This window comes from Mycobacteroides chelonae CCUG 47445, assembly GCF_001632805.1.
In the GTDB taxonomy this organism is placed as follows: domain Bacteria; phylum Actinomycetota; class Actinomycetes; order Mycobacteriales; family Mycobacteriaceae; genus Mycobacterium; species Mycobacterium chelonae.
Genome location: NZ_CP007220.1, coordinates 1,837,871 through 2,299,243, shown reverse-complemented (window position 1 = coordinate 2,299,243; position 461,373 = coordinate 1,837,871). Strand labels below are relative to the sequence as shown.

Genomic DNA, 461,373 nt, shown 5'->3' with positions numbered 1-461,373 from the left:
CTCACGAGAAGATCCGGCCATTCGCAAAAGCGAATTACCCAAGCGGTGGCACCAGCTCTGGTAACACCTGTCTACCCGCGGCGCGCGCGTAGACAGGTGTCAGCCGAACTGCCAGCGAACGGCCGAAGGCTCAGACAGATGGCCTCGGGAACTCGGTCGTCACCGGGTCATCGCCGTGTCCCGTACCGACAGACGCTGGTTGAGGAGGCGTCTTCGGCGGTGGCAGTGGCCGGGTGCGCACGTTCAGCGGCCACCAGAACCAGCGGCCGAGGATCGTCGCGATGGCCGGGGTCATGAAGGACCGCACGATGAGCGTGTCGAACAACAGACCCAGTGCAATGGTGGTCCCGACCTGCCCGATGATCCGTAGATCGCTGACCACCATGACGGCCATAGTGAAGGCGAACACCAGACCGGCGGACGTCACCACACTTCCGGTGCCACCCATTGAGCGGATGATGCCGGTCTTCAGGCCGCCGTGTAGCTCCTCTTTGAGTCGGGAAACCAACAGCAGGTTGTAGTCGGAGCCCACCGCAAGGAGCACGATGATGGCCATTTGCATGACAAGCCAATGCAATTCGATGCCAAAGATGTACTGCCAGATGATGACCGACAAACCGAATGAGGCACCGAGAGACAGCGCGACCGTGCCCACGATGACCAGCGCTGCCACGAAGCTTCGCGTGATGAGCAGCATGATCAGGAAGATCAGGCACAGCGCGGAGATGCCGGCGATCATCAGGTCGTAGCGCGCACCATCGGACATGTCCTTGAACACGGCCGCGGTGCCGCCCAGTTCGATCTTGGCGTCCTCCAGGGGTGTGCCCTTGACGGCCTCGATCGCGGCCTGCTTGATCGGCTCGACATGCGCAAGGCCTTCGGGCGTCGCGGGATCTCCCCGATGCGAGATGATCATCCGGACCGCCTTGCCGTCCGGCGACAGGAACGACTTCAGACCGCGTTTGAAGTCGGCGTTGTCGAAGATCTCCGGCGGCAGATAGAACGAGTCGTCATTCTTGGCGGCATCGAACGCCTTACCCATGGCGGTCGAGTTCTGACTCATCTCGTCCATTTGGTTATAGAAGCCAGACATGGTGCTGTGCTGCGTCAGCATCATCTTCTGCATGTCTTCCATGATGGGGACCATTGCCGACATGTCCGACACCATCTTGGGCATCAGCTGATCCATCCGCTCCATGTTGACCACCATGCCGTCCATGGTTTCGGTCATCTCATCGATCTTGTCGAGGGTGTCGAAAATCGAGCGCATGGCCCAGCACATGGGTATGTCGAAGCAGTGCTTCTCCCAGTACAAATAGTTGCGGATCGGGCGGAACCAGTCATCGAAGTTCGAGATGCTGTCTCGCATCTCGTGGATGGTGCCCTGCAAGGTGTGCATGTCGCCGACGAGCGAGTGGGTGATGCCCGCCATCGTTGTCATGTTGGCGAGCGTCCGTTTCATGATGACGACGTTCTCGCCCATCTTGTCGGCCTGGACCTTCATATCGGCCATGCGGTCCTTCATCAGCTTCATGTTTTGCAGCTGACCCACGCTCTGCATGCTGATGAGGAACGGGATCGAGGTGTGCTCGATCGGCGTGCCCTGCGGTCGCGTAATCGCTTGCACACGAGCGATTCCCGGAACACGGAAGACAGCCTTGGCAACCTTGTCGATGACCAGGAAGTCTGCCGAGTTACGCATGTCGTGATCGGACTCGATCAGGAGCATTTCCGGGCTCATCCGGGCCTGCGAGAAATGCCGCCCCGCCGCTTCGAATCCAGCGTTGGCGGGGATGTCCTTGGGGATGTACTTCTTGTCGTCGTAGCTGGTCCGGTATCCGGGCAGCGCCGCCAGGCCGACGATGGCGATCGCCAACGCGGCCGCGAGCACCGGCCCAGGCCAGCGCACGATCGTGGTTCCGATCTTGCGCCAGGTACGAATACGCATGGCGCGCTTGGGCTCGAACAGTCCGAAGCGGCTTCCGATGGTGATCAGCGCCGGCCCCATTGTCAGCGAGACCAGAACACCCGTGAGCAGACCCACCGAGCACGGCACGCCGAGGCTTTGGAAGTAGGGCATCCGGGTGAAGCTCAGGCAGTACATGGCGCCGGCGATCGTGAGGCCTGAGCCCAGAATGACGTGTGCCGTGCCATGGAACATCTCGTAGTAGGCCGACTCTTTGTCGGACCCCATGGCCCGGGCTTCCTGGTAACGGCCGATCAAGAAGATGGCGTAGTCGGTACCGGCCGCGATCGAGAGCATCACCAGCAGGTTCACCGCGAAGGTCGACAGCCCGATGATCTGATGGTCGCCCAGGAACGCGATGACACCTCGAGCCACGCTCAACTGAACGCCCACGAACAGGAACACCATGATCACGGTGAAGATCGATCGATAGAAGAACAGCAGCATCACCACGATGACCAGGAATGTGAGCGCGGTGATGAGCTTGAGGCTGCCGTCACCCGCGTGGTTCATATCGGTCTGCAGCGCGCCAGGGCCGGTGACGTAGACCGTGAGCCCGTCGGGCAGCTTGGCGCCGTCCTTGGTCCAGTTCGCCTCGACCTTTTTGACGATTTCCCGGACGGCTTCGGTGGACTCGTTCGACAGCGTCTCGCCCATATTTCCGGCGAGGTTCACCTGCACGTAGGTGGCCTTGCCGTCGGTGCTCTGGGCTCCCGCCTCGGTGAGCGGATCGCCCCAGAAGTCCTGCACGTGCTGAACGTGTTTGGCGTCGGCGCGCAGCTGCGTCACCATTTCGTCGTAGAACTTGTGCGCTCCGGGGCCCAGGCGTTCTTGCCCCTCGAGCACGATCATCGCCACGCTGTCGGAGTCCGACTCCTTGAACATCTGGCCCATGTGCTTCATCGCCTGCATGGACGGCGCACTTTGTGGACTCAGTGAAACTGTCTGTTCTTTACCGACCGTGTCGAGCGATTTCTGCGTCCCGAAGACAACGACCAACAGCACCCAGAAGATCAGGATGGGAATCGACAGGCGCCGAATCCATTTGGCCAGGAAGGTAGGCTCCCCGCCGCCGTGTGCCCCGCTCATGCAGACTTCACAAAGCAGTAGACGTAGGCGCTCACCTCGTTGGTTGTTTTTGTCGTCGGTCATGCTGCCGGCGTAGGTGGGCAACTGGTAAGAACCGAAAATGCCGCGAATGCGCCACACCGCAAAACCCGCGATGGCCAGGACCAACACCATCACCAACGGGATCCACGCCCGCTTCAATGCGCTGAGAATCGTAAAACCCCTTCACCCGTTGGCGTTGTGCAAGCCGACGCCACTCGCCCGAACCTGGCTCAACTACTGATCGGATATCCGCACCCGACCGCCCCATCGGAAGGCGGCGCAGCTATCGCCACGTGATGGTCGCTTCGAGCCTGCGGTACCCGGGCGCATCCGCCCGGACGTTTCTCGAAGTAAACCATGCCTAAGTGCGGAACAGTTGGCTCCCTTCCAGCGCGTTCATCAGGATCTTTAACGCATATCACGTGCGTAACGCACGCTACCGGGTGGTTCGCTACGTCGCAAATCACACGCCGTGCGTTATCCTCGGCACGTGGCGCAACTGACATTCCAACGCGCCCGCACGGACGAAAAGAAGCGTCAGCGGGCCGCGGCGATCGTGGAAGCCGCACGATCCCTGGCCGTGGAATCCGGTGTCACCTCGGTAACGCTGACCGCCGTCGCCAACCGCGCCGGAGTGCACTATTCGGCGGTTCGGCGCTATTTCAGCTCCCATAAGGAAGTGCTGCTGCACCTGGCTGCCGAAGGTTGGACTCGCTGGTCGGACACGGTGTGTTCGGCGCTGGCCGAACCCGGCACCGGCTCCCCTGCCCGCGTGGCCGAGGCTCTCGTGCACGGGCTCGCGGCGGATCCCCTGTTCTGCGACCTACTCGCGAACCAGCACCTGCATCTCGAACACGAGGTGGATGTGGAGCGCGTCGCGGAAGTCAAACAGATCAGCAATGTGGCGGTGATGGCGATCGCCGAATCCATCGAGCAAGCGCTCCCCGAGATCGGTCGCAAGAGTTCATTGGACATCCTGGTGGCGGCCTTCTCGTTGGCCGCGATGCTGTGGCAGGTCGCCCATCCACCGGAGGGCCTCGACCACGACTACAAGAACGAGCCCGGCGTCCCGCCGGACTGGAATCTTGACTTCGAGCCGGCCCTGACGAGGCTGTTGACGGCGACCTGCGTCGGCATCGTCGCGCAGGCGCACTGAATCAGCTTGTCGCTGGTGTCCAGCCGGTCTCGTCGGCCCATGCCAGTGCGCGCGGATACGCCTGCGCGAACCACGGTTCCTTGGCTTCGACGTAGGCGGCCGTGTCCTGCGGGCCCTCCTGCGCCGTCCGCTCGGCAAGACGCTTGACCTCCAGATACTCCCCACGTACCTGCGGATCCGCGCGCAACCAGTCCCGGAAGATCAACGCGTAACGCTGACCCGGCCAACCGTCGACACGCAGGTGCACATGCGCGAGTCGGCCCGGATCCGCGGATGCGTGGAAACGCTTACCCCAGCGCGCGCCATCGCCCTCGTGCGGGTTATCGCCGGTGATCCGGTCCAGCCTCGGCAGCCCGATATCAGCCAGAGATCCCGCCAAAGCGTCTGCTACTTCCAGAGATTCAACCGTCACCTGGATGTCGATGACGTCCTTGGCGTCGAGCCCCGGTACCGCGGTGGAACCGATGTGGTCGATCCGCAGAGCCTTGGACCCGCACGCCACGGCAAGACGATTGATGATGCGTTGCGCCTGCGCGGGCCAGGTGGGATCGGCGGGCGCCAGCACCGGGTCGGCACGCACGTGCTGCCGAGTCCGCAGATTGATCTCATACGGCAGCAACCGGACGGCCCACAGATCACGGACTGTTTGAGCAAGCGCATCGGTATCGCCTGAATTATCAAGCCACACATCGGCAATGGCACGACGTTGCTCGTCGCTGGCCTGCGCGGCCACCCGGGAACGGGCATCTTGTTCATCCATGCCGCGATGCGTGACGAGCCGCGTCACGCGCGTCTCGATCTCCGCATGCACCACCAGCACCAGGTGATAGAAGGGCGCCAATGAGTTCTCGGTGAGCAACGGAATATCTTCCACCACAATGGCATCCTCACCGGCGGCGGCCATCAGTTCGGCTCGGCGGGCTCCGACCAGCGGGTGCACGATCCCGTTGAGCGTGGCGCGGTGCGTGTCATCCTGGAATGCGATTGCGGCCAATGCGGGTCGATCCAACGCACCATCGGGCCGCAGGATCGATTCACCGAAGGCCTCCACGAGCGCTGCCAAACCCGGAGTTCCCGGTTCGACCACCTCGCGCGCGATGACATCGCTGTCCACGATGAACGCACCGCATTCCGCGAGCGTCCGGGACACCGTGGACTTCCCCGCGCCAATTCCTCCGGTCAGGCCGATCCTCAACATGCCCGCAGTCTGTCACTCCCGGCGCGTTCACTATGCGTTGGGGGCGTTGCCCTCTCGGATTGCCCAGATATCGCCGCCCCGAGCTCACCGTCAACAAAAGAGGGCCCCGGTCGCGATGACCGGGGCCCTCCTTCAGAACACGTGCTTAGGCGTTGCCAGCCAGCTTCTCGCGCAGTGCGGCGAGCTGCTCGTCATTGGCGAGCGAGCCACCCTGCGAAGCCGAATCATCGGACCGCGAAGAGCCGTTCGAGGACGCGGCAGCAGCCTCCGCCTCGGCGGCAGCGGCGGACTTCTCCATCTGAATGGTGTGCATCTTGTGACGGCGCTCGGCCTCGGCGTACCGGGCCTCCCACTCTTCACGCTGCTTGTCGAAGCCTTCGAGCCACTCGTTCGTCTCGGAGTCGAAACCCTCCGGGAAGATGTAGTTGCCGGCCTCGTCGTAGCTGTCGGCCATGCCGTACTTCGAGGGGTCGAACTCCTCGGTGTAGTCCTCGTTGGCCTGCTTGAGGCTCAGCGAGATGCGGCGACGCTCCAGGTCGATGTCGATGACCTTGACCATCGCGTCGTCACCGACACCCACGACCTGATCCGGCACCTCGACGTGGCGCTCGGACAGCTCGGAGATGTGGACCAGACCCTCGATGCCCTCTTCCACGCGGACGAACGCACCGAACGGCACCAGCTTGGTGACCTTGCCGGGCACGATCTGACCGATGGCGTGGGTACGAGCGAAGTGACGCCACGGGTCTTCCTGAGTTGCCTTGAGCGACAGCGAAACCCGCTCGCGGTCCATATCGACGTCGAGCACCTCGACGGTGACCTCGTCGCCCACCTGAACCACCTCGGACGGGTGGTCGATGTGCTTCCAAGACAGCTCGGACACGTGAACCAGGCCGTCAACCCCTCCGAGATCGACGAACGCGCCGAAGTTGACGATCGAGGACACGACACCCTTGCGGATGGCACCCTTGGTGAGCTGGTTGAGGAACTCGCTGCGCACCTCGGACTGGGTCTGCTCCAGCCAGGCGCGACGGCTCAGCACCACGTTGTTGCGGTTGCGATCGAGCTCGATGATCTTGGCCTCGATCTCCTTGCCGATGTACGGCTGCAGATCGCGGACACGACGCATTTCGACCAGTGATGCGGGCAGGAAGCCGCGCAGGCCGATGTCGAGGATCAGGCCGCCCTTGACGACCTCGATGACGGTGCCCTTGACGGCCTCGTCCTTCTCCTTGAGCTCTTCGATCGTGCCCCAGGCCCGCTCGTACTGAGCGCGCTTCTTGGACAGGATCAGACGGCCTTCCTTGTCCTCCTTGGTGAGGACCAGGGCCTCGACCTCGTCGCCCACGGAAACGACCTCGTTGGGGTCGACATCGTGCTTAATCGACAGTTCGCGGGACGGGATGACACCTTCGGTCTTGTAACCGATGTCAAGAAGAACTTCGTCGCGGTCAACCTTGACGATGGTCCCTTCGACGATGTCGCCATCGTTGAAGTACTTGATCGTCTTGTCGATAGCGGCGAGAAAATCCTCGGCCGAGCCGATGTCATTGACGGCTACTTGCGGCGAGGTCACGGTGGGACTTGGCATGTGTTGGGTTGCTCCGGACAGGTTGTGTAGTAGGGACAGTTCTGCCACAGCTAGCTTCAGCTGCGGGCGTGCTTCGACCTCCGCACGTGCGGCAGAGATGGACTTCACCTTACTCGACTGCCCTCCACCAGGACAAACCCGGTCTCCTTGGCGAGCGGAGCCCCCGGGCGGATACCGCACCCGCGAGTAAGCGCGCAGCTACTCTTCGGTGGTGTCCTACGCGCCCGCACCCGCACCTATGCCACCCATCCCGGGATTTCCCCAGCGCATCAAAAAAGTCGGCGCACCGATCGGGGTCATCATCGCCCTGGCGCTGGTGACGGGATTGATTCTGGCCGGCCTGCTTCTCTCCAACCCCGTCGGCGCGATGATCGGATTGGTCCTGTCGAGCATCGCGATCGGGGTCGTCGTCCTCTGCTACCTCTGGCTGGACCGATGGGAACCGGAACCCTCCAGGCTCCTTGTACTGGCCTTCACCTGGGGTGCGTCCCTATCCGTCGTCGTCTCGATCATCCTCGAACTGGCCTTTGGGTCCGTTTTCGATCCCGAGGGCGGCACGACCTTCGCGGCGATAGCGATCCGTGCGCCCTTCATCGAAGAAGCTGCCAAGGGCGCCTTTCTGCTTCTGATGTTGACCGGCCGGCGCCGCCACGAACTCAACTCGCTCACCGATTGCCTCGTCTACGCGGGCATCACCGCCGCCGGATTCGCATGGCTCGAAGACATCGCCTACATCGGCAGTGGCAACACTGTCGGCGAGTCAGTAATTACCGCGATCCTGCGGCTGGGACTGGGCCCCTTCGCCCACTCCTTGTTCACCACCATGACGGGTATCGGCATCTACTACTCGCTGCGGCAACGCAGTGCCCTCGCCAAATTCCTGTGCATAGGTGCGGGGTACCTCGCGGCCGTCCTCATGCACGGACTGTGGAATGGCTCGTCATTCCTCGGATTCCAGGGCTACCTCGCGGTGTACGCGCTGTGGATGGTCCCCATTTTTGTGCTGATGATCGTGGTGGGGGTGCGCAGCCGACGCAAGGAACAGCATGTCGTCGCCGAGAAATTGCCGGGGATGGTGGCCGCCGGACTGGTCACCCCCAACGAGGCCACCTGGCTGGGTTCGATCAAGGATCGCAAGCACGCCATCGCCGAAGCCAGACGGATCGGCGGTGGTCCCAGTGGTGCCGCGGTGAAGAACTTCGCGGCACAGGTCGTCGAGCTGGCGTTCGTACGCGACCGCATAGAACGAGGCTCTCGCGACCCGCGCGATATCGCCCTGCAGACCGAAGAGGCGTACGCGGTCATGGCCGCCCGGGCCGCCGCTCCGGTCTTGCAAGCACTCTCGGGGTATCGCGCACCTGCCACGGGGTAGCGTGAGCATGGGTGTTGTCTAGTCAAAGGCGATCAGGAGCATCATGGCCGAGATCTCGGAGCACGACCTACTTGACGTTCTCATTGTGGGAGCCGGAATATCCGGCATCAATGCCGCCGTCCGATTGAGCGCGGCGGGCCGCAGCTTTCATATCGTCGAGCGCCGGGAACGCATCGGCGGGACCTGGGACCTGTTCCGGTACCCCGGAATCCGATCCGACAGCGATATCTACACACTGAGCTTCGGGTACCACCCCTGGCACGAACGCAATACCATCGCCGACGGCGCCGACATCCGTGACTACCTGGAGAACGCCGCCCGCGATTACGGCATCGACGGCCAGATCACGTTCTCCGCCAAGGTTACTGGGGCCGACTTCCGTACCGATACGGACACCTGGGCGGTGCGGGTCGACACGCCGGACGGACCGACGACCTACCGGTCCCGATTCCTCTACCTGTGCACCGGCTACTACAACTACGACGACGGCTACACCCCCCAATTCCCGGGCATCGCCGATTTCGCCGGAAAGCTGATCCACCCCCAGCACTGGCCTGAAGACCTGGATTGTTCGGGCAAGGAGGTAACGGTTATCGGCAGCGGCGCCACGGCGGTCACGCTGGTGCCCTCATTGGCACGTGCCGGAGCAAAGGTGAGTATGTTGCAACGCTCCCCAAGCTACGTCTACCCCATCGACCGGGCCGATCGCGTCGTCGGTGTGGTTCGAAAAGTGCTTCCGCCCAATCTTGTTCAGCATTTCGCCCGGATCTGGCTGGGCGGGTTCAGCTGGATCATGTACCACGTCTGCCGTAGGGCTCCGGGATTCGCCAAATGGTTCATCAGGCGCCGGATCTCCAAGCGGCTACCTGCCGACTATCCGGTCGACGTTCATTTCAAGCCGCGGTACAACCCGTGGGATCAGCGCGTATGCGCCGACACCGATGGAGATCTCTTCGAGGCGATCAGCGCTGGTGGTGTCCGCATGGTCACTGACACCATCGAGTCCTTCACGCCGTCGGGAATCCGGCTGGGATCAGGTGAGGAACTGCATGCCGACGTCATCATCACGGCGACAGGCCTGAACCTTCAGATTTTCGGGGGCATCGCACTGAGTGTGGACGGCTCCCCCATTGATTCTCCAAATCGGTTCATCTACAAGGGATACCTGATCGAAGGGGTACCGAACGCCGCATGGAGCGTCGGTTACACCAACGCGTCATGGACGCTGCGCGCCGATCTGAGCGCGCGGGCGGTGGTGCGACTTCTCGACTACATGGACCGCCGTGGTTACACCCATGCGTATCCGGACCGGCATGGCGAGGAGCTCGAAGCTCGACCGTTCTTCAACCTGTCATCGGGCTATGTGAGTCGCGGCGGTGACCACATGCCACGTTCCGGCGTGAAGGGCCCCTGGGCCATCCGGCACAACTATGTGCTGGATCTTCTTGCGTTCCACCGTGATCGAATGGACGAGAACATGCGCTTCGGTACCGCGAAGTCACAGGCCGTTTCCTCGGCCGCCTAGCGCCTGGGGTCGATGCCCGAATCATCAAGCCCCGCCAGGTGCGAGAGCACTCGAAGAAACACGTCGCGATCTGCCGGGGAAACACCAGCCAGGATCCGCTTCTCATTCTCCCGAATCGCTTTCTGCACTGCGGTAACGGTTTTACGACCACCCGCCGTCAATGACAGCAGATTACTGCGCCGATCGCTGGGATCGGGCTGACGGTTGATCAGCTTCCGATCCTGCAGATCGTCAAGCACGGCAATGATCCGGGTACGGTCCGCGCCTATGGAGCTGGCCAGACTGGCCTGACTACTCGCCTCGTTGTCCCTGAGCGCGGTCAGCACGGCGTACGCCCACATCGACAGACCGTGGGCTTCCAGCAGCGGCAACTCCGCACGTATCAGCGATCGTCCGAGCGGAACCATCAGCGCCGCAAGGTCAGGCCGGGCATCTGGATTCTGTTGCGCCACGAGTATCAGGGTAGACGACGTCGCGAGATCGTATACTTTGTAAATCATAAGCATGCGCATATCAGCTACCGCATTGCACGAGTGCGCCCCGCCCCAACCGGTTCGGGCGTAGCGTCCCGGGTATGACGCAAGTTCTGCAGACTCAGGTGTGCGTTGCCGGCGGCGGCCCCGCCGGGCTGGTGCATGCACTCCTGCTGGCGAGGGCGGGGATCAACGTCGTCGTCCTGGAAAAGCACGCCGACTTTCTGCGTGATTTCCGCGGGGATACCGTGCACCCCACCACCATGCGCATCATCGATGATCTCGGGTTCATCGATGATTTTCTGCGGCTGCCACACCAGAAGGTCGATCACATCGCCTTCGATGGCGACGGCAGACTGCGCACCTTCGGTGACTTCCGCGCGCTCAAGTGGTTGGGATACAAACAGCCCTACATCGCATTCATGCCCCAGTGGGACTTCCTGGACTTCCTGGCCGAAAAAGCCGAGCAGTACCCGGAATTCACCCTTATCCGCAACGCGGAAGTCACCGGCTTGATCATCGAGGGTGAGCGCGTGGCCGGGGTACGTACACCGGACCTGGAGGTGCACGCAGAACTGGTCATTGCCGCGGACGGACGCACCTCAGCGGTACGCGCCGCTTCGGGACTGGACACTGCCAACGAGAGTTCGCCGATGGATGTGCTGTGGTTCCGGCTGAACCGGCGACCGGGCGATCCCGATGAGACCTTCGCGGTACTGCGTCGAGGCCTGTTGTTGGCCATGATCCATCGCGGTGACTACTGGCAGGTCGCCCATCTCATGCCCAAGGGGGCGGGACCGCAGAACGGCACTCTCGACGCATTCAAGGAGCGCTTGATCACCGCACGCCCGCAGCTGCGTGAGCACGTGAACGATCTTCACTCCTGGGAGGACACCAGCCATCTGGATGTCCGGGTTGATCGACTCAAGACCTGGTGGCGTCCGGGTCTGCTGTGCATAGGCGATGCCGCGCATGCCATGTCGCCTGCCGGTGGTGTCGGCATCAATCTGGCGGTCGCCGACGCCGTGGCTGCCGCGAACATCCTTGTGGGGCCGCTACGCCGGGGACGCGTCACCGATGAGGACCTCGCCACGGTGCAACGCCGACGTGAGCTCCCGACCAAAGTGGTGCAAGCGTTCCAGGTGTTCGTCCAGGACAACGTGATCGAACCGGTTCTCACCGGCGACCTGTCCCCGATCAAACTGCCGTTCTTCGTGGGACGGGGCCCGCTCAAGTTCATACCCCCGATCGCGGTCGGCAGGGGTTTGCGTCCTGAACGCGTGCACACCCCAGACGTGCACTAGGGGCGTGGCTCAATGCTCGTGCAGGTTCTCCGCCAGCGTGGCCCGTTCGACACTCAGCAGACTCTCGGCGCGATGTTCCTCCTCGTACGCCTTGCCGCCACCGTTGAGCCCGAATAGCCGCTTGCTCCACAGCAGCCACACCACGGCCACGATGTTGACCAATAGCGCCAAAACCCGGAGAACGGTTTGCTTTTCAATCAGCTCGTAGATCTCCAGCGGCAAGAAGATGCTTGTCGCGATGACGGCGAAATATTCGCCCCAGCGCTTCATCAGCCACAGACCGAATGCCTCGATGAACTCAATCGCGGCGTAGGCCCCCAAACCCACCGCCACCCACATCAACGTCGACGACGACAGCGCGAATGCCTCGCCGATATGACGAATGATCTTGGAATTGTCCGGGTTCCAGCCGATCTGGTTGGCCAGCGGCCGGATCAGCGGAAGCTCTCGCTCGAAAACCTGTTGGAGATGTTCGCGCGATCCGCGGACCTTCACCACGCCCACCGCCAGCAAGACGAACACCAGCCCGCGGAACACACGCTCGACCGCGAGTATCCGCATCAAGGTCCGGTCGCGCAGCAGCCGTCCGCGCGGAATCTCCGGTGCGGTATCGGCCGGTCCGCGGTAGCGCGGCGCGCCCACCACAAAGGTCTCGCAGCGCAGACAGCGCCACGCCTCCCCGACCGGTGTCTCGACCCACAGCCGTTCCCGCAGCGGCTGCTCGTCCGGAGCGAATGTCGCGTGTCCTCGCAGACCGCACGAGCGCAGAGCAAAGTTGATCACGGAAGAAACGGTAGCCCGACACCATCTGCCACGCCGCACGATATACAGGTTCCGGCGCTACCCTGTCGTCGTGTTCGACCGTCGCCGGTTTCTCACACTGTTGGCCGGAGCTGCCGCAGTGGGTGCCGCTGTCGTCGAATCCGTCTCCGCGGCTGCCGACCCCGGCACCTCAGCGGGAGCCGGCAGCGGAGGACTGACGCGGGTGCCGTTGCCCGGGGGCGGTGCCTTGACCGCACTGCCCGCGCGCACCGACGGTCAGCGATTGCTCGCGTTGACCCTTGACGACGGCACCGATGCGAATGTGATCGCCGCCTATACCCAACTGGCGCGTGACACCGGAATCCGCTTGACCTACTTCGTCAATGGGGTGAACGCGGGATGGACGCAGAATGCCCAGCTGCTGCGTCCACTCGTCGACAGCGGGCAGATTCAGCTGGGCAATCACACCTGGTCTCACCCAGACCTCACGACACTGACCGCCGCGCAGATCGATGACCAGTTGACGCGCAACACCAAGTTCCTGACCAACACCTACGGGGTCAACCCGGCGCCGTTCTTCCGGCCGCCGTACGGAAAGCACAACACCGCAACCGATTCGGTCGCTCAGGGGCTCGGCTACGGACCGCCGGTGCTGTGGTACGGCTCGTTGTCAGACTCTGGTGTCGTCACGCCGCAGTACATCGTGGACATGGCCCGCAAGTACTTCAACCCGCAGGCCATCGTCATCGGCCACCTCAACCACCCCCCGGTGACCACCGTTTACCACCAGTTGCTCGACGTCATCGGGGAACGGCAGCTGCGCACCGTGACACTCAACGACGTCTATCAGCACTAGAGCGAGGGGGCGCCCGGCTCCAGCAGCCGCTTGGGATGCATACCGTCGACCTGACCGATAAACGGCGGGTGAATGCTGTATCCGAGCATCCGGCGAATGTCCTCCGATACGGCGCGAACGGTGTCCCGAGTCATCGACAAGGTGAACGCCTCCTGCGGGCGCAGCCACGGCTCACAGTATTGAGCGGTCAGCGCCAGCCGTGCGGCACCAGATCGGTTCGCACCGCCGCCATGCCAGAGCGTGCCAGGGAAGAACACACAGGAACCCGCCTTCATCACCACGGGTTCACGCTCGGCTTCTTGTGGCCGGCGATCGCCCCAAAGATGGCTGCCCGCAACGATATCGGTGGCGCCGTTGTCGGCGGTGAAATCATCTATCGCCCAGATCGTCGCGGCGCCCAAACCGGCACGGGGACGCGGAATGGGATAGAAGCCGTCGTCGGTGTGCAGCATCTGAGCTTGCTCGCCGGGCAGGATGTTGATGACCTGCAACATCGACAGCAGATAGTTCGGCAGGAAAAGCCGATCCAGGAGCGCCAGGACGCGTGGGTGATCCGCAATCCGGTCACACGCACGTGTCTTGTTCAGCACGCTGTACACCCGCTGAGTGGTATGTCCTTCGAACCCGTTCCGGCCATGCAGATTCAGCAGGGGCGCAACGGCATCCCGAATCTGGACCAACTCATCAGCGGTCAGCAGATCCGGCAAGATCACGTAGCCGTCGCGGCGCATCGCCGCCAAGTCCGCCTCAGCGACAGCAGGATCGATGTCCTGGCCGCTACTGGTGGTCCGTCGGTGAGTCCCGGCCAGGTCGCCGTTCAAATCCACCAACGATGACACTTCCGCGCTCATCGCAACTCCTGAACATAAGATAATTATGTTTTGTACGATCACATAGTGGCACGCCCCTCAATCGGACGTCAACAGCTCATCGACGCTGCCCGTGACGAACTTGTCCGCGGCAACGGGGTGATGGATCTCAGCGGATTGACCCGCCGAGCCAGACTCACCACCGGCGCTCTCTACCATCACTTCGGATCAAAAAGCGGCCTGCTCGCCGTCATTTATGACGAGTTCTACGAGGGTCTCGTCCACGCGATCGCCGACGCGCATCTGGCCATGGACACCGACTGGCATGTTCATGAACTGGAGCGCACCCGTCGCTTCGTCGACTATCACGTCGCCGATCCGCTGGCGCCGATCCTGCTCAACCGCGCCGCACTGGATCCCCAGCTGGCCGAGCTGGAAGCGACCTACCTGCAACGCATTAGCCACAACGCCGCCAAGAACATCCGTCGCGGTCAGAAACTGGGTCAGTTGCCCGCAGACATCGAACCCGACAGCGCGGGAGCCTTCATCATCGGCGGAATTCGGTACGGGATCGCGCAACAGCTCCGCCTGACCCCACTCCCCGCACCCGGGCAGATCACCGACCGACTGTGGCGCCTCATCTCCGCAGCCCTGGGAGCCGACTGAACCGCCGCGTCGGGAAACCTCGGCCAGATCGATGACACATGGGCGATACTCCCTGCATGCGTTCGATACCTGTGGGCCGCACGGCCGCTCTCACCCTCGCCGTTCTTGGCGCGGGACTCGTCTCCTGCCCGACGGCAATGGCGGCACCCTCCGGCGAGGTCGCGCTCTGTTTCGATGGCGACGTACGCGTCAGTGCCTGGCAGGCCAGCCAAGCCGATGCACGTCGCGACCTGATCCCCGGCACGCTCAACATGAACGCCACGGACGGTCTGGCCGGACCCAAGCAGGCGTATTTCCAGTGGCGCAACCTGACCACCGGCGCTGTCGGCGAAGCGCACGGCGACGGGTCGGGCACTGCAGGAGCCTCGATCTACAACGTCGTCACCGGCCCCGGCCAGGTAGAGATCACCACCGATTACGGCGGCCGTTCCGGCTTCTTCTGGAATGACGAAAACATCGCCCACTGCACCGGGACCGTCACCGTCGTCTAGATACTCCGATTGGCACTCAAACAACCTGTCGCGCAAGCCGCGCGAACGCCGCGGTGTCATGGCTGCAGAACACCGTGACGTCCTCGGCCTGTTCGGCGACCAACTCGGTGAGGCGCCGCATGTTCTGCCATTGAGCACGCGGGCGACTCGGGTGTGCGGTGATCATGTGCATGGCCCTGCTCGCGGTGGTCAGCGGGCCGGTGCCGATCGCATGCGGCTCGGTATAGGCATCACCGGCATGCAGTAGCCATCCGTTTCCCGTGTCGACGGCGACGCCGACATGGTCCCTTGTGTGTCCGTACAGAGGCACAACCAGAATCTCCGGCGGCAGCCCGTTGAGGTCCCGAACGGCGTCAAAACCGAACCACGGTTCGCCACCATCAAGCTCGTTGATCTGCCAGTTGACTCCATGCCCACACAATTGGGCAGTGCGGTAACGGATTCGATCGACGAGGGTTGGCTGCCTGCTGGCCCGAAGCTCGGGCCCGTGCACGTGCACGGTCGCCGACGGGAAATCCGCGAGACCGCCGGTGTGGTCGTAATCCAGATGGGTCAGCAGTACATGTCGTACGTCGGCCGGGTCGTAACCGAGCGCCGCGATCTGTCGCACCGCCGTCTCGCTCTCCCGCAGCACAGGTCCGATGGCGTGCCGTGTCCACCCGAGTAGTCGCGGATTTCGGACGCAATCGAGACCGAACCCGGTATCGATGAGCACCAATCCGGAGTTCGGCGTCTCCACCAGCACGCAGTGGTCCACAAATCCGAATGCCATTGTGCCGCAATTGAGATGGTGGACCTTCATATCTCACCTCACCATTGCCCCAGCCCAGTCTCCGTTCACAGTATCTTTTCGGTCCCATTCTTTCGGGTCGTCTGCGCGGAATACCGGCCCGATGCGCCCGGTTCGTGCAGATATGAATGCTGCCCCGCAGTTCGATCCGCATGCGCTCATCGCCGACAGCCGCATCGGCGTCCTGGCGACCATCAAATCCACTGGACTCCCGCAGCTCTCCCCCGTCACCCCGTTCTACGACCGCGACCAGGGCGTCATCTACGTCTCGATGACGGATGGCCGTGCCAAGACCGTGAATCTTCGCCGCGATCCCCGCGCCGCGCTAGAGGTCACCAGCTCGGACGGATGGGCCTGGGCAACGGCCGAGGGCGACGTAACCCTGACCGGGCCCGGTGCGGACCCTCACGGGCCCGAAGTCGAAGCGCTCATCGACTACTACCGCAGCGCGGCAGGTGAACATCCCGATTGGGAGGAGTACCGCTCGATCATGGTGTCCGACCGACGCGTCCTAATGGCGTTGAAAGTCAAGCGTGTCTATGGCGAGAAACTGCGCTGAGCCTCAGACCTTTCCCGTCGCGTCATAAATCCAGCTCATGTCCGCGCTCGCCAGGTCTTCCAACCATGATGGCGGCGCGACGTTCGTCAGTGCCCCCATGTCCCAGTAGTCCTTCCAGAGGGTGATCTTCCCGTCAATCACCTTGAGCACAGACGCAAAACGCAGCAGCGCGGTTTCCCCGGTAGTCCAGATCCATGTCTCGGAGTGCTCATACATCACGTCCTCACCATTGGCGACGATCAGCCCGTCATGGTGCACATAGTCCTTCAACGGCTCCAGACCGATCTTCAGACGCTTGACGATGTTCTCCGGCCCGCATGCTGCCGCGGTGGGGCCCACCGGCATGTCCAAGTAAATGCAATCATCGTCAAGAAACGTGGTGACCGCGTCCCAGTTTCTCTCCGAAAGCGCTACCCACAGACCGATAACCACCGACGCTGATGACATCCCGACAACTTTCCTTCCCCCGAAGTACAACGAGTCGAGATCCTACGATCCGCGCACCCGCAGCGGGTCCGATCTGGGCGATTAGGCTCACCCCATGCTCGTCGCAAAGTCGATGCTCTTGTTCGCGGCAGCCGCGGTCCTGGAGATCGGCGGCGCCTGGCTGGTATGGCAGGGGGTGCGCGAGCATCGCGGCTGGACATGGGTGGGATTCGGAGTCATCGCACTGGGCGCCTACGGATTCGTGGCGACCCTGCAACCGGATGCCCACTTCGGCCGCATCTTGGCGGCTTACGGTGGAGTGTTCGTTGCCGGCTCACTGTTGTGGGGAATGGTGATGGACGGCTTCCGCCCTGATCGCTGGGACATCGGCGGCGCGCTCGTCTGCCTGGCCGGGGTCGCCGTCATCATGTACATGCCCCGGAGCGTATGAACCACGCCGCGTCCGGCCCTCTGAGGCGAGAGCTGGGCACGTTCGATGCCGTCATGATCGGGTTGGGCTCCATGCTCGGCGCCGGAATCTTCGCAGCATTGGCGCCCGCAGCCCAATCGGCCGGGGCGGGCCTGTTACTCGGTTTGGCCGTCGCCGCGTTGATCGCCTTCTGCAACGCAACGTCCTCCGCCCGGCTGGCTGCGGTGTATCCCGCATCAGGCGGCACCTACGTGTACGGCCGCAAGCGTCTCGGCGACTTTTGGGGATATCTGGCCGGTTGGGGCTTCGTGGTCGGGAAAACCGCGTCATGCGCCGCCATGGCCCTGACCGTGGGCTTCTACGCGTGGCCTGCCCACGCACACGCCGTCGCCGTGGCGGCGGTGGTGGCCCTGACCGCCATCAACTATGCGGGAGTTCAAAAGTCGGCATGGGTGACACGCGCAATCGTGGCGATCGTGCTGTCGGTGTTGGCGGCGATTGTGGTCACGGCGTTCGGATCCGACGGCATCGATGTCGCGACCCTCGACATCACCGATGTGTCGATCACCGGGGTGCTGCAGGCCGCGGGCCTGTTGTTTTTCGCGTTCGCCGGATATGCCCGCATCGCGACTCTGGGTGAGGAGGTACGTGATCCGGCACGCACCATCCCCCGCGCGATCCCCATCGCGTTGGCGATCGCTCTGGTGGTGTATGCCGTTGTCGCCGTAGCGACATTGACGACGCTGGGTCCGGAGCGAATGGCGGAATCCGCGGCTCCCCTGCTCGACACCGTCACCGCGGCGGGTGTGCGGTGGATGGAACCGGTGGTGCGGATCGGCGCCATCGTGGCGGCGACGGGCTCGTTGCTGGCACTCATCCTCGGAGTCTCACGCACCACCTTCGCGATGGCGCGTGATCGCCATCTACCTCACGCCCTGGCCGCGGTGCACCCCAAGTACGGAGTACCGTACCGCGCTGAACTTCTTGTCGGTCTCGTGGTTTCGATCCTGGCAGCCACCGCCGACCTGCGCGGCGCGATCGGGTTCTCGTCCTTCGCGGTGTTGGTGTACTACGCGGTGGCCAATGCCTCGGCGTGGACACTCGCCCCCGCCGAGGGGCGACCGCCGCGAATAGTTCCGGCGCTCGGTCTGGCCGGCTGCGTGGTCGTTGCCCTCGCACTGCCACGGCCTTCGGTGGTCGCCGGCGCCGCCGTGCTGGCGGTCGGCATCGTCCTCTACGCCGTCCGCCGCCTCAGTGACCCGGGTACGCGTGAATAAGAGCGCTGTCCAGCTTTGACACCGCATGAGTCAGTTCATGTTCGGCAACATGAGCGATCCGGTGCGCTTCAGCCAGGCTGATGTCCGGGTCGACATCGAGTTCGGCATCCGCGTGGAGGCGATGCCCGATCCATCGCAGCCGCACGCTGCGTACTGTTCGCACACCCGGCTGAGCCACCAACGCCGTTTCCGCGGCATCCACCAACGCGGGGTCCACACCGTCCATCAACCGCCGGAATACATCTCGGACCGCTATGCGCAGCACCACGAGAATCGCCACGGTGATGACCAATCCAATGATCGGATCCGCCAAGGGATATCCCAATGCGACACCGCCGGCACCCAGCACCACGGCCAGTGAGGTGAACCCGTCGGTGCGCGCATGCAGGCCATCGGCGACCAGCGCCGCCGAACCGATTCGCCGACCCACCCTGATCCGGTAGAGGGCCACAAGTTCGTTCCCCACGAACCCGACCACTCCGGCCGCCGCCACCCAACCCAGATGGCCGATCTGCACCGGGTGGATCAGACGCATCACCGCCTCGTAGCCCGCGACCACGGCCGACAGCGCGATCATCGATACGACGAACAGGCCGGCCAGATCCTCGGCACGCCCAAATCCGTAGGTGTATCGCCTTGTCGCAACCCGCGTTCCGAGTGCGAAGGCTATCCACAGCGGCACCGCCGTGAGCGCGTCGGAGAAGTTATGAATGGTGTCGGCGGCGAGGGCCACAGAACCGGAAACCACCACGATCACCACTTGAAACCCAGCCGTCAGCAGCAACGCGGCCAGGCTGATCTTCACCGCCCGAGTTCCAGCCGCACTGGAACTGAGAGCATCGTCGATGCTGTCGGCGGCATCGTGACTGTGTGGAGACACGATCTCGGCCAGCATCCCCTTCAACCCACCGACATGATGATGGTCATGATCATGGTGATCGTGATGGGCGGGCTGGTTTCGGGTGTGACTCATTTCTTACCAACCTTTTTCACGGATCCGGCGGTATGCAGCACGGCCTCGGCGCGGTGATGCGGCGGGATTCCCGGACCCGCATGCTCGGCGTTGTGGACGGCATCGGTCACCAACTGCTCGACGTGTTCGTTTTCCAGGCTGTAATAAACGGTGGTGCCGTCGCGACGAGTCCGGACCAACCGGGCCATACGTAACTTCGCCAAATGCTGCGATACCGAGGGCGCCGGTTTGCCGACGTGGTCGGCCAGCTCATTGACCGATAACTCGCCGCCAGTCAGTGCCCACAACACCCGAACCCGGGTGGCATCGGCAAGCATTCGAAATACTTCGACTACCAGCCCAACCTGCTCATCACCCAATGGCGAACTGTCAGCATTCACCATGACGCTCCTCTACTGCATATCTGCATTGATACGCAGATAGTAGACCATGGAGCTCGTCAGTGCTCGCAGCACCCACATCCGTCGGCGGCGGCACTCCCCGGCACCGACGTGATCATTGGTGCGCAGCAGGATTCGCCCTTCCAGGCGTTCATGCCCTCACGCACCGCGATGGCAGCGATCACGAGCGCCGCGACCGGGTCCGCCCATGACCAGCCGAAGAGGGAGTTGACAAGCAGTCCTACCAGCAAGACCGCCGACAGATATGTGCACAGCAGCGTCTGCTTGGAATCGGCCACCGCCGACGCAGATCCCAGCTCACGACCCGCCCGGCGTTGCGCCCAGGACAGCACCGGCATGACCGCGAGGCTCACCGCCGCCAGCGCGATACCGATCGTCGAATACCGAGCCTCGCCGATACCTGCCAGCGACCGGATCGACTCCACCGTCACATACGCGGCCAGCGCAAAGAATGAGAACGCGATGGCCCGCAACGCAGCCTTCTCCCTGGTCTGCGGATCCTTGGCACTGAATTGCCACGCCACCGCAGCGGCCGAAGACACCTCGATGACCGAATCCAAGCCGAACCCGATCAGCGCGGTCGAGGACACCCGCGCACCTTCCGAAAGGGCGACGACGGCCTCGATGACGTTGTAGGTGATGGTGGCGGTGACGAAAAGCCGAACCCTGCGATTGAGCACGCCTCGGCGCTGGGACGTAAGCACCATCAGCAGCAACCCTCATCAGCCGGGCAGCAGGACGGATCGACCGTCAGCACCAAGTTCACCAAGTCATCCAGGGCGTGGGCGATCCGCGCATCGGCCAGCTCGTAACGGGTGCGCCGACCCTCTGGAACGGCGACGACAAGTCCGCAACCGCGAAGACACGCAAGGTGATTCGAGGTGATCTGACGCGATACCCCAACCTCCTCGGCGAGCTCCGAAGGGTAACCGGGCCGCGATCGCAGGCTCAGCAGGATCGCCGAGCGCGTCGGGTCCGACAGTGCCGATCCAAATCTCGTCAGGGCATCACGGTGGACCAGGGTCTCCATGACATGGATAGTACATCTTCTGCTGTATTCAGATCCAGATGTACTAACTGGCGGCCGGTACGTGCCCCGCCGACGCCGAACGTGCCTTCTGCCCGGCACGCAGAAAGACTCCCGTTCGCTCCTTTCCGAGAATTTCGGTGGGCATGCCGTCGACCACGACGCCGTGTCCGCCGACCAGTACCGAGCAGACTGTCGCATCATTGCGATTGACCATCCGCGACAATCCCCCGTAAGCGGCCACAGACTGCTCGGCATACTCGGTCAGGGATCCATCGAGCTTCTCCGGATCAAGGACGAAAAGATCTGCGCGGTCGCCGATTCGGAGATGACCGGCATCGATCTGGTACCAGTCCGCGAGTTCACCTGTCAGTCGGTGCACGGCCTGCTCGATGGTCATGAACGGCTGTCCGGCCAGTTGCGCCTCGTGCACATGCCTCAATAGCCGCAGCCCGAAGTTGTAGAAGGCCATGTTCCGCAGGTGAGCACCGGCATCGGAGAAGCCGAGCTGGATGCCGGGATCTTGCGCGAGCTGCCTGAGCACCTCGGGACGATGATTGGAAATAGTGGTGCGCCAGCGGATGGCGGTGCCGTGTTCGAGCACCAGATCAAGGAACGCGTCGACAGGGTGCAGGCCCCCGCGGTCCACACCGACCTGGCCGAAAGACTTGCCGACGACCGAGGCATCAGGGCAGGCAACGATCTCGGCATCGAAGAAGTCTCTGTGCCAGACCCTTACACCGAACTTGCTCTCGTACTCCTTGCGGAACCGGCGACGGTACTTCTCGTCGCGCAGCAGATCATTGCGCTCCACTTCGTTGCGCAAGTGCAAGGCTGCGGCCCCCGCACCGAATTCTTCGAAGATCACCAGGTCGATACCGTCCGCATAGACCTCAAATGGCACGGGTAGATGCTGCCAGCGGAAATTGCCACCCAGTTTGTTGATGATGCGGGCGAGCGGCCCCATCGCTCTGATCGCATACGGGTTGGCCTTGATATCGGCCGCCGAGAGCAGCGACGTCGATAGCCGCTTGCGCAGAATGCCCAGAGACTGGACTGCCTGCGACAACACGTTCAACGGATTCTCGATGTCCGGACCGGATTGCAGCGCCCGATTCCTTTGGCGAAGCTGGGATTTGAGCTTTCGCAGCTCACGCGGCTTGGCATAGGTAGACGGCAGCGTCCGAGACCGGCACACATCGCCGTCCAGCTTGTCGAAGAGCAGCTGCTGAGAGGACATGCCGACAAAACCGGCATCGAGGGCCTCGGTCAACCACCTGTCCATCTGCGACTGCTCATCGGGCGTGGGCCGTTCGTTCTTGCGGGTGGCGCGATCCAAACCCATCACCGCCGCGCGCATATCCGAATGCCCCAGGAACGTCGCAATGTTCGGCCCCAGCGGAAGCGACTCCAGCGCCGCGATGTACTCACGCGCATTCGTCCATGTCTTGTGCCGATCCATCGCCCCGATGACGTGATCGCGCGGTATCGCCTCCACCCTGCCGAAGATGTCCCCGGCATCGACGCCGTTGACATGCACCACGGACAGCGAGCAAGAACCCAGTAGCACCGTTGTCACGCCGTGCCGCACCGACTCCGACAGTGCGGGGGCGGCGAGGACTTCCACGTCGTAATGCGTGTGGACGTCCACCAACCCCGGGAGCACCCATTTTCCCGTCGCATCGATGACGTGCGGACAGTTCGTGACATCGAGGTCGCCGTGCGAGATCGCGACAATATGGCCGTCCTTGATGCCGATGTCTCGGACAGCCGATGCCGCGCCGGTTCCATCGAACCATCGCCCATTTTTGATCACCGTGTCGAACTGCACGTCGTTGTGCGAAGCCATAGTCGACTCTCCTTGTGTTACTGCTATTTCACGGGCGCTATGCGAAGCGCCGGTAGGACATATCTGCGGAAGTGGCGGCGCAGCGAGGCAGGATCATCCGGGTCCATGTGGTTCCCGGGCACGCTGCCCAGACTGATCATCACACGGGCGATCCACTCGCTTGCTTCCTCAATGTCTGTGCGCGCGTGTATCTCTCCGGCAGCGCGGGCCGCCTCGAGGTACGGACGCCAGAATCCGGCGAGATCGGGCACCAGTCCCTGCACGCCCGCGCCTGCGCAGGCCATGAACTCTTCGGGCTCGCGTACTCGCATCCGCATGAGCAGGGTGCCGGGATCGTCGTATGCACGGCGGCCGATCTTCACCCCGGCCACCAACCGAGCTTCGAACCCGTCGATATCCGCAAGCTCCGCCGCGGACTGAGCCCAGCTGATCTCGATCAATCGGATGATCGCGGCACCCACCAAAGTCTGTTTATCCGGGAAGTGGCGGTACAGCCAGGAACGCGATACACCAGCTTCCTCCGCCACGTCCGTCATCGTTGTTGCCCGAATTCCCTTGTCGGCCAATATCTTCTCGGCAGCATCGAGCAGTCGGGCGGCCACTGAATCCCCATCGGGGTCAGGTATCGAACCTTCATCGAACACCGCAGTCATGCACTCAATGTAGACAAGCTGTGGACACATTTCAAGATCTGTGTACACTTCGGATGGACAGATTTCCGAAACTGTTCACACGCGACCGCAATGCCGCGGCCGGACCCCAAGGAGTCCCATGACCCGACCCAACACCGCGATCATCGGTGCCGGAATCAGCGGACTGACGTCCGCGAAGATGCTGTCCGACTACGGAATCCCCTATACCTGTTTCGAAGCGTCCGATCGTATTGGTGGGAACTGGGCATTCGGCAATCCCAACGGCCACAGCAGCGCATACCGCTCCCTGCATATTGATACCTCGCGGCATCAGCTCTCCTTCCGAGACTTCCCCATGCCCGACAGCTACCCGCATTTTCCTCACCACACCCTGATCAAGCGGTACCTCGAGGACTACGCGACGGCCTTCGATCTCAAGTCCCATATTGAATTTCAGAACGGCATCGTCCACGCCGAGCGCTTGTCAACCGGTGGCTGGGAACTACTGACGCAGAAGGGTGAACGCCGATTGTTCGACCTTCTCGTCGTCGCCAATGGACATCACTGGGACCCCAGATATCCCGATTTTCCCGGCACCTTCACCGGCACCACGTTGCACTCTCACCACTACATCGATCCCCGCACTCCCCTGGATCTCATGGACAAACGGATCCTGGTGGTGGGCCTGGGTAACAGCGCCGCCGATATCGCGGTAGAGCTATCGTCCCGGGCTACCGGAAACACCGTCGCCCTCTCCACCCGGTCCGGCGCCTGGATCGTCCCCAAGTACGTGGCCGGCCAGCCCGCCGACAAGTACTTCCGCACCAGCCCACACATACCGATGTCATGGCAACGCAAGCTCTTTCAGATGATGCAGCCCCTCATGTCGGGACGCCCCGATCAGTTGGGGCTACCGATGCCGAACCATAAATTCGGCGAGGCACATTTCACTCAATCCGTCGAACTCCCGCTGCGACTTGGATCCGGAGACATCGCTCCCAAGCCGAACATCGATCGACTGGACGGTGACACCGTGCACTTCGAAGACGGCACGTCCGCGGACTTCGACGTGATCATCTTCGCCACGGGTTACAACATCACCTTCCCGTTCTTCGATCCGGAATTTCTCAGTGCGCCAGATAACCGCATCGATCTGTACAAACGGATGTTCAAACCCGGACTGGACGACCTGATCTTCGTCGGCCTGGCGCAGGCCGTTCCATCCTTGTTCCCGTTTGTCGAATGCCAGGCACGACTGGTGGGCGCCTATGCGGCAGGCAAGTACCGGCTGCCCTCGATCCATGAGATGCACGAGGTGATCGAGGCGGAACATCGCAAGTACACCGGGCACATGCTTGATCGCCCGCGCCACACGCAGCAGTTGGACTATTTCCTCTACGAACACGATATGAGAACCAGAGAGATCCCCCGCGGATTCGCGCGGGCAAGGGGTGCCGCATGAACCGGCAGAACATCCGATTCAACAGCCACGGAATCGATTGTGATGCATGGCTGTATCGTTCGCAGACGGCAACAGACCAGGCCCCCGTCGTGGTGATGGCACACGGACTGGGCGGCACCAAGGATTCGGGACTGGAAGCCTTCGCGGTGCGGCTCGCCGGCGCGGGCATGCACGCCTTCGCGTTCGACTATCGCGGCTTCGGATCCTCCGACGGTTTTCCCCGGCAACAGGTTTCGTTCAGCCATCAGATCGGCGACTATCACGCAGCCGTGAACACCGCCGCCCGCCTCCCCGGTGTTGATCCCAGGCGGGTCGTTTTGTGGGGTGTATCCCTCGCCGGCGGGCACGTACTGGCGGTCGCCGGTTCGCGAAACGATATCGCGGCCGTCGTCTCGGTGACGCCGCTGGTGGACGGCATCGCGGCCGCGCGCTCGGCGATGAGTGAACACAGCGCCAGCACCTTGGCACGCTCGGCGCTCACCGGTATCCGCAGCCGGATGGGACGCCACCAGCAGACCATTCCGATCGTCGGGCATCCGGGAGAACTCGCCGCGTTGACATCGGACGGGTACTACGAGGCGCATCTGGCGATCGCGGGACCCTCTTGGCGCAATGAGATCGACGCGACGGTGGGCACTCAACTTGCCGCGTACCGTCCCACCCGCCATGCCGCGCGGATCAACTGCGCCACGCTGGTACAGATCGCCGACTTCGATCGGGCCGCACCACCGCACGCCGCCGCCAAGGCAGCCTTCAAGGCACGGGCCGAGGTGCGCCACTACCCCTGTGATCACTTCGGCGTCTATCAGGGACAGGAGTGTTTCGACTCCGTCGTTTCCCATCAAATAGGCTTTCTGACAAGACATCTTGATGTCCGATCGGCGTCGCTAACCGAAGCAGTTCATGGCTGAGACCATTCAGCAGTTGGTGCGTGACCGGGCTACCGATGACGGCGTTGCGCTCGTGTATCGAGGCGCGAAGTGGACCTGGCGCGAGTATGTGGCGGAGGCGGCTCGCCAGGCGGCGGCACTGATTCGGCTGGCCGACCCGCACCGGCCCCTTCACGTCGGCACCCTGCTGGGCAATACGCCAGCGATGGCGATTGCGATGGCTGCGGCCGCTCAGGGCGGATACATCCTGTGCGCGATCAACAACACTCGTCGTGGCGAGGGTTTGGTGCGCGATATCCGCAAGGCGGATGTACAGATACTGCTTGTGGACAGCGAGCATCACCCTCTGCTCGAATCGTTGGATCTATCTGACGTCGTCGTGATCGATGTCGACGGACCGGGCTGGCGCCACGATGTCGAGGCGGCCGGCGAACTGGAGCCGTATCGGGCTGCCACGGACCTTGACCCATTCATGATGATCTTCACCTCAGGGACCAGCGGTGACCCGAAGGCAGTTCTCGTGACACACATGATGGTGCTCATCGCGGCCCAGTCGCTGGTGTCCCGGTTCTCGCTGTCCCCCAACGATGTCTGCTACGTCTCGATGCCGTTGTTTCATTCGAATGCCGTGTTGGCCGGATGGGGTGTCGCGATTGCGGCGGGTGCCGCACTGGCCCCGGCGAAATTCTCCGCATCGAGCTTTCTCCAAGACATCCGGGAGGTCGGCGCCACCTACATGAACTACGTCGGCAAGCCACTGGCATATCTCCTCGCCACACAAGAACGGCCCGACGATGCGGACAACCCATTGCGGGTGGCGTTCGGGAACGAGGCCTGCGATAACGACATTGACCAGTTCGCTCGACGATTCGATGTCACGGTGTACGACGGATTCGGTTCGACGGAGAATGCCGTCATCGTCACCCGGGAGGAGGGTACGCCGACGGGTTCCATCGGCAAGGGCTTCCCCGGCGTCGCGATTTACGACTCCGACACGTTGATCGAATGCGCCGTGGCCCGGTTCGATCCGCACGGCATCCTGGTCAATTCCGATGAAGCCGTCGGTGAGTTGGTGAATACCCAAGGGGCAGGCTTTTTCTCGGGGTACTACAACGACGATGACGCTACCGGTGAACGGATGCGCCACGGCATGTATTGGTCGGGCGACCTCGCCTACCGGGACGCAGACGGCTGGATCTACCTAGCAGGGCGGACGGCCGACTGGATGCGGATCAATGGCGAGAACCTGGCGGCGGCACCCATCGAACGGATCGTGCAGCGGCACCCCGCAGTGAGCCAGGTGGCCGTGTACGCCGTCCGCGACGCCGCCGGGGGCGACGAGGTGATGGCCGCGCTGGTGCTGCGGGAGCCGTTGACGCCGTCGGGTTTCACCGCGTTTCTAGCAGCCCAGGAGGATCTGCCACGCACCGGCTGGCCGCGATATGTGCGCTTGGCGCCAGGGCTCCCGTCCACCGCGACCAACAAGGTTCTCAAGCGTGTGCTGATTTCGCAGGGCCTTGATGTCGGGGACGACGAGCTGTGGCACCGCGACGAACGAATACCTGCCCTGGCAGCATCCCCAACGGGCTATGTTTCCAGAGTGACTTGAGTTGTTCGCTAAAGCCATTGCGCGGCTGAATTTTCCACACTAAACTCGAACATATGTTCGATGGATTGGCAGACGGTGGACTGATCGATGTGATCAGCTCCTCGCAGCGCGCGGAGGCGCAGGCAGCCGCGCGACGACTCTCTGCCATTGGGGTACTGGTGGATCGCCATGCGGACCCCGAGCAACAGGATCCTCGTGACAGGTTTGCGGTGGACCGCTGGGACGAGGTTGCCGCGCAAGTGGCCGCCGCACAGGGCATCACCCATGCGTTGGCCTCACATCAGATGCGCTACGCCTACGTACTACGCCATCGGCTGCGTGCCGTGGCACAGCGATTCGCCGCCGGGGACATCGACTTTCGCACCGTCGCGTTGATCATCGGACGCACCGAACTACTGGAAGACGATGCCCTGGTCACCGCCGTCGATGCGGCGATCTGCGAAGCACTGCCCCGCTGGGAACGCTGGTCGATCAAACGGATCACCGCCGCGCTAGACGCGCTGATCTACCGCCACGACCGTGACGCGGTGCGCCGCACCAAAACCGCCACCGACGACCGCCACCTCGAGATCCGGCCCCTCGATACCGGAGACCCCCTGGCCGAGGTCTGGGGCGTACTGCAGACCCCACATGCCGTGGCACTCGATAAACGCCTCGAACAGTTGGTCGCCACCGTCTGCCCCGCCGACCCGCGCACCAAAGCCCAACGGCGTGCCGATGCCATCGGCGCCCTCACTCAGGGCCTGGATCGGATGCGCTGCACCTGCGATAACCCCGGCTGCACTGGAGTAGCCATCGCCGACACCCCCGTCATCGTGCACCTAGTCGCCAATCAGGACACCCTGGAAGACCCCGAAAACCTTGAGCCCGCACAGGTATCCGGATTCGGAGTCATCAATAGCGCTCAGGCTCGCCACATCGCCAACCAACCCGGTACCCGGATCCGCACCCTGCACGCCAAGGACACCGACCGCTATCGGCCCACCCGCACCCTCGACACCTACATCCGGTGTCGTGATCAGATGTGCCGCTTCCCCGGCTGCTCACACCCCGCCGATGCCGCAGACCTGGACCACAGCGTCGCATACGCCGACGGCGGCCGTACCTCAGTAGAGAACCTGAAGGCGTTGTGCCGCAAACATCATCTACTGAAAACCTTCTGCGGATGGCGTGAAATTCAGGAGCCGGACGGCACCGTCATCTGGAAAGCGCCCACCGGACACACCTACCCCACTACCCCTGCCGGCGGGCTACTGTTCGCCAATCTCAGCAGGTCCCGCACCCGCGCCCGGGACCGTCAACAACGCCGCACCGCAGAACGAAATCTCAACCAAAGACAGCGACTACAACGCGAGCACGCACTAGCCGCACGCGCCAAGGCGAATCCACCGCCGTTCTAACCGGCGAGATAGCGCTACCCGGTGGAGGAAGCGGAATCGCGCAGCATGTTCGTAACATCGTTGTTCCAGTCAGCAACTTTCCGATCGCTACGGTCGCACGATGACGTCCCCGGCAACATATGACACATCAGCTCCCGCCCCTGAGGAACAGGGGTACCACAAGGGGTTGAAGAACCGGCAAGTCCAAATGATCGGCATCGGAGGTGCCATCGGCACGGGGCTGTTCATGGGAGCCGGTGGCCGGTTGCACAGCGCGGGACCGGGCTTGTTCTTGGTCTATGCGGTCTGCGGCGTGTTCGTGTTCTTCATCCTGCGTGCGTTGGGCGAGCTGATCTTGCACCGGCCGTCCTCGGGATCCTTCGTGTCGTACGCCCGCGAATTTCTCGGTGAGAAGGCGGCATATGTCGCGGGCTGGATGTACTTCTTCAACTGGGCCGCCACCGCCATCGTCGATGTCACCGCCATCGCGCTGTACATGCACTACTGGAGCGCCTTCAAGGCCATCCCTCAGTGGTCCATCGCACTCATTGCCTTGGTCATCGTGCTGACCATGAACACCATCAGCGTCAAACTGTTCGGCGAGATGGAATTCTGGGCGGCTCTGATCAAAGTGGTTGCCATCATGGGGTTCCTGGTCATCGGGACGGTCTTCCTGGCGGGCCGCTTCGCGGTCGAGGGCGCCAGCACAGGACCATCGGTGATCGCGGACAACGGCGGCCTACTGCCCACCGGTCTGATGGCCCTGGTCATCGTCACCTCGGGAGTCGTCTTCGCCTACTCAGCTGTCGAACTGGTCGGCATCGCCGCCGGCGAGACCGAGAACCCGGAAAAGGTGATGCCCCGGGCCATCAACTCAGTGGTGTTCCGGGTCGCGGTCTTCTACGTGGGTTCGCTCATCCTGCTGGCACTGCTGCTGCCCTACGGAACCTACAAGGCCGGCGAGAGCCCCTTCGTCACCTTCTTCTCCCGGATAGGCGTGCCGTACGCCGGCGATGTCATGAACTTCGTGGTGCTGACAGCCGCACTGTCCAGCCTGAACGCGGGCCTGTACAGCACGGGGCGCATTCTGCGGTCCCTCGCGATGAATGGCAGTGCACCAAAAGTGTTGTCACGTATGACCTCTGGCGGAGTGCCCTTCATGGGCATCGCGGTCACCGGCGCCCTCACACTTGTCGGCATATTCATGAACCTGGTCATTCCCGCCGAAGCCTTCGAAACCGCTCTGGATTTGGCGGCACTGGGGATCATCTCGTCGTGGGCCACCATCGTGATCTGCCAGATCCAGCTGTACCGATGGTCGCAGCGAGGCCTCCTGCAGCGGGGCAGTTTCCGGATGCCCGGAGCCCCGTACACCGGGTACCTGACACTGGCGTTCCTGACGGCCGTGGTGGTGTTGATGTGTTACGAAAACGCGTGGAACCTGATCGCGATCGTGGTACTGGTCCCCGTACTGACCGCCGGCTGGTACCTGTGCCGTGGTCGCGTCCTGCAGCTCGCGCAGGAACGCATCGGATACACCGGCGCATACCCGGTGATAGCGCACACTCCCATGCTCGACGACCCGCCGGGCGGTCGGGACGGGTAGCGGCAACGGTTGGAGCGGCCTTGTAGGTTGCGATCAACCGGTAGTCGGATAGGAGGGGGACCTGAGGCATGGGCCAACTGAATGGGGCCAGGGCAGATCAGGCCCGAGAGGTGATCGAGGCGCTGGCCGGTCCCGGTGCAGTCCTGCGGGAAGATCAAGAAACCGCAGTGACAGCACTACTGGAGCCCGCAGCTCGGGTGCTGGTGGTCCAAGCCACGGGTTGGGGCAAGTCCGCGGTGTATTGGGTCGCGACAGCGATCCGGCGTTCCGAGGGCGCCGGTCCGGCACTGATCGTCTCGCCGCTGCTATCTCTGATGCGCGATCAAGTCGCTGCCGCCGCTCGGGCAGGGCTGCGCGCCGCGACGCTCAACTCGTCGAACTTCGACGACTGGAGTTCGATCGAGGCGCGGCTCGTGGCCGGTGACATCGACGTGCTTCTCGTGTCGCCCGAGCGGCTGGCCAACCCTTCTTTTGGCCGTAGGGTGCTGGCCGCACTCGAAGGCTCCATGGGGCTGCTGGTCATCGACGAGGCGCACGCGGTATCGGACTGGGGACACGATTTTCGTCCCGACTACCGCCGGGTCTCCGACGTGCTCACCCGGATGAATCCGGATACACCGGTACTGGCCACCACCGCCACCGCGAACGCGCGAGTCACCGAAGACGTGGCGACCCAGCTGGGCGACGCCACCCTTGTTCTCCGGGGACCGCTAGCCCGTCGCTCATTGCAGCTCAACGTGTTGCCACCGATGTCGCCGCTGGCACGCTATGCCTGGGTGGCTCAGCATCTCGACGAGCTACCGGGGTCGGGCATCGTCTATGTGCTCACCGTCGCCGATGCGCAACGGCTCGTGAACGCCATCCACGCGGTACACCCACAGGCGAAAGTCGCTGCGTACACGGGCCAACTCGACGCGGACGCGCGAGCCCGGCTAGAGGACGCACTACGTGAGAACCAGATCAAGGCGCTGATCGCCACGTCTGCCCTGGGAATGGGGTTCGACAAGCCCGACCTCGGATTCGTAGTCCACATCGGCTCACCGCCATCACCGGTCGGCTACTACCAGCAGGTGGGACGCGCCGGCCGCGCCATCGACCATGCGGCAGTCGTGCTGCTTCCCTCGGAATCGGACGCCGGTATATGGGACTACTTCACCACCGCTTCGATTCCAGATCCCAAGCAGATGGACACGGTGCTCACCGCTCTGGCCGGTGAGACGCGCGATGGTGAGGGATCGGTATCGGTAAACACGCTCGAAGCCAAGACAGGTATTCGGCGCGCACGAATCGAGCTCATGGTCAGACAACTCGCCGTCGACGGCGCGGTGGAGCGGGTCGACGGCGGCTGGCGATCTACCGGTAGCCCTTGGCATTTCGACACAGAGCACTACGACGGCATCATTGCCACCCGCCGCCGCGAGGCCGACATCATGAAGGCCTATACACGTGGAGAGCGCTGCCTCATGCAGCTGCTCACGGAATCACTCGACGACCCCCAGGCGGCATCCTGCGGACGGTGTTCGGTGTGCCTGGGGCAGACACCCGATGGGCTTGGATCGCCCGCGTCCGCCGAGCTGATGCAGATGGTCGCGGCCACCCTGCGCACCGACTCCACGATGCTTGAACCCCGAAAGATGTGGCCTGGCGGAGAGTTCGGTACCCGCGGCAAGATTCCAGCGGACCTGCTCGCCGAGCCCGGCCGCGTGCTGGTCCATGCCGATGCTCCGGAGTGGAGCGGGGTAATCGTCGCTGCGGTAACGGGCGAGCCCGAGGCGATCGAAGTCCTGACCCAGGCCGCGGTTTCCACGCTCGCTCGATGGCGCGACGAATGGGTCGCCCGCCCCGAGATCGCGGTGTCGCTACAGCTGACCGGTACGCCCAATCCGGTGCGGCCGTTGACCGAACGAATTGCCGCGATCGGTTGCCTACAGCACGCGACGATGCCGACGGTTGCGGGTAGGGCTCCGGGCCGTGATTCCTCCGGCGGCGAGGAAGCCGCCTATTGGCGTGACGCGATCAGCACAGACGACTCGCTCCGAGACATGGTCAACGGCCGATGCGTGCTGCTGGTGACAGACTCGACATCTACCCGATGGCCCATCACCGTTGCCGCCGCCCATCTGCGGAAGGCCGGAGCGCGAGCGGTACTGCCACTGCTCATCCACCAACCCGCCTGATCCGGCTCGGTTCAGCGGCCCCAGGTGTCTTCCAGCATGCGCGGCTTGCACGCCTGGAAGGCACCTATGCCCAGCACGGTGATCGCGACAAGCAGAAGGCCGAACGGCGCGTACCAACCGCCGGTCACATCGTGCAGCACGCCAAACAGCAAGGGGCCCAAGCACGCGACGGCATAGCCAACCCCCTGGGTAAACCCGGACAACGCCGCGGAACCGGCAGGCGTGCGGGTGCGCAGGTTCACCAGTGTCAAGCCCAACGGGAAGGTGGAAGGCCCGAATCCGAGCGCGATCACCCACACAGCGGTGGCGGTCATCGGCATCCACAACAGCCCGGCGAATCCGACGAGGAAGCAGACCAGGCAGGCCACCACCAGCGGGAACGGGTTACGCATCCGGGCTGCCAATGGCGGGATTGTCAGCGTGCCAACGAATCCCACTGCCGAGAAGATGGCCACCATGACGCCCCCCAGCGCGGCACTGCCGCCGGCTGAGGTGAGAATCGCCGGAATCCAGGTGAACATGGAATACGTGACCAGGGATGTCATACCGAACATACCGGCCATGCCCCACGCCAACGGTGATCGCCAAACTTGGCCCACCGCAGACGGATCCGCATGCGGCTCGGCGGAATGGTCCTCGACATCATGGCCGCGGCGCGCGATGACGACACCGATCCACGGCAGCAGCGCTGCGACCGGCACAAGCATCCACGCCGCCAGCGAGAATCGCCAACCGTAGGTGTCAGCGAGGGGCACCGCGGTCAACGCCGGGACCGTGGTGCCGATCTGCAACACCGTGAGATAGGAAGCGCTCATCAGCGCGACACGGTGCGAGAAGTACCGCTTGACCAACGGCGGGATCACGACGTTGCCGATGCCCATGCCGAGCAGAGCCAGGCAGGACAGCACCAACAAACCGCCGGTTGAGTTCATCGCGGGCCGTGCCGCCATACCGATCACGGTGGCCACCACCGCGGCGAGTGTCGTGCGCTCCAGACCGAAACGCTCGGTGAGTGCGGGTGTCACCAGTCCCGCGACGGCGAACATGGCCGTCGGCAGCATCCCGAACACACCGATCACCGCAGACCCGAACCCGATCTCGTGTGAGATCTGGGTCAGCAGCGGCGTCAGCGAGGTGACCGCGGAACGAAGGCACAGCGCGAACAACAGGATCGCGACCAGCACCATGAGGCGACCGCGGCGCAGCGCGGTCGCCGATACGGCCCGCATCGAATCGTGCGTGGCGGTTCCGGTGTCTTGCGCAGCCGTAGTCAACGTTCATCCTCCTGTATGCCCCGGCAAATCATAGGATGAATGGATGAATGGGTTCAAGGTGATTTCCACCGCACGCTACGATGAGCCCTCATGCAGCCGGTCCGTCGCCAAACACTGATTGGCCAGGTCACCGAGCAACTCCGCGAGGAGATTCTGTCGGGACGCTGGGCCATCGGCGCGCGCATTCCGACCGAACCTGAATTGTGCGAGCTCACCGGGACCTCCCGCAACACAATTAGAGAGGCGGTCCAGGCCCTGGTACATGCCGGGATGCTGGAACGGCGCCAGGGGTCCGGCACCTATGTGCTCTCGATGGGCGGAAGCGGCTCGGCCATCGCCGACTACTTCGCGGCCGCCAATGACCGCGATCTGATCGAACTGCGGCAGACCCTTGAGGTGACCGCCGCCGGGCTCGCCGCCCAGCGACGTGATGAGGATGACATCGAGCACCTGCGCGCCCTGCTGCAACGCCGCAACGCGCTATGGGCGCCCCACCACGTCGCACCCCAGGATGTCGAGGACGCCATCTCCACCGACATCGCGGTGCACCGGGCCGTGGTGGCCGCAAGCCACAATGCCCTCTACCTGGAACTTTACGATTCACTGCTGGGCCTGATGGACCATTACATGCGAGGAAACCCGATAGGCGCGGAGTGCTCGTTCGAGCACGAACACACGATGCTCGTCGAGGCTGTCATCGCCGGCGATATCGACGCCGCCACGACCGCCACCGAACGGCTTTTCACCGAGCTGAGCCTGCGCCGCCGGAACTTTCCGTCACCGGCACACGACTAGCTGAACGTGAAGATCGTCATCCCGGCAGCAGTCGCGCTGTCCTTGCTCGCCGGTTGTTCGGCGCATGAGTCCACATCCGCCAGCCAGGCCACGCAAGCTTCGGCAGTCACCATCACCGACCAGTGGGCCAAGTCCGCTCCCGACGGCTCCATGACGTCGGTGTTCGGCACCGTGCACAACAACGGTTCCAGTGAGGCGCGCATCGTGTCCGCCACCTCACCGGCCGCCCGGTCTGTCGAGCTCCACGAGGTGACTCCCGGCGGATTGATGCGCCCCAAGGAGGGCGGGGTCGCCATTCCCGCCAACGGCGAGCACAAGCTCTCCCCCGGCGGCGATCACGTCATGCTCATGGGACTGACCACGCCCCTGCGCCCGGGCCAAGACGTCGTCATCACGCTGGCCTTCCAGGATGGCTCGACCAAGCCCCTGACCGCCCAGATCCGCGACTTCGCAGGCGGCAACGAGAACTACCAGCCCTGAGCATGACACCTCGTTCTCTGTCCCGACGGGGACTCATTGTCGGCGGCGGCGCAGCGGCCGCCCTCACCGCGGGCGCTGGGCTCTCGGCATGGTCGGCCCAGTCCCAAGCAGCACGGCCACAAGGCGCACCTGCTGTCGAACCGTTCCATGGAGAGCATCAGGCGGGGATCACCACCGCCCCGCAGTCGCACGCGTTGTTCCTCGCCCTGGATCTACTACCTGGCAGCAGCACAGACGAACAGTCGACTCAAGAGAATCTACGGTCGGTCTTACGTCTGTGGACCACCGACGCGGCCAGATTGACCCAGGGCCTGCCCGCTCTCGCCGACACCGAGCCGGAATTGGCAACGACCACAGCACGATTGACCATCACGACGGGCTTGGGCCCGTCGGTGTTCGCCAAGGCCGGCCTGGCCAACAGATGTCCCGCCTCGGCACGCGACTTCCCGGCGTTCGCCACCGACAAACTCGACAAACGTTGGTGCGGAGGAGATCTCCTGCTGCAGATTTGCGCCGACGACATGCTGGTGGTGGCGCATGCGGCGCGGGTTCTCTTGAAGAATGTGCGCTCGCTAGCCACCGAACGCTGGCGCCAGACCGGATTCCGGACACCACGCGCGGAAGATTCCTCTGGGGGCACCATGCGCAACCTCATGGGACAAGTCGACGGCACGGTGAACCCCACCGTGCCCGAGCTCGACACTCTGCTGTGGCACCAGGGCGATGATCATCAATGGCTCAGGGGCGGAACGCTTTTGGTCCTGCGCAGGATCACCATGGACCTGGACGGATGGGACCAGCTAGACGTCAAGCTCCGCGACCTGGTGATGGGCCGGCGAGCAGCCAACGGTGCGCCACTGACCGGCGAGAAGGAATCCGACGAACCCGACCTGGAGATGACCCGTGGTGGCATCCCCGTAATACCGGCGACCTCACATGTCGCCCTGGCCCGCCACCGCAATCCGCACGAGAAATTCCTGCGCCGTCCGTACAACTTCGACGACGCTCCGCTGCCCGGCTCTTCGTCGAACTCGGGCCTGATTTTCGCCGCCTATCAACGTGATATCGCCACGCAGTTCGTCCCGGTTCAGCGACGGTTGGCCGAACGCGACGAGTTCAATCAGTGGAACACCGCAGTCGGATCTGCCGTCTTCGTCATGCCGCCGGGCACCGCTGAGGACGGATATCTCGGCCGGACACTGCTTGACTAGTGCGTCGCTCACACCCCCTTGCAAGTTAGGTTTACCTAAGTTTCAATGGTGAAGTGAGCTTGATGTCCAGACCAGCACCCACCGAACCCACCGTGAACATCGGCGAGGCCGCGGCCCTCTACGGCCTCAGTCCGTCGACCCTGCGGTGGTGGGAGAAGCAGGGCGTCTTGAATTCGCCGGTACAGCACAGCGGACGCCGCACCTACACCGAACGAGACCTGCGGCGCATCGGCATCGCATACCTGTGCTGCATCACCGGGATGATGCCGCTGCGCCAGGCGGCCGTCGTGACATCGCATTCGGCGCAACCAGATACCTGGCGCGTCGCGGTCACCGAACAGGTCGCCGAGATCTCCACGCGTATCGAACAGCTCAATCGCGCACGCGAATACCTGAACCACCTGCTGTCCTGCCAGAACGAGGACATCGTCGATTGCCCCTATCTCGATGGTGAGCTCCGCATCCGCACCCCCCGTGGCCGCGCTGCCGGCAATAACCTGGTATCCGCGGCGCGCGGCACCTGTTACGAATCCCCTTCAGTTCGTGACGAAATACCCGCCGAGATGCACACGAGCTGCGATTTCTGCGGCTCCGAGCTGATCACGCACGGGAAGGGACGGCCTGCACGCTACTGCTCCCCCGCCTGCAAACAGCGCGCCTACCGGCAGCGGCACGGTATGAAATGACGTGTGACCCCGTCCGCGCCTGAATCGCCGGATCCGCTGCCGCAGATCGCCCGGGCCCGTTCCATCCTGTTCTCCGCGCCGCCGGCGGGCAGGCGGTGGAGCATCGGCTTACGCGCCGGCGCCGCCGTCGCCGTTCCCGGGGCGCTCGTGGTGGCCGCCGGGTATCCGAATGCGGCACTCTATGTCACCTACGGCGCCTTCGCCGTCCTCTACGGCGAGGGACGCCCGTACCGGGTACGTGCCGCCGTCGTCGCCACCGCGGGAGCGGCGCTGCTTCTTATCGCAATGCTCGGCGCCGTCGTCGGCACCCATGCCCCCGGCGGCGTCGCCAACAAGGTGGCCATCATCCTCACTCTGACGGCCGTCGCGGTCCCGGTCGTGTACACCGTGGACGCGCTTCGGCTTGGTCCGCCGGGTGCCCTGTTCTTCGTGCTGGTGTGCGGCGGCGCGCTCGGCGCGACCGAATGGGGTGTGGATCCGATCAAGATTCTTGTCTGCGCAAGCCTGGGAGCCGTTGCAGCGGTGGCTGTTTCGATGGTCGGTGCCGTGGTTGACCTTCACAAACCGGAACGTGTCGCCGTGCAGAGGGCAGTCGATGCGGTTGACGGCTACGCACAGCCAGGCAACGCGACGGTCGACGCACGCCACGCCGCGGGACTGGCGATCTCCTCAGCCTGGACCGCCCTGCATGACGCGGGAATCTCCACCCGGTCGGATTCGCCCCTGGTGGCCACGATGCTCGACACCCATCGTCGGTTCACCGAAACCGCCGTCGGCACCAAGATGGTGCTCGATCACGTCATCCCGGGCGACCACGTCCTGGTGGTCCGGCCCAGTATTTGGTACCGGTTGCGCCGCTCGGTGCGGTTCCGTTCACACGCCACCATCACCGCCGGACGCGTCGGCATCGCCTGCCTTGGCGCCGGAGTCATCAGTTCCGCTGTCGGGCTGACACGCCCGCAATGGGCGATCCTGAGCGCTCTCGTGATCGTCCATCTGGGTCCGGACCGGCTACACGGAACGGTGCGCGGACTACACCGCTTCGCGGGAACGGTGATCGGGCTCGGCCTCTTCGCAGTGCTGTACCAGCTTTCCCTCACCGGGTACGCGCTCATCGCCGCCATCGCGACATTGCAGTTCTGCACCGAGCTTTTCCTGCCACGCAACTACGCCGTCGCCGTCATGTTCGTGACGCCCATCGCACTGCTGTCGGCGGGCGTGGTCACCTTGCACGGGTCCGTCACCTCGATCGTGCGCGACCGCCTCGCGGAGACGCTGATCGGTGTCGCCGTCGCCATGGCGTCCATGTATCTGATCGCGCCGCGTGCCCATCGCCGGACCTTCACATTCACCGAGGCCCGGATCCGACAGGCGGCATTGGCTCTGGTCGCGAGTGCCCGCGTGCAGCCCGCCCACGACGCGGCGTACGCAGAAGCACGCGACCTATCCTTCGAACTCGAGGGCGCTATCCGGGCGGGCGTTCACAGCGCACACAACGAGCCCGACTGGCTGCAGGCCCACTGGCCCGCACACGCCGCACTCATTCACCACGGATACGACCTGGTGGCCGCCTGCTGGGCCACTCCTCCCGGCGCGATGCTCGCCGACCCCGACCGCTGGGAGCGCTGCTTCAGCAGCAAGGACTGAATTTTGCCGGGCAATCTCGAGGCACATTCGTCAAGATCCCGTCAAGTTCTCATGGTCCCACAATAATGTGACGAGGGTCACATCAGGTGGATACCCTCGGCAAACGCTATGAGTTGACCCGCATCGCTGGTGCCGGTCCTGGCCATTCGGGTGTCAATGTGGTTACGGTCGAACGGTACGAAACCCGAGTTGATACGAAACATGTTGTGGTGATGGTGATTTTTAGTGGTCGATACTGAATTACAGACTGAAAAAGGTTGCACCCCTGTGTGGTCGATTGGCCACCCAACGCAGTCGGATGCTCGCCACATGTGGCGCATCGCACGCGACTCCGGCGTATTGGATGTCAATTCTTCATACGCATACCTGTTGTGGTGCACCGACTTTCCTTCTACGGCCGCCGTCGCACGTGTTGACGACAAGACAATCGGATTCGTCACCGGATACCTCAGGCCGTCTGGATCACTGATGATCTGGCAGGTCGGGGTCGATGCGGCACACCGTGGGAAAGGACTCGCCGCCAGCATGCTGGCCTGGCTCGCAGACTCTCTCGCGACCCTGCAGGGTGAACCCCTGGTTATGGAAACCACTGTTACACAGTCTAATACCGCTTCGCGTGCGTTATTCGCCGGATTTGCCCGCCGGCGGGATATGGAGCTCACCGAGTCCACAGGATTCGGCGAGGACCTCTTTCCCGATGCACATGAGGCAGAGCCGCTATTGCGGCTCACTCCGCTGGAACCACATAAAACACCCAGCCACAGTGCCTAAAAACATTGGGCCGAAAGGGGATACAGAAATGACCGCCATCTTGCCCGCTCAGGAAGCTGGGCTGCCGAAGGTCATCAACGAACGTGAATCCGAGGTGCGGAGCTATTGCCGCAGCTGGCCCACCACCTTCGCCTCCGCCTCCGGATCCTGGCTCACCGACACCGCCGGTGAGCGTTACCTGGACTTCTTCTCCGGTGCGGGCGCGCTCAACTACGGGCATAACAACCCGGTGCTCAAGACCGCCCTCATCGACTACTTGACGACCGACGGTGTGGTGCACGGTCTGGACATGGCCACCGTGGCCAAGCAGCACTTCCTTGAGGAGTTCGAGCGCACCATCCTGGAGCCGCGCGGCATGGACTACAAGGTCCAGTTCCCCGGCCCCACCGGAACCAACGCCGTAGAGGCCGCGCTCAAGCTGGCGCGGAACATCACCGGGCGCGAATCGATCATCAGCTTCACCAATGCCTTCCATGGAATGACACTGGGATCGCTGGCCGTGACGGGAAATTCCATGAAGCGGGCGGGGGCGGGCGTGCCGCTGGTGCATTCCACCCCTATGCCGTACGACAACTACTTCGGTGGTGTCACCGAAGATTTCCAGTGGTTTGAGAAGGTGCTCGACGACGAAGGCGGCGGACTCAACAAGCCTGCCGCGGTGATCGTTGAAACCGTGCAGGGCGAGGGGGGAGTCAACGTCGCTCGCGCCGAGTGGCTACGCGCGCTATCAGATCTGTGCCGCGCGCGCGAAATCTTACTGATCGTTGATGACGTTCAGATGGGTTGCGGCCGAACGGGTGCCTTCTTCTCCTTCGAAGATGCGGGCATCCGTCCGGACATCGTGACGCTGTCCAAGTCGATCAGCGGATACGGCCTGCCGATGGCACTGACCCTGATACGCCCCGATCTCGACCAGTGGGCCCCGGGTGAGCACAACGGCACCTTCCGTGGGAACAACCCCGCCTTCGTGACCGCCACCGCAACGCTGCAGAAGTATTGGCGGGATAGCACATTCAGCGATGACGTGCGCCGCAAGGGGGACCGACTCCACAGTGAGCTGTCCGCACTGGTCGCCGACGACGACTCGGTAACCGTGCGTGGCCGCGGCATGGTGCAGGGCATTGCCTTTGCCGATGCCGAGCGGGGCTCTCGAGTGAGCAAGGCCGCGTTCGAGCGGAACCTGTTGGTGGAGACTTCGGGCCCCAAGGACGAGGTCGTCAAGCTGCTTCCCGCGCTGACCACCACCGACGAGCAGCTCGACATCGGCATCGCCACCTTGCGTGATGCCATCGCCGAATCCGCCTGATTCCGTACAGAATCCAATCGATCGAGAGAGGAAACTATCGTGATCGTCCGTACTACCCAGCAGATCACGGGTACCGAACGCGATGTCAGCGGCGAAGGCTGGCATAGCAAGCGGATCGTGCTGGCAGATGACGGCGTCGGGTTCTCCTTCCACGAGACCACCATTGACGCGGGCACTGTCCACGTCTTCCATTACCAGCATCACATCGAGGCGGTGTGGCTTACCGCCGGTACCGGTACGTTGACCAACCTGGAGAACGGTGAACTGTTCACACTCGGGCCGGGCAGCATGTATCTGCTCAACGGCAATGAGCGACACCAGCTTTCCGCCGATACCCAGATGCGCATGATGTGTGTGTTCAATCCTCCTGTCACCGGGCGGGAGGTCCACGACGAGTCCGGCGCATACCCTGCCGCGCCTGCGCTCTCATGAGTGCCCCCGCGATCGTCGATCGCTACCCCAGCCGTCTCGAAACCGAACAGCCTCCGATCATCAGGACGGAGCCTGTGGTGTGGGGCGCCATGGGCGAGGGGCCCCTGGCCCCGCCGGCGCTCACGCAGATGTCTGAGCAGGGATTCCTGATCAGACCGAGCACCGTCGACGACATGACGGTATCCACCCTGCGCAACGAAATCGACAGAGTGCCATCGCAATTGGGCGACGATCCACGGATCATCCGGGAGGCCGGATCGCATGAGGTGCGGTCCATCTTCGAGGCGCACGTCCTGAGCTCGGTAGTCATGGACGTCGCGTGCTCGCCGGGCGTGCTTGACGTCGCCGAGCAGCTACTGGGCGGGCCGGTCTACCTGCATCAATCGCGCATCAATGCGATGCCCGCATTCAGAGGACGCGGCTTCTACTGGCATTCGGATTTCGAGACCTGGCACACCGAAGACGGACTCCCCCAGATGCGCACCGTGTCCTGCTCAATCGCGTTGACCGTCAACGTCGCCTATAACGGCACGCTGCAGGTCATGCCGGGCACCCACCGGACCTTCTACCCATGCGTCGGTGCCACCCCGCACGAAAACCATCGGAAATCTCTGGTGGAGCAAGAGGTTGGCGTTCCATCCACCCACACCCTCGCCGAGGCCGCCCTCACCAGCGGTATCGAACTGTTCCTCGGGCAACCGGGTGATGCGCTGTGGTTCGACTGCAACCTGATGCACGGGTCGGGATCGAACATCAGCCCGTACCCGCGCTCGAACGTCTTCCTGGTGTTCAACTCGGTGGAGAACGCGCCAGAGCGCCCCTTCGCCGGATCGGAGCCTCGTCCGGAGTACATCGCTGCGCGGACATTCACGCCACTCACCGGTCGACCGCCGAGTATTCGCTGATGACGACCGTCGGCCCGGACTTCCAGTCACCCACGGGTCGGCGGCAGTTGCACCGGGCCATTGCGGCATCGGCCATGGGAAACGCCACGGAGTGGTACGACTATGGCGTCTATGCGGCTACAACCACCTTCCTGACGCAGGCGTTCTTCCCGACCCTGGGCACCGCGTTCACGATGCTCGGATACGCGATCTCGTTCCTGCTGCGGCCCCTCGGCGGGATGATCTGGGGCCCATTGGGCGACAGGTTGGGCCGTAAAAGCGTCATGGCCATCACCATCGTGCTGATGGCGCTGTCCACCACACTCATCGGTGTGCTGCCCAGCTGGGCGACAATCGGTGCCGCCGCGCCTGCTCTGATGATCCTGCTGCGGGTCATCCAAGGTTTCTCCACCGGCGGCGAATATGGCGGCGCGGCCACGTTTATGGCCGAGTTCGCGCCCGATAAGAAACGCGGCAAGTACGGTTCATTTCTCGAGTTCGGCACCTTGGGCGGTTTTGCAACAGGCGCCGCCTTCGTCCTGGTCCTCGATGCCACCCTCAGCGCGCAGGACATGCACTCCTGGGGCTGGCGCATTCCGTTCCTCATCGCGCTCCCGATGGGCCTCATCGGTTGGTATCTACGGAGCCGCCTCGATGATCCACCCTTGTTCAAGGAGATGCAGGAGCACGAGCCGCAGGGCCAGGAGACTGCGTTTGAGCGGCTCAAGGATCTGGTGCGTGACTACAAACGCCCCATGATCGTGATGATGCTGCTGGTCATCGCGCTGAACATCACCAATTACACCCTGCTGAGCTATCAGCCGACCTACCTGAAGACCCGGCTCGGGATGAGTGAGACCGAAGGGCAGATGGTCGTCCTCATCGGCGAGGTCGCCATGATGGCATTTCTACCCTTCTGCGGCGCACTCTCCGACCGCGTCGGACGCAAACCCATGTGGCTGTTCTCCCTGATCGGGCTTCTTGTCCTCGCGTTGCCTATGTTCTGGCTCATGGGGCAGGGATTCGCTTGGGCAATAGTCGGTTTCGCGGTGCTCGGGTTGCTGTATATACCGCAGCTCTCCACCATCACCGCGACCTTCCCCTGCATGTTTCCCACCCAGGTGCGATACGCGGGCTTTGCGATTTCCTACAACATATCGACCGCCGCGTTCGGCGGTACTGCGCCACTGGTGAACGACCTCATGGTCGATGCGACCGGATGGGATCTCTTCCCCGCCGCCTACCTGATGCTGGCCTGCGCCGTCGGGCTATGCGCCCTACCTTTCCTCATCGAGACGGCCGGGGCCTCGATCGCCGGAACAGATATCCCCTGCGCGGATCCCGATGAGGCCGAAACAGCCCCACCGGACGACGTCACCGTTCGCGCCTGACCCCGTCCGCACCCCTTAGGTTAGGATGGGCTAAGTACATGGCCCGGGTGTGTCGGCCGGAGCCACGCAGAGCACAAACAAAGGTCACATCAGCATGGGTAGAGGTTTCCAGGGTGCGGTGCTGCGCGGGCTTGGGGCGCGTGATCACGTAGCCACTGTCGTCGGTACCAGTCAGGTCGCACCGAATTGTGTGCGACTGACGATGTCGGCACCCACCCTTTTCGAGGACCTGCTACACACGCCGGCCGAATGGCTGCGGTTCTGGTTCCCTGATCCCGAGGGTGGCGCCACTGAGCATCAGCGGGCGTACACGATCGTCTCCACGGATGCCGAGGTCGGCGAGTTCGCGATCGATGTGGTGATCCACGAGCCCGCCGGGCCCGCCTGCCGGTGGGCGGGGGCGGCCCAGCCCGGAATGACCATTCCGGTAGTGGCTTTCGGCTCAGCACGTTTTGAGGTTCCCGAGGATCTTCCGGCCGGATTCCTGCTGATCGGCGATTCGGCGTCTATCCCGGCGATCAACTCCATCCTGGCCGCGCTGCCCGCCGATGTGGATGTCGAGGTCTATCTGGAACGCCACAGCCCCGACGATGAGCTCATCCCGCTGACCGAGCATCCCCGGCGGGTTCTGCACTGGGTGGACCGCGTCGATGAAACCTCACTGGCGGGCGCGATCGAGGCCCGTGACTGGTCCAACTGGTACGCCTGGGCCGGCTCGGAGGGGGGCTCGCTCAAACATCTGCGCAAGCGCCTCAAAGAACAATTCGGATTCCCCAAGGCCGACGTGCATGCCGCCGCCTACTGGACCTTCGGGCGCGCCATGGGCAGCCGCCGCGGAGACACCGATACTCAGCAGGCACCCGTCGCGAAGCCCGCTGCTCCCAAGCCCGCCGCCGAGAATCCTGCCGCTCCCCCCGAACCTGCAGTGCCCCAAGGCCGCTGGCGTTCGCAGGCTGCCGGGGAATTGTTGGCGCCGGTCAAGAAGCAGATGATCGCCGGTGGTGTGCTGCAGGCGATCATCACCATGGTCGAGCTGGCACCGTTCGTGGTGCTCGTCGAGCTCACCCGCCAGCTGCTGGCCGGGGCCGACGAATCCCGCCTATGGCACACCGGATTCATCTTCCTGACACTGCTGGTACTCGGCGCCGCTCTCGGCGCGGCCCTCACCGTCTGGATGCACGTCGTCGAAATACGGTTCAGCGCCGATGTTCGGCAACGGCTCCTGTCGAAGCTCTCTCGGGTTCCGTTGGGGTGGTTCACGCAACGCGGTTCCGGATCGGTCAAGAAGCTGATTCAGGACGACACCTTGTCGCTGCATTATCTGATCACTCACGCGATCCCCGATGCGGTGGCCGCCGTCGTGGGGCCGGTGGCGGTGCTGATCTACCTCTTCGCCGTCGACTGGCGCCTTGCACTCGTGCTTCTCATCCCCATTCTGATCTACCTCGTGACGACGGCGACCATGATGTTCCAGAGCGGCCCGAAGATCATTGAGGCCTCGCGCTGGAGCGAGCGGATGAGCGGAGAATCGGCCGCCTATCTTGAAGGCCAGCCGGTGATCCGGATCTTCGGCGGCTCGGCAGCGTCCTCGTTCAAGCGCAAGCTGGACGGATACCTGTCCTTCCTCAATGAATGGCAACAGCCCTTCATCGGGAAGAAGACCTTTATGGATCTGGTTACCCGGCCCACCACGTTCCTGTGGTTGATCGCCGGGGCCGGCACCTTGTTTGTCGTCGCGGGGGCCATGGAGCCCACTACCCTGCTGCCATTCCTGGTGCTCGGCACCACCTTCGGCACCCGCCTGCTGGGAATCGCCTACGGCCTCGGCGGTATTCGTGGTGGCGTGGAGGCCGCGCGGCATATCGCGGTTGCCCTCGGCGAGACCGAATTGACCGAGCAGGCTTCCGAGGGGCATGCCGGGGAGACGTCGGTCTCGTTTGATGCGGTGACGTTTGGGTATCGGCCGGGGGTGCCGGTTATTCATGGTGTGGATCTGAGGTTGCGGCCGGGAACTGTGACGGCGCTGGTGGGTCCGTCCGGCTCGGGTAAATCGACGTTGGCTTCGCTGCTGGCACGTTTCCATGACGTCGATGGCGGTGCTATCTGCATCGATGGCACCGATATTCGTGCCCTGAGCGCCGATGAGCTCTACACCAAGGTCGGATTCGTGTTCCAGGACGTGCAACTGGTCGCCGGAACCGTCCGCGAAAACATCGCACTGGCCCGCCCCGAAGCCACCGACACCCAGATCCACACCGCCGCCCGCGACGCACAGATCCATGAACGAATCCTGCGGCTACCCAACGGCTATGACACCGTCCTGGACACCAACACCCAACTGTCCGGCGGCGAAAAACAACGCCTCACCATCGCCCGCGCCCTGCTGGCCGACACCCCCATCCTGATCCTGGACGAAGCCACCGCCTTCGCCGACCCCGAATCAGAATATTTGGTGCAACAAGCCCTGGGCCGGCTCGTTCACAACCGCACCGTGCTCGTCATCGCCCACCGACTACACACCATCGCCGACGCCGACCAGATCGTGGTCCTGGACCAGGGCCACCTCGTAGAAACCGGCACCCACACGCAGCTGCTATCCAACAACGGGCGCTACCGGCGCTTGTGGGACGCACGCCTGCAAGAACCCTCGAGCGTCCTTGCCGGAGAGAACATCTGATGCTGACCCACCTGATCCGCCTCATCCCACCCGCACACCGCAACTCCCTCTACACCTACAGCGCACTCTCAGTGCTATCCGTAGTACTTCGCGCCGCGGGCTGTCTGCTGCTCGTGCCGCTGCTCGGCGCCCTGTTCAGCACCACCCCCACCGACGCACTGCCCTGGCTCGCCGTGCTCACCGCGGTCACCGTCGGCGGCTGGATCGTGGACACCGCGCTGGCCCGCATCGGCTACCGCATCGGATTCGCCCTGCTCAACGACTCACAACACCAAGTCGCCGACCGGCTCACCCACATCCCACTGAGCTGGTTCACCGCCGAACGCACCGCCATGGCCCGCCAAGCCATCTCCTCCGGCGGCCCCGACCTCGTGGGATTCATCGCCAACCTCCTGACCCCAATGATCGGCGCAGCACTACTACCGGCAGCCATCACCATCGGGCTGTTTTTCATCTCGTGGAAGCTGGGCGTTGCGGCGCTCATTACCCTGCCGCTGCTCCTGGGTACGTTGCTGGCCAGTATCCGCATCGTGCGCGCCGCCGACGAAGCAGACACGAAGGCGCACAGCGCACTGACCGAACGCATCCTGGAATTCGCACGCACCCAAGCCGCGCTGCGGGCGAACCGTCGTGTCAGCCCTGCGCGCAGTCAGGCCGGCGAGGCGGTGGCCGTGGCTCGCGGTGCGACCATGCGGCTCTTGCTGTTTCAGATCCCCGGTCAGCTGCTGTTCAGCATCGTCAGCCAGATCGCCCTCATCCTGCTGGCCGGCACCGCCACGGTTTTGGCGGTGCGCGGGGAGATCGGGGCGCCCGAAGCCGTCGCACTCATGGTGATCGTGGTGCGATTCCTGGAACCATTCACCGTGCTGGCGGGCCTGGGCGGGGCGGTCGAGAACTCGCGCGCCATATTCGAGCGCCTCAACACCATCATCACCACCGACGCCGCCGACCAGCCCGGGGATGCCGTCGCATCCGCCGATACCCCCGCCCCACGCATCGAATTCCGCAACGTCACCTTCCGCTACGACAGCACCAGCGAACACGTCCTCAACGACATCAACTTCATCCTGGAACCAGGTGCCACCACCGCCGTCATCGGGCCATCTGGATCCGGGAAAAGCACCATCCTCGCGCTCATCGCCGGACTGCAACAACCAGAAAGCGGCCAAATCCTCATCGACGGAACCGATGTCGCAACATTGGACACCGCCAGCCGCCGTGCCCTGGTCAGCATGGTCTTCCAGCACCCCTACCTCTTCGATGGGCCTATCCGCGACAACGTTCTCGTCGGGCATCCCACGGCCGCTGACGAGGAGGCGCGCGGGGCGATGGCGCTGGCTCGGGTGAACGAGATCATCGAACGGCTACCCGATGCCGAGCAGTCTCGTGTCGGCGAAGCCGGCACCGCACTATCCGGCGGTGAACGCCAACGCGTCAGCATCGCCCGCGCACTCATCAAACCCGCCCCCGTGCTGCTCATCGACGAAGCCACCAGCGCCCTGGACACCGAAAACGAAACCGCAATCACCGACGCCATCGGGAATGATCCGCGTCTTCGCACCCGGGTGATGATCGCTCACCGGCTCAGCGCGATCCGCAACGCCGATCACGTGCTCTTCATCGACAACGGCCACATCATCGAACAAGGCTCCATCACCGAACTCAGCTCTCTCGGAGGCCGTTTCTCAGAATTCTGGCGCCAGCAGGAATCCACCACCGGATGGCGCATCGCCGCAGCTACAAACTAGCTAGCTGCCCGCCATCGCGTCGCGGAGGCTCTTGGGCCGCATGTCGGTCCAGTGGGCCTCGATGTACTCGACGCAATCGGCACGCGAGGCCTCGCCAAAGGCCACGCGCCACTGCGCTGGCACCTCAATGGCCGTCGGCCACAGACTGTGCTGCTCCTCGTCGTTGACCAGTACGTAAAAGACGCCGCTCTCGTTATCAAATGGGTTGGTACTCACTTGTTTTCCTTTCGCGACGAGCCGATTCGGTACTGCTGTGCCCGCCGAGCACTCGATCGGACAACAATCCGAGACAGCTGAGATTGGGGAACCCCGGGCCCTGGGTCAGACCCGAGAGTGTCGGAAGGATGAGCTTAGGAGTCAGACCATTGACGGACAGGTCGTGGCCAAGGGATTCCTGCAAGACGTTACCGTCCACGGGGGCCCCCAGTTTCAGCTCCATGAGGTCAAGAGCGCTCTGGTCGAACAGCGGTAGGAACCACAATGCGTCGGCACCCGCCCCGTCGATCACCAGATCGAAGCCATGGACGGTTTCGGAGGGTTCGCCGGCACGGTCGCTGCGCAGCGTCAATCTGATCCGGTCTTCCAGGGCGACGGCATGGGCCACGCGGCCACGCAGATGGCGGATACGGTCGTCGGCCAACAGTGATTCCTGGACACGGGCCGAGAACACGCCGCGATCGGTGCGGTTCAACGCGTCGCGCCGTTCCTCCATGGTGTGGTGCAACCACCCGGTCGGATCGCTGAACAGCGCGTTCTCGAAGTACCCTTCGCCGCGGGTAAACAGTGTGACGCCGGGAGAGATCACGGTGATCGTCGAAACCCGGTGCCCGAAAAGCTCATTGAGCACTGAGGCGGCTGTCTCACCTCCGCCGATCACGGCGACACGCTCTGCGGTGAGGCGTGTTGATCCGGCGCAGCGGCGCCAGAATTCGGCGATCGACAAGACATTCGGGTGCTCGGGTAGCACAGAACGCTCCGGCTGCCCGGGCCCCGTCACCATGACCGCGTCGGCGGCAATGGAACAGTCGTTGGTACCCACAACCCATCTGTCGTCATCGATAGACAGACTGGTTACCTCGCCCTGAACCACCTTCATATCGACCGTGTTGGCCACCCACGTCAGGTAGTCAGCCCAGCGCTTGTGCGTTGGCGCGGGCTTGTCGCGGTCGACCCACTCGGCGAACTGGCCGGTGGCGATGAGGTAGGACTGCCAGCTCAGACGCATCATCCGGGCGTCGATCTCGGCGTTACGCCCCGGCACCACAGCAGATCGATACGGGAAACCCACATCTTTCTCGGGGCTGGTACCCAGCCGGTGCTGTCCATCCGTCCAGCCACCGCACGCCTGCCAGTTGGCACCGACCTGCTGACGTTCGATCGCCACCACATCGGGTACGTCGACCCCGCATTCACGCAGCACTGCCGCCTTCGCGGCAACCGCCACCGCCTTGGCTCCCGCGCCTATCACTGCCAATGTGGACGTCACCATAGCTCCTTCGCCAGAATCCCCAGCTGTTCGTGCCAAATCGATTGCAGCTCGGTAATCTCCGAGCGCTCGAGCACCTCCGGGACCGCCTGCCACAGCGTTCCGATGGACGGCCCCTCGGTGGTCCCTATGATCAGCACCGCAATGCTGAGCTCGTGACGCACCGCCGATTCCGGCTCGGGCACAGGCGAACCCGATACCGAAAGCAAGCCATCGCGGCGTAGGAGGTCGCCCTCGAATCCACGATCGTGTCCGAGGTAGTTCAACAGGATCTGCGGATCGCGATACTGCCGCAGCACCGCGCTGGTGTCGGCACGCAAGTATCGCAGTAGCCCGTAGTCGATGGTCCGTCCTGGCATCGCGCTGTGCTGCCGGGCGACTCGCTCCACCAAACCGCGCGGTCCGATCCCCAGCGGATCGGTGCCACCCACGCGTAGCGGATACGCCGTACCGAGCAGACCCACGGTTTCAGCAGTAGCGTCCCCACGTCCGGAGACCTGCACCGCCAGCAGCGTCTCGACCGCGGCTTGTCCGCGGCGGCGGCGCCACTGGGCCACGGTGCGTGCCGCTGCCGCCACCAGCAGTTGCTCCATCGGAATCCCCGAATTCAGCAGTACCGCACTGACATCGGCCGGCGCGGACTCGACGGTGACCGCCAAATCTGCTTCCCTATCGAGTTCGGGCTCTATTCGACGCGAACCAATTGGGGGATCCTCACCGTCCAGCTGGGCGATCCAGAACGGCAGGCTGCCCACATCCCGAGCCTCGGCGACCAACGCATTGGCCCATCGGCGGTAGCCGCCGCCGTTCTGAGTGCTGCGCGGCACATCACCCGCTACCAGCGACTGCCATCGAGATTCCAGCTCCTGCATGATGACTCGCCAGGAGGTGGGATCGGCGGCGAGCTGATGCACCACGAGGATAAGAACTCCGGACTCGCCTTCGGGGTGCAGCCATACCGCCGAGAGCATCCAACCCTGTTCAGGATCAAGCCGGTCCACCGCACGGCCGATCTCGGCACCCGCCGCGTCAGACGGATCCTCCGTAAGAATCTCGACCAATCGGAGAGACTGCCGCGTGCGCGGAACCAGCTCCAGGCGCTCGCGGTCAAGCCGGCTGCGCAGCACCTCGTGCTCCCCGACAACCGCATTGAGAAGTTCCTCCAGCGTGGATCGGGTAATGCCCTCGGGCAGCCAGAAGACGTGGGTTTCGGCCAGCCTGCGCGGGTTTCCATGCTCATAGAGGCGACGACCGCTGGGAAGCAACGGGATTGGCTCCCCTTCACGATCCTCGTCATCCGCGACGAGACCGCTACGACGCTGATCGACCAACTTGGCCAAGCCTGCGACAGTGCCCCGCTCCAAGATCTCGCGGATGTCCACCCCGACTCCGCACTCGGTCAGGATCGCCGCCGATAGCTTGCTCGCCAGCAGCGAATGGCCCCCGAGATCGACAAACGAGTCGTCCGCACCCACGGTCGCAACCCCGAGCAGGCGCGCATAAAGAGCTGCCACCTGTCGCTGAGTCGCGGTTTCCGGCTCCCGACGTCTGGTCACGGAACCGACCTCCGGTGCCGGCAGCGCGTCCCGATTGATCTTGCCGTGCCGAGTGATGGGCATCTCGTCGAGCACCACATACGCCGCGGGAATCATGAAGTCGGGCAAGGCAGCCGAAATCCTGGCACGGATCCGATCGAGATCGACTACGTGACCGCCGACCGGCGTCAGGTACGCAACAAGACGCTTGCCGACGTGCGGCGGCTCATCGACCACCACGAGCGCCTGGCTGACGCTCGGGTCTACCTCGATGGCCGAGGCGATCTCGCCGAGTTCGATACGGAACCCTCGGATCTTCACCTGCTCGTCAGCGCGACCGACAAACTCGATGTCTCCGTTCGCACTACGCCGCGCAAGATCACCGGACCGGTACATCCGCTGCCCGGGAACGAAGGGGTCGGCGATGAACCGCTGCGCGGTAAGTCCGGCGGCCCGATGATATCCGCGCGCCACATGCGTTCCGCCAATGTAGATCTCGCCGATGACCCCCACCGGCACCGGTCGCAGCGTCTGGTCCAGGATGTGAATCTGCGTGTTGATCTTGGGAGTGCCGATCGGAACGGTCCGCGTCCCCTGAATTCCGCGCACCTTGTACCGCGAGGCGTTGATGACGGTCTCAGTGGGACCATAAAAATTATGAAGCGACGCATCGAAAGTGGCGTGGAACTTGTCCGCGACCGGACCGGGCAACGCCTCACCACCCACCGGCACCCGGCGTAGCGACTTCCATTGCGTGACTCCGGGTAACGACAGCACCAGCCCCAGCAACGAGGGCACCATGTGCATCGAGGTAACGCCCTCGCTGTTCAACAGTTCCGTCAAGTACGCGACGTCACCGAGTGCGCCCGGACGCGGGATGACCAGCCGGCCGCCGCAGCTGAGGATGCCGAAAATCTCGCCCACCGATACGTCAAAGCTCGGCGACGCCACCTGCAGCACCCGATCGGATCCGCTAACCCGATACTCAGCACGGAACCAGTTGAAGTACTCGGTCAGCGGACGATGCGTGACCGTCACACCCTTGGGCAGGCCCGTTGAACCCGAGGTGTAGATGAGATAGGCGGCATTGTCGGCGGTCAGCGGCCGCACCCGGTCCGCATCGACCGGCTCACGGGGGTCGAACTGCCCAACACCGGTTACCGGCTCTCTGATGACTAATTTCGGCTGCGCATCGCTGAGAATGTGCGCGATGCGATCAGCGGGGTAATTCGGGTCAACGGGGACATAGACAGCACCGGCCTTTGCGATGGCGAGCGCGGTAATGATCAAATCCGGCGACTTGTCCAGCAGCACCGCGACATGATCTTCGGTACCGATCCCCTGACCAATAATCCAGTGTGCCAGCCGGTTCGCCAGTTCGTTGGTTTCCCGATATGAGTAGTGCCGCCCCTCGTAGACGAGAGCGGTGGCATCCGGCTGTGCGGCCGCGCGGGCGGCCACCAGCTCGCCGAGCGTAGTCGGCTCCGCCTCAAATAGTTCTCCGGACGACACCTCCCGCAGCCACTGTGCTTCGCGACCGTCCATGAGATCCAGACTGGCCAGCGGGCGGTTCGGATCGGCGAGCGCAGAGTCGAGCAGATTGGTGAAGTGACGGAGCATCTGCGTGGTCAAACGCTCGTCCAACACGTCTACCAGGTACTCGGCCACCACATCGGCGCCATCGGGCCCGGTTTCGACCCGCAGGCCAAGCGGCACGTATGCCACCTGCCCTTCCAATGATGCTCTTTCACAGTGGATTCCAGGTGGGCAGAACCGGGCGGCGGAATCGGCACCCATAGCGAAGCCCACGCGCGCGACCACGCGGTCCAGACTGACCCGTTGATGGGCAAACCCGTTCAGAGTGGTGCGATGTGCATTCGCCAGCAGATCCCGAAAGCTCTCACCGCTGTGCGGACGCATGCGGAGCGCGACTGTGTGCCCGAAGTGCCCGATACTGCCCTGCGCGTCAGCTTCCCGTGTCGGGACCGGCGCGGCCACCAGGAAATCTTCGGCATGTGTATACCGATGCAGCAGCGCTGAATACGCGGCCAATAACACCGCATACGGTGTGGTGTTTGACTCTTGGGCAAGTTGCTCGACGCGGCCCATGACCGAGGCCGAAAGGCGCGCCGTGCTACGTGCAGCCTTCCAGTCGCTCGCAGCCACCGAGCCATTAGCACCCGGAAGCTCCAGCGGCTCAGGAGGATTGGCCATCTCGTCACGCCAGTACTCGAGATCTGCCTGATCGGCCCCATCGTGCGGAGGCCGTATCGGTAGCGGTTCCGTGATCGCGCCATGTACGTACGCGGTAGTCAGATCGGCAAGGAACACCGACCAGGAGTCGTCGTCCCATGCGATGAGATGTGCGACGACGAGCATCACATGTTCTGCGGCGCCGGTGCGGATGACCGTGACACGCAACGGCGACTCCGCCGTCAGATCGATCGGAGTCGCGAATTCACGCTGCGCCAGCACGGCGAGCCGGAGCTGTTGCGATGTGCCCGCAAGATCGGACACGTCGTGCTCGATCCACCGAACCGGCAAGTCGTCGTGCGGGACCGCCACCGGATCGCCATCTGCGCCGGGGCGAAACGTCGTGCGCAAGGTTTCGTGGCGGGCCACCACCGCGGTGACGGCGGCCTGCAATCTCTCGATATCCACCTCGCCACTGAGCCGGTACGAACGGCACAGATTCATCAGCGCGGGCGTCACCCCGTGGGCGAACCATATACGGTGCTGCCCTGCGGACAGCCGTGGCGCGGCATCGGGATCCAGACCTGCCGACGCCCTTCGGCTGGTGACGTCCACCTCGACGCCACCATCGCTCACGGTGCGCAACTCGATCTCACCTCGCGTTTTCGCTCTTAGTACAGGCTGCCCTAACTACGAGGAGGCTACCCTATCTAGACTGCGAGGGGTCACCCACGAGGAGCTGCGATGACTCAGGCCACATCGACCCCCATCCCTACGGCTGAAGGAGCCGCGACGGAAGGCTTTGTACCCTTCCCCGCGGCGCGTGCCGACGCGTATCGCGCGGCCGGGTACTGGACCGGAAGGACAGTCGAGTCGCTGCTGCGCACGACCGCCGCCAGACGTGCCGATCATCCCGCGGTTATCGACGAGCACCGCGCGATGACCTACCGCGAGCTCGACGTGACCGCCGACCGCGCGGCGCATGCCTTCATCCGGCTGGGCATAGCTCCCGGCGACCGTGTACTGCTGCAGCTTCCCAACCGGGCATCGTTTGCGGTCGCCTTCTTCGGTTTGATGCGTGCTGGCGCGATACCGATCATGTGCCTGCCGGGACACCGGGCCGCCGAGCTGTCTCATTTCATCGAGGTGGCCGACGCCGTCGCCCTGGTGATCACCGATTCCGCTGGTGGGTTCGACTACAGCGCGCTGGCCGTCGAGCTATCCACAAAGCATGCCTGCCTGCGCCACATCGTGATCGATGGTGACGTACCTGCCGACGCTACGGAACACTTCACTGCGTGGTCGGGGTTGCTGGAAAGCGTTGAGGTTCAAGGCGACCTACCGGCAGCGCAGACGGACCACCCGGCTCTGCTGCTGGTCTCGGGCGGCACGACCGCGGCACCCAAGCTCATCCCCCGCACCCATGAGGACTACGTCTACAACGCTTCTCGGGCCGCTCAGGTATGCGGACTCACCGAGGACGACGTCTACCTCGTGTCGCTGCCCGCCGGTCACAATTTCCCACTGGCCTGCCCTGGTCTCATCGGCGCGATAAGCACAGGTGCCACTACGGTTTTCCTTTCGGACCCAAGCCCGGAATCGGCATTTGAGACCATCGCGCGGCACCGGGTGTCCGTGACGGCCCTGGTGCCATCGCTCGCCCAGCTCTGGGCACAGGCCACCGCATGGGAGCCCGTGCTGCCGGAAACACTGCGGCTGCTCCAGGTGGGCGGTGCCAAGCTCGGCGCCGAGGACGCACGCACGGTTCGAGAATCGCTCACCCCGGGACTACAGCAGGTTTTCGGCATGGCGGAGGGCCTGCTGTGCCTAACCCGTCCCGGAGATCCATCGGACATCCTCGACAACACCCAGGGCCGACCTATGTGCGAGGCCGATGAGGTTCGCGTCGTCGACGAGGACGGCGCCGAGGTGGCCCCGGGTGAGGCAGGTGAGCTGTTAGTCCGCGGTCCGTACACACTCAACGGGTACTACCGCGCTGAGGCCGACAACATGCGTTCCTTCACCGCCGACGGCTTCTACCGCAGCGGCGATCGGGTGCGGGGGCTGCCGGGTGGTTATCTGGAAGTCACTGGCCGCATCAAGGACGTCATCCTGCGCGGCGGGGAGTCCATCGCTGCATTGGACCTCGAATCACACCTACAGACTCACCCGGCGGTCTACGCTGCCGCCGCAGTCGGATTACCGGATCAGTATCTCGGCGAGATTGTCTGTGCGGCAATCGTGTTCAAGGGAAAGCCGGTTGCGGCCGCCGAGCTGAATCAGCACCTGCAGGATCGTGGTGCCGCCACACACTCGCGAGTCGACAAACTGGTGGCCGTCCCCTCGCTGCCCCTCACCGCAGTGGGCAAGATCGACAAACGAGCCCTGCTCGCCTCATTGACGAGTTAGCGCTGCGCCGACCGGGTGCGACCTCAGCCACTCAAGCACACCTTGTGCGTGCGTGTTCGGCGGGAAGATCGGATAGAACACGTGCTCGATGGTTCCGTCCCGCACCACCAGGGTGATCCGCGTGTAGAGACGTGGGTGCCCGGCCGCGGCGAACGTGGGCAACTTCAGGGCATCGCCCAAGGCAAATTCCTGGTCCGAGAGCATCCGGAACGGCAGATGCAGTCGCTGGACAACCTCGGCCTGATAGTCCGCGTCTTGACTCGACAGTCCCCAGACCTGTTCGACGCCCGCTACCCGAAGCTCGTCGAAATGGTCTCGAAAATCGCAGGCCTCAGTGGTGCAACCCCGCGCACCGGGGATGGCGTCCCAGCCTTCCGGAATGTCAGCACCGGGGCGCCCTGTGAGCGGATACAGGTAGAGGACTGTGCGCCCCGCGGGAAATTCGCTCAGCCGCACCAAACTTTCGTCGCTGGCCGGGAACGTCAGATCCGGAATAGGCATACCTGGCAGGTGATCGGCGGCCCCGTCATCTATGGGAACAGGTAGACCGGCGGGCAATGCGGTGTAGTCGCTCATCTGGATACCTCACCTCGCGGGAACTTCCCGAGGATGCCCTGAGGGCCAGGCTAAGTCCAGCGCGACCGGTGGCAGTCGATTACCCCTCGCGCTGAACCACGTAAGGCGCAATGCTTCCGAGCTTTTCACAGGTCTCTTCAAACTCGCGGTCGGGGGTCGAGGCCTCGATGATGCCCGCGCCCGCACGCAGCCAGGCCTGCCCGTCCTGCTCGTAGGCCGCGCGTAGCGTCAGCGCCGCATCCAGTCCGCCATCGGGAGACATCATCAGCACCGCGCCGGAGTAGAGGCCACGCGGATGATCGTCGAGCCGAAGGATGGCATCGACACCCTCCGCCTTGGGGATACCCGAGGCGGTGACGGCGGGGAAGAGTGCCTCCAGCGCATCCATCCGGGTCATCCCGGCGCTCAGCTCTCCGCTGACGGTCGATCCCAGATGCTGCACGCTGCCGCGCTCACGCACGGTCATGAAGTCCGTCACCTTCGTGCTGCCCGTTTCGGCCACCTCACCGAGTTCGGCGAGTGAGCTGCGCACGGAAATCGCGTGCTCCACAATCTCTTTGGCATTCGATTCCAGGTCGTCACGCGCTACCCGATCGGCGTCCTCTCCCCGGCCGAATGCCCGGGTCCCGGCAAGCGGTTGAGTGATCACGGTACCGTCGGCTTCCACGGCGGCCACAAGTTCAGGGCTGTATCCGAGGGCACGAATGCCGCCGAGCCGCAGTAGGAACGAACGCACCGGCGTGTTGTTGTGACGACCGAGACGGTAAGTGGACGGGAAGTCCATAGCGAACGGAACTTCCACACGCCGCGACAGAATTACCTTGTGGTAGAGGCCCGATCGGATCTCGGCAGTAGCGATTCCTACGCGACCACGGTAATCGGATGGGTCCGGAATCAGGTCGATCGATGCCGGCGCCGGCGCTGGCGGAGCACCCTGATCGAGCACCCGCCGAATCTCGTCGACATAGCTCTCTTCACAGACCGACACTCCGTCACCGGTAATCACGACCTCCGCGCGCGGGGCGAAGACCCGCGCCATCGGCGTGCCGGGGGTCAACCGGTGCTGCAGGCCAAAGCGGTACGTGCCGAACTCGAACGCAACCCACCCGAAGACGCGGTGCACGCCGTCGGAGATCTCATTCACGGCTTGTTCCAGGGCGGCGCCGGGATGGCCCGACCAACCGCGCTGCTCCACAGCCCCGTCACGGATGATGCGCAGTCCGTCGCTGTCGAGTTCGACGGAGGCGCGGGCACCGATGGCGAGCACCCACTCACCGTCACGTTCGTAAATCAGATACTCGTCGCCGTTGCGCTCGGGGATTTCCTGCGCGAGAACGCTGGCGAGGTCGGCCGGCGCGAAACCGTCCGGCAGCCCCTCCTGCACAGAAACCCAGGTCTGGGCGCCGATACCGGAATCTACGACCGTACTCATCTTCGACACCTGAGTAAGCCTAGCCTATGCTAAGTGGCCCTGGTACCCGCCCGTAACATGACCTCCGCCACGTTGCCAAGCCCAATCCAGTGTTCTTCGACGCTCCTGTCAGCCGGCCGCAAGTGCTTGTCGCGCATAGGCTCTCACGTCAGCGTCGCCATCTTGCAACGCACCGGTCAGCGCATCGCGAACGGCGGGCTCCGTGGAGGCCCACTGGCTCAGGCTCAACACGGCCGACTTACGCACATCCAGATGTGGATCGTCCAGCGCGTGCGCCAACGGCCGCACGGCCTGCGCCGGATCCGCTCCGGCCAAGGCGCGCACCGCACCCTGACGGATCTGCCAGGCCGGAGCCTTCAGCGCCTCCTGCACGGCATCGATGATCTGGTCGTCGACGCCCAGCGCACCGACAGCCGTCAGCGCAGCGGCCCGTACCAAGGGGTCGCGATCGTGCACCAGCACCTGCACCGTCGCGCTACCGGCAGCCAACTTCGCAAGTCCGTTGGCCACGGCAATCCGCACCTCGCGGTTCTCATCCTCGGCAGCGGTGGCGATCGACACGGCGTCGTCCACAGACACCAGGGCACGCACGGCCTCGATTCGGACCCGGTGATCTGAGTCGCGCACCGACGCGATGTAAGCGGCTGGATCGCCGACCTTCCGCGCACTCGCCACATACAGCGCGGTACTGCGCACCAAGGGGTCGGATGCGCTGACATGATCGCCAATCGCGGCGGGATCCTCGAGCACCTCGACGAGCTCGCGCACTCCGTCCGCGGCGGTGCGACGCACGGACACATCGCTGTCCCCCAACGCATTCAACAGGGCCCCCTCGTAACCCGTGGGGATGTGCTCGGTGAGCGAGGCGATGGCGGTTCGGCGCACGCCCGGATCGTCGTCGACGAGGTACTGCAGCAGCTCCTCGAGGGTGGGAGCTTCCAAGGACAACACCGCGGCGATCCGCGGTGACGGCGGCTGCTCGGCCTCGGCGGCGATCACATTCGAGATCCGGGCGGCGGGCGCTTTCCCGCCCAGCAATTCGGGCTGATGCACCGGGATCGGATCGGTCTCCCCCGACGGCAGGTCGTCGAGACCCGGAACCGGGACGAAATACGGTGCGACGGGACGTTTCACGAAATCCATGGCGCCGTCGGCGGTCTTACGCAGGTTGAGGTGATAACGCCAATTCTCGTCGTCACGATCCGGCAGGTCTGCCCTGTCGTGGTAGAGGCCCCACCGTGATTCGGTACGAGTCAACGACGAGCGTGCCGCCATCTCGGCGCAGTCCCTGATGAACGACACCTCGGCCGCCCGCATCAGCTCATGCGGGGTACGCGCGCCGATCTGACCCACCTCGTCGGCCATTCGCTCAAATGTCTGCACCGCCAGTGACAACTTGGCCGCCGTCTTCGGCGGAGCCACATAGTCGTTGACGAAGCGGCGAAGCTTGTACTCGACCTGGGGCTGCGGAGGTCCGTCCGGGTGGCGTAACGGCCGGTAGATCAGCTCATGCGCCTCCTTGACTTGATCAACGGGGAACTCCAGCGGTACAGGAGTTTTCGACAGCGTCGAGGCCGCATGCTCACCGGCGAGATCGCCGTATACAAAGGCGCCGATCATGTAGTTATGCGGCACGCAGGCCAGGTCTCCGGCCGCGTACAGGCCCGGCACCGTGGTGCGCGCATGCTCATCCACCCACACGCCCGACGCCGAATGACCACTACACAAACCGATCTCGGAAATATGCATCTCGATGTCATGAGTGCGGTAGTCATGCCCGCGGTTGGCGTGGAAGGTGCCGCGGGTCGGCCGCTCGGTGGTATGCAAGATGCTCTCCAGCGCCGACAACGTTTCATCCGGCAGGTGAGTCACCTTGAGATAGATGGGACCGCGTGCAGACTCGATTTCGTTCTTGACCTCGGACATCATCTGGCCGGACCAATAATCGGAGTCGACGAAGCGCTCTCCCTGGGCATTGACCTGATAGCCGCCGAATGGGTTGGCCACATACGCACAGGCCGGACCGTTGTAATCCTTGATGAGCGGATTGATCTGGAAGCACTCGATGCCCGACAGCTCTGCCCCGGCGTGGTACGCCATTGCGTACCCGTCCCCCGCGTTGGTCGGGTTCTCATATGTGCCGTACAGGTAACCGGAGGCGGGCAGACCCAGGCGGCCACACGGCCCCGTCGCCAGGATCACCGCTTTCGCGCCGACCGTGACGAACTCACCGGTGCGGGTGTTGAAACCCGCGGCGCCGACAGCTCTGCCTTCATCGGTGAGTACCCGCACCGGCATGACGCGGTTCTCGATGCGAATCTTCTCTCGCATCGACTTCTGCCGCAGCACGCGGTACAACGCCTTCTTGACGTCCTTACCCTCGGGCATCGGCAATACATAGGAGCCCGATCGATGCACGCGCCGTACGGCGTACTCACCGTGTTCGTCCTTCTCGAACTTGACCCCGTAACGCTCGAGGCGCTGCACCATCGCGAAACCGCGTGTCGCCGTTTGGTACACGGTGCGCTGGTTCACGATGCCGTCGTTGGCACGGGTGATCTCCGCGACGTAGTCCTCCGGATCGGCCTTGCCGGGGATAACGGCGTTGTTCACGCCATCCATACCCATCGCCAGCGCACCGGAGTGCCGCACATGCGCCTTCTCGAGAAGAATCACCTGGGCGCCGTTCTCGGCCGCGGTCAGCGCCGCCATGGTTCCGGCGGTTCCACCGCCGATGACCAGGACATCGCAGTCCAGCCGGATAGCACTGTCAATTTCGGGGATCTGCATCAGGCGACAAGCTCCGTATGGTTCAGTGCGGCCAGGATTTCGGCGCGCAGCGCACTCCGATCACTATCGGCCTCACGGGGATAAGGAACGTCCAGCAGCGCACGCAGCGGCTGACCGGCGCGGCCCAGGACGGCGATTCGGTCGCCGAGTAACAGTGCCTCGTCCACATCGTGTGTCACGAACACCACCGTGGTGGGATGGCTGCGCCAGGTATCGATCAGCAGGCGTTGCATGCTGGCGCGAGTCTGGGCGTCGAGTGCTCCGAAGGGCTCGTCCATCATGACCGCACGCGGAGCACCCGCCAGACCGCGGGCCAACTGAACACGTTGACGCATGCCACCCGAGAGGCTCTTGGGCAGGTAGTCCTCAAAGCCCGTCAAACCGACGTCATCGATCCAGGTCTGCGCCGCCTGGCGCCGCCCCGCACGAGACACACCGCCCAGCTTGAGGGCCAGCTCCACGTTCGATTGCACCGTGCGCCAGGGCAACAACGCGTTGTCCTGGAACACCATGGCACGGTGCCGGGAGGTGGTGACAACCTTCTCGCCGTCGGCGTGAATGGTGCCCGAGTCGGGTGCGAGCAGCCCGGCTAGGGCGCGCAGCACGGTGGACTTGCCACAACCCGAAGGCCCGGTCAGGACAAGAATTTCCGCGGGACGCACGGTCAGGCTCAGACGGTTCACGACGGTGCGGCCGCCGTATCCGAGGGTGACGCCGTCGAGGACGAGGGTGGAGGCGCTCATGAGCGCGCCTCCTCGGCGCGGGGTAACCACCGTGTCACCCGGCGACCGACCAGCTCGACGGCCGCCGATGTCAGGAATCCGAGAACGCCGATGGTGATGATCCCGACGAACACATCGGGATATGCCAACACCGTGTATGACTGCCACGTTCGGTACCCGACTCCCAAACGACCCGAGATCATTTCGGCGGAGATCACGCATATCCATGCGACGCCGATGCCGACCGAGAGACCACCGAAGACTCCCGGAAGGCTGCCGGGCAGCACCACCCGGAGCAGCACATCCCAGCGGCTGCCGCCCAGGGTGCGGACCGACTCCTCCCACAGCGTGGGCAGGGCACGCACGGCGTGCCGCGTGCTCACCATGATGGGAAAGTAGGCCGCGAGAAAGGTGATGAACACGATCCCCGCCTCATCACTGGGAAAGAGCAGGATGGCCACCGGCACGATCGCGATCGCCGGAATCGGGCGAGCCAACTCGGTGAGCGGGCCGACGATATTCGCGAACAGCGGAGATCGCCCTAGCCAGATTCCGGTGATGACGCCGAAGACCGCCGCCAGGCCGAACCCGGTAAGAATCCGAATGGTGGACTGACCAAGGTCCAGCCAATACTGCTCGGTCCCAATACGTTTAGCGAGGGCCGAGACGATCTCGGTGACCGTGGGAAGAGTGTCGAATCGCAGCCCGAAACGCACCTTGTTGACCGTCAAGAGTTGCCAGAGCAGTACCGCCGCAGCCACGGACGACGCCCGGATACCCCAGGCCAGGTATCGCGAACCCTGCCGACGGGTACTCGCGGCCTCGCCGATCCGGTCACCGGCGGGCGTGAGGGCGACCGCGCGCGGACGCGCGTCCACGATGGGCAGGCTGCTCATGATGCCGCCGCCAGAGCCTGTGCGTAATCCAAGGGCGTCGCGCCGGGATGGGTGGAGATGTACCGGGTGGCACCCGCGTTTGTGGTGAACGGATGCAGCCCGGCCACGTCCCGGACCCACCAGGCATGATCGGCGAACCACCGCGTACCCAGCTCGGCATCTGAGACATAGGCGGCGCGAATCTTTTGGCCGGACGCGTTCGCTGCGTTGACGGCCTTCAACAGCTCCTGCGCCGTCGCATACACCTGCGTGGAATCCTTACCGTCGAACCAGATTTCGGCCGCTTGGCCCGGATCTGCCCCGGCGGCCGGTTGTAGCACCAGCGGATTGACCTTGGCCGCAAGTTCGGTTTCGTAGTTCTTGGCGCGCGTCATGTAGGCCTGGCGTAGCGGCCCATCCTGCACGAACTGATCGATGTCCAGATCGGCGAAGTCACCGATCGATTTCAGGTAGGGCACATCGCTTTTAAAGGCCTCGATGAGCGAGGGTTTGAGGGTGGTATCGAACGATGTGCCACCGGGCCCGTTGTAGAGGTACACCACCTCTTGAGGCAGGCCGCTGCCCTCGGCTACGAGCCGCGCCGCCTCGAGAGACTTCTGGTGGATGAAATCGGTTGCGTCGAGCTGAGCCTGCAGGAAGGCGTCCAACACCTCGGGATGCTGCTTGGCGTAGTCACGGCGCACCACCACCCCATGGAAGGTGGGGACGTCGAGCTCGGCACCGTCATAGAGCAGCTTGGCCTTCTTCTGGAAGACCAGCAGACCCGGCCACGCCACGAACTGTGACAACGCCTGCACCTGACCGGATTCCAGCGCAGAGGCACCGACCTGTGGCTGCTGGTTCAACACCTCGACATCCCCGGTGGGGTCGAGACCCTCGTTGCGCAGCGCACGCACCAATGTGCCGTGACCCGCCGAGCCGACACTGGCGGACACCTTCTTTCCCTTCAGTTCGGGCAGCGTCGTGATCGGTGAATTCGGTTGCACTACAACCATGTTGAGCGCACCCTTGGCGTTGTAACCGGTGATCGACACGAGTTCGGTACGTGCCTTCTCGTTGGCCTGGGTCTTGGATCCGTTGATCAGCAGCGGATAATCGCCCATCGAGCCGATGTCGATCTTCTCGGCGAGCATCTGCGCGGTGATCGGTGCTCCGGTGTCGTAATCCTGCCACTGCACCGTGTACTTGGTCCCGGTGCGCGATCCGGCCTCTGCGAGCCTCTTCTCGAGATAGCCCTGGGCCCGCAGTAGCGTGCCCGCGGTCACGGTGTTGATGGTCTTTGACTGATATCCGACGACGACTGTCACCTCATTGGCGGAGCCGGACCCGGAATCCAGCGAGCAGCCGGTGACGAGGGTGAGAAGAAGTGTGCAGAGAAGGGCTGTTCTCTTCATGAGCTGTCCTGACTTAACGGATGAGGTAGGGCATGTTGACGGTGACCGCACCGGTGGGACAGCGGGCCGCGCACGGTCCGCAGTACCAGCACTCATCGACATGCATGAATGCCTTGCCGTTTTCGGGATTGATGGCCAGTGAGTCCAGGGGGCAGATATCGACACACAACGTGCAGCCTTCGATGCACAGCGACTCGTCGATGGTGACCGGAACGTCGATACGATTGTTGACCAAAGTCATGAGAAGCCTCAGATATCCCTTAATAGATTGCTGCGCAATGTGATTCGATCACCGCGCATTCGGATGTACTCGAGGTCGACGGGGGTCCCGTCGTCGAGGTGGGTCAGCCGTTCCAGAAGCAGCAACGGCGCGTTATCGGGAACCTGCAACGTCGCGGCCGAATGCGAATCCGCCGAGACTGCCTCCAGCGCCAAGTTGGCCGATCCCAACCTGCGCCCGGTGACGCGCTCGATCAGGGCGAAGACGTCATTGCTCTCGAGCTGGTGCTCGATGACCGCCTCCCCCACATCCGAGGTCAGGTAGGTCTTGTCCAGGCTCAGCGGTAAATCTCCGAGGTATCGCAACCTCTCGATGAAAATGACCCGCGCACCGGGATCAAGGCGCAACCTGTGCGCGACCGCAGGAGGCGCGTTCACCTCCTGAATGACGCGAACCTCGTTCCAGACCTCGCCGTATCCCTTGAATGTCTCTTTCAGACCCAGCAGCGCGTCCAGTCCGTGCTCGTACTTGCGCAGCGCCACGTGGGTACCGGTACGCGGACCCCGCTCGATGAGGCCTTCTTCTTTCAGCGTGGTCAGCGCCTCGCGGACCGTGTTGCGCGAAACGAAGAACTCCGCGGCCAGGTCGTGCTCGCTCGGTAGGCCGCCGTCGGCGTATGCACCGGCATGGATCTGATGACGCAACACATCGGCCACCAGTCGCGCCTGATCGGCACGCGGGCGGCGCAATGGCGTGGGCTCGGCAGCGGCCACCAGTCCTCCTGACGTGAGACAACCTCGCCCACACGCTAAAGGCCAGCTCAATGGCCATCTGGCGGATGAATTCGATATCTGTCAGGTCGGCTTCAATGCGCCGGTTCCTACCCGCCTCTACCTGCAACGGACGGTCGCGTGTGCACCATTGCGCCACCGACGTGCGCGGCGCCGGATTGGATTCAGAGTGATCGGAACGGCCAGTCAGAGAGCGGCGCGGGCCCGCTCCAGGAAGACCCGCGCTGCGGGGCCGGCTGGACCGCCGAGGCGCCAGGCCAGTGCAAGTCGACCACGCAGCGCGGGCCGGATATCCGATGCCACTACCCCTTGCCGACCCCGGACGTACGGGGCAGGTACCACCGCCACTCCGAGTCCCTGCTCAACAAGGCTTACCAACGCTCGCGGTGAGCTCGCTTCAAAAGCCACATTCGGCGTGAGGCCTGCCGATCGACACGCGGTTTCCAGGATCGACCGCACGCCACTGCCGGTGGGCAGGCAGATCAGGGTGCGTTCACAGAGCCTCTCCAGCGTGACCGTGCGCCGTTTCGCCCACGGGTCATCGGCCGCGACCGCCGCCACCAAGGGCTGATCGTCGATGACCTGTAATCCCAGCCCCTCAGGTTGCTGCGCCCCCAGCGCCACAATGGCCCCGTCCAGAATGCCATCGCGCAACCCGGCAACAAGGTCCTCGCGCCCCGCCTCGGTGAGGGTGATGGTGATGGCCGGGTGATCACGATGGAACGCCGAGAGCAGCGGTGATAGGTCTGCGCCATGGGACGTCACGGTGCCGAACGCGATATGCCCGCGGAGGAGTCCGCCAATCTCGTCTGCCGCCTCACGCACCCCGGCAACCGCAGCGAGAGCGGCTCTCGCATAGGGAATCACCGCCTCCCCCGCATCGGTAAGGCGTACCCGACGCCCCGATCGATCAAACAAATCCTGCCCCAGTTCGCGCTCCAGAAGCCGGATTTGAGCGCTCACACCCGGCTGGGCGACATGCATTGCGGCGGCAGCTTTCGTGAAACTCGATGCGTCCGCGACCGCCAGCAGGTAGCGCAGCTGATGAATCTCCATAAGACTTGATTATAGATTTAGCAACTAATAGATCTTGGACTTCTGCAAGAAGCCATCCAATGCTGGAGTACATGAGCACAAACAAGACATCAGTCGTGATCGCAGGAGCCGGCATCGGTGGACTCACCTCAGCGTTAGCCTTGCACGCCAACGGGTTTGAGGTGAAGGTGCTCGAGGGCGCACGTGAAATCAAGCCGTTGGGTGTGGGCATCAACATGCTTCCGCACGCGGTGGGTGTGCTCACCGAACTGGGCTTGGGTGCGCGGTTGATGGGTATGGGCATCGCCACCACAGAGATCAGATTCTGCGACAAGCGCGGCACCGTCCTCTACACCGAACCACGGGGCCTGGCGGGCGACTACCTCCATCCACAGATCTCTGTGCACCGCGGCCAGTTGCAACTCATGCTTCTCAATGCCGTAAGGGAACGCATTGGCCCCCAAGCAGTTCAGACCGGCAACCCAGTTCTTGGATTCGAAAGCGACGGAGACCGAGTCCGCGTGCGCACCACTGGCCGGGACATCACCGGCACCGTCTTGATCGGTGCCGACGGCGTGAACTCGGTGATACGCACACAGCTGCATCCGGTCAATCCGTTGCGCTGGTCAGGCGTGCGGATGTGGCGCGGCGCCTCCGATGTCGGCCCCTTCCTGACCGGGAAGGCCATGATCGCCGCCCACGACGACACCGACCACGAACTCATCGCCTACCCAATCAGCGACCGCACTGTGAACTGGGTAGCCCTGGCACGCACCGATCCCTCCGGCGAACTACCGGCCGGGGCGCGCTGGAACGACCCCGTCACCCCCGATGAGGTGCTGGATCACTTCCCGGGCTGGGACTTTGGTTGGCTGAACCTCGACCGAATGGTTCGCGCTACCGAGCGCATCGTCGAATACCCGATGGTCGACCGTGACCCGCTGACCCATTGGGGCCAGGGCCACGTCACCCTGCTGGGCGATGCCGCCCATCCCATGTATCCGTTGGGGGCCAATGGCGGATCGCAGGCCGTGGTCGACGCCCGTTCGCTGGCACAGGCACTGTCCGAATTCCGCGACGATCCCGCACGCGGTCTGGCCGAATACGAGTCCCAGCGGATCACCGCCACCCGCGACGTGGTGCTGGCCAATCGCGCGATGCTGAAATCCTGGGGCGAAGAGTCGGCGGAGGGGCTGCAGGAGCTGGCGCAGTCCTACCGGCAGCGCACAAGGGCCTGATCCGCGGCGGACTCGGCGTGAATGGAATCAACAGCGGAGGTCATCCAACCAATCCACATGGCGCTCACACCCGAAATCCAGGAACCGCTGGCTCAATAAGGATATGCAGATCGACACGACCCCCGGCCCCGATGTTGTCGTCGTCCTCAACGCCGACGACCCGAGCGGGCGTGAAATTGTGCGGATACTGGTGCGCAACGGGCACCGTGTGGTCATCTGCGGCAGGCACGCCACCGATCTGACGAGGATGCTGCACGGCTATGGCGCAGATGAGGTCATGGCCATCGCCGCCGACGCCACCGACCCGCGCCAGCTACGCGAGCTGTGCCGGCGCGCGACCGACCGCTTCGGCACCGTCACCACGATTCTGGATGCTGCCGCGGGTCGGCAAATGCCGCGCCTGCGGCTCGCCTCCTAGAGCCGATCGACCCGTTTCGGCGGCACCGTTCCCTCAGGCCATCCAGTAGGCCTGGGCTTTCATCGCCCTACGCGGAATGCCGTAGTGATCCTTGAGAACTTGCGCCACCTCGCGCGTGGTCCGGGTGTCGCACGCCACCCATCCGAAGAAGTCGGGGGCATCGAAAGCCGCCTCACGCACCACCTGGACCAGTGATCGGTCGCCACGGCGATCTACCCAGACCGCATTCCCATTCACCGGCAGCGTCTTGTCGCTCTCGTGCGCGGCCTCCAGGAAAACCGTGGCCGGGCTGTCTCCGATGGCTTCCAGCAGGGAGTTGATCGCGGGCAGGGACGCGGTGTCGCCGACGATGACGTATCCGCGCGGAGCCGGAACCGGCAGTTCGAAGTGGCTGCCCAACACCGTGGCCTCGATGGTGTCGCCTACCCGGGCTGCCTGCGCCCAACGCGCCGCCATCCCGTCGTGCAGTGCGAATTCGATATCGACGGTATCGGCCTGCGGATCCGGGTTGACCAGCGTGTATCCACGCTGGTGCAACTTCTCCCCGTCCGAGAACCACAACCGGATCCACATGGTCGGATGAACGTCTCGGTCCTGCAGCAGGCCGCCCGCGGAGAAGCTGAGCCTCACATAATTATCGGTCAGCTCGCGCCGGCCGGTCACTGTTAGCTGGAAATCGCCGGCCCGGAACAATTTGAGAACCGCGCCCTGCCATCCACGTGTCGGTTGCGTCACTGTGCTCGGCATTACACCCTCCTCGATTCGCTGAGTGCGCTTTTAGTTTAGGCTAGCCTAACCATCTTGACCTGCACAGGGCTAGGGTTAGCCATCGACACTTAGGTAAGGGAATGCTAATCTCTTGCCGAGCAGGCAACGGTGCCATGAACAAAGGCGATGGATGAGCACTCGCGAACGAGTTAATCAACTCGAACGCCCGGTTGTGGCGACAGTCACACCAGTGTTCATTTCTGATGGGTTAGAACACCGAAGTGATCACCGCTACCAAAAATGGAGCGGCGGTGCCGAGGGTGGGCGATGTGCTTCAAGTTTGCCAGCTGCTCCGGACATAGAGGCGAGGAACTATTCACGTTCGCGACCCGACTACTCCAGTCAGCGAGCGTGTCGATCGGGTGAAGGGCTGTAAGTGGATATTCGTGAACGAGTTGGCCAGCTGGACCGTGCGGCGCCGGCGGTGAATCCGTCAGCCCGCATCGACCCGGAACTAGAGAGCCGATTCGCAACCTGTTGCCGTGCGCTTGGTCTGTCCGTTAATGACAGGCGGCGTCCTGCAGATTTGCCAGCAGCGCGCTACGGCTTCACGTCGCTGTGCCGGACGGCTCAGGATCACTGTGATGTCTGGGTCGGCCTGGCGGCCTCCGGGGGCGCCACCGTCGACGTGCTCGAAGCGATCTCCGAGACCGTGGCCACCGCTGGGCATCTTCAGCATGCGGTGAACCTGCACCCGGGCGACCTCACCTTCCTCTACGACACCGGGCTCTACCTCGAGTTCCGTGCCAGCGGACCCGACGACTATCACCTCGCCTACGCGGCGGCCCTCGTGGACAAGGGCGACTACGTCAAAGCTGCCGAGCTGATCAACACCGTGACCGAGCGGCGCCCCGGATGGTTCAACGCCCGCTGGGCCGCTGTCGCCATGCAGAACCGGGCCGAGCGTTGGTCCGACGTCGTCACGCTGCTGACCCCCGTTGTCACCGATGCGTCCTTGGACCCCACCACGTCCCACGCCGTACGGATCACCCTGGGGATTGCCCTCGCCAAGCTCGGCATGGTCAATCCCGCCCTCTCCTACCTCGAAGACCCCAGTGGTCCCATCGAAGTGGCAGCCACCGACGGCGCGCTGGCCAAGGCGCTCAACCTGCGCCACCACGGTGACGAAGAGACCGCGACCGAGGTGCTCCAGGATCTGTACGCGGCCAATCCGGAGAACACCGAGATCGAGCATGCGCTCACCGATCCAAGTGTGGGTCTGCACACCACGACCGCCGCGCGCATCGCTGCCCGTACCGATCCCTGGGATCCCGAAACCGAGCCCACCGAAGAGGATTTCATCGATCCTGAGGCTCACGAGCGCAAGGCGATCCTGCTGGCCGAGGCCGAGCAACAGCTCAGCGAATTCATCGGCCTGGAGCAGGTGAAAGACCAGGTCTCACGACTCAAGAGCTCCGTGGCGATGGCACTGCGGCGCCAGGACCGCGGACTTGCCGTTGGCCACCGCACCCACCACCTGGTGTTCGCGGGCCCTCCCGGCACCGGCAAGACCACCATCGCCCGTGTGGTCGCCAAGATCTATTGCGGCTTGGGCCTTCTCAAGCGCGAGAACGTCCGCGAGGTGCACCGTGCCGACCTCATCGGTCAGCACATCGGTGAGACCGAAGCCAAAACCAACGCCGTCATCGACAGCGCGCTCGACGGCGTGCTGTTCCTCGATGAGGCGTACGCGTTGGTATCTACCGGCGCCAAGAATGACTTCGGTCTCGTTGCCATCGACACCCTGCTGGCCCGCATGGAAAACGACCGCGACCGTCTGGTCGTGATCGTCGCCGGATACCGCGCCGAGCTGGACCAGTTCCTCGACACCAACGAAGGTCTGCGCTCCCGTTTCACGCGGTCCATCGAATTTCCTTCGTACGCACCACCAGAACTCGTCGAAATCGCATCGGCCATGGCATCCGTGCGCGACAGCAAGTTCGACGAGGGCGCCGCTGAGGCGCTACTCACTGCCTTCTCGGCGATGTGTGCCGCAGAGGCTCCCGATACCCGCGGCATCGCACGCCGCAGCATCGACGTCGCCGGTAACGGTCGATTCGTCCGTAACGTCGTGGAACGCTCCGAGGAGGAACGTGAACACCGCCTTGACAACTCAGGCGCCGAAGAATTCAGCGATGACGACCTCATGACGGTCACCGTCGAGGACGTGCAGGCATCGGTGGAGGCCATCGTCGCCGGCCTCGGGCTGTCGGCTCCCGGGGCGTCGGTCCAGAAATGAGCGATAACCGAGACAGCAACGCGAACTCCGAGCGCCGGGCCTTCGCATCACGCACTCCGGCCAGCGAGAACCCCGAGCCGCTGAAGTACCGTCGCGGGTTCGTCACCGGGCATCAAGTCACCGGATGGCGATTTGTTATGCGGCGCATAGCCTCTGGTGTCGCGCTACACGACGCCCGGATGCTTGTTGATCCGCTGCGTACCCAATCCCGCGCATTCAGCATGGGCGCCGTCATCGTCGTCACCGGACTTGTCGGGTGCTTCGTCTTCAGCCTCCTGCGCCCCTCCGGTATCGCCGGTACCGATCCGGTGCTGGCCGACCGGTCGACCGCGGCGCTCTATGTCCGGGTCGGTGACAACCTGCACCCGGTGCTCAACCTCACCTCGGCCCGTCTCATTGCGGGCAAGTCGGTGGACCCCACAATGGTCAAAAGCACTCAGCTCGACCAGTTTCCGCGCGGAAACCTGATCGGTATTCCGGGTGCACCGGAGCGCATGGTGCAGGCCAAGAGCACCGATGCCGCCTGGGCGGTGTGCGAGTCAACCGAAACGCGCGCGGTAACCGTGATCGCGGGAGCCTTGGACACCAGCGGGGACAAGGCCTTCGACCTCCCCCGCGACCGTGCCGCGGTGGTGTCCTCTGACGCGGGCACCTGGCTGCTGTGGGACGGGAAGCGCAGCGCGCTCAACCTCGGCGATGTCGCCGTCACGAGCGCTCTGGGCCTCACCGCGCCGCCGGCCGTACGCCCCGTGACGACCCGCCTGCTCAACGCCATTCCCGAGGCTCCGGCACTCGTGGTTCCCCCCATCCAGGGAGCCGGGACGCCGACCGCCTACCCGCTGCCTGTTGCGGCACCCATCGGCTCGGTGCTGGTGAGCTCCTCCACTGACAACACTCCGGTGTACTACGCGGTGCTGGCCGATGGTGTGCAACAGATTTCACCGGTGATCGCATCGGTGCTGCGCAACGCGAACTCATACGGTCTGGAACAGCCACCGCGGCTGACCGCCGACCAGACGGCGCACTTGCCGACATCCTCGGCGATCGACACCAGGGTGTTCCCCAGCGCCGCCATCAAGCCGCTGGCCGCCAACGAGGATCCGGTGCTTTGCTCGCGGTTCACCAGGACGGCCGACGCTTCCTCAGATTCGTGGTCGCTGCTTGCGGGTTCGGTTCTGCCCCTTTCTGACTCGGTGCACACCGTGCAGCTGATCTCCTCCGCGGCCACCCCGACACGGGTCGCCATCACCCCCGGCATCGGATACCTGGTGCAGCCCGGCGGTGGCGGCGGGTACCAGTGGATATCCGATACCGGTGTGCGTTACGGCATCGATACCGAGGCCGAGGGTGACAAGACCCTCGAGGCACTCGGCCTGCACAAGCCCGCACTCACCATCCCCTCGTCGATTTTGAATCTGTTCGCCTCCGGGCCATCGCTCTCACGTGCCGATGCCCTGCTCGCGCACGACAGCCTGGCCCCGAGCGATCGGCCCGCCACGCGCATCCAGACCGACAACCCATCTGCTCAGGCACAGGAGTCCCGTTGAGCCGTCTCATTTTCGAACCCCATCGGCGTGTAGCGCCTCCCGCGATACCCGATGCCACGGTGACCGTGGAGGCACCACCACAACTGCCTCGGGTGATTCCGCCGTCGTTCCTGCGCCGCGCCATGCCGGTCGTGATCGTGATCCTGATCGTCGGCATGGTGGTCGCTCTGGTCGCCTCCGGGATCCGACTCATCTCCCCGCAGACGCTGTTCTTCCCGTTCGTGCTCCTGCTGGCCGCCACCGCGTTGTACCGCGGAGGCGGTGACAAGGTCCGCACCGAAGAGGTCGACGCCGAGCGCGCCGATTACCTGCGGTACCTGTCGGTGATTCGTGAAAATCTGCGCACCCACGCCACACAGCAGCGCAAGGCGCTGGAATGGTCGCACCCGGATCCCGAAGAGCTCACCACTGTTCCCGGCACCCGCCGCCAGTGGGAGCGTGACCCCGGAGATGACGACTACCTGGTGGTACGCGCCGGGCGTCACGATCTCCCCCTGGCCAGTCCGGTACGCGTCAAGGACATCGCCGACGAGATCGATCTGGAGCCGGTGAGCCACAGTGCGTTACGCGGACTACTGGACACCCAGCGCACGGTGCGCAGCGCACCACTGGGCATCGACCTGAACAAGGTTTCGCGCATCACGGTGCTCGGCGATGACGACATCGCCCGCGCCTCGATCCGATCCTGGGTGACTCAGGCAGCCACCTTCCATGACCCGACGCTGCTGACCGTGGCGATGGCCGGCCCGGGTGTCGAAGACAGCGACTGGTCGTGGCTCAAATGGCTTCCCCACGTGGATATCAGCGGCGAGGTCGACGGCGTTGGCCCGGCACGCTACCTGCGCCGCACAGGTGCCGAGCTGTTCGAGGCACTGAAGCCGGTGCTGTCCGAGCGCGCGCTGTTCGGGGCCGAATCCGGCGCCCACAAGCATCTGCTGATCATCCTCGACGACCCGGCCTACGACCTGAACGGCGTGAACTCACCGATTCCGGCAACCGGGCTGGACGGCGTCACCGTCATTCAGCGGGTGGACGGAAGCGACGGCGCTACCAAGCTTCCGGAGTACCTCAACCCGGAACGTCCTGTGCTACAGGTCAATCGGAACGGCGTGAGCGCACGAATCACCCGGTGGAATGGCAACGACTGGCAGCCATACATCGACGAGGCCGATCAGCTCACGATCGGAACCGCATCGCACGTGTCCCGGCGGCTCTCCCGTTGGGATTCCAATCCGACGCATCCGGGCCTTCGATCGGCCGCCACCGGTGGTGCGACCTTTACCTCGCTGCTCGGTATCGAAGACGCGTCCCAGCTGGATGTGCCTGCCCTGTGGTCGCCGCGTACGCGTGACGAGGAGCTTCGGGTGCCGATCGGCGTGACCTCCTCCGGCGAGCCGCTGATGTTCGACCTCAAGGACGAGGCCGAGGGCGGCATGGGGCCGCACGGACTGATGATCGGCATGACCGGCTCCGGTAAGTCCCAGAGCCTGATGTCGATTCTGTTGTCACTCCTGACAACACATTCGGCCGACCGCCTCATCGTGATCTACGCGGACTTCAAGGGTGAGGCGGGAGCGGACATCTTCCGCGACTTCCCACAGGTCGTCGCCGTGATCTCGAACATGGCCGAGAAGCGCTCTCTGGCAGATCGTTTCGCCGACACGTTGCGTGGCGAGGTTGCCCGGCGCGAGAACCTGCTCAAGCAGGCCGGTCGCGATGTGCAGGGCAGTGCCTTCAACTCGGTCCGCGAGTACGAGGAGGCGATCGCGGCCGGGCACGACCTGCCGCCCATCCCCACGCTGTTCGTGGTGGCCGACGAATTCACCTTGATGCTCCAGGATCATCCGGAGTACGCCGAACTGTTCGACTACGTCGCGCGCAAGGGACGCTCGTTCCGCATCCACATCCTGTTCGCGTCACAGACCCTCGACGTCGGCAAGATCAAGGACATCGACAAGAACACGTCGTACCGCATTGGTCTGAAGGTGGCCAGCCCCAGCGCATCTCGGCAGATCATCGGAACCGAGGACGCGTATCACATCGAATCGGGCAAGGACCACAAGGGCGTTGGTTTCCTGGTACCCGCCCCCGGGGCGGTGCCCATCAAGTTCCGCAGCACCTACGTCGACGGCGTTTACGAGCCGCCATCCAGGACCACTACCATCGAGATCCACGCCACGCCGCAGCCCAAGCCATTCACGGCGCTGCCGGTGGCCACCGATCCGACCACGGTGATCGTCAAGGGTGGATCCGACCAGCCACAACAACCGGCACGCAAGCTGATCTCCACCGTCGGCGACCAGCTGGCCAAGGTGGGTCCACGTGCACCGGAGCTGTGGCTGCCGCCCCTGGATACCGCGATCCCGTTGGCAAGTGTGTTGAGCGAGACCGGGATTCCGGCACGCCAGCTGCGCTGGCCGCTCGGCGAGATCGACAAGCCGTTCCAGATGCGTCGCGATCCGCTGATCTTCGACGCGACATCAGCGGCCGGAAACGTGATCATTCACGGCGGCCCGAAGTCCGGGAAATCGACTGCTCTGCAGACGTTCATGCTGTCGGCGGCCGCGTCGCACTCCCCCCGCGATGTCACGTTCTACTGCATCGACTACGGCGGCGGCCAATTGCACGCGCTCGAAGGACTGGCACATGTCGGCAGCGTCGCCAGTGCCCTGGAGCCCGAACGCATCCGGCGCACCTTCGGTGAGCTGGAGCAGCTTCTGGCCTATCGCCAGCGTCTGTTCCGCGACCGCGGCATCGCCTCGGTGAGTCAACTGCGCACGCTGCGTGACAGCGATCGCACACTGGACGACGGGTACGGCGAGACGTTCCTGGTCGTGGACAACCTGTACGCGTTCAGCCGGGACAACACCGATCAGTTCAACACCCGGAATCCGCTGCTGGCCCGCCTTACCGAGCTGGCCAATGCTGGGCTGTCGTACGGCATCCACGTCGTGATCACGACACCGAACTGGATCGAGGTGCCGCTCGCGATGCGCGATGCTCTCGGGCTACGTCTGGAACTCAAGCTGCACGACTCGGCAGACAGCAACGTGCGGGTACCCGGTGCGCTGCGCCGCCCCGCCGAGAGCGTGCCGCACGATCAGCCGGGACGCGGCCTGACCATGCAAGCCGAGCATTTCCTGTTCGCGGCGTCCGACGCCAAGGACGTGGAATCGGTCAACGCCAACTACCCCGGCGCCAAGGCTCCTGCCGTCCGTCTACTGCCGGCAGACCTGGCACCGGACGCCATCGGCCCGCTGTACCCAGGACGTGAGCAGGTGGTCATCGGACAGCGCGAGCAGGATCTGGCGCCAGTGGCTCTCGACTTCGCCCACAACCCGCTCCTGATGGTGTTGGGCGATACCGGATCGGGCAAGACGACACTGTTGCGGCACATCATCCGTACGGTCCGCGAACACTCGACACCCAACGAGGTGGCGTTCACGGTCCTGGACCGGCGTCTGCACCTCGTCGATGAGCCGCTGTTCCCCGACAACGAGTACACCCCCAACATCGACCGGATCACCCCGGCGATGATGGGCCTCGGTGCCCTCCTGGAGAAGCGCCGGCCACCTGCCGGACTGTCCCCCGAGGAACTGCACAACTGGGTGTCACGCGGAGTGACCGCACAGCGGCACTACCTCATCATCGACGACGTCGACCAGATTCCCGATGCGCCAGCCGTCAGCGGTCCATACATCGGGCAGCGTCCCTGGAACCCGATCACGGGCCTGCTCGCCGAGGCTCGCGAGCTCGGTCTGCGGGTGATCATCACCGCGCGGGCCACCGGTTCCGGTCACATACTGATGACCAACCCCATGTTGCGCCGTTTCCACGAACTGCAGGCCAACACCCTGATGTTCAGCGGTAGCCCGCAAGACGGCGGCCGTATCCGTGGACATCGCTTCGAGCGTCTGCCTGCGGGCCGCGGCGTTCTGTTGTCAGATAACGATGTCCCGACGTATGTACAGACCGTTAATCCATTCGTCAGTGAGCATGCTGCTCAAGGAAGGGAGTACCCACGATGAATCTGAATGTCATTCCGGAAGGTCTGCTTGCCACTAGTGCCGCGGTGGAGGCGCTGACCGTGCGTCTGGCTGCCGCACATGCTGCTGCCGCCCCGGTGATCGGTGCGGTGGTGCCGCCGGCGGCCGATCCGGTGTCGTTGGAGACCGCGGCCGGTTTTAGTGCCCGCGGTGTGGAACACACCGGTGTGGCCGCGCTGGCTGTTGAGGAGCTGGGCCGGGCCGGGCTGGGTGTTTCGGAGTCCGCGGCCAGCTACACCACCGGCGATATGCAGGCCGCGGCGACGTACATGATCGCGCGAGGCTAGATTCCGTGTCCGCCCCCATCTGGATGGCTTTCCCGCCCGAGGTCCACTCGGCGCTACTGAGCGCTGGACCCGGGCCGGGAGCACTGTTGGCGGCAGCCGCGCAATGGCAAGCACTCTCGGTGCAATACACCACTGCCGCAACGGAGTTGACGCAGCTGCTCGCTGCTACCAACGCCGGGCCCTGGCAGGGGCCCAGCGCCACCCAGTACGTCGTCAGCCACGCACCGTATCTGGCCTGGCTGACCCAGCAGAGCGCGCTGAGCGCCACCAATGCCGTGCTGCACGAAACCAGTGCCGCCGCCTACACGACGGCGCTGGCCGCGATGCCGACGCTGGCCGAGCTGGCGGCCAACCACATGATTCACGGCGTGCTGCTGGCCACCAATTTCCTGGGTATCAACACCATTCCGATCGCGCTCAATGAGGCCGACTACATCCGGATGTGGGTCCAGGCCGCCACCACCATGGGCGTCTACCAAGGGGTTTCCACGGCCGCTGTGGCTTCGGTCGCGCCGACGACACCCGCGCCGATGATCATGGCTCCGGGCGGCGAGGTGACGTCACGGATGGCCGACATGTCGGGCCTGGCCGCGCAGGCGCAGGCTGCCGAATCCGGCACCGCGCTGGACGACAGCGAGAGCTTCTTCGAGAAGCTGATGCGGCAGATTCAGGAGTTCTTCACCGACCCGCTCGGCACCTTGCAAAGGATCTTGCAGGACTTCCTGCGCAACCCACTCGAAGCGCTCGTGGCGTGGGGTCCGCTGTTGTTCTTCATCGCGTACGAGGCGTTCTTCATCCCCTTCGGGTTCACCTTCTGGGGCGTCATGCTGTCGGCTCCGCTGTGGCTTCCCCTGCTCCTGATCGGACTGGCGCAGTTGATCAACCCGGTTCCGGTCGACGCCGACGTACCCGGGGAGGAACCCGCGCCGCAACCAGCACAGGTCGTGCGCAACTCACCTCAGCAGCAGCCGTTTGCGATGGGCGGAATGCCCGGAAGCGGCGGCACAGCAATTACCAGCGGTACGGGTGCACCGTCCGCCCCCGCGACACCGGCTTCGCCTGCTGTCGCGGCGGTGACTCCTGCCTACATGGTGTACGCGGCACAGGAGGATCCGCCGGCTGCGCGCTTTGGGCCGACATTGAATGAAGGCGCGGGTGCCAAGGCACCGGCGGCGGGGATTTCTGCGGCGGCCGCCGCGGCGGCGTCGGCGCGTTCACGCGCCCGCCGCAAGCGTGGCGCGCGGATCAAAGATCCGGCCCCGCAGTTCATGGACATGAATTCCACAGTGGACCCGGACTTTTCGGAACCGGCAGCGCGTCAGCCCGCGGGCGTGGGGGCTTCTTCTCGCGGCACGGGCCAGCTCGGCTTTTCCGGGACGGTGTCCCGGAGTACCTCGAGCACCAGTGCGGCCGGTCTGATCGAACGCGAAACATCGGCCGACGCCATCGACGGTTCGCGTACTGCCCCGATGCTGCCCACCACCTGGGGTACCGACGCGAACGTGGATCCCCAGGACAGCTCCGAAGGGGGGCCTCACAGCTGAGCGGCCACGAACAACCAGAAATCACCGACAACACAACACGATTGAGGAGATGAATATGAGTTTGCTTGATGCACACATTCCGGCGTTGATCGCTGCGGAGGGCACGTTTGGTGCCAAGACCGCTTTGATGCGTTCGACGATTTCACAGGCCGAGCAGGCCGCGATGTCGGCCCAGGCCTTCCACGTCGGAGAGTCCTCGGTGGCGTTCCAGGCCGCCCACGCCCGGTTCGTGGAGGTCGCCGCCAAGGTCAACGCCCTGCTCGATATCGCCCAGCTCAACCTCGGCGATGCCGCAGCCACCTACGTGGCCGAAGACGCCGCCGCCGCCAGCCGCTACATCGGCGTCTAACCCACACACGCACAAGGAAGGGAACACAGCAGATGTCGCAGATCACTTTCAACTACCCCGCCATGCTGGCCCACGCCGGCGAGATGAACACCTACTCCGGTGTGCTGACCGCCCTGGGTGCCGATCTGGCCGCCCAGCAGGCCTCCCTGCAGGCAGCCTGGCACGGTGACACCTCCATGAGCCAAGCCGCCTGGCAGGCCCAGTGGAACACCGCCATGGAAGAACTCATTCGCGCCTACCGCGCCATGGGCACCACCCACGAAACCAACACCTTGTCCATGAACGCCCGCGACATGGCCGAAGGAGCCAAGTGGGGCGCATAAACGCCCTTGGTGCTCCAGCACCTGATCGTGCGATGAACCAGGCCACCCGGTCGCCGGACGCTGTCGAGCTGACGGTCGACCAGGCCTGGTTCCTCGCGGACACCTTGAGCGCCGGCACCTTTCCCTGGGTGCTGGCGATCACGGTCCCCTTCCGGGATGAGGCACAGCGCGCCGGCTTCAATGCTCAGCGCGTCCAGGAACTCACCCGTGCCGGTGTGCTCAGCGCCGACGGTGCGGTGGATCCTGCCGTGGCGGGATGGATCCGCACCGTGTGCCGCCCCGACCGCTGGCTCGAACTGCGTTACGTCGCGGCAGGTTCGGAGAATCCGGACGTGATGCGCGGCATCATCGCGCATAAGCAATCGCAGGGTCGCGCGCAGACCGTGGTCTCACTGCGCAATGCCCATCTGATCACCTTCACCGCGGTCGACGCCGACGACCCTTCGGCGCTTGTCCCCAGTGTGGTCGCCGGACTGCGCTGGCGCGCACCCGCACGGTTCCCCGAATTCACACTGCCCACCCACGTGGGCGCCAAGGCCGATGAGCAGCTGCGTTCCGGCGCCTCACTGGCCGAGGTCATGGGATACCTGGGCGTCCCCCCCACCGCACAGGCTGTGGTGGAATCAGCGTTCATCGGAAACCGAAACTATGTCGAAGTAGTCGCCGGACAACGTGATAACGCAACCCAACAGACTTCCGAGGTGGGTATCAGCGTGGTCGACACCAGCGCTGGACGCATCCTCGTCAGCCCGCACCGCGCGAGCGACGGCACCTGGCTGTCGACCTTCGCACCCGGAACCCCCTTCGCGATCGCGGTGGCCGTCGAGCAATTGATGGCCACGCTCCCGGACGGGCACTGGTTCCCGGAGGCGCGGTTGACCCGAGACTTCGACTGATGCTTTCCCTCTATTAGTTCCCTAGTGTGCTCCACCCCCCTATCGAGAGAGTCAAACGAAACACCATGTCTGACAACGCCGTGATGCCCATCGTCCGGGTAGCCGTGCTCGGTGAAGAAAAGCTGACCGAGGTCGCCTTGCCGACCCAGCTGCCGATGCGCGACATCATTCCCGCAGTTCACCGGTTGGTGGCCCCAGACGCCACCGAGGCCACTCCTCAGCAGCTGAGCCTGGCCCCGGTGAATGGCGCGCCGTTCAGTGCCGACGCGACCCTGGACACCGTGGGAGTCGTCGACGGTGACCTGCTGACGCTGCGTCCGACTCCCGCGGGACCCGCCGCACCCGGCATCGTCGAGGACATCGCGGATGCGGCCGTCATCTTCTCCGAATCACGTAAGCGCCCGTGGGGTGCCGAGCACATTGCCCGTGTCACCCGCGTGGGTGTCCTCGGATTGATCGTGGCGGCAACGGTTCTGGCGATCGTTCACAACATTCGCACCGGCTCCACGTTGAGCCTTGCCGGACTGGCAGTGGTGGCGGTTGCCACCGCGATCGGGGCGCTGGTGGCACACATCCGGTCGCCTCGCCTGGGCGCGGAGCTGGCGATCATCGCCCTGGCTCCCATCGCCGGTGCACTCGCCCTTGCCATCCCCGGAGATGCCCTGGCGCCGCGCGCCCTCCTGGGCGCCGCCGGGGTCGCCGCATGGTCGCTGATCTACCTGATCGTGGCGCGCCAGCAGATCGCCTTCTTCACCGCCACCACGGTGCTGTCCATCGGTATCGCCGGTGCCGCTGGTGCCCAAATCCTGTGGCACCCGTCGCTGCTCGCAGTGGGCTGCGGCCTGATCGTGGTGGGGCTGCTGGTCACCGTGCGTGCCGCACAGCTGTCGGCCTTCGCCGCTCGCTTCCCGCTGCCCACCATTCCCGCACCCGGAGACCCGACCCCCTCCGCTCCGGCGATGTCGGTGCTCAAGGACCTTCCGCGACGCGTTCAGCTGAGTGACTCACATCAAAGCGGATTCATCGCGGGCGCTTCGCTTCTGGCCATCCTGGGATCGCTGGCCCTGGTCGGCGGTTCGGCACAGGCGAACCCGTGGGCCTGGTACCTGGTGGTCGCGGTGAGCGCCGGAGCGGCACTGCGCGCCCGTGTCTGGGATTCGGCGGTATGCAAGGCCTGGCTGCTGGCGGTGCCCTTCGTGGTGACCTCCGCGCTACTGGTGATCTTCGCCCTGGCGGGCCGTTACACCGGTGCACTGGCTGCGCTCGGGGTGCTGGCGTTCTTGGTCGCCGCGCTCACGGTGGTGGTGTTCAACCCGAAGATCGGTGAGGCAGAAAGCTACTCACTGCCCAGCCGGCGTCTCCTGGGATTCCTCGCCTCGGGCATCGATGCCTCACTGCTGCCGGTCATCGCATACCTCACCGGACTGTTCAGCTGGATTCTCAACCGATGATCCGTTTCATGTCTGTGGGCGCCGTCGCCGCGATGCTGCTGGCGCTGTCTCCTATGACAGCACCGGCCGCGTACGCGGTGACACGCCCGGAGGCGGATCCCGCCGCGCTGCCTCGAGATTCGGCCCCCAGCGCAACAGCCGGTATGCAGTCCGCCGCGTGCACCACCACCGTGTTAACGCCGGGTACCGGCACAAGCGGAAAACCGTCCCCGGAGTTCGAGGAGGCGTGGCGCTTCTCTCGCGGGGAGGGCCAGAGCGTCGCCATCATTGACACCGGCGTGCAGCCCAGCGCGCGGCTGCGTGTCGAAGGCGGAGGTGACTACGTTCAGTCGACCAATGGACTGACCGACTGCGACGGACACGGAACCATGGTCGCGGGAATCATCGGCGGCCAGCCCGGCCCAGATGGCTTCTCGGGCATCGCGCCGGCATCCAAGCTGATCTCGATTCGCCAGGACTCCTCCAAGTTCTCTCCGCGAATCACCGGGGGTGATCCCAGCACGAACGGCGCCACCCACTTTGTCAGCACTCTGGCGCGGTCCATCGTGCATGCCGCGAACCTCGGCGCACGCATCATCAACATTTCCTCGGTTGTCTGTGTTCCGGCCGCCAAGCCCATCGACCAGGCCGCACTCGGCGCGGCGTTGCGTTACGCCGTCGAGGAGAAAGACGCTGTCGTCATCGCAGCGGCCGGCAACACCAGCGGTGGGGGCGCCAACTGCCAGGCGAATCCACTCAGCGGTTCAGGTAATGATCCGAGGAATTGGACTGGGGTGGAATCTGTTTCGGTTCCCTCCTGGTGGCAGCCGTATGTACTGTCCGTCGGGTCGGTGTCCGCGGACGGCGCACCCTCGAAATTCACGATGCCCGGCCCCTGGGTGGGCATCGCGGCAAATGGCGAGAACGCGACGTCGCTGTCCAACGACGAACAAGGCGGGTTGGCCAACGGAATGGTCGGCCAGGACGGCAAGGCACACCCCCTCTTTGGGACCAGTTATGCGACGGCCTACGTCTCGGGTGTCGCGGCGCTGGTGCGCAGCCGATTCCCGGAACTCACCGCGAGCCAGGTCGTCTCGCGGCTGCAACGGACCGCTCGTGACGCGGGCCGTTCTCCGTCCAACCTTGTGGGAGCGGGAACCGTCGATCCGGTGGCCGCGCTCACCTGGGACGTCCCCGCAGACGGAACTGCTCCCGCAGGCCCCAGCGCCCGCGCCGTCGTTCCCCCGCCCCCACCCACCCCGGAAAACCCCCTTCCCCGGCAGCTCGCCTTCCTGGGCGCCGGTGTATGCCTGATCGCGGTGATCGTCGTCGCCGGGCTCAGTGCACGTCGCAGACAGGAGAACACGAGTGAGTAAGAACGTGAAGCTATATCGCCCCCCGGTGCCGCGCACGCTGCGGTTGACCCTGGTGGCGACGCTGGTCGCGGCGGGTGCGTTCGCCCTCTACCGCCGTGACCCCGCCGACCGCTGGATCGCCATCACCGCCGGGGTGCTGGCACTGGTGCTGCTGGTGTGGTGGCGTGGCACCTTCCTCACTGACATTCTCGGACGATTCACCAAACTGCTGACCCGCAGAATCTCTGGCCGGTCCTCCGCGAACACCGCTCAGATTGTCGCGGCGGGCGTCGACGCACGCACCACAGTGGCACTCGAACTCACGGCACCCGCATCTGATGAGGAGATACCGCTCGGGCTCCTATCCGGATACCTGGATCGCTACGGCGTACGTTGCTCATCAATCCGGGTGACCACAGTCGGTATCGCCGGCACCGAGAACAAGACCTGGGTGAGCCTGACTCTGAGCGCAGCGGACAACCTCGCGGCATTGCAGGCACGTTCATCCCGAATCCCGTTGCGCGAGACCGCCGATATCGTGGGACGCCGGCTCTCCGATCACCTACGCGAACTGGGGTGGCAGGTCAATGCCGCCGAGAACCCCGGCACGCCGCTGCCGGAGGAAGTCAAAGAGGGCTCCCGCGCCGTCGCCGACAATCACGGATACCTGGCCGCCTACCGCGCCACGGTGAACGACGATCTGCCCAACACGCTCGGAAGTATCTGGAGTGCCCCACTGCCGGAGCGCTGGACGGTCCTCGAGCTCACCGGCACCACCGATGCTCCGCTGCTGACCGTGGTGTGCGCCTTGCGCACCGAAGAGAAGCCAGAGTCACGCGCGCCATGGGCCGGGCTGACGCTGTGCTGGGGTGATCACCTGCCTGTCCTGCAAGCGATGAACCCCCTGTCGCCCAACTCCATCGGCGGAGCCGGGACCCCGGTCACCGAAGAGTTCCTCGACAGCGTCACGCCGCAGAACGAGACGCCGGCACTGGTCTGAGAGCACGTGGACTAACGCACTCCTGGGTGCGTTAGTCCGCTGCGGCGTGGGCAGATGCCGGGGAGAGCGAGCCGGCCTCGGTACCCTTTCGGGGTGATCGCAGGTTCGGCCAGACGTCTGGGAATGCTCGCCGCCACGCTGAGTCTCGTTCTCACAAGCTGTGGCCCCGAGAACCCAGGCTCTGCGTCTTGGCCACCTACCGACGGACGAGGTCCTTGCGCGGTGGCCAAAAAAGCCGATGTACCGGCCACCATGCGCGACGGCACCATACTGCGTGCCGATGTCTATCGTCCCAAGCTCAAGGACCCCGTGCCGGTCATCTTGATGCGCACCCAGTACGGCAAAGACAGCGCCCAGATCAAGCCGTCGCGGTTCCAGACTCCCGACTGGTTCGCCTCACACTGCTACCTCGTGGTGGTGCAAGACGTTCGGGGGCAGGGTGCATCGGATGGGATATTCACCGAGTTCGGCAATGACGGTAACGACGGATACGACACCGTCGAATGGGCGGCCGGACTACCCGGCTCCACCGGCAAGGTCGGAATGTACGGATCCTCCTACGTCGGCGCGACGCAATGGCTCGCCGCCACCACAACTCCCCCGCACCTGACAACCATCGTCCCGTCCAACACCGCATCCGACTACTACGACGGTTGGACCTACGAGGGCGGCGCGTTCCGGCTCGGCTTCGTGTTGCCGTGGGCGATCGAAACAATCGCCACCACCGCGGCGAGGAACCGCGGCGACGACGCGACCACCCGAGAGCTGGAAGCCGCCGCCACGGAGCCGGAACGTTGGCTCAACTTTCTTCCGTACCAGGATCTTCCACCGATGCAGCCGGGCAATCCACACGTTGCGCCCTGGTACTTCGAGTGGATCCGCCATTCGACCCGCGACGGCTACTGGAAGCGGTGGAGCATTCGGGATCGGTACGAGAGCGTGAAGGTGCCCGTCCTGCATTTCGAAGGCTGGTACGACGCGTTCCTGCGCGGAGGCCTGGAGAACTTCGCCGGCATGTCCTCCCGCGGCGGGTCAGCGGAAGCGCGCCAGCATCAGCGCATCGTCATCGGCCCGTGGGATCACCTCGCCTGGGGCCGCGAAACATCGAATCCCTCGCCCCTGTTGAAAGGCCTGGGGGCCGGCGCCAGTAGCCCCGTGAACGAACTGCAATTGGCATGGTTCGACCACTTCCTCAAGGGAATCGACAACGGTGTCTCCGCCGACTCACCCCGGGTCGACTACTACCTGATGGGTGCCAACCGATGGAAGAGCGCACCTGCCTGGCCGCTGCCACAGACGGAATGGACCGTGTATCACCTCGGCGGTCCCGGCGCGAAACACCATGGAACGCTGGGTAACTCGACTACACCTGAGGATCCACCCGACACCTACCTTTACGATCCGGCGAATCCGGTGCCAAGCGCCGGCGGCCACTCGTGCTGTGCCGCGGATTCCGCCCCGGAAGGCCAATACGACCAGAACACCATCGAAGAGCGCCCCGACGTACTGACGTACACCAGCGAGCCACTCACCGCCGATACCGAAGTCACCGGACCGATCACGGTCGACCTGTGGGCTTCGTCTTCGGCACCGGACACCGACTTCACCGCGAAACTCGTTGCCGTGCAATCCGATGGCGCCGCCGTCAATCTCAACAACGGAATTGTTCGAACCTCGCTGGCGCAATCGTTATCCGAGCGACGGCCCATCCCTGTCGGCCAGCCGCACAGATACCGCATCGACATATGGCCGGTGAGCTACCAATTCCGTACCGGCGAGCGCATCAGGCTGGAAATTTCCAGCAGTGACTTCCCGCAGTACGCGCCCAACCCGAATACGGGTGCCGCGTTCGGGCAGAACGATGAGCTGCGCTCCGCCACACAGACAATCCTGCACGATGCGGCGCATCCGTCGGCGCTGACGCTTCCCGTCATACCTACAGGCACCCCGGGAACAGAACAGTTCCCGCTGCCCCGGTAGTCAACGCGGAACGCTAACCCCAGTTCTCCGGGCCGCCCAGGTCCGCCGAGAGCCAGTGCTCCGGAGAGACATAGACCGCAATCTGCTCGCCGTACCCCTCCGAGTACTTGAGGTACCCGTCGAGCAACTCCTCCGGGATGTACCGGGCAGCCACCTGTCGGTGCTGGTCGTGTTCGAGCGGCACGACCTTGGTCACCGGTCCCTCGACGCTCACATACCGCACCGTCGGCTGTTCGCGGTCGACCATGAGCGTGAGCCGACCCGCAGCCTCAATGAGCTGATGCTTACGCGAACCCTTGCCCGTCGGAACCCAGAGATCGCCACCCGGGGTGTAGAAGTACCAGATCGGCACGGTAAGCGGGGCGCGGTCAGCACCGGCACTCACCGAGATTGCCGCCACATGGGGCTCGGCCAGAAATGCCTGTCGTTCTTCCAAACTCAATCCCATAGCACCACCCTACGAGCCCGCACCGACAAGCGCACCGGACTCGGATCATGGTTCACTGAACCCAACGCTGCGGAAACGAAAGGGCGTGGTGACATAAGCAAAACGCATGTCATGCATCGTCGCCCCGCGCCGCTCACGGACAAACAGACCTTCGAGACAAATGTCGAGGTGCTCGAGCAATTCGGTCTGCTCCGCGCGCTTTCCATCCTGACAGCGATTTGTACCGTGGCCATCGGCGCCGCTGCGATGACCTTGGCTGTCGAGGGTTTGTCGACCATTCCTACGTTATGCGTCGTCATCGCGTTACCCACCCTGGGATGGGGCATTCGGTATGCGCGGCGCAAACCCATTACCTACGCCGAGTCGTTGGCTTGGCTCATCTATTGCGATATCGCGATCACGGTGGGCGTATGTGTGGCGACGAGCTCCGGAATTGCCTTCGTCAAGTTGGCCTGGCTCGTCGCCGTCAACGCCTATGCGTGTGTCATCCACGGCCGCTCGGTACTGCTCGTCCAGACCGCGGTAACCGCCTTCGGGACCCTGCTGGCCGTTATCGGCTCTCTACTTCGCGCTGACCTGGCAATACCCATCGTGACCATCCTGCTCGTCACCATCACGCTCGCGCATGTGATCGCCGCGTGGGTGGTCCATGTGACACGCGAGCAGATCACGCGCTACCTCGCCAGTTGGGAACATGTGGTGCACCACGACCATCTGACCGGCCTGCTCAATCGGCACGGCCTGGAGATGGCGTGCAACAGCTGGCCCAGCCCCACCGCGGACAAGGTGATCGTGGTCGCCACGATCGATATCAACAATTTCAAATCTGTCAACGACACCCACGGCCACCACGTGGGCGATGAGGTGCTCAAACGCACCGCACGGCGACTGCGGCAAATCGCCGGCCTCGATACCTTACTGGCCCGATTAGGTGGGGATGAATTCGCGCTGGTCTCTATCGTTTACCCGCCGCTGCATCTCGGATATCCGCGCCTCATCGAACAGGCACTTGCCCCATTACCCAGTGACTTTCCAGAGGTAACAGCCAGCATGGGAGGCGTCCATGCGAATCTGGCATATCTGGTCACGCATTCCGGGGAATCACTGGCCAAGACGGTCACCAAATTACTGGTGCAGGCCGACGCCGAAATGTATATGGCGAGAAGACAAGCCGCGAAAAAAGCCGCACACGTTTCCCATTGATGCCGCGGTATCGCATGATTCACTAGAGTGATGGCACGGCCCATCGATCTCGCCCGTCGCTTCTACGACCGATTCGAACCCATCCACGGCATCACCTACTTCGCACCCGAGGCGCGCGCAGCGGCCGACGAGCTCGGGTATCGCGGATTCTGGCGTGGATACTTCGCCACCCGTTCGGCGCCCCTGGGCATAGTGCGCCCACGGCTCGTCGAGGCCGTCTTCTACAACTTCGCCTCCTTCCGGGTCGCCAAGTCCCTCGAAGGCGCCTGGGAAACCGTCAGCCCGCAGCAGGCACTGTCCGCCCGGCAGGCCGGCGCTGTCGCGGCGTTGCGGCGCTACGGCTTGGCCGATGACGAAAATCTACGCACCGCAACGGAACTACTGGGCAGAGCGGCCCGCAACGCCTCATCCGCGGGGCGCCCCCTCTACGCCGCACTCACCGCCGTGCCCTGGCCCGACGAACCCCTGGCGACACTGTGGCACGCCGCCACCCTGCTACGCGAACAGCGTGGCGACGCCCACGTCGCGGCACTGGTCGCGGCGGGCATCGATGGCCGTGAGTCGAACGTGTTTCACGTTGCGGCGGGCCGGGCGACCAAAGCCGACATCATGCGCAGCCGCGACTACGACGAGACGGAATGGGCCACGCTCGAAGAGGGCTTGGCTCGGCGCGGCCTGCTCGACGACGGTGGCCAGCTGACGTCAGAGGGACGCGCACTCAAGACCGATATCGAGAACCGAACCGACCGGGTATCGCTGCCGGTACTCGACATTCTCAGCGACACCGAGGTGGAGGCGCTCTTTCACGCGCTCACCCCCATCACCCGGCGGGTCATCGCGGGCGGTGACCTACCGGCGTCGACACCAATGGGTTTGCGGCGCAACGATCTCGACAACGAAAGCGCGAATCTGACCTAGGCGGCCAGCGCTCCCCGCTTCTTGAGCAGCGGGAGCACGCCTTCGGCGAACCAGTAGGCCTCCTCGAGGTGCGGGTATCCGGACAAGATGAACTCGTCGAACCCGAGCGCGTGGTACTCGGAGATCAGATTCGCGACCTCTTCATGACTGCCTACCAGCGCCGTACCCGCACCACCGCGTACCAATCCGACACCGGCCCACAGGTTCGGGTAGATCTCCAACTTGTCGAGCCGACCGCCATGCAGCGCCGTCATGCGCCGCTGCCCCTCGGATTCAGACTTCGAATGCAACGCGGTGGCCGCCGCCACCTGCTCCGGAGTCAACTCCGCCACGAGCGAATCGGCGACGGCCCACGCCGCCTCGGAGGTATCCCGCGTGATCGTGTGCAGCCGGATGCCGAACCGAAGGCTGCGCCCGCGTTCCTTCGCCAAGGCGCGCACCGTCTCGATCTTCGCCGCGGCCGCGGCGGGCGGCTCGCCCCATGTCAGGTACACGTCCACATGATCGGCCGCGATGGGCAGCGCGGCCGGAGACGAGCCTCCGAAATACAGCTGCGGCAAGGGTGTTGGCGGCTCCGACACCCGCGCATCGGTCACGGTGTAGTGCTTGCCCGAATAGTCGACGGGATCACCCTTCCAGATGTCCCGCACGATCTGCAGGAACTCCCCGGTCCGTTCATAACGTTCGTCGTGGGTGAGCCAATCCCCGAAGCGACGCTGCTCGGTGTCGTCGCCGCCGCTGACCACGTTCAGCAGCAGGCGCCCTTCGGAGAATCGCTGGAATGTGGCGGCCTGCTGTGCGGCGAGTGTCGGTGGCACCAGACCGGGCCGAAAGGCGACCAGGAACTTCAGACGTTCGGTCTGCTCCAGAAGCGCCGATGCCGTCAGCCACGCATCCTCACACCAGGTGCCGGTGGGCGTCAGCACACCCTCGAAGCCCAAACGGTCCGCAGCGCGGGCTATCTCGCCGAGATAGCGCAGGCTCGGTTCGCGGTAACCCACCGGGATGGTGTGATGCGAGGACGCGTGCGAGGCACCCACAATGGAACGGCTGTCGCCATTGGTGGGCAGGAACCAGAAGAACTTGGCGGCCACGGGAATTGGTCTCCTTGTGGGTTATTGGGACTTGGTGAAGTACTGCTTGAGTGCATCGTTGTACCGGTTATCGACGAAATCAGAGAACGTTGGCTTGCCCTGAATCTGGCCCGACTGCGCGAACAGGTCGGTCAGCGTCTGCTCCGAGGCCGTCACCTCGTCGGTAAGCGGTATTGGTTGCCGCAGGCTGCGTGCCTGCGCCAGCTCTGCTGCCGCAGGGTCGATTCCGATTGCGGCGGCATATTTTCCATACCACTCCTGTGGATGGGCTTGGGCCCATGCGCTGGCACGCGCAATACGCTGCACCAGGTCCGACAATGCGGTATTGCGTTGACCATCACGCAGTGCCACCTGCGAGGCGACGCCGAATCCGTATCCGTTCGCGACGCCGGTAGCGGTCACCAGGGTACGAACCTTCAGCTGTTTATCGGCCAGCGCCGTGTAAGGGTCCCAGATCGCCCAGGCGTCGGCCTGGCCCTGACTCAGTGCGGTAAACGCATCGGCGGGCTGCAGAAACACCGGCTGGATGTCCTTGATGGTGAGATTGGCCTTCTGCAGCTGCAGTAGCAGATGACCATTCGCCGAACTCCCCTTCCCGACAGCCACCTTCTTCCCCCGCAGATCTGCCACGGATTGGATTGGGGATGTGTCGGAAACCAGGATCTGGTCACCGGAGGCGTCATTCGTATATCCAGACACCACTTTGATTCTCGCCTTGGACGCCGCGCCGAAAATCGGGGGTGTGTTGCCGGTGACGGCAAAGTCGATCTTGCCCGCGGTCAGCGCCTCGATCTGCGGCGGGCCAAAAGTGAAGGTGGAGAATTCGACCTTGTACGGCACGTTGTCCAGTTCCCCCGCCGCCCGCAGCAGCGATTCGGTGCCACCCTTCTGATCGCCCACGCGCAGAGTGAGATTCGACAGCTCCGAGAGCGGGACGAGCTGCGGCACCGCGGAATCGCCCTTATCGTCGCGGCCGGAGGTGCAGGCCGTCAACGACAGCAGGATCGCGGTCGCGCTGACGATGGACTTAAACACCAAGCTGCGCAAGAAGCTCTCCTCGATAGTTCTCGGTTTCGGTGTCGTGCTTGCCCTGCGGTTTACGCGGATTGCTAATACGCAATGTGTGCACCAACCGACCCTCATCCAGCACCAGGATGGTGTCGGCCAGCGATATCGCCTCGTCCACATCGTGGGTTACCAGCAGCACACCGAACTCGTGCTCTCGCCACAGGTTCAACAACAGTCGGTGCATCGAGAGCCGTGTCAGCGCGTCGAGTGCCCCGAAGGGCTCGTCGAGCAACAGCAGCTGCGGCTCCGCGACAAGTGCACGCGCCAGCGAAACACGTTGTGCCTGACCGCCCGAGAGCGTCAGCGGCCAGGCCTGCGCCTTGTCGGCAAGCCCCACCTCATCAAGGGCCCGGTCAACGCGGGAAAGTGCCTCCGCCTTGGACAACTTGGTGCGGGTGAGTCCGTACAGCACGTTATCGCGCACCGAGCGCCACGGGAACAGTCGCGGCTCCTGGAAGGCCACTGCGGGAGCGCCCGACACCACGCGTTCACCGTCGTGGTCGCCGGCCAGCCCGGACAGCACCCTGAGCACCGTTGACTTACCCGAGCCGCTGCGGCCCACCAGGGCGACGATCTCGCCACGGTCGACCCGCAGCGAGACGTCGTCGAGAACGCGATTACGCCCGTACCGCTTGGTGACCGACGTCAACTCGGCTGCCGGCGTGGCGGACTGCCGCGACAAGTCTGCTACCTCGAAAACCGCTGTCATGATCTGCCTTTCATGATCGGTACCGCAGTGCACGCCGTTCCAGCACCCGCACAATGGCATCCGTGACTATGCCCAGCAGCGCGTAGACCACCAGCCCGAAGATGATCACGTCGATGCGCAGGAAATCGCGCGCATTGTTGATCAGGAATCCCACCCCGGCGTCGGCGTTGATCTGTTCGGCGACGATGAGTGTCAGCCAGGACAGCGCCAGGGACTGCCGTAACCCGACAAGCACCTGCGGAGTCGCGCTGGGGACGACGATGACACGCAAACGCTGCCAGAACGAAAACCCAAGCACCTGTGCGGTTTCGAAAAGTTTGGGGTCTACCTGCCGGATCGCGGAGGTGGTGTTGAGGTACAGCGGAAATGCCGCTCCAAGCGCCACCATCAGCACCTTGGGCAGCTCGCCGATGCCGAACCACAGGATGAACAGCGGGATGAGTCCGAGGTGTGGCAGCGCCCGGATCATCTGCATGGTCGGGTCCACCACGGCATCGACAAGACGCGACAAACCCACCGCCGCTCCCAGCACCACTCCGACCAGGCCGCCCAACAGCAGCCCCTCGGCGGCGCGGATCCCGGAGACCCGCAGCGCCTCGGCAAGCTGGCCGTTGCCAATCAACTCGATTCCGGCGTGGGCGATTGTCGACGGGGCAGGCAATATGTCCGGGTCGATCAGACTCCAGGCACTCCCCGCCTGCCAGATGAGCAGCACCACCAACGGCGAAATAGACCGAATGATCTCCCAGCGCCGGTTGAGAATCCGCTCCCGCCAAGACGGGGTGGCTACGGGGGTATTGGCGTCAGTCGCCGCAGCGGCCACCAACGTATTACGGGTGGTCATGAAAAGCTCAGGAATCCTCACGGGTCGGCGGCTGCGTATCGACAGTGTTGACACACTATGAGCGCGTTCGGATTCCGTGAAGAATTAATATCGCGCTGATTCGACGGGTATCCCTATCCCGGGAGAACGGACGAAATCAGCGCCAGCCGTCTGCCGCCTTGGCGGCGCGCAGCAGTTCCTCGCACAGCTCACGCAGCTCATCCTGAGTCGCACCTTCTTCGACGGCGGTGGCGACATCCTCGGCCGCACACCGCGCCTGATACACCCGATCAGCCAGGTCCGTCGCCTCGTCGGCCGTAAGCACCACGGCATCGGCAGGCACCGAGGTGCCCTTGACGACGGCGCGCTGCTCGTAGGCGCGCTGACGGCAGGATTGGCGGCAGTACTGGCGTCGCCGGCCCAGTTCCGCGTCGTCGACTTCGCGCCCGCACCACTTGCAGGGTTGAGCGTGTTTGCGACGTGCCACGCCTTGAAAGCGTAGCGGTGGCTCCCGACGACAGGCGCGCAAGGTCCGCTCGGTACCAGCGAACCGCATGACCGTCCGCGGATGTGAGAAATCGGCATCACCAAAACCAGCGACATGACTGGTGAGAGCTGGTGCGACACGTCTGGCGCCACGTCGCGCAAAGCCATCGAGCGCAATTAGCACAATTGCAAGGAAAACGGATAATTGTGCGCTAATCTTGCCCAATCACAGCGGCATCCAACGTCGGAGGTTGTGCGATGAACAAGATCATCAAGCTTGGCCAGGCCGTGCTAGCAGCGGGTGTTATCGCCGCTCCGGTCGCTGTCATCAACGCGGGCCTGGCGTCGGCACAGCCGAGCCCCGCCCCCGCGGATGTGTGCTTCAACGGACCGTATCCCTCACCCCCGCCACCTTGGGGACCGGGCACCATGGAGGGCTGTGTCAACCCCGACAGCTGGTTCAGCCAATGGGGCTGGCGGTATGCAGGACCCAATTGGCGCGGCGAAGGCGGACAACTACCGCCTCCGGCCCCGAATTGGAAGTACGTAGGCCCGGGCTGCGAGTACTCGAGTAACCCGAACTGGCAGTACACCGGCCCGGATTGCCAACGCGAAACCCCGTAGTACGACGTCGGCCCCGGCGGCTAGTAGGAGTACGAGCCGCCGAGGGCCAGCTCGGCCTCGTGCGTCAAAATGGTCGCCAAGGCTTGCGGGTTCGACCAGTAGAAGTAGTGCCCGCCGGTCACGAGGATGCTCGTGAACTCCCCCTTCGTGTACGGGGCCCATCTGCGCGGTGGCGCAAACTTCGGGATCACCTCGTCATCCTTTGCGCTCACCTCGGTAATCGCCGTCTTGATCCGGCGGCGCGAAATCGATTGCAGGCCAAGGCTGAAATCGATCACCGCGTGCAGCCGCGCCTGCTCCAACAATGACTCGTCCGCTATCTTCTTCGGCGGCCACGCCCCGCGCTGCTCGTCATTGGTGAGTCTCCAGAGCGCGTGTTGTTTCGGGTTATGACCCCGGGTCTTGGCGTAGAGAGCATCCATTCGCCACAGGGACGGATGCCCACTCACCACCGGGACAAACCGGCCCACGGCGAAGTCCCGCGACTCCAACGCCTGACAGACCGTGTAACCGAACAGGCCGCCAAAACTCTTTCCCGCGAGAACCGGCCGACGGCAACCGAGCCCGACGATCGCTGCCGCGCAGTCCTCCGACAGTGCGCGCAGGTTCTCCGGGGAAGGCTCGGTCGACCGGGTGCTGCGCCCCGGCATCCGCCACACCCCGAAGTTCACCCCTGCCAGATGCGGGACCAGGTGCTGCTCGCCGGCGTGATTGGCCCCGGCGCCAGGGAAAAACAGCACGGTGGGCAGGGACGGCTGATATGCCCTTGGCCACCACCAACATTCAAGCGGAGTCGCAACAGTCACGCCGATCCTCTATATCGCGTCATGCTCGGGATCGCCGACCCCTTGCGCAATGAGTAGTGCGACGCGGGCACCGACGGCCTCAAGGGTGAGATCCGGGGTGAACTGGAACGCACTGATCTGGATGTTCAACTGCTTACCGGCTCGTGCGGCGAACTCCACCGCCATCAGGGAATCGATACCCAGATCGGCGATCGGCCCGGTCGGATCGATGCTGTCCACGTCGACCTTGAGGACATTGGCGAGTTCCTTGGCCAGTTCCTTGGTGACCATCGGGCCGCGCTCCTCCTCGGGCAGGGCCAGCACCGCCGCACGGAAGGCGGCCTGTTCGTTCGACACCGCAGCGGCTTCCGCGGAGAGATGAGCGAAACGTGTGCTCTTGGCTGTCGAGGGCAACGGAGTGCGCAAGACTCCCCAGTCGACGCCCGCGATAGCGACATGCGGAAGCTGGAATCGGGAGCACTCGTGCATGAGCGTCGCCCCGAGATCCATGTTGAGACGCCGCAGCCCGACGGAGTCGAGGAACTTGACGATGGCCTCCACCTCAGCCATCCCACCGCCGCTCATCGCGCCCCAGCTCACCGACAGGGCGGCCAGCCCGGCCGCGTGCCGTGCCTGAGCGAGCCCGTCCAGCACGCTGTTCGCGGCCGCATACGTCACCTGCGGAACAATGCCGATGAGGCCACTGATCGAGGAGTACAGCACGAAGTGGTCGAGCGGTACCTCGTGCTCACGCGTGGCCTTATCCAGATTCAGGGCACCGTCGACCTTCGGCGCGAAGACCTTGTACAGCGACTCCGCGCTGATGTCCGCGAGCACCTCGTCATGGGCCACCGCGGCGGCATGGAAAACTCCGCGCAGCGGATGTCCCGACGCTTCCACCTTCGCGATCAGATCCGAGACCTGGTCGTAGTCGCTGATATCGATCCGCTCTTCCCACACGTCGACATCGGCGGCGCGCAGTGCCTCGATCTGCGCCCGCGCCACCTCGGTGGTGGCACCGCTGCGGCCCGCGAGGATCAGGTGGGTGGCCCCCGCCCTGGCCAACGAGCGCGCAGTGGCCAACCCGAACCCGCCGAACCCACCGCTGATGAGGTAGGAGTGGCCGGGGCGCACCGGGGCGGTATCCGGCTTGCGCGGCAGTAGCTTTGGAGTTTGATCCCGCAGATCCAGCACGATCCGGCCCATGTGCGCCGCCCGGAACACCGCTTCGAACGCTCCCACCACATCGTCGATCGGGAATCTCGTGAACGGCAGCGGGGTGAGCTTGCCCGAGGTGAGCATCTCGGTGCACTCGCGCCGGAGCTCGCGGAATGTCTCGGGCCGCAACCGCAGCATGCGATCCATGTCGATCGCGTGGAACGACAAGTTGCCGCTGAAGGCCTTGAGATCCACTGCGCCGCCGAAGTAGATATCGGCCTTCCCGATTTCGATGATCCGGCAGAATTCCCCGGCGACCGCGAAGTTCTGGGCGATCATCTCGCCGGGCAGCGAGTTGTAGATGACGTCGACACCGCGTCCTTCGGTGATGCGCAGTATGTCGTCGACAAACCCGACCGATCGCGAGTCGAAGGCCGCGGTTGCACCGAGTTCGAGCGCCGCCCGACGGCGCTCCTCGCTACCGGCGGTCGCATAGACAACCGCGCCCATGTTGACCGCGATCTGCACCGCACCCATGCCCATGCCGCCCGCCGCACCGTGAATAAGGACGGTCTCACCGGGCTGCAGATCGGCGAGCTTGTAGAAGGCGTAGCCCGCCGTGAAGAATGGAACACCCGAGCCCACTGCGAGCGGATCGAAATCCTCACGCTGCAGGTGCTCTTCGTCGATCCGTTCCCATGCCGCACCACCATCGAGATCGAACGTCAGGTAGCGGCGCAGCAGCCCACGCTCTGCCACCGCGATGCTCTCGCCGACTCTGAGCTCGTTGACCGCGGAGCCGACACGTGTGACGACTCCGAATCCCTCCATGCCGGGCTCCAGCTTGAAATATGTCTCGCCAAGCTCGCGCTCCGTCAGGATTCCCAGGACCTTCAGCGGGTCTTTGTAGTTGAGCCCCAAGGTTTCGACGCGCACCTCGACCTGCCGGGGTCCCGGTTCAATGCGGTCGCATGCGCGCAGCGCGATGTCCTTGAGCGTGCGCGTGTCCGGGATCTGTACCTCGTAGGCCACCTCCGGGTCGGTGGGCTCGAATGGTTCTTCCCACGGCGCAACGAGTTCGGACAGCGACCGGCGCATCCGCTGGGTCCACCGCTCACCCGCACGCACCGCGACTTCTTCGGCTCGATTCATCGCACCGATCTCCGCCGCCACCTCGTCCGGCGTCGCTGAATCGGGCAGATCCACGAGGGACCATTTAGCGGGGTGCTGCTCGTTGGCCAACACCCGGCGCGCTCCCACGAGCGCGGTCTGATCGAGGTCCAGGCCACTGTCGCCCGGGGCCAGGAAGGCGCGCGTGCTCACGACGACCACCTGCACATCCGGACTCACGACACCGCGCTCGGTCTCGGCTTCGAGAACGACCCGCAACGCCTGGGCGATCGTGACGAGTTGATGCAAGTTCTCCACCAACGTCTTTCCGGCGCCGACGGTCGCCAGGACACGCAAGTACGTGTCCGCGTGTAACGCTGCCGCGAAAGCGTCGGCGAGATCTGCTCCCGGGTCGGCTTTCAGGATCACCGCACCGGCGCTGGCCGCACGGCGGGCGCCTTCTGCGAAAGCGGCGGCCACATCGCCGATCCCGACGATCACATTCGCAGCCCGGGCGGCGGGTGCGGCGGCACTTCTGGAGGCGGCAGGCGCGGAGTCGGACTGTGCCTCGACTTCCTCTTCCAAAGGCTCCCAACGAGGCTCGTAGAAGTACTGATCAAGCTCGGACAGCGGGTCCAGCGCCGATCCCACGGGCCGCAGCGTCACTCCGGTCAAGGCCAGGGCGACTTCGCCGTCTTGCGAAGCGAGATAGGCGTTCGCACGCAGCGGCTGCGTGCTGGTGATCTCGACGAACGCGATCGGGTCCTGGGGCACCTCGTGGTATAGACGTACCCGGTCCACCGAGGCCGGGATATGCGCCGTCGGAGGCACATCCAGCTCTGGACGTGCCGCCAAGAGGACCGCGATGCACTGCAGCGCGGCATCGGCGAGCGCGGGATGAATGGCGTGCCGCAGTACCGACCCAGACGCGTCTACCCCTTCCGGAGTCGTCAGCTGCGCAACACAGCCGGCCGACCCGATGCGCACGCTCTGGATTCGCTGAAAGGCGGGACCGTAGGAGAGCCCGACTGCGGCCAATCCCTTGTAGACGTCTTCGCCGTCAAAGATCCTGTCGAACTCGGACTGTGCCGGAACATCGATCCGCAAGGTCCCCAGATTCGCCTCGACCAGCCTGCCGTTGGCATGTGCCGTCCACAGTTGGGTATGTGCGGAGCGGCCGTTGACGGTGAACCGCTTGGTGGGCTCGTCCACGGTGAGACGGGTGATCGGCGCGTCATGTTCGGCGACCACCAAAGGCACCGCGAAGACCACCGAGTCCAAGCCCGCCTGGCCCCGGCCGGAGCGTTGACGCACGGCCGATAGCGCGGCATCGAGGTACGCGGTTCCCGGTAGCACAATCGAGCCGAGAACTGTGTGGTCGGGCAGCCAGGGCAGATTCGCGGCCGCCAGGGTGACCTCCCACTGTGGCGTCAGCGCCTCCGCCCGGTCGCCCAGGAGCGCGAACCGATCGGCGTCGCCGTAGCGCGCACGCAACGTCAGGGCGTCCTCTTCCCACAGTTCCTCTTGCGACCATGGGTATTTCGGCAGGTCCATGTGCGGGACCGAACCGTTCTCGTAGAGACCGGCCTCACCGGGGGCGTCGATAGCACCCACCGCATACAGGTCCGTGACCGCCTGCAACACCGACTGCTCATCATTCTGGTCACGGTGCAAGGTCTGGACCGCGGCACCGGAGACACTGTGGCGCACAAAGCTTTCTCGAATGTTCCCGAGCAGGACTGGATGCGGACCAAGCTCCAGGAACACCCGGTACCGATCCTCGATGAGGGTGTCGATGGCCTTCGCGAACAGGACGCTTTCGCGCACGTTCTTGAGCCAGTAGTCCGGGTCCGCGAATGCCGCGCTGTCGATCTTCTCACCGGTGACGGTCGAGTAGACCGGCACGTCCGACTGCCGGGGGGCAAGACCTGCCAGCGCAGTCGCGAGCTCCCCGAGGATCGGGTCCATGAGCTGGCTGTGATACGGAACCTCGACGTGCAGCATGCGGGCGAAGACCCCGTCTTCAGCGAGCTCATCGTGCAGTGTCTGCAGGGCCTTGGAGTCGCCGGACAATGTGGTTGCCGCGGCGCTGTTGATCGCCGCGACACACACTGCCGTTCCAAAACGCGCTGCCCGGCGCTGGGCTTCCTCGGCATCCAGACCGACCGCGAGCATGCCGCCAGAGCCCGCCGTCTTGGCCTGCAGCCGGGAGCGATGGAAGGAAACCGTAGCGGCGTCGCGCAAGGACAACGCGCCACTCACGTACGCCGCGGCGACCTCACCAACACTGTGTCCTACCACCGCGGTGGGCCGGATCCCGAACTGCCGCAAATGCTCTGCCAGTGCCGACTGGACCAAGAAATTCGCCGGCTGGGCGATCTCGGTGCTGCTGACACGAGAGTCCCCCTCGGGCCGCAGCAGTTCGGCGATTACCGACCAGCCCGAGATCTCCTGGAACACCGCGTCGATCTCGGCGGCGGTGTCACGGAAGACACCGGGCGTCTGCAACAGTGCGCGAGCCATCCCCCACCACTGCGGGCCCATCCCGCTGAAGACGAACACGGGATCGGAGATGCCCTCGACGAGAGCACGCGCCGGCGCCGCTTCCTCGCTTTCCGCATAGGAATTCAGCTGTGTGAGAAGGTCATCGGCATCGCGATAGATGAAGCCCTTACGCAGATAATGCTGCGCCCGACGGCCGGTGGCCGCGGTCTTCAGCTGCTGCGCACCCTCCTCGGAGAGATCTGAGCCCAACAGTGCGGCGTACCGTCCGGCGACCTGGTGCAACGCGGCACCACTGCGCGCGGAGACCGGGAAGATCCGAATGCTGTCACGTGCGGGAGCCTGCGGCTCGGCGGCCGCGGGCGGCGCCTGCACGATGACATGCGCGTTGGTCCCGCCGTAGCCGAAGCTGTTCACCGCCGCGTATGCGGGAGCTCCCATGTCCGGGTACGGCTCGACCTCGGTCGGGATACGGATCTGCAACTCGTCGAACGGGATTTCCGGGTTGAGCTTGTCGAGGACGACCTGCGGCGCGATGGTCCGCCGCTGCACGGTGAGCGCGGCCTTGATCAAACCCGCGACACCCGCCGCGGCCTCGGTATGGCCGAAGTTGTTCTTCACCGAGCCGATCACCAGCGGCTGCGTGCGGCCGGGAACCTTGCCGTACGAGTGCCCCAGTGCCTGCGCCTCCAGCGGGTCGCCCACGCTGGTACCGGTGCCATGCGCCTCGATGTATCCCACCAAGGCCGGGTCAATGCCTGCCTCCTTGATCACACGATCCGCAAGCCGCTGCTGCGACACCGGATTTGGCACGGGCAGCGCTATCGTCCTGCCGTCCTGGTTGACCCCGCTACCACGAATCACCGCATATATATGGTCACCGTCGCGCTGCGCCTGCTCGAGGTTCTTGAGCACCACGATTCCGACGCCCTCACCACGGCCGTAGCCGTCCGCTGCCGCGTCGAACGACTTGCTGCGACCGTCGGCCGCGAGGAATCTGCCCTTACACATGGTGATGAACGTTTCCGGCTGGAACATGACGTTCACTCCGCCGGCGAGCGCCACATCGCACTCGCCACCCGCGACCGCCCGTACCGCCAGGTGCGTGGTGACCAGCGAGGACGAACATGCCGTGTCCACAGTCATGCTCGGCCCCCAGAAGTCGAGCGCGTGGGCGATTCGGTTGGACAACAACGTCTGCGACGCGCTGAAGGCGGCGAAGTTATTGATCTTCTCGAGGTTTCGGGCCAGGCCCCGGCTGATCATGTTGTCGTTCATGAAGCCGCCGATGAAGGTTCCCACGTTCCCGCCCAGCGCCTGTCCGGCGATGCCCGCATCGTCGAGGGCTTCCCAGGTGGTTTCGAGAAGAAGCCTCTGCTGTGGGTCCAGGACGGCAGCCTCACGGTGCGAGATCCCGAAGAAATCCGCATCGAACCGTCGGAAACTCTGGGTCAGGAAGCTACCGCGCCGCGTGTACATCCGGCCCGGCGTATCGGGGTCCGGGTCGTAGTACTTATCCGCGTCCCAGCGATCCTTCGGAATATCAACGACGGCGTCGCCTTTGCGTAACACAAAGTTCCAGAAACTCTCCGGATCACCAATTCCTCCGGGGAATTTGCATCCGATGCCAATGATAGCCACTGCAACCAATGCTCGGCCCTCTCCTAGTTGTTGAACTATCGGGAGACGATGGAACTTTTTCCGAAATAGCGAGACAGTTCGAGCTCATCTGGAATCATCTTGACCACTAACGATGCTGTGCCTGCCGTGTCATTCCGTGGAGTTCGGACTGTACCCGTCTGATTGGCAACACGAAGGGTGTTTCAGATGACTTTGTTGATCCCCCCGAAAGTAGCTCCATGAGAAACGCCTGGGTGTATCTCGTTGTGCTGGCGGTGCTTACCGTCGCGGCCTTGTTCATCCTCAAACTGCGCTCGAGCGAGATCCCGGATGAGGCGGCGGGGACGGTGAGCCGTCTCCCCACGTTGGGCACGCTGTCCGAACGGACGATCCAGTACGAGGCCGTCGGTCCCGACGGAACCCCGGCGACGGTGTCCTATCTCGACGACGAAGGCCACAACCAAAACGTCAACACCGTCCTGCCATGGCAAGAAGCACTGCGCACCGTGGAACCTTCGCTGGTGACGAGCATGGTCGTGCAGTCCAACAGCTCTGGGGTTGGATGCCGGATCACCGTCAACGGCAAGGTCCGCGATGAACAAGTCGCAACCGCCAGTGGCGGGATCGCAAGCTGCAAGGTGCAGGTCGCATGAAAAAAGACGAGAGCGAAGCAGTTACGGGGCCCATACCCGCGCCCGGCGACGGTAACGGGTTCTCCGATCGATCACGGGCATTTGGCAAGCGGCTACGCAACGAATTCTCCGTGCCGTTCCGCCGAGAGACCTACGCCAGCACCGACACCGGACAGCACAGACCGCTGTACGCACGGCTGCTGTACGGACTGTCCATCCCGATCGTCGTGCTGTGGGTGCTGCTCGCCTGCGGCCTCAATGCCGCTGGGCCCCAACTCGAGAAGGTGATCGAGGGACACGCGTTGTCCTTCTTGCCCGACGAGGCCTCCTCGGTGCAGGCCCTCTCCAACATGGGCAAGTACTTCGGAAACGGCGGCACCAACAACTTCGTCGCCGTGCTGGCCGAGGGAGACAAGCCGTTCGGCGCGGAGATGCACGGCTACTACGCCGATCTGATGGAGAAGTTCAAGGCCGACAAGAAGCACGTCGTCACAACGATCGATCTGTGGTCCGACCCGTCATTCGCCCCGGCATTCGAAAGCCAGGACCGCAAGGCCTCTTTCAGTTATCTCAACCTCGCCGGAAACATGGGCACGGCGCTGGCCATGGAATCCACCCAAGCGGTGCGCGACATCGTCAAGGCCTACCCGCCCCCAGCCGGGGTCAAGATCTACGTGACCGGACCTTCCGCGGTCGTGAACGACGAACTACTCGCGATCAACCGCTCGATTCTGCCGATCATCATCGCGTGCGCCATCTGCATCACCATCATCATGTCGCTGACCTACCGTTCGCTGTTCACGGCGGCGATGCCGCTACTGGTCGTGGCGGTCGCGCTGGTGACCGCCCGTCCAATCGTCGCCCTGCTCGGTGAACGCGGGATCATCGGCATCTCCATATTTGCGTCAAGTCTGTTGGCCGGCATCGTCCTTGGCGCGGGAACGGACTACGGCATCTTCCTGCTCGGCAGGTATCAAGAAGCACGACGGGCGGGCCAGGACCCGACCACCGCCTACTTCACCGCGCTGTCGAGTGTGCAGCGCATCATCTTTGCCTCCGGGCTGACAGTGGCGGGCGCGACCGCCTGCATGACACTCACTCGACTCGCGGCGTTCTCCACGTCCGGCCTGCCCTGCACCATCGGCATCCTCACCGCCCTCGCCGCGGCGTTGACCCTCGGCCCCGCACTGCTGGCGATCGGGTGCAGGCTCGGACTGTATGAGCCCCGCGGAGATCGGGCCATCCGCCGCTGGCGGCGCATCGCCACGCACGTGGTCCGCTGGCCCGGCCCCGTACTCGCCGGCAGCCTCGCCGTACTCGCGCTCGCGATTCTCGTCCTACCGACATATGTCATCAGCTACAACGAACGGGCGGCACAGCCGGCCAACACCGAGGCGAATCTGGGCCTGGACGCCGCGGATCGGCACCTGCCGCCGAACATGCTGAACCCGAACCTGCTGTTCGTCGAATCCGATCACGACATGCGTAACTCCGCCGACCTGATCGCGCTCGCCAAGCTGACCAATGCCGTCTACAGCGTGGACGGCGTGCAAGCGGTGCAGGGCATCACCCGCCCCCTCATATCGCCACTGCCCCAGGGAACCCTGACCTATCAAGGCGGGTACATCGGCGAACGCATGTCCCAAATCGCCGAAATGGTCAGCACACAGCTCAACGGCATCGCCAGAATCACCGGCCAGATCGATCAGCTCTCCGTCGGCGTCAAGGTGGTCCTCAAGGACCTCCGAGTCACCCAACGGGCCGTCGACCTTCCCGGCGGCGGGGGCCAGGCCACCCGGGCGCGCCTCATCGACCTATTGAAGATGGCGAAGGGCATTCACAATGAGATGCAGCCCATGCTCGCCGCCGGCATCGACACGGCGGGACAACTGGTCGATATGGTCCCGGACTGTAAGCAGCTGCTGCCCTGCAATACCGCGCTCACCGGCCTGGCCGTTCTCGACGGACTCAATCAGGCCGGGGGGCGAAAGTTCGAAGATCTCGTCGACGCCTCCCGCGTGGCCTCGGAGTCATTGCCGAACCTGGTGGCACAAGTTCAGCTCCTGGACCGTTTCCTCAGCGACGCGCAACGAACACTGACCCCCATCCGCGGCATGGCGGACTCGCTGCTCGTACAGATGAACGAGGTCACCCAATTCCTGCGTGAGATCGCCGACACCTATATGAAGGGAGACCCGAGCGGGTACTTCTTCCTTCCGAGCCAGGCCTTCGAATCCCCGTTGTTCCAGTCCGCACTCTCCGTCTTCTTCTCACCGGACGGCAAGATCACCCGAATGCTTGTCATGGGCGATGTGAACTCGTTCAGCAGAGAGAGCATGGACTACAGCGCGAAGATCATCCCCGCGGCGCAATCAGCGCTCAAGGGCACCTCACTCGGCGGGAGCCAGGTGAGCATCGGAGGCGCCGGCGGCACGCTGCTCAACATCGCCGCCTTCGCCAGGGAGGACTTCATCACCAGCGCCGTGGCGGCCTTCGCATTCGTGTTCTGCGTGGTCCTGCTGCTGCTACGCAGCTTCGTCGCCGCGATCGCCGTCGTTGGCACCGTGGGGTTGTCGTTCCTGTCCGCGTGGGGTCTGAGTGTCGCCATCTGGCAGCACGGTGTCGGCCTGCCCTTGCACTGGGCGGTGGCGCCATGCTCCTTCATATTTCTTGTCGCGGTCGGCGCCGATTACAACCTGCTGCTCGTCGCCCGATTCAAAGAGGAGCTCCGCGCCGGAATCAAGACCGGCATCATCCGCTCCATGGTGGGCACCGGCAGCGTGGTCACCACAGCGGGCCTGATTTTCGGTTTCACGATGTTCGCGCTGATCGCCGGCTACTCCAGCACACTCGCACAGATCGGCACCACCGTCGGCGTCGGACTCCTGCTCGACACACTCATCGTCCGTTCACTCGTCATCCCCTCCATCGCGACCATTCTGGGCCGGTGGTTCTGGTGGCCCATGCGAGTGCCGTGCCGCGCATTGCGAGAAACGGATCCGGCATTGGTTGGCCCAAGACACAGTGCGAGCCAGGCATAAAAAGGAAATCCGTGTACAGAAATTGCAGAATTGGTAATTGTCGTCCACCAGATTTGGAAGACCGGGTATGAGTGCGAATAGTCGCCGCCTTGATCGTCGGGCGAGTTTTACGGCGCAATCCTGCGCCGCGCAGCGCGCGGCCGAGACGATGCAATCACCCCGCCGGCGTCTCCTTAACGATCCCTACTCGCGCCATTTCATCCGCAGCCCGCTATTACGCGCCTGTTTGATTCATCCGCTGGTGGCCCGCGGATTTATCGGGGTACTAAAATCCGTATTCGGCGCCGCAGGTCACTTCTTTTTGGTATTGCGGGTGCGCTATACCGATGACGTCCTCAAGAAGGCCATCGATGACGGCGTTGATCAACTCGTGCTCCTGGGCGCGGGGTTCGACACCACCACCTTGCGCCGCGTCGCGCACGGCCCGATCACGATCTTCGAGGTCGACGCACCGACTACCCAGGCGGACAAACGAGCCGTCATGGAACGGCTCCAACCAACCGACAGCAACGATGAAATCGTGTGGGTTCCTTGCGATTTCGAACACGACATACTCCGCGAAAGACTCCTCGCCAGCGGATTCGATCCCACCCGGCCAAGCCTATTCGTCTGGCTCGGCGTGACTGCCTACCTCACCCAAGACGCACTCGACGCGACACTTGCCGACCTCGCGACGGTCTGCGCGCCCGGAAGCCTGCTGGTTTTCGACTACCTGGACACCAGCGTCGTCACGGGCGGAGACAACAAGTCGGTGCGCGCTCGGCTATGGACCGAAGCGGCGGCACGGTTCGGCGAGCCGTACCTCACCGGTCTCACCGCAGCCGACGCCGACGCACTGCTGGCCTCGCACGGATTCCAGTGCCGCCAGCACCTGACCACGCTCGAATTACTGCGGCATTACGCCCCGGCATATGCCAGTCGATCACCTGCCGACGGCCGGGCAGCGATCACCACTGCGCAGCGCACCTGACCCTGCGCTCGCCACACATCCGCGATCCGAAGCGGTGACGGCCACAACGGCGTTCACCAGCTATAATGAGGGCCACAACCTGCATGAACAGGGAACTAATGCCCCGGGTACGGCGTTGAGCTAGACAGCCACCAGCAATTTGAGCGCGGGATCCGATCGCAGAGACCCGCAGTGAAGAGGAGAAGTACACATGGCAGATCGTGTTCTACGAGGCAGCCGACTCGGTGCCGTCAGCTACGAAACCGATCGTGACCACGACCTGGCGCCTCGCCGCATGGCTCGCTACCGCACCGAGAACGGTGAAGAGTTCGACGTTCCCTTCGCCCACGACGCCGAGATCCCGGCGAACTGGGCATGCCGCAATGGCCTGGAGGGCACCCTGCTCGACGGCGACGTGCCCGAGCCCAAGAAGGTCAAGCCCCCGCGCACGCACTGGGACATGCTCCTGGAGCGCCGCAGCGTTGAGGAGCTCGACGAGCTGCTCAAGGAGCGTCTGGAACTGATCAAGGGCCGTCGCCGGGGCTAGAACCACCCGCCCTGATGAGTGCCTCCGACAGGTCCGTCTCGGGCTCAGCCGTGCTGATCACCGGTGCCGCCAGTGGCATGGGAAAGGCCACGGCGCGGATTTTCGCCGAAGACGGCGCGTTTGTCGCGGTCACCGATCTTCGGCTGGAGGATGCGCAGGCGGTCGCGGCCGAGATCGGTGAGTCCGCGGTGCCGTGGGCGCTGGATGTCACCGACGAGGCACAGATCATCGAGGTCGTCGCGGCGGTTGCCGAGCGGTTCGGCCGGCTGGACATTGTGGTGAATAACGCGGGTTTCGCGGCGTTCAGATCACTTGATGACCCCGACTACGGCAGCACCTGGGATCGCTCACTTGCCGTGCATCTGACCGCACCCCAACGGATCGTGCGTGCGGCGCTACCGTTTCTGCGCAACTCCCCCGCCCCGCGCGTGGTGAACATCGCCTCGACGGAGGCTCTCGGCGCCACGCCATATGACAGCCCGTACGCTGCGGCCAAAGCCGGTCTGGCCGGCCTGACCAGGAGTTTGGCGGTCGACCTGGGGCGGGAGGGAATCACCGTGAACTGCATCTGCCCGGGTCCCATCGATACCGCGATGACGGCAGCGATCTCGGCTGAGGACAAGGACACCTATGCGCGCAGGCGCACCGCACTGCGCCGTTACGGCCGCGCCGAGGAAGTCGCACACATGACGTTGAGCGTGTGCCTACCGGCCGCCTCGTACCTCACCGGCACGGTCATCCCCGTCGACGGCGGCCTGATGGCCCGCAATGCGTGAGGACTGACTCGCTCAGCGATTGATGCCGCGGGCCCGGTCCAGACGGCTTTGCACGCCCCATTTGGTCACCTTGACCAGGGCTTCGTTGATGATGGACCCACTCATCTTGGATTCGCCGATCGCGCGTTCGGTGAAGGTGATCGGCACCTCGGCAACCTCGAAGCCGTGCGCGATGGTGCGCAGGGTGAGGTCGATCTGGAAGCAGTATCCGTGCGATTCCACCGCCGCCAGATCCAGCTTCTCGAGCACTTCACGCCGGTACGCGCGATAGCCCGCGGTGATGTCGTGCGGCTTCACACCCAGCACCAGCCGGGCATATACGTTCGCACTCCGGGACAGCACCAGGCGCCGCCACGGCCAGTTGACGACGGTACCGCCGGACACGTAGCGAGATCCGATCGCCAGATCGGCTCCGGCGTCGACGGCGTCAAGCAGCCGGGACAGCTGCTCGGGTGCGTGGCTGCCGTCGGCGTCCATCTCCACCAGCACCGAATACTGGCGCGCCAGGCCCCAGCCGAAGCCCGCGATGTAGGCCGCACCGAGGCCACCCTTTTCCTTGCGGTGCATGACATGTACGCGGTCTGGGTCGGCGAGCGCGGCTTCGTCGGCCAGTTCGCCGGTGCCGTCCGGGCTGCCGTCATCAACGATCAGCACGTGCACATCGGGTTGCGCCTTATGCAACCGACCAAGGATCAGCGGGAGATTCTCCCGCTCGTTGTACGTCGGAATGATCACCAGGGTCCGGGCGCTCGGACGTTCGGTCACGGGATCCACTCCGGTCAGGTCTCCTTAATCGGTGAGGCCGGTTCTACCTCATGTTTGGGCCTCTTCAGCCCTCCATTGTGCAGTATCGCCAGGCCAGCCGAGGCCAGGACGGCAAGTCCGGCGATCAGCGCCAGCGCCCACTCCACCCACGGACCCCATTGCGTGGCCGGTGTCACGTCGTTGTGCAGCCGCACCTGCATGTCGATGTAGGCCGGTTCGAAGAACTTGGTGCGCCCCGCATCGACGCCGTCGGGAGAGATAAACGCGCTGATCCCGGTGGTGCCGACGACGATGACTTCCCGGTCGTGCTCGACGGCCCGCACCTTGGAGATCGCCAGCTGCTGTTCACTCATCGCCGTACCGAACAAGGCGTTATTGCTCGGCACGGTGAGTATCTCGGCACCGTTCAGGGTGGACTGCCGCAGCGCCCGGTCGAACAGAACCTCCCAGCAGGTGGCAACACCGATCTTCACGCCGCCCGCCGTGACCACGCCGTTGCCGTCTCCGGGGACGAAGTATCCGGCCCGGTCCGCGTACTTGGAGAAGTGCGCGAAGAAGCTCCGCCACGGTAAATACTCACCGAATGGCTGCACGATCTGTTTGTCGTGACGCTCGCCGGGGCCGCTGTCGGGATCCCAGACGATCACCGAATTTATCGATTTGGGCTGTTCGGGGGTGGAATCTGGATGCCGCAGCACGCCGCCGACCAGGATGGGAACACCGATGGCCTGCGCTGCCTCGGTGATTGCCTCAGCTGCGTCGGCGTTGCGGATCGGGTCGATGTCCGAGGAGTTCTCCGGCCACACCACGAACTGCGGCGCCGGGGCCTTGCCCGCCTTCACGTCCGCGGCCAGCAAGAGCGTTTCCTTGACGTGATAGTCGAGCACGGCGCGCCGCTGTGCGTTGAAATCGAGCCCCAGCCGGGGCACGTTCCCCTGCACCGCGGCGACGGTGACGCTGCGCCCATCGGTGGCACCGTGGCTGGCGTGTCGAACCTGCTGCCAGCTCACCGCCATGGCAAAGAGGACCAGGCATACGCACGCTCCGGGCAGCAGCACCGAGGGCACCGGACGTGCACCGCCTGGTCCCACCGAGGGGCTGCGCCACCAGCGGTACATCTCAATGCCGAGCGCAGTCACCGCGAACGCGCCCAGGGCCACCGTAAAGGACACCAATGGCGCTCCCCCGTACCGGGCCAGGCTCAGCATCGGACCATCACCCTGACCGAAAGCGACTCGGCCCCATGGGAATCCGCCAAACGGAACACTTGCCTTACCCCATTCGGCGGCAGACCACGCGGCGGCGAACCATAACGGCCAGCCCGGCAGCCGGCGCACGGCGACGGCCAACACACCGAACAGGGCGACCCAGGTCGCGCACAGCAACGACAGCGCCAGCCACGGGACGACGCCCACCAGCTGGCCCGTCCATGGCAGCAGCGGAACGTAGAAGGCGAGACCGAACAGCAGCCCGTACCCCAGCCCACCGCGCAACCTGGTGTTCGACGACCACAGCACCACACCCAGGATGGACAGCGCCGGGAAGGCCGCCCACCAGAAACCCCAGGGCGGGAAGCTCGCGCACAACAGGAGACCGCCGATCACCGCCGCACCCTGGCGGGGCGCCGCGCGCAGCCAGGCCCGGCCGAACGCGATACCGCGGGCACGCACCGCCGCCGCGAAGGCCGCGCCACGTGAAGGCCCGGTTTTCCCCGTAGCCTCCGGCTCCGCGTCGGCCGGAACGTCGGTTGCCTCGGCCAGATCGGTCACGTCCTGGTCGACAGTCTTCTCAACAGACTCGTCGAGAGTTTCGTCAGCCATGGATCACCGTGCCACGGTGCACAGTTCGTAGACACTTGGGAAGCACAGCGGTGGCGTCCGATAGGTCCGGGAGGGCGGGGACACGCGAGCGTGGGTCGGTAGACCACCGCTGGACACCCGGTTGGCTGGTGTTGATGGTCAACTCCCCCGTCTCCCAAATCGCATAGCTGGCAAGTGCTCCCGGGGTCAGCGTGCCCGTGGCACCGTCATGAACCCCCTGAGCACGCCAGCCGCCTCGGGTCGCGGCGCCGAACGCCGCGCGGACCGAGACGGAACTGCTTGGGGTGCGGTGATGAGCTGCCGCCCGCACCGTCACCCACGGATCCAGGGGCGCGACAGGGGCGTCAGAACCGAACGCGAGGGGCACGCCTTGGGATGCTAACAGCGCCAGCGGGTTTAGCTGAGTACCTCGGTCCGCGCCGAGTCGTTCCGCGTACATACCATCGGGGCCACCCCAGAGGGCGTCAAAGGCCGGTTGCACACTGGCGATCACCCCGAGGCGACCAAGCTGCTCGGCCTGTGCCGCCGAGATCATTTCCAGGTGTTCAAGGCGGTGTCCGCACCGAGCCACGGCCGGTATGCCGTGCCGGGTCGCGACACGGTCCAGCGCGTCGATCACCTGAGTGACAGCAGCGTCACCGATCACGTGGAAGCCAGCGGTGATACCGGCCTGCGTGCACGAGTCCAGATGCGTCTCAACTGTTTCGGCATCCAGATGCATGGTGCCGCAGGTGTGCGGCGCATCGTGATAGGGCTCCTGCAGCCAGGCGGTGTGCGATCCCAGCGCTCCGTCGACGAAGAGGTCGCCAGCCAGACCGGCGGCCCCCGTCAACGCGATGAGCTCGCGCGCGTGCTCGGCATCGCGCGCCGGCTCGCCCCAGTATCCGGTGACCTGCACACCGTGTTCGGTGGCCAACAATTCGCGGAAATCATCCAAACCACTGATCTCTGGCCCGCCGCACTCGTGCACCGACACCAGGCCCAACGATGCCGCACTGTCCAGTGCCGCGCGCCGCGCTGTCGCCCGTCCATTGACGGAGAGTGCACCGCGCGCATGTGCCCGTAACAGGTGGTGAGCCGCACCGGCCACCGGATGTTCGGGATGAAATCCCGTTGCCCCGGCAAGCCCAGGTACTTGCTGCCGCAGCGCGGTCGACGCCGCAGCCGAATGCACATCTATCCGGCTGAGATAGACGGCCCGGCCAGGCGCGGCCCCGTCGAGATCGGCGGTGGTCAGCGGCTGCCGCTCGGGCCATCGCGATTCGTCCCAGCCATGCCCCCAGATCACCTCATCGGAGTGCTCGCCGGCGTACGCGGCCAGTCGGGCCAGGCACTGCTCCCGGGAAGACATCCCGGACAAGTCGAGCCCGATGAGGGACAGTCCGATGGCGGTGAGATGAACATGGGCGTCGACGAACGCGGGCGCGACAAAGGCCCCCTCCAGGTCGACGACGTCGGCGTTGGGGAACTCGGCACGACCGAGGTCGTCCTCGCCGATCCAGCTGATGACATCGCCGGTCACGGCCATCGCGGTCGCCGCCGGATGCGACGGGCTATGCACGCGCGCATTGACGAGCAGTTGAGTCTGCACTCGCTAATTCTGCCGGGTTCGGGCGGTGTCTACGCAGGCAGGTCGTGGCCGGGACGGTATCGCCGAGACGGTCCGGCTTGCTCGTCACTCACGTCGATGACCTCACCATCGATGTAATCGACGGTGCCCGCCCGTGTTTGAGCACCGTGGAAGGCGCCGTATCCGGCGGGTATGACGGTGATGAGGGGCGCACGCCTACTCAGCTGGCGGGCCGCGACCAGAGTCAGGACCGGCCGTAGGACCGCACGGGTCGGAGGCAGCAGCATCAGCAGCCCGATGGCCGAGGAGACCAGTCCGGGAATCACCACCGCAATGGTTCCGAGCGCGATAAGCGCACCGTCGGCGACAGCCCCTCCCGGGGATCTGACTCCACGTCGCAGCTGATCAACGGCGCGTCGAGCCTGAGAGCCGGCAAGTATGAGACCGACCACGAAGGCGGCAAGGACGGCGATGATGGTCCAGCCGATACCCACCGCCGAGGTCAACGCCACCAGGGCGGACACCTCCACGATCACGTACAGCAGAAACAGACCAGGCCACATATCCGGTCAACGAGCCGACCCCTCGCCGGGTTCCCGACTCACCGCCGCGGTTCAGGCGGTGACGGCCAAGCCGATGGTGCCGCTGCTGCCGCGACGCACGATGCTCGCCTTGACCAGCACCCAGCCCAACAGGCCGTACTTGCGGGTGATGGCCGCGCGTGCTCGCTGCGTGCCCTCGGTATCCAGGACGCGCGCGGTGCCCTCGATCTCGCCGCTGCGGACATTGCCGCGCACATCGCAGATGGCCAGCGAGACCCGCGGGGTGTTGCGGATCCGGCGCACCTTCCAGGATGTCGTCTCGGTCCACACGAGAAGTTCACCGTCCTCGGGCGCCGCCCAGACCGCGGCAGGTTTGGCCCGGCCGTCCTTGGTGTAGGTGGTCAGCAGGACATACTTGGCAGCACAGACTTCGTCGAATGTCGGCACCGGGAGGTTCGCACCCATGCCGAACAGTCTAGAAACCTCAGGGCGCTTCCGGCGCACCGAGCGTCACTGAGATCCCAACCCTGGCGCCGTTGCGCCGGTCCAGCCAGGCGGTCACGATCCGGCTGGCCAGTCCGTACCGGCCGACCACCGCCGACCGAATACGCGCCACGGACGCCGGATCCTCGACGATCACCGCGGTGGCGTCGGCGGATGGACTGATCACCCTGCCACGCTGGGTACAGACAGCAACCCGCACCTTCCGGTTACGCCGAATCCGTCCGACCTTCCAGGTGTTGGCGCTTGTGGTCAGCAGAAGCTCGTCGCCCTCTGCCACGAAGCCCATCGGAGTCGGCTTGGGCACACCGTCTTTGGTGAATGTGGTCAACAGGATGTAGCGGCCCGCCGCCACCGTGCCGATGTTCAAGCCGATATCCCGGGCCATGCTCCGATGCTACGACTCCAACTCGCCCTCGGTTTCCAGGAACACCGCACGCAAATCATCCAAAACTTGCTGATCGGGTTCTTCCCAGAGACCCCGGCTGGCTGCCTCCAACAATCTCTCGGCAATCCCGTGAAGAGCCCACGGGTTCGACTGCTGCATGAACTTGCGATTCTGCTCGTCGAGCACATAGCTGTTGGTGAGCTGCTCGTACATCCAGTCGGCCATCACGTTCGCGGTGGCGTCGTATCCGAACAGGTAGTCGACGGTGGCGGCCATCTCGAATGCACCCTTGTAGCCGTGCCGCCGCATCGCCTCCAACCACCGCGGGTTCACCACACGTGCACGGAAAACCCTTGTCGTTTCTTCAGATAACGTGCGGGTATGCACCGCGTCGGGCCGGGTGTTGTCGCCGATGTATGCCGCCGGCGCCTTGCCGGTGAGCGCTCGCACCGCGGCGACCATGCCACCGTGATATTGGAAATAGTCGTCCGAGTCGGCAATATCGTGTTCACGGGTGTCGGTGTTCTTGGCCGCCACCGCGATCCGGCGATACTGATGACGCATATCCTCACTGGCAGCCGCACCGTCCAGTCCGCGGCCGTAGGCGAATCCGCCCCACGCTGTGTAGACCTGCTCCAAATCCGAGTCGTTGCGCCAGTTTTGACTATCGATCAGCTGAAGCAGTCCCGCGCCATAGGTGCCGGGCTTGGAGCCGAAGATGCGCATGGTGGCGCGGCGCCAATCTCCGTGTTCGGCACGATCAGCCTCGGCGTGCGCCCGTAGATAGTTCTCCTCGGGAGATTCGTCGAGTCCGGCCGCCAGAGCGACGGCGTCGTCGAGCATGGTCACCACGTGCGGGAAGGCGTCGCGAAAGAATCCGGAGATCCGCACCGTGACGTCGATGCGGGGGCGCCCGAGCTCCGACAAGGAGATCGCCTCGAGGCTCACCACGCGCCGGGAGGCGTCATCCCATACCGGCCGAACTCCCAGGAGGGCAAGAACTTCGGCAATATCATCGCCGGAGGTCCGCATCGCCGAGGTACCCCAGATCGAAAGCCCGACGGAGCGCGGCCAGTCGCCGTAGTCGGCGCGGTATCGCTGCAGTAGCGAGTCGGCCATGGCCTGCCCGGTCTCCCAGGCCAACTTCGACGGAACCGCCTTGGGGTCCACCGAGTAAAAATTGCGTCCGGTCGGCAACACGTTGACGAGTCCACGCAGCGGCGAGCCAGAGGGCCCGGCCTCAATGAATCGGCCATCAAGAGCACGAAGCACCGCGTCGATCTCACCGTTGGTACCGTCCAGCCGGGGCACCACCTCCGTCGCCGCGAATCGCAGGATCAATGCGACCTGAGGGTCGTCGGTGAGTTGACCGACCGCATCCGGGTTCCAGCCTGCGCCCTGCAACGCAGCCAACAGCGAGTGTGCTTGCTGATCAATCTCATCCACCCGCGCACGGTCATCGGTACCGTCCTCGGCCAGGCCGAGCGCCTGACGCAAACCCGGCACCGACTGCTCTCCGGCCCACATCTGCCGGGCGCGCAGGATCGAGAGCACCAGATCAACCTGAGCGGCACCCGTGGGGGCACTGCCCAGGATGTGCAGGCCGTCGCGGATCTGCACATCCTTGATCTCGCAGAGCCATCCGTCGACATGCAGCAGCATGTCGTCGAAGACGTCCTCGTCGGGGCGCTCTTCGAGTCCCAGGTCGTGGTCCATCTTCGCCGCACGCATCAGCGTCCAGATCTGCTGGCGGATGGCCGGCAGTTTGGCCGGATCCAGCGCCGAGATATTCGCATGCTCATCGAGAAGCTGTTCCAAACGCGCGATATCCCCGTAGGTCTCGGCGCGCGCCATGGGTGGGATCAGATGATCGACCAGAGTCGCGTGTGCGCGCCGCTTGGCCTGGGTGCCCTCGCCCGGGTCGTTCACCAGGAACGGGTAGATGAGTGGCAAGTCACCGATCGCGGCATCGGTGGCGCAATCTGCCGACAGACCAACGGTTTTGCCGGGCAGCCACTCCAGGTTGCCATGCTTGCCCAGGTGCACCAGCGCATCGGCGCCGAACCCGCCCTCTTCGCGTGGGGCCGACAGCCAGCGATACGCGGCCAGATAATGGTGACTCGGCGGCAGATCGGGATCGTGGTAGATGGCCACCGGGTTCTCGCCGAACCCGCGAGGCGGCTGCACCAGCAGCAGGGTGTTGCCTGCCTGCAAGGCGGCGATCACGATATCGCCGTCGGGGTTGACACTGGTGTCCACGAACAGATTGCCCGGCGGCGGCCCCCAGTGTTCGACGACCTGCTCGGCAAGACCGGGCGCCAGCCGTGAGAACCACTCCCGGTACTGACGTGCCGGGACACGAATCGGGTTGCCCGCCAGCTGGTCTGCGGTAAGCCAGTCCGGATCTTGGCCGCCTCGCTCGATGAGAGCGTGCACCAGGGTGTCACCATCCCCGTCCGTGGCGGGTCGACCGGTGTCGGGCAGTCCGGGGATGTCGCCGTCGGCGCCCACGTCGTAGCCGGCCTCACGCATCGCGGTCAGCAATGCCACCGCGCTGGCCGGAGTGTCCAGTCCCACCGCGTTCCCGATCCTGGCGTGCTTGGTGGGGTACGCGGAGAACACGACGGCGATCCGGCGTTCACCGGCGGGGATGGACCGAAGTTTTGCGTGCCGCAACGCGATACCCGCCACCCGAGTGCAGCGCTCCGGGTCGGGAACATAGGTGATGAGGCCGTCGCTGTCGATTTCCTTGAACGAGAAGGGCACGGTGATGATGCGCCCGTCGAATTCGGGCACCGCGACCTGAGTGGCGACGTCCAACGGACTCATGCCGTCGTCGTTGGCCTCCCAATCACCTCGGGGGCTGGTCAGGCACAGCCCCTGCAGAATCGGGATATCAAGGGCGGCAAGATGGCCGACATTCCACTCATCGTCAGCTCCTCCGGCTCCCACAGCCGCCGGGGTCGCGCCGCCCGCGGCCAGCACGGTGACCACCATCGCGTCAGCGGCGGCGAGCGTCTCCAGGAGTTCCGCCGGCGCGGTGCGTAGCGAGGCGCAGTACACCGGAAGCGCCCGACCTCCGAGGTTTTCAATGGCGGTGCAGAGAGCGTCTATGTATGCGGTGTTCCCGGCCAGCTGCTGAGCGCGGTAGTACAGCACCGCGACGGTGGGACCATCAACACTCCCGGTCGCGCGCTCCAGCACTCCCCAGGCCGGGTTTGTCGTCGGCGGTTCGAAGCCGATACCCGTCATCAGGACGGTGTCGGACAAGAAGGCATGTAGCTGCTGCAGATTGACCGTCCCGCCCTCGGCCAGGTACCGATGCACCTGTAAGGCGACGCCGCCCGGAACGGTCGAGCATTCCATGAGTTCAGCATCGGGAGCCTGTTCACCAGAGACCACCACGGCCGGCACTCCGGAGGCGATGACGGCGTCGATGCCCTCTTCCCAGCCGCGGCGGCCGCCCAAAAGCCGGACAACCACCAACCCCGTCCCCTCCAGCAGGCCCGGGACGTCGTCGACGTGGATACGAGAAGGGTTGGCCCATCGATAGTTCGCACCGCTGGCGCGCGCGCTCAGCAGGTCGGTATCCGATGTCGACAGAATCAGGATCGGGGCATTGCTCACAGGACATTCGTACCGTAGTCCTACGGTGAGTAGGTGACCCGCTCCTCAGCCGACGACGCGTGCCCCGGTGCGCTGCGGTTACATGAGGCGGCCGACGGAGCGCTGGCGCGCATCCGGCTGCCCGGCGGAATGCTCTCCTCGGCACAGTTGGCCGCGTTGGCCACCGCAGCAGGTAACCATGGCGCACCCGTTTTGGAGCTGACGTCCCGCGGCAACGTTCAGCTTCGATCGATCCGGGAGACGGACGCGGTGGGCAGCCTGTTATCGGACGCCGGGCTGCTGCCGTCGCCGAGCCACGAACGAGTGCGCAACATCGTGGCCTCGCCGCTCTCGGGGCGGGCCGGCGACTTCCCCGATGTGCGGCCGCTGGTCCTCGCGCTCGACCATGGACTGATCACAGCTTCCGCGCTCGCCGACCTGCCGGGCCGCTTCCTGTTCAGCCTCGATGACGGACGCGCAGACATGGCCACCATGGGTGCGGACATCGGGCTCGGCCATGGACCGGACGGCTGGCGTCTCCTCCTCGATGGTCATGCCACTTCCACGTGTGTCACCGACCCCGACACCGCCGTCGACCACGTGCTCGCGGCGGCGCAGACCTTTGTAGAGATTCGGGGAAACGCGTGGCGCGTCCGGGAGCTGCCGGACGGGGCCAAGACCCTGGCCGCAGCGATCGACGCGACACTGATCGCGGGCCCGGGCGAAGCAGGGCCCGCGCCGCACGCGCCCGTGGGATGGATCGAGCAGTATCCCGACCACGAGTTGGTGACGCTGGGGGCCGCCGTTCCGTTGGGCCAGCTGCCGGCTCGGGTGGCGGCACTGCTGGCCGCCGCCGAAAGACCCGTCGTCATCACCCCATGGCGGTCGGTGCTGCTGTGCGATCTGCCCCACGAGGACGCCGATGCGGTGCTGCGGGTGCTGGCACCTCTGGGCCTGGTCTTCGACGAGCGCTCCCCCTGGCTCAATGCCAGCTCGTGCACCGGGCTGCCGGGGTGTGGACGCTCACGAACCGATGTCCACGCCGACGTGCGGCTCGAAGTCGCCGAAGAGATCGCCAGCGGTATCCATTCGCCGGTACATCGGCATTGGGTTGGGTGTCCACGGGCCTGCGGATCCCCCAGCACAGGCCAGGTGCTGGTGGCGACGGAGCTGGGTTATCGACCGCTCGAGCGGCACCCGTAGGGTTAGCGCGTGCTGGACTACGTGCGAGACGGAGCCGAGATCTATCGGCAATCGTTCGCGACCATCAGGGCCGAGGCAGATTTGTCGGCCTTCCCCGATGACGTCGCGCGTGTGGTGGTCCGGCTCATTCACACCTGTGGGCAGGTGGATTTGCCCGGCGAAATCGCCTTCACCCCCGATGTGGTGACGCGCACCCGAGCGGCACTGAATGCGGGTGCCCCCATCCTGTGCGATTCGTCGATGGTCGCGGCCGGGATCACCCGCCTGCGTCTGCCCGCGGACAACGAAGTGGTGTCCCTGGTGGCTGATCCGCGCGCCACCGACTTGGCCCAGCGCACCGGTACTACGAGATCTGCTGCTGCGGTGGATCTTTGGTCCGATCGACTACCGGGATCGGTGGCCGCGATCGGGAATGCTCCCACGGCGCTATTTCGCATACTCGAACTCATCGACGAAGGTCTGGCACCCCCGGTGTCCGTCCTGGGCGGCCCGGTCGGTTTCGTCGGTTCGGCACAGTCCAAGCAGGAGCTGATCGACCGTCCCCGTGGCATGGACTACCTGTTGGTGCGAGGGCGGCGCGGCGGCAGCGCCATGGCCGCCGCTGCCGTGAATGCGATTGCGAGCGAGAAGGAATGAGCAGAGGAACGCTCTGGGGTGTGGGCCTGGGCCCCGGTGATCCCGAACTGGTGACCGTGAAGGCGGCTCGCGTGATCGGCGAAGCCGACGTAGTGGCATTCCACAGCGCACGCCATGGCCGCAGCATCGCCCGCTCGATTGCGCAGCCGTATCTGCGGCCCGGCCAGATCGAGGAGCACCTGGTCTACCCGGTGACCACCGAGACCACCGATCACCCGGGCGGATACCGCGGCGCGATCGATGACTTCTACGAGGAGTCCGCGAATCGAATTGCCGCCCATTTGGATTCAGGCCGAAACGTGGCGCTGCTCGCCGAAGGCGATCCGCTGTTCTACAGCTCGTACATGCATATGCACCGCCGCCTGACCGACAGGTTCGACGCGGTCATCATCCCCGGTGTGACGTCGGTCAGCGCCGCATCAGCCGCAACGGGTACGCCCTTGGTCGAGGGCGACGAGATCCTGACGGTCATCCCCGGCACCCTGCCCGCCGACGAGATCGCCCGCAGGCTCAGCGATTCGGATGCGGCAGTCATCATGAAACTCGGACGCTCCTACGGCGCCGTCCGGCAGGCGTTGGACACCGCCGGCGTGCTGGACCGTGCCCACTACGTGGAACGGGCCAGCACCACGCAGCAGCGGGTACTGTCCGCCGCCGATGTCGACCCGTCTTCGGTGCCCTATTTCTCACTGGTCCTGGTTCCCGGGGCGCAACCCCTCGGCGACACCGCGCAGGACGGAATGGTGACGGTGGTCGGTTTGGGCCCCGGCCATCATGATTGGACCACCACCGAAGTACGGCACGAACTGGCCCTCGCCACCGATCTCATCGGATACGGGCCGTATCTGGATCGTATCCCCGCTCGCGACGGGCAAATCCGTCATGCCAGCGACAACCGTGACGAGCCCGCACGCGCCGAACTGTCCTTCAAGCTCGCTGCGGGTGGCCGCCGGGTGGCCGTGGTGTCCTCGGGGGACCCGGGTGTGTTCGCGATGGCGGCGGCGGTGATGGAAGAGGCCCGAGCGTGGCCCGATGTCACGGTGCGGGTGCTTCCGGCGATGACGGCGGCGCAGGCCGTCGCCAGCCGGGTCGGGGCACCCCTCGGGCATGACTATGCGGTGATCTCGCTGTCCGATCGCCTCAAGCCATGGCAGGTCATCGAGTCCCGGCTACGCGCCGCGGCCGCGGCCGACCTGGTGCTGGCCGTGTACAACCCGGCCTCGAAGTCGCGCACCTGGCAAGTGGCCTCCATGCGCGACGTGCTGCTGGAACACCGCGCCCCGGCCACTCCGGTCGTACTGGGACGCGATGTCGGCGGCGCGGGAGAGTCCGTGCGGGTGACCACCCTGGGTGACCTCGACCCGTCAGCGGTGGACATGCGCACCCTGCTGATCGTCGGGTCCTCACAGACCCAGTGGCAGGACACCGATTCGGGACCTCAGGTGTTCACGCCTCGGCGATATCCCGCTCAGTGACCCAGTGCTGTGCCTCGTCCACGGTGGACACGGTGCGCACCTTCTCCGGCAGGGCCGGCCTGTCGATCATCACCACGGGAATGCCCAGTGCCGCAGCGGCTTCCAACTTCGCCGAAGTCATCGTTCCGCCACTGTTCTTGGTGACCAGCACCTCGATCTCGTACTGGCGCATGAGATCGGTCTCTTCCTCGAGTGAATAGGGCCCACGCGACAACAACAGATGGTGCCGCTCGGGCAGTTCGTCGGCGGGCACCGGCTCCACCACACGGATCAGGAACCAGGCGTCCGAGAACAGAAACGCCCCGATGCTGGAGCGCCCCGAGGTCAGAAAGACCCGTGAAAAGCCCTGTGCCACCACCGTGTCCTTGGCCTCGGCCGCCGAGCACACCACAGTGGCATCTCCCGCCGGCCAGGGTGGACGGCGCAGGATGAGGTGCGGGATACCCAGCCGGGCGCATGCCGCAGCGGCGTTCTCGGTAATCGTCGCCGCGAACGGATGCGTAGCATCGACCACCGCGTCAACACTGTTATCCGATAACCATTTACGTAATCCGACCTCTCCACCAAAGCCCCCGATGCGCAACTCGCCGGCCGGAACTGCCGGGTTACGCACCCGCCCCGCGAGCGAGGTGGTGACATCGAACCGGGGTGCCAGCCGCTCCGCCAGCTCTCGCGCCTCCGCCGAGCCGCCGAGAATCAAGATCTTCATCTAATGTGTTGCCCCTCTGCGACGTCCGGCCGAGTACAGGTAGCTATCCGTGAACCCCTCTGCCGCAAGCACCTTTCCGACGAAGATGACCGCCGTCTTGGTCACGCCCGCTTGCTTCATCTGCCCGGCGATGTCCGCGAGAGTGCCACGAAGGATGGTCTCCGATGGCCAGCTGGCATATGCGACGACAGCAACCGGCGTGCCCGGCGGATACCCCCCGGCGACGAGATCAGCTACCACATTGTCGATTTGGGCCGCGGCCAGGTGCAACGCCAGCGTCGCCCCCGGCGCCGCCAGGGTGCGCAAATCCTCGCCGGCGGGCATCGCGGTGGACAGCGTCGAGACCCGGGTGATTGTCACGGTCTGCGCGACACCGGGAACGGTGAGCTCGGCACCCAATGCTGCCGCGGCCGCGGCGAAGGCAGGCACACCCGGCACGATCTCGTGGCCGATGCCGAGGGCATCCAGTCGGCGGCACTGCTCGGCTACCGCACTGTAGAGCGAGGGGTCACCCGAGTGCAGCCTGGCGACATCCAATCCCTGTGCGTCAGCACTGGATATCTCACCGATGATGGCATCCAAGGTCAGTGGACCGGTGTCGATGATTCGGGCGTCGGGCGGGCACACCTCCAGCAGATCGGGCGGCATGATCGATCCGGCGTACAGGCACACCATGCACCGCTGCAGAATCCGCTGACCGCGCACCGTGATGAGATCGGCGGCGCCTGGTCCCGCACCGATGAAGTAGACGGTCATGACTTTTCCCCGGTCCATTGAGACACCGGCAGCCGGGACCTCCAGCTGGTGAAGGCTCCGAGCGGAGCCGCGTCCTCCACGCGGTAGCGGTGCAGCTCTCCCCCATGGCGGGAATACCAGTGCAATAGCAGCGCTTCAGACTCCGCGGTCACCGCGTTGATGACAATCCGCCCCCCGCTGGGCAGCCGGTCCCAGCACGCCTCCAGTAGACCGGCATTGGTCACACCACCACCGACGAAGATCGCGTCGGGGGGATCGGCCCTGTCGAAATCGCCAGGCGCCGCGGCGAAACACTCGACGTCAACGCCGAATTTCGTCGCGTTGGCCACAATCGCGGCCCGCCGCGATGGCTTGATCTCGAAGGCCGAGGCGCTACAGCCGGTGCCACTGCGGGACCATTCGATCGCGATGCTGCCCGACCCGGCGCCCACGTCCCAAAGCCGCTGCCCCGGTCGCGGCGCGAGTGATGCCAGCGTGACCGCCCGGATCTCCCGCTTGGTGATCTGCCCGTCGTGTTCAAAAACGTCCTCGGACAACCCCGCAACCAGTGGCAGCACCGCCACCCCCGCCGTCGGAACATATTCCACAGCAATGACATTCAATGCATGGCCGGGAGAATGGCCCCAATCGTGAGCGACCCCTTCCAGACGGTTCTCCGCGGCGCCGCCCAACTGTTCCCACACCGTCAACCGTGAGTCACCCAGCTCGGAGTCGGTCAGGGTCTGCGCCAGCTCAGCCGGAGTATCCGCGTTGCGGCTGAGCACGATCGCCCGACCGCCGTACCGCAGTGCGGAGGTCGCCGGCGCATTGACCAGGCTGATGATCTCCACATCGTTCACCGCCCATCCCATTCGGGCGCAGGCCAACGACACACTGGACACATGCGGTAGCACGTGCACCCGATCCGCGCCGAAGAGCCGGACCAACGTGGTGCCGATGCCATGCAGCATGGGGTCACCGCTGGCGAGCACATGAACGTCGCCGAGACCATCGAACATGGTGGACAACGCGGGCAACAGTGGCGAAGGCCATACCCGGCACTCGGCCGCCAGAGACTCTTCGGCCAGCAGTTCCAGCTGGCGTAGTGACCCGAATATCACTGAGGCGCGCTGTAATTCACGACGGGAACGCGTGGACAGTCCGTCGACACCGTCCGCACCTATCCCGATCACGGTAATCACCGCGGCATCCTGCGCCATAGAGATGACGGTACCCACCGCATGATGAATGCGAGCGTTCCCAGCGCACGCGGAATCCACACGGTGCGCTTCCCGCTGCGCAACGCGCGCACGGTCGCCTCCGCCACCTGGGGCGGTGTGCTCGCCAATGGCGCCGGTGACATGCCCGCCGCCATCCGACCGATCACGAAGCCGGGGCGCGCGATCAACAGATGCACGCCCGATCCGTGCAGGGCGTCGGCGAGCCCGCTCGCGAAACCGTCGAGCCCAGCCTTTGCCGATCCATACACGTAATTGGCACGCCGTACTCGCCATCCGGCGATCGAGGAGAACACCACCAGCGCGCCGCGCCCGGCACCGCGCATGCGCACAGCCAGCTGGGTCAGCAACGCCACCTGCGCCACGTAGTCGATGTGCACGATCGCCGCCGCGTGGCCGGCATCGGTTTCCGCCCTCTCCTGATCACCCAACAGTCCAAACGCGAGCACTGCCACGTCGATGGCTCCGTGCCGCTCAGTAAGGGCGGCCAGCACCGATTCGTGGGTGTCGAGCCGGTCGGCATCGAATTCGACGCAGTCGACGGCAACGGCCCCGGCGTCGCGGACGCGCCGTTCCTCGTCCTGCAGGTCACCGGCCCGGCGCGCCGCGAGGACCACGGTGTTTCCGGCGGCAAGACGAGTGGCCACCTCAAGTCCGATTTCGCTGCGTCCACCGAATATCACCACCGTCGACGGTCTTCCCGTAAGCGGATCATCCCCAAGCTGGCCGGAGTGTCGCACCGTGTCGGTCACGTCAGCGATTATGTCCTGCGCTAGCGTGAGACTTGATGCCGAACACCCCTACAACTCGACTTACCGATGATGCGCTGGCGTTCCTGTCCGAGCGCCATCTCGCGATGCTGACCACCTTGCGGCAGGACAACAGCCCGCACGTGGTGGCTGTCGGCTTCACGTTTGACCCCGTCACGCACATCGCGCGGGTCATCACCACCGGCGGGTCGCAGAAAGCGGTCAACGCCGAGCGTGGAGGCCTCGCGGTGCTGAGTCAGGTGGACGGCGCACGCTGGCTTTCCCTGGAGGGTTCGGCCACCGTCGTCACCGACAAAGAGGCGGTACGCGACGCCGAGCTGCGTTATGCGCAGCGTTACCGCACACCCCGGGTAAACCCGCAGCGGGTGGTCATCGAGGTCAAGATCGAGCGGGTGCTGGGCTCCTCGGATCTGCTGAACCGCGGCGACACCCCTAGCGAGTAGGCACCACCGTCAGGCCGTGCGGCCGTGAATTCACCGACTCGCAACCATTTTCGGTGACGACGACGATGTCCTCGATTCGTGCGCCCCATTGCCCCGGGAAGTACACGCCAGGCTCAATGCTGAAGGCCATTCCCGGCTCCAGGATCAGATCGTTGCCCTCCACGATGTACGGCTCCTCATGTACCGACAATCCGATGCCGTGTCCGGTGCGATGCACGAACGCCTCACCCATCCCCGCCTCGACGAGAACGCGACGCGCGGCGGCATCCACCGACTGGGCGCTCACGCCGGGCCGGGCCGCCCGAACCGCAGCCTGCTGCGCCTGCTCCAGAATTGAAATCCTTTGAGCCACATCGGGGTCAGGCTCACCGATGCTGTAGGTACGCGTGCTGTCGGAGTTGTAACCGGGCTCGTAGCTGCCGCCGATGTCCACCACGACGATGTCCCCGGCCCGCAGCTCCCGGTCGGAGCATTCGTGGTGCGGGTCGGCCCCATGCGGACCGGATCCGACGATGATGAAGGCGACCTCCGAATGCCCCTCGGCCACAATCGCTTCAGCGATATCGGCGGCCACCTGGGCCTCCGTGCGACCCGGCGCCAACAGTTCGGGCACCAGCGCGTGTACGCGATCGATGGCCGCCCCGGCCTTGCGTAGGGCATCGATCTCTGAGGCATCCTTGACCATGCGCAGTCGGCGCAGCACCCCGGTGGCCAGTATCGGCACGGTCCCGATCAATTCGGTCAGCGGGAGTAGATGCAGCGCGGGCATGGACTCGGTGACGGCGATGGTGCCCGACAGCGCACCACCCGAGGAACCCAACGCCGCACGTACCAGCTCGTAGGGATTCTCCCCGTCCACCCAATCGCTGATCGGGATGCCGAGGTCGCCGATCGCCGAATCCTGCAGCGCGGCAAGCTCCATCCTCGGCGCGATCACGGTGGGTGTTCCCGAGGCAGGCACCACCAGCGCGGTGAGCCGCTCGAATGTCTGCGCGCGTGATCCGGTCAGATATCTCAGGTCGTATCCGGGTGTGACCACCAAGCCCGCCACCCCGGCCGTCGCGGCCTCCGAAGCGGCACGTTGCAGGCGGTTGGCGTACACATCGGATTCAAAACGCTGGGGTGCCATACGGTCCAGGCTATCTGGCATAGGTTGAGTGCCGTGTCAGAAGACCTCCACCGACCCGTCCTGCTCCTCGATGGAGCCAGCCTGTGGTTCCGTTCATACTTTGGCGTCCCGGATTCGATCAAGGCCCCCGATGGCAGACCCGTCAACGCGGTCCGCGGCTTCCTCGACACCATCTCCCAGCTCATCACGCTGCACCGGCCGCATCGGCTTGTGGTGTGCCTGGATCTGGACTGGCGGCCTGCCTGGCGGGTTGCCGCGATTCCTTCGTACAAGGCGCATCGTGTGGTCTCCCCGGAACCCGACGGTGCCGTCGATGTCGAAGAGGTGCCCGACGAACTGACACCCCAGGTCGACATGATCGCCGAAATGCTGGATGCGTTCGGCATCGCGTCCGCCGGCGCCCCGGGATTCGAGGCCGACGACGTGCTGGGCACCCTCGCGGCGGCTGAACGTCGCGACCCGGTGATCGTGGTCAGCGGGGACCGTGACCTACTGCAGTTGGTCACCGACGCCCCGGTGCCTGTTCGCGTGTTCTACATGGGGCGCGGGTTCGCCAAGGCCACATTGTTCGGACCGGTGGAGGTATCCGAGCAGTACGGCGTGCCCGTCGAGCGCGCCGGCGCGGCCTACGCCGAGCTGGCCCTGCTGCGCGGCGACCCGTCCGACGGTCTGCCCGGTGTTGCCGGGGTGGGCGAGAAGACCGCCGCCAAACTTCTCGCCGAGCACCACTCTCTGACCGGCATTCTCGCCGCGGCCGATGATCCAAAATCAGGGCTGGCCAAGGCTGTTCGCGCCAAGTTGCAGGCCTCGGTGGACTACATCGTGGCCGCCGAGCCGGTGGTGCGGGTGGCCGTGGACGCGCCGGTCACCATCGATCGGGATAGCGATGCGCTACCGCTGGCCGCCCGAGATCCGCGGCGGGTCGCCGAACTGGGTGCCGAGCTGGGGATCGGTTCGGCGATCACGCGCCTACAGAAAGCATTGGACACGCTGCCCCAGCCTTAGGCCGAGAACGCAAAAACGCCGAGCGCGTCACTGCATGCGCTCGGCGTTTTGGCAGAACTCGTTACTTGGGACGGCCGACCTCGTAGGTGCCCTTGTCGTTCTGGAAGGTCACGGTGACCTGTCGCTTGGTGCCGTCGATGCTGACATCGCAGCTGAAGGTGGCACCCTTCTTGACCTCAGGGTTCTGGCCGTCATTGCACTTGACGTCCTTGACGTTCTTGGCGCCGTAGCCATTGGTTTCGTCGGTGAGAACCTTGGTCACACCCTCCTGCGCCTTGTTGACGTCCAGGGTTGTGGTCATGGCCCAGCCGGGGGCCAGGAAGGCGGTCACCAGCACGACGATCAGGATCACCGCGGCCGCGACGATACCGCCGATGATCGCGATGGTCTTCGTGGAACGCTGCGGCTTTCCGGCGCCGAACTGCGGGAACGGCTGTCCCTGCTGCTGGCCGTACTGGCCCGGGTATCCACCCTGCTGTCCGTACTGTCCCGGCTGGCCGTAGGCGCCGGGCTGACCGAACTGGCTCGGCTCACCGAACCCCGGCTGACCGGGCTGCTGGCCGAACTGGCTCGGATCCCCAAATCCACCGCCCGGGAAACCCGGCTGCTGGTACTGCGGATACTGCTGGCCCTGGCCATAGGCGGGCTGCTGCCAACTCGGTTCACCCTGCTGCGCCGGATCTGAGGATTGCGGTGTCTGCCACGGCTCTTGGCCTTGCCCAGGTTGGGGCGCCCACTGTCCGCCAGGTTCGGTTCCCTGTGGACCGCTCATCGTTCCTCCCGTGTCGCGACTTTGTTACTTACCGGTGTGTAAGAGGGTGCTGACGCTCCACCTTAGCGTTTGCTCATCGTTATGTGCCATCAACGGCAACGACGCCACGCCGCACGTCGGCGACCGCGGCCCTCGCCACCGAGCGCACCTCGGCATCCGGCGCTGCCTTGTTGATCTGGTCGAGCAGATCAACCACTTGCCGGCACCACCGCACGAAGTCGCCTGCCGGTAGCGCGGTGCCGGTATCCCCGGCCGCCTCCAACGATGCCGCCAGATCACCGGTGGTCGCCCACCGGTACACCGCCGCGACGAAGCCCTCATCGACCTCGCGGGTGGGCGCGAGCTGATGCCGCTGTTCGTCGTGACGCAACCGTGCCAGCGCCCGGTGGGTTTCGGCGAGCGCCGCGCGCAGCGCCGCAGTGGGCGCCTCCCCCGTCACCGATACCGCATCACCACGCGACTCGTACAACACGGCCGATGCCACCGCCGCCAGTTCCGCGGGTTTGAGCCCCGCCCACAGTCCGCGCCGCAGACATTCGGCCACCAGCAGATCGCTTTCGCTGTAGATACGGGCCAACAGCATGCCGTCCTCGGTCACCTTCTTACCGAGCTCGGAGCTGTCCTGGACGTATCCGCGTTCGGTCAGCAGCGTCAGGATGCGGTCAAAAGTACGCGCGAGTGAGTTGGTCGCGGCCGACACCTTCTTCTGCAGCTGTGCGTTATCGCGTTCGATGCGCAGATAGCGCTCGGCCGTCCGCGCCAGATCCTCACGGTTGGGAGCGTGGTGCACCGGATGCTCCCGGATTTCGCGGCGCAGCCGTTCGACCTCGACGCCCAGATCCGAACCATCAGCGCCCGGATCGTTCTTGCGTCCCTTCACAGGTTGCGGCCTGCGCACCCGACCCTCGTCCAGGGCCGATCGCAGGGCCGACGCCACGTCACGGCGCACCTTGGGCTGGCGGTGCTCGACACGCTTGGGCAGGCTGATGGATCCGAGCGGTTCCGCGGTTCCCGAGTAGTCCGCCGATGAAATCCTTCCGGCCCAACGATGTTCGGTCAACACCAACGGACGCGGGTCATCGTCGTCGTGGGCCGGCTCCAGCACCACGGCCACGCCATTGCGGCGGCCGTGGGGTATCGCGATGACATCGCCGCGCTTGAGCGCTGCCAAGGCATCGTTGGCCGCGCCGCGACGTTCCAGCCGTGAGGTGCGCGCCGCGGCCCGCTCACGCTCGGAGAGCCTGCCGCGCAACCGGACATATTCCAGGACGGAACCGTCGTGCCCGTCAATCTCCTTGGCGATCTCGTCGAGCATCTTCTTGCCGCGTTCGATACCACGGACCAGTCCCACCACCGAGCGGTCGGCCTGGAACTGCGCGAAGGATCGCTCCAGTAGTTCGCGCGCCGGATCCGGGCCCATGCGGTGCACCAGATTGATCGTCATGTTGTAGGACGGCGCAAATGAGCTGCGCAGCGGGAAGGTACGCGTGGACGCCAGACCGGCGATCTCGCTGGGTTCCACCTCGGGCGTCCACAACACGACGGCGTGTCCCTCGACGTCGATTCCGCGTCGGCCCGCCCGCCCGGTCAACTGGGTGTACTCCCCCGGAGTCAACGCCGCGTGCTGCTCCCCGTTGAACTTCACCAACCGCTCCAGCACCACCGTGCGCGCGGGCATGTTGATACCCAATGCCAGTGTCTCGGTGGCAAATACCGCCTTCACCAGCCCCTTGGTGAAGAGTTCCTCGACGGTGTGCCGGAAGACCGGCAGCATGCCGGCATGGTGGGCGGCGATACCGCGCAGCAGCCCCTCACGCCACTGCCAGTAGCCGAGCACGTCCAGGTCCGCCTCGGGCAGCCCTTCGGTGCGGCGGTCGATGATGGCAACGATCTCCCGCCGGTCTTCCTCGGTGGTCAGGCGCAGCCGGGATCGGAGGCATTGCGCCACAGCGCCATCGCAGCCAGCACGAGAAAAGATGAATGTGATCGCCGGAAGCAGGCCGTCCTCGTCGAGCCGGGTGATGACCTCGGGTCGCGATGGCGGGCGATAGAGCGTGGGAGGACGCCCGCCACGATCGTGTGGCCCCCGTCGGCGTGGGCGGTCGAAGTCCGCGAAGCGATCGGCCTGGCGCCGCTGGGCTATGTAGCGGGTGAGCTCCGGGTCGACATCGGTTTTCTTGCCGTCGTAATCAAAGAGATCGAAGAGCCGCCGACCAACCATGACGTGCTGCCACAACGGGACCGGCCTGGTCTCGTCGACCACGACGGCGGTGTCTCCGCGGACTGTCTTGATCCATCCGCCGAATTCCTCGGCGTTGCTTACCGTGGCCGACAAGCTGGCCAGGGCCACCTCTTCGGGCAGGTGCAAGATGACTTCTTCCCAGACCGCACCGCGGAATCGGTCGGCCAGGAAGTGCACTTCGTCCATGACCACATACGAAAGACCATGCAGTGCTGGCGAATCCGCGTACAGCATGTTCCGCAGTACCTCGGTGGTCATCACGACCACCGGAGCATCGGAGTTGATCGAGGAGTCTCCGGTGAGCAGGCCGACCTTCTCCGGTCCGTACACCGAGACCAGGTCGTTGTGTTTCTGGTTGCTCAGCGCCTTGATCGGGGTGGTGTAAAAGCACTTGCGTCCAGCCGCCAGCGCCAAATGGACCGCGAATTCTCCGACGATGGTCTTACCCGCACCGGTGGGTGCGCAGACCAGCACACCGTGGCCGTTTTCCAGCGCCGTGCACGCGCGGACCTGAAAGGGATCGAGAGCAAAACTCAGCCCTTGGGAGAACGCACTGAGTTGGGTTCCGATGCTGGTCACTTGCCCATGTTGTCAAACCGCTCGGGAGGACCGATCGGTTCGGGCGCGGCAATGGCCTCGGGAGCATCCAAAGCAGAGGCCTCGTCATCGCTGAGCTGCTGCGCGGCCTCCCGTTTGGCCTTGCGTCTGTCGTGGATCCGGGCCACCTGAATGGAGAACTCCAGCAGCACCGTCAGTGCGAGGCCCAGCGCGGTCATCGTGAACGGATCCGATCCCGGGGTCGCGAAGGCCGCGAACACGAACAGGCCGAAGATGATGCCCCTACGCCAATTCTTGAGCTTGGCGTAGGACAGGATCCCAACGAAATTCAGCATGACAAGCAACAGCGGGAACTCGAAGCTGACGCCGAAGACCAGCAATACGTTGATCAGAAAACTGAAGTACTCGTCACCCTTGAGCCCGGTGACCTGCACGTCGCTGCCCACCGTCAAGAGGAAATGCAGGGCCTTCGCCAGCACCGTGTAGGCCAACAGCGCACCTGCGACGAACAGCACCGTCGCCGCGGTGACGAAGATGACCGCGAATTTGCGTTCGTTGCGATACAGGCCCGGCGTGATGAACCGCCAGATCTGGTACAGCCACACTGGACAGGCCAGCACCACACCCGCGGTCAGACCGACCTTGAGGCGCAGCATGAACTGCTCGAAAGGCGCGGTCGCCAGCAGTCGGCAGGCCCCATCGGCGCTCAGATTGGCGCGCGCGCTGGCCGGCAGCGAGCAGTACGGTCCACGCAACCATTCACCGAGGCTCTCCACGCCGAACATCGCGTGCTCGTACCAGAAGAACCCGACGATGGTGGTCAGTAGGACTGCGGCCACCGAGATAAGCAGGCGGGTACGCAGCTCCTGCAGATGTTCCACGAGCGACATGGTGCCGTCGGAATTCTTGGGCTGTCTGGACTTTCGCTGCAGCCCAAGAGCACCCAGGACCTTATTCATGAACGCATGACCTATCCGGCCGGCCTATCGCGGCGGAACGCGGCTAGGCAGTGGGCTTGTGACCGGGAGTCGATTCGATCGGCGGTGCTTCCACCGCGGTAGCGGGTGGCACTTGCTGCTGCTCCACCGCTGGTGGGGCGTCGGCCGCCTTCGCGGAATTTCCCTCGTTCTGCAGTTCCTTGACTTCGGATTTGAAGATCCGCAGCGACTTACCCAGCGAACGCGCGAGGTCGGGCAGCTTCTTGGCTCCGAAGAGCAGCGCGAATACGACAATTACGATCACCCAGTGCATGGGTTGTAGACCGCCCAATGTGGTCACCTCCTCTGGCGTCGTGTCTGCCTTGATGCTACCCCAGGGCCGATCGCGGTCAGCTGGCCTGATACGCCGCCAGCGCCGCCGCCGCGTCGGTACGCACCCGCCGCGCCAGGGATTCTGGCGCCAGCACCCGGATCGCCGAACCGAAACCAAGGATCAACCGCGCCATCCAGTCTTCGGAGGCATAGGTCATGGCGGCCTCTACCGATCCGTCGGCATGCTGGACGCCGGTGGGCCGCATCGGGAAGTAGTCGAAGACCCAGGACGCACTCGGCCCGACCAATACCGTCGCGGCCGGCAACGAGGGGTCCGCCTCGAACAGTCCGGTGTCGGTGGCGGTCTGGATCGCGGGTGCAGGGGGTGCAGAACGCTGATCGAGAACCTCGGCCTGTTCGATCCTGTCGAACCGGAACAGCCGCACCCCTTCGGAGGCGCGACACCAGGCCTCCAGGTAGCTGTGATCCCCTACGACCGCGATCCGAATGGGGTCGACTATCCGCTCCGACAAGGCATCTCGTGATGCCGAGTAGTACTCGATGCGCAGCGCCTTGCGGTTACGCACGGCCGAGCGGACGGCGGAGACCGCCTCGGACTCGACGGGAGTCGCCGCTGAAGCATCCGATTCGGTGTTTGATTCTCGTCGCCCAAGCGTCTCATCACCGGCCCCCGCGGCATCCTCGATCTTGGCGATAGCGCTGCGTGCGGCCTCCGGGTCGACGGTGCCGGGCATGTCCAGCAGGGCGCGCAGGGCGACCAACAGCGCCGTCGCCTCGGGCGAGGTGAGGCGCAGCGGACGGTCGATACCGGCCGAGAATGTGACCTCGATGCTCTCCTCGGAGAACGAGAGATCGATCAGATCGCCGGGACCGTAACCGGGCAGGCCACACATCCACAGCTGGTTCAGATCGGCCATCAGCTGTTTGGTGGTGACGCCCAGGTCTGCGGCGGCGTCAGCGGCACTGATACCCGGATTGGCCTGGAAGTACGGAACCATGTTGAGAAGCCGGGTCAGACGATTCGACAGCTCGGTCATGCCGTGACTCCTGCGTGCTCCTGAAGGCGGGCGATGACCTCGTCACGCACCTGGGCAGGCTCCAACGCGACCGCATCGGCGCCGTGCGAGGCGATCGAACGAACCAGGCGGTCGGGTGAGGCCACCTCGATCTCGACCACATCGCCGTCGCGCTCGCCCAGCCGACGTGGTTCGACCATGGCACCCATCCGGCGCAGCTCCTGGGCGCGCCCCTCGGCGATCCATACCCGCGCGGTGATGCGCACGGGCCCATCGCCGACGGCCCTGGCCACGATCGCGCGCAGGTCCACTCCGTCGGGGCGGCGCACCGTGCCCGGCTTTTCCAGCATCGTGACGTCCTCCCCGATGCGGGAAAGCCGGAACGTGCGAGTGGCGTTGCGGTCCCGGTCGTGTCCGACGAGGTACCAGCGGCCGCGATCGGTGATCACACCCCACGGCTCCACGGTGCGCGTGATGTACGGCTCGGCGCGTGAGGGCCGGTGTCCGAACTGCACTGCCTGACCGGAGTCGATGGCGGACAGCAGGATTCGCAACACCGATTCCGACCCACGGCCGCCGGGCATCGCTAGGTTTGACGTGGACCCCGCCACCGAAACGTTCTCGGCGGTGGGGTCGACGTCCACGCCCGCCGCGCGGAGTTTCATCAGCGCGCCCTGTGCGGCGGTGACCAGCTCGGGCGACTGCCACAGCTGCGTGGCGACCGCAACGGCCGCGGATTCATCGGCGGTGAGAGTGATATCGGGCAACTCGTAGGCGTCGCGACGGATGCGGTAGCCCTCGGTGGCGTCGAAGGACGACACTTTGCCCGTTTCCAGTGGGATGCCCAGGTCGCGCAGTTCGTTCTTGTCGCGCTCGAACATCCGGCTGAAGGCCTCATCGCTCGGCGAGTCCGAGTAACCGGCCACAGAGGTGCGGATTCGTTCTGCGGTGACATAGGTGCGGGTGGACAGCAGGCAGATCACCAGGTTCATCAACCGCTCGACTTTGGAGATCGCCACGGCGGAAAGCTTAGAGGAAACCGGCACGTCAGCCCGGAGCGCATGCGGGAGTGTCCGAATGTTTGTTCGGACACGACCCAAACGCCGGGTGCGAGCGCTACATGCTGGCGATGAGACGTTCCACCCGCTCGTCGACGGACCGGAACGGGTCCTTGCACAGCACGGTGCGCTGCGCCTGGTCGTTGAGCTTGAGGTGCACCCAGTCGACGGTGAAATCGCGGCCGGCCTCCTGCGCAGCGGTGATGAAATCACCGCGCAGCTTGGCGCGCGTGGTCTGCGGCGGCTGATCGACGGCGGCCTTGATCTCTTCATCGGTGGTGATGCGAGCGGCCAACCCCTTGCGTTGCAGCAGATCGAACACGCCCCGGCCACGCTTGATGTCGTGATAGGCCAGGTCCAGCTGAGCGATCTTCGGGTCAGACAGCTCCATGTTGTAGCGGTCCTGGTACCGCTGGAACAGCTTGCGCTTGATCACCCAGTCGATCTCGGTGTCGACCTTCGAGAAGTCTTGGCTCTCAACAGCATCCAGCGTGCGACCCCAGAGTTCGACGACCTGCTCGACCTGCTCATTGGGTTCTCTGGTGTTGAGGTGTTCCACGGCCCGCGCATGGTATTCGCGCTGGATGTCCAGCGCGCTGGCCTGACGCCCACCGGCGAGCCGGACCGGGCGGCGGCCGGTGAGGTCGTGGCTGACCTCACGGATGGCGCGGATCGGGTTGTCCAGCGAGAAGTCCCGGAATGCCACACCCGACTCGATCATCTCCAGCACCAGCGCCGCGGTACCCACCTTGAGCATGGTGGTGGACTCGGACATGTTGGAGTCGCCGACGATGACGTGCAGGCGCCGGTACTTCTCGGCGTCGGCGTGCGGCTCGTCGCGCGTGTTGATGATGGGACGGCTACGCGTGGTCGCCGAGGACACACCTTCCCAAATATGCTCGGCACGTTGCGATAAGCAATAGGTCGCGGCCTTGGGCGTGAGCAGCACCTTGCCCGCCCCGCAGATCAACTGGCGGGTGACCAGGAACGGCAGCAGCACATCCGAGATCCGGGAGAACTCACCGGCCCGCACGATGAGGTAGTTCTCGTGGCAGCCGTACGAGTTGCCTGCGGAATCGGTGTTGTTCTTGAACAGGTAGATGTCGCCGCCGATGCCCTCATCGGAGAGGCGCTGTTCGGCGTCGATGAGCAGATCTTCCAGGACGCGTTCTCCGGCGCGGTCATGGGTGACCAGCTGCACCAGGCTGTCGCACTCGGCGGTGGCGTACTCAGGGTGGCTGCCCACGTCGAGATAGAGCCGCGCGCCATTACGCAGGAAGACGTTGGAGCTGCGCCCCCACGACACCACCCGGCGGAACAGGTAGCGGGCGACCTCGTCCGGGCTCAATCGCCGGTGGCCGTGAAATGTGCACGTGACGCCGAACTCGGTCTCGATCCCCATAATTCGACGTTGCACACCATCGAGCCTACTGGGTGAGGCCATCGACAGCGGGGAGGCTGGCCTTTCTCGAGGCCATCTGTCTGGGTATCTCAGCAGCACGACCGGCGATCCGATACGGTTCGGTTCGGGTTGGGCCCGGTTTCGTCCGCGCCGTATTGGCACACAACGACAGGTTTCGACAATGCATATTGCGCTGTTCACCGATCTTCACCCTGAGAGCCTGGGCGGGGCGCAGATCTCGGTGGCGCGCCAGCGTCACGGGCTGGAACGGCTGGGACACAAGGTGACGGTGTTCACCGCGCCGCTGGCCCACACCGTTGACCCCGACCCGAACGTCGTCGAGGTCAAGCCGGTGCCGTTCGTGGCCGAGGCGATGCGCAAGCTCGGCAAGCACGACGATTTCACCTTCGTATGGCCCGGAGCGGCGAACAAGGAACTGATCGATCGGGAGCTTCGTGCCCGCGGGCCGATCGACATCATCCACAGCCAGGGCGACCTGGGCGTCTGCATCGCCGGCGTGGAAGCGGCCCGCCGCAACGGCATCCCGGTGGTGCAGACCAAGCACACCCGGTACGACGTGTACTTCGAAAAGGCCAGCCCCAACCCCCTGCTGTTGGCGTGGATCTTCAGCCAGATGCAGGAGCGCCATCTACCCAAGGATTTCCACCTGACGACGGTGCAGGAATCGGCCGCGTCGCGGCGGGCATGGCAGCTGATGATGGCGCAGGCGCAGGCGGTGGATCACGAGATCACCCCGACGACACACTTTGCCCAGGCCCTCACCGACCGTGGGCTGCGTCGGCCGATTTCGGTGGTCTCCAATGGCGTGGACGACGAGCTGGTGGACATCGCCCGTGAAGCCGCGGACGACAAGCCGACCGACGACGAGCCGCTACGGCTGATCTGGTGCGGACGGCTGTCCCCGGAGAAGCGGGTACTGGAGGCCGTGAAGGCCGCCACCCAGGTCCAGAACTGCGTCATGGACATCTACGGCGACGGCCACCTCGAGCACGCCATCAAGAAGTACGTCGATTCACACGGAGCTTCGCACCGCATCAGGCTGCGCGGCCGGGTCAGCCAGGACAGCTGCCTGGCGGCGATGGGAGCCAGCAGCGCCCTACTGTTCACCTCCTACGGTTTCGACACCCAGGGACTGGTTCTGCTGGAGGCGATTTCGATGTCGACTCCGGTGATCTTCTGCGACGAAATCCTGGGCGAGTCGGTACCCGACGGCGGTGGACTGGTCACCGAGAACGAATCCGTCGAGGCCATTGCGAAGGCCATCCGGGCGTTGGCCGATGACCGCGCCAAGCTACGGCAGATGACCGAGGTGGTGGCCGCGCACCAGGACGAGCCGCGGCAGTCGCTGCAGACCGAGAAGATTGTCGCCATCTACAACGATGTGTTGAAGAAGGCCAACGCCTGACCCCGTGAGGCCGCATAGGCTGGCCGGGTGGACTTCTCCGAATACTCCCGATACGACGCCACCGGCCTGGCCGAGCTGGTGGCCACCAAGCAGGTCACCCCGGCAGAACTGCTCGCCGCGGCCCGCGAACGTGCGGTGGCGGTCAACAACAAGATCACGGCCATTGTCCGGACCATTCCGGAGGCGGATAAACAGGTCGAGGGCGAGCTGACCGGTCCGTTCGCGGGGGTTCCTTTTCTCATCAAGGATCTCGGCCAGGACTACAAGGGCCACCCGACATCGGGAGGGTGCCGGGCGCTGTCCACCCTTCCCGCGCCGGAGCATTCCACCATCGTGCGACGGTGGCTCGACGCCGGACTGGTCATCTTCGGCAAGACCAACACCCCCGAGTTCGGCGCGAAGGGCATCACCGAGCCGGAACTTTTTGGGGCTAGCCGTAATCCGTGGGATTTGGACCGCACACCCGGCGGATCATCGGGTGGCTCCGCAGCGGCCGTCGCGGCGGGAATCGTGCCAGTGGCCGGCGCCAGCGACGGAGGCGGGTCCATCCGCATCCCCGCGGGATGTTGTGGTCTGGTGGGCCTCAAGCCGGGGCGTGGCATCACTCCGATGGGTCCGGCGGCCGGCGAACCCATGCACGGTGCGGCCGTGAGCGGCACGGTCTCGCGCACCGTCCGCGATACCGCCGCCATGCTCGACATCATTGCGGGACCGGATGCGACATCGCCGTACCTGCCTGCCATACCCGAGGATTCGTACGCCTCGCAGGTGGGCAGGGATCCCGGAAAGCTGCGGATCGGCGTGCGCATCCCGACCGTCATCACCCCCAACCCCGATCCGGCGGCAGCCGCCGCGGTCGAGGCCGCGGTGCGCGTCCTGACGCATCTGGGCCACGAGGTGGAAGAGGTGAGCGCCCCGTATGACGATGGGCAGCTGGCACGCGACTTCCTGCTGACCTGGTTTGTGCACGCGGCCTACGAGGTGGACGACACCAAGCGGCTAACCGGAGCCGGTGACGAGGGGTTCGAACGCGACACTTTGCTCATCGCCGCGCTGGGCCGCGCCACCAACGGCCCCGATTATGTTGCGGCCGTGGAACGCCGGCACAACTATGTACGGGAACTGGCCACCTTCTTCGGCGACTACGACCTGCTGCTCACGCCCACACTTGCCAAGGTCCCACCGAAGATCGGCGAGTTCAACCTTCCGGCGCCGCTGGCGGCGGTGTCCGATCTGTTGTTGCGCACCAAGACTGCCCGCGTGCTCAAGTACGCCAACATCGTCGACAGCATGATCAACGACAACCTCGGCTGGGTTCCCTATACCCAGTTGGCGAATCTGACTGGGCGCCCAGCGATTTCCCTGCCGCTATATCAAACCCCGAAGGGCTTGCCACTCGGCGTGCAGTTCGTCGCCCCACTGGGCGGCGAATCACTGCTCATCCGGCTGGCCGCCCAGTTGGAGGCGACCGTACCGTGGGCAGACCGCCGCCCCAGGCTCTAGCGCGGTAGTGTGGATGCCGGGCGTGCAGGAGCGCCCGGTGTCCGCCCGAAGAGGCTCAGCCTCCCTGCCTTGCTCGCACTGATTACCGACCTCTTCTCACCTGGTCTCGCGGACATCGGGTTCATGAGAGGAGGCCGTCATGGCCAGCACCCTTCCCACCAATCCGTCACTTGATCGCCTCCGCGATGAGGCACGCGGACTGCAGCGCGCGATGCGAGCCACCGATCTTGACGCGGCCGGCGTGGTGCGTCAACACCATCCACGTCCGGACATCGCCTTGGCGGGTGAACAATTCGCGCTGCACGATGCCCAGCTGACAGTGGCCCGCCGCTACGGATTCACCGGCTGGCCCGCGCTCGTGCACTATGTGGAGCTTGCCGCCGGACTCAGCACCGATCCCAGCGCGGTGTCCGAAGCGGCGCTCGACACGGCCGACCGATTCTGCGCTCTGGCATCGCTGCGATACGACGAGGACGATGAGCCGCCCCGTTGGCAGGCGGCCGCGGATCTCGTGGCCGCCGATCCCGCGCTGGTAGATCGGCATGTATGGGCGGCCGCCTCGGCCGCCGACCCGGCCGCACTCGCACGGCATCTGGCGCCGCAACCTGCGCTGGCGAACACGAATGGTGGTCCATACCAATGGTTTCCGCTCATGTACCTGTGCTACGGCCGCGCGCCTGCTTCTGGACGCCGGCGCCGATCCGAACGCGGGATACCTCTGGCGCGGTCTGTCCACTCCGTTCACCGCGCTGACGGGGGTGTTCGGCGAGGGTGAGCAAGGGCCGGGACGTCAGCCCCGGCACCCCTTCGCCGAAGCGCTGGCCACCGTTCTGCTGCAGCGCGGCGCACACCCGGTGGATCAGCAGGCCCTCTACAACAGGATGTTTCGCCCCGACGATTCGCATCTGGAGCTGCTGTTCGCCCACGGGCTGGCCGATGCCGGGGCGAGCCCGTGGGAACTCCGCCTGGGCGAGGCCATGGAGACCCGTCAACAGATGTGGCGGCGGCAAATCGACTGGGCCGCCGAGCACGGGTTCTCCGACAGGCTGGAACTGCTCGCACGGCATGGAATCGACACCGCGGGCGCCACCGTCGTGGTACCCGCCTTCCCTACCGACGTCAATGCCCGCGACGACGAAGGCGCGACGCCGCTGCATCACGCCGCCTGGGCAGGTGCCCTCGGGTTGATCCGAAGGCTTCTGGACGCAGGAGCCGATCGCACAATCGCCGACAACCGTTTCAGCACAACGCCGCTGCAATGGGCAGAGCACGCGTACCACATGGAGGCGGCAAAACTACTGCGGGATACCGGACATGGATAGGCGCCGGATCAGGCGGAGTCCCTGAGTCGCTGCACGTCGTGCTCGACGCAGCCCACCTCGTCGGCCGCCTGCGTAACCGATAGAGCGGGATTCAGCAGAATCCGCAGTTCACTGGGGGTAAAGGTCGGCTCGATTTCCCAGGGCGCATGATCCCACGCGGTTTCACTCATGCCGACGAAGAGTTCTTCGCTCATTTTCGATCCTCAGAACAAGGAGAATTAAGAACGGGACACCACGATGAGGGCCCAGCTGAGGTGAGCTTCTTCGCCCACCCGTGACGTATGCCAGTAATGGTAGCCGCGCATGTCAGCCAGATACAGCACCGTCCCGATAACACTGCGTAACGAGTCCGCTCTCCCTGTGGCACAACCATGTTAACGGGTGCGCAGCCGTGCACACTCGAGGCCGGACACTCGTCGGTTCGACCTGCCGCAAACTGTTCGCGCGCGTCAAGCGGCAGCGGCCTTGACGGCCTTGCCCACCTCGGTACGCAGTTCGGCGTACTCGGGAGAACGGCGTAGATCGTCGGGGTCGATGCCGGTTCTGGGCAGGTTCACCGGAATGTCCAGTGCCACTTGCCCCGGGCGGCGTGTCAGCACGACGATGCGCGACCCGAGGAAGGCAGCCTCGTCGGCGCTGTGTGTGACGAACACCGTGGTGCGGCCCGACTCGGCACTGACCTGCCGGACATCTTCCTGGAGACGCTCGCGGGTGAGTGCGTCGAGCGCGGCGAACGGCTCGTCCAAGAGGAAAAGCGGGGTCTCCGCGGCGAGGGCCCGGGCGATGGCCACCCGCTGCTGCTGGCCGCCGCTGATCTCCCAGATGCGCCGACTCGCGGTGCCCTCCAGCCCGACGCGGGTGAGCAGTTCGTCCCGGCGCTGCGCCCATCGATCCCGAGGCACCTTTGCGTACTTCAGGGCGAGTTCGACGTTGCCTCCCACGGTGCGCCAGGGGAACAGCCGTGGCTGTTGAAAGACGACTCCGGAGGTGATGCCGGGGGTGGGCGCATCGCCGGCCACCTGTACGGCCCCCTCACTCGGCGATTCGAATCCGGCCAGCAGTCGCAACAGGGTGCTCTTTCCGCAGCCCGAGGCCCCGACCAAGACCAGAAAGGTCCCCGGATCGACGGTCAGGTCCACCGGGCCCAGTGCCGTGGTCCTGTCCGCGCCGCTGCCGTAGCGGTGCGTGACGCCACTGATCTTTATCGATCCGGTTTTGCTTTCCTGGACAGTGCTTTCCACATCATTTGCCAATGACACCGGGTAGGCCTTTCGTGTAGACGGCATTCTCGAATGTCGACAGTGGCGCCGCAGCGGGGATCTGTTTCTGTTCGGCCAGGAACTGTGACGCACTCTCCAGGTCCACGGCGATATGGCCCGGCTTTCCCTGTTCACCAAGCCATTTCGGAGAAGCGACCTCACCGGGAGTCAAGTAGATCCCCTGCTTGAGCTGGCCTGCCACCTCTTGTGGAGTGAGTCCGTTCTCCGCGGCGATGGCCTTGGCCGCCGCACTCGGATCGTCATGAATGAGTCGCAGCGCCCGTGCCTGCTGCTGGCGCCACACGTCGACGACCTCCGGATGCGCGTCCGCGAAGGCGTTGGCCACGGCCGCCAGGTCCAGGGTGGGTTTACTCCCCTGGGCCAGCTGTCGGCTGGTGATCAGATCTCTACCGTTCTTGCGCACCTGGTCCACCGTGGGCAACCAGGTGTAGACAGCGTCCACGTCACCACGGTCGAAGGCGGCCAGCGCGGCTTGCGGTTGCAGGTCCACGAGCTGAACATCCTTGGCGGACAGTCCGTTCTGAGCCAACGCCGCCAACAGGCTGTAGTGGGCGGTGGAAGCGAAGGGGGTACCCACGCGCTTGCCCCGCAGGTCCGCGATCGTCGTGACACCGCTGCGATTGCTGGCCACCAGGGCCTCATTGTCGCCCGCGACATCGAGAACGAAGGCCACCCGGTACGGGATGTTCAAGGGTGCCGACAGCCCCCGCGCGAAGGGACTTGAGCCCAGCGACCCGAAGTCCAGCTCCCTGGCGATGAACGCCGTGTTGACATCGGCACCGGAGTCGAATCGCGTCCACTTGATGTTGTAATCGGGTAAAGCCGTTTCCAGCCAACGGTTTTGCTTGACCACGAGGTCGCCGCTGGGGAAGTTCTGATAACCGATGCGGATGGTCGGTTTACCATCCTGTAGGCCCGAGTGGTCGATGGCGCATCCGGACAGGAGCCCGATCGCCACCATCAACGCCGCCGCGATTCGGCCCGGTCTCATACTTTTCCCCTCCACGGCACCGCACGGCGCTCCACAGCCCGCAGCGCCGCGTCGATGATCAGTCCCGAGATCCCGATCGAAAAGATTCCGACGAGTACCACCGGCGTGTTGTTGTAGTTGCTCGCGTCTTTCACCAGACCGCCGATTCCGGGTATGCCGTTGAACAATTCGGCGGCGACCACCGAGGAGTACGCCATGCCCACCGCGAGCCGAACTCCCGTGAAGGTCTCCGGCAGCGCCGCGGGGATGACAACGTCGCGGGTCACCTGCCAGCGAGTGGCGCCCAGGGCGCGGGCGGCCTCCACCAGCCCGACCGGTGCTGCCACCACGGCGGCGGTGGTGGCGACCGCGGCCGGCGGCAGTGCCGCCAACGCGAGCAGCGTGATCTTGGGGGCCTCGTCGATGCCCAGCCAAATGACCAAGAGGAAGAAGTACGCCAACGGCGGTAGCGTGCGCAGGAAGGTCAGCCACGGCTCGAGCACGCTGCGCACCCAGCCGACCGATCCCATGACCAGGCCCAGCAGCACGCCCCCGGTGACGCCGATGATGACACCGAAGAGCAAGCGGCGCAGCGTCATATACAGATGTTCGGCCAGCAGGTAGCCACCGTATCCATGCACACCGTCATGGTTGGTGGAGACCTCGATGAACGCGTGCCACACGCTGCTCGGATACGGCACAAAGGTCTGGTTCCAGATGCCGCTCACCGCGGCCAGCTGCCAGATGCCGACGAAGACGACCACCGAGAGCAGCGGCAGGGCGGCGCTGGTCAACCGGCGGCGCCACTGCGACGGGCGCGGGGCTGCTTCCTTCGATTCGGCGGGCGACTCTTCGGGGGGAACGATGTCGACGAATACAGACACTATGCGAATGGCTTCCTGTGACTAGGCGCGATAGGACGGCGTCAGACAACAGCAGCTATCAGCAGAGGGTGTCGAAGGCACCCGGTATTGATACCGGCGCAAACCTGGACACTCAAGGGTCCGGCTCAGCGCGAACGAAACCCACGACGGTGCGGTGGACCGAGATCGTCGTCGGGCTCGTGCTCCCACAATCCGATAACCGGGGCCGAGCCCTTGGGTAACTCCCCCAGCAGCTCGCGGGTGTTCTCGCCATTGACGAGATATCCCGGGCTGTAGTGCTCGTTTTCGTCCCCGCGCCGCTGGTTCGTGTGCGACGGATACGCACCCATCATCGGCATCATCGCACCCCATGGCCGGATCGCCGCCCCGACGCCGACGCCGCCAGAACTCGTCGGCGTTGCTCCCGAGCCGAGTGGCGGCATCCGATCCGGGGTAAGCAGCTGACGACTCGAGGGTGTCGCCGATTCGAACCCGGCGCTGCGGGTTGGGTTCTCACGCCAGAGCGGATCGCGCATCCAGTTCTGCTGCGCGTAGACATCGTCTTCACCGAGCTCGTCCACCCCCGATCCGGATTTCTGCCTGGGACCGAAATCATTGCCCGGGAAGGGATTACCCGGCATTCCCGCCACCATGAGGGGTACCGGCAACGGCATACCGGCACCGCTCTGAGGCATCGTCTGTTGCGGATTCATCTCCGGCTCCCCCAACGCCCACCGCGCCAGGAACTCCCCGGCTCTCTCGGCCTGTTCGTCCCGCGACGAGTCGCCTGCCGCTCCCAGACCGGGGCCGGAACCGACACGAAGTCGTTCCCGGGGACCGACTAGTTGGGCGACCGCATTTCCGGCCTGTACCGCCGGACCGCTGTACACGGTGCGTACCTGCTCCAATGCTCGTTCCCACAGGTCTAGGTCATCGGCGACCGACGCTCTCCAACCGACCGGTACACCCAGCCGACCCACTGGTGCGCCGGAACTCGGGGCCACGACCTGCTGCTGTAATTGACCCGTCGCGTGAGCCAGCACGCTCAGACCAGCGGACAGGGTGGTGGCCTCTCCGAGTGCCACCTGCGAGTTCTCCACATACGCCCGCATGGTGCTCAGCGCCGCCCGCGCCCCTGCGCCGCTCCAACTCTCGCCGATCATCGCCGTGACGTCCTCGAGAAATGCGGTGAGCAGCGAATCGAGCTCACTCAGAGTTCTCGTCCATTCGTCGGCGACGCGCTTGATACCGTCGGGCTCCATCCGCGCCTGCAGGTCCATGATCGATTCGTGGCTCCATTTGTCGCCGTGCCATTCATCGGGCCGCACTGTGCCGGTCATCTCACCGCCCCGCTTTCCGGGAGCCATCGGCAGAGTCCGCGTCGATGTCGACGTAGGCGTCGCCGATGCGCCGGAACGTTTCGGCGAACTCGGTAAGTACCGACCGATGCTGTTCGAGAACGGCGGTGAGCGATCCCGCGGGTGCCCGGACGGCGTCATGAACCACCCGGTACCACCCCCGGCCCTCCGCACAGTCACCGAAGATCGTATGGCCTGCGGGTGCGATGGTATCCAGACGCGCAATGGCGCCCGCAAAAGCGCTCCGTAGCAGCTCGCAGCGCGCGGCCAGCTCCTCACAGGCGCCGTCTACCAGTCGCAGCGTCGCGAGATCAATGTATGTGTCCTTGCCGGTGGTGACGGACATGACTGCTCCTACCTGAGACGAAACGGGTTCGATACAGGTACGACCACCGACGTCCGCTCACGGTTCCGCCGATTTCAGGCTGTGGATAACTTCCGGGACGCGGTGTTATCCGCTCGCGACGCCAAACGCGTGCGAGCTAACTGTCCTTGGAATCCTTCGAGTCTTTGGAATCACCGGCCTCGGGGCCCGGATCACCGCCGCCCTCGATCTCCCCAGGGGAGAAGTCCTCGGGCAGAAGCGCTTCCAGCGCGGCCCCCTTGATCCGGCGGAAGGCTCGGCGAGGACGGCTCTGTTCCAGCACCGCCACCTCAAGTCCGCCCAGCGCCCGGCCCTCCGAACCGTTGGCGCCGGCCGTCCCTGCCTGCAGTGCCTTCACCGCGAAACCGACAGCGTCCTTCAGCGTGGCACCCTCGGCGTAGCTCTCCTTGAGTGAGTTGATCACCGGCTCGGTGTTCCCGCCCATGACCACCCAGTGCGGCTCATCGGCGATCGACCCGTCGTAGGTGATCCGGTACAGCACCGGCTCGGTGTCCCGGCCGTGATGGGCCACCTCGCCGACACACAGCTCCACCTCATACGGTTTGGCCTGCTCGTTGAAGATGGTGCCGAGTGCCTCGGCGTAGATATTGGCCAGCTGCCGTCCACTCACGTCCCGGCGGTCGTAGGCATAGCCGCGCATATCGGCCCACTGAATACCACCGCGACGCAGTCGGTCGAACTCGTTGAACTTTCCGACCGCGGCGAAACCGACCCGGTCGTACACCTCGCTGACCTTCTGCAACGAGTTGGACGGGTTCTCGGCGACAAACAACACACCGTCGGCATAGGTGAGCGCCACGACCGAACGACCGCGGCTGATTCCCTTGCGTGCCAACTCTGAACGGTCGCGCATGAGCTGCTCGACCGAGGCGTAATACGGAAAGGTCATGAGGGATCACCACTTTCGGCCGCTTCGGTCCGCTTCTGGATGACCTCGCGCGCGATGCTTTCGATATCGGCCTCGGGCACCCGAATCGCTCCACCGGAATCGATCCGAATGGCCGTTGGGAACACCCGGCGCACCAGATCCGGTCCACCCGTTGCCGAATCGTCCTCGGCGGCGTCGTACAGCGCCTCCACCGCCACCGCCAGCGCGCCCAGTGCGTCGCCGCCAGACTTGTAGAGCTTCTTGATCGATGATTTCGCGAACACCGAACCAGAGCCCACCGCCTGGTAACCGTCACTCTCCACGTGCCAACCACCCGCAACATCGAAAGACACGATGCGCCCAGCGGTTTCACCATTGGGGTCGTCGATGTCGTAGCCCACCAGCAGCGGCACCGCTACCAGCCCCTGCATGGCCGCGGCGAGGTTGCCACGCACCAAAGCCGAGAGCCGATTGGCCTTGCCGTTGAAGGTCAGGGGCACGCCTTCGAGCTTCTCGTAATGCTCCAATTCGACGGCGTACAACCGCGCGAACTCGACGGCGATGGCAGCGGTTCCCGCGATACCGGTCGCCGAGTAGTTGTCGGTGATCTGCACCTTGTCGATATCGCGGTTCGCGATGTAGTTGCCCTGGGTGGCGCGCCGGTCACCGGCGATCAGGACTCCACCGCGGTACGTGAGCGCCACGATGGTCGTGCCGTGCGGCAGATTCGTGATCACGTCACCTGATGCCTTTCCGAGTGCCGGAAGCAACTCCGGGGCCTGAATCCTCAGGTACTCGGAGAACGAGGAAAGGTGCGAGTGTCGGGTGAACTGCTGGGGCGCGATCGAATCATCGCGCCAGATCACTGGCCACCCTTTTGGACGTACGCCCGCACGAAGTCCTCGGCGTTCTCTTCCAGCACGTCATCGATCTCATCGAGCAGATCGTCAGTGTCCTCCGCCAGCTTTTCGCGGCGCTCCTGCCCGGCCGGTCCTCCCAGGTCGGTGACATCGTCCTCGTCACCGCCACCACCGCGCTTGGTCTGCTCCTGCGCCATCGCTGCCTCCTGACTGCTAGGTCGGTTCCGTTCAGCCTACCGGGCAGCGCCCACGGTGTGACGTTTCGCGGGCGTGCGTCGCCGAACCCATTACGTGGTGAGCTGATCGACCAGTTCAGCAGCCGAATCGACCGAATCCAGCAGCGAGCCCACGTGGCTCTTGCTGCCGCGCAGCGGCTCCAGCGTTGGAATCCTGACAAGCGAATCCCCACCCAGGTCGAAGATCACCGAGTCCCAGCTAGCGGCGGCGATGTCGGCACCGAAGCGGCGCAGGCACTCGCCCCGGAAGTAGGCGCGGGTATCCGACGGGGGCCGCGTGACCGCGTCCAGCACCTGCTGCTCGGTGACCATCCGCTGCATCGACCCGCGGGCCACCAGCCGGTTGTAGAGCCCCTTGTCCAGGCGCACATCGGAGTACTGCAGGTCGACCAGATGCAGACGCGGCGCCGACCAGCTCAGATTCTCGCGTTGCCGGAATCCTTCCAACAGCCGCAACTTGGCGGGCCAGTCCAACAGGTCGGCGCATTCCATCGGATCGCGCTCCAACAGATCGAGAACCTTGGCCCATACCTGCAGCACGTGGTCGGCCTGCGGATCCGGCTCGCGAGATGCGACCAACTCGGCCACTCGCTCCAAGTAAATACGTTGCAGTGCAAGGCCTGTCAGCTCTCGGCCGTCCGCAAGCGCCACCGTGGCCCGCAGCGACGGATCACGACTGATCACGTGCACCGCATACACCGGCCGCGCCAAGGCCAGGTCCGAGAGATCGGCCCCGGATTCGATCAGGTCGAGGACCAGCGAGGTGGTGCCCACCTTGAGGAACGTCGACGTCTCGGCAAGGTTGGCGTCACCGATGATGACGTGCAGGCGCCGGTACTTGTCGGCGTCGGCATGCGGCTCGTCGCGGGTGTTGATGATGCCGCGCTTGAGCGTGGTTTCCAGACCGACCTCTACCTCGATGTAGTCGGCACGCTGCGACAACTGAAAGCCCGAGTCGTCGCCGGAGGGCCCGATTCCCACCCGGCCGGAACCCGTGACCACCTGGCGCGACACGAAGAACGGCGTCAGGCCCGCGATGATCGCCGAGAACGGCGTCTGGCGGTCCATCAGGTAGTTCTCGTGGGTGCCGTAGGAAGCGCCCTTGCCGTCGATGTTGTTCTTGTACAGCTGCAGCCGCGCGGCGCCGGGCACGCTGGCAACGTGGCGTGCGGCAGCCTCCATCACGCGCTCCCCGGCCTTGTCCCAGATCACCGCGTCGAGCGGATTGGTGCATTCGGGCGCCGAATACTCCGGGTGCGCGTGATCGACGTAGAGGCGGGCACCGTTGGTGAGGATCATGTTGGCCGCCCCTACCTCGTCGGCATCGACGATGGGAGCCGGACCGGTAGTGCGTCCCAGGTCGAACCCGCGGGCATCACGCAGCGGCGACTCCACCTCGTAATCCCACCGGGTGCGCTTGGCGCGCTGGATCCCCGACGCCGCGGCATACGCCAGCACTGCCTGCGTGGAGGTGAGGATCGGGTTGGCGGCGGGGTCCGTAGGAGACGAAATGCCGTATTCAACCTCGGTACCGATGATCCGTTGCATGACGCTCAGCCTAGAGAGGTGGGGCTGAACACCACGCCGGGGACTGTTCAGACTGCGCTGCGCGCCGCGGAATCCGCATTAGCGTCGGGTTCATGAGCCACCCCGAGAAGATCCATGTCGACCTCAGCGGAGCGCCGCAGACCATGCTGGCGACGTTCTACGCCAAGGCATTGGACGCCGATCTGCCGAAGCCGATCCTCGGCGACCGGCTGGCCCGTGACATCGCCGACCGCATCGACTACGACTGGTCCAAGACGACCATCACCGCGGGTAGGTCACCGGCCGTCACCACCCGTTCCGCACATTTCGACGGCTGGGCGCGCGCCTTTCTTTCCAGGCATGCCGAGGCCATCGTGCTGCATCTGGGCTGCGGTCTCGACGGCCGGTTCTTCCGGCTGAACCCCGGTACGGGAGTCCAGTGGTACGACATCGATTACCCCGACGTGGCCGCGCTGCGCAACCAGCTCTATCCGACACGCGATAACTATCACGTCGTGTCCGCATCGGTGACCGACCCGGCATGGCTTGCGGACATTCGGGGCGACCGGCCGGTGCTCGCGATCGGAGAGGGTCTCAGCATGTATCTCACGCAGGCCGACGGCATCGCCCTGTTTCGCCGGATTGTTGATCACTTCCCCTACGGGGAACTGCAATTCGATGCGTTCAACAGGTTCGGCATCAAGACGCAATGGTCGAACGCGGTGGTACGACGCTCGGGGGCGACCCTGCATTGGGGTATCGACGGTCCCGAAGACATCATCCGCGAGATCCCCAAGCTGCAGCTCCTCGAGTGGGAGTCACCCTTCGATTCGGAGACCTTCCAACAGACCAGGACCGCGTATCGGCTTCTTGCCAAGGCGATGTCGCTATCGCCGACGCTGCGGTACATGGCGCAGTATCACCGCTACGCATTCTGAGAAGTGGGGGTTGGCCGCGACAGTCCTTGCCGTTTCGGGGCCGGCAATCGGGGGGACGGATCGCCGCGGCCAACCAGTCTATGACGCCGGTCTACTCAGCTGTGGCTCAGCGCTTTCGCCGATCTCGTCGACCTCCAGCAGCCGCCGCGCGACGATCGCCATCTCTCGTGGGTCGCCGACCGTGAGCCGGACACCGCCATCGGGGTATTCCTTTGCGACAACGTCATCGGTTCCCAGGATGGACATCCAGCGCTCGCCGTCGCCGCGGGCCGGCAGATACACAAAGTTGGCATGGGAATCCGGGATATGAGCACCCATCTGGGCGAGCCGTTCCCTGAGCCGATCACGCTCGTAGACAATGGCATCGACCCGGAGACGCAGCTCGTCTTCGGCCGCATACGAGGCGGCCACCGCCACTGCTGCCGCACGGTTCATGCCGAATGGGAGCTGGTACCTACGAATGACTCCACAGACGGCGGGAGCGGCCAACCCATAGCCGATCCGCAGCCCCGCCAACCCGTATGCCTTCGAGAAGGTGCGCAGCACAACCAGGTTCGGGTGTATCGCAAGAACACGCGGAACGTCCAGATGTTCATCGGGATCCACGAATTCGATGTAGGCCTCGTCGAGAATCACGACACTGGTCGGCGGCGCCTCGCGGACGAACTCATAGACCTGGTCCGCGGGTATCAGTGTTCCGGTCGGGTTATGGGGCCGGCACAGCACCACGGCGGCGGCATCGGCGTCGTACGCCGCACCCAGTAGCTCATCCAGATCTGTAATCCCGTTATCTGCCAGCGGAATCGGGACCTGGATCAGCCCGGCGATATCGGCCAGTATCGGATAGCCGTCAAATGTCGGGTGCGCAAAGACCAGCGAATCACCCGGCTGACATAGCGCCTGTAGCACCTGCAGCGCGACGCCGGTGGCGCCGACGCCCACCACCACTTCCTCCGGTGTCATGCCCACTCGTTCGGCGATCAATCGCGGAAGCACCACGGGCAGGAACTCGGGGTACCTATTCACCTCCGCGATGTCATGCCTGAGCGCATCCCGCACCGATGGCAGTGGACGATAGGGATTCTCGTTCAATGCCAAGCGGAGTGGACTAACTGTCACAGGCCCCTCCCTCCCCACCGCACGGCCGCCGCTGCCGCATAGTCACCGGCATGGGCGAATCCAGCCAGCATCACCGTATCGCCGGACTTGATCTGGCCATCGGAGATCGCCTGGTCGAGAGTGTGCGGAATGCCCACCCCGAAGAGGTTGCCGCACTCGTCGAAGGTGTCCGGGTGCTTCTCCCGGGGCAGTTGTAGGGCATCGCGCCAGTTCCGCAGAAATATGCGGTTCGGCTGGTTGGTCACCAATGCGTCCAGATCCGTTGACGGAAGCCCGATTCGATCGCAAACGGCCAGGGCCACCTCGGGCACCATGCGGTTGCCGCGGGCCAGCACCTTGCTGATCTTGTGCTCGGTGAATGCCACCCTCCCCTGCCCTGGGCCGGACTCCCAATATTTGCGATGAGGCGTCACCGCGTACGTCATGTCGCCCGCGAACTCCCCGAAGTTCCGCGTCTCGATGCCCAGTACCGGGGAACTCCCGTCGCGGGTGATCAGTGCCGCGGTGGCCCCGTCTCCCGGAATGGAAGCCTGCGCGGTCGAACGTACCTGCTCTTGTACGAAGATCTGGCCCGCCGCGTTCTGCATGTTCACGATGAGCGCCGAACGAGCGCTCGACGAGGCCATCATCTGCTGCACAAGCTTGAGCATCAGAACGAACGACACGCAGCCGCCGTTGTGTATGTCCAATATCCACTCCGGGCGGATCTGCAGCCGGTTCGCCACCTCCCCACCGCAACCCACGAAGGGTAGGTCGGGCAGCTGGGTATGTGTCAGCAGAATGTCCACATCGTCCAGCACACTGTCGCAGTGCCGTTCCCGGAGTCCGGTGACCGCACGTTCAGCCATATCCACCGCGGACTCGTCGGCGGCGACATGATGCCGGAAGGCCGGACTGCGGAACATGACGTTCTCCGCCAGGTCATCGTCCTTGGCGTACTGCGCGAAATAATCTGCGCTGACCCGGTTCTCGGGAAGGTAGCTGGAGATATCGAAGATGCTGATGGTCATTTCATCCACTCCGGAACGATAGGAAGCCCATGGCTGTGGCGGTACTCGGCGATGGCCTTGAGGTTCAGCAGTTCCAGCAGGTGCCCCGCGCCGAACATGTCCCAGAAGTCCCCCACCCACGGCTTGCGTTGGGGCGGAGCGGTTTCTGGATAGGGATTCTCGTCGTAGAACGGATGGTGACAGTTGGTCCACAGCACGACCGAGCCTGGCTTGTTGAGCACGATCTGCGCGTCGACCACTCGCATGAGGTAGATCATCCACAGGTGGTCGCCCTGATCCCAGGCACAGTGATAATCGACGGTTCCGGATTCGGCGTTCGATTCCGTGCGGGTGTAGATCAGCGTGTCCGACCCCAAACGGTCATGTGCGACCCACAACCCGGGCTCATCGGTCTCCTCGAAGCCGCGCAGGCTATAGGTCCACTCCTCCAGGCAACGAGTGTCGGACAGGTAGCGGTGCAACTCGTCGGGCGGGCAGTCCACATACTCCTGGACTGTGCAGAATGGGCCGAACACCTGGTCATGCGGATACACCGACCGCATCATGTCCATGATGATCGGCGTCGCCTTCTCGCGCGGCGAGGTCTCGATCCGATGCACCCCGGGCAACGCGTCCTCGGTGCCGGCGTCGGCAGCGATATCACTAAGCGCGGGCAAGGCTTTCAGGCCAGGCTTGGATGCTTCGGTAATCGTGTCGGTCATGCGTTTTCTCCTTAGCGATATCGGATGACAAGAACGGGGCAAACGGGGGTATCTCGTCGGTGGAGCAGACGACCTCCACCACAGAGGGACCGCCATGGGCCATCGCCGCATGCATGGCGGCCTCGAAATCGGCCACCGTATCGGCCGAACGGCACATCAGACTCGGGAACATCGCGGCCATCCCGGCCCCGATATGCGAGGGCGTGAACCGGTTGAAGCTGTACTCCCCTCCGTAATACAGCTGCTCACGGGTGACGCACATGGCATGTGCGTTGTTGTTGACAATGACGAATGTCACCGGCAGCCGGTGCTCGATTGCCGTGTGAATCTCCATACCGTGCATGAAGAATGCCCCGTCTCCCGCAACCACCACGGTGCGGCCGCCCCGTGCGAACGCACACCCGATGCCCGCACCGAAGGCATACCCCATGCCGCCCATACCGAGTGCGACAACATAACGGCCCCGGTGCCGGGCACCCAGGTAGTGCACCGCGGCGGCGCCGGTGTTACCCGCGTCGACGAAGATATCCGCCTCCGCAGGAATCACCCGGTCGAGAACGTGCATGCCATCGTGGTACCTGACACCGTCGCCGTCATGCACGGGCGGTTCCAGATGGGCTGGTGCGTAGAGCGTTTCACTGTCCGACGAGTCCGAACGCGCCGGCACAGCCGCGGCGAGCTGGGCCAGCGTCGATGACAGGTCCTCGGTCTGCAGGTGACGCGACGGGATATGGGGTGTCGCCGAACCGATCGAGAGCACTGGCGTCGTCGCGAAGTCGACACCGCCTCGGGTCATCACCGGCATCGTGGTCCCGATGCAGACACATGTCACACCGTGGCGCAGTACCCTTTCGACGGCCGGGTGTCCCATCACTCCGATGACGCCCAGCAGCCGCGGATCATCGCCGTCTACAGCATCTTTGGCATCGGGCGACACTGCGACAAAGGCATCGAGACGATCGAGGAGATCCGATAGCTCGCCGCGAGCATTGTGCCGCGCCACCTCCGGCCCAGCCACCACCAGCACCCGCCCCGGCGTATCGGCCAGATGCTTGGCGAAGTCGGCAAGCTGTGCGGGCACCGCTCCAGGCCGTACGTGCGGCTCCGGCAGCTGCGGTGTGGTGTGCAGGCGTGCCTGCTGGACGTCTTTAGGTATCAAGAGAACCGCCGGCAGACCATCCCGAACCGCGGCCAGTGCATGACCGAGCACCTCGGCGATTTCTTCGGGATGTTCCACTCGGGTGCAGTAACCGGAAATGGGCCGGAAAACTGCCTGCAGATCCATGCTCCCGGCACGCCCACTCCCATCCTGAAACGCCCCGTTACCTTCCAGCGGGCGCGGTGGCTGGCCCACGATCGCCAGCACCGGCACCCGACTCGCAAACGATTCAGCAAGCGCAGGAACAAGATTGACGGCCCCGCCGCCTGAGGTCGCGGCCACCACGCTCATCCGCGAGGCGGCACGCGCATAGCCATCGGCCATGGTGCCCGCCGAGAACTCGTGCTTGGCGACGACGGCCTGGATACCCGGCGTGTAGTGCACGGCATCGTAGAGATCCTCGATGTTCGCACCGTCGACCCCGAAGACGACATCGACATGATGACGACGCAACTCCAGGACGAGCCAGTCGACCAACCGCATGGTCCCGTTCCCGTTCCCGAGCGCGATATCGCCGGCCATACGGCTCCGGGCACGTATCGGGGTGGTCATGACTAGTACACGACTGTCACACGTGACCGGTTCAACAATCCGGAAGAAAAAGTGATCGAGTTATCTCAATCATGTGATGGCACAATATGAATCGTGTTTCAGGTAACGGCTATATGGGCACGTCAAAGCACCACGAACCTGATGGGGGTGGGCGTCAGCGGCGTAGTTCGAGGAACACCAGCGGCACCGCGTCGCCGTGATTGTCGATCACCTGGATGCTCTCGATCTGATCCTGCGCCACCGGGACGGTCATCGACGTCATCATCGCGGAGCCTGGCTTGGCCGTCCATGAACTGGCAATGATGTTCCCGCCGGCTCGGGTGCCGACGCGCAGCGCGTAAGGTGCCGCCGAGTCATCCGAGTCATCTCCGTATGCCGGATAGCTGCACCACATTTCGATACGGGTGCCGGCACCGTCCCGGACAATGGACACCTGTGCGCTCAGCGGAGAGGGCGTCACCTGGCGCATGGGCTGCCAATGCTCCCCCGCCGGCAACGAACCCGCGGCGACATTCATCGGTGCGGGCCGGTGATACCACGGCGGCGGTACCAGCGAGACCGTCAGCGCAACGGCGGCGGCCACCGCGACCGCACCCACATAGGCAAGTCGGCGCACCGCGCTCTGCCGCCGCCACCGGGCCTGCAACTTGGGCCACAGCGCCTGCACCGGGCAGCTGGTGGCAGGCTTGGCGAGCACGGGCGGGTCTTCGAGTTCCATCTTCTCGGCGTAGCCACGATCGACCTTGGACAGCAGACCGGGCATGGCCGTCACTTCGGACAGCGCGCGCTGGCAGCTGACACAGTCGACCAGGTGTTGTTCGTATTCACGCCGCTCGGCGGACGAGAGCGCACCGAGCACATAGGCGGCATCCCAGTCGGCGTAAACATGCTCCACAGTCATCGTGTGACCCCCATTTCCTGCAGCGACAGCCGAAGCGCGCGCACGCCATAGTGCAGGCGTGATTTGACGGTGCCCTCAGGTACCCCAAGCTCGGCGGATATGTCGGCGACTGAGCTCCCGCGGTAATACGCACGCAGGATGACGGCGCGGTGATCGGTGGACAACGTACGCAGCGCTTCGGCCACCAGCCAGGCGTCCAGCGTCGCGTCCACCTGATCGGGAGAGGCGAACTCGGGTGTCTCGGCGGTGGCTATCTCGCTGCGAAAGCGCGAGCTACGCGCGTTATCGCGGACCAGGTTGTGGGCGACCGTGAACAGCCAGGCCCTCGCCGACCCTTCGGTCTGGTTGACCAGCGTCGGATGCCGCCAGGCTCGCAACAGCACCTCCTGCACGATGTCTTCCGCCAGCGCCGAGTCGTGGGTCAGGTGCATGACATAGCGATGCAGCGGGCCTGCGTACTCGTCGTAAAAGGCCCGCATAAGACTCGATGAGCCATTGACGCCGACGCCTTTCGGGCCAGCCTGCCCATCCGCCATGGAACACCTCCGACGGTTACACGATCCGACCGCCCGATTGGTTCAACGTACGCCCGTTTTTCCTTGTCGAACAGCCTTGTCATCATGATCAGGTGCGCAATCTCGACGACATTCACGAATGGTTCCTGTCCCGTGGACTACCCGTCGTGCTGGATCGTCGCGTGCGCGCACGGGAGCTGATCGACCGGGCCGCGCCCATGATCGGAGTCGCCGGTGCGGGGGTGGCGCTCTACGAGCTGATCTCTACCGACAACGACACCCGCTCGATTGTGCTGATGATCCTGCTCGGGGTGGTGGCGCTGCTCATGGCGGCGCAACCGCTGGTGCTCACCGCGCTGCAACGTATCGGAACCGTCCGCGCCGACGTAGTGCGCCGCGCCCTGTCATGGCTCGTCATCGCGATCTTCGTGATCGCACTCCCGGCCACCGACACCGGTTCGTGGCCGGAGGCCGCCGCGAAGATGCCCGCCTTCCTACTGGCCGCGTTGGTGCTCATCTGGTTGACCTACCTGGGTGCCGGGTCGATCGGTCTGTGGGCCCTGCGGTACGCATCCACGCAGTTCGGCGCACTGGGCACGCTCATGTCCCGCGCGCTACCACTGCTCATGCTGACCGTGGTGGTGTTCTTCACCGGAGAGCTCTGGCAGTTGTCGGCCCGGATCACCCGCGAAAGACTCTGGCAGACAATCGGCTTCCTGGCCTTCACCGCCACTGTGTTCATGGTCGCCACCGTGCGCGATGAGTTGAACAATCTGCGCGAGAACCGGACCGAGCGTCCCGCGTCCGCCGCGCTGCTGGCCGGCACCCCACTGGCCGACCTGACCGGAACCGACGGTCCGGAACCGCCGCGGCCCGCACTGCGCTGGCCCGAACGGCTGAATGTGCTGCTGGTGATGGTGGTTTCGCAGGCGATCCAGGTGGTGTTCTTTACCACCGGGGTGTTCGCGTTCTTCATGTTGCTGGGCATCGTGGCCGTGCCGCACGACGTGATGGCATTGTGGTCCAACGAGCCCGCATGCCCGTCGGGAGCAGCGCCGCCATGTTCGGGCACCTGGTACGGGATTCGGATAGGCGTGCCACAGACCCTGATTCATATGTCGCTGTTGGTCGCGGTGCTGTCGGGGCTGTACTTCACCGTCAACAGCAGCATCGATCCGCAGTACCGGACACGCTTTTTCGAACCATTGATCGCCGATGTGGCGGTCAGCCTCGCCGGGCGCGACGTGTATCTATCCGCCTCGCAACGGATCTGACCTCAGCGCATCCGTGCTGCCAGCGTCGGCACACCGTCACCTTCCAGCTCACCGAGCACCGCCGGCCGCCCCGCCATCGCCAGCACCAGCGCCTCCCCGGTGCCGCACACGTGCGGGCCATTGCCTTTCGCCCAATCCACATCGCTGGCCACGAACCGTAACCCCTTCGTATACCGCTTCGGGTGGGCGCCAAAGTCGGGGTGATCCAACGCAAAGACCAGCCGGTCCTCGGGAATGGCACGCGGCCTACCCAGTGGCCGCCGAATGTCCTGGTGGTGCACCATGGCGTCGGTATGAAGTGCCGCGGGCGCCATCTTGCCGAACGCTCCGGGCCGCACCGCCGACTCGAAATGGCGCAACAGCTCTTGATTCGACAGGTGACCGGTGCGCTCCACCAGTGCATCGTTGAGCTTGTCGATAGAAGGGTTCCGTAGCGCGGTCCCCAGATAGACACCAAGCGATACCGCGTCGACGGCGGCGTGTGCCACGACGTCGCGGACCCGCCAGCCTGCGCACAGTGACGGCGCCAACCAATCGTCTTCGGTCAACGTGTGCAGGAACTCGGCCAGGCTGGTGCGCTCGGCGGAAAGCATTTCTCGGGGTTTCATGGTTTTCACGGATACCTCCTCGGGCTGTACTGGCCATGCTAGGAAAACCGCACTGACCAGCACCGCCTCCGCCTGCCACGCACTGCCAGATGATGCCAATGCCCCTCACGAGCCCACCGGACTTTTCTATCCTCGCGATATGCCTCGACGTCGGCTCGACCAAACCGCAAGTCTGACCGCACAGTTCAACGCGTGGCAGCGCACCGCCGAGTCGATGCAGCGCGATGGCCTGCTGAACGATCCACAGTCCGGATGGTTCGTGACCCATCCGCTGTTGCGTGCGGCGCTGGCATCTCCCACCGTGGCCAGGTGGAGCCTGCGTCTGGTGGATCGATGGTGCGCGGGCCTGCATGCCCTCATCGTGCTGCGCCGCCGGATATCCGACGACGAAGTGCGGTCCGCCGGGCAGTCTGGCATCAGCCAGGTGGTGATGCTGGGGGCGGGCTTCGACACCTCAAGTCAACAGCTCGGTTCCCTACCCGTCACCGTTTTCGAGGTCGACGCACCCACCACCCAGCAGGCGAAGCAACATCTCATCGCCGAACACCGCGGTGATGAGTCGCGGCTGGTCTGGGTCCCGTGCGATTTCGAGCGCGATGACCTGACGGCGCGTCTGCTTGACGCCGGATTCGATACAGCCGCAACCTCACTCGTGGTGTGGCTCGGCGTGACCTACTACCTCACCGAGACTGCCCTCGAGTCGACCCTGGCACAACTGGCGAGACTCTGCGCATCGGGAAGCAGGCTCGTCTTGGATTACGGTGATCCCGATATCGTCGACCCGGACAGTCGTCGTCCCGAGGTCCGGCGCGGATCGCGATCCGTCTCCCGGCGCGGCGAGCCGTACCGCACGGGCATGACGGCGGCGCAGGCCGATGAACTGCTTGCGCGCCAAGGCTTTCAGACCACCGAGCAGCTGCGGATACCCGAGCTGCTGCGCCGCTACGATCCCGCCGGCACACGGAGACTTGCACCCGGCGACTGGACCACAGTGGTCACAGCCCGCCGCCGGTGAGCACGGTGCTTAAAGGTACTGGCCGAGGCTCGATTCGGTGTCGATGGCGCGGCTGGCGCTGGAGCTCTTACCGGTGACCAGCGTGCGGATGTACACGATGCGCTCGCCCTTCTTACCCGAGATCCGTGCCCAGTCATCCGGATTGGTGGTGTTGGGCAGGTCTTCGTTCTCGGCGAACTCGTCGACGATCGAGTCGAGCAGATGCTGAATACGCAGACCCTTCTGACCGGTCTCCAGCACCGCCTTGATGGCATTCTTCTTCGCGCGGTCCACGACGTTCTGGATCATGGCGCCGGAGTTGAAGTCCTTGAAGTACATGACTTCCTTGTCACCGTTGGCATAGGTGACCTCCAGGAAACGGTTGTCGTCGATCTCGGCGTACATCCGATCCACAACCTTCTCGATCATGGCCTTGATGGTCAGCCCGCGATCGCCGCCGAACTCCGCCAGATCGTCGGTGTTCACCGGCAATTTGTCGGTGAGGTACTTGGAGAAGATGTCTTGCGCCGACTCGGCATCCGGGCGCTCGATCTTGATCTTGACGTCCAGGCGGCCGGGCCGCAGGATCGCCGGGTCGATCATGTCCTCGCGGTTGGAGGCGCCGATGACGATGACGTTCTCCAGGCCCTCGACGCCGTCGATCTCCGAAAGCAGCTGCGGCACGACGGTGGTCTCGACGTCGGAGCTGACGCCGGTACCACGAGTACGGAAGATCGAGTCCATCTCATCGAAGAAAACGATGACCGGCGTACCGTCCGAAGCCTTTTCACGAGCCCGCTGGAAGATCAGGCGGATATGCCGCTCGGTCTCGCCGACGAACTTGTTGAGCAGCTCCGGGCCCTTGATGTTCAAGAAGTAGGACTTAGCCTCGCGCGAGTCATCGCCGCGCAGCTCTGCCATCTTCTTGGCCAGCGAGTTGGCGACGGCCTTGGCGATGAGTGTCTTTCCGCATCCGGGGGGCCCGTACAGCAACACACCCTTGGGTGGGCGCAGGGCGTACTCCCGATAGAGGTCCTTGTGCAGGAACGGCAGCTCCACCGCGTCGCGGATCTGCTCGATCTGCCGCGTCAGGCCACCGATGTCGCTGTAGCTGACATCGGGGACCTCTTCGAGCACCAGATCCTCGACCTCGGCCTTCGGAATCCGCTCGAAGGCGTATCCGGCCTTGGTATCAACCAGCAACGAATCGCCGGGCCGCAGCTTCCGGGGCTTCAGATCCGCTCCGTCGGCATCCTCGGACACCTCGGAGAGATCGGGCGCGATCAGCGGATCGGCCAGCCAGACGATGCGTTCCTCGTCGGCATGCCCCACCACGAGCGCGCGGTGACCGTCGTCCAACAGCTCCCGCAACGTGCTGATCTCACCGACCGATTCGAAGTTGCCGGCCTCGACAACCGTGAGCGCCTCGTTGAGGCGCACGGTCTGCCCTCGCCGCAGCTCGGCGGTCTCGATGTTGGGAGAGCAGGTCACCCGCATCTTGCGGCCGGAGGTGAATACGTCCACCGTGTCGTCGGCCTGCACGGCCAGCAACACGCCGTAACCGCTCGGCGGCTGGCCCAGCCGGTCGACCTCCTCACGCAGCGCCAGGAGCTGCTGGCGGGCCTCTTTGAGGGTGTCCATCAGCTTGGCGTTGCGCGCGTTCAGGGAGTCGATACGAGCCTCAAGCTGGTTCAGGTCGCGCAGACGACCGGTGTCACCAGATCCGTGGGCCGCGCTGCCTTCCAGCTCCTGGCGAAGGGCCGCAACCTCTCGACGTAGCCGTTCCAGTTCGGCGGCATCCGGTGTGCCGAACGCCTCTGAACGCTCCGACTCACTCATGATGTCCTCCTTTCCCACACCGAGAATTGGTGCGGTGGATGCTTCAACGCTACCGGCGATTGGCCGCCCGTGCGGGGTCTACCCGTTGCCTGGGACGTCTACGCTGTTAGCGTTCGTCACATTCAGGTCGATCGGAAGGACAACCGTGAGCTCACGAACCGGTATGCCAGGGGTCGCCATGCTGGGTTTACTCGCGGCGGCAGCGGTTGGCGTGGCAGTGCCAATGAGCGAGCCGACAGCCAGCTCCGCTGGCCCGACAGCAACGACCACCATGTCCACGGACATTACCCCTGCGTCCTGGGACGTCCCGATGGACGTGCCCTCCGAGCCCGCCGACGCGGCACCCACATCCGATGAGTTGAGCGGTTTGCTGTATTCACTCGCAGATCCGGGCGTGTCGGCCCTCGCCAAGGGCGGCCTAGTGGAGGGCGGCATCGGTGCGGGTGAGGCGATTTACGCCGATCGTGCCTTCAAGAGCGCCAACCGCGACGGGTTCCTGCCACTGGCTTTCACTGTGTCCGACATCAAATCCACCGGACCGGGTGTGGCCGCTGCGGCGGTCACGATCACCGGGCCCAAGACGCAGGCGTACACGACGAAGATCAACTTCGTGAACCAGGACGGCTGGAAGATCAGCAAGGCCTCGGCGGTTTCGCTGATCCAGGCGGCATCGGGTAAGTCTGGAAGGTAGACGTGTACGAGGAGGGCTGGATGATCACCACGACCTCGCACGCCGATATCGTCACCGCACTTGGCTGAATGACTTAGCCGATATGCCGAATGGAGTCACCAGGATCATGGCCCGTCACTTTCAACTCGCCGTCGCCGCCGGTGCAGCCGTTCTCGCCCTGACCGCCTGCAGCAGCTCACACGATAAGGCCGCCCCCACCAGCGCTTCGGCGACACAGCCCGCATCCTCGACGGCCGCCGCCGCTGTCCCGAACCATCCGCTGCCGGATCCGGCAGTGCTGACCGATGTCCTCAACCGCCTCGCCGACCCGAACCTGCCGGGCGCCGAGAAGATCACCGCCGTGCAGGGTGCCACTCCCGAGCAGCTGGACAAGTTCACCAAGGCGATCGGCGACGCCGGGTTCTCTCCGTTGTCGTTCACCGTCAAGGACCCCAAGTGGTCTACGGAAACCCAGGGTGACGTCGAAGCCGTCGTCACCATCAACAGCCCCAGCCCGAAGATGGGTGGGTTCGCGGTACCGATGTCGTTCTCGCCCGAGGGTGAGGGCTGGAAGCTGTCCAAGCGAACCTCCGACCTCTTGCTCAAGACCGGGACATCGCTCGCGGGTACTGCCACACCGCACGAGGCGCCTCCCGCCGGTGCACCCGCACCCGAGACACCGGCCCCGGCGCCTACCCCGTAGCGCCCACAGCGACAGCGCTAGCTCGGTAGGCGCTTACGCCGCAGCGGTGTCGGAGTGATGGTGCCCGGTGCCAGACGACGCGCACTGACCAGGAACGCGGTATGCCCGCGCATGCTGTGCTCCGGACGCACCGCCAGCCCGACAACGTTCCAGCCGCGCTGCATCGACTCCCAGGACCGCGGTTCGGTCCAGCATTGCTGTTCCCGCAGCGCCTCGACCACGCGCGACAGTTGCGTGACGGTCGCGACGTAAACGATGAGCACGCCACCGGGAACCAGCGATTCGGCCACCGCGGGCAAAGTCTCCCAAGGCGCCAGCATGTCCAGAACCACCCGGTCCACCCCACCGGCATCGGCAGCCCGCTCGGCGAGATCACCGATCACCAGCTCCCAGTTGTCGGGTTGCTCCCCGAAAAATGCTGTGACGTTTCGCACAGCATGTTCGGCATGATCCTCACGAATCTCGTAAGAGATCACCGTCCCCTCGGGTCCCACCGCGCGCAGCAGCGAGCAGGTGAGCGCGCCCGAGCCCACACCGGCCTCCAGAACCCGCGCGCCCGGGAAGATGTCGCCGTCATGAACGATCTGCGCGGCGTCCTTCGGGTAGATCACCTGCGCACCACGCGGCATCGACAACACGTAGTCGATCAGCAAAGGACGCAGCACCAGAAACTGGTCACCGTTGGTCGACTTCACCACGCTGCCCTCGGGGATGCCGATCACCGTGTCATGTGTGATGGCGCCGCGATGGGTGTGGAACTCCTTGCCCGGCTCGAGCACCATCGTGTAGTGCCGCCCCTTGGGGTCGGTCAGTTGCACACGATCGCCCACGACAAAGGGCCCGGTCCGAGTCATGCGCTCACCTTGCCAGGTGCGTATCGCGCACCGCGAACTGGGCAGGCCTTGCAGGTAAAACGGGGTCACCCACCAATGTGTTTCGGCACACACGATTTAGCTCTAGAGGCCAAAGGCACGTACTGTCATGGATAAGCGCCACCGTGCGCCTGCGTCGTAGATCATTCTTTCGTCAGCCAGTCCGCTGATTTCAGGCTTTTCTCACGGCGATCGATGTTGCCCATTGGCAATCTCGCCATCTCGAAGCCTCGAAAGGCGTCACTTCTCATGTCTTCAACCACATTCGCGTCACTCGGCGTGCCCGCAGTACTGGTCCGCGCTCTGCAGCAGGGCGGCATCGACGCCCCGTTCCCGATCCAGGCCGCCACCCTGCCGGACACACTCGCCGGTCGTGATGTGCTGGCCCGCGGCAAGACTGGCAGCGGCAAGACCCTCGCGTTCTCCATCCCCGTCGTCGCACGCATCGCCGAAGGCACCCGAGTGCCGGGCCGCCCGCGGGCACTCGTGCTCGCTCCGACTCGCGAGCTGGCGACCCAGATCAGCGCAGTCATCGAGCCGCTGGCGACCGCCTACCGCATGAAGGTCACCACCATCTTCGGCGGTGTCTCGCAGCACCGTCAGGTTCAGGCGCTCAAGGCCGGCGTCGACATCGTGGTCGCCTGCCCTGGTCGGCTCGATGACCTACTCAAGCAGCGCCACCTGACTCTGGACGGCGTTGAGATCAGCGTTCTGGACGAGGCCGACCACATGGCAGATCTCGGATTCCTGCCCGTCGTCACGCGGCTGCTCGCCGCGACCCCGAGTTCCGGTCAGCGCCTGCTGTTCTCGGCCACCTTGGATAACGATGTCGACAAGTTGGTCAAGCGATTCCTGCACTCCCCCTCCGAGCATTCGGTTGATCCCGTCGATTCACCGGTGGCCGCGATGACACACCATGTGTTCACGGTCAGCGGCCCCGACGCCAAGCGTGAACTTGTGAACACGCTGGCCTCCGGCACCGGACGGCGCATCCTATTCATGCGCACCAAGCACCACGCCAAGCGGCTCGCACATCAGCTCAACCAGTCGGGTATCCCGTCAGTTGACTTGCACGGCAACCTCTCTCAGGGCGCACGCGACCGTAACCTGGCCGCCTTCGCGAACGGCGAAGCACGGGTGCTGGTGGCAACGGATGTCGCTGCCCGTGGGGTGCACGTCGACGATGTCGCCCTCGTCGTCCACGTCGACCCTCCTGCCGAGCACAAAGCGTACCTGCACCGTTCAGGCCGCACCGCGCGTGCCGGCGGCACCGGCGACGTGGTCACGGTGGTACTGCCCGAGCAGCGCCGCGATGTCACACAGCTGCTGCGCAAGGCCGCCATCACCGCCACGCCCCAGCAGGTGACGGCCCATTCCGATGAGGTCAAGACCTTGGTGGGCGAGGTGGCTCCGTATGTGAAACCCGCTCCCGCACAGAAGGCCAACGGCTCCGCCACCGCGAACGGCCAGCGGTCGCACCGACCCCGCGGCGGCGCCGACGGACGTCCGGCACGTGCGCCACGGCGCGGCGGACAGGGCCAAGGCCGTCAGGGCCAGGGTCAAGGTCAGGGGCGTCAAGGCCAGGGACAGCGATCCGCCCGCAGGGCGGGCAACAGCGCCTCCCGGTAACCGGGAGGCGCCGGCGATTACCTACACCCGCGCCGCGGCGCGGATCGCCGCCTTCTCCTCGTAGTACTTTGCGCGCTCATCTACGGCGGCAAGGAATTTCACGAGAGTGTCGCGGGCCTGCTCCCCCTCGGCTCCGATATCGGAGCGTTCGAAAACCCGCCAGAACCTCAGGATGGGTTGCAGAACCTCGTCGTGATGGATGCGCAGGTCGTAGATCCCCGCTTTCGCGATGGCTATCGCGTTCTGCGCGAATCCCGCCATCCCCATACCCGGCATCGCGAAACCGACGATTTCCTTGCAGATTGCCTGCATCGCGGCGTCGGGTTCGATATCGAGTGCCGCCGACATGAGATTGCGATAGAAGACCATGTGCAGGTTCTCGTCCAGCGCGACGCGCGCCAGCAGCTGATCGGCGATGGGGCAGCCCGAGGCCTTGCCCGTGTTGCGGTGAGATATCCGCGTGGCCAGCTCCTGGAACGAGACGTAAGCCAGCGCCTCCAAGGGCGTCTTGTCCCCTGAGTCGTAACCGGCGATGGTGTGCGCCATGCGCATTGCTTCGAGGTTGCTCGGGTCGACACCACGGGTGACCACCAGATAGTCGCGAAGTGCGATGCTGTGCCGCCCTTCCTCCGCCGTCCACTGGCCCACCCAGGTTCCCCATGCGCCGTCTCGCCCGAATCTCGTGGCGATCTCACGGTGATATGACGGCAGGTTGTCCTCGGTCAGCAAATTGACGATCAACGCCGCCTGGGCGATCGGATCGAGCGGGCTATCCTCCGGTTTCCAGTCCTCTCCGCCCAGAAATGCGAAGTCCCGGCCCCTGCTCCAGGGCACGTAATCATGTGGGGCCCATGGCCGCGCGGCGCTCAGGTGCCGCTCGAGATTCGCCTCGACAACGGGCTCCAGCTCGGTCAGTAATCGTGTTTGCAGTCCGGTCACCATCTCGTCCACCTCTCTATTAGGCCTACCGGGATCCGTAACCTACGGTACCGTAAGTTACAGAAAAAGTAGATGAGAAGTTGGTGAACTGGCGAGGACTACGCGGCCCCGGCCCCGGTATCGAGAATCACGGGTGCCACCAGATAACTCGGCTGGCCGGGGTCCAGGAGCAGCGCCTGCCCGTGGCGGCTCGCCCACAGCTCCGGAATGGACGGTATGTATCTCGGCAGACTGGCCGCCGCGATGACGACCCGCAGCCGGTGCCCCGCTGCGATCACCGCATCTACCTCGGTGAGATCGATGTCGAGAGTTGTTGGCACGCCGGGTTGCACCCGAAGGGTCGATCCCTTACCGGTGGGATGCCAGGGCGATAGGTAGTCACCGTCCGCGGTACGCAGACTCTTGTCCTCATCCACCCCGCGGCGCGATGCCAGCAGGGCGCCCTCGGCCAGCATCCGGGAGAAGCCGTCGGGCGCCACGTCCGTCACCGATACGACCCAAAATGCCTCTGTACCTATCGCTTTGGTGTGCAGATGAAGGTTCAGCGCCCCGGAGATCACCCACGGACGCACAGCGGGGCTGCTGGTGAAGGTGAGCGCGCCGCGCTCGAAGTAGCGCGAGTCCTTGAGCCCGGGCGTACCCAGCACGGCGGTGATACCGGCCGTCAGCCGGGAGGTCGTGGGTGATTTCAGCAATCCCATCCGCCGGCGAAGGAGGTGCTCGGTCTTGTTGAGCGGCACAGCACCCGTCAACGACCCGTCGAACGTCGAACCAGCTCCTACCCCTGAGGGTTCGGCATCCAAATAGAATCGTTGCGGCTCGGCTTCGGGCCGCGGATAGACGTCCAGGGTGTGCCAACCGCCATTTTGCTGTTGCAGCGTGAGTGGACCGTAGCTCTCCATTCCGTTGTCAATACCCTTGAGCCACTTGTCAAACCACGCGCGCTGCAAGACGTCCAGCCGGGGCGGTCCACCTTCGCGGCCGAGCTGTGAACCCGGGGACCCGTGGTAACCCTCATTGATGACGACCTGAAACCTACCGCCCTCCACTGCGGCTCGGCGATGGATACGCAGGGCGGCCGGACCGAAGATGTCGTCCCACGCCCCATAGACAAACGTCGGAATCTCGATGTCCTCGAACCGGGGACTGATCTGCTGGAAATACTCGTCGTTGTCGATCAGCGCACCCGAGCCACGCAAGCCCTCGAAGATGTACCGCACCACACGATTCAGCGGTGCGCGCAACCGCCCCGCGAGCCAGCCCATGCCGACGCCGCCACGCACCACGTCCGATGGCGACGGTAACCACTTTCCCAACGCAACGGCAAGCATCCAAACGGGCAGGAAGAATGTCTGCGCCCCGCCGGTTTTCATGAGGTCGCGGGAGATGTCACTGACCGGCTCGACCGCGAATACCGCACTGAGACCCGGCACCCGGTTGCCGGCGGCCTGCAGCGCGTTGATCGAACAGTACGAGATGCCGTACATGCCGACCGAACCGTCGCACCACGGCTGGGTCTGCGCCCAGGCCACCACCTCGGCGGTGTCCCGCTGTTCGAGATCGTTGAACATTCCCCAGTCACCGGACGAGGCACCGGTGCCGCGAACGTCGACAACCACCTGGGCGTACCCACTACGGATCAGCGAGTCGTTCACTCCGAACGTCGTCAAGCCACCACCGGGAATCGCCCGCGCCAGCTCGGCGAGCTCCGACAGGCGCGGATTCCTGGGCGGCGCGGCCGGCACGGTGATGCCGAATCGGTGCAGGCCGCGCAGCAGCCATGCCGCCAGGTGAGTAACGGATTTGTTGTAGGGGGTGAGGTTGAAGAGCACCGGCACCGGGTCATTGACCGGGGTCCCGTCGGCATTGGCCGGACGGAACACCTGGGCCTTGAGCACGGTCCCGTCGGACAGAGGTATCGAGACATTGGGAGTGAAGGACACCCGGGAGTACCGACTGGGTCCATCGGCCAGCGCGGTCCACCGCTCGGCGAGTTCGGAACCGGCGAGCCCGGTGTCCTTCATCTGCGGGCTGTCCAGCGGGCTTCGATGCTTTGCCGTCGTCACTGCGCATTCCTCTCGCGTGGGGCTTCGTCGCCCCATGGCCAATGAGAGGTTGACGTTACTTCGAGTACGGATATTTTGGGGACGACTTGTGACATGTGTTGAACGGAGCTCACCAGCTTTGTGCCCGGCGTGGCGTCAGCACCTGTCGGACCCGATGCCTAGGCTGCCAACCATGAAGGAGACCACGCAGAACCGGCCCCCGCGTCGGCCCGCGCTGTCCCCTTCACGCGCCAGCGACTTCAAGCAATGCCCGCTGCTGTACCGGTTCCGCGCGATCGACCGCCTCCCCGAACCGCCATCGACAGCCCAGGTGCGGGGCAGCCTCGTGCATGCCGCCCTGGAAGATCTCTACGCCCGGCCCGCAGCCGATCGCGAGTACGCCACCGCTGCCGGACTGGTGGAGCCCGCGTGGGAACGCCTCGTGGAATCGAACCCCGAACTCGCGGCGGTGGTCGAGACCGAGCGCCTTCCGAGTTTCCTCGACGAGGCACGCGATCTGCTGTCGGGCTATTACCGGCTTGAAGATCCCACCCGATTCGATCCCGACAGTTGCGAGGAGCGCGTCGAGGTCGAGCTGTCCGACGGCACGATGCTGCGCGGATTCATCGATCGCATCGACATCGCCCCCGGGGGCGCGATGCGTCTGGTCGACTACAAGACCGGACGCGCACCGCGCGCCTTGTTCGAAGCCAAGGCGTTGTTTCAGATGAAGTTCTACGCCGTCGCGTTGTACCGCATCCGCGGGGTGGTGCCGCGACGGCTGCGGCTGCTGTATCTATCCGATGGCGAGGTTCTCGACTACACACCGGACGAGGCAGAGCTGCTCAAGTTCGAGAAGACGCTGATGGCGATCTGGCGAGCGATTCAGAACCTCGGCCTCACCGGCGACTTCCGGCCCAATCCCTCCCGGTTATGCGACTGGTGTGCCCATCAGTCGCTGTGCCCCGCATTCGGCGGCACGCCGCCGCCCTACCCGGGCTGGCCCTCCGATTACGGTGTCTCCGATACTGATATCGAAGATGCCGAAGCCTCCGCGACCGCGATCCCGGGAGATGCCGCATGACGTTGGACCTGACGGGCTGTTACTACCGGCGATTAGACGCCGACGGCGAGTTCCAGGTGTTCGAGTCCACCGAGTTGACCGCCAGCGGATGGGGGCCGAACCTGCAACACGGCTCTCCCCCGATGGCGTTGCTGCTCAAGGCCATCGAGGAACTGCCGGAGCCACGCGAAAGCCTGCGGATCGGCCGCGTCGCGCTCGACATCCTCGGCCCGGTTCCGCTGGAGCCGGTGCGCGTACGGGCATGGATCGAACGGCCGGGTCGCCGCATCGCGCTTGCCGTGGCAGAGATGGAAGCCTGCGCCAATGGCGGCTACCGGGTGGTCGCGCGAGCCAGCGCGTGGCTGTTGGCGACATCGGTGACCGCCGATAAAGCCAGCGACCGATACCCACCCTTGCCCGAGTACCCACCCGGCCCCACACCACCGGCCTTCGGCTTCGAGGGCTCTAACTACTCGAAATCGGTTGATTTTCAGTGGTTTTCGGTGCCAGCGGGAGAGCCGCAAGTTGCCTGGATGCGACCACATGTGCACATCGTCGACACCGAGCCCACCACCGGATGGCAGCGACTGGCGTCGGTCATCGACTCCGCGAACGGCATCGGCGCCGTACTCAACCCCCTGCGGTTCGTCTACATGAACACCGACACCGTGATGCACGTCCACCGCATTCCTCAAGGCGACGAGTTCGGCGTCCGCGCCCGGATGTCGGTCGGACCCGACGGCGTCGGCGTGACCACCGCGGAAATATTCGACCGCCGCGGCTACATCGGCTCCAGCGCACAGACGGTCCTGGTGCAGCGGCGGTAGGTTACGGGCTACGCCGATCCGCTTCTACGCCTGACCGTCTCCTTGACGTGCTCCGGCAACGCGGGAGCATCGAGAAGCCGCGGAAGCAACTCGGATTCGAGTGTCAGCGCGCGGAACGCAAGTCCCACGGTCACATCGTGCCCCGGACGATTCTTGACGGCGATGCCGTCACCCTTTCGCACCATCCCGGGTGAGATCACCCGGAAGTACGCGCCGGGGATCGCTTGCGCCGTAAAGGTTTTAACCCACCCGCGCAGGTCAAGCCAGGCCGCGAAGGTCCGACACGGTATGCGCGGTGCGGACACTTCCAACACCAGCCCGCCGTCACCGATATGCCACTGCTCACCGATGAGCGCGCCGGTCACATCGATCTCGCGGGTGGTCAGGTTCTCCCCGAACTGGCCGTTCGCCAGCTCTCGGCCGAGAGTGCCCTGCCACCAGTCCAGGTCCTCGCGGGCGTATGCATACACGGCTTGGTCGTCGCCACCGTGCACGCTCGTATCTCCGATCGCGTCACCGACCAGGCCGCTGCCCGCACCCTCAACCGTGCCGCCCGGCGCGCAGACGGCTATCACCGAATCGGTGGGATGTTTGTCGATACCGGTGCGCGTTGGTCCACCTGCCGGATTCGACCGCAGCTGGCCCACGTTCACTGTCAAAACCGTAGCCACCACACCAGGATACGGAGCGCGCCTAACGGGCGGCACGCATGAGGGGTAGCAGATATCGGCACGCGAACTCGCGCGTGTTTTCGTCGGTGTCGGTCGGCACCAGTGCGGAAGGGTTCACCAGAAACGTCGACGTCAGCCGCAGCGCCAGGTCGAGCGCGCGCTTCACCGCAGGAATGGGATAGTCCTCATCGGCCAGTAGTTCCGCGATCACCGCAAGCAGACCCTGGTACCCGGACGCATTGACATCAAAGACATTCCGCGAGAACGATTCGGCGTCGAATTCCTTGAGCGCCATCACCAATGGATGATCACGCGCCTCGCGCATACCCATGACAAATGCCTCGACCATTCTGTCCTCGGCGTTCGATAGGGGCGCGAGCGCAGCCTGTGCCCTCATGAAGAATTCGGTCGTCTCCCGAACCAGCACGGCGGCAACGATGTCTTCCTTGTCTCCACACTTGCGGTACAAGGTCGGGCGGGACACACCAGCGCGGCGTGCGATATCCCCGACAGCGGTGCGAGCGATCCCGTGGGCAACGAATTCCTCGCGCGCGGCATCCAACAAATGCGAGGTCGCCACATTCGTGTCGGACAGGGTTCCGGTGACCAGCTGCCGCAGCAACGAGTCGATCTCTACCACGGACCCGATAGTAACGGCGGGGACCTGCGAAACCTCGCTGCGACGCACAGCCCCTCCGTTCAGTACATCTAGCTGGTGTTTGAATCAATGAATTACTTTTGATTCAGTATTGCATGACGATCGGATCGGCCATACACTTCGCCACCAGAATCACCATTCCGCAGAGAAGAGGCAGCCATGCGCGTCACCGGCACGATCTCCCCCGCACAGGAATCACCGCAGACCCCGGGATCCCGACTTGCCCCGCGCCTGCCCTTGCATCGGGCCGCACTGCTGGGACTGAGCTGTCTGGGTGACCCGTTTCGGCTGCCCTACCTGCTACTGCCCAAGATCGCGAATCGATACGGCGACATCGTCCGCCTCTTCACGGGCCCGAGCCCCGCGCTCACAGTCACCCTGATCAACCATCCCGAGTACATCGACCATGTGTTCACCCGCCACCACGACCGATACGCCAAGCACGAGGCCACCATCGAATTGGTCTCCGGGGAACCGGCCGCCCTCCCCTTGCTCGAGGGCCAGGAATGGAAACGAGTCCGCACCGCCTTCAATCCCTACTTCGGCGAACGCGCACTGGCTGCTGCGACCCCGCTCATGATGGAAGGGATCACCGATCGAGTCGACGCCTGGTCACGCCATGCGGCCAGCGGGCAACCCGTGGATCTCGAACATGAACTCGGCGCGGTCGTGATGGACGGACTGATGCGCTCGATGTTCAACGTTCAGCTCGGCCCCGACGAGATTGATCATGCGGTCGACGGCGCACGTCGGTACGGCCGCTACGTCATCAGCCGGGTCGCCATGCATTATCTGCCCGGCTGGATGCCAAATCCTCTGCGTCGCAGTGGCGAACAGTCCAAGGCTGAGCTGTTCGGCATCCTCGACCGCTTCGTCGACGAACGGAAAGGGTGCCCGGTTTCCGACTCGCCCGATCTCGTGGATGCATTGGTCGGGCTGGAATTCGAGGGCTGCCCACAGACACAGGACCGGCGACGGCGCTCCGAAGCCGCCGGATTGGTGTTCGCAGGATTTGAAACCACCGCCGCCGCGCTGGCCTGGACCATCGCACTGCTGTGCCGCAACCCGATCGCTCTCGGTAAGGCATATAAGGAGATTGACGCACTCGGCGGAAAGACGTTGGAGTACGACGACCTAGAGAACTTGAAGTATCTGAGGGCATGTTTCGATGAGGCACAGCGCTTCCAGGCCGCACCCGCCAACATCCGAACGGCCGTCCAGGACGACGAGATCGGTGGCTATCTCATTCCGCAAGGTTCACAAGTCGTGATCACGCAATACGCACTGCAGCGCGATCCGCGGTTCTGGAAGGACCCGGAGACGTTCAATCCCGAACGATTCCTGACCGACAAGATCAATCGGAATGCGTTCCTGCCGTTCAGTATCGGACCACGCAAGTGCATGGGCACCAGGATGGCCTACATCGAGGGAACCCTGGTCCTCGGAACCATCTTGCAGCGCTACGCATTCCAGATCCGCGATGGCTGGACACCCCGGCACCGAGTGCGAGTCTCCACCGGCCTGGCCGGCGGCCTCCCGACGCGGCTCCTCACCCGCTGAGCCATCACACAGTTCCCACAACGAAAGGAAAAAGATGAGCAGGTTGGAAAAGTTGGGCCCCTCACCGGAACACGCGCAGTATCAGGCGCTCATGCCGGAGTTCTGGAAGAAGGTGCGGCAGCAAGAAAAGAACGACATCGAGCGCGGACTTCCTGCCCAGGGCCGAACAGAGTTCGCCTACACATGGTTTGATGCCTGGGCCGAGCAGGACATCAAGAAGATCGATTACTGCATCGCCGACGAGTGTAGCTACATCGACAGCACGACCTTCCAGGAGAACAGACTCGGACGTCAGTTCACGATCGACAACTGCCAGGCCGCCTTCGACGTCTTCCCCGACTTTGCGTTCTACCCACAGGACGGAACCAACCGGTCACTGCCCTACTGGGACTACTTCGACGACCAGTGGCGGGTGACCATTCCGTGGCGAGGTATCGGCCGCATGATAGGTGAGACCATCGAGCCCAACACCGGAGCCACACTCAAGGGAACCGGCCGTTGCCTGAATTTCATTGGTATCGACCGCTATACACTGACCGAAGACTTCAAGATCACCCACATCGACACCGACTGGGACATGCTTTACGGTGCCGCACAGCTCGCGGGGTTAGGCTCCCTCATGCGCAGCCAGGGGCTTCAAAGGATCGGGCTGCGTGCCGCCAGCCTGGTCGCACCGGTGTTCCGTCTGGTTACGCTCCTAACCGCCAGGTGAACCGCTACGCGGCGGTGACACCTCGGTAGCAGGCGATGAGGCCCGCGATAAGCCCAAGGGCCGCAGCCTCGATGATCACGATCAGCACATTCACTGGACTCAACAACTGCGTCAAATTCTCGATGAAAAGACTCAACGGAGTGTGCTTGCCGAACGCCGAGAAGAAGTAGACGCCCGCTGCTCCAGCGGCTATGAAGGCCAACGGCACCGCCGCGACAGCGGTGGCGAGCACGCGCGGGACGACGTACCCGTGTGTGATGTCGATACCGCTGCTGCGCATCGCGCCGATCTGCTCTTGGATCCGTGCGGAATCAGCTTCGGCGAACACCACTGTCGCGCCGGCGGCCGCAGCCACCAGGACTGCGTGCGCGGGGAATCCCGTCGGGCCGAACACCAAAGCCTCCAGAACAAGCACGATCACCACCGCCAGCGGTATCGCCACCATGCACATCGGCAGCACCGAGATTCTGGCTATCGCGCCCACCTGCCGGAGGAACTCGCGCCCGGCGGGCGGCCGAGTCAGCGCGGCAACGAGCACGTCCCGCGTCATCGCCAGGAAGCCGGTCAGTGTGCGTGCCGGCTTCTCGACAGAACCCGAGGTCAGGGCATTCCCTCGGCCCACTTCGGTTGCCGCCGGGGCCTCTGCGTACGTAGTCACACATCACTGCATAGCGCGTTCCGCCCACATCCGCGGCGGAATCATCAACATCACCAGGGTGGGTTCGCATCGCCGGTGGCGTGATCGGCCACCCAGAAAACTAGACGGACACCTTGGTGCGGCGCCGCTCACGCACCATGGCGATGGCGGTCTTGAGCCCGCGACGCGGAACTGAGTTCGCCTCGGCCACGGGCGGTTCTAAGACAACGAACATGCGCTCACTACGAGTCTCCGGTGCATTGTCCGCGGTCGCATGTAGGAACCGATCCGGCAACGAGAGTTTGGCAATGGTGCGCCAGGTCTTCGCATACTGGAACAGCATCGATCCGGTGGTGTACGGCAGGTCATAGCGATCGCAGATCTCCCGTACCCGTAGCGAGATCTCATGCAGCCGGTTGCTCGGCAGATCCGGGTAGAGATGATGTTCGATCTGATGACACAGGTTGCCGCTCATCAGTCGCATCGTTGGACCCGCATCGAAGTTCGCGCTGCCCAGCAGCTGGCGCAGATACCACTGACCCCGCGTCTCGTTCTCCATGTCGGTCACGGAGAACTTCTCCGCACCGTCCGGAAAATGCCCGCAGAAGATGACGGCATTGGACCAGAAATTGCGGATCAGGTTGGCCGTCGCGGTGGAGGTCAGCGTCGAGCGGTAAGTCGCCCCTGGCGAGAGCGCCGTGATCGCCGGGAACGCGACGTAATCCTTGAAGACCTGCGCGCCTGCTGAGACAACCAGTTCGCGTACCCGCTGCTTGGTCGCCTCGCGAGTTTCCTTTGTCCAGATCTTCCGGAATTCCAGGTGCTGCAGGGCGATTCCCCACTCAAAACCAGCAGCGAGGATGAAGTTGAGCGGCAGGTTCAGGAGGTTGCGCACCTTCCACGACTCGTCGCGCGTGACCCTGAGGATCCCGTAGCCCACATCGTCGTCCAGATCCAGGATGTTCGTGTACTTGTGGTGCTCGACGTTATGCGTGAATCGCCAGTGCTTGGAAGCACCTGCCATATCCCATTCCCACGTCGAGGAGTGGATCTCGGGATCGTTCATCCAGTCCCACTGCCCGTGCATGACGTTGTGGCCGATCTCCATGTTCTCGATGATCTTGGCAACGGCCAACGTCAGCGTGCCGGCCCACCATGCGGAGCGCTTCTTGCTCGCCGCCAGCAGCGCACGGCCGGTCAACTCGAGCGCGCGTTGCGCGGCGATGGTGCGCCGGATATAGCGGGCGTCGCGCGTACCGCGCGACTCCTCGATCTCGCGCCGGAGCCCATCGAGCTCAACGGCCAAGTTCTCGACGTCCTCGCTGGTGAGATGCGCGAATGCCGAGATGTCCGTGATTGCCATCGGCCTCCTTCCGCGCCCACGATACCTTTACCCTACGGTCCCGTAGGTTACTCGTCGGTAAATGGACACGCCACAGGTGGTGACAACCAGACCACGGTGGGTGTCGACACGCCGCATTTGCACGGATCAGAGGCGTGTCGGCACCGAAGACGGCGTGTCGAAACACCGGTGGCCCGTGATCGGCTTCACGGAACGAAGTGAGCGAGATTTCCGACCAGATCAAGCAGTGGCTGCGGCACTATCCCGAGCAGAACCGTGACGAGTGCACTCACTCCGATCGATATCGCCACCGCCGGACCGGGGATCCGAAGCACCCCGGAGTGCTCGACCGGATCGGCGAAGAACATCAGCACGATCACCCGCACGTAGAAGTAGGCGGCGATGGCACTGCACACCACACCCACCACCACCAGCGGCACGGCGCCACCGGATGCGGCGGCCTCGAACACCGCGAACTTACTGACGAATCCACTGGTCAGCGGAATGCCCGCGAATGCCAGCAAGAACAAGGCGAAGACGATGCCGAGCACGGGTGATCGGCGGCCGATTCCTGCCCACCGACTCAGATCGGTGATCTCTTCGTCCTCATCCGGTCCGCTGTCGCCGTCGCCGGACCGGACCAGCCCGGCAATGGCGAATGCCCCCACGGTGCTGAAACCGTATGCCGCCAAATAAAACAACGTCGACGACACACCACGTTCATTGGCGGCCGTGACCCCGGTCAGCAGAAATCCGGTGTGCGCCACCGCGGAATAGGCCAACATGCGTTTGACGTCGGTCTGCGTGACGGCACCGATCGATCCGATCAGCATGGTGGCGATCGCCACCGCCCACAGCACCGGACGCCAGTCGGCCGTGATCCCCGGCAGCGCGACATACAGAACCCGAAGCAACGCGCCGAAAGCCGCGATTTTGGTGGTGGCCGCCATGAATGCGGTGACCGGGGTCGGCGCCCCTTGGTAGACGTCGGGGACCCAGAAATGGAAGGGCACCGCCCCCACCTTGAACAGCAGACCCACCGAAAGCATGGCCACACCGAGCAGCAGGAATGACCGCTCGCCGGCATCGGCGCTGACAGCCCGCGCGACAGCGTCGAGTTCGACTGTCCCGGCGTATCCGTACACGAAGGCCGACCCGAACAGAAAGAACGCCGACGAGAAGGCACCGAGTAGAAAATACTTGAGTGCCGATTCCTGGGACAGCAGCCGGCGTCGTCGGGCCAGCGCGCACATCACGTACAACGGGAGTGAAAACACCTCCAGGGCAACGAACATCGTCAACAGGTCGTTGCAGGCGGGGAACAGCATCATGCCCGCGATCGCGAACAGTGTCAGCGGGAAGATCTCCGTTTGCGTAATACCGGTACGATTCAGGACCCCCTCCGGCTCGCTGCCCGGAACGCTGGACGCCTGCGCGGCGAAGGCGTCCAGCCCGCCGCCGACGGCGACCGTGCTGGGAAGGGCCACAGCTGTTCTGCGCTGCGCCATCACCGTCAGTGCCAGGCCGGAGGCCACCAGGACGAGCCCCTGCAGATAGAGCGTGGGGCCGTCTATCGCCACGGCGCCGTTCATGACGACTTCACGCGTACCACCCAGCGCCACCACGGCCGCAAAGGAGGCGAAGATACCCCCGGCGGCCAGCGCCAGCTGAGTCGTGAGCCGTTGCCGTCGCGGAACGAACGCCTCGACGAGCACGGATACCACCGCGACCCCAAACATGATCAGCATGGGAGACAGCGCACCGTAGGCGATCGGCGGCGTGAGAAGAATCCCGATATCGGTCATCGTCGCTCACCTTCGCCGTGCCGGAGGGCAACATCGGCCACCGCAGGCGGCGGATCCTTCTCGTTGACGGTGCGCAGCGTCTGTTCCACCGCCGGATTCACGATATCCAACAGTGGCTTGGGGTAGATGCCCAGCACGAGAAGCATTGCGATCAACGGCGCCACCACGGTGAGTTCACGGCGCTTCAGATCACCGATGCTCTCATTTCCCGGCGCCAACGGCCCCGTCATCATCCGCTGATACATCCACAACACATAGATGGCGGCCAACACCAACGCGATCACCGCACACGCCGCGGCCGCCGGGTATCGCGTGAATGTTCCTATCAGCACGAGAAACTCGCTGATGAACGGTGCCAATCCGGGCAGCGACAGGGTGGCCAGCCCGGCCACTAAGAAGGAGCCGGCAAGAACGGGTGCCACCTTCTGCACTCCCCCATAGGCCGCGATGAGTCGAGAGCCTTTGCGAGACACCAGAAATCCCGCCACCAACATCAGCGCCGCGGTGGAGATGCCGTGGTTGACCATGTATAACGTCGAACCTGATTGCCCCTGGCTGGTCATCGCGAAGATGCCCAGGATGATGAACCCGAAATGCGATATCGAGGTGTAGGCGATCAGTCGCATCACATCGGTCTGACCGATCGCCACGACGGCGCCGTAAACGATGCCGATGACCGCCAGCGTGATGATCACCGGGGTGAAGTATCTGCTGGCCTCGGGGAACAGCTGAATGCAGTACCGCAGCATTGCGAAGGTACCCACCTTGTCCACGATCGCCATCATGAGCACCGCACTGGCCGGGGTGGCGTGCACGGCAGCATCGGGCAGCCACGTGTGAAATGGCCAGAGCGGGGCCTTGACGGCAAACGCGAACATGAACCCGAGGAAGAGCGCCTTCGCGACACCCGGATCGATCCCGAGCGCGCCGGTGGCGACCATCTCGGTGATATCGCGCAGATCGAACGTGCCGGTCTGGCTTCTGGCGGTGACCACGTAGAGACCGATGACGGCCGCCAGCATGATCAGGCCGCCAAACAGGTTGTACATCAAGAACTTCACTGCCGCGCGCGAGCGCTGCTTGGCGTCAGAATGCGTGCTCCCGAATCCCCCGATCAGGAAGTACATCGGGATCAGCATGGCCTCGAAGAAGATGTAGAAAAGCAGCACGTCCAGGGCGGAGAAGGACAGCAGCACCATCGATTCCACAATCAGGATCAGGGCGATATAGCGTTGTGCCAGAGGCCGATTTCCGTATCCGGGCGCCTCTGCGCCGTCATTCCATCCGGCCAGCAACAGCACGGGCAGCAGGCCCGCGGTCAGCAGGACCAGCGCGAGCGCGATCCCGTCGAGCCCCACTGCGTACTTCATCCCGAATGCGGGTATCCAGGATATCGATTCGACGAACTGATATTGGGGCCCTGCCGGGTCGAACGCAATGGCTAGCCCGATCGCGACGACCAGTACCAGTAACGAGGCACTCAATGCCACATACTTGGCCAGCGTCCGCTGGCGACCCGGCATGATCAGCACCGTGGCGGCGCCTAACAGGGGAATGAACCACAGAGCTGTCACGGCACCCACGGCGCTCACCACCTCACTGCCATCAACACGGCGACCACCACAGCCGCTCCGGCACACATGGACAACGCGTACGAGCGGACATGGCCGGTCTGTAGACGACGCACCCAGTCCGACACCGCGCCCAGGGTTGAGGACACCGCGTTGACAAGGCCATCGACCCAGCGGTCGTCCGTGAAGACCAGCCCCCGGGCGAGACGCTGCCCGGGGCGCATGAACACCGCCTCGTTGACGGCATCGCCATACAGATCCCGGCGAGCGGCGACGGTGAGCGCCGAACCCCGGGGAGCCGACTCGGGTACGTCGGCGCGGTACATCCGATAGGCCACACCAACGCCGCAGAGCACCACCGCGACGGTGACGAGGCTGATGACCCAGGCTGGAACGGGTAACTCACCGTGGTGCGCACCCACGACCGGTTCTAACCAGTTCTGTAATGCGCCTCCGAAGCTGAGCAAGAATCCCGCACTCACCGACCCGATCGCGAGCACCATCATCGGCCACGTCATCACCGACGGTGATTCGTGTGGATGCGCGTCCGGTTTCCAACGGCGGGCGCCGAAGAAGGTCAGCAGCATGACTCGAGTCATGTAGAACGCCGTAATCCCGGCGCCCAGTAGTGCTGCCGATCCGAGCAGGAATCCCCCGGCACCGCCGTGTCCGAAGGCGACCTCGATGATCTTGTCCTTCGAGTAGAACCCGGCAAACGGTGGAACTCCAATGATGGCAAGGTATCCCAGCCCGAAGGTGACAAAGGTGATCGGCATGGCGGCGCGCAGCCCGCCATAGCGGCGCATGTCGGTTTCCTCGTTCATACCGTGCATGACCGAGCCCGCACCGAGGAACAGCCCGGCCTTGAAGAAGCCGTGTGTGAGCAGGTGCATGATCGCCACGGCGTACCCGGCGGGGCCGAGCCCGGCCGCCAACACCATGTAGCCGATCTGCGACATGGTGCTCGCGGCCAGGGCCTTCTTGATGTCGTCCTTGGCGCAGCCGATGATCGCTCCGAAGAGCACGGTAACGGCGCCCACGATCACCACCGCGACCTGTGCGTAAGGTGCGCGTTCGAAGATCGGCCCGGACCGGGTGATCAGGTAGACACCCGCGGTGACCATGGTGGCGGCGTGGATGAGCGCGGACACCGGGGTGGGGCCTTCCATCGCATCGCCAAGCCAGGACTGCAGCGGCACCTGAGCCGATTTTCCGCACGCCGCCAGCAGCAGCGCCAATCCAATTGCGGTGTTACGACTCTCGCCCGCCGCACCGGCCGACCCGAGTACCTGGGCAAAGCCGACCGAGCCGAACGTCGCGAACATCAGCATCATGGCCAGGGCCAGGCCCATATCACCGACGCGGTTGACGATGAAGGCCTTCTTGGCGGCAACGGCGGCCGATGGCTTCTGGTACCAGAAGCCGATCAACAGGTAGGACGCCAGACCGACACCTTCCCACCCGACATACAAACCCAGGAAGTTGTCGGCGAGTACCAGCAGCAGCATGGCCGCCAGGAAGAGATTCAGGTAGCCGAAAAACCTTCGCCTGTCGGGATCATGCTCCATGTACCCGATCGAGTAGATATGGATGAGTGAACCCACTCCGGTAATCAGCAGCGCGAAACACACGGACAGCTGGTCGAGGGTGAGCCCGAAATCGATGTGCAGCGCCCCAACCGGAACCCAGGTGAAAAGAGTCTCCTGCACGGCTCGCTCGGCACCCGTTCGGCCAAGCATGCCGATGAACGAAACGACCGCGACAAGAAACGATGCGAGTGCCGTCGCGCAACCCAGCAGATGACCCCAGGCGTCACCCCGACGGCCGACGAGCAGGAGTACGGCCGCACCCGCCAGCGGCAACGCCGGCATGAGCCATATCACGGGGACTTCCCTCCTAGAGTTTCAACAAATCGGCGTCGTCGACCGAGGCCGACCTGCGGGTACGGAAGATAGTCATGATGATCCCCAGCCCCACAACCACTTCCGTGGCCGCTACCACCATGGTGAAGAACGCGATGACCTGGCCGTCGAGGTTCCCGTGCATCCGGGCGAAAGTGACGAATGCCAGGTTGGCCGCATTGAGCATCAGCTCGACGCTCATGAAGACCACGATCGCGTTGCGGCGCAACATCACGCCGGCAGCCCCGATGGTGAAGATGAGTGCGGCCAGGTAGAGGTAGTTGGCGGGATTCACCGGGCCTCCATGTCCCGCGGGGTAAGCACGCCGCTGACCGACAATTCGGAGAAGGATCCGTCGGGAAGCAGTGCAGGTACATCCACGGCGTTATGCCGGGCGTAGACGCCCGGATTGGGCAACGGTGTGGCCCGGTCTCCATGTTGAAAGCGCCGGATTGCCAACTCACGCTGGCCGCCGGTCTGCCCCAGCTTCTCGCGATGCGCCAGCACCATCGCCCCAATCGTCGCGGTGATCAGGAGAGCGCCGGTGAGTTCGAAGGCCCAGAGGTAGTCGATGAAGATTCGCTCGGCCAAACCCTCCACGTTGCCGCGGCTGTTGACCTGATCGAGCCCGACGAAGACTGTCGTGGAAGCGTTTCCAATACCCGCGATAGCCAGGATCCCAAATCCCAACCCGGCGGCGATCGCACCCACCCGCTGCCCCGGCAGGGTCTCCACCAAAGAATCCGAGGAATCCACGCCCACGAACATGAGTACGAAGAGGAACAACATCATGACCGCGCCGGTGTACACCACCACCTGGGCGACGCCGAGAAACAATGCTCCCTGGGCTACGAAGAAGACCGCGAGAATGACCATCGTCATGGCGAGGAAGATCGCCGAGTACACCGCCTTGGGCGCCGCGATCACACCGAGTGCACCCAGCACCGCGATGACGCCAAGTACCCAGAACGTCACCGCCTCCCACGTCGGTGTGCGGGATAACCCCTCGGCGGCAAGCGCTGCCACCTGACCGGCCATGAAATCCGGGCTCACCTGGCGTCCTTCCCGGCCTGCGGCAGGTTACCGAGGTAGTAGTCCGTGTCGGTGGTTCCCGGGTACATCGCGTGTGGGGGTGGCGCCATACCGGGCTGCAGCGGTGCCAGCAGCTTGTCCTTGCCGTAGATGAGGTCGGCGCGGTTGTCGTCGGCCATCTCATAGTCGTTGGTCATGGTCAGCGCGCGAGTCGGGCACGCCTCGATGCATAGCCCACACCCGATGCACCGCAGATAGTTGATCTGGTACACCCGGCCATACCGCTCCCCCGGCGAGAAGCGTTCCTGCTCGGAATTGTCGGCGCCCTCAACGAATATGGCATCGGCCGGGCACGCCCAAGCGCATAGCTCGCAACCAATGCATTTCTCCAGCCCATCGGTATACCTGTTGAGTTGATGCCGCCCGTGATAGCGCGGCGCGGTGGGCTCCTTCTTCTCGGGGTACTGCTCGGTGAGCGGTTTCTTGAACATGGACGAGAAGGTCACCCAGAATCCCGCCATCGCGTCGACAGAACGTCGTACAACATCAGGCATGTGCATCCTCCTTAGTGGTCGAGAGCGGGTCCGCGTCGAGGAGCTGCCCGGGCAGCGGTGGCACCGGGAAGCCGCCGGCCATCGGATCGAAGCTCTTAGCCAACACCGGTTTTGGCGGTTCAGTGCGTCGGGCGAGCACACCCACCAGCGCGATACTGCCGATCGAAACCACGAGACCGGCGACCCCGAGAATGATCGAGGGGTTTCCGTATCCGTAGAGGGCCAGCGCCTGCACCACTCCGACAACGACGATCCATACCAGCGCCACCGGGATCAGGACCTCCCAGCCCAGCCGCATGAACTGGTCATAGCGCAGCCGCGGCAACGTGGCGCGCAACCACATGAACAGGAACATGAAGCCCCAGACCTTGGCGACGAACCACAGCACCGGCCACCAGGAGCTGTTTGCTCCATCGATCAGGCTCAACGGCCAGGGGGCATGCCACCCTCCAAGGAACATGGTTGCCGCCAGACCGGAAACCGTTGCCATGTTGATGTATTCGGCGAGCATGAACATGGCGAAGCGCAGCGAGGAGTACTCGGTATGGAAGCCGCCGACCAGCTCGCCTTCCGCCTCGGGGAGATCGAACGGCGCCCTGTTGGTCTCGCCGACCATAGCGGTCACGTACACCAGGAATGATGGCAGCAGCAAGAATACGTACCACCGGCCGGCTTGCGCAGCAACGATTCCCGAGGTCGACATCGTCCCGGCCAGCAGGAACACCGCCGCGAATGTCAGACCCATCGCGATCTCATAGGAGATCACTTGCGCGGAGGAGCGCAATCCACCCAGCAGCGGGTAGGTGGATCCGGATGCCCAGCCCCCCAAAACAATCCCGTACACGCCTACGGAAGTAACCGCCAGCACGAACAGAATCGCCACCGGGAGATCGGTCAGCTGAAGTGGGGTGCGATGCCCGAAGACCGAGACGACGGGGCCGAACGGAATGACGGCGTATGCGACGATCGCCGGCACCACCGAGATGATCGGCGCGAGGAGATAGATCGGCTTGTCGACCCCGGCTGGGGTCAGGCCCTCCTTGAGCGCCAGTTTCACGCCGTCGGCCAGGCTCTGCAACAAGCCGAAGGGACCCACCCGATTGGGGCCGATTCGACGCTGCATCCAGGCAAGCACCTTGCGCTCCACAAGAATGGCGACAAGCACGGTCAGAACCAGAAAAGCGAATACCGCCACGCATTTCACGAAGACCAACCAGAGTGGGTCAATCCCGAACTGGGAGAGCACAGCCGAACCGTCCGTCTGCCTCACGGTGCGACCTCGATTCGCACCAGTTGTCCCAGTGCCGGACCGAGCTGCTGATGAACCTCCGACCCGACAGAACGCATGGGTACCCACACCACCCTGTCGGGCATCTCGGTTATCCGCAGCGGCAACGTTATCGAACCCTGGATCGACTCCGACAGACTGCGTATCGTCACCGATTCGCCGTCTGCGGCACCGATCTCGCTTGCGGTCACCTCAGATAACCGCACCTGTGCGGTGTGTGCTGTCCCGGCAAGGAACGCCTCGCCGTCTTGCAGCCGACCGGCATCCAGCAGCAGCCTCCACGAGGCCAGCACCGCCTCTCCCGCCACGGGCTGGGGTCTGGCGGTCGCGCGTACCGGTCCCGGGGTTTCCCGCGCCCCCTCCCAGGGCCCGATATCCGCAAGCTCGGCGAGTGCCCGGTTTTCGTCGTTCAGCCCGATCGGGCGATCCATCCGCGCGGACAGCGCGGCGAGCACCCTGAGGTCATCGAGAGCATCACTGGTGTCGAGAGTCGCCTGGAAGGGCCTCAGTCTGCCTTCCCAGTTCACGAAGCTGCCGGATTTCTCGGCGACGGCCGCAACCGGAAGAACCACATCGGCGAGCTCGGTGACAGCGCTGCGACGCATCTCCAGACTGACGACGAACGCGCTCTTGAGTGCGCCGATGGCGGCGGCGGGATAGGGCAGATCGGCCAGCTCCACGCCACCGATGAGGAAGGCGCCGAGTCCATTTCCCGGATCCAGCATGCCCGCGGCATCGAGTCCGGGCATGTCGGGCAGCGCGATCACACCCCACTTGTCCGCGACGTAGCGCCGTGCCGCGCTGTCGGATACCGGATGCCCGCCCGGTAACAGCCTCGGCAGTGCTCCCGCCTCCAACGCGCCGCGCTCGCCGGCCCGTCGCGGAACCCACACCAGCGTCGCACCCGTTCTGTCGGCCAGCCGGGCTGCCGCGGACAGTGCTCCGGGCGTTGACGCCAGTCGCTCTCCCACCATGATCACGGCACCCGGCCGGCGCAGTAACTCAGAATCGGCCAGGCTCGCCATCGTTTCCGGCTCGGCCCCGGGAACTGTGGCAATCACGTCGGCCGAGAGCTTGGTGGATCCCCGGCTGACGAAGGGTGCGATGGTCAGCACCTTGAGACCCCGTTTACGTACCCCCTTGCGTAACCGCAGGAAGACAATCGGAGATTCCTCTTCAGGCTCGAATCCCGCGAGCAGGACCACCGGCGCGGACTCCAAAGCCGCATAGGTGCGTGTCAGCCCGTGCCCGGCGACGCCCGATCCCAGGAACGCGGCCTCTTCGGCGCTATGTGCGCGGGCCCGGAAGTCGATGTTGTTGGTGCCCAGCACCATGCGAGCGAATTTGACGTAGGCGTAGGCGTCTTCGACGGTGAGCCGCCCACCGGTCAGGACCCCCGCGTTGGCGCCGGCATCCGCCAAACCCTTTGCGGCGAACTCTAATGCCTGTGGCCATGATGCCGCCACCAGGTCCCCGGACTCGTCACGTATCAGCGGATTGGTGACGCGGTCCCGTGCCGTGGCATAGGCGAACGCCCAACGCCCCTTGTCGCAGTTCCATTCCTCGTTCACTTCCGGATCGTCACCAGCCAGGCGCCGCAACACCTTTCCACGCCGATGGTCGGTGCGCTGCGCGCATCCGCTCGCACAGTGCTCGCATACGCTGGGGGTGGACACCAGATCGAATGGACGCGCACGGAACCGGTAGGCGGCACCGGTGAGAGCGCCAACCGGACATATCTGCACGGTGTTGCCGGAGAAGTACGACTCGAAGGGCTCGCCGTCCGCGATGCCAACCTGTTGTAACGCACCACGTTCGAGCAGCTCGATGAAGGGGTCGCCGGCCACCTGCTGTGAAAAACGGGTGCACCGAGCGCACAGCACACAGCGTTCCCTGTCGAGCAGCACCTCGGTGGATAGCGGAATCGGCTTGGGAAACGTGCGTTTGGCCTCGGTGAATCGGGTCTCAGAGCGACCGGTCGACATCGCCTGGTTCTGCAGTGGACACTCCCCACCCTTATCGCAGACCGGACAGTCGAGCGGATGGTTGATCAGCAGCAGCTCCATCACACCGCTCTGCGCCTTCTGCGCCGCCGCGGAGGTGACCTGGGTATGGACCACCATGTCCTCGGCAACGGTGGTGGTACAGGCGGCCAACGGCTTACGCTGCCCCTCCACCTCGACCAGGCACTGGCGACAGGCACCCACCGGATCGAGCAACGGGTGATCGCAGAACCTGGGAATCTGCACGCCTATCAGTTCGGCGGCGCGAATCACCAATGTGCCCTTAGGCACCGAGACGCTGTGTCCGTCGATGTTGACGGTAACGAAGTCGGTGTTGATGGCTGGTTCTGTGGCCGTCATCGACCTACCTCCCCGAATACGGTGCTAGCCGCCGAATCGAAGGGACACCCATTCTCCAGGTGTGCCTCATACTCTCCGCGGAAGTACTTGAGCGAGGACATGATCGGGCTGGCCGCACCATCTCCGAGAGCACAGAAAGACTTGCCCAGCACGATGTCCGAAATATCCAGAAGCTTGTCGAGGTCTTCGGCGGTACCGTCGCCGGATTCCAGTCGCCGCAGAATACGCACCAGCCAATAGGTGCCCTCGCGACAGGGCGTGCACTTGCCACAGGACTCGTGCGCATAAAACTCGGTCCACCTCAGCACTGCGCGCACCACACACGTGGTGTCGTCGAATATCTGTAATGCCTTGGTGCCCAACATCGATCCGGCGGCGCTCACCCCTTCATAGTCGAGTGGGACGTCCAGATGCTCGGCGGTGAACAGTGGTGTCGACGAACCACCGGGAGTCCAGAACTTGAGCCCGTGACCGTCCCGCACTCCCCCGGCCAGCTCCAGGAGCTCTCGCAGCGTCACGCCGAGCGGGGCCTCGTACTGTCCGGGAGTGCGCACATGCCCGGACAACGAATACAACGTGAATCCAGGGGATTTCTCCGAACCCATGGTCCGGAACCACTCGGCGCCGCGCCGCAGGATGACCGGCACGCTCGCGATCGACTCGACGTTGTTGACGACCGTCGGGCTGGCATACAGACCGGCAACCGCGGGAAACGGGGGACGCAGCCGTGGCTGGCCGCGACGACCCTCCAGCGAGTCCAGGAGCGCGGTTTCTTCCCCGCAGATGTAGGCACCCGCACCGGCGTGCACCACCAGTTCGAGATCGAAACCGCTGTCAAGAATGTTGCGACCGAGATATCCGGCCTCATAGGCCTGGGCCACCGCGGTCTGCAGTCGCCTGATCACCGAGATCACCTCACCACGCACATAGATGAAGGCATGCGCGGCGCGGATCGCGTAGGCGGCGATGACGATTCCCTCGATGAGGGTGTGTGGCGTCGCCAGCATCAGCGGAATGTCTTTACAGGTACCGGGTTCGGATTCGTCGGCGTTGACCACCAGATAGTGCGGCTTGCCATCACCCTGGGGAATGAAGGACCATTTGGTGCCTGTCGGGAATCCGGCACCTCCTCGTCCACGCAGCCCGGCTTCCTTGACCACACCGATGACCGCGTCCGGTTCCATGCTCAGCGCGGCGCGCAGGCCCTGATATCCGTCATGACGCAGATACCCGTCGAGAGTCCACGAGTCGGCCTCATCCCAGTACTCGGACAGGACCGGGGAGAGAATAGAGGAAGTCATCACACCTCCTTCTGCACGTTCCGCTGTACATCCCGGGCCAGTCGCAGCCCGGCCAGCGTCGGGTTCCCGGCCCGGGCGGCGGCCACCGCGTCCGGCCGGTCGTCGGCGAACCCGGCCAAGATCCGGGCGGTCTGTCTGAACGTGCATGGCGGAGCACCGCGCGGGGGCTCGGGGATTCGGCCCCCTCGGAGCCCGTTCACCAGATCTACAGCCCCGTCCGGGGTCTGGTTATCGAAGAACTCCCAGTTGATCATCAACACCGGCGCGTAGTCGCAGGCGGCGTTGCACTCGACATGCTCGAGCGTCACCTTGCCGTCCTCGGTGGTGCCTCCTGGTGCCACGCCAAGCTCGTCGACCAATCGCGTCAAGATCGCGTCACCACCGAGCACCGCACACAACGTGTTGGTGCACACCCCGACGAGATAATCCCCGGTCGGTTCGCGCCGGTACATCGAGTAGAAGCTCGCCACCGCGGTGACCTCGGCGGCCGTCAATTCCACTTGCCCGGCGCAGAATTCAATTCCCGCCATGGTCACATACCCGTCCTCGGACTGCACGAGATGCAGCAGCGGCAGCAACGCCGACCTACGACTCGGGTACCGGTCGAGAACCTCCTTGGCGTCGATGGCAAGCCGGGAAACCACCTCCGGCGGATAGCTTTTGCGCCCGGCGAAGCAGCCCTCGTCCTCCGGCGGACGGCTCCCGAGTTCGACGAACACTTCACTCACCGGTCCACCCCGCCCATCACCGGGTCGATGCTCGCCACCGCGGCTATCAGGTCGGCCACCATTCCGCCCTCACACATCGCCGACACCGACTGCAGATTGGTAAAGGACGGATCGCGGAAATGCACACGATAGGGCCGGGTTCCACCATCACTGACCATATGGACCCCGAGCTCGCCGCGCGGCGACTCGACGGCGACGTACACCTGCCCGGCGGGCACGCGGATCCCCTCGGTCACCAGCTTGAAGTGATGAATAAGTCCTTCCATCGAAGTCCCCATGATCTTGGCGATGTGCTTGGGTGAGTTACCCAGTCCATCCGGGCCCGAGGCCAGGTCCGCGGGCCACGCAATCTTCTTGTCATCCACCATGACCGGTCCCGGCCGCAACCGGTCAAGACACTGCTGGGCGATCTTGATGGACTCGTGCATCTCCTTGACCCGAATCAGATATCGCCCGTAAGAGTCGCAGTCCTCATGGGTGATGACCTCGAAGTCATAGTTCTCATAACCGCAGTACGGCTGTGCGCGCCGCAGATCGTGAGCGAGCCCGGTGGCACGCAGCACCGGACCGGTGATACCCAAGGCCATACACCCGGTCAGATCCAGGTATCCGACACCCTGGGTCCGCGCCTTCCAGATGTAGTTCTCGTTCAACAGGTTTTCCATATCGCGCAACCTGCCCGGCAGAATCTTGAGCAGATCGCGCACCTCTTGTTCGGCGCCATCGGGCAGATCTTGTGCCAACCCGCCCGGCCTGACGTAGGCGTGATTCATGCGCAGGCCGGTGACTGCTTCGAAAACCTTCAAGATCATCTCGCGTTCCCGGAAACCGAGGAACATCGCGGTCATCGCCCCGAGTTCCATACCGCCCGTGGCCAGTGCGACCAGATGGGAGGAGATGCGGTTGAGCTCCATCATCAACACCCGAATCACGGTGGCCCGCTCCGGGATTTCGTCGGTGATGTCAAGCAGCTTCTCAACCCCCAGGCAATAGGCGGTCTCGTTGAAGAAAGGTGACAGGTAGTCCATCCGGGTCACGAAGGTGACACCCTGCGTCCAGGTCCGGTATTCCAGATTCTTTTCGATACCGGTGTGCAGATAGCCGATTCCGCAACGTACGTCGGTAACCGTCTCCCCCTCGATCTCCAGGATCAAGCGAAGCACGCCGTGGGTCGATGGATGCTGCGGGCCCATGTTGACGACGATTCTCTCGTCGCTGGCTTGGGCAGCGGCACTGACGATCTCGTCCCAGTCCTGCCCACCGGCCATGAGATGAGTCTCGGGCTGTGCTGTCATTAGTTGTAGGACCTCCGCTGATCGGGCGGCGCAATGGTGGCCCCGTGGTACTCGACCGGCACACCACCGAGTGGATAGTCCTTGCGTTGAGGATGACCTTCCCAGTCATCGGGCATTTCGATTCGGGTCAGCGCGGGGTGATCGTCGAAGACGATGCCGAAGAAGTCGTACGTTTCGCGTTCATGCCAGTCAGTGGTCGGGTACACGGCGTTCAGCGACGGGATATGCGGATTACCATCAGGTACAGCCACTTCGAGCATGATCCGGCGGTTCCATGTGATCGACATGAGTGGGTAAACGGCATGCAGTTCCCGCGCGGTGTCCTCGGGGTAATGCACACCACTGACACCCAGACAGAGCTCGAAACGCAGCTGCGGATCATCTCGCAGAGACTGGGCGACCTGCACCAGATGTTCGGCCTTCACGTGGATCGTGAGCTGATCGCGGTAGACGACAACACTCTCGACAGCATCCTCGTAGGTGAGGTGTTCCTGCTCCGCCAGAACCGATTCCAGCCGGTCGACGACTTGGTCGAAGTACCCGCCGTACGGGCGATTCGAACTCGCCGGCAAGGAGATCGACTGAACCAGCCCACCGTAGCCCGAGGTGTCGCCGCTGCCCCGGACCCCGAAGAGCCCATGCCGTACCCCGATGACCTCACCCGAGCTCTGATCGTCGCCAGTCACCGCAGCAGACCCTTCATCTCGATGGTCGGTGTCGCGGCAAGCGCGGCGGCCTCGGTCTCACGGATGACTTCCTCCCGGTTGGCCCCGAGCGGCATCTGCCCAATCTTCTCGTGCAACTTCAAGATCGCATGCAGCAGCATCTCCGGACGCGGCGGGCATCCTGGAAGGTAGATATCCACGGGGACAACATGATCGACACCTTGGACAATGGCGTAGTTGTTGAACATGCCGCCGGATGATGCGCAGACTCCCATGGCAAGCACCCATTTGGGTTCAGCCATCTGGTCGTAGATCTGTCGCAACACCGGAGCCATCTTCTGACTCACCCGGCCCGCCACGATCATGAGGTCGGCCTGCCGTGGCGTCGCCGAGAAACGCTCCATGCCAAAGCGGGCGATATCGAATCGCGGGCCCGCCGTGGACATCATCTCGATGGCACAGCAGGCCAATCCAAAGGTGGCCGGCCACAACGAACCTTTGCGCACGTATCCCGCCAGCGTCTCGACGGTGCTCAGCAGAAATCCGCTAGGCAGTTTTTCCTCAAGACCCATGGCTCTCCCGACAGGTGTGCTTATTCGTGATGTTGCAAGGACTTCCGCGTCGCCCCACCAATCGCATAGGGGCTAATCCCAGCTCAGGCCACCGCGCCTCCATTCGTAGGCGTACGCCACCGACACGTTGACGATGAACAGGGCCATTGCGAGCAGTCCGAACAGTCCGAGGGCGCCGAAATGGACGGCCCACGGATACAAGAAGACGATCTCGATATCGAAAATGATGAACAACATGGCGGTGAGGTAGTACTTGACGGGCACCCGATGTCCGCCGGATGCGGCGCCATGATGATCACGGCCCATCGAATGCTGGGTGGCCTCGATGCCACACTCGTAGGCCTGAAGCTTGGCCCGGTTGTATCGACGTGGACCGACAAACGATGAAATCCCAATGGAGAAAACGGCAAAGGCCACCGCAATGGCGCCGAGTACCAAGATCGGCACATACGCATCCATGGCAGACCAGCCTCCCGAATCGATCGATCGGGTCCCTGTGCTGGATCGGCAACGTTGCCGTGTCAGTGCTGTCTGTGGTCGAGGGCTGCCGACCAGTACAGATGTGACCTAACAAACACACTATCGGTTGGCGCTGGATCCATGCCACCGTTTGACGGTGTTTTGCGCAATTAAGTACTGAGCCGAAGAGCCTGGGAAGGCTGACGTCAGCGGCGTGTAGCGGCAGCCGAACCGAGCAGGTCGATAACCGTCGCGGTCAGTCGCATGGGATCGATCGGCCGCGGCACCACGCCCTCGGCACGAGACCAGCTCGCCAGCCAGCTGTCTTGCGGACGACCGGTCAGAACGACGATCGGCGGCGGAGCGTCGACCTCGTCTTTGACCTGCTTGGCCACACCCATCCCGCCGAAGGGCGTCGCCTCACCATCCAGGACGGCCAAGTCGATACCGCCCGCACCCAGGCGTTCGATGACCATGGGCCCGGTGGCTACCTCGACGAACTCCAGCGGCGGCAGGGCGGAATCAGGCCGGGTGCCGATTCCCTGAATTACCTTGCGCCGGACCGTGATGTCATCGCTATAAACGAGGACGTGCAGCGCCATAGGGCCATGCTAGGCCGAGCCGACGCCGCTCGCGATGGAATCCGGGAAAGCCCAGGAAACCCGGGAAAACTAGGCCCGGAAGAACCTGACCTCGGAGGCCAAGATGGCCTTCGCGCCGATCGCGGCAAGCGCATCCATGGTGGTGTTGACCCCCTTGCGTGGCGCAAGGGCACGCACCGCCACCCACTTCTCGTCGGCCAGCGGGGCCAGCGTCGGTGATTCCAGTCCGGGCGTTACCTTGAGCGCCTCATCCAGAACCTCGCGCGGGCAGTCGTAGTCGAGCATCAAATACTGCTGGCCGAACACCACACCCTGGATGCGAGTGCTCAGCTGCGTGCGCGCGGTTTGCGTTGCCGGATCGGCATTCTCCCGCTCGATCAGCACGGCTTCCGAATCACACAGCGACTCCCCGAAGGGCGCCAGACCGTGCTGACGCAAGGTGCGGCCGGTACCGACAATGTCGGCGATCACATCGGCCACACCCAGCTGGATGGATATCTCGACGGCACCATCCAGACGAATGACTTCGGCCTCGATCCCCTTGGCGGCCAGATCCTTTCGGACCAGGTTGGGGTAGGCAGTGGCAATCCGCTTGCCGGCGATGTCGTAAATCGTCCAGTCTCGATCGGCGGGTGCGGCGTAACGGAAGGTCGAACCACCGAATCCCAGCGCCAACCGCTCGATCACCGGCGCATCGGAGTCCATCATCAGATCACGACCGGTGATACCAAGATCAAGCTCGCCCGAGCCGACATAGATCGCGATGTCCTTGGGCCTCAAGAAGAAGAACTCGACGTCGTTCTGCGGGTCGAGCACGGTCAGATCCTTGGCGTCGCCACGCCGCCGATAGCCGGCCTCCGACAGGATCTCCGATGCGGCCTCGCTGAGCGCGCCCTTGTTGGGGACGGCCACGCGCAGAGCCTTGGGGACGCCGTTCGTACTGGTCATGTCAGAGCTTCCGGTAGACGTCGTCAAGAGTCAGACCGCGGGCGATCAGCAGCACCTGTGCCCAATAGAGCAGCTGGCTCACCTCTTCGGCAAGCGACTCGTCGCTCTCGTGTTCAGCGGCCAGCCACACCTCACCCGCCTCTTCGAGCAGTTTCTTGCCCAGGGTGTGCACCCCCGCATCGAGGGCGGCAACGGTGCCACTCCCCTCGGGCCGGGTCTTGGCGCGATCACTGAGCTCAGCGAACAGCTCGTCGAAGGTCTTCACGGGTGGCGATTCTGTCACGACCCCGCCTGGTGAGTCATATGGGTTTGCACGTGGTGGCGGTCAGCACATCCGCGTGGGCACGCCGCAGGTCGGCCGCGGACAGACCCGACAACGTGGCGGCGTGCCTGCGCCGGTCGCCGGCGGGCACCTCGACATGGTTGGGCACCACCAGCACCACACAACCCGCCGCCTCGGCCGCGGCGGCACCGGTCGCCGAGTCCTCGATGGCCAGGCAATCGGCCGGATCTATGTCCAGCAGCGCGGCAGCCCGCAAGTACGGGTCGGGGGCCGGTTTGGTGCGCACCACCTCGTCGCCGCATACGGTTCCGGAAAACCACTGTGTGCCAATGGTCTTGAGCGCCTGGTTGGTGAGTGATCTGATGGTGTTGGTCACCAGTGCCATGGGTACCTGCTCGGCGGCGAGCTGCGCGAGCATGTCCTGGGCGCCATCGCACCAGGTGAGATTGGTTTCGAAGAGCTCGCCGGTGTACTCGTGCAGCCAGTCGTTCTCGCGGGCCATCAGCTCGGGGTCCGGCTCCAGCCCGAACGCTGCGAACATCATCTTCATGGTGGCCTCGGCGGATCCGCCGAGCAGCGCGGTACGCAGCTCGGGGGTCATCTCGCCGCCCAGCCTGCGGCACGTTTCGGCCATCGAGATATCCCAGAGCTTCTCCGAGTCGATGAGCGTGCCGTCCATGTCCCACAGCACCGCGCGCATGCGACCAATTCTGTCAGAGGTCGCCTGCTGCCCATGACGCCGGTGCTCAGTCCTCAGGGTTGTATCCGAGGTTCGGGCCGAGCCAGCGCTCCGCTTCCTGCAGGGTCCAGCCCTTGCGCTTGGCATAGTCGGCGACCTGGTCCTGGGCCAACCGGCCGACCACGAAGTACTGCGACTGCGGGTGCGAGAAGTACCAGCCGCTGACCGCGGCGCCGGGCCACATCGCCATCGATTCGGTCAGCTCGATGCCGGTCCGCTTCGTGACGTCCATCAGGTCGAACAGTGTCACCTTCTCGGTGTGTTCCGGGCAGGCCGGGTAACCGGGTGCCGGGCGGATTCCCCGGTACTTCTCGCCGATGAGTGCCTCGTTGTCCAGCTGCTCATCAGGCTGGAAGCCCCAGAACTCCTTGCGGACCCGCTGGTGCATCCGCTCGGCGAAAGCCTCGGCCAGCCGGTCGGCGACCGACTCCAGCAGGATCGCGCTGTAGTCGTCCAGATCCGCCTTGAACTCCATGATCTTGTCCTGGCTGCCGAGCCCCGAGGTGACCGCGAAGGCGCCGACGTAGTCGGCCAGGCCCGTGTCCTTGGGCGCGATGTAGTCGCCCAGCGACCGGTTCGGGATGCCGTCGCGGTGCTCACCCTGCTGACGCAGGTTATGCAGCGTGGTCAGCACCTCAGTGCGAGTGTCGTCGGTGTAGACCTCGATGTCATCACCCACCGCATTCGCGGGGAAGAAGCCGATCACCCCATTGGCGGTCAGCCACTTCTCCTTGATCAGGGTGTCCAGCATCTGCTGGGCGTCGTCGTATAGCTTGCGCGCGGCCTCGCCAGTCGCCGGGTTGTTGAGGATGTCGGGGAACCGGCCCTTCATCTCCCAGGCGTTGAAGAACGGCTGCCAGTCGATGTACTCGCGCAGCTCGGCGATGTCGTAGTCCAGAAACTCCCGAACCCCAATCCCTATGACGGGCGCGGGCGGCGTGTATCCGTCCCACTCGATCGGCGTCCGGTTGGCGCGGGCCTTCTCCAGCGTCAGCGTCGGCCGCTCGTTCTTCTGTGCATGCCGTTCGCGAAGCGACGCGTAGTCCTTCTCGGTGGCCTCCAGCAGTCCTGGCCGCTGCTTGTCATCGAGGAGCGCGGCGGCGACGGGAACGGAACGCGAGGCATCTTTGACCCAGACCACCGGGCCCTTGCGCCGTGGTGAGATCTTTACCGCGGTGTGTGCGCGCGAGGTGGTCGCGCCACCGATCAGCAGCGGGATCTGGAGCCCTTCGCGTTCCATTTCGACGGCGAAGTTGGCCATCTCGTCCAGCGACGGGGTGATCAAGCCGGACAACCCGATGATGTCGGCGTCGTGCTCCTTCGCCGCGTCCAGGATCTTCTGGGCGGGCACCATCACACCGAGGTCGATCACTTCGAAGTTGTTGCACTGCAAGACGACTCCGACGATATTCTTGCCGATGTCGTGGACGTCGCCCTTCACGGTCGCCATGATGATGGTGCCGTTGGTGTCCTTGGATTTTGCAGCGCCGGACTCTTCTTTTTCCTTCTCGATGAAGGGCAGCAGATACGCGACGGCCTTCTTCATCACCCGGGCCGACTTCACCACCTGCGGCAGAAACATCTTTCCCGCACCGAAGAGGTCGCCGACGACGTTCATGCCGTCCATCAGTGGACCCTCGATCACCTCGATGGGGCGACCGCCCGCGTCGGCGATCTCGGCGCGCAACTCCTCGGTGTCGTCATCGACATGGGCGTCGATTCCCTTGACCAGAGCGTGCGTAATCCGTTCGCGCACAGGAAGACTGCGCCACTCTTGAACGGCTCGATCGTCTCCTCCGCCCGAGTTCTCCGTGCTGTTGAACCGCTCGGCGATCTCCAGGAGCCGTTCTGCCGCGTCCGCGCGTCTGTTCAGGACGACGTCCTCGATGCGCTCGCGCAGCTCGGAGTCGATCGAGTCGTAGGGCACCAGTGCGCCGGCATTGACGATGCCCATGTCCAGACCGGCCTTGATGGCGTGGAACAGGAACACCGCGTGGATGGCCTCGCGGACGGGATTGTTGCCGCGGAACGAGAACGACACGTTCGAGATACCGCCAGAGATGTGCACCCCGGGCAGGTTCTCCTTGATCCAGGCGCAGGCCTCGATGAAGTCGATCCCATACGTCGCGTGCTCCTCGATACCCGTCGCCAGCGCGAAGCAGTTCGGATCGAAGATGATGTCCTCGGCCGGGAAACCGACCTCTTCGGTCAGGATCCGGTAGGCGCGCCCGCAGATCTCCTTACGACGCTCCAAGTTGTCAGCCTGACCTGTTTCATCGAAGGCCATCACCACGACGGCGGCGCCGTACTTGCGGCACAGCTGCGCTTCGCGGACGAACTTCTCCTCGCCCTCCTTCATGGAGATCGAGTTGACGATCGGCTTGCCTTGCACGTTCTTCAGACCCGCCTCGATGACCTCCCACTTGGAGGAGTCGATCATCACCGGGACGCGGCTGATGTCGGGTTCGGCCGCGATCAGCTTGGTGAACCGATCCATCGCGGCAACGCCGTCGATCATGCCCTCGTCCATGTTGATGTCGATGACCTGCGCACCGACCTCGACCTGCTGCAGGGCGACCGACAGCGCCGTGTCGTAGTCCTCGGCCTTGATCAGGTTGCGGAACCGGGCGGAACCGGTGATGTTGGTGCGCTCGCCGATGTTTACGAACAGAGAGTCGTCGGTGATGTTGAGCGGCTCCAGGCCCGACAGCCGGGTGGCCACCGGCACGTGCGGCAGCTGCCTCGGCGTCATGCCCTCGACAACCTTGGCGATCTCAGCGATATGCGCGGGCGCCGTCCCGCAGCACCCACCGACCAGGTTGACCAGGCCGTCCTCGGCGAACTCGGCAAGGTAGCCGGCCTGGCGCTCGGGAGACTCGTCGTACTCGCCGAAGGCGTTGGGCAGACCCGCGTTCGGATAGCAGGAGACGAACGTGTCAGCAATGCGCGACATCTCGGCGATGTAGGGCCGCATCTCCGGGGCGCCCAGGGCGCAGTTGAGGCCCACCGCGATGGGCCTGGCGTGCCGGATCGCGTTCCAGAATGCCTCGGTGACCTGGCCGGACAACGTCCGTCCGGACGCGTCGGTGATGGTGCCCGAAATGATGATCGGCCAGCGACGCCCACGCTGCTCAAATAACGTCTCCACGGCGAACACCGCTGCCTTGGCGTTCAGCGAGTCGAAGATGGTCTCCACGAGGATGATGTCGGCACCGCCGTCAACCAGCCCGTTGGCTGCTTCAAGATAGGCGGCGACCAGCTGGTCGTACGAGACGTTGCGGGCTCCGGGATCGTTGACGTCCGGTGAAATCGACGCGGTCCGCGTGGTCGGCCCCAGCGCTCCGGCGACGTAGCGCGGCTTCGCAGGGGTGCTGTAGTCGTCGGCGGCCGCCCGGGCCAGCGCGGCACCCGCATAGTTCAGCTCGTAGCTCAGCTCTTCCATGCCGTAGTCGGACAGCGATACCGCGTTCGCGTTGAAGGTATTGGTCTCGAGGATGTCTGCACCTGCCTCGAGATACTCACGGTGGATGCCCTCGATGATGTGCGGCTGCGTCAGAGTGAGCAGATCGTTATTGCCGATGAGGTCACTCGGCCAGTCGGCGAACCGAGCGCCGCGGTATCCGGCCTCGTCGGGCCTGTCGCGCTGGATCGCCGTACCCATCGCGCCGTCGATTACCAAGATCCGCTGTTCGAGAGCAGTGGTCAGCGCGTCCGTGCAGTCGGGTCGGACATTCGGCTGCAGATTGGTCACGTGCATTCCTTCCAGAGCGGAAGGCGTCCTTAACTCTGCCGAGCGTGGCGGTCACGGGCTGTGATCCGGAACCGTTGCAACGCCTCTCGACCGGATCGAGTCTACGTCGTCACTCGACGGTCGTGCGAACGCCTAGTTTGTCTGCGGTGTCGTGCGGGTTTTATTAGCGGCGGTCATATCAACAATGTGATCCGGCTATCCAATCCATTCTCCGCCAGCCGCAGCTCGTCCCCGTCACGCAGGGCTTACGCTGGCACCGTGACCCAGTCGGAGACCGCCCAGAACGGCCTACCCGTGCTGCGCGACCCGGTGGTGGTTGCGGCATTCGAGGGCTGGAACGACGCCGGAGATGCCGCCAGCGCTGCGTTGGAGCACCTGGACACCACCTGGCAAGCCACTCCGTTGATGACCATCGACGATGAGGATTACTACGACTACCAGGTCAATCGTCCCGTCGTACGGCTGGTCAAGGGTGTCACCCGCGAGTTGGAGTGGCCGGGCATGCATATCTCCTACTGTTCGCCACCCGGCTCGCAGCGCGACGTGGTGCTGATGCACGGTGCCGAACCGAACATGCGCTGGCGCACCTTCTGTAACCGCCTACTGGCCATCGCAGACCGTCTTAACGTCTCGACCGTGGTGATCCTGGGTGCACTATTGGCCGACACTCCACACACCCGGCCGGTGCCCGTGAGCGGTACCGCCTACTCCCCCGATGCCGCGAAATTCTTCGGCCTGGAGGAGACCCGATATGAGGGGCCCACCGGTATCGCCGGGGTGTTCCAGGACGCCTGTGTGAACGCCGGCATACCGGCCGTAGCCTTCTGGGCCGCGGTACCGCACTACGTATCGCAACCCCCCAATCCAAAGGCGACCGTCGCGCTGCTCCAGCGCGTCGAAGACGTGCTGGATGTCGAGGTGCCGCTCGGAGATCTGCCCGAACAGGCCGAGGAGTGGGAGCAGGCCGTCTCCGAGATGACGACCGAGGACGAAGAGATTGCCGAGTACGTCCAGTCGCTCGAGGAACGTGGCGACGCCGAGGTCGATACCACCGAGATTCTCAGCAAGATCGACGGCGACGCCCTGGCTGCCGAGTTCGAGCGATACCTGCGACGGCGCGGACCACGGTTCGGGGGCTAGTTCCAGACACGCACCGGAACGCCTCCGCACCGAATAGGATTCTGATCCGGCTTCGCCTGGTGGAAGGAATCCGAGTTGACGGCCGTGGCGCTGATGACGAACTCGGCCGAACTGCATTCGTTGGTGTCGATCAGCCATGTGGTCCTTGATTACCTGGGCACCTTGGCCTTTGCGATGTCAGCGGCTCTGGTCGCCGTCGAGAAGAAGTTCGACATCGTCGGGCTCGCGGTGCTTGCCATGGTGACGGCGATCGGCGGCGGGGTAATCCGTGACCTGATCATCGGACAACACCCGCCGGCGGCATTCACGAGTTTTTCCCATATCGGGATCGCGCTTGCCGCAGCGGGATTGGTTTTCCTGTGGCAGCCTCCGGCCCGGCTTACCGGCTGGCCCCTGCACATCACCGACGCCTTGGGACTCGCGGTCTTCTGCGTGACAGGCACCGCCATCGCGGCCCATAGCGGGCTTTCCGCACCTTCGGCCGCACTCCTGGGTGCGCTCACCGCCATCGGAGGCGGAGTCATCCGCGACCTGCTCTCCGGCGAGACACCGATCCTGCTGCGGCCGGACAGCGAGCTCTATGCCATCCCCGCCATGCTCGGCTCCAGCATCACCGCATTCCTGATCCATTTCGGCATCTACTCCGATCTCACCGGAATGGCTGCGGCGTTAGGCGCATTCGGGCTGCGCATAGTTGCGCTCCGATTCCATTGGCACGCACCGCAGGCCCGGAGGCGATAACCCATGCCGCACAACGAAGACCGCGAGGAAGATAAGGAACGAGGGAACAACATGTCTGACATCATCCTGACGGCCGCCACCGTGATCACGATGGACGATGAGCGGCCCCGCGCCGAGGCCATCGCGGTATCGGGAAACCGCATCGTCGCGGTGGGATCGCTCGCGGAATGCACCTCGGCGCTCCCCGGTGCCCGGGTGATCAGCACCGGGGCAGGCGCCCTTCTACCTGGTTTCGTTGAGCCACACGGACATCCGTTCATGAGCGGTGTCATCACCGAAGCTCCCGTGCGCTCCATCGCCCCTTGGAAGGCCCAGAGCTGGGATGACGTCGTCGCCGCGTTTCACGCGGCGCTCGCCGAGACCGACCCATCAGAACCATTGATTTTCAGCGGATTCGACGCACTCCTACACGAACACCCCGCACCGGATGCCCGTGAGCTGGACCAGATCTTCGATGATCGCGTCGCCGCCATCACCGATAACTCCGGACATGGAATCTATTTCGGCACAGCACTGATGAAGCTGCACGGCTGGGACGGAGCCCCGCCGGCAGACCCGGTGGGCGGGCATTACCAGCGCAACACCGACGGCAGTCTCAACGGACGTGGATTCGAGGTTCCCGTACTCACCGAGGTACTGGCACCGCTGATTGCCGGAATGGGCAATCCCCTGCGTTCGGCCGCACTGTTCTTCTCGGCGATGGCCCGCGCGGGATACACATCAGCCTCGGACATGTCCTACGACCGGCAGCTCAAGCCCGCCTACGAGGCACTCGCCGCAGCTCCTTCATGCCCACTTCGGGTCAGTCTGTGGGAGATGTCTACCACCGAAACTTATACCGAATCAGAGGAATTCACGGTCGACGAGGATATGCTACGTAAGACCGGCGTCAAGCTGTGGACCGACGGCGCGGTGTGGGTCGGGACGGGCGCGACGTCGTTCCCCTACGTCGACTCGGATGCGACCCGAAGGGCAGCCATCGACCCGACTACCGCAGGCGGAACACGTTCGTTGAACTACTCCCGCCAGCAGCTCGATGTCATCCTGGACAAGGCCGCGCCCCTGGGTTGGCAGATGGCATTCCATTCCAACGGTGACCTTGCCGTGGAGCTGGCACTCGATGCCTATGAGGCAGCACTACAGCGACACGGCTTGCTCGGCACCGATCACCGGTGGCGGCTCGAACACGTCGGAGGTGCCACCCGCGCCCAGCTGGACCGTGCCGCCCGGCTGGGTGTACACGTCTCCATGTCGCCCTTCCAGTACTACTTCTGGGGAGATCTGTTGGACGGCCACATCTTCGACCACGAGCACGGCAGCCAGTGGCAGCCCTTCGCCGATGCGGTCGCCTCAGGGGCGTGCGTGTCGCTGCACAACGACGGATCCGTCTCACCGCCCTCTCCGTTGACAAACATCCAGACGGTGACGGCCCGGCGCACACGTGCCGGCAACGTCCATGGCGCCGAACAGGCCATCACCCTCGATGAAGCGCTGCGTGCGCAGACCATCAACGCGGCTCGCACACTGCAACGAGACCGCCTCATCGGTTCCATCGCTGTCGGCAAGCTCGCCGATTTCGTCGAACTGTCCCACGATCCGTACGGAATTGATCCCGCACGACTCACCGAGGAAATCAGCATCAAGGGCACCTGGGTCGGTGGCCGACGGGTGGACCTCGATACGTTTCTCGGTGCTTTCCTCGATGCCACCGACACTGACCACAGCTCCGCCCCGGTGGCCCCGATCAAGCACTGTTGCTAACTCGCTATTCGTTGGCAGCTAAACGTATTCGAGTCTGCTCGCGAGCCAGCGACCGTCAATCAGCTCCATGGTCACTTTCATTCGGGACTTGTCGATGCGCGGATCGGGAAGTTGGCTGTTGGTGATCGCCTGATCCACCATCAACAAAACGACCACCTTCTTCTCGGGCGTGTCGAGGGTGTCGGATTGCACCGCGGACGCGAGCACCGTGCCGGTCGCGGTGGCGTGATTGTCAATCAGCAGCTGACGCAACTGCACGGAGCCCTTCGCGAACTGGTCCCTGAGCTCACCCGTGCTGAGTTCAAGGATTTTCGCGAAGCTCTCGTCGACGTTGCCCGAATCGATCGACGTCACCGTCACGGTCACCAGCTCGGCTGCCGTCCGGCCCTGCTCACGCAGCTCGTGAACACGGTGCTGACTCGCCACGATGGGTCCGTCGTGGAACAACTTCCAGCCCAATAGGCCACACGCGCACAACGCGACCACCGCCACGCCAACCATCACACTGGCGAATGCGATCCGCAGCTGGCCACCGGGCGGCACGGCATAGGGCGCCGGATATTCGTTCACAGCAGGTCGATCTTGCTTGTCAACCAGCGACCGTCGACCTTCTCCATCGTCATCCGCACCCGGCTCCGGTCTAGACGAGGCTCCGACAATGCGACGTTCGTCACCGACTGGTCGATAAACAGCAACACGGTGACCTGTGTGGCAGATCCGGACTGGATCGCCGATTCGACCACCAAGCCGGTGGCCTTCGCCTTGTTCTGAACCATCGTTTGACGCAGATCGGCACTGGATTTGGCGTAGGCGTTCTTGAAGTCTCCGGTGGAATTCTCGAGTACCTGGGCTGTGCTTCGATCCAGTTCCCGGTAGTCGACGTTCGTCAACAACGTCGCGAACGCCCGAGCCGCCTCGAGTGCTTGGCTACCGGCGGTATGCACTTCCGCCGATTCGGAAGGCATTTCGCGTCGATCGCCCGCCAGTTTCCAGCCCAGGAATCCGCACCCGCCCAGGGCAAGCAAGGCGATCACGCCGGCCACGATGATCGTGACTGTCGCCCACCGACTCGGTGTGGGGGCAGGCACCGGGTATCCCGGATACGGGATGGGCTCCTGAGGCCACTCCTGAATCACTAACCCCCCACTCAGCTACCGTGCATCAAGGAAGACGCTGCACCGCCAACTCGTTGAGCGAAAGATAGCAGTTCACCGCCATGGTGAGGTCGGCTTCTGCCAGTAGCGACTGGATCACGTGTTTGACGCCGTTGGTTCCATCCAGCGCCAGCCCGTACACGTACGGCCGGGCCACGCCCACCAGGCTGGCACCGAGGGCGACAGCGCGCAAGACATCGATACCGTCACGGACGCCGGAGTCAAAGGTCACCGGAACCGGGCCGGCCGCTTCGACGGCCGCGGCCAGACCATCGATGGCCGGCACTCCCCCATTCGCCTGCCTCCCACCATGATTGGAGTAGGCAATGGCATCGATGCCGCGATCTACCGCCTGCCGAACGTCGTCGACATCGCAGATGCCCTTCAGGATGATCGGCAGTTTGGTCAGTTCTCGATAGTGATCGATATCCGCCCAGGTGAGCCCGGGATGGCTGAACAGCGACGCCCACACCAGGCCCGCGTGCATCGGCGTCAGTTCCCCTGCGGAACGCACGCCCGCGATCTCGAGAAATCGGGGATCGGAGGTGTAGTTGGCCAGGCAATGTCCGTGCAGCATCGGCAGATAACCGTGTTTGAGATCACGGGGACGCCATCCCAGCGTGCCGGTATCCAGGGTCACCGCCAGAGCGTCGTACCCCGCCGCCTCGGCACGCCGGACGAAGTTGTCGGTCAGCTCGGCATCCGATGACGGGTACAGCTGGAAGATTCCGTATGAATCGCCGCGCTCGGCCGCGACCTCTTCCAGGGTGGCCGACGAAAGCGTCGAGTACATGGCGGGTACATCGAGGTCCCGGGCCGCGGCCGCCGTGAGCAGATCGCCGCGGTCGCGGACCGCACCCAACACACCCACCGGGCAGATGAACAGTGGACTGGTGAGTTCGCGCCCCAGAAACGAGGTCGACATGTCTCTGGCCGTGCGATCTCGCAACATCCGGGGCACCAGCCCGTACCGGCGCAGTGCAGCGGCATTGGCGTCTTGGGTGTGCTCATCACCGGCGCCACCACGCACGTAGCCGAAGATTCCCTCGCCTAGCGTTTGCTCCGCGCGGCTCTCCAGTTCGGCAAAGGTGAAGGGAAGGGTTGACACCTTTCCGAGCGCACCCGCGGCATAGAACTGGAGCTGGAAATCGCCGAAATTCATCGAGCACTCCTCATCGTTCGAACATTCGCTGGATGCTCAGCGTACTGGGCACTTTCGGCTTCATCTAGCACCATCGGCCGGATGGCTGAGCATGCTTGTCTGTCAGGTCGCACATTAAGTCCGCGGTGCAAGTAACTCACGCATCCAAGCCCCCGACAGCTACCCTCCCTCCCAGCAAAGGGAGCCCGAGTTAGGGATACCTTACCGGGGTTCCTTATGATCGTCGTGAAACGCATACGCATTCGGCGTGGGCTTACGTTCCTGGAAGGCTTCCGTTGTCCGCTCTCACCTACCCCGCTGGGACCCGGTTCGCGCTACGCGACGGCGCAACGTGCCTCGTCACAGCCGCGGGCGGGATACTCCTGAACCCGCCGCGCAACGAAAAACTCACCGGGCTGTCGCAGCAACAGCGGCGCGTGCTGAAGACTCTCAACAGCGGGCAGGCGACTCTATCGGAACTGGTAACCGATTCCGATAGCGACGCCATCGAGGCACTCATCGGGCGGCTACTCGAAGGCGGCTGGCTTTCGCTGACGGTCCGTGACGACGCGCACGACCTCTATGCCATCCAGTGTTTCGGGTTCCCCGGGCCGCAGCCCGAAGATGCCACACCATCGGCCGTTCATCTGTCGAAATTCTCGGTGCTGCATCGTGATTCACGCGGATACGTACTCGAAAATCCGCGCGGTTGGTGTGATATCCGCATCCATGATCTACGTCTGCTTCCCTTGCTCGACGGCCCCGCAGGTCCTCCCTCCGACCTGGGCGAGGATCTCATCGCGCGGTTCCTGGCGGATTTGCGCTGGGGTGGATTCCTCGTCTCCAACAGTGACGAAGAGAACCACGAGTTCACCTCGATCAGTTGGAGCGCAGCGGATCTGTGGTTCCACCGACGCAGCACCCTGGGCGAGCGCACCGTCACCTGGGATCACTTCGGTCCCACGAAATGGGCGAAGGGCAAGTTCCCGCAGCCGGCGGCGCGCAAACCCAACTATCCGGGAAGCCCGGTCGCGCTGCCCGCCCCGGATCTGGCGACCCTACGCACGCAAGACCCCAGCCTCACCGCCGTCATCGAAGACCGGATCTCGGTGCGGGCCTTCGATGACGCCAACCCCATTACCCTCGAACAGCTTTCCGAGCTCCTGTATCGCACGGCCCGTACCCGTGGTGCCCGCTCGGAAAACGAAGGCGAAGAACTGCTGTCGCGCCCCTATCCCTCTGGCGGCAGTGTGTACGAGCTGGAGCTGTACCCGGTGGTGCGCAACGTCGCCGGACTGGCACCCGGCATGTACCACTACGACTCCTTCGAGCACGTTCTGCGACCGGTGGCCGACGCCGGCTCCACCGCCGTCAAGCAGCTGCTGAAATCGACCTCCGCAACCCTTGAGGGGGGCGCCGAACCACAGGTGCTGCTGGTGATGGGCGCGCGTGCCGGCCGAGTGATGTGGACCTACGAACAGGTCGCCTACTCGGCCATCCTCAAGCACGTCGGTGTTCTCATGCAGACCATCTATCTGGCCGCCACGGCCATGGGCCTGGGTGCATGCGCCCAGGGCTTCGGCGATACCGTGGCATTCACCGCGGCCGTCGCCGTTCCGGAGCTGCAGGAGTGCAGCGTGGGCAGCATGGTGCTAGGCACCCCCGCAGCGTCCTGATCGGTCAGGTGGTGCCGGCCAGGATCTCCTCGTCGGTCATCGCCGCGATCTCCAGGTAATGCCCGGCGACTACGGCCAGGCGATCCGGAGTGCCCAGTTCGATCTCACGCTGCTTAAGCCTGTCGGCAAGCCCGGCGACGGTGCGGGTGGCAAAGAGGTCTCCGACTAGCGCGTGCTCGACCGACAACCAGTCACGCACTCGCGCAATGACTGTCGTGGCGAGCACCGAGTCACCACCCTGAGCGAAGAAGTCGTCGTACACTCCAATGGATTCCAGGCCCAGTACGCCTGCCATCAGGTCGGCGAGGGCTGTGTCGAGATCATCCCGGGGAGCCGAGTCGGTGGCGGTGGTCGCCGCCTCGTCGAGCAGAGCGGTCACCGCTCCCCGATCGATCTTCCCGTTCGGCGTCAACGGCATCTGATCGAGGAGCTCGACGCGGGCCGGAACCATGTATCCGGGGACCAGGTCACCGAGCAGCGTCGCGTAATCCGCCGACCGGTCCGGGGTACCCGACACCGCGGCAACAAGAATCGGCGCATCACCGCCGACGATGGCCGCAACGGCATGGCGTACTCCGGGGACCATACGCAAGGCGCTTTCCACCTCGCCCAGCTCCACGCGGTATCCGCGGATCTGCACCTGATGGTCCGCACGGCCCAGAAACTCGATGGTTCCGTCCGGCCAGTACCTGGCCATGTCTCCCGTCCGGTACCAGCGCAGTCCGTCGTACTCGACGAATCGCTCCGCGGTGCGTTCGGGGTCCTTACGGTATCCGGCCGCGACATTGGCGCCGCCCACCCAGAACTCACCGGGGACCCAGTCCGGGCAGTCACGACCCGCGGGTGAGACCACCCGGCACCGGACGTTACGAAGCGGCACACCGAAAGGCACTGTCGCCCAGTGTGCGGGCGGGTCTCCCACCACTTCGCAGATGGTGTTGTGGATCGACGTCTCGGTGGCTCCGCCGAGGCCGGAGAACCTGCAGCCCGGCACCTGTTGGGCCAGACGCGTCGCCAGGTCAGCGCCCACCCAGTCACCGCCGAGTGTGACAGCCCGCAGCGAGTCACCCAGGCCGTTACCGCCGATCTCCAGGATCATGTCGAGCATGCTCGGCACACAGTTGAGGATCGAAACCTTGTGGCGCCGGAGCAGATCCACCCACGTAGTGGCCTCGGCACGCTGTGCGACGTCGACCGCCACCAGTGATCCGCCGACCGAGAACATGCCGAAGATGTCGTACACGGATGCGTCGAACTCCAGCGCCGAGAGCGCCAGCACCCTGTCAGTGGGGCCGACATCGAACCACTCGTTGACGGCGTCGATGGTGTTCATCGCCCCGCGGTGCAGTACGTCCACGCCCTTGGGAGTGCCGGTCGAGCCCGAGGTGAAGATGACATATGCGATCGCATCAGTCGCGGGAATGACCGGGGCGGCCAGCGGCTCACCGTGATTCCGGGCCTCATCGATGGACAGCGACGGCACCGGAATATCAGCGCCCGGAACGGTTATCGCCATCGCGACACCACCGGTCTCGAGGATGCTGGCACGGCGGCGGGCGGGCTGGTCGAATCCGATCGGGATGTACGTCGCCCCGGCGGCAAGTACACCGAGCACGGCGAGAATCTGATCGCGCCCCTTGGGCAACTGCACCGCCACCGCGTCGCCGGGCCGAACGCCACGAGCCTGCAGCGCGCCGGCCACGGCCAGGGCCTGCGCGGCCAGGTCGCCGTAGGTCCAGACCCCGTCCTCGTCGCCGAAGCCCCACACCACCGCGGATGCGCCGGGTTGGGTCTTCGCGAAATCGAAGAATCCTTCGTGCAGGCATCGTCCGCTCACCGGGCCGTCGGTCGCATTGACGGCGCGTCTGACCTCGGCCTGTGAGGCCGGAAGCCGCACGGCCGCATCGGCATTCCAGCCGTCATCACCGGCACAGAGCGCGGCCACCGCATCGGTGTAGCGCGTGAACATGGTGTCGACCATGCCGGCCGGGAAGGCCGATTCGCGCACATCCCAGTTGAGCAGCAGTCCGCCACGTACCTCGGTGACCTGCGCATCCAGCAGCACCTGCGGTCCTTGGGAAATGATCCAGACCGGTTCGCCAAAGGTGTCCATGACCGACTTGGCGAACAGCTCTCCCAGGTTCAGCGCGCTGGTGTACACCACGGGGGCCAACACCGGCTCACCGCGATGCCTGCCCAGGTCCCGGAGCACATTGAGCCCCGGGTAGGCCGAATGCGCTCCGCTCTCGTACATATTGCGCTGCAACGCGCGAGCGCGGTCGGCCACCGACATCTGGTCGGTGAGATCGACGTCGAGCATGATCGAAGAGGTGAAATCGCCAATCACCCTGTCGATATCGGGGTGTACCGATTCGCGATGGAACAGCGGGACATTCAGCAGGAACCGGCTTTGCGCCGACCACCCACCGACGGTTTCGGCGAACACCGCGGCCATCGCCATCGCGGGGGTGATGCCGCGCTGATGTGCGGCCGCCAGTAGCTGCTGCTTGGCGTGCGGTTCCAGCCAGTAGTCGTAGCGCACGGTGCGGTGCGGTTCGGCCCGTTCAATCACCGGCACGGTGGGCAGCTCCGGCGCACCCGGCAGGTCGTCCAGCCGCTCGCTCCACCATTGACGGTCACGCTCGCGCGCCGACTCGTCGCCGCGCTGCTCGGTGCGATACCGCCGGTAGGTGTATCCCAACTCCGGTTGTGCCGCACCGTGATACAGCGCGGCCAGATCGGACACCAGTACCCGGTAGCTCATCGCGTCACCGGCCAGCATGTCCACATCCAGATGTAGCCGACTGTTCTCCTCGTCGCGCAGGGTCAGGGTGACGTCGAGCACCTGAGCGTCCTCGATCGCCAAACGCTGATGCGTCTTGCGTTCACGGAGCTCGGTCAGTGCCGCCTCGATTTCCTCATCCGTACGTCCACGTAGGTCCACCACACTGAAGACGTCACGCTCGGGGACGGTCAGAGTCTGCTGGGTACCGTCGGGCAAAAACCTGGTGCGCAACATCGGATGTGCCGCGACGAGCTGCTCAACTGCCCGCCGAAGCCGCTCGGGATCGATTGCTCCACCGTCGAATTCGACGTACAGGTGCGCGGCCACGCCACCGAGCTCCTGATCCTCCGAGCGGCCAATCCAGTAGGCGTGCTGCATGGTGGCCAACGGGAAGGGCTCATCCTCCGCCGCGCCCTCCGGGGTGTCGGTGGACGTGACGCCGTCGCCAACCTCTGCGGCCGGTGCCACGCCCTCTCCCAACAGCGCATGCCAGGACTGGACCGACGGCTCGGCAGCGAGCTGCGCAAAGGTGATGCGGCTGCCGCGCTTACGCCATCCACCGGCCAGAGTCATCATGCGAATCGAGTCCAGTCCGAGCGTGATGAGGTCATCAACGTCCGAGATCTCTTGGGGGGCAACCCCGATGAGGTCCGCGACGGTCGCCTTGATCTCGTCCCTGCCGATTGATTCCATCCGTGCTGTCTTCCTGTCGCTATCCGTCGAGTGCCTGAGCCAGCGCGGCAACGCTTCGTTGCCACAGCCGCGCCAGCTGGTCGGCATCTTCCGAGGTGAAAAGGTTGGAGCTCCACTGCCAGTTGGTGACCAACTGAGGCCCCTCGGCGGTCGTCATCACCGCAGCGCCGATGTTGATGCCGAATCGCAGGGGTAGATCCGGCTCGGAGTCCGGAGGCACAGCGAGGCTTCGCACATCCGTGATGAGGGACCACGGCTGGTCATCGATCCCGCTGATATCCATCCGGCCCACGTAATTGAACTGGATCTGCGGATCCCGTGCCGCGACCAGCTCAGCATTGCGCTCCGCATAGCGGAGCAAGCCATAGTCCAGTCCCTGATTCGGGATCTCGCCGAGACGCGCGGCGACCGCAGCCAAGAGCCGTCCGGCCGCGTCGCGGTCGTTCTCCGCCCGGTCGATGTCTATCGCCGACTCGCCCGCGCCGACACGAACCGGGTAGATGGTAGTGAACCAGCCCACGGTGCCGCTGGTGTCGGTGTCCAACTCGGAGTCGGCCCTGCCGTGTCCCTCCAATGAGACCAAAGTGCCTGCGGCCGAGTCCTGCCCACGCTGTGCACGCCAACTTGCCACCGTGACCGCCAGCGCCGCCAAGAGAAATCCATAGACACCTTCGGGCTTGTTCAGCGAGGCCAACAGGCGCGCGGTGGTGTCCACAGGTGTCGGTACTGAAGTGGTTTGCAGGGTCCCCCAGGTGTCGCGCGCTGGATCTGCATGCCGTGATCCGAGTTCCGGATCCGCACCGGATATTTGTGTGATCCAGTAGTCACGTTGCCGTGAGACGTCCTCGCTGGGCGCCCGCTGCTGCATCAGCTGACTCCACCGACGATACGAGGTGAATTCCATGGGCGCCTTGGGCACACCACCGGATGCCACCGCATGCCACGCGTCGGCGAGGTAACCCAACACAATGTGCCAGGACACGACGTCCATCGCCAGATGATGGACGGTCAACAGCAAGGCGTCACCCGATTCTGCATCCGCGAGCCAGGTTGCCCGAACCATGGAACCCGACCGCGGATCCAGCGCATCGAAAGCGTCCCGCGCGGCCGCGGTGATCGCGGCGTGAGCAGCTTCGCCTACGGGCAGTTCCACGCGGCTGAGCACGCTCTCGGCACGCACCGTCCCGGCTTCACGGGTGACCACGCGCGGGCCGTCGGGGGTGTCCACCAGGGTCGACCGCAACATGGCGAATCCATCAAGAAGCAGTTGGAGCATCTGCTCTATCTGCCGACTGTCGATGCCCTCGGGCAGCCGGACAAGCACTGACAGCGAGAGCCGACGGTATGTTTCACTCTCGTACATCCAGGACACCACCGGCAACGGCGGAACTTCGCCATAATCGGGTTCTCCCGCAAGCGAATCAATGCCTTCAGAACGGTTGGACCGATCGGCTCGTTCGTCAATGAGGGCCGCAAGCTGTCGAATTGTTGGCGCGGCCAACACCATCCGCGGGGTAATCATCAGGTCGCGCTTACGCGCCTTGTTGACCAACGAGATCGCCACGATGCTGTCAACCCCGAGCGAGAAGAAGTCTTCATCGATACCCGGCGCCGTTCCGTCAAACAGTTCGGCGCAGCAGTCACACAGCGCGCATTCGGTGGTGGTGGCAGGTTGTGCCCCGTCGCCCCCGGAGCCGCCTCCCGACAGTGCATCCAGCGCAAGCCGCTCAAGCACGTCACCGTCCAACTTGCCATTCACCGTGACGGGCAGCCGCTCAAGCACGACCAAACGCGATGGCATCATGTACGACGGCAGTCGATCGGCGAGCCTCATCGCAGTCCGAGTGGTATCGAATTGGGCCAGTTCCTGTTGGGGCACAATGAACCCCACGAGGCTCGCGCCGCCGGCGCGGCGCACCACGGCCACTGCGGCAGTCTGCACACCCGGCTGCAGACGCAGCGCCGATTCAATCTCGCCGACCTCGACCCGGTAACCGCGGATCTTCACCTGGGAATCGGCCCGGCCCAGATATGCGAAACCGCCATGAGGTAAGCGGCGCACCAGATCACCCGTCCGGTACATGCGTTGCCCAGGTAGCTGGGGGTCGGCAACAAAGGCACTAGCCGTCACCGCCGGTTTTCCTGCATAGCCGCGAGCCAGCTGGGCCCCGGCAAGGTACAGCTCGCCCACGGCTCCATCCGGCACCGGCCTCAGCCGTGAATCCAGCACATAGCCGGTCATGCCCTGATTCGGCGTACCGATGGTGGGCGCCGGATAGTCCTTCACCCCTGCGACAACCGCTTCGACTGTGGTTTCCGTTGGGCCATAGCAGTTGTAGACGGCGGTCTCGGTCAACGCGCTCAGACGGTTCCACAAGGCGGCCTCAATGGCCTCGCCACCCAGCGCCAGCACGGGAAGCTCCCGATCCAGCAGCCCCGCGGCGGACAACTGCGCCAGCATCGACGGCGTGGTATCGATCATGTCGATGCCGTGCTCGACTATGCCCTGCACCAGTCGGTGCGCGTCCCGCATGGCCTCGGCATCGAACAGGTGCACGGAGTGCCCGTCCAATAGACCGATCATCGGCTGCCATGAGGCATCGAAGCTCAGTGACCAGGCGTGGGCGATCCGAAGCTTGCGCCCCAATCGGGCGGTGGCCGGCCGGTAGACCCGATCACGATGGTCGGCAGCGTAATTCATCAGCGCACCGTGTGTGCCGATGACGCCCTTGGGCTCACCCGTGGATCCGGAGGTAAAGATGAGATAGGCGCTCTGGTCAGGGTGCCTGGAGATAGCAGGAGCCTCCGCAGGCTGATGTGAGATCCGCTCCGCGGTCGCAGGATCGCCAAGCACTACCGTCCGGTGCTGCGCCCCTACGAGGTCGCCGTGCTCGGTAATGGTGATGACAAGTTTCGGATCAGATTGGCGCAGAATCGATTCGATACGTGCCGCAGGTAGTCCCATGTCGATGGGAACGTATGCCGCACCGGCGGCCAGTACCCCAAGGATGGCAATAATCGACTCGACGGAGCGCGGAAGTGCCAGCGCCACCGTCATTTCAGACCCCACGCCATGTTCGACGAGTTCATTCGCCAACCTGCACGCGGCGGCATGCAACTGTGCGTAGGTGTAGCTTTCTTTGGCCCCCGTCGTCAGGGCGACGGCATCGGGCTGACTCATCACCTGCCGCTCGAAGAGCTTCCACACCGAATCCACTGACGCATCTGCCGCGGATGCCGTGACGGCAATCTCCACCCGCTCGCCCGAGGTCAGGACATCAATGGCTCCTGGGCTCGCATCGCCGATATCCGGCAATTGACGTAACACAGAAACCAGCCGCTCGCCGACACTCGCTCCCGAAAAGTACTGCAGTGCTTCGGGAATCGCCTCGATCATCACCAACAGCGATTCGCCAAGCATATGCGAAACCACCGTTAGCGGATAGTGCGCCAAACTTTCCATCTCCACCGGGCGGAAGCGGGCACCGTCGGCCATCTCGACCTCTTGCACCGCGTCGCCGATCGGGGCGTTCTCGAAGACGAACAGGGTGTCGAACAACGCGGCACTACCCTCGGCCCGTTGCAGCGCAGAAAGGCTCAGATATCCGATATCACGCATCGCCGCCGCTTCGCGCTGCAACTGCGCACACTGTTCGATGACCGACATCGAGTATTCGATGTGGTGCACCATCGGCACCGAGTTGATGAAAAGCCCGACCATCCGTTCGACATCGGGAAGTTCCTTGGGCCGCCCAGACACGATGGTGCCGAACACCACATCGGTGCGATCCGTCAGCCTGCCGAGCACCAGGGCCCAGGCGAAGGCCGTCACGGTGTTCAGGGTGAGCCCGTTAGCGGCCGACCACTGACGAAGACGCGCGGTTTCCGCTGGGGTCAAAAGGAATTGCGATTTCTCAGGCACACTCTCATGTGCGGCGACAACACCATCGGCCAGCATGAGTGGTCCGGACACGGTTCCGAGATAGCGCGTCCACCGCTCGGTCGCAGCGGTGGTGTCCTGCGCGTTGAGCCACGCGATGTAATCACGGTACGGGCGAACCGTCGGCAATCCGTCGACAGATCCGGCCGCCTGATACGCAGCGAGCAGCTCGGAGAAGAAGATGGCGATCGCCCAACCATCCATGAGTATGTGATGGGTGGTGACGATCATCCGGCGATGTACGCCACCGGGCACCGTGAGAAGCAGGATGCGTATCGCCGGACCCTTGCCCAGATCAAACGGACGGCGGCGTTCCGCCAACGCGATATCGTCGAAATCCGTCGCCCGTGCCTCACGCTCCTCCCACGGGATGTCCGCGTGCGAAGGCACGATCTGCACAGGCTTGGGCAACCCGCGATCCCAGAATGCGGCGCGCAGATTGGGATGCCGTGTCAGGAGCGCCTGCGCGCTGCGGTGCAGCAGATCGACGTCGAGCTCTCCCTCGATATCTGCAACGAACTGCATGCTGTACAGGTCGACGCTCTCATCGGCCAGCTGGGAAAGCGCAAAGAAGCCCTCCTGCAAGGGACTTAGCGCCAGCACGTCCTCGATCTGCGGTTGCTGGTCGGTACCGGTCACGACTGCGCCTGCCAGGATGCGGTGAGCTCGGCGAGCGCTTCGGCGCTCAGACCAGAGGCACTCATCGGAGCACTGTGCTCCACTTCGGTTTCGGAATTCGAATTCGTTTCTGCCGCAACATTGTCAGCAGCGTCGACGGCACCCGCGAGTTGAGAGATGGTCGCACATTCGAACACCATTTGCGGAGTCATCGCCAACCCACGTTCAGCGGCACGCGTCGACCATTGGATGGAGATGACACTGTCTCCACCAAGGGCGAAGAAGTTGTCCTCCGGGTCGATATCACTAATCTCCAGCAGCTCTTCCAGGATGCCGATAAGCGCGAGTTTGGTCTCCTCGGACCCCTCACTCACCGGTGCCGCGGCACGTTCGTGCGCGGCGGCAGGCGCCGCTAGCAGTCGTTCCAGCACATCGGCAGGCAGCAGCACAACCTCAGAAACACGTACGTCCTGATCCGTGGCGAACGCATCGAACGCCGCGTCCAGCGCCCGCGCGATCAGTCTCGTCGTCTCGGGGTCGTACAGATCTGCGTTGGCCACCACCGAAACGTCGAGCCCGCCCGACGGGGTGACGTTCAGCGCGAAGTTCAGATCCAGATAGGAGACGTCCACCTCCATGGGCAGTGGTACCAATGAGGTCTCGCCAGAACCTGTCAGATCTCGCGCCTCCGTACCCCAATCCGCACCACGGAAATTCACCATGGTCTGGAACAAGGGATTCCAAGACAGGGAACGCGGTGGATTGATGGCCTCTACCAGTTTCTCGATGGGCAGTTCCTGGTGTGCATGCGCGTTGAGGGTGGCATCACGGCTTCGCTGCAATACCTCGCCCAGTGTCGGGTCCTCGGACAAATCGTTTCGCAGCGCCACCATATTGGCGAACAAGCCCACAAGATTCGCGACATCGGGGTGCACCCGGGCCGCAACCGGGCTACCGATCACGATGTCCGTACCACCACCGAGGCGATGCAGGGTGGCGGCCAATGCCGCCTGGTAGACCATGAACTCGGTGACACCATGCAGCTCGGCCATCCGAGTCAGTGCCTGCCTACGCTCGGGCGCGACGGTGAACTTTTCAACCTCACCACGTTTTCCGAGAATCTGCGGCCGCGCACGATCATGTGCCACCGCGATCTCGACGGGTATCCCAGCCAGCAGCTCGCGCCAATAAGTGACCTCGGCCTGACCGAACTCGCTCTCGACGCCGAACGCGTCGCGCTGCCACAGGACATAGTCCGCGTATTGCACCGGTTGCGGATCCCACTGTGGTGCCTGGCCCGCCGCTCGGGCACGGTATGCGGCCACAAGATCATCGACGATCACGGTGAATGAGACATGGTCCACCACCAGGTGATGCACCGCCAGGGCAAGCACGTGCTGCTCGGCACTCAGCTCCACAATCGAAGAACGAAACAGCGGCTCGGATTCCAGCCCGAAAATATGGTGTCGCAGCTCGTCCAGGGTGTCCGTAAGGTTGTCCGGATCCGTCCGGAGGATCGGAACCGACAGCTCTCGCGACGGATGCACGACCTGATACGGCCCACCCTCATGAATCGCAAAATTGGTGCGTAGCATCTCGTGCCGGGCAACCACGTCGTTGAGGGCGGCGGTCAGGGCCGGTGTCTGCAAGGGACCGTCGAAGCGCAATGCCAGCCACATGTTGCCGATATCGGTAACACCCTCCATCTGACACTCGAACCACATCGACAGCTGGGACGAGGACAGCGGGAGACGTTCCGGGCGGACAGCTTGGACGAGATCCGGACGACCGTCCTGGGGAGCGACCTCCATCTCGTCGGAGTCATCGAGATCCAGCTCGTCGAGCTCGATCTCGAACTCCTCGCGGAAGTACGTAACGAGCTCGCCAGCGAGCCCCGCCGGAGTAGGGCTGTCGAAGACCGTGCGCACGGTCAGGTCGATGCCGAACTGAGCACGGATCTGCGCGACGAGGCGCGCAGCCAACAGCGAGTGACCGCCCAGCTCGAAGAACGAGTCATCGGCGCTGATCTGCTCCCGCCCGAACAGATGCGAGAAGATCGCACACATCCGGCGTTCAGTAGGCGTGGCAGGAGCCAGAAAAACCCTCTCCGCCATCGTTTCTGGGGCGGGTAGCGCCCGCTTATCAAGCTTGCCGCTGGTGGTCAGGGGAATCTCGGGAATGACTGCGAATGCGCTCGGCACCATGTAAGCCGGCAACGTTTCCTGAGCCCGGGCGCGCAATTCCTCCAGGTCGATTTCCCCGGCGGTACCATCGGACGCGGGCACGACATAGGCGGCCAGCATCGGCCCCACCTGCGCATCCTCCACCACCGTCACCACACAGCGACCGACCCGCGGATCAGCGCCGATGACACCCTCCACCTCGCCGAGCTCAATGCGGAATCCCCGCACCTTGACTTGCTCGTCAGCGCGGCCCACGAACTCAAGCTCACCAGATACGTTGCGCCGCACCAGGTCACCGGTGCGGTACAGCCGACCCCCGGAACTGAACGGGTCGGCCACGAACCTTTCCGCAGTGAGCACGGGCCTGCCACGATAACCCCGTGCCAGCTGCACACCTCCGAGATACAACTCACCGACAACGCCTGCGGGCACCAGCTGGAGCGCCTCATCCAACACGTATGCGTACACATTGCGATTGGGACGGCCTATCGGCACGATCGAATTACCTTGGGGGCCTTCAACAGGCATGTATGTCGAACACACCACCGCCTCAGTCGGCCCGTAATGATTCCTCAGCTCAGCGTCGAACATGACGGCGAACTTGTCCGCCACCTCACCCGGAAGCGCTTCACCACCAACCGGAATGTGCCTCAGCCCACGCAGCTCACGAGCCTCCGGCAACAACATCACGGAATTGAGCAGAGACGGCACCATATGTAGCACCGTCACACCCCGACGACGGACCAGGTCGATCACATACGCGATGTCGGAGAATGGGTTCGGCTTAGGAAGGACAAGCTGTGCCCCCAGGGACAAGGGGCACAAGATGTCGGCCAACGAGGCATCGAAACTGACCGAGGTCGACTGCAGCATCCGATCCTCAGCCGTCATACTCCAGTCGACCATGAAGGACACCACATGCTCGGCGATCGCCTCATGCGCGACGGCAACCCCTTTGGGCCGCCCGGTGGACCCGGACGTGTAGATCACATAGGCCAGGCTCTCAGGCAGCAACGGGCGCAGCCGGTCCGTGTCGGCGACTTCGGTGTCGGAAAGGTTCGCGGCCTTTTCCTCCGCGACCCGGAACTCGCTTGTACCCCAAATAATCCGGGGATTCGCATCGGTGGTCAGGTACTCGATTCGGTCCTCGGGAAGCGCAGGATCGATGGGCATGTACGCCGCGCCCGACTTGAGGACCGCGAACATCGCGACGATGAACTCGACCGATGTCGACATCTGGAGGGCAACCACATCCTCCGTACCAACCCCTTGGCCGATAAGCCATCGCGCAACGCGATTCGCGCGACGATGTAGCGCCTCGTAGGTGAGTTCCACTTCATCAGACACCACAGCTAAGGCATCCGGTGTTGTCCGAGCCGCGTCTTGAAGAACGTTGACGAGCGTCGTGCGCGGGACATCGGACAGCGCTCCGTGTGACTGCGCCAGCACCGCCGAACGTTCTTCGTCGCCAAAGGGGTCCAGTCGTGCGAGTGGCTCCCCGGGGCGGGCCAGACCATCCTCAAGCAGCCGTCGGTAGTGTTCGAGGAGCTGATCCACAAGCCATTGAGGCAGCGCATCGGTCTGATACTCGATCTCCACCATGGTGCCCGACGAATCCGTCGCGATCGCCAGCGCGAGCGGCACTTGCGCGGCACCCCCGTCGAGATCGATTCTGCTGGTCTCTACGCCGGCCAATAGGTATCCGTTGGGATCTTTACGCATACTGAAACCGAGCCGCACCAGATCATCCAGCCCGTCACGGCCGGTGGAGCGGCTCGGATTGACCGCGCGCACCACCTCATCGATCCCAATGTTCTGGTGGCCAAATGCTCCCAGGCACGCCTCACGCACTGTGGCTACGTACGCGGCGAAACCCATACTCGGATCCACGGCGGCCCGCAGCAGCACGGTGTTGCCAAAATAACCAATTGCCTTTTCCGCGTTGGCCTTGCGCTCCACCACGGGGATGGCGACCAAGAAGTCAGTCGCCCCGGTGTACCGATGAACAAGCGTTCCGAAGGCCGCCAAAAGGACCATGAACGGCGTCGCCGAGTGCGCACGGGCGAACTCCTCCATCCGCCCGGTGGTGTCGGAGGACAGCGGGACTGCTCGCCGCCGCGCCGTTCGGGAGGTCAGGTTTGACGACGAGGAGCCCGGAAGGTCCAGAGACTCTGGAAGGGGCGTCAGCGACTGACGCCAATAGTCGATGCCGACATCCGACGTCTGGGACTCGACCGCACCCACGACCATGAATTGAGGAGCATCGCCCTGAACCGGACGGGAGTTGTAGTAGTCGCTCAGCTCGGTGAAGAACACCTCCCAGGAATCCTCGTCGAACCCGATGTGGTGCACGACCAACAGCAGCACGAACTCCTGTGCATCCATGCGGAGCAGCGTGATCCGTAGCGGTGGGTCGACGGTCAGTTCGAACGGGCGGCCAAGCTCGCGCTCGGCCAGCGCCCGAACCTCCCGCTCCCGGGCACTCTCCTCAAGATTTCCTAAATCTATAGTGCTCCAAGGAAGTTCGACATCTTCAGCGAAGACCTGATACGGCTCTCCGGCAGCGTCAACACCATACGTAGTGCGCAGAATGTCGTGGCGCCGGATAACCGCCGCGAAGGCGCCGCGCAACCGAGTCTCATCGAGAGAACCGCGCATCCGATGCGCAACACCGACATTCAGCGTTGTGTCAGCCTCATCCTTGACCTGCAGGAACCACATGCGTCTCTGTCCGGGCGCGAGTTCGCGCCGCTCGCCCGCTTGGACCCGCGGTGCCGCGTCGGTGGCGGATTGCGCCGCAACGCCGCTTTCGGCGAGCCGTTTGCGCAGCAGCTCCCGTCGGCGGTCCAGTGCGGACAACTGCTCGCCAGTCATCGGGCGTCACCGCCAAGGACGAAAGCCTGGAATCCGAACGACTCCGCGCGCATGAAACGAACCACCTCAATCTAAGAACTATGCCTAGCCTTACCTTAATGTCTGTCGGCGGCAGCGAGTGACGGCCCATGGGTGCCGTCAATCACCACGGTCGGAATGCGAGCTGCGTACCCAACGACGGGTTACGTTAGGCTAATCTAACTATCTGCAAGTTGGAAGGAAGCTCGACGTGGATCGCAAACTCGGATGGATCAGGCAGTTCCACAAGCCAGAGTCACCCGACGCCCCGTTGCTACTGCTCTTCCCCCATGCAGGCGCCGGCGCTTCAGCATATCGCATGCTCTCAAAGGCTGCTTCAGCAAATTTCAATGTCGTGATATTCCAATATCCCGGGCGACAAGATCGCGCGGGTGAGCCCGCGCTGCCGACACTTACCGATATTGCTTCGGGGGCGTTCGCCGAGTTCCAATCGTCCGAGCACAATCGTGGCCTTTCGATCCACACCTTTGGCCACAGCATGGGCGCGGTCGTCTCCTTCGAGTTCGTCCGGCTGGCGGAGGCCGCCGGACTGGACGTGCGTCAACTCACCGTCTCCTCGGCGGTGGCGCCAGCCAATATCGCCGGCAAGCCTGCCCTGCCGACCGACGATGACGCGGTGCTGGCTCATATGGGCGCCCTCGATGGCACGAATTCCGCGGTCATGGGCAGTCTCGATGTCATGCGAATGGCGCTACCGGTCATGAAGGGCGACTACCGGGCCTTCAACGCATACGAGTGCGCCGACGGAGTTAGGGTTGCCGCGCGTATCCACTCGATCGGCGGGGACCAGGACCCCATGATTACCATGGCCGACCTCTACAGTTGGAGTAAGCACACTGATGAACTCGAAGTAACGTTGTTCGATGGCGGGCATTTCTTCCTGAACTCCCAGACCGAAGCCCTGGCCGAGCTACTGGCCGGGAACGCAGCCCGCACAATCTCTCCGCAACGATGAGCGCCACCGACGCCGATCCCGTTGTCATCTCCGGGATGGCGATCGAGGCGCCCGGAGGAATCGACACCCCTGCAGCGTTCTGGCGCGCACTGGCCGACGGCCGCGAGCTCATCAGCCCATTCCCCCGTGATCGCGATTGGCCTATCGACGAACTGTTGTCACTGTCCAATCTCGACGGCTGGGGCCGTGTGTCAGATGCGGGTGGATTCCTTACCGATGCAGGCGCTTTCGACCCCACCTTCTATGGCATCACACAACGGGAGGCCGTCGCCATGGACCCGCAGCAGCGGGTGGCCATGCGCTCGGCATGGAAAGCTCTAGAAAACACCGGCCTCAACCCCGGCGCACTCGACGGCTCAGAGGCCGGTGTATTCATTGGCATCTCCCCCAACGAATACGGTCCTCCGGTCGGCGAAGTCAACGCCCATAGCGGCATGCGTGTGGTGGGTCGTGGACAACTCGGCGCCGCCGGCCGCATCTCGCACCAACTTGGACTTATCGGGCCATCCATGTGCATCGACTCCGCATGCGCCTCATCGCTGGCGGCGCTGCATGTCGCCACATCCGCGGTTCGAGCCGACGAATGCGAATGGGCCATCGCGGGTGGAGTCTGTGTCATGGGGTCACCCGGGGGGTTCTATGAATTCTCACGGATGCACGCACTAGACCCGGACGGGCACTGCCGCTCATACTCCGACGAGGCGAACGGCACCCTCTGGGGTGAGTGCGTTGGAATGGTTGTGCTGGAACGTGAATCGCGCGCACGCGCTCTGGGACATCGGGTGTACGGACGTATCATGGCCGTCCGCACCAACCACAACGGCGGCGGAAAACCCATTCTGGTGCCACGAGGACGCGCACAGGCCAAGTTGGTCGCCGCGACCATCGCCGCCTCCGGTGTCGATCCGGCCGACATTGGGATGCTCGAAGGACACGGAACCGGCACCCGTGCGGGTGATCCGCTCGAGATCCTCGCGCTGCAAAGCACGTACGGAGCCGGCGGCTCCAACGCACTTCTCGGATCGGCGAAATCCAATGCCGGGCACGCTCAATCCGCCGCAGGAATGATGGGCCTGATCAAACTGCTGTTATCCGGTCAGCAGGGACATATCCCACCGACGCTGTTCGCGGACAACCCCACCACCAAGGTCGACTGGTCGATGACCGGGATCCGACTGGCCACAAAACTGCACTCTTGGGAACCGACGAACGGCATCCGGTACGGTGCGGTCTCATCCTTCGGAGCCGGTGGCGCCAATGCGCACGCCATCATCGCGATGCCCGCAGAGGGAGAGGACGGCGACGATGTCTAGCCATCGCTTACCCAACGGGACCATCCCTGTTCTGCTCTCTGGGGATACTCCGGAGGTGCTGCGCAGGGAGGCCTCCGCACTCCTCGTGTATGTGCTTGACCACCCGCAAATCACCCCGGATCGTATTGCGGGCATGATCTTTCGGACCCGCATTGCGCGCCGCTTCCGCGCGCTGATCATCGCCGAAGACCGCGACCAACTGGAAGCGGCACTGCGGGCCGTGGTCGCTGGCACTGACCACGCCCATGTGATCCGAAATGCCGAGCCCGCGACCTCACGCCGACGCGGATTCGTGTTCCCCGGGCAGGGCGGACAACGCCCGGGAATGGGGAACCTCTTCTACGATCGATTCCACGATTTCCGGACAGAGGTCGACCGATGCGCGGAATTATTCAATGCGCAGTTCGGCCGTTCACCACTGAATTACCTTCTCGACGAACATCTCCCCGCAGATGACAGCGCGAGCACGGTTCAGCCGGCCCTGTTCACTCAAATGGCCGGCCTGGCCGCGTTGTGGCGTGCGGTGGGTGTGCACCCCCACGCCACCATCGGACATAGTCAAGGTGAGATCGCTGCGGCTTATGTCTCCGGCGTGATGTCCCTTGCCGATGCGGTAACCGTGGTGGGTACCCGAGCCAAGATCGCCGACGAGTTCCCCGCGGACGACTACACCATGGCAGTGATCGCCGCAGACCGCGATACTTGCGAGGAACTTCTTGCACGGCAATCAGGTTGGGCCGAACTCTCGGTGATCAACTCCCCGTCGATGGTGGGAATCTCCGGCCACCACGAGACCGTCCACCAAATCGTCGAACACCTCACCCAAGCCGGTGTCTTCGCACGGACCATCGCGGTGCGATACCCGGCTCATACCAGCATGATCGCCTCGATCGGCGCGGATATTCGCGGGACACTTGCCGAGCGCCTCAGCGTCAGCGAGTTCGAACCTTCCGAAATCGATTGCATCGGAGCAACACTCGGTACACCGATGACAAGTGATACCCCCCTGGAACAGTACTGGTTCTGGAACCTGCGCAACATCGTCCGCTTCGACCGTGCCATCGCGACTGCGGTGAGATCCCAGGTTGACACCTTCGTGGAGTTGGGCGAGCACCCCACGTTGCAGCTGGCGATCCGCGAAAACCTCTCGGCTCTAGACGCCGAACGCACCGCGTGCGTGGTGGGCACATCCACCCGGGCCGCAACGGATCTGGCCGACTTCACCGCCAACCTCGCGAACCTCGCCGTGCACGATCTCGACTACAACTGGGACGCGCTACGCACCGAGACATCCGAACCGGTTTCGCTACCACTACGTGACTTCCCGAACGTCCAGAACAACGATGTTCCGCTCTGGTTGTCGTACCGCGGGGCGGGCGGTGGGGTGTCAGTACCCAAGCAGCCCAACAACACGGACGCCGATCGCCCGGAACACGATGCGGACTCCCCCTCGCACACACGATTGTTACGCGAGGCCTGGACCAAGGTGACCAGGCGCTCGATGATGCCGCCAAGGGCCTACGGACTCATCGACGCCACCGGCGAGGCCGGGGCACTCACCGCGGCAATCCGGGACTGCGCATCGGATTTCGGTTCATCGGCGCACATCATCGGCAACTCAGAGGTGTCCGGTCCCGGAGACGCAGACACTGTGGTGATCGTGCTGCCGGCTGCGGGATATCTCGATGATCTCGGGGCGGCCGACGCGGTGGCACAGTTCTTCGGCGACCGCACGTGGTGGCCAGAGCTGTCGAACTCTGTCACCGGTTGCTGGATTGTCACGGTCGGGGGCGAAGAGGTTGTCGCCACAGACGCATCGCCACATCCGGTGCACGCCGCGATCGCCGCCGGGTTCCGTTGCATGGGTGCCGAACACCCAGGAACTGTCTTTCGACACCTGGACCTCGCGCACGATATGGCACACCCAGATAATGCCGGCACCATCTTGGCCGCGCTGCAATCTGCCGGAGAATCGGAGTTGGCGCTCCGGGCAGACGGCATGTACGCCAAGCGCATTCTGGATGCCGATCAGGACAGTGACCACGAAACCGCAACTGCAGTACCCGATCACGTCGTGATAACCGGCGGAACAGGAAAACTCGGTCAGGAATTCTGTGAGCACTATGCCCGGCTGGGTACCCGACAAATCACCCTGATCAGCCGTTCCGGCGAGACTGACACCGTGACCGGACGGCTCGACGCGATCCGCCGCAGCACCGGCGCGACGGTCCGTGCGCTGTCGTGTGATGTGACCGATGCCTCTGCTATCGCCACGCTGGCCGAGGACCTACGTGAAGCCCCCGCGGACCTCATCATCCATGCCGCGGTGGACTATTCGGATCTCCCCTTCAGCGAGATTACGGTCGAGCGGTTCCAACAGGCGCTGCACGCGAAGGTCGCAGGGATCACGAACGTTCTCAACGCACTGCCCCGCACCGATTTCTGCCGCGTCGTCTTGTGCTCATCCCTGGTGGCAACGATCGGCGGCAAGGGCCAGCTGATGTACGCGGCGGGCAACCGGATGCTGGACGTGCTCGCGACCCGACAACGTGCTGCCGGACTGGATTGCGTGTCCGTGCAGTGGGGCCAGTGGACCACGCACCTCGACCTCGATGACACAGGCATAGCGAAACTGGCTGCGGCGGGAGTCCATCCCATGAGACCCGCCGATGCTCTCGCGGTCGGGATGGGACTACACACTGGCAACACCCTTGTCGGGGCGTTCGATCTCACGCAGGCTCGTGAAGTACTGGGAGTCTTCGGATACGGTCCGCTGCTCTCCGAGCTCGTCGACACCAGCGCGCCGGTAGCGTCCACCGAGGTAACCCGGCCCGCGGCGGTGGCTCCCGAGAACCGACCCGGACATCTTGTGCAGTTACTCGCAGAGGTCATCGGAGCCGACCGGGCCGATTCCATCGACACCGCCATGCCCATGGTGGCGATGGGCCTGGATTCGTTGCAGGCGCTCGAATTTCGGCGACGCGTACAGGCTGAGCTCAATTTCGAGCTGCCAGTGCAAGATCTACTCGGCGGCGCCTCCGTGGACCATGTGATCGAGGCTCTCACCGCCCAGGTGCGGTAAGGATGCGCCGCACGGATTGTTCCGGACGAAGATCCAAGCGGCGCAGCAACTGTGCGTTGAGCGCGACGACCACGGTGGATGCCGACATCAGAATGGCCCCAACGCTCATGGGAAGCACGAATCCGATCGGCGCGAGCACACCCGCCGCCAACGGAACCGAGATCAGGTTGTATCCGGCTGCCCACCAAAGGTTCTGCTTCATCCTTCGGTAGGCCGCTCGCGACAACTCGATGACCGAGAGCACCGAGCGCGGATCCGAGCTGCCCAGGATGACACCTGCCGAGGCGATCGCAACATCGGTGCCCGCTCCGATCGCGATGCCCACATCGGCTTGCGCGAGCGCGGGGGCGTCATTGACACCGTCACCGACCATCGCCACGGTGTGTCCTTCGGATTGCAACTGCGCCACCGCTGCCGCCTTGTCCTCCGGCCGCACCTCGGCGAACACCCGATCCACGCCGAGCTCAGCGGCCACCGTGTTGGCCACGGCATGTGCGTCACCGGTGATCATCACCACCGATACACCCAGCCTGTGTAGCGCCTCGACGGTGTCCCGGGACTCCGGCCGGATGTCATCGGCCAAGCGCAGCGCGCCGGCGACCTGCCCGTCGGTCAGCACATGCAGAATGATCGCACCTTCGGTACGCCATCTGTCGGCGATCGGTAGCTCTTGCGCACCATGCCTTTTCAGTAAAGCAGGGCCACCGACGGCGACCTGCACGCCTGCGACGTCCGCGGTGACCCCCAGCGCAGGCTCGGAGGAAAAGCCGCTCGCGGCAACGATCGGCAGTCCCCGTCCGCGAGCGGCCTGCACGATGGCGCGAGCCAGTGGATGCTCACTGTCGGTCTCGGCCGCGGCCGCCAGCCCCAACACGGTGTCGGCATCGCGTCCGTCGGCAGGTTCGACACCCGTCACGGTGGGGGCACCCTTGGTCAGCGTTCCGGTCTTGTCGAACAGCACGACGTCCACGGTGCGCATCTGCTCCAGGGCCAGGCGGTCTTTCACCAATACCCCGCCCCGGGCCGCACGCTCGGTGGCGATGGAGACGACCAGAGGAATGGCCAGACCCAACGCATGCGGGCAGGCGATCACCAGCACCGTGATGACGCGGACCACCGCGGTATCGGGCTCCCCCAGGATCGTCCAAGCCACGGCCGTCAGCGCGGCAGCACCCAGAGCGAACCAGAACAGCCATCCCGCAGCGGTGTCGGCGATCCGTTGCGCGCGCGAGCTGGAGGCCTGCGCATCGGCGACCAGCCGCTGGATCCCGGCCAGCGTGGTGTCATCACCGACTGCCGTGACTTCCACACGCAGGCCCGAATCGGTGGCCACGGTTCCGGCAACTACCTGATCGCCGATCTGTCGGCGCACCGGATGGGACTCCCCTGTCACCATCGATTCGTCCAGATGGGCACTGCCCTCGGTGATTCGGCCGTCGGCGGGCACCGAGCCACCCGGACGCACGACCACGATGTCACCGACCCGAAGATCGGCCGGCGCGACGGGCACCACCGCATCCCCCTCGACGCGTTCGGCGCTATCGGGCAGCAGCGCCGCCAGCGAGTCGAGCGCCGACGTGGTCTGCGCCAGCGACCGCATCTCGATCCAGTGCCCCAGCAGCATGATCACCACCAGAAGCGCCAGCTCCCACCAGAAATTGAGCTGGTGATCGATCAGGCCGAGACTGGCGCCCCACGATGCGACAAAGGCCACCGTGATCGCCAGGCCGATCAACAGCATCATTCCCGGTCTGCGTCCGCGCACCTCGGCGACCGCCCCGGTCAGGAAGGGCTTGCCGCCCCAGAAGTAAATGACGGTGCCAAGAACCGGCGATATCCACGGGATCCAGCCGGTGGTGGGCAGTTGGTAGCCGATGACCATCGCAAACATGTCGTTGAACGCGACCACCGGCACCGAGAGCCCCAACATGATCCAGAACAACCTGCGGAACTGCCTGACATGATCACCATGACCGCCATGGTCATGGTGCTGATGGCCGGTGTGATCCGCATGCTCCCCGGGTTGGCCATGATGCCCGTGATGTTCGTGCATGCTGCCATGCGCAGCATGCACGTCCGATTCGCATGTTGCGGCCGGCGCGTGAGACGACGGATGGTGAGGGTGATCCCTATGCGAACTCATACCCCGATTAAATACCCCCCAGGGGTATAGGTCAAGGGATTAGCACTGGATATCGACGTGGTACACGCTGTACAGCCATACCCGCCTGGTGGGCCCGGACGAGATGTTCGGGTAGATACGCGGGTTGCCGAAGACGTCGAGATCTTTGCGTACCCGCGTGGCCACACATTGCGACAGTGGCTTGTTGCCCGTCTTGGTGACGATGACCTTGTTGCCCTGAGCCTTGAGAGCATCGATGACTTGTTGGGCGTCGCCGAGCGCACCCGGACCGGCTTGGGCGGCCGGAGCCGCCAGTAACGCCGCCGCAAAGGCGGCCGCGATCAGTGTCAATTTGGGCAGACGCCCGCAAAAAGTGGTGTTCATGGCACAAGAACCTCTATGTGTAAGGCCGCACCGAGTAGGCACGGAGGTGACTGATGGCTGGCTGCAGGCCAGAGCTCGGATGCGTAGACGCATGCGAAAACCCGGCTCGGCCGGGATCAGCGCCGCAATACGCAGAGGCGATGGATGAGGGTGCGACCGCTGACTGTTGTTGCGGCTTCGGTATGTGGCGGCGGACCCCGAGTCACCGGTGGACAGATCACAGAGGCCAACACGCAGACGACGATCACGGCCGCGACCAACCACAGCAGACGCGCCGCGGCGGGCATGGCCATTGCGGTAACGACCTCGCCGACGAAGGTGCATAAGAAGGCCTGAGCCTGCCCGATGTGATCATGCCGCCGGGCCGCAACATCGGTGAGCTGCTGAGAGGACCTAGCCGCGACAGCATGGTGAAGCGAAATGGCCGCAGCCTTCACGTCGCGGTGCATCGCCGCACACGGCAACACAAGCACGACAAGGACCGCCGCCATAACGACGCCCACCGCAGTGCGCAGCATCCGGGAACTGATCAACATTGAACGTCGACGTACACGGTGCGGTATATCAGCTGTGTCCCTACCCCGTTGGCACGTTTCGCGCGGTTGGGGTCGGCGATGCGAGGCTGAGTCCACCAGTACTGGGACTCTCCTTCGCGCACCGATGTCACGGCGCACATCTGCAGCGGTTTGTCGCCCGTGCGCCGGACGACGACCTTGTCACCTTGGCGTTGCAACTGCGTGATGACCTGCAGCGCATCGGATGACGCCGGACCGGCCGAGGCGGCCGCAGATGTGGCGACTGCCAGCCCCGCCACAAGGATTGTTGCCGCCAGGATGGACCGACAAGGAAAAATGTTGCGGTACACGATGTTCCCTAGCACTGCACGGTCACGTACATGACGTGGGAGGCCAGCTGGCGCTTTGTCGGACCCTTGCGCTGCGGCACCTGGTCGTAAATGTGCCGACCGACCCGTACCGAGGTTGCGGTGCATTGCGACAGCGGCATGAGCGGCCCACTGCGGTTGATGATGACCTGATCTCCACGGAGCTTCAATGCGGCAATCAGGGCCTGGGCGTTACCCGGCGCCTGCGGCCCGGGTTGCGTCGGACCCGCGGAAGCAGGCACTGCCAATGCGATGGCGGCGAACCCGGCCGCCAATGCCGATCCACCGAGGCGACCGGCAACTGCGCGCGGCGCAGCCAAAGATGATGTAGCCACGATAATCGTGTCCTTATCTGAAAGGTGTTGGAGTCATGCATGATTGGCGAAATGCCAGCACGTCGCCCCCACGAGGCGATGGGGCGTGCTTTCGGACGCTAGCGGTGGTCGCCGGCGGGGATACAGAAAGCGCTCAGCGCCGCGCCACGCAAAAATGCATAAGACGATCAATGCCGTCACGCAACAACAAATGGGGCTGCCCCCGCGGCGGACCGTGCGCCGTTGGGCGCCACATCGCGTACACCGCGAGTGCCACGAACGCCACGACCGTGAGCGCGATGACCCACCCCGAGAACACGCCGGACGCCGCCGCGATGACCGCGGGCAGCGGGTAGCAATCGTGATGATCCTCGGCACCGGGCAGAGAAGCGAGTGCATACGGCACCTCAGCGAGGTGAACAGATGCGACCGACGCGCCCGTGGTTCCAGCGGCCGTGTCCCGTGCCACGGGACACTTCAGCACCGGCACCAGCACGACCGCGATGATCAGCAGGGCCCGCAACATCACCAATGCCATGCCCAAGCCCGCGCGCAGCGCTGCGCGTTCACCGCCGGGTGCCATCACTTCACCGTACACCCACACCCCATACCCGTAGTGGGTATCAGCCGGGTGCGTGTGTCAGGCCTCGCCGGTTTCACCACGGGCGGCACGCTGCACAGCGGCCACCTCGGCGTCCATACGGGGCAGGATCTCCGGAATCATGCCCCGCATGGGCAATTCGCCGAGCGACGTCGACAACACCGGCTTGAGCCAGCGGGTCACCCCCACCCAGCCGGGGCAGTTAATCCGTCGACGCCGTTTTTCGATGCCCTTGACGAAGGCCTTGCCACACGCTTCGACAGACGTAACGGTTCTCAATGGCGGTGGCAGCCGGGTCAGCATCTCCGAGAACGCCGACAGGTTGGCCTTCTGGTCGTTCACCATCGAGGTGTCGATCCACGACATGTGTGCCGATCCCACGTCAACGCCCCGATGCGCCACCTCCAGACGCAGCGCGTTCGCGAAGTGTTCGACCGCAGCCTTGGAGGCGTTGTATGCCGTGACCCCCGGTGCCGCCGCATAGGCGGCCAGAGACGACACGATGAGCACATACCCCTTCCGCTCGATCACCGAGGGCAAGGCTGCGCGCACCGTGTGAAACACCCCGAGCACGTTGACATCGATCAGCTTCTTGAAGGTCGCAGGGTCCACCTGCAGCACCGAGCCGAACGTCAGCAGGCCCGCGTTCGCCAGCACCACATCGATGCCGCCGAATCGCTCGACCGCCTGGGCGACGGCCCCTTCCAGCGCTGCCAGATCGCACACGTCGGCCACCGCCACCAGTACTCGATCCCGGCCCAGATCGTCGGCAACTGCCGCAAGCTTGGTCTCGTCCAGATCGGTGAGCACAAGGTTGGCACCCTTGGCGTGCAATCTGTGTGCGACTTCCACCCCGATGCCGCCGGCGCCGCCGGTGATCATGACCGTCTTGCCGGCGATATTGTTCAGCGTTGAACCCATGGCCCGACGCTACAGCTGCACTCCCAGCAGGGCATCCACCGCATGACCCACGTGCGCGCCGGCCGCAGCATCATGTCCACCGTAGGCCAACGCGTCGGTCACCCAGTTGTCCAGTGCAGCAATTGCTTTCGGCGTATCGAGATCATCGGCGAGATAACGCCGCACTCGAGACACCACATCGCGGGCGCTCGGCGCGGCGGGCAGTGCCACCGCGTGGCGCCAGCGGGCCAACCGGGCCTGCGCGTCGGAGAGCACGGCATCACTCCAGGACCGGTCGGCGCGATAGTGGCCGGCCAACAACCCGAGCCTGATGGCCGCCGGATCCACGCCCTCGGCGGTCAGCACAGAAACCTTCACCAGGTTCCCCCGGCTCTTGGACATCTTGTGTCCGTCCCAGCCGATCATCCCGGCGTGCACATAGTGTCGCGCAAAACGGCGTTGCGCCGTAACGGCTTCAGCGTGCGCGGCACTGTATTCGTGGTGCGGGAAAATCAGATCGCTGCCGCCGCCCTGGATGTCGATACCGGCACCGAGCTCGCGCAGCACGATCGCCGAGCACTCGACATGCCAGCCCGGACGGCCCGATCCAAACGAAGCCTCCCAGCTCGGCTCTCCCGGCCGTGCCGCGCGCCAGAGCAGAGCGTCAAGTTCGTTGGCCTTGCCGGGCCGGTCCGGATCCCCGCCGCGTTCGGCGAACAACCGCGACATGGTCTCGATGTCGTATCCCGACTCATAGCCGAACTGCTCGGTAGCGTCGACCCGGAAGTAGACGTCCGGATACTCGGGATCGTCCGCGACATATGCGGCGCCCGAAGCCAGCATCTTCTCGACGAGTTCGATGATGCAGGCAATCGACTCGGTGGCGCGCACATACTCCCGGGGTGCCAGCACCCGCAGCGCGGTCATGTCGCCCCGGAACAAGTCGGTTTCCCGGTCCCCCAGCTCGCGCCAATCGATGCCGTCCCGGTCGGCACGTTCGAAGAGCGGATCGTCGATATCGGTGACGTTTTGTACGTAATGCACATCCAGGCCCGCGTCGAGCCATTGCCGGTAGATCAGGTCGAACGTGAGATACGTTGCGGCGTGACCCAGATGAGTGGCGTCATAGGGCGTGATGCCACACACGTACATGGTCGCACTGGAACCCGGACCGGACGATGGCGTCACCGGCCGCACCTGACGATCGGCGGTGTCGTACAGCCGCAGCTGCGGACCACGACCGTCGAGCTCAGGAACTGGCGGCGACGCCCATGACTGCATGCGCACAGCTTATTGGGCGGTTAGGCGCGCCCGGCGACCGCATCCAACAGCAACGGCGCCAAATCGGCCCTGCACATGACGAGATCCGGCAGATACGGATGCGGCTCGTTGTACCGCAGCGGGGACCCGTCGAGCCGGGAGGCGTGCAGACCGGCCGCCAGCACCACCCCGGCCGGGGCCGCGGAGTCCCATTCCCATTGACCACCACCGTGAAGATAGGCATCGGCTTCACCGCGTACCACCGCCATGGCCTTGGCCCCGGCCGACCCCATCGGAATGAGCTCCATGTTGAGCCGCTCGGCCATATCGGTGAGGAACTTCGGCGCCCGGCTGGCACTGACGACCACCCGGATCGGATCCGAGTCAGCCCGCGCCGAAGGGGTCACCCGGGTCTCGTCGGTGCGGAACACGGTATCCAGGCCGGGCAGCGCCACCGCTGCGTCGGTGATCGCCCCTCCGTGATCGTCGGCCTGCCACAGCGCGACGTGCACCGCCCAGTCGTCGCGGCCCTCGATCCCGAACTCGCGGGTCCCGTCGAGCGGGTCGATGATCCAGACCCGCTGTGCGTCGAGGCGGGTCTTGTCGTCGACGGCCTCCTCGGAGAGCACCGAGTCCGCAGGCCGTTCGGCCGCCAACCGCTCCAGCAGCAGCGCGTTGGCACGCTTGTCACCGGCCGCCCCCAGCCCCTTCGGGTCGTCGAACCCAAGCTCGGCACGCACCTGCAAGAGCAGCTGTCCGGCTTCGTGAGCAAGTTCTGCGGCAAGCGCGGCATCGGAAAGAGTCACCCGGTCAGTATTACCCGATCCGGATTTGTCTGACCTCCTCGGCATACTCACGCGCATGCCCGTCGCCATGCAGTATGGAATCGTCCTGACAACGGGAGACGCCGGCGATGTCGCAGAGCTGGCCGTGCTGGCAGAGGAAGCGGGCTGGGACGCGATCTTCGGCTGGGAGCCGGTGTGGGGTGTCGACGCGTGGGTGGCGTTGACCGCGGCGGCGATGCGCACCACCCGCATCAAACTCGGCACCATGCTCACTCCGCTGTCGCGCCGCAAGCCGTGGGATCTGGCGTCCACCACAGCGACGCTGGACCGGTTATCCGGAGGCCGTGTCATCCTGTCGGTGGGAATGGGTGCGCTGCATGACAATTGGCTGGCCTTCGAGCGCGATCAGGGCCGCAAGACCCGCGCCGAACTGCTGGACGAGGGCCTCGACATCCTATTCGGTCTATGGGCCGGCCAACCGTTCAGTTATGAGGGCAAGCACTACCTGGTGACACCGACGACGCACATGGTCCCCGATCCCCCGGTACAAGTGCCCCGCATCACGACCTGGTGCGTGGGTTTGAACGGGGCTCTCAGGTCCATGTCCCGCGCCGCCCGCTGTGACGGGCTGTTGCCGAACATCACCACCGCCGATGGACAGTTCGACCTCAATCCGCCGTTGGCCGGCTGGCTGGATTCGGCGCGTGAGATTCACTCGCTACGAGGCGAATTGGGGTGCACCGGCGCATATGACGTGGTGCACGAGACCACCACCGATTGGAAGGATCTCGACGCCACCCGAGAGAAGATCGCGACTCTGCGCAACGGCGGCTACACCTGGTACCTGGACTCGGACTGGCACACCGAGCACAACGATCCGCTGGCCGCGTTGCGTGCACGCGTCGAGAACGGGCCCCCGCGCTAGACGTCAGTGCTTGACGTCAGGGCACAAGGTCTTCGGAGCGATATCGACGATCGACGCCACTTCCCACCGAGGTTGGATGCCCGGAAACACTGTGGCGGCGGCAATCGCATCCTCCTTCGAGGACCCCGCTCTCAACGCGTCACAGGCGCGATATCCGCTGGCAAGGTATCGAGCGGAAGCACCACCAAAGATCGCAGTGCCCGGTGTCGTGTCATTCAACATCTGCAGAAACTCGACCTCGCCATCAGCACGTGCGGGCGCGGCAAAGCCGACCGCCCCAACAAGCGAAGCAGCAAGAATCCCGGCAGCCCAAAACCGGCGAAAGTTTGTGATCATGAGGTCCCCTCTGATGAGAAGACGATCTTATTATCTCGTTCGCGCTGGTGGAATGCGTTTTTCCTTAAGTCGATCGATCCCAGATTTCAAGATCACGGGGCGAATTCACCCGTACAGATCGCCATCGGCGGATCAGGGAACGCGAAGGAATGCACGACGCCGGGCTTGCCCTTGCATTGCGATGACTCCTTCGTTCCGGGAATCACGAACAACACCATGAACGCCTTCGGCGCCTGGCAGGAATCCGCAGCGACGAATACGGTGCTTCCCATCACCACCGCGGTCTGATAGCAGGAGCCGATACGCAGTTGCGGCGCAATGCAATACGAGAAATCGCCAGCTGTGAATCCGGTATATGTCTGCCTGCACTTGCCACCGGGAACGACCTCAATGACACGCCAGGCGGCCTTGGGATCGGTACAGGCAACCGCCTTGTAGTCCGAAGGCGCGGCCAACGCGATGCAGTCCCCGACCACCGCGACCTGCCCCGGAGCCTTGGGTGGGCCCGTCGGCGCAGGGGGCGGCACAGGCATCTGGGGTGGCGCCATCGGCGTACGGGGCGGCTGCGCAGTCGGAGTCTGATAGGTGGGTTCACCACCCGCCGTGGGTAATTCGGGAGTCGCATAGGACACCGTGGTGGTCGGCGCGCTGACCGACTGACGCGGAGCGCTGTCCCGGTTGAGAATCACGACCAACACCACCGCCAGCACCACGACGACCGCGCCCGCGATCGAGGCGATCAGAATCCACGGTCTGGACTGTTTCTGCGATCCGAAGGGATCTTGCCCCGGGAGCCCCGGATACATCGGGGGAACCGCGTAGTCCTGCGGAACCCCGTCATAGAGGCGACCGATCGAATCGTCCGGGTAATCCGCCGGCGCATAACCGTACGGAGCCGTCGGCTGCGGCGCCTGCCAGTACCCCTGAGCCGAACCCTCCGGCGCACCCCACCGCCCGGCCTGTCCCTGCTGATACGGGTCGTGCGGTCCCGTCACGTCAGCGCCCCCTTTTGCCCGTCCCTTCCCGGAACATCATGCTTGCCGACCAGGCTAGACGATCGACAATCAAAAGGCGGGCCACGGTATGGGTCTATTGCGATCAGGCATCGGCATCACCGGTTCATTCAGCGTCATCACCGCGCGTTGGCGCACCGCGGCCACCTCGGCCGTGGTGATGTGGGCCGCGAGCGCGGCGCCCAGATCGCCGCGCAGCGATTCCTCCAGGCGAGTCACATCGTCGAGCAATTCCGGCTCCACGGGTTTACCCGCCCAACCCCACAGAACGGTCCGCAGCTTGTCCTCGCTGTGCAGACAGATCCCATGATCGACCCCGTAGACACCACCATCGGCACCCCGCAGAATGTGGCCGCCCTTGCGATCGGCGTTGTTCACCAAGGTGTCGAACACCGCCATCCGACGCAGCAAGGCGTCATCGGCGTGCACCAGCACGATCTCGGCGCCATCCGCGTCCAGTGCACGCAGGATCGGCAAGTAGTCCTGCGGCACCGCCTGCGGCAGACAGATATCGACCAGATCGAGTGCCCCCTCGCCCAGCTCCGGCTCGTGGATCCACCGTTGCACCATGCCAACGCCCGCCGGACCATCTCGAAAAACCGTATACGGCACCACATTCCAGCCCAACTCGGCCGATATCAGGTACGTCGCCACCTCGCGACCAGCCAGAGTGCCGTCCGGGAAATCCCAGAGCGGCCGCTCGCCCCGCACTGGCTTGTACACACAGTGCACGCTGTCCCCCGACGTGCCCGGCACCTCGCATAGGAAAGTGGCATTGCTCGCCGAGCGAATGCGGCCGATGACGGTGAGTTCGCCATCACGGATCGCGGCGTGATCCTCGGGACTAGCGCCGGGCCCCACATCGTCAGGACTCGGCGTCATCTGCCGCCCCGGGCACCGTCCCCCGGCGATAGCCGTTGGTGCGGACGCAGATATGCCCGGCCGGGTCAAGCGGTTCCTCACACAGCGGACACGGTGGCCGGCCTGCGGAAACGACTCTGGTGGAGCGTGTCGCGAATTGGCGCGCCGCTTCCAGCGAGAGGAACACCCGAACAGCATCCGGACCGTCGTCGGAATCGTCGAGCACCACGGAGGCGTCGAATTCCTGCTCGCTCACCGCGAGCAGTTCGACAACCACCGAGTTGGCCTCGGCATCCCAGCCCAACCCCATCGTGCCGACCCGGAACTCGGCGTCCACGGGCATCACCAACGGGTTGAGATCCTCGACCACATCGGGCTCGGGCGGGATCTCCGTCCCGAACCGGCGATGAACCTCCGACAGCAGCGTTCCGATGCGCTCGGCCAGCACCGACACCTGCTGCTTCTCCAGCATCACGCTGACGATCCGGCTCTCGTGGACGGCCTGTAGGTAAAACGTGCGATTCCCGGGTTCCCCGACCGTTCCGGCAACGAAACGGTCCGGGCTGCGGAATACATGAATCGATCGGGGCATGGTGTCTCCAAAACTACCGGTCGATGAACCCCTCGTGCGAAGGGTTCTAATCGGTTGTGCCACCCACCGGAGCATCGGACGCCGCTCCGGCGGGCTTCGCGGGCGGCCCGGCACTCAGGGCGCTGGACAGGTCAGGGCCGGTGTGGTTCATGTGTACAACAAAAGGCCGCAGCTCGGTGTAACGCACGACGCTCATCGACGCGGGATCGGCCACGATGCGCTGGAACGCGTCCAGGTGGGTGCCGAGCGCATCGGCCAGTACCGACTTGATGACATCTCCGTGAGTGCACGCGACCCAGATGCAGTCACCGCCGTGCTCCTCGGATAGCCGCCGGTCGTGCTCACGGACAGCCGCCACCGCCCGTGCCTGAACCTGCGCCAGCCCCTCGCCGCCCGGGAATCGCGCGGCGCTGGGCTGCTGCTGGACGACCTTCCACAGCGGTTCGGACAACAGCTCCTTGATCTCACGGCCGGTCCAGTCGCCGTAATCCACCTCCACCAACCGATCCTCGACCGTTGGCGTCAGATTCAGCGCCGCCGCCAACGGCGCCACGGTCTGCTCGCACCGCAGCAGCGGCGAGGTGATGATCGCCGCAATCGTCACCGCACCCAGGCGGTCGACCACGCCGCGCGCCTGGACCCGACCCTTCTCGTCGAGCTCGACACCCGGGCTGCGGCCCGCGAGAGTGTGCGCGACATTCGAAGTGGAACGCCCGTGGCGTAAGAGAATGACCGTCACGATGCGCTCACTACCCCGGCGGCCAGCAGACCCATCACCGTCAGGCCCACCACCACGCGATATCCGACGAACCAGTACATGCTGTGGTTACTGATGAAGCGCAGCAACCAGGCGACTGCCGCGTACCCGATGACAAAAGCGATCAGGGTGGCGACCAATAACTGCAGGCCCGTCGCACTCATGCCCTCGGTCACCGGATGGAAGGCGTCCGGAAGCGAGAACAGCCCGGAGGCCAGCACCGCCGGTATCGCCAGCAAGAATCCGAATCGAGCGGAGGCAGGCCTGTCCAGTCCGAGGAACAATCCCGCACTAATCGTGGCGCCCGACCGGGAGACACCGGGTATGAGCGCCAATGCCTGTGCACTGCCCACGATCACGGCGTCTTTCATGGTCAATTGCTCGGTGTGGCGCACCTGACGGCCATAGTATTCGGCGGCGGCGATGACCAGTGCGAAGACGATGAGCGAAGCCGAGATTAGCCACAAATTTCTTGCACCGGAACGAATTTGGTCCTTGAACAACAGGCCCAGCACTCCGATGGGCATGGTGCCGACGATCACGTACCAGCCCATCCAGTAGTCAAAAGTTCTGTGCGCCTTGACGAAAAGTCCATCAAACCAGGCACGAAGGATGCGCCAGATATCTTTGGCGAAGTAGAGCAAAACCGCCGCCTCGGTACCCAACTGGGTCACCGCGGTGAAAGACGCACCCGCATCGTCACTGAAAAACACTCGCGACACGATGGCCAGATGGCCCGACGACGAGATCGGCAGAAATTCGGTGAGTCCCTGGACCACCGCCAGCACGATCACTTGCAACCAGGACATTGCCGCCACTGCCGAATCCACGACAGCGACCGTACTGGACGCGCCGGCGAATCGCCCTAGCCGGCCAGCAGCCGGGCGAGGCGGCTGATGCTCACCGGCTGCGCGTCAGCGACCAGATCACGCACCGCCGCAATGATGCTGCGTTCATCGGTGACATCGATATCGGTGATCGGACGGGTTCCCACCGCCACCACATCGCTGTCATCGGGAACCAGCTCGGTAAGGAAGGCTCGGTAGATCTCGACACGCAGCAACGAATCCTCGATGCGGAAAGCGAAGCTACGACCATCGCCCACCTCACCAAATCCATTCGCGTGCACGCCCGTCACGAGGACCTCGACGGTGAAGACCGGACTGTCGGCAAGCGTCATAGCCCTCACGATAGCCCTCAGCTACCGACTGCTAGCACCGAACGCGCCGAGAAAGTCATCTCCTGCCCGGCAACCCCAGGTCGATTGCGATGATGGACGCAATGAATCGTTTACCGGGCCGCGCCATGCGCGGTATAAGGGGCACTGTCGCCGCGCTAACAGCAGTCATCACGGTGGTCACGGGCGCCGTATCGGGCTGCTCATCTGGCGATGATGCGGGCAGTCCCGCCGATCCAGCCGTCATCACCCCGGCCTCTGCAGCGCAGTCACCCCCCGTCGCGACGGCACCGGCCGGAACGGTGCACCGATTCACCGGTCGATCCCGCACCGTGTTGTTCGACACGTCGAGCAACACGGTGTCAGTTCTGACCGAAGACGGCCGGACAGTGACCCTGTTCACTCGAGACAATCTCGATGCGCCCCGTCACACGGTCACGCTCCCCTCGCCGGCGACCGCGGCCGTTGGCGATGACCACGGCACGCTTTACCTGGCCACCGCGGGCGGCTACTTCACCGTCAACATCGCCTCGGGACGCGTGGACAAGATCGACATCCCGAGCGCCGGCACGACCGAGTTCTCGGCCATCACCCGTCGCCCCGACGGCCGGATCGTGCTGGGCAGCACCGACGGCTCGGTCTACACCCTCGACGCCCAGAACCGGGTGGCCGCTCGCGCAAAGGGCTTCGCCCATATCGATTCCCTTGCCTACCAAGGCAACACCGTCGCCGTACTGGACCGCGCACAGAGCTCGGTAACCACCCTGACCCAAGCCGGGGACGGCACCGCACATGCCCTCCGGGCAGGCGAGGGGGCGACAACAATGCTCGCCGACGACAAGGGGCGTCTGCTGGTAGCCGATACCCGCGGCGGCGCTCTGCTGGTATTCGGGCTCGCCGATTCGCTCATCCTGCGCCAGCGTTACCCGGTTCCCGGCGCCCCCTACGGGCTGGCGTACTCCCCCAAGCTCATCTGGGTGTCGCAGACGGCGTCCAACACGGTTATTGGCTACGATTTATCTACTGGCATCCCCGAGGAAAGGGCCCGATTCGCGACTGTGCGGCAACCTAATTCACTGGTCAGCGACGGATCCACGCTGTTTGTGGCATCCGGCGCGGGCGACGGGTTACAGGCGATCGATATCAGGAACGCGGCATGAGCCGCGCCGCGCGCAGCAGCTTTCCCTCGGGCTGGGAGAGCGAACCCGATGACGAGTACGACTACTACCCACTGCGGCTACCTCCGGAAATCACCAGGATCACCGCATCACTCCGGCTCTCGATTCAGGCCGAGTTCGGCGGCTGGGAGCTGACCCGGGTGCGACTCTATACCGATGGAAGTCGTCGAGTCCTGTTACGCCGCAAGAAGATACGTGGAAATGTGGTCGGCGGACCGTTCACGGCTCCGGTGATGTGATGCTGTACTCCATCCTATTGCGGCTGTTTTTCGTGGTGCCGCCCGAACGTGTACATACCCTGGTGTTCGCATCGTTGCGTGCCGCGGCGGCCTTCGCTCCGACGCGCCGGCTGATGAATCGTCTGTGCGCGCCGTCCGATCCCATCCTGGCCAGCGAGGTATTCGGGGTGTACTTCCCCGCCCCCTTGGGTTTGGCCGCGGGATTCGACAAGGACGGCGAGGGGCTCAAGGTGTGGGGTCCGCTCGGCTTCGGCTATGCCGAGGTCGGCACGGTGACCGCGATCGCCCAACCGGGCAATCCGAAGCCCCGGCTGTTCCGGCTCGCCGCCGACCGTGGCCTGCTCAACCGGATGGGCTTCAACAACCACGGTGCGGCAGCACTCGCGCCCCGGTTGGCGACGCGAAAGGCCTCGGTGCCCATCGGCGCCAACATCGGCAAATCGAAGATCGTGGAGGGCGCCTTCGCGTCCTCGGACTACCGGGTCAGCGCGCGATTGGTGGGGCCCGCCGCCGACTTCCTGGTGGTCAATGTGAGCTCCCCCAACACCCCTGGGCTACGCGACCTTCAAGCCATCGGCGAGCTGCGCAAGATCCTTTCGGCGGTGCTGGAGGAGACCACCACCCCGGTGCTCGTGAAGATCGCCCCCGATCTATCCGATGCCGATATCGACGAGATCGCAGATTTGGCAGCGGAACTGGGCCTGGCCGGGATCGTCGCCACCAACACCACCATCAGCCGTGCGGGCTTGAAGACGCCGGGGGTCGACGGCCTGGGTGCCGGCGGCGTTTCCGGGCCACCGGTAGCCACCCGGTCCCTCGAAGTGCTGCGACGGCTACACCGACGAGTGGGAGACCGCCTGGTGCTGATCAGCGTCGGCGGCATCGAGGATGCCGACGACGCCTGGGCACGGATCACCGCCGGGGCCTCACTGCTGCAGGGTTACACCGGTTTCATCTACGGGGGTGGCTTCTACGCCAAGCGGATTCACGACGGGATCGCCCAACGCCTGCGCGACGGCGGATTCGGCAGCCTGCAGGAGGCGGTTGGCTCCGCCTCCTAGCCGACCCCCGCGAGGCAGCTAGTGCTGCTCGTAGGTGCCGTGGATGACGGCGCGGGCGATCGCGTGCCCAAACAGGTTGAAGCCCAGATACGCCGGAGTGGCACTGTCCGGCAGCTCCAGCTTCGGCACACCCACGGCGTGCACGGCGATGTAATACCGGTGCGGTCCATGACCGGCGGGCGGTGCGGCCCCGATGTACCGCTTGAGGCTCGCGTCATTGGCCAAGGTGATCGCATCCCCCGGCAAGTCGCTTCCGTTGCCCACACCGGCGGGTAGCTGCGTCGTCGTGGCGGGCAGGTTCGCGACCGCCCAGTGCCAAAAACCTGAACCGGTGGGGGCGTCGGGGTCGTACACCGTGATGGCGAAGCTCTGCGTTTCCTCGGGGAATCCGGACCAGCTCAGCTCGGGCGAGACGTCCTGTCCCCCAGCGCCCATGATTCCGCTCACCTGCTCGATGCCGAGTGGCTGTCCATCGGCGACGCTGGCGGATGTCAGGGTGAAGGTCGGCAGCTGCGGCAAGGAGTCGTACGGAGAGGCCATCTGGGCGTCCTTTCAATCGGTCGTGATCAGTGGTTGAGCAGGAAGTGCTGAAGAACCTTGGTACCGAAAGTCAATGCGTCGACCGGCACGCGCTCGTCGACACCATGGAACAACGAAGCGAAATCCAGTTCGGGCGGCAGCTTCAACGGCGCAAAACCGAAGCATCGAATACCCAACCGGGCGAATGCCTTTGCATCAGTACCGCCGGAAAGCATGTACGGCACAGTGCGGGCTTCGGGATCGAATTCGAGCACCGCGGCATTCATCGCATCGACAAGGTCGCCGTCGAACGTCGTCTCGTAGGCGGGGAGTAACTGCACCCATTCGCGTTCGACGTCGGGCCCGATGATCTCGTCGACCTCACGCTCGAAGGCCTCCAGCCGTCCGGGCAGCACCCGGCAATCGATGACGGCCTCGGCGGTCGCCGGAATGACATTCGCCTTGTATCCGGCCTTGAGCATGGTCGGGTTGGCGGTATCACGCAGGGTCGCGCCGACGATCTTGCCGATCGAGCCCAACTTGGCGACAGTGCCCTCCAGATCCGGTGAGTCCGGGTCGAAGTCGTAACCGGTCTCCTCGGCGACCGCGGCAAGGAACTGAGTGACCGCTTCGGTCAGCACCAACGGGAACCGATGCCGACCAAGCTTGGCGACGGCTTCGGCGACCGCCGTGACGGCGTTGTCCTCATGCACCATGGAGCCGTGGCCGGCCCGCGCCTTGGCGGTCAACCGCATCCACGCGATGCCCTTCTCCGCCGTCTCCAGCAAGTACAGGCGCCGCTCACCGCCTTCCTTGCGTGGCACGGTGAGCGAGAAGCCGCCCACCTCTCCGATGGCCTCGGTGACTCCCTCGAACAGGTCGGGGCGATTGTCGACGAGCCACTGAGAGCCCCACTTGCCGCCGTTCTCCTCATCAGAGACGAATGCCCAGACGAGATCGCGCGGTGGGACCGTCCCCGATCGTTTGAAGTGCCGGGCGATGGCCACCATCATGCCGACCATGTCCTTCATGTCGACGGCGCCACGTCCCCACACGTAGCCGTCGGTCACCGCGCCGGAGAACGGGTGCACGCTCCAGTCGGCAGCCTCAGCGGGAACCACGTCCAGATGGCCGTGGATGAGCAGAGCGCCGCGCCCCCTGTCGGCCCCGGCCAGCCGCGCGAAGAGGTTTCCACGGCCGGGCGCGCCCGCCTCGACGTACTCACAGGTGTATCCGACCTCTTCCAGCTGCTGCTGGATCCACCGGGCGCATTCGGCCTCGCCCTTGGTGGTCTCCAGCTCTCCGGTGTTAGAGGTGTCGAAACGGATCAGCGTGCTGACCAGTTCGACGACCTCGTCCTCGGGCGCCGGTTTCGCAGAAGTCACAACTACCTTTCCTACCATCGTCGGACGCTGCACACCGGGCTCGGGCAACCGGTTTGGGCCTTGTGCAGGGTTTCCGCTAGCCTATGACGGCAACCACGGGCCGTTATCGGCCCAGCAAGAGGTCCGAGTGGCGGAATGGCAGACGCGCTAGCTTGAGGTGCTAGTGCCCTATTAACGGGCGTGGGGGTTCAAGTCCCCCCTCGGACACACACGACTGAAACGAGCGAAGCCGCTTTTCTAGCCGCCGCGCGACGTGAGATTGATCAACGGCAGATAGACGGTGTCGAACAGCTCCGCGAGCTTGTCGTCGTCAAACTGCTGGCGGGCGAAAAACAACTCATGGCGCATGAGCGCGAGAATGCTTGTCGCAACAGGCAATGGGATGTCTTCCGCGCCGATCTCACCGCGCTCGCGAGCCTCCGCCAACGCCTGCAGCACTGTTTGGTCGACCCATCCGGCGATTGCTGTGGTCATTTCTTCGGCCAACTCGTCGTCGGCCTCCGCCAATAGGCAGCGATAGTTCCCAATCCCGATGCGCTGCAGCTCCCGGAGCAAGGCCCCCAACAGTGCCAACACGTCTTCACGCAGGGAGCTGGCCGACGCGAGCCGGGCAGGTGGGTATCGCAGTGTCGGCAGCGCATCGGCGACCATCTGCGCGCGAGATCGGTAACGGCGGTACAGCACCGGCTTGCTGGTCTTGGCACGACGGGCCACACCCTCAAAAGTGACCCCGGAATAGCCGTGCTCCTTCAGCTCCGCGTACGTCGCGTCGCGGATTGCCGACATCAGCGCTTCGTCCCGCCGCCGTGTGCCGCCATCGGCCGGCGACGCTTCTGCGCTTTCCTTCACGCCTCCAGTAGACACGTTGCGTATCTTACGCGTGATACGATCAACCCATACAAGATACGATCCGTTTCTTATTGTAGGGCCCTTGCCGCAAGGACTGCCCGAGGAAAGGAAATCCATGAGCGTCGTTCTGCCGACGGTGGCCGATTTGAGCCCCGCGCAACGGGAAGCATTCGAGCTGTTCCCCGCCAATCTGACCCGCGGCCTGGTGATGACGAAAAACAGTGCCAAGCCCTATCTCACGCTGGGCCTCTCCTTCAGGGACGGCGGATTGTCCCCCGAGACCAGAGAATTGGTCATCTTGCGTGTCGGTGCGGTCACGCGCGCGCAGTACGAGATACACCACCATGCTCCCGAGGCACAGCGAGTCGGAGTGCCGACCGGGGTGATCGACGCTGTGGTGTCCGGAGCGGACTCGTTCGGCGATGAGCGCCTCGCTGCGCTCATCGGTTTCGTCGACGAACTCCTTGCCGGGATCGCGGGCCCACCGGCGACTACCGACGCCGTCCAGAAGTTCTACTCAGACAACGAAATCGCCGAAATCGTGCTGCTCACCGGGCATTACGTAATGACAGCACTCTTCCTCAAGACACTGGGCATCACCGCCGACGGCGAGGGCGCGACGCAGGACATCCTCACGACCGCCACGAACACATTGCGTTCTGAAGAAGGGCAGAACTGATATGACACGGGATTGCGCGTTCCACAAGGGACTCGTCCAACTCGGCGGAGGCGCACACGTTTTCCTCTCCGGCGACGAGGGTTTCGGGCTAGCCAACGCGGGCCTGGTGGTCAGCGATGGCGAATCACTGGTCGTGGACACCCTTTACGATGTGCAGCACGCGCAGGAAATGCGTGATGTGTTCGGTCAGCACACCGCCAGCGCCCCGGTGCGATATGTGTTCAACACGCACACCGACGGCGACCACTTCTTCGGTAATCAGGTATTCGCCAACGATGTCGAGATCATCGCCACGGAAGCCGCCAGTGCGCTCATGGTGCAGGAGCACGCTGATCTGACCGCCGAGCTCCTGGGCGGCAGCGCCGACCCGTCATCAGATATGCACGTGTTGGCCCCACTGGCCAGGCCCTTCCGCTTCGATGAAGTACGCGTCCGGCCCGCGGACACCACGTTCTCGGGCGAGAGCGCGCTTCGGGTGGGCAAGCTCGACGTCGAGTTGCACGAGCTCGGTCCGGCCCACACCGTCGGAGACGCGATCGCCTTCCTCCCCGAACACAAGGTGCTTTTCTCCGGTGACCTACTGACCCACGCCATCGTTAAAGTCGTCTGGTCGGGTTCGATCCCCAACTGGATCGCCGCGCTGGAGCGTATCCGCACCTTTGGCGCCAAAACCGTTGTGCCCGGTCATGGTCCAGTGCTGGTCGGTGCCGAGATCGACGCGGCCATCGATCGCGGCATCGCGTTCTGGTCGGACTTACACGAGCAAGCCAACCGTCTCTACGACCAGGGCACCCCCGTCGAGGACGCGACCGCCCGCATGGATGTCACGAAATATCCCGAAGCGGCGGTCACCTTGCCGATCATCATCGCGGCGATCTACCACGAACGCGACCCCGAAATCCCTTTCCAAAGCCTCACCCAGGCACTGGAATCCATCTCAGGACAGCTCACCAAGGCCGCAGCCGGTCCGAAGTAGAAGCGAGTCTGGGGTCAGCCTGCCGCGTTGGTACGCAGCGGCGGGCATTGCCCTTCGACATCCGCGGTGAGCTCGTAGTGCCACTTCTCGTTGGCGAAGACCTGGCACAGGCCGAATTGCGTGCTGTGGGCCAGCATCCACCCGTAGGCCGACGCGGGGCCGATGTCAACGGCCTTGCCCTGCACATGATGCGATTCGTCGGGAGTGGCCACCCACTGCCGTGCCACCGCCAGGCTTCCATATGTCTGTACCGCGTCATCGAGTAGCTGCTGCTGGAAAGCCCGCGACCGCCAGCCCGACGTGATCACAAGTGTCACACCGTCGGCCACCGCGCTATTGGCGGCGTCCTGGACCGCGCGCAGCAACGGAGGGTCCAGCCTGATGACCGCTAGCGACGTGGTGTCGAATGGGCTGACCGGAGCGGACAACGCTCCCCCGTCCGGCTCCTCGCCAAGCGTGCCGGATGAAGGAGGCGGCGGGACAGTCGTCTGGGCCGTCACCAGGACAATGCCGGTCATGCCATCCTCGTGGCTACCCACAGCCGGCTCAGCGGCGTGGCATGCCGACAGGGTGAGGGTCGCGGCGATGGCCACGCCGACGACAGCGCTACGCGACATCTGGCAAGGTCCGGTCACGAGCGGTGTGGCTCGTCCTCATCATCGTCGTCGACGTCGAATTGCTCGTAGGTCTCTTCGGCCGAGGGATGGTGGTGCGCCGCGGTGGCGACCTCCTTGAGACTCACCGCGGCGGCGACAGTGGACGACGCCTCCGAGACCCGCGGGATCACGGATGTCTCGCTTGGATCAGCCTCCGCCGCATCGGCTTTCGCATCGCTCTCGGCAGAGTCGACGGCATGATCCTCGGGATCTGCGCCTTCGGGCTCGTTCTCGTCCGCATCGGCGTCCTGGTCGGACTCCTCGTCGGATTCCAGTGCACCGGCATGCCGGTCCCGGATCGCGTCGACGATCATGAGCACCACGCCGACGGCGGCCGCGGCGATACAGACGAAGGCAAGAACCTCATTGCTGGTGACTACCGCAGTCACCAGGGCCGCCAGACCGACAGCAGCCAACACCAGTGCGACGATCAGCATCGCGAATCACTCCTCATACGTGCCGCGAGCATAGACCGATCTAGATCAGTAGTTGTTCCCACGGTTGAACTGGCCGAAACCGGCTTCCTTGGATGCGTTTTCATTGGAGGCACCCGCATCGACGGGTGCTGCCGAACCGCGCTGGCCAAGCTCCTCGAGCTGAGACTCCAGGTAGGTCTTGAGCCGGGTGCGGTACTCGCGCTCGAATGTACGCAACTGCTCCAGACGACCTTCCAGCACCGTGCGCTGCTGATTGATGGTGCCCATGATCTCCGAGTGCTTGCGCTCGGCATCGGATTGCAGGGCATCGGCCTTCTCCTGCGCCTGGCGCAGCTGGGTCTCGGAACGGGTCTGGGCATCCGAGAGTAGCGCCTCGGCCTTGGTCCGTGCCTCGGTGACCGTCTTATCGGCGGTGGCACGGGCCTCGCTGACAATCTGGTCCGCATTTGCGCGAGCATCGGACAACAACTTTTCCGACTCGGACTTGGCGTTCCCGGTCAAACGGTCCGCGGTGTCCTGCGCCAGGCCCAAAATCTTGGCCGCACGGACATGGTGTTCCTCGGTCGACGCCGCGACCGGAGCGGCGGCCACCACCGGCGCCGGCGTGGGCTCGGGCTTAGCGGGCTCCGGCTTCTTCTCGGGCTTGGGCGCCTCGTACACGGGGGCGGCGCCGCCACCCTTGCGGGCCTCGACCAGCTCCTGGTCCAGCTCCTGAACCCGCTGACGCAGATCCGAGTTCTCCTCGATCAGGCGGGCCAGCTCGTTCTCCACCAGGTCGAGGAAGGCGTCAACCTCATCCTCGTTGTATCCGCGCTTACCGATGGGTGGCTTACTGAACGCGACGTTATGTACATCAGCTGGTGTAAGCGGCATTGCCTGCCCCTATCAAGTCTCGACGTCTGGAATCGTATTGCAGTGTAAAGCGAACGTGGCGTCTCACTGTAACTGGCGTCCATCCTGTCACATCCGACCCGCCGGTCGCAGCAGAGCTTGTTAAGTATCCCTCTGACGTGCATAAAAATACTCTGAGGCTTTGGATATGACGCGCATTCGTATCCAGATCGATGTGAGTTGAATACCGAAATTCAGCGTCGCTGGAGGCTTAGCCAGCGGCCATCAGGAACGCCACCCGCATGCCAAAGAATCCGACCAAAAGCAACAAAGTAATGGACAAATCGAATCGCACCGCGCCAAGGGAGAGGGGTGGAATGAGGCGACGCAATAACCGCACCGGAGGGTCGGTGACCGTGAAGATGAGCTCCAGAATCACCACCGTGGCGCCTCGCGGGTGCCAGTCGCGGCTAATGGACTGAATGGTCTCGATCACTATGCGTGCGAACAGCAGCAAACAAAAAAGCAGAAGCGCATAGCCAATGATCTCAAAAAACAGTGCCAAGGGATCCCTCACCAACCAAGCGTGAAAACCACGCGCGGGCTTCTCGTAACAACAGTCGCAGCCTACCGGCAGGCCCCACTGGACCGCCTGTCACACAACGAAACCCCTGGGCGATGCCACAGGTACCACCACTAGCAACCCATGGTTGCGCATCATCGGATCTGCCTCTATTCTGAAACGCAACCGATAGTTGCAAGTAGGGAGAAGCATGTCATACGAAAGCATCGAGCGCGAGCTGTACATCGACGCGCCACCGGAGGTCGTCTTCTCCGTCATCAGCCGCCCGGAACATATGAAGCAATGGTGGCCGGACGACGCCGAGTTCGCCCCGGCTCCCGGCGCCCGGGGCCAGATCTCCTTTCACGGCGAGGAAGCCGGTGAGGTCCATGTCTACGGCCTGACGCTCGTCGACGTGGAGCCGCCGCGGCTGTTCTCATTCCGTTGGTGTTATCCAGAAGGGCACGTGGCGAACGACGGGAATTCGCTGTTGGTGACATTCGAGCTCACGCCCTCGGGCGCGGGCACGCGGGTGCGCATGACCGAAGTCGGCTTCCGGGACCAGGGTCGCAGCGAGGCGGAGGTCGTCGAACAATACGAGTCGCATGAGGAGGGCTGGGCGCAGCACCTGCCCCGGCTGGCTCCCTGTGTGAGCGAGCTGGCAGGGCGGTCATGACAGCAGTAGTCGACGACGAGCTGTGGGCAGCGGTCGGCGATCCGACCCGGCGGCGGGTCTTCGACCTCATCCTCAACGACGGCGTGGCGACGGCCACGACATTGAGCGATCGCCTGCCGGTCACCCGCCAGGCCGTGACCAAACACCTCGCGGTCCTCGACAAGGCGGGCCTGGTCCGCGCAACCTCCCAGGGACGGGAGAAGCAGTATCGCGCCAACGGCGAGCAGGTCGCCCGCATCGCCGAACAGCTCAGCGCCGTAGGAGCGGCCTGGGATCGCCGACTGGCGCGAATCAAGCACCTCGCCGAGACCATAGAGAAGGCAACATCATGAAGACACCCCCGATCGTGTCGGCACCGGAATGGGACATCGCATACCGGCAGATGCTCGTCGAAGAGAAGGCATTCACCCGGGCGCGTGATGCGTTGGCCGCCAAACGACGGCGCATGCCCTGGACCGAGGTGGACGTCTCCTATCGGTTCGAGGGCCCGCAGGGGCCGGTGAACCTCCTCGAGTTGTTTCAGGGGCGCCGTCAGCTCATCGTGTACCGCGCCTTTATCGATCCCGGTACCGGAGACTGGCCCACACACGGATGTACCGGCTGCTCGTTGATGGCCGACCACATAGGCAACCTGGCGCACCTGAACGCACGCGACACCACGCTGGTCTACGTCTCGCGTGGGTCCCAGGCCGACCTGGAGCGGATCAAGAACCGGATGGGATGGCAAATCCCTTGGTACACAATAGTTCCCGAGAGCACATTCGATCGGGACCTGGGCGTGCACGACTGGCACGGACACAATGCGTTCATCCGCGACGGTGACCGGGTGTATCGCACCTACTTCATCAACAACCGAGGCGACGAGGCGTTCAACAACACCTGGACCTTCCTCGACATGACGGCGCTGGGCCGCCAGGAGACATGGGAAGACTCCCCGCCGGGCTACCCCCAATCCCCCGCGTACGAGTGGTGGGACTGGCATGACCAGTACGGATCACATGAACCCTCGCGCTGGTTCGGCGACCCCGACCCCGACGACCCGCATGATCCGCGGCCTGTGAAGGCCTGCCACTAAAGCGAATTCGGGCGAGAAGATGCGAACTGCATCTTCTCGCCCGAATTCGTCAGAGGTCTACTGGTAGGAGTAGAAGCCGCTCTCGGCGATCCGACGGCGCTCCTCGGCGCTGACGTCGATATCGGCCGGAGACAGCAGGAAGACCTTTGTCGCCACCTTGTCGAACGAACCGCGCAACGCGAACGCGAGTCCGGCCGCGAAATCCACCACACGCTTGGCATCTGCGTTGTCCATCGACACCAGGTCCATGATGACCGGGGTGCCGTCGCGGAACCGCTCGCCAATGGTGCGTGCCTCGCTGTAGTCCTTGGGGCGCAGCGTGGTGATCTTGGACAACGGGCTGCCCTCTTCGAAAATCGCGGCGCGGCGCGGATCCATGGCCAGCGCGCCACGGGTGGGAGCGCTACCCCTCAATGAGCCCAAACGCGGTGCCGGACGGTCGAACTCACGAGGCGCCGGGTGGCGGGCGGCAAAGCGATCCTCCTCGGCGTAACCACCGGGACCGCCAGAACGGTAGCCGGGCTCGTCGTAGCCGTACTCGGCATCGTCGGCGAACCGCTCGCCACGACGCGGGTACCGGCGATCCTCGACGGCCGCGCGCCGGGGCGCATGCGCGTCGACGTCGTCGTAGTACTCGTCGTCGTAGTCGTCCATGGGAGCCATGCCGAAGTAGGCCTTGACCTTGTGCAGCGTGCTCATCGCGTGACCTTCCGTGCGTGGGCTATATGGAGTTCAGTTGTTCGCTCGGTCTCTACAGCTGTGTTGCAAATGTGACTGGAGTGACGATCTACCGTGACGTTAGCGGTCGTTGCCCCATCAGCGCCGTTCCGACACGCACACAAGTGGACCCATATTTAATGGCGGTCTCCAGGTCGTTGGACATTCCTGCCGATAAGCGATTCGCCTGCGGATAGCGCCGCCGAACGCGTTCGTGTTCTTGCTGGAGTCGGCGAAAGGCCTGGTCGGCATTGGCCTCACGAGGAGGCAGAGCCATCAACCCGGCAAGCTCGAGATGCTCGCTGGCGACCACCTGCGCGCACAGCTCGTCGACTCCGTCCACGTCAGCGATGTCCACTCCGCCACGAGCGGTATCGCCATCGAGGCTGATCTGGAGGTACACGTGCAGCGGCTCGCTCCTGTCCCCCGTTGCGCGCGCTGTGTCCAGCGCGGCCACCAGCCGTGAATTGTCCACCGAATGCACCGAATAGGCCCAATGGGCAACTGATTTCGCCTTGTTGCGCTGCAGATTGCCCACCATGTGCCATTGGATATCCGCATGGCCTACCTCCGCCACCTTGGCGGCAGCCTCTTGATCCCTCGATTCCCCGAACGCACGGCAGCCCAACGAGTACAGCTCCTGGACGTCGGCCGCCGGGAAAAACTTGGTGACGGGCAGCAGTTCAATCTCTTGCGGGTCGCGATCAACGGCCTCGGCGGCAGCGCGGACTCGCTCGCGCACCGCATCCAGCGCGGTGCTCAGCTCATCGGCGCGCGTCATCAACTGAGCCAGATCACCGAGGCCAGCCGGCCGGTACGCGGCTCGCGGCGATAACTGAACAAATCCGGGTCCTCGACCGTGCAGCGCGGATCGATGTCGATGGCCCGCACACCCAATCCGGAAAACTGCCGGGCGATTCCGGCCCGCAGATCCAGACCCGGCGTGCCGGCCCCGGTCGTCGTGCGGCTCCCCGGCAGTGCCGCCTCGACATCCGCGGCCATATCGGCTGGCACCTCGTAATACCGACCGCTTACCGCCGGCCCGAGGAAAGCCGAGATACGCCCGACCTCCGCACCCGCTTCCACCATGGCTTCGACGGTGCGCGGCACGATGCCGAGTTTGGCGCCCACCCGACCGGCGTGGGCACCCGCGATGACTCCCGCGCTCGCATCGGCGAGTAGCACCGGGACGCAGTCCGCGGTCAGGACCGCGAGCGCGATACCGGGTTCGGTGGTCAACAACGCGTCGGTGTCCGGGATAACCGATGTTCCGGGCCCCTCGACGCGGTGCACGTTGTCGCCGTGAACCTGCTGCATCCAGATCAGATGATCGTCCGGCAAGCCCAGCGCACCCGCGAGGCGTGACCGGTTGGCAGCCACCGCATCGGGATCGTCACCAACGTGATCGCCGAGGTTGAAGCTGTCAAAAGGCGCGCGTGACACGCCACCGCGCCGGGTGGTGGTGACACGTCGAACTCGAAAACCCATACGTCAGAGGGTAGTTCGTCGGTTAGACAGCAAGCCGTCAGCGCCGCATGAAGGGCGGCACATCGACATCGTCCTCGTCGCCGCCACCGAGCGTCACCGTAGAGCCGTTGGTATCCCGCGGCAGGCTCTGCGCGTCGATGGTGTCGAAGATGCTGGCCCCGTTGGAGCCGTTGACCTGACCGGCCTTCCCGGGGGCTACGGTGCCCGGTGCCGCCGTGCCGCTGATCGGCTTACGGCTGGGGCCACCGGCGTCGAAACCTGCGGCGATGACGGTGACGCGCACCTCGTCGCCGAGCGAGTCGTCGATGACGGTTCCGAAGATGATGTTGGCTTCGGGGTGCGCCGACTCCTGCACCAGCGAGGCCGCCTCGTTGATCTCGAACAGACCCAGGTCGCTGCCACCGGCGATCGACATCAGCACGCCCTGAGCACCTTCCATCGAAGCCTCGAGAAGCGGTGAATTGATGGCGGTCTCGGCGGCTTTGAGCGCCCTGCCGTCGCCACGGGAAGACCCGATACCCATCAGGGCGCTACCAGCGCCGGACATGACGCTCTTCACGTCGGCGAAGTCGACGTTGATCAGACCCGGCGTGGTGATGAGGTCGGTGATGCCCTGAACACCGTTGAGCAGCACCTCGTCAGCGCTGCGGAACGCGTCCATGAGCGATACCGCGGCGTCGCCCATCTGCAGCAGACGGTCGTTGGGAATGACGATCAGGGTGTCGCAGCTTTCCCGCAGCGAGCCGATACCGAGCTCGGCCTGGCCGCTGCGGCGCTTGCCCTCGAAGGAGAACGGCCGGGTGACCACGCCGATGGTCAGCGCACCCAGCTTGCGGGCGATGCTGGCCACCACGGGCGCGCCACCGGTTCCGGTGCCACCACCCTCACCAGCGGTGACGAAGACCATGTCGGCGCCCTTGAGGAGCTCCTCGATCTCGTCCTTGGCATCCTCGGCGGCCTTGCGGCCCACGTCGGGGTCCGCACCCGCGCCCAGGCCGCGCGTGGAATCGCGGCCGACGTCGAGCTTGACGTCCGCGTCGCTCATCAGCAGCGCCTGCGCGTCGGTGTTGATCGCGATGAACTCGACCCCCTTGAGGCCGTGCTCGATCATGCGGTTGACGGCGTTGACGCCGCCGCCCCCGATGCCGACGACCTTGATCACCGCGAGGTAGTTGTGTGGAGGCGTCATGGTCGCCTTCCTCCCTGGTTGCTGCCGTGGTCTGAGTAGCTGGAGCGTCTCTGCAAACTCTCAACCTCTACCTCAGGCTTAGAGTTATGTCAGGTTGTCCCGCTGAAACAGAACGGTAGGGGGCGCGGTTAGCCGCGCCCGGGAGGCGCGCCGATGGATCGCTGGATTTTCCCGTGGCTATTTCTGGAAACGGCGAGCAGTCCGGTCGCCTACTTGACCGTGGGCAGATCCGGGCTGGACACGTCGTACATGCGACCGGGCTGGGTGAGCAGGGCCCCCAGCTTTTCCGCCTTCTCCGCGGTGCGGTCGGTAGTCCCCCAGACGATGGTGCGACCGTCGTCGAGGGTGAGCGTGATCGACGACACCGACGGCGCAGCGATCTTGGCGACCTGTCGCGCCAGGTCGGGCGCCAGCGAGGTGAGAACCTGCAATGCCGCCTTGGTCGTCGGGTCCTGCGGACCTGGAGCCACCACGTCCAGCACCGGGATGCCCGGCGGCGGCGGTTCGTTGGCGAAGTCCACCCCGTCGCGGTCGATGAGATGCGTCCCGTCGCCGCCCGCCCATGCCGCGACCGGGACCCGTTCGACGATGGTGACGCGCAAGGTGGACGGGTACTCGCATTGCACACGCGCACTGGCCACCCGGCGGATGCTGGCCACCCGGTCCGCGGCGGCGGCGGTATCGATCTGCAGCAGCCGCGTTCCCTTGGTGATGTTCAGTTCCCGAAGAACGTCCTCTTGGGTGACCACCCCGGTGCCGGTCACCACGGTCTGGCGCACGGACATCAGGGGCGTGAAGTACAGAATCGCCCCCAGTCCCACCGCGATGACCGTGAGCAGCACCGCGAGCAGCAGGGTGTGCAAACCCTGAACCTTCCCGCGTCCCGCGCTCTTGCCCTGATCTACCTGCTTGCCCTTGGCAGCCGCCTTCGCCTCACGCCGCGCCTGCTCCAGAGCGATCGCGCGCCGCTGTGCGTCCCGGCGCTCCATCCGCTCGCGCCTGGCCCGCATCCGCGGCCCCTCGGCGGACTCGTCGGCCTCCGCCTGCTCGGCACCGGCATCCTCGTCGATCGCCTCGGGAGCGGAATCCTCGATCTCGTCAGACACCGGGGCCGACTCCGCTGCCTCCTCCGAAGTCCTGTCCGGCTCGCTCATTGACCGTTCCTCGGGGGCGGCCAGTCATTGGCACGCGCGCGCAACGCCCGCACGATCTCCTTGCCCTGCAGCGTGACATCGCCCGCACCCATCGTGATCACCAGATCCCCCGGCGCCGTGGCCGCGGCGACATGCGCAGCCACCGTCGACAGATCAGGCAGGTAATGCACCGGCACCCCGGAGATCTGCTCGACGATCAACGCACCGCTGACACCCGGCAACGGCGCTTCGCGTGCGCCGTAGACATCGAGCACGAACACCAGATCGGCCACACTGAGCGCCTCGGCGAACTCCGTTGCGAAAGATGCTGTGCGGGAGTACAAGTGGGGCTGAAAGACGACGACAGAGCGGCCAAATCCCTGTTGCTCGACGATTCCGGAAACCGCCTGTAGCACCGTCCGGACCTCGGTGGGATGGTGCGCGTAGTCATCGAAGACCCGGACACTCTCGACCTGACCGACCAATTCGAATCGGCGGCGCACTCCTTCAAATCCGGCCAGCCCATCGAGCACATCCTCGACAGAGGCCCCGATCTCGGCGGCCGCCACCACCGCGGCCAGTGCGTTCAGGGCCATGTGCCGACCCGGCACCGACAGTCGCATGGTGCGCGAGGTCTTCTCGCCCGCCAACTGGATCTGTGCGAACGCTCCGGTGTCCTTGAACTGCCAATCACGCAGCCACCCGGCGACCGGGACACCCGCGGCGTCCGCCTGTTCGACACTGCCGTAGCCACGTACTCGTAGGCCGCGCTCGTGGGCCCGGCGCGCCAACGCCGCGGACCCCGGATCATCCAGGCACACCACCAAGACCCCTTCGGGGCCCAAAGTTTCGGTGAATTCGTCGAATACCGCGGTATAGGCCTCGACACTGCCGAAGTGATCGAGATGGTCGGCCTCGATATTGGTCACGACGATGAGATCGGGCCGGTACTGCAGCAGTGAGCCGTCACTTTCGTCGGCCTCGGCCACGAACACGTCCCCACTGCCGTGGTGGGCGTTGGTGCCCGCCTCGTTGAGCTCACCGCCGACCGCGAACGATGGGTCGTATCCGCAATGCTGCAGCGCCACAATGAGCATGGATGTGGTGCTGGTCTTGCCATGCGTTCCAGTCACCATCAGGGTGCGGTATCCGGCCATCAGGTCCGCAAGCACAACCGGGCGCAGCAGGACGGGTATTCCACGCCGATGAGCTTCCACCAGTTCAGGATTCGTCTTGGGAATGGCCGCATGGGTGGTAACCACCACGGTGGGACCACCGGGCAGCAGATCCAGGGCGTCGCCATCGTGGCCGATGTTGACCAGGGCACCGCGGGTACGCAGTGCGAGCACGCCACGAGATTCCTTGGCATCGGAGCCCGATACCTGCGCTCCCCTGTCCAGCAAGATCCTGGCGATACCTGACATTCCGGCACCGCCGATGCCGACCATGTGCACGCGGCGCAAATGCTCCGGGAGTGGGCCGATGTTCATCGCGATGCACTCCGTCCCTGAGATCGCTGCTGTCGTGCGACATCCAGCGCCACCTGAGCCACCTGCCGTGCGGCGTCCGGATGTCCCGACAGCGCGGCGGCCGACGTCATCTGGGCAAGCTTGCCGGAATCGGAGGCGATTTCGATCACCATGTGCGCCAATGTCTCCGGAGTGAGGTCGCGGTCCGCGACGATCACACCACCTCCAGCGTCGACGACCGGCAGCGCGTTGAGCCGCTGTTCACCGTTGCCGATGGGAAGAGGCACGTAGATGGCGGGCAACCCCACCGCGGAGACCTCGGCGACGGTCATCGCGCCGGATCGGCACACGGCGATATCGGCCGCGGCGTAGGCCAGGTCCATGCGGTCCAGGTATGGCAGGGCCACGTATTTGGGGGCGCCCGGAACGTCCCGCAACCCGCCCTCTGGCAGCTCGATCGTGTTCTTCGGCCCGTGTGCATGCAGCACCGAAACCCCGGCAGCGGCAAGGTCATTGGCCGCAGCCGAGACGGCATTGTTCAGGGACACCGCACCCTGGGACCCGCCGAATACCAAGAGCACCAGAGCATCGTCGTCGAATCCGTAGTGAGCGCGCGCCTCCTGCCGCAACGCGGTGCGATCCAGCGCCGTGATCGATCCACGAACCGGCACCCCGACCACCTCTGCACGGCGCAGTCCCGAGTCCGAGACGGCCGATAACACGCGCTGCGCGCGGCGCGCCCCGACCCTATTCGCAAGGCCGGCACGTGCGTTCGCCTCATGAATGACCACCGGAACACGGGGACGGCGCAGCGGTCCTCGACGTGCCGCCAGATAGGCGGGCAACGCCACGTAACCGCCGAAACCGATGACGACATCAGCTCCGACATTGTCGAACACCGCCCGGGTCTGCCGCACTGCCCGGCGCACCCGCAACGGCAGCCGCACCAGATCGCCGGTGAGGCGACGCGGGAGCGGCACCGGCACGATCAGTTCCAGGTCGTACCCGCGGTCGGGCACCAGCCGCGTCTCCAGGCCACGCTCGGTACCCAATGCGGTGATCCGCACCGACGGGTCGATCTCGCGCAGTGCATCGGCGACCGCCATGGCGGGTTCGACGTGTCCCGCGGTACCGCCACCGGCCAGTACCACCGAAAGCGGCCGAAGTTCGTCACTCACTCCGGGAGCATCCTTTCGGTCTGGCGGCAATCACATGTTCAGCAGCTATCGATGGCTTCGGGCCCGTGAACTCCCGGCCCGGGATTGCTCACGGGACCGGCCGCTCGCGCGCGTGCCCGAGGCCCGCCGCACCTGCTGTACCTGCCTATGATGCCCTGCGTCGCTGTCGGTACGTGCACGTGGCTTGCGCTTGGCCCCCTGCGCGGAGTCTTGCTGCCGTGCGCGCTCGGGCTGCCGATCGGCCGTCTCGGCGCCTCGCGTGGCCGACTTGGCGCGCAGGCGATCGCGTGCGGTGTCGATGCGCGGCGCCACATACGGCTCCGGCGCCGGGAGCCGCAGAATCCTGTTCATCCGGTCACCCGAACCCGCCCGCAGTGCGGCGACGGCCTCGGGTTCGTGGCGCGCGGCGTTGGCGATCAGACCGATCATGAAAAGGGCTGTGGCCGTGGCGGTACCACCAGAAGAAATCAGCGGCAGCTGGATGCCGGTCACCGGCAGTAGGCCGATCACGTATCCGATGTTGATGAAGGACTGACCGATGACCCACATACCGGCAGTGGCGGTCAGCATCCGCAGGAACGGATCGGCACTGCGCTTGGCGATGCGCATGGCGGTGTACGCAAAGACGCCGAACAGCGCCAGCACCCCGATGCAGCCGACAAATCCGAGCTCCTCGCCGATGATCGCGAAGATGAAGTCGTTGTGGGCGTTGGGCAGGTAGTGCCATTTCGCCGACCCCTGCCCAAGTCCCTGGCCGAAGAAGCCACCCTGGGCCAGCGCGAATCGAGCCTGACGCGACTGATAACCGGTGGCCTGCGGGTCCGCCGACGGATCCAGCCACGCCTTGACCCGATCGGAGCGGTACCCGGCGGAGACGGCGAGGATGGCCGCGGCCAGTACGGCGGCGATCACCGAACTGAGGAACACCTTCAACGGCAGCCCGGCATACCAAAGCAGCGCCAGCAAGATGATGCTCATGGAGACCGTCTGCCCAAGGTCGGGCTGAATGACGATGAGCACGAGCGCGATGAGCGCGGCCGGCACCAACGGAACCAGCATCTCGCGCAGCGAGGCCTTCTCCATGCGGCGCGAAGCCAACAGGTGCGCACCCCAGATCGCGAAGGCGATCTTGGTGAGCTCCGAAGGCTGCATCGACATACCGCCGTAGACGAACCAACCGCGAGAACCGTTGGAGTACGTGCCGATTCCGGGCACCAGCACCAAGGTGATCAAGACGATGGTGAAGACGAATGCCGGGAACGAGTACTTGCGCATCACCCGGATCGGCGTGCGCAGCGCGATGTAGAAACCGACCAGACCCACACAGACCCAGAGCACCTGCTTGCCGAACACAGCCCACGCAGATCCGTCCACGTCATAGGACTCAACGCCCGATGCGGACAACACCATGATGAGGCCCAGTGTGGTCAACAGCGCGGCTGTCGCGATGATCAGGTGAAACGACGTCATCGGCCGGTTCAGCCAGGCGCCCAAACGAGTCCGGGCCACCAACCCAGCGGTCTTCGCGTCAGAGGGTTTCTTGGCGGGTTTGGCCGCCGTCTTCGCCGCGGCGCGCTTCTCGGAGCGGAAAAGCCTGGTGAACGGAGCGGTCAGGGTCGACACGGCGCTGTTACCTAACCGGTAAGTGCGCGCACCGCCGCGGCGAATCGATCGCCACGCTCGGAGTACCCGCTGAATTGGTCGAAGGATGCGCCGGCCGGAGCCAGCAGCACGGTGTCGCCAGGCCGGGCCACAGCGCTGGCGTGCCGGACGGCCGCGGCCATGACCCGGGTACCCAGATCAGCGCCACCCCCATCCGCCTCATCAGTCACATAGACCACATTTGCCTCTTGCACCCCAGCATCCTCGCGCGTCACAACCGCAACAACGGGTACATCCGGCGCGTGTCGCGCCAAAGCCTCAGCAATCACACCCCGATCGGTGCCGATCAGCACAACCGCACCGAGCCGGTCGGCACATTCGCGCACCAGATCATCGACCGCCGCGCCCTTGAGCAACCCCCCGGCGATCCAGATGACGCGCCGATAGGCCGCGATGGACGCCGCGGCCGCGTGCGGATTGGTGGCCTTCGAGTCGTCTACGTAAGAAACACCGTGGCGCTGCGTCACCAGCTCGGCACGGTGCCGCCCCACCTGAAAGGCCTCCAGCGCACGCGCGACAGCCTCCGCGGGCGTACCCACCGCACGCGCCAGCGCGGCGGCGGCCAGCGCGTTGAGCACACCGATCGGACCCGCTACCGGAAGCTTGGCCACCTCGATCAGCGGCACATCCGGTCCGAATGCCCGGTCCACCAGCAGGCCGTCACGCACTCCGAGCTCCCCGGCCACGGGCTCACCAGTGCGGAACCCGGCCGTGATCGGTGCCGCCGCGCCCGAGAGCAGTCCGGCCGCCACCCTGTCATCAAGACCGACAACCGCGACCTCCCCATCGAGCACTCGCGCCTTGTCCCGGGTGTAGGCGTCCATTCCCCCGTGCCAGTCCAGGTGGTCCTCGGCCACGTTGAGCACCACGCCGGCCGCCGGCCGCACCGAAGGCGCCCAGTGCAGCTGGAAGCTGGAGAGCTCGACGGCCAGAAATTCGACATCGCGATCCAGCACATTGAGCACCGGGTCACCGATGTTCCCGCACAGCGCACTGGTGCGGCCCGCGGCCGTCAGCATGTCGTGGACCATGGCGGTGGTCGTGGTCTTTCCGTTGGTTCCGGTCACCACCAGCCACCGCTTGGGCGGCCCAAACCGGCCGGAAACATCCAGACGCCATGCCAATTCGACATCACCCCAGATGGGCAGCCCGGCATGTATAGCGGCCAGCACGATCGGCGAGGAAGGACCGAAGCCGGGACTGACGATCACCACATCCTGATCGGCCATATGGTGCTGCGCCTCGGCGGTGGTGAGGGCCCCATGCCCCGCATCGCGATGACGCCGTAAGGCGTCCTCGTTGTCGTCACAGACGGTAATCCGCAGGTCGAGGTCCGCCAGCCCCGTCAACGCCGCGACCACGGCATCGCCCGTGACACGCGCACCGCAAACCAGAACCCTTGCTCCGCTGGGCAGTTCGGCCATCTGAGAAACGGTCATGGCCGGTTAGTCACCGATCGTGGCGAGCCACTCGCCATAGAACAACGCCAGACCCAGGCCACAGGCAATCGCGGTCAACAGCCAGAACCGGATGATGACCGTCGTTTCCGCCCAACCCAATAGCTCGAAATGATGGTGGAACGGCGCCATCCGGAACACCCTGCGGCCGGTGGTGCGGAACGCGGCGATCTGCAGGACCACCGACACGATCTCGGCGACGAACAGTGCACCCAACACCACCGCGAGCAGCTCTGTTCGGGTGGTCACCGACAAGCCGGCGATGATGCCGCCAAGAGCCAGCGATCCGGTGTCCCCCATAAAAATTTTGGCGGGTGCGGCGTTCCACCACAGGAACCCGATACATGCACCCGCCGTCGCCGCGGCGATCACCGCAAGGTCCAGCGGGTCGCGCACGTTGTAGCACGCCACACCCGGATGCGTGGAGCAGGCGTTGCGGTACTGCCAGAAGGTCACGATGACATAGGCGCCGGTCACCATGGCCATGCATCCGCCGGCCAGCCCATCCAGTCCGTCGGTGAAATTGACCGCGTTGGACCACGACATCACCAGGATCACGCAGAAGAGCACGAAGATCACCGCGGGCATCGCCACGGTGGCGATCTCACGCACGTAGGACAGCTGCGGACTACCGGGCGTCAACCCGTCCGTATTGCGGAACTGCAGCACCAGCACGCCGAACACCAAGGCCGACAGGATCTGACCGACAGTCTTGGAGGTCTTGTTGAGGCCGAGGTTGCGCGCCTTGCGAATCTTGATGAAGTCGTCGATGAAACCGACACCGCCGAGCATGGTGGCCAACGCAAGCACCAACAGCCCAGAGGCCGAGGGGCCATCGGATCCGAACGCGATACCGATCAGATGAGACCCGAAGTACCCGGCCCACATACCCGCCAGGATCGCGACGCCACCCATCGAGGGAGTGCCACGTTTCTTCTGATGATGTTGCGGTCCGTCGTCCCGAATCTCCTGGCCGAAGCCCTGCCGCGAGAACACCCGGATAAGCACCGGGGTCAGCATGATGGAAACCAGGATCGCGATCCCGGCCGCGATGATGATCTGCCTCATGCGTCACCCACCTTCAGCAGCTCATCAGCCACGACCCACAGCCCGGCCGACCGCGATGCCTTGACCAGCACCACGTCACCGGCCGCCAGCTCGTCGGCCAGCAGTGTGGCGGCTGCCGCAGGATCGTCCACCAGCACCGCCTCGGACCCCCATGACCCCTCCATCACTGCACCCGCATGCATTGCCCGCTGCGACCTCCCGGTTCCGACGACTACCAATCGACTGACATCTAAGCGCACGGCGGCCCGTCCGATGCGGTCATGCTCGGATATCGCATCGGGCCCCAGCTCGGCCATCTCGCCCAGCACCGCCCAGCTGCGACGGGGCTGCACACCGTGACGAGCCATCGACACCAGGGCCTTGAGTCCGGCCATCATCGAATCCGGGTTGGCGTTGTACGCGTCGTTGATGACCGTCACCCCGTCATCTCGGGTGCTGACCTCCATGCGGCGCCGCGAGACCGGACCCGCCCCGGCGAGCGCTTCAGCAACCTGCGCCAGCGTGGCGCCGCATTCCCGCGCGACCGCGGCGGCCGCCAGTGCGTTGCTCACCTGATGCTCGCCGTGGACAGCCAATTGAACGGGTACGGCCTCGTCACCGGCACACAGGGTGAAGCGGGCACGCGCCAGGTCGTCGACGCTCACGTCTGTCGCCCAGATATCGGCGCTGCTGTGCACGCTGGTGCGGACCACCCGGGCGCGGGTCTTGGCGGCCATGGCGGCTACCGCCGAGTCATCGGTATTCAGCACCGCCACACCATCATTGGAAAGTGATTGCGGCAGTTCACCCTTGGTGTCGGCAATGGCCTGTCGCGAACCGAACTCACCCAGGTGCGCCGTACCGACGTTGAGCACCACACCGATTGACGGCGGCGCGATGGCGGCCAGGTCCGCGATGTTTCCGGGGCGCCGAGCCGACAGCTCCAGCACCAGAAACCTGGTCGATTCCGTCGCCCGCAGAACGGTCCAGGGATGGCCGAGCTCGTTGTTGAAGGATCCGGGTGGCGCCACCACCTCACCGAGCGGCTCGAGCACCGCGGCGATGAGGTCCTTTGTCGACGTCTTGCCCGACGAGCCGGTGACACCCACAATGCGCAGCCCCTGCCCCGAGAGCCGACGGGCCACCTCCGCCGCCAGCGCTGCGGTGGCGGCCAGCACCGCAGCCCCCGACCCATCCGAATCATGTTCCAGCGCAGATACTTCGGTACGCGCGATACCAGTCGGCGGCACCACGATGGCGGGCACACCCACCGGCCTGGCGGCCAACACGACGACGGCACCCGCCGCGATCGCACCCTTGGCATGATCGTGACCGTCGACCCGGGCACCCGGCAGCGCCAAGAACAGCCCACCGGGACCCACCTGGCGCGAATCGAATTCGACGGTGCCGGTGACGGTCGTATGCCGGGCTTCCTCGGCACTGATTCCGTCGAGACGTCCACCGACGATCTCCGCGATCTCGGCGACAGTCATCTCAATCATTCAGACTCCCGAGTCCTTTCGAGCTTTCCAGCCCTTCCAGCGCGACCCGCAGCTCCACCCGGTCATCGAACGGGACCGAAACCGCGCCGACGCGCTGCCCGCTCTCGTGCCCCTTGCCCGCGATCAGGACGGTATCCCCCGGATGTGCCCACCGGGCGGCGAAGCCGATGGCGGCGCGCCGGTCTCCGATCTCGATCACATCGACATCTGAACCAGTTGTCCCGGAGACGATTTCCGCGCGAATCGCGGATGGGTCCTCATCGCGCGGATTGTCATCGGTAACCACCACGAGATCGGCCAGCTCGGCTGCCACCTGCCCCATATCGGCGCGCTTGCCACGGTCGCGGTTACCGCCGGCACCGAACACCACCCCCAGCCGTCCGTCCCGATGGCTGCGCAGACTCTCCAGGACAGCGCGCAGGGCGCCGGGTTTGTGGGCATAGTCGACAACAGCCAGGAACGGCTGGCCGGCGACCACCGACTCCATACGTCCCGGCACACCGGCGATCGCGATCCCCGGCGCCGCGGTCACCGCTGACACCCCGAGCAATTCCAAGATTGCAATAGCCACAAGACAATTGGCGATATTGTAGTGACCCGGCAATGCGATACCGAGTTCAACGCTGCCTGCCGGACCATTCGCGACAAACCGCTGACCGCCGTCGGGGCCGACCACCACATCCGAGCAGGTCCAGTCCGCGACGGCACCGGCGCCCGAACTCACCGTGACGGTGCCGGGACTCGCCACGCGCGCCAGTTCGGCCATGGCACGCCCGGCGTCATCGTCGACACAAATGACCGAGCGCTGCGCCCGCTGCGGCGAATCACGCTGGAACAGCCGGGCCTTCGTCGCGAAGTAATCCTCCATGTTGGGATGGAAGTCCAGGTGGTCTCGCGAAAGATTCGTGAACGCCCCCACCGCGAAACGGGTGCCGTCCACACGATTGAGCGCCAGCGCATGACTGGAAACCTCCATGACCACGGTGTCCACGCCACGCTGCACCATCTCGGCCAACAACTCCTGCAGAGCAGGCGCCTCGGGTGTGGTCAGAGCGCTGGGGACATCCTCGCCGTCGATGCGTACCCCAACCGTGCCGATGAGACCGACCCGCTTGCCCGCCGACCGCAGCCCTGCCTCGACCAGATAGGTGGTCGTGGTCTTCCCGGAGGTCCCGGTGACACCGACCACCTCCAGCTGGCGGGAAGGCTCCCCGTAGACCTTCGCCGCGAGCGCACCGAGCACCGCGCGCGGTATGGGATGGACCAATACCGCGATATCCGAGAAATCCGGGCCCTGCTCGGCCAGCAGCTGTGCCCCGGCGGCATCCGTGAGCACAGCAGTAGCCCCCGCAGCGACCGCCTCGGACGCGAACTGTGCGCCATGTGCGCTACTACCGGGCAGCGCCGCGAAGAGGTCACCCGACCGCGCGTCCTGGGCCCGCAGCGTGACACCGGTGACGGTCGCGGCACTGGGCCCACGCAGTTCCGCCGAGATCAATGAGGCGAGGTCGGAGACCGGGTGCGGGCGCGTTTGGGGAAGGAACCGGTGAGTTCCGGATGCCGCCACCTGCGATCACCTCCTGCCGTTTTTGTGCCGCCCATGGCCTCCGGGCGTCAAACGACAGTACCGGGCGAGCAGTCGTCCCCTCATCGGATGAGGACCGGCTCAGGTCGCCTGCAAGATCAACGGTGGTCCGGGATCGGGTGACAATGGCACGTTTTGGCGCCGCATCAACCACGACGCGATGTTGTGGAACAGCGGGGCCGCAGTCATGTGCGGCGACCCGTCGGACCCGCGTTTCGGCGCGTTCATCTCGATGCCGATGACGTACCGGGGATCATCGGTGGTGGCGATGCCGGCGAAGGTGATCCAGTAGACGTCGTCGAAGTAGCACCCGCAGGCCGGGTTGATCTGCTGGGCGGTGCCGGTCTTGCCGCTCAGCTGGTAGCCCTCGACAGCGCCGGACGCGCCGGTGCCGTTCTGGATCTGACGCGCATCCGGTTGCAGCACCGCGCGCAGCATGTTCCGCACGGTGCGCGCGGTTCCGGCGTTGACCACCTGTACTGGCTCGGGGCGTGGTTCTTCCTTACGGGTGCCATCGGGTGCGGTGATGCTCTTGACGATGCGCGGCGGCATCCGCACTCCGTCGTTGGCGATCGCCTGATACATGCCCGTCATCTGCAGCAGGGTCATCGACAAGCCCTGGCCGATCGGCAGGTTCGAGAAGGTGCTGCCCGACCACTGTTCGATCGGCGGCACGATGCCGGAGCTCTCGCCGGGCAGGCCGACGCCCGTGCGCTGGCCCAGGCCGAACTTGTCCACCAGATCCATGAACCGTTCCGGGCCGACCCGCTGGGCCAGCATCAGCGTGCCCACGTTGGACGACTTCCCAAAGACGCCGGTGGTGGTGAACGGCACTGTTCCATGTGGCCATGCGTCCCGCACGGTGACGCCGCCCATGTTGATAGAGCCCGGAACCTGCAAGACCTCATCGGGATTGGATAGATCGTTCTCGATCACCGCCGAGGCAGTGATGACCTTGTTGACCGACCCGGGTTCGAACGGTGAAGACACCGACAGATTGCCCATCTCACGGTTGCCCTGCTTACCGAGGTTCTGCGACGGATCAAAGGTGTTGTCGTTGGCCATGGCCAGGACCTCACCGGTCTTCGAATCAAGTACGACCGCAGACACCGTCCGCGCCTCGGACAGGTCCTTGGCCTGCTGAACCTGCTGCTGTACGTAGAACTGGATGTCGTTGTCCAGCGTGAGTTCGACGGTGGATCCGTTGACGGCATTGTGACGGTCCCGATAACTGCCGGGAATCACCGCACCGTCGGAGCCGCGGTCGTAGGTTTGGGAACCGTCCTTGCCGGCCAGCGCGCTGTCCAGCGAATCCTCAAGCCCGAGAAGGCCGTACCCCTCCCAGTCGATGCTGCCCACAATATTGGCGGCCAGCGATCCACCGGGATACTGACGAATGTCCTGCCGTTCGGCGCCCACCTCGGGGAATTCTTTGATGATCTCGGCGGCGATGGCCGGGTCTACCGAACGCGCCAGGTAGGCGAAGGTGTCATCGCTGCGGATCTTCTTCAGCAGGCTCTTGGCATCGGGCTTGTTTCCGAGCTTGGCCGATACTCCGGCAGCGATATCCTGCAGCCGCCGTTCCGGGTCGACGGCCCGTGTTTTCGCCGCTGCGGCCTTAACGGCGTCACTCTTCCCGGGGTCCTGAAGGATTTTCAGGCTTTCCTCCCACGACTTGTTGAGCTGCTCGCGAATCTTCTTCGGCTGGAAGGTAAGAGCACGAGCCTCGATGGTGAAAGCCAGTTTGTTGCCCATGCTGTCAACGATGGTGCCACGCAACGCTTTCTCGATCTCGGTGACCTTCAGCTGACCCGAGGCCTCGGCACGCAGACCCGCGGCACGCGGGCCCTGCAGGGTGAACAGCTGAATGGCGGCGATGGCCAATGTCAGAAAGATGATGATGTTGCCCGTGCGGTGACGGAAAGCGAATCCAGCGGTCCGCGACACGGCAGACGCCGGCCGCCGGACGCGGCGAGCGCCGACCGGCCGGGACCGATCCTGCCGGTTCACGCCGTCGGGTGGGGACTCGTTGTTGCCACGGGATTGAATTGTTCCCCGGTAACTGGAGAATTCGCGATATTTGATGCTTGCGGCGCGTCGGCCACGGGGGGCGGTATCACCGCAGCGGGATCCGGTGCGGCCACCACCGGAGCGGGCATGACCGGAGCCGGCGGCGCTAAGACAGGTTCCTGCCCCGCAGGAGCTTCCACCACAGGCGCGGGCACCGCGGCCGGCGGGGGCATGTGGGGCACCACAGCCACCGGAGGCGGTACGGGTGGCAGCTGCACGGGGACCTCGACCGAGTTACCGGCCTTCGGAACGGCATCGACGTCGTCGGGGATCACCGAGTTCAGCGGTGCCGGCGCGACACCCTCAGCCGGCTTCGGGGCACCCACCAGCAGCCAATTGCCCTGCGGGTCACGTACCAGATGCGCGATATCACGCGATGGGATCATGCCGAGGTCGCGCGCCGAATCCGCCAGTGCCGGCGCCGATTCCGCACGCAACACGTCACGCTCAAGGGCTTCCTTGCGTTGCAGCAGCTGCTCGTTGGTGCGCCGCTGAGTGCCCAGCTGATAGGAGCGTTCCGCGGCGTCGGTCGAGAGCCACAATGTGATGGCCAAGCCGACACCCAGGGCACCGATAACCAGCACAACGAAAGGCACCTTGGCGATCCACACATGCGGCCGCAGGTCCACCTCGGAGAGGTGAGTAAGAATCCGTTCGCGTAGCGGTATCCGAATGACTTTGGGCGCTTTGGCCTTGCGTGCCTTCGCACGGGCCTTCGCCTGTTGCGTGCTGGTCGCCGGGCGAATCTTCTCGGGAGCCTTGCGCTGCACCGGGATCGGCATGGTCTGCGGGGCAGAACGGCGCGGACGCGGCGACGGGCCGGCGCCGACCGACTTGGGAGCGCCGCCACGACGTTTAGCGGGCTTGGCAGGATTGCTCTTCTTGGGGGACTCGCCGGCTTTCTTGCGCACCCCAATCATGCGCTCCTCCTGTCCGCAACTCGTTCGACTGCCCGCAACCGCACTGGCGCGCTCCGTGGATTGACTTCTATTTCCGCATCGTCGGCCCGCTCGGCGCCGCGGGTGATCGCCGCGAACTCCGGTGCGTCACCGGGCAGCTCGACCGGCAGGTCAATCGGTGACCGGGATGCGATGGCGGCCGCAAATTCCGCCTTAACGATCTTGTCCTCCAGCGACTGATACGCCATGACCGCGATACGACCACCCGGACGCAGCGCCGCCATGGCGGTAGGTATCGCGGCCGCAAGGGATTCGAGCTCGGCGTTGACCGCGATGCGCAGGGCCTGGAAGGTTCTTTTCGCCGGATGCCCCCCGGTACGACGGGTAGCCGCTGGGATGGTGTCGTACAGCAGCTCAACCAACTGCGCACTGTGCGTGAAGGATTCGACAGCACGGCGCCGGACGACCTCATCTGCTATTCGCCGCGCGAAACGCTCCTCACCGAATCTACTGAGCACCCTGGATAGTTCGGGTGCCGTATAGGTGTTCAGGATGTCGGCGGCGGTCAGCTCGTCGTGTGAATTCATCCGCATGTCCAGTGGGGCGTCGACCGAGTAGGCGAAACCACGGTCGGCCTGATCGAGCTGCATGGACGACACACCCAGATCGAAGAGCACTGCGTCAACCGAAGACGTTGCGCGGTAACCCAACCCGTCAAGCGCATCCGACAGACCGTCGTAGCGGGTATGCACACCGGCGAATCGCTCGCCAAAGGCCTCCAGCCGCTTCCGGGCAATCTCAAGGGCGTTGGTATCACGATCGAGGCCGATCACCGTCAGGCCCGGTAGCACGGAGAGAAAGTGCTCGGTATGCCCACCGGCGCCCAGCGTGGCATCGATCAGCACCGCACCCGCCCCATCCGCGGACCGGGCGGTCAGTGCCGGAGCGAGCAGCTCATAGCAGCGGTCGAGCATGACCGGAATATGGCCGAATCCAGCCCCGGAGCCAGCCGGAAAATCGTTGTCAGACACGGCGATACCCCTCCGGGAGCGGGAGATGCCCCAATGGGAGCGAGAAACGCCCCGATGGGAGCGCTGGTAGGTGCGAGGAGCCCGCGCAGCCCGGTCCCTGCCCGATGGTGCGAACCTGGCGTCGGGGAAGTACGCCAGGGCCGTATCGGACAGAGGCCGCGCTTCGCGGGCTCGCTCAGAAGATGCCATTGAGGGATTCATCGCTGGCCGCCGAGAAATTCTCTTCGTGTTCCTCCAGGTACTGCTGCCACTTCGCAGCATCCCAAATCTCTAGGTAGTCAACGGATCCGATGACTACGCAGTCCTTGGACAAATCCGCGTATCGGCGGTGATCGGCAGACAGGGTGATGCGCCCCTGCGCATCCGGATGCTGTTCGTCGGTGGCCGCCGCCAGGTTGCGCAGAAAAGCGCGAGCCTCGGGGTTGCTCCGAGAAGCCGTGGCGGCCTTACGTGCCAGCTGCTCGAACTCGGCCCGCGGGTAGACGGCGAGGCTGTGGTCCTGGCTTTTGGTAACCATCAACCCTCCCGCTAGCGCGTCCCGAAACTTGGCGGGCAATGTGAGTCGCCCCTTGTCATCGAGCTTGGGCGTGTAGGTACCGAGAAACACCTCGACACCTCCCTGCCCGGAACCCTTCGGAGCTACCCTTCCCTCCGATAGGCGCCACTTTACCCCACAATCCCCCACTTTGAATCTGATTTGCCGCGTGTCTCCCCACGATGCGCCCACCAGAAGGGCGACAAATGGCCTCGAGCTGCTATTTCCCCAGGTCAAACCCGTGGGGGTGAGTGGGGTGCCGGTATCCGGATGAGTTGATAACGATTTGGCCTGCATGGGTGAGCAGGCTTGCGAGCGATCACCCCACGGCGAGTAGTCCCAGAGCGGGACCGCTCAAGCAGCAACGCATACAGCAACAGACCCGCGCCGACTGCGCGGGTCTGTGAGTCCGGACTGCTTTAGATGAGGTTTGTCAGTTGTCGAAACGGCGGCGGAATCGCTCTTCCATGCGCTGCGCGAACGATCCGGCGGCGCGGGGGCGACGAGTGCGGCCGCTGGATGCGCCCGGTCCCCCTTGCCCGGCGGCGCTCGCCTCGGAGCGCCGGCTTCCGATGATGGCGAAAACCGCGGCCCCGAACATGACGACGAATCCGATCACACTCAGGACCGGGAAGTTTCCGATCTGAGTAGCGGGCACGGCGACGCCGATCACCAACATCGCCAAGCCGATGCAGAAGAGCGCCGCACCCTGCAGACGACGGCGACCGGAGGTCGCGCCCAGGCGTCCTCCGCGCACGCTCGACGCAAACTTGGGGTCCTCCGCGTACAGCGCGCTCTCGATCTGGTCGAGCATGCGCTGCTCGTGCTCGGAGAGTGGCATCGGTCCCTCCCTCTGGCGCATCGCAACCGGTTGAGTATGTCGTGTCGTTTTATCAAGGGTGCCGCGGTTACAACACCCTCACGTTCATAATACGAGGTGAATACCCGCTATACCACCCGGTTCACCCACCAATCTCCCAGCCACACCGACCGGGCAACCGACGCGGCGCGGCGCGCCGACGGACTCGGCGAAAACAGAGACAACGCCCAGAAATGGGCAGAGCGTGATAAACCCGGCGGTACACCCGAAGCCCACACAGAAACCAAAAGGACGCACGTTGACGACCTTCCTGGCCGACTTGTCGCAACGCGATATGCAGCGCAGGCTCAGCGAAGCGCTTCGTGTCTACGTCATCGCCATGGGCTATCCGCATGGCACCGAGGATCAGCGCGCTCCGATGTGGCTCGAACACAGCCGCAGACGGGGATGGCAGGCGGCCGCGATCTTTGATTCTCCGGCCGATCCGGTCTCTGACGGCGCCGGATCCGTCCAGGATCGCATGGACCAGGCGCGCATCGTCGGGATCGCCTATGGCTACCGCGGTGCCGCCGACCAGTGGTGGCACCAGCAGGTCAGCCAGGGGCTACGCAAGTCCGGGGTGCCCCGTGACCACATCAGCGCCCTGCTCGACCAGTACTTCGAGCTGACGGAGTTGCATGTCGACCCCGGGCTCCAGGGCCATGGTTTCGGCGAGGCGTTGGCGCGGAGGCTGCTGGCCGGTCGCTCCGAATCGCATGTGCTGCTGTCCACCCCTGAGATCACCGGCGAGTCCAACCGGGCGTGGCGGTTGTACCGCCGACTCGGGTTCACCGATGTCATCCGGCAGCACCAGTTCGCGGGAGACCCCCGGCGATTCGCGGTGCTTGGCCGGGCTTTGCCGCTGGAACCCGGATATCGACAGGCCGACGTGACCGCCGTCTGGCACGATGAGCCGCGATGACTAGCCCTGGGCGTGCGGCGCGTATTGCCGCGGTGCTGTTGTTGACGACGCTGCCGCTGCTATCGGGATGCGTGCGCGTCAAGGCCTCGATGACCGTTACCACCGACGATCACGTCTCGGGGCAGCTTATCGCTGTCGCCAAACCGCAAGGTAAAGACGACAAGGGCCCTCAGCTCGAACGCAACATGTCCTTCGCCCAGAAGGTTCAGGTCAGCGAGTACGAAGAGAACGGCATGGTGGGCTCGCGCGCCATCTTCAACGATCTGACGTTCGCCGAAGTCCCTCAGCTGGCCGGGATGAACAAGAACGCCGCCGGCTTCGATCTCACCCTGCGCCGCAACGGCGATGTGGTGGTGCTGGAAGGCCGTGCCGATCTCACCGCACTGGAAGACACCTCAGATGCCGATGTGTCGCTGGCTATTTCGTTTCCCGGCGATATCGAATCCACCAACGGGGAGATGCTCGGCTCCGACGCCGTGCAGTGGAAACTCACTCCCGGCGTAGTCAGCACGTTCACCGCGACCTCCCGTTACACCGACCCCAGTACCCGTTCCTTCAATGGCGCCGCGATCTTCATCACGATTTCCGCCCTGCTGATCGGTGCCCTGGTTGCGTCCCTGGCCTGGCTGGACCGCGACCAATCCCCCCGGTTTACGCCCGACCAGTTCCCGGAGTGACCCGCACTCCGAGGTTCTCCAGCACCTCGGAAGTAGCCCGCGCGAAGTTCAGGGTCATGAAGTGCAGGCACGGAACGCCCTCGGCGAGTAGCCGGGCGGCCATCGATGTGGTGACATCGACACCGACCTTGCGGACCTCGTCGCGGTTTTCCTCGGGGCCATCCCCAGCAGCACGCAATAGCCGTTCCTCCAGAGCAGCGGGCAGCGTGGACGAGGAGAGCTCCACCTGCCTGCGCACCGACCGCAGCGACGTAATGGGCATCAGCCCGGGAACGATCGGCTTGGCGCCCTGTTCGGGGTCGGCGGCCACCACCCGATCACGCAGCCGCAGGTAGTCGTCGACGTCGAAAAACATCTGGGTGATGGAGTACTCCGCTCCGGCCCGCAGCTTGTTCACCAGATTGGCTGTGTCGCGCTCCAGATCGATCGCCTGCGGATGGCCCTCCGGGAAAGAAGCGACACCCACGTGGAAGTCGCCCAGGTCACGAACCAGCCGCACCAATTCCTCGGCATAGGTCAGGCCACCGGGGTGCGGAATCCATTCAGCATTCACATCCCCAGCTGGATCGCCCCGCAGGGCAAGGATATTGGTGATGCCACGGTCCACATATGCGCCCACCATGGCACGCAACTCATCGACGGTGTGCCCGACGGCCGTCAGGTGCGCAACCGGCAGCAAGGTGGTGTTCTCGGCCAGCTCACCGGTCACCCGCACCGTGCGATCACGGGTGGAGCCACCCGCTCCATAGGTCACCGAGACGAACACCGGCTGATACCGCTCGAAAACTCTTGCCGCTCGCCACAACCGCGCCTCGGCGGCCTCGTCACGAGGCGGCATGAACTCCACCGAGAACGCGACATCGCCAGGCTGAACCCCGGCCAGTCGATCGGCGATCGACCCCGGATCCTGCAGCTCGGCGACCGATGCGTCATGGTCGAGCGGGTTGGTTGTCACCCGTTCAGGATAGGTGGGATTACTCTAGGTTCACTCTCGGAGACCTGTAAGCATCCGGGACCCGCCACCGCACCCTGAGAGGACGCACCGCTGAGTGTCAACGTAGCCGCTGCCAACGCCCGGCACCTGACCGACGCGGTAAGCGACCAATTGAGCCAGTTCCTGGCCGAATGCCGTGAGCACACCGCGCATATCGGGCCGAACTATGAGCATGCGATCACGGCCCTCGACCGGTTTGTGCTGCGCGGCGGCAAGCGGCTGCGCCCGGCGTTCGCCTACTGGGGCTGGCGAGCGGTTACCGACGACCCCGACCCGTGGAACCCCGAGGTGCTGCGGGTGTGTGCCGCGCTGGAACTGCTGCACACCTGTGCGCTCATCCACGACGACGTCATCGACAGCTCCGCCACCCGGCGCGGCGAACCCACCATCCATATCGAATTCGCCGCACTGCACCGTGAGAACGGCTGGTCCGGCTCCCCCGAACAGTTCGGCATATCCGCTGCGATCCTGCTCGGCGATCTGGCACTTACCTGGGCTGATGACATGGTGGTCGGCGCACAGCTATCCCCCCAGGCCCATGCGCGGGCCCGGGGTGTGTGGTCGATCCTGCGCAGCGAGGTGCTCGGCGGCCAATATCTGGACATCTTGTCCGAATCCTCTGGCGACGAGTCCGTCGAGACCGCCATGCGCGTGATCCGCTTCAAGACCGCCGGCTACACGGTGCAGCGGCCCCTGCAGCTGGGTGTCGCGATCGCGGCCGAGAACCCGGAGATCTCACGACTACTCGGTGATGTCGGACTGGATATCGGTGTTGCGTTCCAGCTGCGCGACGATGTGCTCGGGGTATTCGGGGATCCCAAGGTGACCGGGAAACCCGCCGGGGACGACCTACGTTCCGGAAAGCGCACCGTGCTGCTGGCCGAAGCCCTGCGTCTGGCACGCATCAACGACAACGCCGCCGAGGACATGCTTCACTCCTGGATCGGCACCCCACTCACCGATCATCAGGTCGCCGAAATGTGTTCAGTCATCGTCGACTTGGGCGCACTCGCGGCAGTGGAGTCTCGTATCGAGGAACACACGCACCGCGCGCTGGAGCAGCTGTCCGGCGCCGATATCGCCGATGACGCCCGTGCCGCGCTGTCCGATCTCGTCCGATTGGTGTCCAACCGGAGCGCATGATCACGTGAGCACATCATCAAAGGCGGTGCAGCCTCCCCTGGAACCGAACCCTGAACCGGCACCTGCGGTACTCGATCCGGGTGCCGGGTGGAGAGCCGCCTTCCTGAGGTCCCCCGCCGGCCGCGCAGCAATCACCGGATTCGGTGGCGCCATCCTCATCGCCATCGGCGGACTGGGTGCGGGCAGTACCCGGCAGCACGACCCGCTGCTGGAATCGGTTGGGCTGTCCTGGTTGCGTTTCGGCCACGGATTGGTGGTGTCCTCGATCTGCATGTGGCTCGGGGTGGTCCTCATGCTGCTGGCGTGGCTCGGACTGGGCCGCCACGTGATCGCGGGCAAGGTGACCAAAGAGTCTCTCCTGATCGTCATTCCGTGCTGGCTGCTACCACTGCTCGCCTCGGTTCCGGTGTTCAGTCGGGATGCCTATTCCTACCTCGCGCAGGGCGCGTTGCTGCGCGACGGATTCGATCCCTATCTGGTGGGTCCAGTCGAAAACCCGAACGCGTTGCTAGAGAACGTCAGTCCGATCTGGTCCACCACCACCGCGCCATATGGACCGCTGTTCATCCTCATCGCACGATTTGTCACCCAGATCATCGGTGACGACGTGGTAGCCGGAACCATGCTGCTGCGCCTGTGCATGCTGCCCGGACTGGCGCTGCTGGTGTGGGCCACCCCCCGAGTCGCCCGCTGCCTTTCAGCCAATGCCAGCAAGGCGTTGTGGATCTGTGTGCTCAACCCGCTGGTGATCATCCATCTGATGGGCGGAGTGCACAACGAGATGCTGATGGTCGGCCTGATGATGGCAGGCATTGCCCTCGTCCTTGAGCGCCACCATGTTTGGGGCATATCGGTGGTCGCGTTAGCGGTGGCTGTCAAGGCCACCGCGGGTCTTGCGTTGCCTTTCCTGGTGTGGATCTGGATGCGTCGTCTGGTCGAGAGCGCCGATGAGGACTCCCCACAGCGCCACCCGGTGACCGCGTTCGCGATGGCGTCGGCAGCCTCGGTGTCCGTCGTCGTCGCGGTATTCGCGGTGTTGTCGTGGATCGCCGGCGTCGGCCTGGGATGGTTGACCGCCCTGGCCGGCTCGGTGAAGATCATCAACTGGCTGACAGTGCCGACCGCCGTCGCCAACATCATCAACGTTGTCGCCGGTCTTTTCGTGACCGTCAACTTCGATGCTCTTCTGGAGATCACCCGCATCATCGGGGTCATGGTCATCGCGGTCAGCCTGCCCGTGGTGTGGTGGCGGCACCGACACAACGATCGCGACGCGATGTTCGGGATCCTGTGGGCAATGGTGATCGTGGTGCTCATGGCGCCGGCTGCGCTGCCCTGGTACTACACCTGGCCGCTGGCCATCGCGGCGCCGCTGCTGCAATCGCGCATCGCGATCGCAGCCATCGCCGGGTTCTCCACCTGGATCATGGTGATCTTCAAACCCGATGGCTCCCACGGCATGTACGTGTGGATACATGTACTGATCGCGGCAACCTGCGCTGCCATCGCGTGGCGGATGATCAACACCGCGCCGGAAGCGCACGATCCCAGCGAGTACTAGTAGGCCATCGCCTGCGCTCGCCGCAGCACCTCGCGGGCCTGGTGACCATGCAGCGCATCGACCGGGCGGGCCGCCTCGATTCGTTCGGTGGTGCCGTCGCGGGTCACCGTCAGCGATTCATCACCGGTGAACAGCCAACGCATGATTTCGGGCTCGTGATATCCCCCGTCCCGCAGCACCGAGAGCAGCCCGAACAGATGCTTCACCACAGGGCCTTCGGGGCTGAAAAAGATGACGGGAACCTTGATTTCGCCATCGCGTCGCACTGCGATGAGTTCACCGTCACGCAAATACTGCTGAACCTTGGAAACCGGTACCCGCAGGCGCGTGGCCGCCTCTTTGAGGGAGAACAGCGGCTCGTCGGCGTCAAGCGTGTCGGCAACGTATGGAATGGCGCTCATAACGAATGACGCTAGTCGCCTCGCACGCCACCGTCGCCCAAAAGCGTCCTCCGGGTGTGGTGACGCGCGTAACCTTCGGACCGTGACGAGTTCCGGCGATCCGACATCGGTCACCCACAGCGAGTACTACCCCTACCCCGTCGAGAAGGTCTGGGATGTTCTCGTTTCCCTTGAGCTCACCGCTTCACAGGTTAAAGAGGTCAACGACGCACCCGTCGAAGTCGGCGAGACACGCGTCCTGATCACCCATCCGCAGCCCGCCGTCGGCTTCGATGGCGTGCTGCGGACCACCTACACCAGCGTGGTGCCGCACGAGCACATCGAACAGGTGTTGACCGCCCCGGGAATCGAAGTGACCTCCCGGTGGAACCTGCTCCCGGAACCCGGCGGCACCAGGCTGCGCGTCACGTACAGCCGGTTCGACCCGGCCATTGCCCTGCACCGTCAATGGCGGACCATGCTGTTCTCGGGCGCCGGGCCAATGCTCAACTCCGTCCGCGAAATGCTCGATAAGCGGCGTTGACGCCGGGGCGCCCCCGCATCACTGGATACCATCGATGCGATGACATCGCCCAAGACCCCGACACACCGCCACGATCCGATGATCGGGACGGTGCTCGATAGTCGGTACCGCATTGAGGCACCGATTGCGACAGGCGGCATGTCGACCGTGTACCGAGGGCTGGATACCCGGTTGGACCGCCCGGTTGCCGTGAAGGTGATGGACAGCCGCTACGCCTCCGATACGGGGTTTCTGGCACGGTTCCGGCTCGAAGCCCGGGCCGTCGCACGATTGCGCCACCCAGGGCTGGTGGCCGTGTTCGATCAGGGCATGGACGGTAAGCATCCCTTCCTGGTGATGGAGCTGATCGACGGCGGCACTCTGCGCGAGTTGTTGCGCGAACGTGGACCGATGCCGCCCCATGCCGTGGCCGCGGTATTCAATCCGCTGCTTGGCGGCTTGGCGGTCGCACATCGATCGGGACTGGTGCACCGTGACGTCAAACCCGAGAACGTGCTGATTTCCGACGATGGCGAGGTCAAGCTCGCCGATTTCGGGCTTGTGCGTGCGGTCGCCGAGGCCGGAATCACCTCGACCAGCGTGATCTTGGGCACCGCGGCGTACCTGTCTCCCGAGCAGGTGCGCACCGGCTCGGCCGGCCCGCGCAGCGATGTCTATTCTGCGGGCATCCTGATGTACGAATTACTCACCGGTTCAACGCCGTTCACCGGGGATACGCCGCTGGCACTGGCCTATCAACGTATCGATCGCGATGTACAGGCACCCAGTGAGGCCATCGACGGCATTCCGGAAGAGTTCGACGAATTGGTGCTGCGTGCCACCTCCCGCGACCCGGACGCACGCTACGCCGACGCCGCACAGATGGGCGCCGAACTGGACGCCATCGCCGCGGATCTGCAACTGCCCACCTTCCGCGTCCCAGCACCCCGGGATTCCAAACAGCATGTTGCCGAACAGCTTTACCGCAGCAGACTGATCGAGACCGGCGGACGCACCACAGGCAATCTCAGCGCCCCCGGCAAAGCGGATGCCGCCGACACCGCCTCGGCCGCAGCCGCCCTGGGTGTCTCACCACGGCCCAGCGTCTCGGCGCGTCCCAAGGTGCCCAATCCCACGCGGATGATGGACCCGGTGCCCGCCTACGATCCCCAATACGATCCCGAATTCGACAGCGACCCTGACGAATCAGCGTTCTTCGCCGATATCGACGACTCGGAGTACCGGTACGAGCGTCAGCAGAGCCGCCGCGCGATCTTCATGTGGCTGGTGATCGTGCTCATCATCACCACCTCGGTGGCGGCGGGATGCTGGTCGCTGGGCGCCAACATCACCAACCTGCTTTAGTCCCTGAGCATCTCCGCGACGAGGAACGCCAACTCCAGCGACTGCTGAGTGTTCAGACGCGGATCGCATGCCGTTTCGTAGCGACCGGCCAGATCGTCATCCGAAATGTCCTGTGCCCCACCGAGACATTCGGTGACGTTCTCACCGGTGATCTCGACGTGAATACCACCGGGGTGCGTGCCGAGCGCGTTGTGCACCTCGAAGTATCCCTGCACCTCATCGACGATCCGATCGAAGTGCCGCGTCTTGTAACCGCTGGGCGACTCGTGGGTGTTGCCGTGCATCGGGTCACACTGCCAAACAATCTGATGGCCGGTTGCCTGCACCTTCTCGATGATCGGCGGAAGCAGATCGCGCACCTTCGAGTTGCCCATCCGCGAGACGAACGTCAGGCGACCCGGCTTGTTATGCGGATCAAGACGCTCCACGTATTCGACGGCCTGATCGGGCGTGGTGGTCGGGCCGATCTTCATCCCGATCGGGTTGGCGATGATCTCGGCGAAGGCCACATGCGCGTGATCGAGCTGCCGCGTGCGATCGCCGATCCACAGGTAGTGCGCCGACAGGTCGTACAGCGCCGGCTCGCCGTTCTCGTCCTCTGACAAACGCAGCATGGCGCGCTCGTAGTCGAGCACCAGCGCCTCGTGGCTGGCGTAGATCTCGGCGGTGTCCAGGTTCGAATCCGCCACACCGCAGGCACTCATGAACTTCAGCCCGCGATCGATCTCGGAGGCCAGTGCCTCGTACCGGGCACCGGCAGGTGAGGTACGGACGAATTCGCGGTTCCAGTCGTGCACCAGTGCCAGCGAGGCCATCCCCGAGCCGGTTACCGCGCGCACCAGGTTCATCGCGGCGCTGGCGTTCGCGTAGGCGCGCACCAGACGCGACGGGTCGTGCTCACGCAGTGCCGCATCCGGGGCGAATCCGTTCACCATGTCGCCGCGGTAGGACCGCAGCCCCAGTGCGTCGGTGTCGGAGCTGCGCGGCTTGGCGTACTGGCCGGCGATACGGGCCAGCTTCACCACCGGCATGCTCGATCCGTACGTCAGCACCACCGCCATCTGCAGCAGTGCGCGGATGTTGGCCCGGATGTGCGGCTCGGTGTTGTCGGCGAAGGTCTCGGCGCAGTCTCCGCCCTGCAGCAGGAATGCCTCACCACGTGCTACCTGGGCCAGCTGGCCCTGCAAACGCTGGATCTCCGCGGGGACGGTGATCGGGGGCACGCTTTCCAGCACGGTCCGCATGGCGGCGGCCTGATTCGCGGGCCAGCTCGGCTGCTGAGCAGCAGGTTTGGCGAGCGCGGCATCCAGGCGCTGACGCAGATCGGCCGGGAGCGGCGGCAGCTCCGGCAATTGGTCGATGGGGACGTCGACTGTCCAGTTCACGTACCCATCTTAACCGCCCCTTACCAGCGGATTTTCACCCGGGATTCGCGGTGATCAGCCCGGCGGAACCATCGCGCGGTAGCGGGCCAGGTTGTACCGGGCATCCACCAGGGCATCGTGTGAGTCGGCGGGCCGTTTCGGCACCGCCGGGCGGCCCAGCTCGTACCACAGCTGCTTGAGTTCGAGGGTGAAGCGGGGAACCGGCTGCGGCAGCTCCGTCATGGCCCCCCACAGCTGACACAGCGCCACGTGGTCATAGGCACCCACCCAGGCCCACAGCTCGATCGGGTCGGCCGGCCCGCCACCGTTGAGTCCGAGGAACTCGGCCAGCTCGTCGCGAATCTGCCCGCGTGAGCGCCACAGCGGCGACGACAGCGCGGGCAGTTTGGGCAGGACGTTCTGGCGCACCCACGGACCCGCCTGCTGCGGATCGAAGGCGGTGGAGACGGCGTAGTACTCACGGCCGTCTTCGCACACCATCCCGATGGAGATGAGTTCGATGGTGCGGCCATCGTCGATGAACTCGGTGTCGTAGAAGTAACGCACGCGGGCCGCCTAGTTGTGCGCCGGAGAAGCCGGCGCCAGCTCATCGGCCTGTGTCGGCTCATCTTCGCGCACAACATCGTTCACGTCCGTCGGATCACGCCGCAGCCATATCCAACTGGCCACGAGCACTCCGAGATGAACGAACACATACAGACTGGGGATCAGATCGTTCAGGACGCCACCAGGTCGTAACGTCAACGCACCGGAGTCCGGCGTCTTGCCGCTCAGGCTGGTGAACCACGCCGCGAACACCGCACAGAATGCCCACATCGTGATCGCGGACGCCCGTTTACCCAGCACATAGCCGCGGTAGCCCAGATGAACGACCAATGGCACGAACCACACCCAGTGATGGCTCCAGCTGAACGGCGAGGCCGCCGCCGATGCCATGCCCACGATCGAGATCGCCAGCAGCAGCTGATCGCGCCGGTAGGCCAGAACCGCGACCACCAGGCTCGCCACAATCACCAGCACCGACAGTGCGGTGGCCGTTCCGGCCGACAGGTTCAATCTGAGAAAAAGCCCGCTGATGCTGGTGCTCGCGGTGGGATCACGGGTGATGCGGCTGATCTTCTCGAAGGCACGGTCCACCCAGTAGTAGTGCGAGGCGGAGGGCAGGAAGATGAAGCCCAGACCGATGGTGGCGATCAGCGTGACGGCCGCGACGACGGCCGCGCGAATCCGCCCCACCAGGAACAAGAAGACGATGAAGATCATCGGGGTCAGCTTGATGCCGGCCACGATGCCGATGCCGATGCCGGCCAACTTCCACCGCTTGGGCGCCAGGAGGTCCGTCACCACCACCGCCAGGATCAGCAGATTGATCTGGCCCAGCTGAATGGAGAGCCGGACCGGCTCCAGCCACGAAACCAGACCGACCAGCAGGGCCAGCAGCCCCCACAGCCCGGCCTTGGCGGAGACATTCAGCCAGGCCAGCATGCGCCACACCGAGTAGACGAGCAGCGCCGGGAACACCACGAGCGACAGGACCTGCGCGGTGAAATCGGTGATGAAGGCCAACGGGGTGAATACCAATGCCGCGAACGGGGTGTAGGTGAACAGCAGATCGTCGATCTCGCCGTTGCGCCCGATCGAGTAAAGGTCCAGTCCGTCCAGTACGCGCGTGCCACCGAATCGATACACCAACACGTCGATCTGCAGTGCGTATGTCGGCCAGTGAATGAAGACGACCGCGTGCAGCAGCAGGGCGACGGCGAGGACGAGCGGGCCACCCCACGTGATCCATCTGGCAACTCGACGAACGGAGCCGCCGTCCGCGATGGCGGTTTCGTTTATTGAATTCGGCACGGCCCTCGCATCTCTCAGTTCTCCCGCGGGTGGCCTCAAGAGTAACGGTACCGGCGCGGATAGCTGACCCACGCCCCATAGCGAGCTGCCACCTCAGATGCAGGGAAGATGCACGGCACCCCGATTAACCGGCGGCGCTCTCCGGGATGCGGTCGGGTTGCTGCGGAGGCTCCGCAGGCTTGTCCTTGAGCGACGCCGCATAGATGTCGACGTACTCCTGACCGGACAGCTGCATCAGTTCGTACATCACCTCGTCGATGACCGCACGTTCGATGAAGCGGTTCCCGGCCATCCCATCGAAGCGGGAGAAGTCCAACGGCTTGCCGATTTTCACGGTGACCTTGGAAAAGTGCCAGCGCGCCGTGCCCGGCGGGTTCATCACATTGGTGCCGACCATCGCGATCGGGATGACGGGTACCCCGGTGGCCAGCGCCATGCGCGCCAGGCCCGTCTTGCCCTTGTAGAGACGCCCGTCCGGGGATCGGGTGCCTTCGGGGTAGATGCCCAGCAGCTTGCCCTCGCCGAGTAGCCGCTTGGCGGTGCCCAGCGCGTTCTCGGCGGCGTCGGCACTGGTCCGGTCGATCGGCACCTGCCCGGCTCCACTGAAGAACACCTTCTTGAGCCAGCCCTTGAAACCGGGCTCGGTGAAGTACTCGCTCTTGGCCAGGAACGTCACCCGGCGCGTAGAGACCAACGGAAGGAAGAAGCTATCGACCACGGCGAGATGGTTTCCGGCCAGGATCGCCGGCCCGGACGATGGAATGTTCTCCAGACCTTCTACCTTGGGCCGGCCCATCAGCTGCAAGATCGGCCCCATGAAGATGTACTTCAGCAGCCAATAGAACATCGCGCGCATCCTCTCCCGATCCCCATGAGCAGCACGGGGCTGGCGCCGAGCTTACCCTCGGCGACGACGAATCTCCGTGGAGTGTCTAAGGTCCCGGAAATATGGGACGCCACGTCCCAGAACGGGCACGGATGCTCGTCACTCGTCGATATCGACCGGGATGGGTTGGTACCCAGTCGATTGCGAACTCGGCGGCGGGGTTGGAAACGGACTGCGATAACCACCCTCGGGACCGTCATCGGGATCGTCAGGACCGCCCGAGCCTTCGGCCTCCAACATCGCCCGTACCACCATCACCAGCGCAAGGCTGTGTTCGGCGATCGTCGCCAACAGCGGATGATGCTCACCTTCGACGAGGGCGGCCAACGCACAGACCGGGCAGAACAGCTGGTTGCATTTTCCGGGAGCGGCACCGTCCGCGGGAGCGCGAGCGGCCTGCCGCAGCGCCGGGTCGAGCTTGTCGAGGATCGAGGCGGCCAACGCCCGCAGTTCGGGGGCGAGTTCCGGATGGGTACCCGTCACGTAGGCCACACCTCCGGATCCGCTCTAAACCGTATGGTCAGCTCGCCACCGACGAGCCGGGCATCGACAACCACACAGCGCCGCAGCACGGAGGCCAGCCGGACCCGCCGGCGCATCCCATTTGCGCCGATGACCAGGTCATCTCGCACCCGGCCGAGGCTCAACGTGGCCGGATCGATCTGCGGTAACTCTAGCCGCAACAGATATACGGTGTCCGCTCCGGACCCGGATTCGCGCTCGACGATGGTGGCCAGCGGCGCCGGGGGCTTAGCTCCATCGCGCCGCCGGACCGATTCGGCCAGTTCACCCAGAGCCTCTGGCCCGATGGGCTCGCGCGGCAGATGCGGCACCAACAGCATCTCCACGTCCCCGATCGCCTCCCCCATCTCATCGAGAACCGCGGCCTGGTCGGCGATGCGCTGCATGTACCAGTCGAATGCCGGATGTGCGGGCAGATTGTGGTACTCATACGAATCATCTTGAATGAGAACCTGATTGACGATCACTTGATCGATGCGCACACCCATCAGCGCCAGCGCCCCGACGGTACGGATGGCCTCTGCCACCACTACCCGTTCGGGAGTCAACACCAGATGAGCCCCCACCCGTTCGGCATCCGAAAGCAAGCCCGCAAGCCGATCCGCCGACGCCGCAACGCGTTCAAGTAATTCGGCCAGTATCAGGGCGCGAGGCGTGCCGATACCGCCGAGTCGGCGATGCCGCGGCCAAGCCCGTTCCAGATACATCGCGAAGGTTCCGGGCAGAGTCAGCATGCGCAACGCGTCTGCTGTCGAGGCGCAGTCGACCACGACAACATCCCATTCCCCGGTATCAGCGAGTTGTTGAACCTCATGCAGCCCGAGCATTTCCTGCACACCCGGCAGTGCGGAAAGCTCTTCGGGGGCAAGCGATCCGATGTCAGATTCGGGGTACTGCTCGGCGATCGTCGCGGCGATGTCACCCCAACGCTGCTCCAGCAGCCCCAGGGTGTCCAGGGCCATCACGTCGAGTTGTCCGCCATACGGGTCCTCGATCACCCGCACGCAATGAGCCCCCGGGGTGGGATCCACCCGAACACCGAAGACGTCGCCGAGGGAATGCGCTTGGTCGGTCGATACGGCGAGCACCCGCTGCCCGGCGCGCGCGTACCGCACCGCGGTGGCACCGGCCAGCGTCGACTTGCCCACACCCCCCTTGCCTACGAAAAGGCCGATGGTGGCTGTCAACGGCGCGTGGACATCGGGGGCGACGTCTGCGGGGTCGGACACGAGATCCTCCCCGACGTCGCTAGCGGTCAGATTCGACTCGCTTCTTCAAATCCTTGAGTGCGGAGTCGGTGATCTTGCGTTCGGCCTTGCGCTTGAGCATTCCGATCATCGGAATTTGAAGGTCGACCGCGAGCTCATACGTCACCTCGGTACCAGACCCCTTGGGCGCCAAAAGGTATGTCCCTTCCAGCGACCGTAAGAGGGAACTCTCCGCCAAGGTCCAGGTGACCTTGCGGCCATCCGGAGACCACACGTACTCCAGGACCTGGGTGTCCTTGAGGACACCGGCGTCAAGCACCAACCGGGCACGTTTGACCCTGCCTTCGGAGTCGGTGTCGAGCACCTCGGTTTCCTTGTACTCCGACACCCATTCCGGGTAGGCGCCGATATCGGCGATCACCGCCATCACTTTGCCGGGTTCGGCATCGATGGCAATCGTTTGGGTAGTCTTCTCAGCCACCTGACAGACGGTACCCTTCTCCCTGGCGCTCGGATACTCCCATCCTGGCAATTCGCCGCAGCTGCGCGAAGGAGAGACGCCCATGAGCCGTCTGGTGGCGAAGGTGCTCGGTGTGCACCAGAGCATCTACATCGCGTCGAAAGGCTATCTGGGTCATCACGTTCCGGGAATGGCCCCCAGCCTGCTGCTGACCTCCATCGGGGCCAAGACCGGGGCACAGCGCATCAACTCGCTGACCTATGCCAAAGACGGCGACAATCTCGTCATCGTGGCCTCTAATGGTGGCGCGCGGCGCAATCCTGCCTGGTACCACAACCTGAAGGCCCACCCGGAGGTACAGGTGCAATTGGGCCGGCACCGGCGCCGCGTCCGCGCGACGGCACTTCTGCCCGGCGACACGGATTACGAGCGGTTGTGGAAGTTAGCCGACACCAACAACTCTGGTCATTACAGCGCCTACCAGCGGGCGACGTCCCGACCCATCCCGCTGGTCGTGCTCGCCGCCGCCTGATCAGGCCTGCGGCACCCACGATTCGCCAATCGTCCGGCCCGCCTCGAGCCGCTGCTTGACCCCGAAGGCGAACCGCTTGCCGGTGACCCGACGCGCGTGATTGAGCTGGGCCAGATTCAGCTTGGCCACCTGTGCGGCGCTGGCTCCGGTCGGCTCGGCGTGCAGGAAGTAGTGCAGGATCGCCCCGTCCAGCGCGGGCTCCAGCCACACCTCCATTGTTCCGGTGAGAGGCCCGGCAACCGTCCAGCGGATGCCCTTTTCGCCGCGCTCCTCGACAACGTTGAGCTGCAGGTCAGGCCACCAACGGCGCCAATCGGCGGGGTTCGAGATAGCGCGGCCGATGTCCGCGGGATCTGCGGCGATAAAGGTCTGGTCGGCGACCTGAATGCTGTTCATCGCGCACTAGCTTAAGCCTCGCCGCCGAAGGAAATGCGGCAACGTCTTCGACGATCCTGAGGCCACGACTAGTCTGAGCAGGTGCGAGAGTTCAGCGTTCCTGCCCCATTCACTGTCGAGGACAACGCATCGGTTGTTCATGCCGTCTACGACTACGAGCGTGAAGACCCCAACCAGGCGGCGTTCTCCCGTCTCATCGACGACACGTGGACGCCCGTCACCTACGCGGAGGCCGCCGCGCAGATCCGTGCGGTGGCCAACGGCCTGATCGCCAAGGGCGTGGCGCCCGGTGATCGCGTGGCACTGATCTCGGCGACACGGTACGAGTGGACGATCATCGACTATGCAGTGCTGTCGATCGGCGCCATCACCGTTCCCATCTACGAGACGTCCTCGGCCGATCAGGTCCGGTGGGTGTTGCAGGATTCCGCAGCGGTGGCGCTGTTCGTGGAGACCGATGCGCATGCCAAGATCGCCGAAGAACTAGCACCCGAACTCCCCAACCTGCGCACCGTGTTTCACATCGCCAGTTCTACTGCCCCCGCGGCTCTCGATGAGCTCGCCGACGCTGGGTCCGGTGTTGACCCCGCCGAGCTCAGCGGCCGACTCGGCGCCATCAAGGCCAGCGATCCCGCGACACTCATCTACACCTCGGGAACCACCGGCCGCCCCAAAGGCTGCCAGCTCACCCACTCCAACCTGGTGTACGAAACCCGCGGTGCGCGTGCCGTTTTCCCTGATTACTTGCAGAAGGGCAGCCGGACACTGATCTTCCTGCCGCTGGCACACGTACTCGCGCGCGGTATCGCGATGGCGTGCTTCCAGTCCAAGGTGAGCGTCGGATTCACCAGTGACATCAAGACGCTGGTACCGACGTTCGGGATCTTCAAGCCCACCTTCATCGTCTCTGTCCCCCGCATCTTCGAGAAGGTGTACAACACCGCTCGCCAGAACGCCCAAAACGACGGCAAGGGAAAGATTTTCGACACCGCCGTCGAGTACAGCCAGGCACTGGACAACGGCGGGCCGGGCATCGTGTTGCGCGCCAAGCGCGCCGCCTTCGACAAGCTGGTCTACGGCAAGCTGCGTGCGGCGCTCGGCGGAGAATGCGTGGCATCGATCTCCGGTGGAGCGCCGCTGGGTGCCCGACTCGGTCACTTCTACCGCGGCGTCGGCCTGACCATCTACGAGGGCTACGGGCTCACCGAAACGACAGCAGCCTGCGCGGTGAACGTGATCGGTGGGCTCAAGATCGGCAGTGTCGGTAGGCCATTGCCCGGTAACGCCGTGAAGCTCGGCGACGACGGCGAACTACTGGTGTCCGGTGGCGTCGTATTCAGCGGGTACTGGAACAACCCGACCGCGACCAGCGAGTCGATCGTGGATGGCTGGTTCCACACCGGCGACCTGGGCGCGATCGATGAGGACGGCTTCGTCACGATCACCGGTCGCAAGAAGGAAATCATCGTTACCGCCGGCGGTAAGAACGTCGCACCCGCGGTGCTGGAGGATCAGCTGCGCGCTCATCCGTTGATCAGTCAGGCGATGGCCGTCGGCGACAAGCAGCCGTTCATCGGAGCGCTCATCACCATTGACCCCGAAGCCATCGACGGCTGGAAGCAGCGCAATGGCAAGCCCGCCGAGGCCACCGTCGCCGACCTGGTCCAGGATCCCGATCTACTCGCGGAGATCGAGACCGCCGTCAAGGCGGCCAATCAGGTTGTCTCCCATGCCGAAGCCATCAAGAAGTTCCGGATCTTGCCGGTTGACTTCACCGAAGCCACCGGCGAGATGACGCCGACGCTCAAGGTGAAGCGCAATGTGGTGGCCGAGAAGTTCGCGGCAGACATCGACGCGATCTACTCGGGGTCACCCGAGTAGCGCAGTCGATAGACGATAAAGCTGGGTGAGTCGACGACGTTCTGTAGCGCGGTGGGATAACGCAACATCGCCTCACGGGATGGCTGCGGTTCCACGATGCGCTCGACGACGAACCCTGCCTCAGCGAACGCATCGACCACCTGCGCAAGTGGACGTCTCCAAAAGTATTGGGTCACCTCTACATCCGCTTTGTTCCAGGTATCGCTGACAAGCTGACACTGAAAGTATCCGTCGCTCTGATCGGGCAACGGGGCGCCAAAGGGATGATCCAGCGAGATCACCGCCCAGCCACCGGGGCGCAGAACCCTGGCGAAGGACGCGAGCGGTACCTGCCAGTCACGCAGGTAGTGCAAGGCAAGCGAACACGTCACGCCATCAAACGACCGGGACTCGAGGGGCAGGGGTTCGGCCATGTCAGCGACCAACAGGTTGGCCCGCGAGCCACAGCGGCGGCGAGCCTGCTCGATCATCACGGGGCTCAGGTCCACCCCGGTGACGTTCGCCCCCTCGTCGAGAAGCCATGCGCACTGAGCGCCCGAACCGCATCCGACATCCAGGACCGCCCTGCCTTTGAGGGGGCGCGGGACCAGTGACCTCAGCGCCGGTCTCTCCAGCAGTCCATTGAATGGCCCGTCATCGGTGGTCGCTGACCAGACCGGCGCAAGCCGGTCGTACACCTCGCGCGTGTGCCGCGCATGTTCGACAGGCTCCACCAGCCAAGCTTATGCAGAGCCGCTGACCAACTCGGCGAACCGGGCGGCATGGTGATCCCAGCGCCAGTGATCGGTCACCCAGGAACGCCCCGCCTCCCCCATAGCTGCGGCCCGCACCGGATCGGACAGGATCTGGACGATCGCGTCCGTGATCGCGGGTAGCGATCTGCCATCGACGACAAGCCCCGTCTCACCGTCACGCACGGTTTCCGGTGCGCCCCCTGAGTTTCCGGCGACCACCGGGACTCCGCAGGCCGACGCCTCTAGGAACACTATCCCCAGCCCCTCCACGTCGAGCCCCGCTCCACGGGTACGGCAGGGCATCGCGAAGACATCGCCCATCGCGTGATGAGCGGGTAGCTCCTCCCATGGCACACCACCGGTGAACATCACATGCTCATCGACACCGACTCGACTGGCCAACGCCCGCAACGGTTCCGCGTACGGACCACCACCCACGATCACCAGCGCCGCACCGTCAACACGTTCCCGGATCGCCGGCAGCGCCTCGATGAGCATGTCTTGGCCCTTACGCGGAACGAGCCGGGACACGCACACGATGGTCGGCCGCTCGCCGAGCCCGTAGCGGCGTCGCAGCTCCTCGCGTGCCACCGGGTCAGGACGGAATCTATTGGTGTCGACTCCGGCGGGCAGATGTTCCAGTGCGGCGCGCGGACCGAAGGCCGCCGCGAAGCGTCCGCGTGTGTAGCGGCTGACGTAGGTGATCACGTCGGTGCTCTCGCCGATCTGCCGTAAGGCGGACCGTGCCACCGGGAGCATCGACCAGCCGACCTCGTGCCCGTGCGTGCTGGCGGCCGTGACGGCGGCTCCCGCCGCCTTGGCGGCCGACGACAACAGCGCCAACGGCGCGGCCGCGCCGAACCACACCACGTCGGAGTGCTGCGATCTGATGAGGTCCACCATGCGCTGGCGGACACCAGGGCTCGGAAGCATCAACGAGGTCGGGTGCCGCACCACCTGATAGTCGGCCGCGGCATCGTATCGCTCGCATCCTTTCCACCGCGGCGCGTACACGGTCACCTCATGCGATCCGGCCAGGTGGGTCACCAACTCTTGCAGGTAGGACTGAATACCCCCGGGCCTGGGCGGAAAATCGTTGGTGACCAACAGGATCCGATGCCGTCGGCCGCCAGGCTGAAATGTCACGACGCCTACCGTAGTAGACGAGAGCCGAGCCAGCTCTGCCACTGCCGTACCAGTGTCGCCTCATCGACGCCCAACGCCTGCTGGATGGCCACACCCTGCGCACTCGGCGAGATACCGGCCCCATACCGGTACAGCTGTACCAGCTTGGTTTCACCGAAGGTTTCGGCCACATACTGCGCCACCGACCAAGCCTCCTCGTATGCCTGTGTGCGTTTGGTTCCCGGACTCTCGATTTCTTCGTCAGTGGGCAGATGATCCGGAATCCGTCCCACGGCAAGGGCACTGGCCAATGTGGGCGCCGCGTTCCGGAAGGGGGTGCCGCTGCCCCGGCGCCCGTTGTAATCGGCCACCCCCTCCACCAACCAGAGGGGTGCGTGATCGCCGGTGACCGTGCGGGCCGCGGCATGGAAGAGTTCATGACGCAGCACCACACGGAACTGATCGGGTGGCAGTCCCGCCGCGCCCGGTGCGAATATCACCCGTTGTCCCACGGCGACTCCGCTTTCGACACGGTCGGCGACGGCGGCGGCGGCTATTCCATCGGTATCTTCGCCTCCGACAAGAGCAGCGAACTCGGCGTCTGATTCTGCCGCGACCAGTAGCACTCCCGCCTGCCACTGCGGTCCCCAGAATTCCGACAGCGCCGTCAACGCACCGGCGATCTCGTCGGCAAGACGTGGCGCGACCACCGAACCAGGATGCCCGAGCACCACCACGTCCCGGTCCCCCAGCCTGCTCCGCGTCTCGACCGCGGGCGCGAACTGCCACGGAACCGCGACCGCGCTGGCGTCGACCATCCGCCAGGTGTCGTTGGCGTGCAGCACTCCGACAGTGGCGGGGCGCCTGACGGCAACCTTGTCCACTCCGCTGACCGCATAGAACAGCGCCACGTCCAATGTCCATTGTTGATGCGGCGCAACGGGATCGGCTGGAACCTCGGTGGCCAGCCGATACTCGAATCTGTCCGTCTTCAGCCTCGACAGGTTCTTCTGTAGCCCGCGTTGAGCCTCGACAAAGCTGGATCTGTCGGGAGCGAGAACGGCGTCCAGTGCCGCGATATCACCGCTGCGCAAGGCCTCGGAGTAGCGCGTCAGCAATGCCTGAATCGCTGTACGTACATCGGTCACCGGCGCGGCGGACTGTGCACGACAACCGCAGATGATCAGCAGAACCACCAAGACCAGCGATGTCCAGCGTGCTACCCCGGACACCCGCGCGCGACGGCCGCGGCTCAGTAGCGGCGTGCGTTGTAGATCGGGCCGGAGGAGGTGATCGGCGCGACCGCGACGGGAACACCGTAGGTGGAGGCGTGCACCATCATGCCGTTGCCGACATAGATACCGGTGTGCGAGGCGTCCCCGTAGAAATTGATGACGTCACCCGGCTGCAGATCACTGAGCGCCACGGGCGTACCACCACGGACGAGCGCCTGACTGGAGTGCGGCAGTGAAACACCCTGCTGGCCGTAGGCCCACATCACCAGGCCCGAGCAGTCGAAGGCGTTGGGCCCGGAACCGCCCCACGAGTACGGCGCACCGATGCGGGTCAATGCCGCGGCGACAGCGTTCGCACCGACCGCCGAACCTCCACCGCCGACGGCGACTTCCGGTGCGGGGGCGGCGGCCGCAGCCTGCATCAGCGGCTCCGGAGCATCCGGGGCCTGGCCGGGCTCCACCGGAGGCGGCGGGGGCACGGGTGCCAGTGCCGCCAGCTGAGCACGCTGGCCGGGGTTCAGGGTGTTGTACTGCGACTTGACGACCGCGATCTGCACCTGCAGCTGGCTCTGCTTGGCCTGCAGCGAGGCGCGGACGTTCTTGGCCTGCTCGGCGGCCACCCGGGCCTGCTCGACGGCGTCACGGGACCGCTGCTCGGCCTCATCGGCCGAGGACTGCGCGGCGCGATAGCTGTCCATCCGGCTACGCATCTCGGTTCCCACCGTGCGCTGCACCGACAACTGGTCGATCAGGTTCTGCGGAGAGTTGGAGGTCAGCACGGCACCGTAGCCGCTGGTGTTACCACCCATGTACGCGGCGACCATCGCCTTGTTGACGTCGACTTGATACGTGGAGACCGCCATGCGCGCAGCCTTGGCGACGGCCTCATCGGCGAGAACAGCCTTCTCGGCATCACGCTGAGCCGCCAGTTTGGCGTCGAGGTCAATCTTCGCCGAGTTAGCTGCTTCGGAGGTTGCCTCAGCCTGGCGAGACAGCTCATTGAGCTTCTTCACGGCGTCGTTGTTGGGGTCGGCAGTCGCGACCTGACCTCCCGCAAATACCCCGCCGACCAGCGCGGCAGCGGTCATTGCAAGCATCGTGCGCCGAAGAGATGAGGGCGTCGATCGATCCGAATGATTTCGAAGAAGACGCCCGACACTCAAGACAACATCCCTTTACTGCAATTTAATCGCCGCGAACTACGGCGCCGATAGGTCTCAGATAGGTTACGAAATGGCATCGACGTTGTCCACCGCAGTGGGAAACGACGTCAGTGTCGCGTAAGTGTCGGTTCTCCTCCCCGTTCCCGGGGTGGGCCATCAAGCACCTATTTCGAGTGTGCCCTATGCGACTCCGGCATCGGGCGTCTTCGCCGAATCAGGCGTGTCGTATGTGCGCTGAATCGGCACCAGACGCAGCCTGGGCGCCATCCCGGCTTCGGCCAGGACAGCCAGCGCCGCACGTTCGTCGTCGGCGAGCGTCTGGGGCACCCCCAACAGCACGCTGACCACGCAGTCACCGCATCCCGGGCCGCGCATCGCGCAATCGTCGCAATCGATAAGCATGGCTCCTCCTTTCCCATCAGTCGTTCTTTCGGGTTCAGGCGGACGGTAACTGCGCCCACCGACAAGTGAGCGTTGCCTGGCACCCTTGCGGTATGACGGAACAGTCGCAACCAGCGCATACCGACCGCCGCCGGGCCGAATCGTTTGGGAGCTCCGCCGATGCCTACGACCGTCACCGCCCCCGGTACCCGCAACCTCTGATCGACGCACTTGTGTCCGGCGGCCATACGCGCGCCCTCGACGTGGGAGCGGGTACCGGGATTGCGGCAGCACAACTGGCCGCGGCCGGCGCCGAGGTGCTGGCCGTTGAACCGGACGCACGCATGGCACAGATCGCGGCCGCCAAGGGCATCGACGTCGAGGTGGCCACATTCGAGGACTGGCAGCCGACCGGCCGGACGTTCGATCTCGTGCTCTTCGCGCAGTCCTTCCACTGGGTTGAGCCCACCGCGGCGCTGCGGAAGGTGTTGACCGTGCTTCGTCCGGGAGGCCGCCTCGCACTGGTGTGGAACCGCATCGTGCCAACCTCACCGACTCAGCAGGACCTGGACACCGTCTACGCCGATTTCATGGACACCACCAAGCGCCCCTCCATCAACACCGAGGACACCGTCTCGGCGACCATCGAGAAATCCGGCTACCACGTGCGCCACTCCCACTTCCTGGACCGCCCGCACTTCTCCACACAGGCGTACCTGGACATGGTCTTCACCTACTCCAATCACCTCACACTCGATGCCGCCGCGCGCAGCGTGTTGCGGTCCCGGCTCGAGGAGAAGATCGGCGACCGTGGCGTCGACACCACCAACGACGCGCTCGCATTGATCTGTACCCCCGTGGCGTGACCCCGATATGTCGGTCCCGGGTCATACGGTCAGGTCATGACGCAGCTGACCTTCGACGAGGTGCACTCCTCGCCGGGGTCGTCGGCGCAAGCCCCGTCGGTACAAGCACTGCGTGACACCACCTTCGTGGTGGTGGACCTGGAGACGACCGGCGGAAGCGCGGAAAACGACGCAATCACCGAGATCGGCGCGGTCAAGGTGCGTGGTGGCGAGGTGCTCGGAGAACTGGCCACGCTAGTCGACCCGAAGCGATCGCTGCCGCCACAGATCGTCCGCCTCACCGGCATCACCTCAGCGATGCTGGTGGACGCTCCGCCTATCGAACAGGTGCTGCCGACGTTTCTCGAATTCGCCCGCGGAGCAGTACTTGTCGCCCATAACGCCGGCTTCGATATCGGTTTCCTCAAGGCGGCGGCGCGGCAGTGTGGGATCGACTGGCCACAGCCCACGGTGCTGTGCACGGTCCGGCTGGCCCGCCGGGTGCTGACCCGCGACGAGGCACCACGGGTCAGCCTGGGCGCGCTGGCTCAGCTGCTCGGCGCATCGACCACCCCCAATCACCGGGCCCTGGATGACGCCCGGGCCACCGTCGACGTGCTGCATGCCTTGATCGGCCGGGTGGGCAACCAGGGCGTCGACACCATGGCAGAGCTGCACCGGTACCGCACCCAAGTGCCCAACGCCTTGCGGGGCAAACGTTCACTTGCCGATGGAATGCCTTACGCCCCAGGCGTTTACCTGTTTCGCGGGCCGTCCGGCGAGGTGCTGTACGTGGGCACCGCGGTCAACCTGCGCCGACGGGTGCAGCAGTACTTCACCGGCGCGGACCCGCGTGGCCGGATGCGCGAGATGGTCACCATCGCCACCTCGGTGGACCACGTGACGTGTGCGCACCCGCTGGAGGCCGCGGTTCGCGAGCTGCGACTGCTGGGTGCCCACGCACCGCCGTACAACAGGAAGTCGCGATTCCCGCATCGCTGGTGGTGGGTGGTGCTCACCGAGGAACCATTCCCCCGTTTCGCCGTGGTCCGGACCACGAACGGGCGCCGGATGCTGGGCCCGTTTCGGGCCCGGGGTGACGCCACGGCCGCCGCCCTGGCGCTGGCCCGGTTCACCGGCGTCCGTACGTGTGCCGCGCGTATCGGGGCCACGGGGCGACACGGTCCCGCCTGCAACGGCCAGTCCTACCCACACGACACCGCCTCCCCGTGCCCAGGCCCCACCGGCGTGGACGCCGCCGAATATGGAGACGCCCTCATGACCGCGCAGGCGGTCCTCGACGGCGTTGAGGGACAACCGCTGCACACCATGTGCGACCGGGTTGCCGAACTCGGTGGGCTGCGCCGCTACGAAAGCGCCGCGCGGCAACGCGATGCGACGGCCGCCCTCATCGAGGCACTGGCCCGCCAGCACCGTCTGCAGGCCCTCGCGCGCATCGAAGAGCTGATCGCCGCGCGTCCCGACGGTGACGGCGGATGGCAGATCGCGGTGATGCGACACGGTCAGCTGGCCGGTGCCGCGGTCGCGCGACGCAGTGTCCCCCCGATGCCGGTGGTGGCGGCCGCGTCCGCGTCGGCCCAGGTGGTGCTGCCGTCTGCCGAACCGTTCGGCGGGGCAGCACCCGAGGAGACCGGACTGATCACCCGTTGGTTGGCCGAGCCCGGGGTACGCATCGTGTCCTCGACCGACGGTTATGCCGAGCCGACGGGATGTTCGGGGCCCCTGCGAGATTGGGCGTTGACCGCACGCAGCGCGCGCATGGCCAGCGCCGTCCTCCGCGACGACTGGGGCATGGCCGAGCTGATCAGGCCCGGGCGTGCTATTGCGCCCCGAGCCGTTGGCTGACGACGATCCACTTGTCCAGCAGCGCCGCCGCTGCGCCGGAGTCGATCGCGGTGGACACCCGGGTCAGCGCGTCCTCCCAGGCAGGCACCCATTGGGCGTCGCTGGCCAGCCCGGCGTGGGCAACCATGGCGCCCGCGGCGTTGAGTATCACCGCATCCCGGACGGCACCGGTGCGACCACCAAGCACCGCCCGTACCTCCGCGGCATTGAACTCCGGATCGCCGCCGACGAGCTCCTCGAGCCGGGCGCGCGCGAAACCGAACGCCGCCGGATCGAACCGCAGCGTGTCGACGGTGCCCGCCTGAACCCGCCAGATGGTGCTGGTCGTGGTGGTGGTCAGCTCGTCGAGCCCGTCGTCACCGTGCACCACCAGCACGCTGGATCCGCGTCCGGCGAAGACACCCGCCGTCACCTCCGCCAGATCGGCGAACGCGCAGCCGATCAGGCCCGCCCGCGGACGGGCCGGGTTGGTCAGCGGGCCAAGCAAATTGAAGACCGTGGGTACACCGATCTCGCGGCGCACCACGGAGGCGTACCTGTAGGACGGATGAAAGTGCGGCGCGAAGCAGAAGCCGATTCCCACCTCGGCGACGCTGCGCATCACCGCTTCGGGCCCCAGATCGATACGTACACCCAGCGTCTCCAGCGTGTCGGCACCACCAGCCAATGAGGACGCGGCCCGGTTGCCGTGCTTGACCACCGGCACTCCGCACGCCGCCACCACGATGGACGCCATGGTGGACAGGTTCACCGTGTTCGCGCCGTCACCCCCGGTGCCGACGATGTCCACGGCGTTCGCGCCGATCCGGCCGTCCTGCCCGCCCGACGGAAATTCGATCGCGTGCGACAGCATGGTGTCGGCCAGCTCACCGACCTCATCGGAGGTCGGGCGCTTCATCCGCATCGACACCCCGAAGGCCGCGATCTGAGCGGGGGTGGCCGCGCCGGTCATGATCTGGTCCATGGCCCAGGCCGCCTGACCCGCGGACAGGTCACGACGGTTGGTCAGCTCGCCCAATACCTGGGGCCAGGAATGTTCCAGCACGCCGCAAATGGTCCCATGGAGACAACCCGGACAACAAAGGACTAAATGCCTCCCAGGCGGGCCGCGACACGCCGGACGCAGGTCACCGGTGCCGCTCTCATCAGAGGCCACACGCGTTGTCGGGAGTCGGTCACAAATCAATGTCGGACCCGGGTGGCTCTCGACAACTACAAAGCGTCATACTTACGACGTGACGACCGCAGCAGCCCCAGGATCGCCGGCGGGAACCGCCATTACCCAGCGGGTTCATTCACTGAACCGGCCCAATATGGTGAGTGTTGGCACCATTGTGTGGCTTTCCAGTGAGTTGATGTTCTTTGCTGGACTCTTTGCGTTCTACTTCACCGCTCGGGCGCAGTCCGGTGGCAACTGGCCGCCGGAGCCCACCGAGCTGAACCTGGGTCTTGCCATCCCCGTGACCGCTGTGCTGGTCGCCTCGTCCTTCACCTGTCAGATGGGTGTGTTCGCTGCAGAGCGCGGCGATGTTTTCGGGCTGCGCCGCTGGTACGTCATCACTCTCATCATGGGCACGTTCTTCGTCCTCGGACAGGGCTACGAGTACATGAACCTCGTGCACGAGGGCACCACCATCGCGAGTAGCGCCTATGGCTCAACCTTCTACCTGGCCACCGGCTTCCACGGTCTGCACGTCATCGGCGGCCTGGTCGCTTTCGTCTACCTCCTGATTCGCACCCGGATGAGTAAGTTCACTCCGGCCCAGGCCACCTCCGCGATCGTCGTGTCCTACTACTGGCACTTCGTCGACATCGTGTGGGTCGCATTGTTCGCCACCATCTACTTTGTCCGCTGACAGCCCCATGACGAAGCCCAACCCGGTGAAGGGAGCCCCACAGTTGAGCGTGGAGCCCGTAAACAACACAGCCGCCAAGAATCGTGCGCGCCGCAAGTTCCGCCGTCGCATCTCAGCAGGTTTGCTGCTGTTGATCGCGCTGGTGGTTGCCGGTGGCTTGGCCTCTACCTTCACGCCCACCCCGCAGGTCGCGGTGGCCGACGAAGACAAGTCGGCGCTGCTGCGCACCGGTAAGCAGCTGTACGAAACCTCGTGCATCACCTGTCACGGCGCCAACCTGCAGGGTGTGCCCGACCGCGGCCCCAGCCTCATCGGCGTGGGTGACGCGGCCGTCTATTTCCAGGTGTCCACCGGCCGTATGCCGGCGATGCGCAACGAGGCCCAGGCCCAGCGCAAGGACCCGATCTTCGACGAGGAGCAGACCGATGCCCTCGGCGCCTACATCCAGGCCAATGGCGGCGGACCCCAGGTCATCCGTGACGGCGATGGCGCCATTGCTCAGGAGTCGCTGCGCGGCAACAACATCGCCCGCGGTGGCGATCTGTTCCGGTTGAACTGCGCGTCCTGCCACAACTTCACCGGACGCGGCGGCGCCCTCTCGTCGGGCAAGTTCGCCCCCGAGCTCGACCCGGCCAATGAGCAGCAGATCTACACCGCCATGCTGACCGGCCCACAGAACATGCCCAAGTTCTCCGACCGTCAGCTGACCCCCGAGGAGAAGAGGGACATCGTCGCCTACGTCAAGGCGTCGAGCGAGACCCCCGACCCGGGTGGTTACGGCCTGGGCGGCTTCGGCCCGGCTTCTGAGGGCATGGCCATTTGGATCATCGGCATCGTCGCCGCCATTGCCGCGGCACTGTGGATTGGAGCGCGCGCGTGAGTGGCGATCCCAAAGTAGAGATTCCCTCCGACGAGCAGCTCGCGGCCATGAGCCGCGATGAGCTGGTCAAGCTGGGCACCAACCTCGACGGTGTCGAGATCGTCTACCGCGAACCACGTTGGCCCGTCGAGGGCACCAAGGCCGAGAAGCGCGCCGAGCGTCTTGTCGCCCTGTGGTTCGCGCTCGGTGGCGTGTTCGGTCTGGCCCTGCTCGGGGTGTTCCTGTTCTGGCCCTGGGAGTACAAGCCGTTCGGGGACCCGGGCAACGCCATGTACAACCTGGCGACGCCGCTGTACGGCCTGACCCTGGGCCTGTCGGTGCTCTCGCTGGGTATCGGCGCGGTGCTCTACACCAAGAAGTTTGTCCCCCAGGAGATCTCGATCCAGGACCGCCACGACGGCCCGGGCTCGTCCGAGGTAGACCGCAAGACCATCGTCGCGCAGCTGCAGGACACCCTGGAGACCTCGACACTCCCCCGCCGCAAGATGGTGATCCGGGCCCTCGGGTTCGGCGTCGGCGCCATGGGAGCCGGTACCGCGGTCGCCTTCATCGGTGGCTTGATCAAGAACCCCTGGGCCCCCGTGGTCCCCACCGCCAACGGCAAGCAGCCGGTGCTGCTCACCAGCGGCTGGACCCCGCGGTACAAGGGCGAAACCATCTACCTGGGCCGGGCCGTCGGCAGCAGCTCCCAAATCCTGCTGAAGATCCGTCCCGAGGACATCGACGCCGGTGGCATGGAGACCGTGTTCCCGTGGCGCGAGTCCGATGGCGACGGCACCACCGTCGAATCGCACGAGAAGCTGTCGCATATCGCCATGGGCGTGCGTAACCCGGTGATGATCATCCGGGTGCGGCCCAGCGATATGGGCAAGGTGATCAAGCGCAAGGGACAGGAAAGCTTCAACTACGGCGACCTGTTCGCGTACACCAAGATCTGCTCGCACCTGGGTTGCCCCACATCACTTTTCGAGCAGCAGACCTACCGCATCCTGTGCCCGTGCCACCAGTCGCAGTTCGACGCACTGCACTTCGCCAAGCCCATCTTCGGGCCGGCCGCCCGTGCGCTGGCACAGCTGCCGATCACCGTCGACAAGGACGGATACCTCGTCGCCAATGGCGACTTCGTTGAACCCGTCGGACCCGCATTCTGGGAGCGCAAATCATGAGTGACACAGCCCAAAAGCCGTCACGTCTAGGCAAGATCGCCGCCGCCCAGGGCGAGGCGATGGACTCTCGGTATCACCTCGCCGCCGGAATGAAGCGGCAGATCAACAAGGTCTTCCCCACGCACTGGTCGTTCATGCTCGGTGAGATCGCGCTCTACAGCTTCATCATCCTGCTGCTCTCGGGCGTGTATCTGACCCTGTTCTTCGACCCGTCGATGGCCGAGGTCACCTACAACGGCGTCTACCAGCCGCTACGCGGTGTGCAGATGTCCAAGGCGTACGAGACCGCGCTGAACATCAGCTTCGAGGTGCGCGGCGGCCTCTTCGTGCGACAGATCCACCACTGGGCGGCGCTGATGTTCGCGGCCTCGATCATGGTGCACCTGGCCCGCATCTTCTTCACCGGCGCATTCCGCCGCCCCCGCGAGGCCAACTGGGTCATCGGCTCGCTGCTGCTGATTCTGGCGATGTTCGAGGGCTACTTCGGTTACTCGCTGCCCGACGACCTGCTCTCCGGTATCGGCCTGCGCGCCGCGATGTCCTCGATCACCTTGGGCATCCCGGTCGTCGGCACCTGGATGCACTGGGCGCTGTTCGGCGGCGACTTCCCCGGCAACATCTGGATCCCGCGCATGTACGCGCTGCACATCCTGTTGATCCCCGCGATCATCCTGGCGCTCATCGCCGTTCACCTGGCGCTGGTGTGGTACCAGAAGCACACGCAGTTCCCCGGGCCGGGCGCCAAGGAAACCAATGTCGTCGGCGTGCGCATCCTGCCGGTGTTCGCGCTCAAGGGTGGAGCGTTCTTCGCTTTCACCACCGCCATCCTGGCGCTGATGAGTGGCCTGCTGCAGATCAACCCCATCTGGTTGCTGGGCCCCTACAAGCCCTCGCAGGTGTCGGCGGGCAGCCAGCCCGACTTCTACATGCAATGGACAGAGGGCCTGGCCCGTCTGTGGCCCGCATGGGAGCTGTACATCTTCGGGCACACCGTGCCCGCGGTGTTCGCGGTGGCGATCATCATGGGTGTGGTGTTCGGTCTGCTGACCATGTACCCATTCATCGAGAAGAAGCTGACCGGCGACGATGCGCATCACAACCTGCTGCAGCGTCCGCGTGACGCTCCGGTCCGCACCGCCATCGGCGCGGCGGCGATCTCGTTCTACATGATCCTGACACTGGCCGCGATGAACGACATCATCGCGTTGAAGTTCCATATCTCGCTGAACGCGACGACGTGGATCGGCCGTATCGGCATGGTCATCTTGCCGATCGTCGTGTACTACCTGGCCTACCGCTGGGCCATCGGCCTGCAACGCAGCGACCGCGCAGTACTCGAACACGGCATCGAGACCGGCATCATCAAGCGACTGCCGCACGGTGAATACATCGAGCTGCACCAGCCACTGGCCGGTGTCGACGAGCACGGCCACGCCATCCCCCTGGAATACCAGGGCGCCGCAGTGCCACAGCGCATGAACAAGCTCGGATCGGCCGGCGCACCCGGCACCGGCTCGTTCCTGTTCGCCGACCCCGCCGACGAACAAGCCGCACTGGTGGAAGCCGAACACGAGGCGCACCACAAGTCGCTGCTCGCTCTGAAGGAGTACCAGGACGGCGAGCCGGCAACAAACGGTCACGGCCACTAGAAGTCAGTTCGACAGTTGGGCCCCGCATACGAAAGTGTGCCGGGCCCAACTGCTTTACCCTGGCCGTATGCACGAGATGACTCGCGAGCAATGGTGGGCCTTCGCTACCGAGGGCACCCGCACCGGGATGCTGGGGCTGGTGCGGGCCAACGGTGCACCCATCGTGACACCGGTCTGGTTTCTGCTCCATGAGGGATCCGGCGGCGATGAGCTGATCTTCACGACGGGCACGGAAACGTTGAAGGGCAAGGCCATTCGACGTGATCCGCGCATCTCACTGGCCGTCGACGACCAGCGCCCGCCCTACTCCTACGTCCAGTTTTCCGCGGAGGCGCGGCTGACCAGTGATCTCGATGAGATGCGCGAATGGGCGACCAGGATCGGTGGACGCTACATGGGAGCCGAGCTGGCCGAGGATTTTGGCCGTCGTAACGCGGTTCCGGAGGAATCGCTGGTGCGCGCCACCATCACGAAAGTCGTTGCCCGCGCAGGAATCGCAGATTAAGACCCCGACGCACCGAGCTCACGCAGCTTCTTGAGGGTCACCCACGGAATCGCGCCCATCGCGCAGGTGATCACCCCGCCGAACACGAACGCGACGATGGCAGCGGTATCACTGTCCACTGCCAGCAGATAAGCACCTGTGACCACCGCCAGCAGCGCCAGACCGATCGCACCGGCGATCCCTACGGTGGCGCGTAGCCACAGCCGATCGACCACCACCGATTTCGATGCCGCCTCGGCGGCAGCCCGATAGGCCGGTGACCCGGGCCCGCTGTAATCCTTCGGGACATGGCTCGTGTGGTCCGCGAGTCCGCCGAATGTCTTGAGCTTCTCGGTCGAGGCTTCCGTGGGAGGCGGACCCGATGGCTCACTGCCAGCCCCGGAAGCATTGGCACCCTTGGATTTAGGTGCGGCTTTTGACGGGCCCCGCGTCGTGCGCTGAGCGGCCGTCTTACGGGCGCGCAGTAGCAGCGGCACGGCGCCGATGATGACGGCCAGCGACACCCCGATAACGATGTAGATCCCCCAGGAAGATCTAGAGGAGCCCGACGACTCGGTCCCCTCCCCCAGCCCGGTCATCACGACGATGGCGCCGACCAGCATCCCGACGAACGCCAGCCAGATGACGGCGCACAGCCCGATAAGCATCCGGTCGATGGCCTCCGGAGAGGATCGACGCACCGGACCGGCAAGTGCCTCCAGTGGCTTGGCCAATCGACCCGCTGACATCAGCAGGTTGCCTGCGCCGAATTGTTGTTGTTGGCGGACAGAACCTGGCCATCGCTGGTGGTGATCGTGCAGTTGAGCTGGCTCAGGCGCAGGAAGCTGCTCGCCGATACCGAACCGATCTCCGAGTTCGAGATCGGGGTGACGGTGATCGACCACGGGATGTAGACGTTCGGGTTCACCCGTGTGCGCCCAGAGCCGTCGGTCCACGTGATCGAGATGCGGTCAAGCGGGGCCTTTGAACCCGTCACCGAGTACGTAATCTGCCGAGGCCCGGCCGGGGTCGTGGTTGTCGGCGGTGGAGGCGGCGGCGGCGTGGTGGTCGTCACCGGCGGCGGGGCCTCATGCGTCGTCACCGGCGGCGGGGGCGGCGGGGGCACCGGAACCGGAGGTTCCACCGTCACGGTCTCGGTCACTACCGGCGGAGGCGGAGGTGGCGGCGGCTCAGTGGTGGGCGGCGGCGGTGGAGGAGGCGGAGGTTCCGTCGTGGTGGTGATGATCTCGTTCCACGGCGTCGTGCTCGGCGTCGGCGTGACCGAGGTGCTCTTGGCGGCACCGGTCGTCTCGTCCGAGCGTCCGGCCACCAGCAGGGCGACGGATGCCACCAAGGTGATGGCGGCGATGATCGCCGCCACCCCGACGACCCAGGGCCACCGCGGCGGAGGTGGCTCCTCACCGTCGACCAGCTGGGTGTCGTACTCGTCGTACGGCACGTACGGGCTGGTGAATTGCTCGGATTCGGGCGCCGAATACGCCTGTGAATGAAACGCGGCGGAATCCGGCCCGGAAGAGTCAGCAGCTGCGCCATCCGCGTTCGGACCGTCCAGATCCGGAACTTCCCCGGGAGTCCCCGACCCTGGGTTGTCCGTCCCACTCATCTACACAAGTTCCTTTTCGTCACTTCCCGCTCCCCGGCGGGCCACCTGCCTGAGGGGCCATGGCAACGATAGCCAAAGCAATCCGGGGCGACGAAACCCGACGGCCGTAAAAACCAAACTGACCACCGGATTGTTATCGAAAACGTGACAGTGCACACGGAGATGTCACACCAGTCACGGGAGTCCCGCCGCAAAGTACGAGCGCGGCGGTGGGAAGGGGCAAAACGCGCGATGAGCTAGTGCTTCTCCGGGCCCACGTGGTACTCGAAGACCAGACCGGCGACCGCACTGAGAACGAACACCGCGCCGGCGGCAAGCAGCCACGGCAGCCATAGCGCCACACCCACCGCAGTGGTGGCGGCGGCAAGCGCGATCATGATGGGCCACCAGCTGTGCGGGCTGTAGAAGCCCAGCTCGCCGGCGCCGTCGGCGACCTCGGCATCTTCGTAGTCCTCGGGCCGGGTGTCCAGGCGCCGGGCCACGAAGCGGAAGAAGGTCGAGATGATCAGTGACAGACCCGTGGTCATCACCATGGCAGTGGTTCCCGCCCATTCCACACCACCATTGGCGTAGAGGGCGGTCAGCACCGCGTAGACCACGGTGGCCAGGGCGAAGAATCCGGTGAGGATCTCGAAGAGTCGGGCTTCGATATGCATGCTGCGCTCCTACCTTTCCCGCTGCCTAGTTCTTCGCCGCGTTGTTGTCCGCCGGCGCGAGCTCCCCGCGGCGGCCGTCGAACGGCCTGGTGGTAATCGAGACCGGCGACTGCCCGATCGATGCCAACGCCTCGGCGTTGGTCTTACCCGCCTTGCGCGCCTCCAGGTAGAACTTGAAGTCGTTGGGGCTCACCACACGCAGCTCGAAGGCCATCATCGAGTGGTAGGTGCCGCACATCTCGACGCAGCGACCCACGAACGCGCCTTCCTTCAGGATCTTGCTGACCTGGAAGACGTTGTCGGAGTTGTTGGCCTTGGGCTCGGGCATCACGTCGCGAGTGAACAGGAACGGGACCACCCGGAACGAGTGGATGACATCGGCCGAAGCCAGCTGGAACTCGACGCTCTTGCCGCTGGGCAGCACCAGCACCGGGATCTCCGAGGAGGTTCCGACGGTCTCGATCTTGTCGAAGTTCAGGTAAGTGCGGTCCTCGCGGTTCAGGCCGCGCACCGGGCCGACGAGCTCGTTGCCGTGCGCGTCCTTACCCTCGGGCTTGGAGGTCATGGCCTTCTTGCGTTCCGGATCGGCGCCCTCGTAGTTGAGGCTGCCGTCCTTGAACGCGACCTTCTGGTAACCGAACTTCCAGTTCCATTGGAAGGCGGTCACGTCCACGACGACCTCGGGGTTCGGGTCCTTGTGCATGACCTTGTTCTGCACCACGACGGTGAAGTAGAAGAGCACCGCGATGATCAGGAAGGGCACCACCGTCAGGATCAGTTCCAGCGGCAGGTTGTAGCCGAACTGACGCGGGAACTCGGTGTCGCCCGGCTTGTGCCGGTGGAACGCGACGGTCCAGAAGGTCAGTGCCCATACGATGACGCCGACGACCAGCGAGGCCACGACTGCCCAGGTCCACAAGGGAGCCATGTAGTCGTGGGCTTCGGGGGTGATTCCCTCGGGCCACCCGAACCGCAGCACTTCTTGGACGCTACAACCGCTGAGCAGGAAGCTCGCCGCGCCCAACAGCACCACAGTGGCCAGCAGGGACGGCCGTGAGCCGGACCGTGACGTCACGTTTTAAGCCTCCTGTTTCGGTACAGAATCCATCGCTGACCAGTGGCAGCAATCGAATACTACGCAGCGTAGACCACGCGGTCGCATCAGGGCAGCGACGGGGCCGGTGTGGGGACCTAGGTCCTGGGATAGGTCGCGCGATGTTGCATACTTGGCCGCGTGTGTGGACTGGTGGCGTGGCTGGGCCCGCCCGGGTCTTCGCTCGAATCTCATAGCCCTGCGGTGGATGCGGCGATGGTGCATATGCGTCATCGCGGCCCCGATGAGCCCGGAATCTGGCACGAGGAAAACGTGCTCTTCGGCTTCAACCGGCTCTCGATCATCGACATCGCGCATTCGCATCAACCGTTGCGCTGGGGACCGGCGGACACCCCGGACCGATATGTGCTGGTCTTCAACGGCGAGATTTACAACTACCTGGAACTCAGGGAGACGCTGCGGGCCGAGCACGGCGCCGCATTCGCCACCGAGGGCGACGGCGAGGCGATTCTGGCGGCCTACCACTTCTGGGGCCCGGATGCGCTGCACCGGCTGCGTGGCATGTTCGCCTTCGCGATCTGGGACACGATTGAACGCGAGTTGTTCTGCGCGCGAGATCCTTTCGGCATAAAGCCGCTGTTCATGGCGACAGGCCCGGGCGGCACCGCGCTGGGCAGCGAGAAGAAATGCCTGCTGGATCTGGTGGAGCAGTTGGGCATCGGGACCGAACTGGACCTGCGGGCGCTGCAGCACTACACAACGCTGCAGTACGTTCCGGAGCCAGAGAGCCTGCACACCGAGATCCGCCGCCTGGAATCCGGTTCGTACGCGCGCATCGCCCCCGGCCAGGAGCCACGCGTCACGCGTTACTTCCCGGCCCGGTTCGCCGTCACGCCCTTCACCCGCGCGACCCGTCAGTCCCGGTACGACGAGATCACCGAGGTGCTTTCCGATTCGGTGGCCAAGCACATGCGGGCCGATGTCACGGTGGGTTCGTTCCTGTCCGGAGGTATCGACTCCACGGCCATCGCCGCGCTGGCGATCCGGCACAATCCGAAGCTCATCACGTTCACGACTGGCTTTGAGCGGCAAGGCTATTCCGAAGTCGATGTGGCGGTTGAGTCCGCCGAGGCGATCGGTGCCCGGCACGTCGTGAAGGTGGTCAGCCAGGAGGAGTTCGTTTCCGCGCTGCCCGAGATCGTCTGGTATCTGGACGATCCGGTGGCGGATCCATCCCTGGTGCCGCTGTACTTCGTGGCCAAAGAGGCCCGTAAACACGTCAAGGTGGTGCTCTCCGGCGAGGGCGCAGACGAACTCTTCGGTGGATACACGATCTACCGGGAACCTTTGTCGCTCAAGCCTTTCGAATACCTACCCGGTGCGTTGCGACGCGGTGCGGCACGGCTCTCGGCCGCCATCCCGGACGGGGTGCGCGGCAAGAGCCTGCTGAACCGCGGCTCGATGACACTGGAGCAGCGCTACTACGGAAACGCCCGCAGCTTCGATGATGAACAGCTGCGCGCGGTGCTCCCCCACTATCGCCCGGAATGGGGACACCAGGACGTCACCGCCGCTCTCTACGAGCGATGCGCGGGCTGGGATCCGGTGGCGCGCATGCAGTATGTGGATCTTTTCACCTGGCTGCGCGGAGACATTCTGGTCAAGGCCGACAAGATGACAATGGCGAACTCGCTCGAGCTGCGGGTGCCGTTCCTCGATCCCGAGGTGTTCAGGGTGGCCTCGCAGCTGCCCTACCGGGAGAAGATCACCCGCGAAACCACGAAGTACGCCCTCCGCAGGGCACTGGAACCCATTGTGCCGGCGCATGTTCTGCACCGGACCAAGCTCGGTTTCCCGGTACCCATCAGGCACTGGTTCGTCGATGGACTGCTACACGACTGGGCCCGCGAGACGCTGGCGACCACGCAAGCCGGGCACTTGATCGATGTGCCCGCCGTCGGCCGGATGCTCACCGAGCACGCGGCCGGCACCGCCGATCACAGCCGCAGGCTGTGGACGGTGCTGATCTTCATGCTGTGGCACGCGATCTTCGTCGAGCAGTCGGTGCGGCCGAACATCCAGGAGCCGCATTACCCGGTGCAGCTCTAAAGAGCCGCACCGATCTCGTCGGCGGCGTCCGGGCCGTACGCGTCGGCGAGGCGGGCCAGCGCCTCGTCGCGCTCCCACACCCATTCCTGGGTTCCCACGGTCTCCAGCACCAACGTGGCCACCAGCGATCCCAGCTGCGCCGAACGCTCCAGGCTCAAGCCGGCACTACGGGCGGTGAGGAATCCGGCACGCCATGCGTCGCCGACACCGGTCGGGTCGACCTGCCCCTTCTCCGGGACCACCCCCACCTTGAGGGAGGTGCCGTCCTTCTCCACGATCTCGACGCCGTTGGGGCCCAGGGTGGTGATCCGCAGCTCGACACGCTCACGCACGTCCGCCTCGGTCCACCCCGTCTTGGAGAGCAACAGATCCCACTCGTAGTCGTTGGTGAACAGGTAGGTGGCACCCCCGACGAGTTCGCGGGCCTGCTCACCGGAGAGCCGGGCCAGCTGCTGCGACGGATCAGCCGCGAACGGCAATCCCAGGCTGCGGCATTCCTCGGTGTGCCGGAACATGGCATCGGGGTCGTTGGCTCCGATGATCACCAATTCCGGTGTCCCGGTAGTCGATACGACATCTGCCAGCGAGATGTCACGGGCTTCGGACATCGCACCCGGATAGAAGGACGCGATCTGAGCCATGTCCTGATCGGTCGTGCACACGAAACGCGCGGTGTGCGCGGTCTGGGAGATCAGCACGCCGTCGCAGTTGACGCCGTGGCCCTCGAGCCAGGACCGGTACTCGTTGAAGTCCGCACCCACGGCGCCCACCAGAGCGGGCTTGCCGCCGAGCACGCCGATGGCGAACGCGATGTTCCCCGCGACGCCTCCACGACGGATTTCCAGATCGTCGACCAGGAAGCTGAGGGACACCTTCTGCAGGTGCTCGACCAACAGCTGCTCGGAGAACTTTCCGGGGAAGTTCATGAGGTGGTCGGTCGCAATGGATCCGGTAACGATGATGGACACGCGTGAGACCCTTCGTAGGATTCGGGCGGGCTTGGGTAGTCGACGGACAACCACAGAAGCTTACCTAACGTAACTGTTCCGGGGTTGTGGCCGATTGCTAGCCTGGATTATCGGGGAATGCGATCAGGGGAAACGAAATTTCAGGAGAGTCAATGGCGGAACCAGGTTATTCGACGGTGCCCTACCCTGGTTTACCGCCTATGCCTCCCCCGGTCGACTACCCCGACCGCAAGCGCAAGGTACCCGGCTGGCTCGCCCCGGCCGCGGTGGTGGCGGCACTGGTGGTGCTCGCGCTGCTGCTCGGATTCCTGACCAAGAATTCCGGCGTCTCCCATCGGCCCAGCGAGGCGAAGATCGAACAGACCATCCAGGGCTACCTGGATGCGATGGCCAAGCTCGACATCGTGACGCTGGCCCGCAACGCCGGTTGCGGCCTGTACGACGCGGTGCGCGACAAGGACACCGACGACACGATTGTGCGCGCCAATGCTCAACAGTTCGTGAACACCTTCGGGACGGCCACGGTGAAGTCGATCGACAAGATCGTCTACTTCTCCGAGTACCAGCTCAAGGTGCTGTTCACCGCGACCAGCCAGAAGCGCAAGGACGCTCCTCAGGGGCAGGCAGAGCTACTGATCAACGACGGCAAGATCTACGTGTGCTCCGCGTACATGCGCGGCTCGAACGCGTTCTGATCAGTTGAAGGAGTCGCCGCAGGCGCAGGAGCCGGTGGCGTTCGGGTTGTCGATCGTGAAGCCCTGCTTCTCGATGGTGTCGACGAAGTCGATCGAGGCACCCTGGATGTACGGGGCACTCATCCGGTCCACGGTCAGCTTCACACCGTCGAACTCGGTGACCAGGTCACCGTCCAGGGTGCGGTCGTCGAAGAACAACTGGTATCGCAGGCCCGCGCAACCACCGGGCTGGACCGCGATGCGCAGCGACAGGTCGTCGCGGCCTTCCTGATCCAGCAGCGCCTTGGCCTTGGCGGCGGCAGCGTCGGTCAAGACGGCACCATGAGTTTCCTCGGTGGAGGTGGCAGTCGATTCGTCTTGGACAGTCATCGTGGGATCTCCCCTGCGTCGAAGCTCTCGGGCGGACGTCCAGGTAATGAACGTCTTGTGATCTCAACGGTACCTCGTCTAGGGGTATTCCTACATCTACGCCCTAGCCGTGTGACCAGTCACGTGCGACCTGGGCCGCCAGGCCCGCCAGCTGGCCCGCCGCATCCTCCATGGCCAACCGCACGGACCCCGCGAACTGGGCGATCGATTCGGCACGCGCGATTCCGGCCCGCCCGTATTCGTCAGCTGTCAGCGTCACCTGCCCGGCCAGCACCAACACCGGGATGCCGGAGGTCGCGGCGTGGCGCGCGACCGCCCCGGCCACCTTGCCGTGCAGGGTTTGGTCATCGAACTTGCCTTCGCCGGTGATCACCAGGCCCGCCCGCACGATCGCAGCGTCCAGGCCGGTGTGTTCGGCGACGATTCGTGCTCCCGATTCGCGACGCGCTCCGAGCGCGAGCAGCGCCGCACCGATCCCGCCGGCAGCCCCGGCTCCGGCGAGGTCCCGCACGCCCCGGCCGGTCTGCTCCTCCATTTCTGCGACCCACCCGGCCAGCCGTGCCTCCAGGCGTCTGACGGTGTCCGGGTCTGCGCCCTTCTGCGGACCGAACACCGCGGCCGCACCATGTGGGCCCAGCAGCGGATGCTCGACGTCGCTGGCGACCACCAATTCCGTTGTGGCCAGGCGCCGCTGGGCCACAACGAGCCCGCCAAGGCCCGCGATGAGCCCCGCACCCCCATCCGTGCTGCTGCTGCCACCAAGGCCGACCACGATGCGGGTGGCTCCACCATCGAGCGCCGCCGCGATCAGTTGCCCGACCCCGGTGCTGTGCGCACGCCACGCGGTATCGACAGACGGCGCACGTTTGAGCAGCGACAGCCCACAGGCCTGCGCGCATTCGATGTAGGCGGTCGTGCCGTCGAGCAGCCACTCGGCGTCGACGTCCTCATCCAGAGGACCGCGTATTCGCAGCGCGTGCCGGTGCGCCGTGACCAGCTGCGCGGCCAGCACATCGACGAACCCGGGTCCCCCGTCTGATTGGGGGCTGAGGATGACGATGTCGTCGGGGCGAGTCCTTCCCCAGCCCTGCGCGATGGCGGTCGCCGCCTCCGTGGCGGTGAGCGTGTCTCCGAAGCTGTCGGGCGCCACCAGAATCTGACTCATTCGCGCAGGATAATCTGGGCGTGTGAATCTGCTCGGCCGAAAGAAATCCACCTCCGAAAACGGCGCCGCCGACGACTCCTCATCAGCTGCCGGTGAGACGGACGTCACATCGCCGACGCAGGCTGGAAAGGGCCGCCCCACCCCGAAGCGGGATGCCGGCAAGCGTCGTGGACCTGTCGCCCCGGCACCCTTGACCAGTGCCGAGGCCCGGCAGCGTCGCAAGTCCCTGCGCGGGCCGAAACTGTCGCGGGCCGAACGCAAGGTCGAGAACGCAGAGCGCCGCGCCAGGATGTCCGACAGCCGCGAAAAGATGATGGCCGGCGATGAGGCGTATCTGCTGCCTCGCGACAAGGGCCCCGTGCGCGCGTTCGCCCGCGACATCGTCGATTCACGGCGCAATGTGCTGGGGCTGTTCATGCCTCTGGCACTGTTCCTGATCTTCACCATGTTCGCGGTGCCGTCTGTGCAGGTGCAGATGTGGATGACCCCGGCGATGCTGGTCTTGATGATCGTCATGATCGTCGACGGGGTTTTCGTCGGCAGACTCGTGAACAAGCGCGTCTCCGAACGCTTCCCGACCAGCGACGAGGGCGGCTTCAAACTCGGCTGGTACGCGGCCAGCCGCGCATCGCAGTTGCGCAAGATGCGCGCACCACGCCCCCGGGTGAACCGCGGCGAGCCGGTCTAGCCTCAAGTGGCTACCACGCTGGTGCTCGGTGGAATACGTTCGGGAAAATCACGTTTCGCCGAGTCTCTGCTGCCTGCCTCAGGCCCAGTGCGCTACCTGGCAACCGGAACATCTGTCCGCGAGGACGAGGCATGGGCGCACAGGGTGGCCGCACACCGGTCTCGGCGTCCCGATGACTGGTCGACCGCCGAGACAACCGATATCGCCGACGAACTGCGCGCACCCGATGCGGTGCCGACGCTCGTCGACGATCTCGGGGGGTGGCTGACCGCGAGGATGGATGCCCGCGCGGCATGGGACCGTGGTGGCGAGGTTGTGGCCGCCGATATCGATGAGCTGGTCGATGCGATCGGCTCTTATGGCAGCGAATTGGTGATCGTGAGCCCAGAGGTCGGATTGACCATTGTGCCCGCCACCGCATCTGGGCGGCTGTTCGCCGATCAGCTCGGCGCACTGAATCAGGCCGTGGCCCAGCGGTGTCAACGGGTTCTCCTGGTGGTGGCCGGTCAGCCACTGGCCATCAAGGGAGCCGCTGAGTGAGCGGCAGCGAAGCACCGCGATTCGCCCCGGTCTCGGCGCCCAACCCGGAAATCGCCGACGCCGCGCGTGATCGGCAACGGCAGCTCACCAAGCCGGATGGCGCATTGGGGCGTCTGGAAGAGCTCTCGGTGTGGGTGGCGGCCTGCCAGAATCAGTGCCCCCCTAACACTTTCCAACGCCCCCGGGTGGTCGTCTTCGCCGGTGATCATGGTGTGGCTGCCGCCGGGGTGTCCGCCTATCCCCCGTCGGTGACCGCGCAGATGGTGCGCAACATCGAAGCGGGCGGCGCGGCCGTCAACGTGCTCGCCGCACTCGCCGGAGCCAGTGTGCGCGTCGCCGACATCGCCGTGGGCCGCCCCAGCGGCAATATCGCCGTCGAGGACGCTCTCACCGAGGAACAGGCTCACGCCGCGCTGGCTGCCGGTATCGACCTGGCCGACGCCGAGATCGACTCCGGAGCCGATCTGCTCATCGCGGGCGATATGGGCATCGGCAACACCACTCCCGCGACGGTGTTGGTGGCGGCGCTCACCGGAAGCGAACCGGTGGCGGTGGTGGGCCGCGGCACCGGAGTCGACGACGCCGGGTGGGCACGCAAGACTGCCGCGGTGCGCGATGCGTTGCGCCGCACCAAGGATGTACGTGCCGACCCGGTGGCACTGCTCGCCCGGGCAGGCGGCGCCGATCTGGCGGCAATCACCGGTTTCGTGGCGCACGCGGCGGTGCGGCGCACCCCTGTGCTGCTCGACGGGCTGGTGGTGACCGCAGCCGCACTGGTGGCCGAGCAGCTGGCCCCGGGCGCACGCCAGTGGTGGCTCGCCGGGCATCGCTCCACCGAGCCAGCGCATTCGCTTGCCCTGCAACGTCTCCGACTGGATCCCGTACTGGATCTGCAGATGCGCTTGGGCGAGGGCTCCGGGGCGCTCGTCGCGCTGCCGGTGTTGCAGGCCGCCGCGGGCACACTGGCACAGATGGCGACCTTCGATGAGGCCCGAATCGACGGGCCGGGCGCGTGAACCGGCTGCTGCGGCTGCTGCGGCCCGTCGGCGGAGCCTTCGAATTCTCCACCGTGGCACCGGTTCCCGCACGGCTCGCCGGTACCCTCTCGGGCCCGGTACTGGCGGCGCTGCCCGTGGTGGGCGCCGCACTCGGTGCGCTCGCCGCGGCAACCGCCTACTTGGCCACATCTGCCTACATCGGGCCCATCGCGGGGCTTGCCGCCGCAACGGTGGTGGTGCTGGCGACCCGCGGCATGCATATCGACGGCCTGTCAGACACCGCGGATGGGCTCGGCTGCTACGGACCACCGGAGCGCGCACTCACCGTGATGCGCGATGGTTCGGCCGGACCGTTTGGGGTGGCCGCGGTGATCATCACCCTTCTGGCACAGACATTGTCGTTCGGAATGCTGGCCTCGCGGCAGGAATGGCTGGCCATCGCGCTGGCGATCGCGGTGGGGCGCGTCAGCGCAGTGGTGGCGTGTCGGCGCGGCGTGCCCGGTGCCGCACACAGCGGCTTCGGTGCCCGGGTGGCCGGGTCGCAGCCTTTGTGGCTGACGGGCATCTGGGTGCTGGCGGCGTTGGCCGTCGGCGTCCTCGCGCAGCCCTGGCGGCCATGGCAAGGGCCGGTCGCGGTGGCGATCGCACTGGGCGCTGGAGTGCTGCTGGTGCGCCACTGCGTACGCAGGTTCGGTGGCATCACCGGAGACGTGTTAGGAGCGAGCATCGAGGTGACCACCACGCTGGCAGCACTCGGATTCGCGGCCTCGTGAAGCGGCGAATAAAGATTCATCAAGAGTTCGCGATCGCCTCGGCCTGTGCGGTCGCGTTACCTGGTGCGGTGGGCCACTATTCGAACTTATGCCGCGCAACCCTGTGAACCCCGCCGGCGAGACGCCGGATATGGGGATTCCCGAGCCGATCGCCCGCTCGATGTCCATGGCCGAACAGTACGAATGGCATCGCGGATATCTGCGTCGCCACCCGGTCTCGCGTCGCAACTTCCTGCGGGGATCGGCCGCCGCTGCCGCGGTCGCCGCGCTGGGCGCATCACCGTTTGGGCGGCGGGCGTATGCCGATGACGCACCACTGGGTGTGGCCGGCAGGCGGGTGGGGTACGGCGCAGATTCGTCCAGCCAGCTCAGCTTTTCCGGGCAGCTGTCCAGAAATCCGCACGGCACCAAGATCTTTCTCGACCATGGGCCAACCCCCGAACTCGGCGCCTCCCTCGAAGCCGAGATCCGCAATCTTGTGACCCAGATTCCCTCAAGCGATCACGGGGTGCTGGGAGCCGAACAGTTCTACGTGCACGCGCCCGTCCACGGACTCGGCGGTGGCACTGAGCACTTCTACCGCTGGCGCACCGCCGACGGATTCTCGAGCGATATCCGTTCCGCTGCGACGGCCCTCCCGTCCGCACGAAACGCATTCGCCCCCTTCCGCTTCACCATGATGGGCGATCAGGGCACCGACGAGACCCCCGCGCTCCCACCAAATCTGGCTCCCGGTGAATACGACGACAGCTACTACAGCGCCGACAACGACCCGGCCACGCCGCACACGCAGAACGTCATGAATCAGATTGTGGCCTGCCGCCCCGATTTCCATATCCTGGCCGGAGACATCGCCTATGCGGACCCATCAGGAATGGGAAAGAAGCCAGAGTTCGTGTCTTCCGGTGGCAAGGCCGCGGCCGGGTTCGACAAATACAACCCGTTCGTCTGGGATGTCTACCTGACCTCCATCGAATCCAGTGCCTCGACAACACCGTGGATGTTTGCCACCGGCAATCACGACATGGAAGCCGCGTACGGAAATCACGGCTACGGCGGCCATCTGGCCCGTCTCGGATTCCCCGGCAACGGCCCCGCGGGGTGCCCGTCCGCGTACTCGTTCACCTACGGCAATGTCGCTGTCCTGTCCCTGGACGCCAATGACGTGTCCTACGAGATCAGGGCGAACACCGGCTACTCGGGTGGCAGCCAAACCGGTTGGGTGGGAAGAACTTTAGCGGCGTATCGAGCGAACCCGAATATCGACTTCATCGTGTGCTTCTTTCACCACTGCGCGTACTCGACAACGCTGTCCCATGCCAGCGACGGTGGCGTGCGCGACGCGTGGTGCGCGCTGTTCGACCGCTATCAGGTGGATCTGGTGCTGCAGGGGCACAACCACGTCTTCGAGCGCACGGATCCGATTCGCGCGGGACGTCCGACCCGAGAGGCCGGCGATCGGTCCACCGTCGACCCCGAATCGGATGGCACCGTGTACTACACCGTGGGTTCTGCGGGCCGACCCCGCTATGACTTTCAGCCGGGCGAGCCGGAGGGATACCGGGGCCGCGAACTCACCGATACGTTGGTTCCCAACAGCTACGTCTGGGCGCCTGACGGCAGTAAGCACGCCGAGGCAGTCACCTGGTCGCGCGTGCGGTATCGCAACTACGCATTCATCCGTGTCGACGTGCGGCCGGGGACATTCGTCAGCGAGATGGATGTCACGGCCGTCGACGAGTATGGACGCGAATTCGACACGGTGACCTATCGCCGACCCGTACGCGCACAGGCGTCCTAGCCGAGCTTGGTGATCCAGCCGTGCGTATCGGCGAAGGTGCCACGCTGGATTCCGGTCAGCGTGTCGCGCAGCGCCATGGTCACCTCGCCGGGCTCCCCTTCGCCGATGGTGAATTCGCCGCTCGAATGCTTGACGCGGCCGACCGGCGTGATGACCGCGGCTGTGCCGCAGGCGAACACCTCGGTGATTTCTCCCGAGGCCGCCTTCTTCTCCAGCTCGTCGACGTCGATCTTGCGTTCCTCGATGGCGAATCCGGCGTCGGAGGCCAGCTGCAACAAGGACTTCCGCGTCACACCCGGCAGCAGTGATCCGGATAGTTCGGGAGTGACCAAACGGGCCTCACCGTCGCGGCCGAACACGAAGAACAGGTTCATGCCACCCATTTCTTCGATGTACCGGCGCTCGATGGCATCGAGCCACACCACCTGATCGCAGCCCTCTTCCGCGGCCTGCGCCTGGGCGACCAGCGAGGCGGCGTAGTTGCCACCCGTCTTCGCCGCGCCGATCCCGCCCGGTGCGGCGCGCACGTATTCGTGCGAGAGCCACACACTGACCGGCTTGATGCCCTGTGAGAAGTACGCACCAGCGGGTGAGGCGATGAGCAAGTACCGGTACTCAGCGGCGGGCCGCACCCCGAGACCAGCCTCGGTGGCGATGATGAACGGCCGCAGATATAGCGATTCCTCGCCGCCGCCCGGCGGCACCCAGTCGGAGTCGACGGCAATCAGCTGACGCAGCGACTCGATGAACAGCTCTTGCGGTAGCTCGGGGATGGCGATGCGGCGGCAGGACTGGATCATTCGTTCGGCGTTAGCCTCGGGCCGGAACGCGGCGATGGTCCCGTCGGGTTGCCGGTAGGCCTTGAGCCCCTCGAAGACCTCCTGCGCGTAGTGCAGCACGATGGCCGACGGGTCAAGGGTGATAGGGCCGTAGGGCACCACTTGCGCATTGTGCCAACCATTTTCGGTGTTCCAGTCGATGGACACCATGTGGTCGGTGAAGTACTTCCCGAAGCCCGGCGCGGCCAGTACCTCAGCCCGACGCGCCGGGCTGGCCGGTGACGGGTTGAGTTGCCGGGTGAACTCGGGAAGCGGATTCATGCTCGGCAGTCTAGCTGTCCGATGTCGCCAAATCCGAACCCATTATCCGACGTTGACGTCCACGAACGGCGGCTTGACGACCTCGCATTCGATCTCCCGGCCGCGCACGTCGACGGCGACGGTGGCCCCGTCCGCGATCTGCGCGGCGCTGTCCAGCAGGGCCAATGCAATACCGGTCTTGAGAGTCGGCGAGAAGGTGCCCGAAGTGGTCACCCCCACCGGCTGGCCGCCCGAGAGCACCGTGAGGTCGGGTCGCAACACGCCGCGGCCGGTGGCCCGCAGGCCCCGCAGGGTGCGGCGCGGACCGTCCGCCTTCTCCTGAGTGAGGGCCTCACGCCCCCAGAACGCGTCCTTCTTCCATCCGACGGCCCATCCTGCCCGCGCCTGCACCGGACTGATGTCAAGGGACAGTTCGTGACCGTGCAGCGGATAGCCCATCTCGGTGCGCAGCGTGTCGCGCGCGCCCAGACCGGCCAGCTGGCCGCCTGCCTCGGTGATCACCGGCAGCAGCGCGTCGAACACGGCACCGGCGGAATCCCAGGACGGCAGCAGTTCGTAGCCGTGTTCCCCGGTGTAGCCGGTCCGGCACACCCGCACCGGCTGACCGTCGAGCGTCGCGTCGGCGTACGCCATGTATTCCATATCCGTCGGCAGTCCGAGCCGCTGCAGCACATCCGCCGACTTGGGTCCCTGCACGGCGAGCACCGCGTAGTCGCGATGCTGGTTCGTGACGATGATTCCCTCGGGAGCCTTGTCCTGCAGAGCGGCCACCACCGCTGCGGTGTTCGCGGCATTGGGCACCAGGAAGATCTCGTCATCGGAGACGTAGTAGGCGATGAGGTCGTCGACGACACCGCCGGTCTCGGTGCAACATAAGGTGTACTGCGCCTTGCCCGGCCCAATCTTGTTGAGATCGTTGGTAAAAGATGCGTTGACAAACGCCGCGGCACCCGGCCCACGCACCAGGGCCTTGCCGAGGTGGCTCACGTCGAACAGTCCGACGGCCTCCCGGGTGGCGGTGTGCTCACCCACCGTGCCGGCATAGGACACCGGCATATTCCAGCCGCCGAATTCGGCGAAGGTAGCACCCTGTGCGGCGTGCCGATCGTGCAGAGGGCCGAGCAAGAGATCCGTCATGGCGTTCACCCTAATTGGCGCATCACCGGCTTTCACTAGGCTGTGATCTCATGAGCGCATACACGGCACCTTCGTTCACCCTGGCCACGTCCATTCCGCAGCGCGGAGTCTCCGCCGCGGTGCTGCTGGTGGGGGTGCGCCCCGGCGAGAAAGAATCCGACAAGGGCCCCAAGGTGGTCGATGCGCAGCTGCTGGACAGCAAGGCCGTCAAAGCCATCGAGGCCGCGCTCAAGGCCGTGGGCGCGACCGGCTCGAGCGAGCAGCTCACCCGGGTGGTCGTGGACGGTCTGCCGGTGTCCAGCGTGCTGGCGGTCGGCCTGGGTAAGGGAGATGCCGGCGCCGAGACGATTCGGCGCGCTGCGGGCGTGGCCGCCCGGTCGCTCGACAACGTCGAAACCCTGGTGACCACGCTGTCCGCGCGCGATGTCGATGCCACTGTGCAGGGCCTGGCACTTGGCGGATATCGGTTCGCGGAGTTCCGCAGCGCCAAGACCGCCCCGAAGGACGTTGGACTGCAGAAGGTTACGTTGCTCGTCGCCGACAAGGGCCGCGCACAAAAGGACGCCATGGAGCGCGGCGCTGCCGTCGCGGCTGCTGTGATCATTGCGCGTGATTTTGTGAACACCCCGCCCAGCCATCTGTTCCCGGCCGAATTCGCCAAGCGGGCAAAAACTCTGGCGACGACCGAGGGCATCGAGGTCGAGGTGCTCGACGAGAAGGAACTGGCCAAGGCCGGCTACGGCGGCATCATCGGAGTCGGCAAGGGCTCCTCACGCCCACCGCGGCTAGTGCGCCTGACCTACCGGGGCGCCAAGGGCAAGAAGGCCAAGAAGGCGGCGCTCGTGGGCAAGGGCATCACCTTCGACACCGGTGGTATCTCGATCAAGCCCGCGGGCGGCATGGAGAACATGACCTCCGATATGGGTGGAGCGGCAGCGGTTATCGCGGTAACCCTGCTGGCCGCCCGCCAACAGCTGCCCATCGACGTCATCGCGACGGTGCCCATGGCCGAGAACATGCCGTCCTCGACGGCACAGCGCCCCGGCGACGTGTTGACCCATCTGGACGGCACCACCGTCGAGGTGATCAACACCGATGCCGAGGGCCGTCTCATCCTCGCCGACGCGATCGTGCGTGCCTGCCAGGATGAGCCCGACTATCTGATCGACACCGCGACGCTGACCGGTGCGCAGGTGGTGGCCCTGGGCACCCGCACCCCCGGCGTGATGGGTACCGACGAGTTCCGCGACCGGGTGTCGACGATCTCGCAGTCCGTGGGCGAGAACGGTTGGGCCATGCCGCTGCCCGAGGAACTGCGCGACGATCTCAAATCCAGGGTTGCCGACCTGGCGAACGTCACCAACCACCGCAACGGCGGCATGCTGGCGGCCGGTCTGTACCTGCGCGAGTTCGTGGCCGACGGCGTGCAGTGGGCACATATCGACGTTGCCGGCCCGGCGTTCAACACCGGTGGACCGTGGGGTTACACGGCCAAGGGCGGGACCGGCGTGCCGGTGCGGACCATCTTCGGGGTGCTGGAGGACATCGCCACCAACGGATGACGTTGGTTAGGCGCCTTCCTCGGCTGCCCGTCGCTTCAGGATTTTCTGCCGAGCGTCGTAATCACGCTTGCGTTGCGGATATCCCGTGCGGTGCACGTCGTACACCGGGATCTTGAGTCGCTCGGAGATTCGGCGCGCACCCGCTACCCCGCCGACACGTCGACGGGTCCACTCGCCGTCACCTGCGATGAGAATCACGGTGACGTCCGAGAAGTTGGTCTGCGGCTCGACATAGGCCTCCACGCCAGTGCGTGCCGCGGTCCAAGCGGCCAGGTAACGCACGTCGTCATCGGTGCCGCGCTGTGTCCGCCCTTCACACTTGCTCCGGAAGGCGTCGATCCATGCCATTCGACCATGGTGCCAGCTAATCCTGAGATCACGCTGTCATCCACCGGTCATCCCACGCTGAACCGCTTGATTCTGCTCGTCTGACCGGCAACAAGCCGCACCGTCGACTTGGGCACCTCCAGGTATTCGGCCAGCAAAGCGAGTGCGGCCTTGTTGGCCTTGCCGTCGATCGCCGGCTCGCGCACGAACAGGGTCAAGGTGCCGTCATCGGCAACCTCGACGGCGGGCCCCTTGCGACTGCCGGGCTTGATGATGCAGACGACTGTGCGCTCGCTCACCCACCGATCTTGGACCCGGGCAGGCGCGCCGTTCCAGTCAGTGACAGGATTGACCCGCTGGCCACGTCGCTGTGGTAAGCCAGATATGTCCGCGTTGTGTGAGCCGCTATCGGAACCTTTTCAGGAGTGGAAACCATGGCCTTCTCCGTCCAGATGCCCGCCCTCGGTGAGAGCGTGACCGAAGGGACGGTGACACGGTGGCTCAAACAAGAGGGCGACACGGTCCAAGTCGACGAGCCGCTGCTCGAGGTTTCCACCGACAAGGTAGACACCGAGATCCCCGCTCCCACTTCGGGTGTGCTGACCAAGATCGTTGCCCGCGAGGATGACACCGTCGAAATCGGCGGCGAGCTGGGCGTGATCAGTGAGGCCGGCGAAGCAGAGTCCGCGGAGTCCGCGCCCGCCCCCGAGGCCGCCGCGCCGGCTCCCGAGCCTGCACCCGCTCCCGAACCGGAGCCCGAACCCGCGCCTGCTCCCGCGGCGGAACCGGCCGCCCCTGCTCCTGCTCCCGCCGCGGACGCTCCGGCGGGCCCCGGCACCTCGGTCAAGATGCCCGAGCTCGGCGAGTCGGTCACCGAGGGCACCGTGACCCGCTGGCTCAAGAAGGTCGGCGACGAGGTCGGCGTGGATGAGCCGCTCGTCGAGGTTTCGACCGACAAGGTCGACACCGAGATTCCGTCGCCGGTCGCCGGTGTGCTGCTGAGCATCTCGGCCAACGAAGACGACACCGTCGCCGTCGGTGGCGAACTCGGCGTCATCGGTGCGGACGGCGCCGCGCCTGCCGCGGCACCCGCACCAGCGCCTGCCCCTGAACCCGCCGCGGCTCCGCCCGCGCCCCCAGCGCCCGCACCAGCCCCAGCGGCACCCGCAGCGCCGGCTCCGGCGCCTGCCGCACCTGCGCCGGCCGCTCCCGCAGCACCCGCACCAGCGCCCGCTGCCGCCGCCGACGCGGGCGAGAACCCGTACGTCACCCCGCTGGTCCGCAAGCTCGCGTCCGAGAACAACGTGGATCTGTCCGCGCTGACCGGCAGTGGTGTGGGTGGACGTATTCGCAAGCAAGACGTCCTGGCGGCCGCAGAGGCGGCCAAGGCCCCTGCACCTGCAGCAGCGGCAGCCCCCGCGGCAGCTGCGTCATCGGCTCCGGCGGCTCCGGCGGCTCCTGCCGCACTGGCCCACCTGCGCGGAACCACGCAGAAGGCCAACCGGATTCGTCAGCTCACCGCCAAGAAGACACGCGAATCGCTGCAACAGACCGCGCAGCTGACCCAGACCCACGAGGTCGACGTCACCAAGATCGCGGCGCTACGGGCTCGCGCGAAGGCGACCTTCGCCGAGCGTGAAGGCGTCAACCTGACCTTCCTGCCCTTCTTCGCCAAGGCCGCGGTGGAGGCGCTCAAGTCGCACCCGAACGTCAACGCGAGCTACAACGAGGACAGCAAGGAGATCACCTACTTCGATGCCGAGCATCTGGGCATCGCGGTAGACACCGATCAAGGTCTGCTGTCTCCGGTGATCCACAACGCCGGTGATCTGTCGCTGGCCGGGCTGGCCCGGGCCATCGCCGATATCGCCACCCGCGCGCGCTCCGGGAACCTCAAGCCCGACGAGCTCGCCGGTGGCACCTTCACCATCACCAACATCGGCAGCCAAGGCGCATTGTTCGACACCCCGATCCTGGTGCCGCCGCAGGCCGCCATGCTCGGCACCGGCGCAATCGTGAAGCGTCCCAGGGTGATCCGGGACGAAGCGGGTAACGAATCGATCGGTATCCGGTCGGTGTGCTACCTGCCACTGACCTACGATCACCGCCTGATCGACGGAGCCGACGCGGGGCGGTTCCTCACCACCATCAAACATCGCCTGGAAGAGGGGGCTTTCGAGGCGGACCTGGGTCTGTAACCCATGCGTGTCGTCATCGCCGGCTCCTCGGGGATGATCGGGTCGGCGCTCGTCGCGTCGCTGCGTGCCGCAGACCACACCGTGGTCCGGCTGGTTCGCCGCGACCCGATGGGCCCCGACGAACAGCGCTGGGATCCGGCGAGTGGGCAGATAGAGCCGGGTGCTCTCGAGGGTGCCGACGCCGTCGTCAACATGTGCGGTGTCGGCGTCGGCGACAAGCGGTGGTCGGGCGCCTACAAGCAGGAGATCTACGACAGCCGCATCATCCCCACGGAGGTGCTGGCCGGTGCCGTCGCCGATGCCGGCGTGCCGGTCTTGATCAACGCCTCCGCGGTCGGCTACTACGGCGATAGCGGAGACCGCGTGATCGACGAAACCGCATCCAGCGGTACCGGTTTCCTCGCACGCGTGTGTATCGACTGGGAAGCCGCCACCGCGGAGGCTGTGCAAGCCGGAGCCAGAGTGGTGATCGTGCGCACCGGCCTGGTGCTCTCCCCCGCTGGAGGGCTATTCGGCAGATCACGCCCGCTTTTCGCCGCGGGGCTGGGGGCTCGGCTGGGCAACGGGCGCTGGTACATGCCGTGGATCAGCCTTGAGGACCAGATCCGGGCCCTTGAGTTCACACTGACCGAATCGACGCTCTCGGGGCCGGTCAATCTGACCGGCCCGGCACCAGTGACCAATGCCGAGTTCACCGCGGCCCTCGGCAGGACTCTGCATCGCCCGACCTTGCTGGTGGCGCCACAGTTCGCGCTGCGGGCCGCCCTCGGTGAGTTCGCCGACGCCGAAATGACGCGCAGCATGCGCGTCATCCCCGCGGTCCTGGAACAGCACGGATTCGAATTCGAGCACCACACCATCGGCGAGGCGCTCGCCTACGCCAACAACAGCCGACCGATGAAGTGAGATAATGGAACCCGTGCACCGCTCTCATGGATCCATCCGATCCAGCGCAGATCCCGTCGTCGTACGGGACCTGGGCATGATCGACTATGAGGCGGCCTGGGAGCTGCAGCGCGACATCGTCGAGGCCCGTGTCGCCGGAGGACCCGACACGCTGCTGACCTTGCAGCATCCCGCGGTGTACACCGCGGGACGCCGCACCGAAGCGCAGGAACGCCCGATCAACGGTGCACCCGTCATCGACACCGATCGCGGCGGCAAGATCACCTGGCACGGACCCGGCCAGCTGGTCGGCTACCCGATCGTGCGATTGGCCGAGCCCATCGACGTCGTGAACTACGTTCGGCGTCTTGAAGAATCGATCATCGCGGTATGCGCACAGCTGGGCGTACAGACCAAACGCGTCGATGGCCGCTCTGGTGTGTGGCTGGCCGCGGGCGGTGGGAAGCCGGAGCGCAAGATCGCCGCGATCGGGGTCCGCGTGCAGCGCGGGGTCACCATGCACGGGTTCTCGCTGAACTGCAATAACAGCCTGGACGCCTACCTGCCGATCGTGGCCTGCGGCATCACCGACGCCGGGGTGACCACCCTGTCCGCCGAACTGGGCCGGGATGTCACCATCGACGAGGTGCACGAACAGGTCGTTTCCTCGGTGATCGACGCGCTCGAGGGTCGCCTGGCTGTCGGAGCGGTGGGCGCATGACCGAACCCCGCAAGCTGCTGCGACTGGAAGTCCGCAACGCCCAAACCCCCATCGAGCGCAAGCCCGACTGGATTCGCACCCGCGCCAAGATGGGCCCCGAATACAAGGAACTCAAGTCGCTGGTGCGCTCGGGTGGGCTGCACACCGTGTGCGAGGAAGCCGGATGCCCCAACATCTTCGAATGCTGGGAGGACCGCGAGGCCACCTTCCTCATCGGTGGTGAGCAGTGCACCCGCCGCTGCGATTTCTGCCAGATCGACACCGGTAAGCCCGCCGACCTGGACCGCGACGAGCCACGCCGGGTGGCCGAGAGCGTGCACACCATGGGTCTGCGGTACTCGACGGTCACCGGGGTGGCCCGGGACGACCTGCCCGACGGTGGCGCTTGGCTGTACGCCGAAACCGTGCGGTACATCAAGCAACTCAATCCGGCCACGGGTGTCGAGCTACTCATCCCGGACTTCAACGCCGTCCCGGAGCAGCTGGAAGAGGTGTTCGCATCCCGCCCCGAGGTGCTGGCGCACAACCTGGAGACGGTGCCGCGGGTGTTCCGCCGCATCCGGCCCGCATTCAGCTATGAGCGAAGCCTGTCGGTGATCACCGCCGCCCGCGAAGCGGAGCTGGTGACCAAGAGCAACCTGATTCTCGGGATGGGCGAAACCAACGACGAGATTCGGGAAGCTCTGGTCGCGCTGCACGAAGCGGGCTGCGACATCATCACCATCACCCAATATCTGCGGCCCTCACCGCGGCATCATCCGGTTGATCGCTGGGTCAAACCGCAGGAATTCGTGGAACTTTCCGAGTTCGCAGAGGGTCTGGGCTTCGCAGGTGTGATGGCCGGGCCGCTGGTGCGCTCCTCGTACCGGGCCGGTCGGTTGTACGCACAGGCGATGGCCCACCATGGCCGGCCCCTGCCCGCCGCGCTGGAGCACTTGGCGGAGGCGGGTTCGGCCCGGCAAGAGGCCATCAACCTCATCGGATGACAGGGACGTTGCCGCCGGGCGATATTCTCTAGCCATGCCTAAATCACTGAGTCCCGCCGAGGCCAAGGCCGCCAAGGCCGAGGCAAAGGCGCGTCGCAAGGTCGAATCGAAGGCGCGCCGCGCCCAGATGTGGCAGGCCTTTCAGATTCAGCGCAAGGAAGACAAGCGGCTTCTGCCGTACATGATCGGCGCGTTCGTACTGATCGTCGCGGCATTCGCGGTCGCCGGGTACTTCTCTGGCGGCATCAGCGTGTTCATGTTCCCGATCCTGGGCGTGGTGCTCGGCGTGCTGGTCGCGTTCATCATCTTCGGCCGGCGCGTGCAGAAATCGGTCTTCACCAAGGCCGAGGGCCAGAAGGGCGCCGCAGGCTGGGCGCTGGACAATATGCGCGGTAAATGGCGGGTCACCACTGCCGTCGCCGGAACGACCCAGCTCGATGTCGTGCACCGAGTCATCGGCCGGCCCGGCATCATCTTCGTCGCCGAAGGTGCTCCCGGACGGCTGGGCCCGCTCTTGGCGCAGGAGAAGAAGCGCACCGCACGTGTCGTCGGCGATACACCGATCTACGACGTCATCGTCGGCAACGAGGATGGTCAGGTGCCGCTGTCCAAACTGGAACGCCACATCACCAAGCTTCCCGCCAACATCACCGCCAAGCAGATGGACTCCCTGGAGTCACGGCTCTCGGCGCTGGGTTCACGCGCCGCGGCCATGCCGAAGGGGCCGATGCCCGGGCAGGCGAAGTCGCGCGGCGGAATGCAGCGCACCATCAGGCGGCGTTAGATCCCAGCTCCAGCTCCAGTTTCTGGTGCCGGCGCACCATAATGCTCGGAACCCACTGCGCACCACCGGGTTTGATCGCGAAATCACGCGTTCGGTCGAGCAGCAGATTGATCGCGGTACGCGCCTCCAGGCGCGCCAGTGCCGCCCCGACGCAGAAGTGCAGGCCCTTGCCGAACGTGATGTGACTGCGGGGGCTAGGCCGGTCGAGGCGCAGCTCGTCAGGGTTCTCGAAAATCGCCGGATCGCGGTTGGCCGCACCCCACAGCAGGGTGAGGTGGCTGCCCGCGGGCAGCTGGACCCCGCCGAGCGAGGTGTCCGCCAGCACGTGACGGTGATGTCCGCGAAACGGTGACTCCAGCCGCAGCACCTCTTCCAGGAACGTGGGCAGCAGTGCACGGTCGTTCCGGATGCGCTGCTGCAGTTCGGGATTCTCGCCGAGAATGCGCACCGCGTTGCCCATCAGTCCGGCGGTGGATTCGCCGCCGGCACCAACCAGCTGCACCAGGATCATCACACCGATGTCCAGCGAGATGTCGGCCCGATTGCATGCCAGTGCCAGGTATCCGAGCAGGTCCTCGCCGGGGGCGGCCAGCTCCTTCTCCAGATGTTCACGCAGGTAGAGAATGAGGTACATGGTGTCGGTGACGACCTGAGCCTGCCGCTCGGCGGTGTTGAGCCCGCCGAGCATCTCGGTACTGGAGTAACCCCACTGCACCAGTTGCGGCACGTCCTCATCGGGTAGGCCGATCAGCCGGGCCACCATGGTCATCGGCAGGGCATCACCCATCGCGGCCATCCAGTCGATGCTTTGACCGTCGCATCCGCGTTCCCACAACCGGGCTCCGGTCTCTGCCATCACCGGTTCCAGTGCGGTGATGCGCTTGGCGACCAATGTCGGGAGCACCAGCTTGCGATGCGCGTGATGGACCGGGTCGTCGCCGGTAGCCAGCACGTGGGTGGGATCGGCGGGTGGTCCCATCGCCGCGACCGTCAGGCCCGTCTGGCAGTCCTGAGACTTCATCAGCGCGGCGGTGAGGTTCGAGGAGAAGTCCTCGGTGCGCTCGGTGGCCTCCACCACGAGATCCCAGCGCGAGACGAAGTAGAAGCCGGAATCGCCCACCGGCCACACCGGCGCCGTCTCACGCAGCCGCCGATAGAACGGATAGGGATCCTCCAGGATCTGTGGGTCGAACAATTCCACGGTGCTCATCACCCACGAGGCTGACAGACCGGAAAACCGCACGTCAAGGCATTCGCAAAACTGAGAAACACCTGTTCAGAGCCATAATCTGTGGCGTCTCACCGCGGCTGCCCCACCAGCAGAAACACTGAGAATTTTGGGAATTTATGTCTCATAATGAGATAGATTGAAGAACCAATGTCACCGCGCTCCGACTGGCTGCACCCCGGCGACCGCCATGCCGCGGCTGCCGACCGCATCGTGTCGGTCGCGGCCAGGCAGATCGCACGACACGGACTGGACCGGCTGAACCTCGATGCGGTGGCCCGCGAGGCGGGATGTTCGCGCGCGACGCTGTATCGACACATCGGGGGCAAGACCGCGATTGTCGACGCCGTGTTGGCCAGGAACATCTCGAACGTCACCACCGATATTCAGCGGGCGGTCGAGTCCGCGGAGGCGCAGCGGCGTGCGGTCACGGCCATCACCGCGTCGCTGACCGCCATCCGCAACGATCCGATTGTCAGCGCGATGGTGGCGACGATGTCCCCCGCCTCGCTCGGCGCCTACCTGAGCCCGACCTCTGAAATTCCACGTTCGGCATCGACGTTCACAGGGCTTGCCGATGAGACCGCCGCGCAATGGATTTCACGCGTGGTGATGGCATTCCTGTTCTGGCCCCCAACAGAGGCCGCGCTGGAAACCGAGATGATCGAGCGCTTCGTCTACCCGGTCTTGAAGGACGCCACCGCGTCACGGGTCTCCGCCTCGGCGACCAGCGAATCCACGATCTCGCCGGCTCGCACCGCGACATTGGAAAGCAACGAGGACGACAGTCCGTGACTGTGCTCCACCGACCCGTTGAGGTAGACGTCTCCCGGGGCACCCGCCCGCGCCCGTAGCCGGTAGTCGCGTTCGACCACCGGTCGGCCCTCCGCGTCGAACTCGTAACACGAAGCCAGTGGCCCCAGGAAAGCCCGCACATCCAACGGCCGGTATCCGGTGGCGTACACCACCAAATCGCAGTCAAGCAGCTCGGTCGCGGAGGTCGGCTGATGTGTCACGGCCAGGCGTACCCGTTCGGGCGCCTCGTCCACGGCAGCGATTTTCGACGCGTTGTGCATCCACAGTCGCCGCTGTCCGCTGACCCGTTCCCGATACTCGCGGTCGTACAGATCGGCGATCAGCGGGGAATCGACCGCCGCGTAGTTGGTGTCGCGGTGATAGTCGACCAGCTGGCGACGGATCTCGGCGGGCGCACCATAGAAGTCGTCCACCGCGGCCGGATCGAAGATCCTATTCGCGTACGGGCTGTCATCGGCCGGGCTGTATCCGTAGCGCGCAAAGATTGCATGCACTTGGGCATCGGGGTAGCGGCTATGCAGATACGCCACCGCCTCCGCCGCGCTCTGCCCAGCGCCCACCACCGCGACGCGGGACGGAGCACCATCCCACGTGCCGAGCCGGTGCAACAGCTCACTGCTATGCCATTGCCGCGCGGTGGGATTGATGCCGGCCGGCATCGCCGGGAACGTTCCGCAGCCGAGGACAAGAGCCCGCGCATGCGTCAGACGGTCCGGCGACAATCCCGACGTGTCCTGCAGCCGCACCTCGAACCCGTCGGCGGCCGCCCGAACTCCGACCATCCGCGAGGAATAGACGACATCGGCCCCGAGCGCCTGCTGCGCCCAATCCAGGTAGTCGTGGAATTCTTCCCGGGTCGGGAAGAAACTCTGCTGGTTGATGAAGTCCGGCAGTCGCCCACGCTCTGTCAGGTAGTTGACAAAGGTGTAGTGACTCTTGGGATTTCGTAAGGTCACCAAGTCTTTGAGGAAGGCGACCTGCATCCGCGCGCCCGGGATCAGCATGCCGCGATGCCACCCGAATTGCGATTGGGCATCAACGAACTTCGCCGATGCCCGATGCGGATGTTCGGAGAGCGCTATCGCCAGCGCAAGGTTCGACGGCCCGAATCCGATGCCGAGCACATCGTGAGATGTATGGCTATCCGAGAGCAAGGGACCGCTCCAGACGCTCCAGATAGCGTTGCCGCGCAGTGTCCTTGGTGACCAACACCAAGAAGTCCGCCATGTCGAACTCCGGGTCGAAGGACGGCGGTCCACAGATGCGTCCGCCGATGCGCAGGCATCCGTGCAGCAGCGGCGGGATCTTCGCCTTGTCCTGCGGCGGGATCTCCTCCAGGGGCACGCCGTCCACAACGACGGGGTTTCTGGGCACGACGCGGTATTCGTCGGGGGCGGCAAACCTCTGCGCGAAGTCATGCACCGAGCGCACCAACGATCCGCGGGGCCCGCCGTCCTCCATCCGCACGGACAGGCAGCCGATCGCGTATTGGTGCTCGGTCATCTGCTGGTACCGGAAGATCCCGGCCCACAAGATCCCCATCACCGCGCCATTGCGGTGTTCGGGCGCGACAGTAACCCGGCCGATCTCAACCAGTTTGGGCCGCAGCGGGTCGAGTGCCGAGGCATCGAACATGGAGTCGGTGAACGTCTCCCCCGCTGCCTGATACCCCTCGGGCGGCAGTAGCCGACAACAGCCGATGATGGCGCCGGTGTCCTCGTCGCGAGCCAGCAGATGATCGCAATAGGGATCCAGCTTGTCCAGGTCGATCATCTCGCCCGTGATCGGCCCACGAACGGCGTGCGGCAGTGGCGCCCCCATTTCGTCGGCGAACGCCTGATACCGAAGTCGTTGTGCGGCTTCAACTTCAGCCGGATCTGACGACAAGACAATGCTGTACCGCGGCCGCGGGTTCGCGTCCGTCCCCCGATCGGAACCGACACCGGGCGCCGCGATGAGAACCGCCGCGCTCTCCATGATCGAAAGCTACTCCCTCTGTCTACGGCGTACGACCGCTATGCACAAATCCCTGTGGGCATCCGTGCAGGCAGGCGCGATCACCGATGGCTAGATAGCTAGCGACTCCCCGGTGGCCGGATCGTGCGAGCGACTCATCGTAGCGACAGTGAGCAGAATCAGCGAAATGAACGCGGCGCAGGCCGCCCCGGCCGCCCCCAGCAACAGCACGCTGTCGATGCCCGCGGCACCCGCGGCCCGGGCATCGGCCTTACCGGCCGCGGCATGTCCGAATGCCACGCCCATGCCTGCCACGCCCAAGAGGATGCCGATCTGGCGCCCTGTGCTCACCGACCCGGTCGCCATCCCGGCGTCATCCAATGGCACGAACTGCAGTGCGGCATCGGATGTCATCGCCGAGAGCGCACCCAGCCCCAACCCGGCCAATGCCGAGCCGAAAATGAAATGGGTCCAGACCGTATCGGCATGAGCTCCCGACGCGGCCCACAACCCGACGGCCACCAGCGCCACGCCGCCCGGAATGGCAATCCTGGTGGGCAGACGCCTACCCGCCAGAATCCCCAACGGGGCGCCCACGATGGTGGCGAGGGTGAGTGGTCCGGCACGCAGGCCTGTCTCAAACGCGTTGTAACCCAATGTGTTCATGAAGTACAAGGCCAGATAATTGGTGGCCGCGATGAGCGTGCCCGAGGCCGCGGCGGCGGCAACCCAGACCCCGGCGAAACCAGGTGAGGTGGCCAGCCGCAGGCTCAGCATGGGCGCGGGGGCACGCCCCTCCCACCAGAAGAACAGCACGAGGGCCAGCACCGCGACAATGGCCAGCGCACCGGACGTGCGGCCCCCAATCCCGCCGTCGTGCAGTGAGATCACCGAGAAGACGCCGGTAACCAGCCCGAAGGTGAGCAGCACGGTGCCCATCCAGTCGACCGGCCGCACCTCGTCGGCTCGGGTTTCGGGCAGGTGCCGCACCGCGATCACCAGCGCGAGCACACCGACCGGAAGGTTGACCAGGAAGATCGACTGCCATCCGAAGTGTGTGACGAGAAACCCGCCCAGCAGTGGACCGGCGGCACTTCCCGCACCCATCACCGCGCCGTAGATCGCGATGGGGGCACCGCGGCGCTCCTGCGGATACGCCGCGGCGATGATCGGCAGCGATACCGCCAGCAGGATCGCTCCGCCGATGCCCTGCAGTGCCCGCACCCCGATCAGCATGGGCGCGCTGGTCGAGAGCGCACAGCCCAGCGAGGCTGCCGTGAACAGCACGATGCCCAGCAGGTAGAGCCGTCGGCGGCCCAGGCGGTCGCCGAGGGTGGCGGCCGTGAGCAGCAGCCCTGCCATCGGCAGCGCATAGGCGTCGATGACCCATTGCAGATCGGCGAGGTCGGCCCCCAAAGACACCTGCAGGTCGGCGAGTGCACTCGACACGATCGTCATGTCGAGCAACAGCATGAACACCGCCATGCAGACGGCGAGCAGGATCATCTAGCGGGAACGAATCACGACAGTGCGGGTCACCCGGTCGTGCAGACCACGGCCATCAACGTCGGTGATCAGCGGCGGCACGATGAGGGCGATCAGCAGATTCCTGATGAACGTGCGGCCGATGCCCACCGAGTTGGTCCCGTCGGCGGGCGCGACCTGCAGGCCCGCCAGGTACTGGCCCGGAGTGAACCTCCACAGCCGCACAGCGACCGTGCCGATGGCGATCCAGGTCAGCAGCTGGGCCGAGGAAAGCGTGGGCGACAACAGGTTTCCCTTGACGAACAGCAGCGCCAGTCCGCCGGCGATCAACCAGTCGAGCAGCAGCGCCAGTAGCCGCCGCGACATCGGTGCCGCCGATCCGGGCCCGGCCTCGGGCAGGCCGAGCTGCTCTCCCGGGTACCGAGAGTTGCCCGCGCCTTGCACCGAACCAAGCCCCGACAACCATGAACCCAGGTCTCGCGCCATACTCACAGCGTAAATGCCAACCGAACTGTGGTTACGCGTAACATCCGCGCAACATATGGTTGACCGGCGGGCAACACCGGCTCCATAGGTTCAGTCGCGCGGTCATGGTTTCAGTGGACCCAAGAGGAAAAAACAAGGAGAAGCATGGCGTTCAGTAGCCCCGACGAGGTATTCAAGTTCATTGCCGACGAGAAGGTCGAGTACGTGGACGTCAGGTTCTGTGACCTGCCGGGCGTCGTGCAGCACTTCTCTATCCCTGCATCTGCTTTCGATGCCAGCGTCTTCGAAGACGGCCTCGGCTTCGACGGATCCTCCGTGCGCGGATTCCAGTCGATCCACGAGTCCGACATGCTGCTGCTGCCCGATATCTCGACGGCCAAGATCGACCCGTTCCGCGCCGCCAAGACGCTGAACGTCAACTTCTTCGTCCACGACCCGTTCACCCGCGAGGCCTACTCGCGTGACCCGCGCAACGTGGCCCGCAAGGCGGAGCAGTACCTGACCAGCACCGGCATCGCCGACACCTGTTACTTCGGCGCCGAGGCAGAGTTCTACATCTTCGACTCGGTCAGCTTCGACTCGAAGATCAACGGCACCTTCTACGAGATCGACTCCGAGGCAGGCTGGTGGAACACCGGCGAGCCTTACGAGGAGGACGGCAGCCCGAACCGCGGCTACAAGGTGCGCCCCAAGGGCGGCTACTTCCCCGTGGCTCCGTACGACCACTTCGTCGACCTGCGCGACGAGATGACCACCAACCTGATCAACGCCGGATTCACCCTGGAGCGCGGTCACCACGAGGTGGGCACCGGTGGCCAGGCCGAGATCAACTACAAGTTCAACACGCTGCTGGCCGCGGCCGACGACGTGCTGCTGTTCAAATACATCATCAAGAACACCGCGTGGGCCAACGGCAAGACCGTCACCTTCATGCCCAAGCCGCTGTTCGGTGACAACGGATCGGGCATGCACGCCCACATGTCCCTGTGGAAGGACGGCAAGCCGCTGTTCCACGATGAGGCCGGATACGCCGGGCTCTCGGACGTGGCCCGCCACTACATCGGCGGCATCCTGCACCACGCCCCGTCACTGCTCGCGTTCACCAACCCGACGGTGAACTCCTACAAGCGGCTGGTGCCGGGCTACGAGGCCCCAATCAACCTGGTCTACAGCCAGCGCAACCGGTCGGCGTGCGTGCGTATCCCGATCACCGGCAACAACCCGAAGGCCAAGCGCCTCGAGTTCCGCTGCCCGGACAGCTCGGGCAACCCGTACCTGGCCTTCGCGGCCATGCTGATGGCAGGCATCGACGGCATCAAGAACAAGATCGAGCCGCTGGCGCCCGTCGACAAGGACCTGTACGAGCTGCCTCCTGAGGAAGCCGCCAACATTCCACAGGCCCCGACCAACCTCGCGACCGTGATCGACAACCTTGAGAAGGATCACGAATACCTCACCGAGGGTGGCGTTTTCACCTCCGATCTGATCGAGACCTGGATCGCGTTCAAGCGCGAGAACGAGATCGAGCCGATCAACATCCGCCCTCACCCGTACGAGGTAGCCCTCTACTTCGACGTGTAAGTCGTGTAATCCGCACATCGTCAAGGCCCCCGGGATCTTCCCGGGGGCCCTTGTCGTCTTTGCGGCACGGAATACCAGCGACCGGCGTAGGTTGAAAGTAGATGTCCCGTCTAACTTTTCGAGGAGCGTGGAATCCGTGCCGAACGCAGCCGAGGAACTGAACAGAACCCCAGTCCCCGACCCCGCCGAAGACAACGCCTTCTTTCCGTCCCCGTACTCGCTGAGCCAGTACGTGCCGTCCACGACAGACTTCGCCGGCGTTCGTTACGAGAATGCCTACACCGGCGGACGCTGGAAGATCCTGATGATCGCCACCGAAGAGCGCTACATGCTCATGCAGAACGGGACGATGTTCTCCACCGGAAATCATCCCGTCGAGATGCTGCTACCCCTGCACCACCTGAAGGCCGCGGGCTTCGGAATCGACGTCGCCACAGTGTCCGGCAATCCGGCCAAGCTCGAGCTCTGGGCGATGCCCCGGGAGGACGAGGCGGTGCTGAACACCTTCTCCGAGCTGTCCGCCCAGCTGAAGAAACCGCAGAAGCTCTCTCAGATCATCGCCGACGGACTGGGCCCGGACTCGGATTACCTCGCCGTATTCATTCCCGGCGGTCACGGCGTGCTTCTGGGCATCCCGGACAGCGAGGAAGTCCGGACGGTCTTGGATTGGGCGCTGGAGTACGACAAATACGTCATCACCCTCTGCCACGGCCCGGGCGCACTGCTCGCCGCCGGCCTGGACCGTGATGAATCACCGTTCCAGGGTTACAGCCTGTGCGTGTTCCCGGACAGTCTGGACACCGGCGTCAACATCGAAATCGGTTATATCCCAGGACAAATGCCGTGGCTTGTCGGCGAGAACCTGCGCAAGCAGGGCATCACGATCCTCAATACCGGGATCACCGGGCAGACACACGCCGACCGCAAGCTACTGACCGGCGACAGCCCCCTGGCGTCCAACAATCTCGGCCTGCTGGCGGCAGAGACCCTGGTCAAGGCGGTCACCGAGAGCTAGACAGGAATAAAGCGGACTATGGTCCTATTGTTAGACGCATGGCACTCGCTGATATCGAAACCAAGCTCACCGGCCTGACGCCGGTCGCCCTGTCGGCATTCCGGATCGTGGTGGGGTCCTTGTTCTTCCTACATGGCACCTCTCACCTGTTCGGTTGGCCGCTCGCCTCGTACCTGCAGCCCGTCGGCACGCTGCCCTGGTGGGCCGGCATCATCGAATTCGTTGGTGGAGCGGCGATCATCCTCGGATTGGGCACTCGGGTCGCCGCCTTCGTGTCATCCGGCGCGATGGCGGTCGCCTATTTCACCTTCCACCAGCCCGAGGGGCTTCTGCCGATCCAGAACAACGGCGAGGGCGCCGCTCTGTACAGCTGGATCTTCCTCCTGCTGGTGTTCACCGGTGGCGGCTCGCTATCGCTCGACCGATTCATTACCTGCGCTAAGCGCTAAGTCCTTACGCGAGAATTGGTTTAGCATCCTGGCCATGGCCTCTTCCAGCACCTCCAGCTCAGTCGCCAAGCTCGACGGCGCCACGCCCGTAGTCCTGTCGTTGTTCCGCATCGTCTTCGGATTCCTGTTCACCGTGCACGGCACCGCCATCCTGTTCCGCTGGCCCGACCTGGCCTCGATGCCCCCGGTCGAGTCGTGGTCGCTGGGCTGGTGGGCGGGCGCCATCGAGTTCCTCACCGGTGTCGCGATTCTGTTCGGCGCCGGGACGCGGATCGCGGCATTCCTGGCCTCCGGCACGATGGCGTTCGCCTATTTCACCCAGCACCAGTCCGCGGGACTGCTTCCCATTGAGAACAACGGCGAACTGGCCGTCCTGTTCTGCTGGGCCTTCTTGCTGCTGGTGTTCACCGGCGGCGGATCGCTGTCGATCGACGCCGCGCTCAAGAAGAGCTAGGCACGACCACCGTGGCGATGAGCGCACGGTGGTCGGTGCCGTAGATCTCCTGGGTAGTCACCGAGGTGGCGGCGGCCCCGCGGGTCAATACGTGGTCGATCCCGATCAGCCGGGTGTACCAGCGCCCCTCACGCCACGTCGGCAGCCAGCCGGCCCCGGCCTGATCCACGGCATCGGCGAAACCGCCGGTGAGAATCTGCCGGAACACGAAGTGATCGTAGGTGGCGTTAAAGTCGCCGCCAACAATGACTTTCACGTCCGGACGCAATGCCTGCAACTGACGGCCGATGGTGTCCAGTTCGGTGAGCCAGCCCGGCGAACTCATATCCTTATCCGGCGGGCGGGTGTGTACGGCGACGAGCATGACCGGCCCCACGTCGGGGATTTCGGCCTCCGCCCAGATCTGCCGCATGGCGAAGCTCTGGTCGTCCTGATGCACCGGGGTCAACGGATACCGACTCCAGATACCGGTGCCCGCGGCCTTCGGTTCGGCAACGGTGTACGAATATGGGAGCACTGAATCAATACCCGCGGCAACGAGTTTCACTCGGGCCTCGGGGGTGAGCTCGTCGACCGTCACCACGCCCACGTCGTGCTCGTGGATCGCGGCCACCACTGCCCCGGCGTCGCCGGCGCCGAAACGCAGATTGGTCTGCAGCACGGTGACAGTTGTCCCCTGCGGGTGGGTGTCGGCAAGGTACAGCGGCGCGATGGCCAGCACCTGCAACGCGATCACCACGGTCGCCGTCAGCACGCCCCACCACTGCCGTACCGAAAGGAACAGCAACAGCCCCAGAATCATCAGCAGGCAGGTGACGGGCCAGCCGGCGGTCAGCCCGATCAGGGGCGACCAACTGGATCGCGCCCAGCGCGACACGATCGCCAGGATGGCAACGACGGCCAGCAGCCAACCCAACGCCCCCACGGCGGTCCGTCCACGCACCTCAGGGACGGTACCTTATGGCACTCTTTTACCCATGCCGTCGTTTAGCCGCGCCGAACTCGAAGAAGCGTTCGCGCAACACCAGGCCACCGTCCATCGCTGTATCGAGACCGGCGACTGGAACCCCTACGCCGAGATGTACACCGACGACGCCCTCTACATCGAACACGTGGTGGGCCGCCTGCACGGTAAGGAGGCGATTCGGCAGTACATCACCGCGGTCATGGCGGAGTTCCCCGGCAACCACATGCCGAGTCTGCCCGCCACCTGGACGGTCTTCGACCCCGAAAAGGGTTGGGTGGTTTGCGAAATCGATAACGTGATGAGCGATCCGGGCGACGGCCAGCATTGGGGCGAACCGAACCTGACCGTGCTGCACTACGCGGGGAACGGGCTGTGGTCTCAGCAGGAGGACGCCTACAACCCCGCGAACATGGTCAAGATGGTGCGGCGTTGGTGTAGGGCCGCCGAGACGTCCGGGAGCCTTCCCGACGAGGCCCGCGACTGGCTCGCCAAGTACGGGTCGCGCAAGAACTAGTCGCCGGTTCTATTCGGCCAGAATCGTCAGCGTTGCCCGCAGCCCGCCCAGCGGACTTTCCGACAGCACCACATCTCCCCCGTGCAGCGCGGCCTGCTGCGCGACGAGCGCCAGACCCAGCCCCAGCCCGCCGGGCTTGGCGCCGGGGCCACGTTCGAACCGCCCGAGCACCCGCTCCCGATCGGACTCGGGAAGGCCGGTGCCGTCGTCGTCGACCTCGATCACCAGTCGGCTATCGGCCCGATTCGCGGCCAGCACAACATGTTTGGCATTGCCATGGTTGATGGCGTTACGCACCAGGTTGTCCACCGCCAGCCGCAGCCCATCGGGCCAGCCCAGCACCACGCCGCCGTCATCGGAGTTGACGGTGATCTCCGGCATGTCGGCACGGTGCATCGAAGCGTCCGCTGCCACCCGGTCCAGCAGGTCGGCGATGTCCACCAGTTCACGGTCCTCGGGACGGGCGAGATCGCCCGAGGCCAGCTGGCCGAGTGCGGTAATGGTGGCTTCGACGCGGCGCTGCGCACGCTGCAGGTCGCCGATCACCTCGGTGCGTTCCTCGTTCGAGAGGTCATGCGCGCGCAGCGTGTCCAGATCGGCGCGCATCGCGGTAAGCGGAGTGCGCAGTTCATGAGCGGCGCTGGCCGCGAAATCGCGGGCCGCCAGAAGAGATTTGGTGGTCTCTGACTGCGCTGCCGAGACCCGTCCGAGCATGGCGGCCATGGCGTCGGCAAGTTCTTCGGACTCCCGTGCGCCGCGCACCGCCGCGACATGCAGACCGTCGGTGTCGAGTTGCCGGGTCTGATCGGTGAGTTGGTGCAGCGGTCGCACCGCCCGGCCCGCGAAAAGCCACGCGAAGCCGCCGGCCAGCAGCATCGAGAGCACACCAACGGCGATGAACACCGGAATTCCACGGTGATTGACCAGGACCGCGTCGGCCCGGGTTCCCAGGGACAGCACGGTCTGCTCTTCCGGGCTCTCGATGGTCCGCACACGGTAGGTCACACCGCCGACGGTGACGTTCTCGGTTCCCAGCGGCAGCCTCGGCAGCTCGACACCCCGGAAGATCACCAGCCCACCACTTTTGGCGTCCCGGACGGTGAGCACAAAGGTGGTGTCCCCGTGTCGGGTGGTGGCCTGTACCGCGTCGACGAGTACATCCAGGCGCCGATCGAGCTGTTGAGTATCATTGCGCGCCAGCGCAATACCGGCGACAATGCCGATCAGGGCAACTACCAGTCCGGCGGCAAGGAAGGCCGCGACCGCAACTCGGGTCCGCAGCGAGAGCGAGCGTTTCACGGCTCTTCTCTCATCACGTACCCGACACCTCGCACGGTATGGATGACCCGAGACGATCCCCCGGTTTCAAGCTTGCGGCGCAGGTAGCTCACGAAAACGTCGGCGACATTGGTCTCCACGTCAAAGTCGTACCCCCACACCAGTTCCAGCAGCCGGGTGCGGCTCAGCACCACACCGGTGTTTTCGGCCAGCACTGCCAGCAGATCGAACTCACGCTTGCTCAGCTCCACGCGTTCTCCGCTGGCGAAGACCAGCCGGCGGGATATGTCGACGGTGATCTGACCGACGGTGATGGCGGAGGCGGCAAGGCCACCGCCGCCCGCGCCGCGACGACGCAGCAGGGCGCGCAGGCGTGCCACCAACTCGCCGAGGTCGAAGGGTTTTGTCAGGTAGTCGTCGGCACCGGCCTCCAGGCCGGCGATCCGGTCATTGACGGTGTCGCGTGCGCTCAGTACGCAGATCGGAATGTCATTACCAAGGGCCCGTAGCGCGGTAACCACCGCCACCCCGTCCAGCTCGGGCATTTGCACATCGAGCACCAGGGCGTCGGGCTCATCGGCCGCGAGCTGGGTCAGTGCATCGCGACCATCGACAGCGACCCGGACGTCGAAACCCGAGTGGCGTAGCCCGCGGGCTACCGAGTTCCGGACGTCCGGGTCGTCATCAACCATCAACACCTTGTGACGGGCGGCATTTTCCTGAGTCATTGCTGCTTAAGGCTAAGCCGCCCGTCTGAGAGAGGTGTTAGGCGTCCTGCTGATCGACCACCGCGGTGACGGCAGGCGAAGCCGGCTTGGCCGGGGCGGCCGGCTGGGTGCCGGCGTTCTCCGCGACGTCCTGAGCGGGCTGCTGCTGCGGCGCGAAGGGGTTCCACGGCTGCTGCGGCTGCTCAGCGGGGGCGTTCTCGGTGGCGGGCTGTGCCGGCTGGCCAACCAGTCCGGCCGGGGCGGCCGGCGCGGCGTCATCGGTGTCCGCGCCACAGCTGCTCTTCAGGCTCGTCAGCGGCTGACGGATCTTGTCGAGCTCGGCCTTGGCGGCGGGCTGGCCATCCAGGTAGGTCTTGATGGCTTCGTGGCGCTCACCCTCGGGGGCACCCTTGGCGGCCTTGGTGATGCCGTCGTTGATGGTCGGGTTCTTGTCCAGGTAGCTCGCGACCTGGCTCGACACTGTCGAGTGGGTACGGGCGAACTCGGCGGCAGTGCACTGGCCGGGAGCCGCACCAGCGGCGCCTGCGAATGCCAGGGCGCTGGCCACTGCACCGGCACCAACGACACCGCTGAGGACAGCAGAGGTGAACTTCATGGAGTAACTCCTTGTTCAGCGTTACAGCCGACGAGATGCCGGCCCGTCCGGGACGCTATCGAGCGTTGGTTGGACGGTCATGGCTCGAACGTTAAGAAACCATGAGAAGCGCGGCGAAAACTACCTCCATGTAGTTCGACGGGCCCCTACTCTCCGGGCCAGCATCGGTTCTTGAAGTCCTGCACCGGCTGACGGATCGCATCCAGGTCTGCCTTGGCCGCCGGATTGGCATTGAGATACGCCTGCACGGCCTCGTGCTTGGCGCCGCCGTCGCCCGGCGTGTTCTTGAGCGCATCGCTTATCCCGGTGTTGACGTCGGGATGGCGCTCCAGGTATTCCGCGCGTTTGGTCGCCTCCACCGCATCGAGCCGCGCTTCCTCGGAGACGGTGCAATCACCCGGCTTGGCATAGGCGGGTGCTGCCACGCCAAGGGCACCGGCGACGACACCGAGACCCACGACAATCGATGTGTATTTCATAGCCGCTCCTTGAGGGATATGGATCCGCGGAAAGGGACCGTGACCCGCACGAAGCTACTCCCCGAACACCCGCTGCACGACCGCTTTCGCGCGCCTGGTCACGCGCAGATAGTTGTCCAGAAACTCGCCGCCATCGTTGTCCGGCCAGCCGGCCGCCGCGGCCACCGTGTTGAGTAGCCGGCCAGGGCCGGGCAGCTGGTCGGTGGGCTTACCCCGCGCCAATACCAATGCGTTGCGTGCGTTGGTGGCGGTCAGCCAGGCCTGGCGCAGCAACTCGGCATCCTCGGCCTCGATGAGCCCGGCCTGCGCTGCGGCCTCCAGCGTCTGCAGGGTCGAGGTGCTGTGCAGAGAGGGATGTTCATGGGCGTGGCGCAACTGCAGCAGCTGCACGGTCCACTCCACATCGGCCAGTCCGCCGCGGCCCAGCTTGGTGTTGGTGTTCGGGTCCGCGCCGCGGGGCAGCCGTTCGGCATCCACCCGCGCCTTGATCCGCCGGATCTCGCGCACCGCGTCCAGGGCGATACCACCGGCGGGGTACCGCGTCTTGTCGATCATGTGCAGGAACCGCAGACCCAGGTCCGCATCTCCGGCGACGCTGTGCGCGCGCAGCAGCGCCTGCACTTCCCACGGTTGTGCCCATTGGGCGTAATAGGCCTCGTAGGCGGTCAGGGTGCGCACCATCGGCCCATTGCGTCCCTCGGGACGCAGACCGGTGTCGACCTGTAGCGGCGGGTCGGTGCTCGGTGCACCGAGCAGCTTGCCAAGCTTCTCGGCGATCGTGGCCGACCAGCGGACGGCCTCGTCGTCGGTGGCACCACCGCGCGCCTCGCACACATACAGGACGTCGGCATCGGAGCCATAGCCCAGCTCGCCGCCGCCCAGACGCCCCATGCCGATAACGGCGATGCTGGCCGGGGCCTCCTCGCCGTCGGGAACACTGCCCTTGATCAGCGCATCCAGGGCGGCCTGCAGCACCGCTACCCACACCGAGGTCAGCGCGCCGCAGACATCGACCACGTCCAGCAGACCCAGCAGATCCGCCGAGGCCACCCGCGCCAGCTCCCGGCGCCGCAACGATCGTGCCGCCCCGATCGCACGCTCCGGATCGGTGTGCCGCGCCGAGGACGCGATCAGCGCACCCGCCACCGAGACTGGCTCCGCCTCAAGGAGTTTGGGACCATTGGGCCCGTCGGCGTACAGCTGAATCACCTCGGGCGCCCGCATGATGAGGTCCGGCACGTAGGCCGAGGTGCCCAGGATCAGCATGAGCCGCTTGGCCACCGCGCCCTCGTCACGCAGCGTGCGCAGGTACCAGGTCTGGTCGACCAGCGCCTCGCTCACTCGGCGATAGGCCAGCAGTCCGGCATCCGGATCTGGGGTATCCGCCAGCCAATCCAAAAGCGTTGGCAGCAAGATGGTTTGGATGCGTCCGCGGCGCCCGCCCTCCTTGGTCAGCGCGGACAGGTGACTGAGCGCATGCTGCGGCTGTTGGTAACCCAGGGCCGCGAGCTGACGCACCGCCGCCTCGTTGGACAGCCCCAACGCCTCCTTGTCGAACTCGGTGACCGACTCCAGCAGCGGTTGGTAGAACAACTTGGTGTGCAGGCGCGACACCCGCACCGCCTGTCGCTTGATCTCGGCGCGCAGCACCCCCACCGCGTCGTTCTGCCCGTCGGGACGCACGTGCGCGGCCCGGGCCAGCCAGCGCATGGCCTCGGTGTCTTCCGGCGCGGGCAAAGTGTGCGTGCGCTTGAGCCGCTGCAACTGCAACCGGTGCTCAAGCAGGCGCAAGAACTCATACGAGGCAGTCAGATTCGCGCCGTCGTCACGCCCGATGTATCCCCCGGTGGATAGCGCCGCCAACGCGTCCACGGTGGAGGCGACATGTAGCGACTCATCGGCCCGGCCATGCACCAACTGCAGCAGCTGTACCGCGAATTCGACGTCCCGCAGCCCACCGGTGCCCAGTTTGATCTCGCGCTCGCGTAGGTCTGCCGGCACCAGCGATTCCACCCGGCGGCGCATCGCCTGTACTTCCGGCACGAAGTCATCACGCTCGCAGGCGGCCCACACCATCGGCATGAGGGCGTCCAGGTATGCCTGGCCCAGCTCCGGATCGCCGACGGCGGGCCGCGCCTTCAGCAGGGCCTGGAACTCCCAGGTCTTGGCCCAGCGCCGGTAGTAGGCCACATGAGAATCCAGGGTGCGCACCAGCGCCCCCGCCTTACCCTCCGGGCGCAGTGCCGCGTCCACCTCGAAGAAGGTGCTCGAGCCGATGCGCATCATCTCCCCGGCGACCCGGGTGGTCAGCGAATCGGCCTCCTGCGCCACGAAGATGACATCGACGTCGCTGACGTAATTAAGTTCGCGCGCACCGCATTTGCCCATGGCGATGACCGCGATCCGGGGCGGGTCCTGCCCCTCCGGGACCACCAGCGATACCGCGACAGACAGTGCCGCCGTCAGCGCGGCATCGGCCAGATCCGACAGGTGCTGGCCCACCACAGGGAACGGCAGCACCGGTTCGTTCTCCACGGTGGCGGCCAGATCGAGTGCGGCGAGCACCAGCAGCCGATCTCGGTACGCGTCGCGCAACGCCGAGATCGCGGCGCCCTCGGATACCGAGGCACGGCCTCTTGCCGCGCCAACAGCCGTCAAGAATCGTTCTTGCAGAGCCTCTTTGGACTCAAGCTCGATATCCCCAACCAACAGCCGCCAACGGGCGGGATGGGCTACCAGGTGATCGCCGAGCGCCAGCGATGACCCGATCACCGAGAGCAACCGCCCGCGCAGGGCGGTATCCGCGCTGAGCTCCCGGTCCAACGCGGCCCAGTCGGCGCCCATCTCCTCGTGCAGCCGGATCAGGGTCAGCAGCGCGGCATCCGCGTCGGGCGACCTCGACAACGACCACAGCAACGGGACGTGTGCCTCGGTGGTCCAACCCAGCTCTTCGAGCAGAGACGCGGCCCGCGCGTCGACGAGCCCCAGCCGCCCGACACTGGGAACCTTCGAACGCTCGGTGGAGGCCCGGGTCACCTCAGAGACCCAAGTAGGCCCGCAGCTCGAACGGGGTCACATTGCTTCGGTAACGCGCCCACTCGGCCCGCTTGTTACGGAGGAAGAAGTCGAAGACATGCTCCCCCAAGGCTTCTGCCACCAGCTCGGAGCGCTCCATGGCAATGAGCGCGTTCTCCAGGGTGCTGGGCAATTCCTTGTAGCCCATGGCTTGACGCTCGGCGCGGGTCAGGCCCCAGACATCGTCCTCGGCCTCGGGCCCCAGCGTGTAGCCCTGCTCCACGCCACGCAGTCCGGCGGCCAGCAGCACCGCGTAGGTCAGGTACGGGTTGCAGGCCGAGTCGGGGCTGCGCACCTCGATGCGGCGTGAGGACGACTTATTGGGCGTGTACATCGGCACCCGGACCAGCGCCGAGCGGTTGGCCGCGCCCCAGGATGCCGCCGTCGGGGCCTCGCCGCCCTGCACCAGCCGCTTGTAGGAGTTCACCCACTGGTTGGTAACGGCACTGATCTCGTTGGCGTGCTCCAGGATTCCGGCGATGAACGACTTTCCGACGGTGGACAGCTGCAGCGGGTCGTCGGGGTTGTGGAAGGCGTTGGTATCGCCCTCGAACAGGCTCATGTGGGTGTGCATCGCGCTGCCGGGGTGATCGCTGAACGGCTTGGGCATGAAGGTGGCATGCACGCCGTCGATGATCGCCACTTCCTTGACCACGTTGCGGAAGGTCATCACGTTGTCGGCCATGGACAGCGCGTCTGCGTAGCGCAGGTCGATCTCCTGCTGGCCGGGCGCGCCCTCGTGGTGGCTGAATTCCACGGAGATGCCCATGGATTCGAGCGCATCGATGGCGTGGCGCCGGAAGTTCGGTGCCGCCTCGTGCACGGCCTGGTCGAAGTATCCGGCGTCATCGGCCGGGATGGGCGCCGAGCCGTCATCGGGCATGTTCTTCAGCAGGAAGAACTCGATCTCCGGGTGCACGTAGCAGGAGAAGCCCAAATCGCTTGCCTTGGCGAGCTGGCGGCGCAGCACATGCCGCGGGTCCGACCAGGACGGCGATCCGTCCGGCAGCTTGATATCGCAGAACATGCGTGCCGAGTGGTGCTTACCGGCGCTGGTGGTCCAGGGCAGCACCTGGAACGTCGACGGATCGGGGTGCGCGACGGTGTCCGACTCGGAGACGCGGGCGAAGCCCTCGATGGACGAACCGTCGAAGCCGATGCCCTCCTCGAACGCGCCCTCGAGTTCGGCGGGTGCGATCGACACGCTCTTGAGGTAACCGAGCACATCGGTAAACCACAGCCGGACGAAACGGATATCTCGTTCTTCCAGCGTGCGCAGCACGAATTCCTTCTGACGATCCATGGTCAGAGGCTATTACATCCGGCCTAGACGAGCACGGATGCTCAGCACCGCAGGTCCTTGGGGGGCACGATGTCGTCCACGAAGTAGCGCGTGACGGCTTCGTCGACGCATGCCTCGCCGTTGAACGCGACGGTGTGCTGGGTGCCCTCGTAGCTGATGAGCGATCCGTTCAATTGCTGTGCCAGTGCCACTCCCGCCTCATAGGGGGTGGCCGGGTCGTGGGTCGTGGAGATGACCACCACCGGCGGCAGTCCGGGAGTCGACGGGGTGTGCGGGGATGAGGTCGGCGCTACCGGCCAGAAGGCGCACAGATCACGGGGGGCGTATCCGGTGAAGGTGCCGTAGCTCGAGAACGGCGCCTGTTCGCGCAGTCGTTTGTCGGCGGCCACCCAGGGCGCGGAATCCCTCGGGGTCGGCCCGTCCACGCACCGAATCGAGTTGAAGGCGTCCTGCAGGTTGTCGTAGCGCCCCTGGTCGTCACGCTCCTGGTACTGGTCGGCCAGCCACAGCAAGTCATCGGGTCCGCTGCCGTCGACCAGTCCCGCCAGCCCGGAGGTCAGGTACTTCCAGTACCGCGGCGTGTACATCGCCTGGATGGTGCCGGTGATGGCGTCCTGGTAACTCAGGCCGCGTGGGTCATTGGTCTTCGCGGGCTTGGCCACCAATGGATCGATCAGCTGGTGGAAACGCTTCACGGCCTGCGAGGGGTCGGTCCCCAACGGGCACTTGGGATCCTTGGCGCAGTCGGCGGCGTAGTCGTTGAACGCCACCTGGAATCCGGTCATCTGCCGCACGTTGGACTCCACGGGGTCGATGGTCGGGTCGATCGCACCGTCCAGGACCATCGTGCGCACATTCTGCGGGAAGTACTCGGCGTACTGGGTGCCCAGCTCGGTGCCATAGGAGTAGCCCAGGTAGTTCAGCTTGCTGTCGCCGACTGCCGCCCTGACGATGTCCATATCCCTTGCCGCCGAGGCGGTTCCGGCGTTGGCGAGAAAGTCCAGCCCCATCCGCTGCGCGCATTCGTTGACGTATTGGCGGTACACGTCCTCGATGTGAGCGACTCCGGCCTGGCTGTAGTCGGCCAGCGGTTCCTTGCGGAAGGCATCGAATTCGGCATCGGTGCGGCACCGCAGGGTCGGTGTCGAGCCGCCGACACCGCGTGGGTCGAATCCGACGATGTCGAAGCTCTGCCCGATCGCGGCGTCACCGAGCTTGGCGCCCATACCGGCCGCCAGGTCCACGCCCGATCCCCCGGGACCGCCGGGGTTGACCAGCAGTGCGCCGATGCGCTTGCCGGTGGCGGGCACCTTGAGCACGGCCAGCTCGGCGACCGCGCCCATCAGCTTGTCGTAGCTGACGGGCACCTTCACCTTGGCGCACCGCGCTGTCGGGATGCGGCTGGTGTCGCTGACGAAGCCGTCGCAGCCGCCCCAGACCACCTTCTGGTCGTAGAACGCCTGCAGCGACGGGCTCGGCGCCGGCAGCGGTGCGGCGGCCGCCGGCATGACGGGGCCCACCGAGAACGCAGCCGAGAACACCAAAAGAATCACCGGCAACGCCCGGCGCATCCGCATCATGGGCCACATCGTGCCATGTCGGACGCCAAAAGGGATCAGCAGCGGGCGCCTTCAGCCGGAGTCGTGACCTTGATGAGATATGTCTCCGCCGCTTTGTCGACGCACTGGTTCCCGTCAAACACGATGGTGTGCTTGGTCCCCTCGTAGGTCAGCAGGCCCCCGCCGAGCTGTTTGGCCAGCTCAACGCCTGCCTGGTACGGGGTTGCCGGATCGAAGGTGGTGGAGACCACCAGCAGTTTGGGCAGACCGGGCACGTTGATGGGGTGCGGCTTGCTCGTCGGCGGTACCGGCCAGAACGCGCACACTCCCAGCGGTGCGTTCCCGGTGAATTGGCCATAGTCCTGGAACGGTGCCACCTCGCGGATGCGGCGGTCCTTCTCGACGGCCTTGGCACGGTCGGTCTCCGGCGGCTCGTCGACACAGTTGATGGCGATCTGCGCGTCCTGCGCGTGGCTGTAGTGCCCCTCTTCATCGCGCTTCATGTACGCGTCGGCGAGCAGCTGCAGGATGTCGCCCGAGCCCTCGCTGAGCTGACGCAGCGCCTTGGTGAACGCCTCCCACAACGTGGGTGAGTACATCACCATGATGGTTCCGATGATGGCGTCGCCGTGGGACAGACCGCGGCCGTCCTTGGTCTTGGCCGGGTGATCCACCAGCGGATCGATCATCGCCCGATAGCGCGCGGTCGCCTGCGCGGGGTCGGTACCCAGCGGGCAGCTCGGGCTCTTGGCGCAGTCGGCCGCGTAGTTGTCGAAAGCCTTTTGGAATCCGGCGATCTGGTCGATATCGGCCTGGGTGGGATCGGCGTTGGGATCGATCACCCCGTCGAGGATGAGTGCCCGCACGTTCTGCGGGAACTGCTCGGCATATGTGGTGCCGATCCGGGTGCCGTACGAGTAGCCCAGGTAGGTCAGCTTCTCGTCGCCGAGGGCGGCGCGGAGCCGGTCCATATCCTTGGCGACGTTCACGGTGCCGACATTGGCGAGGAACTCCAGCCCCACCTTGTCGACGCAGCGCTTCACGAAGTCCTTGGAGTCCTGCTCCATGCGCGCGACGCCCTCGGGGCTGTAGTCGGTGTCGTTCTGCGCGCGCAGGCGATCCACGTCCTGGTCGGAGTTGCATTCGACGGCCGGCGTGGACGACCCGACTCCACGCGGATCGAATCCGATGAAGTCGAAGCTGTCGCGGATGTCCTTGGGTACCTGCTTGACGATGGCGGTCGCGGCCTCGATGCCCGACTGGCCGGGCCCACCCGGGTTCATCAGCAGCGAGCCGATGCGCTTGCCCTTGGCCGGGTACTTGATGATCGCCAGCCGCGCCTTCGCCCCGTCCGGCTTGGCGTAGTCGACGGGCACCTCGAGTTCCGAGCACACGGTGCTCGCCGGCACCGTGGTGTTTTCCGGCGTGAAGCCGTCACAGTCCCCCCAACTGAGGGTGGTTTCCGACGGCTGAGCCGCCATCGCCTGACCTTCGACTGACCGCACACAACCAGAGACGACGGCTACTACCGAGGCAAGAGCCAATACGGCAGCAACCCGCCGACCACGAAACATCATTCAGCCATGGTGCCAGAAGAGACTAGATCCGAGCCTTCAGCTCCTCGAGCGCCACGCCGAAATCGTCCGTCAGGGTGGAAAGGTCGGGCATCAGATCGGGGCAGGAAATCAGGCCGACGTTGAGTTTCCCGTCCAGCGACATCACCGTGACGGTCAGTGCGGCACCGTGGAAGATCGGACCCAAGGGATACATGCCGACCACCTGAGCACCCAAGAAGTACAGCGGCACTTGGGGTCCCGGCACGTTGGAGACCACCAGGTTGTGGATCACCGGATGCCGGTCGGCCAGCCGGATGCGCGAGTAGACACGCATCGCGGTGCCGAACACGGCGGGTGCCGCGAACTGGCTCCAGTCCTGCAGCAGCGTCGCGCCCAGTACCGCGGTGTGCTCCTTGGCCACCGTGTTGGCATCGGAGATCGCGTTGAGGCGCTCCACCGGGTCGTCCACATTGGTCTCCAGGCGGGAGAACATCCCCGACACCTGGTTGCGGCCCGGGCGGTCGGACTTCTCGTGCACCGACACCGGAACCATGGCCACCAGCGAGCTGTCCGGGAGCTCTCCGCGGTCGTCCAGATACTTGCGCAGTGCACCGGCGCAGATGGCCATCACGACATCGTTGACCTTGACGCCGAAGTGGTTCTTGACCGCGCGGACGTCCTCCAGATCCAGTTGGGCGTAGCCGACGTTGCGGCGGCTGGTGATCGTGGAGTTGAACGAGGTGCGCGGCGCCGAGAACGGTGCCGTCATGGCCTCGCCGCGTTTGGAGCGTTCCAGCCAGGCCGGGATGACTCCGATGGTGGAGGGCAGCAGCTTGGCGAACTTCAGCGGCCGCGACGCCCACTTGATAGCGCCGGTGATCGCGATCTCGAGGCTGTTGGCGCCGCCGACCCCCGGCGCGGGTTCGGGCGCCTGGGCATCGGGTTCCAGACCGCACAGCGCCGACATCAGGTTGGCGCCGGTGACGCCGTCGACGGAGGCGTGATGCATCTTGGTCATGACCACGAGCCGATTGGTGTCGCCGGTTTCTATGACCCACATTTCCCAGAGCGGCCGGGCACGGTCCAAGGGCAATGACGCGATATGCCCACACATATCGGAGATCTCGGCCTTGCCGCCGGGCGCGGGCAGACCGACGTGGTGCAGGTGCCGATCGATGTCGAAGTCGTCGTCGTCGACCCACACCGGGTGGTCCAGGTTCAGGCGGCTGTCGGCGAGCTTCTCGGTGAATGAGGAGATGCCCTCGACCCGTTCAATGAGCTTCGCTCGCAGTTTCTCGAACGAGTAGCCACCGGGAATGGTCGTGGTGTCTAATTCCAGTACGCCGCACACGTGCATCGGCTGAGTCGGTGTTTCGAGATAGAGAAAACTGGCGTCAAGTCCGGAAAGCCGCTGCATGCGGCCGATGTTAGGCGAGCTGGTGGCCCCTCGTGCCCGAATGCTGCGACCTCAGGTGTGACCAAGTCCACCCGCTCAGTTATTCATCTCCTCGCCGCCCGGTGGCAGACTGAAGATCGTTAGAAACCCAGGGACCCGGATGGGCCTTGAGGAGACGACCGAAAGAGACGCTGATGTCTGAATCTGCCTTGTATGGCGCTGCTTCCGAGACTTCCCAGAAGCCTCGCACCAAGACCCGCGTGCACCACTTGCAGAAGTGGAAGGCCGAGGGCCACAAGTGGTCGATGCTCACCGCGTACGACTACTCGACCGCACGGATTTTCAACGAGGCCGGGATTCCCGTTCTGCTGGTCGGGGATTCGGCCGCGAATGTGGTCTATGGATACGACACCACCGTGCCGATCACCATCGACGAACTGATTCCGTTGGTACGCGGCGTGGTTCGCGGCGCGACGGAGGCACTGGTGGTCGCCGACCTACCCTTCGGCTCGTACGAGGGCGGGGCCGCCCAGGCCCTGGCGAGCGCGACCCGATTCATGAAGGAAGCCGGCGCGCACGCGGTGAAACTCGAAGGCGGAGAACGCGTTGCCGAGCAGATCGCGACACTGACCGCCGCCGGGATTCCGGTGGTGGCACACATCGGTTTTACCCCGCAGAGCGTGAACGGCCTTGGCGGATACCGGGTTCAGGGCCGCGACGACGCCGCTGCACAGCTCATTCACGATGCCATCGCGGTACAGGAAGCCGGAGCCATCGCCGTGGTGATGGAGATGGTGCCCGCCGAGCTGGCAACACAGATCACCGGCAAGCTCACCATCCCGACCGTCGGCATCGGCGCGGGCCGCGAATGCGACGCCCAGGTCCTGGTGTGGCAGGACATGGCCGGTATGACCAGCGGCAAGACCGCCAAGTTCGTCAAGCAGTTCGGCCAGGTCGGCGCGGAATTGCGCAAGGCCGCCGAGCAGTATGCCGATGAGGTGGCGCGCGGGGTGTTCCCCGCTCCCGAGCACAGCTACTGACAGATCACGCCAAGCTAGGCGCGCACGCCGAGTTTGTTGTCCAGGTACTCCTGGCGGCAGGCTCGGCGTGCGAGCTTTCCGCTGGTGGTACGCGGTATAGCGCCTGCCTGAACCAGCTGGATGTCCGCGATGGGCAGGTTGTGCCGCCGTGAGACAGCCGCGCGAATGGCATCGACGATGGGCTCCGGTGCCGCGCGGCCCGCGCCGGCCGCGCGCTCGGCCACGATGACCAACCGCTCCCCCGTGCCATTGCCCTGGTCGACGCCGGGGGGCAGCTCGTTCGCGGGCGCCGAAAACGCCGCCACAAAACCGTGTCGCACCGCGGGTGACGCTTCCTCGACGGTGGCCTCGATGTCCTGCGGGTAGTGGTTGCGGCCATCGATGATGACCAGGTCTTTGACCCGTCCGGTGATGTACAGCTCACCGTCGAGGTACACACCGAGGTCTCCGGTGCGGAACCAGGTAGCGCCGGGCTCGGTGCCGGTGGCATGGCTGCCTTGGTCGAGTCGGGCCTGCAGCTTGTTACGGAACGAGAAGTCGGTTTCCTTGGGCCTGCCCCAGTAGCCGCGGCCGATGTTGTCACCGTGCAGCCAGATCTCACCGACCTCGCCGTCGACCAGCTCGGTGTCGGCATTGGGGTTGACGATCACCGCCCACTGGCTGCGCGAAATCTTGCCGCAGGACACCTGCGGAACCGCATGCTCATCGTCGGACTCGACCCGGACGGCACGCCCGTTGCCCAGCTCCCTGCGGTCCAGGTACACCACCGAGGCTTCGGCGTCGGAGGGAATGGTGGAAACGAACAGCGTCGCCTCGGCCATGCCGTAGGAGGGCTTGATGGTCGTCGGCGGCAGCCCGTAGGGGCCGAAGGCGTCGTTGAACTTGCGGATCGAGGAGATGCTCACCGGCTCGGATCCGTTGATCAGGCCCGCGACGTTGCTCAGGTCGAGTTCCTCGTTGTCCTTGGGCAGACCACGCTCGGCGGCCAGCTCGAAGGCGAAGTTCGGTGCGGCGGCGAAGGTTCGGCCCAGGTGCGCCTCGGCGGCAAGTTCCTTGATCCACCGTCCGGGACGCCGCACGAACGACACCGGGGACATCAGCGTGATCCGGCCGCCGCACAGCGGGAACAGGATCATCAGCAGGCCCATGTCGTGGTACAGGGGCAGCCAGCTGACACTGCGGATGCTGTCATCCAGGCCGACCGAGATGATCATCTGCAGAACGTTGGTCATCACCGCACGGTGTGTGATCTCCACACCGGCGGGAACCCGGGTGGATCCGGACGTGTACTGCAGGTATGCGATGTCATCGGTATCCGGTGTGACCTTGACGTAGGTCGCGGCCACCGAATCGGGGACGCTGTCGACCGCGACCACGCGGGGGCGCCGTTCCCGAGGCAGCCCGCGTACGAATCGGCTGACCGATTCCGCGGCGGCATTGTTGGTCAGCACCACCGTCGGCTGCGCATCGGTAAGCACCGAATCGAGCCGCTCGGAGTGGCCAGGAAGTTCCGGAGCAAACAACGGGACCGCAATGTTGCCGGCCTCGATGGCGGCATAGAAACCGATCACATAGTCGATGCCCTGAGGGGCGAGGATCGCGACGCGATCCCCAGGCTTGGTGACTTGCTGCAGCCGTGCCGCTACGGCCTGCGAGCGCTGGCCAAGCTGTGTCCAGTTGAGATCGTTGGGTTCGCCATCGGAGTTCGCATTGAAGTCCAGGTATCGGTACGCGAATGTGTCGCCCAGCTGTTCGACGGCACGCTCAAGGTAGTAGTTGACGGTGTAACCGTCTGGCAAGGTGATAGCACCTTTGCCGTCCAAGTACTCCTCAACGCGTAACTTCATGGTGACCTCGGTCTAGCTGTGAACACGACTGGCGGCCCATAAGGGGGACAATACCGACCAGGCAACACTGACACCCGGCACCACACGCGGTGCTAAACGAATATCGCTTCCCAAATCTGATACCCCGACCTTATGAGAACCCTAAGAGAATCTTAGATTACCCCGTGACGACTCGTGACCATTGTTTACCTGAATGTGGCACCGTGTCGCATACTCGCCTCGCCCGCACACGCTGAGCACCCCGTCCCTTCGACCGTCAGGGCACACCTCTCATGCCATCTCAACACGTCGAGGTCGAGCGGAAGTTCGACGTCACCGACGCGACCATCAGTCCCTCATTCGACGGAATTTCCGCCGTCGCGCGGGTCGAGCTGCAGCCCCAGCAAAATTTGGACGCTGTGTACTTTGACACCTCCGATCAGCGGCTGGCTCAGCACCGGATCACCTTGCGACGCCGTACCGGCGGCACCGACGCCGGATGGCATCTGAAATTGCCCGCCGGACCGGACACCCGAACAGAGCTGCGTCTCCCCCTGAATGAAGGCGATGACGCCGTGCCGGAAGAGCTGCGGGACACCGTGCTCGCGGTCGTGCGCGAGGACGAGCTCGCACCGGTCGCCCGCATCAGCACCGTGCGCACCGTCTCCCAGCTGATCGGTGCTCAGGGCGAGCAGCTCGCCGAATTCTGCGATGACCACGTGACCGCCGCGCGGCTGACGGGTGCGGAGGAAGACTCCGAGCAGAGCTGGCGCGAATGGGAGCTCGAGCTGTCGGAGTTCGGCGACTCCACACTGTTCGACAGGGTCACCGCACGTCTACTGGATGCCGGGGCGGCCCCTGCCGGGCACGGATCAAAGTTGGCTCGCGTTCTTGACGTGCCCAAACGGGAGCGGAAGGGCACGGACTCGATCCAGCGCGCACTGCTCGAACAACTGGATCAGCTGCTCGGCTGGGACCGTGCGGTACGGGTGGACACCGACGATTCGGTGCACCAGATGCGGGTCACCATCCGGCGCATCCGCAGCCTCCTGCAGTCCAATCCCGAGCGCTTCGGTCTGGACGCTAATCCCGAGGCGCTCGATGAGCTCCGCCTGCTCGCCAACATTCTCGGGGTGGCGCGCGACGCAGAGGTACTCGCGCAGCGATATGACGCGGCACTCTCCGAGCTTCCCGAAACACTCATCCGCGGCCCGGTACACGAACGATTGGTAGACGCCGCCAGGCATAACTACGACAACGGGTTGCGCCGGTCGTTGGCGGCGATGCGCAGTCATCGCTACTTCCGGCTGCTCGATTCCCTGGACGCGTTGGTCACCTCCGCCGGACCGGCATCAGACACTCATCACTCGGACGAGGGCGGAACGCTCGATGCCGCGTACCGCAAGGTGCGCCGGGCGGCGCGGGCGGCCGCGCGCGCCGAGGGCGAGTACCGCGACGAGGCCCTGCATCGCATCCGCAAGTCGGCCAAACGGTTGCGCTATGTGGCCAGCGCAGAGGGCGCCAAGCGAGTCTCCCAGGCGGCCAAGGATATTCAGGAACTACTGGGTGAGCATCAGGACAGCACGGTGAGTCGCGCCTATCTCGCCACGCAGGCCAACGAGGCGCACGCCGCCGGCGAGGACACCTTCACTTACGGGGTGCTGTACCAGCGCGAGCACGATGCCGCCGAGACCGCACGCCATCAGGTGGAGGCAACGCTCAAGGCCCTCCGCAAGGCCGTGCGTCACAAAAAGTGATCAGCTGCCCTCTGCCGGGAAGCCGAACAGCACGGTCCGGGTGTCCGGATCTGCTTCACGCAGGGTGAGTTTCGCGCGCTGCCCCTCGGGCGGATCTCCCTGGCAGCGGGCGAGGATGGGCGGATCGGTCACGAAGACCTCTGCGAATCGTTTCTTTTCGGCACCTCGTAGCACCGCCGAATCGAAGGTCTGCCCCTTCTGCGGAGCAAGCACGGTGGCCTCGGTGAGATCCACGCACGCCTGTTCCACCTTGTTGGCCAGCGTATTCGAGGTCAGCAGCGATGATCTGACATCCGACAGAGCCTCGCGCGCCCACTGCGGCACCGGCGAGTCGGCCGACAGTGCCAGGCAGATTTCGGTGACGAACCGGTCCCCCAGCCGTCGCAGCGGTGCGGTCACGTGCGCGTAGGGGGCAGCGATGCCCGCATGTCCCGCGGCCTGATCGTCCGGCCGGTTTCCGTCGAACACCAGATAGGAAGCGCCCCGCAGGAGCGTGGTGGCCTGTGTCATCATCGCCAATGTTGTTGTGGCACAGGGATCAAGTGCGGCCAGCTGGGCCCCGATCGGGGTGTCGTTTGTCCAGGGCAGCCCCAGCGCCTCGGCGGTGCGACGCATCCACCGGCGTACGTCGCCGTCTGCGGGCGGCAGCGTACGCAGCATGCCGATGCCGCCGTCGAGCATGATCTGCGCCGCGCAGATCCCGGTGAGCAGCGATATCTGCGCGTTCCAGCCATCGGTGTCGGTGCGCGCCTCGATCGCCAGCTCCCAGTCGCCGCTGGGGCCGCGCACCACTTCCTGTGCGGGCAGATTCAGCTCGATGGCACCCCGCGCGAGACCGAGGTCCCTTCTCTTACGGCCGAACTCAGGGAGCAGGGCAATCGAGGGGTGCGGATTGCCGGCGTCGGCCGCGTCCTGGGCCTCCCGGTAGGTCAGCTGTCGCACGGATTTCACCAGGGCGCGTTGGACGCTCCAGCTGATCGGATTGGCAGCGGCATCGGTTTCGATGCGCCACAAGGCGGCAGGCCGAATCTCGTTGGGTAGCAGGCTCGCCGAGCCTTCGGAGAACACCAACGGGTGCAGCGGCACCGAGCCATCCGGCAGGTAGATGGTCTCGCCGCGCTGTCGCGCCTCGATGTCCAGCGCGCTGCCGGGCTCGATCTGCGCGGCCACATCGGCGATGGCGTAATGCAGGAGATATCCGTCGGCGGTGCGTTCCAGGTGCAGGGCCTGATCCAGATCGCGCGCTCCGGGTGGGTCGATGGTGACCAGCTCCAGATCGGTGCGGTCGATGCGCTCGGTGTGGTGACGGTCGACGGCCTGGGCGGCGTCGCGCTGCGCGCCGGGGCCGAATTCGGCGGGGAGCGCGAACTCGGCACGAATGCCGTCGAAGCCGAGGTCGCGGGCAACCAGCCGCTTCAACGTCACCACGCCAGAGTAATCCAGGCTAAGAGGCGGGCGAGTTGGCCTGTAAGCCGGATCCTGTTCCGCACAGCCGCGGGCTAGCCGCGGCCGCGCAGCGGCGACCATCCATCTGGGCACACCGTCGCCGGGTACCTCAAGCGGCCTACCCGGAAGCTCGGGCGAGCAGCCCTCGAACACTTCCGCAGCTGTGCAAGCACAACCTTTTGGCCTTGCTTCGGGTGGGGTTTACCGAGCCGAACCGGTCACCCGGTCCGCTGGTGCGCTCTTACCGCACCGTTTCACCCTTACCACCCTTGCGGGTGGCGGTCTGTTTTCTGTGGCACTGTCCCGCGAGTCACCTCGGATTGCCGTTAGCAATCACCCTGCTCTGTGAAGTCCGGACTTTCCTCGGGCCGCGGGATTTCTCCCGTGGCTCGCGGCCGCCCGGCCAACTCGTCCGCGCGGTCATCGTACTCGTGACAAGCTCACCACCATGACGACAACGGCTCGACTAGGCGCGATATCGATCGACTGCACAGATCCGGCGGCGCTGGCCCGGTTCTACCAGCAGGTCCTTGACCTGGAGATCCTGTTCGAAAGCGAGGAGTTCGTCGCGGTGAAGGGCGCCGCCGTGCTGTTGACCTTTCAGCGCGTGGCAGACCATCGCGTGCCGGACTGGCCGGCCGGGGCTGTCCCGAAACAACTGCATCTCGAACTGGCGGCAGCAGATCTGGATGCCGAAGAGGCACGCATTCTGGGGCTCGGCGCGACCAAGGCCGAAACCCAGCCGAATCCGGGCGGATGGCGGGTGCTGATCGACCCGGCCGGTCACCCCTTCTGCATTACGAACCTCATTCCCGAGGGCACCTATTCGTGACCGTCTGCTGACGCGAACAGCCCTCTACATGTGACGATGAGGCATGAACAGTGACAACAGACTGTTCTTGCGAGCGAGCGGGCTCATCGTCCTGGTCGCGCTATCGGTTGTCGCACTGCGCAGCTACCTGCCGCCGGACACGAAGGTGCTCCCCCGGCCCGAGGAACCTCGCGATGAGCCACGCTCAATAGCGTTGCAGCTCTTGTTATGTGGTGTCGCAGCCATACTTATCTTGTTGAGCTTGCGCAGGCGCCGCCCCGGCATGCCGGTGCCGACCGAGAGCCCGTCGTATTTACGGTTTCGGGGTTTGACTCGGCGCGAGGCCCTCATTGCGGCCGCCAGTGCGCTTGTCTTAGTGGGGGCGGTGTGGATGTCCCTCTATCTGAGCAGGCCGACCGGTAATCCTCCGGTGCGCGAATCCGTTCCCGGCACTTCCGCGCCAAGCCGGCCCGCGGACGCCCCGACGCGCAAGGCACCCGGTGATGTGCCGGAACGGGACGAGCCCGGAATGCCCATGGTGATCCTGGGCGTGGTGTTGATCGGTATCGCTGTCATGGTTTTCGTATTGCGACGCAATGACCCGGACACCGTGGATGCCGACGGCGATCCTCCCGGGGAATCCGGGGCCGCCGATGCCACACCGGGATCCCTGGCCCACCTCGTTGAACTCGGTCTCGCAGAGGTGGCCGAACCGGGGCGCGATCCGCGCGCATCCATCATCGCCTGCTACGCGGCCATGGAGCAGGGGCTCACCGCCGCGCCCGAGGCAGCACCACTTGCCTCGGATACCCCGTCAGAAGTCCTGCAGCGAGCGGTCCATCTTGGTGCCCTGCAATCGCAGGCCGGCACTCAGCTTGTCTCGCTCTTTTCGGAGGCCCGATTCAGCCCGCACCGGATGACGCAGACCGATCGGGAATCCGCGGTGCGATGGCTACAGACCGTGTTGGACGACCTGCGGAGTAGGCCATGAAGTGGCTCGCGACCGCTGTACTGCTGATGGTGATCGTGGCCGAGGCATGTGTGGCTGCCAGCCCACTGCGCGCGCACACTCTTGCGATCACCGGCGCGGTGGTTGCCGTCGCTCTCTATCTGCTCTGGAGGCAGCTGCACAGTGCGCCTGGGCCTAAGCCGTTGCCTTCGGCCAGTCTTGCGGCCGACGAGACCTTGTACCGATGGCTAGCACGGGCCGAGGCGAGGATCAGCTGGGCCGAGCGGACCCGCGGCGACTGGGATCGGCACCTGCGCCCGTTGATCGCGGCCGACTTCGCGATGGCGGCGGGTCATCGACAGTCGAAAGATCGCGCCGCACTTGCCGAGACCGGCCGCGTGACGTTTGGCCCCGAGTTGTGGCGTTGGGTCGATCCGAACGGCGCCTCGCATGTTGACCGCGCCGAGCCGGCCCCCGGCCGTGCGGTATTGCAATCGATACTCGAACGCTTGGAGCAGATGTGACGACACTTCCGGTTTCCGTCGCGACCCAGCACGCGGATGCAGTGCTGACCGAGATCGAGCGGGTAGTAGTCGGGAAACGCGATGCGTTGCAACTGATTCTGCTGACAATCCTCGCGCGCGGGCATGTCCTCATCGAAGATCTGCCGGGCCTGGGCAAGACGCTGATCGCCCGGTCGTTCGCGGCCGCGCTGGGACTCGAATTCGCCCGGGTGCAATTCACTCCCGATCTGCTGCCTGCGGATCTGCTGGGCTCCACGATCTACGACATGTCATCCGGGCGGTTCGAGTTTCGGACCGGACCGATCTTCACGAATCTCCTGCTGGCGGACGAGATCAACCGAACCCCACCGAAGACGCAATCGGCACTGTTGGAGGCCATGGCGGAGGGTCAGGTCAGCATCGACGGTGAAACTCGCCGACTGCCAGCACCTTTCGTGGTGCTGGCAACGGACAATCCCATCGAGTACGAGGGAACCTATCCGCTGCCGGAGGCGCAGCTGGACCGATTCGCGATCCGGCTGCAATTGGGATACCTCAGCGAGGATCTCGAGATCGAGATGCTGCAGCGTCGATTGAGCCGGGGATCGGCACAGCCGACGGTCTCACAGGTGATCGCCGCCGAAGACCTTGTCATGATGCGGGAAGCCGTGGAGCACGTTTCGGTGCATCCGGACGTGCTTCGTTACATTGTCGCGCTGGCCGCCGCGACGCGCACGCACTCACATGTCGAGGTGGGCGCCAGTCCGCGCGCCGAGCTGGATCTGGTGCAGATGTCGCGGGCCCGCGCCATGCTGCTGGGCCGCGACTTTGTGATACCTGAGGACGTCAAGGCGCTTGCGGTGCCCGCGGTGGCGCACCGGATCAGTCTGCGCCCCGAGATGTGGGTGCGCCGCATCACCGGTGCACATGTGGTCGACGAGCTGCTGCACCGGCTACCGGTACCGCGAGCGTCGGGATGACCAGTTGGCGCGCATCTCCATTGGTGTCGGTGCTGGCGGCATGTGCCGGCATCGCGTTGACGCTGGCGATGGTGACGGGCAGGTGGCAGCTGGTCGTTTTCGCGGCGCCGCTCATCGGTGTGCTCGTCGGCGCAGCCAAACGGCCCGTACCCGCGCGGGTATGGGTCCGCGACGAGTCAGAAACGTTACGGTGCTTGGAGTCTGAGACGGTGACAATCACCGCGTCGGCGGGGGCTGCCGAACCGGCGGTGGTGCGTCGGCTGCGTGCGGTGCCGGTCGACGGTCTACAGATCGAGGTGGATAAGGCGACAACGCCCAGCCAGGTGACGATGCGTGTGTCGGCGCAACGCTGGGGCCGGTACACCCTTGCGGTTGAGGTTCAGACGCTCTCGGTTTCCGGGCTGTGGGTCGGGGCTCCGGTGACTCTGCCCGTGGCCGAGCTGCGGGTATATCCCTTGGCAGATCCGCAGGACATCACGCTGCCGCCCGCCGACCTTCCGGACCGCATCGGCACGCATCTCACGCGTCATCACGGCCCCGGCGTCGAGTACGCCGATATTCGCGAGTATGTCCCGGGTGACTCACTGCGCACGGTCAATTGGCGGGTCAGTGCGCGGCGGGGCCAGTTGCACGTCACCGACCGACTCACCGATCGAGCCGCCGACGTTGTCGTTCTGATTGACACCTACCCTCAACCCTCGGGGCCGGCGACGGTGGCGACGGAGCGGTCCGCACGCGGCGCCGCCCAGCTGGTGCAATCGGTGTTGCAGCGCGGTGACCGGGCGGGCGTGGTCTTGCTGGGCAGTGCCCCGCGATGGCTTACCCCGAATATCGGTCGCCATCAGTTCTATCGCCTGCTTGACGCCATTCTCGATGCCGGAGAATGGCATTCGCACAGCAGTAGTGCGCTTGCCCCGCGCGCCGCCATGCCGCCCAACGCGATCGTAGTGGCATTTTCCACCCTGCTGAACGCCGATTTCGGGCTGGCACTCACCGATCTTCGGCGGCGCGGGCACCCGGTTCTGGTCGTCGACGTGCTCGACCACTCCCCCTTTCGTGAAGAACCTGATCCGATCGTCGCCCGCTGGTGGCGGTTGGAACGCTCACGGATGTACCGAAATATCGCCGTCACGGGAGTCGACGTGGTCGGGTGGAGCCACGATTCCGGGCTGAACCACGCCATGCACTTGCTGCCACGGCGCCCGCGAGTGGGACGACGCCCGTGAAAGCGGGCGTGGTCGTGGCCGTGCTGCTGGTGATCGGCATCTTGGCGCGCACTGATACTTCCCCAGTAGTCGCGATGATCTGCGGCCTGGCCGCCGTGATTTGCCTGTCGGTCGCGTATACCCGGCGATGGCCGTCCCAGATCCTCCCCGCACTGCTCCTCGGCTGCGTGGCATTGCTCGCGGCAGCCATACCGGCGGGACATTCCTCCTGGCTGCCGTTCATCGCACCGGTCGCGATAGTCGGCATATTTGTTCTCGCCTTGTGGCCGTTTACTCACGGCAGCGGCGGGGCGGTCGAGTGATAGACCGATCCCGTCGGCGTCGTGATCGCGACCGTATGTCTCCATCCCGGGGACTCCTTCACGTAATTGCAACGCTCGCAGAGGCCTTGACCGTTCTCGAGTGAGGTAGCCCCACCCTGAGCGCTGCCCACAACATGGTCGTGGTGCCGAATCCGGGCGTCGCAGTATGGCGTCCGGCAGGTCTGATCGCGCAGGTCAATCAGCTCCGCTAATCCCTTGGGGAACAAACGACTTCCCGACTCCGCACCGACCAGTGCGCCTGTACCGCAGTGCCGGTACAGCCGTCGCGCGAGAACCTTCGCGCCGGCACTGACGGCATCCGATATGAGCCGGCGCGCAACAGCGGCCGGGACGGGCCCATGACCTGCGATCGTCGCGGGTTCGACACCTCCGCCCAGTAGCGCCTCATCGGAGATCGTGATGTTGACGCCCACGGGAACCACCTCGGCCGACGGTACGCCGGTCACTCGTTCCACCAGGGTGTCTGCCATGATCTGCCCTTGGCCGCGAACGGGATCCATCGATGCGTCCGCGGCACGTTTGAGAGCCGCATAGACCGCCACACCCTGTTTCACCGGGAGCAGAGCCGTCAGGTACGTCATGGTGTCGGGAGCCGGACGGATGGACACTCGGCGTTCGTTCTCGGCCCGGCGCGCGCGGCGCACCACGGCTTCCGCATCGAGTCGATACGCCAGACGTTTCGCCTCCGCCGTCAGGCGGGCATCGCCCATCCCCCGCAGACGGGACGAGTCCGCGCACATCTCGACGTCGATCTTCTGCCGATCTTCGACGGCAAGGTAAGCGGTTTCACGCACCAGGATGGTCGCGCGCCATTCATTCAGCGCTCCGCACTCCAACGCCGCAAGCGTATGGGGCATTTCGTTCACGAGCGCCTTCGCCAAGCCGAGATGACGACCGCCACGAGCCGGCGAATCTCGCCGCGCCAAGGCGATCTCGGTGGCCACGCCCGCCCCTTGGCGTCGTCGTGGCACACCGGCAGCGGCCTCTTCTTCGCGGCGCGCACGGTCGAACAGCACCGCCGCGTGGGCCTGTTCCGCGGCAGCGGCGGCTTTCACCCGCTCTAGCTCGGCGATTCGTTCGACGAGCCACGCCGCACGCACAGCTGGATCACTCTCAAACACATGAGCAACGGTACTCGAACATCAGTTCGATACGCCTCGACTTCTGTTGTTCTCCACAGTCGTTCGACCGCAGTGCGAGTTATCCACAATCTTGCTGATTGGTGGACATCGAAGCCTCCGCGCGCTATGCGCCCGGGGCCGAGAGCCGCGCCAGTTGCACGGTCGCACCCCGGAGTTCGTCCAGCGAGTCGATGGGGTTGACGTAGCCGACTCGGGTCACGGACCAACCGCGCGGTGTGTTCACCCGGATGTCCAACCCGTACCGGTCGGCTCCCTCACAACGAGCCTCCGTGGCGTCCGGGTATCCACCCAGTCGTTGTGCCATCGCGAGCAGCGCCTGCCCGTGGTCGTCGTTGAGGTGACTGACGGCGCCGGCTGCCTTCGTCGACACCGGATCGGGTGCGGCCGAGTCGTAATCGGCGCCACTGGCCGAGTCCATGCGGCCGTAACCGCCTACCCAGCGCACGCGTTCGACATCCAGAATCCAGACGGCGAAATCGCTGTAGTCGATGTAGTACCGCGCCGCGGGCACTGCCGCGATATGCGCCTCGCGGGCCGCGGACAACTCCTCGGCGCCGGGCCGCCGCACCTTCCCGGCGAGGGTGATCCGGGTGTTGGCCAACGGATCCTCGGGCGCGTTGGGCGCCACGATGGACAGGCTGGCCCTGGCATCACGTATCAGATTGCGTCCGTGTTCGGCCATCTGCGATACGCAGAGCACGGGTGCTCCGCCCAGCAGCCCATAGGTGACCAACGAGGCCCACGGGTCACCGTCGGCAGACAAACTGGCCAACGTCGCGGTGTTCGTAGACGCCGCGACCGTTCTGGCCTCCTCGGCGGCCGAGGGCCGGGCCGGGTTGGCGACGTCTTCAAGGGGCGGGGCAATGGTGGGCGCATCGCCCGGATCACCGTGATCACGAGAAGCCATGGCGACAGCCTAAGTCAGGTATGAGGTCTCGTTGACGAGTCGCACCGAAGCCGGCCCATCTGAATAGAACTCGGCGATGCTCAGCGATGCCAGATCAAGGTGTAGCCGATACAGCAGGCTCGGTCCGGCGTCCAGCGCCAGACGCAGCAGCGTCTTGATCGGCGTGACATGAGAGACCACCAAGACCGTTGCGCCGCCGTACTCGGCGATGATCCGATTGCGTGCACGACGTACTCGATGATGCACGGTGTCGAAGCTCTCCCCTTCCGGCGGAGTCACCGACGTGTCGCTGAGCCACTGCGCGTGCAGCTCCGGATCGCGCTCGGAGGCCTCCGAGAACGTCAAACCCTCCCACTTGCCGAAGTCGGTCTCGATCAGATCGTCATCGACGGTCAACGGAACTCCCAGCGCGTCGGCAGCCGCGGCAGCGGTCTCCTTGGCACGACCCAACGGAGAGCTGATGACGGCGGCGATGCCGCCGCGGCTCGCCAGGTAGCGCGCCGCGTTCGCGGCCTGCTCACGCCCCAGCGCGGTCAACTCGGGATTTCCACGCCCCGAGTAGCGGCGCTGCACCGACAGTTCGGTCTGGCCATGGCGCAGCAACAGCATTCGAGTGGGCTTGCCGCGCGCACCCGTCCAGCCCGGCGCGGCATCGGCAGCCTTGGTTTCGTTGGACTCCTTGGGTTCCTTCGGCTTCTTCGGCACTTTGGGCTCGATGCCGCTCGCGCGGTCCATCGCCTCATTGGCCAGCCGGTCGGCATGCTTGTTGCGTTCCCGGGGTATCCACCGGTAGCTGACGGATTCGAACTGCATCGCGGCGGTGACGGCCTGCTGATACAGCGTGATCAGGTCGGGGTGCTTGACCTTCCAGCGGCCCGACATCTGCTCGACGACAAGTTTGGAGTCCATGGAGACGCTGACTTCGGTGGCGCCCAGGCGTGCTGCCTCCGCCAATCCCGCTATCAGACCGCGATATTCGGCCACATTGTTGGTGGCGTGTCCGATCGCCTCGCAGGCCTCCCCCAACACCGTCTCGTGATCGGGTGCGAAAACCACTGCGCCATATCCGGCCAATCCGGGGTTACCGCGCGAACCACCGTCAGCTTCGACGAGAACTCTCACGGGCGCACCAGGATCGCGCTGCACTCGGAGCACCGCAGGACCTCGTCGACATCGGCGGCGGAGATTCGGGCCAGCTCACCGCGGTCCAACTCGATACGGCACGCGCCGCACTTGTTGCCTTGCAACAGACCCGCTCCCGCACCCCCCGAACGGCGCTGCCGTTCATAGGTTTCCAGCAGCGGTCCGTCGATAGAGGATGACAGCCCGTCACGACGCTGCCTAATCTGGTTCTCCTCGGCGTCGGTGTCGATGGCAACCGCACGCTGGATCCGTTCGATCTCCGCCACCCTCTCCGCGAGCTTGTCGGCGTTGGCCTGCGCCGAGGCCTGTTGGGCCTGCAGCTCCTCACGGCGCTCCATCAATTCCAGCTCCGAGTCCTCCAGGCTGGATTGACGACGCTCAAGGGTGTCGAGCTCGTGCTGAATATCGGTGAGTTCCTTCGGGTTCACGCTGCCTGAGGCCAACAGCGAGCGGTCACGGTCCTCCCGCTGACGGACAGCGGTGACTTCGGCGTCCAGCTTGGCCACCTGTACGTCCAGGTCCTCCAAGGCGATGCCGAGCGCGCCCACCTCGTCGAGGATGGTCCGCTGTTGTGCCTGCAGTTCGCCGTGTTCCTGTCGTTCCGGAGGATTGGCCCGCCGGTGCGCGATGCGCGTCAATTCGGCGTCCACCGATGCCAGGTCTACCAGTAGACGTTGTTGTGCCGGATTGGCTTTCATGCCTTGACTCCTAATGTCCACGGGTCGGTGCGTATCGGTGAGATCTTGGTCGTCAACTTCTTCCCGAACTCCGTGTCGAGCACCCGCGCCGCCTGGGCGCACCACGGAAATTCACTGGCCCAATGCGCCACGTCAACGAGTGCAACGCTACTTGCCCGTGCGTGCTCATCTGCGGGATGGTGCCGCAGATCCGCCGTGACGTACGCGTCGACCCCGGCTCCGATGGCGGCGCTCAGTAACGAGTCGCCGGCGCCACCACAGACAGCGACGGTCTTGATCAACGCGTCCGGATCGCCGGCGGCACGGGTTCCCCACACAGTTTCCGGCAGCGCGGCACCTACTCGGGATGCAAAGTCACGTAAGGATTCTGGTTCAGCAAGCACACCCACGCGTCCCAAACCGGTGCCCGCCGGGGCCGGTGCCATGGGCAATACGTCGATAGCCGGCACCTCGTAGGGGTGTGCGGCGTGGATAGCCGCGAACAAGGCACAGCGCAGCCGGGACGGGGCCACCATTTCCACTCTGTCCTCGACAACCTGCTCCACCACGCCGTGCGCACCGATGGTGGGGTCCGAACCCTCAAGCGGCCGGAACTGGCCGGTGCCGGTGACGCGCCAGGAGCAGTCGGAGTAGGCGCCGATATGCCCGGCACCCGCGTCGAACATGGCACGGCGCACCGTATCTACCGACTCGGTGGGCACAAACACCACCCATTTGTCGTAGTCGGCGAACTGCGGGGCCAGCACCGAAGTCACCGTCAGCCCAAGAGCTTCGGCCAGCGCGTCGGACACACCGGGGCTCGCCGAATCGGCGTTGGTGTGCGCGGTGAACAAGGCACCGCCGGAACGGATGAGACGATGAATCAACGCGCCCTTGGGGGTGCTGGCTGCCACCGTGTCGACACCGCGCAGTAGCAGCGGATGGTGTGCCAACAGCAGATGTGAACCGGTGTTGTCCATTTCGTCGAGCACCGATGCCGTCGCATCAACAGCGACGGTTACCGCGTCGATCTGCTGGTCTGGATCACCACAGACCAAACCCACCGAATCCCACGATTCGGCGAGCGCGGGCGGATACGCCGCATCGAGCACGCCGATGATGTCCGCGAGCCGCACACCCACTACAGAATCTCCTTCATCGCTTGCACCAGCTCCGGCCATTCGGATCGCACCGCCACCCGCAGATAGTCTCCGTCGAGCCCCACGAAGGTGTCGCAGCGGCGGACAGCGATGTTATTGACCGCCAGCCCTTTTCGCATCAACTCCGCATCGGGCACGGCCACCAGTAGGAACGGTGCGGATCCATCGGCGACCGTCAGTCCCAGGCCGCGCAGCGCGTCCGCCTGCTCACGGCGCGTCTCGACAAGACGCTGCGTGTCCTGCGCGGCGTGTGCAATCGCTTCCGGGGTATTGCAGGCGAAGAGGGCTTCGAGTTGCAGTGTGCCCAAGGGCCAATGCGCACGGCCATGCGCGAGCCTGCCCAGCACCTCGGGATCACCGACGGCGTAGCCGGCGCGCAATCCCGCGAGCGACCACGTCTTGGTGAGGCTGCGCAGCACGACAAGCCCGGGCAGTCGGTGTCCGGCCAGCGACTCCGGCTCACCCGGCACCGCATCCATGAAGGCCTCGTCGACCACCAGGATTCGCCCGGGGCCACCCAGCGCGAGCAGATCCGCGCGGCGGTGCAGCATCGAGGTCGGGTTGGTGGGGTTCCCGATGACCACCAGGTCGGCCTCGCCGGGGACATGATGAGGCCCGAGAGCGAAGGGTGACGGCAACACCACGTGGTCGATGGGGACCCCCGCCTCGGCAAGGACTGCTTCCGGTTCGGTGAAGCCCGGCGCGAACACCGCGGCCCGTCGCGGGTTCAACCGAGGCAGCATCGCGAAGCCCTCGGCAGCGCCGGCCAACAGCAACACCTCGTCGACTGTTCGGCCATGTCGTTCGGCGATCGCCGCGATGGCGCGCTCCTCATCGGCCCGGCGCGGGTAACCGCCCAGGTCATCGAGCCGGGATGCGAGACGGTCGCGCAGCCACTGCGGCGGCGCAACAGCGCGCACGTTCACAGCGAAGTCCAGGACGCCGGGTGTCAGCGCCTGGTCGCCGTGGTAGCGCACTCCCTTTCGCGGCCCAGTCATGTCTCGACACTAATGTAGGGGGGTGGCTCCTCCGATGCTGGTGATCTTCGATCTCGACGGCACCTTGACCGATTCTGCACCGGGGATCGTCTCCAGTTTCCGTCACGCGCTCAGCCATGTCGGCGCCCCCGAACCCACCGGCGATATCGCGTCGCGGGTGGTGGGACCGCCCATGCACATCACCCTCGGCTCGATGGGCCTCGGCGACCGTGCCGACGATGCGATTGCGGCCTACCGCGCCGACTACGGCGAACGTGGATGGGCCGTCAATGAGATGTTCGACGGCATCCACGACGTGTTGACCGGGCTGCGCAATGCCGGGGTGCCCATGGTGGTGGCTACGTCTAAGTCCGAGCCGATCGCGGCACGCATCCTGGAGCATTTCGGGCTTGCTGAGTTTTTCCAGGTGATCGCGGGTGCGAGCCCGGACGGTGCGCGGTCCAGCAAGGCCGATGTGATCGCGCACGCGCTGTCCCAGCTGGATCAGGTTCCGGCGACCGGCGTGGTGATGGTCGGCGATCGGGTGCACGATGTGGAGGGCGCGGCCGCCCACGGCATCGGCACCGTCATCGTCGACTGGGGTTATGGAGCAACGGATTTCGACGGCGATCCCGGCGAACTTGCCGAATGGATCATCGGGCGCGTCGGCACCCCGCAGGAGTTGCGCGAGGAGCTTCATGTCTGAGCTGCACGTCACCTTCGTGTGCACCGGCAACATCTGCCGCTCCCCCATCGCCGAAAAGATGCTGGCGCATCAGCTCGCCGAACGCGGCCTGGGCGATCGGGTCCGTGTCAGCAGCGCCGGTACCGGGGACTGGCATGCCGGACAGCCCGCCGACGAACGCGCCACCAGCGTGCTGGCCGAATACGGCTATCCGACGGATCACTGCGCGGCCCAGGTAGACGACGATCATTTGAGTGCCGATCTCATCATCGCCCTGGCACGCAACCACTCCCGGATGCTGCTACATCTGGGAGCCGACCCCGAGCGCGTGCGGCTGCTGCGGTCCTTCGATCCGCGGGCCAGCCGGGCGGCCATGGATGTCGAGGACCCGTATTACGGCGGCCGCGACGATTTCGTGGATGTGCTGTCTGTCATCGAGGCCGCGATGCCAGGCCTGCACGAGTGGGTCGACCAGACACTCGCGGAGCGAGAGAGCAGCTGATGCGACGGCTCGCGTTCCTGCTGCGCCCGGGTTGGATTGCCCTGGCGCTGGTGGTCGTCGCCTTCGCATACCTGTGTTTCACGGTGTTGGCTCCCTGGCAGCTGGGCAAGAACACCAAGACTTCACGGGAGAACAGCCGCATCGCCCATTCGGTGAGCGCCGACCCGGTGCCGCTGAAAGATGAGCTACGGCCTGATCATTCGATGCCCGAGGATTCCGAATGGCGCCGTGTGACGGCAACGGGCCACTATCTGCCGGATCGCCAGGTGCTGGCCCGGCTGCGCGTAATCGACGCCAAGCCGGCCTATGAAGCGCTGACGGTCTTCCAGGTCGACGGTGGTCCCGCGATTCTGGTGGATCGCGGCTATGTGCGTCCCGAGCAGGGCACCAGTGCGCCGCCAGTACCCCCTGCGCCCACCGGGCAGGTCACGATCAACGCGCGGCTGCGGGAATCCGAACAGCAGTCGGAGAAGGCACCATTCCTGGAAAACGGTGAATACCAGGTGTATTCGATCGTTCCCGGGCAGGTCGCGACGCTGCTGAAGACTCCGCTTGCCGAGCCGTATCTACAGCTCTCGGAGAATCAGCCGGGCGGGTTGGGGGCGATCCCGCTGCCGCAGCTGGACGCCGGGCCGTTCCTCTCATACGGCATCCAGTGGATCGCGTTCGGGATTCTGGCGCCAATCGGCTTGGGGTACTTCGTGTTCTCCGAAATCAGGCAGCGCCGCGCCGCGGCCGCTGTGAAAGCGGCGAAACCCGGGGTACCGAAGACTGCCGAGGAGCGGTTGGCCGACCGTTACGGACGGCGCTGACGCAGCGCAGCGAGCACCGCGATAATGGCCGTCACGTGCTGGACGGCACGCGAAAGCCGAGCTGCCTCATACACATCACCCACCCTGGGTGCGCCGCCACGGCCCAAGGTGGGACGGACCTCCTCGCCGTATGGATACCGAACCGGGCCGCCCAGACGTACGCCGAGGGCCCCGGCGAAGGCCGCCTCAGCCACGCCGGCGTTGGGACTGGGGTGGCGATGCCCGTCGCGCAGGCAGACACGCAGCGACGCGACGGCTGAGCCCCCAAGGAACGGGGCCGCGAGCGCCGTGGCCAACGCGGTGACCCTGGCCGGAAGCAGGTTGAGCACGTCATCCAACCGTGCTGCCGCCCAGCCGAATCGCAGGTACCGGGCCGACTTGTGGCCGATCATGGCGTCCAGGGTGTTGGCCGCGCGGTAGGCCAGCGCACCGGGCACTCCGGCGAGCGCCGCCCATACCAGTGGACCGGTGTGGGCGTCGGAAGTGTTCTCGGCCAAAGATTCCACGGTGGCGCGCGCGATGCCGTCGACGTCGAGCAGGCTCGGGTCCCGGCCGCACAGGGACGGCAGCAGCGCGCGTGCGTCGTCGATGTCGTTGTCATACAGGTGGTCCGACATCCGGGCGCCGACGCCAACCAGGGAGGTTCCGCCGAGCGTGGCCCAGGTCGCGACGGCCGTCACGACGACGGTGGCCGTCGCGGAGCGGCGTGCCGCACGTTCGGCGGCCCACCCGGCAGCGGTGACAGCGGTCAACAGTGCGGTGGTGTGGGCCGCCCCGGCGAGCTTGGTGTCCCGGTAGGTGTACGACTCCAGCGCCGCGGCGGCCTGCCCGAAACCGGCGACCGGGTGAAACCGCCGTGGGTCGCCAAAGCGCAGGTCCAGGGCGTATCCGAGGGCTATACCCGCGGCGCGAAATCCTCGACGCGACACGCAAACACCCTATAGAATTTGCTGCGCAATGAAGCACTCACCTGCCAGGCTTGTGGACCTGGTGAATCCCTCGTCGCTGCTGTTGCCTGCCTCGAACGTGATCATGCAGCTTTCACACCCCGGTGTCGGATACGGAGTGCTGGAGAGCCCTGTCGACAGCGGCAATGTCTACAAGCATCCGTTCAAACGAGCCCGGACCACCGGGATGTTTCTGGCCGTCGCGACGATGGGCAGCCAGCACGACCGCGCGGTGATGAAGCGCGGTGTCGACGCGGTGCACCGTCGGGTGCGCTCGACGTCTACAAGCCCGGTGAGATACAACGCCTTCGATCCTGATCTGCAGCTGTGGGTGGCCGCGTGTCTGTACCAGTACTACGTGCAGGCCTACGAATCACTGCACGGTCCCCTCGATGACGAGACGGCCGACGAGATCTACCGCGACGGCGCACGAATCGGCACGGCCTTGCAGGTGCGTCCCGAGCAGTGGCCGCCGGATCGGGATGCGTTCAACGACTACTGGAAACGTTCCCTCGACGAGCTGCGCATCGACGCGCCGGTGCGCGAGCATCTGTTGGGTGTCGCGTCGTTCAAGATGCTGCCCTGGCCGCTGCGAGCGGCGGGGAGGTTCAATCTGTTTGCCACCAAAGGGTTTCTGCCGCCGCAGTTTCGGGAGTTGTTGCAGGTTCCGTGGTCGGACCGCGACCAGCGCCGGTTCGACGCGCTGATAAGCGCGCTGCGGATCGCCGATCGGATGCTGCCCGCGCAGCTGTGGACGTTGTCCTACTCCGTGCTCATCTGGGACATGCGATTGCGCGAGCGGATGGGTAAGCAGGTCGTCTAGGCTCGCAGACGTGCAGATTCTCACCGCGTGGCGTCGTTTGGACGAGGGTCAAAGGCGCAGCGTCTTCGGAATGAGCGTCGCGGTGGGCGCACTGCACGTCCTGGGCTGGGGCATGCTGCTCTTTCTCGTAGCGCCCGCTCATTTCACGGTGCAGGGCAGCGTGTTCGGGGTGGGGCTGGGAGTCACGGCCTACACGCTGGGCATGCGGCATGCCTTTGACGCCGACCACATCGCGGCCATCGACAACACCACCCGCAAGCTGGTAGCCGATGGCAGGCGCCCGATGTCGGTGGGTTTCTGGTTCTCGCTGGGGCATTCGTCGATCGTGTTCATCATGGTCGGGCTGCTGGCGCTCGGCGTTAAGACGTTGGCGGCCAATGTTTCCGATGAAAACTCGTCATTGCAGCAGTGGACGGGCGTGTTTGGGACGGCGGTGTCCGGGACGTTTCTGCTGCTGATCGGGTTGCTCAACCTAGTGTCGCTGATCGGGATCTACCGGATTGCCCAACGGATGCGCGGCGGCGAGGTCGACGAGGCGGCGTTGGAGCGCGAGCTGTCCAATCGCGGCGGGCTGAACCGGCTCTTCGGGCCATTGATGGCGGCGATCCGCAAGCCCTGGCAGATGTATCCGGTGGGCCTGTTGTTCGGGTTGGGCTTCGACACAGTGACCGAGGTGTCACTGCTGGTGATCGCCGGCGGGGCCGCGGTGACCGGGCTGCCCTGGTACGCGATCCTGGTGCTGCCCATCCTGTTCAGCGCCGGGATGTCACTGTTCGATTCGCTCGACGGGTCGTTGATGAACTTCGCTTACGACTGGGCGTTCCAAGAGCCCGCACGCAAGATCTACTACAACCTGGTGATCACCGGGTTGTCGGTGGCGGTGGCCGTGCTGATCGGCTCGCAGGAGATCATTTCGATTCTCACCGAGAAGCTGAACATCACGACGGGTCCGCTGGCGGCGGTAGGCGGGCTGGATCTGGCCGCGATGGGTTACGTGATCGTGGCGTTGTTCATCGTGACGTGGGCGTTGGCGGCGCTGGGCTGGCGGTACACCGGGGTGCGCCGACGCTGGGGCGGATAGTCGGGTTGTCGTGCCCGTCGAAATTCGATGGAACCGATCCGGAACGATCGACGTCCTATACACATACGATGAACCTGACCTGGCCAAATCCGGCCATGACCTGAGGGGGCTCGATGTCGCTAGACGACCTGAGAAACAGCGCCAACAACGACGGCCTGGTATTGCACCTGGACCCGAGCAAGTTCGAGGCCATCCTTACGGCATGCGACGTGTACATGGACGGATTGAAGAGCCTAAAACATGATGCTCAAACGCTCAGCGAACGCAAGCTCGGGTTCGCTGAGCAGCACCTCGATTCTGGTTCCCAGCTGGCTAGGAAGTTCCAGGCGAAAGCGGCCGGGGATGCCAAAAGCGCCGAGAACACCTTCCAATCGCACATCGATCGCACTGAAGAAATGAAGACTCTTTTTGCCGCGCTTCGCGCCGCCTACGAACGAACGGACCATAGCAATGCGAACTCGTTTGGCGGATCCGGTCGTTAATCGACCGATAGAACATGTTGCTTCGCAGATTGGCATTGGTCAGTACTGGCGTAGTCCTGGCTGCGTGCGGACCATCCGTGCCCGGCACACCGGTGACGTCGCCGCTCCCAACGAACGACAAGGGCCACACTCGAATCACCTTCGACCCCTGCAAGGAGATTCCGGCAAACGTCATCGCACAGCAGAAGCTCGACTCTCGACCGCCGGAGCCAAACTCAATCAACGGCGGCGGGGTTGAAAACTACTTGTGCAAGTACAGAGCACAGTCTGGGTACTACCTCTCCATATCGGCGTCGAACTACACCCTTGAGATGGACAAGAAGGACACAACCCATTGGGGTTATCGCGATTTCGAGATCAACGGTAGAAAAGCGCTCAGTTTCTACCTCTCCACCCAGCCTAGGAAGGATGGGTGTGCGATCGATGTGGCCGCGTCCACTGGCGTGTATGGAGTCCTAGTCTCCGACGGATTGAATGGCTTCGACCCGTACCCCGATTGCTTGTCTGCTGCCCAAGCGAACATCGAGGCCTTCATGCCTTACTTCCCTTACTGACAGACATGCCGAGTATCTCGAAAAAGTTCAAGAATTATGGAACCGGATCGACGTTCGCCACGTCAGAACCTAATAGCAGATCTGTGAGCCACGAGACGAAGGAGCTGCCGTGAGCGGAGACGACTGGACCAAGGGCAACCGCGAACGCGAAGTGCTCTACGCGCAACAACGTCTGCATGGCGCAAATATTGATGGCGGGACGGAGTCAGTCAGCATCCCTGTAGAGGACTTCGGAGGTTGGGCCCATGCACGGCTCAAGGAAGCTTCCGATGCATTCGATTCCGAATCCGCGCTCACAGTCTCGCGAGAGTGGGAGAAACTGGCCACCGGGTTCAAGTCGGTACTCGACAACTTCAAGAGCTCACTGGACACAGCCATCAATGGCAGCTGGTCTGGCGAAGGCGCTGAAGCCGCGAAAGAGGCGATTTCCAACTACAAGAGCCATGCTGAAAAAGTCAGCGATGGCATGTCACTCATGGCCACCAAACCTGCCGAGGTTGAGACGGCCATGACACAAATCAAGGGCCTCATGCCTGAGGTCGTTCAAGTGCACCAACCCCAAGAACGGACACAAGCGGCCTACGAGCAGTACTACGCCCAACAAGCGCTAGCCCAGCAGAAACAAGACGAGGCCCGCATGATCATGCGGAACGTCTGGTCCCCCGTGTCTCAGCAGGCGGCTTCCGGTCTCCCCGCTCTTCCTCCCGCTCCGCAATTCGCAGATGCTGCAGCCATGCCGGTCAACGCCGCGTCATCGCTATCCGGCTTGGGCGCCGGCAAGGACATCAAGCCTGACCAGATCAAGCCCATCGATGAGGCCGCTGTACGCGCGGCCGCAGCCGCGGCTCTGGCAGACCCTGCGCAAGCCTCCGCCTCCGGCGGCTCCGGCGCCGCGGGTGCTGCCGCAGCAGCCGCAGGTGCGGCAGGTGGTGGTTCCGGAGCTGGTGCTGGAGCCCCTGCGGCCGCAGCATCCGCGGCCGCAGGAGCGGGCGCCGGAACTCGACCATCCTCAGGTGGAAGCACCACCGCAACCGGTCCGAACACAGGATCAGTGCCGGGCACCTATGGCATCGGCCGGTGGGGCAAGCCGACCACCAACAAGGACGAAAACAAGGACAAGGACCAGAACGCCGATCTCACACCCCTCGCCGCCGGGCCGATCATCGCCGGTTCCTACACCGCAGGTGCTGGCATGGGGCTCTCAGCCGCACCGGCGGTGTCGCCAATGTCCGGCATGGGCATCGCTCAGCCGCCGACCATGATGACCCCGGGTGCTGCAGGCCAGCACCACCAGGAGGACGAGGATCAGCACTTCACCCCGGAGTTCCTGGTGAGTCTCGATAACGGCAATGAACTGATCGGCCCACTGCCCAAGGTGTCCCCCGCCGTCATCGGGGTGTGGAACGAAGAGCATGTCGACTACCAAAATCCTCATGCCTCGCCATACGATCCGAAGCCCTACGACGGCGAGGACTAACACGACACGACGATGACCAAGAACATCGTCATATGCTTCGACGGCACGGGCAACCAAATCCGTGCTGCGGGAAACACGAATGTCGTCCGCGGCTACGACATGGTGATTCATGATCTGACCGACCGGCAGATCTCGTACTACGACCCCGGAGTCGGCACCGACCCCGCCATCGGCACCTACGCCCCGATAGGTCAATTCGCCGCCCGCATAATGGGTATCGCATTCGGCGTTGGCCTGCGGGCCAAGCTGGCCCAGGCCTACACATATCTGATCGAACGGTGGCAACCGGGAGACCGCATCTTCATCTTCGGATTCAGCCGCGGCGCCTTCTGCGCGAGAGGCCTTGCCGGGCTTCTTAACTCGGTGGGCATGCTGCGGCCCGGCTCGCAAAACCTCGTGCCCTACGCGGTGAGCTTGTATGCACAGTCGTGTGAAAGCTGGTCAGCGGAACGCTGGGATCAGCTGCACTCGTTCTCACGCACCGTAGCCCGCCGCGAGGACGGAAAATTTGCCATTCCCATCGCCTACCTCGGGCTCTGGGACACGGTCAGCGCCCCCGGTATCTTCAAGCGCAGTATGCAATGGCCTTATGCGCCAAGTGTTCCCAATGCGCTGGCTGGTCGACATGCGGTGGCGATCGACGAAAAACGCCGACCGTACCGCGAATACCTCATCAAGTACCTGGGCGATCAACGACTCGTCGATGAAGCGTGGTTCGCCGGCATACATTCCGATGTGGGCGGCGACTATGCCGACGACGACCGGCTTTCCGATATCGCACTCAAATGGGTGATCGACGGCGCCGCCCAACACGGCTTGCTACTCAATACTGAAAAATACCAACGGTATTGCTCGGTTGAACCCACCTACGCCATGGGCGAGATTCATCGAGTCAACTGGCTCTGGGCGCTGCTGATATTCCGTCGCCGCCGCATCCCCAATGGTGCCTGGATTCACGCCAGCGTTGCCGACCGTGTGGCAGAAGATGACACGTACCGGCCATCGTTACCGGAGCGCACCACCATCATCGATTCCCAATGGGCCTCTCCGGCAACCGATATCAGGATGTAGCGGGCGGACTGACCTGTAGCCCCGCGAGAATGGTTTCACGGGCGCTGTCAAAATCACCCACGGTGTCATCCAACGCCTGTACCGACACTCCGATCGTAAAAATCTTGCGGTCGTTCTTCACCGCCACAACCGTGGTGGTGACCCGGTGGACAGGGATCTTTCCCAGACCCATGTTGTAGGTCAACGTCTTCGACGGATACCCGCAGATAGTGCCCGTCGCTTCGACCAGGTCGGTAATGCCGAACATCTCCAGCCCCTGCTGCTCGGCGGCGAAGGCTGCCTCCTCAGTCGACACCTTGCCGGTCAGATCGGCCATCGCCACCGTGGCGTTCGGAACAAACCCTTTGGCCTGGAGATCGGGGGCCGACAAGTAGACCCGCACCACGCCACTCTCGAACCGCTTGACCCGCTCCCACCCCGCAGGCTGCGGAACCTCAACACGTGGCTCGGAGTCGTTGTCCAACGGCACTTCCAGAAGCGGTACTGACACCGAGCTGCACTTGGGGTTGGTAAGCCGCTTGCCCTCTTCACCGGGAGTGGCTATCGCGTCACCGTCGACGATGGCCGTGCATCCCGAAGCCAGCATCGTCATAGCGCAAGCCACTGCCAGCGTCCATCGAGGTGCCCGAATCATTGGCTCAGCCTAAGGCAGGGATTGACTACAAACGGTCAACTCGAACCGCGAGATATGTGTACTCGCACCGGCACAGATCTCCTGTCGCGTGGCGGCGAAATACTACTCATCCTCCGACTCTCCTGGTATCTCAGACGCAGACTCTGGCGGCAGCGGGGAGATTTCAGCGGGACCGTGACGTTTGCAGTCGCGGAGAGTGTTGGGTTTTGGCAGATCCCTTGGCGTACAACGCCTGTAAGTTTCCGTGCGATACGGGAACGGCGAGCAATAGCGCTGGTTCGCGGGCCGCACAGTTATCGTTGCCGATATGCCCTTAGCAGCCCACACCCACGCTGCGGCGTGTGCTAAGGCTGGGTTTCGGTACAAATAGTGTAGAGCCGAACGGGGTGGGCGAATCCGCCTTGGGCGCAGTCGTGGGTGTGGTTGACGTTGCGGAAGACTCGTACCGGTTTTTCTTTGTTGGGTATAGCGGGGTCGTCACATGCGACGTTGATGATCTTCCCGGGGCTGATTGCCAGGCAGCGGCTGGTTTGCCAGGCGTAGTCGAGACATGCGGTCCACTGCCCATCAGGGCCATTGTGGTAGTAGCTTTGGTCAGCATCGCGGACGCATTCACGAGGGTGTCTGACTTGCTGGATGATTTTGACATTGCTGCGCTCGGAGTCGCAGGGCACGACCGACAGCGTTGAGTGCGCCGTGGTGCCGCCGAGTTGCGCGCAGGCACCTACCGGAGCAGCGGTGTTCGCTGTGGAAGCCTTTTGTGCGGGGTCGGGGTACTGGCGCGGCAGGATTGTGAAGTCAGGTGGTGCCTGAGGGGCCTTGTCGAGGTCTTTCCATGCTTGTTCCCATGCTGTCGCTATTTCTTTGTCGGTGAACTGGCGGGCTAGCCATCCTTGGCTGATGGCTAGATAGTCGGCTCCGACCGCGACGGCGGCCAGTATCGCGACTATGCCAGCGGCCAGGGCTCGGCGCCCGGTGCGCGAGGTGCGTGTGGCGAGCAGCCAGGCCGCCGCCACTGCTAGCGCAGCGACCAGGAACCACCAAAGGCCGTGCCCGGCACGGCGCCACCAAATCATGTCGGCGACGGCGAGGGCTGCCACAACTAGGAGGGCTGCACTCGCAGACAACGTCCAGCGTCGAATCAGTGGGCGGCTTGTCTGCCGATGGTGGCTGCCGGATTGGACCGGGCCCGTGGTCGCGTCGTCATCGAGTTGTTCGCTCCGCGGCGTTTCGTCGGTGTCGTTGTTTATAGAGTCAGTCACGTTCTGGGCCTTACCGGGTGCCGCTGGCAGGAGGATTGCCCTGTTCGGACTGGTAACGGTCCAGAGTCTTCTGCCACAGGCGACAGCCCACTGACCCTGCCAGCCTCGCTACGACGCGGGTACCGATTTCGAAGCTGTTCGTCCATTGGTTGTTGGGGTCCGGGTTGTAGTCGTTGTCGTGGATCACGATGTCGTGGTTTTGGGCCACATCGGTGTTTCCTGCCCACTGTGTGATTCCGAAACCGCGCGCTTTGTCCTCGACGATCTTGACGGCGGCTGGCCACACGTCCTCAGGGATCGGGCCGCTGAACAATGCAGACCGTGTGTTGCGGGTGACCGCCAGCACTGATTCTTCGGCTGGCGTCTCGTATCGGGTGTCTTGGAGGCAGCTAAGCCAGTGGAGCCCGTCATCGTGCCATTTCCAGGTCAGGCCGGGCACCAGGGCTGCGATCTGGTCGGCCATCTGGGCGATAGCGGCTTCGGCAGCGGCGTAACCCTCCTCCGAGGAGCCTTTCGGAGCCAGCTTGGCGATTTCTTCTTGAAGGCGCTCCGCGCTCATTGGTCCTTTACCCGAATCGCCAGTACCGCAACCGCTCATGGCCACGACTGCAGCCAACAGTGCCGCAGCCCCGGCACTCCAACGTGAACGTCTGGATGTGGCATGCACAGATCCTCCTGCGTGGACGTTATCGCGATACTTTCGCACTTGGAATCTCACTTCATTTCCTTGGTGATGATTCCTGGTTCAGCCGGTATCGCCAGCCCCGGCTGGTTGATGAGCACGGTAGCCAAGTTGTATCCCGACACACGCAGGAAATTGTTCGAGCCTTTACGCGGATATTCCGAATGACCGTAGGCGCGCTCGCGGAACTGATTATCCAGCGGGCTACAGCCTCCCTGATCAGCGAGCAGCTGCTTGAAATTCCCCTTATAGGGGCTGGACCACAACGGGTTGATACCGCCGATCAGATCATTTTCGGCCAGCATCGCAAACACCCGATCAGGACTCATCCCCAGCCCGCCGGGCGTGCCCGCGGCTAGACCCGGCGAGCCATAGAGCACTGCATAGTCGACGTACTCCGATGCACCGTTCTTGAGCGCATATGAACTCAGCAGCGAACCATACGAATGACCGAACAAAGCCACTGTCTGGTTCGGATTAGTCGCCTGCATCATCGACAGGAACAATTTCAGATTCTGGGCCCCCTTGGCGGCCTTACTCGGGGTGGCGGCCCCCAGATCGATGCCCGGCGCGTCATAGCCGATCCACGCAATCGACGCCAGCGTCTCACCGCCGTGACCGGACAATTGGAGCTGCTTGCCGCCTTCCACAGCGAGGTTGTAGGCCTCTGGAACCATGCTTGAGAAGGACGAAGACGTCCAACTGGTGATGCCGGGCACCGTCACCGAGACATGATCTGCCACCGCCGGATTGCCGACCGAAATCGCCGCCAAGATCCGCTCACTGGTGTCCCACATCCCGCGCCCGGTCGTCGGGGTGCCTGGGCCGTTGAAATCCACCAGATAGGTATTCGGCGACTGCGCTAATGCGTTCTCAATCGACTTGATCTCATTGAGTCGGTCATTGATGTTGGACAGCTCACCTCGGTTGCCGATGTTGCGCCGCAAGAAGCTGTCATTGATCTCGTCGCGGCGGTTCTCCAGCCATTTCTTCTGTTCGGCCATCTGTGATTGCAAGGCCGTATTTGCATCGTTAGGGCCCGATGCAATCGCTGAGGCGGCCTGGCCATCTGGCACATTGACGGGCTGTCCCTTGCACTTCTGGGATTCCTCGTCCTTGGACTGCTTCTGGTTGTTGCGTGTATTCGAGCAGTTACAGCCGTCTTCACCGGGTCCTTCGCGGCCCGGCACCAGTTGCCCGCCAACATAAGAGCCACCGCTGGCTCCGGTGTTCCACACCGTCTCTGCGATTTGGTAGTGCTGTGCAACTTCATCGCACTGCTGGCGCCGCTGTTCAGAATCCTGCTTGTCCTGATCCTGCTGGTTCTGCTGCTGATCAGACTGCTGATTCTGCTGCTGATCGGCTTGGCGTTGTTGAGGCTGCTGTTGCGAACCTTGTTGTGGCGTGTTCTGTTGCGGTGCTTGATAGTCCGGGTTCGCCTTACCGGGGCCCTGCGTATACGGAGTCGCCGTCTGATAGTCAGGAATCTGAGTTCCGCGCTGAGGCTGCTGACCCGGGTTGCTTTGTTGAGCGCCTTGCTGCCCAGCTTGCTGGGGCGCCCCCTGAGCACCCGTGTTGTAGATCGAGATTCCGTTGTTCTGGTCCAGCGGTGGCTGGTTGATACCCCCCTGGTAGCCCGGCTGCTGCGGAGGTAGGCCTGGCGGCTGGAACTGACCGCCGTTCATGCCGCCTGGATCACCAGTGGGCCCCGGAGGACCGGTCGGATCAGCGGTCGCGCCGGGCAGACCCATCACGCCAATCCCATTTGGGGAGTTCGTGTTTAGCTGCCAACCCGCAACTGCCACAGCAATAATCGCCACCACGGCCAGGACATGCCGGAGGCCTGCAGGAATTTGTGCCTTATGCGACTTCATTGGCGTCATAGCAGTTCTCCCCTACCGATCAGCTACTGCAGTAACGGTTGTTGTTCGAGGGCAAGAACCTGGTATTGGTACCTGGCCCGGTGGGTTGACACACCCAGCCGCCCAGCAAGTTCTCCTTGGACCAGGCCGCATGACCGTTGGCCACATTCAGGCATGCCTCGTAGTCGGGCCCAGTCTGTCCAAACGTGGCGGTGCACTGCGCCGACATGTTGGCGAACGCTTGGTTCTTGCATACGTCCACCGACATTTGGGCCGGCGTGACATCCAGGCACATGGCCTGCCGCTGGCACGAAGTCCAGAAGTCGGCCGTCCGTCCGTCCTCGGATCGGAACTCGTTGGGCCCGGACAGGCAGCGATCGGCATGCCGCTGGGCATATAGGACCGGATCAACACTGGCGGGCCGGTAGGCACCGCCTGGATCAACCACGTAATCGCCTGGCGCACCAATGATTTGCGCGGCCTTCTTCGCCTCTGGCGGGCCACCACCCTCAGGCAGCCCCTCCCAGTCAGTGGCCAGCTGACCGCTGGCCGGGATCGACGACGCCCGGTAGGACAGCGTGATCGTGATCGGGAAAGCGAAGATATCCGCGGGTCCAAGATCCAGCGCCAAGTTGGACTGCTGATACATGTAGTCGCCGTGGATCACCGGGTTCACCTGCACCGGATTGCCCTTGGCATCGCGTGCCACCGGCACCGACAACGTCGCAATAGTCGTGGCTGGCAGTCCCGGCGCGGCGTCGGACTCGACCAGCACCACATTGCTGCCCTGACGCACATGGGTGCCCTCAGGAACCCGCAGACCAAAGGTGAAGTTCTCCGGCGTGAAGATGGTGCGCCGGATGATGTTCACATCGGCGCCACCCCCGGCGAACGGGGAAATCCGGTAGTCGGTGTCACGCGAGGTGAAAGTCGCCGCGCCACCGTCTCCCCACTGCGCCGGCGTGAGCTCACGCTCCTGCGGCAAGTGCAGTACGACATCCTTACCGGCGATCGCCGTCGGCAGGTGGGTGCCATCGGTCGGCGATGGCGAGATCGTGACGTTTGAGCGTTCGCGTCCCGCCGCCAACGGGCGACCGGTTCCCGGTCCGAGGCCCAACGGCGTGTTCGTCTTCACCTGAGCCCCACCGATCGGGGATATCCGCGGCAGATCATCGGGCTGGGCCACCGGATACGGAATCGGCTTCGGGGGCGGCGGCTGGATGGGATCCGCCAAAGTCTTTGGAGCAGAACCCATCACGATTGCAGAAACGAAAGCCAGCGCGGCCATCAGCGCGGCACCACGGGTACGGATAGTCATCACAGATCCTTGGGCTCGCCGTAGATGGTCTGGGTGTCATTGCCGTTCTCGGTGCGGATCCGGAACGTCGCGAAGGACTGGATCTTCACCTGGCCACCGCAACCATCGGCTTCGACGTTCTGGTTACGCACCTGCGAGACCGCCCGCATGTTCCGGAAGTTGATCCGGTCCATCGGCAGCTGAGCCAGGCCACCCGGCTTGAGCAGCACGCGCATGTAGCCGCCGATGTGCTCCTGGGCGCCCAACGAACCACCGCCGGACACACCACCGAAGCCGCCACCACCGCCACCGCTCTGACTGCCCTGTCCGTAGCCACCGCCATAGCCCTGGCCAAAAACCTGCTGAGAGAGCGTCAAACCGAGGTCCCCGCCCAACTCCACACCCGACGAGGAGTCGGTGCGGCAACCCACGAAGTACCCGGTCTCCAACTGCGCATCTTGAATGACCGCAGACCCAGAGCCCGTGATGGTCGCCTCGGCCCGATAGGACACGCGCGCCTGCCAAGAGTTGCTCGCACCCGCGATGTTGTCGATGTGATCGATGACCTCGTTGGTCAGCGTCAGGCCAACTGTCCAGCCGTCGTCCGTCACGAACTGCTGGTACTGGTCCGGCATCCCCTGCGGATCCGCGGCGGCGTCAGAAACGCCCACCATAAGCCCCATCGCAGCAGCGACAGACGCTGCGATGGAAGTGAAACAGCTTCGACGTGCCAAATTTGGCAACTTCATGAAACCGAACCCCTCCGTGTCCCGTCCTAACCCGATCGGGTCGAACCCCCGTGCGCTTGCCCTTCGATGGGCAATGCCACTCAGTGCGTCTTACTGCGAAAACACATCACATGGCAATGGTGGAGAATCTAAGGCCGAGACCCTCTCTTGTCAACACTGAGACTGTTTCGTCACAGTTTGCGCCTTCAAGATCGCGAATTATGACAAGGTCACCGGCTATAGGGGCAAAAAGGTGTCAGCATCACTATCGAAAGCGTTTCCGGAGCGACTGCAGCGAACACCCAACACGCGGCTCGGCCATCCACCAGAGGATTCGGTCATTCAGCCAGCCTGGATCTGCGGAAATGTCACGAGAGGCAGGCTTCGCCGTGACTCAAACATGAACAGCAGTCCATGCCGCAGGTTGCTAGAAGGCAACATCAAGGCGTTTGCCTGCTAACCGGCACCGATGAGGCCGCGAAGCCTCTCACGCCCCGCCGCCGACTAGCCCAGCCGCGTGCGCGGCGAGTTGCCGCAATCTATCGAACGTGTGTTCTAATGACTCTCACTATCCGCCCACTGCGCGCGAACCTTCAGAAGGAGCTCATTGTGACGATGACCGTAGATAGTCCAGCAGTAGACGTATTGGACACGGAGCCAAGCACTCCCGAGGTTCTGGTGAGCCCTGTTGCGCCGACCGCTGAAGCTCCTACCGAGGAAAAGTCGCAGAAGGCGACCCCTAAGAAGGCCACGGGCAAGAGAACCAAGACTCTCGAACTGACTCTCACCGTCACCGGCACCGCCGACGGCGAATGGCACGCCGAACTCAAACAGGGCAGCACCTACCTGGCCCGCAACCTCGCTGTCGCGGCGGCCGCCGTCTCCCGCGCCGCCAAGGAACTGCACGAGGATCTCTCCACCCCTATCGACGCGGTAATCGAAGAAGCGCGATCGCAGCAGGCCGCCAAGGTCGCCGCTCTGGAAGCCGAACTCGAAGCCGCGCGCAAGGCTCTGGCCGACTTGGACTGAGCCTCATGTGGGATGGGAAAGTGGCCAGATGAGAAGACCACTGACCCTGGCCACTGTCGCGCTGGCGCTGACGCTGTCCGGCGCGACCGGCCTTGTGTCCGCGTGCGGACATTCGGACGTTTCCGCATCCGACGGGCGCGATAGTGGCCGCCAAGAGGCCAACCGTCAGCTTGTCCTCAACTTCTACGACCGGTTCTTCAACAAGCACGAGGTGCAGCAGGCCGCCGAGGTAGTGACCGACGACTACCGGCAGCACAACCCCAAAGTGCCGGATGGCAAGGCGCCGTTCGTGTCCTACTTCGCGGGATTCTTCGCCGAGCATCCGGGAGCAGCGGCCAAGGTGGTGCGCAGCGCAGTCGACGGCGACTTGGTCTATCTGCACGTGCATTCGACCAATGACCCACAGGACCGCGGACAAGCGGTGGTCGACATCTTCCGCGTTGACGGGGGCAAGATCGTCGAGCACTGGGACGTGATTCAGGACGTTCCGGCAGAGTCAGCCAACGGCAACACAATGTTCTGACGACGCCGGCCTTTAGCGCCCCCTCGGCCCTCCTATCGACTTTTCGATACCTCAGCAAAGCTCTCAATGCAGTCCGGCTAGAGTGAGTGGCGGTCGGGCAAAGGCGCATCGAGAGGTCACATGCCGTTCATCAAGCGTTGCTACCCGGCGTCCGTGGATAGAGTGTGGTCCGTTTTCGTCGGCATCGAGAATCCCGGCCCCGACGAGCCCAGTCTTTGGTCGTTCGACGCAACCGACTACGAGCCCGTCGTCGGCAAAAAGTTCAACCTCAGGTGTCTGCCGATCTTGGGCACACGCTTCGATGGCAACTTTGATTGCGAAGTCATTAGCATTGAGCCACAAAGGCTTTGGGCCACTACGCTAGAAGCGGAAGCTTCGCGAGGGCCGTCCGCCCAGTGGGTGCAACAGGTGGAGTTCACCGATCACTATGGCGGCACGCTTCTGAACTGGAACCTGTCTGGAGTGCAGACCGCTGATCCCCACGAACGTTTCCTGCATCGCTTCTACAGCGGATCGGCAAGCCAGGCTCTGACAGACCTGGGGCACTACCTCGAAAGAACCCGACCACAGCTGTGGCAGACGGCGAGATAGACCCGCACTTCTTGGTGGGCGCGGAGGGTTTCGAACCCCTTGCGGCACGAGCATTCATGCAGGTCATACCTTGTTTCGTGGCCAGGAACGGACCTGTTGAAACCTGATGCGACCTGCATGAACCTATCGGCGTGTTGGATGATCCAACACGACCACCACGGCGCTCACCGATGTCGGCGCCGGTACGGACTCTCGTAGAAACCGTCCGGCCGGTCGAGCTGGAACATGCTCGGGCGCCAACCAAAGTGTCATCGTCACACTCGACATTTCGTTGTCGCTCAACACGCCGATCTGCACCACCCCGATCCAGTGTGAGTCGTGGGTCCGCATCCATGCGATCTGATACCCGCGCATCCACTCCTCGATCCGTAACCCCTCGCGCGGACAGTGAAGTTGCGACACCAGGCGGCCCCACCAACGCTCTCTGGCAACGCGCGGCGCATATTGACGTACACCCGGCGGTACACCCGCTTCAGAGTCGGGAATCGAGGGTTACTACACCACCTCTCGAACACATGTTCGATGTTACTTCTCTGGGCTTGCGGTGGTGACAGACTCCCGCGGGCCCCCGGCAGGGTTCTGCGCATCCAGTGCACTAACTGTGTCGTGTCAGCCGAACGCGTCTTTGCTGAGTTCTTTGCTGAAAGGGCAGGTGTTGAGTGACGACAACATCCTGCAGGCCGACCTCGATGCGATGGGCAAGATAAGTCCGCACCCGCGCACGACCGCCGGGGAAATCCGCGGGCGTATCCCCGCGAGTGATCACGCGACCCCGGGCGCCGATCCAGGGTTGCGCGCGCTGGAAGCGTTCTCGAAAGCGATCTCAGACGTGGAGCGCATCGCCGCCGCGCGCCTAACGACGATCAGCGACGTGTACGACGAGGCGCACAAGGCTTTCGTGACCGCCGAGCAGCTGCACGCCGGGTACTACCAGCTCCCCCGCATCTACCAGCCCCCGCTGCGCGCATAACGGGGCCGCGCGGTGACCACGCTCGATGAGTTCATGGCGATCAAACCCAACGCCTATATGGCGGTGGTGGACAGCTGGCGCCCGCGCACGGCGGCATTGAAAGCCAACTACGACGACTACAAACGCTGGGCCACGACCCCGAACGGCACCTACTGGTCGGGTCGTTTCGCCACCGCCTCCCAAGAACGCGCCGCCGATGACACGGGAAACGCTCATAGCTAAGTCAGGACAGACCTAGAATCAAGATCCTCTGATGCCGCAGCGGTCGATTGGGGGAGCCAAAGCGATGAGTAGACCGACGATCATCGTCAACAATCTTGTGTCGCGGGTCCACCTTTATACAGCGGCAGCAATCACTGCGCACGTGTATGACCGCGGAACCGGCAAGAACCTGGACTCCCGGAACGGCACGGTGTTCATCATGAAGGGCAGAACTGGACTGTACTTCGTCACTAACCGTCACGTGCTTGAGGATGACCAGGCACCATCTGGAATCGACAGCATTGAGATTTCCGGGCATTTCCAGTCAGAGGAAGATCCGGGCGCCGCTCCGGTGCCCTGGACGTACACGCATAAGAGACCCGAGGTGGTCTTTCATTCGGACGCCCACACAGACTTGGCGTTGATCCCACACCCCGAGTATTCCCCCCGGTTTGGCAGCCCCGCTGAGCCGCCAGTGTGCTGGTCCGCTAGCAACACCTGGGCGCCGATGACCCACGAAATGGGATGGCTTGCATCGGAAGCCGAGTTGCAGCAGTTGCAGCCTGGCGATCAGGTATTCATTGCCGGTTACCCTGGTGTGGCGTATGTCGGGGGTAATGGCCGGTCCGCGAACAAGGATGATAAGCCGATTATCGTTAGCGGCATCGTCGCAAGTGATTCGCGCTATCCCGCCACGTTTGGTGACGCCACACTCCACAACGCAGTGTTGTGCCAGTCCTTTAGTTGGGGCGGAATGTCGGGCGCACCGGTTTTCGGTTTTTCCAAGAGCATTGGTATCACGAAGATCGTTGGGGTGAATGCGGGCCACATCAAGGGGCAGGGACCGGCTGGTGGGGTCATTTCCCACTTCGTACGCTCGAGTGCACTGGTTGACCTACTAGTGGAGTTGGGCGAGCCAAGCCCGCAACCGTTGACCATGACCACCAGACACCAGACGCCGCCGACTCAAATTGACCTCAGTCGCCTCGAATGGCATTTAGAGACAGAAGAAGAACTCAACCAGGGGAATTGCTGAACGCGGCGCACTACCGTCGGCCTTCCAGCTCGTCGGGTAGCGATGGCACGTTGCCGGATCCGCCGCTTTGGATCCCATCGCCGAAGTTCGCCCAGGCGCCGAGTGCAGATGGACATCCAACGAAAGTGCGGCCGAGTATCGCAAGGATTGCCGTACAGCGGCTAACACGCACGTTGAGCATCAGCGTTACCAGTCCTGACCTGGTCTTGATCTTGTAAAGTCGCCTCAACGTCAACGGAGGGGGAACCGAACTATGTCCACGACCAAGCGAATCCGCATAGCGGTCGCCGCCGCTGTCATCCCGGCCGGCATCGGAATCGGGCTAGCCGCACCCGCCAGCGCGGGGTGCGAGTCAGGGCCGTTCGCGCAGTACTGCGACGGGCCGGTCAAAGCCGATGGCACGTGGGATCGCTGCTTCACGTCCGCGCCGCAGTCGTTCTCTGGCCAATACGGTCAGGTCGCCGGGTTCATTCCGTCGACCGGCCGCTGCTACCCTGTCGACCCGAACGCGTTTCCGCCAACGCCGATCGGACAACCGCAGTACCATATTTATCCGTAGCAAATGGCTTGCTACGGAAACGGGGAGGTTGACGGGGATGACTCAGTATTCCGCCACCGAGTATCGGAACAATCTGAAAAACGACTACTCGACTTGGGCTAACCGGAACATTGTTGTGCGCGATGCGAGCGGCGCTCTACTCGTAGAAGGTGTTGTAGCGGGTTTGCAGATGGCTTTGACCTTCCCTCCCAGTGCAGCCGTCCCGTTCTACGGCTTCACCTCGGGAGGACCCCAGAACGGCAAAGACCTTCAATGGGAACCAAGCCAGACCGTCGAGGTCGACGACTAGCGACCCCTCGCCTACTGCAGCCTAGCGGCGACGTCGAACGGAAGCCTTGGTTCCAGTTCGCCCACGTGCCCGGGAACAGAAACAGGATGCAGCCGCCGGGAGCGACGCGGCGGATCGTGGCGACCGCGTGGTCGACGGCGGTCATGCCGTCCCACAGGGCGTATGCGGGGTCTCCGTACTTGCCGTGCGCGCCGGTGGTGACGAACTTGATCGCATCGAAGAGGAGGCGCGCCAAGTCGGGCAGGACTGCGAACAGCTGCAACGGATTCAGGGCTGCACCGAACACATTCGTCGGGCCGGTCGTCATCAGCCCTGCCAGCCCTCGCAGCACTCCGGCGAGCGGGTCGTCGCTGGGTTCCGCCCCAAGTTGGCGTCCACGTAAGCGACGGCCTTGAGCGCCGTGTTGCGGTTCAGCGTCACCGATGCCAGCACGATGCCGAGCGCTACGGTGCTCACGTCTGGTACGGCGGCGTCGGTGATCGCGCCACCCAGCCCGATGACTGTCTCGTATACCGCAGGCTCGCCGTCGAGCGCCGGCACGATGCCCGTGTGCTCTTCGAACCGCTGCAAAATCACATCGGCATACCGAGGGTCCAATTCCACACCGAAGCAACGCGACTGGCGGCCATGCGCTGCGATCAACGTGCTACCCGAACCCGCGAATGGGTCCAGCACCACGCCACCCTGAGGCAGGCTGTTCGCCAGCATTGCGTCGATCAGCGCAACAGGCTTCATCGTCGGATGCTGCGCGTTACGGGCTGGCTTGTCCACCTCGAACACCGTGGTGGACTTATTGTCACCGAACCAGCGCTCGCCGCCGCGCCCCAGCCGACCTCCGCCACCCGGAGCGAATCCGTACAGGATGGGCTCGTGCCGGTACTGGTAGTCCGAACGGCCAAGCGCCATCATGTTCTTCACCCACACCAAGTTCTGCCGCACCTGCAACCCGGCGCTGTCCATCGCAGACTCAAATGTTGTGCGCTCGGTGTCCGCGTGCGCCACGTACACCGGGGCGCCCGGGCGGGCCACTGCAGCCACCACATCGAACGCCGCCTTGAGTAGCTCGAAGAGGCCGCCAGTGACGTCATTCTGGATCCGCAAACGCCGCCTTCGTCTTTCCCACGTAATCCACGCCGTACGGCGGGTCTGTCCACACACAATCGGGCTGCACGTCACCACACAGCCTTGATCGATGACACCGATCGTCCTAACTTCTCGGCAGCCTGCGCCTTAGTCAGCGACATATCCAGGGCTACCGCGATCTCCTCGGCCGTCCACCGTGCGCGTTTCTGGCGCCCCACAGCCTTACCAGCGCCGTACTGCAACCGCGCCCACTTCACAGCCGCGTCAGTACGTCCCAACCGCTCCGCCGCCACCCGCCGCGACAGCGACACATCTAGCGCCACCGCGAGTTCATCAGACGTCCACGACCTGCCACTCATAACAGCAACAAACGCTACCTATGACTGTGTCTCCGTGCACACCGTAAAGCGACGTACCGCATGCGGGAAACCGCCCGCGGGGCAATCAGGTGACGCCGTTATGGAGTCAGTGAGCAGTGCGACTGGCTTTTCCCTGCCTGGACGGGATCGATCGTTGCAAGCGACCCGAATAGCGCTCGCTCCCTTGGTGATACTCAAGCAGTCGGACGTACTCCATGCGTAATCCAGGCAAGCAGTCCACTGCCCACTGGGCGGATTGAGATAGAACTTGTCGTCAACGTCAGCTGGGCATTGCCGCGGGGTTTCGACGCGCTGAATCACGCGGTAGGCGGCCTTATCGCACGATTCGATGACCAGACTGGGCTTGGTTCTCGCCCCAAGCAAGTTCACGCACGCGCCCACGGGTGCATCCGCTTCGCCGGACTTCACGGTAGCTGGCAGTGTGCCAATACGGGCAGATAGCGATTCAATGGGCTGCCCAAGTTGCTGGGGCGAGCTTCCGTTGGAAGACTGCCCGGCCATACCGGGGTAGGAGTACAGCGCGAGGAGAACTGATGCTAAAAACGCCGTGATAAATGCTACGCCGTAGGTATTTACGGAATCGCCGTATGTTCTTCTGCAGAGAAGGAATACGACTAGAATCGGAGCCAGCGGGACGGGTAAGGAAAAAACTAAAGCCAGAAGCAGCCGGATATCCCGGTGTTTACCTATGGAAATGTAAACCGACATCATCAAGTATGTCAGCACTGCAGCAGCTCCAATTGCTCCACTGTACTGTACGTCTCCGATGAAGAAAGCTCTCTTCGCAAGAGCAAGTAACGGCCGTGCATAAACTAACGCTATGTAGGCGTTAGCTACGCCACCCACGATCGCAAATACCGGCAGGAACACTTTCGTGAAGCCGTCCGTAGGTTCTGCGACTTTACCTGATTGCAATGCTCTTACCCAGCTCGCAAGAACTATGACCCCCGCTGGGATCGAAACTGCCATCGCAACATAAAACAGGCAGGAAGCGACCCTTCCAGGGGCAAAATAATCTAGCGCCAGAGCCAGGAGGAAGAGCGATACCGCTGCCGCCGTGGCTACATTGGACCACCTACGAAGACGCTCGGCCTTATCCATTGGTGCACCATCCCGATCTGTCAACCTGCCACGTACGCCAGTTGAACGCGTATATCGACGTCGCGATGCAACCGCCCTTGGCCGCTATCTCGTCTAGCATTTCACCCTGCTCTATGGCGTTTCCGGTCCCGATACTAGAGCATGCGATACCCAGGAATTTCAAAACATTAGAAGCGCCTGGATATTTCTTACTAAGGGCTATGCCTAGCGCCCCAGTAACAAAGGCACAGAATCCATTCCACTTGCCCCCATTGTCGGCTTTGAATTTCGTCGCATATCTAGACACTTCCTTAGAGTCGTTCTGATTAAGATATTCAGTACATGAGAACGTGGCACAACGCTTCACGCACTGCCCGTAATCGGATAGGTAACTGCATGGTGTTCCGCAGCTCGTGCCGGAGACAATTACATAACAGCCGTCTTGATTAATGTCCTTGTCGGGAACACACTTTCCACTTGCCGAGCCATTCTTGCAATCCCGCAAATCCTTCGGCTGCTCCTGGGAGTTATCCTGCTGCGACGTCGTCTGCTTCTGTGAATTCTGCGGTGGGCATGACGGGCAGTTCGGATCAACTGGGATGGGGTCCAGCCCGGGCTCAAAGAACCGGATTGGGCTTCGGCCCCCGCCGCCGATCATCTCTGTCCCACTACCAATCATCCCGACCCCAGTGCCAACGATCTGCTGAGCCATGCCAGCCATATCAGCCATGTCAGTCACCGCTGCCTGACACTGTTGCTGACGCTGCTGCTGCTGCTGATCATTAAGCTGCCGCGTCGTGTCATCCTGATTGTTCTGCGGCTGCTGTTCTTGCTGCCGACTCGGCTGCTGCTGTTGTTGAGGCTGCTGCTGCCCCTGCTGGGGCGAGTTCTGTTGCGGAGCCTGGTAATCCGGGTTCGCCTTGCCAGGACCCTGCGTATAAGGAGTCGCAGTCTGATAGTCCGGGATCTGCGTGCCGTGAGCGGGCTGCTGCGCCTGTTGCGGTTGCTGCGCGCCTTGCTGGCCCGGAACCTGTTGCGCGCCAGGCGATCCCGTGTTGTAGATTGAAATTCCGGAGTTCTGATCCATCGGCGGCTGATTGTTACCACCCCGGTAATCGGGCATAGAGCTGGGCATTTGAGGCGGCTGGAACTGCTGACCCCCGTCCATACCCGGCCCACCGGTAGGTCCGCCCGGCCCTGTTGGATCGGCGGCTACGGTCGCTACCGCCGAGAATCCACTACCAGGGGCGGTGTTGTCGTCGACAACCTTCGCTCCACCAACAGCCAGGGCGACAATCGCCACTATCGCCGACGCCCGCCGCAAACCCGCAGGCATAGTCCAACAATCCTTCATGACCATGAATGCAACCGCCCCTTTCGAACAGCGCTCAACGCACCCCTGGACAGATCATTGCACACATATGGTTGCCATGTCGATAAAACCCCAGTTAACGAGTTAGCCAGGTTAGCCAGCATTTCCATCGGCCCTGGTAGACACCGCGCAGCGCCGCCGCGCAGCACCAGAATTCCTGAGCAACCTCAGGTCGACCAAGCCGCTTCCCCATGGGCAGACGCGAACGCATTCGCCAAACCGACACCGCCACGACCACATCACCCGCGGTGTCAGGCCCGCGCGGCGTACAACTGGGCGATGGACGCCCGCGCAGCCATCCGCGAAATCATCGAGGCGATGCCGAACTTCTTCGGCCACACACGCAGCGCGACGATCGGCGCCCAGGGCGAAACCGAAACCATCGTCTACACGCAGCCGCAGATCGCCGACCTGATCGCCGCCATACTGCCCGACCGTCTCAAAGGCAATGGGCACCTGGCGATCCAGCTGCCTGCGATCGAGACCGACGACGCCGGCCGACGCTACGTCCGAGTGCCGATCACTGCGCGGCCGTGGGCCGACGGCGAGGTCCGCATCTCACCGCGCGGCGACGAAGTGGCCATAGCCAATACCCCGCCCATCCTCCCCATACACGACACCCCAGCACTCGCGACCGCCCTCATGGCCGCATGGGCAACACGGCCGACAGCTGGACGTTGACAGTCAGAGAAGTGACGCCGACATCTCTGCCAAGCAGAACTTGCTCTAGGCGGCAAGTCACTGAGCGGGGTCGGCCTTCCGATGGCACCATGCCACGATCAGCCCCGCAACACCACAACTCAACCGAGAGGGGAAGCCATGGCAGCTCAACTCTTCATCGACGGCAATCAGGTCCTCAACACCAGCATCGATCAGCTCGCCCACCTGCAATATGTGCTATCTGAACGCTTCAAAACAGGGCAGGGGCTCTTCCTAACCGTTCTCGGCGGCACCAACAACGGCAGGTACAACCACGGCCAGTCCCTCTGGCTTCACCCATCCCAAGCCATCTCGTTCACCTATGGCCCACGCCGCAACGACCGGCCCATCGACATCGACCAGCAGATCGTGACGCGATTCCTCAGCGAAGCCGACACCGCTCTCGGCATCATCATCAACGAAGACGGCGACGACGCGCCCCCACCATTCGATGCCCCAAGTAACCACTGACCTAGTCCACCGCCGATGATTCGGCGCTAGCCGTCCTGAAAGGAGCGGGGGCGTCGGAACGTGTCGGGCGCCCCCGCTCCCTTGACATCACACGCTACGAAGACGACGGCGGCGTGTACCCCGGTAGCCGCGTACGAGCAGCACCCACTGTCAACGCAAACGCCATCGCCAACTGCTGCAGTCCTGCCGCCGACGCGGTCTCAGACGACGACTTAATCGCAGTCAACAAGGCCTCCCTGGTCTCTTCCGCCAGCTCGTTCGCCATCAATTACCCCTATCCACCCCAACGCCCTGTCGGGGCGGCGTCAGGCTAGCCGCTACGCCCGAGCCACAAGAGTCAAACGGCGAAAACCGATGGGACACATCACTCGTCGATACGACTAGGCGTTGAACTTGAAACCCTGAAGAGGTTGCGGCTCTTCCCTCGGCGGAATCTCCAACGAGAACTTCACCTTCCGCACCTCATCACGCCCCACACCTTTGATCAGATACCCAGCAGAAAGGGCCTTCTTGCGCTCCGCCGGCACCAGACCGGTGCGCTCAAACCTCTCATCACGGATACTCCCGTAATAGGCATGGAAATTATGGTCGCGATCCACCAGCCACGCGCGCATCAGACCGGGCACGTCCGTGTCATATCCAACGTTCGACTCCACCACATGAAGCGACAACACCTTGGACGAATTTTTCGCATCACGCACCACCGCGCAAAGAATGGACTTAGGCGGCTCGGAAATTGAGCGCCATTCATGCGCCGCGAAATGCTCCACGTCGACGACCACCGCCGGAGCCCCCTCCCACTTGCAATGCGCCAGGTCCACACCCTCAGGCGCAGTCGGAGTGATCTCACGACGAACAGAGGCCACCAGCGTCTGGTTATCGAGCACCACCACGGCGGTGAACTCACGCTTGCTGCCATCCGAGAACGTCACCGTCGCCTGGGTGTAGCTCGTAGTCACCCGCCCAGGCTAGCTAAATAAACAAAGATCGCGGAATCGCCACACGCCGGGCGAACCGTAACGTCCAACCGCCCATCGCCGGGGTGCAACAAACGTGCGCCGCCAGCCCGCCGATCAAAGATGCTTTAACACACCACCATCGACCGCATCTTCTTCGAGGCCAAACAAGTCCGACGGTTGACCATTGTCGAACTCGACCCTCACCCCGTTATCGCTTACCTCGACGACGGTGCCAGTCCACCAGGACTGGTTGCGCACACGGTCACCAACCGAAAACACGACGATCAGTCCTCGTCGCCAAACGTCGGTTCCTCCGCGGGCTGGTTGATGATCAGCAAACCGCCCTCTACGTAATCTGCCTGCCGCAAATGGGCAGCGACCTCACGTAAGGCCCGCGAGTATCCCTCCCGAAAGTCCTTGTTAACCGAAGGCGAATCCAGCATGCCCGAAGCCCACTGGCGAAGATGCCGCGCAACCCGCAGGTGGTTCACATACAACGCTGGCTGCTCGACAAGAGCTCTGTCGATCACATCCTGGCTGTAGCCAGTGAGCCGCTCTGAATCGAAATCGAAGACATCCGGTGTAGGCACAAGTCAGACAGTAGCGAGCAACGCCGGAATGCACTGGCGTTCCGCGTCATTCATCAGCTGCCCTGCGTTTCGATCACGCGCTCCTCGCGCCGCACGATCCGCGCATTTCGCACCCGCGGTCCCCTCGTCCGAACTATGTCTCCGAAGAACACTTGAGCCTCTGCCTCGTCGGTTGGCCCGAAGCTTGTCCGCCCCCATCGTCCGTCACCGAATTCGAGCTCATACCGCACATAGAACGTCACTTCCACGTCACCCGCCATCACACGCCATCACACGCCCTCCTCGGCCGCCGCCCTGGCCCGCACGTTGTAAACCGTAGCCCGCGACACCCCGAACTCGTGGGCCAAATCCACAGGCGACTCACCCGCCGCCAACCGCCCCAACACCACCGCGGTCTGCTCATCCGTCAACGCAGGCTTCCGACCCTTGTAGACGCCCTTGGCCTTCGCAATCTCGATGCCCTCACGCTGACGCTCCAGGATGATCGACCGTTCCAGCTCCGCCACCGCGCCCAACACCTGTAGCTGGAAACGTGCATACGGGTCGTTCGTGTCGGCCGTGAATGTCAGGTTCTCCTTGACGAACCGCACCGTCACCCCGCGCCCAACGAGATCCCCAACAATCTCGAGAAGGTCGGCCTCGGCGACTTCTCGCCATGTGCGTCCGGCGATGTGGAGCTGCCAGGCCATGGAACGGCATCCTAAACAGAAAAACTGTTGGATAAAGTGTTGTATTGAAAAATAGCGCTGCGTTTCCGCAGTTCAAAGGGTGGGCGCGGAGGGTTTCGAACCCCCGACCGCTGGTGTGTAAAACCAGAGCTCTACCACTGAGCTACACGCCCGGTCCACGTCGTCGCCAACGTGGGAATCAGCTCACGAATGTAGCGCGGCCAGCGCTTCCACCCAACCCGCCTGGTCACGGGCTTGCCCGGGGTCCAGCATTTCGGCGAATCGGATGATTCCGTCGGCATCCACCACGAAAGTCCCGCGGTTCGGATATCCGGCCTTCTCGTTGAGCACCCCGTACGCCTCGGCAACGGCCCCGTGCGGCCAGAAGTCCGACAGGATCGGGAAGGTGAAGCCGCTGTAGCTCGACCAGATCTTGTGGATCGGCCCGGCACTCACCGACAGCCCGATGATCTGCACGTCGTCGTTCTCGAAGTCTCCGATGTGGTCGCGCACATGGTCCAGTTCGCCCTGGCAGACCCCGGTGAACGCCAGCGGGAAGAACACCAGCAGTACGGCCTTCTTACCGCGAAAATCGCTCAGGCTGACGGGCTGGTTGTTCTGGTTCCGCAGGGTGAAATCGGGTGCGACGGTCCCGACAGGCAGCATCAGCGCCGCCCGCCACGCGACGACTTCGGCTGCACCAGACGCGTCGCGCTCCAGTCCCCCAGATTGACCGAGGAGGTCTGTACCAGGCCCGCCGGCGGTGCCGACTCGGCGATTTCCGAAGGCTGCACGTGGCCCGGCTTGCCGGTCTTGGGCGTCAACACCCAGATCACGCCGTCCTCAGCCAGTGGGGTGATGGCGTCCATCAACGCGTCGACAAGGTCGCCGTCGTCATCGCGCCACCACAACAGGACCACATCGATGACGTCGTCGGAGCTCTCGTCGAGAAGCTCCGAACCGCATGCGTCCTCGATGTCAGCCCGGATGTCGTCATCCGTGTCCTCATCCCAGCCCAGCTCCTGCACAAGCTGATCTCGCTGGATGCCCAGCTTGTGGGCATAGTTCGAGGCGTCAGCCGCCGCGACCACCGTTCGGCCCCTCCTTATTCACGGGTGCGTGCTTTCGCACTTGGGATGAATGCTCACATCGTCGCATGCCAGTGGCAATCCTCGTCAGGCACTATCGGCCTTTCGTCTGCAGAAGCGGTTCGCAGATCTTCCCGGCACGCTCGCGCGCGTCGTTGAAACTACGGACCACGGAGTTGAGAGTGCCACTGCTCAGCCGATTATCGAACGCCCCGGCCAGTTTTCGGGACTGATCGACATACTGCGTCAGCGCATCGCGTAGTTCGTCGGTCTGTGCCTTCGCCTTGACGGAGTCGATCTGTCCGGCGCTGGTGTTGAGCGCATTGATGACCGGGCCCACCTTGGCCTCCGCGCTCGACCCGTAGCCGCCCTCGTCATTCATCACGGAGATGAGCTCATTGCCCGCCGAAACGGCGGCATTCGACGTCATCGCGAACGTCTCACACGCGTCGGCCTGAGCCTGCGCCCGCGACGTCTCCTGACGCTTGGACTCCTCGGACCGCGACGTCTCGATGGACTGCGACACGTACGTGCGGTACTCCGACACCGATTCGCTGGGCGCCGACGCCTGCCCTCCCGTAGTCACGGTGCAGCCCGCCACCACCCCTGCACAGATGGCCGCCAGCGCGATCCACAGCGCCGCCATACGCATGTCACGACGGTACCTGCTGGAGGCGCTCTGGACCTGGTGACTGGACCAGACTCGCTAGTAGCAAGTGACTTGCGGCACGATGGGAGTACCGATCTGATTGTGACTGAGATCTGCACCCCCACCCCTAAGGAGCAGAAAAGTTGACCACGGAGTTCGCTCGCCAGGACCTGGCCGGAAATTCAAGTGCGGCAAGTCCATCCGAGAACACAGGGCGCGTTCGGGTGATCCGCGAGGGCGTGGCGTCGTACCTGCCCGATATCGACCCGGACGAGACGACCGAGTGGCTGGAGTCGTTTGACGGCCTGCTGGCCCGCTCGGGTCCCGCCCGGGCGCGGTACCTGATGCTGCGGCTGCTGGAGCGGGCGAACGCCGGTCGCGTCGCCATCCCCGCGCTGACGTCCACCGACTATGTGAACACCATCGCCACCGAGAACGAGCCGTGGTTCCCCGGCGACGAGGACACCGAACGGCGCTTCCGCGCGTGGATCCGCTGGAACGCCGCGATCATGGTGCACCGCGCGCAGCGGCCAGGGGTCGGTGTGGGTGGCCATATTTCGACCTATGCCTCCTCGGCGGCCCTCTACGAGGTCGGTTTCAACCACTTCTTCCGCGGTAACGCCCACCCGGGCGGCGGCGACCAGATTTTCATCCAGGGCCACGCCTCCCCCGGCATCTACGCCCGCGCCTTCCTGGAAGGCCGGTTAACCAGCGATCAGCTCGACGGATTCCGGCAGGAGAAGAGCCACCCGGGCGGCGGCCTGCCGTCCTACCCGCACCCGCGCCTCATGCCCGATTTCTGGCAATTCCCAACGGTTTCCATGGGCCTGGGACCGATGAACGCGATCATGCAGGCACGGTTCAACCACTACCTGCGCGACCGCGGCATCAAGGACACCTCCGATCAGCGGGTCTGGGCGTTCCTCGGCGACGGCGAGATGGACGAGCCCGAATCGCGTGGCCTGGCGCATATCGCCGCAACAGAGGGCCTGGACAACCTGACGTTCGTCGTCAACTGCAACCTGCAGCGTCTGGACGGACCGGTGCGCGGCAACGGCAAGATCATCCAGGAGCTGGAGTCCTTCTTCCGCGGCGCCGGCTGGAACGTCATCAAGGTTGTCTGGGGCCGCGAATGGGACGCCCTGCTGCACGCCGATCGTGACGGCGCGCTGGTGAATCTGATGAACACCACTGCCGACGGCGACTACCAGACCTACAAGGCCAACGACGGCGCCTACGTCCGCGAGCACTTCTTCGGGCGCGATCCGCGCACCAAGGAGCTGGTGAAAGACCTTAGCGACGCCCAGGTTTGGAATCTCAAGCGCGGCGGTCACGACTATCGCAAGGTGTACGCCGCGTACCGGGCGGCCACCGAGCACAAGGGCCAGCCGACGGTCATCCTGGCCAAGACCATCAAGGGCTACACCCTGGGCAAGCACTTCGAGGGCCGCAACGCCACGCACCAGATGAAGAAGCTGACCCTCGACGACCTCAAGGATTTCCGCGACAAGCAGCGGATCCCGATCTCGGATGCGCAGCTCGAAGAGAACCCGTACCTGCCGCCGTACTACCACCCCGGCCCGGAGGCTCCGGAGATCCGGTACATGCTGGACCGGCGCCGCGCCCTGGGCGGATTCGTCCCGTCCCGTCGCACCAAATCGCGCCCGCTCACGCTGCCGGGCTCGGAGACCTACGCCTCGATCAAGAAGGGCTCGGGTAAGCAGGAAGTCGCCACCACCATGGCGCTAGTGCGAACCTTCAAGGAACTGTTGCGCGACAAGAACATTGGTAGTCGGATCGTCCCGATCATCCCCGACGAGGCCCGCACCTTCGGTATGGACTCGTGGTTCCCGTCGCTGAAGATCTACAACCGCAACGGCCAGCTGTACACCTCGGTCGATGCCGAACTGATGTTGGCGTACAAGGAAAGTGCACAGGGGCAGATCCTGCACGAGGGCATCAACGAGGCCGGGTCCACCGCCTCGTTCACCGCGGTGGGCACGTCATACTCGACACACGACGAGCCGATGATCCCGCTGTACATCTTCTACTCGATGTTCGGGTTCCAGCGCACCGGCGACGGGCTGTGGGCCGCGGCCGACCAGATGGCCCGCGGATTCGTCCTGGGCGCCACGGCCGGGCGAACCACGCTGACCGGCGAGGGGCTGCAGCACGCCGACGGCCACTCGCTGTTGCTGGCCAGCACCAATCCCGCTGTGGTGGCTTACGATCCGGCGTTCGCCTACGAGATCGCCCACATCGTCGAACACGGCCTGCAGCGGATGTACGGCGAGAACAGCGAGAATGTGTACTTCTACATCACGCTGTACAACGAGCCGTATGTGCAGCCGGCCGAGCCGGAGAACGTCGATGTCGAGGGCATCCTGCGCGGTATCTACAAGTTCCGCGTGGCGCCCGAGGCGCGCACACATCAGGCACAGATCCTGGCCTCCGGGGTGTCGCTGCCCGAGGCGCTGCGCGCGGCGGATCTGCTGGCCGAACAATGGGATGTTGCGGCCGACGTGTGGTCGGTGACGTCCTGGGGTGAACTCAACCGCGACGGCCTGGCCATCGATCACCAGGCGCTGCGTCATCCGGACCGTCCGAAGGTCATCCCCTACGTGACGAAGGCACTGGAGAGTGCCCAGGGACCGTCGGTGGCCGTATCGGACTGGATGCGGGCGGTGCCCGAGCAGATCCGTCCGTGGGTGCCCGGCACCTACCGGACACTTGGCGCCGACGGATTCGGTCTGTCCGACACCCGGCCCGCCGCACGCCGGTACTTCAACACCGATGCCGAGTCTGTTGTGGTGGCGGTGCTCGAGGCATTGGCCGACGAGGGCGCGGTGGACCGCGAGGTCGCCATCCGGGCCGCCGCGCAGTACAAGATCGATGACGTGTCGGCCGCCGACGTCTCTTTTAAGGACACCGGTAGCGCCTAACTTCCCCGAATTTAGCGGTTTCCCACTAGGAATCCGGGGTACCTTTTAGGGATGCCCGACAATTCGGCGACCTCTCCTCGCGGATTTCGCGCGGCCCGCAAGCCCCGCGAAAGGGCAGAGGTGCCCGAGGCACTCCTGCACCGGATCAAGCAGTACTCCGGCCGGCTCTCGACCGAGGCCGTTCATGTCATGGAAGAGCGCTTGCCCTTCTTCACCGACCTGGAGGCCTCGCAGCGGTCCAGTGTCGCCCTGGTGGTTCAGACGGCGATCAACAACTTCGTCGAGTGGATACGCGACCCCGAAGGCACGGTCGGCTTCACCATGCAGGCCTTCGAGGTGGTCCCCCAAGACCTCGCCAAACGCCTGGCACTGCGCCATTCCGTCGACATGGTGCGCACCGCCATGGAGTTTTTCGAAGAGGTGTTGCCCCTGCTCGCGCGCAACGATGAGCAGCTGGTGACGCTGACCGAGGGCATCTTGCGGTACAGCCGCGATCTCGCATTCGGGGCGGCCAGCGTGTACGCGGAGGCCGCCGAGACCCGTGGAGCCTGGGACTCCCGCCTGGAGGCGACGGTGGTCGACGCGGTGGTACGCGGCGATACCGGACCGGACATGCTGTCGCGTGCCGCCGCACTCAACTGGGATACCACCGCGCCGGCAACGGTCATCGTCGGCACTCCCCGCCCGGAAATCATCGCTAACGCAACCACCTTGGTTCATGAGGTCGCGCAGCGGCACGGCCGCGGGGCCCTTGCGGTCATCCAGGGCACCCGGCTGCTCACCATCGCGTCGGGTCCGATCACGGCCCACAACAAGTTCGTGGTCGATCTGTTAACGGTCTTCTCCGACGGTCCGGTGGTCATCGGGCCCACGGCGGGCACCCTCAGCGCCTCACACACCAGCGCCGTGGAGGCGCTCTCGGGGATGGATGCGGTCTCGGGGTGGCGGGGCGCGCCCCGCCCGGTGTCCTCGCGCGAGCTGCTGCCCGAACGGGCGCTCCTGGGCGACAAGGCCGCCATTGCGGCCCTCAATACAGAGGTGATGCGCCCGCTCGGCGATGCCGGCCCGGCGCTGACCGAAACCCTCGACGCCTACTTAGATTCCGGGGGCGCGATCGAGGCGTGCGCACGCGCGCTGTTTGTTCACCCAAATACTGTGCGCTATCGACTTAAGCGAATCACCGATTTCACCGGTAGGGACCCAACGTCCCCGCGTGATGCCTATGTGTTGCGTGTCGCGGCAACGGTCGGCAGACTGGCTCAGGACCACGCCGAGGTGTTCAATCCTGAACCAGGAATCACACCAGTCACAATCAACGTCATTAAGGCTTAGACGGGTTACTCGCTGGTCACCTGCGAGGTCCCACATTGCGAGACGGTATAGATCGGGTCGCAACGGATGCCTTTTTGTAGGCATCCCACAAATACTTAAGACAAGATTCATTTTCTCTTACACGGCGCAAACGGCCCTTCACAGTGTTCTCTTAAATACGTGATTGCGCTGCTCGCTCCCGGACAGGGATCCCAGACTCCCGGCATGCTGACACCGTGGCTCGAATTGCCCGGTGCCACCGACCAGGTTGAGCAGTGGTCGAAGGCCAGCGGACTCGATCTGGTGCGCCTGGGCACCACCGCCACCGCCGAAGAGATCACCGATACCTCGATCACTCAGCCGTTGGTCGTCGCACTGACCCTGCTGGCCTACGACGAGCTGACCAAGCGCGGCCACCTCAACGCCAAGACCACCGTGGTCGCCGGTCACTCCGTCGGTGAGATCGCCGCCTACGCCATCGCCGGGGTCATCTCCGCCGACGACGCCGTCGCCCTGGCCGCCACCCGTGGCGCCGAGATGGCCAGGGCCTGCGCGCTGGACCCGACCGGTATGTCCGCCGTGCTGGGCGGTGACGAGGCCGAGGTGCTGGAGCGCCTGGAGGCCCTGGAGCTGATCCCCGCCAACCGCAACGCCGTCGGACAGATCGTCGCCGCCGGCCGTATCACCGCCTTGGAGAAGCTGGCCGAGGATCCCCCGGCCAAGGCGCGCGTGCGCCAGCTCGCCACCGCAGGCGCCTTCCACACCCACTTCATGGCTCCCGCGCAGGAGGCGTACGCCGCCGCAGCGGCCGCGATCCTCCCGTCTGAGCCGGTCACCACCTTGCTGTCCAACTTCGATGGCACCCCCGTCACCTCCGGCGCCGACGCCATGGAGAAGCTGGTCAACCAGCTCACCTCCCCGGTGCGCTGGGATCTGTGCACCGAATACTTCAAGACGGCAGATGTGCAGGCCGTTGTGGAGCTGCCGCCCTCAGGTGCCCTGGCCGGCATCGCGAAGCGCGAGATGCGTGGCGTCACCAACCAGGCCCTGAAATCCCTCGAAGACCTCGACGCCCTGGCCGAGCTGTAAGCGGCCAAACCACCAATAAGTAGTACCCAGGATGGGCGGGCAGTGCCGCCCACTCATCCCGTTCCACAACACAGAGTTCACCCCAGGGCTGCACCCGCAGTCCACAACACCGAAGGGAGCCACCGAGTGGCCACCGCAGAAGAAAAAGATCGCATCGTCGCCGGTCTCGCCGAGATCATCGAAGAGGTCACCGGTATCGAGCCGTCCGAGGTCACCCTCGAGAAGTCGTTCGTCGACGACCTGGACATCGACTCGCTGTCGATGGTTGAGATCGCCGTCCAGACCGAGGACAAGTACGGCGTGAAGATCCCCGATGAGGATCTGGCCGGTCTGCGGACCGTTGGCGATGTCGTCAACTACATCGAGAAGCTCGAGCAGGAAAACCCCGAGGCCGCAGCCAACATCCGCGCGCAGCTGGAGGGCTAGGACCAGTGACAACCCCTTCCACTGCCAACGGTGGCTTCCCCAACGTCGTTGTGACGGCTCTCGCCGCAACGACATCTATCGCGCCTGACATCGAGGGCACGTGGAAGGGATTGATCGCCGGGGAGAGCGGCATCGAGGTTCTCGAAGACGAATTCGTCGAGAAGTTCGGTCTGCCCGTGTGGATCGGTGGGCACCTCAAGGAGCCCATCGATAACCACATGACCCGGTTGGAGCTTCGCCGGATGGCCTACGTGCAGCGCATGGCGCTGCTCGTAGGCCGTCAGGTGTGGCAGAACGCCGGCACGCCCGATGACATCGACAAGGACCGCCTCGCCGTCGTCATCGGTACCGGGCTCGGCGGTGGCGAGCGCATCGTCGAAACCTACGACACCATGAATGAGCATGGCATTCGCAAGGTTTCGCCGCTGGCCGTCCAGATGTGCATGCCCAACGGTGCCGCCGCGGTGGTGGGCTTGGAGATCGGCGCCCGCGCGGGCGTCATCACGCCGGTGTCGGCGTGTTCCTCCGGCTCCGAGGCCATCGCGCATGCTTGGCGCCAGATTGTGATGGGCGACGCCGACATGGTCGTCTGCGGTGGCGTGGAGGGCATGATCGAAGCCCTGCCGATCGCCGCGTTCTCCATGATGCGTGCCATGTCGACCCGAAACGATGAGCCGGAGAAGGCTTCTCGTCCGTTCGACAAGGACCGCGACGGATTCGTGTTCGGCGAGGCCGGCGCGCTCATGGTCATCGAGACCGAAGAGCACGCCAAGGCTCGTGGCGCGCAGATCCTGGCCCGCATCATGGGCGCTGGCATCACCTCTGACGCGTACCACATGGTGGCCCCGGGCCCCGATGGTGTGCGCGCCGGTGCGGCGATGACCCGCGCAATTCAGACAGCAGGCCTGTCCCCCAAGGACATTGACCACATCAACGCGCACGGAACGGCCACCCCGATCGGCGATGTCGCCGAGGCCAACGCCATCCATGTCGCCGGTGTGCAGCACGCCGCGGTGTATGCGCCCAAGTCGGCGCTCGGCCACTCGATTGGTGCCGTCGGCGCCCTGGAATCGGTGCTCACCGTGCTCGCACTGCGCGACGGCGTTATCCCGCCGACGCTCAATCTTGACAACCTTGATCCCGAAATCGACCTGGATGTCGTTGCGGGAGAGCCGCGTCACGGGGATTTTAAATACGCAATCAATAACTCGTTTGGATTCGGCGGGCACAACGTTGCGCTTGCCTTTGGCAAGTACTAAGCACCAGAGAGGCTCAAGATGACGATCCTGGCTCCCGAGGCCATCGACGAATCGCTCGATCCGCGCGATCCGTTGCTCCGGCTGAGCACGTTCTTCGATGACGGCACCGTCGAGCTGCTGCACGAGCGTGACCGCTCGGGTGTGCTGGCCGCCGGTGGCACGGTCAACGGAGTCAGGACCATCGCCTTCTGCACCGATGGCACCGTCATGGGCGGCGCCATGGGTATCGAGGGCTGCCGTCACATCGTCAACGCCTACGACACCGCCATCGAGGAGCAGAGCCCGATCGTGGGTATCTGGCACTCCGGCGGTGCCCGCCTGGCCGAAGGGGTTTCCGCCCTCCATGCCGTCGGGCTGGTCTTCGAGGCCATGATCCGCGCCTCGGGTTACATCCCGCAGATCTCGATCGTCGTCGGCTTCGCCGCCGGTGGTGCGGCGTACGGCCCGGCACTGACCGACGTCATCATCATGGCGCCGCAGAGCCGCGTCTTCGTCACCGGACCCGACGTGGTCCGCAGCGTCACCGGCGAGGACGTCGACATGGCCACCCTGGGTGGCCCCGAAGCCCACCACAAGAAGTCGGGTGTGTGCCACATCGTCGCCGACGATGAGCTGGACGCCTACGCTCGTGGTCGCAAGCTGGTCGGATTCTTCTGCCAGCAGGGCGTTTTCGATCGCAACCGCGCCGAGGCCGATCACACCGATCTGCGCGCGCTGCTGCCCGAGTCGGCCAAGCGCGCCTACGACGTGCATCCGATCGTCAACGCGCTGCTCGACGGGGACGACCCGTTCGAGGAGTTCCAGGGCAAGTGGGCACCGTCGATGGTCATCGGCCTGGGCCGCCTGGCCGGTCGTAGCGTCGGCGTGCTGGCCAACAACCCACTGCGCCTGGGTGGCTGCCTGAACTCCGAAAGCGCCGAGAAGGCAGCGCGTTTCGTGCGCCTGTGCAACGCGTTCGGCATTCCGCTGATCGTGCTCGTGGACGTGCCGGGCTACCTGCCCGGTGTGGGCCAGGAGTGGGGCGGCGTGGTGCGTCGCGGCGCCAAGCTGCTGCACGCGTTCGGTGAGGCCACCGTTCCGCGCGTCACGCTGGTGACCCGCAAGATCTACGGCGGTGCCTACATCGCCATGAACTCCCGCTCGCTGGGCGCCACCAAGGTGTTCGCGTGGCCGGACGCCGAGGTCGCCGTCATGGGCGCCAAGGCTGCCGTCGGCATCCTGCACAAGAAGCAGCTGGCCGCCGCCCCCGAAGAGGAACGCGAGGCCCTGCATGAGGAGCTGGCTCTCGAGCACGAGCGGATCGCCGGTGGCGTGGATCGCGCCATCGAGATCGGCGTCGTCGACGAGGAGATCGAGCCGTCGCAGACCCGCGCGGTACTGACCCGCGCCCTCGCCGAGGCGCCGTCGCGGCGCGGCCGGCACAAGAACATCCCGCTGTGACGGCCGGCACCACGGTCACGGTCGACGGACACCGGCTGGCATATCGCCAGTTCGGTTCCGGGGACCGCGTTGTGGTGCTGTCCCACGCGTTCCTCACCTCGCACTATCTGGAGCACGCCTGGGCCAAGGAATTGGCCGAGCGTGGTTTTCGGGTGATCTGCCTGGATCTGCTCGGCACTACCGCCGATGAACGCCCGCTCGAGCCGGACCGTTACAACTCACAAGCCTTGGGCCGCCAGCTCATCGGCGCCCTGGATGCCCTGGGTATCGAGCGCGCGGTGCTCGGTGGCACCTCCGTCGGCGCGAATATCTCGGTGGAGGCCGCGGCGTTGGCACCCGAGCGGGTGGCCGGACTGCTGCTGGAGGGTCCGTTCCTGGAACACGGTATCGGCGTCGCCGGTTACCTGTGGTCCGCCGGGCTCACCCTGTTCACTCTCGGTCGGCCGCTGGTGTGGCTGGTCGGCGCGGTGGCCCGATCGTTCCCCGAAACCGAGCAGCCCACGCTGGGCTTGATTCGCTCGTTCCTGACCGCCCCGCCGTCGCGCTCGGCGGCGTTCATGAAGGGCATGCTGGTGGGCCGCATGGCACCGCCACGCGCGATACGGCGGGCGGTTGATACGCCCACCATGATCCTCTCGCTCACCGCAGATCCACTGCACCCGGCGGCGGACGCACACAATCTCGCGATCGATATTGTTGGTGCGCAAGTGGTTTCGGCCGGAACGTTGGCCACCTTGCGGTTCTGGCCGCGCCGGGTGACACCCGCGATCGTGAGCTTCCTGGTGGAGACGTTCGGCATCGACGTCGCCACGCGACAAGCCGACGCCTAGCCATACCCGTACTGTTAGAGTGACGTTTCGTTCACATAATCGACAAGGGAGTCTGGGGAATGGCACTTCGGCGTAAAAAGGCACTCAAGTTGCTTGTCGACGGTCAGCCGACCGCGACGCTCGTGACGACGAAGGTCGGGCCGAGCCTGTTCCAGCGACTTTCGGCGCTCATCGAGAATCTGGTGCGTCTGGGCGTTCGCCTCGCCGGCATCGGATTCCGGGCGGGCGGCGCCGGCCTGGCCGCCACCGGTGTCGCGCATTTCGTCGCGCCCCAGCCGTTCGAGTCCCTCTCCAAGGTCGCCTTCCCGGAGGACACCCGCCGCTGGGTCTACCAGAACGGCTTCACCGAGCTGTTGCTCGGACTTGCGCTGGCGTTCCGGCGTACCCGCATCGTGGGTAGCCTGGGCGGCCTCGCCTACGTCGGCTTCCTGGTGAGCCGCCTGGTCGCCAACGCCAACAAGAGCTGAGGCTCTAGCCGACTCCGCGCAGCCAGGTCACTTCGGCGCCGTCGCCGCCGCTGCGGTACGGCTCCAGCGCGTCGTCCCATGCGGTGCCCAGCATGTTGTCGAGCTCCGAGGCGATGCTGCCCGCGTCGGATTCCATCAGGCCGCGCAGGCGCATCTCGCTGACCATGATGTCGCCGTTGGCGCTGGTGCTACCGCTCCACATGCCCAGCTGCGGGACGTGGCTGAAGCGCTGACCGTCCACGCCATCGCTGGCGTCCTCGGTGACCTCGAAGCGCAGCACGGGCCACGAGCGCAGGGCGTTGGCCAGGCGCGCACCCGTACCGACGGGGCCCACCCAGTTGGTGACGGCGCGCAACTGCCCCGGCATGGCCGGTTGTGCCTGCCAGCGCAGCTTCACTGCGTCAGCGTTACGGCCGGACGTGATCGCCGACAGGGTCGACGACAAGGCCCACTCGACGTGCGGGCACACCGCAGCCGGAGAGGCATGGACATACACCACGCCGGTTGTCGAGTCGGCGAACTGAGGCGACGCGTGCATTCGTAGTGCTCCTTTGTCTTCGACGAGGACGTCTTCCCCAACGACTCGCGAAGCTTCTGGAGCGTGTTACCGAATTACATCAATGTGCCTTGTGACACCATTGTGCCCTGTGGTGCGCGTGTTGCGCCAGTCCTAAGCCCCAATTTGAGGTAACGGCTTCCTGAGAGTTTGAGAATCTCTACCCGAACTCGGCCAGCACCGCGTCGGACAGCTGTGGCCATAGCTGGTTGGCCCAACCGTCGAAGGGCCTGTCGGTCAGCACGACGAGGGCCAGATCGGTGACCGGGTCCACCCACAGAAACGTGCCGGACTGCCCAAAGTGGCCGTAGGTGGCCGGTGAGTTCTCGGCGCCGGTCCAGTGTGGAATCTTGGTGCCCTTGATCTCGAAGCCCAGGCCCCAGTCGTTGGGACGCTGCACGCCGTAGCCGGGCAGCACCCCGTCCAATCCTGGGAAGACGACATTCGCCGCATGCTGATGCGTCTCGGCCGTCACCAGGCGCGGACGCAGCAGCTCGCCGGCGAAGGCCACCAGGTCCACGACGGTGGACGCTCCCCCGTACCCGGCGGTGTCGGCTCCACCGGGCAACACCGTGTCCCCCATACCGAGTGGCTCGAACACCGCCTCATGGAGGTACTGACCGAACTCGATGGTGGACCCGGCCTGCACCGTATGCGCCAGCACCGCGAAGCCGTAGTTCGAATACACCCGGCGAGTACCGGGCTTAGCGATGACGGCGTCGGAGAGCATCGACAGCCCCGAGGCGTGCGCCAGCAGATGTTCGACGGTCGAACCGGGCGGACCGGCCGGCGTCGCAAGCTCCACGGCACCTTCCTCCAGCGCCACCTGTGCGGCCCGGGCCACCAACGGTTTGGTGACCGACGCGAGCGCGAATTGGTGCGTGACAGGGCCGGTTTGGGCCCTTATGCCCTCCGGTCCCACCACCGCGGCGGCGACGGTGGGTACTGGCCAATCGGCGACGAGGTCGAGGGCACCCATGCCTGGGACTGTAGCGTCTGACGCATGTCTCAAACTGTGCGCGGTGTGATCGCTCGGTCGGTGAAGGCTCCGGTGGAACTGGTGGACATCGTGGTTCCCGATCCGGGCCCCGGTGAGGTTGTGGTGAAGGTGCAGGCGTGCGGTGTCTGCCACACCGATCTGACCTACCGCGAGGGCGGTATCAACGACGAGTTTCCGTTCCTGTTGGGCCATGAGGCAGCCGGGATCGTGGAGACCGTCGGCGAGGGCGTAACCACGGTCGAGCCGGGTGATTTCGTGATCCTGAACTGGCGTGCGGTGTGCGGGGTGTGCCGGGCCTGCAAGCGCGGACGCCCGCAGTACTGCTTCGACACGTTCAACGCGACCCAGAAGATGACGTTGACCGACGGCACCGAACTGACCCCCGCCCTGGGCATCGGCGCGTTCATCGAGAAGACGCTGGTGCACGCCGGCCAGTGCACCAAGGTCGACCCCACCGCCGATCCGGCCGTGGTCGGCCTGCTGGGCTGCGGTGTGATGGCCGGTTTGGGTGCGGCCGTCAACACCGGCAACGTCGGGCGCGATGATTCGGTCGCGGTCATCGGATGTGGCGGGGTCGGGGACGCCGCCATCGCCGGCGCCAAGCTGGCCGGGGCACGCAAGATCATCGCCATCGATACCGACGACACCAAACTGGCCTGGGCCAAGGACTTCGGCGCCACCGACACCATCAACGCCCGCACGGTTGAGGACGTGGTGACCGCGGTGCAGGAACTCACCGATGAGTTCGGCGCCGATGTCGTGATCGATGCGGTGGGCCGCCCGGAAACCTGGAAGCAGGCGTTCTACGCCCGCGATCTGGCCGGCACCGTCGTGCTGGTGGGGGTGCCCACCCCCGACATGAAACTCGAGATGCCACTCATCGACTTCTTCTCGCGCGGTGGATCGCTGAAGTCCTCCTGGTACGGCGACTGCCTACCCGAACGGGACTTCCCCACCCTGGTCAGCCTGTACCAGCAGGGTCGTCTGCCCCTGGATCGCTTCGTCACCGAACGCATCAGCATCGGCGATATCGAAGAAGCCTTCGAGAAAATGCATCACGGGCAGGTGCTGCGCTCGGTGGTCGTGCTCTAACGGCGGATCAGTGCTGGGGATCTAACATCCCGCGCGAGCTTTTCACCTTGTACAGCTCGTAATCTGCCTGTTGGACAAGCGAATCCAGGTCAATTCCGCCTCCGGTTCGCGACTGCCAGGCCGCGCCGACGCTGACGCTCCACGAGTCGATGCCCGCGCGCGGCGTGCTCACGCGACGCACGGTGCTCTCGATGTCCTCGGCACGTCCGGGAAACGCGACGACCAGGAACTCGTCGCCGCCGATGCGCGCGGCGATCTCGCCAACCCGTGTGCTCGCCGTGAGCATGGCTGCCACTGCCTTCAAGATGTCATCGCCGGCGCCGTGGCCGCGGGAGTCGTTGAGTTCCTTCAGTCCGTCCACATCCATCAGCACTACGACGACGTTGACGGCATCGATGCGGTCTTGATGCAGCAGGTCGATCGCGGTGGTGACACCTCGACGGTTCAGCAGACCCGTCAGCGGATCACGGTTCGCCGAAACCGCCGCCGCCAGAATCGAGTCTCGGCCTCCTTCGAGCACCACCTGGATGATGGCCGGCAGTAACACCACCGCGGCCAGCGCTGGTGCTCCATAGGTGAACTGCGAGTACCAGGTCGCACCGTCGACCAGGACGTTCATCGCCACCAGCGCGCCGAACAACGCCAGGGCGAACCCGCAGTGGATCACCAATGCGCGCCTACCCAGGAAAAACGTGGGAAGAAGGCCGACCAGTCCCAGGTACACGACCGCGCAGAGCCTGGCGGTCGGGTCGGAAAACAGAGCGGCGGCTATCGCCAGGGTCACGTCCGCCCAGACGACAAAGGCCACCATGCCGCGCCGGCTCGGCCAAGGAAACATGATCCAGCACAGGCCGACGATCACGGCCATGGCGGCCGCGATGCCCTGAATCGTACGAGGCCACACCCCCTGTGGACCCAACGGGTTGAACTGCGTAGCCCCCGCAAACAGCACGATCGAGAAACACAGGACCCCGATGCCAACCTTGAGCTGCCTCAACTGCCCGGTGTCTCGAAGCGCCTCGGTAACCAGAAGGTACTGAAACCCTGGTTCTAGCTGCTGCCGAGTGTGCACATCCGCATTATGGCCCTTGTAATCAGCATGAGCGGGTGGCTTTCGCGCATAAGGCCACGCGCCGATAGTGGCGGCATGACGACACGACATGGGCGCAGGGCGGCCATCATCGGCGCCGGGCAGACCGGCGCCACGGCCGCATTGGGGCTACTGGACAAGGGCTTTGACGTCACCATCTACAGCGACCGGGACCAGCGGAGTTTGCGTGAGGACGTGCCCGCGACGGGCACCGCGCTGATCTTCGGCGAGGCCCAGCGTGCCGAGGCCGGTCTTGGGCTCACCAGCTACCTGGATCCGGGGCCCACCTCCACCGGGCTCAGTGTGCGCCTGGTCGACGGCAGTGAACCCGGCCGCCCCGAGGTCATCGCCTTCGATGCCGACTTCGATCGGGGCACCCAGGGTGTCGCCGTCGATACCCGGCTCAAGGCCGATGATCGCCTCACCCAGTTCCAGGAACGCGGCGGACGTTTCGTCGTGGAGCAGGTGGATCCGGAAAGGCTCGACGCGATCGCCGGAGCCCACGACCTGACGCTGGTGGCGACCGGCCGCGGCGGGTTGTCCTCTCTGTTCCCGGTGGATGCCTCGCGCACGGTGTACGACCGTCCCCAACGCCGGCTGCTGATGCTGACCGTCGCAGACCTGGGGCATGGATCCGATGTCTTCGCGCACCGGGGGCCCGCCGGCGGACGGCACAGCGCGTTCTCGTTCATCACCGATCAGGGCGAGGCGTGGTGGGGCCCCTATTTGCACAAGGACGCCGACCGTCGTGGTCGTTCCTCACCTGGGCCAAACCCGGTAGCGACTGGGAACGGCGGTACTCCGCCGTCGACAGTGCCGCCTCCGCGCTACAGGCCGTCACCGATGTGCATCGTGAGTACATCGACTGGGACTTGCCGGAAGTGTTGTCGCTCAACGTCATCGAAGAAGACCCGCATTCGTGGATCACCGGCGCGGTCACCCAGCTGGTGCGGCACGGAGTGGGACACACCGCCGGCGGACATCCTGTCGCGGCGCTCGGTGACACCGCCGTGGCCTATGACCCGATAGCCGGTCAGGGTGCACAAGGCGGCCTGGTCCAGGCGGCCGCACTCGTCCACAAGGCCGCCGCACACGACGGGCCCTTCGACACCGCCTGGCTCACTGCGGCTTTCGAGGAGTTCTACGACCGGCGGGCACGTGCCGCGCAGCTGGTGACCCGGCTCTATCTCGGCGATGACGAGCTGCACGACTACGGCGACCTGTTCTTCGCGGCGGGTCATGTCCACGAGGGATTCGCATCCAAACTCTTCAGCCTGCTCGACGATCCGAAACCCTTCGAGAGAGTCACCTCGATCGAGTCGGCCAAAGAGCTCATCACCGAATGGGCCGGGGAACCCGCCGATGCCATCCTGGAGCGATTCTCCCCCGCGGGCCGGTTCGCCCGGTCCGGGCTGGTACGCGCCGCCTAACGCTGCGCCGGGCGGTATGCGGTCACCACCACCGAGCCACCCAGCCCGATGTTGTGTTGCAGCGCCACACCGTCCTTGGTGGCAGCCCCGGCGACCTGACGCTTGTTGGCCTGTCCGCGTAGCTGCCAGTTCAGTTCCGCGCATTGGGCCAGCCCGGTGGCACCCAGCGGATGTCCCTTGGAGATCAGGCCGCCCGACGGGTTGACCACCCACTTGCCGCCAAAGGTGGTGTCCTCGTTGTCGATCAGCTTGCCGGCCTCCCTCTGCTCGCAGAACCCGAGCGCCTCGTACACCAGGACCTCGTTGGCCGAGAAGCAGTCGTGCAGCTCCACCACGTCGATATCCTCGGGGCCGATCTGCGCCTGCTCGTAGACGGCGGCGATCGCCGCCTTGTTCATGTGTGCGCCGACGATGCCCGCCGCGGTGCCGTCGAAGGTGTCAGCGCGGTCGGTGACGGTGGCCTGTCCGACGATCTCGACGGCTTGATCGGCCAGTCCGTGCTTGTCGACGAACTCTTCGCTGGCCACGATGGCTGCCGCCGACCCATCCGAGGTGGGCGAGCACTGCAGCTTGGTCAACGGCGCCACAATGCTCCGCGAAGACAGGATGTCTTCCAGTGAGTACTCGTCCTGAAACTGGCTGTACGGGTTGTTCACCGAGTGCTTGTGGTTCTTGTATCCGATCCACGCCAACTGCTCGGCGGTCAGGCCGTACTCGCGCATGTATTCCTCGGCGGCAGCGGCGAACATCCATGCGGTCATGGGCATCTGCGGCGGCGTTAGTTCACCGAGACGGTTGATCTGCGGCATCAAGGGTGACTCGCGATCGGTGTACTTCATGCTCAGCGAGCCACGTTCCATCTTCTCGAACCCGGCGGCCAGCACCACGTCCGATTGACCGCTACGAATGGCGTTGGCCGCCATGAACAGTGCGGTCGATCCTGTCGAGCAGTTGCTGTTGACATTGTAGATCGGGATTCCGGTGTGGCCTAGCTCGTAGAGAGCACGATGCCCGGAACACGAATCCCCGTAGACGTTTCCGACGAAGGCCTGCTCAATCTGTTCGTAGCGCACCCCGGCATCGTCGAGTGCCTTGGTTCCGCTCTCTTTGACCATGGCCGGGTAGTCCCAGCCCTCACGGCTTCCGGGTTTCTCGAACTTCGTCATGCCGACGCCGACGACGAAAACCTTGTTCTGCTGCTTCATTGCGGCTCCTTACCGTGCCCGGTCACAGAGACCGCGAGATGAGTTCTTTCATGATTTCGCTTGTGCCACCGTAGATTTTGTTTACGCGCGCGGCGGCGTACGCACGGGCGATCGGGTACTCCATCATGTAGCCGTATCCCCCGAAGAACTGAACACACCGGTCGACCACCGCGACCCCCTTGTCGGTGGCCACCAGCTTGGCAATCGAAGCCGTTGCGGGATCGTTGACACCGTCGATGTAGTTCTGGATGCACCAGTCGACGGTTGCCTTGATGGACAACACCTCGGCCTTCAACTCGGCCAGCTGAAACCTGGTGTTCTGAAACTTGATGAGCGGCTGGCCGAATGCCTCACGCTCCTTGGTGTACGTGATCGACTCCAGCACCGCGGCCTCGGCCATGCCGGCGTTCCCCGCCGCGATGATGAGGCGCTCACGCGCCAGCTGAGTCATGAGCTGGATGAATCCCTGTCCGTCTTCCTCGCCGAGCCGGTTGGCCACCGGCACCCGCATATCGCTGAAGAACAGCTCGCGGGTGTCCTGTCCGTGCTGCCCCACCTTCTCCAGCACCCGGCCACGCTCGAATCCGGGTAAGTCCTTGGTCTCGGCGACAATGAGCGATATCCCCTTGGCCCCCTGGGATGGATCGGTCTTGGCCACGATCACCAGCAGGTCGCAATGGGTGCCGTTGGAAATGAACGTCTTCGAGCCGTTGATCACGTAGTGGTCGCCATCCCGGACCGCGCTGGTGCGCACCCCTTGCAGATCCGAACCTGTTCCGGGCTCGGTCATCGCGATGGCCAGCACCAGGTCGCCACTGATGATGCCGGGCATCCAGCGGGACTTTTGCTCGGTGTTGCCGTAGGTGTTGATGTAGTGCGCGACGATCGGCGAGTGCACGCCCCAGCCCGTCGCGGTGTCCTGGGCCAGCGCCAGCTCCTCGGCGACCACCGCCGAAAAGCCGAAATCGCCTCCGGCACCGCCATATTCCTCGGGCAGGTCCAGGCCGAGCAGGCCAGCGTCGCCCAGCTTGTTCCAGAACTCACGGTCAACCTGATGCTGGGCACTCCAGCGGTCCTGATTGGGCGTGGACTCCTTGCGCAGGAACTCGGCGGCATGCTTGCGCAGGTCGCGGTGCGCATCGGTCTCCCAGGACGCGCGATACGCCGGGAAAAGTGCAGACATCTTTCAGTGACCTCCTCATCGAGACAATACAAGTGTATCGTTTCAGATTCGTTTGTAAAGGGGTGCGGTACGCTGAGGCTTATGGCAAACCCGCGCGCGACTGACGAGGACTTGACCGCGAAGGCGCGCATTCGCAATACCGCGCTGGATTTGTACGCTCAGTACGGCGAGGAGCGAATTTCATTGCGCGCGGTCGCATCCGCGGCCGGGGTGACGCTAGGGCTGGTGCAACACCACTTCAAGACCAAGGCCGGTCTGCGCCAGGCCGTGGATCAGCTGGTGGTCGACTACCACGTCGAAGCGTTGCGATCGGTCGACCAAGAGAAGGACCCGCGCAAGCTCGCCGCGGCCCGCGACGCCGCCGTCGTCGCGATGCTCAAGGCCAATCCCCCGATCGTGAACTACGTACGCCGGGCCGTGCTCGAGCCCTCCGAAGAACGGTTGAGCATGTTGACCGCGCTGATTCAGCTGACCCGCGACGAGGTGGCCACACTCCGCGAAGAGGGAATGGCCCCCACTGAACGCCCCGAATCCACTCAGGTTGTGTCCGTGATGGTTCGGCAGATGGGCGCACTGCTACTGCAACCGCTGATCGACGCGGTATGGGACCGGCTGGAGCATGGAGATACGCCGAGACCCACGCTATCCATCAAAGTGCTCGACTAACCGCCGCCCCAAGCGGTTACGGTACTGCAGTGACGTCACGCAGCCCCGGCTATCGGCCCACCGACGACGAGCTACTCGATCTGGTGTTACCCGTTGTGGCCGAGCAGGGTTGCGGGACAGTCACTATGGATCAAATAGTGGCGTCCGGCCAAGTGACCAAGCAGACGCTCTACGCACATTTCGGCTCCAAGGACGGACTCCTCATCCGGCTCGTCGGACGCGAGGCCAACCTGATGCGCGCGATCTTCGACGACGTGTCGATGCCGGAAAACCTCGACCTGAACGACCCGACAGCATCACTGAGCGCGGCCCTGGAGCCGTTCTTCAACCATGCGGCCGCTCGGCCCCTGGGCATGCAGTTGTTGGCCGATTCCACGGCGCCCAGGGTTCCCGGGTTCGACGAAGAGGTTCTCACCGACGCCGTGTCCCGCATCATGTCCGTCTTTCAGCTCGGGGATCCGGCGCAGAACGAGGCCGCGGCGCAGCGTCGCCTGCTGCTGGCGACCATGAGTGCGCGCGCCATCATGTCGGGAGTGCTGACCGCGATCACCCACCACATCGACCCGGCGGTGGCGGTGCGCACGTGCGCGGCATACGTCGTCGCCGGCATCAGCACCGGCTACCCACAAGCGACCTAACCCGCGCCCTCCTGGGTGCCACCGAATTTGACTCTTGCCATACCCATTCATAAGGCCTACCGTCGAGCTTGACTGTACGTTCTAGCTACAACGATGTAGAGAATTGGGTGTCATCATGGAAGTAGATCTGCTGTCCGACGAGTATGTGCTGCCCGTCGACCGCGAAGTCACCGCCACCAGCCTGAAGGTAACCGGCGAGATCCCGAAGTTCCTCAGCGGGCGATATGTGCGTACTGGCCCCAATCCGCTTCCCGGGCAATATGACCCGAACAACTACTCAATATTCGGGCTCACCGGCGACGGCATGGTGCACGGCGTGCGGCTACACGACGGCCGTGCCGAGTGGTACCGCAGCCGGTGGGTGCGCACGCCGCGAGTGGCCGGCCTGCTCGGCGAGAAGGCGAAGACGCCCAACTATCGTGCCGGCGTGACCGCGGTGGCGCCGAACACGAACGTATTCGGATTCGCCGGCAAAACGATCGTCAGCACAGAAGCGGGTATCGCACCCTACGAGTTGACCGAGGAGCTGGACACTGTCGGCACCTGCGACTTCGGCGGAACACTAGAAGGCGGCTACACCGGACATCCCAAGCTGGATCCAATGACCGGCGAATTGCATGCCGTCACCTATCAACTCGTCGGGCCGCCGGTGGCGCGTTATGTGGTGATCGGCCCGGATGGCACGGTGCGCAAGAGCGTGCCCCTGGACGTGCCGGGCAGGCCACTACTGCACGACATCGCACTGAGCGAGAACTACGTGATGATCTTCGACTGCCCGCTGGTGATCGACCTCAACCTGCTGACGCGCAAGGTCGCACCACCATTCGTCAGCCGCATGGCCGCCGGGCTACTGGGCCGGTTCGAGCCGCCCGCGTTGCTCGGTCCGCTGGTGGCCCGGGCGCCCTTACCTAAGACCGCCGAGGTGCCCCTGCGCTGGAAAGCCGGGCATCCCAGCCGCATTGGGGTTATTCCCCGTCAGGGGCCCGCGACGGTGCGCTGGTTCGAGATCGAACCCTGCTATGTGTTCCACACCCTTAACGCGCATGAGGAGGACGGCACCATCGTCATCGACGCGTGCCGGATCACCGGACCCGACGATGATTCGGAGTACAGCATCGCCGACGTGCTGGGGACGGGGCGCCCACGGCTGCACCGGTGGGAAGTCGACCTGGAGACCGGAATGGTTAAGGAATCATGGACGGACGAACGCCTCCAGGAGTTCCCCATGGTCGACCCCCGCCGGGTCAGCCTGCCGCATCGATACGGCTTCACTACGAGCGTCGGCGACACCGATATCGACACCCTGGAAAGCCTCGATGGCGCGCGCGCCTCCCTGATCCGCTACGACCTCGTTGGCGGCAGCACCACCGAACACAAGCTGGAGGCCGGACACATACCCGGCGAGTTCTCTCCCGTGCCACGTTCCGCGGATGCCGAGGAGGGCGACGGGGTGCTGATCGGATATGAGTATGATCGCAGCACTCAACTCAGCAACATGCTGATCGTTGACGCGCAGTCAATGGAAAAGGTTGCGACCGTTCACCTTCCGGCGCGCATACCCTTCCAGTTCCACGGCAACTGGATACCGGCCTAGCCGGTCTTCGCCAGGAACCTCCGCAAGAGCAGCCATGCGACCAGCAGGTTGTAGATCACGCCGGTTGCCACGTAAGGCCACCAGGTGCCGTGGTCACTGACCACCCAAAACGCCTTGGCTGCCCAGAAGGGCGGCAAGACGCCGAACGCATAACCCCAGTTCGAGTCGATGAACCACGGCAGGCAGGGCAGCCCGGCGATCAGCATACCCAGCGCCCTAACTGCAGCCAGGCCTTGAATCTTGTTGTTGGCAAAGGCAATCACCAGCAAGAGTGTCACCACCCCCGACAACCCGGAAAGAATCCCGATCGGTATCAGCGCAGGCAACACTCCCGGCTCCAAGATCCCGCTCAGAGACAACGTCGCGATCACATAGACCGTGGTGATCACGATGACGGTGGTGGCCCGGTAGAGGAAGTACCCCGATAACGGCACCGGAGTCACCCGCAATGCGGTCAATGTCCCGGCGTCGACGTCGTCGAGCACCAGAAACGCCGCCAGCGCCCCGGGGATGATGATGCTGGTGAGCAGCAAGAAGGCCGTCAACACCAGCGGGTAGTACGGCACCAGGTCAAATCCCCGTGTGGTGGCCAGCATTTCAGTGGCTCGTGGGGTCAGCACCGCCACCCCGGTGGTCCAGACGACCGGTGCCAGCACCACCATGATCAGTAGCGGATCGCGATAAGTGCCGCGAATATCGTTGCGGCCGAATGCGGCCCACACCTGACCGGGGATCATCACATTCCTCCGGATTTCGCCACGATGTACTTCCCGAAAGCAGCCTTGCACGCGAAGTACAGACCCGCGATACAGATCACCGGATAAGCGACGGCATACAGTGCCAGCCATCCGGTCAGCGTCACCTGCCCGAAGGCTGCGCCGAACAACAGTAGGGAACCGTAGGTAGGAATCACATACAGCAGCGGAGTGGCCCAGATGCCTGAAAAGCCCAGGATTGGCAACGACAAGATGGCTAACGGGATAGTCGCAGAGAGGAACCAGTCGCTAATCGACGCGAACGGCAGCGAGCTGACGAATCCACTGAGCAGCATGATGAGCGCGCCCAGCACCACTCCGACGATCAGCGGCACTGCCCGGTAGTGAAAGCCGTGGGCGATAGTCGAAACTCCCACCCCTACCACCACCGAGATTGCCAGCAGCACGGCAAGTTTGGCGGCCAGGTACTCGCGAAATCGTAGTGGGGTGCAAATGACTGCTCCCAGAGTGTTTTCTTGTTTCTCGAAGAACACGGTGCCCGCGATGAAGAAGAAGCCGATGATCGAGATGTCACCGACCAAGATGTAGGGCTCGGCGATCGGCCGAAGAGCCTGCGACATGGGCAGGAGCACTGCTAGCCAGATAAACCCGGAGAAGACGGCGGCATGCAGGAACTTCTGCCGCACCTGCAAGGTCAGTTCCAGACGCAACGCCTGGACGAATCGGTTCATGCCAGCCGCCGTCCGGTAACGGCCACGAAGACGTCGTCGAGGCTGGCTTCCGCACTGTGGACTGTTTCCACATGATGACCACGCAGCACCGCGTGGAAGGCCTCGTCATCGGCCAGCCCGTCCAGCGGGAAGTCCTGTCCGGCGAGTTCCCCTGCAGCGCCGCGATACTCGACACGCACAGAACGCCGACCGTGCTCAAGTTTGAGCTCAGCGGGAGAATTCAACGCAACAATCCGTCCGTCCACGACAAAAGCCACCCGGTCGCACAACTCGTCGGCGGTCGCCATGTCGTGCGTGGTGAGAAAGATGGTGCGGCCGCGTGCTTTTAGATCGAGGACTATGTTCTTGACCTTGCGGGCATTCACCGGGTCAAGCCCAGAGGTCGGCTCGTCCAGGAACAGCAGCTCGGGATCGTTGATGAGCGCACGCACAAACGTCAGCCGCATCTGCATGCCCTTCGAGAAGGCGCCCGCCCTGGTGTGCGCGTCGTCGGCCAGGCCCACCGAGTCCAACAGCTCCATGGGGTCGAGAGTTGGTCCCGCGTATAACGAGGCGAAGAATTGTAGGTTCTCCAGTGCAGTGAGCTTCTGGTAGTGGTTGGGCAGCTCGAACGACACGCCGATGCGCTGGTAGTAGTTCTTACCCCACCCCCGCGGCTCCTGCCCCCATACCGCCGCCTTTCCGCCGTGCCCACGCAGCAGACCGATCAACAGCTTCTGAGTAGTGGACTTGCCGGCACCGCTGGGTCCCAGGAATCCGAAGATCTCCCCCGCGGCGACATCGAAATCCATTCCGCGGATGGCAGGTTCGGACGACTTGGGATAGGTGAAGGTGAGTTCGCGCACTCGGATCACTTCGGTCACGCCCTCACGATACCTAAATTTCAGTAATTTCTGAAGATTCAAAATCTTCAATACGTCTAGTACCCTCGCGGTGTGGATGACTCCGCCGAGCAGCTGGCGCTCATGCTGACGACCCACGGCATGCAACGCATGACCGCGCGGGTCCTCACAGCGCTCCTCTTCAGCGAGGAACCGACCATGACCTCCAGTGAGCTGTCCGAGCAGTTGCAGGCCAGCTCGGGCGCGATCTCGACGTCGGTACGCATGCTTACGTCGGTGGGCCTTGCCGAGCGGGTTCCGATGCCGACGAGCCGTCGCGATCACTATCGGCTCCGCGACAACGCCTGGGCGGTTTTGTTCACGAATCAGAACGCCGTCCTATCCGCCATGCAAGAGGCCGCCACAGCCGGGATTGCCCAGACGGATATGGGCAGCCTGGCTCGGACACGCCTCACGCAGATGCGTGATTTCTACGCCTTCCTGCTCGGCGAAATCCCTTCGCTGCTGGACCGATGGCGCGAGCAGCAGCCCTAACGCTCCGCCGCCACGATCCGCACACCGTCCCTGCCGGAGGTCAGTAGGTCCCGCAGCACCTTCTCGACAACCTGCAGGTCGGCATTGCTGTAACGCTGTAAGAAGTCACGCACGCCATGCTCCATCTCCTCGTGCAGGGTGTTGTGCACGTCGACGACGGCGCCTCCGTCTGCGGTGACGATGAGCTCAATCTCCTTGCGGTTACCGGGAATCGGCACACGTTCGACCCAGCCGGCGTCCACCAGCCGCTGCACATGCTTGGACACCGTGCCCTTGAGCTGGCCCGAGCGCGCCGCCAGACCCACCACGCTGACCGGCCCCTCGGCGATCGCCGCCAGCAGATGTAGCGATAGTGTCGGCAGCGTTCTGATGAGGTGTTCCATCCGGGGTGGGCACCGCTGCGCCATGAAATCGCGCTCAGCATCGGAGTCCTCGTCCGGTTCGAACTTGTCCCCCACCGCACCGACCAGCGCGTTGATGCTGGCGATCAGCGCCGACTTGGTTTTCATGGAAACCATATTGCCATCCGGCGGCACGCGTCGTACATTGTTCGTATGGTTTCGATGGAAACCATTTCTCCAGAAACTTTGAGGAGTGCGCCATGAAGGCAGCAGTCGTACATGAATGGGGGCAGCAGCCCGCATACACCGACTTCCCGGACCCGCAGCCCACCGACGGCGCCGAGGTCGTCACCGTCGAGGCATCGGCCCTGACCAACCTGACCCGGGCCGTCATCTCCGGAAAGCACTACAGCAGCAAGGAGATCAGCCTTCCCGCGATCGCCGGAGTCGACGGTGTCGTGCGGCTGGCCAATGGCAAGCGGGTGTACAGCGGATCACTCGCGCCGTACGGGATGATGGCCGAACGCACCGTCGTGTACCCGGCGGGTGCCGTCGAGGTGCCCGAACACGTCGATTCAGTGATAGCCGCCGCGATCCCCAACCCGGGAATATCGGCCTGGTTGGCCCTGTCCCATGGTGCCGCCGTCCAGCCCGGTCAGCACGTGCTGGTGCTCGGAGCCACCGGGGTGACCGGCTCGCTGGCGGTGCAGCTCGCGAAATCGGTGTTCGGCGCCGGGCACGTGACGGTCGCGGGCCGTAACGCCGAGCGGTTGGACTGGCTGCGCACGGTGGGAGCCGATGACGTCATCACGCTAGGCAGCGATGACCTCGCCGAGGGCATCACCGCGCGGCACACGGAACGCCCATTCGATGCGGTACTGGATTATCTGTGGGGCTCCCCCGCCGAGCAGACCCTGAACGCGCTGGCGGCCAGCCACCCGTCAGCACATTTCCACGCCACCCGCTTCGTGCAGATCGGCGCGATGACCGGGGAGACGATCAGCGTGAATGCTTCCACCTTGCGCAGCACCGGCATCACGTTGTCCGGCGTAGGGATCGGCAGCGTGCCACCCGAAGCTCTACTGCAGGCACGCGCCGAGGCGTTGCCGAAGCTTTTCGCCATGGTCGACGGTGGTGACCTGCAGCTACAGACGCTGGCCCGGCCGCTGGCCGATATCGCGACCGTCTGGGCGGCAAAGGAGCCGTCCGGGGTGCGAGTGGTGGTTACTCCGTAATCAACGCCCCAGCACCACACCTCGGGGAACGACGCGCACGAAACTTGTTTCCGTGTTGGGAATCTTCCGGTCTGGATCCCGGCAGGTCACGCTCAACACCGCCCCGGACGCTGCGGCAATCGTCCATAACGGAATCCATGTGCCGCCGTGGGCCGCGCTCTCGGGTGGAATATCGTCCGGGGGCGACGAGAGTTTCAACTTCTGGCCCTGTGCGTCGGTGACCTCGCAGCGCAACGCAGTCTTATCCCAGCCAGGCGTGCCTTTGATGTCGAGCACCGCATCTGCGGGCACAGCCACCTTTTTCGACCAACCAAATGGGATGCGGACACCGGGGTCGTCCTGAATTGGATCATCATCCATATCGACCACCACAGCACCGGAAGTTCGAGTACTCGCGGCCTCTGAATTTTTCTTGGGCCCGGGGCGATCGTCCGAACAACCTACTGTCGAAAAGGTGATCACAGCCAACAGGATCGATGTTGTCCAACGCATATGCGCGAACAATGTTTCACGCATCGAAAACCTTGCGTGCGATTACTTCTGCTATCCCAATCACGGTCGGGTTGGTCGCCGGGGACGGCGCATCAGGAATGATCGATGCGTCCACAACTCGAAGGCCTTCGAGACCATGCACGGCACCAAAGGTGTCGACTACCCCGAACTCCGACCCCACGGGCCCGATCGATGCGGTGGCAACAGGATGATGATAGGTATCCAGGAAACTCAGGGCATCGCGGATAAGTTCACTGTCAGTCGCGTCCGATCCCGGGGAGATATTGCCAGTAATGATGCTGGCCAATGGTTCAGCGGCAGCGATCTTCTGCGCCAACCTGATTCCCTCGATGAGACGCACGGTGTCCCGCTGCTCCCCGAGGAAGTTCAGGTCGATCACTGGTGCCGCATCCGGATCCCTCGATGCCAAGGTGACTGAACCGCGAGAGTCCGGTCTCGTCACCGAGACGGCAAGTACAAACGCCGACCCCGTCCGGCTGGCCTTCTGATCGATGAGATGGGTGGCCGTGATGTGCAAGTCCAGTTCTCCTGGTTCGGCTAGAGAACTGGCGGTCCAAACCTTTCCCCCGATAACGGGCTCTTGTCTCCCGATCTTCGCGGGGTCCGCACCGAACGCTACGTAATAGAAGGGATGGTCTTGAAGTCCCCGACCCACCGGTAGGTCCCTGACGACACCGATACCCAGCCGCGCCAAGTCCGGAGCCGGCCCGATGCCGGATCGCAAGAGAATTGCGGGCGATCCGTAAGCCCCCGCCGAGAGAATGACCTCATCGGCAAACACCCTCTGTCGATTCGCCAGCAGAACACCGACTGCGCGGCTTGGCTGCTCGCTGTCGAACAGAACCCGATCGACCGTTGTGTCACCACGAATGTCGAGGTTGGGCCGGGCCCATACGGCATCCGTGAGATATGCGAGCGCCACGTTGTAGCGGACACCTCCGATGTTGTTCACGGGATACGGCCCGTAGCCACCGGGGTGCGCTGTACCGAAGCCAGGGCTCTTCGGTAGACCGACAGCGGCGGCCGACTCCAGGAAAAGCCTCTGCATATCGCTTATCTCATCGAGCCCCAGGGTATGAACCGGCACCTTGGACCGTGACAGTGCTTCCTCGAAATCAGCCACCGTGAACGCGTCCGCACCGGCCTTGCGCCATCGCTGGATATCCTCCCGCGTCGGCGGAATGAATACGGAGCCATTTACCGAGGAGCTGCCACCGAGAATCTTCCCGCGGTATAGGTGCACCTCGTGATCGAGCTTGCCCTTGGTAGACAGGTATCCCCAGTCAGCTCCGGTGAATGCACCCAAACGCGTGGCGTCCCGCACCGACGAGGGAAAGTCGGCACTTCCATAGGCGGGTCCCGCCTCGATCAGGGTGACCGAGCGAGCGGGATCCATCGACAGCCGACTGGCCAACACCACCCCCGCCGAACCGCCGCCCACCACAATTACGCTACGCATACACGCTCCCAACTCTATTGATCGCACTGTTCACAATCGGCCACGTTCGGTATTACCGGGGCAGCGTCGGCCCTCGGCGTTGAATAGTGAACTCCGCCAGATTCAGCTGACATCAACATCAGCATAATTCCATGGAATACATCCACTGGCGAGGCCCATACTTGTGAGAGAGGCCACTAAACATCACCGCGATCATGAGGAACTTCCAGAGCAGTAATCGCGACAGGGCGCGAAAAATATGAAAAAGCGTGAATTCGCGGCGCCGTTAGAAAGTAAAACTATAGATGTCGGATACCCTCGTGCCAATCCGAGAAGGCATTACGCGCCTCACTGTGACGCAGGCACGCCCCATCCGCAACGAATCATGAGATCTTTCAATGGCTGGCGTAGCCGCGACATCGAGGCGGCCACGTCTGGATGCCCGGCAAGATAGGCCTCGACCTCTTCACTGGGTCTGACATTGTCCGATTTCATACGGGTATACGCATCCCGGACATCAGGGTTCTCGTCCATGTAATCGGCCGTTGCCAGCGCAACACCCGCTGCCACCCGCTGATAACCGGCTGCATCACAGTTGATCACGGGTTCCGGGTCAGGATCAGCCGCCGAGACGGGTACGAAACCCGTTAGTGCCATCACTGCGGCCGCAGCCGTACCGACAAGAAAAGCGCGACCCACTCGACGGGCATCGACAGCGGAAGGCAACAGCATGACCACTCGGCTCCTTGTACTCAAATTAGTATCGATTTCCCGACCGGTAGCGGCCACCGGGTCGCTCCACCGGTACGCCCCCAGGCGTCGGCGGCCGCGGGACCGGTCCCCGACATACCGATGGCCCATTACTGCCACATTGCGCGGGTGGAATGAAACTCGAATCAAACGACATACCGCGGGGCACGCACAGAGCCATCGAATTGTCGTAGATCAAGCCCGCTGGACATGCAGGCGCAGATAAGTCCGTGACATCGCGCTCGGCAGCTGTGAATTCGCCGAACATCACAGCAAAGATAGCCGCCATCGAAGCCACGGCCACAGTCACGCGCGTTCGGAAAAGGCTGTTCACCGCGCCCCTATTGTTAATAGAAAATGAACAAGCGAATCATTGTGAACAACGCCGTTCATCATGGGCATTTCCGGCCCGCCCATACGCTCACGAATAACTATAATCCATGGAATGCAGTTGCGCTGACTCCCCTCCGCCAGGTCAGCGCGGCGACGTCAACTGACGTCGCACGGGGTATCGGCCGTGAGGCTGACCGCCCGAAGCCTCACCAACGTCGAAGCGAATTCCTCGAGGACTTTCCCCGTAAGAACCTCGCCCATCCTGCGATCGAGCTCTGCATCGAGTACTGCATGCGCACGCAGCAACAGACCCCTGCCGATTGGCGTCAGTTCTACAATCATCGACCGTTTGTCCGCGGGGTTGGGCCGCCGTCGGCAGAACCCCACCGCCTCAATCCTGTCCACCAGCTTGCTGGCCCCGCCCACCGTGATGGACAGATCACCGGCTATGTCCTGAACACGGCAGCATTCACGTGCGGCCATAATGTTCATCGGCTCATACCACGACAGCGGCAGGTCAAGCTCGGAGCGCAAGCGAGCGTCAACCGCATTCCATAGCTCGGTCTCGAGCCGGATCAGCTCGTTGAACACGCTTCGTGCGTTCGGAGTCAGCATCACGAACTCAGAATGTTTGCGCCACCCATGACACAGGTATCCTAGCCGAGACAAGCATTGCCAGCACATCTGCACCCCCACCCGGCATTGGTGCCAGGCTCCACACTCGGGAGCATTTTCGATTCCCGTGTTCAAAAGTTTGCTGCCCTGCGACGGCGGACCTGCGAATGACTGATCACCGGCAATCTCGCGTTCACGAGAACGACGCCTGTTACCGGTTTCCCGTGCGCCATTCGATGGCACGGTGTTGACATGACGCACTCTGCCGAGCTTGACCATGACGAGCACTCCCGCACCGGCTTGAATGCCGACACTCTGCAGAGAGCCATCATCGATCATCTGCGGTATTCGATCGGGCGCCCGGCAAGCGTGCTCACCCCCGCGCACTACTACCGCGCGTTGGCGCTCGCGGTCCGAGATCGCATGCAGCAGCGCTGGATTGCCAGCATGCAGACCTATCTGGATCTGAGCCGCAAGGTGGCGGTGTATCTGTCGGCGGAGTTCCTGATGGGGCCGCAGCTGGGCAACAACCTGCTCAACCTGCAGATCGAGCAGCAGGCGCGCGATGCTCTCTCGGCGTTGGGCCAGGACCTTGACGAGGTGCTCGAGTGCGAGGAAGAGCCGGGTCTGGGCAACGGCGGCCTGGGCCGGCTGGCGGCCTGCTACATGGACTCGCTGGCCACCCTGGATCGCCCCGCGATCGGCTACGGCATCCGGTACGAATACGGGATTTTCGATCAGGAGATCCGCGACGGGTGGCAGGTCGAGAAGACCGACAACTGGCTCGACAACGGAAATCCTTGGGAAATCGCCAAACCCGACCTCAACTTCATCGTCGGATGGGGTGGCCACACCGAGCAGTACCTGGATGAGGACGGGAACTTCCGGGCACGCTGGGTCCCGCAGCGCTTCCTCAAGGGCATCCCGTACGACACCCCCATCCAGGGCTACGGCGTGAACACCTGCAACACGCTGACGCTGTGGAGCGCCCGCGCGGTGCAGTCCTTCGAGTTGGACGCCTTCAACGCCGGAGACTACTACAAGGCCGTCGAGGACGAGGTGTCCTCCGAAACCGTCACCAAGGTGCTCTACCCCAATGACGAACCCGAGGCCGGTAAGCGGTTGCGGCTGCTGCAGCAGCACTTCTTCGTTTCCTGCTCGCTGCAGCGCGTGCTGCACATCCTGGAGGATGTGGCCGAGCGTCCGGTCAACGAGCTCGCCGAGCAGTTCGCCCTGCAGCTCAACGACACTCACCCGTCTATCGGTGTGGCGGAGTTGATGCGGCTGCTGGTCGACGAGCGCGGCCTGGGCTGGGACGAGGCCTGGGAGATCACGGTGGCGGCCTTCGGGTACACCAACCACACCCTGCTGCCCGAGGCGCTGGAGACGTGGCCGCTGGGACTGTTCGCCGAATCACTGCCCCGGCACCTGGAGATCATCTACGAGATCAACCGCCGGTTCCTGGACGAGGTCCGCTCCCGCTTCCCCGGTGATGACGCCCGGGTGCGCCGCATGTCGCTCATCGGCGAGGAGGGCGGCAAGAGTGTGCGGATGGCGCACCTCGCCACCGTCGGCAGTCACGCCATCAACGGTGTGGCCGCACTGCATTCAGAACTGCTCAAGGAGAGCGTGCTCAAGGACTTCTACGAGCTGTGGCCGCAGCGGTTCAGTAACAAGACCAACGGGGTGACGCCGCGCCGGTTCCTGGCGCTGGCCAACCCGGGGCTGCGTGAGCTGCTCGACGACGCCATCGGTGAGGGCTGGATCGCGGATCTCGACCGGCTGCGCGAGCTGGAACCGTACGCCGAGGACTCGTCGTTCCGGATGCAGTGGCGAGAGGTCAAGCGCCTCAACAAGGCCCGGCTCGCCGAGTACGTGCTGGCGACCACCGGGGTGGATCTGGATCCCAACTGGATGTTCGACATCCAGGTCAAGCGAATCCACGAGTACAAGCGTCAGCACCTCAACGTGCTGCACATCGTGACGCTGTACCAACGGCTCAAGCAGAACCCGGATCTGCGGATCGCGCCGCGCGCCTTCATCTTCGGCGGCAAGGCCGCACCGGGGTACTTCATGGCCAAGCGAATCATCAAGCTCATCAACGCGGTGGCCGAGACCGTCAACAACGACCCGCACGTCAGCCAGTACCTCAAGGTGGCGTTCCTGCCGAACTTCAGCGTCAAGAGCGCGCACCTGATCTATCCGGCGGCCGATCTCTCGGAGCAGATTTCAACGGCGGGCAAGGAAGCCTCGGGCACCGGGAACATGAAGTTCATGCTCAATGGGGCGCTGACCATCGGCACGCTCGACGGCGCCAACGTCGAGATGCGCGAAGAAGCCGGAGCCGAGAACTTCTTCCTCTTCGGGCTGACCGTGGACGAGGTGCAGCGCCTGGTGCACGAGGGGTACCGGCCCGAGGACTTCGTCGAGCTGAACGATGAGCTCCGCGCCGTGCTGGATCTGATTGCCAGCGGCCACTTCTCGGGTGGAGATCCGTCGGTGTTCGCGCCGATCGTGGACTCGCTGCGTAGCCATGACCCGTTCCTGGTGCTGGCCGACTATTCCTCGTACATCGAATGCCAGCAGCGGGTGTCCGAGGCCTGGCACGACGTGACGGCGTGGACGCGGATGTCGATCCTCAACACCGCACGCGGTGGCAAGTTCTCCTCGGACCGAGCCATCGCCGAATACTGCGAGCAGATCTGGGGTGTGCAGCCGGTCACCGTGCAGGTGTAGGCGCTGCCGGGTTGGGCGCCCGGGGATTCCCAGGACATGTGCCTAGTGCCCGCGTCTATGCGACAACTTTCGCGGCGACACCGGTTTGTCGCATAGACGTGGGCACATCGAAGGGGCTTTCTCCGACCGATCCCCCGTTCGGCCCCAGCCTCAGGAGAATCCGTCGATCTGAGACAGCACCCGCATCATCACCTCGTCGGCGCCGCCGCCGATGCTGAGCAGACGCTGATCGCGGAAGAACCGCGAGGTCCACGTCTCGGTCATGTATCCCATGCCGCCGTGCACCTGCAGACACCAGTCACCGGCCTCGCGAACCAACGGCCCGGCGGTGAGCTTCGCGATGGTGACCTTGCGGGTCACGTTCTCCCCCGCCATGTACCGCTCGGCGATATCGCGGTTGTAGACCTCCAGCATGTCGGCCCGCGCGGCCAGCCCCGCGTACTGATAGGCCAGATGCTGATTCTTGGTCAGTGGCTTGCCAAATACATGGCGCGCCAACGCGTATTCCTTGGTGCGCTGCAACGCCCTGTTCACGCTGGCGGGTATGCCGTAGGCGCCGAACATGCGTTCCATGACGAACTGCGACATCTGCTGCTGGAACCCGCGGCCGATTTCGCCGATGGTGTTGGACACCGGCACCCGCACGTCGTCGAAGGTGATCAGACCGGTGTCGGAGGCGTGCATGCCCAGCTTGTCGAGCTTGCGCACCTGGTATCCGGGCGTCTTGGTCGGGACGATGATCTGGCTCATCCCCGCGTATCCGCCCTCATCGGAGGTGCGGGCCAGCACACACAGCCAGTCGGCCTGAACCGAGTTGGTGATGAACATCTTTGAGCCGTTGATCACCCAGTCGTCGCCGTCGCGGCGGGCGTGGGTCTTGATGCCGGCCACATCGGATCCGGCGTCGGGCTCGGTCACCGCGATCGCGGCGATCTGCTCGCCCTGCAGCGCCGGAGCCAGGAATTCGCGCTTGAGTGCGTCGGTGCCGTGCTTGTGCAGTGAGGGAGTCGCCATCGCGATGTGGACTCCGAAAGCCATCGGGAAGGAGCCATGGTCCACCCGGCCCAGTTCCTCGGCCAGCACCAGCGTGAAGAGGTGATCGGCGCCCTGTCCGCCGTATTCGGGGTCGTACTCGAGGCCGACCAGCCCCAGTTTGGCCATATCGGCGATCACGTCGTGCAGCGGCATCATCTGCTCGCGTTCCCACTCGTCGACGTGGGGGTTGATCTTCTCCTCGATGTACCGGCGGACGGTACTGCGGAAATCGTCGTGCTCGGACGAGAACGTCATCGGTCTCTCCTTCATGGGATGTGAGGTCCCATCTTGCCTCAGCCGAGCGAGCTAACATGGTGGAGGAGGTTCGTCATGCGGTTCGCAGCAGTGGTGGTGTCGGCGGTGATGGCGCTGTCACTTGCGCCGATAGCGGCCGCGGACCCCAACTGGCCGGTGGCCGGATCCGGCTCGGCCAGCGAAACCATCTCGGCGCTGGAAAGTCAGGGGTACGAGGTCCAGATCAACTGGGTGAACGGCAACACCTTGACCCCGCTGGTGTACTGCACCGTCAACGGGATCAACAACCCCGACCGTTCGGGCACGCAGGTGAAGGCGAATACCACGGTCTATGTCGACGTGTCCTGCCCCAACTACTGGGATGTGGGCGACTAGAACCCGACTTCGGTCCAGGCGTCGTCGACTGCGCTGGCGGGTGAGTCGGCACCGGGCCGGGCGGCCGCGATCTGCCGGGTGAGTTTGGCGAAAGCCTTGAATGTCATGTTCTTGCGCGCCTTCGGGCTGGTCAGCGCCTCGTACCAGACCGTCCCCACTGCCTCCCAGGATTTGGCGCCGTGCGTGGTGGCCGCAAGGTAGAAGGCGTGGTTGGGGATGCCGCTGCCGTCATGCGGATCGCTGCCGGGTACATAGTCGCGATAGTGGGCGGGTTGCGGCGAAAGACAGTGCTCGGCAGCGGGATCGGCCAGATCACGTAGGCAGGTGTATCCCTTGGCGAGCGCGCGCGGGCCCAGGATGTCCTTGCCGATCAGCCAGTCGGCCTTGTCTGCGGTCTGCCCTGCCTGCCATTGCCGGAACATCGAACCGAAGACATCCGAGACACTCTCGTTCAGTGCCCCGGCCTCGTTCTCGTAGTTCAGACCCGCGGTGAATTGCGTAACCCCGTGTGTCAGTTCATGACCGATCACATCGTTGGCCTTGGTGAAGTCCAGAAACAACTGGCCGTCACCGTCGCCGTAGGCCATCTGCGAACCGTTCCAGAACGCGTTGGCGTACTTGACGCCGTAGTGGACGGACGAGATCAGCGTCATGCCGGCGTTGTCAACGGAGTTGCGCCCGAAGCACTCCCGGTAGAACCGCACGACGTCAGCCGTTTCGGTGAACGCCCGCTGGACGGTGGGGTCCTTAGAGGTGGCCGGATCGGCCACTGCGACACCCGGCAGCGAGGTGGTCTGCCGGCAATCGAACACCGGCGTTTCGGGGACCTTGGCCAGTGCCGTGATGGCGGCGCTGACGGTATTGCCGCTTGCTGTCCGGGTGGCTCGCGTGTGCGCATTACGCAAGGTACGCCAAGACAATTCGGATGCCGCGGTGTCCAGCAGCGCGACCCGTGAGTCTTCGGCGATGTCACCATCCTCAGCCAGTCGCGTCAGTACGGCCGGGGGGATGATGAAACGGTTGCACATTGCGAATCAGCCTACCCGGCAATGCGGATGCCCGCTCGGCGCGCGCGGTGAACTGTCAGGTCCGCCGCGCCAGCCGTCCGTCAGATGCGCTCTTTGACGACCTGCCGGACGGCGTCGGGAAGCAGGCTTTCCGGGATGGCCCGTGTGGTCCGATCAGACCCGCTGACCCGGGTCACCGTGTAGGTGAAGCGGTCGGCACCCGGGTCGCCCGGAAGCGACCCGGGGCTGTCCAACAGTCCATCCAGTGCACGTCGCGCCTCGGGGTCCAAGCTCTGGTCAGTACACGTACCGCTGGCCGGAAGCCCGGTGAATCCGCCCCGTCTGTCGATGAGGTACTCCACCATGACGGCGACGCTACAGCCCGACCGCGGTCCACGCGTCGTCAATCGCCTTATGCACCGATTCGGCGGCCGCGTTGGCCGCGGAGATCTCGCGCGTCAGGTTCGCGAAGGCCTTCATCTTCATGTTGGGGCGGGCCTTCGGGCTGGTCAGAGCCTCATACCAAACGGTGCCCACGTCCTGCCAGGAGTATCCGCCGTGCTTGGTCGCCGCGAGATAGAAGGCGTAGTTGGGGATGCCGCTGCTCTCATGCGGGTCGCTGCCGGGCACGTAGTCGCGGTAGTGCGACGGCTGCGGTGCCAGGCAGTGCCGGGCACCCGGATCGGACATATCGCGCAGGCAGGTGTAGCCCTTGGCGATGGCCCGCGGCCCCATGATGTCCTTACCGATCAGCCAGTCGGCTTGATCGGCCGTTTGTCCGGCACTCCACTGCCGGAACATCGATCCGAACACATCCGACATGCTCTCGTTGAGGCCACCGGCCTCGTTCTTGTAGAGCAGGCCCGCCGTGTACTGGGTGACGCCGTGCGTCAGCTCGTGGCCGATCACGTCGTTGGATCCGGTGAAGTCGACGAAGATCTCGCCGTCCCCGTCGCCGTAGGTCATCTGCGAGCCGTTCCAGAACGCGTTGGAGTAGTTCACGCTGTAGTGCACGGAGGACACCAACGTCATGCCTTCGTCGTCCACGGAGTTACGCCCGAAGCAGTCCTTGTAAAACTTTGCGACCGCTGCGGTTTCGGTGAACGCGTGCTTGGCGGAGGTATCGGTGGAGGTGCCCGGATTCGCGATCGTGACACCGGGCAGCGAGGTGGTGTGCTTGCAGTCGAACACTGGGGTGCCGGGGGCGGTGGCCAGCGCCTTGGCTACCGCGACGAACGCATCGGCGCGGGCCAGCAGTCCGGCCTGGGTGGCCTCGGTGTGCGCGTCGCGCAATGTACGCCAGGCTGTTTCGGATGCGGCCGTGGCGGCCAGGGCCGTGCGCGAATCGTCGGCGACGCTGTCATCGTCGGCCAATCGCAGCAGGACATCTTGGGGGATAATGAAACACATCGTGAGTCTCCTTGACATGGCCGCGGGTGCGCGGTTCTGGAACATGACAAGCTCAGCGTGCGTATGAAGTAACCCTGCGGACGTGCGTACCGCACTACCCGATTTCCGGTTCCGTCCTCCAGTCCGTTTGCGCTGCCCCGATGTCCTCAAGGAATCCGAGGTCGTGGCTGGCCACGACGACGGCACCCCGGTACTCCCCCAGCCCCGACACCAGCGCGTCGTAGGAGGCGAAGTCCAGGTTGTTGGTGGGTTCGTCGAGGAGCAGCAGCTGCGGCGCGGGGTCTGCCAGCAGCACCGCGGCCAGCGTCGCCCGGAACCGTTCGCCACCGGACAGTGCACCGACCAGCCTGTCGGCGGCATTGCCGCGGAACAGAAATCGCGCCAGCCGCGCGCGGATGGCATTCATGTCGGCATGCGGGGCACGGCGGGCCACGTTGTCGGCGACGCTGAGCGCATCATCCAGTAGGTCAAGACGCTGCGGAAGCAGACCCAGCGGAACATGCACCGTTACAGTGCCTTCGGCCGCCGGGATGGTTCCCGCGATGGTGTGCAGCAGCGTGGTCTTTCCCGAACCGTTGGGCCCCACCAATCCCACCCGCTGCGGACCACGTAGATCCAGATGTGCCGCCACCCCGTGGCGCAGCACCAGGTTCTCGGTGGCGACGACCACGCGGCCGGCGGGCACCTCGGTGCCCGGCAGGTCGATGCGGATGGCGCGGTCGGCCCGCAGCCGGGTCTGTGCCTCATCCAGGTTCTCGCGGGCCTTATCCAGCCGGTCGGTCTGGGTTTGTTTGAGCGCTGCCGCCGATTCCTGCGCGGCCCGCTTGCGCAGCCCCATCACGATCTTGGGTTCGCGCTTGTTGGCCTGCATCTTGGCGCCGTAGCGACGCCGCTGTGCGATCACCCGTTCGGCCTCCGCCAGGTCGCGGCGCTCGCGGCGCACGTCGGCCTTGGCCGTTGAGATCGCCTGGGCGGCGGCCTCCTGTTCGGCCGTGATCGCGGCCGCGTAGTCGCTGTAGCCGCCGCCGTACCAGGTGACAGCGCCCTCACGCAGATCGCCGATGCGCTCCACATGCTCCAGCAGTTCACGGTCGTGGCTGACCACCAGCAGCGTGCGCTGCCAGGACGACACCAGCTCGTACAGGTGCCGACGGGATTCGCCGTCGAGGTTGTTGGTCGGCTCGTCGAGCAGCAGCACATCGGGGCGCCGCAACAGCAGCCGGGCCAAACCGAGCCGGATCACCTCGCCTCCGGACAAGTCTCCGAGCGTGCGGTCCAGCACCGCAGCGGGTAATCCGAGACGGTCCAGTTCGGCGCGCACTCGCTCGGCCAGGTCCCAGTCGTCGCCGACGGTGTCGAAGTCGGCCTGGTCGGTGGAGCCGTTCTCGATGGCCGCGATGGCCGCCAGCACCGGTGTCAGACCGAGCAGCTCGGGTACCGATTGGTCGGCGCGGATGGTGAGATCCTGTGGCAGGTAACCGATATGGCCCGAGGTGTGCACCATTCCCGAGGTCGGCGACAGCTCTCCGGTGATGAGCCTGAGCAGCGTGGACTTGCCGGAACCGTTGACTCCGACCAGCCCGGAACGGCCCGCCGGAACCAGCATGTCGAGTCCGTCGAGAACGACGGAACCGTCGGGATGTGTATAGGTAAGCGCGTTCGAGGAAATGACAGCAGACATGGAGTGGACTTCCTGTGAGGTGGGGTCGCCGAAATCGCGCGGGGGCGCGTCGGCGCAATGCCAGACCTCACAGATCCATGTCGTACCTTTCGTCGGGGACGAGGACGCAAGCCAGGGTAGGCGCAGCGGGCTTGGGCGGCAAGGGAATTTTCCTCCCAGGTCAGGGCCCTCGCGCGTAGCATGCTGCCATGCCGGCCGATGCAGCGTCGGAGGAGCCAGCGCGTCAACCTGACGATGCGCCGGGAAAAGTTGGTGCCCCGGCCGCCGCGGACCCGCCGGATACGGTGTCGATCCTTCGCCCCGTCATCGCCGTGATCACCACGGTGGGAACACCGTTGACGATGATCACCGCGCTGCTGCTGTATTTCGGTTGGGCGCGCAGCGATGCGCAGTCCCGGTGGATGGGCATCGAGGTGAGCCTGTTCCGCTTCACCACCCAGGACTATGTGCTGCGCAGCATCAGCACCCTGTATCTGCCGATCCTGGCCTCTGCGGTCATCGGAATCGTCTGGCTGGCAGCGCATCGCGCAGTGACCGAGAAGATTGAGCGCGACGGCATGACCGACGCGATCCGGGTGATCTGCCGGGTCACCATGCTCGGTGGGCTGGGCATCGCCATCCTGGGCGTGGTGCTGCCCGCATTCACGCGCTCCTGGGAACCCGGGACGGTGGTGTGGCCGCTCATGATCGCGATCGGCACGGCACTGGCGGTGTACGGCAGACATTTGAGCCGCCGGGGGCAGGAAAGCGCGCGACCACGCAATGCCATTGCCCGTCCCCCGGATGTGCTGGAAGCCGTGCTCGTCGGCATTGTGATTGCGGCAGCAATGTTCTGGGCCGTGCAGGGATACGCCGACATCGTCGGGCGGGGGTATGCGCAGCGCTACGAAGCGTCGGTGTCGTCGCTCCCCCGGGCGACGGCGGTCAGCGAGAGCCCACTGGGTATCGATTCGCCCGTGGTGCGTACCGAGGAGATCACCACCGGGCCCAAAACGCTGTACCGCACCACGGGATTACGACTGCTGGCCGAGTCCGGGGGGCGGTTGTTCCTGATGACCGAGGGGTGGACCGTCCAGAACGGCAGCATCATTGTGCTGGACGAGGACGATTCGGTGCACTGGCAGTTCTCACACTGACCTCACCGCGCCGGTGTGGTGGTGGTTGTCGTACTCAAGGTGGTCGTGGCTGAGGTCGTGCTCGATGAGGTGATGCTCGATGTCGTGGAACTGGTTGTGGAGGAATCGGTCTCGTCCGGGGGCACGAAGCTGTTGTTGTCCTTCGAGCATGCGGTCCGTCCGTCGGTCTGCGGGTAGGTCAGCTCGGGCTGGCGGCCCGGGTTCGCCTCATGCCAGGCAAGGAGCTTGCTGACCATGGCCGCGATGGTGTCGTCGACACATTGGGCCGGTCCGATCTCGATACCCGCACCGCGCGCCGCGAAGGCCTTGGTCGCGACATCCCATTGGCTCTCTTCGCCGTTCACCGCGGCCCGGCATACCCCCACCGCGGCGTCGTAGAGGTTTCCTTCGGGTTTCTGGACGTTCTTGAGGCTGTCGCAGTCGTGTTTGAGGAAGTAGACGTAGACGTCCCAGCCCGGTGTCGGGAAGGCAGGGTCCTTGGGGCCGTAGGGCACCCACGCGAGCCCGTCGTCCTTGGGCGCCTTGCCGGAGGTGGACGACCCACCGCCGCCGGTACTTTCGTGCGAACCGCCGCCGTCGTGGGTGATCGTCGTCTGATCGGTGACGGTCTGCGTCACGGTGCGGGTGACCGTCTCACCGGCGCCGCCGCAGGCAACCAGAAGGGAACCCACGAACACCGCGAGAGGAATCGGCGATGCAGGCATGACAACCTCCCAGCGGGATCGTTCGATCCGAAAGGGAAATTACTCCGGTAGAGCGGTATCGCACCGGGTACTGGACTACTCAATTTCTCCCGAGTAGTGGAACAACCGTGTGGTCAGTTGACGGGAGCGTTGAGGAAGGGGCGTCCCTCACCGGCTCCGGGCCCGTCGAAGTGCCACCACTCCCCCGAGTACACCTGCAGGCCGCCCGCCTGCATGGCGCCGCGCAGGCGGGCGCGGTTGGCCTGCTGATCGGCGCTCACCCCCTCGGTGGCGTAGGCCAGGGACCGCGGTGAGAAATCGTCGAATCCGGTACCCATGTCGACCAGACCGCGCACGTTGGCCAGGGTGACGTCCACCGAGCGTCCGGCCTCGTGGCTGCGGGCGTATTGGCCGGGCTTGGCGACCCAGTTCGGGTTGGGCACCACCTGGAACATGCGGACCTGCACCTCATGCGGGCGGTAACAGTCCCAGAAGACCAGCCGCTCGCCGTTGGTGCGCAGGGTGTCGGCGGCGGTCTTGAGGCCGGCGGCCATCGACTCGTGCACCAGGCAGCGGGCGTTGGCCGGGTACAGCTGCACACCGGTGAAGTTGTTGGTGGTGGCGTAGCGCAGATCGATGATCGCGTCGGGGACGACGCTGCGCACGTCCAGCAGTCCGGCGGCGCGCGCGGCGTCACTCACGGGTGGGATATCGGGGTCGGCGCTGGCGGGCGCGACCTGGCCGAGAGCACACCCGAGACCGAGGGCTGCGTATCCGAGACCGAGGATGAGACGCTTCATCATCGTTTCATTGTCCTCGGTGCGCTCTCAGATTCGCGTATTAGGCTCGTTTCGTGGTCGCACCCAAGCTGGACCGGCGCATGTTCTTAGGTCTGGTTGCCGCCGGCGCCGTCACCGTGACGGGACTGGGTGGCTTCCTGGCTCTGGAGGGTCGCGGCGGGCTGCGACTGACCGGGCGCTCCTTTATCGACCTGTTCGAGTCGACCGGCGGCACGTTCGTCGGGTATCGGCGTAATCACGCCAAAGCTCTTGCGGTGTCGGGCCGTTTCGAAAGCAACGGCGCGGGCGCCGAGGTCTCGTCGGCGTCGGTGTTCGTCAAGGGTGTGCATCCCGTCGTCGGGCGGTTCTCGGTGGGCGGGCAGAACCCGCACCAGCCGGACACCGGGTCTGGACAGGCGCTGGCCCTGGAGTTTTCGCTTCCCGGCGGTGAGCAGTGGCGCACCGCGATGGCGGCCGCGCCGGTATTCATGGCGCCGACCCCCGAGATGTTCTATGGGTTGCTTGCGGCGCGAACCTCGGGCGACAAGGAGAAGGTGGCAGCGTTCATGCGGGACAACCCGCCCGCGGCGGCCGCGCAGAAGCTGATCGAGGCGGCGCCCAAGGCGTCCTCGTTCGCGCAGGCCAGCTATTCCGGCCTCAACACCTTCATCTTCGTCACCAAGGACGGTGCCCGGACTCCGGTGCGGTGGCGGGTGATTCCCGACGGAGACGAGTCCGGCGCCCCGGTGAAGAACGGGCCCAATTGGATGTTCGAGGCGCTGGCCAACCGGGTACGTCGCGGTGAGCTGCGGTACCGGTTGGTGCTGCAGGTCGGTATGCCCGGTGTGGATCCGACGCACGATCCGACACTGCCGTGGCCGCCTGATCGTGAGCAGATCAACGTCGGGACGCTGGTGTTGGGGCACGCGATCCTCCAAGAGCAGGAACGCATTCGGGATACCAACTTCGATCCGACGGTGTTGCCCAACGGCATTGAGATATCCGACGATCCGATCCTTACCGCGCGTGCAGCCGTCTATGCGGAGTCGTTCCGGCGCCGCGCGCGGGAGACTCCCGCGCCGGTAGAGCAGTTCGGGCAGGACATGTGATGACTGAATCCACGGGTGCCGAGCGTTTCGGATTGGCCGCGCAACTTCTGCATTGGCTGATGGCGGTTTCGATCATCACGATGTTGGTGCTCGGCGCGCTGCTCGTCGGATCGCTGGGCGACTATCCGATGGTGCTGGCCTGGCATAAGGCCGTGGGTGTGGTGGTGTTGGTGCTCGCGGTGCTGCGCGTCGGGAACCGGATCTGGCACAAGCCGCCGCCGCTGTCTCTGGCGCAACCGGAACGGTTCATCGCGGCGGGTTCCGAGCTCGCGATGTACACGTTGTTCCTGGCGCAACCGGTGATCGGATGGGCGCTGGTATCGGCGTCGGGAGTCCCGGTGGAGATCGCCGGACTACGTTTTCCGTCGATCGTGCCCACCAGCATCGGGTGGTACGGCGTGCTGCGCGAAGCACATGCGTGGGTGGCTTACGCGTTGCTCGGCTGCATAGTTGCCCATGTCAGCGCAGTGCTGTTTCACACGATCGGGTTGCGGGACGGATTACTCGCAAGGATGCTTCCGCGCCACTAGCAGCCAAAATAGGCGGGGCTGCGTTCATCGGCGGGTTTCAACCATTATCGTTTCGGGGTGCCCGAAATGGATCGCCGCAAGTTGATACTGACCATGGGCTTCGGCATCGCCGCAGCCGCCCTGCCCCTCCCGACGGCTCAGGCCGACCCGGGACGTAGCCCGGCGGCGCCGCCCGATGCCCAATCCAGTGGCTTTGTCTTCCGCGACGAGTTCGACGGCCCTGCCGGTTCGGCCCCCGATGGTTCCAAATGGGTGGCCGCGAAGTTCCGCGAGAAGATCAAGAACCCGGTGTTCTGGGACCGCCCCGAAAACATGGGTGAGTACCGCGACAGCCGCACCAACATCTTCCTCGACGGAAAATCCAATCTGGTGATCCGCGCGACCAAGGAAGGCAACAAGTATTTCAGCGGCAAGCTGCACGGCACTTTCCGCGGCAACGTCGGTCACACCTTCGAGGCGCGCATCAAGTTCAACTGCCTGACCGACGGTGCGTGGCCGGCGTGGTGGCTGCTCAACGACAACCCCGAGCGGGGCGGCGAGATCGACCTTGTGGAGTGGTACGGCAACCGTGACTGGCCCTCGGGCACCACGATTCACGCGCGCCTGGACGGCACCTCGTTCGAGACGCTGCCGATGCCGGTGGACAACAACTGGCACACGTGGCGCTGCACCTGGACCGATGCCGGGCTGTACTTCTGGATGGACTACCACGACGGCATGGAGCCGTACCTGACGGTGGACGCCAATTCCCTTGATGATTGGCCGTTTAACGACCCGGGCTACACGCTGCAGCCGATGCTGAACCTGGCGGTGTCCGGTTCGGGCGGCGGCGATCCGTCGGGCGGTTCCTACCCGGCGGAGATGCTCGTCGACTACGTGCGGGTCTGGTAGATCCGCGCTAGCTCGCCCCTGCATGCTCTGCCGCGATGCGAGCCAGGATGCCAAGCGCCTGGTGTGACTCGGTATCCGGGGTTGGCACGAGAAACGCCAACATCGTTTCGGGCGCCTCAACGCGCTGGTAAATCTGCGAATCGAGGGTGAATTCACCGGCCACAGGATGCCGGTATCGCTTTCGGCCGGACGTACTGTGGTGCTCGACCGTCTGCGATGTCCACCAGGATCGAAAATCTCGATCGCGTTCGGAGAGCTCCCCCACCAAGTCCGTCAGACGCGAGGTGTGGGGATAACGTGCGGAGTCCATGCGCAAATAGGCCACGCACGTTCGGCCTACGGACTCCCAATCGAGATACATTGCGCGCACTTGGTCCTCCAAGAACGCCAGCCAGACAAGGTTTCGACGCTCCCGTGGCAGTTGTGCGAAGTCCAGGAACAGTGCGGATGCCATGGTGTTCCAACCCAGAACGTCTAAATAGGGGCCCAGCACCAGCACGGGCACATCACCGATGTGCGCCAGGAGGTTGCGGGTCGCAGCATCGACCTTCATATCGCCGGTGGAGTTGGAGATCGCCGGCTTGCGGGCGAGCGTGCGGACATACGTTTCCTGGCCGGGGTTGAGCCGCAACGCTTCACAGACCGCGGCCAGCGTGTATTCGGAGACGTTGGCCAGCCGCCCCTGCTCGAGCCGCGCGTAGTAGTCGGCGCTGATCCCCGCCAGCTGGGCGACCTCCTCGCGGCGCAAGCCGCTGACTCGCCGTATCCCCGGCTCGGCGGGCAGGCCGACCTGATCTCGAGTCAGCTCGGCTCGGCGCGCCCGCAGAAACGGTCCTAATTCGATATCGGCGTCGGAGATATCTGCCATGGGCAGAGCATGCCATCCCGAATCATGCCCTTCGCTTTACTGCGGGTAGGTAAAAAGTACCTAGGGACGGGACCTGGTTAGGCAACGAAATCTCAACCAAGATGAGTTGGTAACGGCTGACCATCAGTCGGCAGCAGATCCGTACGAGGAGAGGATGCGAACAATGCCCGAGAACGTCCGGTTCCCCAGCCGCGGCCTGCAACTGGCCGGGAATCTGTATTACCCCGACAACACCGAGGAAACACACCTGCCAGCTATCGTGGTGAGCCACCCATTCGGCGGGGTGAAGGAACAAACCGCTGGCCTGTATGCACAGAAGCTGGCCGAGAATGGTTTCGTAGCTCTGGCGTTCGATGCGAGTTATCAGGGCGAAAGCGAGGGCGAACCGCGCTTTCTGGAGGATCCATTCGCCAGGGTGGAGGATGTGCGATCAGCGGTGTCCTTGATGACGACGCTGCCGCGCGTCGATGCGGAGCGAATCGGTGCGCTAGGTATCTGCGCATCTGGTGGGTACGTTCCCAACGCCGCCGCCACCGACGTCCGGATCAAGGCGGTCGCCACGATCAGTGGAGCCGATATTGGATCGCTGTACCGCGACGGGCTCGGCGGTGCGCAAAGCGTGGAACAGCTCCGAGAAGCACTTGCACTCGCCGCTGTTGACCGCACCGCCCAAGCCCGCGGCGCCAAACCTGCGCTCGCGCAAATTGTTCCCGAGGCAGACGAGATCACCGAGGACACCCCGGCCCTGTTTGTGCAGGGGTCGGACTACTACCGCACGCCCCGGGCACAACATCCGAACTCTCCGAACCGGTATGTGGCATCGAGCATTATCGAGATTGCGGCGTACTCCTCGTATGACCATGTCGATCTCATTTCTCCGCGTCCACTCTTGATGATCGCCGGAACAGAAGCAGACACGCTCTACTTCAGTGAGCAGGCCATCGCCCAGGCCGATGAGCCCAAGGAGCTCTTCTTGCTCGACGGCGCCACACACATCGACCTGTACGACAACCTGCAGTACGTCGATCCTGCGGTCGAGAAGCTCGCCGCCTACTTCGGCAAGTACCTGTAACGGTGGAACTGCGCTAGCGGAGCGTCTCGTTGATCAACCGCGCCAGGCGATCACCCGCCAGGCGCAGCTGCGCCTCGGCGATCGGCCGGTACTGGTTGGTGTAGTCGGTGCCGATGGCCGAGGTGCTGGGGTATGCGCCCACGGCGATCTGGCAGGTGTCCTGCGCCCAGTCGACGGGATCGGTGCTGCCGAGATCGGGGGCGGGAAGCGCCTGGATCACCTGGGTGTACTGAGCGTCGTTAAGACCGCGGGTATTCAGTAATCCGCTGTCCCACAACGAATGCAGGTTGGTGGAGCGGCCGTTGTAGGTCAGCGGGATGTCGTTGCCGCCGCGGTCGCGGGCGTAGGCGTCGTGCATCGGCTGGTGGATGTCGCCGACGAAATGCACGACGAACTTCAGCGCCTCTTGGCGTTCGGCATCCGTTTTGGATGCATCGCCCAGAATCGCGGTCTGGTTGCGAATCGCCTCAATGACGTTGTTGCCGTTGTCGCCATTGATCGCGGGCACGTATTGGCAGTTGTTCTCGGCGATATCGGCGTAGTGCCAGGGCGCGGTGTTCGGTCGGCTGGGGCGCACCTGATCGGCCCAGTTGGCCACACCCGCGAGCGTCGGGGTGGCCTGCCCGGCCAGCAGGCGCGAAACCTCCGCGCGGGCGGTCGGCGTGAGCTGCGCATCGGCAACCGCGCCCACGATGCTGTGCCCTTGCGGGCCCCACGCGGAAGCCAACGGTGCGGTCACCAGCAGCAGGGCGGCCGCAACCACCAACGCGCCAAACTTTTTCATCACCAGTCCACGGTGACACAGTGCGGCCGCGATGGCGCAAGTAGACACCTACTCGTTCTGTGAGTTCACCACTTGGTCAAGTTGTGGCTGCCCAGGGAGCGTGCCAGCGCGTAGCATCCGATTTGTGAGCATCTGGCGGCGTATCGATGGCAAGCACACCGGTGTTGGTCGCGACGAGCCTGCCGCCGAGTGCGGCCAGGAAGTCGCCGAGGCCGCCGCGGCGCCCGGCCCCATCTACATCTGGGACGGCACGACACCGGAGGACCGCCAAGGCGGATTCGCGATCGACGAATACCATCCTGGGTCGGCGGTGACCGCACAGATCGTGATCGAGGCCGCGAAGAAGCCGCCCTTCGGTGAGTGGGAACAGCTCACCGAGTGGCCCGCCTAGTCCTCAGTCTTTGGCGAAGGCGATCGCGAGTTTCTTCTCCAGGTTTTCGTACGGCTCCCCGGAGATGTCGACGACCACTTGCGCGATGGTGCCGCCGGTGAAGGCGTACGGCGCCTTGTAGTCCGAGGAGACCGCCGAGCCGCTGTTGCGCCCAATGGACAAGCTGGCCCCAGCCAAACCGAATGTGCCCGGATGGATTTCGACGGCGCCCAGTGAGCCGACGGCGTGACCGTCGATGAACAGCGTGACATCGCCGACCGGAGTGTGGCTGCCCGCGACGGTGCCGGTCTTGACGAAGCGCGCCCCAAGCACGTGCGCACCCAGCGGAACAGCGCCCGTAGAGGACACCTTCTGCTCCTTCTCCCCCATGAAGTTGTAGATGTAGTGCAGCTTCCCGTCTTGGATGAACAGCACGTGCCCGCCGTGCGCGCCACCCTGTTTGAAGATGACACCCTCGGCTCCGGTGTCGGTGGTGACCTCGGCGAGGACGGCAAAAGACTGGCCGCGAATGTCGACGGCGGCGCCGATACCCAGCGCGGCGGTGTTCGGGTAGTAGATGAAGGACTTGCGCTCCCCCACCAGGTAGGGCCGCCACCGGGTGAGGGTTTCCAGGATGTTCAGGTCGGCCAGCGGCAGTCCGTTGTACTTGGCGGCCTCGTCGAACCAGAGTTGTTTGAGCTCTTCGAGTTTCTTGGGGTGGGCCTCGGCGAGGTCGCGGCATTGGCTGCGGTCGGATTCGATGTGGAACAGCTCCCAGCGGTCCTTGTCGAAGTGCGACCAGCCCGAAGGGGTGGCGGCGTGCACGGTGTTGGCGAACCAGCCCTTATGCCAGATGCCCCGGGTACCGAGCATCGTGTAGAACTGGGTGTCCTTGGCCGTGTCGGCGGTCGGATCTTTCAGCGCCGCAGTGAAACTGATGCCGTCGAGCGGTTTTTGGGCGATGCCCTTCACGGTGTCGGGCGGGGTGATACCCAACAGGTCGTAAATGGTCGGGGTGATGTCGCTGACGTTCACGTAGGTGTCGCGGACTTCGCCGTGCGCGGCGATCCCGTTGGGCCAGCTGATGATTGCGGTGTCGGCGATGCCACCCTCGTGCGAGGCGTAGCGCTTGTACAGCTTGTACGGGGTGTTGAACGCCATCGCCCACCCGATTGGGTAGTGGTTGTAGGTTTCCGTGCCGCCGAGGTTGTCGTAGAAGCGCAGGCTTTCCTCGACGGTGTCGATGTAGCCGTTGAAGAACTTGACCTCGTTGACCGAACCGTTGGGTCCGCCCTCGCCGCTGGCGCCGTTATCGGAGATCACCACGATGATGGTGTTGTCGAGCTGGCCCGAATCCTCTAGATAGTCCAGGACGCGGCCGATCTGGTCGTCGGTGTAGCTGAGGAATCCGGCGAAGACTTCGGCCATGCGCGAGAAGAGGCGCTTCTCTTCGTCGTTGAGCGAGTCCCAGGGGCGCACGGTGTCCTGCAGCGGCCAGGGTTCACCGTTGGGGCCCTTGACGTCGAGATACGGGTTGACGGGCGACAACTCGGTGTCCGATGGGACGATGCCGAGCTTCTTCTGGTTTTCCAGCACGATCTCGCGGTAGAGCTCGTAGCCCATGTCGAATTTACCGGCGTACTTGTCGGCCCATTCCTTGAAGACGTGGTGCGGAGCGTGGCCGGCGCCGGGGCACACGTAGGAGAACCAGGGCTTGTCGGGGGCGATCACCTTGGCGTCGCGGATGAATTCGATGGTCTTGTCGGCGATGTCCTTGGACAGGTGATAGCCGTCCTCGGGGGTGGCGGGCGGCTCGACGGGGTGGTTGTCGTAGACCAGGTCCGGGTACCACTGGTCGGTCTCGCCGCCCATGAATCCGTAGAACCGCTCGAAGCCTCGACTCAGTGGCCAATGCCGTTTGGTGGCGGCAAGATTCGACTCTTCCAGCGGAGTCAGGTGCCATTTGCCGACGCAGTAGGTGTTCCAGCCCTTTTCGGCGAGTACTTCGGAGAGCAGTGCGGTGTCGAACGGGATCCGGCCGCTGCAGTTCGGGAAGCCGTCGGTGAACTCTTCGATGGTGGCCATGCCGACCGTGGTGGCGTTACGGCCGGTCAGCAGGGAGGCGCGGGTCGGTGAGCACAGTGCGGTGGTGTGGAACTGCGAGAGGCGCACACCGCGTTCGGCGATCCGGCTCATGGCGGGCATCTGCACCAAGCCGCCAAAACAGTCCCAGGTCGCGATGCCGGTGTCATCCCAGACGAGGTACAGAACGTTGGGTGCGCCTTCGGGTGCGGTGGGTGCGGCGTAGGGGGTCCAGTCCGGTTCGGAATCCCTTATATCCAAGGCGATTTTGCCGTGGAAACCAGACTCCGGCGATCCCGTCATGGCCACTCCCTCGTAGGGGTTCAAGATCCAAGGACGCAGTGATCGTAGCGAGGTGGCGGGGCTGCCGAGAGGGCTTCTATCCGATTATCAGGAGCTTCAAAGGCGCAGGTCGGTTCGGTGGCTCAGTTCTGCGGTCCGGGCACTTGGTTCACCTTGCGAAGTTAGAGTGCAGACGTGCCCTACTTATCCATACGCTCGGTAAGCGTGTCCGTACTGGCCACGGCTGCCGCCATCTTCGGTTTTTCTGGCGTAGCGGGGGCCGCGCCGCACGATTACTGCGCCGACCTCAAGGGCAATAACACCGGCACCACGTGTGAGATCCGCCTCTCGGACCCCGGGTACAGCGTCGACATCACCATTCCGCTGAACTACCCGGAACAAAAGCCGATCGCCGAATATGTCGCCAAGACGCGCGACGCGTTCCTCAACACGGCCAAGTCCAATACCGCGCGCAGCACGCCGTATCAGCTGAGCATCAAGCCGACGGCATACACCTCGGCAATACCCCCGCGCGGCACGCAGACCGTGGTGTTCAAGGTGTACCAAAACACCGGCAGCGCGCAGACCACGTTCAAGGCATACAACTGGGACCAGAGCTATCGCAAGCCGATTCTCTACACGGTGGCGCAGGACGACAAGGACAGTGCGCCACTGTGGCGGGTGGATGATCCGCTGAAGACTGTCGCGCCGATTGTCCAGGCGCAGCTGCAGCAGCAGTTGGCACCGCCGCCGGTGGCGACTCCCACTCCGACGACAACCTCGGGACAGCCGACTACCACCACGTCGACGACTACTACGACGCCACCTCCGCCCCCGCCGCCGTTACCGTTCTCGCCGACGTCGCTGTACAACTCGTCGAACTACCAGAATTTCGCGGTGCTCAACGACGGAGTGATGTTCTTCTTCGACCAAGGCGCGATACTGCCCGACTCATACGGGGCGTTGCAGGTGCTGGTGCCACGGTCGGCAATTGATCCGATGATCGCGTAAGGCCAGCAGCTTCTTCCACGTCATCGGACGTATGCGCGGGTGTGTTCAACTTGGGCGGCAAGGCATTCCATCGCCTCGCCGTCATCCTGATGGTGGCGGCGTTGGGCCAATGAGCGGGTCTGCTGATCCCGCCATGACCGTTCCCCAGCAGCGGTTCAAGATCATGAAACGGCGTAACCATAGCCGAGGTGGCTGGTCCAGCGGTCTTCAACCGACGGCATCTGTGCCACGAGAAGACGGGCACTTCTGCCGGTTATGAGACTGCATTGCCAACCCACCCGAGAGCGACAGCTGAGCGTACGGATCACCCACGGGGCACGTCCGAATCCGCTGGACCGACAGACTGACTGCCCACGATTTCAGATTGGCCCCGGTCGCCTTCGATGCGAATCGGCACTTCCAAACAGCACCGCTGGCCTCTGCTCGCAGCACTCTGCGGCTAGCCTCGGACTAGGAGCAAGACGAGGTCCTGTCGGCTTAGCAACCGAACGTTCTACACAAGAGCGGAGATCCGAATGCGAAACTCAGCGACCCGATCATCGGGTTGTAGCTCAAGTAAATAGAGCGCCCGCTTCCAAGTTTCACCTTAACCTCTCGACTGCGCTATTCAGCTCATGATCGGTGAGTACCAGCGGTGAGTAATACTGTTTAGCCAGCCCTTTGACCTTGCGAAATGCGGTGCTGCTTCGAATCAATGAAGGACTCTGTTCGGCGAATTCTGCGGCGACCATATCGGACCAAACAACACGAGGAAGCACATCTTGGAGCATTACGTTCACCTCGCGGTCGAGTGTCTTCGTCACCGCGAGAGCGACAATCATTTCGCCATGACCAAATTCGACAAGGTTGCCAATCTGAAGGGCCCGGGGGCTCCGTCCTGCAACTTCTCTCCACGCGCTGTCCGTCCCGGCATTCCATCCTGCCACTTGTGTCACCAGAGCATTGTCAGCTCTACCGCCCGCATGGATAAGACAATTACGCATCAGACGCAACGTATCGAGTTGGGCACGCGGCACCGGCGAAAAAGAGCCATTGGAAGCGCCGGCAATAATATCGTGCTGCGCAACAAGGCGACTTCTTTCGGCCGTCCTTGCTGCGACCAGTCCAGACTGTTCTAGCAGAAGAATGCAACTCTTTAGATAATCCTCATGCAGTGCCAACGTGTACGGCACCCCCATGGCACCGAGATGTTGATCTGCTTCGTCCAGAATCTGCCTGGCGGAATTCGTCGTCAGATTGAAGCGCTTGATATGTGGCACATTCGGAAAGACCTCAGGTAGCAACTGCTTCGAACCATCGGTCAGCCGCAAAAGGTGCGTGGCCAGCTGTGCGCCGGCAAGCAACGCCATCATGGCGTCGCTTGCCGCAATTCTGGCCAACTCGTACTCACGGTATTGCTTGTACCTGACGAGAGTCGGATACCCAGTCAAGTCCGTCCCTCACCTATCCGCACACGAGACACCATACGGCCCTCTACACGTCGAAGTGTTATACCCAGCTGGCGTACTGAACTCGAGTTAGACCTCGATCGACGTGATGGAAGGGCCTGAGCGCCAACGGGTGTTTCGCCTCACGCTTTTGCGCCAAAATTCGCCATTTCGAATCGGGCTCATTCGCAGTCGGTCACCGCTATGACAGGATGCCCAGGCCTCCGCGGGCGAATCGGTTCCCGGCCGTTCGGACCGCCAGTCGACCCGAGTGTAGTTCGCCAAACTATCGTCTCCGCTTTAAAGTCGTGGCGGCATCAGTCAACGTCCACACCGGCCTCCTCCGCCGGAGCTACACCACTCTCGGTATCTGACTCTGATCGACGCCACGCATCCTCGGGCAAGTCAACCCCCTCAAGCCAGCCGAAAGCTGCATGCACGATGGAATCTGAGATGCCGAGTAAGTCCAGGCTCGCTCTAATGAGCCCATAGAGAGCAATGAGCCACGATCGTGCGATGTCGTCACTGCCTCTAGCAGGGAGGGACATACTCGGAATTAGATGGCCGCGATGAAGGACGTTAAGACATGGCTCCATGCAATGGATTTCGACTGACCACCACTCGGAGTGTGAGATACCGCTCTGCATTTGGTAAGCGTGCCGATACAGATCAGCAAGTCCGCATTCGTCGGCCATCTGCCGCAAGGATTTGCCCGCGAAGTTCGCGCTGATGTCGACCTCTCGGTAATCAAGAACTCCATTGTGGCTGGCCCTCTCGATTACGGATACGGCCTCTTCGGCACCGTTGACGAGCCAATCGCTCGGCATCCCTTTTGCGAGCAATGCGTACAACTTGGCTTTGCCCGCACCATAGTCCTTGTATCGACGATAGATTTCCTCCTGATTCTGGGTAGCCATCCAGACAAGCAGAATCCGATTCTCGACGAGGGTGCGTCCGACGCCCGAACCATGCTCCGAGCACCAGAGATCGGGCGATCCAAGCATCGCGATCACCTCGCGAGCGGCACGCACCACTAGTCCTGTGTGGACCTCATCACGTGATGGGTCGTATAGCCTTGACGCAGATGTCTCTACGGCCTCGACGTAGCTCGACGTCAAGTCCATCGCTCGCTGTTGGAAATCCTCGCGGAGCAGACCCGACGACTCGGGTTCCGTACGCTCAGGTTCACCGGAATGATCTGCAATAGCGTCGACTTGCTTGTCCGGGTTCACATCCCGCGCACGCATGCATCGTGTCGTCATCGAATTCACACCCCAAAAGATTTTTGAAAATCGAATACTCTCGACGAAGTAGTCGGAATCACGTGCAAGCATTGCCGCTCGCATAGCCCCCCACATCGCCCGTATAGCGGAATCCGCCTGCGAGATAGTCGCGGCATCGTTCGGATAACATTTGAGAAGGTCGACCGTCTCTTGACTGCTACTTAGCGTCCCCGCCTGAACACCGCTCCAGATGGCCATGCATTTGATAATCGCCTCGCGATGATCATCAGTCATGGCCTCTAGAACTGCAGTGGCGAGTCGATCGATTTCGGACTTTCCTGGAGATTCCATCTCCAAGCCGGTCAGCCACTCAGCGGGTCTGCGTGGATACGACGACAGCGTTCGGCGGATGCCTTCTGACAGCAATCCGAGCCTCGACGCGTGCGAGGTCACAACGTCGATCGCGTCCGGATCCTTCTCCGAGAGTCGCTGTAGACCTGAGAGACGCCCGTCGAGGCATCCCGCGAGGAAGGCAGGCTCGGCACTTCCGTCCAGTTCGGCCAACACACGTCCCTGCCAGCGTACAAATCTCACAGCCTGGTCACTGCCCAGTTCAGAGAGAACCAAGACTGGCCAGAGAAGATCGGGCAGGTCATCTCTCACCCAACTCGCGACGTTGAGCACCCCGGTCGCAGCGAGCGGCGACGTGAACACCTTTCCACGCTTCACATGCCCGGCCAAGACCCCGGACTGCTGGTTCGAACCGGGCATTTTCACAGCTTGACGTTAACGCAAGGCAACGACAACTAGCCGCCGGCGAGCCGCAGTCGAGTTCATCCCCGGGCAGCAGATCTCCTCGACCGCACCGACCCCATAAACGACGAGCTAACGATGACCTTAGAAATATGACTCTAGAAACATCAACTCGAAAACAGCCCTCTTAAGTAGGGCTGTTTGTCTTCGGTTGATGGTTGATGGATCTGTGTCGGTTGATCCTTGACACTCTTGTTGTGGTTAGGCCTGGTCGCGGTTGCGGCAGGCCTTCTTGTTTCGTACCTCACCGGTGCTGGTGCGGGCAGCGGTTTTGACCAGATCCTCCCCGATCCAGAACCGCAGCAGGTCGCCATCGACGTGCACATCGCAACGAGCCCCAGCGTGATGGCGACCCACCGAGACTTGCTGCCAGGACACGCACACCACCCCATTAGTCGTCACCGTCCGAGACACCCAATCAGACCCGTCACGCTGGTGCTGGCGGGCCGCCTTCGACGGTGACGGCGCTGCCACCGGCGCGGACGCAGTGAACCGCTGGGCCGGGGTAGCCATCTTCAACGACTGATGCGGCCGGTTGATGTTGTAGTCGCGGACCCACACATCCAACGCCTGCTGGGCTGTCTTCAAATCCCGGAAAGGTACTGCCGTGGACAGGAATTCAGCACGTAAACTCCGATGAAACCGTTCGATCTTGCCCGTCGTGGTCGGACTGCGCGGTTGGGTCAACAGATGCTCAATCCCGCTCTCGCGGCAGATCGCATCGAAAAGTACTTCCACCGGCGGATGATTGAACCGGCCCGTGAACACCTTGCCGTTATCGGTCAGGATCTGCTCCGGAGACCCATAGGTAGCCAAGGCATCCCGCAGTCCATCACACACCGCGCGGGTGCACTCACGGGCCATCAGACGGGCGCACACGCACATCCGGGAATGGTCATCGATCCCGGTCAACGCCTTCGCTGATGTCCCGTCAGCCAACGGGAACCCGCCAACGACATCCATCTGCCACAACTCCATCGGCGCCCCACGTTCCCAGCGTTTCCACTTGCGTGAACGCCGATCCCGCAATGCGGGATCGATCATCGCGGCCCGCACCAGCGCGCGATACACCGCCGATTCCGACGGCAGCGGAGACACCTTACGTTTGGCCAGTTCGAACACCAACCGCCGCGGACCCCAATACGGACGAGACCGACGCAACTCCACCACCGCCGCTTCCACCTGCGCAGGCATCTGATGCGGACACGACACCGGCCGATGCGACCGATCCACCAAACCATCCAAACCATCGGCCTCATAGCGGGCCAACCACGCATGCAACGTCTGGCGAGACACCCCGACCTTGCTCGCCACCTGGCTGATCGCCAACCCATCGCTGATCACCGCTAACACAGCCTGATACCGCTGCTCGACCACGCTCAACTCCCTCATCCAGGGAGTGTCAAGGATCAACCGACACAGGTGTAAAGCATCAGCCGAAACACCGTAAAGCATCACCCGAAGGCCAAACGTCAAGCATCACCCGAGGTAATACACCTCTTAAGTAGGGCGGGCGGGGCTCGAACCCGCGACCAATGGATTATGAGTCCACGGCTCTAACCAACTGAGCTACCGCCCCCAGCAGGTCACGACTCTAGCCGATCCCCCGCCACACCCCGGGACCCCAGGTCACCTGTGGTCGTAATCCACGTTGCAGGAGGTCTCCTTGACCTCAGCGGCCCGCAGCTGGGCCCGGCTCACGTTGTACTCATACCAGGGCGCCGTCGGCCGCAGCCGATCCTTCATCCGCCCCTGCACGCAGACCCGCACCTCCTCGGGCAGCGACTTCGTCGCGGCGAAAGCATCGGACGACAAGCTCCCCATGTACCACTGATCGATCTTACCGGTCTGCTCGAAGAACTCGACGTTGCGCTGCGCGATATAGCTTTCCGGGTTGAAGTTCGCCAGCCCCAGCATCCCGAACGCGCCGACCGCCACCACAGCAGTAGGAAGCCATCGTGCACTCATCCGAATCCCCGCCACCAGGATCAGCACCAACACGATGGCCATGCCCAGCTCGATCCAGCGCACCAGCAGCCGCTCCACGCTGAACCCGTACGCCTTCTCGTACAACGACATCCGATGGATGGCCGAGGCCACGATCACCAGCGTGGTCAGGCACAGCCCACCGATCAGCACCCGCAGGAACAGCCGGTCGCGAGCATCCTCGCGCCCCGCCACCCGGATCGCCACCGCGATCACGCCCATCACCAGAATGGTGACAAACAGCAGCTGCCAAAAGCCCTGCCGCGCATACTCTGCGTAGGTCAACCCCTCAGTGACCTGCACATGCTCATCTCCCCCAAATAACACCGAAATCTGCACGCCCACAAAGGCGATGAACAGCAGATTCAGCGCGGCCAACGGCAGGCTCCACTCCCAGCGCGGCAGCTTCTTGGGCTCGGTCGGCGCCAATCGGTCAAAGCTCGGCGGCTTGGACAGCACGTAGATGGCACCCAAGGCGAACCCGCCGACCAGCACACCGATGATGACCCGTCCGACCACATCGCCGAAGGACACGAACGGCAGGACCCCGCTGAGCAGCGCCTTGAACCGGGCGTCGGCATCGGCCAGCAGCGCCCCGAACGCCGCCACCAGGGCCACGGTGATCAGCACGACGATGGCCGCGCGGTCCGGGTTGACCTTGCGGCCACGCGACATCGTGCGAGTCCCCCGGCGCATCCAGCCCGCCAACCGGAATGGCGCCCGCAGCATCACGAACTGTCCGTACACCAGCCCGGTCCACGTCCGCGCCGGGGCTAGCGCATAAATGAAAAGCGCTCCCGACGTCAGGACACAGAGCGCCACAAGCCATCCCGCATCCCGCACGGTCGGCACCACCGCCAGGCACAGCGCGAGCAGCAGCGTGCCGATGCGGGTGGGCGTCCACTGCACTTTCTGTGTTGCGAAGGCGGCAAGCGCCACCGCGAACGCTGTCAGCGTCCAGCCCAGGCCCGGAAGCGAGGACCGCCAGCACAGTGCTGCCACCAGCCCGGCCCCGATACCGCTGAGAAGTGCGCCCTGCGTCATCTTCGAGCGGATGTCGCGCGGCCAGGCCGTCAGGAACCGCGTGGGCGGGCCGAAGATCGGCACCGGCGGGCGCGGCACGGGCGGCCCCGCAGGCGCACCCGGAACCGGATATGGGTACGGCGGCGGCACTATGGAACCAGTGGTCATGAATTCCCCTCCTCGGATTCAAACTGCGGCAAGGTGACCCGCACCCGGCAACCGGGCGCGTCCACGATTTCGATGCGGCCGCCATGCAAATCGACGGCCCACTGCGCGATGGCCAGCCCCAAACCGGTGCCACCGTCGCGCGATCCCCCGTGGGTGAATCGTTCAAACACTCGTGATCTTTCGTGCGGTGCGATGCCGGGCCCGGTGTCGGCGACCTCCAGCAGCAGCGCGTCGTTCTCGGTGCGCGCGAACACTGACACCTGTCCCCCGGGCGGGCTGTGCCGCGAGGCGTTATCCAGCAGATTGGCCACCACCTGGTGCAGCCGCGCGGTATCGGCGACCGCTTGCAGATCGAACGGCTCGACCGTCACGTGGTAGCGCACCTGACGCCCGGTGGTCTTGGCCTCGGCCACCGCCCCGTCGACGAACTCGCGCACCTCGAACGGTTCACGTTGCACCGGAACCGATCCGTTCTCCAGTTTGGACAGGTCAAGTAAGTCGTCCACGAGCCGGCCCAGCCGTTCGGTCTGCGCCAGTGCGGTTTTCAATGTCGCCGGGTCCGGCTCGGCCACCCCGTCGACAATGTTCTCCAGCACCGCCTGCAGCGCCGTGATCGGTGTGCGCAGCTCGTGCGAGACATTGCCGACCAACTCACGGCGGTACTTCTCGGCGGACTGCAACTCGGCAGCCATGTGATTGAAAGCCGTTGCCAGCTGGCCCACTTCATCGCGAGAGGTCGAACGAATCCGGCGCGAGTAGTCGCCCTGCGCCATCGAACGCGCCGCCGCCGTCATGTCCCGCAGCGGCGAGGTCATGCCGTGGGCCAGGAACCACGTCACCCCAAAGGACACGAACAACGCGAGCGTGAGCGCGTACCGCAGCTTCCATTCGGCGGTAATCCACAGCAGACAGGTGGCGATCAGCAGCGCCACCCCCACCAGCACCGCGGTCTTGAACTTGAAGGAGCGCAACGGATCCAACGGTCGCGGCAGCAGTTCCAGCAGTTGGCTCATCGCGGTACCTCCAACGCGTATCCGATGCCGTGCACGGTGCGGATCAGCTCTTGGCCGAGCTTGCGGCGCAACGCCTTGATGTGGCTGTCGACGGTGCGCTGCCCCGACGGCAGCCCCTCGCTCCAGCCCCACACCTGATCGAGCAGGCGCTCCCGGCTGATCGCCACTCGCGGGTTATCGGCCAGATAGGCCAGCAGATCGAATTCGGTGCGGGTCAGGTGCACCTCGTCGTCGCGGTGATAGACGCGGCGCTCGGAGACATCGATGTGCACCTGCCCGATCCGCACATCGGTGCTCGGCGGCGCAACGCGTTCGGTGCGACGCAGTAGCGCGGCCACCCGGGCCACCAGCACCCGCATGCTGAACGGCTTGGGCAGGTAGTCGTCGGCACCCACGCCCAGTCCCACCAGCATGTCGGTCTCGGTGCCGCGCGCGGTGAGCATCAGTACCGGAATCGGGGCGTGCGCCTGCACCTGGCGGCACACCTCCAGGCCGTCGAGACCGGGCAGCATGACATCGAGCACCATCAGATCCGGCGGGGTTTCGCGGCAATGCCGCACCGCGTCCAGGCCGTTGTCCTCGGTGTCTACGGCATACCCCTCGGCACGCAGCCGCGCGGAAATGGACGCACAGATCGTTGGCTCGTCATCGACAACCAAGATTCTTCGCTGGCCTTGCACATGAACAGCCTATTTGACGGTTGTGGTGATCGCTGGAGCCTTTTGTGAAGGTTCTGTGGAGGTAGAGTCCCCGCCGAGACCGAGGTTGTGGCGCGGATGTGCGAGACGAATCCGCCACAACCTCGGTGTGGAGGAGCGGACCCCTACTGCGCGGCGCTGACCGAGGACATGTGGAAGTCCGGGATCCGCAGCGCCGGCATCGCCTGGCGCGTCGCGTAATCGCTCCACTCGCGCGGCAGCGTGTACTCGGTGACGCCTACCTGCGTCACCCGCCGCAGCAGATCGATGGGGCTCTCGTTGAACCGGAAGTTGTTCACGGCGCCGGTGATCTGGCCATCGCGCACCAGGTACACCCCGTCACGGGTAAGCCCGGTCAGCAGCAGCGTCGTCGGGTCCACATCGCGGATGTACCACAGCGTGGTCAACAGCAGACCGTTCTCGGTGGCGGCGATCATCTCCTCCAGCGTCGCCCCGCCTCCCCCGGTCATGATGAGGTTGTCGGCGCCCACCGTCGGCTCGGCACCGAATTCCGCGGCGTCGGCACGCGAGTAGCTCAGCGCGTTGATCACGCCATCACGCACCCAGTCGACGCGTTCGATGCCGATCCCGTTGTCGAACACCGACAACGACTCCCGCGAGATCGGGGTCGCCACAAACGGACTGCTCTCCAGACCCGGGTACGACGGGTCCGAGTACACCGTGACCGGAAGCTCGGTCAGACGCTCCCCGATCCGGGTGCCGCCCGGCCCGGCGAACGCGTTGCGGCCCTCGTGCGCGCCGCGCCCACCCATCGTCCACACCAGGTACTGCATGAGGTCGCCGGTCGCCGATGGCGGCAGCAGCGTCTCGTAGCGACCGGCCTTGAGCTCGATCTGATTCTGCGTGGCGGTCAGTCGTTCATTGAGTTGGCGCAGCAGCGATTCGGTGGGCACATCCACGAATTCGGGGGTGCACACCCCGGCCCACGCACTACCCACGCCACGCTTGGCGTTGATCTCCACCTGGCCTGTCGGCTGGGTGAACCGGCGGCGCAACCCGGTGGAAGAGGCCAAGAACGTGGTCTGGCGTTCATGGCGGGCGTATCCGTACAGGGTGTCCGGTCCGTCGAAGCCCGTCGACAGGTCGGCCGCCAGCGAGCCGAACACATGGGCGCCGGTGGGTGAGATCGGCGCATCCCAGCTCTCCCCCGCACCCTCACCGGGTCCGAGCAACGGCATGGCATCGCGTGACGGAGACGCCGCCGCGGCCTCGGCCTGGCTGGCCGCCACCAGATCCGCGAGCGCGGCCGGATCGGCGTCCTCGGTGAGCACCGAGCCGACTCGGGTCTGATCTCCTTGCCGCAGAATCGATATCACCGCGATGCCGCGCTTCACCGACTCACCGTTGGTGGTCATGGAGCTGCCCGCCCAGCGCAGCGATGCCTCGCTGCTGTCCTGAATCAAGACGATGGTGTCGTCGGCGCCGCCGCGCCGCGCGGCCTCGGCCAGGACATCCTCGGCGACCTGCTGTGCGGGGATCACGCGGCACCACCTTCCTGCTTGGTGTTCAGAACGTTGACGCCGCGGAACAGTGCCGACGGGCAGCCGTGGCTCACCGCCGCCACCTGCCCGGGTTGGGCCTTACCGCAGTTGAAGGCGCCGCCCAGCCGCCAGGTCGATTGGCCGCCAACGGCTTCCATCGAACCCCAGAAATCGGTGGTGGTGGCCTGGTAGGCGACATCGCGCAGCTGCCCGTCCAGCTTGCCGCCCCGAATGCGGTAGAACCGCTGTCCGGTGAACTGGAAGTTGTAGCGCTGCATATCGATTGACCACGACTTGTCGCCCACGATGTAGATGCCGTCCTCCACACCGGAGATCAGATCGTCGGTGCTGCGCTCTTCCGGAGAGGCCTGCAGCGACACGTTGGCCATGCGCTGGATCGGCACATGGTGCGGCGAGTCGGCGTACGAGCAGCCGTTGGAACGCTCCTGGCCCAGCCGCGGCGCGAACACGCGGTCCAGCTGGTAGCCGACGAAGATGCCGTCGCGCACCAGGTCCCAGCGCTGCGAGGCCACGCCTTCGTCGTCGTATCCGACCGAGGCCAGGCCATGCACCTCGTTGCGGTCGGCGGTGACGTTCATGACGGGTGAGCCGTACTTCATGGTGCCGAGCTTGTCGGGGGTCGCGAACGAGGTGCCCGCATAGGCGGCCTCATAGCCGATGGCCCTGTCGTATTCGGTGGCGTGCCCGATGGATTCGTGGATGGTCAGCCACAGGTTGGTCGGATCGATCACCAGGTCGGTGCGGCCGGCGACGACGCTGGGCGCCTTCACCTTCTCGGTGAGCAGTTCCGGGATCTCGCGCAGCTCGGCGCTCCAGTCCCACACGCCGTCGCTGCCGATGGCCTCCCAGCCGCGGCCCATCGGCGGGGCCAGGGTGCGCATGGTCTCGAAGGACCCGGTGGCGGCGTCGACGGCGATGGCGTCCAGCTGCGACATGACCCGGACGCGCTGCTGAGTGATGGACGAGCCGAAGGTGTCGGCGTAGAAGGTCTGCTCCTTGACCGCCGTCAGCGACGCCGAGGCGTGATCCACCCCGTCGGAGGCCAGCAGCCGGGCCGAATACTCCTGCAGCACCGCGATCTTGTCGGCCTGCGGCACACCGAACGGGTCGATCTCGTACTCGGACACCCACTGAACGTCGGCATAGACGGGCTCGGCCGCCAGTTCGACGCGCTCGCGGTTCAGGCTCCGCAGCCCCCGGGCGACGGCCACAGCCCGGCGCGCGGTCTCGGCCGCAGCGGTCGTGTCGAGCTGCACATGCGAGGCGAACCCCCAGGTGCCGTCGACGATCACCCGTACCGCCAGCCCGATGGTGCGGCCGGACACCGCGGTCTCGACCTGCTCGTCGCGCAGCACCAGCTCCTCGTTGATCAGCCGATGGATGCGCAGATCGGCATAGCTGGCGCCGGCGGCGCGCGCCGCGTTCAGGGCAGCATCGGCGAGTTCAGCGCGAGGTAGCGCCAGGAAATCGGAATCTACGGACCGAGTCACGCGCTCAACCGTACCTATGCCACACCGGTGGCGGCGCGCGGTTTAATGTCCCCGTGAGTAGGTCGCGGCAGACAGCCGTCGCATATGGGCTGCTGGCCCCGAGCCTGTTCGGGGTGGCGGCGTTTCTCCTGCTGCCCATCCTGGTGGTGGTGTGGCTGAGCCTGTGCCGCTGGGATCTGCTGGGCCCCATCGAGTTCGTCGGCCTGGACAACTGGCGTTCGGTGCTCACCGACGGCGCCTTCGGCCACTCCCTGCTGGTGACGCTGCTCTTTGTGGCGTTGGTGATTCCGGTGCAGACCGTGCTCGGTCTGGCCGCGGCGACGCTGTTGGTGCGCGGCCTGCCCGGCACCGTGTTATTCCGGACCATCTACGTCATCCCATGGATCTGCGCGCCGCTGGCCATCGGCGTGCTGTGGCATTGGATGCTCGCGCCCACCGATGGCGCCATCAACACACTGCTCGGGCAGCGCATCGAATGGCTCACCGATCCTTCGCTGGCACTGCCGGTGGTGGCGGCGGTCAGCGTGTGGACGAACGTCGGTTACGTGGCACTGTTCTTCATGGCGGGCCTGCTGGCCATCCCGGGCGATGTGCACAACGCGGCCCGGGTGGACGGCGCGACCGCCTGGCAGCGGTTCCGCCGCATCACCCTGCCGATGCTGCGGCCCACCTTCTTCTTCGTGCTGGTCACCGGGGTGGTGAGCGCGGTGCAGACCTTCGACACCGTGTACGCGCTCACCGGAGGTGGCCCGCAGAACCGCACCGACCTGGCCGCACACCGCGTCTACGCCGAGGCATTCGAGTCCGCCCATGTCGGGCGTTCGGCCGCCATGTCGCTGATCCTGTTCCTGATCCTGGTCGCCGTTACGGTGATTCAGCACCGCTACTTCCGGACGCGGGTGAGCTATGACCTGGTCTAGGAATGCGCTCGTCTATCTCCTCCTGATACTCGGCGCGGCACTGACTCTGGGGCCGTTCCTGTTCGCCCTGTCGGCATCGCTGAAGACGACGCGGCAGTTCTCTGCCGACTCTCCGTTGGCCCCGCCGAATCCGTTCACGATCGCCAACTACACCGGGCTGGCCGACGCCGGGTTCGGGCGCGCGGCCCTGGTGACAGTGTTGATGACGGCGATCATCGTGATCGGCCAGCTGACGTTCTCCGTGTTGGCCGCGTATGCCTTTGCGCGACTGCAGTTCCCGGGGCGCGACGGACTGTTCTGGGTGTATCTGGCCACGCTGATGATTCCGGCGACGGTGACCGTGGTGCCGATGTACCTGATGCTGACGCAGGTGGGGCTGCGGAACACGTTCTGGGCATTGGTCATCCCGTTCATGTTCGGATCGCCCTACGCGATCTTCCTGCTGCGTGAACACTTCCGCACCATCCCCAACGACCTGATCCGTGCGGCCCGCCTGGACGGCGCCAACACGCTCGACATCCTGTGGCATGTAGTGGTGCCGGTCAGCAGGCCCATCCTGATCACGCTGACCCTCATCACCGTGGTGTCGCAGTGGAACAACTTCATGTGGCCATTGGTGATCACCAGCGGCGGCAACTGGCGGGTACTCACCGTGGCCACGGCCGGGCTGCAATCTCAGTTCAACGCGCAGTGGCCCATCGTGATGGCGGCGACCACCGTGGCGATCGTGCCGTTGGTGATCCTGTTCATCGCCTTCCAGAAGTACATCGTCCGATCCATCACCTTGAGCGGACTCAAGTGATGAAGTCCTCCACCCGCGCAGCCTTGGTCCTTGGGCTGGTGACGCTGCTGCTCTTCGGAATTGCCGTCTGGCTCGGAATTCCGAAGACCGCTCACGGCAAAACGGTGGTCACCGTCCGGGTGTGGGATGAGCAGGTGGCCAAGGCCTACCGCAGCTCATTCGACGAGTTCAGTCGACGCAATCCTGACATCCAGGTCGCCGTGACCGTGACGTCGTATGCGAGTTACTTCAACAGCCTGCGCACCGATGTGGCCGGGCACGGCGCCGACGACATCTTCTGGCTCAGTAACGCCTACCTGTCCGATTACGCCGATACCGGAAACCTCGTCCCCGTTGATCGGCAGGCAGATTGGGATCCATCGGTGGTGGCCCAGTTCACCCGCGGTGGCAAGCTCTGGGGTGTCCCGCAGCTCAGCGATGCCGGGATTGCGTTGTACTACAACAAGAATCTTCTCGACCAGGCGCAGGTGGACCCGGCCGAGCTAGCGGAGCTGCGCTGGGATGCCGACCCCGCCGTCGACACCCTCCGCCCAATGCTGCACCGGCTCACCGGGCCCGGGCATTGGGGGTACAACGCCGCCAACGACTTACAGGGCATCTATCTGAACTATCTCGGATCGGCGGGGGCCGTCTTCCAGGCCGACGACAGGTTCGCCTTCGCCAACCCCCGCGCCGAGATGGCGTTCACCTACCTGGTCGATCTCATCAACGTCGACAAGGTGGCGCCCTCGGCCGCCGACACCAACACCAACAACGACTTTTCGCGCAACCAGTTCTTGCAGGGTCGGATGGCACTGTTTCAGTCGGGCACCTACAACTTGGCGCAGATCCAGGCCAACGCCACCTTCCCCTGGGGTGTGGCGATGATGCCGGCGGGGCCGCAGGGCCGGGTCAGCGTCACCAACGGCATTGTGGCCGCCGCCAATTCGTCCTCACCTCACCCTGAGGCGACCAAACGTGTACTAGGCTGGATGGGTAGCGCCGACGGGAATGCGTTCCTGGGCCGCAGCGGCTCGGCCATCCCCGCCGTGCTCAGTGCGCGCGAGCCCTACTTTCAGCATTGGGCGGGCAAGGGCGTCGACGTCACTCCGTTCTTCCAGGTGCTCGAAGGTCAGCAGATCGCGGCTCCGGGCGGGCAGGGATTCGGAGCCGGATTCGCCGCGCTGAAACCGTATTTCGCCGAGATGTTCCTGGGCCGTCTGGACGTGAACACCGCGCTGCAACAAGCGCAGCAGGCGGCGAACAAGGCGCTGGAGAAGTAACTCCGCGCCGAGTGTGCGGATTCGGTCGAGATTCAGCCAAAAATCGACATCATCGGCACACTCGACGCCAACCTCTCGAGCTACAGCACCTCGAACAGCACGACCGCAGTTCCGACCGCGATGAGTACCAGCAGGGCCACAGCATCCCACCGGCCAGGCCGGTGCGGATGCGCCGCGATCTGCCCGCTGCCACCGCGCGCGGTGATGGCATCGCCCATTTCGGAGGCACGCCGCAGCGCGACGGTGATGGCCGCGGTGAGCATGTCGACCACCTCGGCCACCCAGCCCAGCCCGCGCCTGCCCTCACGCACCTGAGGCGGACGCAGCCTGCGGGCCGCGATGAGCACCCGGAACTCGTCGGACAGCATGGGGAACGAGCGCAGCGCCAGCGCCAGCGTGGCTGCACGCTCGTCGACGGGAATGCCGAAGACCTTCAGCGGGCGCCCCAGTAGCGCCACCGCGGGCGCGATCTCGGAGACATTGGTCGTCCACGACACCATGGCTCCCGTGCCCAGTAGCACCAGCGCCACCGCAGTCGTGCGCGCCACCGCGAGCACGCCGTGGAATCCGATGGTGAGGCCACCGATATGCCAGAACGGCGGCCCGCCGCTGAAGAACACCGTGAGGCTGCCACCAATCACCAGCGCCAGCATCCAGATCGGGATGGTGGGCACCGCACCGCGCGGGATATGCGCCAGCCACGCGGTAATGATCACCAGAGCCGCCACCGCCCCGATTGCCGTCCAGGTGGGGAACAAGGTCAGCAGCACCGAGATGAGGAATACCGCAATAAGTTTGGTCCCGGCCCACAACCTATGGATCGGGGAGGTTCCCGGGACCGGGCGCAGCAGAACCACCGGGCGGCGCGGTGCACGTGTCGTCGTCATGAGCGACTCCCCGACCCGACCGATTCGGGCAGCAGTACCCCGGATTGCAGATGCACCGTGCGCGGACACAGTTCCTGCATGCCATCGAAGTCATGCGAGATGACCACGATGGTGAGCCGTTCGCGCTCGCGTACCTGAACCAGCAGCCGCAGCAGACCCGCCTGCGACTCGGCATCCAGGCCCGCGAGCGGCTCATCGAGAATCAGGGCGCGCGGGGAACGCGCCAGCAGCCCGGCCAGCACCACCCGGCGCATCTGGCCGCCGCTGAGCTGATCGATGGGACGCTTGATCAGGTCTGCTTCGAGCCCGACGCTGGCCAGCGCAGCCACGATGCGGTCGGTATTGCGGACGGAAAATCCTGCTGCCGAAGCTATTTCGTAGTCGACGCGGCTGCGCAGCAGCTGCAACCGGGCGGCCTGAAAGCTGATGGCCACCGACCCGACCTGATCAGAGACCGGCTTGCCGTCCAGCAGACACTGCCCGGAGGTTGGTTTGGTGAGGCCGGCGGCGATCCAGGCCAGCGTCGACTTGCCCGAACCGTTGCCGCCATGGATCAGCACACCATCACCCTCGTGCACCGCCAGCGACACATCGTGCAATGCCGTTTTCGCCCAGGGAGTTCCGTTGGCGTACTGATGCGCGACGGAATCGAATTCCAGAACAACGGGCGACTCAGTATTGGGCCGGGCGGCCGTCGTGGTGGGCACCGGCACCGTCTGAATCGCCGTGGTCGCCGTCTTGCCGTTGACCGCCCGCAGCGCGATCTCGCGGTCCGCGGCGGCGGCCTCGGACTGGAAATGGGTGATGTGCACCAACGACATCCGGTGCTGATCGGTGAGTCGGGACAGCACACCCAGCAGATCCTCGCGCCCCTTCGGATCGACCATGCTGGTGATCTCGTCGGCCACCAACAGTGCGGGGTCGCGTGCCAGCGCCGAGGCCACCGCCAGCCGTTGCAGCTCCCCGCCCGACAGCGAGGAGGTGCTGTGCTCGGCCATCCCCTCCAGACCGACTTCGCGCAGCAGGCCCTCGATGTCGACGTCGTGGTCGGCGGGCAAGCCCCACACCACGTCGTCGGCAACCTTGGTGCCCAGCACCTGACTTTCCGGGTGCTGCATGACGATTGCGGTGCCGCCGATGGCGCCGAGGCCCACCGAACCCGGGCGCTCGATCTCCCCCGAGGTGGGCTCACGCCCGGCCAGGATACGCATCAAGGTGCTCTTGCCCGAACCGTTGGGCCCGGTAATGGCGACATGCTCGCCGACGTCGATGCTCATCGAAAGTGGCGCCAAGGCATCGGATTCACCGCGCGGATAACGGAATCGCACGTCGCGTAAGCGCGCGGGCACCGGACCCACCGCACCGGCCAGCGTCGGCGGATCAAGCTGGTGCACATCAGGAATCACGGCCAGGCGCTTGATCACGCGGGAGAGCACCCACCAGCCGAACAACGCGTTGAACAGCACGAACACGAAAACGATGCCACCGATGAACCACACCCAGTTGCGCATCGCGAAGTCGATGGCGTTCGTCGCATTCACGCCCACGGGCTCCAGGTGCGGGATGTGGCCGATCATCTTGAACAGGCCCTCCAGCGAGGCGCGCAGGGCATCGAAGAGCAGCGTGCGCATCCGGTTCAGCAGGGCCAGCGCACCGACTGCCAAAGCAGCGATGATCGCGCTGCAAATGACCCCGAGCACCGTCAACAGGGGCATGCCGTGTCCGCGTCGGCGCACCACACCGGTCAGGCCCCCGATGTAGACGCAGTTGCCCATGGCGATCAAACCACCGAGCCCGGCGAGCAGGAAGGCGATGACGCCGCCGGCCACGGCGGCGGCCAGCAGCACGCGCACGCGGTAGCGATAGCCGAGCAGACCCATGGGTACGGCACCGAGTAGCTGGACCGCTCCCAAGATCGGGAGGGCGACCCCGACGATGACCATGGCGGCGGTGAGCGCGGCCATGACGGCCGCCTGCGCCAATTCATCGGGTTTCAGCGGCACCCTGGTGAAATTCACTTCACAATTCTGCCAGCCGGTGCGCCCGCTCTCAGCCCATTCTCAGCTTCGCGCGCCGCGGCGCTAATTCACTGCGACGCCGATCAGATGACCTATCACGTAGGTGGCGCCGATAGCGATGGCACCGAATGCCAACTGCCGCAACGCGCTCAACCAGGGCGCTCGCGCCGTGAAGCGCCCCGCGGCCCAACCGGCGACCAACAAGCCCACTCCCCCGCAGGCCAGCCCCGCCAGCAGTGACGCGAATCCCAACAGGAACGGGATCAGTGGCACCACCGCACCCACCGAGAAGGTCAGGAACGAGGAGATGGCGGCCACCCACGGCGACGGAGTGTCGTTGGGATTGATGCCGAGTTCTCGGGTGAGGTGAATCGTCACCGCGGTGTTCTCGTCCTGGTGGATCTCGTCGGCGGCCGCGGACGCGGTCTGCGGTGAGAGCCCGATATCGCCGAGCATGGCGATGAGCTCCTTCTTCTCGGCATCGGGGTGCAACTGGATGGCCCGGCGTTCCACACTCGCCTCGTGCTCGATCTGCGAATTGGACGTCGATACCGACGTGAACTCGCCCAGCGCCATCGAGAACGCACCCGCCACCAGGCTGGCCGCCCCGGTCAGCACGATCGCGTGCGTGTCGAGCCCGCTAGCACCCACACCGGCCACCAGCGCGGTGTTGGTAACCAGGCCATCCATCGCTCCGAAGGTGGCCGCACGCAACCATCCCCCGGACACGTCTGGGTGCGTGTGGTCAAATTCATGCGGTAGTTCGGCAGATCCCGCAGAGCCGTCGAGTGCCACGATGTACGAATCTACTTCCAGGTTCCTGAAAACGCACTGCTCAGAGGGGAATTACCACTATGAATCGTTCACTGACCGTCTTCGGCACCGTGGTGCTGGCCGGCGGACTGATGCTGGGCTGTTCGAGCAATGACAAGAAGGACGAGTCGGCGGGCTCATCGGCCAGCAGCAGCGCCGCCACCTCCACGGCGGCCGCGAACAGCTTCGATATCGCCAAGATCGACGCCATCAAGGACCAGTTCCCCGCCGGATACACCGTCGAGGTGCAGCCCAAGACCACCGTGACCCAGGCGATGCTCGATCAGATGAAGGGCATCTTCGACAAGGCCACCTTCACCCCGCAGGAATGCGCCGACAAGATGCTGGGCGCCTTCCCACAGGTGACCGGGACGTCCATGCAGGGTGTCACCGGCGCCAAGGGCAACGGAGACCCGATGTCCAAGACGATGATCATCGCCGCGGCGATGGAGACGGTCAGCCCGATCCCCGCCGACACCACCAACGGGGCATGCGACAAGTTCTCGCTGTCGATCGCCGGCATGGCAGAGGGCACCGGCGAGAAGATCGACGCACCCGCCATCGACGGCGTGAAGACGACCGGGACGTCCACCAACATCAAGATCAGCGCGCCCGGCATGGAGAAGGAGATGGTGCAGATCGCCTACTCCGCTCAGCTCGACGACCACCACGCCGTGTCGGTGTCGGGCATGGGAGATGTCGACCGCAACGAGCTATCGGATGTCTTCGTGAAGGCCGTCAACGCCGTTAAGGGATAGAGCGAACCGGAATGCCCGCCCCCGCAGCAAGGGGCGGGTACCCGGGCATTCCCCAGTACGCACCGGGCGGGTAGTACCCGTAGCCGTACCAGGCCGAGCTGGGCGCACCCTCACATTTGGAAGTGCTTCCGGCGGAGGCACATACGGTCGCGTGTGCGGTGCCCGCCCCGGGGCTGGGCAAGATCATTGGCGCTAAAGCCAGAGCTCCGACAGCGAGTGTCGAGCAGAGAACTCGCGCCACATTACGTGGTCGCTTCATGGCTCCAGAATACGCCGCACCCAGGCGCTAGCTGACGGATTCTCATGCCACATGTGATTGGCATCCAATTGCCTGCGCCGGACTCTCAAGACATTTCGGGTAGTCCGTGAACCGCCGGATCGTGCAGGAGTTTCAGAATGGTGTCGATAGCGGGATCATGTGACCCCGCGCGAGTGAGAGCGAGTATCTGCGTCTGGATGGCGCGCGGAAGTTCTGGTGAGCCTGAAGATATTCCGCTGGCCACCAACGGCTTTAGGACGACCTCCGGCGGTGCGATGATGTAGCGCATCCGGGACGGCACGAATGCTATGCATGATCCGGAAGCGACGTGGGCAATCAGCCCAATCGTGGTGTTCGCGCTCGCGGCCTGCCGGGGGGTGAAGCCAGCAGATTCGCACATGGATACGAGTTCGCTCACGAGGGATGTATGTGCCGTCCATGGCAACGCGAAGCCCTCTCCCGCAAGGTCTCCGATGGCCACGTGCGGTTCTTGCGCCAACCGGTGGTCGGCGGATAACGCGACCATTATGGGCTCGGTCGTCACCATCGACGCCGACAGCCCCGTCAAATCACCTAGCGGGCCGTACATTATCGCCACATCAACATGCCCGGACTTCGTGCGTTCGATCAGTTCGTCGTATCTGTGGTCTTGCAGCACTATCTGCAAGTGCGGCAGATCCTGCTGACATCGACGCAGCAGCGCGGGAACGATCGTGTACGCAAGGGAATCCGTCGCCCCCAGCCTGAGCCGACTCTCCTCGCCGCGGGCGATACGACGCGCACGCATCACGGCCGCCTGCTGTGCCTGAAGAATTCCTTCAATTTCGGCGGCGAATGCCTGACCCGCGGGCGTGAGCTCGACGGCGCGCGAGGTTCTGACCAACAGCGTCACCCCCAGGGACTGCTCTAGCCTGCTGATCGCCTGGCTCAGCGAAGGCTGGCTGATGTAGAGACGATCGGCTGCCCGCCCAAAATGCTTCTCCTGGGCAAGAACACAGAACTGCTGCAGCACCCGCGGGCTCAGATCAACCGACTTCACCACAACAGTATTGCGTTAAAAACGGACCACCCCGCAACACAACCGAGCCTGTTGCGCACCGAATGTGATGTAGATCAATCCCCCTCAGACAGCCAACGGATGGACCTCGCACGATTGTCTACAGACTATGAATCCAACGGGTGGTTGGTATTGGACGACAATGCCCCGCCAACCTGAAATGGGTGTCACGTGTCATGCCTATCTGCTGCATGTCCTGACTTAGCACGATAAGCGCAGAATCAAAAAGACACATAGACCAATCATCAACGTTCAAACCGGAACCGCCAAGCCCCAACTTCCCTCTTCCGCGGCTGGTTAACGGTAAGGCGAACCACCCGAAGGGAGTGCCTATGAAACACGGCGTAGCGGGATTTCAATCTGGTTGTCGGTGCGTTAAGTGCTTCACCGACGAGACGCAACGCGCGCAGGAAATAGCTGAAGCTCAGCTTCGTTACTGGGAGCCAATCAACGACGCCGCCGACGAAAGCTGGACGAGCCGCTGGCGTCTACGTACATCGCAACGTTCAAACGTCCGCTCATGGGCCTCCGAGGACATCGCGCTGGCCCGCGATCGATCGATACCGGCACGTAAAGTTGCCGCACGCTTGGGGCGCACCCTCAGTGCCGTCAACGCCATGCGGTACCGCCCGGCGCAGCTCCAGGATGCCGATCCGACCGATCCGACCAGCACCGTTGTGGACTCCACCGAAGAAGGACACGAGTCCCGTGATAACCACCGCCTGATCATGGAGATCCCGGGATCGACACAAACTGCTTGGGCCGTGTCGATGACCCTTCCCACACACGAGGTTTCCATCCAGCAGATGACCGTTGGCCCCTACGACGATCAGCAGCTTCCGTAGCCTGCCGGGCTCGTGGAGCCACCGGCCAAACCCCGGTACGCCAATTACGCATCTGTACTCGTCGCCGCCGTTGCCGACAACCATGGTGCCCGTAACGGCGCTTGGCGTTGCGGCTTATGACGAGGAAGTTCTGATGAGCGAACGTGCATTTCCCCTGACGGCCGAACGCTGGATCGAGGCAGAAATCTACTGTTGGGGGAAACATCTGAGGGTGTCGTTCGTACGATTGTCATTTCGCCGTGGACCGACGGCCCCGCCACGGCACTGCCGGGTTTCTAATAAGACAGGCTGTACATAATAGTAATTGCCATGCTGCACGTATTCAGGAAATGTTCAGAATGATCTTGGGTTTGTCACAGCTAGGCCTAATGCCTCATTTGATACTGTTTGAGGCAGTTAGGCGGACATGCACAAAACTGCATGTGAAACGTATTGTAGCGGCACTCTTATAGCGCCCAATACCCCCATCAGTATCGAATTCAAGATAAACCGGCGCGACCTTTTCTGCCGAAACGATAAGGGTGTTCATGTCGATGTACCGCTCTCGGGCTAGTTGGCGCTACCAGTTGATGTCGACACTGGTGGTGGTGTCGGTCTCGATGGTCGGGTTTCCCGGAATCGGTTGGGCAGCACCGCCGGACCCGCCCGCTCCCGCGCCCGCGCCGGTGATATCCGCGCCAGCGCCTGTCGTGTCCACGCCGGGAGGATCGGCGCCTCCGGCTCCGGCTCCGGCAAGACTTGAACCCTCCGCGACCGCGCCCGTGAGTCCTGTGACGCCAAATCTTGAATCCGCCACTCCGACACCGTCAGTCTCGGCGGGAGGCACCGACGCACCACCGGGAGCGACGACGCCGCCGACCACCGCCGCAACCGACCGGCCGGAAACTGCGACCTCGGCCGCACCGACCACCTCGGGCACATCGCCCAAGCCAACCCCGTCTGCCGGCAATGAGCCCGGCCACAAGGAGAGCACCAAGCCCGGTCATGACGATTCAGATCTCTATACCCGCCATCAGTGGCGCTACCCCTGGCGCTGGTGGCGAGACTTGGCCTGGGACAGTACATATCCCTATGACTGGTCCAACAGTGGCTACTGGAACTACTGGTATCCCACGTGGACCAACACCTGCCCGTATCGGTGCCCGACTAACGACAACGGCCCGTACCCGTCCGATGTTCAGAACTACCTCGACGCCCATCCCGACCTAGCCGCCGAGTTCGCGCGCGTTCACGGGTTCCCGTGGGAGCTGCGCCGCGGCGAGATTCAGCCCTTCCTCAACGAGCATCCCGACTACCAAGCCTGGTTCAACGATCGCCAACCCTGGATCTAGCGGCCGCTGCGGTGCCGGGGTCAACCGGTTTGTCGATGCCCACCGTGATCGACTTCGCACCGCAATGCAGAGTCAGGGACTGCATGATCGCTCCCGGAAGCACCTCGAAGGCAACGGTGTACGTCTCGTGGTCCCCGGCGAGAACATCGTCAGGATTACCCAAGAACTGCTCGATCTTCGGCAGGGGCACGACGGTCCCTTGCGAGGTGTCCAGCGACTGGTCGGCGACGGTGAATGCGGTCGACTTCTCCGTGCCGTTGTTCGTGACCAGAATCGAGAACGCTGCCCAGTATCCGGTCGGCCGCGGCAGGGACCCACGCGAGGTGAGCATCGGGACCATGTTGCCGAAGCGCACCACTTGCTCAACCTTGCAAGCCAGCGGGCCGTCGCTGATCTCGGTATCCATCGGCGGGAGCGCCGGGGCACTTGAGCACGACACGAGAGCACCGACCATCCAGACGATGCTGAGGCCCACCGTGTTCCTCACTGCCCACCTCACGTTTGGTCGATGCAAGACGCAACCCGGCTACCAGAAACTAACTGACAGCACCCGCATAATCCTCGCCCATGGGCAGACTAGATAACGACGTCGACTATTCGACGTTAGGAAGCCGAGCCTCCACCGTCCGACTAACAGGCGTGCGATATCGAGCCTCTGACCAGTTTTGGACATACCCGTCACACCCGACCGCTGGCGTGGCCAAGCCCAGGACCGCGCTGGCCGCCGCTCTTTCCGATCTTGCTAGCAGCCCCATTGACAGCGGTGGATGCCTTTGATGGTGCCGGTGAGGTCTGCGACGAGGTGGGAGTCCAGACCGTTGTTGTTCACGCCCATCCAGATTTCTCCACCGTCATCTCCTCCGATGGTGACGCGGAAGTGATCGTTGCCCACGTTGGCTGTTGTTAGGCCAAGACGCTCAGGGGCTGAGCTGATCAAGGCGGCCACCGCATCCACATTGATGCGTGCCAGATCTATGGCGCCAGCATGTCCTGAGTTGACCGAGGTTCCTCCGTATACCTGTGGATTGTGGAAGCGTCCGCCGGCCGAGTAGTCGTAGTAAGTCAGGCCGCTCGGTGAACTTGGATCGAGCATGTGCAGCTGAGCGCTATCGCCGTAGATGTGTACTCCCAGAACGACAGTGGTGTGGAACCGGGCGCGGGTCGCGCTCGTTATCTCGCGCAACCCGTCTGCCTTCAGTAGCGCACCGCCGACTAGAGGGCTGACCGATTCTGCGGGAGCCATGGCTGTGGGGGCGGCTTGGTGAGTTGATGCGGCGTCAATAGCGAAGAATGCTGTAACCGCGACACCTGTGGCCGTCAAAGCGCTTGCCGCCACTAACAACCAGCGGCGTCGGCGTGCTGGCGCGGGTGCTGGAACCGCAACGGTGTGCGGCTGAAGGTCTGCAGTGATTGCTGCGAGTTCGCTCAACGTAGCGGCACTTTGAGCCTTCTGAACGCGTTCACGGTACTCAGCGTGATGCAGTTGGCCATCAGCGAGCGCAGTGTCCAAGGCCGCCATCACATCCAGTCGGTCCAGATCGCGTGCACGTACTGGGCCTGCTTCGGCATCCACACCAGGAGGTTAACGCGAACACCTTTGCCGTACCTCTGAATCGTGCAGGAGCCGAGGTTCTCGTCAGAGGGATTGGCGGGTTGACCGGGTTGTGCCGGCTAAGCAGAATCAAAGTATGTCCGACCGGGTTGTCGATCTGGGCGAGAAGTTGTCGCTGTTTTCCGAGTTGTGGTCGCCGAAGGTGGTAGCTCGACTCAACGACTACGAAGTCAAAGTCGTCAAGCTGGGCGGAGAATTCGTCTGGCACACGCATGACGACACTGACGAGCTGTTCTTGGTCATCGCTGGCGAGCTGACGATCCAGCTACGCGACAGGGATGTCACCGTCAGACCGGGCCAGCTGTTCGTGGTGCCGCGTGGCGTCGAACACTGTCCCCGCGCTGACGGCGAGGTCCACGCGGTGTTGATCGAGCCGACAGGAGTAATCAACACCGGTGATGCTGGCGGTGCCCTGACCGCGACATACGACGATTCGTTCGCCTAGAAACGACAGCGGTCACAATCGCGATCGGAAAGCCCTGCGTTGCAAGGTCATCGAGTGTCACACCCGAATCCTCGACTACGTCGTGCGGAAGAGTGCCGGGCCGGGGCTTCGAACTCGTCTTCTTCCCGCAGACCTGGGGTCCCACCAGTCAGACCCACCATCGACGGTCAACCCTGGCCGCTACCCGCCCATCCCGGTTAGAGTTGTTGTTATGGCAGGGCAGCCTTCACTGCACGGGATGTCGCGATGGGCACTGGCGGCGTGCGCGGTGCTGACTCTGCTCGGCAGCACTGTCGCCACCAATCACGGCAGCCGCGGCCTTTTCACAGTGGCCGCCCTCCCGGGCGGTTCAGAGGTGGCTGATCCCGATGACGACTCCTCCGGCGGTTCGGATGTGACCGGTCCCATTGGAGACTCCGACCGTTCCGATGTGACGGGTCCCATCGGCGGTTCACCGAGCGGTCCTATCGGCGGTTCCGCCGACACGAATGTTCCCCCCATCGGTGGTCCAGGCGGCGGTTCAGCGGGAGGTTCTTCCAACGGCCCGGCTGGCGTGAACGGTGCCGCCGGCGGTGTCCCCAACGGTCCCGCCAACGGGAACGGTGTTGTTGGCGGCGGCCCCGGCACCTAGTAATTCGACGACCGATTTAGCCCGTGCTGAACTCCGGTGTGGGTCCGTGATTTTGGAGGTGCTCGCAGACGAGCTCCAGCCCATCACTGATCGGTAGCAGGGTTTCGACCTTCACGATCTCGATCGCCCTTTCGAGCAGTACGCAGTCAGCTCCCTCTTCGGTCAGATCGTCGCCCCATTGCTCGATGCTGCACGAGATCCGGTATGCGCACGTCGTGTTCACCGGGAAGTAATGCCTGCACAGACCGGTATAGCCCGTTCTAGAATCGGGCTATGTCAGGAGTCGATAACGGCGCGGTCGGAACGCCCGAGCGCGTTGGCGAAGGGCTGGACTTGTTCGGGTCTGATGCGAGACCGATGGGGTGGTTTCGCTTCTATTTCGATGAACAGCGATGGGAGTGGTCGCCGCAGGTGGCACAGCTGCATGGTTATGACCACTCCGACGTAGTGATCCCCACGACGGATCTGGTGCTCTCGCATAAGCATCCAGAAGACCGCGACAAGGTCGCAGGCACGATCGATGCGATCACGCATACCCGGGGCGCATTGAGCAGTCGGCACCGGATCATTGACACCAGAGGTGAAGTGCACTGGGTCGTAGTCATCGGTGACCAGTTCTTCGACGAGACAGGCGCGGTGGTCGGCACGCATGGCTTCTACGTCGACGTCACCTCGCCCGAGCCTTCCGACGCCGAGCGCCGCGACGAGGCACTGGTAAGTGCCCGGGTCGCGCAGATCGCCGACAACCGGGCGGGCATCGAGCAGGTCAAAGGCATGCTGATGCTGGTGTACAACATTGACGAGGACGTGGCTTTTGGGGTCCTGACTTGGCTATCTCAGCAACATAATGTCAAGCTGCGTGCTCTAGCCGAGCAGCTTGGCACCGATCTGCGCGGTGTTATGACCTTCGATCAAACCGCCTTCGATCACGTCTTGCTTACCGCTCACGAACGCCTCCTGTGATCACAAGGAGGCACGGCCCCGGGGGCGCCGCCGACGTACGTTTGCCAGGGCGGCGATCTCTGCAGCCACGCTGTTTTCTCAACGCGGAGTTGCCCGCGCGAATCGCCTAGCAAGAACCACGCGGCAACCACGCCCAGATCTCGCTCTGGCCTCGTATTCCCACTCCGTCTCGACATAAACCGGTCGCCCGCGAATCGACACTCGAAGCGAGGTGCGGAGCCAGCGACGATCTCGGAGTTCGTGGATTGTCCGTCCCGTTGCGCTCCGCATCGATCGCAATGGGGCTAGGTTGATAGTGGTTGAGTTCACAGCCGCCCGCAGGGTCAGCTCCCGGTGTCGAGCAGAACTCCCAAACTCGCATCCCGCGCAGGCGCTCCTGAAGTTCATGAATCGCATTATTGGAGCCAAAGATATGTCTATTCAAGCGTTTTCACGTCCCCGCCCACCGGTTGCCGAGATGCCGTACAGCGGGCAGGGGTTCCAGTTCACGACCACCCCGCACTACGACGCGGTCACCGTGGCCGCCACTGGCGATCTCGATGCAACCAACGCCGATAACTTCGTCTACTACGTGCTACGTCATCTTCGCGGCCGGCGGGCACTCGTCCTGGATCTGCGCTATGTGGAGTTCTGCGGTAGCGAGGGACTGCTCGCTGTCCTCAAAGTCCGCTGCTACTGCAAGCATCACGACATCGGTTGGTCGCTGCTTCCAAGCGAGGCCGTCGACCGAATCCTTGAAGTCGGCGACCCAGATGCGTGGACCCCTGCCACGTTGTCCCTCATCGATGCCTGGAGTTTTGGAACTGTCCCCCACTGAGCGAGGAATTCCAGACAGAACTGATCCAACGTCTCGGCAGCCATAGACCCTCGATCTCAGCGGCAAGCTCTAGTGCTCAGCAGATGTTGCCCACCTGGCGCCCACGAGCTAACTAGCGCAATATAAAGAAGCCGACAGCAAATTGTTTGTCGGGCGCAGGGAGGAGCTTCTGTGGGGATCGAACTGATGGCGCTAGCACTGATATCAGTGTTACTCGGATGCTTCGGCTGGCAGTTGGCCCGCAAAGCTAACCACAGGGATGCCCGTCGCACGCCAGAAGCCAGTAAGCCGCACCGACCTACAGCGTTACGATCTGAAAGCCCCCGACCGCGAGCCCCTGCACGGCGACGCCGCGACCTTTTAGGCAATTCGCCTGAACATGGCCCAGGATCCGGGGCCGACACGGGATCCTTCGGCTACTTCGGCGGATTCGGTTCAGACCACGGTGGCAGCGGTGGGTTCTGCGATAGCGGCGGATTCAGCGACGGCGGTGGTGGATGCGACGGCGGTGGTGGCGGCTGAACGGGGCCTTGGGTTCTGGGTCCACCGGTTGGATCACGCCGAGGTTGTCACGGATTGAGAACTTCGGCGGCTCTACGGCGCTCGCGCCTGGGAGTAGCGCGGCGAATGCGTCGAAAGTCGCGGCGACGGTCGCATTGATCAGACCGTACGGCGGAAGCGGCGGGTACTCGCCGAGCGGCTGGCCGTCCATGATTAGTGCTTGGCGAGGTAGTGCGCGGCGAACCGCTGCGCGAGATCCGTTACGCGCACGTCGTATTCGGTGATCACGGTACCGTCAGGCTGCGGCTTGATCTGTCCTACGCCGTCGATGAGACCGGTGCACTCGATGACGTCGCTGCAGCCACACATCGGCACAAATCATCGAGAGCATGAACGCCGGGCGCTCGATGTGGATGAGATCTGGCGAAGGCGTCTTGATCCAGTAGCGAGCTTCCAGCTCACGAGATCCGAGTTGCTCAGAAAATTCTGGCGCCGAGCTGCGAGGCTAGGCGGTGCCTACCAGGGCCGATAGAAGCACTGGCTAACGTGGCTAACTTTTTAGCTGGGTTTTTGTCGACATGGCAACCATACATGTGTCATGATGCGAGGACGGGCGCGGTGAGCGTCGACGGAAAAGGGGCGGTTGCATTCATGGTGATGGACGATCGTTGGACGATGCCCGCGGGTTTGCGGCGGGCATCGGCGCTGGTGGCGATTGTCGCCCTGACTGTCGGTGGAGCGAAGATTGTCGATGACAACACCGCCCCCGGCAGCGGATTCTCGGCCGTGGCGACTGTAGCCGCGGATCCAACAGGGCCGGGCGGACCCACCGGCGGGCCAGGCATGGACGGCGGCCAGCAGTTCCAGCCGCCGCAAATGCCCAGCTCAATGCCCGATTATCAGGGCGGCATCAATCAGCCGCCGCTCGATCAGA

The 461,373-nt window shown here is 64.5% G+C and carries 431 protein-coding genes, 3 tRNA genes, 1 other RNA gene and 7 pseudogenes (1 of these 442 running past the window's edge); 182 read left to right on the top strand and 260 right to left on the bottom strand.

Annotated features, from left to right (window positions below):
* Positions 1-130: 130 nt before the first annotated feature.
* Complete coding sequence (locus BB28_RS11270) at positions 131-3,235, bottom strand: MMPL family RND transporter (RefSeq protein WP_235604547.1); 3,105 nt, start codon at positions 3,233-3,235, stop codon at positions 131-133.
* Positions 3,236-3,566: 331 nt separating this feature from the next.
* Between BB28_RS11270 and BB28_RS11265 the strand changes: the two genes are divergently transcribed.
* Positions 3,567-4,232, top strand: coding sequence for a TetR/AcrR family transcriptional regulator (locus BB28_RS11265; RefSeq protein WP_046253588.1), 666 nt, complete (start codon positions 3,567-3,569; stop codon positions 4,230-4,232).
* A 1-nt stretch (position 4,233) separates the two neighbouring features.
* Here BB28_RS11265 and coaE read toward each other — a convergent pair whose 3' ends face one another.
* Both coaE and rpsA read right to left on the bottom strand, forming a co-directional pair.
* The gene (gene coaE, locus BB28_RS11260; RefSeq protein ID WP_046253587.1) at positions 4,234-5,430 is read right to left on the bottom strand and encodes a dephospho-CoA kinase; all 1,197 of its coding nucleotides are present in this window, start codon (positions 5,428-5,430) and stop codon (positions 4,234-4,236) included.
* A gap of 145 nt (positions 5,431-5,575) precedes the next feature.
* Positions 5,576-7,021, bottom strand: a complete 1,446-nt coding sequence (gene rpsA / locus BB28_RS11255) for a 30S ribosomal protein S1 (protein WP_030098083.1) — start codon at positions 7,019-7,021, stop codon at positions 5,576-5,578.
* Positions 7,022-7,229: 208 nt separating this feature from the next.
* Between rpsA and BB28_RS11250 the strand changes: the two genes are divergently transcribed.
* A complete protein-coding gene (locus tag BB28_RS11250; protein ID WP_046253586.1) occupies positions 7,230-8,393 on the top strand; it encodes a PrsW family intramembrane metalloprotease in 1,164 nt (387 codons plus the stop codon).
* Positions 8,394-8,436: 43 nt separating this feature from the next.
* The gene (locus BB28_RS11245; protein WP_046253585.1) at positions 8,437-9,918 is read left to right on the top strand and encodes a flavin-containing monooxygenase; all 1,482 of its coding nucleotides are present in this window, start codon (positions 8,437-8,439) and stop codon (positions 9,916-9,918) included.
* Here the strand turns inward: BB28_RS11245 and BB28_RS11240 are convergent.
* Positions 9,915-10,370, bottom strand: coding sequence for a MarR family winged helix-turn-helix transcriptional regulator (locus BB28_RS11240; protein WP_046255745.1), 456 nt, complete (start codon positions 10,368-10,370; stop codon positions 9,915-9,917). The two genes, BB28_RS11245 and BB28_RS11240, sit on opposite strands and share 4 nt — an antisense overlap.
* Positions 10,371-10,492: 122 nt before the next feature.
* On the opposite strand from BB28_RS11240, the gene BB28_RS11235 reads away from it, so the two are divergent.
* Positions 10,493-11,695: an FAD-dependent oxidoreductase gene (locus BB28_RS11235; RefSeq protein WP_046253584.1), complete on the top strand. Its 1,203-nt coding sequence runs from the start codon at positions 10,493-10,495 to the stop codon at positions 11,693-11,695.
* 9 nt (positions 11,696-11,704) lie between these two features.
* Here BB28_RS11235 and BB28_RS11230 read toward each other — a convergent pair whose 3' ends face one another.
* Positions 11,705-12,478, bottom strand: a complete 774-nt coding sequence (locus BB28_RS11230; protein ID WP_046253583.1) for a DUF2127 domain-containing protein — start codon at positions 12,476-12,478, stop codon at positions 11,705-11,707.
* Between the two features lie 70 nt (positions 12,479-12,548).
* Between BB28_RS11230 and BB28_RS11225 the strand changes: the two genes are divergently transcribed.
* Complete coding sequence (locus tag BB28_RS11225; RefSeq protein ID WP_046253582.1) at positions 12,549-13,313, top strand: polysaccharide deacetylase family protein; 765 nt, start codon at positions 12,549-12,551, stop codon at positions 13,311-13,313.
* Here the strand turns inward: BB28_RS11225 and BB28_RS11220 are convergent.
* Entirely contained in the window at positions 13,310-14,164 is an 855-nt protein-coding gene (locus BB28_RS11220; protein WP_046253581.1) for a phytanoyl-CoA dioxygenase family protein, read from the bottom strand. The genes BB28_RS11225 and BB28_RS11220 overlap by 4 nt on opposite strands.
* 45 nt (positions 14,165-14,209) lie before the next feature.
* Between BB28_RS11220 and BB28_RS11215 the strand changes: the two genes are divergently transcribed.
* Entirely contained in the window at positions 14,210-14,788 is a 579-nt protein-coding gene (locus tag BB28_RS11215; protein WP_046253580.1) for a TetR/AcrR family transcriptional regulator, read from the top strand.
* A 56-nt stretch (positions 14,789-14,844) separates the two neighbouring features.
* Entirely contained in the window at positions 14,845-15,279 is a 435-nt protein-coding gene (locus BB28_RS11210; RefSeq protein WP_046253579.1) for a hypothetical protein, read from the top strand.
* 16 nt (positions 15,280-15,295) lie between these two features.
* On the opposite strand, the gene BB28_RS11205 is transcribed toward BB28_RS11210, so the two are convergent.
* Positions 15,296-16,081 carry an MBL fold metallo-hydrolase gene (locus BB28_RS11205; protein WP_046253578.1) on the bottom strand — a complete coding sequence of 262 codons (786 nt, stop codon included), beginning with the start codon at positions 16,079-16,081 and terminating at the stop codon, positions 15,296-15,298.
* A 112-nt stretch (positions 16,082-16,193) separates the two neighbouring features.
* On the opposite strand from BB28_RS11205, the gene BB28_RS11200 reads away from it, so the two are divergent.
* Complete coding sequence (locus tag BB28_RS11200) at positions 16,194-16,628, top strand: PPOX class F420-dependent oxidoreductase (protein WP_046253577.1); 435 nt, start codon at positions 16,194-16,196, stop codon at positions 16,626-16,628.
* A gap of 3 nt (positions 16,629-16,631) precedes the next feature.
* On the opposite strand, the gene BB28_RS11195 is transcribed toward BB28_RS11200, so the two are convergent.
* On the bottom strand, positions 16,632-17,075 hold the full coding sequence (locus tag BB28_RS11195; protein WP_046253576.1) for a nuclear transport factor 2 family protein: 444 nt from the start codon (positions 17,073-17,075) through the stop codon (positions 16,632-16,634).
* 94 nt (positions 17,076-17,169) lie between these two features.
* Here BB28_RS11195 and BB28_RS11190 point away from each other — a divergent pair, with 94 nt between their 5' ends.
* Positions 17,170-17,505 carry a YnfA family protein gene (locus tag BB28_RS11190; RefSeq protein ID WP_046253575.1) on the top strand — a complete coding sequence of 112 codons (336 nt, stop codon included), beginning with the start codon at positions 17,170-17,172 and terminating at the stop codon, positions 17,503-17,505.
* Positions 17,502-18,761, top strand: coding sequence for an APC family permease (locus tag BB28_RS11185; protein WP_046253574.1), 1,260 nt, complete (start codon positions 17,502-17,504; stop codon positions 18,759-18,761). Before BB28_RS11190 ends, BB28_RS11185 begins: the two co-directional genes overlap by 4 nt.
* Here BB28_RS11185 and BB28_RS11180 read toward each other — a convergent pair.
* The 6 genes from BB28_RS11180 to BB28_RS11155 are packed head-to-tail and all read right to left on the bottom strand — an operon-like array spanning position 18,736 to position 23,664.
* Entirely contained in the window at positions 18,736-19,734 is a 999-nt protein-coding gene (locus tag BB28_RS11180; RefSeq protein ID WP_046253573.1) for a cation diffusion facilitator family transporter, read from the bottom strand. The two genes, BB28_RS11185 and BB28_RS11180, sit on opposite strands and share 26 nt — an antisense overlap.
* Positions 19,731-20,117 (bottom strand): ArsR/SmtB family transcription factor, encoded by a 387-nt coding sequence (locus BB28_RS11175; RefSeq protein WP_046253572.1) that lies wholly within the window; start codon positions 20,115-20,117, stop codon positions 19,731-19,733. The genes BB28_RS11180 and BB28_RS11175 overlap by 4 nt, the downstream gene beginning before the upstream one ends.
* 56 nt (positions 20,118-20,173) lie before the next feature.
* Complete coding sequence (locus BB28_RS11170; protein WP_046253571.1) at positions 20,174-20,842, bottom strand: cation efflux transmembrane domain-containing protein; 669 nt, start codon at positions 20,840-20,842, stop codon at positions 20,174-20,176.
* The gene (locus BB28_RS11165) at positions 20,842-21,165 is read right to left on the bottom strand and encodes an ArsR/SmtB family transcription factor (protein WP_046253570.1); all 324 of its coding nucleotides are present in this window, start codon (positions 21,163-21,165) and stop codon (positions 20,842-20,844) included. Before BB28_RS11165 ends, BB28_RS11170 begins: the two co-directional genes overlap by 1 nt.
* A gap of 43 nt (positions 21,166-21,208) precedes the next feature.
* Entirely contained in the window at positions 21,209-23,011 is a 1,803-nt protein-coding gene (locus BB28_RS11160; RefSeq protein ID WP_046253569.1) for an N-acyl-D-amino-acid deacylase family protein, read from the bottom strand.
* Positions 23,012-23,034: 23 nt separating this feature from the next.
* On the bottom strand, positions 23,035-23,664 hold the full coding sequence (locus BB28_RS11155; protein WP_046253568.1) for a TetR/AcrR family transcriptional regulator: 630 nt from the start codon (positions 23,662-23,664) through the stop codon (positions 23,035-23,037).
* Positions 23,665-23,782: 118 nt separating this feature from the next.
* On the opposite strand from BB28_RS11155, the gene BB28_RS11150 reads away from it, so the two are divergent.
* The 6 genes from BB28_RS11150 to BB28_RS11125 all read left to right on the top strand — a co-directional run bounded on the left by BB28_RS11150 (position 23,783) and on the right by BB28_RS11125 (position 32,766).
* The gene (locus BB28_RS11150) at positions 23,783-25,105 is read left to right on the top strand and encodes a flavin-containing monooxygenase (RefSeq protein ID WP_046253567.1); all 1,323 of its coding nucleotides are present in this window, start codon (positions 23,783-23,785) and stop codon (positions 25,103-25,105) included.
* Positions 25,102-26,016, top strand: a complete 915-nt coding sequence (locus BB28_RS11145; protein WP_046253566.1) for an alpha/beta hydrolase — start codon at positions 25,102-25,104, stop codon at positions 26,014-26,016. Before BB28_RS11150 ends, BB28_RS11145 begins: the two co-directional genes overlap by 4 nt.
* Positions 26,009-27,604: a fatty-acid--CoA ligase FadD1 gene (gene fadD1 / locus BB28_RS11140; protein ID WP_046253565.1), complete on the top strand. Its 1,596-nt coding sequence runs from the start codon at positions 26,009-26,011 to the stop codon at positions 27,602-27,604. Before BB28_RS11145 ends, fadD1 begins: the two co-directional genes overlap by 8 nt.
* 53 nt (positions 27,605-27,657) lie before the next feature.
* Entirely contained in the window at positions 27,658-29,004 is a 1,347-nt protein-coding gene (locus BB28_RS11135) for an HNH endonuclease signature motif containing protein (RefSeq protein WP_046253564.1), read from the top strand.
* A 100-nt stretch (positions 29,005-29,104) separates the two neighbouring features.
* The gene (locus BB28_RS11130) at positions 29,105-30,589 is read left to right on the top strand and encodes an amino acid permease (protein ID WP_046253563.1); all 1,485 of its coding nucleotides are present in this window, start codon (positions 29,105-29,107) and stop codon (positions 30,587-30,589) included.
* Positions 30,590-30,657: 68 nt separating this feature from the next.
* Positions 30,658-32,766 (top strand): RecQ family ATP-dependent DNA helicase, encoded by a 2,109-nt coding sequence (locus BB28_RS11125; RefSeq protein ID WP_046253562.1) that lies wholly within the window; start codon positions 30,658-30,660, stop codon positions 32,764-32,766.
* An 11-nt stretch (positions 32,767-32,777) separates the two neighbouring features.
* Here the strand turns inward: BB28_RS11125 and BB28_RS11120 are convergent, their stop codons facing one another.
* Positions 32,778-33,995, bottom strand: coding sequence for a CynX/NimT family MFS transporter (locus BB28_RS11120; protein WP_046253561.1), 1,218 nt, complete (start codon positions 33,993-33,995; stop codon positions 32,778-32,780).
* Between the two features lie 135 nt (positions 33,996-34,130).
* On the opposite strand from BB28_RS11120, the gene BB28_RS11115 reads away from it, so the two are divergent.
* The 12 genes from BB28_RS11115 (at position 34,131) to BB28_RS11060 (ending at position 48,068) form a co-directional block, all read left to right on the top strand.
* Entirely contained in the window at positions 34,131-34,835 is a 705-nt protein-coding gene (locus tag BB28_RS11115) for a FadR/GntR family transcriptional regulator (RefSeq protein ID WP_046253560.1), read from the top strand.
* Positions 34,836-34,841: 6 nt separating this feature from the next.
* Positions 34,842-35,315 (top strand): copper chaperone PCu(A)C, encoded by a 474-nt coding sequence (locus BB28_RS11110; RefSeq protein ID WP_046253559.1) that lies wholly within the window; start codon positions 34,842-34,844, stop codon positions 35,313-35,315.
* Positions 35,316-35,317: 2 nt separating this feature from the next.
* Complete coding sequence (locus BB28_RS11105; RefSeq protein WP_046253558.1) at positions 35,318-36,526, top strand: Dyp-type peroxidase; 1,209 nt, start codon at positions 35,318-35,320, stop codon at positions 36,524-36,526.
* 62 nt (positions 36,527-36,588) lie between these two features.
* Positions 36,589-37,212 (top strand): MerR family transcriptional regulator, encoded by a 624-nt coding sequence (locus BB28_RS11100; protein WP_046253557.1) that lies wholly within the window; start codon positions 36,589-36,591, stop codon positions 37,210-37,212.
* Positions 37,213-37,215: 3 nt separating this feature from the next.
* Positions 37,216-38,859, top strand: coding sequence for an FUSC family protein (locus BB28_RS11095; protein WP_046253556.1), 1,644 nt, complete (start codon positions 37,216-37,218; stop codon positions 38,857-38,859).
* A 276-nt stretch (positions 38,860-39,135) separates the two neighbouring features.
* Positions 39,136-39,630, top strand: a complete 495-nt coding sequence (ectA, locus tag BB28_RS11090) for a diaminobutyrate acetyltransferase (protein WP_263854230.1) — start codon at positions 39,136-39,138, stop codon at positions 39,628-39,630.
* Positions 39,631-39,658: 28 nt separating this feature from the next.
* The gene (gene ectB, locus BB28_RS11085; RefSeq protein WP_046253553.1) at positions 39,659-40,936 is read left to right on the top strand and encodes a diaminobutyrate--2-oxoglutarate transaminase; all 1,278 of its coding nucleotides are present in this window, start codon (positions 39,659-39,661) and stop codon (positions 40,934-40,936) included.
* Between the two features lie 39 nt (positions 40,937-40,975).
* Complete coding sequence (locus BB28_RS11080; RefSeq protein WP_030098119.1) at positions 40,976-41,368, top strand: ectoine synthase; 393 nt, start codon at positions 40,976-40,978, stop codon at positions 41,366-41,368.
* Positions 41,365-42,273: an ectoine hydroxylase gene (gene thpD / locus BB28_RS11075; protein WP_046253552.1), complete on the top strand. Its 909-nt coding sequence runs from the start codon at positions 41,365-41,367 to the stop codon at positions 42,271-42,273. Before BB28_RS11080 ends, thpD begins: the two co-directional genes overlap by 4 nt.
* A gap of 74 nt (positions 42,274-42,347) precedes the next feature.
* Positions 42,348-43,643 (top strand): MFS transporter, encoded by a 1,296-nt coding sequence (locus BB28_RS11070; protein WP_046255744.1) that lies wholly within the window; start codon positions 42,348-42,350, stop codon positions 43,641-43,643.
* A 94-nt stretch (positions 43,644-43,737) separates the two neighbouring features.
* Complete coding sequence (locus tag BB28_RS11065; RefSeq protein ID WP_064393457.1) at positions 43,738-46,320, top strand: ABC transporter ATP-binding protein/permease; 2,583 nt, start codon at positions 43,738-43,740, stop codon at positions 46,318-46,320.
* Positions 46,320-48,068, top strand: a complete 1,749-nt coding sequence (locus BB28_RS11060) for an ABC transporter ATP-binding protein (RefSeq protein WP_064393456.1) — start codon at positions 46,320-46,322, stop codon at positions 48,066-48,068. The genes BB28_RS11065 and BB28_RS11060 overlap by 1 nt, the downstream gene beginning before the upstream one ends.
* Here the strand turns inward: BB28_RS11060 and BB28_RS11055 are convergent, their stop codons facing one another.
* Genes BB28_RS11055 through BB28_RS11045 form a run of 3 tightly spaced genes read right to left on the bottom strand, consistent with a single transcriptional unit; the run spans position 48,069 to position 53,927 of the window.
* Complete coding sequence (locus tag BB28_RS11055; protein ID WP_046253549.1) at positions 48,069-48,284, bottom strand: MbtH family protein; 216 nt, start codon at positions 48,282-48,284, stop codon at positions 48,069-48,071.
* Positions 48,265-49,554: an NADPH-dependent L-lysine N(6)-monooxygenase MbtG gene (gene mbtG / locus BB28_RS11050; protein ID WP_044104714.1), complete on the bottom strand. Its 1,290-nt coding sequence runs from the start codon at positions 49,552-49,554 to the stop codon at positions 48,265-48,267. Before mbtG ends, BB28_RS11055 begins: the two co-directional genes overlap by 20 nt.
* The gene (locus BB28_RS11045; protein ID WP_046253548.1) at positions 49,551-53,927 is read right to left on the bottom strand and encodes a non-ribosomal peptide synthetase; all 4,377 of its coding nucleotides are present in this window, start codon (positions 53,925-53,927) and stop codon (positions 49,551-49,553) included. The genes mbtG and BB28_RS11045 overlap by 4 nt, the downstream gene beginning before the upstream one ends.
* 99 nt (positions 53,928-54,026) lie before the next feature.
* Between BB28_RS11045 and BB28_RS11040 the strand changes: the two genes are divergently transcribed.
* Positions 54,027-55,691, top strand: a complete 1,665-nt coding sequence (locus BB28_RS11040; RefSeq protein ID WP_046253547.1) for a (2,3-dihydroxybenzoyl)adenylate synthase — start codon at positions 54,027-54,029, stop codon at positions 55,689-55,691.
* On the opposite strand, the pseudogene BB28_RS11035 reads toward BB28_RS11040, so the two are convergent.
* The 9 genes and pseudogenes from BB28_RS11035 to BB28_RS10995 form a co-directional block, all read right to left on the bottom strand.
* Positions 55,677-56,267 (bottom strand): annotated as a pseudogene (locus tag BB28_RS11035) (peroxiredoxin); the annotation flags it as partial. The gene BB28_RS11040 and the pseudogene BB28_RS11035 sit on opposite strands and share 15 nt — an antisense overlap.
* Positions 56,268-56,346: 79 nt before the next feature.
* The gene (locus tag BB28_RS11030) at positions 56,347-57,699 is read right to left on the bottom strand and encodes a salicylate synthase (RefSeq protein WP_191985251.1); all 1,353 of its coding nucleotides are present in this window, start codon (positions 57,697-57,699) and stop codon (positions 56,347-56,349) included.
* 108 nt (positions 57,700-57,807) lie between these two features.
* The gene (locus BB28_RS11025) at positions 57,808-60,489 is read right to left on the bottom strand and encodes a fumarate reductase/succinate dehydrogenase flavoprotein subunit (RefSeq protein WP_046253544.1); all 2,682 of its coding nucleotides are present in this window, start codon (positions 60,487-60,489) and stop codon (positions 57,808-57,810) included.
* Complete coding sequence (locus BB28_RS11020) at positions 60,489-61,232, bottom strand: ABC transporter ATP-binding protein (protein WP_046253543.1); 744 nt, start codon at positions 61,230-61,232, stop codon at positions 60,489-60,491. The genes BB28_RS11025 and BB28_RS11020 overlap by 1 nt, the downstream gene beginning before the upstream one ends.
* Entirely contained in the window at positions 61,229-62,107 is an 879-nt protein-coding gene (locus tag BB28_RS11015; protein ID WP_046253542.1) for an ABC transporter permease, read from the bottom strand. The genes BB28_RS11020 and BB28_RS11015 overlap by 4 nt, the downstream gene beginning before the upstream one ends.
* Positions 62,104-63,501 (bottom strand): ABC transporter substrate-binding protein, encoded by a 1,398-nt coding sequence (locus BB28_RS11010; RefSeq protein WP_046253541.1) that lies wholly within the window; start codon positions 63,499-63,501, stop codon positions 62,104-62,106. The genes BB28_RS11015 and BB28_RS11010 overlap by 4 nt, the downstream gene beginning before the upstream one ends.
* Positions 63,502-63,514: 13 nt before the next feature.
* Positions 63,515-63,742, bottom strand: a complete 228-nt coding sequence (locus tag BB28_RS11005) for a 4Fe-4S dicluster domain-containing protein (protein ID WP_030095683.1) — start codon at positions 63,740-63,742, stop codon at positions 63,515-63,517.
* Positions 63,743-63,750: 8 nt separating this feature from the next.
* Positions 63,751-64,494, bottom strand: a complete 744-nt coding sequence (locus tag BB28_RS11000; protein ID WP_046253540.1) for a GntR family transcriptional regulator — start codon at positions 64,492-64,494, stop codon at positions 63,751-63,753.
* A gap of 204 nt (positions 64,495-64,698) precedes the next feature.
* The gene (locus tag BB28_RS10995; protein WP_046253539.1) at positions 64,699-65,568 is read right to left on the bottom strand and encodes a LysR family transcriptional regulator; all 870 of its coding nucleotides are present in this window, start codon (positions 65,566-65,568) and stop codon (positions 64,699-64,701) included.
* Between the two features lie 59 nt (positions 65,569-65,627).
* On the opposite strand from BB28_RS10995, the gene BB28_RS10990 reads away from it, so the two are divergent.
* Together BB28_RS10990 and BB28_RS10985 are read left to right on the top strand one after the other, a co-directional pair.
* Positions 65,628-66,785: an FAD-dependent monooxygenase gene (locus tag BB28_RS10990; RefSeq protein WP_046253538.1), complete on the top strand. Its 1,158-nt coding sequence runs from the start codon at positions 65,628-65,630 to the stop codon at positions 66,783-66,785.
* Between the two features lie 103 nt (positions 66,786-66,888).
* A complete protein-coding gene (locus tag BB28_RS10985) occupies positions 66,889-67,203 on the top strand; it encodes an SDR family NAD(P)-dependent oxidoreductase (RefSeq protein WP_046253537.1) in 315 nt (104 codons plus the stop codon).
* 33 nt (positions 67,204-67,236) lie between these two features.
* Here the strand turns inward: BB28_RS10985 and BB28_RS10980 are convergent, their stop codons facing one another.
* Positions 67,237-67,950 carry a siderophore-interacting protein gene (locus BB28_RS10980; RefSeq protein WP_046253536.1) on the bottom strand — a complete coding sequence of 238 codons (714 nt, stop codon included), beginning with the start codon at positions 67,948-67,950 and terminating at the stop codon, positions 67,237-67,239.
* Between the two features lie 397 nt (positions 67,951-68,347).
* Between BB28_RS10980 and eccA the strand changes: the two genes are divergently transcribed.
* The 12 genes from eccA (at position 68,348) to BB28_RS10920 (ending at position 84,967) form a co-directional block, all read left to right on the top strand.
* Positions 68,348-70,210 (top strand): type VII secretion AAA-ATPase EccA, encoded by a 1,863-nt coding sequence (gene eccA / locus BB28_RS10975; RefSeq protein ID WP_081252250.1) that lies wholly within the window; start codon positions 68,348-68,350, stop codon positions 70,208-70,210.
* Positions 70,207-71,757: a type VII secretion protein EccB gene (gene eccB / locus BB28_RS10970; protein WP_046253535.1), complete on the top strand. Its 1,551-nt coding sequence runs from the start codon at positions 70,207-70,209 to the stop codon at positions 71,755-71,757. The genes eccA and eccB overlap by 4 nt, the downstream gene beginning before the upstream one ends.
* Complete coding sequence (locus tag BB28_RS10965) at positions 71,754-75,785, top strand: type VII secretion protein EccC (RefSeq protein ID WP_046253534.1); 4,032 nt, start codon at positions 71,754-71,756, stop codon at positions 75,783-75,785. The genes eccB and BB28_RS10965 overlap by 4 nt, the downstream gene beginning before the upstream one ends.
* Positions 75,782-76,090, top strand: a complete 309-nt coding sequence (locus tag BB28_RS10960) for a PE family protein (protein WP_046253533.1) — start codon at positions 75,782-75,784, stop codon at positions 76,088-76,090. Before BB28_RS10965 ends, BB28_RS10960 begins: the two co-directional genes overlap by 4 nt.
* 5 nt (positions 76,091-76,095) lie before the next feature.
* Positions 76,096-77,634 (top strand): PPE family protein, encoded by a 1,539-nt coding sequence (locus BB28_RS10955; protein WP_046253532.1) that lies wholly within the window; start codon positions 76,096-76,098, stop codon positions 77,632-77,634.
* A gap of 55 nt (positions 77,635-77,689) precedes the next feature.
* Positions 77,690-77,983, top strand: coding sequence for a hypothetical protein (locus BB28_RS10950; RefSeq protein WP_030095674.1), 294 nt, complete (start codon positions 77,690-77,692; stop codon positions 77,981-77,983).
* 32 nt (positions 77,984-78,015) lie between these two features.
* Positions 78,016-78,306, top strand: a complete 291-nt coding sequence (locus tag BB28_RS10945; RefSeq protein WP_030095673.1) for a WXG100 family type VII secretion target — start codon at positions 78,016-78,018, stop codon at positions 78,304-78,306.
* Positions 78,307-78,338: 32 nt separating this feature from the next.
* The gene (locus BB28_RS10940) at positions 78,339-79,202 is read left to right on the top strand and encodes an ESX secretion-associated protein EspG (protein ID WP_046253531.1); all 864 of its coding nucleotides are present in this window, start codon (positions 78,339-78,341) and stop codon (positions 79,200-79,202) included.
* 65 nt (positions 79,203-79,267) lie between these two features.
* Positions 79,268-80,653: a type VII secretion integral membrane protein EccD gene (eccD, locus tag BB28_RS10935; protein WP_046253530.1), complete on the top strand. Its 1,386-nt coding sequence runs from the start codon at positions 79,268-79,270 to the stop codon at positions 80,651-80,653.
* Entirely contained in the window at positions 80,650-82,008 is a 1,359-nt protein-coding gene (gene mycP, locus BB28_RS10930; RefSeq protein ID WP_064393455.1) for a type VII secretion-associated serine protease mycosin, read from the top strand. Before eccD ends, mycP begins: the two co-directional genes overlap by 4 nt.
* Positions 82,009-82,033: 25 nt before the next feature.
* Positions 82,034-82,987: a type VII secretion protein EccE gene (gene eccE / locus BB28_RS10925; RefSeq protein WP_046253527.1), complete on the top strand. Its 954-nt coding sequence runs from the start codon at positions 82,034-82,036 to the stop codon at positions 82,985-82,987.
* A 123-nt stretch (positions 82,988-83,110) separates the two neighbouring features.
* A complete protein-coding gene (locus BB28_RS10920) occupies positions 83,111-84,967 on the top strand; it encodes a CocE/NonD family hydrolase (RefSeq protein WP_046253526.1) in 1,857 nt (618 codons plus the stop codon).
* Between the two features lie 13 nt (positions 84,968-84,980).
* On the opposite strand, the gene BB28_RS25050 is transcribed toward BB28_RS10920, so the two are convergent.
* Positions 84,981-85,415, bottom strand: coding sequence for a pyridoxamine 5'-phosphate oxidase family protein (locus tag BB28_RS25050; protein WP_046253525.1), 435 nt, complete (start codon positions 85,413-85,415; stop codon positions 84,981-84,983).
* 111 nt (positions 85,416-85,526) lie between these two features.
* On the opposite strand from BB28_RS25050, the gene BB28_RS24560 reads away from it, so the two are divergent.
* Both BB28_RS24560 and BB28_RS10905 read left to right on the top strand, forming a co-directional pair.
* Positions 85,527-86,618, top strand: coding sequence for a GGDEF domain-containing protein (locus BB28_RS24560; RefSeq protein WP_046253524.1), 1,092 nt, complete (start codon positions 85,527-85,529; stop codon positions 86,616-86,618).
* Between the two features lie 30 nt (positions 86,619-86,648).
* The gene (locus tag BB28_RS10905) at positions 86,649-87,536 is read left to right on the top strand and encodes an SCO6745 family protein (protein ID WP_046253523.1); all 888 of its coding nucleotides are present in this window, start codon (positions 86,649-86,651) and stop codon (positions 87,534-87,536) included.
* On the opposite strand, the gene BB28_RS10900 is transcribed toward BB28_RS10905, so the two are convergent.
* The 5 genes from BB28_RS10900 to BB28_RS10880 all read right to left on the bottom strand — a co-directional run bounded on the left by BB28_RS10900 (position 87,533) and on the right by BB28_RS10880 (position 91,717).
* Positions 87,533-88,630, bottom strand: coding sequence for an LLM class flavin-dependent oxidoreductase (locus tag BB28_RS10900; RefSeq protein WP_046253522.1), 1,098 nt, complete (start codon positions 88,628-88,630; stop codon positions 87,533-87,535). The genes BB28_RS10905 and BB28_RS10900 overlap by 4 nt on opposite strands.
* A gap of 21 nt (positions 88,631-88,651) precedes the next feature.
* On the bottom strand, positions 88,652-89,677 hold the full coding sequence (locus BB28_RS10895) for an ABC transporter substrate-binding protein (protein ID WP_046253521.1): 1,026 nt from the start codon (positions 89,675-89,677) through the stop codon (positions 88,652-88,654).
* On the bottom strand, positions 89,658-90,407 hold the full coding sequence (locus BB28_RS10890; protein ID WP_046253520.1) for an ABC transporter ATP-binding protein: 750 nt from the start codon (positions 90,405-90,407) through the stop codon (positions 89,658-89,660). Before BB28_RS10890 ends, BB28_RS10895 begins: the two co-directional genes overlap by 20 nt.
* Positions 90,408-90,417: 10 nt before the next feature.
* Complete coding sequence (locus BB28_RS10885) at positions 90,418-91,251, bottom strand: ABC transporter permease (RefSeq protein ID WP_046255743.1); 834 nt, start codon at positions 91,249-91,251, stop codon at positions 90,418-90,420.
* A 136-nt stretch (positions 91,252-91,387) separates the two neighbouring features.
* Entirely contained in the window at positions 91,388-91,717 is a 330-nt protein-coding gene (locus BB28_RS10880; protein WP_046253519.1) for a hypothetical protein, read from the bottom strand.
* Between the two features lie 257 nt (positions 91,718-91,974).
* Between BB28_RS10880 and BB28_RS10875 the strand changes: the two genes are divergently transcribed.
* The gene (locus BB28_RS10875; RefSeq protein ID WP_030095654.1) at positions 91,975-92,340 is read left to right on the top strand and encodes a hypothetical protein; all 366 of its coding nucleotides are present in this window, start codon (positions 91,975-91,977) and stop codon (positions 92,338-92,340) included.
* 20 nt (positions 92,341-92,360) lie between these two features.
* Here BB28_RS10875 and BB28_RS10870 read toward each other — a convergent pair whose 3' ends face one another.
* The gene (locus tag BB28_RS10870) at positions 92,361-93,080 is read right to left on the bottom strand and encodes a thioesterase II family protein (protein ID WP_030095653.1); all 720 of its coding nucleotides are present in this window, start codon (positions 93,078-93,080) and stop codon (positions 92,361-92,363) included.
* A 75-nt stretch (positions 93,081-93,155) separates the two neighbouring features.
* Entirely contained in the window at positions 93,156-99,545 is a 6,390-nt protein-coding gene (locus BB28_RS10865; protein ID WP_046253518.1) for a type I polyketide synthase, read from the bottom strand.
* 224 nt (positions 99,546-99,769) lie between these two features.
* Here BB28_RS10865 and BB28_RS10860 point away from each other — a divergent pair, with 224 nt between their 5' ends.
* The 5 genes from BB28_RS10860 (at position 99,770) to BB28_RS10840 (ending at position 105,460) form a co-directional block, all read left to right on the top strand.
* A complete protein-coding gene (locus BB28_RS10860) occupies positions 99,770-100,168 on the top strand; it encodes an MmpS family transport accessory protein (RefSeq protein ID WP_052399513.1) in 399 nt (132 codons plus the stop codon).
* Complete coding sequence (locus tag BB28_RS10855) at positions 100,165-103,188, top strand: MMPL/RND family transporter (protein WP_046253517.1); 3,024 nt, start codon at positions 100,165-100,167, stop codon at positions 103,186-103,188. Before BB28_RS10860 ends, BB28_RS10855 begins: the two co-directional genes overlap by 4 nt.
* Positions 103,189-103,255: 67 nt before the next feature.
* On the top strand, positions 103,256-104,158 hold the full coding sequence (locus BB28_RS10850) for a class I SAM-dependent methyltransferase (protein ID WP_046253516.1): 903 nt from the start codon (positions 103,256-103,258) through the stop codon (positions 104,156-104,158).
* A gap of 190 nt (positions 104,159-104,348) precedes the next feature.
* Entirely contained in the window at positions 104,349-104,684 is a 336-nt protein-coding gene (locus BB28_RS10845) for an RNA polymerase-binding protein RbpA (protein ID WP_005061379.1), read from the top strand.
* A 77-nt stretch (positions 104,685-104,761) separates the two neighbouring features.
* Complete coding sequence (locus BB28_RS10840) at positions 104,762-105,460, top strand: SDR family NAD(P)-dependent oxidoreductase (RefSeq protein WP_318278473.1); 699 nt, start codon at positions 104,762-104,764, stop codon at positions 105,458-105,460.
* 12 nt (positions 105,461-105,472) lie between these two features.
* On the opposite strand, the gene BB28_RS10835 is transcribed toward BB28_RS10840, so the two are convergent.
* The 7 genes from BB28_RS10835 to cobN form a co-directional block, all read right to left on the bottom strand.
* Entirely contained in the window at positions 105,473-106,234 is a 762-nt protein-coding gene (locus BB28_RS10835) for a polyprenol monophosphomannose synthase (protein ID WP_046253514.1), read from the bottom strand.
* 5 nt (positions 106,235-106,239) lie between these two features.
* Positions 106,240-108,045 carry an apolipoprotein N-acyltransferase gene (gene lnt, locus BB28_RS10830; RefSeq protein WP_046253513.1) on the bottom strand — a complete coding sequence of 602 codons (1,806 nt, stop codon included), beginning with the start codon at positions 108,043-108,045 and terminating at the stop codon, positions 106,240-106,242.
* Positions 108,038-109,573, bottom strand: coding sequence for an amidohydrolase (locus BB28_RS10825; RefSeq protein ID WP_046255742.1), 1,536 nt, complete (start codon positions 109,571-109,573; stop codon positions 108,038-108,040). The genes lnt and BB28_RS10825 overlap by 8 nt, the downstream gene beginning before the upstream one ends.
* 92 nt (positions 109,574-109,665) lie before the next feature.
* A complete protein-coding gene (locus tag BB28_RS10820) occupies positions 109,666-110,178 on the bottom strand; it encodes an FxsA family protein (protein WP_046253512.1) in 513 nt (170 codons plus the stop codon).
* Positions 110,179-110,229: 51 nt separating this feature from the next.
* Positions 110,230-110,631, bottom strand: a complete 402-nt coding sequence (locus BB28_RS10815; protein WP_046255741.1) for a PPOX class F420-dependent oxidoreductase — start codon at positions 110,629-110,631, stop codon at positions 110,230-110,232.
* Positions 110,632-110,641: 10 nt separating this feature from the next.
* Complete coding sequence (locus BB28_RS10810; RefSeq protein ID WP_046253511.1) at positions 110,642-111,046, bottom strand: PPOX class F420-dependent oxidoreductase; 405 nt, start codon at positions 111,044-111,046, stop codon at positions 110,642-110,644.
* A gap of 9 nt (positions 111,047-111,055) precedes the next feature.
* A complete protein-coding gene (gene cobN, locus BB28_RS10805) occupies positions 111,056-114,673 on the bottom strand; it encodes a cobaltochelatase subunit CobN (protein WP_046253510.1) in 3,618 nt (1,205 codons plus the stop codon).
* 33 nt (positions 114,674-114,706) lie between these two features.
* Here cobN and cobG point away from each other — a divergent pair, with 33 nt between their 5' ends.
* Genes cobG through BB28_RS10790 form a run of 3 tightly spaced genes read left to right on the top strand, consistent with a single transcriptional unit; the run spans position 114,707 to position 117,966 of the window.
* On the top strand, positions 114,707-115,855 hold the full coding sequence (gene cobG, locus BB28_RS10800) for a precorrin-3B synthase (protein ID WP_046253509.1): 1,149 nt from the start codon (positions 114,707-114,709) through the stop codon (positions 115,853-115,855).
* A gap of 9 nt (positions 115,856-115,864) precedes the next feature.
* Entirely contained in the window at positions 115,865-116,491 is a 627-nt protein-coding gene (locus tag BB28_RS10795; RefSeq protein ID WP_046253508.1) for a precorrin-8X methylmutase, read from the top strand.
* On the top strand, positions 116,488-117,966 hold the full coding sequence (locus BB28_RS10790) for a precorrin-2 C(20)-methyltransferase (RefSeq protein WP_046253507.1): 1,479 nt from the start codon (positions 116,488-116,490) through the stop codon (positions 117,964-117,966). Before BB28_RS10795 ends, BB28_RS10790 begins: the two co-directional genes overlap by 4 nt.
* Here BB28_RS10790 and BB28_RS10785 read toward each other — a convergent pair.
* The 4 genes from BB28_RS10785 to BB28_RS10770 are packed head-to-tail and all read right to left on the bottom strand — an operon-like array spanning position 117,938 to position 121,334.
* Complete coding sequence (locus BB28_RS10785; protein WP_081252372.1) at positions 117,938-118,666, bottom strand: cobalt-precorrin-6A reductase; 729 nt, start codon at positions 118,664-118,666, stop codon at positions 117,938-117,940. The two genes, BB28_RS10790 and BB28_RS10785, sit on opposite strands and share 29 nt — an antisense overlap.
* A gap of 9 nt (positions 118,667-118,675) precedes the next feature.
* A complete protein-coding gene (gene cobM, locus BB28_RS10780; RefSeq protein ID WP_046253505.1) occupies positions 118,676-119,431 on the bottom strand; it encodes a precorrin-4 C(11)-methyltransferase in 756 nt (251 codons plus the stop codon).
* Complete coding sequence (locus tag BB28_RS10775) at positions 119,428-120,630, bottom strand: bifunctional cobalt-precorrin-7 (C(5))-methyltransferase/cobalt-precorrin-6B (C(15))-methyltransferase (protein ID WP_046253504.1); 1,203 nt, start codon at positions 120,628-120,630, stop codon at positions 119,428-119,430. Before BB28_RS10775 ends, cobM begins: the two co-directional genes overlap by 4 nt.
* Positions 120,609-121,334, bottom strand: coding sequence for a decaprenylphospho-beta-D-erythro-pentofuranosid-2-ulose 2-reductase (locus BB28_RS10770; RefSeq protein WP_030095634.1), 726 nt, complete (start codon positions 121,332-121,334; stop codon positions 120,609-120,611). The genes BB28_RS10775 and BB28_RS10770 overlap by 22 nt, the downstream gene beginning before the upstream one ends.
* A gap of 101 nt (positions 121,335-121,435) precedes the next feature.
* On the opposite strand from BB28_RS10770, the gene BB28_RS10765 reads away from it, so the two are divergent.
* Positions 121,436-121,861, top strand: coding sequence for a F420-dependent biliverdin reductase (locus BB28_RS10765; protein ID WP_046253503.1), 426 nt, complete (start codon positions 121,436-121,438; stop codon positions 121,859-121,861).
* On the opposite strand, the gene BB28_RS10760 is transcribed toward BB28_RS10765, so the two are convergent.
* Positions 121,851-122,990 (bottom strand): M24 family metallopeptidase, encoded by a 1,140-nt coding sequence (locus tag BB28_RS10760; protein WP_046255740.1) that lies wholly within the window; start codon positions 122,988-122,990, stop codon positions 121,851-121,853. The genes BB28_RS10765 and BB28_RS10760 overlap by 11 nt on opposite strands.
* A gap of 60 nt (positions 122,991-123,050) precedes the next feature.
* On the opposite strand from BB28_RS10760, the gene BB28_RS10755 reads away from it, so the two are divergent.
* Complete coding sequence (locus tag BB28_RS10755; protein ID WP_046255739.1) at positions 123,051-123,995, top strand: 5'-3' exonuclease; 945 nt, start codon at positions 123,051-123,053, stop codon at positions 123,993-123,995.
* Positions 123,996-124,056: 61 nt separating this feature from the next.
* Here BB28_RS10755 and BB28_RS10750 read toward each other — a convergent pair whose 3' ends face one another.
* From BB28_RS10750 to pafA, 7 genes are all read right to left on the bottom strand, one after another.
* Positions 124,057-124,767: a DUF4333 domain-containing protein gene (locus tag BB28_RS10750; protein WP_046253502.1), complete on the bottom strand. Its 711-nt coding sequence runs from the start codon at positions 124,765-124,767 to the stop codon at positions 124,057-124,059.
* Between the two features lie 79 nt (positions 124,768-124,846).
* Positions 124,847-127,588 (bottom strand): DEAD/DEAH box helicase, encoded by a 2,742-nt coding sequence (locus BB28_RS10745; protein ID WP_046253501.1) that lies wholly within the window; start codon positions 127,586-127,588, stop codon positions 124,847-124,849.
* Complete coding sequence (gene tatC / locus BB28_RS10740; RefSeq protein ID WP_081252371.1) at positions 127,585-128,457, bottom strand: twin-arginine translocase subunit TatC; 873 nt, start codon at positions 128,455-128,457, stop codon at positions 127,585-127,587. Before tatC ends, BB28_RS10745 begins: the two co-directional genes overlap by 4 nt.
* Positions 128,458-128,569: 112 nt before the next feature.
* Positions 128,570-128,836, bottom strand: a complete 267-nt coding sequence (gene tatA, locus BB28_RS10735; protein WP_044104701.1) for a Sec-independent protein translocase subunit TatA — start codon at positions 128,834-128,836, stop codon at positions 128,570-128,572.
* 58 nt (positions 128,837-128,894) lie between these two features.
* Positions 128,895-129,875, bottom strand: coding sequence for a helix-turn-helix transcriptional regulator (locus BB28_RS10730; RefSeq protein WP_046253499.1), 981 nt, complete (start codon positions 129,873-129,875; stop codon positions 128,895-128,897).
* Positions 129,872-130,873, bottom strand: coding sequence for a helix-turn-helix transcriptional regulator (locus BB28_RS10725; protein WP_046253498.1), 1,002 nt, complete (start codon positions 130,871-130,873; stop codon positions 129,872-129,874). Before BB28_RS10725 ends, BB28_RS10730 begins: the two co-directional genes overlap by 4 nt.
* A 97-nt stretch (positions 130,874-130,970) precedes the next feature.
* Positions 130,971-132,329: a Pup--protein ligase gene (gene pafA, locus BB28_RS10720; RefSeq protein WP_030095624.1), complete on the bottom strand. Its 1,359-nt coding sequence runs from the start codon at positions 132,327-132,329 to the stop codon at positions 130,971-130,973.
* A gap of 166 nt (positions 132,330-132,495) precedes the next feature.
* Between pafA and BB28_RS10715 the strand changes: the two genes are divergently transcribed.
* From BB28_RS10715 to BB28_RS25715, 3 genes and pseudogenes are all read left to right on the top strand, one after another.
* On the top strand, positions 132,496-133,740 hold the full coding sequence (locus BB28_RS10715) for a glycosyltransferase (protein WP_030095623.1): 1,245 nt from the start codon (positions 132,496-132,498) through the stop codon (positions 133,738-133,740).
* A 27-nt stretch (positions 133,741-133,767) separates the two neighbouring features.
* Positions 133,768-135,243 (top strand): amidase, encoded by a 1,476-nt coding sequence (locus BB28_RS10710; protein ID WP_046253497.1) that lies wholly within the window; start codon positions 133,768-133,770, stop codon positions 135,241-135,243.
* A 139-nt stretch (positions 135,244-135,382) separates the two neighbouring features.
* Positions 135,383-136,565: pseudogene (locus BB28_RS25715) on the top strand (ankyrin repeat domain-containing protein).
* Between the two features lie 8 nt (positions 136,566-136,573).
* On the opposite strand, the gene BB28_RS10700 reads toward BB28_RS25715, so the two are convergent.
* The 10 genes from BB28_RS10700 to dop all read right to left on the bottom strand — a co-directional run bounded on the left by BB28_RS10700 (position 136,574) and on the right by dop (position 144,933).
* Positions 136,574-136,759 (bottom strand): hypothetical protein, encoded by a 186-nt coding sequence (locus BB28_RS10700; RefSeq protein WP_046253496.1) that lies wholly within the window; start codon positions 136,757-136,759, stop codon positions 136,574-136,576.
* Positions 136,760-137,014: 255 nt separating this feature from the next.
* Positions 137,015-137,851, bottom strand: a complete 837-nt coding sequence (locus BB28_RS10695; RefSeq protein WP_199345205.1) for an ABC transporter ATP-binding protein — start codon at positions 137,849-137,851, stop codon at positions 137,015-137,017.
* Positions 137,808-138,836: a taurine ABC transporter substrate-binding protein gene (locus BB28_RS10690; protein ID WP_046253495.1), complete on the bottom strand. Its 1,029-nt coding sequence runs from the start codon at positions 138,834-138,836 to the stop codon at positions 137,808-137,810. Before BB28_RS10690 ends, BB28_RS10695 begins: the two co-directional genes overlap by 44 nt.
* Complete coding sequence (locus BB28_RS10685) at positions 138,833-139,699, bottom strand: ABC transporter permease (protein ID WP_030095617.1); 867 nt, start codon at positions 139,697-139,699, stop codon at positions 138,833-138,835. Before BB28_RS10685 ends, BB28_RS10690 begins: the two co-directional genes overlap by 4 nt.
* A 125-nt stretch (positions 139,700-139,824) precedes the next feature.
* Complete coding sequence (locus BB28_RS10680; protein WP_046255738.1) at positions 139,825-141,018, bottom strand: WXG100 family type VII secretion target; 1,194 nt, start codon at positions 141,016-141,018, stop codon at positions 139,825-139,827.
* 1 nt (position 141,019) lies between these two features.
* A complete protein-coding gene (locus BB28_RS10675) occupies positions 141,020-141,382 on the bottom strand; it encodes a hypothetical protein (protein WP_046253494.1) in 363 nt (120 codons plus the stop codon).
* A gap of 136 nt (positions 141,383-141,518) precedes the next feature.
* The gene (gene prcA, locus BB28_RS10670; RefSeq protein WP_046253493.1) at positions 141,519-142,310 is read right to left on the bottom strand and encodes a proteasome subunit alpha; all 792 of its coding nucleotides are present in this window, start codon (positions 142,308-142,310) and stop codon (positions 141,519-141,521) included.
* On the bottom strand, positions 142,307-143,155 hold the full coding sequence (prcB, locus tag BB28_RS10665) for a proteasome subunit beta (protein WP_030095613.1): 849 nt from the start codon (positions 143,153-143,155) through the stop codon (positions 142,307-142,309). Before prcB ends, prcA begins: the two co-directional genes overlap by 4 nt.
* Positions 143,152-143,346 carry a ubiquitin-like protein Pup gene (locus BB28_RS10660; protein ID WP_030095612.1) on the bottom strand — a complete coding sequence of 65 codons (195 nt, stop codon included), beginning with the start codon at positions 143,344-143,346 and terminating at the stop codon, positions 143,152-143,154. The genes prcB and BB28_RS10660 overlap by 4 nt, the downstream gene beginning before the upstream one ends.
* A 90-nt stretch (positions 143,347-143,436) precedes the next feature.
* Entirely contained in the window at positions 143,437-144,933 is a 1,497-nt protein-coding gene (gene dop / locus BB28_RS10655) for a depupylase/deamidase Dop (protein WP_046253492.1), read from the bottom strand.
* 92 nt (positions 144,934-145,025) lie between these two features.
* Here dop and BB28_RS10650 point away from each other — a divergent pair, with 92 nt between their 5' ends.
* Positions 145,026-145,850, top strand: coding sequence for a class I SAM-dependent methyltransferase (locus BB28_RS10650; RefSeq protein WP_046253491.1), 825 nt, complete (start codon positions 145,026-145,028; stop codon positions 145,848-145,850).
* Between the two features lie 78 nt (positions 145,851-145,928).
* Here the strand turns inward: BB28_RS10650 and BB28_RS10645 are convergent, their stop codons facing one another.
* The 6 genes from BB28_RS10645 to BB28_RS10620 form a co-directional block, all read right to left on the bottom strand.
* Positions 145,929-146,987 carry an aminotransferase class I/II-fold pyridoxal phosphate-dependent enzyme gene (locus BB28_RS10645; protein ID WP_046253490.1) on the bottom strand — a complete coding sequence of 353 codons (1,059 nt, stop codon included), beginning with the start codon at positions 146,985-146,987 and terminating at the stop codon, positions 145,929-145,931.
* Positions 146,966-147,979, bottom strand: coding sequence for a 3-oxoacyl-ACP synthase III family protein (locus tag BB28_RS10640; protein WP_046253489.1), 1,014 nt, complete (start codon positions 147,977-147,979; stop codon positions 146,966-146,968). Before BB28_RS10640 ends, BB28_RS10645 begins: the two co-directional genes overlap by 22 nt.
* Positions 147,976-148,635 carry a hypothetical protein gene (locus BB28_RS10635; RefSeq protein WP_030095607.1) on the bottom strand — a complete coding sequence of 220 codons (660 nt, stop codon included), beginning with the start codon at positions 148,633-148,635 and terminating at the stop codon, positions 147,976-147,978. The genes BB28_RS10640 and BB28_RS10635 overlap by 4 nt, the downstream gene beginning before the upstream one ends.
* Positions 148,622-150,322: a thiamine pyrophosphate-binding protein gene (locus tag BB28_RS10630; RefSeq protein ID WP_046255737.1), complete on the bottom strand. Its 1,701-nt coding sequence runs from the start codon at positions 150,320-150,322 to the stop codon at positions 148,622-148,624. The genes BB28_RS10635 and BB28_RS10630 overlap by 14 nt, the downstream gene beginning before the upstream one ends.
* A gap of 223 nt (positions 150,323-150,545) precedes the next feature.
* A complete protein-coding gene (locus BB28_RS10625) occupies positions 150,546-151,292 on the bottom strand; it encodes an anti-sigma factor family protein (protein ID WP_046253487.1) in 747 nt (248 codons plus the stop codon).
* Entirely contained in the window at positions 151,289-151,771 is a 483-nt protein-coding gene (locus BB28_RS10620; protein WP_005061267.1) for a sigma-70 family RNA polymerase sigma factor, read from the bottom strand. Before BB28_RS10620 ends, BB28_RS10625 begins: the two co-directional genes overlap by 4 nt.
* Before the next feature lie 149 nt (positions 151,772-151,920).
* Here BB28_RS10620 and BB28_RS10615 point away from each other — a divergent pair, with 149 nt between their 5' ends.
* The gene (locus tag BB28_RS10615) at positions 151,921-153,081 is read left to right on the top strand and encodes a hypothetical protein (protein ID WP_046253486.1); all 1,161 of its coding nucleotides are present in this window, start codon (positions 151,921-151,923) and stop codon (positions 153,079-153,081) included.
* Between the two features lie 2 nt (positions 153,082-153,083).
* On the opposite strand, the gene BB28_RS10610 is transcribed toward BB28_RS10615, so the two are convergent.
* On the bottom strand, positions 153,084-153,689 hold the full coding sequence (locus BB28_RS10610; protein WP_046255736.1) for a maleylpyruvate isomerase family mycothiol-dependent enzyme: 606 nt from the start codon (positions 153,687-153,689) through the stop codon (positions 153,084-153,086).
* A 139-nt stretch (positions 153,690-153,828) separates the two neighbouring features.
* Between BB28_RS10610 and BB28_RS10605 the strand changes: the two genes are divergently transcribed.
* Entirely contained in the window at positions 153,829-154,704 is an 876-nt protein-coding gene (locus BB28_RS10605; RefSeq protein WP_046253485.1) for a class I SAM-dependent methyltransferase, read from the top strand.
* Between the two features lie 9 nt (positions 154,705-154,713).
* Here BB28_RS10605 and arc read toward each other — a convergent pair whose 3' ends face one another.
* Complete coding sequence (gene arc / locus BB28_RS10600; protein WP_046255735.1) at positions 154,714-156,522, bottom strand: proteasome ATPase; 1,809 nt, start codon at positions 156,520-156,522, stop codon at positions 154,714-154,716.
* 145 nt (positions 156,523-156,667) lie between these two features.
* Between arc and BB28_RS10595 the strand changes: the two genes are divergently transcribed.
* Positions 156,668-157,213, top strand: a complete 546-nt coding sequence (locus BB28_RS10595) for an MTB12 family secreted protein (RefSeq protein ID WP_225422022.1) — start codon at positions 156,668-156,670, stop codon at positions 157,211-157,213.
* A 106-nt stretch (positions 157,214-157,319) separates the two neighbouring features.
* Positions 157,320-157,895 carry a lipoprotein LppK gene (gene lppK / locus BB28_RS10590; protein ID WP_046255734.1) on the top strand — a complete coding sequence of 192 codons (576 nt, stop codon included), beginning with the start codon at positions 157,320-157,322 and terminating at the stop codon, positions 157,893-157,895.
* A 17-nt stretch (positions 157,896-157,912) separates the two neighbouring features.
* Here the strand turns inward: lppK and BB28_RS10585 are convergent, their stop codons facing one another.
* Positions 157,913-158,749 (bottom strand): tRNA (adenine-N1)-methyltransferase, encoded by an 837-nt coding sequence (locus tag BB28_RS10585; RefSeq protein ID WP_030095598.1) that lies wholly within the window; start codon positions 158,747-158,749, stop codon positions 157,913-157,915.
* A 297-nt stretch (positions 158,750-159,046) separates the two neighbouring features.
* On the opposite strand from BB28_RS10585, the gene BB28_RS10580 reads away from it, so the two are divergent.
* Entirely contained in the window at positions 159,047-160,396 is a 1,350-nt protein-coding gene (locus tag BB28_RS10580; protein WP_046255733.1) for a DEAD/DEAH box helicase, read from the top strand.
* Positions 160,397-160,417: 21 nt separating this feature from the next.
* Here BB28_RS10580 and BB28_RS10575 read toward each other — a convergent pair whose 3' ends face one another.
* A complete protein-coding gene (locus BB28_RS10575; RefSeq protein ID WP_030095596.1) occupies positions 160,418-161,338 on the bottom strand; it encodes an acyl-ACP desaturase in 921 nt (306 codons plus the stop codon).
* 95 nt (positions 161,339-161,433) lie between these two features.
* The gene (locus BB28_RS10570) at positions 161,434-163,401 is read right to left on the bottom strand and encodes a CocE/NonD family hydrolase (protein WP_046253483.1); all 1,968 of its coding nucleotides are present in this window, start codon (positions 163,399-163,401) and stop codon (positions 161,434-161,436) included.
* Positions 163,402-163,573: 172 nt separating this feature from the next.
* Between BB28_RS10570 and BB28_RS10565 the strand changes: the two genes are divergently transcribed.
* Positions 163,574-164,464: a RecB family exonuclease gene (locus tag BB28_RS10565; protein WP_046253482.1), complete on the top strand. Its 891-nt coding sequence runs from the start codon at positions 163,574-163,576 to the stop codon at positions 164,462-164,464.
* Positions 164,461-165,270, top strand: a complete 810-nt coding sequence (locus BB28_RS10560) for a thioesterase family protein (RefSeq protein ID WP_046253481.1) — start codon at positions 164,461-164,463, stop codon at positions 165,268-165,270. Before BB28_RS10565 ends, BB28_RS10560 begins: the two co-directional genes overlap by 4 nt.
* Positions 165,271-165,278: 8 nt before the next feature.
* Here BB28_RS10560 and BB28_RS10555 read toward each other — a convergent pair whose 3' ends face one another.
* Positions 165,279-165,941 (bottom strand): MOSC domain-containing protein, encoded by a 663-nt coding sequence (locus BB28_RS10555; RefSeq protein WP_046255732.1) that lies wholly within the window; start codon positions 165,939-165,941, stop codon positions 165,279-165,281.
* A gap of 22 nt (positions 165,942-165,963) precedes the next feature.
* Positions 165,964-166,629 (bottom strand): TetR/AcrR family transcriptional regulator, encoded by a 666-nt coding sequence (locus tag BB28_RS10550; protein ID WP_046253480.1) that lies wholly within the window; start codon positions 166,627-166,629, stop codon positions 165,964-165,966.
* Positions 166,630-166,758: 129 nt separating this feature from the next.
* Here BB28_RS10550 and BB28_RS10545 point away from each other — a divergent pair, with 129 nt between their 5' ends.
* Positions 166,759-168,159, top strand: coding sequence for a cytochrome P450 (locus tag BB28_RS10545; RefSeq protein ID WP_046253479.1), 1,401 nt, complete (start codon positions 166,759-166,761; stop codon positions 168,157-168,159).
* Between the two features lie 34 nt (positions 168,160-168,193).
* The gene (locus BB28_RS10540) at positions 168,194-168,871 is read left to right on the top strand and encodes a nuclear transport factor 2 family protein (RefSeq protein WP_046253478.1); all 678 of its coding nucleotides are present in this window, start codon (positions 168,194-168,196) and stop codon (positions 168,869-168,871) included.
* 4 nt (positions 168,872-168,875) lie between these two features.
* On the opposite strand, the gene BB28_RS10535 is transcribed toward BB28_RS10540, so the two are convergent.
* The 21 genes from BB28_RS10535 to metH form a co-directional block, all read right to left on the bottom strand.
* On the bottom strand, positions 168,876-169,529 hold the full coding sequence (locus BB28_RS10535) for an ABC transporter permease (protein ID WP_046253477.1): 654 nt from the start codon (positions 169,527-169,529) through the stop codon (positions 168,876-168,878).
* A gap of 100 nt (positions 169,530-169,629) precedes the next feature.
* Entirely contained in the window at positions 169,630-170,871 is a 1,242-nt protein-coding gene (locus tag BB28_RS10530; protein ID WP_046253476.1) for a fatty acid desaturase family protein, read from the bottom strand.
* Between the two features lie 185 nt (positions 170,872-171,056).
* A complete protein-coding gene (gene nuoN / locus BB28_RS10525) occupies positions 171,057-172,655 on the bottom strand; it encodes an NADH-quinone oxidoreductase subunit NuoN (RefSeq protein WP_046253475.1) in 1,599 nt (532 codons plus the stop codon).
* The gene (locus BB28_RS10520) at positions 172,652-174,250 is read right to left on the bottom strand and encodes an NADH-quinone oxidoreductase subunit M (protein ID WP_075874184.1); all 1,599 of its coding nucleotides are present in this window, start codon (positions 174,248-174,250) and stop codon (positions 172,652-172,654) included. Before BB28_RS10520 ends, nuoN begins: the two co-directional genes overlap by 4 nt.
* Positions 174,244-176,109, bottom strand: coding sequence for an NADH-quinone oxidoreductase subunit L (nuoL, locus tag BB28_RS10515; RefSeq protein ID WP_046253474.1), 1,866 nt, complete (start codon positions 176,107-176,109; stop codon positions 174,244-174,246). The genes BB28_RS10520 and nuoL overlap by 7 nt, the downstream gene beginning before the upstream one ends.
* 13 nt (positions 176,110-176,122) lie before the next feature.
* Positions 176,123-176,422: an NADH-quinone oxidoreductase subunit NuoK gene (gene nuoK, locus BB28_RS10510; RefSeq protein ID WP_030095583.1), complete on the bottom strand. Its 300-nt coding sequence runs from the start codon at positions 176,420-176,422 to the stop codon at positions 176,123-176,125.
* Positions 176,419-177,165, bottom strand: coding sequence for an NADH-quinone oxidoreductase subunit J (locus tag BB28_RS10505; RefSeq protein WP_046255730.1), 747 nt, complete (start codon positions 177,163-177,165; stop codon positions 176,419-176,421). Before BB28_RS10505 ends, nuoK begins: the two co-directional genes overlap by 4 nt.
* Positions 177,166-177,176: 11 nt before the next feature.
* Positions 177,177-177,713: an NADH-quinone oxidoreductase subunit NuoI gene (gene nuoI / locus BB28_RS10500; RefSeq protein ID WP_052740205.1), complete on the bottom strand. Its 537-nt coding sequence runs from the start codon at positions 177,711-177,713 to the stop codon at positions 177,177-177,179.
* Positions 177,706-178,983: an NADH-quinone oxidoreductase subunit NuoH gene (gene nuoH / locus BB28_RS10495; RefSeq protein WP_225422021.1), complete on the bottom strand. Its 1,278-nt coding sequence runs from the start codon at positions 178,981-178,983 to the stop codon at positions 177,706-177,708. Before nuoH ends, nuoI begins: the two co-directional genes overlap by 8 nt.
* Positions 178,980-181,364 carry an NADH-quinone oxidoreductase subunit G gene (locus tag BB28_RS10490; protein ID WP_046253472.1) on the bottom strand — a complete coding sequence of 795 codons (2,385 nt, stop codon included), beginning with the start codon at positions 181,362-181,364 and terminating at the stop codon, positions 178,980-178,982. The genes nuoH and BB28_RS10490 overlap by 4 nt, the downstream gene beginning before the upstream one ends.
* Positions 181,361-182,665, bottom strand: a complete 1,305-nt coding sequence (gene nuoF, locus BB28_RS10485; RefSeq protein ID WP_046255728.1) for an NADH-quinone oxidoreductase subunit NuoF — start codon at positions 182,663-182,665, stop codon at positions 181,361-181,363. Before nuoF ends, BB28_RS10490 begins: the two co-directional genes overlap by 4 nt.
* Complete coding sequence (gene nuoE / locus BB28_RS10480) at positions 182,665-183,393, bottom strand: NADH-quinone oxidoreductase subunit NuoE (protein ID WP_046253471.1); 729 nt, start codon at positions 183,391-183,393, stop codon at positions 182,665-182,667. The genes nuoF and nuoE overlap by 1 nt, the downstream gene beginning before the upstream one ends.
* A complete protein-coding gene (gene nuoD, locus BB28_RS10475; RefSeq protein ID WP_225422042.1) occupies positions 183,390-184,661 on the bottom strand; it encodes an NADH dehydrogenase (quinone) subunit D in 1,272 nt (423 codons plus the stop codon). Before nuoD ends, nuoE begins: the two co-directional genes overlap by 4 nt.
* Positions 184,662-184,687: 26 nt before the next feature.
* On the bottom strand, positions 184,688-185,374 hold the full coding sequence (locus BB28_RS10470) for an NADH-quinone oxidoreductase subunit C (RefSeq protein ID WP_046253469.1): 687 nt from the start codon (positions 185,372-185,374) through the stop codon (positions 184,688-184,690).
* The gene (locus tag BB28_RS10465; RefSeq protein ID WP_030095574.1) at positions 185,371-185,925 is read right to left on the bottom strand and encodes a NuoB/complex I 20 kDa subunit family protein; all 555 of its coding nucleotides are present in this window, start codon (positions 185,923-185,925) and stop codon (positions 185,371-185,373) included. The genes BB28_RS10470 and BB28_RS10465 overlap by 4 nt, the downstream gene beginning before the upstream one ends.
* 72 nt (positions 185,926-185,997) lie before the next feature.
* Entirely contained in the window at positions 185,998-186,384 is a 387-nt protein-coding gene (locus tag BB28_RS10460) for an NADH-quinone oxidoreductase subunit A (RefSeq protein WP_046253468.1), read from the bottom strand.
* Positions 186,385-186,590: 206 nt separating this feature from the next.
* Positions 186,591-186,986: a hypothetical protein gene (locus BB28_RS10455; RefSeq protein ID WP_046253467.1), complete on the bottom strand. Its 396-nt coding sequence runs from the start codon at positions 186,984-186,986 to the stop codon at positions 186,591-186,593.
* A gap of 69 nt (positions 186,987-187,055) precedes the next feature.
* Positions 187,056-187,934, bottom strand: coding sequence for an ATP phosphoribosyltransferase (hisG, locus tag BB28_RS10450; protein ID WP_046253466.1), 879 nt, complete (start codon positions 187,932-187,934; stop codon positions 187,056-187,058).
* Between the two features lies 1 nt (position 187,935).
* Complete coding sequence (locus BB28_RS10445) at positions 187,936-188,217, bottom strand: phosphoribosyl-ATP diphosphatase (RefSeq protein WP_005061184.1); 282 nt, start codon at positions 188,215-188,217, stop codon at positions 187,936-187,938.
* A gap of 16 nt (positions 188,218-188,233) precedes the next feature.
* Positions 188,234-188,917, bottom strand: coding sequence for an HAD family hydrolase (locus BB28_RS10440; RefSeq protein ID WP_046253465.1), 684 nt, complete (start codon positions 188,915-188,917; stop codon positions 188,234-188,236).
* 46 nt (positions 188,918-188,963) lie between these two features.
* Positions 188,964-192,707 (bottom strand): methionine synthase, encoded by a 3,744-nt coding sequence (gene metH, locus BB28_RS10435; protein ID WP_075874200.1) that lies wholly within the window; start codon positions 192,705-192,707, stop codon positions 188,964-188,966.
* 186 nt (positions 192,708-192,893) lie between these two features.
* On the opposite strand from metH, the gene BB28_RS10430 reads away from it, so the two are divergent.
* The 3 genes from BB28_RS10430 (at position 192,894) to BB28_RS10420 (ending at position 196,349) form a co-directional block, all read left to right on the top strand.
* Positions 192,894-193,847, top strand: coding sequence for a PAC2 family protein (locus BB28_RS10430; RefSeq protein WP_371258725.1), 954 nt, complete (start codon positions 192,894-192,896; stop codon positions 193,845-193,847).
* 93 nt (positions 193,848-193,940) lie between these two features.
* The gene (locus tag BB28_RS10425) at positions 193,941-194,588 is read left to right on the top strand and encodes a trimeric intracellular cation channel family protein (protein WP_109550607.1); all 648 of its coding nucleotides are present in this window, start codon (positions 193,941-193,943) and stop codon (positions 194,586-194,588) included.
* A gap of 51 nt (positions 194,589-194,639) precedes the next feature.
* The gene (locus BB28_RS10420) at positions 194,640-196,349 is read left to right on the top strand and encodes an amidohydrolase (RefSeq protein WP_046255727.1); all 1,710 of its coding nucleotides are present in this window, start codon (positions 194,640-194,642) and stop codon (positions 196,347-196,349) included.
* An 18-nt stretch (positions 196,350-196,367) separates the two neighbouring features.
* On the opposite strand, the gene BB28_RS10415 is transcribed toward BB28_RS10420, so the two are convergent.
* The 3 genes from BB28_RS10415 to BB28_RS10405 are packed head-to-tail and all read right to left on the bottom strand — an operon-like array spanning position 196,368 to position 198,665.
* Positions 196,368-196,919: a hypothetical protein gene (locus BB28_RS10415; RefSeq protein ID WP_046253461.1), complete on the bottom strand. Its 552-nt coding sequence runs from the start codon at positions 196,917-196,919 to the stop codon at positions 196,368-196,370.
* Complete coding sequence (locus BB28_RS10410; protein WP_052740203.1) at positions 196,916-197,485, bottom strand: hypothetical protein; 570 nt, start codon at positions 197,483-197,485, stop codon at positions 196,916-196,918. Before BB28_RS10410 ends, BB28_RS10415 begins: the two co-directional genes overlap by 4 nt.
* Positions 197,486-197,510: 25 nt before the next feature.
* On the bottom strand, positions 197,511-198,665 hold the full coding sequence (locus tag BB28_RS10405; protein WP_046253460.1) for an alpha-hydroxy-acid oxidizing protein: 1,155 nt from the start codon (positions 198,663-198,665) through the stop codon (positions 197,511-197,513).
* Positions 198,666-198,940: 275 nt separating this feature from the next.
* Between BB28_RS10405 and BB28_RS10400 the strand changes: the two genes are divergently transcribed.
* The gene (locus tag BB28_RS10400) at positions 198,941-200,320 is read left to right on the top strand and encodes a SagB family peptide dehydrogenase (RefSeq protein ID WP_046253459.1); all 1,380 of its coding nucleotides are present in this window, start codon (positions 198,941-198,943) and stop codon (positions 200,318-200,320) included.
* 4 nt (positions 200,321-200,324) lie between these two features.
* On the opposite strand, the gene BB28_RS10395 is transcribed toward BB28_RS10400, so the two are convergent.
* Genes BB28_RS10395 through BB28_RS10385 form a run of 3 tightly spaced genes read right to left on the bottom strand, consistent with a single transcriptional unit; the run spans position 200,325 to position 213,413 of the window.
* Entirely contained in the window at positions 200,325-203,798 is a 3,474-nt protein-coding gene (locus tag BB28_RS10395) for a non-ribosomal peptide synthetase (RefSeq protein ID WP_046253458.1), read from the bottom strand.
* A gap of 19 nt (positions 203,799-203,817) precedes the next feature.
* Complete coding sequence (locus tag BB28_RS10390) at positions 203,818-208,377, bottom strand: non-ribosomal peptide synthetase (protein WP_046253457.1); 4,560 nt, start codon at positions 208,375-208,377, stop codon at positions 203,818-203,820.
* Entirely contained in the window at positions 208,374-213,413 is a 5,040-nt protein-coding gene (locus BB28_RS10385; protein ID WP_046253456.1) for a non-ribosomal peptide synthetase, read from the bottom strand. The genes BB28_RS10390 and BB28_RS10385 overlap by 4 nt, the downstream gene beginning before the upstream one ends.
* 229 nt (positions 213,414-213,642) lie before the next feature.
* Between BB28_RS10385 and BB28_RS10380 the strand changes: the two genes are divergently transcribed.
* From BB28_RS10380 to nbtC, 3 genes are read left to right on the top strand one after another with little or no spacing between them, the layout of a single operon-like run.
* Complete coding sequence (locus BB28_RS10380; protein ID WP_046253455.1) at positions 213,643-214,407, top strand: thioesterase II family protein; 765 nt, start codon at positions 213,643-213,645, stop codon at positions 214,405-214,407.
* The gene (locus BB28_RS10375) at positions 214,404-215,720 is read left to right on the top strand and encodes a beta-ketoacyl [acyl carrier protein] synthase domain-containing protein (protein WP_046253454.1); all 1,317 of its coding nucleotides are present in this window, start codon (positions 214,404-214,406) and stop codon (positions 215,718-215,720) included. The genes BB28_RS10380 and BB28_RS10375 overlap by 4 nt, the downstream gene beginning before the upstream one ends.
* A 55-nt stretch (positions 215,721-215,775) precedes the next feature.
* The gene (nbtC, locus tag BB28_RS10370; protein WP_046253453.1) at positions 215,776-218,802 is read left to right on the top strand and encodes a nocobactin polyketide synthase NbtC; all 3,027 of its coding nucleotides are present in this window, start codon (positions 215,776-215,778) and stop codon (positions 218,800-218,802) included.
* Here the strand turns inward: nbtC and BB28_RS10365 are convergent.
* The 9 genes from BB28_RS10365 to BB28_RS10320 form a co-directional block, all read right to left on the bottom strand.
* The gene (locus BB28_RS10365) at positions 218,783-220,732 is read right to left on the bottom strand and encodes a heavy metal translocating P-type ATPase (protein WP_064393454.1); all 1,950 of its coding nucleotides are present in this window, start codon (positions 220,730-220,732) and stop codon (positions 218,783-218,785) included. The genes nbtC and BB28_RS10365 overlap by 20 nt on opposite strands.
* Positions 220,733-220,984: 252 nt before the next feature.
* Positions 220,985-221,308, bottom strand: a complete 324-nt coding sequence (locus BB28_RS10355) for a hypothetical protein (protein WP_046253451.1) — start codon at positions 221,306-221,308, stop codon at positions 220,985-220,987.
* A 116-nt stretch (positions 221,309-221,424) separates the two neighbouring features.
* Positions 221,425-221,844 (bottom strand): putative copper homeostasis (lipo)protein LpqS, encoded by a 420-nt coding sequence (gene lpqS / locus BB28_RS10350; RefSeq protein WP_046253450.1) that lies wholly within the window; start codon positions 221,842-221,844, stop codon positions 221,425-221,427.
* Positions 221,838-222,173 (bottom strand): hypothetical protein, encoded by a 336-nt coding sequence (locus BB28_RS10345; RefSeq protein WP_046255725.1) that lies wholly within the window; start codon positions 222,171-222,173, stop codon positions 221,838-221,840. Before BB28_RS10345 ends, lpqS begins: the two co-directional genes overlap by 7 nt.
* A gap of 8 nt (positions 222,174-222,181) precedes the next feature.
* Complete coding sequence (locus BB28_RS10340; protein ID WP_419894514.1) at positions 222,182-222,526, bottom strand: hypothetical protein; 345 nt, start codon at positions 222,524-222,526, stop codon at positions 222,182-222,184.
* Positions 222,527-222,659: 133 nt separating this feature from the next.
* Complete coding sequence (locus BB28_RS10335; RefSeq protein WP_126315393.1) at positions 222,660-223,088, bottom strand: hypothetical protein; 429 nt, start codon at positions 223,086-223,088, stop codon at positions 222,660-222,662.
* Positions 223,089-223,145: 57 nt separating this feature from the next.
* A complete protein-coding gene (locus tag BB28_RS10330) occupies positions 223,146-224,027 on the bottom strand; it encodes an SDR family oxidoreductase (RefSeq protein ID WP_046253447.1) in 882 nt (293 codons plus the stop codon).
* 9 nt (positions 224,028-224,036) lie between these two features.
* On the bottom strand, positions 224,037-225,287 hold the full coding sequence (gene mshC, locus BB28_RS10325; RefSeq protein ID WP_046253446.1) for a cysteine--1-D-myo-inosityl 2-amino-2-deoxy-alpha-D-glucopyranoside ligase: 1,251 nt from the start codon (positions 225,285-225,287) through the stop codon (positions 224,037-224,039).
* Between the two features lie 20 nt (positions 225,288-225,307).
* Positions 225,308-226,072, bottom strand: a complete 765-nt coding sequence (locus tag BB28_RS10320; protein ID WP_046253445.1) for a 3'(2'),5'-bisphosphate nucleotidase CysQ — start codon at positions 226,070-226,072, stop codon at positions 225,308-225,310.
* Positions 226,073-226,139: 67 nt separating this feature from the next.
* On the opposite strand from BB28_RS10320, the gene BB28_RS10315 reads away from it, so the two are divergent.
* Entirely contained in the window at positions 226,140-226,976 is an 837-nt protein-coding gene (locus tag BB28_RS10315; RefSeq protein WP_046255724.1) for an LLM class flavin-dependent oxidoreductase, read from the top strand.
* Between the two features lie 3 nt (positions 226,977-226,979).
* Here the strand turns inward: BB28_RS10315 and BB28_RS10310 are convergent, their stop codons facing one another.
* The 7 genes from BB28_RS10310 to BB28_RS10280 all read right to left on the bottom strand — a co-directional run bounded on the left by BB28_RS10310 (position 226,980) and on the right by BB28_RS10280 (position 231,715).
* Positions 226,980-227,312, bottom strand: a complete 333-nt coding sequence (locus BB28_RS10310; RefSeq protein WP_046253444.1) for a DUF732 domain-containing protein — start codon at positions 227,310-227,312, stop codon at positions 226,980-226,982.
* A gap of 92 nt (positions 227,313-227,404) precedes the next feature.
* Positions 227,405-228,307, bottom strand: coding sequence for an LppU/SCO3897 family protein (locus BB28_RS10305; protein WP_046253443.1), 903 nt, complete (start codon positions 228,305-228,307; stop codon positions 227,405-227,407).
* A gap of 69 nt (positions 228,308-228,376) precedes the next feature.
* The gene (locus BB28_RS10300; protein ID WP_046253442.1) at positions 228,377-229,207 is read right to left on the bottom strand and encodes an SCO1664 family protein; all 831 of its coding nucleotides are present in this window, start codon (positions 229,205-229,207) and stop codon (positions 228,377-228,379) included.
* On the bottom strand, positions 229,191-229,778 hold the full coding sequence (locus BB28_RS10295) for a DUF3090 domain-containing protein (protein WP_046253441.1): 588 nt from the start codon (positions 229,776-229,778) through the stop codon (positions 229,191-229,193). The genes BB28_RS10300 and BB28_RS10295 overlap by 17 nt, the downstream gene beginning before the upstream one ends.
* A 46-nt stretch (positions 229,779-229,824) precedes the next feature.
* On the bottom strand, positions 229,825-230,517 hold the full coding sequence (locus BB28_RS10290; RefSeq protein ID WP_046253440.1) for a histidine phosphatase family protein: 693 nt from the start codon (positions 230,515-230,517) through the stop codon (positions 229,825-229,827).
* Positions 230,514-231,344, bottom strand: coding sequence for an undecaprenyl-diphosphate phosphatase (locus BB28_RS10285; RefSeq protein ID WP_046253439.1), 831 nt, complete (start codon positions 231,342-231,344; stop codon positions 230,514-230,516). Before BB28_RS10285 ends, BB28_RS10290 begins: the two co-directional genes overlap by 4 nt.
* 56 nt (positions 231,345-231,400) lie before the next feature.
* On the bottom strand, positions 231,401-231,715 hold the full coding sequence (locus tag BB28_RS10280; RefSeq protein WP_046253438.1) for a hypothetical protein: 315 nt from the start codon (positions 231,713-231,715) through the stop codon (positions 231,401-231,403).
* Positions 231,716-231,804: 89 nt separating this feature from the next.
* Here BB28_RS10280 and BB28_RS10275 point away from each other — a divergent pair, with 89 nt between their 5' ends.
* Genes BB28_RS10275 through BB28_RS10265 form a run of 3 tightly spaced genes read left to right on the top strand, consistent with a single transcriptional unit; the run spans position 231,805 to position 234,190 of the window.
* A complete protein-coding gene (locus BB28_RS10275) occupies positions 231,805-232,872 on the top strand; it encodes a YncE family protein (protein ID WP_046253437.1) in 1,068 nt (355 codons plus the stop codon).
* On the top strand, positions 232,869-233,129 hold the full coding sequence (locus tag BB28_RS10270; protein ID WP_046253436.1) for a DUF5703 family protein: 261 nt from the start codon (positions 232,869-232,871) through the stop codon (positions 233,127-233,129). Before BB28_RS10275 ends, BB28_RS10270 begins: the two co-directional genes overlap by 4 nt.
* Entirely contained in the window at positions 233,129-234,190 is a 1,062-nt protein-coding gene (locus BB28_RS10265) for a quinone-dependent dihydroorotate dehydrogenase (protein ID WP_046253435.1), read from the top strand. The genes BB28_RS10270 and BB28_RS10265 overlap by 1 nt, the downstream gene beginning before the upstream one ends.
* A gap of 18 nt (positions 234,191-234,208) precedes the next feature.
* Here BB28_RS10265 and BB28_RS10260 read toward each other — a convergent pair whose 3' ends face one another.
* Together BB28_RS10260 and BB28_RS10255 are read right to left on the bottom strand one after the other, a co-directional pair.
* Entirely contained in the window at positions 234,209-234,730 is a 522-nt protein-coding gene (locus tag BB28_RS10260; RefSeq protein ID WP_046253434.1) for a YbhB/YbcL family Raf kinase inhibitor-like protein, read from the bottom strand.
* A gap of 26 nt (positions 234,731-234,756) precedes the next feature.
* Positions 234,757-236,112, bottom strand: coding sequence for a M20/M25/M40 family metallo-hydrolase (locus BB28_RS10255; protein ID WP_046253433.1), 1,356 nt, complete (start codon positions 236,110-236,112; stop codon positions 234,757-234,759).
* A 103-nt stretch (positions 236,113-236,215) separates the two neighbouring features.
* Between BB28_RS10255 and BB28_RS10250 the strand changes: the two genes are divergently transcribed.
* Positions 236,216-236,301, top strand: a tRNA-Leu gene (locus BB28_RS10250).
* 30 nt (positions 236,302-236,331) lie between these two features.
* Here BB28_RS10250 and BB28_RS10245 read toward each other — a convergent pair.
* Entirely contained in the window at positions 236,332-236,880 is a 549-nt protein-coding gene (locus BB28_RS10245) for a TetR/AcrR family transcriptional regulator (protein ID WP_046255723.1), read from the bottom strand.
* 178 nt (positions 236,881-237,058) lie between these two features.
* Between BB28_RS10245 and BB28_RS10240 the strand changes: the two genes are divergently transcribed.
* Together BB28_RS10240 and BB28_RS10235 are read left to right on the top strand one after the other, a co-directional pair.
* A complete protein-coding gene (locus BB28_RS10240) occupies positions 237,059-237,622 on the top strand; it encodes a carboxymuconolactone decarboxylase family protein (protein WP_046253432.1) in 564 nt (187 codons plus the stop codon).
* A 1-nt stretch (position 237,623) separates the two neighbouring features.
* Positions 237,624-238,598, top strand: coding sequence for an MBL fold metallo-hydrolase (locus BB28_RS10235; protein ID WP_046253431.1), 975 nt, complete (start codon positions 237,624-237,626; stop codon positions 238,596-238,598).
* A gap of 14 nt (positions 238,599-238,612) precedes the next feature.
* Here BB28_RS10235 and BB28_RS10230 read toward each other — a convergent pair whose 3' ends face one another.
* From BB28_RS10230 to BB28_RS10215, 4 genes are all read right to left on the bottom strand, one after another.
* The gene (locus BB28_RS10230; RefSeq protein ID WP_046253430.1) at positions 238,613-239,215 is read right to left on the bottom strand and encodes a M15 family metallopeptidase; all 603 of its coding nucleotides are present in this window, start codon (positions 239,213-239,215) and stop codon (positions 238,613-238,615) included.
* A gap of 14 nt (positions 239,216-239,229) precedes the next feature.
* The gene (locus BB28_RS10225; protein WP_046253429.1) at positions 239,230-239,691 is read right to left on the bottom strand and encodes a hypothetical protein; all 462 of its coding nucleotides are present in this window, start codon (positions 239,689-239,691) and stop codon (positions 239,230-239,232) included.
* Positions 239,692-239,736: 45 nt separating this feature from the next.
* Entirely contained in the window at positions 239,737-240,564 is an 828-nt protein-coding gene (gene wag31, locus BB28_RS10220) for a DivIVA-like cell division protein Wag31 (protein ID WP_046253428.1), read from the bottom strand.
* Between the two features lie 229 nt (positions 240,565-240,793).
* Positions 240,794-241,087: a YggT family protein gene (locus BB28_RS10215; RefSeq protein WP_030095510.1), complete on the bottom strand. Its 294-nt coding sequence runs from the start codon at positions 241,085-241,087 to the stop codon at positions 240,794-240,796.
* Positions 241,088-241,295: 208 nt separating this feature from the next.
* Between BB28_RS10215 and BB28_RS10210 the strand changes: the two genes are divergently transcribed.
* From BB28_RS10210 to BB28_RS10200, 3 genes are read left to right on the top strand one after another with little or no spacing between them, the layout of a single operon-like run.
* A complete protein-coding gene (locus tag BB28_RS10210; protein ID WP_046253427.1) occupies positions 241,296-241,760 on the top strand; it encodes an SRPBCC family protein in 465 nt (154 codons plus the stop codon).
* Positions 241,757-242,092 carry an ArsR/SmtB family transcription factor gene (locus BB28_RS10205; RefSeq protein WP_046253426.1) on the top strand — a complete coding sequence of 112 codons (336 nt, stop codon included), beginning with the start codon at positions 241,757-241,759 and terminating at the stop codon, positions 242,090-242,092. Before BB28_RS10210 ends, BB28_RS10205 begins: the two co-directional genes overlap by 4 nt.
* A complete protein-coding gene (locus BB28_RS10200; RefSeq protein WP_046253425.1) occupies positions 242,089-242,835 on the top strand; it encodes a DUF899 domain-containing protein in 747 nt (248 codons plus the stop codon). The genes BB28_RS10205 and BB28_RS10200 overlap by 4 nt, the downstream gene beginning before the upstream one ends.
* A gap of 57 nt (positions 242,836-242,892) precedes the next feature.
* Here BB28_RS10200 and BB28_RS10195 read toward each other — a convergent pair whose 3' ends face one another.
* The 17 genes from BB28_RS10195 to BB28_RS10115 all read right to left on the bottom strand — a co-directional run bounded on the left by BB28_RS10195 (position 242,893) and on the right by BB28_RS10115 (position 262,638).
* Positions 242,893-243,534 (bottom strand): cell division protein SepF, encoded by a 642-nt coding sequence (locus tag BB28_RS10195; protein WP_046253424.1) that lies wholly within the window; start codon positions 243,532-243,534, stop codon positions 242,893-242,895.
* Between the two features lie 88 nt (positions 243,535-243,622).
* Positions 243,623-244,333 carry a YggS family pyridoxal phosphate-dependent enzyme gene (locus BB28_RS10190; RefSeq protein ID WP_046253423.1) on the bottom strand — a complete coding sequence of 237 codons (711 nt, stop codon included), beginning with the start codon at positions 244,331-244,333 and terminating at the stop codon, positions 243,623-243,625.
* Positions 244,333-245,040 carry a peptidoglycan editing factor PgeF gene (gene pgeF, locus BB28_RS10185; RefSeq protein ID WP_046253422.1) on the bottom strand — a complete coding sequence of 236 codons (708 nt, stop codon included), beginning with the start codon at positions 245,038-245,040 and terminating at the stop codon, positions 244,333-244,335. The genes BB28_RS10190 and pgeF overlap by 1 nt, the downstream gene beginning before the upstream one ends.
* Positions 245,041-245,077: 37 nt before the next feature.
* On the bottom strand, positions 245,078-246,229 hold the full coding sequence (ftsZ, locus tag BB28_RS10180; RefSeq protein WP_046253421.1) for a cell division protein FtsZ: 1,152 nt from the start codon (positions 246,227-246,229) through the stop codon (positions 245,078-245,080).
* A 209-nt stretch (positions 246,230-246,438) separates the two neighbouring features.
* Positions 246,439-247,383: a cell division protein FtsQ/DivIB gene (locus BB28_RS10175; protein WP_046253420.1), complete on the bottom strand. Its 945-nt coding sequence runs from the start codon at positions 247,381-247,383 to the stop codon at positions 246,439-246,441.
* Positions 247,380-248,852 (bottom strand): UDP-N-acetylmuramate--L-alanine ligase, encoded by a 1,473-nt coding sequence (gene murC, locus BB28_RS10170; RefSeq protein WP_046253419.1) that lies wholly within the window; start codon positions 248,850-248,852, stop codon positions 247,380-247,382. The genes BB28_RS10175 and murC overlap by 4 nt, the downstream gene beginning before the upstream one ends.
* Positions 248,849-250,009: an undecaprenyldiphospho-muramoylpentapeptide beta-N-acetylglucosaminyltransferase gene (gene murG / locus BB28_RS10165; RefSeq protein ID WP_109550587.1), complete on the bottom strand. Its 1,161-nt coding sequence runs from the start codon at positions 250,007-250,009 to the stop codon at positions 248,849-248,851. Before murG ends, murC begins: the two co-directional genes overlap by 4 nt.
* Before the next feature lie 45 nt (positions 250,010-250,054).
* Positions 250,055-251,632 carry a putative lipid II flippase FtsW gene (gene ftsW / locus BB28_RS10160; RefSeq protein WP_046253418.1) on the bottom strand — a complete coding sequence of 526 codons (1,578 nt, stop codon included), beginning with the start codon at positions 251,630-251,632 and terminating at the stop codon, positions 250,055-250,057.
* A gap of 11 nt (positions 251,633-251,643) precedes the next feature.
* Positions 251,644-253,110: a UDP-N-acetylmuramoyl-L-alanine--D-glutamate ligase gene (murD, locus tag BB28_RS10155; RefSeq protein ID WP_046253417.1), complete on the bottom strand. Its 1,467-nt coding sequence runs from the start codon at positions 253,108-253,110 to the stop codon at positions 251,644-251,646.
* Positions 253,111-253,116: 6 nt separating this feature from the next.
* Entirely contained in the window at positions 253,117-254,196 is a 1,080-nt protein-coding gene (gene mraY / locus BB28_RS10150) for a phospho-N-acetylmuramoyl-pentapeptide-transferase (RefSeq protein WP_046253416.1), read from the bottom strand.
* Entirely contained in the window at positions 254,193-255,677 is a 1,485-nt protein-coding gene (locus BB28_RS10145; RefSeq protein WP_046253415.1) for a UDP-N-acetylmuramoyl-tripeptide--D-alanyl-D-alanine ligase, read from the bottom strand. Before BB28_RS10145 ends, mraY begins: the two co-directional genes overlap by 4 nt.
* A complete protein-coding gene (locus BB28_RS10140) occupies positions 255,670-257,244 on the bottom strand; it encodes a UDP-N-acetylmuramoyl-L-alanyl-D-glutamate--2,6-diaminopimelate ligase (RefSeq protein WP_046253414.1) in 1,575 nt (524 codons plus the stop codon). The genes BB28_RS10145 and BB28_RS10140 overlap by 8 nt, the downstream gene beginning before the upstream one ends.
* A gap of 99 nt (positions 257,245-257,343) precedes the next feature.
* Entirely contained in the window at positions 257,344-259,272 is a 1,929-nt protein-coding gene (locus BB28_RS10135; RefSeq protein WP_046253413.1) for a peptidoglycan D,D-transpeptidase FtsI family protein, read from the bottom strand.
* Complete coding sequence (gene ftsL, locus BB28_RS10130; RefSeq protein WP_046253412.1) at positions 259,269-260,252, bottom strand: cell division protein FtsL; 984 nt, start codon at positions 260,250-260,252, stop codon at positions 259,269-259,271. Before ftsL ends, BB28_RS10135 begins: the two co-directional genes overlap by 4 nt.
* Entirely contained in the window at positions 260,249-261,205 is a 957-nt protein-coding gene (gene rsmH, locus BB28_RS10125; protein WP_234801016.1) for a 16S rRNA (cytosine(1402)-N(4))-methyltransferase RsmH, read from the bottom strand. The genes ftsL and rsmH overlap by 4 nt, the downstream gene beginning before the upstream one ends.
* A gap of 232 nt (positions 261,206-261,437) precedes the next feature.
* Positions 261,438-261,869, bottom strand: a complete 432-nt coding sequence (mraZ, locus tag BB28_RS10120; RefSeq protein ID WP_030095491.1) for a division/cell wall cluster transcriptional repressor MraZ — start codon at positions 261,867-261,869, stop codon at positions 261,438-261,440.
* 361 nt (positions 261,870-262,230) lie between these two features.
* Positions 262,231-262,638: a DUF3040 domain-containing protein gene (locus tag BB28_RS10115; RefSeq protein WP_030095490.1), complete on the bottom strand. Its 408-nt coding sequence runs from the start codon at positions 262,636-262,638 to the stop codon at positions 262,231-262,233.
* A 277-nt stretch (positions 262,639-262,915) separates the two neighbouring features.
* On the opposite strand from BB28_RS10115, the gene BB28_RS10110 reads away from it, so the two are divergent.
* Positions 262,916-263,578 carry a GNAT family N-acetyltransferase gene (locus BB28_RS10110; protein WP_046253410.1) on the top strand — a complete coding sequence of 221 codons (663 nt, stop codon included), beginning with the start codon at positions 262,916-262,918 and terminating at the stop codon, positions 263,576-263,578.
* Positions 263,575-264,255: an LppM family (lipo)protein gene (locus BB28_RS10105; RefSeq protein ID WP_030095488.1), complete on the top strand. Its 681-nt coding sequence runs from the start codon at positions 263,575-263,577 to the stop codon at positions 264,253-264,255. The genes BB28_RS10110 and BB28_RS10105 overlap by 4 nt, the downstream gene beginning before the upstream one ends.
* Here BB28_RS10105 and metF read toward each other — a convergent pair.
* On the bottom strand, positions 264,230-265,210 hold the full coding sequence (metF, locus tag BB28_RS10100; protein ID WP_046253409.1) for a methylenetetrahydrofolate reductase [NAD(P)H]: 981 nt from the start codon (positions 265,208-265,210) through the stop codon (positions 264,230-264,232). The genes BB28_RS10105 and metF overlap by 26 nt on opposite strands.
* A gap of 126 nt (positions 265,211-265,336) precedes the next feature.
* Between metF and BB28_RS10095 the strand changes: the two genes are divergently transcribed.
* Together BB28_RS10095 and BB28_RS10090 are read left to right on the top strand one after the other, a co-directional pair.
* Complete coding sequence (locus tag BB28_RS10095) at positions 265,337-266,392, top strand: polyprenyl synthetase family protein (protein ID WP_046253408.1); 1,056 nt, start codon at positions 265,337-265,339, stop codon at positions 266,390-266,392.
* A 37-nt stretch (positions 266,393-266,429) separates the two neighbouring features.
* Complete coding sequence (locus tag BB28_RS10090; RefSeq protein WP_046255721.1) at positions 266,430-267,953, top strand: alpha-(1->6)-mannopyranosyltransferase A; 1,524 nt, start codon at positions 266,430-266,432, stop codon at positions 267,951-267,953.
* Here BB28_RS10090 and BB28_RS10085 read toward each other — a convergent pair.
* Complete coding sequence (locus BB28_RS10085; protein ID WP_046253407.1) at positions 267,950-268,354, bottom strand: Rv2175c family DNA-binding protein; 405 nt, start codon at positions 268,352-268,354, stop codon at positions 267,950-267,952. The two genes, BB28_RS10090 and BB28_RS10085, sit on opposite strands and share 4 nt — an antisense overlap.
* An 82-nt stretch (positions 268,355-268,436) precedes the next feature.
* Between BB28_RS10085 and BB28_RS10080 the strand changes: the two genes are divergently transcribed.
* Positions 268,437-268,877 (top strand): SRPBCC family protein, encoded by a 441-nt coding sequence (locus BB28_RS10080; RefSeq protein ID WP_046253406.1) that lies wholly within the window; start codon positions 268,437-268,439, stop codon positions 268,875-268,877.
* Between the two features lie 39 nt (positions 268,878-268,916).
* Positions 268,917-270,221, top strand: a complete 1,305-nt coding sequence (locus BB28_RS10075) for a protein kinase domain-containing protein (RefSeq protein ID WP_046253405.1) — start codon at positions 268,917-268,919, stop codon at positions 270,219-270,221.
* Here the strand turns inward: BB28_RS10075 and BB28_RS10070 are convergent.
* The 7 genes from BB28_RS10070 to BB28_RS10040 form a co-directional block, all read right to left on the bottom strand.
* Complete coding sequence (locus tag BB28_RS10070; protein WP_046253404.1) at positions 270,218-271,606, bottom strand: class II 3-deoxy-7-phosphoheptulonate synthase; 1,389 nt, start codon at positions 271,604-271,606, stop codon at positions 270,218-270,220. The genes BB28_RS10075 and BB28_RS10070 overlap by 4 nt on opposite strands.
* 54 nt (positions 271,607-271,660) lie before the next feature.
* Positions 271,661-272,152, bottom strand: coding sequence for a polyadenylate-specific 3'-exoribonuclease AS (locus BB28_RS10065; RefSeq protein ID WP_046253403.1), 492 nt, complete (start codon positions 272,150-272,152; stop codon positions 271,661-271,663).
* A gap of 9 nt (positions 272,153-272,161) precedes the next feature.
* The gene (locus BB28_RS10060) at positions 272,162-273,460 is read right to left on the bottom strand and encodes a glycosyltransferase 87 family protein (protein WP_046253402.1); all 1,299 of its coding nucleotides are present in this window, start codon (positions 273,458-273,460) and stop codon (positions 272,162-272,164) included.
* A gap of 124 nt (positions 273,461-273,584) precedes the next feature.
* On the bottom strand, positions 273,585-274,307 hold the full coding sequence (locus tag BB28_RS10055) for a lysophospholipid acyltransferase family protein (protein ID WP_046255720.1): 723 nt from the start codon (positions 274,305-274,307) through the stop codon (positions 273,585-273,587).
* A gap of 138 nt (positions 274,308-274,445) precedes the next feature.
* Complete coding sequence (locus BB28_RS10050) at positions 274,446-274,829, bottom strand: hypothetical protein (RefSeq protein WP_046255719.1); 384 nt, start codon at positions 274,827-274,829, stop codon at positions 274,446-274,448.
* Positions 274,826-276,097, bottom strand: a complete 1,272-nt coding sequence (locus tag BB28_RS10045) for an ArsA family ATPase (protein ID WP_075874187.1) — start codon at positions 276,095-276,097, stop codon at positions 274,826-274,828. Before BB28_RS10045 ends, BB28_RS10050 begins: the two co-directional genes overlap by 4 nt.
* 19 nt (positions 276,098-276,116) lie before the next feature.
* Positions 276,117-276,557 carry an SRPBCC family protein gene (locus BB28_RS10040; RefSeq protein ID WP_005060860.1) on the bottom strand — a complete coding sequence of 147 codons (441 nt, stop codon included), beginning with the start codon at positions 276,555-276,557 and terminating at the stop codon, positions 276,117-276,119.
* A gap of 82 nt (positions 276,558-276,639) precedes the next feature.
* Between BB28_RS10040 and BB28_RS10035 the strand changes: the two genes are divergently transcribed.
* On the top strand, positions 276,640-277,068 hold the full coding sequence (locus tag BB28_RS10035; RefSeq protein WP_046253401.1) for a nitroreductase family deazaflavin-dependent oxidoreductase: 429 nt from the start codon (positions 276,640-276,642) through the stop codon (positions 277,066-277,068).
* Here the strand turns inward: BB28_RS10035 and BB28_RS10030 are convergent, their stop codons facing one another.
* Positions 277,069-277,464, bottom strand: a complete 396-nt coding sequence (locus BB28_RS10030; RefSeq protein WP_030095473.1) for a hypothetical protein — start codon at positions 277,462-277,464, stop codon at positions 277,069-277,071.
* 81 nt (positions 277,465-277,545) lie between these two features.
* Here BB28_RS10030 and BB28_RS10025 point away from each other — a divergent pair, with 81 nt between their 5' ends.
* Positions 277,546-279,345, top strand: coding sequence for an AMP-dependent synthetase/ligase (locus tag BB28_RS10025; protein WP_046253400.1), 1,800 nt, complete (start codon positions 277,546-277,548; stop codon positions 279,343-279,345).
* Here the strand turns inward: BB28_RS10025 and BB28_RS10020 are convergent.
* From BB28_RS10020 to BB28_RS10000, 5 genes are all read right to left on the bottom strand, one after another.
* Positions 279,324-280,058, bottom strand: coding sequence for a class I SAM-dependent methyltransferase (locus tag BB28_RS10020; protein ID WP_052740201.1), 735 nt, complete (start codon positions 280,056-280,058; stop codon positions 279,324-279,326). The genes BB28_RS10025 and BB28_RS10020 overlap by 22 nt on opposite strands.
* 9 nt (positions 280,059-280,067) lie before the next feature.
* Positions 280,068-281,225, bottom strand: coding sequence for a glycosyltransferase family 4 protein (locus BB28_RS10015; protein WP_046253399.1), 1,158 nt, complete (start codon positions 281,223-281,225; stop codon positions 280,068-280,070).
* Between the two features lie 5 nt (positions 281,226-281,230).
* Positions 281,231-282,391: a hypothetical protein gene (locus BB28_RS10010; protein WP_046255716.1), complete on the bottom strand. Its 1,161-nt coding sequence runs from the start codon at positions 282,389-282,391 to the stop codon at positions 281,231-281,233.
* A gap of 65 nt (positions 282,392-282,456) precedes the next feature.
* Complete coding sequence (gene ripC, locus BB28_RS10005; RefSeq protein ID WP_109550591.1) at positions 282,457-283,602, bottom strand: peptidoglycan hydrolase RipC; 1,146 nt, start codon at positions 283,600-283,602, stop codon at positions 282,457-282,459.
* A gap of 180 nt (positions 283,603-283,782) precedes the next feature.
* Positions 283,783-284,004 (bottom strand): hypothetical protein, encoded by a 222-nt coding sequence (locus BB28_RS10000; RefSeq protein ID WP_046253397.1) that lies wholly within the window; start codon positions 284,002-284,004, stop codon positions 283,783-283,785.
* Positions 284,005-284,096: 92 nt separating this feature from the next.
* Between BB28_RS10000 and BB28_RS09995 the strand changes: the two genes are divergently transcribed.
* Positions 284,097-284,849, top strand: a complete 753-nt coding sequence (locus tag BB28_RS09995; RefSeq protein ID WP_046253396.1) for a class I SAM-dependent methyltransferase — start codon at positions 284,097-284,099, stop codon at positions 284,847-284,849.
* A 36-nt stretch (positions 284,850-284,885) separates the two neighbouring features.
* Positions 284,886-286,694, top strand: coding sequence for a DEDD exonuclease domain-containing protein (locus BB28_RS09990; protein ID WP_046253395.1), 1,809 nt, complete (start codon positions 284,886-284,888; stop codon positions 286,692-286,694).
* Here the strand turns inward: BB28_RS09990 and trpD are convergent.
* Complete coding sequence (gene trpD / locus BB28_RS09985) at positions 286,669-287,739, bottom strand: anthranilate phosphoribosyltransferase (RefSeq protein ID WP_046253394.1); 1,071 nt, start codon at positions 287,737-287,739, stop codon at positions 286,669-286,671. The genes BB28_RS09990 and trpD overlap by 26 nt on opposite strands.
* Before the next feature lie 268 nt (positions 287,740-288,007).
* Between trpD and ctaE the strand changes: the two genes are divergently transcribed.
* From ctaE to BB28_RS09960, 5 genes are all read left to right on the top strand, one after another.
* Complete coding sequence (gene ctaE, locus BB28_RS09980) at positions 288,008-288,550, top strand: aa3-type cytochrome oxidase subunit III (RefSeq protein WP_030095464.1); 543 nt, start codon at positions 288,008-288,010, stop codon at positions 288,548-288,550.
* A 7-nt stretch (positions 288,551-288,557) separates the two neighbouring features.
* A complete protein-coding gene (qcrC, locus tag BB28_RS09975; RefSeq protein ID WP_030095463.1) occupies positions 288,558-289,430 on the top strand; it encodes a cytochrome bc1 complex diheme cytochrome c subunit in 873 nt (290 codons plus the stop codon).
* A complete protein-coding gene (gene qcrA, locus BB28_RS09970) occupies positions 289,409-290,596 on the top strand; it encodes a cytochrome bc1 complex Rieske iron-sulfur subunit (protein WP_164514100.1) in 1,188 nt (395 codons plus the stop codon). Before qcrC ends, qcrA begins: the two co-directional genes overlap by 22 nt.
* The gene (gene qcrB / locus BB28_RS09965) at positions 290,593-292,245 is read left to right on the top strand and encodes a cytochrome bc1 complex cytochrome b subunit (RefSeq protein ID WP_046253393.1); all 1,653 of its coding nucleotides are present in this window, start codon (positions 290,593-290,595) and stop codon (positions 292,243-292,245) included. The genes qcrA and qcrB overlap by 4 nt, the downstream gene beginning before the upstream one ends.
* 67 nt (positions 292,246-292,312) lie before the next feature.
* A complete protein-coding gene (locus tag BB28_RS09960) occupies positions 292,313-292,750 on the top strand; it encodes a PPOX class F420-dependent oxidoreductase (RefSeq protein WP_046253392.1) in 438 nt (145 codons plus the stop codon).
* Here the strand turns inward: BB28_RS09960 and BB28_RS09955 are convergent.
* The 4 genes from BB28_RS09955 to ctaC form a co-directional block, all read right to left on the bottom strand.
* Positions 292,747-293,478: a DUF2561 family protein gene (locus BB28_RS09955; protein ID WP_046253391.1), complete on the bottom strand. Its 732-nt coding sequence runs from the start codon at positions 293,476-293,478 to the stop codon at positions 292,747-292,749. The genes BB28_RS09960 and BB28_RS09955 overlap by 4 nt on opposite strands.
* Positions 293,478-294,353: a hypothetical protein gene (locus BB28_RS09950; RefSeq protein ID WP_064393452.1), complete on the bottom strand. Its 876-nt coding sequence runs from the start codon at positions 294,351-294,353 to the stop codon at positions 293,478-293,480. The genes BB28_RS09955 and BB28_RS09950 overlap by 1 nt, the downstream gene beginning before the upstream one ends.
* 236 nt (positions 294,354-294,589) lie before the next feature.
* Positions 294,590-295,009, bottom strand: coding sequence for a cytochrome c oxidase subunit 4 (locus BB28_RS09945; RefSeq protein WP_030095457.1), 420 nt, complete (start codon positions 295,007-295,009; stop codon positions 294,590-294,592).
* Positions 295,010-295,034: 25 nt separating this feature from the next.
* Positions 295,035-296,084, bottom strand: coding sequence for an aa3-type cytochrome oxidase subunit II (ctaC, locus tag BB28_RS09940; RefSeq protein WP_044104422.1), 1,050 nt, complete (start codon positions 296,082-296,084; stop codon positions 295,035-295,037).
* A 159-nt stretch (positions 296,085-296,243) separates the two neighbouring features.
* Between ctaC and asnB the strand changes: the two genes are divergently transcribed.
* Positions 296,244-298,172: an asparagine synthase (glutamine-hydrolyzing) gene (gene asnB, locus BB28_RS09935; protein WP_046253388.1), complete on the top strand. Its 1,929-nt coding sequence runs from the start codon at positions 296,244-296,246 to the stop codon at positions 298,170-298,172.
* On the opposite strand, the gene BB28_RS09930 is transcribed toward asnB, so the two are convergent.
* Positions 298,169-299,140 (bottom strand): carbohydrate kinase family protein, encoded by a 972-nt coding sequence (locus BB28_RS09930; protein ID WP_046253387.1) that lies wholly within the window; start codon positions 299,138-299,140, stop codon positions 298,169-298,171. The genes asnB and BB28_RS09930 overlap by 4 nt on opposite strands.
* A 152-nt stretch (positions 299,141-299,292) precedes the next feature.
* Between BB28_RS09930 and BB28_RS09925 the strand changes: the two genes are divergently transcribed.
* Complete coding sequence (locus BB28_RS09925) at positions 299,293-299,835, top strand: Rv0361 family membrane protein (RefSeq protein ID WP_030095453.1); 543 nt, start codon at positions 299,293-299,295, stop codon at positions 299,833-299,835.
* On the opposite strand, the gene BB28_RS09920 is transcribed toward BB28_RS09925, so the two are convergent.
* Together BB28_RS09920 and BB28_RS09915 are read right to left on the bottom strand one after the other, a co-directional pair.
* Positions 299,836-300,204, bottom strand: a complete 369-nt coding sequence (locus BB28_RS09920) for a HesB/IscA family protein (RefSeq protein ID WP_030095452.1) — start codon at positions 300,202-300,204, stop codon at positions 299,836-299,838.
* Between the two features lie 103 nt (positions 300,205-300,307).
* Positions 300,308-301,369: a glycerate kinase family protein gene (locus BB28_RS09915; RefSeq protein WP_046253386.1), complete on the bottom strand. Its 1,062-nt coding sequence runs from the start codon at positions 301,367-301,369 to the stop codon at positions 300,308-300,310.
* Between the two features lie 22 nt (positions 301,370-301,391).
* Here BB28_RS09915 and BB28_RS09910 point away from each other — a divergent pair, with 22 nt between their 5' ends.
* The 5 genes from BB28_RS09910 (at position 301,392) to BB28_RS09890 (ending at position 306,169) form a co-directional block, all read left to right on the top strand.
* The gene (locus BB28_RS09910) at positions 301,392-302,057 is read left to right on the top strand and encodes a DUF3043 domain-containing protein (protein ID WP_046253385.1); all 666 of its coding nucleotides are present in this window, start codon (positions 301,392-301,394) and stop codon (positions 302,055-302,057) included.
* A gap of 6 nt (positions 302,058-302,063) precedes the next feature.
* Positions 302,064-302,597 carry a bifunctional adenosylcobinamide kinase/adenosylcobinamide-phosphate guanylyltransferase gene (locus tag BB28_RS09905; RefSeq protein ID WP_046253384.1) on the top strand — a complete coding sequence of 178 codons (534 nt, stop codon included), beginning with the start codon at positions 302,064-302,066 and terminating at the stop codon, positions 302,595-302,597.
* Positions 302,594-303,613, top strand: coding sequence for a nicotinate-nucleotide--dimethylbenzimidazole phosphoribosyltransferase (gene cobT / locus BB28_RS09900; protein WP_046253383.1), 1,020 nt, complete (start codon positions 302,594-302,596; stop codon positions 303,611-303,613). Before BB28_RS09905 ends, cobT begins: the two co-directional genes overlap by 4 nt.
* Entirely contained in the window at positions 303,610-304,368 is a 759-nt protein-coding gene (locus BB28_RS09895) for an adenosylcobinamide-GDP ribazoletransferase (protein WP_046253382.1), read from the top strand. Before cobT ends, BB28_RS09895 begins: the two co-directional genes overlap by 4 nt.
* Before the next feature lie 88 nt (positions 304,369-304,456).
* The gene (locus BB28_RS09890; RefSeq protein ID WP_046253381.1) at positions 304,457-306,169 is read left to right on the top strand and encodes a metallophosphoesterase; all 1,713 of its coding nucleotides are present in this window, start codon (positions 304,457-304,459) and stop codon (positions 306,167-306,169) included.
* Here BB28_RS09890 and BB28_RS09885 read toward each other — a convergent pair.
* Positions 306,166-307,269 (bottom strand): branched-chain amino acid aminotransferase, encoded by a 1,104-nt coding sequence (locus BB28_RS09885; RefSeq protein ID WP_030095445.1) that lies wholly within the window; start codon positions 307,267-307,269, stop codon positions 306,166-306,168. The two genes, BB28_RS09890 and BB28_RS09885, sit on opposite strands and share 4 nt — an antisense overlap.
* Positions 307,270-307,311: 42 nt before the next feature.
* On the bottom strand, positions 307,312-308,406 hold the full coding sequence (gene gcvT / locus BB28_RS09880) for a glycine cleavage system aminomethyltransferase GcvT (protein ID WP_046253380.1): 1,095 nt from the start codon (positions 308,404-308,406) through the stop codon (positions 307,312-307,314).
* A 50-nt stretch (positions 308,407-308,456) separates the two neighbouring features.
* Between gcvT and BB28_RS09875 the strand changes: the two genes are divergently transcribed.
* Positions 308,457-309,968 (top strand): leucyl aminopeptidase, encoded by a 1,512-nt coding sequence (locus BB28_RS09875; RefSeq protein WP_064393451.1) that lies wholly within the window; start codon positions 308,457-308,459, stop codon positions 309,966-309,968.
* 6 nt (positions 309,969-309,974) lie between these two features.
* Here BB28_RS09875 and BB28_RS09870 read toward each other — a convergent pair whose 3' ends face one another.
* On the bottom strand, positions 309,975-310,316 hold the full coding sequence (locus tag BB28_RS09870) for a hypothetical protein (RefSeq protein WP_046253378.1): 342 nt from the start codon (positions 310,314-310,316) through the stop codon (positions 309,975-309,977).
* Positions 310,317-310,363: 47 nt separating this feature from the next.
* Positions 310,364-310,594: a DUF167 domain-containing protein gene (locus BB28_RS09865; protein ID WP_046253377.1), complete on the bottom strand. Its 231-nt coding sequence runs from the start codon at positions 310,592-310,594 to the stop codon at positions 310,364-310,366.
* 135 nt (positions 310,595-310,729) lie between these two features.
* On the opposite strand from BB28_RS09865, the gene sucB reads away from it, so the two are divergent.
* From sucB to BB28_RS09840, 5 genes are read left to right on the top strand one after another with little or no spacing between them, the layout of a single operon-like run.
* Complete coding sequence (gene sucB, locus BB28_RS09860) at positions 310,730-312,493, top strand: 2-oxoglutarate dehydrogenase, E2 component, dihydrolipoamide succinyltransferase (RefSeq protein ID WP_046255715.1); 1,764 nt, start codon at positions 310,730-310,732, stop codon at positions 312,491-312,493.
* Between the two features lie 3 nt (positions 312,494-312,496).
* The gene (locus tag BB28_RS09855; protein ID WP_046253376.1) at positions 312,497-313,399 is read left to right on the top strand and encodes a TIGR01777 family oxidoreductase; all 903 of its coding nucleotides are present in this window, start codon (positions 312,497-312,499) and stop codon (positions 313,397-313,399) included.
* Positions 313,400-313,403: 4 nt separating this feature from the next.
* Positions 313,404-314,099, top strand: coding sequence for a lipoyl(octanoyl) transferase LipB (gene lipB, locus BB28_RS09850; protein ID WP_046253375.1), 696 nt, complete (start codon positions 313,404-313,406; stop codon positions 314,097-314,099).
* Positions 314,096-315,085, top strand: coding sequence for a lipoyl synthase (gene lipA / locus BB28_RS09845; RefSeq protein ID WP_046253374.1), 990 nt, complete (start codon positions 314,096-314,098; stop codon positions 315,083-315,085). Before lipB ends, lipA begins: the two co-directional genes overlap by 4 nt.
* Before the next feature lie 34 nt (positions 315,086-315,119).
* Positions 315,120-315,869 (top strand): DUF4191 domain-containing protein, encoded by a 750-nt coding sequence (locus tag BB28_RS09840; protein ID WP_046253373.1) that lies wholly within the window; start codon positions 315,120-315,122, stop codon positions 315,867-315,869.
* Here BB28_RS09840 and BB28_RS09835 read toward each other — a convergent pair.
* Together BB28_RS09835 and BB28_RS25710 are read right to left on the bottom strand one after the other, a co-directional pair.
* Positions 315,856-317,079: a cytochrome P450 gene (locus BB28_RS09835; protein ID WP_046253372.1), complete on the bottom strand. Its 1,224-nt coding sequence runs from the start codon at positions 317,077-317,079 to the stop codon at positions 315,856-315,858. The genes BB28_RS09840 and BB28_RS09835 overlap by 14 nt on opposite strands.
* An 89-nt stretch (positions 317,080-317,168) precedes the next feature.
* A complete protein-coding gene (locus tag BB28_RS25710; protein ID WP_419894524.1) occupies positions 317,169-317,417 on the bottom strand; it encodes a hypothetical protein in 249 nt (82 codons plus the stop codon).
* Here BB28_RS25710 and BB28_RS24550 point away from each other — a divergent pair.
* Positions 317,308-317,892 carry a TetR/AcrR family transcriptional regulator gene (locus tag BB28_RS24550; RefSeq protein WP_419894523.1) on the top strand — a complete coding sequence of 195 codons (585 nt, stop codon included), beginning with the start codon at positions 317,308-317,310 and terminating at the stop codon, positions 317,890-317,892. The two genes, BB28_RS25710 and BB28_RS24550, sit on opposite strands and share 110 nt — an antisense overlap.
* On the opposite strand, the gene BB28_RS09825 is transcribed toward BB28_RS24550, so the two are convergent.
* From BB28_RS09825 to BB28_RS09810, 4 genes are all read right to left on the bottom strand, one after another.
* A complete protein-coding gene (locus BB28_RS09825) occupies positions 317,775-319,037 on the bottom strand; it encodes a lysine N(6)-hydroxylase/L-ornithine N(5)-oxygenase family protein (RefSeq protein WP_046253370.1) in 1,263 nt (420 codons plus the stop codon). The two genes, BB28_RS24550 and BB28_RS09825, sit on opposite strands and share 118 nt — an antisense overlap.
* A 16-nt stretch (positions 319,038-319,053) precedes the next feature.
* Entirely contained in the window at positions 319,054-319,890 is an 837-nt protein-coding gene (locus tag BB28_RS09820; RefSeq protein WP_046253369.1) for a GNAT family N-acetyltransferase, read from the bottom strand.
* Positions 319,891-319,980: 90 nt separating this feature from the next.
* Positions 319,981-321,375, bottom strand: coding sequence for an MFS transporter (locus BB28_RS09815; protein WP_046253368.1), 1,395 nt, complete (start codon positions 321,373-321,375; stop codon positions 319,981-319,983).
* Complete coding sequence (locus tag BB28_RS09810) at positions 321,376-321,840, bottom strand: RDD family protein (protein WP_046253367.1); 465 nt, start codon at positions 321,838-321,840, stop codon at positions 321,376-321,378. It lies immediately after the preceding gene.
* A 144-nt stretch (positions 321,841-321,984) separates the two neighbouring features.
* Between BB28_RS09810 and glnA (BB28_RS09805) the strand changes: the two genes are divergently transcribed.
* From glnA (BB28_RS09805) to BB28_RS09790, 4 genes are all read left to right on the top strand, one after another.
* Entirely contained in the window at positions 321,985-323,421 is a 1,437-nt protein-coding gene (glnA, locus tag BB28_RS09805; RefSeq protein WP_030095429.1) for a type I glutamate--ammonia ligase, read from the top strand.
* A gap of 136 nt (positions 323,422-323,557) precedes the next feature.
* A complete protein-coding gene (gene hchA, locus BB28_RS09800) occupies positions 323,558-324,436 on the top strand; it encodes a glyoxalase III HchA (protein WP_046255714.1) in 879 nt (292 codons plus the stop codon).
* 38 nt (positions 324,437-324,474) lie between these two features.
* Positions 324,475-324,885 (top strand): DoxX family protein, encoded by a 411-nt coding sequence (locus tag BB28_RS09795; protein WP_046253366.1) that lies wholly within the window; start codon positions 324,475-324,477, stop codon positions 324,883-324,885.
* 34 nt (positions 324,886-324,919) lie between these two features.
* Entirely contained in the window at positions 324,920-325,339 is a 420-nt protein-coding gene (locus BB28_RS09790; protein WP_046253365.1) for a DoxX family protein, read from the top strand.
* On the opposite strand, the gene BB28_RS09785 is transcribed toward BB28_RS09790, so the two are convergent.
* Positions 325,326-326,264 carry an endonuclease/exonuclease/phosphatase family protein gene (locus BB28_RS09785; protein WP_046255713.1) on the bottom strand — a complete coding sequence of 313 codons (939 nt, stop codon included), beginning with the start codon at positions 326,262-326,264 and terminating at the stop codon, positions 325,326-325,328. The genes BB28_RS09790 and BB28_RS09785 overlap by 14 nt on opposite strands.
* Positions 326,265-326,316: 52 nt before the next feature.
* Between BB28_RS09785 and BB28_RS09780 the strand changes: the two genes are divergently transcribed.
* A complete protein-coding gene (locus BB28_RS09780; protein WP_046253364.1) occupies positions 326,317-326,820 on the top strand; it encodes a nuclear transport factor 2 family protein in 504 nt (167 codons plus the stop codon).
* A 9-nt stretch (positions 326,821-326,829) separates the two neighbouring features.
* Here the strand turns inward: BB28_RS09780 and BB28_RS09775 are convergent, their stop codons facing one another.
* The 9 genes from BB28_RS09775 to BB28_RS09735 form a co-directional block, all read right to left on the bottom strand.
* Complete coding sequence (locus tag BB28_RS09775) at positions 326,830-328,119, bottom strand: sensor histidine kinase (RefSeq protein WP_046253363.1); 1,290 nt, start codon at positions 328,117-328,119, stop codon at positions 326,830-326,832.
* Entirely contained in the window at positions 328,116-328,796 is a 681-nt protein-coding gene (locus tag BB28_RS09770; protein ID WP_075874189.1) for a response regulator transcription factor, read from the bottom strand. The genes BB28_RS09775 and BB28_RS09770 overlap by 4 nt, the downstream gene beginning before the upstream one ends.
* A gap of 67 nt (positions 328,797-328,863) precedes the next feature.
* Positions 328,864-329,421 carry a hemophore-related protein gene (locus BB28_RS09765; protein WP_046253361.1) on the bottom strand — a complete coding sequence of 186 codons (558 nt, stop codon included), beginning with the start codon at positions 329,419-329,421 and terminating at the stop codon, positions 328,864-328,866.
* A 146-nt stretch (positions 329,422-329,567) separates the two neighbouring features.
* On the bottom strand, positions 329,568-329,900 hold the full coding sequence (locus tag BB28_RS09760; RefSeq protein WP_030095420.1) for a hemophore-related protein: 333 nt from the start codon (positions 329,898-329,900) through the stop codon (positions 329,568-329,570).
* Between the two features lie 54 nt (positions 329,901-329,954).
* Positions 329,955-332,936: a bifunctional [glutamine synthetase] adenylyltransferase/[glutamine synthetase]-adenylyl-L-tyrosine phosphorylase gene (locus BB28_RS09755; RefSeq protein WP_046253360.1), complete on the bottom strand. Its 2,982-nt coding sequence runs from the start codon at positions 332,934-332,936 to the stop codon at positions 329,955-329,957.
* A gap of 1 nt (position 332,937) precedes the next feature.
* Positions 332,938-334,278, bottom strand: a complete 1,341-nt coding sequence (gene glnA / locus BB28_RS09750; protein ID WP_030095418.1) for a type I glutamate--ammonia ligase — start codon at positions 334,276-334,278, stop codon at positions 332,938-332,940.
* Between the two features lie 41 nt (positions 334,279-334,319).
* Entirely contained in the window at positions 334,320-335,858 is a 1,539-nt protein-coding gene (locus BB28_RS09745; RefSeq protein WP_046253359.1) for an alpha/beta hydrolase, read from the bottom strand.
* Between the two features lie 35 nt (positions 335,859-335,893).
* Positions 335,894-337,411 carry an alpha/beta hydrolase gene (locus BB28_RS09740; protein ID WP_046255712.1) on the bottom strand — a complete coding sequence of 506 codons (1,518 nt, stop codon included), beginning with the start codon at positions 337,409-337,411 and terminating at the stop codon, positions 335,894-335,896.
* A gap of 25 nt (positions 337,412-337,436) precedes the next feature.
* Entirely contained in the window at positions 337,437-338,810 is a 1,374-nt protein-coding gene (locus BB28_RS09735; protein ID WP_046253358.1) for a WS/DGAT/MGAT family O-acyltransferase, read from the bottom strand.
* A 173-nt stretch (positions 338,811-338,983) separates the two neighbouring features.
* Between BB28_RS09735 and panB the strand changes: the two genes are divergently transcribed.
* Positions 338,984-339,829: a 3-methyl-2-oxobutanoate hydroxymethyltransferase gene (gene panB / locus BB28_RS09730; protein WP_030095414.1), complete on the top strand. Its 846-nt coding sequence runs from the start codon at positions 338,984-338,986 to the stop codon at positions 339,827-339,829.
* Between the two features lie 14 nt (positions 339,830-339,843).
* Here panB and BB28_RS09725 read toward each other — a convergent pair whose 3' ends face one another.
* Positions 339,844-341,676: a fatty acyl-AMP ligase gene (locus tag BB28_RS09725; protein WP_046253357.1), complete on the bottom strand. Its 1,833-nt coding sequence runs from the start codon at positions 341,674-341,676 to the stop codon at positions 339,844-339,846.
* Between the two features lie 272 nt (positions 341,677-341,948).
* Here BB28_RS09725 and BB28_RS09720 point away from each other — a divergent pair, with 272 nt between their 5' ends.
* Positions 341,949-343,412, top strand: a complete 1,464-nt coding sequence (locus BB28_RS09720; protein ID WP_046253356.1) for a CYTH and CHAD domain-containing protein — start codon at positions 341,949-341,951, stop codon at positions 343,410-343,412.
* Here the strand turns inward: BB28_RS09720 and BB28_RS09715 are convergent, their stop codons facing one another.
* Complete coding sequence (locus BB28_RS09715) at positions 343,413-344,837, bottom strand: RNB domain-containing ribonuclease (protein ID WP_081252366.1); 1,425 nt, start codon at positions 344,835-344,837, stop codon at positions 343,413-343,415.
* Positions 344,838-344,864: 27 nt separating this feature from the next.
* An RNA gene (rnpB, locus tag BB28_RS09710) (RNase P RNA component class A) lies at positions 344,865-345,269 on the bottom strand.
* A gap of 37 nt (positions 345,270-345,306) precedes the next feature.
* Here rnpB and BB28_RS09705 point away from each other — a divergent pair.
* The 6 genes from BB28_RS09705 to BB28_RS09680 are packed head-to-tail and all read left to right on the top strand — an operon-like array spanning position 345,307 to position 349,629.
* The gene (locus tag BB28_RS09705; protein ID WP_046253355.1) at positions 345,307-345,690 is read left to right on the top strand and encodes a VOC family protein; all 384 of its coding nucleotides are present in this window, start codon (positions 345,307-345,309) and stop codon (positions 345,688-345,690) included.
* Positions 345,691-345,733: 43 nt separating this feature from the next.
* Positions 345,734-346,660 (top strand): DUF4129 domain-containing protein, encoded by a 927-nt coding sequence (locus BB28_RS09700; protein WP_046253354.1) that lies wholly within the window; start codon positions 345,734-345,736, stop codon positions 346,658-346,660.
* The gene (locus BB28_RS09695; protein WP_046253353.1) at positions 346,657-347,142 is read left to right on the top strand and encodes a hypothetical protein; all 486 of its coding nucleotides are present in this window, start codon (positions 346,657-346,659) and stop codon (positions 347,140-347,142) included. The genes BB28_RS09700 and BB28_RS09695 overlap by 4 nt, the downstream gene beginning before the upstream one ends.
* Positions 347,139-348,101 (top strand): AAA family ATPase, encoded by a 963-nt coding sequence (locus tag BB28_RS09690; RefSeq protein ID WP_046253352.1) that lies wholly within the window; start codon positions 347,139-347,141, stop codon positions 348,099-348,101. The genes BB28_RS09695 and BB28_RS09690 overlap by 4 nt, the downstream gene beginning before the upstream one ends.
* On the top strand, positions 348,098-349,327 hold the full coding sequence (locus BB28_RS09685) for a DUF58 domain-containing protein (RefSeq protein ID WP_046253351.1): 1,230 nt from the start codon (positions 348,098-348,100) through the stop codon (positions 349,325-349,327). The genes BB28_RS09690 and BB28_RS09685 overlap by 4 nt, the downstream gene beginning before the upstream one ends.
* Entirely contained in the window at positions 349,324-349,629 is a 306-nt protein-coding gene (locus tag BB28_RS09680; protein ID WP_052740199.1) for a hypothetical protein, read from the top strand. The genes BB28_RS09685 and BB28_RS09680 overlap by 4 nt, the downstream gene beginning before the upstream one ends.
* Here BB28_RS09680 and BB28_RS09675 read toward each other — a convergent pair.
* The 6 genes from BB28_RS09675 to cobC form a co-directional block, all read right to left on the bottom strand.
* Positions 349,602-350,771, bottom strand: a complete 1,170-nt coding sequence (locus tag BB28_RS09675; protein ID WP_046253349.1) for an HNH endonuclease — start codon at positions 350,769-350,771, stop codon at positions 349,602-349,604. The two genes, BB28_RS09680 and BB28_RS09675, sit on opposite strands and share 28 nt — an antisense overlap.
* Before the next feature lie 124 nt (positions 350,772-350,895).
* Positions 350,896-351,699, bottom strand: coding sequence for a HugZ family pyridoxamine 5'-phosphate oxidase (locus tag BB28_RS09670; RefSeq protein ID WP_046253348.1), 804 nt, complete (start codon positions 351,697-351,699; stop codon positions 350,896-350,898).
* Between the two features lie 9 nt (positions 351,700-351,708).
* Positions 351,709-352,821: a bifunctional RNase H/acid phosphatase gene (locus tag BB28_RS09665; protein WP_046255710.1), complete on the bottom strand. Its 1,113-nt coding sequence runs from the start codon at positions 352,819-352,821 to the stop codon at positions 351,709-351,711.
* The gene (locus BB28_RS09660; RefSeq protein WP_046253347.1) at positions 352,818-353,540 is read right to left on the bottom strand and encodes a zinc ribbon domain-containing protein; all 723 of its coding nucleotides are present in this window, start codon (positions 353,538-353,540) and stop codon (positions 352,818-352,820) included. Before BB28_RS09660 ends, BB28_RS09665 begins: the two co-directional genes overlap by 4 nt.
* Entirely contained in the window at positions 353,537-354,661 is a 1,125-nt protein-coding gene (locus tag BB28_RS09655; RefSeq protein ID WP_046253346.1) for a Nif3-like dinuclear metal center hexameric protein, read from the bottom strand. The genes BB28_RS09660 and BB28_RS09655 overlap by 4 nt, the downstream gene beginning before the upstream one ends.
* Entirely contained in the window at positions 354,661-355,677 is a 1,017-nt protein-coding gene (gene cobC / locus BB28_RS09650) for an Rv2231c family histidinol phosphate aminotransferase CobC (protein ID WP_046253345.1), read from the bottom strand. Before cobC ends, BB28_RS09655 begins: the two co-directional genes overlap by 1 nt.
* A 34-nt stretch (positions 355,678-355,711) precedes the next feature.
* Between cobC and BB28_RS09645 the strand changes: the two genes are divergently transcribed.
* The 3 genes from BB28_RS09645 to BB28_RS09635 are packed head-to-tail and all read left to right on the top strand — an operon-like array spanning position 355,712 to position 357,655.
* A complete protein-coding gene (locus BB28_RS09645) occupies positions 355,712-356,362 on the top strand; it encodes an HAD-IA family hydrolase (RefSeq protein ID WP_081252242.1) in 651 nt (216 codons plus the stop codon).
* Positions 356,355-356,843, top strand: a complete 489-nt coding sequence (locus BB28_RS09640) for a low molecular weight protein-tyrosine-phosphatase (protein WP_046253344.1) — start codon at positions 356,355-356,357, stop codon at positions 356,841-356,843. Before BB28_RS09645 ends, BB28_RS09640 begins: the two co-directional genes overlap by 8 nt.
* On the top strand, positions 356,843-357,655 hold the full coding sequence (locus tag BB28_RS09635; protein ID WP_046253343.1) for an SURF1 family cytochrome oxidase biogenesis protein: 813 nt from the start codon (positions 356,843-356,845) through the stop codon (positions 357,653-357,655). The genes BB28_RS09640 and BB28_RS09635 overlap by 1 nt, the downstream gene beginning before the upstream one ends.
* On the opposite strand, the gene BB28_RS09630 is transcribed toward BB28_RS09635, so the two are convergent.
* Positions 357,640-358,584, bottom strand: coding sequence for a cobalamin biosynthesis protein (locus tag BB28_RS09630; protein ID WP_046253342.1), 945 nt, complete (start codon positions 358,582-358,584; stop codon positions 357,640-357,642). The genes BB28_RS09635 and BB28_RS09630 overlap by 16 nt on opposite strands.
* A 28-nt stretch (positions 358,585-358,612) precedes the next feature.
* Here BB28_RS09630 and BB28_RS09625 point away from each other — a divergent pair, with 28 nt between their 5' ends.
* The 6 genes from BB28_RS09625 to BB28_RS09600 all read left to right on the top strand — a co-directional run bounded on the left by BB28_RS09625 (position 358,613) and on the right by BB28_RS09600 (position 364,090).
* Positions 358,613-359,425 (top strand): oxygenase MpaB family protein, encoded by an 813-nt coding sequence (locus tag BB28_RS09625; RefSeq protein ID WP_046253341.1) that lies wholly within the window; start codon positions 358,613-358,615, stop codon positions 359,423-359,425.
* Between the two features lie 37 nt (positions 359,426-359,462).
* Positions 359,463-360,506, top strand: a complete 1,044-nt coding sequence (gene nicT / locus BB28_RS09620; RefSeq protein WP_201257836.1) for a Nickel transporter NicT — start codon at positions 359,463-359,465, stop codon at positions 360,504-360,506.
* Between the two features lie 113 nt (positions 360,507-360,619).
* Complete coding sequence (locus tag BB28_RS09615; protein WP_046253339.1) at positions 360,620-360,988, top strand: hypothetical protein; 369 nt, start codon at positions 360,620-360,622, stop codon at positions 360,986-360,988.
* Positions 360,989-361,002: 14 nt separating this feature from the next.
* Positions 361,003-361,542: a DUF3558 domain-containing protein gene (locus BB28_RS09610; protein ID WP_064393450.1), complete on the top strand. Its 540-nt coding sequence runs from the start codon at positions 361,003-361,005 to the stop codon at positions 361,540-361,542.
* Between the two features lie 109 nt (positions 361,543-361,651).
* A complete protein-coding gene (locus tag BB28_RS09605) occupies positions 361,652-363,019 on the top strand; it encodes a hypothetical protein (protein WP_046253338.1) in 1,368 nt (455 codons plus the stop codon).
* A gap of 12 nt (positions 363,020-363,031) precedes the next feature.
* Complete coding sequence (locus BB28_RS09600) at positions 363,032-364,090, top strand: DUF2235 domain-containing protein (RefSeq protein ID WP_046253337.1); 1,059 nt, start codon at positions 363,032-363,034, stop codon at positions 364,088-364,090.
* Here the strand turns inward: BB28_RS09600 and BB28_RS09595 are convergent.
* The 6 genes from BB28_RS09595 to BB28_RS09570 all read right to left on the bottom strand — a co-directional run bounded on the left by BB28_RS09595 (position 364,080) and on the right by BB28_RS09570 (position 370,576).
* Positions 364,080-364,676 carry an LpqN/LpqT family lipoprotein gene (locus tag BB28_RS09595; protein WP_046255707.1) on the bottom strand — a complete coding sequence of 199 codons (597 nt, stop codon included), beginning with the start codon at positions 364,674-364,676 and terminating at the stop codon, positions 364,080-364,082. The genes BB28_RS09600 and BB28_RS09595 overlap by 11 nt on opposite strands.
* Before the next feature lie 392 nt (positions 364,677-365,068).
* Positions 365,069-365,986, bottom strand: a complete 918-nt coding sequence (locus tag BB28_RS24545; RefSeq protein ID WP_126315392.1) for an LppU/SCO3897 family protein — start codon at positions 365,984-365,986, stop codon at positions 365,069-365,071.
* A gap of 10 nt (positions 365,987-365,996) precedes the next feature.
* A complete protein-coding gene (locus BB28_RS09585; protein WP_052740196.1) occupies positions 365,997-366,545 on the bottom strand; it encodes an LppA family lipoprotein in 549 nt (182 codons plus the stop codon).
* A 155-nt stretch (positions 366,546-366,700) separates the two neighbouring features.
* Complete coding sequence (locus BB28_RS25820; protein ID WP_157889434.1) at positions 366,701-368,542, bottom strand: alpha/beta hydrolase; 1,842 nt, start codon at positions 368,540-368,542, stop codon at positions 366,701-366,703.
* A gap of 28 nt (positions 368,543-368,570) precedes the next feature.
* Positions 368,571-369,848 carry a protein kinase family protein gene (locus BB28_RS09575; RefSeq protein ID WP_046255703.1) on the bottom strand — a complete coding sequence of 426 codons (1,278 nt, stop codon included), beginning with the start codon at positions 369,846-369,848 and terminating at the stop codon, positions 368,571-368,573.
* On the bottom strand, positions 369,848-370,576 hold the full coding sequence (locus tag BB28_RS09570; RefSeq protein WP_046253336.1) for an MspA family porin: 729 nt from the start codon (positions 370,574-370,576) through the stop codon (positions 369,848-369,850). Before BB28_RS09570 ends, BB28_RS09575 begins: the two co-directional genes overlap by 1 nt.
* A gap of 594 nt (positions 370,577-371,170) precedes the next feature.
* Here BB28_RS09570 and BB28_RS09565 point away from each other — a divergent pair.
* The 3 genes from BB28_RS09565 (at position 371,171) to BB28_RS09555 (ending at position 372,698) form a co-directional block, all read left to right on the top strand.
* Positions 371,171-371,584, top strand: a complete 414-nt coding sequence (locus tag BB28_RS09565; protein ID WP_030095380.1) for a DUF6319 family protein — start codon at positions 371,171-371,173, stop codon at positions 371,582-371,584.
* Positions 371,585-371,612: 28 nt separating this feature from the next.
* Positions 371,613-372,107, top strand: coding sequence for a nuclear transport factor 2 family protein (locus tag BB28_RS09560; RefSeq protein WP_046253335.1), 495 nt, complete (start codon positions 371,613-371,615; stop codon positions 372,105-372,107).
* A 120-nt stretch (positions 372,108-372,227) separates the two neighbouring features.
* A complete protein-coding gene (locus BB28_RS09555) occupies positions 372,228-372,698 on the top strand; it encodes an SRPBCC family protein (protein WP_052740192.1) in 471 nt (156 codons plus the stop codon).
* Positions 372,699-372,862: 164 nt separating this feature from the next.
* Here BB28_RS09555 and BB28_RS25705 read toward each other — a convergent pair.
* A pseudogene (locus BB28_RS25705) lies at positions 372,863-373,213 on the bottom strand (hypothetical protein).
* Between the two features lie 140 nt (positions 373,214-373,353).
* On the opposite strand from BB28_RS25705, the gene BB28_RS09545 reads away from it, so the two are divergent.
* The 5 genes and pseudogenes from BB28_RS09545 to BB28_RS24540 all read left to right on the top strand — a co-directional run bounded on the left by BB28_RS09545 (position 373,354) and on the right by BB28_RS24540 (position 375,753).
* The gene (locus BB28_RS09545) at positions 373,354-373,668 is read left to right on the top strand and encodes a hypothetical protein (RefSeq protein WP_081252365.1); all 315 of its coding nucleotides are present in this window, start codon (positions 373,354-373,356) and stop codon (positions 373,666-373,668) included.
* Positions 373,669-373,680: 12 nt separating this feature from the next.
* A pseudogene (locus BB28_RS09540) lies at positions 373,681-373,869 on the top strand (HNH endonuclease); the annotation flags it as partial.
* A gap of 85 nt (positions 373,870-373,954) precedes the next feature.
* Positions 373,955-374,905, top strand: a complete 951-nt coding sequence (locus BB28_RS09535; RefSeq protein ID WP_046253333.1) for a S1 family peptidase — start codon at positions 373,955-373,957, stop codon at positions 374,903-374,905.
* A gap of 253 nt (positions 374,906-375,158) precedes the next feature.
* Positions 375,159-375,464 (top strand): CDGP domain-containing protein, encoded by a 306-nt coding sequence (locus BB28_RS09530; protein ID WP_046253332.1) that lies wholly within the window; start codon positions 375,159-375,161, stop codon positions 375,462-375,464.
* Between the two features lie 37 nt (positions 375,465-375,501).
* Positions 375,502-375,753 carry a hypothetical protein gene (locus tag BB28_RS24540; protein WP_075874192.1) on the top strand — a complete coding sequence of 84 codons (252 nt, stop codon included), beginning with the start codon at positions 375,502-375,504 and terminating at the stop codon, positions 375,751-375,753.
* 11 nt (positions 375,754-375,764) lie between these two features.
* On the opposite strand, the pseudogene BB28_RS25815 reads toward BB28_RS24540, so the two are convergent.
* The 5 genes and pseudogenes from BB28_RS25815 to BB28_RS25515 form a co-directional block, all read right to left on the bottom strand.
* A pseudogene (locus BB28_RS25815) lies at positions 375,765-376,120 on the bottom strand (cutinase); the annotation flags it as partial.
* Positions 376,060-376,488: a DNA methyltransferase gene (locus BB28_RS25810; RefSeq protein ID WP_419894522.1), complete on the bottom strand. Its 429-nt coding sequence runs from the start codon at positions 376,486-376,488 to the stop codon at positions 376,060-376,062. The gene BB28_RS25810 and the pseudogene BB28_RS25815, both read right to left, overlap by 61 nt.
* Positions 376,489-376,925: 437 nt before the next feature.
* Positions 376,926-377,195: a hypothetical protein gene (locus BB28_RS09515; RefSeq protein WP_052740190.1), complete on the bottom strand. Its 270-nt coding sequence runs from the start codon at positions 377,193-377,195 to the stop codon at positions 376,926-376,928.
* 18 nt (positions 377,196-377,213) lie between these two features.
* On the bottom strand, positions 377,214-378,317 hold the full coding sequence (locus BB28_RS25520) for an LppU/SCO3897 family protein (protein ID WP_225422018.1): 1,104 nt from the start codon (positions 378,315-378,317) through the stop codon (positions 377,214-377,216).
* Entirely contained in the window at positions 378,310-379,656 is a 1,347-nt protein-coding gene (locus tag BB28_RS25515) for a hypothetical protein (RefSeq protein ID WP_225422017.1), read from the bottom strand. Before BB28_RS25515 ends, BB28_RS25520 begins: the two co-directional genes overlap by 8 nt.
* Positions 379,657-379,947: 291 nt before the next feature.
* Here BB28_RS25515 and BB28_RS09505 point away from each other — a divergent pair, with 291 nt between their 5' ends.
* Both BB28_RS09505 and BB28_RS09500 read left to right on the top strand, forming a co-directional pair.
* Positions 379,948-380,349, top strand: a complete 402-nt coding sequence (locus BB28_RS09505; protein ID WP_046253330.1) for a hypothetical protein — start codon at positions 379,948-379,950, stop codon at positions 380,347-380,349.
* Between the two features lie 138 nt (positions 380,350-380,487).
* A complete protein-coding gene (locus tag BB28_RS09500) occupies positions 380,488-380,838 on the top strand; it encodes a DUF7882 family protein (protein WP_046253329.1) in 351 nt (116 codons plus the stop codon).
* Positions 380,839-380,932: 94 nt separating this feature from the next.
* On the opposite strand, the gene BB28_RS25260 is transcribed toward BB28_RS09500, so the two are convergent.
* The 8 genes and pseudogenes from BB28_RS25260 to BB28_RS09460 all read right to left on the bottom strand — a co-directional run bounded on the left by BB28_RS25260 (position 380,933) and on the right by BB28_RS09460 (position 384,795).
* Entirely contained in the window at positions 380,933-381,103 is a 171-nt protein-coding gene (locus BB28_RS25260; protein WP_162269694.1) for a hypothetical protein, read from the bottom strand.
* A gap of 115 nt (positions 381,104-381,218) precedes the next feature.
* On the bottom strand, positions 381,219-381,797 hold the full coding sequence (locus BB28_RS24530) for a hypothetical protein (RefSeq protein ID WP_052740189.1): 579 nt from the start codon (positions 381,795-381,797) through the stop codon (positions 381,219-381,221).
* A 284-nt stretch (positions 381,798-382,081) separates the two neighbouring features.
* Positions 382,082-382,387 (bottom strand): hypothetical protein, encoded by a 306-nt coding sequence (locus tag BB28_RS09490; protein ID WP_046253328.1) that lies wholly within the window; start codon positions 382,385-382,387, stop codon positions 382,082-382,084.
* A gap of 269 nt (positions 382,388-382,656) precedes the next feature.
* Positions 382,657-383,022: pseudogene (locus BB28_RS09480) on the bottom strand (recombinase family protein); the annotation flags it as partial.
* A gap of 134 nt (positions 383,023-383,156) precedes the next feature.
* A tRNA-Val gene (locus tag BB28_RS09475) sits at positions 383,157-383,228 on the bottom strand.
* 31 nt (positions 383,229-383,259) lie between these two features.
* A complete protein-coding gene (locus tag BB28_RS09470) occupies positions 383,260-383,721 on the bottom strand; it encodes a peroxiredoxin (RefSeq protein WP_030095377.1) in 462 nt (153 codons plus the stop codon).
* Entirely contained in the window at positions 383,721-384,146 is a 426-nt protein-coding gene (locus BB28_RS09465) for a DUF3052 domain-containing protein (RefSeq protein ID WP_030095376.1), read from the bottom strand. Before BB28_RS09465 ends, BB28_RS09470 begins: the two co-directional genes overlap by 1 nt.
* Positions 384,147-384,237: 91 nt before the next feature.
* Positions 384,238-384,795 (bottom strand): hypothetical protein, encoded by a 558-nt coding sequence (locus BB28_RS09460; RefSeq protein WP_046253326.1) that lies wholly within the window; start codon positions 384,793-384,795, stop codon positions 384,238-384,240.
* A gap of 140 nt (positions 384,796-384,935) precedes the next feature.
* Here BB28_RS09460 and aceE point away from each other — a divergent pair, with 140 nt between their 5' ends.
* The 8 genes from aceE (at position 384,936) to BB28_RS09420 (ending at position 394,556) form a co-directional block, all read left to right on the top strand.
* A complete protein-coding gene (gene aceE / locus BB28_RS09455; protein WP_046253325.1) occupies positions 384,936-387,734 on the top strand; it encodes a pyruvate dehydrogenase (acetyl-transferring), homodimeric type in 2,799 nt (932 codons plus the stop codon).
* 51 nt (positions 387,735-387,785) lie between these two features.
* Complete coding sequence (locus BB28_RS09450; protein WP_046253324.1) at positions 387,786-389,066, top strand: PucR family transcriptional regulator; 1,281 nt, start codon at positions 387,786-387,788, stop codon at positions 389,064-389,066.
* Between the two features lie 159 nt (positions 389,067-389,225).
* Positions 389,226-390,134: an ACP S-malonyltransferase gene (locus tag BB28_RS09445; RefSeq protein ID WP_075874193.1), complete on the top strand. Its 909-nt coding sequence runs from the start codon at positions 389,226-389,228 to the stop codon at positions 390,132-390,134.
* 126 nt (positions 390,135-390,260) lie between these two features.
* The gene (acpM, locus tag BB28_RS09440) at positions 390,261-390,560 is read left to right on the top strand and encodes a meromycolate extension acyl carrier protein AcpM (protein WP_030095371.1); all 300 of its coding nucleotides are present in this window, start codon (positions 390,261-390,263) and stop codon (positions 390,558-390,560) included.
* A 5-nt stretch (positions 390,561-390,565) separates the two neighbouring features.
* Positions 390,566-391,819 carry a 3-oxoacyl-ACP synthase KasA gene (gene kasA, locus BB28_RS09435; protein ID WP_046253323.1) on the top strand — a complete coding sequence of 418 codons (1,254 nt, stop codon included), beginning with the start codon at positions 390,566-390,568 and terminating at the stop codon, positions 391,817-391,819.
* Positions 391,820-391,837: 18 nt separating this feature from the next.
* The gene (locus tag BB28_RS09430) at positions 391,838-393,259 is read left to right on the top strand and encodes an acyl-CoA carboxylase subunit beta (protein WP_046253322.1); all 1,422 of its coding nucleotides are present in this window, start codon (positions 391,838-391,840) and stop codon (positions 393,257-393,259) included.
* The gene (locus BB28_RS09425; protein ID WP_046253321.1) at positions 393,256-394,089 is read left to right on the top strand and encodes an alpha/beta fold hydrolase; all 834 of its coding nucleotides are present in this window, start codon (positions 393,256-393,258) and stop codon (positions 394,087-394,089) included. Before BB28_RS09430 ends, BB28_RS09425 begins: the two co-directional genes overlap by 4 nt.
* Before the next feature lie 59 nt (positions 394,090-394,148).
* Positions 394,149-394,556, top strand: coding sequence for a DoxX family protein (locus BB28_RS09420; RefSeq protein WP_046253320.1), 408 nt, complete (start codon positions 394,149-394,151; stop codon positions 394,554-394,556).
* 4 nt (positions 394,557-394,560) lie between these two features.
* Here BB28_RS09420 and BB28_RS09415 read toward each other — a convergent pair whose 3' ends face one another.
* Both BB28_RS09415 and BB28_RS09410 read right to left on the bottom strand, forming a co-directional pair.
* The gene (locus BB28_RS09415) at positions 394,561-395,094 is read right to left on the bottom strand and encodes a DUF3145 domain-containing protein (protein WP_046253319.1); all 534 of its coding nucleotides are present in this window, start codon (positions 395,092-395,094) and stop codon (positions 394,561-394,563) included.
* Between the two features lie 178 nt (positions 395,095-395,272).
* Complete coding sequence (locus BB28_RS09410) at positions 395,273-396,091, bottom strand: serine hydrolase domain-containing protein (RefSeq protein WP_046253318.1); 819 nt, start codon at positions 396,089-396,091, stop codon at positions 395,273-395,275.
* A gap of 24 nt (positions 396,092-396,115) precedes the next feature.
* Here BB28_RS09410 and BB28_RS09405 point away from each other — a divergent pair, with 24 nt between their 5' ends.
* The gene (locus BB28_RS09405; protein WP_046253317.1) at positions 396,116-397,204 is read left to right on the top strand and encodes an S-(hydroxymethyl)mycothiol dehydrogenase; all 1,089 of its coding nucleotides are present in this window, start codon (positions 396,116-396,118) and stop codon (positions 397,202-397,204) included.
* A gap of 7 nt (positions 397,205-397,211) precedes the next feature.
* Here BB28_RS09405 and BB28_RS09400 read toward each other — a convergent pair whose 3' ends face one another.
* Positions 397,212-398,276, bottom strand: coding sequence for a GGDEF domain-containing protein (locus tag BB28_RS09400; protein WP_046253316.1), 1,065 nt, complete (start codon positions 398,274-398,276; stop codon positions 397,212-397,214).
* Between the two features lie 75 nt (positions 398,277-398,351).
* On the opposite strand from BB28_RS09400, the pseudogene BB28_RS09395 reads away from it, so the two are divergent.
* A pseudogene (locus BB28_RS09395) lies at positions 398,352-399,724 on the top strand (styrene monooxygenase/indole monooxygenase family protein).
* On the opposite strand, the gene BB28_RS09390 reads toward BB28_RS09395, so the two are convergent.
* Entirely contained in the window at positions 399,721-400,929 is a 1,209-nt protein-coding gene (locus BB28_RS09390) for a lipid-transfer protein (protein WP_046253315.1), read from the bottom strand. The pseudogene BB28_RS09395 and the gene BB28_RS09390 sit on opposite strands and share 4 nt — an antisense overlap.
* A gap of 22 nt (positions 400,930-400,951) precedes the next feature.
* The gene (locus BB28_RS09385; RefSeq protein ID WP_046253314.1) at positions 400,952-402,112 is read right to left on the bottom strand and encodes an acyl-CoA dehydrogenase family protein; all 1,161 of its coding nucleotides are present in this window, start codon (positions 402,110-402,112) and stop codon (positions 400,952-400,954) included.
* Between the two features lie 81 nt (positions 402,113-402,193).
* Here BB28_RS09385 and BB28_RS09380 point away from each other — a divergent pair, with 81 nt between their 5' ends.
* The 3 genes from BB28_RS09380 (at position 402,194) to BB28_RS09370 (ending at position 405,010) form a co-directional block, all read left to right on the top strand.
* Entirely contained in the window at positions 402,194-402,778 is a 585-nt protein-coding gene (locus BB28_RS09380) for a TetR/AcrR family transcriptional regulator (protein WP_046253313.1), read from the top strand.
* Between the two features lie 29 nt (positions 402,779-402,807).
* On the top strand, positions 402,808-403,416 hold the full coding sequence (locus BB28_RS09375; RefSeq protein ID WP_052740187.1) for a TetR/AcrR family transcriptional regulator: 609 nt from the start codon (positions 402,808-402,810) through the stop codon (positions 403,414-403,416).
* Between the two features lie 115 nt (positions 403,417-403,531).
* Complete coding sequence (locus BB28_RS09370; RefSeq protein WP_046253312.1) at positions 403,532-405,010, top strand: carotenoid oxygenase family protein; 1,479 nt, start codon at positions 403,532-403,534, stop codon at positions 405,008-405,010.
* On the opposite strand, the gene BB28_RS09365 is transcribed toward BB28_RS09370, so the two are convergent.
* From BB28_RS09365 to BB28_RS09355, 3 genes are read right to left on the bottom strand one after another with little or no spacing between them, the layout of a single operon-like run.
* Positions 405,007-405,747, bottom strand: a complete 741-nt coding sequence (locus BB28_RS09365; protein ID WP_046253311.1) for a hypothetical protein — start codon at positions 405,745-405,747, stop codon at positions 405,007-405,009. The two genes, BB28_RS09370 and BB28_RS09365, sit on opposite strands and share 4 nt — an antisense overlap.
* Positions 405,747-406,457 carry a fluoroquinolone export ABC transporter permease subunit gene (locus BB28_RS09360; RefSeq protein ID WP_046253310.1) on the bottom strand — a complete coding sequence of 237 codons (711 nt, stop codon included), beginning with the start codon at positions 406,455-406,457 and terminating at the stop codon, positions 405,747-405,749. Before BB28_RS09360 ends, BB28_RS09365 begins: the two co-directional genes overlap by 1 nt.
* On the bottom strand, positions 406,454-407,320 hold the full coding sequence (locus BB28_RS09355; protein WP_081252238.1) for an ABC transporter ATP-binding protein: 867 nt from the start codon (positions 407,318-407,320) through the stop codon (positions 406,454-406,456). Before BB28_RS09355 ends, BB28_RS09360 begins: the two co-directional genes overlap by 4 nt.
* A gap of 72 nt (positions 407,321-407,392) precedes the next feature.
* Between BB28_RS09355 and BB28_RS09350 the strand changes: the two genes are divergently transcribed.
* A complete protein-coding gene (locus BB28_RS09350) occupies positions 407,393-407,833 on the top strand; it encodes a GbsR/MarR family transcriptional regulator (RefSeq protein ID WP_046253307.1) in 441 nt (146 codons plus the stop codon).
* On the opposite strand, the gene BB28_RS09345 is transcribed toward BB28_RS09350, so the two are convergent.
* Entirely contained in the window at positions 407,830-408,342 is a 513-nt protein-coding gene (locus tag BB28_RS09345; protein ID WP_046255694.1) for a MarR family winged helix-turn-helix transcriptional regulator, read from the bottom strand. The genes BB28_RS09350 and BB28_RS09345 overlap by 4 nt on opposite strands.
* 92 nt (positions 408,343-408,434) lie before the next feature.
* Here BB28_RS09345 and BB28_RS09340 point away from each other — a divergent pair, with 92 nt between their 5' ends.
* The gene (locus BB28_RS09340; protein ID WP_046253306.1) at positions 408,435-409,409 is read left to right on the top strand and encodes a quinone oxidoreductase family protein; all 975 of its coding nucleotides are present in this window, start codon (positions 408,435-408,437) and stop codon (positions 409,407-409,409) included.
* Here the strand turns inward: BB28_RS09340 and BB28_RS09335 are convergent, their stop codons facing one another.
* The 4 genes from BB28_RS09335 to BB28_RS09320 form a co-directional block, all read right to left on the bottom strand.
* Complete coding sequence (locus BB28_RS09335) at positions 409,410-409,769, bottom strand: hypothetical protein (RefSeq protein ID WP_126315389.1); 360 nt, start codon at positions 409,767-409,769, stop codon at positions 409,410-409,412. It lies immediately after the preceding gene.
* 148 nt (positions 409,770-409,917) lie between these two features.
* Positions 409,918-411,381: a GMC family oxidoreductase gene (locus tag BB28_RS09330; protein ID WP_046253304.1), complete on the bottom strand. Its 1,464-nt coding sequence runs from the start codon at positions 411,379-411,381 to the stop codon at positions 409,918-409,920.
* Between the two features lie 327 nt (positions 411,382-411,708).
* Complete coding sequence (locus tag BB28_RS09325) at positions 411,709-412,092, bottom strand: hemophore-related protein (RefSeq protein WP_046255693.1); 384 nt, start codon at positions 412,090-412,092, stop codon at positions 411,709-411,711.
* A 507-nt stretch (positions 412,093-412,599) separates the two neighbouring features.
* Positions 412,600-413,034, bottom strand: coding sequence for a MarR family winged helix-turn-helix transcriptional regulator (locus BB28_RS09320; protein ID WP_225422016.1), 435 nt, complete (start codon positions 413,032-413,034; stop codon positions 412,600-412,602).
* Between the two features lie 276 nt (positions 413,035-413,310).
* On the opposite strand from BB28_RS09320, the gene BB28_RS09315 reads away from it, so the two are divergent.
* Positions 413,311-415,794, top strand: a complete 2,484-nt coding sequence (locus BB28_RS09315; protein ID WP_046253303.1) for a glycogen/starch/alpha-glucan phosphorylase — start codon at positions 413,311-413,313, stop codon at positions 415,792-415,794.
* A 150-nt stretch (positions 415,795-415,944) separates the two neighbouring features.
* Here the strand turns inward: BB28_RS09315 and BB28_RS09310 are convergent, their stop codons facing one another.
* Entirely contained in the window at positions 415,945-417,084 is a 1,140-nt protein-coding gene (locus BB28_RS09310) for an acyl-CoA dehydrogenase family protein (RefSeq protein WP_046255691.1), read from the bottom strand.
* A 75-nt stretch (positions 417,085-417,159) separates the two neighbouring features.
* Here BB28_RS09310 and BB28_RS09305 point away from each other — a divergent pair, with 75 nt between their 5' ends.
* Positions 417,160-417,459, top strand: a complete 300-nt coding sequence (locus BB28_RS09305; RefSeq protein WP_030095273.1) for a hypothetical protein — start codon at positions 417,160-417,162, stop codon at positions 417,457-417,459.
* On the opposite strand, the gene BB28_RS09300 is transcribed toward BB28_RS09305, so the two are convergent.
* The 4 genes from BB28_RS09300 to BB28_RS09285 form a co-directional block, all read right to left on the bottom strand.
* Positions 417,456-418,487 (bottom strand): M4 family metallopeptidase, encoded by a 1,032-nt coding sequence (locus BB28_RS09300; protein WP_046253302.1) that lies wholly within the window; start codon positions 418,485-418,487, stop codon positions 417,456-417,458. The genes BB28_RS09305 and BB28_RS09300 overlap by 4 nt on opposite strands.
* 80 nt (positions 418,488-418,567) lie before the next feature.
* Positions 418,568-418,831, bottom strand: a complete 264-nt coding sequence (locus BB28_RS09295; protein WP_030095271.1) for a protealysin inhibitor emfourin — start codon at positions 418,829-418,831, stop codon at positions 418,568-418,570.
* A 10-nt stretch (positions 418,832-418,841) separates the two neighbouring features.
* Positions 418,842-419,876 (bottom strand): M4 family metallopeptidase, encoded by a 1,035-nt coding sequence (locus BB28_RS09290; RefSeq protein WP_046255690.1) that lies wholly within the window; start codon positions 419,874-419,876, stop codon positions 418,842-418,844.
* Positions 419,877-419,970: 94 nt separating this feature from the next.
* Entirely contained in the window at positions 419,971-421,557 is a 1,587-nt protein-coding gene (locus tag BB28_RS09285) for an ABC-F family ATP-binding cassette domain-containing protein (RefSeq protein ID WP_046253301.1), read from the bottom strand.
* A gap of 188 nt (positions 421,558-421,745) precedes the next feature.
* On the opposite strand from BB28_RS09285, the gene BB28_RS09280 reads away from it, so the two are divergent.
* Positions 421,746-422,693 carry a hypothetical protein gene (locus tag BB28_RS09280; protein WP_225422015.1) on the top strand — a complete coding sequence of 316 codons (948 nt, stop codon included), beginning with the start codon at positions 421,746-421,748 and terminating at the stop codon, positions 422,691-422,693.
* A gap of 2 nt (positions 422,694-422,695) precedes the next feature.
* Here BB28_RS09280 and BB28_RS09275 read toward each other — a convergent pair whose 3' ends face one another.
* Together BB28_RS09275 and BB28_RS09270 are read right to left on the bottom strand one after the other, a co-directional pair.
* On the bottom strand, positions 422,696-423,397 hold the full coding sequence (locus BB28_RS09275; RefSeq protein WP_046253300.1) for a hypothetical protein: 702 nt from the start codon (positions 423,395-423,397) through the stop codon (positions 422,696-422,698).
* Between the two features lie 113 nt (positions 423,398-423,510).
* Positions 423,511-424,179, bottom strand: coding sequence for a M15 family metallopeptidase (locus BB28_RS09270; protein ID WP_109550595.1), 669 nt, complete (start codon positions 424,177-424,179; stop codon positions 423,511-423,513).
* A gap of 50 nt (positions 424,180-424,229) precedes the next feature.
* On the opposite strand from BB28_RS09270, the gene BB28_RS09265 reads away from it, so the two are divergent.
* The 3 genes from BB28_RS09265 (at position 424,230) to BB28_RS09255 (ending at position 426,685) form a co-directional block, all read left to right on the top strand.
* Positions 424,230-425,264 (top strand): catalase family peroxidase, encoded by a 1,035-nt coding sequence (locus tag BB28_RS09265; protein ID WP_046253299.1) that lies wholly within the window; start codon positions 424,230-424,232, stop codon positions 425,262-425,264.
* Positions 425,264-425,794 carry a cytochrome b gene (locus BB28_RS09260; RefSeq protein ID WP_046253298.1) on the top strand — a complete coding sequence of 177 codons (531 nt, stop codon included), beginning with the start codon at positions 425,264-425,266 and terminating at the stop codon, positions 425,792-425,794. Before BB28_RS09265 ends, BB28_RS09260 begins: the two co-directional genes overlap by 1 nt.
* A gap of 66 nt (positions 425,795-425,860) precedes the next feature.
* On the top strand, positions 425,861-426,685 hold the full coding sequence (locus tag BB28_RS09255; protein ID WP_046253297.1) for a glycoside hydrolase family 16 protein: 825 nt from the start codon (positions 425,861-425,863) through the stop codon (positions 426,683-426,685).
* Between the two features lie 7 nt (positions 426,686-426,692).
* On the opposite strand, the gene BB28_RS09250 is transcribed toward BB28_RS09255, so the two are convergent.
* Entirely contained in the window at positions 426,693-427,553 is an 861-nt protein-coding gene (locus BB28_RS09250; RefSeq protein WP_046253296.1) for a helix-turn-helix domain-containing protein, read from the bottom strand.
* 163 nt (positions 427,554-427,716) lie between these two features.
* On the opposite strand from BB28_RS09250, the gene BB28_RS09245 reads away from it, so the two are divergent.
* The gene (locus BB28_RS09245) at positions 427,717-428,625 is read left to right on the top strand and encodes an alpha/beta hydrolase (RefSeq protein WP_046253295.1); all 909 of its coding nucleotides are present in this window, start codon (positions 427,717-427,719) and stop codon (positions 428,623-428,625) included.
* A gap of 13 nt (positions 428,626-428,638) precedes the next feature.
* Here BB28_RS09245 and BB28_RS09240 read toward each other — a convergent pair whose 3' ends face one another.
* Positions 428,639-429,409 carry a S1/P1 nuclease gene (locus BB28_RS09240; RefSeq protein WP_046253294.1) on the bottom strand — a complete coding sequence of 257 codons (771 nt, stop codon included), beginning with the start codon at positions 429,407-429,409 and terminating at the stop codon, positions 428,639-428,641.
* Positions 429,410-429,533: 124 nt separating this feature from the next.
* On the opposite strand from BB28_RS09240, the gene BB28_RS09235 reads away from it, so the two are divergent.
* Entirely contained in the window at positions 429,534-429,800 is a 267-nt protein-coding gene (locus BB28_RS09235; RefSeq protein ID WP_046253293.1) for a hypothetical protein, read from the top strand.
* A 3-nt stretch (positions 429,801-429,803) separates the two neighbouring features.
* On the opposite strand, the gene BB28_RS09230 is transcribed toward BB28_RS09235, so the two are convergent.
* Positions 429,804-432,164, bottom strand: a complete 2,361-nt coding sequence (locus BB28_RS09230) for an arylsulfatase (RefSeq protein ID WP_046253292.1) — start codon at positions 432,162-432,164, stop codon at positions 429,804-429,806.
* Positions 432,165-432,338: 174 nt separating this feature from the next.
* Between BB28_RS09230 and BB28_RS09225 the strand changes: the two genes are divergently transcribed.
* The gene (locus BB28_RS09225; protein ID WP_046253291.1) at positions 432,339-433,154 is read left to right on the top strand and encodes an RsiV family protein; all 816 of its coding nucleotides are present in this window, start codon (positions 432,339-432,341) and stop codon (positions 433,152-433,154) included.
* 581 nt (positions 433,155-433,735) lie between these two features.
* On the opposite strand, the gene BB28_RS09220 is transcribed toward BB28_RS09225, so the two are convergent.
* The 9 genes from BB28_RS09220 to BB28_RS09180 all read right to left on the bottom strand — a co-directional run bounded on the left by BB28_RS09220 (position 433,736) and on the right by BB28_RS09180 (position 444,518).
* Positions 433,736-434,533 carry a hypothetical protein gene (locus tag BB28_RS09220; protein ID WP_126315388.1) on the bottom strand — a complete coding sequence of 266 codons (798 nt, stop codon included), beginning with the start codon at positions 434,531-434,533 and terminating at the stop codon, positions 433,736-433,738.
* Positions 434,534-434,898: 365 nt separating this feature from the next.
* The gene (locus BB28_RS09215) at positions 434,899-436,575 is read right to left on the bottom strand and encodes a DUF5677 domain-containing protein (RefSeq protein WP_075874194.1); all 1,677 of its coding nucleotides are present in this window, start codon (positions 436,573-436,575) and stop codon (positions 434,899-434,901) included.
* Between the two features lie 243 nt (positions 436,576-436,818).
* The gene (locus tag BB28_RS09210; protein WP_046253289.1) at positions 436,819-438,009 is read right to left on the bottom strand and encodes an IS481 family transposase; all 1,191 of its coding nucleotides are present in this window, start codon (positions 438,007-438,009) and stop codon (positions 436,819-436,821) included.
* A 113-nt stretch (positions 438,010-438,122) separates the two neighbouring features.
* A tRNA-Ile gene (locus BB28_RS09205) sits at positions 438,123-438,196 on the bottom strand.
* Positions 438,197-438,246: 50 nt separating this feature from the next.
* Positions 438,247-439,794, bottom strand: a complete 1,548-nt coding sequence (locus BB28_RS09200) for a DUF4153 domain-containing protein (protein ID WP_046253288.1) — start codon at positions 439,792-439,794, stop codon at positions 438,247-438,249.
* Entirely contained in the window at positions 439,791-440,807 is a 1,017-nt protein-coding gene (locus BB28_RS09195) for a sensor histidine kinase (RefSeq protein WP_046253287.1), read from the bottom strand. Before BB28_RS09195 ends, BB28_RS09200 begins: the two co-directional genes overlap by 4 nt.
* Entirely contained in the window at positions 440,804-441,466 is a 663-nt protein-coding gene (locus BB28_RS09190; RefSeq protein WP_081252363.1) for a response regulator transcription factor, read from the bottom strand. Before BB28_RS09190 ends, BB28_RS09195 begins: the two co-directional genes overlap by 4 nt.
* Positions 441,467-441,630: 164 nt before the next feature.
* A complete protein-coding gene (locus tag BB28_RS09185) occupies positions 441,631-443,007 on the bottom strand; it encodes a metallopeptidase TldD-related protein (protein WP_046253286.1) in 1,377 nt (458 codons plus the stop codon).
* Positions 443,004-444,518: a TldD/PmbA family protein gene (locus BB28_RS09180; protein ID WP_046253285.1), complete on the bottom strand. Its 1,515-nt coding sequence runs from the start codon at positions 444,516-444,518 to the stop codon at positions 443,004-443,006. Before BB28_RS09180 ends, BB28_RS09185 begins: the two co-directional genes overlap by 4 nt.
* Before the next feature lie 53 nt (positions 444,519-444,571).
* Between BB28_RS09180 and BB28_RS09175 the strand changes: the two genes are divergently transcribed.
* Genes BB28_RS09175 through BB28_RS09165 form a run of 3 tightly spaced genes read left to right on the top strand, consistent with a single transcriptional unit; the run spans position 444,572 to position 447,502 of the window.
* Positions 444,572-445,438, top strand: a complete 867-nt coding sequence (locus tag BB28_RS09175; protein ID WP_046253284.1) for a carbohydrate ABC transporter permease — start codon at positions 444,572-444,574, stop codon at positions 445,436-445,438.
* On the top strand, positions 445,425-446,240 hold the full coding sequence (locus BB28_RS09170) for a carbohydrate ABC transporter permease (RefSeq protein WP_046253283.1): 816 nt from the start codon (positions 445,425-445,427) through the stop codon (positions 446,238-446,240). The genes BB28_RS09175 and BB28_RS09170 overlap by 14 nt, the downstream gene beginning before the upstream one ends.
* Positions 446,240-447,502 (top strand): ABC transporter substrate-binding protein, encoded by a 1,263-nt coding sequence (locus BB28_RS09165; protein ID WP_046253282.1) that lies wholly within the window; start codon positions 446,240-446,242, stop codon positions 447,500-447,502. Before BB28_RS09170 ends, BB28_RS09165 begins: the two co-directional genes overlap by 1 nt.
* Before the next feature lie 80 nt (positions 447,503-447,582).
* Here the strand turns inward: BB28_RS09165 and BB28_RS09160 are convergent, their stop codons facing one another.
* From BB28_RS09160 to BB28_RS09150, 3 genes are all read right to left on the bottom strand, one after another.
* Positions 447,583-448,389 (bottom strand): energy-coupling factor transporter transmembrane component T family protein, encoded by an 807-nt coding sequence (locus BB28_RS09160; protein WP_046253281.1) that lies wholly within the window; start codon positions 448,387-448,389, stop codon positions 447,583-447,585.
* Positions 448,386-450,386 (bottom strand): ABC transporter ATP-binding protein, encoded by a 2,001-nt coding sequence (locus BB28_RS09155; protein ID WP_081252362.1) that lies wholly within the window; start codon positions 450,384-450,386, stop codon positions 448,386-448,388. Before BB28_RS09155 ends, BB28_RS09160 begins: the two co-directional genes overlap by 4 nt.
* 84 nt (positions 450,387-450,470) lie before the next feature.
* Positions 450,471-451,202, bottom strand: coding sequence for a VIT1/CCC1 transporter family protein (locus BB28_RS09150; RefSeq protein ID WP_046253279.1), 732 nt, complete (start codon positions 451,200-451,202; stop codon positions 450,471-450,473).
* 59 nt (positions 451,203-451,261) lie between these two features.
* On the opposite strand from BB28_RS09150, the gene BB28_RS09145 reads away from it, so the two are divergent.
* Positions 451,262-451,978 (top strand): DUF5642 family protein, encoded by a 717-nt coding sequence (locus BB28_RS09145; RefSeq protein ID WP_046253278.1) that lies wholly within the window; start codon positions 451,262-451,264, stop codon positions 451,976-451,978.
* 344 nt (positions 451,979-452,322) lie between these two features.
* Here the strand turns inward: BB28_RS09145 and BB28_RS09140 are convergent, their stop codons facing one another.
* Positions 452,323-453,276: a LysR family transcriptional regulator gene (locus BB28_RS09140; protein ID WP_064393578.1), complete on the bottom strand. Its 954-nt coding sequence runs from the start codon at positions 453,274-453,276 to the stop codon at positions 452,323-452,325.
* A 350-nt stretch (positions 453,277-453,626) separates the two neighbouring features.
* On the opposite strand from BB28_RS09140, the gene BB28_RS25045 reads away from it, so the two are divergent.
* Positions 453,627-454,139: a hypothetical protein gene (locus BB28_RS25045; RefSeq protein WP_126315387.1), complete on the top strand. Its 513-nt coding sequence runs from the start codon at positions 453,627-453,629 to the stop codon at positions 454,137-454,139.
* A 559-nt stretch (positions 454,140-454,698) separates the two neighbouring features.
* Here the strand turns inward: BB28_RS25045 and BB28_RS25640 are convergent.
* A complete protein-coding gene (locus BB28_RS25640; protein ID WP_126315386.1) occupies positions 454,699-455,067 on the bottom strand; it encodes a hypothetical protein in 369 nt (122 codons plus the stop codon).
* A 118-nt stretch (positions 455,068-455,185) separates the two neighbouring features.
* Between BB28_RS25640 and BB28_RS09125 the strand changes: the two genes are divergently transcribed.
* Positions 455,186-455,470 (top strand): hemophore-related protein, encoded by a 285-nt coding sequence (locus BB28_RS09125; RefSeq protein ID WP_046253276.1) that lies wholly within the window; start codon positions 455,186-455,188, stop codon positions 455,468-455,470.
* On the opposite strand, the gene BB28_RS09120 is transcribed toward BB28_RS09125, so the two are convergent.
* Positions 455,445-455,957 (bottom strand): hypothetical protein, encoded by a 513-nt coding sequence (locus BB28_RS09120; protein ID WP_126315385.1) that lies wholly within the window; start codon positions 455,955-455,957, stop codon positions 455,445-455,447. The two genes, BB28_RS09125 and BB28_RS09120, sit on opposite strands and share 26 nt — an antisense overlap.
* Before the next feature lie 255 nt (positions 455,958-456,212).
* Positions 456,213-457,043 (bottom strand): DUF1707 SHOCT-like domain-containing protein, encoded by an 831-nt coding sequence (locus BB28_RS24525; RefSeq protein WP_075874195.1) that lies wholly within the window; start codon positions 457,041-457,043, stop codon positions 456,213-456,215.
* A 115-nt stretch (positions 457,044-457,158) separates the two neighbouring features.
* Here BB28_RS24525 and BB28_RS09105 point away from each other — a divergent pair, with 115 nt between their 5' ends.
* Both BB28_RS09105 and BB28_RS25040 read left to right on the top strand, forming a co-directional pair.
* Entirely contained in the window at positions 457,159-457,527 is a 369-nt protein-coding gene (locus tag BB28_RS09105; RefSeq protein WP_046253272.1) for a cupin domain-containing protein, read from the top strand.
* A gap of 211 nt (positions 457,528-457,738) precedes the next feature.
* Entirely contained in the window at positions 457,739-458,158 is a 420-nt protein-coding gene (locus BB28_RS25040) for a hypothetical protein (protein ID WP_064393446.1), read from the top strand.
* Positions 458,159-458,174: 16 nt separating this feature from the next.
* Here BB28_RS25040 and BB28_RS09095 read toward each other — a convergent pair whose 3' ends face one another.
* The gene (locus BB28_RS09095; protein ID WP_046253270.1) at positions 458,175-458,381 is read right to left on the bottom strand and encodes a response regulator; all 207 of its coding nucleotides are present in this window, start codon (positions 458,379-458,381) and stop codon (positions 458,175-458,177) included.
* A 134-nt stretch (positions 458,382-458,515) separates the two neighbouring features.
* Here BB28_RS09095 and BB28_RS09090 point away from each other — a divergent pair, with 134 nt between their 5' ends.
* Both BB28_RS09090 and BB28_RS25035 read left to right on the top strand, forming a co-directional pair.
* Positions 458,516-459,121 carry a PAS and ANTAR domain-containing protein gene (locus tag BB28_RS09090; protein ID WP_046255684.1) on the top strand — a complete coding sequence of 202 codons (606 nt, stop codon included), beginning with the start codon at positions 458,516-458,518 and terminating at the stop codon, positions 459,119-459,121.
* Between the two features lie 412 nt (positions 459,122-459,533).
* The gene (locus BB28_RS25035; RefSeq protein ID WP_126315384.1) at positions 459,534-459,938 is read left to right on the top strand and encodes an STAS domain-containing protein; all 405 of its coding nucleotides are present in this window, start codon (positions 459,534-459,536) and stop codon (positions 459,936-459,938) included.
* A 478-nt stretch (positions 459,939-460,416) separates the two neighbouring features.
* Here BB28_RS25035 and BB28_RS25030 read toward each other — a convergent pair whose 3' ends face one another.
* Both BB28_RS25030 and BB28_RS25025 read right to left on the bottom strand, forming a co-directional pair.
* Positions 460,417-460,650, bottom strand: a complete 234-nt coding sequence (locus BB28_RS25030; RefSeq protein WP_046253269.1) for a hypothetical protein — start codon at positions 460,648-460,650, stop codon at positions 460,417-460,419.
* Positions 460,651-460,652: 2 nt separating this feature from the next.
* Positions 460,653-460,808 carry a hypothetical protein gene (locus BB28_RS25025; RefSeq protein WP_157889433.1) on the bottom strand — a complete coding sequence of 52 codons (156 nt, stop codon included), beginning with the start codon at positions 460,806-460,808 and terminating at the stop codon, positions 460,653-460,655.
* A gap of 282 nt (positions 460,809-461,090) precedes the next feature.
* Between BB28_RS25025 and BB28_RS09075 the strand changes: the two genes are divergently transcribed.
* Positions 461,091-461,373, top strand: partial view of a hypothetical protein gene (locus tag BB28_RS09075; protein ID WP_046255682.1) — the 5' end (the start) only. The gene runs 1,358 nt beyond the window's last position; only the first 283 of its 1,641 coding nucleotides appear in the window; the start codon lies at positions 461,091-461,093; its stop codon lies beyond the right edge, outside the window.

Excerpts from the sequence above, each read along its gene's own strand:
- BB28_RS10275 (WP_046253437.1), top strand. The coding sequence starts at position 231,805 with ATGATGGACGCAATGAATCGTTTACCGGGCCGCGCCATGCGCGGTATA.
- BB28_RS10750 (WP_046253502.1), bottom strand. The coding sequence starts at position 124,767 with ATGAGCGGTCCACAGGGAACCGAACCTGGCGGACAGTGGGCGCCCCAA.
- BB28_RS10455 (WP_046253467.1), bottom strand. The coding sequence starts at position 186,986 with ATGGCGCTGCACGTCCTCGTTTATAGCGATGACATCACGGTCCGGCGC.
- BB28_RS09250 (WP_046253296.1), bottom strand. The coding sequence starts at position 427,553 with ATGGCAGATATCTCCGACGCCGATATCGAATTAGGACCGTTTCTGCGG.
- BB28_RS10730 (WP_046253499.1), bottom strand. The coding sequence starts at position 129,875 with ATGACCGAGCTGTCGAATCGTCTGACCCGGCTTCTCAACATGGTTCCG.
- cobC (WP_046253345.1), bottom strand. The coding sequence starts at position 355,677 with ATGACTGGGCCGCGAAAGGGAGTGCGCTACCACGGCGACCAGGCGCTG.
- BB28_RS11135 (WP_046253564.1), top strand. The coding sequence starts at position 27,658 with ATGTTCGATGGATTGGCAGACGGTGGACTGATCGATGTGATCAGCTCC.
- BB28_RS09195 (WP_046253287.1), bottom strand. The coding sequence starts at position 440,807 with ATGAGCCAACTGCTGGAACTGCTGCCGCGACCGTTGGATCCGTTGCGC.
- BB28_RS10605 (WP_046253485.1), top strand. The coding sequence starts at position 153,829 with ATGCCTCGACGTCGGCTCGACCAAACCGCAAGTCTGACCGCACAGTTC.
- BB28_RS10075 (WP_046253405.1), top strand. The coding sequence starts at position 268,917 with ATGACATCGCCCAAGACCCCGACACACCGCCACGATCCGATGATCGGG.
- BB28_RS11065 (WP_064393457.1), top strand. The coding sequence starts at position 43,738 with ATGGGTAGAGGTTTCCAGGGTGCGGTGCTGCGCGGGCTTGGGGCGCGT.
- glnA (WP_030095429.1), top strand. The coding sequence starts at position 321,985 with ATGGCGTTCAGTAGCCCCGACGAGGTATTCAAGTTCATTGCCGACGAG.
- BB28_RS09920 (WP_030095452.1), bottom strand. The coding sequence starts at position 300,204 with ATGACTGTCCAAGACGAATCGACTGCCACCTCCACCGAGGAAACTCAT.
- BB28_RS09330 (WP_046253304.1), bottom strand. The coding sequence starts at position 411,381 with ATGCGTAGCGTAATTGTGGTGGGCGGCGGTTCGGCGGGGGTGGTGTTG.
- BB28_RS10545 (WP_046253479.1), top strand. The coding sequence starts at position 166,759 with ATGCGCGTCACCGGCACGATCTCCCCCGCACAGGAATCACCGCAGACC.
- BB28_RS09705 (WP_046253355.1), top strand. The coding sequence starts at position 345,307 with ATGACGACAACGGCTCGACTAGGCGCGATATCGATCGACTGCACAGAT.
- BB28_RS11220 (WP_046253581.1), bottom strand. The coding sequence starts at position 14,164 with ATGAGCGCGGAAGTGTCATCGTTGGTGGATTTGAACGGCGACCTGGCC.
- BB28_RS09760 (WP_030095420.1), bottom strand. The coding sequence starts at position 329,900 with ATGAAATACACATCGATTGTCGTGGGTCTCGGTGTCGTCGCCGGTGCC.
- BB28_RS11040 (WP_046253547.1), top strand. The coding sequence starts at position 54,027 with ATGACTCAGGCCACATCGACCCCCATCCCTACGGCTGAAGGAGCCGCG.
- murD (WP_046253417.1), bottom strand. The coding sequence starts at position 253,110 with ATGACCGTTTCTCAGATGGCCGAACTGCCCAGCGGAGCAAGGGTTCTG.
- BB28_RS09240 (WP_046253294.1), bottom strand. The coding sequence starts at position 429,409 with ATGAAAAAGTTTGGCGCGTTGGTGGTTGCGGCCGCCCTGCTGCTGGTG.
- BB28_RS10950 (WP_030095674.1), top strand. The coding sequence starts at position 77,690 with ATGAGTTTGCTTGATGCACACATTCCGGCGTTGATCGCTGCGGAGGGC.
- panB (WP_030095414.1), top strand. The coding sequence starts at position 338,984 with ATGTCTGAATCTGCCTTGTATGGCGCTGCTTCCGAGACTTCCCAGAAG.
- BB28_RS25260 (WP_162269694.1), bottom strand. The coding sequence starts at position 381,103 with ATGGCGAACGAGCTGGCGGAAGAGACCAGGGAGGCCTTGTTGACTGCG.
- BB28_RS09160 (WP_046253281.1), bottom strand. The coding sequence starts at position 448,389 with ATGACGACGACACGTGCACCGCGCCGCCCGGTGGTTCTGCTGCGCCCG.
- BB28_RS10680 (WP_046255738.1), bottom strand. The coding sequence starts at position 141,018 with ATGACCGGCACAGTGCGGCCCGATGAATGGCACGGCGACAAATGGAGC.
- BB28_RS09795 (WP_046253366.1), top strand. The coding sequence starts at position 324,475 with ATGGCACTCGCTGATATCGAAACCAAGCTCACCGGCCTGACGCCGGTC.
- BB28_RS11175 (WP_046253572.1), bottom strand. The coding sequence starts at position 20,117 with ATGGTGAATGCTGACAGTTCGCCATTGGGTGATGAGCAGGTTGGGCTG.
- BB28_RS09570 (WP_046253336.1), bottom strand. The coding sequence starts at position 370,576 with ATGAAGTTGCCAAATTTGGCACGTCGAAGCTGTTTCACTTCCATCGCA.
- BB28_RS25035 (WP_126315384.1), top strand. The coding sequence starts at position 459,534 with ATGTCTATTCAAGCGTTTTCACGTCCCCGCCCACCGGTTGCCGAGATG.
- nuoD (WP_225422042.1), bottom strand. The coding sequence starts at position 184,661 with ATGGCCGGTGGGCAGGACTGGGACGAGATCGTCAGTGCCGCTGCCCAA.
- BB28_RS10845 (WP_005061379.1), top strand. The coding sequence starts at position 104,349 with ATGGCAGATCGTGTTCTACGAGGCAGCCGACTCGGTGCCGTCAGCTAC.
- BB28_RS10775 (WP_046253504.1), bottom strand. The coding sequence starts at position 120,630 with ATGGCGCAGGATGCCGCGGTGATTACCGTGATCGGGATAGGTGCGGAC.
- ftsZ (WP_046253421.1), bottom strand. The coding sequence starts at position 246,229 with ATGACGCCTCCACACAACTACCTCGCGGTGATCAAGGTCGTCGGCATC.
- BB28_RS10630 (WP_046255737.1), bottom strand. The coding sequence starts at position 150,322 with ATGCGGTTGGTCGACTGGCTCGTCCTGGAGTTGCGTCGTCATCATGTC.
- BB28_RS10280 (WP_046253438.1), bottom strand. The coding sequence starts at position 231,715 with ATGACGCTTGCCGACAGTCCGGTCTTCACCGTCGAGGTCCTCGTGACG.
- BB28_RS10920 (WP_046253526.1), top strand. The coding sequence starts at position 83,111 with ATGCTCGCCGCCACGCTGAGTCTCGTTCTCACAAGCTGTGGCCCCGAG.
- BB28_RS09260 (WP_046253298.1), top strand. The coding sequence starts at position 425,264 with ATGACTGAATCCACGGGTGCCGAGCGTTTCGGATTGGCCGCGCAACTT.
- BB28_RS10285 (WP_046253439.1), bottom strand. The coding sequence starts at position 231,344 with ATGTCCTGGTTGCAAGTGATCGTGCTGGCGGTGGTCCAGGGACTCACC.
- BB28_RS10560 (WP_046253481.1), top strand. The coding sequence starts at position 164,461 with ATGACGTTGGACCTGACGGGCTGTTACTACCGGCGATTAGACGCCGAC.
- BB28_RS11150 (WP_046253567.1), top strand. The coding sequence starts at position 23,783 with ATGACCCGACCCAACACCGCGATCATCGGTGCCGGAATCAGCGGACTG.
- ctaE (WP_030095464.1), top strand. The coding sequence starts at position 288,008 with ATGGTGAGTGTTGGCACCATTGTGTGGCTTTCCAGTGAGTTGATGTTC.
- BB28_RS09285 (WP_046253301.1), bottom strand. The coding sequence starts at position 421,557 with ATGTCTGCTGTCATTTCCTCGAACGCGCTTACCTATACACATCCCGAC.
- BB28_RS24540 (WP_075874192.1), top strand. The coding sequence starts at position 375,502 with ATGACTCAGTATTCCGCCACCGAGTATCGGAACAATCTGAAAAACGAC.
- BB28_RS09300 (WP_046253302.1), bottom strand. The coding sequence starts at position 418,487 with ATGTGCAACCGTTTCATCATCCCCCCGGCCGTACTGACGCGACTGGCT.
- BB28_RS10530 (WP_046253476.1), bottom strand. The coding sequence starts at position 170,871 with ATGGCAATCACGGACATCTCGGCATTCGCGCATCTCACCAGCGAGGAC.
- BB28_RS09145 (WP_046253278.1), top strand. The coding sequence starts at position 451,262 with ATGAATCGTTCACTGACCGTCTTCGGCACCGTGGTGCTGGCCGGCGGA.
- BB28_RS09820 (WP_046253369.1), bottom strand. The coding sequence starts at position 319,890 with ATGGAGAGCGCGGCGGTTCTCATCGCGGCGCCCGGTGTCGGTTCCGAT.
- BB28_RS10310 (WP_046253444.1), bottom strand. The coding sequence starts at position 227,312 with ATGATCACAAACTTTCGCCGGTTTTGGGCTGCCGGGATTCTTGCTGCT.
- BB28_RS09295 (WP_030095271.1), bottom strand. The coding sequence starts at position 418,831 with ATGGTGGAGTACCTCATCGACAGACGGGGCGGATTCACCGGGCTTCCG.
- BB28_RS10460 (WP_046253468.1), bottom strand. The coding sequence starts at position 186,384 with ATGGATGCGTATGTGCCGATCTTGGTACTCGGCGCCATTGCGGTGGCC.
- BB28_RS10355 (WP_046253451.1), bottom strand. The coding sequence starts at position 221,308 with ATGAACACCACTTTTTGCGGGCGTCTGCCCAAATTGACACTGATCGCG.
- BB28_RS10980 (WP_046253536.1), bottom strand. The coding sequence starts at position 67,950 with ATGCCGAGCACAGTGACGCAACCGACACGTGGATGGCAGGGCGCGGTT.
- lpqS (WP_046253450.1), bottom strand. The coding sequence starts at position 221,844 with ATGTTGATCAGTTCCCGGATGCTGCGCACTGCGGTGGGCGTCGTTATG.
- BB28_RS10715 (WP_030095623.1), top strand. The coding sequence starts at position 132,496 with ATGCATATTGCGCTGTTCACCGATCTTCACCCTGAGAGCCTGGGCGGG.
- BB28_RS09725 (WP_046253357.1), bottom strand. The coding sequence starts at position 341,676 with ATGAAGTTACGCGTTGAGGAGTACTTGGACGGCAAAGGTGCTATCACC.
- BB28_RS09960 (WP_046253392.1), top strand. The coding sequence starts at position 292,313 with ATGCACGAGATGACTCGCGAGCAATGGTGGGCCTTCGCTACCGAGGGC.
- BB28_RS09270 (WP_109550595.1), bottom strand. The coding sequence starts at position 424,179 with ATGATGAAGCGTCTCATCCTCGGTCTCGGATACGCAGCCCTCGGTCTC.
- BB28_RS11205 (WP_046253578.1), bottom strand. The coding sequence starts at position 16,081 with ATGAAGGTCCACCATCTCAATTGCGGCACAATGGCATTCGGATTTGTG.
- BB28_RS10905 (WP_046253523.1), top strand. The coding sequence starts at position 86,649 with ATGGCACGGCCCATCGATCTCGCCCGTCGCTTCTACGACCGATTCGAA.
- BB28_RS09415 (WP_046253319.1), bottom strand. The coding sequence starts at position 395,094 with ATGCACGCGTCGCCTCAGTTCGCCGACTCGACAACCGGCGTGGTGTAT.
- BB28_RS11210 (WP_046253579.1), top strand. The coding sequence starts at position 14,845 with ATGCGTTCGATACCTGTGGGCCGCACGGCCGCTCTCACCCTCGCCGTT.
- BB28_RS11160 (WP_046253569.1), bottom strand. The coding sequence starts at position 23,011 with ATGGCTTCGCACAACGACGTGCAGTTCGACACGGTGATCAAAAATGGG.
- BB28_RS10660 (WP_030095612.1), bottom strand. The coding sequence starts at position 143,346 with ATGGCGCAGGAGCAGACCAAGCGCGGTGGTGGCGGTGACGAGGACGAT.
- BB28_RS10505 (WP_046255730.1), bottom strand. The coding sequence starts at position 177,165 with ATGGCCGGTCAGGTGGCAGCGCTTGCCGCCGAGGGGTTATCCCGCACA.
- BB28_RS10030 (WP_030095473.1), bottom strand. The coding sequence starts at position 277,464 with ATGAACAGCATTCAGGTCGCCGACCAGACCTTTATCGCCGCAGATCCC.
- BB28_RS10425 (WP_109550607.1), top strand. The coding sequence starts at position 193,941 with ATGACGAACTCGGCCGAACTGCATTCGTTGGTGTCGATCAGCCATGTG.
- BB28_RS11060 (WP_064393456.1), top strand. The coding sequence starts at position 46,320 with ATGCTGACCCACCTGATCCGCCTCATCCCACCCGCACACCGCAACTCC.
- BB28_RS09555 (WP_052740192.1), top strand. The coding sequence starts at position 372,228 with ATGCCGTTCATCAAGCGTTGCTACCCGGCGTCCGTGGATAGAGTGTGG.
- BB28_RS09990 (WP_046253395.1), top strand. The coding sequence starts at position 284,886 with ATGACGCAGCTGACCTTCGACGAGGTGCACTCCTCGCCGGGGTCGTCG.
- ectB (WP_046253553.1), top strand. The coding sequence starts at position 39,659 with ATGACCGCCATCTTGCCCGCTCAGGAAGCTGGGCTGCCGAAGGTCATC.
- BB28_RS11020 (WP_046253543.1), bottom strand. The coding sequence starts at position 61,232 with ATGAGCGCCTCCACCCTCGTCCTCGACGGCGTCACCCTCGGATACGGC.
- BB28_RS09595 (WP_046255707.1), bottom strand. The coding sequence starts at position 364,676 with ATGCTGGCTTCGGGATGCACGGCCATCGTCGACGGTGACGCGATAGCC.
- BB28_RS10690 (WP_046253495.1), bottom strand. The coding sequence starts at position 138,836 with ATGAGACCGGGCCGAATCGCGGCGGCGTTGATGGTGGCGATCGGGCTC.
- BB28_RS09720 (WP_046253356.1), top strand. The coding sequence starts at position 341,949 with ATGCCATCTCAACACGTCGAGGTCGAGCGGAAGTTCGACGTCACCGAC.
- BB28_RS10265 (WP_046253435.1), top strand. The coding sequence starts at position 233,129 with ATGCTGTACTCCATCCTATTGCGGCTGTTTTTCGTGGTGCCGCCCGAA.
- BB28_RS10395 (WP_046253458.1), bottom strand. The coding sequence starts at position 203,798 with ATGGAATCAATCGGCAGGGACGAGATCAAGGCGACCGTCGCGGACCTC.
- BB28_RS09735 (WP_046253358.1), bottom strand. The coding sequence starts at position 338,810 with ATGCAGCGGCTTTCCGGACTTGACGCCAGTTTTCTCTATCTCGAAACA.
- BB28_RS25520 (WP_225422018.1), bottom strand. The coding sequence starts at position 378,317 with ATGGATAAGGCCGAGCGTCTTCGTAGGTGGTCCAATGTAGCCACGGCG.
- BB28_RS10270 (WP_046253436.1), top strand. The coding sequence starts at position 232,869 with ATGAGCCGCGCCGCGCGCAGCAGCTTTCCCTCGGGCTGGGAGAGCGAA.
- BB28_RS09645 (WP_081252242.1), top strand. The coding sequence starts at position 355,712 with ATGCTGGTGATCTTCGATCTCGACGGCACCTTGACCGATTCTGCACCG.
- BB28_RS09255 (WP_046253297.1), top strand. The coding sequence starts at position 425,861 with ATGGATCGCCGCAAGTTGATACTGACCATGGGCTTCGGCATCGCCGCA.
- BB28_RS10300 (WP_046253442.1), bottom strand. The coding sequence starts at position 229,207 with ATGACGCCGAGTCCTGACGATGTGGGGCCCGGCGCTAGTCCCGAGGAT.
- BB28_RS10105 (WP_030095488.1), top strand. The coding sequence starts at position 263,575 with ATGACTAGCCCTGGGCGTGCGGCGCGTATTGCCGCGGTGCTGTTGTTG.
- BB28_RS10840 (WP_318278473.1), top strand. The coding sequence starts at position 104,762 with ATGGGAAAGGCCACGGCGCGGATTTTCGCCGAAGACGGCGCGTTTGTC.
- BB28_RS10610 (WP_046255736.1), bottom strand. The coding sequence starts at position 153,689 with ATGAAACCCCGAGAAATGCTTTCCGCCGAGCGCACCAGCCTGGCCGAG.
- BB28_RS10330 (WP_046253447.1), bottom strand. The coding sequence starts at position 224,027 with ATGGGTTCAACGCTGAACAATATCGCCGGCAAGACGGTCATGATCACC.
- BB28_RS11155 (WP_046253568.1), bottom strand. The coding sequence starts at position 23,664 with ATGACTGCGGTGTTCGATGAAGGTTCGATACCTGACCCCGATGGGGAT.
- BB28_RS09815 (WP_046253368.1), bottom strand. The coding sequence starts at position 321,375 with ATGATCCTGCTCGCCGTCTGCATGGCGGTGTTCATGCTGTTGCTCGAC.
- BB28_RS25820 (WP_157889434.1), bottom strand. The coding sequence starts at position 368,542 with ATGAAGTCGCATAAGGCACAAATTCCTGCAGGCCTCCGGCATGTCCTG.
- BB28_RS09420 (WP_046253320.1), top strand. The coding sequence starts at position 394,149 with ATGGCACTTCGGCGTAAAAAGGCACTCAAGTTGCTTGTCGACGGTCAG.
- BB28_RS10820 (WP_046253512.1), bottom strand. The coding sequence starts at position 110,178 with ATGTGGCCTGGTCTGTTTCTGCTGTACGTGATCGTGGAGGTGTCCGCC.
- BB28_RS09450 (WP_046253324.1), top strand. The coding sequence starts at position 387,786 with ATGCCCGACAATTCGGCGACCTCTCCTCGCGGATTTCGCGCGGCCCGC.
- BB28_RS09745 (WP_046253359.1), bottom strand. The coding sequence starts at position 335,858 with ATGATGCGGATGCGCCGGGCGTTGCCGGTGATTCTTTTGGTGTTCTCG.
- BB28_RS11185 (WP_046253574.1), top strand. The coding sequence starts at position 17,502 with ATGAACCACGCCGCGTCCGGCCCTCTGAGGCGAGAGCTGGGCACGTTC.
- BB28_RS10255 (WP_046253433.1), bottom strand. The coding sequence starts at position 236,112 with ATGGTAGGAAAGGTAGTTGTGACTTCTGCGAAACCGGCGCCCGAGGAC.
- BB28_RS09470 (WP_030095377.1), bottom strand. The coding sequence starts at position 383,721 with ATGCTGCCTGTCGGGACCGTCGCACCCGATTTCACCCTGCGGAACCAG.
- nuoN (WP_046253475.1), bottom strand. The coding sequence starts at position 172,655 with ATGACCGATATCGGGATTCTTCTCACGCCGCCGATCGCCTACGGTGCG.
- BB28_RS09740 (WP_046255712.1), bottom strand. The coding sequence starts at position 337,411 with ATGTTTCGTGGTCGGCGGGTTGCTGCCGTATTGGCTCTTGCCTCGGTA.
- BB28_RS10375 (WP_046253454.1), top strand. The coding sequence starts at position 214,404 with ATGAGCGCCACCGACGCCGATCCCGTTGTCATCTCCGGGATGGCGATC.
- BB28_RS10055 (WP_046255720.1), bottom strand. The coding sequence starts at position 274,307 with ATGTTCTATTGGCTGCTGAAGTACATCTTCATGGGGCCGATCTTGCAG.
- BB28_RS10420 (WP_046255727.1), top strand. The coding sequence starts at position 194,640 with ATGTCTGACATCATCCTGACGGCCGCCACCGTGATCACGATGGACGAT.
- BB28_RS09995 (WP_046253396.1), top strand. The coding sequence starts at position 284,097 with ATGACGGAACAGTCGCAACCAGCGCATACCGACCGCCGCCGGGCCGAA.
- BB28_RS09810 (WP_046253367.1), bottom strand. The coding sequence starts at position 321,840 with ATGGCGCGAGACCTGGGTTCATGGTTGTCGGGGCTTGGTTCGGTGCAA.
- BB28_RS11010 (WP_046253541.1), bottom strand. The coding sequence starts at position 63,501 with ATGAAGAGAACAGCCCTTCTCTGCACACTTCTTCTCACCCTCGTCACC.
- BB28_RS25710 (WP_419894524.1), bottom strand. The coding sequence starts at position 317,417 with ATGTGTCGATACAGCGTCGCGCGCGAACATCCCGCCTCGCGGGCCACC.
- BB28_RS09430 (WP_046253322.1), top strand. The coding sequence starts at position 391,838 with ATGACGATCCTGGCTCCCGAGGCCATCGACGAATCGCTCGATCCGCGC.
- nuoF (WP_046255728.1), bottom strand. The coding sequence starts at position 182,665 with ATGACTTCCTCTATTCTCTCCCCGGTCCTGTCCGAGTACTGGGATGAG.
- BB28_RS09165 (WP_046253282.1), top strand. The coding sequence starts at position 446,240 with ATGAAGTCCTCCACCCGCGCAGCCTTGGTCCTTGGGCTGGTGACGCTG.
- BB28_RS11125 (WP_046253562.1), top strand. The coding sequence starts at position 30,658 with ATGGGCCAACTGAATGGGGCCAGGGCAGATCAGGCCCGAGAGGTGATC.
- mraY (WP_046253416.1), bottom strand. The coding sequence starts at position 254,196 with ATGAGGCAGATCATCATCGCGGCCGGGATCGCGATCCTGGTTTCCATC.
- BB28_RS09790 (WP_046253365.1), top strand. The coding sequence starts at position 324,920 with ATGGCCTCTTCCAGCACCTCCAGCTCAGTCGCCAAGCTCGACGGCGCC.
- BB28_RS09615 (WP_046253339.1), top strand. The coding sequence starts at position 360,620 with ATGTCGCTAGACGACCTGAGAAACAGCGCCAACAACGACGGCCTGGTA.
- BB28_RS09695 (WP_046253353.1), top strand. The coding sequence starts at position 346,657 with ATGAAGTGGCTCGCGACCGCTGTACTGCTGATGGTGATCGTGGCCGAG.
- BB28_RS09670 (WP_046253348.1), bottom strand. The coding sequence starts at position 351,699 with ATGGCTTCTCGTGATCACGGTGATCCGGGCGATGCGCCCACCATTGCC.
- BB28_RS11115 (WP_046253560.1), top strand. The coding sequence starts at position 34,131 with ATGCAGCCGGTCCGTCGCCAAACACTGATTGGCCAGGTCACCGAGCAA.
- BB28_RS11015 (WP_046253542.1), bottom strand. The coding sequence starts at position 62,107 with ATGAGCAGCCTGCCCATCGTGGACGCGCGTCCGCGCGCGGTCGCCCTC.
- BB28_RS09325 (WP_046255693.1), bottom strand. The coding sequence starts at position 412,092 with ATGCTGTTGCCTTCCGCTGTCGATGCCCGTCGAGTGGGTCGCGCTTTT.
- eccD (WP_046253530.1), top strand. The coding sequence starts at position 79,268 with ATGTCTGACAACGCCGTGATGCCCATCGTCCGGGTAGCCGTGCTCGGT.
- BB28_RS10335 (WP_126315393.1), bottom strand. The coding sequence starts at position 223,088 with ATGGCACCCGGCGGTGAACGCGCAGCGCTGCGCGCGGGCTTGGGCATG.
- BB28_RS09660 (WP_046253347.1), bottom strand. The coding sequence starts at position 353,540 with ATGAAAGCCAATCCGGCACAACAACGTCTACTGGTAGACCTGGCATCG.
- BB28_RS10565 (WP_046253482.1), top strand. The coding sequence starts at position 163,574 with ATGAAGGAGACCACGCAGAACCGGCCCCCGCGTCGGCCCGCGCTGTCC.
- BB28_RS11105 (WP_046253558.1), top strand. The coding sequence starts at position 35,318 with ATGACACCTCGTTCTCTGTCCCGACGGGGACTCATTGTCGGCGGCGGC.
- coaE (WP_046253587.1), bottom strand. The coding sequence starts at position 5,430 with ATGTTGAGGATCGGCCTGACCGGAGGAATTGGCGCGGGGAAGTCCACG.
- BB28_RS10440 (WP_046253465.1), bottom strand. The coding sequence starts at position 188,917 with ATGCGCGCGGTGCTGTGGGACATGGACGGCACGCTCATCGACTCGGAG.
- BB28_RS25040 (WP_064393446.1), top strand. The coding sequence starts at position 457,739 with ATGGCAGGGCAGCCTTCACTGCACGGGATGTCGCGATGGGCACTGGCG.
- BB28_RS09610 (WP_064393450.1), top strand. The coding sequence starts at position 361,003 with ATGTTGCTTCGCAGATTGGCATTGGTCAGTACTGGCGTAGTCCTGGCT.
- nuoI (WP_052740205.1), bottom strand. The coding sequence starts at position 177,713 with ATGCCTGATGTTGTACGACGTTCTGTCGACGCGATGGCGGGATTCTGG.
- BB28_RS10490 (WP_046253472.1), bottom strand. The coding sequence starts at position 181,364 with ATGACGGCCACAGAACCAGCCATCAACACCGACTTCGTTACCGTCAAC.
- BB28_RS11130 (WP_046253563.1), top strand. The coding sequence starts at position 29,105 with ATGACGTCCCCGGCAACATATGACACATCAGCTCCCGCCCCTGAGGAA.
- lipA (WP_046253374.1), top strand. The coding sequence starts at position 314,096 with ATGACCGAACCCCGCAAGCTGCTGCGACTGGAAGTCCGCAACGCCCAA.
- fadD1 (WP_046253565.1), top strand. The coding sequence starts at position 26,009 with ATGGCTGAGACCATTCAGCAGTTGGTGCGTGACCGGGCTACCGATGAC.
- BB28_RS09870 (WP_046253378.1), bottom strand. The coding sequence starts at position 310,316 with ATGGCATGGATCGACGCCTTCCGGAGCAAGTGTGAAGGGCGGACACAG.
- BB28_RS09310 (WP_046255691.1), bottom strand. The coding sequence starts at position 417,084 with ATGACGTTCTCGTCCGAGCACGACGATTTCCGCAGTACCGTCCGCCGG.
- BB28_RS09535 (WP_046253333.1), top strand. The coding sequence starts at position 373,955 with ATGAGTAGACCGACGATCATCGTCAACAATCTTGTGTCGCGGGTCCAC.
- BB28_RS09505 (WP_046253330.1), top strand. The coding sequence starts at position 379,948 with ATGGACGCCCGCGCAGCCATCCGCGAAATCATCGAGGCGATGCCGAAC.
- cobM (WP_046253505.1), bottom strand. The coding sequence starts at position 119,431 with ATGACCGTCTACTTCATCGGTGCGGGACCAGGCGCCGCCGATCTCATC.
- BB28_RS09290 (WP_046255690.1), bottom strand. The coding sequence starts at position 419,876 with ATGTGTTTCATTATCCCCCAAGATGTCCTGCTGCGATTGGCCGACGAT.
- BB28_RS25025 (WP_157889433.1), bottom strand. The coding sequence starts at position 460,808 with ATGTGTGGCTGCAGCGACGTCATCGAGTGCACCGGTCTCATCGACGGC.
- BB28_RS09245 (WP_046253295.1), top strand. The coding sequence starts at position 427,717 with ATGCCCGAGAACGTCCGGTTCCCCAGCCGCGGCCTGCAACTGGCCGGG.
- BB28_RS09635 (WP_046253343.1), top strand. The coding sequence starts at position 356,843 with ATGCGACGGCTCGCGTTCCTGCTGCGCCCGGGTTGGATTGCCCTGGCG.
- BB28_RS10575 (WP_030095596.1), bottom strand. The coding sequence starts at position 161,338 with ATGGTGACCGGACTGCAAACACGATTACTGACCGAGCTGGAGCCCGTT.
- murC (WP_046253419.1), bottom strand. The coding sequence starts at position 248,852 with ATGAACATCGGCCCACTCCCGGAGCATTTGCGCCGCGTGCACATGGTC.
- BB28_RS11190 (WP_046253575.1), top strand. The coding sequence starts at position 17,170 with ATGCTCGTCGCAAAGTCGATGCTCTTGTTCGCGGCAGCCGCGGTCCTG.
- BB28_RS09360 (WP_046253310.1), bottom strand. The coding sequence starts at position 406,457 with ATGAACCGATTCGTCCAGGCGTTGCGTCTGGAACTGACCTTGCAGGTG.
- mycP (WP_064393455.1), top strand. The coding sequence starts at position 80,650 with ATGATCCGTTTCATGTCTGTGGGCGCCGTCGCCGCGATGCTGCTGGCG.
- BB28_RS09565 (WP_030095380.1), top strand. The coding sequence starts at position 371,171 with ATGACCGTAGATAGTCCAGCAGTAGACGTATTGGACACGGAGCCAAGC.
- BB28_RS10315 (WP_046255724.1), top strand. The coding sequence starts at position 226,140 with ATGCAGTATGGAATCGTCCTGACAACGGGAGACGCCGGCGATGTCGCA.
- BB28_RS11235 (WP_046253584.1), top strand. The coding sequence starts at position 10,493 with ATGACGCAAGTTCTGCAGACTCAGGTGTGCGTTGCCGGCGGCGGCCCC.
- mshC (WP_046253446.1), bottom strand. The coding sequence starts at position 225,287 with ATGCAGTCATGGGCGTCGCCGCCAGTTCCTGAGCTCGACGGTCGTGGT.
- BB28_RS24560 (WP_046253524.1), top strand. The coding sequence starts at position 85,527 with ATGCATCGTCGCCCCGCGCCGCTCACGGACAAACAGACCTTCGAGACA.
- BB28_RS09385 (WP_046253314.1), bottom strand. The coding sequence starts at position 402,112 with ATGTCTGCACTTTTCCCGGCGTATCGCGCGTCCTGGGAGACCGATGCG.
- dop (WP_046253492.1), bottom strand. The coding sequence starts at position 144,933 with ATGCAACGGATCATCGGTACCGAGGTTGAATACGGCATTTCGTCTCCT.
- BB28_RS10240 (WP_046253432.1), top strand. The coding sequence starts at position 237,059 with ATGAGCGTCGTTCTGCCGACGGTGGCCGATTTGAGCCCCGCGCAACGG.
- BB28_RS10000 (WP_046253397.1), bottom strand. The coding sequence starts at position 284,004 with ATGCTTATCGATTGCGACGATTGCGCGATGCGCGGCCCGGGATGCGGT.
- BB28_RS09230 (WP_046253292.1), bottom strand. The coding sequence starts at position 432,164 with ATGACGGGATCGCCGGAGTCTGGTTTCCACGGCAAAATCGCCTTGGAT.
- BB28_RS10200 (WP_046253425.1), top strand. The coding sequence starts at position 242,089 with ATGAAGACACCCCCGATCGTGTCGGCACCGGAATGGGACATCGCATAC.
- BB28_RS11070 (WP_046255744.1), top strand. The coding sequence starts at position 42,348 with ATGGGAAACGCCACGGAGTGGTACGACTATGGCGTCTATGCGGCTACA.
- BB28_RS10035 (WP_046253401.1), top strand. The coding sequence starts at position 276,640 with ATGAGCCGTCTGGTGGCGAAGGTGCTCGGTGTGCACCAGAGCATCTAC.
- BB28_RS09530 (WP_046253332.1), top strand. The coding sequence starts at position 375,159 with ATGTCCACGACCAAGCGAATCCGCATAGCGGTCGCCGCCGCTGTCATC.
- lppK (WP_046255734.1), top strand. The coding sequence starts at position 157,320 with ATGGCCCGTCACTTTCAACTCGCCGTCGCCGCCGGTGCAGCCGTTCTC.
- BB28_RS10760 (WP_046255740.1), bottom strand. The coding sequence starts at position 122,990 with ATGGCACCCCAGCGTTTTGAATCCGATGTGTACGCCAACCGCCTGCAA.
- BB28_RS09210 (WP_046253289.1), bottom strand. The coding sequence starts at position 438,009 with ATGAGGGAGTTGAGCGTGGTCGAGCAGCGGTATCAGGCTGTGTTAGCG.
- BB28_RS11245 (WP_046253585.1), top strand. The coding sequence starts at position 8,437 with ATGGCCGAGATCTCGGAGCACGACCTACTTGACGTTCTCATTGTGGGA.
- BB28_RS09765 (WP_046253361.1), bottom strand. The coding sequence starts at position 329,421 with ATGAAGTTCACCTCTGCTGTCCTCAGCGGTGTCGTTGGTGCCGGTGCA.
- BB28_RS25515 (WP_225422017.1), bottom strand. The coding sequence starts at position 379,656 with ATGGTCATGAAGGATTGTTGGACTATGCCTGCGGGTTTGCGGCGGGCG.
- BB28_RS10085 (WP_046253407.1), bottom strand. The coding sequence starts at position 268,354 with ATGAGCGCCATTCCATACGTTGCCGACACGCTTGACGCCGACGAGCCG.
- BB28_RS10405 (WP_046253460.1), bottom strand. The coding sequence starts at position 198,665 with ATGAATTTCGGCGATTTCCAGCTCCAGTTCTATGCCGCGGGTGCGCTC.
- gcvT (WP_046253380.1), bottom strand. The coding sequence starts at position 308,406 with ATGACGGATCTCTTGCTCGGCCCTCTGCACGATCGGCACGCCGCACAG.
- BB28_RS10810 (WP_046253511.1), bottom strand. The coding sequence starts at position 111,046 with ATGGCCCGGGATATCGGCTTGAACATCGGCACGGTGGCGGCGGGCCGC.
- BB28_RS25045 (WP_126315387.1), top strand. The coding sequence starts at position 453,627 with ATGAAACACGGCGTAGCGGGATTTCAATCTGGTTGTCGGTGCGTTAAG.
- BB28_RS09515 (WP_052740190.1), bottom strand. The coding sequence starts at position 377,195 with ATGAGTGGCAGGTCGTGGACGTCTGATGAACTCGCGGTGGCGCTAGAT.
- BB28_RS11145 (WP_046253566.1), top strand. The coding sequence starts at position 25,102 with ATGAACCGGCAGAACATCCGATTCAACAGCCACGGAATCGATTGTGAT.
- BB28_RS09640 (WP_046253344.1), top strand. The coding sequence starts at position 356,355 with ATGTCTGAGCTGCACGTCACCTTCGTGTGCACCGGCAACATCTGCCGC.
- BB28_RS09700 (WP_046253354.1), top strand. The coding sequence starts at position 345,734 with ATGAACAGTGACAACAGACTGTTCTTGCGAGCGAGCGGGCTCATCGTC.
- BB28_RS09585 (WP_052740196.1), bottom strand. The coding sequence starts at position 366,545 with ATGAGCGCGGAGCGCCTTCAAGAAGAAATCGCCAAGCTGGCTCCGAAA.
- BB28_RS10985 (WP_046253537.1), top strand. The coding sequence starts at position 66,889 with ATGCAGATCGACACGACCCCCGGCCCCGATGTTGTCGTCGTCCTCAAC.
- BB28_RS09885 (WP_030095445.1), bottom strand. The coding sequence starts at position 307,269 with ATGAATCCGCTTCCCGAGTTCACCCGGCAACTCAACCCGTCACCGGCC.
- BB28_RS09380 (WP_046253313.1), top strand. The coding sequence starts at position 402,194 with ATGGCAAACCCGCGCGCGACTGACGAGGACTTGACCGCGAAGGCGCGC.
- BB28_RS09915 (WP_046253386.1), bottom strand. The coding sequence starts at position 301,369 with ATGAGTCAGATTCTGGTGGCGCCCGACAGCTTCGGAGACACGCTCACC.
- BB28_RS10855 (WP_046253517.1), top strand. The coding sequence starts at position 100,165 with ATGAAAAAAGACGAGAGCGAAGCAGTTACGGGGCCCATACCCGCGCCC.
- BB28_RS25050 (WP_046253525.1), bottom strand. The coding sequence starts at position 85,415 with ATGGGATTGAGTTTGGAAGAACGACAGGCATTTCTGGCCGAGCCCCAT.
- BB28_RS10385 (WP_046253456.1), bottom strand. The coding sequence starts at position 213,413 with ATGACTGGCGAGCAGTTGTCCGCACTGGACCGCCGACGGGAGCTGCTG.
- BB28_RS11195 (WP_046253576.1), bottom strand. The coding sequence starts at position 17,075 with ATGTCATCAGCGTCGGTGGTTATCGGTCTGTGGGTAGCGCTTTCGGAG.
- BB28_RS10195 (WP_046253424.1), bottom strand. The coding sequence starts at position 243,534 with ATGAGCACGCTGCACAAGGTCAAGGCCTACTTCGGCATGGCTCCCATG.
- BB28_RS09600 (WP_046253337.1), top strand. The coding sequence starts at position 363,032 with ATGACCAAGAACATCGTCATATGCTTCGACGGCACGGGCAACCAAATC.
- BB28_RS09835 (WP_046253372.1), bottom strand. The coding sequence starts at position 317,079 with ATGAGCACCGTGGAATTGTTCGACCCACAGATCCTGGAGGATCCCTAT.
- BB28_RS09215 (WP_075874194.1), bottom strand. The coding sequence starts at position 436,575 with ATGCCCGGTTCGAACCAGCAGTCCGGGGTCTTGGCCGGGCATGTGAAG.
- BB28_RS10650 (WP_046253491.1), top strand. The coding sequence starts at position 145,026 with ATGAGCCACCCCGAGAAGATCCATGTCGACCTCAGCGGAGCGCCGCAG.
- rsmH (WP_234801016.1), bottom strand. The coding sequence starts at position 261,205 with ATGCTCGACCGCTGCTATGAGCTGCTCGCTCCGGCACTGACCGCCCGG.
- BB28_RS10625 (WP_046253487.1), bottom strand. The coding sequence starts at position 151,292 with ATGACTGTGGAGCATGTTTACGCCGACTGGGATGCCGCCTATGTGCTC.
- BB28_RS10640 (WP_046253489.1), bottom strand. The coding sequence starts at position 147,979 with ATGACCATCAGCATCTTCGATATCTCCAGCTACCTTCCCGAGAACCGG.
- BB28_RS10465 (WP_030095574.1), bottom strand. The coding sequence starts at position 185,925 with ATGGGTCTTGAGGAAAAACTGCCTAGCGGATTTCTGCTGAGCACCGTC.
- ftsL (WP_046253412.1), bottom strand. The coding sequence starts at position 260,252 with ATGATTGGGGTGCGCAAGAAAGCCGGCGAGTCCCCCAAGAAGAGCAAT.
- BB28_RS09105 (WP_046253272.1), top strand. The coding sequence starts at position 457,159 with ATGTCCGACCGGGTTGTCGATCTGGGCGAGAAGTTGTCGCTGTTTTCC.
- BB28_RS10175 (WP_046253420.1), bottom strand. The coding sequence starts at position 247,383 with ATGAGCGAGCCGGACAGGACTTCGGAGGAGGCAGCGGAGTCGGCCCCG.
- BB28_RS11165 (WP_046253570.1), bottom strand. The coding sequence starts at position 21,165 with ATGGAGACCCTGGTCCACCGTGATGCCCTGACGAGATTTGGATCGGCA.
- BB28_RS09945 (WP_030095457.1), bottom strand. The coding sequence starts at position 295,009 with ATGCATATCGAAGCCCGACTCTTCGAGATCCTCACCGGATTCTTCGCC.
- BB28_RS10995 (WP_046253539.1), bottom strand. The coding sequence starts at position 65,568 with ATGGAGATTCATCAGCTGCGCTACCTGCTGGCGGTCGCGGACGCATCG.
- BB28_RS10885 (WP_046255743.1), bottom strand. The coding sequence starts at position 91,251 with ATGACCACCCGTAATACGTTGGTGGCCGCTGCGGCGACTGACGCCAAT.
- BB28_RS10890 (WP_046253520.1), bottom strand. The coding sequence starts at position 90,407 with ATGACAGCGGTTTTCGAGGTAGCAGACTTGTCGCGGCAGTCCGCCACG.
- BB28_RS11100 (WP_046253557.1), top strand. The coding sequence starts at position 36,589 with ATGTCCAGACCAGCACCCACCGAACCCACCGTGAACATCGGCGAGGCC.
- arc (WP_046255735.1), bottom strand. The coding sequence starts at position 156,522 with ATGAGTGAGTCGGAGCGTTCAGAGGCGTTCGGCACACCGGATGCCGCC.
- BB28_RS09390 (WP_046253315.1), bottom strand. The coding sequence starts at position 400,929 with ATGAAGCAGCAGAACAAGGTTTTCGTCGTCGGCGTCGGCATGACGAAG.
- BB28_RS10365 (WP_064393454.1), bottom strand. The coding sequence starts at position 220,732 with ATGTTGGGGCTCTCGGTGCCGGTGGTCGCGTTCAACGACATGTTTGCG.
- BB28_RS09575 (WP_046255703.1), bottom strand. The coding sequence starts at position 369,848 with ATGACTATCCGTACCCGTGGTGCCGCGCTGATGGCCGCGCTGGCTTTC.
- BB28_RS09780 (WP_046253364.1), top strand. The coding sequence starts at position 326,317 with ATGCCGTCGTTTAGCCGCGCCGAACTCGAAGAAGCGTTCGCGCAACAC.
- BB28_RS09200 (WP_046253288.1), bottom strand. The coding sequence starts at position 439,794 with ATGACCACTGGTTCCATAGTGCCGCCGCCGTACCCATATCCGGTTCCG.
- qcrC (WP_030095463.1), top strand. The coding sequence starts at position 288,558 with ATGACGAAGCCCAACCCGGTGAAGGGAGCCCCACAGTTGAGCGTGGAG.
- lipB (WP_046253375.1), top strand. The coding sequence starts at position 313,404 with ATGGAACCCGTGCACCGCTCTCATGGATCCATCCGATCCAGCGCAGAT.
- BB28_RS09950 (WP_064393452.1), bottom strand. The coding sequence starts at position 294,353 with ATGAGTGGGACGGACAACCCAGGGTCGGGGACTCCCGGGGAAGTTCCG.
- BB28_RS10790 (WP_046253507.1), top strand. The coding sequence starts at position 116,488 with ATGAGCAGAGGAACGCTCTGGGGTGTGGGCCTGGGCCCCGGTGATCCC.
- BB28_RS09090 (WP_046255684.1), top strand. The coding sequence starts at position 458,516 with ATGGGGTGGTTTCGCTTCTATTTCGATGAACAGCGATGGGAGTGGTCG.
- BB28_RS09840 (WP_046253373.1), top strand. The coding sequence starts at position 315,120 with ATGCCTAAATCACTGAGTCCCGCCGAGGCCAAGGCCGCCAAGGCCGAG.
- BB28_RS09365 (WP_046253311.1), bottom strand. The coding sequence starts at position 405,747 with ATGATCCCCGGTCAGGTGTGGGCCGCATTCGGCCGCAACGATATTCGC.
- BB28_RS25810 (WP_419894522.1), bottom strand. The coding sequence starts at position 376,488 with ATGAAGCCTGTTGCGCTGATCGACGCAATGCTGGCGAACAGCCTGCCT.
- qcrB (WP_046253393.1), top strand. The coding sequence starts at position 290,593 with ATGAGTGACACAGCCCAAAAGCCGTCACGTCTAGGCAAGATCGCCGCC.
- BB28_RS09315 (WP_046253303.1), top strand. The coding sequence starts at position 413,311 with ATGACGCACTCTGCCGAGCTTGACCATGACGAGCACTCCCGCACCGGC.
- tatC (WP_081252371.1), bottom strand. The coding sequence starts at position 128,457 with ATGTCGCTCGTGGAACATCTGCAGGAGCTGCGTACCCGCCTGCTTATC.
- glnA (WP_030095418.1), bottom strand. The coding sequence starts at position 334,278 with ATGGATCGTCAGAAGGAATTCGTGCTGCGCACGCTGGAAGAACGAGAT.
- BB28_RS10940 (WP_046253531.1), top strand. The coding sequence starts at position 78,339 with ATGAACCAGGCCACCCGGTCGCCGGACGCTGTCGAGCTGACGGTCGAC.
- BB28_RS11005 (WP_030095683.1), bottom strand. The coding sequence starts at position 63,742 with ATGACTTTGGTCAACAATCGTATCGACGTTCCGGTCACCATCGACGAG.
- eccB (WP_046253535.1), top strand. The coding sequence starts at position 70,207 with ATGAGCGATAACCGAGACAGCAACGCGAACTCCGAGCGCCGGGCCTTC.
- BB28_RS09335 (WP_126315389.1), bottom strand. The coding sequence starts at position 409,769 with ATGGATGATGATCCAATTCAGGACGACCCCGGTGTCCGCATCCCATTT.
- BB28_RS10825 (WP_046255742.1), bottom strand. The coding sequence starts at position 109,573 with ATGGCCGTGACCGGCGATGTCATCAGCTGGATCGGCGAGGACGACCTC.
- sucB (WP_046255715.1), top strand. The coding sequence starts at position 310,730 with ATGGCCTTCTCCGTCCAGATGCCCGCCCTCGGTGAGAGCGTGACCGAA.
- BB28_RS10675 (WP_046253494.1), bottom strand. The coding sequence starts at position 141,382 with ATGTCCGTCACCACCGGCAAGGACACATACATTGATCTCGCGACGCTG.
- BB28_RS09685 (WP_046253351.1), top strand. The coding sequence starts at position 348,098 with ATGACCAGTTGGCGCGCATCTCCATTGGTGTCGGTGCTGGCGGCATGT.
- BB28_RS10850 (WP_046253516.1), top strand. The coding sequence starts at position 103,256 with ATGAGTGCGAATAGTCGCCGCCTTGATCGTCGGGCGAGTTTTACGGCG.
- BB28_RS10190 (WP_046253423.1), bottom strand. The coding sequence starts at position 244,333 with ATGACGCGCGCCGATGAGCTGAGCACCGCGCTGGATGCGGTGCGCGAG.
- BB28_RS09305 (WP_030095273.1), top strand. The coding sequence starts at position 417,160 with ATGCGGTTCGCAGCAGTGGTGGTGTCGGCGGTGATGGCGCTGTCACTT.
- BB28_RS10620 (WP_005061267.1), bottom strand. The coding sequence starts at position 151,771 with ATGCGGGCCTTTTACGACGAGTACGCAGGCCCGCTGCATCGCTATGTC.
- BB28_RS10145 (WP_046253415.1), bottom strand. The coding sequence starts at position 255,677 with ATGATTGAGATGACTGTCGCCGAGATCGCGGAGATCGTCGGTGGACGT.
- rpsA (WP_030098083.1), bottom strand. The coding sequence starts at position 7,021 with ATGCCAAGTCCCACCGTGACCTCGCCGCAAGTAGCCGTCAATGACATC.
- BB28_RS09275 (WP_046253300.1), bottom strand. The coding sequence starts at position 423,397 with ATGCCTGCATCGCCGATTCCTCTCGCGGTGTTCGTGGGTTCCCTTCTG.
- BB28_RS09370 (WP_046253312.1), top strand. The coding sequence starts at position 403,532 with ATGGAAGTAGATCTGCTGTCCGACGAGTATGTGCTGCCCGTCGACCGC.
- BB28_RS09405 (WP_046253317.1), top strand. The coding sequence starts at position 396,116 with ATGTCTCAAACTGTGCGCGGTGTGATCGCTCGGTCGGTGAAGGCTCCG.
- BB28_RS11180 (WP_046253573.1), bottom strand. The coding sequence starts at position 19,734 with ATGAGTCACACCCGAAACCAGCCCGCCCATCACGATCACCATGATCAT.
- BB28_RS10245 (WP_046255723.1), bottom strand. The coding sequence starts at position 236,880 with ATGTCGGCAATCCGCGACGCGACGTACGCGGAGCTGAAGGAGCACGGC.
- BB28_RS10260 (WP_046253434.1), bottom strand. The coding sequence starts at position 234,730 with ATGGCCTCTCCGTACGACTCCTTGCCGCAGCTGCCGACCTTCACCCTG.
- BB28_RS09890 (WP_046253381.1), top strand. The coding sequence starts at position 304,457 with ATGCCGCGCAACCCTGTGAACCCCGCCGGCGAGACGCCGGATATGGGG.
- BB28_RS25030 (WP_046253269.1), bottom strand. The coding sequence starts at position 460,650 with ATGGACGGCCAGCCGCTCGGCGAGTACCCGCCGCTTCCGCCGTACGGT.
- hisG (WP_046253466.1), bottom strand. The coding sequence starts at position 187,934 with ATGACCAGTACGAACGGCGTCCCCAAGGCTCTGCGCGTGGCCGTCCCC.
- BB28_RS10115 (WP_030095490.1), bottom strand. The coding sequence starts at position 262,638 with ATGCCACTCTCCGAGCACGAGCAGCGCATGCTCGACCAGATCGAGAGC.
- prcA (WP_046253493.1), bottom strand. The coding sequence starts at position 142,310 with ATGACCTTTCCGTATTACGCCTCGGTCGAGCAGCTCATGCGCGACCGT.
- BB28_RS10585 (WP_030095598.1), bottom strand. The coding sequence starts at position 158,749 with ATGACTCGGACCGGGCCCTTTGTCGTGGGCGATCGTGTGCAACTGACC.
- BB28_RS09625 (WP_046253341.1), top strand. The coding sequence starts at position 358,613 with ATGAAGCACTCACCTGCCAGGCTTGTGGACCTGGTGAATCCCTCGTCG.
- BB28_RS10990 (WP_046253538.1), top strand. The coding sequence starts at position 65,628 with ATGCTGGAGTACATGAGCACAAACAAGACATCAGTCGTGATCGCAGGA.
- BB28_RS10225 (WP_046253429.1), bottom strand. The coding sequence starts at position 239,691 with ATGCTGATCGTCGCACTGGTGTTGGCTGCTGTCGGTCTGGCGGCCCTG.
- BB28_RS09280 (WP_225422015.1), top strand. The coding sequence starts at position 421,746 with ATGCCGGCCGATGCAGCGTCGGAGGAGCCAGCGCGTCAACCTGACGAT.
- BB28_RS09875 (WP_064393451.1), top strand. The coding sequence starts at position 308,457 with ATGAGCGCATACACGGCACCTTCGTTCACCCTGGCCACGTCCATTCCG.
- lnt (WP_046253513.1), bottom strand. The coding sequence starts at position 108,045 with ATGGCTGACGAAACTCTCGACGAGTCTGTTGAGAAGACTGTCGACCAG.
- BB28_RS11200 (WP_046253577.1), top strand. The coding sequence starts at position 16,194 with ATGAATGCTGCCCCGCAGTTCGATCCGCATGCGCTCATCGCCGACAGC.
- BB28_RS10875 (WP_030095654.1), top strand. The coding sequence starts at position 91,975 with ATGAACAAGATCATCAAGCTTGGCCAGGCCGTGCTAGCAGCGGGTGTT.
- BB28_RS10230 (WP_046253430.1), bottom strand. The coding sequence starts at position 239,215 with ATGTCGCGTAGCGCTGTCGTCGGCGTGGCCATCGCCGCGACCCTCACC.
- BB28_RS10210 (WP_046253427.1), top strand. The coding sequence starts at position 241,296 with ATGTCATACGAAAGCATCGAGCGCGAGCTGTACATCGACGCGCCACCG.
- BB28_RS10695 (WP_199345205.1), bottom strand. The coding sequence starts at position 137,851 with ATGCCGTCTACACGAAAGGCCTACCCGGTGTCATTGGCAAATGATGTG.
- BB28_RS09410 (WP_046253318.1), bottom strand. The coding sequence starts at position 396,091 with ATGGGTGCCCTCGACCTCGTCGCCGATTGGCCAGTACCCACCGTCGCC.
- BB28_RS10295 (WP_046253441.1), bottom strand. The coding sequence starts at position 229,778 with ATGCCCCGATCGATTCATGTATTCCGCAGCCCGGACCGTTTCGTTGCC.
- BB28_RS10765 (WP_046253503.1), top strand. The coding sequence starts at position 121,436 with ATGCCGAACACCCCTACAACTCGACTTACCGATGATGCGCTGGCGTTC.
- BB28_RS09340 (WP_046253306.1), top strand. The coding sequence starts at position 408,435 with ATGAAGGCAGCAGTCGTACATGAATGGGGGCAGCAGCCCGCATACACC.
- BB28_RS10235 (WP_046253431.1), top strand. The coding sequence starts at position 237,624 with ATGACACGGGATTGCGCGTTCCACAAGGGACTCGTCCAACTCGGCGGA.
- BB28_RS09925 (WP_030095453.1), top strand. The coding sequence starts at position 299,293 with ATGGCGGAACCAGGTTATTCGACGGTGCCCTACCCTGGTTTACCGCCT.
- BB28_RS10205 (WP_046253426.1), top strand. The coding sequence starts at position 241,757 with ATGACAGCAGTAGTCGACGACGAGCTGTGGGCAGCGGTCGGCGATCCG.
- BB28_RS11170 (WP_046253571.1), bottom strand. The coding sequence starts at position 20,842 with ATGGTGCTTACGTCCCAGCGCCGAGGCGTGCTCAATCGCAGGGTTCGG.
- BB28_RS10945 (WP_030095673.1), top strand. The coding sequence starts at position 78,016 with ATGTCGCAGATCACTTTCAACTACCCCGCCATGCTGGCCCACGCCGGC.
- thpD (WP_046253552.1), top strand. The coding sequence starts at position 41,365 with ATGAGTGCCCCCGCGATCGTCGATCGCTACCCCAGCCGTCTCGAAACC.
- BB28_RS10700 (WP_046253496.1), bottom strand. The coding sequence starts at position 136,759 with ATGAGCGAAGAACTCTTCGTCGGCATGAGTGAAACCGCGTGGGATCAT.
- BB28_RS11120 (WP_046253561.1), bottom strand. The coding sequence starts at position 33,995 with ATGCGGGCCGTATCGGCGACCGCGCTGCGCCGCGGTCGCCTCATGGTG.
- BB28_RS09345 (WP_046255694.1), bottom strand. The coding sequence starts at position 408,342 with ATGAAAACCAAGTCGGCGCTGATCGCCAGCATCAACGCGCTGGTCGGT.
- pgeF (WP_046253422.1), bottom strand. The coding sequence starts at position 245,040 with ATGGGTTTTCGAGTTCGACGTGTCACCACCACCCGGCGCGGTGGCGTG.
- BB28_RS09170 (WP_046253283.1), top strand. The coding sequence starts at position 445,425 with ATGACCTGGTCTAGGAATGCGCTCGTCTATCTCCTCCTGATACTCGGC.
- BB28_RS09955 (WP_046253391.1), bottom strand. The coding sequence starts at position 293,478 with ATGTCAGCGGGTCGATTGGCCAAGCCACTGGAGGCACTTGCCGGTCCG.
- BB28_RS09855 (WP_046253376.1), top strand. The coding sequence starts at position 312,497 with ATGCGTGTCGTCATCGCCGGCTCCTCGGGGATGATCGGGTCGGCGCTC.
- BB28_RS09460 (WP_046253326.1), bottom strand. The coding sequence starts at position 384,795 with ATGCGTATGGCGGCGCTGTGGATCGCGCTGGCGGCCATCTGTGCAGGG.
- BB28_RS10960 (WP_046253533.1), top strand. The coding sequence starts at position 75,782 with ATGAATCTGAATGTCATTCCGGAAGGTCTGCTTGCCACTAGTGCCGCG.
- BB28_RS09560 (WP_046253335.1), top strand. The coding sequence starts at position 371,613 with ATGAGAAGACCACTGACCCTGGCCACTGTCGCGCTGGCGCTGACGCTG.
- BB28_RS11030 (WP_191985251.1), bottom strand. The coding sequence starts at position 57,699 with ATGAGTACGGTCGTAGATTCCGGTATCGGCGCCCAGACCTGGGTTTCT.
- BB28_RS09500 (WP_046253329.1), top strand. The coding sequence starts at position 380,488 with ATGGCAGCTCAACTCTTCATCGACGGCAATCAGGTCCTCAACACCAGC.
- wag31 (WP_046253428.1), bottom strand. The coding sequence starts at position 240,564 with ATGCCGCTTACACCAGCTGATGTACATAACGTCGCGTTCAGTAAGCCA.
- BB28_RS10540 (WP_046253478.1), top strand. The coding sequence starts at position 168,194 with ATGAGCAGGTTGGAAAAGTTGGGCCCCTCACCGGAACACGCGCAGTAT.
- BB28_RS11025 (WP_046253544.1), bottom strand. The coding sequence starts at position 60,489 with ATGCAGATCCCCGAAATTGACAGTGCTATCCGGCTGGACTGCGATGTC.